Origin of the sequence: Mesorhizobium sp. M0615 (assembly GCF_040320805.1) — a bacterium.
Classification (GTDB): domain Bacteria; phylum Pseudomonadota; class Alphaproteobacteria; order Rhizobiales; family Rhizobiaceae; genus Mesorhizobium.
Genome location: NZ_JAMYQI010000003.1, coordinates 1 through 433,119, shown reverse-complemented (window position 1 = coordinate 433,119; position 433,119 = coordinate 1). Strand labels below are relative to the sequence as shown.

Genomic DNA, 433,119 nt, shown 5'->3' with positions numbered 1-433,119 from the left:
CGCGCATTGCGCGCCTTGCGCCCAAGGGTCCCCCCCCGTCTAGCTTCGCTCGACACCTCTCCCCCGATCGACGGGGGAGAGGAAAGGCGCGAGCCTTGCAGGGGCGCGAACTTATGCGGCCTGGCTCCCCACCTCTCCCTCCGGAGGGGGGAGAGGTGGCGCCGCGAAGCGGTGACGGAGTGGGGGAAGGCGCTGGTCAAACCCGCAGTCGCAAACAGGGCCAACCCGGCGAGCAAGAAAACAGCCACCCCATATTGCCGGTCCATTCTGTTACCTATCTATCCGGTTCGGATAGAATGCCCTGCCCGCGACAGCACTACCCGAACAGCTGATCCAGAATCCTGCCCTCCAGCCTGGCAAGCTCGACCGAACCACGCCGGCGCGGCCGCGCCACCGACACGTCGAGATCGAGCGCGATGCGGCCCTCGTCGATCACCACCACCCGGTCGGCGAGCGCAACCGCCTCGGCGACGTCATGCGTGACCAGCACGGCGGTGAATTTTTGCTCCAGCCAGATACGTTCCAGAAGCTGCTGCATTTCGATGCGGGTCAGCGCATCGAGCGCGCCGAGCGGCTCGTCGAGCGCCAGGATCCGAGGCTGTCCGATCAGTGCACGCGCCAGCGCCACGCGCTGCTTCTGGCCGCCCGACAGCACCGAGGGCCATTCGTCGGCGCGGTCGGCGAGGCCGACTTCACCCAGGATGGCGAGCGCGCGCCGCCTGGCTTCCGCACCGGTGGCAAGCCCGGTCAGCCCGACCTCGACGTTTTTCACCACGCTGGCCCAGGGCAACAGCCGCGGCTCCTGGAACATGAAGCGGCTCTCTTCGCCAGCGCCGGCCTTGGCTTCCGGCCCGAATGTCAGCGATCCTGCCGTCGGCCGGTCGAGCCCGGCCAGCAGCCGCAAAAGCGTGCTCTTGCCGCAGCCGCTCTTGCCGATGACGGCAACGAACTGCCCGACCGGCACGTCGAGATCGATGCAGTCGAGCACGACCTTGTCGCCAAAGCGCTTTTCCATGCCCTTGAAGGCAAAGGCGCGCTGCCTTTCGACGGCCTCCTCCGGCCGTGACGGTTCCGGCGCGGCGACGAAGGAACGGATGGCGGTCAGGCTGGCGGTTGGCATCGAACCCTCAGGCGTTCTGGAAGGCGGGATGCCAGCCGAGCGACAGCCGCTCGAGCAGGCGGGCGAAGCTGTCGGCAAGCTTGCCGAGCAGCGCATAGATCAGGATCGACAGCACGACCACATCGATCAGCAGGAATTCGCGTGCCTGCATGGCCATGTAGCCGAGGCCGGAACTGGCCGAGATGGTTTCGGCAACGATCAGCGTCAGCCACATGATGCCCAGCGCATAGCGCAGGCCGACGAAGATCGCCGGCAGCGCGCCGGGCAGGATCACCTGAAAAAACAACGCGCGGCGGTCCATGCCGTAGACCCGGCCCATCTCGACCAGCTGCGGGTCGACGCTCTGGATGCCGAGCAGCGTGTTGACGTAGATCGGGAAGAACACGCCGAGCGCCACCAGGAACAGTTTTGCTTCCTCGTCGATGCCGAACCACAGGATGACCAGCGGGATCAGCGCCAGATGCGGGATGTTGCGGATCATCTGCAGCGTCGTGTCGGTCAGGCCGCGGCTGAGCGCCGACAGCCCGTTGGCAAGGCCGAGTGCAAAGCCGATCGAGCCGCCGATGGCAAAGCCGGCCAGCGCACGCAGCGTGCTGACGCCGATGTTTTCGATCAGCTCGCCCGACAGCGTCAGCCGCCAGAAGGCCTCGGCCACCGCGCTCGGCGCCGGCAGCACATTGGCCGGCATCACGCCGGCGCGGCTGGCGGCTTCCCAGCCAATTATGACCAGCGCCGGCAGCAGCCAGCCGATGCCGTTCTGTTTGACGCGCCGGGCAAAACTCACGACGAGGCCTGCAGGCGGTTGGCGCCGTGGAAGCCGACGGCGAATTCATTGGCGATGTTCTCATGCGCCCGTGCCCGCCTGGTGCCCAGGCCGAGACGCGGGAACAGAAGCTCGGCGACGCGGTAGGCTTCCTCGAGATGCGGGTACCCAGAGCCGATGATGGTGTCGATGCCGATCGCCTGATACTCGCGGATGCGCTCGACGATCTGCTCCGGCGAGCCGACCAGCGCGGTGCCGGCGCCGCCGCGCACCAGGCCGACGCCGGCCCACAGATTGGGTGACACCACCAGCCGGTCGCGGCGGCCGCCATGCAGTTCGGCCATGCGCCGCTGTCCCACAGAGTCCATCTCCCTGGTGAAGCGGGCCTGGGCATTTTCGATCTGGGCATCGGTGACGTGGCTGATCAGCCGGTCGGCGGCGCGCCAGGCCTCTTCCTCGGTCTCGCGCACGATGAAATGCAGCCTGATGCCGAAACGCAGTTTGCGGCCGCGCCGTTCAGCCTTGTTGCGCGCCGCGCTGAGTTTTTCCGCCACCTGCGCCGGCGGCTCGCCCCAGGTCAGGTACATGTCGACGAGATCGGCGGCGAGCTCCTGGCCGGCATCGGACGAGCCGCCGAAATAGAGCGGCGGCCGCTCCTGTTGCGGCAGAAGATCAAGACGGCCATTGTCGACGCGGTAATATTTGCCGTTGAAGTTGACGCTCTCGCCCGACACCAGCGCGCGCCAGATGGTCAGAAACTCTTGCGCCTGCGCATAGCGCTCGTCATGCGGCAGGAACACGCCATCGCCGGCAAGCTCGGTCGGGTTGCCGCCGACCACGACATTGAGCAGCAGGCGGCCATTGCTCAGCCGGTCGAGCGCCGCCGTCTGGCGCGCCGCGAAGGTGGGCAACGTCACGCCGGGCCGTAGCGCCACCAGGAATTTGAGCTTTTCCGTCAGCGCTGCAAGGCCGGAGGCGGTGATCCACGAATCCTCGCAATTCTGCCCGGTCGGCAAAAGCACGCCGGGAAAGCCGAGCCGGTCGACGGCCTGTGCGATCTCCTTGAAGTAAGCGAACTCCGGCGGCCGCTGCTGCTGTTCGGAGCCGAGATAGGAGCCGTCGCCATGCGTCGGGATGAACCAGAAGAAATCGAGCGGGCCGGCTTGCGGGCTTGATGAAGCGGTCATGGCGAAATCCCTGAGGCTTGAAACGGCAAAGGCGCCGGGCGTTTTCCGCCCGGCGCCACACAAGAAAGTTCAATTGCCCGGTGCGGTCCACACGGCGTCGGAGATGCGCACCGCGTTCGGGATCAGCTTGAGCTTGTAGAAGCGATCGGCTGTCGCCTGCTGGCCGGCGATGATCTCGTCGGTGATCGGGAAGATGCCGAATTTGGTGCGGTTGGCCGCGATCGTCTGTGCATCGAGCGGCACGCCGGTCACCTCATGCAGCGCCGCGGCAACCTTGTCGCGGTTCGCGTCCGCCCATTTCGCCGCCACGCCGAGCGCCGCTATCGTCGTGGTGATCGTCTCCGGATGCGCCTTGGCGAAATCCTTGTTGGCGAGGAAATAGGTGTTCACCTTGAGCACCTCGCTGGAGCGCGCCAGCACGCGCGGCTGGTAGCGTGTCTCGGCGATGGCGTAGAACGGATCCCAGACCGCCCAGGCATCGATCTGGTCGCTGGCGAAAGCCGCCGAGGCATCAGCCGGGCTGAGATAGACCGGGGTGATCTGGTCGAAGGGGATGTTTGCTTTTTCGAGTGCCGCGACCAGCAGATTGTGCGCGCTGGTGCCTTTGCCGACGCCGATGCGCTTTCCCTTGAGGTCAGCGAGCGACTGGATCGGCGATGCCGGCTTGACGAAGATCGCTTCGCCGTCGCCATTGGCTGGCAGTGCCGCCGCATAGACGATGTTGGCGCCGGCCGACTGGCCGAAGATCGGCGGTGCGTCGCCGGTCCAGCCGACATCGATGGCGCCGACATTGAGCGCCTCGACCAGCGGCGGGCCGGCGGTGAATTCGACCCATTTCACCACGACACCCTTGTCGCTCAGCGCCTTCTCGATCACCTGCTGCTGCCGGGCGATGACCGGCAGGCCGGTCTTCTGATAGCCGATGTTGAGCTGCTTCAACTCCTGCGCCGAGGCACTGAGCGAGGCGGAAATGCCCGCCGCCAACAGGCCGATGCCGAAAACGCGTCTGGTCAGGCTGAACATGATCCGTCTTCCTTCGCTGCGAACCGGCGCCGGGAAGGGCTCCCTGCCGTGGATGAGAGACAAGGCTAGGTAGGTCTATAAATTTAGTAGAGAAACGATTTTGCGAGTTGGCTGCTTGACGTGGAAATATTTTCTTCAGAACCCAGCGCTCGTCATCCTAGGGCGAAGCAAGGAGCGAAGCGACGCGGCGCAGACCCTAGGATCCATGCCGTGACGTTTGCCGTAGAGTGGAACGGATCAGAATGTCGCTTGTGCGCGGACCGAGGCTCGATACCCTGAAAAAACCATGACCGGCTACGTCTACATGACTGCAAGCCAAAAACGCGGCACGATCTACATCGGCGTCACCAACGATCTCGCCCGCCGCATGCCTGAACACAAATCCGGCCAGGGCGCAGGCTTCACCAGCCGCTACGGTGTTCAACGGCTGGTCTGGTATGAGGAATTCTTCGACATCACCGATGCCATTCAACGCGAGAAGTCGCTGAAGCGATGGCCGAGACAGTGGAAGATCGAACTGATAGAGAAGGCCAATCCGGAGTGGTTTGAGCTGTTTCGCGGAACCGGGTGGTAGGCGCCCGGTTTGTTGCTCCCCTGGAGCGTAGCATCAGCGTCTCGGCATGGATCCTAGGGTCTGCGCCGCGTCGCTTCGCTCCTTGCTTCGCCCTAGGATGACGAAATCGCGAAGGCTGGCGCTAATCACCATCACCTCACTGCGACCAATACTGCCAGGCCCAGTAAAATCCCTCGTCGCGTGGCGGCAGGCGGTCGCGTTCGGCGTCGAGTTGCACCGGGGCCGGCGATTTCGGTTGCGGCTGCGACGACGAGTTCTCCCGCCAGGCGAGCAGCCAGTTGCCGAGATGGGCGAACAGCACCGCGGTGGACTGGGTCATGACATCACTCCTTCTGTTCCGGGGTCGGCGGTCGCCGTGCTGCGAAGGGAAGCAGCCGGTCAAACCGGCAGAACTTGTTGTCATTCCTTTCCCGCCCACGGAACCAGCTGACGCTCGATTCGGCGGATAATGAATTCCAGCACGAAGGCTATTGTCGCGATCACCACTATTCCCATCACCACGACATCGGTGACCAGGAACTGGGCGGCCGACTGGATCATGAAGCCGAGGCCGCGCGTTGCCGCCACCAGCTCGGCTGCAACCAGCGTCGACCAGCCGGCGCCGAGCGCGATGCGCAGGCCGGTGAGGATCGACGGCAGCGCGCTGGGCAGGATGACATGGCGCACCACTTGGCGCTGCGTCGCACCAAGCGAACGGGCCGCATCGATGCGCTCCTTTGAGACACCGCGCACGCCCGAGGCCGTCGACAGCGCCACCGGCGCCAGCATGGCGATTGCGATCACCAGGATCTTTGACGGCTCGCCGATGCCGAACCAGATGATGACCAGCGGCAGATAGGCGAGCGGCGGGATCGGGCGCAAAAATTCGAGCAGCGGATCGAAGATGCCGCGCCCAATGGTGCTGATGCCTATGGCGAGACCGACGGGCACGCCGACGATGATGGCCGCGACCAGCGCCGCGAACACGCGGCCGAGGCTGGCGACGATGTGCTGGAGCAAAGTCGCGTCGACGAAGCCGTCCTTGATCACCACGATGAACTTGGTCCACACGGCGGCGGGCGACGGCAGGAACACCGGCGACACCAGTTGCAGGCGCGCAGACAGCGCCCATGCCGCCAGCACGGCCAGGATGGTGACGGCGCTGATCGCCCGCGAGGAAACCCCGCGCCGCTTCCGCACCGGCCGCGACCACGGCACCGAAATGGCATCGGCCTCGCCGGTCCCGGTGGCCGGCCGCTCGCTGTAGGAGGTTACGCTCATGCCGCCTCTCCTTCGAAGATCGCATCGGTCAGCTCGCCGCGCGCCGCGGCAAAGGCTGGATCGGCCTTGATGGCGCGGATCGGCTCGCCTGCGGCATAGCGCCGGCTGAAGCCGGTTTCGAATGTCCGCACCACATGGCCAGGTCCCGGCGCGAGCACGACGATGCTTGTGGCCAGCACCAGCGCCTCCTCGATGCCATGCGTGACCATCAGCACGCCAACCCGGCTTGCGGTCCACAGGTCGAGCAGCGTCGTCTGCATGCGCTCGCGCGTCAGCGCATCGAGCGCGCCGAGCGGTTCGTCGAGCAGCAGGAATTCCGGTTCGGCGGCAAGCGCACGGGCGAGGCCGACGCGCTGGCGCATGCCGCCGGACAATTCCCAGATGCGTTTGTCGCCGACGCTGTCGAGCTTGACCAGCGCCAGCAACTGGTCGGCGCGGCGCGCCCGCTCGGCTTGCGGCACGCCGCGTAGCCTGAGCGCAAAGGCGACGTTTTCACGAGCCGTCAGCCAGGGAAACAGCGCATCGTTCTGGAACACGACCGCCCGGTCGGAGCCTGGGCCGGTGATCGGCCTGCCGCCGATCGTGGCGACTCCGCGCGCGGGCTCGACCAGGCCGGCGGCGACATTGAGCAGCGAGGTCTTGCCGCAGCCGGAGCGGCCGACCAGCACGACGAAATCACCCTTGGCGACATCGATGGAAACTCGGTCGACCGCCGGCGCTGCTTGGCCGTCATAGTGAACCGAGACCTTGTCGAGTACGAGATGCGGGTCGAGTACGAGATGCGGCATGAAAAGGGGCTCCGGAAGAAAATCAGCCTGCCCCGGCCCGGTTAAGCGGATCCGGGACAGGCAGCACGCGGCGTCAGGGAAGAAGAACCGCGCGTGGCACTAGAGCGCCGCGTGCCGCTGGGGCACGAAAAGGACGCTCTAAAACTCAGCTGTCAGTTCGAGGCCAGAGCCTCGGTCACGTATTTCGACGACACGTATTTCGAATAGTCGGGCAGCACGGCGTCGATCTTGCCCTGCTCCTTGAGGAAGGCCGAGGCTGCCTCGATCGCCTTGACCGTGCCGCCGCCGAGGAATTTGTCGGAAGCCTGCTCTTCCAATGTCGGGAAGACGTAACCCTTGAGGAGCTGCGGCACCTCTTCCAGTTTGGCGCCGGTGATCTTGGCGATCTTGGCCGCTTCCGGCGACGAAACCGACCATGCCTCGGGCTTGGCCAGGAACTGGGCATAGGATTCGCCGGTCACCTTGACGAAATCGCGCACGGCGTCCGGGTTCTTTTCGGCGAAGTCGGTGCGCACGATCCAGGCGTCAAAGGTCGGCGCGCCCCAGGCGGCAACCTGCGAGGAATCCAGCACCACCTTGCCTGTCGTCTTGATCTGGCCGAGCGCCGGATCCCAGACATAGGCCGCGTCTATGTCGCCGCGAGCGAACGCGGCGGCTATTTCCGGTGGCCTGAGATTAAGGATTTCGACCGACTTCGGGTCGACGTTTTCGTGCTTCAGCGCGGCAAGCAGGCTGTAATGCGTGGTCGACACGAACGGCACCGCCACCTTCTTGCCGGCGAGGTCGGCGATCTTCTCGATGCCGGATCCATTGCGGGCGACCAGCGCCTCGGACTGGCCGATCAGGCCGACGACAAAGATGGTCTGGATCGGCAGTTCGCGGCTGGCGGCCGCGGCCAGCGGACTCGAGCCGACATAGCCGATATCGACCGAACCGGATGCAACGGCGGCGATGACATCGGCGCCCGAATCGAATTTGCGCCAGTCGATCGTGGCCTTGGTCGCCTTTTCATAGGCGCCGTCGGCCTGCGCTACTTTGGAAGGTTCGACCACCGTCTGGTAGCCGATGGTGATGTTGAGGTCCTGCGCCTGGGCCGGGCCGAGGAAGGCCGCACCCGCCAAAGCTGCCGACGACAGGAGGACAATGCGTCGCGAAATGCTGGACATGAAAGGCTCCATGAAAAATGAGAAAAACCGGATGCCTGTTCATAGTCAGCTAATTCTATCATTCTTGTAGAGTTAAATCCTTCCAAGCAAGAAGCACTTGTTAGAAAAAAACCACCGGCTGATGCGGGCGCGGTGACCGGCCCGTGTCGAACCGTGCGCAAACGCAAACGGCGCCCGAAAGGTGCTGAAGAGTTGGTGGTCCTGCCAACCCTGGCTACGGAAGAGGCCTGATTTGGTGCTCGGCGCGCCGCTTGCGGCCTGCCGCAGGATCGATGTCGAGCCGTTGAGCCTCACCGACTTCCGCAGCGACGGCCACCGCTGGATGCTGCGCTCAAGCGGCGTGCCGGTGGCCGCCAAGGCCGCCCGGTCTCAGAGCGACAACGCGGCGTCCTGATATCGGGCGCAGGGCGGCGCCCGAGTTGTCGGGAGTCATGTTTCGCCGATCCGCGGGCTGCGACCCAAAATTCCTGGCAAAGCCCCAAATGGCGCAAATCCATGCTGTAAAAGACGGTTGATTTGAAAACACGTTCCGCGTGTTCGACGGCAAGTATAGTAATCTTATCGACATTGGGAGCAGGAGCCGCCGCTCATCGCCGCTATCGCTCGCGGCTGGCTGTGACCTTAACGGCACAAAGCCTTGCCAAAGTGGCCCCTGCGGCGTGAAAACGAAGCAAAATCAAGGTTTCTCGGCTTGTATATCATGTCAGTAGAATTTATGTGTCGAAGCAGCTTGCACGCGGCGGGGAGGCACGTCAGGCGTTTCGCAACCGATGGTTTTGGGCCATCGCCTGACAGAGAAACATTCGGTCTATGCTCACCAAAAAAGGCAAGTACGGCCTCAAGGCGCTGGTCCATCTGGCGCAACTGCCGACGGGACAGCTCGCCTTTGTCGGCGACATCGCCAGCGGCAACAACATTCCGAAGAAATTCCTCGACGCCATTCTGGGCGAATTGCGCAATGCCGGTTTCGTCCAGAGCCGCAAGGGCAAGGATGGCGGCTATCGCTTGGCGCGCCCGGCCGACGAGATCAAGGTCGGCCATGTCGTGCGCGTCCTCGACGGACCGCTGGCGCCCATCCCCTGCGCCAGCCGCACTCAGTATCAGCGCTGTGAAGACTGCAATGAGGCGACATGCCAAGTCCGACATCTGATGCTCGAGGTCCGGCAGGCGATCGCCGAGGTGCTCGACCAGCGCACGCTGGCCGAGATGCGCGACATCGTCCTCGACGACCTTCCGGTCGCGAGGGACATCGACGAGCTTGCGCCGGCGCAAAAGGTCCCCGCCTGATCCTGAGCGTGCTCGCATGAGCGTCGCGCGCGCCAATTCGATCATCCGCAGCTCGATCATCATCGTCGGTGGCGGCGCCAGCGGCGTCGTGTTGGCCGCGCATCTGCTGAAGTCGCCCAACCCGGACCTTCGCGTCACGCTGATCGAAAAGCGTCCGCATTTCGGCCAGGGCATCGCCTATTCGACGCTCTTATCGGCGCACGTGCTGAATGTCAGCGCCGCGGGGATGAGCGCCTATGCCGACGATCCCCTGAATTTCTGGCGCTGGTTGCAGGGGCGCGGCCTGATAAGCCAGGAACAGACGCCGCAGACACCCTTCTATGCACCGCGCAGCGTCTATGCCCGCTACCTCAAGGAAGTGCTCGACGAGCTCGAAGCGCGCGAAAAGGAAACCGGCCGTCTCAGGCTGATTCGCGAGGAAAGCCTGTCGATCTCGCCGACATCGTCCGGCGTCGAAGTTGTGCTGGCCAACGGCACCAGCGTCGTCGCGCATCTGGCGGTGCTTGCCACCGGCCATGACGAGCAGCCCGGCGCCGGCCAAGGGCACGCAATCCGCATGGGCACCGAGGCCGACACCGCGCTCGATCCTGAAGCCCGCGTGCTGGTGCTGGGCACCGGGCTCAGCATGGTCGATGCCTTTCTGTCGCTCGAGCAGCGCGGCCATCGCGGCGAGATCGTCGCCGTGTCGCGGCGCGGCCTGCTGCCGTCGCCCCACCGCAAGGGCAACCCGATCAAGCTCGACGTCGCCGACATTCCGCTCGGCACGCAGCTCTCCTATTTCGTCGGCTGGTTCCGCGACCTGATCCGCGAAAACCAGAAGGCCGGCATCGACTGGCGCGACGTCGTCGATGGGCTGCGACCCTTCAACCAGAAGATCTGGCAGAACTGGCCGTCCTCGGCCAAGCGCCGCTTCGTCGAGCACACCAAGGCCTGGTGGGACATCCATCGCCATCGGCTGGCGCCCGAGGTGCATGCCCGCGTCACCGAGGCGGTGCGCACCGGCCGCATCCGCCCGGTCGCCGGCCGTGTCGTCGGCATCGAGGCTGGCGATGGATTCACCGTCGGCATCCAGTCTCGCCACACAAAGGCGCTGGAAACGCTGCAGGTCGCCCGCATCTATGATTGCACCGGCATCGCCCGCGACATCTCGACGACGTCGAACAGCGTCGTGCGCTCGCTGGTCGACCGCGGCCTGGCGCGGCCCGACCCGCTGCGGCTTGGCCTCGATGTAACGGCCAAGTGCGAAATCATCGCCGGCGACGGCACCGCATCGGCCAAGATCCTCGCCGTCGGGCCGCTGACCCGCGGCACCTTCTTCGAGATCGACGCCATCCCCGACATCCGCGTGCAATGCGCTAGGCTGAGCAAGCAGCTGCTAGGGTAAAGCTGTTGACGTCGGCGGGATAGCACGCCCCTCAGAGGGGGGTGGGAAGGATCGCTACGGAGGGTGTTGGGCTTGAGTCCAAAGCCGGCCTAAAACTGGAATTCCATTCCCCCTCTCGCCGGTTGATTGGCACGATCTACCTTCTTTCCGACTGCAAACGGCCGGAAAAGAAGCTACGCTGCCGCTCTGCCCCCGAGGCGGTCGCTTGTTCAAGGGAGCACATCGATATGAGCGAGCACGGAATAGCTGCGCCAGGCAGTTCGGACGGCGCGTTATCCCGCCTGCGTCCGCCCTACGCCTCGGTGCTCGACCTCATCGGCCAGACGCCGGTGGTCGAACTGACCAAATTCGACACCGGCAAGTGCCGGCTGTTCATCAAGCTGGAAAGCCAGAATCCAGGCGGCTCGATCAAGGACCGCATTGCGCTGTCGATGATTGCCGCGGCCGAGAAGGAAGGCAAGCTCAAGCGCGGCGGCACCATCGTCGAGGCGACCGCCGGGAATACCGGCCTCGGCCTCGCCCAGGTCGGCATCCCCAAGGGCTACCGCATCATCCTCGTCGTGCCCGACAAGATGTCGCGCGAAAAGATTCAGCATCTGCGCGCGCTCGGCGCCGAAGTGCGCATGACGCGCTCCGATGTCGGCAAGGGCCATGCCGAATATTACCAGGACATGGCCGAGAAGATCGCATCGGAAACGCCCGGCGCCTTCTACGCCAACCAGTTCGCCAACCCGGCCAACCCCGAGGCGCATGAGACCACCACCGGACCGGAAATCCTTGCCCAGCTCGACGGCGACCTCGACGCCGTGGTCGTCGGCGTCGGCTCCGGCGGCACGCTGACCGGGCTTGGCCGCTACTTCGCCAGAACATCGCCGAAGACCGAAATGGTGCTGGCCGATCCCGTCGGATCGGTGCTGGCGCCGCTGATCAAGACCGGCAAGATGGAAGAGGCCGGCAGCTGGACCGTCGAAGGCATCGGCGAGGATTTTGTGCCGCCCAATGCCGATCTGTCGCTGGTCAGGAAAGCCTATTCCATCCCAGACAAGCAGAGCATGCTGGCCGTGCGGGACCTGCTTTCGAAGGAAGGCATTCTCGCCGGCTCGTCTTCCGGCACGCTGCTGTCGGCCGCGCTTCGCTATTGCCGCGAGCAGACGACAGCAAAACGCGTCGTCACCTTCGTCTGCGACAGCGGCAACAAATATCTGTCCAAGGTGTTCGACGATTTCTGGCTGGCCGAGCAGGGGCTGGCCGAACAGGAACAGCATGGCGATCTGCGCGACCTCGTCATGCGCTCGCACCGCACCGGCGACACCGTTTATGTCGGCCCCGACGAAAGCCTGCTCAACGCCTATGGCCGCATGCGCCGCTCCGATGTCTCGCAGCTGCCGGTGCTGGACAATGGCAAGCTGGTCGGCATTATCGATGAGGGCGATATATTGGCCAAGGTCGACGGCCCCTATGAAGGCCGCTGGGACCGCTTCAACGCTCCGGTGCGCACCGCCATGACCTCCAATCTGCACACGCTGCAGGCCAGCCAGACGCTGGATGCGCTGCTGCCGGTGTTCGACCGCAACGAGGTCGCCATCATCTTCGATGGCGACGAGTTCGTCGGCCTGATAACCCGTATCGACCTGATCAACCATTTGAGGCGCGCACGATGACTGCTGAAACACCCCCATCGGGCAAGAACCGCCTGGCTTTTTCCACGCGCACCATCCATGGCGGCCAGAGCCATGACCCGCTTACCGGCGCGGTGATGGTGCCGATCTACGCGACCTCGACCTATGGCCAGCAGTCGCCCGGCGTGCACAAGGGGTTCGAGTACGCCCGCAGCCAAAACCCGACCCGCTTCGCCTTCGAGCGCGCGGTGGCCGATCTCGAAAGCGGCTCGGCCGCCTTTGCATTCGCGTCCGGCCTGGCGGCGATCTCGACCGTGCTCGAGCTGCTCGACAGCGGCGCCCATATCGTTGCAACCGACGACATCTATGGCGGCTCGTTCCGGCTGATGGAGCGGGTGCGCAAGCGCTCGGCCAATCTGCAGGTGAGTTTTGTGGACTTCACCGATCTGGCGGCGGTGGAAGCAGCGATTCGCCCGGAGACAAAACTGCTCTGGGTCGAAACTCCGACCAATCCGCTGCTGCGCATCGTCGACCTCGAAGGCGTTGCGGCACTCGCCAGGCGCAAGGGCGTATTGACGGTCGCCGACAACACGTTCTGCAGCCCCTACATCCAGCGGCCGCTGGAACTCGGCATCGACATCGTCGTGCACTCGACGACGAAATATCTCAACGGCCATTCCGACATGGTCGGCGGCGTCGCCATCGTCGGCGACAACAAGGACCTCGCCGCCCAGCTGAAATTCCTGCAGAACGCCATCGGAGCCATCTCCGGTCCCTTCGACAGTTTTCTCGCGCTGCGCGGCATCAAGACACTGGCGCTCAGGATGGAGCGGCATTCCACGAACGGCCTGAAGATTGCGCAGTGGCTGGAGGCGCGAAAAGATGTGCGCCGCGTCGTCTATCCCGGCCTGGCCAGCCATCCGCAGCACGCCATCGCCGTCCAACAGATGCATGCCTTCGGCGGCATGATCTCGGTCGACCTCGACCGCGACCTCGCCGGCACCAAACGCTTCCTGGAACGGACGCAACTGTTCACGCTGGCTGAAAGCCTCGGCGGCGTCGAAAGCCTGATCGAACACCCGGCGCTGATGACGCACGGCTCGATCCCGGCGGAAAAGCGCGCGGAAATCGGCATTTCGGATTCGCTGGTGCGGTTGTCGGCGGGGATAGAGGATGGCGATGATCTGATCGCCGACCTGGACCAGGCGCTGCGGGGGTAGGCGTACCGGATGCGTACCGATGACAATGAGGGGCGGCGCTGACCGTCGAGATTAAATCCCAATCCGCCGCGCGTTAACACATTCAGCAGCCTTTGCTTAACTCTTCGCCGCTATGTCCCGCCCCGGGGAGGCATGGCGAGAGTGAGTGTGATGGACAACAACCCGGAAAAGCGCAGCGAATGGCGCGCCATTTTTTATGTGCAGGCCCGCGTGGCCATCCTGTTTGTCCCGGTCGTCGCCAGCCTTCTGATCATTGCCGCTCTTGCCGGCAACGACCACAGTTCCGACGCCCTCGACCGCACGGTTACGGGCTCGGTGAAATAGCGGCACGGCCGTCGGCTTGCCTGCCCGGGAACGGCCGCCTCAGAAAAACTTCGGGATCGGGCCGTTCTGCGGCGTCACGTCGCCTTCCAGATCGATGAACGCCTCGTCGACAAAGCACCAGGCCCAGCCTTCCGGCGGGTCGTAGCCTTCGATGATCGGGTGCTTGGTGGCGTGGAAATGCTTGGTGGCGTGGCGGTTGGGCGAGTCGTCGCAGCAGCCGACATGGCCGCAGGTGCGGCAGAGCCTGAGATGCACCCACATCGAGCCGCTCTTCAGGCATTCCTCGCAGCCGAGCGCGCTCGGCGTCACCGTCTTGATGTCGCGCGTGTGTTTGCATTCATCCATTATGCTCTCCTGGCCAGTTCGGGCGCTGCTGCGTCGGGTCGCGCGAGATAGGCGTGCAAGGCAGCCACCACCTGGGCGCCTTCGCCGACGGCGGCGGCGACCCGCTTGACCGAGCCGGAGCGCACGTCGCCAATGGCGAACACGCCGCTGCGGCTGGTCTCCATCTGGCCCGCCCCTATGTCGGCGCCGGTGCGCACGAAGCCCCTGGCGTCGAGCGCGATATCGCACCCAGCCAGCCAATCGGTGTTGGGGTCGGCGCCGATGAACAGGAAGAGATGCTGGATCGGCCGCATCTCGACGCCGCCGGGGTTGCGCCAACGCAACTGGGTGAGATTGCCGCCTTCGCCTTCCAGCGCCTCGATCTCGGTCTCGCCAAGCACCTCGATGTTGGGTTGCGCCTCGATACGCTCGACCAGATAGCGCGACATGGTTTCCCTGAGGCCGCCGCGGCGCGCCAGCATCGTCACCTTGCGCACCTGGCTGGCGAGATAGACCGCCGCCTGCCCCGCCGAATTGCCGGCGCCGACCAGCGCCACTTCTTGCCCTGTGCATAGCCGCGCCTCGATCGGCGAGGCCCAGTAATGCACCGACGTGCCCTCGAACTCGGCCAGCTTGGCGATGTCGAGGCGGCGGTAGCGCGCGCCGCTGGCGATCACCACCGTGCGTGCGCGCAGGCTTTCACCGTCGCCGACGGTAAGCGTGTAGCCCTCGCCTGCTGCACCGAGCAGCTTGGCCTCGTCGGGGATGACTATTTCGACGCCGAATTTCTGCGCCTGGTTGTAGGCGCGCGCCATCAGCGCCATGCCGGAAATGCCGGTGGGGAAACCCAGATAGTTCTCGATGCGCGCGGAGGCGCCGGCCTGGCCGCCGAAGGCGCGGCAATCGAGCACGATGGTCGACAGCCCTTCGGATGCCGCATAGACCGCGGCCGCCAGCCCCGCCGGCCCGGCCCCGACAATGGCGACGTCATAGACCATGTCGGGATCGATCGGCCGCAGCAGGCCGATGCAGCGGGCAAGTTCGGTTTCGCCGGGATTGTGCATCAGCTTGCCGTTGGGGCAGAGCACGATCGGCAGATGGTGCGGGTCAACATGAAAATGCTCAATCAGCGTCTTGGCGCACGGGTCGCTGTCGGAATCGAGCGCGCGGTGCGGCTGGCCGCTGCGGCGCAGAAATCCCTGCAGCCGCAGCGTGTCGCCATTGCCGGCCGGGCCGATCACGACCGGCCCGCTCGAGCCGCTTTCCAGAAGCCCGACGCGGCGCAGGATCAGCGCCCGCATGATCCGCTCGCCAAGGCTTGCCTCCTGCACCAGCAGGTCGCGCAGCCGCTGCGAGGGGATGACGAAGGCCTCGACCGGCTCGGCCGCCTCCGCATTGACCAGCGACGGCCGGCTGGAAAGCTGCGCCAGCTCGCCGATGAAATTGCCGGGACCATGAGTGACGATGGTCTCGCGCCGGCCGGGCCTGGCATCCTGGGTGATATCGACCGTGCCCGACAGGATGACGATCAGCCCCGGCGCCACGGTGCCGGCGGTGACGATGTGCTCGCCGGCGGCATAGGAACTCGCCTCGCCGAACCGGCGCATGCGCTCGATATCGGCGTCGCCCAGGATGGGAAACATCTGGTCGCGGCGGGTGACGGTGATCGGCTGGGTGGGTGGGGCCATAGGTGCGAGCGTAGCGCCACGGCCGCCGGGTTTGAAGTGGTTTGTTGGGGGACTGGCCGGAAGGGGAGGTGGCTCCCGCGCCAGCTGGTTCGGAGCTTCGCATGGCCCCGCGCTGCAAGGCAAACAGCGCGCCGACCAGTGCGACCTTTATAAGGGCGAGCCCGAGCAGTACCGCCAGCAGTCCTCGCTCACCAGTATGCTGCAAGAGCAGCGCGCCGACGGTCGGCGCCGGGCTATCGCGTTACGCCAAGCGCCTGAGGTGCGGTGGTATCCTCGGGCTCCCCGAAGGCAGATCGTGGCGAAATCCCATTCGTCACATCTTTGTAGAGCGCTATCGGATGCGGGCGCCCCACCAGATATCCTTGGATTTCGGGACATCCTTCCTTCATCAGGAAGGCACGCTCGTCCTCTGTTTCGACACCCTCCGCGATGACAGGCAAGGTCAGCGCATTCCCCAGGCTGAGTATCGTGCGCACGATGGCCGCCGATTGGACATTCGAACCGACACCCGAAACAAAACTGCGATCTATCTTGATCTTGTCGAATGGAAACGCCTGCAACGAGGACAGCGAGGCATATCCCGTGCCAAAATCATCCATCGAGACCCTGACGCCCAACGCCTTCAACCTCCGCAAAACCGACAAGGCAGTTGCCCGGTCGCGGATGAGAACCCCTTCCGTGATTTCCAGTTCCAGCCGCCCTGGAGCAAGGCCGGTCTCGTAGAGGATAGAGTGAACGAGGCCTACCAGGTCCCCGAAACGGAATTGCACGGGAGAGAGGTTCACGGCGATCTGCAGCGGTGAGGGCCAGGAGGCCGCGTCTCTGCACGCCTGCCTGAGCGTCCATTCACCTATCTCAACGATCGTGCCATCCTGTTCGGCAAGCGAGACAAACGCGTTTGGGGAGATGAGCCCATGCTTTGGATGGTGCCATCGGGCGAGTGCCTCGAAGCCGAAGATTTCGCCGTCCATCCTGGCTTGCGGCTGATAATGAAGCACAAGTTCGCCATGGGCGACCGCAGAGCGCAAATCTCGCTGCAAGGCGTAGCGCTCTCTTAGCCGCTTATCCATCTCAGGATCGAAGAATTGCACCATTCGACGACCGTCCGCCTTGGCCCGGTAGAGCGCTGCGTCGGCATTTGCCATCAGCGCCGCTGCATTCTCTCCGTCTTTCGGATAGATCGCCGCCCCGATGCTCACCCCGATCGAAATGTGCTGGCCCCGGATTTCGAATTTGCCTGCCGCCGATTCGAACAGACGGTCCGCAACGTCCTTGGCACTCGCGGACCGGTCATCCATGGCCAGGACAACCGTGAATTCGTCGCCACCCATGCGCGCGATAAAGGCCTCAGGCGCCGCGGTTTGGAGACGCCGGGAAATGGTGCAAAGCAGATCGTCGCCGGCGGCGTGCCCGAAAACGTCGTTCGCCTCTTTAAAATGGTCAAGGTCGATGCTGAAGACGGCAAAGCTGGCGTGCGTTGCTTTTGCGCGCTCGAGCGTCGTGGCCAGGTGTGCTGCAAGCGCGGCTCGGTTCGCCAGGCCGGTAAGCGGATCGTGGTGCGCGAGATGCGCGATTTCCTCGTGCCGTGCCATCAGTTCGGTGCGCGCTACGTTCATGTTCTCGCGCGCGTCGTCCAGGCCGTGGGCGGCTTCCCTCACCTTGTCCTGGAGCAGGTTGAAGCTTTCGGCCATCTCTCCAAGTTCGTCACGAGAGTTTACCGTAACCGGCATGATATTCACGGAGGCATGCGCCGCAGCGAGGTCTCCCCGCCCCAGGGCGACCATGGCGAGAGAGAAATCCTTCAGCGTTCCGGATGTCAGACGCTTTGCCGCGTTGCTCACCTCGGTCGCCGAATGGGTGATCATTCCCGGCAAGATCAGGCCAACGCTGATGGTCAGCAGCGCGACAACGACAAAAATGTCCTCCAGCGCGGCTACCAATGAAGTGTCGCCTTGGGGAACGCTGCCGATCGCCAGGAAATAGCCGGCACCGTCAAGCACGAGCACAAAAAGCATGGCTCCGGTAAGCTTCAGGTGAAGCGTATGTGGCAGCAAGGGTAGACCGAGTGCGTATCGATCCTCCATAGCGCGCCAGGCGTAGAGCGCAGCACCCGAATATGCCAAAGCCAGACCGAACAGGACGGTAGGAAGGCCAAATTGCTGAAATCCCAGTATGGCGGTCAACAGCCATATTGCAGCCGCGCCTACGCCAAGGATGATCGTTCCCCTGGGAGCCCGGAAGGGTCGCTCGGCTTCGGGACTGTCACGGCGCAAGAGCCAGACTGCGATGTTTGGCATGCAGATGCTGATCAGGTACGTAAAATTGGCCGCGGCGATCATCCAGAGCGGATACCCGCACAGCATGAAGCCGATTGCCGCAGCAGCTGTGAGCAGCGTTGCCGCCCAGGGACAATCTGTTGAGGTGCGCCTGGCCAGGAAGCTCGGCAGCAGGCCGTCTTCGCTCAGCTGCGCAAGGGTCCGCGCGGCGCCTGCCAATGGCTGCAACGTTCCATGGAACATGTTCAGCATGATGAGCCAGATGGCGGCCGCCTTGCCGAAACTCCCCAACAAGGGCGCAAAGGTGGGCCCGAGAGCTATGGCGAGGTCGGTGCCTAGCGGCTCCGGCCCGAGCACACCCAGCCAGACAACCGGCAGGACCAGGAAATAGACGCCGGCCATTGCGGCGCTGGCCCACATCGCCAGAGGAATGTTGCGGTTGGGATCGATGGTTTCGCCAACATGGCAGGCTGCAGCCTCAAATGCCGGTGCGGCAAACCCGATCAGGTACAGTCCCGCCATCACCGACGTGATATCGCCGAACAGGCCGGTAAACGGGCTGGTCAGGGCAAAATCCGTCGCCTGCCGCCAGTCGACCGAGCCACTGATGACCGGGACGAGGGATGAGAGAAACGCAAGCGTCGCGGAGGCAGTGGCGATCGGGATCGCCAGTTGGACCACCCACTTGATTCCACACAGGTTGACCGCCGTAAAGAATGCGATGAGCCCGCAGGCGACCGCCTCCACGGGGAGGCCCGGCAGGTACCATTGCTGTATTGCAGACGCTGAAAGAACCGCTGTCAGTCCGCAGGTCGGCACCCAACCCCACCAATAGCAGGTGCCCGTCAGAGCCGAGAGAACGGGACTGTAAGGTCGGAAGGCTTCGGCGCACGCTGCAGAGATACCGCCGACGCGGTTTGGCCACATGAGAACCAATTCGGTCCACGCAGGCGCGGCGGCCCAGCTTAGAAGCAGACCAACAACGAGCAAAGGAACCGCAGCGCTTCCTTGACCGGGAATATTCCCCTGGCCGACAAAAAGGGCGGCAATCAGAAACAGACTTTGATTGCTGCCACCCATGGCGAGCGCTGTCGTGCCCATCCATCCCAAGGTTCTCGGGTGCGGTCGTGAAGGCGTGAGGCCCGGCATTCAGAGACATCCATTCGAGTGCGGAGCGCTGTCTGACTGGCGAATGTAACCTGCGGAGATATGTCTGTCGAACGTCGCGCTCCCGAAGTCAAAGTTGGACCTTAGGTGAGACGTATTAAGACTTCGTACCAAACCAGATCCGCCCGATGATCGCTGTCAACTTGCGGTAGCTGCGGTTCACTCATGCTGATGCCGGCCCGAATGGATCGATCTCCTCCGATCTGGGATATCATATCAATTTTATCTAATCGCCCACTATGAGGGATAGTCGCGAATACAGCCTAATATCGATTATTATCGACAAATCTCGTGATTGCGGGGCGCCATCATTCGAAACGGCGGCTGAAGTCGACTGTAGATCGCTAAGCACATTGACCGCTTTTGACTTCGTACCTCGCCATCGTGGGGGCAAGCACCGAGACTTCACGCCGTGCCTCAAGTTGGAGCTAACTTGTGCGAGCACGCCGCATAGCCCCGCGTTGCAGGGCAAACAGCGCGCCGACCACGCTGGGCTCGGCGGCCGGCCTTGGCGCGCTGGTGGGTCCTTCCCAGGCCGGCGCCCGTACGGTCGATATGGCGATCGCTCGCTACCATCATCCGATCTGCACCAAACTGGCCTCGGTGACATTTCTGACCATAGGCGTGGCGACGCTCTGGACCGGCCTGCCCGGTTCTGCCGGCCGCGGTGATTTTCTATGGCGCCCGCATCGGCTAGCATGGCCGAGTATCGTCACATGCGGCGACATGGTGTTCTGGACGATGCTTGAGCGCGACGCGACCTCGCCAGCGGGCACGCCTTCGACGCCGGCCCGTAGCAGGAATGTGTTCAGCACCAGAACACTTGGGATCAGCGTTGCGGGAGCCTGCACACGTGAGTACTCCGCCTCACAAGCCTTCCGGCTGGTCCTCGAGGACGAACGAAGCTGCAATCAGGTCATCGCCGCTGATGCGGCCACTGCCGCCAACCATGATGGATGCGACTTTCTGAAAGGTCTTCATGTCGGCCTCTGTTATGCGCGCATCGCGCATTCTCGCCCTGAGAGAACCCAGGCGGGTATCAAGGGCTGGCGATGTCTCTACGTCATCGATCATCTTCGATCATCCTGGAGCGCAATGTGAAATCCGCTGCCCGCCGCCATGGCCGGCGGCGGGCGGCAGCTATTCGATCAGTCGTAGACCTTCACAATTTTCCGGGTGCCGGGATCGACCAGGACGGTGCGGTTGTCGACCACGACGTAGCGGTATTTGACGTTGGGAACTTCGTGCAGCTCGACCGTATCAGGCAAGGCACTGCCGACGTTCAGCTCCACGCCCGGGATCTTCACCGAAGCCAGCGGCTGCTTTTTCACATATTCGCGGACGACCGTATCCTGCTCCGGTGTGATGACGACATCCTGAGCTGCGGCGCTGCCGACGCCAGCCAAAAGCAACAAGCCTGCAGCGGCACTTGCAAAGTGGATTTTCATGGTTTTCTCCTCGCGTAATCCGGCGACGGCACCACGCCTGTTCGCCGAGGGACCGAACTTGAGATCAGCCAGATTGTTCCGTGCCTTCAGTCCGCGGCGAACCAGACCAAAGTCGGACATCAGCTAAGACCCAAGTCCCGAGGCGGAACGTTCAAGCGGGGCAGGCGTTTCCCAAATGCAACTAAATAAAACAGGAGAGGAACACATGGCCGACGGCCCAACTGTTGTTAATTCTGGTGGTGGTGGCGGCACTGCGATTGCCGTTGTTCTTGCACTTATTGCAGTCGTAGTATTGCTTATTTTTACCGGCGTCATCAATATCCGCGGCGACGGCGGCAAGGATATCAACGTCAAGGTTGAAGCGCCAAAGGTGGAAGCTCCGGCTGTACCCGCAAAGCCTGCGGCACCTGCCCCAGCCCCTGCGAGTGGCGGCTGATCTGCTCGTATCCACGCTTCCGAACTGACCTATGAAAAGGAAATTCCCATGACCAGATATTTCGTCAGCGCCACTGGCGCCCTCCTCCTTATGGCGGGCATCGGCACCTCGTTTGCCGAGGACGTTATTGTTCTCAAGCCCGAACAACAGACGGTCATTCGCGAATATATCCATAAGCAGAAGCTGGCCTCAGTCAGTTTGCTCGGCGTCGAACTCAATGTCGGCACGGCACTTCCAGACACTGTCGAGCTCCACGCAATCGACGTTCCGGATGTCCGCTACAAGTATACGGTTGTCGGAGATCATGCGGTTCTCGTCGATCCCGACACGCGCAAGGTCGTGCAGATCATCGAATAACGCGCGAGCCCGCCGCTCCGGTCTGGAGCGGCGAGCTGTGGCTGCCCTGTGAAAGTCTACGGGCAGCCTTTTCTCAACGGGAGGATGTCTGATGTTTAGCGACAAGGAAACTTGGGTCCTGGAAGCTGCCTTACTCGCGGCAATTCCAATTTGCGTAGCCGTCACCGCACTAGTGGCATTTTTGACCGCGGCCTGGATATGAATCGCTTCCTGTTTGTGATGGGCGACTTTCTATCCCGGCCACCGGGCTTCTATGTCCTTCTTGTAGCCATGCTGCTCTGTACTGCATTGGTGCCATTCGGCCTGACCAATGTGGTCACCTACGCATTGTCGGTAGCGGCCATCGTGATCACGGGCGTTGTGCTGATCCAGGGTTACCGCGACACGGCCGCCATTCACGCCAAGCTTGATGAGATTATCGTTTCGCTGAATGAGACCAGAAACGATGTCGTCGGCCTGGAGCATGCCGAGCCGGAGGAGATTCGGGAGAAGCTCCAGACACTCGAAGAAGAAGCAATGAAAGCGGTTCGCCCGCCGCATTGACCCTCCGCTGGACTATCTGTCATCCATCAGCAAAAAAGCCCGGGAACCGGGCTTTTTTGCTTCGCGTCTAAATCATTTCGGACTTATCCGAAACGGGAATTTGGTGCCCAGAAGAGGACTCGAACCTCCACTCCTTGCGGAACACGGACCTGAACCGTGCGCGTCTACCAATTCCGCCATCTGGGCTGGTGCGGGCTCATGTAAGCGGGCAAACGATATGTGTCAACGCGCTTTTTCGAGGGCCGCAGCCTGCCGGCTTAGTTTCCCGGGGGTCAACGCCGCCCCTCACCTGCCTGCCGGCATCCTCTCCCCGCACAGTGACGGGGAGAGGGGCGCTCTCATCGGTGATTTTCGCCGGTCACCTGCGTCACAAGAAGAGCGCCGAGGCTGCGGCCAGCCCTTTCTCCCCGTCACTATACGGGGAGAACTGCCCGGCAATGAGGGGCAGCGCCGACTCGGCGAATGCGTTGGCCGAAAACCTCACCCCTCCAGCACGTCCTTCGACGCCACAGTGGAATCGGCGTTGAGCTTGTAGATCACCGGCACGCCGGTGCCGAGCTCGAGCTTGACGATCTCCTCGCCGCTCTTGCCGTCCAGCGCCATGATCAGTGCGCGCAGCGAATTGCCATGCGCGGCGACCAGCACGGTGCCACCCTTCAGCACATGCGACTGCATGTCGTGAAGATAATAGGGCCAGACGCGGGCGCCGGTGTCCTTCAGGCTTTCGCCGCCGGGCGGCGGCACGTCGTAGGAGCGGCGCCAGATGTGCACCTGCTCTTCGCCCCACTTCTGACGCGCGTCGTCCTTGTTGAGACCGGAGAGGTCGCCGTAGTCGCGCTCGTTCAGCGCCTGGTCGCGGATCGTCTTCAAATCGCTCTGGCCGACCGCGTCGAGAATGTGCTGGCAGGTCTTCTGCGCCCGGATCAGCGCCGAGGTGAAGGCAATGTCGAATTTCAATCCGCGTGCCTTGAGCTTCTGGCCGGCTTCCTTGGCCTCCTTGTGGCCCTGCTCGGTAAGGTCGACATCGCGCCAGCCGGTGAACAGGTTCTTCAGGTTCCATTCGCTCTGGCCGTGGCGCACGAGCACGAGAGTTCCCGACATGTTTGCTCCTTCAAAATTATGGATAGTTTAGCTCAAGCCGAGCACGTCCCGCATGGAATAAAGTCCGGGCTTTTTACCGCGCGCCCAGAGCGCGGCCTTGACCGCGCCGCGGGCAAAGATGGCGCGGTCCTCGGCATGGTGCGACAGCGTGATGCGCTCGCCGGTCCCGGCCAGGATGACGCTGTGGTCGCCGACCACCGAGCCACCGCGCAAGCTGGCAAAGCCGATCGTTCCTGGCTTGCGCACGCCGGTATGGCCGTCGCGTGACCGCACATCGTTGCCGGCAAGGGAAATGCCGCGTCCCGCCGCCGCCGCTTCGCCGAGCAGCAAGGCGGTGCCCGAGGGCGCGTCGACCTTGTGCTTGTGATGCATTTCGAGGATCTCGATGTCGAAATCCTCTGGACCGAGCGCGCGCGCGGCCTGCTCGACCAGCACCGCCAGAAGATTGACGCCGAGGCTCATATTGCCGGATTTGACGATCGTCGCGTGGCGCGCCGCGGCCTCGATCCTGGTGTCGTCTTCCGCCGAGCAGCCGGTGGTGCCGATGACATGGGCAATGCGTGCCTGCGCGGCATAGCCTGCGAATTCGACGGTGGCTGCCGGCATGGTGAAATCGAGCACGCCGTCGGCCTTGGCGAACACCGGCAGCGGATCGTCGCCGATCGTCACATTGATGATGCCGATGCCGGCAAGCTCGCCCGCATCCCTGCCGAGATAGGGCGATCCGGTTCGTTCGACCGCGCCGACGACGCGGGCGCCTGGGATCGAATGGATGGCGCGGATCAGCGTCTGGCCCATGCGGCCGGCCGCCCCCACCACCACCAGGCCCATTTCGCTGGATTCGCTCATGCTGTTCTCCCCACCGCCTTCTTGGCGCGGCTGCGCCGGACCGGAGTTTGGACGGGCTTCGAGTCGTCGACAAGCCCCAGTCCGTTCTTGCCTTGAATGCGGTGGAAGCGGGCGTAGACACTGTTTGGATCGGCCATCAGTGCGGCATGGGTGCCTTCCTCGACCAGGCGCCCCTCTTCAAGCACGATAATGTGGTCGGCGTTGACGACCGTCGACAGGCGATGCGCTATCACGATGGTGGTGCGCCCTTCCATCACATGGGTCAGGGCCTCCTGGACGCGCGCCTCGGCCTCGTTGTCGAGCGCCGAGGTCGCTTCGTCGAGCAAAAGGATCGGCGCGTTGCGCACGATCGCCCGGGCAATCGAGACGCGCTGGCGCTGGCCGCCGGAAAGTGTCGAGCCGCCCTCGCCGACGGGCGTGTCGTAGCCCTGCGGCTGCTGACGGATGAACTCGTCGGCCGCCGCCAGCACCGCCGCCCGCTCGATCTCGGCGTCGGTCGCCGAAAGTCGGCCAAAACGGATGTTGTCGCGTATGCTGCCTTCGAACAGATAGGGCGCCTGCGAGACATAGGCGATCGAGCCGCGCAGCGAGTGCTTGGTGACTTTGGAAATGTCCTGGCCATCGATCTCGATCGAACCCTTGTCGACATCGTAGAAGCGCTGCAGCAGCGCCACGAGCGTCGTCTTGCCGGCACCCGAGGCCCCGACCACCGCCGTAACCTTGCCGGCCGCGGCGGTGAAACTCAGGTTCCTGATCACCGGCATGTCGGCGCTGTAGCCGAACGTCACATTGTCGAAGCGAACCTCGCCGGTGGTGATCCTGGCTTCGACCGCGTCGGGCGCATCGCCCTGTTTAGGCTCCAGGTCGAGCAGCTCGTAAATCATCCGGGCGTTGACCAGGGCACGTTCCATACCGACCTGCGTACGAGCCAGGCGCCGTGCCGGATCGTAGGCCATGATCAGCGCGGTGATGAAGGAAAACACAGCGCCTGGTGGTTGTCCGAGCACCAGCGCCCGGTAGCCGGAATAGGCAAGGACAGAGGTAATGGCGAGACCGCCCAAAATCTCGGAAATCGGCGACAGCCGCTCCGCGACCCGGGCGATCTTGTTGTTACGTTGCTCGGCCTTATCGGCCATGATGCCGATCCGGCGCGCCAGCTCGGCTTCCAGGGTGAAGGCCTTGACGATGGCGATGCCTTGCGTGGCCTCCTGTACGGACCCGTTCAGCCGCGAGTTGATCAGCACCGATTCCCGGTTGATGCGCCGCAATCGGCGGGTGATGTAGACGACGGCCCAGATCAGCGGCGGCCCGATCAGCAGCGAGCTGAGCGACAACACCGGATCCTGGTAGATCATGACGCCAACGAGGGCGATCAGCGAGACCGCGTCGCGGCTGATGGAGGTCAGCGTCAGCGACAGCAGATCGCGAACGCCGCCGACATTCTCGTTGACCTGTGCCGCCAGCCGACCGGAACGCGTATCGTTGAAGAAGTCGACGCCGAGCTTCATCAGGTGGTCGAAGCTGCGCTTCTGGTAGCGGGCGACCAGATTGTTGCCGATCTTGGCCAACGCGACCGCCTGGCCGTAACCGGCGAAGCCGCGCAGCACGGAGGCGGCCATGATCCCGGCGCAGATCCAGACGATCATGTCGCCGCGTCGTTCGTAGAAGATCTCGTTGATCATCGGGGCCATGATCCACGCCGTGAAGGCGGTGGTGGCGGAAACAATCAGCAGGCAGCCGACGGCAACGACATAGGTCCAGCGATATTCACTACCGTTTTCGGCCAGGATGCGGCGCAGCACCGCAGTGACCTCAGCTGGCTGGACTTTCAGTTTGAGTGGACTTTGAGCGGTCAAATCGCGGGCGCTTCGTGGTTTGCTAGAGCATGATGCCGAGAAGTGTGAAGCGGTTTTCGGACGACATCATGCTCTATCTCTTTGATTTAGAGCCGGATGATTTCAGGTCGATTCGATCTGAAATCAACCGGCATCTAGGGATGCCAGGCTGGAATTCGGCCCCCTCTTAGCGCCCCGGCTACGGCTTGCCTATGGCGAAACTTCGTCGCGGCTCGAGGTCAGGGTCACGAAAGCGGCAGCCATTTCCAGGAACAGACCCATGTTCGGGACGAAATGGATTACGTGCGCCAGCGCCGCCCCGCGGTCTGGACGCCGAACAGCGACGGGTTGCGGGCATAGGCGGCAAGGCCCAGAAGCGCTGCCAGCGGGTGGGTGATGACATAGACCGGCATCGAGGCCATCAGCGCGCTGTGCGGCGCTTTGTCCTCGAAGGCGGCACGGAAACTGCCTTCCTTCAGTGCCGGAACGATCTTTTGCGCGATGCCGCCGGTCAAAAACACGCCGCCGCGGCTCATGAACACCAGCGCGAGGTCGCCGGCGGTGCGGCCGAGGCAGGTGACGAACAGCGCCAGCGCTTCCTCGGCAACCGGGTCGGTCTTGGCCAGCGCCGCCCCGGTGATTTCGGCCGGCGTGGTGAACGGCGCCGGCTTGCCGTCGGCCTTGGCGACCGCCCGGTAGACATTGACCAGACCGCGCCCGCACAGGATCTGCTCGCCCGAAATGCGGCCGTCCAGCTTTTCGATATGCGGGAACACCTCGAAATCGCGCGGCGTCCGCGGACCGATATCCATATGGCCGCCTTCGCCAGGCACTGGGATCCAGTGGTGGAGGGCATGAACCAACCCGGCGACGCCGAGGCCGGTGCCGGGGCCGAGCACGACGCGTCCGGCATTCTCCTCCGGCGTGCCGCCGCCGATCTTTTCCATATGCTCTTCGCCGAGCGCCACGACGGCCAGCGCCTGCGCCTCGAAATCGTTGAGCACGACGATGTCGCCCAGGCCCAGATTGGCAAACATCTGCTTCGGCTTCACCACCCAGGGACAGTTGGTAAGCGGGATCTCGTCGCCATCGACTGGTCCGGCGATCGCCAGCACTGCCGAATTCGGCCGGATGGACGACCGGTCGAGCACCGCCGCCTGGATCGCCTCGTCTATGGTGGCGAAATTGGCGGTTTGCACGATATGCGGCTCACCGGCTTCCGAATTTGCGTCGAGCACGATCGAAAAGCGCGCATTGGTGCCGCCGATGTCGCCGATCAGCACTGGAAACCGCAACGCGGTGTCGTCGTCGCCTGACATGCTCTTGCTCGTCCCCTTTGCGGCGCCGTTGCGACCGTTTCAATCGCCCGGTTTTTCAATCGCCCGGTTTTTCAATCGCCCGGTTTTTCAATCGCCCGGTTTTCAATCGCCCGGTTTTCAATCGCCCCGGGTTTCAATCGCCCCGGTTTTCAATCGATTGACTAGCGCATGGCCCCGGAAAGGGAAAGCGTCAGTTCGCCATCACTGTCCGACGTTTGCCGGCGGCCGTCGCCTTGGCAGGGGAATGCCGATCTCCGGCGTGGCGGTGAAGGCGTTGGCTGCGTTTGGCAAGCCGCCCGCATTGCCCGCAATAGGCGGAGGCGCGTCGGGTTCCGGCGCCCTGGCGGCCATCGGCACGCCGCCACCGCGATAGGTGACGGCTTCCGCCGAGTCGGCATCGGGCTGGTCGAGCACGAACTGGCATTGTTTCGGCAGGTTCGCCATCGTCATCAGGTCGCGCGCCTTGGGCGCGTCCGGGTTCTTGTTGGGCCGCCACGGCTCCTCGGTAAACCACCAGGCCAGCGGCTTGCCGCAGCCGTCGTCGTCGGGCGTCGCTTCCTGCCCCTTGCAGTTGGGCGAGCCCGGCTGGCAGCCGATGCGGATGTGGAAATGATAGTCATGGCCCCAGAACGGCCGGATTTTTCTCAGCCAGGTACGGTCGCCGGTGACGGTGTCGCACAGCTTCTTCTTGATCCCAGGATTGACCAGGATGCGCTCGACTTCCGGATAGCTCGCCGCGCGCTTCAACAGCTTGGTATGCATCGGCTTCCACAGCCTGTCCTTCACCAGATGCGTCTTGTCGTCGACCATCAGCGTGGCGCTGATGTTTTCGCGCTCCTGGGTCGTAAGCTTGCGGTCGGGCATCGGCGTCAGCCAGATGTCGGCGTCGAGGCCGATCTGGTGCGAGGCGTGCCCGGTCAGCATCGGGCCGCCGCGCGGCTGCGAAATGTCGCCGATCAGAAGCCCCGGCCAGCCGTCGGCGGCGGCATCGCGCGACAGCTTCTCGATCAGCGCAATCATCGTTGGATGACCCCAGCGCCGGTTGCGCGAGGGACGCATCACCTCCCAGTTCTGGCCGTCCATCGGAATGGCGACGCCGCCAGTGAAGCAGCCCTTTGAATAGAAGCCGAAGGATTGCGCCGCAGCCACCGCCGGCAGCTTCTTGGCGCCGAACAGGTCTTTTGCCCGTGGCTCGGCCGTGATTGCGCCCGCCACCAGCCCGGCCAGCGCCACGATCGCCAGCGCCGCCGTCAGGAACGGCCGTCTGCCGGTCAAGGATCGCATCGAAATCGTCATGAACCCAACTGCAAAAGTCCGCAACACAATCGAATCATATCACCCTCGGGCTCGCGTTTCGATTATCTACCTTCATCGGGCTGCGCGGCTCGCCGTCGCGCCAGCTGCCGTCGGCCCACATCCGATCGAACGCCTGGCGGTAGTCCGGATAGCGGAACCGGTAGCCCGCTGCCTTGATCGCGGCGTTGGCGACGCGCTTGTTCTCGCCATAGAAGGACCGCGCCATGGGCGAAAGTTGGGCGGTCTCGAAAGGAATCTCCGGCGGCGGCTCGACGCCCATCAGCGAAGCGGCATAGGTGACGACATCCTGCGGCGGCGCCGGTTCGTCATCGGTGACGTTGAAAATGCCTGATGTATTGCCACCGATGAGGTGCCAGAGCGCGCCGGCGATGTCGTCGCAATGGATGCGGTTGAACACCTGGCCGGGCTTGACCAGCCGCCGCGCCGTGCCGTTTTCCAGATTGACCAGCGCGTTGCGTCCTTGCCCGTAAATGCCGGAAAGCCGCAGGATCGCCACCGGCTTGCCGGTATCGAGGCCAAGCTGCAGCCAGTCTCGCTCGGCCGCCACTCGCATCGACGAGCGTTTCGACACCGGCCGGCACTCGGCCGTTTCATCGACCCAGGCGCCGTCATAATTGCCATAGACGCCGACGGTCGAAAGATAGCCGATCCAGCGAAGCGCCGGCATCGCCTCGATCGCCTTGCGCGCGGCGAGAAGCACAGGGTCGCCGGCCTCCTCCGGTGCCACGGAGACGACGAGATGGGTGGTGGTCTCCAGCGTTTCGCCGATTTCAGGTGTCAGGGCGCCGTGAAACAGCAGCGGCGCGATGCCGGCCTGACGCAATGCCTCGAATTTCTCGGCCGAGCGCGTGGTGCCGAAGATCGTAATCGCCTCCGCATTGGCCCGTGCAAAGGCTTTGCCCGAATAGCCGGCGCCGAAGATAAAAACCTGTTTTTCGCTCATGCGTGCGCCTCAATTGGCAATGCGGACAGCCATTCGTCCTGCACTGTCGTGTCGGTTTCGGTTTTCAAGTAGATCGCCGCCTGCCCGTTGAATTCGGCGGCCGTCACCAGCCGCGCCAGCGCCCAGATCGCCGCGCCGCGCACCAGCGGCGAGGCGTCGCCAAGGAGGGTGCGGACAGGGTCAGCCAGCAAAGTATCGCCGGAATTGCCGGCGGCAACCAGCACGTTTCGGACAAAACGATCGCGGCCGATGCGCTTGATCGGCGAGCCCGAGAAGAAAGACCGGAACGCCGTGTCGTCCAGCTGCAACAGCTCGCCGAGCGGCGGCTCGCGCAGTTCGTCGCGGGCAGCAAGCTTGGCTTCCGAAGCGGCGCGGGCAAACTTGTTCCACGGGCAGGCGGCGAGACAATCGTCGCAGCCATAGACGCGGTTGCCGATCTTTTCGCGGAATTCTTGCGGGATGGGCCCCTTGTTCTCGATGGTCAGGTAGGAGATGCAGCGCCGGGCATCGAGCCGGTAGGGCGCCGGAAAGGCGTCGGTCGGGCAGGCGTCGAGACAGGCGCGGCAGGAACCGCAATGGTCTACCTCGGTCGAATCTGGCGTGAGCTCCGCCGTGGTGAAGATGGTGCCGAGAAACAGCCAGGAGCCGTGCTCGCGGCTGACCAGATTGGTGTGCTTGCCTTGCCAGCCGAGCCCGGCGGCCTCAGCCAGCGGCTTTTCCATCACGGGCGCCGTATCGACGAAAACCTTCACGTCGCCGCCGGCCCGCGCGACGATCTTGCCGGCGATCTCCTTCAGCCGGCCCTTCATCACCTCGTGATAGTCGCGGTTTTGCGCATAGACCGAGATCGCGCCGAGATCGCGCCTTGCCTGCAGCGCACGCGGATCGTGGTCGGGGCCGTAATTCATTGCCAGCACGATGATCGAGCGCACCTCGGGCCACAGCGTCGAAGGCTCGCTGCGGCGTTGAAGCGTCTCCGCAATCCACGCCATCGAACCGTGAAAACCATCGGCGACGAATTCTGCCAATCTGGCAGGCGCCAGCGGGATCGCGTCAGGCGTGGTGACGGCAACCGCATCGAAGCCGGCGCGCCGCGCCTCGGCGTCGATCAGCGCGCGCAGGGTTTGGCTTCTAGAAGTCGAGGTCCGCATAATGCGAAACCGGCGACAGGCCGCGAACCCGGTCGGAGAGCAGCGGCCGGAACGACGGCCGCGATTTCACCCGCGTGTACCATTCGCGCGCCGCGGCATGCTCGCGCCAATCGATCTCGCCGAGATAATCCAGCACCGACAGCGTCGCCGCTGCCGCCAGGTCGGCATAGGTGACCTTGCTGCCGGCCAGCCAATGACGGGTGCCGGCCAGCCAGTTGGTGTACTTCATGTGCTGGCGAATGTTGGCGCGCGCCGCGCGGATCGCCGCCGAATCGGGGGAACCGCCGCCCGCCGTTTCCGGCATCACCGGCTTCAGCACGCGCTCGCGCACCAGATGCCGGGTCACTTCGCTCTCGGCCTTGTTGAGATACCAGTCGGTCAGGCGGCGGATTTCGGCGCGCTGCATCGGGTCTTCCGCAAACAGGCGCTTGTCGCGCTTCAGGACACCACGTGTTTCGTCGAGATATTCAGCGATCACCATGGCGCCGACGATCGGCACGTCGCCTTCGGCCAGCAGGATAGGCAAGGTGCCGGCGGGGTTCAGCGCCAAAAACTCCTTGCGCCGCGTCCACGGTTTTTCCTCGATCAGCGCCAGCTCCTCGCCATATTCGCCGAAGGCGAGGCGCACGAAGCGGCAGGTGGCGAACATCGGGTGATGGAAAAGCGTCAGCATGATTCCGCGATATTAAGGCGCACTGGCGAATCGCCGTCCGCACCGGTAAGTCTTGGCGGCCCGTCATGCGGCCGTCACGGTGCTGCGACCTATAGGGGGACTTCCGCGCCGTGACAAGCAAGCCCTTTTGCCAGCCGTTTCCTTCCGTCCCTTGAATGCCGAGGTTGCCATGGATAGCCACACCATCGTCGAAGCCCTGCTGCTCGGCCTGCTGGAGGGGCTGACCGAGTTCATCCCGGTCTCCTCGACCGGCCATATCCTGCTCGCCGGCCATTTCCTCGGCTTCCATTCCACCGGCAAGGCGTTCGAGATCCTGATCCAGCTCGGCGCCATCCTGGCGATCCTCAGCGTCTATTTCCGCCGTCTGTGGCAGATGCTGCTCGACCTGCCGCATGATCGGCTGACGCGGCATTTCGTCATCGGCATCCTGATTGCCTTCCTGCCGGCCGCCATCATCGGCGCGCTGGCGCATGATTTCATCAAGACGGTGCTGTTCGAATCGCCAAGGCTGATCTGCATCATGCTGATCATCGGCGGCGTCGTGCTGCTGGTCGTCGACCGCATGAAGCTGCAGCCGGTCTACCGCGACGTCGAGCGCTTCCCGACAAGGCTTTATTTGCAAATCGGCCTGTTCCAGTGCCTGTCGCTGATCCCCGGGACGTCGCGCTCCGGTTCGACCATCGTCGGCGCGCTGCTGCTGGGCGTCGACAAGCGCGCGGCGGCGGAATTCTCCTTCTTCCTCGCCATACCGACCATGGTCGGCGCCTTCGCCTTCGATCTGTTCAAGAACCGCAACGTGCTGAGCAGCGCCGATCTGCCGATCATCGCCATCGGCTTCGTCGCCGCCTTCGTTACCGCGCTGATCGTCGTGCGCTTCCTGCTCGATTACGTCTCGCGCAACGGCTACTCGCTCTTCGGCTGGTGGCGCCTGGTGGTGGGCACTGTGGGGTTGGTGGCGCTGATGATCTGGGGGTGAGCTTTACCCTCCCCCTTGTGGGGGTCCGAAGGACGGGCGAGACAGGCGGCTCGCCCCGGTCAGTCGATCCGCAAAGCGGATCGGGGTGGGGGTCGGCGCCACACCCCCGCCCCGTTTCGCCAACGACGCGTCGCTTGCTCACCGACCCTCCCCACAAGGGGGAGGGTAAAGGCCGCTAACTCCTCCCATAAAACGCGTTCTCGACATGCACAGGCCAGCGCCAGGGCAGCACCGCGATCATGTCGAAGCGCATCGACAATCTGCCATAATCCGGTTGGCGCGACAGCCAGATGTCGGCCGCGCCCTCGATGCGGCGCTCCGATTCGTGGCCAATCGCCTCCATCGCTTCCATCAGCGTGCGCCGCGCCTTGACCTCGACGAACAGCACCAGGTCGCCGCGCCTGGCGATCAGGTCGATCTCGCCGAAGCGGGTGCGATGCCGGCGGGCGAGGACGCGATAACCTTTCAGCATCAGCGCCGCCGCCGCCAGCCACTCGCCGCGATGGCCGCGCCGATAGGCTTTTTGGCGGCTGGCGGCCGGGCGCTCAGCCACCTTCGCCTTCTCCAACCGCATCCCTGAGTTCCAGCAGCCGGCGGTAGAGCGACTGCTTCTGCCCGCCTGTCATCTTCGCCGCTTCCGCCGCCGCCTTGGACGCCGGCATTTCGGCGGCCAGCGACAGCAGCAGCCTGTCGATGTCGGCGGGTTGGTCGGCCTTGATCTCGGCGGGCCCGACGCAGATGACGATCTCGCCCTTCGGCGTGTCAGCCGCCGCATAGTGGTCGGCCAGCGCCTGCAGCGTTCCCGTCCGCATCTCTTCAAAAGTCTTGGTCAGCTCGCGGCCGATGGCGGCCTTGCGCCCACCACCCAGCGCCTCGACCATCGCAAGCAGCGTATCGGCCAGCCGGCGTGGCGACTCGAAGAAGATCAGCGTTGCCGGCACCGTCTTGAAGGTCTCCAGCCTGGTCAGCCGCTGCCCAGATTTCACCGGCAAAAACCCCGCAAACAGGAAGGCGTCGGACGGCAGGCCCGACGCAGTCAGCGCCGCCAGCGGCGCCGATGGGCCGGGGATCGGCACCACGCGCAGGCCGTGCTCCAGCGCTTCGCCGACCAGCCGGTAGCCTGGGTCGGAGATCAGCGGCGTGCCGGCATCCGAAATCAGCGCCACGCTCTGCCCGGCCTCGAGTGCTGCGATCAGCTTCGGTCCCGCCTCGCCGGCATTGTGTTCGTGATAGGCGGTTGTGCGCCTGCGGATGCCGTAGCGGTCGAGCAGCACGCGTGAGACGCGGGTGTCCTCGCAGGCGACTATGTCGGCGGCAGCCAGCGTTTCCAAGGCGCGCAGCGTGATGTCGGAGAGGTTGCCGATCGGCGTCGCCACCAGATACAGCGCCGGCGCCAGCGGCCGGACTGCGACCTCGGTCTGCCCGATCACATAGCTGCGTTTCTCGCCGGTCACCGGGTCTCTCCATTTCGCCCTGTTTGGCATGGCGCGCGCCGGGTTGCAAAACTCCCGAACGTCGGGCCAAACCTGACGCCGATGTAACCCGGCGGCCATGTCTTTGCCACAGTGGGGAACGAAAGCGTGGCTGGCGGATTGAATACCTGAGTCTCTTGAGGAGGAGGACAGGATGGACAGCCTGGAATTGCAGGACGTTTTCGAGCCCTATTATGCCGAGCGCAAGCGCTTCACTGCGCGAAAGGGCAAGCGTGCGCTCGCCGAAAGCGACACCGGCCTGGCCAGTCGGACGGCCACCGCCTTGCCGACGAATGTCAGGCTTTCGGACAACAAACCGGACAGCACGACGGAGCACTGACCGTACGATGCCCAATCGTTTCGATATCTTCATCACCCGTCTTGAAACGAAGAGCGCCCGCGAAGGCGCGCCGCCGCATCCGATGAACGACCAGAACAGCGTCCGCCGGGACAAGAGCGACGCCAAGCCGGCCCGGACCGGAGAGGCGCATGCCGAGAAACACCGCGGCAAGCGCCGCTTCAAGCACGACGCTTGACCTTCGCGATTGGCGAGGACCACCCTCACTTCGTCATCACGGGCGAGCAAGGAGCGAAGCGACGCGGCGCAGACTCGAGGATGACGAACGCGTGGTTACGAAGCCCCCATAGTTCAATCGAGATATCGCGAAGCCCGTGCCTTCAGAAGGTCGATCAACTCCGGATCCATGGATCCGTAGTCATCCGGGATGTCGAGGCAGATGACGCGGGCCTTCTTCAGGCTCTCCTTGAATTCTTCTGCAGCTTGGTGCGGTGCGCTTTTTCCATCACGAAGACGATGTCGGCCCAGGCGACCAGTTCATGCGTCAGCGGCGTGTCTGCATCGTGATTGGTGCCGGCCGACTCGACCTCGATATCCCTACGTTTGGAGAACACCTGCTCGGCGGTCGGGCTGCGCAAGCGGTTCTGGCTGCAGACGAACAGGACGTTCTTCACCGACTACTCATCCCAGATCTTACGCAGATTTTTGCTGAGAGGGATGTACTGATCAAATGTGAGTCCATTCAGATCAAACTCGAGCAACTCATCCTTGGCGATTCCGCGAAGCTTATTTCCAATATATGTTATGAAACTGAGGACAACGCTGAATTCGCTCAAGTGGGTCAATTTTAGTTTCGATGTGACCGTTGCGTTCCTGATGAAAATCGCCTGAGCCTCAAAGAGGTCGTCTTGCTCTGGAGATCTCAAGATTTCGGTCAATCCAAACTCGAACACATCATCCGTGTTCAATGTCATCAAGGTCTCGTGGATCAGGAACGTCATCGCAGGAGTCACCTCGGATGCGGCGCTGGCACGCCAGCGGTTCAACAAGTCGACTTTCTAACATCCTTGCTCAAGCCGATAAATCGTCCAACAGCCCGGCCATTTGCCCTGTGGGCTCACCGCGCCAAATCCGCCACCACGGCATCGAGCACGATCATGCCGGCTGGCGTGGCGCGTAGCCTGGCATTGCCGATCGGCGCCACCAGCCCCTCATCCTGCAGCACGGTCAGCCGGGCGCTCGACAGGCCGCGCCCGGAAAACGCCTCGTAGCGGGAAAGGTCGATGCCTTCGGCCAACCTCAGCCCCATCAGCAGGAACTCGTCGGCCTCTTCGGAGCGCGTCAGGATCTCGCCGCCGGTGACGCCATGGCCCCTGGCCTCCACCAGATTGGCCCAGGTCTCCGGCATCCGCTCGGCGATCGTCACGGTGCGGTGGCCGTTCTCGATAAAGCGGCCATGCGCGCCCGGTCCGACGCCGACATATTCGCCATAGCGCCAATAGGTCAGATTGTGCCGGCTCTCGGCGCCCGGCCTGGCGTGGTTGGAAATCTCATAGGCCGGCAGGCCATGCGCTGCGGTGATCTCCTGCGTCAGCGCATAGAGATCGGCGGCCCGGTCATTATCGGGGATGATGAATTTGTTCGCCGCATGAAGGGCATGGAACGGCGTGCCTTCCTCGATGGTCAGCTGGTAGAGCGACAGATGGTCGGCGGCATGGCCGATCGCCTGTTCGAGCTCCGCCTGCCAGTCGTCCAGCGTCTGGCCGGGGCGGGCGTAGATCAGGTCGAAGGAAAGTCTTGGGAATATGTCCCGTGCCAGGCCAATTGCATGCAGCGCCTCGTCGACATTGTGCAGCCGGCCGAGGAAGCGCAGATCCTTGTCGTTCAGCGCCTGCACGCCGAGCGACACACGGTTGACGCCGGCGGCGCGGTAGCCGCGAAATCGCTCGGCCTCGACCGAGGACGGATTGGCTTCCAGCGTCACCTCGATGCCGTCGGGCACCGTCCAGTTCTTCGCCACGGCGTCCAGCACCGCCGCCACCGTCTGCGGCTGCATCAGCGACGGTGTGCCGCCGCCGAGAAAGATACTGGTCACTTCGCGCGGCCCGGTCCGCTCGCTCATGGTCTTCAGCTCGTTCTCGAAGGCGCGGGCAAAGCGCTCCTGGTCGACCGGCTGGTGACGGACATGGCTGTTGAAGTCGCAATACGGGCATTTGGCGGCGCAGAACGGCCAATGGATGTAGACCCCGAAGCCCGGGCTGCGGTCCAGCGACATTAAGCTGAGCCTAACCTGGCGCGGGCGAATTTCTGGAAGGCGCGGGCGCGGTGCGACAGCGCCGTCGGCTGACCGGGCTTCCAGCCGTGTTTTTCCTCAGCGCTCATCTCGCCGAACGTCTTGTCGAAACCGTCGGGCAAAAACACCGGGTCGTAGCCGAAGCCCAGTTCGCCGCGCGGCGGCCACACCAGCGTTCCCTCAGCTTCGCCGCGATAATATTCAGCCTCGCCATTGGGGAAGGCCAGGCAGATGACGGCGACGAACCGCCCCTTGCGCTGCGCTGGCTTGGCGGCGCCGACCTCCTGCAAGGCCACTTCGGTGCGCTGCATGGCCATCCCGAAGTCGCGGCTGCCATCGGGAGCTTCGGCCCAATTGGCGGTGTAGACGCCGGGGGCGCCGTCGAGCGCGTCGACGCACAGGCCCGAATCGTCCGACAGCGCCGGCAGGCCGGTCGCCTTAGCCGCGGCGAAGGCCTTGATGTAGGCGTTTTCCTCGAAGGTGGTGCCGGTCTCCTCCGGTTCCGGCAGGCCGTAGTCCTTGGCCGACTTCGCCTCGAAGCCGAACGGACCCATCAAATCGGCGAATTCGCGCAGCTTGCCTTCATTGTGGCTGGCAACGACGATCTTCTTTCCATCGAGAGAATGCATCAAAGGCCCCAGATCCTTGGCTCGGCGAATTCGATCGAATTGCCCGAGGGGTCGCGTATGTAGATCGAGCGCCCGCCCTGCGGCCATTCGAATTCGCTTTCGATGGCGATGTTTTTCGCCTCAAGTTGCGCCTTCCACTGTGCGAGTTCATCCTCACTTGCGGCAAAGCAGAGATGGCCCTCGCCGACCGTGCCATGCGGCGGCACTTTCAGCCGCGCATCGGGCGCCGGCGGGATTTTGGTGGCTTCGGCGTTGAAGATGAGCAGCACGCCCGGGCCGCAGCGGAAGAAGAGATGGCGGCCGTCGACCTTGCCGAGGAGAGGGAGGCCGAGGACGTTGGAGTAGAAGGCTTCGGCAGCGGCGAGATCCGTGACGTAAAGCGCTGACTCAAGAATAGCGGAGGGTTGCATCAGGCACCCCCCTCTGCCCTGCCGGGCATCCCCCCCGCAAGGGGGGAGATTGGCAGTTCCGCTGGCGGCGTCTCAACGTTGATGGTTGGCGAAAACGGTAGCGACCTCTGATCTCCCCCCTTGCGGGGGAGATGGCCGGCAGGCCAGAGGGGGGTGTGAAGGATCGCCGACGTCATCACGTTAAATTCAATCAAGCCACAGCCATCTGCTGCAAGCTCACCAGCCGCTGAATGCCCTTCTTGGCAAGGCCCATCAGCTCCGCGAACTGCCCTTCCGAGAAAGGCTCGCCCTCGGCGGTGCCCTGGATCTCGACGATGCCGCCCTTGCCGGTCATGACGAAATTGGCGTCGGTGCCGGCAGATGAATCCTCGATGTAGTCGAGGTCGATGACCGGCTGGCCGTCATGGATGCCGCAGGAAATTGCCGCGACATGGTCCTTCAGCACCTTGGCAACACTGGCCATCTGCCGCGCTTCCATCCAGCGCAGGCAATCGTAGAGCGCCACCCAGCCGCCGGTGATCGAGGCCGTGCGGGTGCCGCCATCGGCCTGGATGACGTCGCAGTCGACGGTGATCTGCTGTTCGCCCAGTGCCTGCAGGTCGACAACGGCGCGCAAGGAGCGGCCGATCAGCCGCTGGATTTCCAGCGTGCGGCCGCCTTGCTTGCCGGCCGAGGCTTCACGGCGCATGCGCTCGCCGGTCGAACGCGGCAGCATGCCGTATTCCGCCGTCACCCAGCCCTTGCCGGAATTGCGCATCCAGCCCGGCACCTTTTCCTCCAGGCTCGCCGTGCACAACACATGCGTGTCGCCGAATTTCACCAGGCACGAGCCCTCGGCGTGTTTGGAGACGCCGCGCTCGAAGGAGATGGCGCGCATTTCGTCGGCTTGGCGTTTGGAAGGGCGCATCGAGGCCTCTTTCTGTTCTTTTTACGGTTGCGTCGGCGGCTTGTAGACGCATGCAGCCCATGGCGCAAAGGAAAAGGCCCCATATAGACGCCGGGTTGCGCGGGAGCGATGGAAGTCTATATCCTTGGGCCGGAGGTTTTTGGCTCGAATGACCAAGGCAGTCACCGAACCCAGTCTGCTGGCGCCCGCGCTGCAATCGCTCGACATGCGTTCGCGCGACATTTTTAGGCGCATCGTCGAATCCTATTTGAAGGACGGTGAGCCTGTGGGATCGCGCAGCCTGTCGCGCATCCTGCCGTCGTCGCTGTCGCCGGCCACCATCCGCAACGTGATGAGCGACCTCGAGCATCTCGGCCTGATCTATGCCCCGCACATCTCGGCCGGGCGCCTGCCGACCCAGACCGGCCTGCGCTTCTTCGTCGATGCCTTCATGGAGCTTGGCGATCTCTCCGACGAGGAACGCCGGGTCATCGAGGCGCAGGTGCGCGCCTCCGGCTCGGGCGCGACGCTGGAACACATGCTGACCGAGGCCAGCCAGATGCTGTCGGGCATGTCGCGCGGCGCCGGCCTGGTGCTCGCCACCAAGAACGAGGTGGCGCTGAAGCACATCGAGTTCATCCAGCTCGAGCCGACCAAGGCGCTGGCGGTGATGGTGTCGCAGAATGGCGATGTCGAGAACCGCGTCGTCGACCTGCCGGCCGGCATCACCGTCTCGCAGCTGCACGAGGCCTCCAACTTCCTCAACGCCCATATCAGGGGCCGCACGCTCGCCGAGGCGCGCATCGAGATCGCCCGCATCAAGGACGAGACCAGGGCAGCGCTGGACACGTTGTCGCAGGACCTGGTCGAGAAAGGCCTGGCGGTGTGGGCCGGCGCCGACAGCGGCCTGCCGGCGCGCCTTATCGTGCGCGGCCGCGCCAATTTACTCGAAAACGTCACCGCCCAGGCCGATATCGAATTGCTGCGCCACCTGTTCGAGGATCTGGAGACGCAGGACGGGCTGATCCAGCTGCTCGACCTCGCCGAGGACGGCCCCGGCGTGCGGATCTTCATCGGCTCGGAAAACAAGCTGTTCTCGCTCTCCGGCTCGTCGCTGGTCGTGGCACCTTACCGCGACAAGGACGCCCGCGTCGTCGGCGCGCTCGGCGTCATCGGCCCGACCAGGCTGAATTATGCCCGCATCGTGCCGATGGTCGACTACACGGCCCAATTGATTACCCGGATGTTAAGATAATTCCGAAGCCGTGATCACCGTAAAGGAGGGCGCAGAATGGCGCTTGAATCGTTCAAGGCCCAGATCAGCATGCTGCTCGAAGAAATGGTCAACCAGCCGGAGGACGAGCACGAAATCCAGGAGCAGCTGCGCGAAAAACTGCGCGAAATGCGCGCCATGGGATTGCCGCTGCCGGAAGATCTTGTCGAATTGGAAAAGCGTCTCGACGACGATCTGGACGTCGAAGAGGAAAGTTGAGCGGTTCTCTCGTCGAATCTGCGCGCGCACGCTTCTCTTTTGCGGCGGCCGCACAATATCTCCCTTGTCGTGACGCGCCGACGGCGCGAGTTCGAGGAGAACAGCATGATCCGGATTGCCGGCTTCGCAGGCCTTGCCCTGCTTCTGGCCACCAGCGCCTTCGCCCAGCAGGCTGATCAACTGCTGCTGACCGGCAAGGACGCTTTCGGCGACTGGAAGGCCGACAAGCCAGGTGTGCGCCGGCTGATTAGGCCGGATGATCTGCAAAAGCCCAACATCACCGAATCCGCCTCCAACAGCGCCGGCCTTGGCGATCGGCCCGAGGGCGCGAAGCCCGTCCTGCCGCCTGGGTTTTCGGCCGAACTGGTTGCTTCCGGCATTTCCAATCCGCGGGTCGTGCGCGTGGCGCCGAACGGCGACCTGTTCGTCGCCGACAGTGACGCCAACCAGATCCGCGTCTATCGGCTGGCCAAGGGTAGCGCGAAGCCGGCCGAAGAGGGCATTTTTGCCGACAATCTCAACCAGCCCTATGGCATCGCCTTCTACCCGCCTGGCGACAAGCCGCAATGGGTCTACGTCGCCAACAATGACAGCGTGGTCCGCTACGCCTATCGCGACGGCGACCTTAAAGCCTCCGGCGAACCGGAGACGATTGTCTCCGACATCCCTACCGGCGGCCACTGGACCCGCGATATCGCCTTCTCGCCGGACGGGAAGACGCTGTATCTCTCGGTCGGCTCCGGATCTAACGTCGCGGAGGGCATGGGGAAGGCACCGAATAGCGGCCTTGACGCCTGGGCAAAATCACAGCCACTCGGCGCCACCTGGGGTTCCGAGGATGGCCGTGCCGACGTGCTGGCCTTCGGCCCCGACGGCAACAATGGCCGCATCCTCGCTACCGGCCTGCGCAATTGTTCGGGCATGACCGTGCAGCCGGCGACCGGCGCGGTGTGGTGTGTCGTCAACGAGCGCGACGGTCTCGGCGACGATGTGCCGTTCGAATATGCCACCTCCGTCAAGGACGGCGCCTTCTATGGCTGGCCCTGGTATTATATCGGCGCCAACGAGGACCCGCGTCACGAGGGCGCGCGCCCAGACCTCGCCGGCTCGGTCACCGTGCCCGACGTGCTGATGCAGGCGCATTCGGCGCCGCTCAACATCGCCTTCTATGACGGCGGCAATTTCCCGGCAGAGTACAAGGGTGACGCCTTCGTCGCCCTGCACGGCTCCTGGAACCGTGGTATGAGGACCGGCTACAAGGTGGTGCGGCTGAGATTCAGCGACGGCAAGCCGACCGGCGAGTACCAGGATTTCATCACCGGCTTCGTCCTCTCCGACGACGCCGTCTGGGGCCGGCCGGTCGGCGTCGCGGTGGCCAGGGACGGTGCGCTTATCGTCACCGAGGATGGCAACGGCACCATCTGGCGCATCACCCATGTCGACGGCCCGTCCTGAGCCGGCGAACAGCGCAATCCGGCCCTAATGCACGTCCCGATGGATCACCTTGGGATAGGTATGGATCACCTCGGCCGATGAGACACGGTCATCGAAACCGGTATCCCTGAGATTGAAGAGGCCGACCGAGCCGAAGGACTTCTTCGCCCCTTGCGCGAAGCGGCCGTCGCTGAAATCGTGTTCGTAAAGCGTCACCGTGACGTGGCCGGCATTGAGCTTCGGCACGTAAACACTGCTGATGGTGTCGTTGGCGACGCCAAGCTGGTTGACGTTGAAGCGATAGAGGTCCTGCACCATGCGCCGGGCCGCATTGCCATTGATCATCCAGTATTCGCGGCGCGAAGCGCGGTTCGGGTCGATGAGTTTGAGCGGCGCCTTGCGGCCAAGCCCGAGCCAGTGCTCGAACACCATCACATTGGCGCCCCACGGATAGGGATAGTTGGACTTGTCGATGATGCGTGGCGGGCCATCCTCGGCAATCTCGGCGGTATCGACATAGTCCAGCCATTGCAGCTGGAACGACGCTTCCACGTTGAGGTCGGTACTGCGCGGATCGGCAGGGATGATGCGCCAGTCGGAGACCGGCGGATATTTGGTGTCGAGGTCGATGTAGAATTCGCCTTTGGCGGTGTCGTCGGGGTCTATCTTTTGCGGTCCGTCACGCTCCATCGCCACCAGTCGCACCTTGAACCGGTTGTTGACTACCAGCGGATAGATCATCGGACGAATGGGGTGAGCGCCAGGGTCCCGGCTGTCGGTAAAATATCCAGTCTGCGGAACGACATCGCTATCGCCCTTGTCGAACAGGCTGAAAGCCTGACGCCCCTCGAACCACAGATACCATTCCAGCTCGTGGACGTGACCGCGTGCTTCGGAATAGTTGTTGGGCATCCACTTCATGAGCTGGATGTGAAGTCTTTTGGCTAACATGGGTGCTCCTGCCGTTCGGAGCCATGCGAGATAGCCGACCGCCTTCGAGGCGTAAGTGAACCATCTCTCGCTTTCAGGCGATGATGACCGGCTTTCATGTCCTGCTTGGCGCAATCGAATCCGTTTTGCCGTTGCAGGCTTTTCATGGCATCAGAGTCGTTTCACGAGGTGCGACCGTCATGACCCTCACCGGCTTCCTTGCCTATAGTGCTGCGCTGGGCATCGCCGCCGCCATTCCCGGCCCCGGCGTCACCGCGCTTGTGGCGCGGGCGCTCGGATCCGGCTTCCGCTCGTCGCTGGCGATGTCGTTCGGCCTGATGCTCGGCGACCTCATTTATCTCACCGCGGTGGTGCTCGGCCTTGCCTTTGTCGCGCAAAGCTTCGGCATGGTGTTTCTCGTCATCAAATGGCTGGGCGTCGCCTATCTCGCCTTCCTCGGCTGGCGTTTCTGGACGGCCGGGATCACGCCCGAGACTGTCGAGGCCAGGAAAGGCAAGGGCGGCCTGGTATCGAGCTTCCTTGCCGGCCTCACCGTCACGCTGGGCAACCCGAAGACGATGATCTTCTACCTCGCCATCACGCCGACCATCGTCGACCTGAAGACCATCACGCTCGCCGACTACGGCATCCTGGTCGCGCTCACCGTTATCGTGCTCTTCGTGGTGCTTGTGCCCTATCTGGCGCTGGCCGCCAAGGCGCGCTGGTTCCTGAAATCGCCGCGCTGAAGGCGCTGAACCGCACCGCCGCTGGCTTCATGGTGGGCGCGGCCGCAGCCATTGCCGCACGTCAGTAGATCGGTTCAGGCAATTCATTCCGCCGATCGGTCCATCCGGAAATGCGGCTTCGGAAGGCAAGCGTTTTCAGCAAGCGGCCCACTCGATATTTTCGGCCGGCAGCCTATCTTGCGCGGGCGAAAGCCTTATTCTGTCCGCCGACGCCAATTGCCTGATCTGATTTGGGAGCGAAACCAATGAACAAGCCTTCCGCGCGCGTGCCCGGCCGCGGCCGTGTCTACAACTCGATCACCGAGACGATCGGCGACACGCCGCTGGTGCGGCTCGACAAGTTCGCCAAGGAGAAGGGCGTCGTTGCCAACCTTCTTGCCAAGCTCGAATTCTTCAATCCGATCGCCTCGGTCAAGGACCGCATCGGCGTTTCGATGATCGAGGCGCTGGAAGCGTCGGGCCGGATCAAACCCGGCAAGACGACGCTGATCGAGCCGACCTCCGGGAATACCGGTATCGCGCTCGCCTTCGCCGCTGCCGCCAAGGGCTACAAGCTGATACTGACCATGCCCGAAACCATGTCGGTGGAGCGCCGCAAGATGCTGGCGCTGCTCGGCGCCGAACTGGTGCTGACGGAAGGGCCGAAAGGCATGAAGGGCGCCATCGCCAAGGCGGACGAGCTGGCCGCCACCTTGCCCGACGCCGTCATCCCGCAGCAGTTCGAAAACCCGGCCAACCCGGAGATCCACCGCCGCACCACCGCTGAGGAGATCTGGAACGACACCGATGGCGGGGTCGACATCTTCGTCGCCGGCATCGGTACCGGCGGCACGATCACCGGCGTCGGCCAGGTGCTGAAGCAACGCAAGCCCTCGGTGCATGTCGTCGCCGTCGAGCCGGAGGCCTCGCCGGTGCTGTCGGGCGGCCAGCCCGGCCCGCACAAGATCCAGGGCATCGGCGCCGGCTTTGCGCCCAAGATCCTCGACACCTCGATCTATGACGAGATCGTCAAGGTCTCCAACGAGGATTCGGTCGCCAACGCCCGCCTCGTCGCCCGCCTTGAAGGCGTGCCGGTCGGCATCTCGTCGGGCGCTGCCCTGCAGGCCGCCATCGCCGTCGGGTCGCGGCCGGAGAACAAGGGCAAGAACCTAGTGGTGATCATCCCGTCCTTCGCCGAGCGCTATCTGTCGACGATCCTGTTCGACGGGCTGGGGGCTTAACGTCTTAACTGGATAGGCGGCGATCCTTCGCACCCCCCTCTGCCCTGCCGGGCATCGGGGGGTGCTGTCCCTCCGACATCGGAAGTCTCATGGCTGGACCGCAGAAAACCCGGCCGTGGCGTCCGCCACCGGCTTGAGCGGGAGGCGGCTTCAGGGTCAAATCGCCCCGGCCTGCTTCGCGCGGGCAGGGGGAGAATCACATGTACAAGCTTTACACGCGCCCAGGCAGCGGCGGTTTTGTCGTCGAGGCCGCATTGGCGCTGGCAAACGCGCAATTCGACCAGATCGACGTGCCGAAGAAGGATCCGCCGGACCCGGCTTTCCTCGACATCAGCCCGTTGAACCAGGTTCCGGTGCTGACCTTGCCCAACGGTCAATCGATAACCGAATCGGCGGCGATCTGCATCCTGCTTGCCGAGCGCCATCCGGAGGCGGGTCTGGCGCCGGCCGCCGGATCGCCGGATCGCGCCGGTTTCCTGCGCTGGATGGCGTTCATGTCATCGGTGCTCTACCCCGCCATCCTGCGCCTCTACTATGCCCATCGCTACACCACCGATGCCGACGGCAAGAAAGCCGTCAAGCAGGCAGCCATTGCCGAGATGGACCGCGGCTTCGCCATTGTCGATGCAGCCCTCGAGGGGCGCGGCTGGCTGGTCGGCGACGCGATGTCGCTGGCCGACGTCTACCTCGTCATGCTGGTGGCCTGGCACCCCGATATGGACAAGGCGCGAGCCGACTGGCCGAACATCGAACGCTTATGGTCGGCGCTGCGCGCGCATCCGCTGATGAAACGGCTCAACACCACGCATGAGATGTGGCCGGCCTGAACGGACGCTTCAATTTCGCAGGATCGCCCGTTTCGCCTGCAGGAAGCGGCGCACGGCGGGGTCGCGTTCAAGGCCGATCGCCCGGTCATAGGCTTCGACCGCTTGCGCCGCATTGCCGAGCCTGGCCAGCAGGCCGGCGCGAGCGGCCCAATAGGGCTGATAGTCGTTGAGCCGCTTGTCGTCGCCCAGCACGTAGAGCGCCGCCAGTCCTGCCGCCGCCCCTTCGGCCTCGGCAATCGCCACGGCGCGGTTGATCGAAATCACCGGCGAGCCTGATATCGCCGACAGCGCATCGTAGAAGTTACGGATCGCCGCCCAATCGGTTTGGCCGGTCCGTCGCCGCGTCGCATGCACCGATTGTACCGCCGCTTCGAGCTGGTAGCGGCCGATGACGCCCATGGTGGCGGCGTGGCCCAGCAGCGCCTCGGCTTCGTCGATCAGCGCGTGATCCCAAAGACGGCAATCCTGTTCGGCGAGCGGCACATAATCTCCAGCCGCATCGCGCCGCGCCGGGCGGCGCGCCTCGGCAAACAGCATCAGCGCCAGCAGGCCGAGCGCTTCCGGTTCGTCCGGCATCAGCGATGCCACCAGCCGCCCGAGCCAGATGCCTTCGGTCGCCAGATTGCGCGCTCTCGTCTCGGTCCCTGCCGGGTCGGTCCAGCCTTCGGCGAAAGCCGCGTAGATCGCTTCCAGCACCGTTCCCAGCCGCTCGCCGAGTTCGGCGCGATCCGGCACGCGGAACGGAATGCCGATCTCGCGGATGCGGCTCTTGGCGCGCACCAGACGCTGGCCCATCGTCGCCGGCGAAACCAGGAAGGCCGAGGCGATCGTCGCCGCGTCGAAACCCAGAACCGTCTGCAGGATCAGCGGCGCCCGCACGCTGGCTTCGATCGCCGGATGCGCACAGGCAAACATCAGCCTGAGACGTTCGTCGGGAAGGTCTTCGTCTTCCATGCTCGCCTCCATCTCCTCGGCCATCAGCTTGAGATGGTCGCGGCTCGCCTCGCTGGTCAGCCGACGGCGCACCGCGTCGACGCGCCGCCGGCGCGCCACGGCCAGCAGCCATGCTTCCGGCTTGTCGGGCACGCCGGTCTGTGGCCAGCGCTCCAGCGCCGCGGCGAAGGCCTCGGCCAGCGCGTCCTCGGCGCCGGCCACGTCGCGGGTGCGCGCCGCTAGCCAGGCGACCAGCTTGCCGTAACTCTGCCGGGCGGCCGCTTCGGCCGCCGCCCGCGCGATCTCCGGGCGATTGTCCATCACGGTTTCATTTCTTGGGCATGTAGTCGGCCATTTCCCAGATCGGCCGCAACTCGACCGTGCCGGCGCTCGCCGCCGGACAGCGCGCCGCCCACTCGATGGCGGTATCGATATCGGCCGCCTCGATCATGTAGAAGCCGGCAAGCTGCTCCTTGGTGTCGGCATAGGGGCCGTCGATCACGTTGGTCTTGCCGTCTGTGATCCGCACCGAGGTGGTCGCCTGGGTCGGGCGCAACCGTTCGCCGGCGAGCCATGCGCCGGATTTCTTCAACGCTTCGGTATAGGCGGCATATGCTGCGCTCATCTGCTGAGCCTTCTCGATTGGCGTGTTCGCCTGCGCGGCTTCGTCGCTGTTGATCAAAAGCATGTATCGCATGGGTCTTCTCCCGTGGTTTCGAAGGCCGCGTCCTAGCGGGGCCAGACGTATGTCGCGCGGCGGCGGCCGATTTCGACAGGCTTCAGAAAAAACTTTCGCCTCCGCCAGGAGATTTCGCAAGGACCAGATGTTCCTTCGTCTGCTGGCGGATGACCGGCAGCGGACTGGCCGTGGCTCCGCACAGCACTATCCTCTGTCGTTGGCGGGCACGTCACACGAGGCGTGGGAGAAGAGAATGGAACTCGTGACCCACAAGAAATTCAAGAACGGCCGGTTGATGCCATGGGGCAAAGGCACGGTCGTCAGCGGTGCGAAAGGCACCGTCTATCTCTGCGGCAACACCGCGACATCGGCTGACTACGATCCGGCCGGCAAGAAGGGTGGCGGCTTCGCCGGCGATGCCGCGGCGCAGTGGCGGGAAGTTCTCGGCAACATCAAATCGGATCTGGAAGAACTTGGCAGCGGGCTCGACCATCTCATCAGGCTGACCTTTTTCGTCAAAGGGCCATTTCCCGACGGCGGCGTCCTCAGCTCGCCTAATTTTCGTCTCGACGTGCTGGACGCGCTTTTCGCCGAGCATTGTCCGAAGCATTGCAGCGACAACAATCCGCCGCCTTCGGAGGTAATCGGCGTCGCAGCGCTTGCCCAGGCAGACATCGTCATCGAGATCGTCGCCGTCGCGGCGCTGCCGGACTGAGGCGCGAACGAACAGGCCGGCCTTGCGCGACGTCGCCGTTGCGATCGAAGCGCGTCGGCACGAGCGGCGGCGCCGCGCCGGTGCGGGTTTTGCACCAGGCCTCGGCTTTGGCCAGTGAGCGCCCGGCGACGAGCAGGATCAGGCGTGGCTCGCTCTCCAGCAATTGCACGATGCGGCCGCCGAAAATGCCATAGCCGCCAACGACCAGAAGCCTCATGGCGCCGCTCTTTTTGCGTATGTCGTTTTCCCGGAACCGAGGTCACTTTTGGGTGACAGGCGATTAGCCGATCACGCGCGCACGTATCGCGGCGGACAGGATCTCGCAACTGTCCTTGCGGCCGAACATGGCGTAGCGGTTTTTGGCGATGCGTTCGTAGAGCCAGTCACGCAAGGGGCGCGGGATGAGCAGCAGGGCCTTCGCCGCCCGCCACGGCCAGCCGAGTTCGGCCATCACCGCGATGAAACTGTCCAGCCGCATGAAGGGAGCGCCGCCGACAAGGACCAGATTGGTCTCGTAGCTGTCGGTGCGCAGCCCGTATCTCTGGAACAGCGCCTCGCCGAAGGGCGACTGCGCCGTGGCGAAGCGGAAGCGGTTTTTGCGGTCGAGCCCGACCACCGTGCGTACGAAGCCCGAGCACAGCACGCAGACGCCGTCGAAAACGATCAATGGCTGGCTGGCATCGAAGGGTTCAGGAGAAGAAGTCACGGGACGTCCGGCAGCTTGTGTCTTCAGACACTAAGCCCGCCGGCAGCGGGATCAAAGCCGCGGCGTTGTCGCACGGCTTCTCGCGGCCAGCGCGGGGCGCTCGGCGCGATAGGTGGTTGCGCGGGGATCGGCCTCCGGTCTGCAGATCCGGCTGTCGTGACGCGTTTCGAATGTCATGATCAATGCGCGCCGAGCGAGCTGCCGCGACGGGCGCAGGCCGGACCCGGGCCGCGCATGTAGTAGCGCTCCGGCCGATAGGTCGGCGCGATGAACTCACGGATGGCGGCGGCATAGCCGGCGATGTGGCCCCAGAATTTCATTTTACTCAAGTCCCTGTCCCGATTTTCGGATGTCCCGTCCGATTGCGGGGATCATAGCGTCGAGGCGTGAATAGTCGGTGAACACGATGTTAATCTTTGGTCGAAAACCCCATGCTTCGTGGCCGGAATGCGGCTGTTTGGGGGTCTTTCGGTGTGGTTCGTCGCCATTTCCGGCATTGTGACTTTTGCATCACATATGTTTCGTATGGATGTCGCTTGAGCGCGGTTCTGTTTCAGATTTGGCGAGCCTCTCGAAATTTCCATGCTCGCTGCCGAAATGCCCCTGGCTGCGCGCCCGGAACCGGAACGGGCCTTGCCCGTTCTCGCTTGAACCGCATCGCGCAGGAGTTCGCCATGGCACCTCGCCCCGCCTGGAAGGGCTATCTGAAACTGTCGCTGGTCACCTGCGCTGTCGAACTGACCAACGTCGTCACCCACGCCGAAAAAGTTTCGTTCCGGGTGCTCAACCGCGAGACCGGCAACACGGTCAAGCGCATCTATGTCGATTCTGAAACCGGCAAGCCGCTGGGCGATGGCGACGAGATCAGGGGCTATGAGGTGAGCCCCGGTGAGTTCGTCCATATCGAGGACGAAGAGATCGAAGCGGTGCAGATCGAGTCCTCGCACACGATGGCGCTGGATGGCTTCGTCGACAAAGCCTCGATAGAGCAGATCTATCTCGACACGCCCTATTATGTCACGCCCGCCGACAAGGTGTCGGAGGAGGCCTTTGCCGTCATTCGCGATGCCATGGCGGACAAGAAGATGGCCGGGCTGGCGCGCGTCGTGCTCTATAGCCGCGAGCGGCCCGTGGTCATCGAGCCGCGCGGCAAAGGCATGGTGCTGACCACCTTGCGCTACGGCAACACGGTGCGGGAGCCGGAGAGCATCTTCGGCGACATCAAGGCGGTGAAGACCGACCAGGAGATGACCGATATGGCCGAACGCATCATCGACAAGAAGAAGGGGAAGTTCGATCCGTCGACATTCGAGGACAAGTATGAGGACGCGCTGCTCGAACTGATCCGCGCCAAGAAGGCCGGCAAGAAGGCTCCGAAAGCGCAGGCCGCGCCCAAGCCGTCCAATGTCGTCAATCTGTTCGACGCGCTGAAGAAGAGCCTGTCCGATGGCGGCCAGGCGGAAGGCCCGGCGAAGAAGGCCAAGCCGGCGGCAAAAAGCGGCAAGGCGAAAGCTTCTGCGCCCAAGCGCAAGTCGGCTTGAGGGTCGGCGCCGTGGCCAGCCTCGAACAATATCAGTCCAAGCGCGATTTCAAGAAGACGGCCGAGCCGGCGGGCAAGGTCGCGCGCGGCAAGCAGCCCGGCGGCATCTTCGTCGTCCAGAAGCACGACGCGACCAGGCTGCATTATGATTTCCGCCTTGAGCATGATGGCGTGTTGTGGAGCTGGGCGGTGACGCGAGGCCCGAGCCTCGACCCGCACGAAAAGCGGCTGGCCGTGCATGTCGAGGACCACCCGATCGACTATGCCGGCTTCGAGGGCACCATTCCCAAGGGCGAGTATGGCGGCGGCACCGTCATCGTCTGGGACGAAGGCACATGGACGCCAGAGATCGACCCCGCCAAGGCGATGAAGAAGGGCCATATCGACTTCGAACTCAACGGCCAGAAGCTGAATGGGCGGTGGCATCTGGTCAGGTTAAGACCCCGCCCGGGCGAAAAGCGCGACAACTGGCTGCTGATCAAATCCGACGATGCCGCCGCCCGCCCCGGCGAGGATATCCTGAAGGGCGCACCGAAATCGGTGAAGTCCGGCCTGACCATCGAAGAGGTCGCGGAAGGCAAGACCGCCGACGGCAAGAAGCCGAAGGTCTGGCACTCCAACAAGCCTGCGGCATCCAGCAAGGCGAAAGCCGGCAAGCGCCTCGACTTCGTCGAGCCGCAACTGGCGACGCTGGAGCGCGAGGCGCCGCCCGGCGAGGACTGGCTGCATGAGGTCAAATTCGACGGTTACCGCATGCAGGCGCAGATCGCCGGCACGGAGGTACGGCTGCTGACCCGCACCGGCCTCGACTGGACGGAGAAATTCGGCCCCGAGATCGTCGCGGAACTGGCCCAGCTGAAATGCAGCGACGCCATCATCGACGGCGAGATCGTCGTGCTCGCCGACAGCGGCGTTTCGTCTTTCTCGCTGCTGCAGCAGGATCTCTCCGCCAATCGAACCGACCGCTTCACCTACTATGTGTTCGACCTGATGCGGCTTGACGGCAAGGATTTGCGCCGCGAGCCGCTGGTCGAGCGCAAGCAGGCGCTGCAGGAGCTGCTCGGCGAGACGGCCGAAAATGCCGCTGTTCGCTTCAGCGACCATTTCGCCGAGCCCGGCAAGATCATGCTGCAGCACGCCTGCCGCATGGGCCTCGAAGGCATCGTCTCCAAGCGCGCCGGTGCGCCCTACCGCAGCGGCCGTGGCCCAAGCTGGGTGAAGTCGAAATGCACGGCCCGCCAGGAATTCGTCATCGGCGGGTATCTGCCCTCGGACAAGACCGGCCGCGGCCTGCGTTCGCTGCTGGTCGGCTACCACGAGGGCGGCAAGCTCCACTATGCCGGCCGCGTCGGCACGGGCTTCACAGCCAGGAGCGCCACCGATTTGAAGAAAAAACTCGATGCGCTGAAGGCAGACGCCTCGCCGTTTGCCGCCGCGGTGCCAAAGGGCAAGGGTTTGGTCTGGGTCAGGCCCGAACTTGTCGGCGAAGTGGAGTTCCGCAGCTGGACCTCGGACCGTATAATACGCCACGCGTCGTTCCAGGGACTGCGCGAGGACAAGCCGGCGGAGGAAGTCGTGCAGGAAAAGCCATCGAAGGCGGCAAACAAGGCAAAGCCGGCGGCAGGCGGCGCCGGCAAGGCCGCCGGGGCTAAGGCGCCCGCGACGATCACGACCAGCGTAAAACTATCCCATCCCGACAAGCTGCTGTGGCCCGAGGAAAAAATATCCAAGCAGGACTTGCTCGAACACTACGCGCTGGTCTGGCCGCGCATGGAGCAGTTCATCGTCAACCGGCCGCTCAGCCTGGTCAGGGCGCCGGATGGCATCGGCGGTCCGCGCTTCTTCCAGAAACATGCTTCGGCAGGCATGAGCGACAAGATTGCCCGCATGAAGGACCCGACCGATGGCGAGGAAATCCTGTTCATCCGCGATTTCGACGGCCTTGCCGCTCTGGTCCAGTACGGCGTGGTCGAGGTCCACATCTGGGGCTGCAAGATCGATGAGCTGGAAAAGCCGGATCAGATCATCTTCGATCTCGATCCCGACGAAGGCGTCGACGTCAAGGCGGTGCGCGAGGCCGCGCTCGACATCAGAGGCAAGCTCGACGATCTGTCGCTGCCGAATTTCGTCAAGCCGTCAGGCGGCAAGGGCTATCACGTGCTGGTGCCGCTGAAGCCGTCGGCGGAATGGGAGGCGGTCAAAACCTTCTCGCATGATTTCGCCAAGGCGCTGGAGCAGGCCGCGCCCGACCGCTACACGGCGACGCTGTCGAAAAAGGCGCGCACCGGAAAAATCTTCGTCGACTATCTGCGCAATGGCAGGGGCTCGACCACCGTCGCGCCCTACTCTTCCCGCGCCAAGAAGGGCGCGACGGTCTCGGTACCGGTGACGTGGGCGGAGGTTGAAAAAGGGTTGGCGCCGAATTCCTTCCCGATCGGCGACAAGACGACGCTGAAGGAATTGGAGAAGGCCGATCCGTGGGCGGATTTCTTCGAGCAGGCGAAGGTGCTGAAGCGGGGGTGAGCGTCGCGCGCCTCACCTGCTACGCAAGCGTTCCGTCACACCCCCCTCTGTCCTCAAGGGGGGAGATTGGCAGCTTCGAGGCGCAGCTCACCTTTACGATGTTCGAGATTGGCGAAAGCTGTTGAGCGCGTAATCTCCCCCCTTGAGGGGGAGATGGCCGGCAGGCCAGAGGGGGGGTGCTGTCCCGCCAGCGTCGCCCAATTAGCGCTGCCGAACCTCTACGCCAAAAACACCCGCTCGAACGCCTGCTTCCCCGGCGGTGAAAACACCACCGCGCGGCTGTCCTTCTCCCGCCTTGCCCATTTCTCCGCCAGGATCTTGTCCAGAATAGCCGCGCCCAGCGTTCCCGCAAGGTGCGAGCGGCGCACGCTCCAGTCGAGGCAGGCGCGGCAGACCGGCCGGCGCGGCTTGGCGCCGACGCCGATGCCGATGGCCGAAAAATGCGAGGCTGCTGCTGGCCCCAGCCTCATCTCATTGTCGTCGCGCAACAGGATGCCGCGCGCGACGAACCGGTCCAGCATCGCCACCGCATGTTCGCCGGCGAGGTGGTCGTAGCAGACACGGGCGACGCGCATGGCGCCGTCGCGCGGGCCGGGCCGCACCCGCTTGGGGCCGACCGCTTCGGCCACCCCGGTGATCGCCTCGATCATGCCTGCCACCTGCGGCCCCGCGAGGCCGTAATAGCGATGCCGGCCCTGGCTGGCCAAGGTCAGCAGCCCGCCCTCCATCAGTTTCGACAGATGCGAGGACGCCGTCGGCAGCGAGACGCCGGCCTCCAGCGCCAGTTCGCTGGCCGTCAAAGCCGTGCCGCCCATCAGCGCATTCAGCATGTTTGCCCGCGCCGGATCGCCGACCAGGCTGGCGATGCGGGCAATGTCGGGTCCTTCACGCATAGTTAGGTCTCCATCGAAGCATTCTCGTCAGATAAGCATTATTGTCGGGCGGGATCAAGGAGAACGCCGATGCCAACCGCTTCCGCCCCACTCGCCAGCCGCCGGCGGTTTCCATTCGTCACCTGGCTGCAACGGCGGCTGCTCGCCCGCTGGTACGACCGCCATGTGCAGCAGCTCGACCTCGCGGAGGTCGACGACCATCTGCTGCGCGATCTCGGCCTGACCGGTGAGGATGTGCGCCGCGAATGCGCAAAATCCTTCTCGCAGGCCTGACCGCCAGCACGTTTGCCTAGCAGACCCTGCGGCACAACGTTTCGAGGCCGCTCGAACTATCCACGCGAAACCCAAGGAGATCACGATGACCATCACTTGCTTCATCCGCTATGAGATCGACCCGTTCGGCAAGCCGGCCTTCGAGCAATATGCCAAGGCCTGGGGCCAGGCGATCCCGCGCTGCGGCGCCGATCTGATCGGCTACTACGCCCCGCATGAGGGCTCGGCCACCACCGCCTACGCCGCCTACAACATCGACAGCCTCGCTGCCTATGAGGCCTACCGCGCTCGTCTCGCCGCCGATCCGGCGGGCAAGGCCAATTACGAATTCGCCCGCCGCGAAAAGTTCATCTTGAAAGAGGACCGCATCTTCCTGAAGCTGGTGTCGGGGCCGCATGGACCGCGGCAGCTGTTCCAGACCGCGGTCAAGGAGGAGATATGATCGCTGTCATCTTCGAGGTGCAGCCGGCTGAGGGAAAGCGCGATGCCTATCTCGGCATCGCCGCGGAACTGCGGCCGCTGCTCAGCGGCATCGATGGCTTCATCTCGATCGAGCGCTTTCAGAGCCTGGGCGATCCCAACCGGGTCCTGTCACTGTCCTTCTGGCGCGACGAGGAAGCGGTGAAAGCCTGGCGCAATACGGAAGAGCATCGGCAGGCGCAGCATGCGGGTCGCGGCGGAATATTTGCCGGCTACCGGCTGCGCATTGCGCATGTGGTGCGGGATTACGGGCTGACGGAGAGGGACGAGGCGCCAGAGGATAGCAGGGCGGTGAATGGGTGACTAGGTATCGGCGTCGCGCCAGGCCCCCTCATCCGGCCGCTTCGCGGCCACCTTCTCCCCGCTGGGGAGAAGAGACTGGCGCAGGCTTCGAAAATCTCCTCTCCCCTCGGGGAGAGGTCAGCCGAGCGAAGCGGAGGCTGGGTGAGGGGGCGCTTGGCGCTCACGCATTCCCGATCAGCACCCCGGCCGCAAACACCAGCGCCCCGCCCAGCACCACCTGAAACGCCGCGCGCAGGAACGGGGTCTGCATGTAGCGGTTCTGCACGAAGGCGATCGCCCACAATTCGAAGAACACCACCACGGCCGCCACCGCCGTCGCCGTCCAGAAATGCGGGATGATGTAAGGCAGCGCGTGGCCCAGCCCACCCAGCGTCGTCATGATGCCGACGGTCAGTCCGCGCTTGATCGGCGAGCCACGCCCTGACAATTTGCCATCGTCGGAAGCGACCTCCGTAAAGCCCATCGAGATGCCGGCGCCGATCGAGGCGGCGAGGCCAACCAGCAGCGTCTGCCAGGTGTCGTGCGTGGCAAACGCTGCGGCAAAGATCGGCGCCAGCGTCGACACCGAGCCGTCCATCAGCCCGGCAAGCCCGGGCTGCACATAGGTCAGGATGAACTGGCGTTGCTCGGCGCTGGCTTCCTCGTCCTTCACCTCGCCCGGCACAAGTTTCTGCTCCAGCCGATGCGCCGAATTCTCATGGCTTTGCTCGGCCGCGGCCAGGTCGCCGAGCAGTTTCCGGGTCGAGGCATCGCCGGTGCGCTTGGCCGCCTCGACATAGAAGCGATAGGCCTGCCGCTCCATCTCTTCGGCTTGGCGCCGCACATGCTCGATGCCGAGCGGCCGCACCAGCCAGTCGGGCTTGCGCTCGTAATAGCCTTTCACGTGCTCGCGGCGCAGCAGCGGAATGCGCTCGCCGAAACGCTTGCGGTAGAGCTCGATCAGGGAATCGCGATGCCCGTCCTCCTCCTCCGCCATCGCCTCGAACACTTTCGCCGATTGCGGAAAACTGTCCGCTAGCCCGTCGGCATAGGCGCGGTAGATGCGCCCGTCATCTTCTTCGGATGAAATTGCCAGGGCCAGGATCTCCTGTTCCGACAGCGTTTCGAAAGGACGGCGGCCGAAACCGAAGACACGGGAAAGCATGAGAAATTCACCCCAGTTTAGAACAATTCTAAACTAGGCGCTACAGTCTCCGCGGTCAATCGCCAGTCAAGAAATGTTGAAGCGCCGGATCGCAACGCGGCCTTCATTATCGGCAAATGTTCACCTATATTGTCGCGACACGCAAAGCGAAAGGTATCCAAGAGATGACGGCAAAGCCGCATGACCACTTCGATCCGAAACCCGTCCTCGATCTGATCGCCAGCATCGAGGCCGATTTGCAGCGGCTGAAAGGCCTGGTCGAACAGCAGGTCGAAAAATTCGACCCCGCCAATCCGCACAACAAGGCGCCCGACGGCAAGCTGACCGAGGAGGGCGTCGAATGCTGCTACCGCCTGTTCGACGAAGGCAGGTCGCGCTACTCGGTCGCCCAGCAGATGAAGATCTCGTTTGCCGCCGCGACGCACCGGTTCAACTCCTGGCGCAAGGCGGGCGGGCCGAAGCGGCAGAGGGCGTTGCTGGGATAATTGGCGAAAGCCGAAGCGACATCTGATCTCCCCCCTTGAGGGGGAGATGCCTGGCAAGGCAGAGGGGGTCGGTCCGACCGGGCTCGACGTCCTGCGCGGCAGATGGAGGGCTAGCGCTTCACGCGAGGCGACCCCCTCTGTCGCCTTCGGCGACATCTCCCCCTCGAGGGGGGAGATTAGCAGCTTCGCCCGCCCTACGGCGTCAGTTCAATTTCCTCCGTCTCGCCGCCATTGCAGGTGTAGCAGCAATCCTCGCATTTTTCCTTGTTGTTGGGGCCGACGCCCCAATAGGTGCCCTCGTCGCCGTCGACCCAGGCGCCGTAGCAGATGGACTCGCCCTCGTCGCACGAGACCGGGATCTGCTTGGTTTCGCCATCGTCGAGATAGAAGTCCTTGTCGTTGCCCGGCCAGACATAGTCGCGGTCCTGGCTGTAGAGCTCGAGGCGCATGGCATTGGGATGGCTGTTCTTGACGGCGAAGGTGATGTCGGCGGCATGAGCGGCCGGCGCAAACAGCGCGGCAAGCGAGAGCGCAACGACGATGCGGCGCAGACAAGTGAAGGACATGGTGTTTACCCCGAGGCAAATCGGCCCCCCGGCCGAGGGAATTCAGCATCGCATGATGGCGGCGGAGATTGAAGGGCGGGGCGTGACTGATTTTGGGGGGATTGGGAGAGGTTGGTGGAGCTGCTGATCTCCCCCCTCGTGGGGGAGATGCCTGGCAAGGCAGAGGGGGGCGCTGTCCCGCCGACCTCTCATTCCTGCAGCCGCGTCATTTCAATTTTATGCTTGCTGATCCATACGCTGGCGATCCTTCGCGCCCCCCTCTGTCCTGCCGGACATCTCCCCCACGAGGGGGGAGATCAGCAGCTTCGGCGCCCCGCCCCTCACTCAACCAGATCGATCGTCTCGGTCGTCTTCTCCACGCAGATGAAGCAGCACGTATCGCACGGCTGGTCATTATCCGGCCCGACCCCGGCGGAGATCGCATCATTGCCGTTCACCCAGGCGCCGTAGCAGATGTTCTCGCCCGGATTGCACGAGATCGGCACCGATTTCTGCGAGCTCGGCTCGATCAGAAACACCTGACCACCGCCCGGCCACGACATCTTGCGGTCACGGCTGAACAGCTCCACCGCCACCGCCTGGCTGCGCAGGTTCTTGACGAAGAACGCCATGTCGGCGGCATGCGCCGGGGTGGCGATGAGGAGGACGGCAAGGGTGAGGCGGAGCATGGCGGCGGGTTTCCGAATCGGAGATGCGAGGGTCGCACGCCGCGAGGGCCGGGCCTAGAGCCACGGCTAGGCAAGTCCCCCTCACCCGGATTGCCAGCCGAATTGCGAAAGGCAATTCGGGGCAATCCGACCTCTCCCCGAGGGGAGAGGAGCTCGCTCGGCGCTGGTGCTCGCCTCTTCTCCCCAGCGGGGAGAAGGTGGCCGCGAAGCGGCCGGATGAGGGGGCGGCCTCGTGATACCCTACGCCCCCTACTGCCCCACTTCACATGCGGCGCCAGCCGTCGGATAGCGTCAATCACCTCGGCGACTTCAGCAACGTCCAGATCCAGCCGGCAAACGTCAGCACCAGGAACGGATAGCCGGCGGCGGGCAGCGGCGCCGAGGTGGGCAGCAAGGGCGCGCCCCACAGCACCATGGCCACGGTCACGACAAACAGGATGGCGGCGATAAGCCCGGTGAGTCGCATCCACAGAGCAAACGTGTTCGACGCGCCGATCAGGACGAGCGCCGCCGCCCACAGCGAGATGCCGCCGACATAGGAGGGAACGCTGGCCTCCAGCCCCGCCGCATTGCCTGATATGATCAAGCTCTCGCCGACGAGGAAGGTGAGGAACCCGGCAGCTATGCAGTCATTGCCCAGCCGCTGGTGTTTCATGGTCAGCAGCGCGGTTGCCACCACAAGCGCCACGCCATCGATCGCCCAGAATGTTTCGCGGAGCGGAGCGCTGGAGACGAAGGTGCCGGCCAGGCCGAAGGCACCGCCTATGGCGAGGTCGATGGCGGCGACGGTGTCGGAGGTGGTGCGCATGTGATGTCTCCTCAAGCTCTATGAGGATAATGTAAGACGAAGCGCCCACGAAATCTCGGTTGGTAGGAGTAGCGCATTGGCGTTGAAATATTTGATTGCATCGGGCAGATCCACGGCAAGTGTGGAATTGATCTCCGCAGGCCACCATCTCTGCCGTGCGCTAGTACCGAACCCCGCCGACGTCGAGCATCTGCTGATCGGAGCCCCCAGTAATCATCTGCAGAAGAAAATGAGTCGACTGCCGCGACCAAATCAGTAACTGTACCGGAGGGAAATTAGGGGGGGCGGACTTGCGATATACATTTGAAGAAATGGGTCTGTGGAAGAATGGCTTCCATGGTCATGATCATTCGATCGAAAAGGGTCGAATCGTCCAAGCATATCGCGCCTTCTGGGACCGTGCATGTGAGATGGCAAAACGTATTGCCTTAGACTTGCCAGGCTTAACTTTGCACGACGAGTCGCACTTCGTAGCGCTTTGGTCTAGAGCGGATCAAATTGCCGGCTCGGAGTATCAATTAAATCCACTTGAGCTATTTGTATTTGGTGGAGCAATTCTTCTACATGATGCAGCTCATACACTAAGCGTATACAAAGACGGTTTGACTGAATTGCGTGCCACTTCGTTCTGGCAAGATACAGCTGCGCAGATGAAATCATACGCTCTTGAGGAAGCAGAGCGCACCTCAAGGCCATACCGAGGTAGGAGACTTCTTCGACGTTTGAATGTAGGGCAAGATAAAGCCGAAAAGAAATATACGGAGCCACTTGAGGCGGACATACAATTCAACGTTCTTCGCCGAATGCATGCGTCAAAAGCCGAAGAACTCGCATTTTTCAGCGTCGTTACACCAGATCGCAAATCAACATACCATCTTCTAGAAGACGATACTTTTCGAAATCATCTTTGGCAATGTAATCGGCTTGATCGCAGCTAGCCACCATTGGGATATTGGTGAGATTGAACGAAGACTCGCAAAAAAGATGGGAGCCCTCGCTGGCTTCCCGTCTACTTGGACTATCCGACCCCGCGTTCTAGCTTGCTTACTGAGATGCGCGGACGCGACACAGGTCGACCAGTCAAGAGCCCCTGACTTTTCCTATGCATTACTCAGAGGCAATAAGATTTCGGAAAATCATTGGCGAGCGCAGAACAGACTTTCACAGCCGTATGTCGAGGGAGATAGCCTAGTTTTCACGTCAACGACCCCTTTTCGTCGGTCAGATGCGCGCGCTTGGTGGCTCGCATCGGAGGCGCTTATTGTCGCCAATCGGGAATTAGAGCAGTCTAATCGACTTCTATTGGACTTGGAGGAAGTGGCATTCGCTGTCCGCGCAATTGCTGATGCCGACGCGCCCGAAAAACTAAGGAAACATCTTCAGACGGAGGGCTGGGAGCCGGTCCCAGTTGGAGTCGCTATCTCCGACCCCAAGTCGGTCATTAAGCTGCTGGGCGGGAGGCTTCTATATGAGTCCGACGGATTAAGTGTCCCGCTTCGTGAACTGATTCAAAACGCATCGGATGCCGTCCGAGCGCGCCGGGCACTTACCGATGACCATACGAGCTATTCTGGAAAGATCCTGATTGAATTGGAGCCAGCGAACGAGAATGAGTCTTGGATATCGGTGCGTGACAACGGGATTGGAATGTCACCGCGTGTTCTAACAGGAGCATTGGTCGATTTTGGTAAGTCTCTATGGCGGTCATCGGATGTTGTTGAGGAGCTTCCGGGTTTCGCTCGTACGGGAATAGAGCAATCAGGGCGGTACGGCATCGGATTCTTTTCACTGATGATGGCTACTGATCGACTGACCGTAAGCAGCAGGCCCTATCACGCGGGTCTCTCCGAAATCAAAAGTCTAGACTTTCCGGACGGACTGCTAGGTCCATGTGTTCTTTACTCAGGATCTGATGTTGCTATTGGCGATGAATATTCTTCTATTGTTAGATTTCTCGTGAAGAATGAATCCATAGAAGAATTTCTATATGTTGAGACGAATATTGACTGGGACGACGCGGGTGAAATGGCTGACTTAGATAAATTACAGCTGAGTTGGCAGCACAGGATCTGGTCTATGACCCCGACCCTAGATTGCAGTGTTTTCTTTCGAACCGAAGGCCAATCCTACGAATGCCATACCGAGAAATGGTATGATGAAAGCGCTGATACCTGGCTTGAGAAGGCTGAGCTTGTTGAGGCACGTAGGATTTCTAGGCAAGGAGAAACATTCGATCTCGATCAATGCGCAAAAGCGATTCGCTTAATAAAAGAGGATGGGGTCGTTAAAGGAAGGGCGGCGATTAGCCCAATTAGCTCAGGTGGCATTGGCAGCTTTGCGCTGCACGGCTTTAATACAGGGGACCCATCGATCGCTCGGTACGGATCAACTCGCCAATTTATTGGCGTATTGCCCGTGAAAGCCGAAGGTCCACGTCGCCTAAGCGAGGTTATAGACCTTCAAGAAAGTACCTTGCTGGAATGGGCGTCAGACCAAGCAACCATATGGGCGACTGCTGACATTAGTGAATCAACTAAACATAAAATTGCTACGTGCGTTTCTGAGTATGGTGGCGATTCATCAGACTTGGCGAACATTCCAGTCAACGGTGAGTACACTAGCCTAACGGCGTTCTGTAAGATGCTAACTTCGTCAAAGAAAGTCATCTTCCCAAAGGAGCGAAAAGGTTCTGCCTTCGTAAATTTTGTGGGAAGTATTGATAACGACCGACACTCCTTATACAGGTTTAACGTTACGGATTATTTTGAGCCAACCGAAAACGAGCATGTCTGTACGCTAAGGTTTTCCTCGAGTGAGCCGTATTTCTCGCTATCCGCCGATACAAATGGATCCTTTCTGCAAATGGCGCGGAAATGTCTCAATAGTCATGGATACGAGTTATTTGTGGAAAGTCGCGATGGATATTTGATCGGTCGATATAAGGAGAGTTTTCACTTTGTGATTGATAAGAGCCTATACGGCGATACGAGCAAGGAGATAGCAACAACAGTTGCGATTGTGTCCGCAATCCCGATGGACATCGCAAGCTCGACTGCTAGATAGCTTGTCGGGCATCGCTCCACTCAATCCCCCATCTTCAAGGCCTGGATAAACGCCTCCTGCGGGATATCCACCTTGCCGAACTGGCGCATCCGCTTCTTGCCCTCCTTCTGCTTGTCCAGCAGCTTGCGTTTGCGCGAGACGTCGCCGCCGTAGCACTTCGCGGTGACGTCCTTGCGCAGGGCCGAGATGGTTTCGCGGGCGATGACCTTGCCGCCGATCGCGGCCTGGATCGGGATCTTGAACAGGTGGTTCGGGATCAGCTCCTTCAGCTTCTCGCACATCTGGCGGCCGCGCTTTTCCGCCGCGGTGCGGTGGACCAGCATGGACAGCGCGTCGACCGGCTCCTCATTGACCAGGATCGACATCTTCACCAGATCGCCTTCCTTGTAGTCGGTCAGGTGATAGTCGAAGGAGGCGTAGCCCTTGGAGATCGACTTCAGCCGGTCGTAGAAGTCGAAGACGACTTCGTTGAGCGGCAGATCGTAGATCAGCATGGCGCGCTTGCCGACATAGGACAGGTCGGCCTGGATGCCGCGCCGGTCCTGGCAAAGCTTCAGGATGCCGCCGAGATAGTCGTCGGGCGTCAGGATGGTGGCGCGGATCCACGGCTCCTCGATGGCCGAGATTTTCACCACGTCGGGCATGTCGGCCGGGTTGTGCAGTTCCTTCATCGAGCCGTCGGTAAGCAGCAGCCGGTAGACGACTGATGGAGCCGTGGCGATCAGGTCGAGGTTGAACTCGCGCTCCAGCCGCTCCTGGATGATTTCCAGATGCAGCAACCCGAGGAAGCCGCAGCGATAGCCGAAGCCGAGCGCGGCACTGGTTTCCATTTCATAGGAGAAGGAGGCGTCGTTGAGGCGCAATTTGCCGACGGCGGCGCGCAGATCCTCGAAATCGGCGGCGTCGACCGGGAACAGGCCGCAGAACACCACCGGCTGCGCCGGCTTGAAGCCGGGCAAAGCATGCGCGGTCTGGCGCTTGTCCTCGGTGATGGTGTCGCCGACGCGGGTGTCGGCCACTTCCTTGATCGAGCCGGTGAAGAAGCCGAACTCGCCGGGGCCGAGCTCGTCGACATTGATGCGGGCCGGCGTGAACACGCCGGTGCGCTCGACCAGATGCTTTGCGCCGGTGCCCATCATGCGGATGGTCGCACCCTTTTTCAGCACGCCGTCGATGATGCGCACCAGCACGATGACGCCGAGATAGGCGTCGTACCAGCTGTCGACCAGCATGGCTTTCAGCGGTGCCGAGGCATCGCCCTCGCGCGGCGGCGGCAATTGGTGGACGATGGCCTCCAGCACATCCGGAATGCCCAGGCCGGTCTTGGCCGAGATCAGCACGGCGTTGGAGGCGTCGATGCCGATGACTTCCTCGACCTGCTCGCGGATGCGTTCGGGCTCGGCGGCCGGCAGGTCGACCTTGTTCAGCACCACGACGATCTCGTGATCGTTGTCGATCGCCTGGTAGACATTGGCGAGCGTCTGCGCCTCGACGCCCTGGGAAGCATCGACGACCAGCAGCGAGCCTTCGCAGGCGGCGAGCGAGCGCGACACTTCATAGGCGAAGTCGACATGGCCGGGCGTGTCGATCAGGTTGAGGATATAGTCCTCGCCATTGTTGGCGCGGTATTTCAGCCGCACCGTCTGCGCCTTGATGGTGATGCCGCGCTCGCGCTCGATGTCCATCGAGTCCAGCACCTGCTCCTTCATGTCGCGCAGCTCCAGCCCGCCGGTGGACTGGATCAGCCGGTCGGCAAGCGTGGATTTGCCATGGTCGATATGGGCGACGATGGAGAAATTGCGGATGTGGTCGAGAGGCGTGCTCATGATGGGGCGGCTTTAGCAGGGGCGGGTTGCAGGGGCAAGCGGGGTGGCGGTGCCCTTGCCTTCTCCCCTTGTGGGAGAAGGTGGATCGGCGCGCAGCGCCGAGACGGATGAGGGGTGTTCCAGCTTGACGCCGGCGTTCTTTCACCGCCATGGCTGCAAACTGACATCCCTTACATAAGCGATTATCGTGGTGCAGACGCTGTCCATGTCTTTCAGGACATCGTCGTTCCAAAAGCGCAACACACGAAAGCCTCTCGCCTCCAGTTCCGTTCTACGGGCCTGGTCTGACTCTGAGTCCGCATGCTGACTCCCATCGATCTCGATGATGAGGAGTGATTCAAGACAAGCGAAATCGGCGACGTATTTTCCAACAGGAACTTGGCGCCGAAATTTGATCCGATCGAGCCTGCGGTCACGTAGTTCGTGCCACAGTTTGTCTTCCGCCTCCGTCATTTCACGTCGGAGCGAACGGGCAAAGTTTCGTTTGGCAGGAGCGACGGGCTGATGTGGCATGACGTTAGATTAACCAACGTCTCACTCCGCTGGAACACCCCTCATCCGTCTCGGCGCTTCGCGCCGATCCACCTTCTCCCACAAGGGGAGAAGGCAACGACGCCTTCCGCCCCCAATCACGAAGCGGTGAACCATGTAACGAAGCCTCGGGCAGCGGCGAAGTGTGGCATGAACCCGCCGCAACGGAGACCCCCGATGACTGGACTTAACCCAAAACGCGCCGGCATGCTGGCTGCCGCAGGTGCGGCGCTGATGATGCTTGGCGGCACCGCCTTCGCCCAGCCGCTCACCGTGGTCGAATTGTTCACCAGCCAGGGCTGTTCGTCCTGCCCGCCGGCCAATGCCAATCTGATCAAGGTCAAGGACGAGCCGGGCGTTCTGGCGCTGTCGTTCAACGTTACCTACTGGGACTATCTCGGCTGGAAGGACATTTTCGGCCGCGAGGAGTTCACCCAGCGCCAGGTGCGCTATGAGCCGTCGCTCGGCCGCTCCGGCCCGTTCACGCCGCAGGTCGTGGTCAATGGCGGTGCCGATGCGGTGGGTGCAGCGCCCGGCGAGATCGAGCAGCTGATTTCCGCGAGCGGTCATACGAACGGGCCGACGCTGTCGCTCGACGGCGGCAAGATCAGCATCGGCGCCGGTTCCGCGCCGGCCGGCCGCGCCGATGTCTGGCTGGTCCGCTACAACAAGGGCGTCGTCGAAGTGCCGGTGGCGCGCGGCGAGAACACCGGCCGCACGCTGCCGCATGCCAATGTCGTGCACTCGCTGGAGAAACTCGGCAGCTGGAGCGGCGACGCCACCACACTGCCGCTGCCGGCGGCAAGCGGCGGGCTGAGCACCGCGGTGCTGGTGCAGTCGCCGGGTGGTGGGCCGATCCTGGCTGCAGCCGCCGACTGATTCTTTTTCTACGCAACGCCGCTAGCGCGGCATAACCGGGCTCGCATCCGCGCGCCCTCTTCAAGGAGGAAATACCATCATGACCAAGACCCTGACCGCGCTCGCCCTTGCGCTTTCGATGACCGGCTTCGCCGCCGGCGCCCGTGCCGACGAAGCGACCAACGCCATGAAGCCGGCGATGGCCACCGATGCGATGAAGCCCGAGACCGATGCCATGGCGCCGGCGACCGGTGCCATGAAGCCCGCCGACCCAATGGCGACGAATGCAATGAAACCCGCCACCGACGCCATGAAGCCGGTTGATGCGATGAAGCCCGCAACGGATGCGATGAAGCCGGCGGACGCCATGGCGCCCGCGCAATAAGGCTTGGTCCCATGGCCCGGCCGCACAATGGCCGGGCCGGCGCACGGCAATTTGAGAAACCAGGCGGGACGTTCTGTCGTATAGTCTTCGCCACCATCAAGGAGATCAGACATGACCGGCATTGCAAGGACGAGAACGCCGATCTTCAAGAGCGCGCTTGCCGCGCTCATCGTCGCCGCCGCGGCGGCTGCCTTCTGGCAGAGCCCGGCGCGTTCGGCCGAGGACGCGGTGGTGATCCCGCCGCCGGCAGTGGACGAGAAGGCCGCCAGCGGCAGCGAGAAGGCTATCTTCGCCGGCGGCTGCTTCTGGGGCGTGCAGGGCGTGTTCCAGCACGTCAAGGGCGTGACCAAGGCCGTCTCCGGCTACACCGGCGGCGCCAAGGATGACGCCGTCTACGAAACGGTGGGCAGCGGCCGCACCGGCCACGCCGAATCGGTCGAGATCACCTACGATCCGTCCAAGGTGACCTACGGCCAGCTGCTGCAGGTCTATTTCTCGGTCGCCCACAACCCGACGCAGTTGAACTTCCAGGGCCCCGACTCGGGCACCCAGTACCGCTCGACCATCTTTGCCGAGAACGATGCGCAGCAGAAGATCGCCCAGAGCTACATCGCCCAGCTCGACCAGGCGAAGGTGTTTGCCAAGCCCATCGTCACCACGCTGGAGACGGGCAAAACCTTCTATCCGGCCGAGGAATATCACCAGGACTTTTTGACGCTGAACCCGACCTACCCCTACATCGTCTACAACGACCTGCCCAAGGTGGCGAATTTGAAGTCGCTGTTCCCGGGGTTGTACAGCGAGAAACCGGTGCTGGTGCTGGCGGGGAAGAGCTGAGGGGCGATAGGACTTGGCCGGACGCAGAGAGCGGCGACGCCCTACCTGAGACGCCAGCGGGACAGCACCCCCCTCTGCCCTTCCGGGCATCTCCCCCTCATGCGGGGAGATTGGCAGCGTCGCTGACGGTGCTCATCTTGCAAGGTTGGCGAAGGCCGCAGTGAGGAGCTGATCTCCCCCCTTGAGGGGGAGATGGCCGGCAGGCCAGAGGGGGGTGCCTCGCGCAAACCGCGATTAGAGAGCCCTTCAATCATACGTCAGATCCGTCGCCTTGCCCCCAAACACCCGATACGCATAGAACGAATAGAAGATGATCACCGGCAGCACGACCACCGTGCCGGCGAGGATGATGGCCAGGCTTTCCGTCGCCGACGCCGCCTGCCAGATGGTCAGCCTCTCGGGCACCACGAAGGGGTAGAACGACCAGGCAAGCCCGGCAAAGCCGAGCGCGAAGATGGCGGCGAGCGTCAGGAACGGCCGCAGCGCGTGGCGATCGTCGGGCTTGGGCAGGTGGAAGGTCTGCCGCCACAGCCACAGGAACAGCAGCGCCGACAGGATCGGCAGCGGCGACAGATAGAGCATTTCGGGCCAGACGAACCATTTGGCGAAGATGCGCGGACTGGCAAATGGGGTCGCCAGCGACACCGCCGCCATGCCGAGCGCGGTCAGCACCAGGGCCGTGCGCAGCCAGGCCACCGCCTTCCTCTGCAATTCGCCCTCGGTCTTGTAGATGACCCAGGCCGCGCCCATCGCTGCATAGGCCGCCGACAGGCAGAGCGCCACCAGCGCCCCGAAAGCGATGCCGCCAAAGCCGACATCGAGGCCAAGCACATAGACGCCGAGCATATAGCCTTGCGCCAGCGAGGCGATGACGGAACCGAGGAAGAAAATGCGGTTCCAGCGGTGCTTCTTGCCGGCGGGCACCTTGGCGCGGAAATCGAAGGCGACGCCGCGCAGGATGAGGCCAACCAAAAGCACGAAGACCGGAATGTAGAGCGCGGTGAGGATGACGCCATGCGCCAGCGGAAAGGCGACCAGGAGCAGGCCGACGGCCAGCACCAGCCAGGTCTCGTTGGCATCCCAGAACGGGCCTATTGCCGCGATCATGGTGTCCTGCTCGGCATCTTCGGCGACCGAGAACAGGATGCCGATGCCGAGATCGAAACCGTCGAGAATGACGTAGATCAGGATGGCGAGGCCCATCAGGCCGGCGAAGATCAGGGGCAGCGCGGTTGGCCAGTCGAAGCTCATCGGTCTGTCATCCCTCTCATCAACGGTTCTGCCCTTCGCTATTGCTCCGGGCGTTCGTCATTCGAAAAGCCAAATCGTTGGCTTTTCGTCCGCTACGCGGACCATTCCTCACTCCGCTGCGGCCGGTTGCGACATCGCCGTCTTCATGACGCCCGGCAGCGGCGAGGTATCGCCGTCCTTGGCGGCCTTCAGCGCCAGGTGCACCAGCACGCCAAGATAGGCGATCAGCAGCAGCACATAGAGGAGGAGATAGATGGCGAGCGTCAGCGCGACATGGCTGCCGGCGACCGGGCCGATAGCGTCGGCGGTTTTCAGCACGCCGGTGACCAGCCAGGGCTGGCGGCCGATTTCGGTGGTGTACCAGCCGGCCAGCGTCGCCAGCCAGCCCGACAGCGCCATCGGCACCATCAGCATGGCCAGCGGCCTCGGCAGGCTGTGGCGGCGCTTGAGGAAGAAGGTCGCCGACCACGAGACGATGAGCATCAAAATGCCGGCGCCGACCATGATGCGGAAGCCCCAGAACACCGGGAACACCGGCGGGTGCAGGCCGGGATAGTCGTTGAGCCCCGGCACGATACCGCTGGTGGCGTGGCGCAGCACCAGGCTGGCGCCGTCGGGAATGGCGATCTCGAATTTGTTTTCCTTCGCCGCCTCGTCGGGCAGCGCAAACAGCACCAGCGGCACGTTGGGGCCGGTGTTCCAGTTCGCCTCCATGGCGGCGATCTTCTGCGGCTGGTGCTCCAGCGTATTCAGCCCGTGCTGGTCGCCGGCGAAGATCTGGATCGGGATCAGGATGGCGGCGGTGAAGACGCCGGTGCGCAGCGCCTTCCACATCGATTCCGACCGGTCGCCGGTGAGGTAGCGCAGCGCCGACAGGCCGGCGATCAGGAACGACACCGTCAGGCCGGAGGCAAGCAGCATATGCGTCAGACGGTAGGGCATGGACGGGTTGAAGACGATCGCCCACCAGTCGACGGGATGCGCCTTGCCGTCGATCATCTCGAAGCCGGCCGGCGTCTGCATCCAGGAGTTCAGCGCAATGATCCAGAAGGCTGACAGCGTGGTGCCGCCGGCGACCAATACCGTCGCCAGCGTGTGGACGCGGTTGGAGACGCGGCGGAACCCGAACAGCATGATGCCGAGGAAGGCCGCTTCGAGGAAGAAGGCGGTGAGGATCTCGTAGGCAAGCAGCGGCCCGGCGATGTTGCCGACCTTTTCCATATAGCCCGGCCAGTTGGTGCCGAACTGGAAGCTCATGGTGACGCCGGAGACCACGCCCATGGCGAAGGACAGCGCGAACACTTTCACCCAGGTGAAATAAGCGCGCATCCAGGCGGAATCATTGGTGGCGTTGTAGCGGAGCTTGAAGAACAGCAGCACCCAGCCAAGCGCAATCGTGATGGTCGGAAACAGGATGTGGAACGAGATATTCGCCCCGAACTGCATTCGCGACAGGATGAGCGGGTCCATGCGGGCTCCGGCTGCTGTTTGTTGGCGCAGAATAGGCGGCGGATGCGGTCCGGTCAAAGCGGCTTGGCGTCACGCGGGGCGCGTTGTCGCAGCAGATGGGATCAAACCGTCAGCGCCCCGACACCCCCATGACGAAACGGCAAAAGGGGAACGTTTGTCCACAATTGTCAGCAGCGGCATTGACTTCCGAGCCTGCGCACCGACATTCAGCGCAATAATAATCCCCGCCTCTTTCAAACAGTCGTTTTCGGCCTCATGTCTTCCACTAATTTGCCTTCCATCATTTCGATTTCCGGGGTCACCAAGACCTACGCCACCGGCTTCAAGGCGCTGAAGGAAATCAACCTCGACATCGAACGCGGCGAGATTTTCGCGCTGCTGGGGCCGAACGGCGCCGGCAAGACGACGCTCATCTCGATCGTCTGCGGCATCGTCAACCGTTCGTCGGGAACGGTGACCGTCGACGGCCACGACATCAACCGAGACTACCGCGCCGCGCGCAGCCTGATCGGGCTGGTGCCGCAGGAGCTGACCATCGACGCGTTCGAGAGCGTCTGGGCAACCGTAACCTACAGCCGCGGCCTGTTTGGCAAGGCGCCCAATCCGGGCTTCGTCGAAAAGGTGCTGCGCGACCTGTCGTTGTGGGACAAGAAGGACGCCAAGGCGATCACGCTGTCGGGCGGCATGAAGCGGCGGCTGATGATTGCAAAGGCGCTGTCACATGAGCCGCGCATCCTGTTCCTCGACGAACCCACGGCCGGCGTCGACGTCGAACTGCGCCAGGACATGTGGGCGATGGTGCGGCGGCTGCGCGACGATGGCGTCACCATCATCCTCACCACGCACTATATCGAAGAGGCCGAGGCGATGGCCGACCGTGTCGGTGTCATCAACCGCGGCGAGATCATCCTGGTGGAGGGCAAGGCCGAACTGATGCGCAAGCTCGGCCGCAAGCGCCTGATCGTCGAATTGCGCAACCCGCTCACCGCCATTCCCGATGCATTCTCGCACTACGCCTTGGAGCTGTCGGGCGATGGCACACAGCTGACCTACACCTATGACAACCAGAGCGAACGCCCCGGCGTCGCATCGCTGCTGCGCGAACTCGAGACGGCCGGCATCCAGTTTCGCGACATGGACACGCAAAACAGCTCGCTCGAGGAGATCTTCGTCAATCTGTTGAGGCAAGAGCCATGAATTGGCGAGCAGTATGGGCGATCTACCGGGTCGAGATGGCGCGTGCGTTCCGCACCGTGCTGCAGAGCATCGTCTCGCCGGTGATCTCGACATCGCTTTATTTCGTCGTCTTCGGCTCGGCCATCGGCTCGCGCATCACCGAGATTGACGGCATCAGCTACGGCGCCTTCATCGTGCCCGGCCTGATCATGCTGTCGCTGTTGACGCAGTCGATCTCCAACGCCTCCTTTGCCATCTATTTCCCGAAATTCGTCGGCTCCATCTACGAGCTCTTGTCGGCGCCGGTGTCGTATCTGGAGATCGTCATCGCCTATGTCGGCGGCGCCGCGACCAAGTCGATCATCCTCGGCTTGATCATCCTGGCGACGGCCTCGCTGTTCGTGCCGCTCACCATCCAGCATCCGTTCTGGATGCTGGCCTTCCTTGTCTTGACGGCGGTGACCTTCAGCCTGTTCGGCTTCATCATCGGCATCTGGGCGAAAAGCTTCGAGCAATTGCAGCTGGTGCCGCTGTTGATCATCACGCCGCTGACCTTCCTCGGCGGCAGCTTCTATTCGATCAACATGCTGCCCGAGACCTGGCGCACGGTGACGCTGTTCAACCCGGTCGTCTACCTGATCAGCGGTTTCCGCTGGAGCTTTTACGGCAAGTCCGATGTCTCGGTCGCCGTCAGCCTGGGCATGACGACGGTGTTCCTCGCCATCTGCATCGCCATCGTCGCCTGGATCTTCCGCACCGGCTACCGGCTGCGCAACTGACCCTGCCGCTCTAAAGCGCGTCGCGTTTGAACGGACTCAGGCGACGCGCATTAGGTCTTTGTTTTTATGCATGTCGTTTGCTCAAATCGGGACCACTTTTGAGCGACATGCAAATAGGCGATCGCCCGTGCGCCGGTCAAATCAACAGTTTTGCTGAGGGCAAATTGGCCACGTTGGCCGCCACGGTTCTTGCTAGATCGCCTTGATGAGGCGCAGCAACCCCAGCATCTCGATCAGCCTGCCTTGGCGGAAGGCGATGTAGGTCGGTTCCTCGATGCCGTGGAAGCGGCGCTTGAACGCCGCCTGGCCCTTGAGGTTGAACTTGCTGCGGTTGACCCAGGGCGACTCATAGGCCCGCGCGAAGGCGTTGCGCCAGAAGCTCGATTCGGCAAAGCCGTTGGCTCCGACCTCGAGCATCGGCGACAGGCCGAGCGTGACGACCGAAATGCCCTCATTGCGAAACCGGTCGACGGCGAATTTGGTCAGCCCGATTTCGGCATGCGGCGAGGCATCGATGTGCTTGCGCTTGAACGAGGTGGTGTAGCCGATCACCTTGCCATCCCGGAACATCGGATCGAAATCGAGCAGAGCGACGAGCTCGCCTTCCGGGCTGTAGAGCACGAAACGGCGCATATCGATGCCGAGATGATCGGCAAAGGGGCGGTTGAGGAACGCCATCTCCCACCGCTTGACGATGCGGTCGGCCCGCCAGTTCTGTGACAGGCGCTGGACCTCGTCGAGATAGACCGCTCCTTCGCCAAAGGAAAACCCCTTCTTCAACAGCCAGCGTTCGGAATACCGCACGGTTTCGTTGCGCTTGCCGGAAAAATCGTGAGCCGGCAGTTCCAGCCGCGTGTCGACGCCGAGACGGTTGACCTGGTAGCCGAGCCCGGCCAGAACGCGCGCCGTCGGTTCGCCGATCTGCACGAACCACGGGCTGTCGGCGGCTTCGACAAAGCGCCTGATATAGTCGGGCCGATCGGCCGGATGGGCCACCGGGTCACCGAGCGCGAAATGGTGCTTCATCTTGGTGCCGAAGGCGATGTAGCCGTCGGCGTCGCCGAAATAGGACAGTTTTTGCTGCACGGCGGTCGAATAGGCCAGCGAGAAGTCGCCGTGCTGGCGGACAAGCGCCAGCCGCTCGACATGCGAAAAATCCTGGCGCGGCACCTTGGCTGCGGCGCCCTCCAGCAGTCTGTCGAGAAAGATGCGCAAGGAGGGCATGGTCGAGCTTCCGCGTGCCGATGATAAACAGAGGCTTGCCCCCAAGGCCTCGAATCAGTCGCATTGACGCGACCTCATTATCGATCATATCGCCCCTGTGCCATATGGGACGTGCCATATAGGACGGGTCCCCATGGCGCACCTGAAAGGAAATCTCGACCGAATGGCGGCTACGACAAGCGAAACGATGCCTATCGTCCTGGGGCCGAAAGGACCCGACTATACGGTTATCGTCATCGGCGCCGGAGCGGCGGGGCTGGCGGCCGCCGACGCGCTTGGCCGGCGCGGCGTGCGGGTCGTCGTGCTTGAAAAGGAGCCGCGGATCGCCGAACCGTGGCGACGGCGGCACGAGAAGCTGACCCTAAACACGCATCGCGCGCTGTCGACCCTGCCCGGCCTTGCCTATCCGCCCCGCACCGCCGCCTTTCCGAACAAGGATGCCATCATCGGTTATCTCGAGGATTTTGCCCGCGCGCGCGGCATAAGGGTCGAATTCGGCACCGCCGTCGAGCGGATCGAACGCAGAGGCAATGGCTGGCTCGTCCATACGGGCCGGGAAACGCTGAGCGCCCGCAATGTCATCGTCGCCACCGGCCGCGACCGCTTGCCATGGACGCCGGACTGGCAAGGCAAGGCGACTTTCACCGGCAAACTTAGCCACGCCGCCGATTTCGGCACAGCACAGGACTATGTGGGCAAAAGCGTGCTGGTGGTCGGGGCCGGAAATTCCGGCTTCGACGTGCTCAACCACCTCGCCCGTGCCGACACCAAGGCCATCTGGTTGTCAGCCAGGCAGGGTCCGTCGCTGATGCCGAAACGGATCGGCAAGGTCGCCGTGGCGCGCTTCGGCGGTTTCATGGCGATGCTGCCGACGTGGATTGCCGATGCCGCGATTGCCGCGACGCAGCGGCTGGTGTTCGGCGACCTCGCCCGCTTCGGCCTGCCGCCGGCGCCGAAAGGCGGCGCCAGCCGGCTCGGCGTCGAGCAGATCGCGATCGCCGTTGACGACGGCGCGGTTGCCGCGCTGAAGGCCGGATGGATTTCGGTGGTGGCGCCGGTGGCGGCTTTCGAAGGCGCCGGCGTGCGGCTGAACGACGGCACGGTGCTCGAGCCGGATGTGGTGATCGCGGCAACCGGCTATCGCACCGGCCTGGAGGCCATGCTGGGCGATCTCGGCGTGCTCGACGCCAAGGGCGTGCCGAAGGCCAATGGCGGCACCCCGAGCGGCCAGCCCGGCCTGTGGTTCATCGGCATGCGGCCAAGCCTGACCAGCTATTTTCACAGCGCCGGCCTGCAGGCCGAAGCGATTGCCCGTCAGATCGCCAAGGGGTGTAGACGAGCGCTTCTGGACGGAGAACCACCGCGCACTTCGGGCTGCTGCTATGGCGCGGACTAGTGGTTCAACGCATCTGCAAGACGGATCGAATATCCTGGCGATTGGCTGAAACGCCGATCCCGTCGTCATCCACGGGCGAAGCAAGGAGCGTAGCGACGGCGCAGACCCGAGGATCCATGCCGTGACTTCTGAACTACGCTGCGTTGCAGGTTCTGCTCCGCTGCTTCCACGGCCAAGGCATGATCCCTGGGTCTCCGCGACGGAGCTTCGCTCCTGCTTCGCCCAAGGACGACGAAGTTGAGATGCTTGCGGCCAACCTCCAAAGCAGGCGCTTGAACTCGTTCATTGCATCGTTATATAACATGTTATGGTTATCCAGGAGACGGACCACCCATGGAAGACATCATTCGATCCCTTGGCTACCTCACCCTCGGCAGCAGGCTGAAGCGCATCGGCGAGCAGTTGCAGGCCGATACGCAGCGCATGCTCGATGGGCTGGAGGTGCCGGTGCAGTCCAGCCAGTATCCTCTGCTGGCCGCGCTCGACCGGCTTGGGCCGCTGCCTGTCGGCGAACTGGCGCAGTCACTGGGGATCACCCAGCCGGGGGTGACGCGCAGCGTGGCGCTGCTGGCCGAGTTGGGGCTGGTCGAGGCCGCGCCATCGAACGACGACCAGCGCCGCAGGATGATCTCGCTGACCGCGAACGGCCAGCGCCTGGTCGATAAGGCGAAGCGGGACGTTTGGCCGCGCATCGAGAACGCCGTTGCCGACTTGTGCAAAGGCCTTGCAGGGCCGCTTCTCGAACAACTCTCGGCAATGGAGGACGGCCTGGCGGCGGCCCCGCTCGACCGCCGTGTGAAACAGGATGTCGCGCCATGAGCCATGTCCTCGATCGTCCGGTCTGGAGCGCGCTCGACACGCGGCATCGGATCTTTGCGTATGGCGACAGGCTCGCCAGGCGCTATCCCTCCTCGATCGTCCCCTTCGCGGCTTCCGGGGCAGACGACGCTGAGAGTCTGCAGGCGCTCGCAAGCCTCATTCCTGCAGGTGAGAGCGTGTTCATGCTCCAGGCGGACCCCGTTGCCTTGCCGCCGGAACTGACCGCGACCGTGACCGCCTTCGGCGTTCAGATGGTTGCCGAGGCGCCATTGCCTTCCGTGTCGGACGAGCGTGTGCAGCAGCTGACGCAGGACGACGCGGCCGAGATGCTTGCTTTGGCGTCACTGACCAAGCCCGGCCCGTTCACGCTCAAGGCGCTGAGCCTCGGCGAGTTCTGGGGCGTGAAAATCGACGACCGGCTGGCGGCGATGGCCGGCGAGCGCATGAAGCAGCCCGGCTACAGCGAACTCAGCGGCGTCTGCTCGCATCCCGAATTTCGCGGCAGCGGCCTCGGCCGGCTGCTGTCGGTGTTCGTGGCCAACCGAATTTTTGCGCGCGGCGAAGTTCCCTACCTGCATGCCTATGCCAGCAATGCCAACGCGGTTGGATTGTACGAATCCATCGGCTTCAGGCTGCGGGCAGAGATGAATGTGGCCGTCGTGCAGCGCGCCGGCTAGAGCGTTTCACCGTTTCACGGAAACGGCGAACCGCTCCTAGGCCTTTATTTTTACGCAATTCCGGACGGAAAACCGCTTCACACTTTTCCTGGAATCGCTCCAGGCCGCCTTGCGGGCCTCAGGCTGATTTCGGCTCCAACCGGCGGAAACCCACGGTTTCCATAAGCATATCTTCCTCGACCATGCCGGCATTGTGCAGCGCAAGCAGGTTCAGCGCGATCTCCCGCGCCTCCGCCGAATCGGGATGCACGTCGCGCCTGCGGCAGGCTTCGTCGAATACGCGTTGCAGCCTGGCGATGTCGTCGGGTTTCAGCAGGCCACGGTCATAGACGGACTTTGGCATGGCACTCTCCTCCAGAAGAGGTGGGGCGCCATGTTTAAAAGTCCATTCTTTTCCAATGCTTGAGCGCAGCTGCCTGGGTTTGCACGAATCCGACCGAGCGTGGCAGTCAGACCGCGATCGCGCTGCCATTCATTCAGCACCTCGGCCGTGGCCTGTTCCGCCGCAGTCTGCTTGACGTGCCGCCACGCTTGCGAAACAAGAGCTGCCACAAAGGACAGCGAGGCACAAAAGTGAGTTTCTGGGGACTGGCGCAGCTCGTCATTTCGACGGTGATCTTCCTGCTGGCGGCCATCGCGGCCAAGCAATGGGGGCTGGCGCCAAGCCTTGGCAAGATCGTGCTGACACTGGCGCTCTATACGGCGGGCAATCTGATGATGCTGCGGCTGGTTCGTGAGTTCGGCATGTCGGTGTCGTTCAGTCTGTCGGCGGTGATCCAGCTGGTGGCGGTCAATGTGGTGGCGCTGGTGTTCTTCGGCGAACGCGTCAATGCCTTGCAGGCGACCGGCATCGTGCTGGCCATCGCGGCGGTGGTGCTGATCTCGCTCGGGCCTTACCTGCAGGGGCGACTGTAATCCGATGAAGACCCCGCGTGCGTTCACCAACTGGCTTGAATTTCCGGTGCTGCTGGCCGGGCTGGTGATAGCCGCCGGGCTGTGGGGCTTCGAGGAACTGATGGAGGTGGCGCGGGCCACCACGCCGCACGCTTTCGATACTGAGATCCTGCTCGCTTTCCGAAAAGTGGGTCAGCCGGATGTTCCCGTCGGCCCGGCATGGCTGGAAGGCGCGATGCGCGACATCACCAGCCTCGGCAGCTCCAGCGTGCTGGTGCTGATCGTAACGGCGGTGATCGTCTACCTCCTGCTGATCCGTAGGCCGAGGACGGCGCTGCTGATCTTTGTCGCGGTGGCCGGCGGGCAGCTGCTGTCGACCTTGCTCAAGGCCGGCATCGACCGGCCGCGCCCCGATCTTGTCTCGCACCTGGCCAACGAGACGTCGCTGTCGTTTCCCAGCGGCCACGCGATGCTGTCGGCGGTGACCTATCTCACGCTAGGCTCGCTCGCAGCGCGCTTCCTGCCGGGACGAACGACGAAAATCTATGTCCTCAGCCTGGCGGTGCTGGTAACGCTGCTGGTCGGCGTCAGCCGCGTCTATCTCGGCGTCCACTGGCCTTCCGACGTGCTGGCGGGATGGTGCGCCGGCTTCACCTGGGCGACGCTGTGCTGGCTGGCGGCGCGAATGCTGCAGCGGAACAAGGCGGTGGCCGATGGCAACGAGCCCGAAGACTGACGATCCGGAGCGACATTCAAATCAGCCGGTTGATCAGCCCGTGTCCGCAGCCTGCCAGCAGAAAAACCGCCGACAGCAAGGCTGCCGACGTCGTCAAGGTCCTGAAAATATTCAACTGATATTTCCCCGCCAGTAAGAGCCAAGGCGGTAGCGTAGCATGCTCATCCCGTATCCCGCCATCCGGCTTTGTGGAGAGATCATGTTTCATGCATGCTTTATGATGGTTGAAACATCACTATGATTGTATTACACGTCGTCTCCGCAGACTCAGACGGGGGTTCCGACCGATGATCACTGCCGCCCAGATGCGCGCCGCGAGGGCGCTGGCCGGCATCGATCAGAAGACGCTCGCCGAGCGTGCCGGCGTTTCGCTTCCGACAATCCAGCGCATGGAAGCGAGTGACGGCGTGGTCAGGGGTGTGGTCGATACGCTGATGAAGGTTATCCAGGCTCTCGACGAGGCCGGGGTGGAGCTCATCGGCGAGAACCAGACCAGCGAGCGCGGCGGCCGGGGCGTGCGCCTCAAGCCGGTCGCGCCGCCGAACCCGCAAGGCTGAGCCGGCATATAGTCGCGACGGCGACCGCCGACAGTCCTGCCGACGATCCCGCCGCCTTCACGCAAGCGGAAGGCAGTCCATGGATCAGATCCGGCGGGCAGTGCATCAACCGGCCCAGAAGTCGGCAAAGCCGACATTTTCAGAGCTGTTCACGCCCAAGCTGGTGACGGTCTGGCGCGAAGGTTACCGCCTGCCGCAGTTCAAGGCCGACTTCATGGCCGGGCTGACCGTCGCTATTGTCGCGTTGCCGCTGTCGATGGCGATTGCGATTGCTTCGGGCGTGACGCCGGAGCGCGGCCTGTTCACGGCCATTGTCGGCGGCTTCATCGTCTCGGCGCTCGGCGGCAGCCGCTTCCAGATCGGCGGCCCGGCCGGCGCCTTCATCGTGCTGGTGGCGGCGACGGTGCAGCGCGAAGGCGTCGACGGACTGCTGCTGGCGACGATGATGGCCGGCATTTTCCTGCTCGCCATCGGCTATCTCCGGCTCGGAACCTATATCAAATTCATCCCTTACCCGGTGACGGTCGGCTTCACCGCCGGCATCGCAGTCATCATCTTCTCCGGCCAGATCGTCGAACTGTTCGGGCTGAGGCTTGCCGGGCCGGAGCCCGGGCCGCTGCTGCCGAAGCTGATGGCGATCGGCCACGCGGCCGGCACGCTCAACATCTCAGCGACGCTGGTGGCGGCGTTGACCATCGCCACCATCGTGGGGGTGAAGCGCTGGCGGCCCGGCTGGCCGGGCATGCTGATCGCCGTCGGACTGGCCTCCCTTGTCGTGGCGCTGCTTTCGCTGCCGGCGGAAACGATCGGCACGCGCTATGGCGGCATTCCGCGCAGCCTGCCGTTGCCGGCACTGCCGGGACTCAACCTCGACAAGGCGATTGCGGTGCTGCCGGATGCGGTGGCTTTTGCGCTGCTCGGTGCCATCGAATCGCTGCTCTCGGCCGTGGTCGCCGATGGCATGACCGGGCGGCGTCACCGTTCCAATTGCGAACTGGTGGCGCAAGGCTTTGCCAACATCGCGTCTGCCCTGTTCGGCGGCATCTGCACCACCGGCACCATCGCCCGCACCGCCACCAATGTGCGGGCCGGCGCGCATGGGCCGGTTTCCGGCATGCTGCATTCGCTTTTTCTGCTGGTCTTCATGCTGGTGGCCGCACCAATGGCGAGCTACATCCCGCTTGCCGCCCTTGCCGGGGTGCTGGCGGTTGTCTGCTGGAACATGTTCGAGAAGCAGGCCTTCGCCACATTGCTGCGCGCTTCGCGCGGCGACGCCCTGGTGCTGATGGCAACCTTCCTGATCGTCGTCTTCCGCGACCTCACCGAAGGCATCGTCGTCGGCTTCGCACTAGGCTCGATCCTGTTCATTGATCGTATGGCCAAGTCGATCGCCGTGGAGGCGGATTTGCCGCTGGTGCAGGACGATGTCGCCGACAGCAGCGGCCGCGCCTACGATGCAAGCGAGGCAAGCGACGCCGACACCGTCGTCTATCGCATCTCCGGCGCCTTCTTCTTCGGCGCCGCCTCGACTGTCGGCACGGTGCTCGACCGCATCGCCGACCAGCGCAAGAACTTCATCCTCGATTGTTCGGCGGTGCCGTTCTTCGATTCCACCGCGGCCAATGTCATCGAGGGCGCGGCGTACAAGGCGAAACGTGCCGGCGTGCGTTTCATCATCGCCGGCGCCTCGCCGCAGACGCGGCGCATGCTGATCAACCACGGCGTCAAGCGGCCGCTGGTGACCTTTGCCGCTTCGATCAAGGATGCGCGGGCGCAACTCAAAGCCGCGCCCGCTGGCTGAGCCGGCAAGTGTGCGCCGTCAGTCCAGGCTCAGCACCGCGATCTCACCTTCGTTCATCAGCGGCACGAAAATCCGCGTGCCATCTGTGCCGATGTCGGCGCTGCCCGGCTTGAACTGCTCTACAGCCTCCGGCGCCTCGCCGACTTTGTACCGATAGAGCGTGCCGGTCATGAAGGCGGTGGCGTAGATCCTGTCGCCGATGGCGACGACGCCATCAAGGTCGGCAAAGTTTTGTGCGCCAGGCAGCGGCGTCACGGCTTTCGTCGCGAGATCGACCGACAGCAGGCCCCCGGGCGCGGCAGTGCTGAAGTCCGGCTTGATACCCTTGCCCCACGAGGCCACGATCAGCCGGTCGCCATCGGCAAAGATGCCGTTGGGCGCGGCGAGCTTCGCATCCTTCACGAACAGGTCCGGCTTGTTGCCGTCGATGCGGTAGATCGCATCGGCCAGCATGTCGGTGACATAGACCTTGCCCGATGAGTCCGATGTGACGTCGTTGAGGAAGACGGCACCGGGCACATCGATGGTCGAGACCAGCTTGCCGCTGGCGAGATCGACGATGCGCACCTTGGTGATATCGGCGACGTAGAGCTTGCCGCCAGAGATCGCCGAGCCCTTCGGTGCATCCATGCCGGCGGTCCAGTGCCGGCTAACGACCTTGCCGTCCAGCGACAGCACCGAGAGATAACCGTTGCCGTCGGCCTCCCCGGGATTGCCGACGATGTTGGAGACGATGATGCGATTGTTGGCGGCATCGAACAGCGCCGATTCGGGTTGCTCGAAGCCCGAGGCGCGCCAGAGTTCGGCGGCCTCGGCGGCAGGCACAAGCGCGATACCGAAGGCGGCGAGACAAATGGAGGGGATGAGGGTTTTCATGGCCAGGTCTCCTGTGGTGGATGGCGGAGAGCTAGGAGTTTCGATACTTTTCCGGAAAGGGCGATTCGAGCTAGTATCGGAAACCGATACGAAATGGCGCAAAAGAGGTGCATCCCATGAACGGCCTGATCTTCGAGGCGCTGAAGCGGACGCTGAAAGCCAAGGGCGTCACCTATCGTGAGCTAGCCGGGCGGATGGGCGTTTCCGAGCCGACGGTGAAGCGCATCTTCCACGAGCGCAACTGCAAGCTCGACCGTCTCGTCGGGATCTGCGCTGCCGCCGGCGTCGAGCTGGAAAACGTGCTGGGGTCGATGAACCGGGGGCCGGGACCGGTCAACCGCATCGCGCCAGAGGTCGAGCGCAAGCTTGCCGGCCGGCCGGCGTTGCTGTTCATCTTCGTCATGCTGTCGGAGAAATTCACGCCCGAGGGCGTCATGCGCTCGCAAGGCTTAAGCGAAGCGTCGATGTTCCTCTATCTGCGCGATCTCGAAGCGCTCGGCCTCATTGCGCTGGGCAGCGGGTTGTCGGCACGGCTGCTGGTCGACACACCGATCCAGTGGAATTTCGAAGGGCCGCTCAGGCCGCTATTCGAGATGACAAACAAGAATTTCATCGGCTGGGCGATCACCCATCTGGAGCGGGAAGCGACCTTCGTCTCTTTCTCCAGGCGGATGCGGCCGGAGACGGCGGAGATGGTGAAGCGCGAGGCGGAGGAACTGGCCGAGCGCGCCAAACTGCTCGCCCATCACGACCAGCACACGACGCCGGAAGACGGGCTGACCGGCTACAAATGGACATTTGCTTTTGGCGCAACCCCGTTTCCGGCGATCATGCCGATCGGCCCGCACCCCAGGGATGCCGGTGCGTCCGACCGGCCCACCGCTCCGGCAAAGGGACGCCGCCCGTTGCCGGCTTGACGCGCCAGCCGCGTTTCAAAAACGAAACCATGATAGAGTTCGCGCGCTGATTTGCCAGACTGTACGGGGCGGGTTTGCCGAATGCGTGACCGTCCCCGCAAAATCGAAGTGATCCTATGCCGACCGCGCCAACACTTGAACTTCGCCGCTATTCGCGCCTGAAAAATTTGCGGGAGCGCGCAGAACGCCAGGGTGCTGCATTGCAGTTCTGGGCGCGCACGGCATCGCTCGCCGTGATCTCCTGCTTCTTTTCCTTGATCGGCCGCTGGGATGCCTCGCTGCTCTTCGTGCTGGCGGGCCTAGCGCTGTTCCAGCTCGTCGGCCTGATCCAGTTTCGCTTTGCGCGCCGTCGCAACGCGCCATGGTGGATCGGTTACCTCGTCGGTACGCTGGACATCATTCTGTTGACCGTTCTGCTGGTAACGCCCAACCCGTTTTCCCGCGAGGTCGCGCCGGCTGCGATGCAACTGCGCGAGGGCAGCTTCAAATTCCTGCTGATTTTCGTATGCCTTGGCGCGCTGACCCTTTCGACGCGATTGGCGCTCTATCTCGGCGCGCTCGCGGCCTTGACGTGGACGATCGGGGTGGGATGGGTGGTTTTTCATGCGGGAACCGTCATTCCGGCAACGAACCTCTATTCGCTGCCGATGACAGAGCGACTGAATCTCTATCTCAACCCCAATTTCGTCGATACGTTCGCGCAGGCGACCAATGTGTTGGTTGTCCTGATTATCGGCGCGATCATGGCTCTGGTCGTCTCCCGTTCCCGGCATCTGTCGGAAGACTATGTCAAGGCGGAGCGCGCCCGCGCCAATCTCGCCCGGCATTTTTCGCCCAATGTCGTCGACCAGCTCGCCTCGGATGACGAGCCCTTCGGTCCGGTCCGCCGGCAGGATATCGCGGTGCTGTTCGCCGACATCGTCGGCTTCACACACTATTCCGAGGATCATCCGGCCGAAGCAGTGTTCGAACTACTGCGTCAGTTCCACCGTCGCATGGAGCAGGTCGTTTTCGACCACCATGGCACCGTCGACAACTATATCGGCGATTGCATCATGGCGACCTTCGGGGTTCCGCAAGCCAGCCATGACGACGCAACCCGGGCCATCCGGTGCGCTGAAGCGATGATCGCCGCTATCGAAGACTGGAATGTCCAGCGTGTGTCCAGGGGATATCCGCCGCTGGACGTTCGGATCGGTGCACAATATGGCGCCGTCGTCCTCGGCGCCGTCGGCAGCGAGCGCAACCTGTCCTTCGCGGTGGTGGGCGACACCGTCAACGTCGCCAGCCGTTTGCAGGCGCTCTGCCGGGAACTTCAGGCGAATATTTGCTTTGGGTCACGACTGATTGAGGCCGCGAAGGCGGAATCGCCAACGACACGGTTGAATGCGCGCGATCATGGACCGGTTAGCATCCGCGGCCGGGACGAACCGGTCCATGTCTGGGTCGAACACAGGGCCGAAAACCAGGGCGCTATTGCGGTTTCGGCGTGATGCAGGCCGCCATGTGAGACGCCTGAACCTCATGACTCAGGCCGAAGCCATCACGTGTCTGAGGCGATTGCGCCAGCCTTCGCGGCTGCGGCGTCGGTGCCTGCCTTGTCCTCCCAGGTCACCGCCCGGTAGTCGAACCCAAATTCCAGCGTCGGTTTCACGATGCGGAAGAAGGGCGACAGGTCGAAGTCGCGCGGCGTGTAGAGCGAGTGGTGGCGGATGTGCAGGATTTCGCGGCGCGAATAGTTCGACTGCGCCGAGGCGCGGCCGGGCGCGCGGGTGATCTCGGGCAGGATCGGGTAGCGGATCTCACCATAGGCTTCGGCGATCAGCGTCGAGCAAATGGCGCGCGTCGGATCGCCGGAACCGAAAGCCAGCATGCGGCGGCGCCAGCGCACCGGCACCGGTGGCGTCGGCAGGAAAAAGCGCAGCATGTCGAAGATGTTCTTGAGATCGTATTTCAGGCCGAGCTTGCCGATCATGAAGGCGACAACATGGTCGCGGTCTTCCGGCGCCAGCCCGCTCGCCCGGCAGATGCGGGTGTTGTAGGTGCGGTAGCGCGACAGCGGCACGGCGACACAGCCTTCGCCGAGCGTGACTTCGATCAGCCGACGCCGTTCCGATCCGTCCTCCGGTTCGGACAACGCATCGCCGATATAGAAGGCCGCATGCGACCAGGTCGACTGTGTCAGGTATTTGATGGCCGCGGAGATCTTCTGGTTGCCTTCGATGAGCAGGATGTCGCCGGGTTCGAGCGTGCGCCGCAACGTCTCGGCGTCGGACGGCGTGTAGGGCTCATAGCCCGAGGATTCGTCCTGCAGCCGGCCGGCAAGCCAGCGGCCAAGTCGGTCGAGAAGCGTGTCGCGCGGCGCGGTCATGGTAAAGTGTGACTAGCACGAGGTGACGTCCTCGGCCATGATCAACCGACCGGGACCTCTTTCGACAATACCGGGCCGGCGAGGTCGTCGCGCGCATTGCGCGCGAGTTTCTTTGTCGAGCGCTTGGGGCTGTCGCCGAACAGCTCGGCCGCTCCGGCGAGGCAGCTCTTCTTCAGGCTTTTTTCCGAGCGCTTCAAAAGCTTGCCAAGAAGCCTTGTGTCCTGCGCATCGCCGAGCGGCTCACCGTCGGCCTCGAGCAACACGCGCATGACGAAGACGTCGTGCAGTTCGCCGAGCCTTTCGCCCAGTTCGTCGACCGCCTTGCGCCGCACCTTGATCGGCGTCGGCCACAGCCGGCCGAGCAGCGACAAATGCATCGAGTGGGTCTTGGCAGCCTTGCGCAGATCGTGGAAATCCTCTGCTTCGCCGCGCGATCCCGCCCGGTCCAGCGCCTTCCTGGCACGGCGCAAGGTCTTGCGAGCGCCTTCCGCAAGCACATCGGCTGCATGCTCAGGCAGATCGGGGAGCAGCAGCCGCTCGATCCTGATGAGGCCTTCCTCGCAGGCGGCGGTGGCCGCGCCTATGGCGGCGTCGAGGCCGGCGCCGGCATGCATTTCATGCTGGCGGGCAATCAGCCGGTCGCGCACGCTGTCGAGGCCGCCGCCGGCAACCTGCTCGGGAAAGGCGGCTGCCAGCCGGTCGACGGTCTCGACCAGCGCGGTCGCCTCGCGCGGCCCGGCAAGCAGCGCCGCCACCTGACGGTAGCATTGGTTCTCAGTCCGACAGAATGTTTCATTTCCGGAACGGACCAGCCGCAGCAAGGCGCGCGCGCTCTTCAGCCGCTTGCGGCATTTGTGCAATGCCTGCTCCGGCTGGTCGCGCGCGACGGCCAGATGGGCAAGCGCCTTGCCGATCTCCTCGCCAAGGATACGCCTGACCTCGCCGGTCAGCGGCAGGCGCGGATCGATGCGAAAGCTCATGCGGCGATCTCCGGAATCCCCCTAGAGCATGATGCCGAAAAGTGTGAAGCGGTTTTCGGACGACATCATGCTCCAACTCTTTTGATTTAGAGCCGGATTCCGATTTTAGGTCGACCCGACCTAAAATCATCCGGCTCTAGGGCGAGCGACGCGTTGTAAAATCTCTGCTCGCCGGTCACTTCGCGGCCGAGCCAATCAGGCAGCATTTCGTCAGGTACATCCTCCGGCGTCTCCAGTTCGGCCACCACAAGGCCGGCTAGAATCCCGCCGAAAACATCGACTTCGTAGAGATAGCCGCGATGCCTAACATGGTGGCGTGTCTTCTCGATGACATGTCCGATGGCGAAGGCCAGCATCTCCTCTGCGTCCGCCAGTGGAATTTCATATTCGTATTCGTCACGCTCGCGGATCTTGCTGCCGAATTTAAGCGTCAGCTTCGCCGAACTGCCGTCGCTGATGCGCACGCGCACGGTGCGGCCGGGTGTTGCGGCAAGATAGAACTGGCGAATGCGTATATTCGCCTCGGCCATTTCCAGCCATTCGGCGCTGGAGACCAGGAACTTGCGTTCGACTTCCTTGCCCATGGCCGCCCACTAAAGCGTCTGCGGCCCGACATGGCAAGCGGCCGTAGATAATCAACTTGACTTTAATCAATCGATTGATTAAACACGCCGACATGATCAAATCCGCGCCCGACAAAATGCCCCGCCAGGAGACATCGCCCGCCGAGCAGACGCGCGCCGCACTGGTGCTGGCCGCGCTCAAACTGTTTGGGCGGCAGGGCTTCGACGGCACCTCGACGCGCGAGATCGCGGCGGAGGCGAAGGCCAACATCGGCTCCATCGCCTATCATTTCGGCGGCAAGGAAGGGCTGCGCGGGGCCGCCGCCGACCACATCGTTGAGACCATCCAGGCGGTTGCCGGCCAGGCGCTCGGCGGCATGCAGCTGCAAGGTCAAGCCAGTTCAGAGACGGCGCGGGCGCAGCTCTCGACCGCATTGGAGCGGATGGTAGGATTTGTCGTCGCCAGGCCGGAGGCGGGCGAGATCGTACAATTCGTACTTAGAGAGTTGTCGCATCCGACGGCCGCCCTCGACCGCATCTATGACGGGGTGTTCGAACCGACGCATCGCCGCCTCTGCCAGATCTGGGAACAGGCGACGGGCGAGCCGGCCGAAAGCGAGGCCACCAAGCTCGTGGTCTTCACGCTGATCGGCCAGGTCATCTATTTCCGCATCGGCCGCGAAGCAGTGATGCGTCGTATGGGCTGGCGCGAGATCGGTAACACCGAAGCCGCCAAGGTGGTGGCGGCGGTCACAAGCAATCTTGGCGCCATACTGGCGGCCCGAAATCCGGTCGCCCGCAAGGAGGGCAAGCGATGAGTTTTCTCTGTTCCCTGCCGCTCGCAGCCCAGCTGTTCGGCGCCTGCGCGCCGGCAGCGCCGCTTGCCGTCGGCTATGTCGAGGGCGACTATGTCTTGCTGGCGCCGATCGAAGTGGCGCAGGTCGAGACCGTCGCGGTCAAGCGCGGCGACCGTGTTGTATCAGGCACGCCGGTAGTGACTCTCGAAAGCGCCGACGCAAAAATCGCCGTCGCCCAGGGAGAGGCCGCGCTCGCCCAGGCGCAGGCGCAGCTGGCCGACCTGCAGATCGGCAAGCGGCCGGAGGAGATCGCGGTGCTGAAGGCCGAGGTCGACATGGCCAAGGCCCAGGCCACGGATGCCAAGCGCAAATACGACCGCGCCGCCGACCTGTTCAAGCGCGGTGCCGGCACGCAGGCCGACTACGACACCGCCGCCGCGACGCTGGAGACCGCCAATGCGCAGGTCGGCCAGGCGCAGGCCAACCTCGCCGTCGGCGGTCTGCCTGCGCGTCCCGAAACGATCAAGGCGGCAGACAATCAGGTCAAACAGGCGCAGTCGGCGTTGGAACAGGCTGAGTGGCGGCTATCGAAGCGCGTGCTGGCGGCACCCTCGCCCGGCCGCATCAATGACGTCATCCGCAATCCCGGCGACACCGCTGGTCCGACCGCGCCTGTCATTTCGATGTTGCCGGACGGTGCGGTGAAGCTCAGCGTCTATGTCCCGGAAAGTGCGTTCTCGTCGATCAAGGTCGGCACGCTGCTTGTCGTGCATTGCGACGGCTGCGGGCCGGAGGTGAAGGCGCGCGTCAGCTATGTCTCGCCCGACCCGGAATTCACCCCGCCGGTGATCTACTCGCTCGAGAACCGGCAGAAGCTGGTCTACCTCGTCGAGGCGCGGCCTGAGGGCAAGGCGCAAGCGCTGCAGCCGGGACAGATCGTCGATGTCGAGCTGGCGGCCTCAAAATGAACGCCATCGACGTTCATGGCCTGGTCAAGCGTTTCGGCGACAAGACTGTCGTCGACCATGTGACGATGACGGTGGCCGAGGGCGAGATCGTCGGCTTTCTCGGGCCCAACGGGTCCGGCAAGACGACGACCATCCGCATCATGTGCGGCCTGCTGACGCCCGACGAGGGCGAAGGTACGGTGCTGGGTTTCAACATCCGCACCGAGTCGCTCCGCATCAAGCGCGAAGTCGGCTACATGACGCAGAAATTCTCGTTCTACGAGGATTTGACGATCGGCGAGAATCTCGAATTCGTGGCGCGGCTCTACCGGCTGAAACCGGTCGAGGAGCATGTGTCGAAAACGCTGGAAGAGCTTGGCCTGACGAGCCGCCGCAACCAGCTCGCCGGCACGTTGTCGGGCGGCTGGAAGCAGCGGCTGGCACTGGCCGCCTGCATCATGCACAAGCCGAAGCTGCTGCTGCTCGACGAGCCGACCGCCGGCGTCGATCCGAAGGCGCGGCGCGAATTCTGGGACGAGATCCACCGGCTGGCGAGCGGCGGTCTGACCGTGCTGGTGTCCACCCACTACATGGACGAAGCCGAGCGCTGCCACCGCATCAGCTACATCTCCTACGGCAAGATGCTGGCCACCGGCACGGTGGACGAGGTGGTGACGAATGCCGGTCTGACCACCTTCGTGCTGCAGGGACCGCGCCTCGACCAGGTCGCCGATGCACTCAGGGACCGGCCCGGCGTCGACCAGGTGGCGCCGTTCGGCGCGACGCTGCATGTCGTCGGCTCCGACAAGGCAAAGCTCGAAAAGGCGCTCGCCGATGTCGAGAAGGAGCACAAGGGCGTCAGCGTAAAACCCGGCGAGACCAGCCTCGAGGACGTCTTCATCCAGTTCATGTCCGGCTCGAAGGACAATATGGCATGAACAGCGTCTTCTCCTTCGCCAGGCTCGGTGCGCTGCTGATCAAGGAATTCATCCAGATGCGGCGCGACCGCATCACCTTCGCCATGATGCTGGGCGTGCCGCTTTTGCAGCTGGTGCTGTTCGGCTACGCTATCAACAACGATCCCAAAAGCCTGCCTGCCGCACTGGTGGCGACCAGCAACGACCCCTACACCCGCGCCATTGTCGCAGCCCTGCAGACGACCGGCTACTACCGCTTCGACCATGTCGCGCAAAGTGCCGAGGATGCCGAATTCCTGATGGCGCGCGGCGATGTCGCCTTCGTCGTCACCATCCCGGCCGATTTCGGCCGCCGGGTGGAGCGCGGCGACAATCCGCAGATACTCATCGAGGCCGACGCCACCGACCCGGCCGCCGCCAGCGGCGCCATCTCGACGCTAAGCAAAGTGGCCAGCCAGGCGCTGCTTCGGGCGCAAGGCATGCAGGAGGCGGCGAGTGAGGCCGCCAGGGGCCAGCTCGATGTGGTGGTGCACCAGCGCTACAATCCGGAAGGCATCTCGCAATACAACATCGTGCCCGGCCTGCTCGGCGTCATCCTGCAGATGACCCTGGTGATGATGACCTCGATCGCGCTGACCCGCGAGACCGAGCGCGGCACGATGGAAAACCTGCTCGCCATGCCGTCCAGCCCGTTTGAGATCATGCTGGGCAAGGTGCTGCCCTATCTTGTGGTCGGTGGCGTCCAGGTGGTGGTGGTGCTGGCGGCGTCGAAGCTCTTGTTCGCCATCCCCTTCACCGGTTCCATGTCGCTGCTGCTTACAGCCGTATTGGTGTTCGTGCTGGCGCTGGTGCTGCTTGGCTACACCATCTCGACCATCGCCCGCACGCAGATGCAGGCGCTGCAGCTGACCTTCTTCTTCTTCCTGCCGTCGATCCTGCTGTCCGGCTTCATGTTCCCCTATCGCGGCATGCCGGGCTGGGCGCAGACCTTCGGCGAGATTTTTCCGCTGACGCATTTTCTGCGCATCACCCGCGCGGTGATGCTGAAGGGCGCCGAACTGCCGGCGGTTGCGGGCGAGATCGCCTGGCTGGTCGGGTTCGTGGCCTTGTTTGCCGGCGTCGCATTGGTGCGGTTCAGGCGCACGCTCGACTGAGCGTTCAGGAATTGAGCGATCGCGGACCGCTGACGAACGGACTGCCTCTGACATAGAACCGCAGCGGGCGGTCCGCATCCTTCGTGATGCCGATGCGGATGCCTTGGCCGATGTCGCTGGCCTGATGCTCGTCGGCTGCCAGCCATAGCGGGCCTTGGCGGCACAGATCGAGGCCGTCCAGCGAACGGTCGATCCGCAATGCCTGGGCGAGCCGCCCCGGCCCGCGCGCCAGGTCGCGCAGGCGCTCCACGCCCCGGTTCAGCCGCATGATGGCGATGCCTTCGAGCGGCTCCAGCGCCCGGATCAGCACGCCGGTGCCGGTGCCCGGCCCCTCGCTCGAGACATTGAGCATCCAGGAGACCCCATAGGCGAGATAGACATAGGCGTGCCCGGGCCCGAGAAACATCGAACGGTTGCGCGGCGTCATCCCGCGATAGCCGTGACCGGCGGCGTCGCCGGTGACATAGGCCTCGGTCTCGACGATACGGCCGCCGACGATGCCTTCCGGCAATTCCCGCACCACGAGCTTGCCGATGAGATAGCGGGCGAGATCGGCCGTATCATCAGGCAGTTCGGCACGATCGAGCGGATGGTGGCTGGTCATGCTACCGCCGCCGTGTTTCAAGGTATCCGTTCGACCCATTGCGCGCGCGACTGCCCCGGCTCGAACGGATCGCCGAAATACTGGGTCTCGCGAACCACCTTGCCATCGACGAACTCCATGATGCTCACCGTATAGGACGGAATCCCGTCATAGGTCAGGACATACTCGGTGATCCAGAGGTCGCCTGACCCGGTGATCCGCCGCACGGCAAAGCGCTTCCGGTTGGGCTGGGCGGCGCGCGACGGCTGGATGTTGTGCCGTCCGCTGATGCGCTCGCCTGACTGCGGATAGTCAAGCACCGCGTCCTCGCGATAGATCTGATGCTCCGTCTCGAGATCATTGGCATCGGAGGCAGCCCAATGGCGATCGAGAGCCGCCCTTATCTCAGCGTCTGCCATATCGGTTCTCAGGCCGCGGCCATGATCTCGGCATAGGTGGTGAAATCGACATTGCCGCCTGACAGCACGACGGCGACGCATTTGCCCGACAGTTCGATCTCGCCTGACGAGAGCGCCGCCAGCGCCACGCAGCCGCCGGGTTCGACCACCAGCTTGAGATGGGCCATGGCGTCGCGCACCGCCTGTGCGGCCGCCTTGTCGGAGACGGCGATGGCGCCGGCCAGGTTCTTGCGGTTGATCTCGAATGTGATCGCGCCGGGCTCGGCGGTGAGGATGGCATCGCAGATCGAGCTGTGGCCGGGCTCGTTGGAAACCCTTTTTCCTTCGATCAGCGAGCGGCGGGTGTCGTCGAAATGCTCGGGTTCAACGGCCCAGACTGCTGTGGCCGGCGAGGCATCCTTGACGGCGATCGAAATGCCGCTCGTCAGGCCGCCGCCTCCACAGGGAATGACGACCGCATCGAGGCTGACGCCGAGCGCTTTTGCCTGGCGCATCAGTTCGAGACCGATCGTGCCCTGGCCGGCGATGATGGCCGGATCGTCGAAAGGAGGCACCAGCACCATGCCCTTGTCCATGTAGGGTCGCACCACCGTCATGCGGTCGTCGCGAAAGCGGTCGAACGGCACCACTTCGGCGCCCATCTTGCGGACATTGGCGATCTTCATCGCCGGCGCGTCGGCCGGCATGGCAATGACCGCCTTGACGCCGAACATGGCAGCCGCCGCGGCGACGCCCTGAGCATGGTTGCCGGAGGAGAAGGCGACGACGCCGCGGCTGCGCTCTTCTTCGCTCAGCGAAGACAGTTTGTTGTAGGCGCCGCGGAACTTGAACGAGCCGGTGCGCTGCAGCGTCTCCGGCTTGAACAGGATGCGGCCGCCGAAGCGTTTGTTGAGTTCCAGCGATTCGATCAAGGTCGTTTCGGCGATCAGGCCGGAGAGCCGCGCGGCGGCGGCATGGATGTCGGCGATGCCGGGAAGCGTGGTCATGGCGAAGTCCTGAAAGGGATGAGATCGGCGCATGGTGCACGCAAAGGCAGGCCACGCACCAACGAAAAAATGTGACCGTTACAAAGTTTGGCGGGCATGAGCGGCGACGAGGGTCAAACTGGCCCACCTCTCCCGCCTTTATCAGCCGGGCCGTATCGGCTAAGGGCGGGGGAGCAGAATCCCGGACCGCCAGACATGACCGCCAAGCCAAAACCCCTGTTTCTCGGTATCGACACCGGTGGCACCTATACCGATGCCGTGCTGTGGTCGGAACAAGGCGGGCCAAAAGGCAAGGTGCTGGCCAAGGCCAAGGCGCTGACCACGCGGCACGATCTTGCCGTCGGCATTTCCGGCGCGGTCGATGCGGTGCTGGGAAAATCGGCCACCGATCCGGCCGCGATCAAACTCGTGTCGATGTCGACGACGCTCGCCACCAATGCGCTGGTCGAGGGCCAGGGTGGGCGTGTGGCGCTCATCATGATCGGCTTTACCGGGGCCGACCTTGCGCGCGACGGGCTGAAGACGGCGCTCGGCACCGATCCGGTGGTGTTTTGTCCGGGCGGCCATGACGTGCACGGCAATGCGGCCAAGCTCGATCTGTCGGGGCTGGGAGCAGCACTCCCTGAACTCGGCGCCTCGGTGTCGGGCTTTGCCGTGTGCGCCTATTTCGCCACCCGCAACCCGGCGCATGAACTCGCCGCGCGCGACCTCATCCGCGAAAAGACCGGCCTGCCGGTGACCGCCAGCCATGAATTGTCGGCCAAGCTCGGCGGTCCGCGTCGCGCGCTCACCACCTTGCTCAACGCCAGGCTGATCTCGATGATCGACCGGCTGGTGGCGGCAACCGAAGGATTTTTGGAAGCCCGCAACATCGCAGCGCCCCTGATGGTGGTGCGCGGCGATGGCGCGCTGGTTTCGGCGGCGTTTGCCCGCCAGCGGCCGATCGAGACCATCCTCTCCGGCCCGGCCGCCAGCCTGGTCGGCGCCCGCCACATGACGGGCCTGGACAACGCCATGGTGTCCGACATTGGCGGCACCACCACCGATGTCGCCGTGCTCGACGGCGGCCGTCCTCGGCTCGATCCCGAAGGCGCCACCGTCGGCGGCTTCCGCACCATGGTCGAGGCGGTCGCCATGCGCACCTTCGGCCTCGGCGGCGATTCCGAAGTGGCGCTGGAAGATGGCGCGCTCAACCCGAAGATCCTGCTCGGGCCGCGTCGCTTGGTGCCGCTGGCGCTGGCCGGGATGATGCATGGTGCTTCAGTGACATCCGAACTCGAACGCCAACTGCGCGCGCCCAATCCCGGCCGCATGGATGGCCGTTTCGCGTTGCGCACCGGCGTGCCGGACAGGCTCGCCGCCGGCCTGACCGCGCCCGAGGCGAAACTGTATGAACTGATTGGTGCCGTGCCGCTCGCCATCGACAGGCTGCTCACCTCGAACGCCCAGAACGCCACGCTGAACCGGCTGGTCTCGCGCGGTCTTGTGCATATCTCGGGCTTCACCCCCTCGGACGCCGCCCATGTGCTCGGCAAGCAGGCCAACTGGGACCCGCTTGCGGCCCGGCTCGCCGCCGAACTGTTTGCCCGCAAGCGTGATGGGCGAGGCCAGTACATCGCGCCGTCTCCGGAGGCGATTTCCGAACGCGTGCTGCTGACGCTCACGCGCTTGTCGGCCGAATACATTCTGGAGACAGCCTTTGCCGAGGATGGGCTGGATGGCGCCGCCACCGTCGCGCATGCGCTGGTGCAGCGCGCCGTCGATTCCCATCCCGGCATCGCAAGGCTCAGCGTCGCGCTCGATCGTCCGGTCATTGGCCTCGGCGCCTCGGCGCCGCTGCACTATGCCGGCTTGGCCGAGCTGGTCGGTAATGAGTGCGTGGTGCCGGAGGATACCGATGTCGCCAACGCGCTCGGCGCCGTCGTCGGCCAGGTCCGCGTCTCCGCCGAAGCCCGCGTCAGCCAGCCTAAGGAAGGTTTGTTTCGTTTGGCGTCGGGGCAAACGGTGCGCGACTTCACGGACGAGGCCGAGGCGATCGCGGCAGCGGAGGCTGATGTGCGGGCGATTGTGGCCGAGCGGGCGAAGGATGCCGGCACGGATAATGCCGAGATCGACGTTTCGACCGAGTTCAAGGTGTCTACGGTTGAGGCCCAACGGATGTTTATCGAAGCGCATGTGGTGGCGGTTGCATCGGGTCGGCCGAGGATCGCGGTTTAGGTAATCTCCCCCCTTGGGGTCCCCTTGGGGGGAGATCAGCAGCTTCAAAATCCCCGGCTTCACCCTAAGCTGAATTGACCCTTCACCCCTGACATGCCAAACGCCGCAAAGCCTTTCATCTGGAGAAGCCCTGATGACCGATCGCGTCGAGATCGCCGGATTACGGATTGCCCGCGAACTGCATGACTTTGTCGGCGAAGCGCTGCCGGGTACCGGCATTGCCGCCGACGCCTTCTGGAACGGCTTTTCGGCCATCGTCCATGATCTCGCGCCGAAGAACCGGGCGTTGTTGGCCAAACGCGACGCCATGCAGGAACAGATCGACGCCTGGCACCGCGCCAATGGCGCGCCCATCGATATGGAGGCCTACAAAAGCTTCTTGCGTGAGATCGGCTATCTCGTGCCCGAAGGGCCGGTCTTTTCCGTGTCGACCGACAATGTCGACCCCGAGATCGCCACCGTTGCCGGGCCGCAGCTGGTGGTGCCGGTGATGAATGCGCGTTATGCGATCAACGCCGCCAATGCCCGCTGGGGTTCGCTCTACGATGCGCTCTACGGCACCGACGCCATTGCCGAGACCGGTGGCGCCGAGAAGGGTAAAAGCTTCAACCCCGTGCGCGGCGCCAAGGTGGTTGCCTGGGCGAAGAGTTTTCTGGACGAGTCCGTGCCGCTCACCTCGGGCAAATGGGCCGGCGTGAACGGGCTGACGGTTTCGGGTGGCACCTTGCGGCTCGGCGCCGGCGCCGGCGGCACCACGCTGGCCAACCCGAAACAATTTGCCGGCTATCGCGGCGACGGCGCCAACCCGGAAGCCATCCTGCTGGTCCAGAACGGCCTGCACATCGAGATCCTCATCGACCGCACCAACCAGATCGGCCGCACCGACCCGGCCGGCATTGCCGACGTGATCCTGGAATCGGCGCTGACCACCATCCAGGACTGCGAGGATTCGGTCGCGGCGGTGGATGCCGAGGACAAGGTCATCGTCTACCGCAACTGGCTCGGCCTGATGAAGGGCGATCTGGCGGAGGAAATCAGCAAGGGCGGCAAAACCTTCACGCGCAAACTCAATCCGGACCGCGCCTGGACCGCGCCCAGTGGTGGCGCGCTGAGCTTGCCTGGCCGCTCGCTGATGCTGGTGCGAAACGTCGGTCACCTCATGACCAATCCGGCCATCCTCGACCGCGATGGCAACGAGGTGCCGGAAGGCATCTTGGATGCGGCGATGACGGCGCTGATCGCGCTGCACGATGTCGGCGCCAACGGGCGTCGGATGAATTCCCGCGCGGGCTCGATGTATGTGGTGAAGCCGAAGATGCATGGGCCGGAGGAAGTCGCCTTCGCAGTCGAGATTTTCGACCGCGTCGAAGCGCTGCTCGGTATGGCGGCAAACACCATCAAGATGGGCATCATGGACGAGGAGCGGCGCACCACCGTCAACCTCAAGGAGGCGATCCGCGCCGCCAAGGAACGCGTCGTGTTCATCAACACCGGCTTCCTCGACCGCACCGGCGACGAGATCCACACCTCGATGGAAGCCGGCCCGATGATCCGCAAGGGAGACATGAAGCAGGCCGCCTGGATTTCCGCCTACGAGGCGTGGAATGTCGACGCCGGGCTCGAATGCGGGCTCGCCGGTCATGCCCAGATCGGCAAGGGGATGTGGGCGATGCCCAATCTGATGGCGGCGATGCTGGAACAGAAGATCGCGCATCCTAAGGCCGGCGCCAACACCGCCTGGGTGCCGTCGCCGACGGCGGCGACGTTGCACGCCACGCACTATCACAAGGTCGATGTCCATGCCGTCCAGGCGGCGCTCAAGAGCCGGCCGAAGGCGAAGCTCGATGATATATTGTCGGTGCCGGTGGCGGTGCGGCCGAACTGGACCCCCGACGAGATCCAGCGCGAGCTCGACAACAATGCGCAAGGCATTCTGGGCTATGTCGTGCGCTGGATCGATCAGGGCGTCGGCTGCTCGAAAGTGCCGGACATCAACGATGTCGGCCTGATGGAGGACCGTGCCACGCTGCGCATCTCCTCGCAGCACATCGCCAACTGGCTGCACCACAAGGTGTGCTCGCAGATCCAGGTGATGGATTCGCTGCGGCGCATGGCGGCGATCGTCGACCTGCAGAACGCCGGCGACCCGCTCTACCGCCCGATGGCCACCGATTTCGACAATTCCATCGCCTTCCACGCCGCCTGCGACCTGGTGTTTAGAGGCCGCGAACAGCCGAATGGCTATACGGAACCGGTGCTGCACGCACGGCGGCTGGAGCTGAAGGCGAAAGAGCGGGCGAATTAGCGCCTGCATTTCCCTCCCCCTTGAGGGGAGGGTGGCCCGAAGGGCCGGGTGGGGTCCTGCGTGAAGTGCGGCGACTCCCTTCGGACGACACTACAAGCAATGTCATTGCAGAGGCCCTTTCTCGGCTCGGCTCCAAAAAGATCGACCATTCTTCGGCGACCCCCACCCTGCCGCTTCGGGGCCACCTTCCCCTCAAGGAGGAGCGTTACGCCGCCTGCGCCACCCGCTCCGACATCATGCGGTAGGAAATCGCCTCGGCCAGGTGAATGCGGCCGACGGTTTCTCTCGCTTCGAGATCGGCCAGCGTGCGCGCCACTTTCAGCACCCGATGATAGGCGCGCGCGGAAAAGCCGAGCTTTTCGCTGGCGTCCTTCAACAGAGACAGGCCGGCGGCATCCGGCATCGCGATGTCCTCGATAACAGAAGGCGAGCAATGCGCGTTGGTGGTCGCGCTGGTCACGCCGAGCCGCTCGAACCGTTCGCGCTGGATGGTGCGGGCGCGCGCGACGCGCTGCGCAACGGCGGCACTTTTCTCCGCCCGATCCGGCCGCGCCCGATCCGGCCGGATCAGATCGGCGGCCGAAACCGCAGGCACCTCGATCCTGAGATCGATGCGGTCGAGCAGCGGGCCGGAAATGCGCGCCTGGTAGTCGGTGCGGCAGCGCTCACCGCGCAGGCAGCGATAGCCGGGCTCGCCGGCCATGCCGCAACGGCACGGGTTCATCGCCGCCACCAGCTGGATGCGCGCTGGATAGGTGACGCGGTGGTTGGCGCGCGCGATCATGCAGTCGCCGGTCTCCAGCGGTTGGCGCAGCGCATCCAAGGTCTGCGGCGTGAATTCGGGAAACTCGTCGAGGAACAGGACGCCGTTATGGGCAAGCGATACTTCGCCCGGCCGCGCCCTGATGCCGCCGCCGACCATTGCCGCCATCGAGGCCGAATGGTGCGGGGCGCGGAACGGCCGCCGGTCGGTGAGCTTGCCTTCGCCGAGCTCGCCGGCCACCGAGGCGATCATCGAGACTTCAAGAAGTTCCTTCGGTGCCAGTGGCGGCAGAATTGAAGGCAGCCTCTGCGCCAGCATCGATTTTCCCGAGCCGGGAGGCCCGACCATCAACAGATTGTGGCCGCCGGCCGCCGCCACTTCCAGCGCCCGCTTGGCGCTTTCCTGGCCCTTGATGTCGCAGAGGTCGGGCAGGTCGCGCGCCGAGACATGGATGCCGGGCTCGGGCCGCGACAGCACCTGCGTGCCGCGAAAATGATTGGCGATGGCAATCAGGCTGCGCGGCGCCAATATGTCGAAATCCTTGCCCGCCCAGGCCGCTTCTGGCCCGCAGCCGAACGGGCAGATCAGGCCCTTTCCCTCGGCATTGGCGCCGATCGCGGCTGGCAGCGCACCGGCCACCGCGGCAATGGTACCGTCGAGCGACAATTCACCCAGCACGACATAAGACGCCAGCATGTCGCCGGGAATAGCGCCGAGCGCGGCCATCAGGCCGAGCGCGATCGGCAGATCGTAATGGCTGCCTTCCTTGGGCAGATCGGCAGGCGCCAGGTTGACCGTCACCTTCTTCGACGGCATCGACAGGCCCGACGCATGCAGTGCCGCCTGCACGCGCTCGCGGCTTTCGGCCACCGCCTTGTCGGCCAGCCCAACGATCTGCATGCCGACCTTGCCCGGCGCGATCATCACCTGGACATCGACCGGTACGGCCTCGATGCCCTGGAAAGCAACCGTGCGAACCCGCGCCACCATCTTGCTTTGCCCCCGGATATCAGCTCGCCTCGGCCTTGTGGTTCAGACCGCGAGCGACGTCAGGACAAGACAACCATAGATTTCAGGCCAAGGCAAGAACATTACAGGAACATGCATTCGTGGTGGTTGCAGCGCGCTGTGCCGGTTGCAAAAACGGAAGATGGTTGAGCAAAATGGAACGGCTGCTCCGCCTCCTCGACCGCGTTAACAAAGGCGACTAGGCCCTTCGGCAATCTGAGGGTGTTGCTTCTAAGCGGTGATGAAGGCATCGACCGAACCTGAAAGCGATCGATCGATCGCGACCTGCGGTGGAAGCCACTCCATGACAGGATATCTGAAAGGCCAAGGCAGGGCGATCCGGCGCGAAGAGCCGCTCTCCAGAAAAATCTCGTTTACAAGGTCTATGAACCGCCCGCGGTCTCGTTCGATTCGTTTCAAAGTTTGCGAACGAATGTAATCCCGGGGAATTCGTCGCTCCTTCAGCGCTAAGACAGCCTCCGCGATGGATCGAGGATCGGGTGGAACTGTGAGCGAATAGTCGTCATCCAGATAAAGGTCTCGGCCGCCATGGTTCGGCGTCGTGACCACTGGAAGGCCCGCGAGAAGATATTCCGTGCTGGCGAACATTGGTCCTTCCAGGTGAGAGAGACAGATTCCCACGGCTGCACGATTTAGATGCGTGTTCACCTGAGCCGGTGCCAATCGGACCGGCTTGCCGGTGCCGTCAAACTCGTTGATAAAGACGTGATGCGGCGCGAGCTCCCTATGCCGATTTATTCGCGCTCTTTCCGACTCCGTCGTGGAGGATCCGCTTGAATCTCGATAGAAGACAAATGCGCAACGCTGGATGCCAAGCGACAAGTCATGGCGCTTCCACGGAGCCAGCTGCGCATTGTAGATTGCATCAAATTCTACAGGGACGTCATCGAGAGGCCTGAATATGTGTTCGGAGGTTGTTGACGTCTTGTTGTGCAGGACGGCGGCCTCGCCGGACTGGTTCAACAGATCAGCCTCTGCCTGAGTGTTGGATAGGAAGATTAGCGAGTGACGGGGGTTCTTGAGTCTATGCAGAACGGCATAGGTCCGGATGGTTTTGACGCTAGCACTGTTTTCGACGGACCAGGTTGGCGAGATGAGAAACCAGGCGCGGTGGCTGCGTGGACGGAAAGGCATATGACTTGCTAATCCGAGCGGCGTACCGGACATTCCCGAATAGGATATGAACGGATCGTCCGACAGCAAACTGGCCTGAAGAGCAGGTTGCGACTTCGCGGAAGGGTGCCCTTTTCTGAGGTTGTGGCCATGACGCAGCATGGCTCTGACAATCTCGAATTTGGTAGGAGGGCGATACCCGTGCTGTAGGGTCAACATGCGGCAATTGCGATCTTGAGTGCGGAGAAAAACTCGCTTCGATAGAGAGAAATTTGGCAAAGAAACACCGCCATTTGATCGACGGAATATCTCAGGCGATCAAATCTGGTGTACGGAGAAGCGCCTCTTGAAAGAAAACATCGTCCCAAGCGGAGCTGGTTCTCACATCGCGCTACCAACCGTATCCGTTTGCGTAGGCTGTTTCAATCAAGAGGCATTCATCGACACTGCGATCCGATCCGTAGCGGCGCAGACATACACTGCGTTCGAATGCGTGGTGGTCGATGATTTTTCGACCGACGGTTCCCGCCGAAGGATTGAAGAGTGTCTGTCCCAGCTTGGCGACAGTCGTTTCCGCTTTCTGCCCCGACTGCAAAATGGCGGGCAGTTGACAGCAATGATGACCGGGCTTGACGCGACAGCCGGGCCCCTGATCTCCTTTCTTGACGGTGACGATGCTTGGCATCCTGACTTCATAGAATGCCATGTGAGAGCGCATCTCAGCCAAACCCGTATCGCGGCAATGTCGAGCTCCGATGAGGTGGTGATAGATACGGCCGGCAACCTGCTTGCGGGCGGTCATCCCGTATTCCACCTGAACGACCCGCGATCGATGCCGAAAATGAGCGGCTACCTGCATGTCGACACCGAAGCTGACCCGACATTATTATTTATTGATCGGGGTACCGTGGGTTGGTTTTGGTCAACCACATCGGGGATGATGTTTCGTCGAGCTCCGCTTGAAATCATGCGTCCATCCGATCCGGACGAAATAAGGATATGTGCCGATGGTTATATGGCTCGTGCCGCCCATATGATCGGCGGAACCGTGAGGATTGGGCGGGCTCTTGGCAGTTATCGGCTTCACGGCGGCAATGGCTGGGCGGACGGGCGCATCCTGGGTACCGGAGTTGGCCTCGGCAGGATGTCGCCTGATACTGAAATAGCGATACGGCGGGCACTGGCCAATCGTTGGTGCGAAGTGGCGCCGGGACTGGCGCATTTAATCTCCCGCCACTCAATGCGCAGGACCTTGGTCGACCTGATCGGACTGTCTGCGGCTTTTGCATTGCTGGAAAAGAACTCCGATGCGGGTTTTCTGCTGAAAGACTGGGCAACACCACAGCGAAAATTGCAGACCAGACTTATCGGTCTCCTTCCTCCGAAACTGAGGCCTCGGCGCTTCCGGGACATAGTTTGATTTGATGAGCCGCTTGCTCGGCAGTCTTACCCGATAAAGAGCATCTTTCGATGCTTCTCTGGACCCACCAAAGTCCTCCGTAGCAACGCACACTACGCGGCCAAATTCCGCCGCTTCGCCTCTACCGCGTCCCAGAACAGGCTGGCGATATCCGCGCCACCAAAGCGTTGCACTTCGCGCACGCCGGTTGGCGAGGTCACGTTGATCTCGGTCATGTAGTCGCCGATCACGTCGATGCCGACCAGGATGAAGCCGCGCTCTTTCAGCGACGGGCCGATGCGGGCGCAGATTTCGCGTTCGCGCTCCGTCAGCTCGGTCTTTTCGGCGCGGCCGCCGACATGCATGTTGGAGCGGGAATCGTGGTCGGCCGGCACGCGGTTGATGGCGCCGACCGCCTCGCCGTCGATCAGGATGATGCGCTTGTCGCCCTTGCGCACATCCTTCAGATAGCGCTGGACGATATACGGCTCGCGTGACAGCTGGGCGAACATTTCGAGCAGTGAGGCGAGGTTGCGATCGTCTCCCTTGAGATGGAAGATGCCGGCGCCGCCATTGCCATAGAGCGGCTTGACGATGATGTCGCCGAATTCCTTGCGGAAGGCCGCGACCTCCTGGGGATCCTTGGTGATCAGCGTTTCGGGCATCAGATCGGGGAATTCGGTGACGAAGATCTTTTCCGGGCTGTTGCGCACCCAGGCCGGGTCGTTGACGACCAGTGTCTTCGGGTGAATGCGCTCCAGAATGTGCGTGGTGGTGATGTAATTCATGTCGAAGGGCGGATCCTGGCGCAGCAGGATCACATCCATCTCCGACAGGTCGGTGCGCACCTTGTCGCCCAGCGTATAATGATTGCCCTTCTCGTCGCGGAGCTTCATCTCTTCGATGCGGGCAAACACCTTGCCGCCCAGCATCGACAGCCGGTCGGGCGTGTAGTGGAACAATTGGTGGCCGCGCCGCTGCGCCTCCAGCGACAGCGCAAAAGACGTGTCGCCGGCGATCGAGACGGTGGAGACATGGTCCATCTGGACGGCGATCTTCAGGGTCATCTTCCGGTCTCCAGCAGGCTCTGTCGCCGATATACGGAACTTGGCGGCTTCTGCCAATCGCGCTTGCTTGGCCCAGACCTTTACCGGTCGAAGACCAGCCGGGAGTAACCGAGGAAGGACAGCGCCATGGCGACCAGCGAGGCGACGGCAAGTGCCGCCAGCGGCGGCATTGCCGGCAGCGCGAACAGGATGGCGCAGTAGACGAGATAGTTGACAATGCTGGTGGCGATGCCGACGCCGCCATAGCGCGCGCCCTCCTGCGCCACGCCGCGGCTCGACGGCGAAAAGGTCAGGTGCCGGTTGATCTGCCAGGTGACGCACAGCGCAAAGCCGATCGACAGGACACGGGCGACGAAGGGACCGAGCGGCGTCACCGCCAAGAGCAGCCAGAGCACCGCGGCATCGGCGACGAAACCAACGCCGCCGGCCAGGACGAAGCGGGCGAGCCGGCTCACGGCCTCAGGCGGCCCGGGGCGTCTTGCCCGGTTCGGCCTTCGCTGTTTCGCTCGTGCGTTCGCGCCGTTCGACCCGGCCCGACGGAACCGAGAGATAGAAAATGCGTTTCTGCTCGGCGCGTCCGCGCGATACCGAATCGAGGATCAGTCCGGTCACCATCGCAAGCATCGAGAGCAGCAGCAGGCCGACCGACAGCACCCAGGTCGGCATGCGCGGCACGAGGCCGGTCTGGGCGAATTCGATCAGCACCGGCGTCATCAGGGCAAGGCTCGACGCCAGGAAGAAAATCGCGAAGGCGCCGAAGAAGCGCAGCGGCTGCGTTTCCTTCATCAGCATGGCGAACATCCACAGGATCCTGGCGCCGTCGCGATAGGTCGACAGCTTCGACGACGATCCCTCAGGCCGGCGGCCATAATCGAGCGCGATCTCGCTCACCGGCAGTTTGAGCTGCGAGGCATGCACCGACATTTCGGTCTCGATCTCGAAGCCGCCGGAAACCGCGGGAAAGCTCTTGACGAAACGCCTCGAGAAGACGCGGTAGCCGGAGAAGATGTCGGTGAAGTCGGCGCCGAACAGCCGCTTGTAGAGGCTGTTGAAGATGCGGTTGCCGAAGGCATGGCCGGAACGGCCGGCATCGTCGGTGACGCCGCGCCTGGTGCCAACCACCATGTCGCAGCGCTCGGTCTGCAGGATGTTGATCAGCAGCGAGGCATCTTCCGGCGCATAGGTGCCGTCGCCATCGGCCATCAGATAGATGTCCGCATCGATGTCGGCGAACATGCGCCGCACGACATTGCCCTTGCCCTGGCGCGGCTCGCGGACGACGATGGCGCCCGCTGCGCGCGCCTTGAGCGCGGTCAAATCCCTGGAATTGTTGTCATAGACATAGATCTCGGCCGATGGCAGCGTCTCGCGAAAGCGCCGCACCACCTCGGCGATGGTCAGTTCCTCATTGTAGCAAGGCAGGAGCACGGCAATGGCCGGCTCATGGCGGACTTCGTGCGGCATTTCCGTCTCCCGACACCCGGCGGAGCCTCCGGCCGCGCTCATATGCGGCCTCGCTCAGGCGACTTTACTATTTATTGAAGCTGTTAAGGCTAGGTTTAAGGCCGCAGTCTTTCCGACGAAGGTCATGATGATGAACGCAGCCAAGGCGGGTGCTTCCTCCTGGAAGTCCGATATGACGCTGGCGTTGCTTGCCATGCTGGTGGTGCTGGCCGTCAATGCCGCCACGGGCTTTCGCGAATTGAGCAATGCCGGCGGCGACAATGACAGCCTGCTGCGGCTGGTCGAGGTTCGCGACATGCTGGCCGGCCAGGGCTGGTTCGACCTGCATCAGTACAGGATGGGGCCGGAAGGCGGTTTCGTCATGCACTGGTCGCGGCTGGTCGACGCACCGCTCGCCGCCATCATCCTCGCCGCCTCGGCGCTGACCGGCAGCATGGCCATGGCCGAAGTGGTCGCACAGGTGCTGTGGCCGTCGCTGCTGTTTTGCCTGGCGGTGTTTTTTACAGCCCGTGCGGCACGCAGCTTCGCCGGCGTCGGCGCCGTGCTGCCCGCTATCGTCATCGGCGCGGCGGCGCTGCATTTCATCGGCATTTTCTTGCCGGGTGCGCTCGATCATCACAATGTCCAGCTGACGCTGACCATGGCCAGCCTCAGCCTGCTGCTCGAGGCGCCGGCGCGTCGCTGGGCGGCGCTGATTTCCGGGCTGTGTGCGGCCCTGACGCTGGCCGTCGGCATGGAAACCGCGCCCTATGTCGCCACCATCGGCGCCTGCATCGCTTTGCTGTTCGTCGTCGATCCCGGCGGCGAACGCCGGATCGCCAGGGATTTCGGTCTCGGCTTTGCCGGGGTTTCAGCCCTCGTCTTCGTCACCACCATCCCGCCATCGGCCATGGGCCAGCCGCAGTGCGATGCCTTCTCGGCTGTGCAGTTCGTGGTGGCGGCAATCGCCGGACTGGGGCTTGCCGCCGTGACGTCGCTCACGGTGTCCAATGGCACGGCCAGCCGCCGCCTGATCTCGCTTAGCCTGCTCGCGCTTGGGCTGGGCGCCGTCATCGTGGCGCTGTTTCCGCAATGCCTTGCGGCTCCCTACGCAAACCTCGATCCGCGCCTCAAGGAATTGTGGCTCGATCACATCGACGAGGCGCAGTCGCTGTTCAGTATTGCCGTCAATGAGCCGGCGTCGCTGGCGGCGCGCTATGTCACGCCGCTGGTGGCGATCGCGCTGATGGCGCTTCGCCTGCGCGGACCATGGCGCCGCCAGGACAGCCTCGTCGGCGCCCTGCTGGTCGGCGCCTTCATCGTCAGCGCCTGGCAGGTCCGCGGCTCGACATTCTCGATCGCCTTTGCCGTCATCCCGCTGTCGGCCTGGATCGCAAGCTGGCGCGAACGGGCGAGGATCAGCCCTGCGCGCAGCGTATCGCTGCGCATGGCGGCGGTCTGGCTGGTGTCGGCGAATGCCGTCTGGGCCGGCGCTGCCGCCGCGACGTCGAGCGTATTCGAGGCCAGCAAGGTCTCGGTCGAGGCACAGGACACCGACAGCGATCCGTCCTGCGAGCGCAAGGCCTCCTTCGCGGCGTTGGCCCGGCTGCCGGACACCACGGTGCTTGCCATTTCCAATCTCGGCTCGCCCATCCTTGCCTATTCCGGGCACCGCGTCTTTGCCGGCCCCTATCATCGCAACATCGCCGGCGACCTGCTTGCGCTCGATGCCTTCCTCGGATCGGCGGACCAGGCGAGGATGATCGCGGCGGCTCACCACGTCGGCCTGATGGCGCTCTGCCGCGGCAGCGCCGAAAGCAAGATGCTTGCCGCCAAGGCGCCGCAAGGCTTCCTGGCCAGGCTGATGCAGGGAAGCGTCCCCGATTGGCTCGAACCGGTGGCCGAAACGCGCGGAACCCCGGTCGAACTCTACCGCGTCCGCTAAAGCATCATTCGCCAGCGAAAAATCGATTTCGCGATACGCTTCCTAAACGCTTTGCTGCCAGTCTCAGCCTAAATTTCGGGCGTCACAAACAGGGATACCGATGCAAACGACGTTTGGCACCGGGCAGGCAAGCAGGGAAAACTCGGATCTGGCGTTCACCGATGCGCTGACCGGGCTTGGCAACCATCGCCGCTTCTTCGACAAGGTCGATCGCCTGATCAGCGACCGTGCAGACGATCCCGCGCCGTTCACGGTCGGCATTCTCGACCTCGACGGCTTCAAGCCGATCAACGATCTGTTCGGCCACAAGGCCGGCGACGACATATTGATCCAGGTGGCAATGCGGCTGCGCGCTTCGATGGACAGCCACTCCACCGTTTGCCGCATCGGCGCCGACGAATTCGCCTTCCTGTATCCGATGGTGTTCTCGGAGGAAGCGGCGGCCGAGAAGTCGCGCATGATGATCGAAATCCTGTCGGCGCCCTACGATGTCGGCGAACGCACCGCCAGGCTTTCGGCCTCGGTCGGCTGCTCGCTCTTTTATTCCGGCGACGAAACCACGGAAATCCTCGTCAACAAGGCCGAAACGGCGCTCTACCACGCCAAGCGTTCGGGCCGTGGCCGGGTCGTCGTCTACACCCGCGAAATGGAAGAGGCGGCCAAGCGCGTCACCCGCATCGAACAGGCGCTGCGCCGTGCCGTCTCGGCCGGTGAGGTCGAACCGCATTTCCAGCCCATCGTCGATTTGACCACCCGCCGCACCATCGGCTTCGAGACGCTGGCGCGCTGGACCGATCGCGACCTCGGCGTGGTGCCGCCGACCGTGTTCATCCCGATCGCCGAAGAGCGCGGCATCATCGGCCCGCTGTCGCAGCTGGTGCTGCGCAAGGCGACCGAAGCGGCGCGCAGCTGGCCGAAGGACCTGTTCCTGTCCTTCAACCTGTCGCCCTCGCAACTCGTCGACCAGAACACCGGCCTGCACATATTGTCGATCCTCGACCGCACCGGCTTCGATCCGCGACGGCTGGAGATCGAGATCACCGAAACCGGCCTGATGAACGATCCGGCCTCGGCCGAGAAGATCGTCGAGGACCTGCGTCGCGTCGGCATCCGAGTCTCGCTCGACGATTTCGGCACCGGCCAGTCCTCGCTCGGCCGCTTGCGCGAATTCCATTTCGACAAGCTCAAGATCGACCGCGCCTTCGTCTCCTCGATCCTCGACGACCGCCCGTCGGAACACATCATCCGCGCCATTCTGGCCATGTGCGAAGGGCTCGGCATGGATGTCGTCGCCGAAGGCATCGAGGAGGAGGCGCAGGCCGACCGCCTCGTCCAGTTCGGCTGCGCCGGCGGCCAGGGCTATCTCTTCGGCAAACCGGTCGACGCCGACGCCACGCTCGGCTACCTCCGCGATTCCTATCGCGGCGCCCTCTACGCCAAGGCAGTCTGACCGGCGGTCTTGCCTGCGTCGAGCAAGTCAGCGGTGCGAGCCAAGATCGACTGTGGCCGCCATCTTGCGTCCTTTTGTCTGACATAAGCCAAACAAATCGCCGTTTTCGCCCTTGCTCCCCGGACTTGGCTGGATAGGATGCGCGCCGACCGGATCGGGAGAGAAAAATATGATGCCATCGGCCGATTTTGCCGACCTCAGGGGAGCCTCGGTGCTGATCACCGGCGGCGGTTCCGGAATTGGTGCGGCACTGACCGAGGGCTTCGTTCGCCAGGGCGCCCATGTCGCCTTCATCGACATCGCCGATGGCCCAAGCACGCTGCTTGCCGACCGCGTCGAAAAAGAACTTGGCCGGCGACCGCTCTACCTCAAGACCGATTTGCGTGACGTCGAGGCGTTGCGCGCTTCGGCCGCCAAAGCGGCTGAGGCGCATGGCGACGTCACCGTGCTGGTCAACAATGCCGCCTGGGACGAACGCCACGACGTCGCCGACGTTACCGTCGAGTTCTGGGACAATAATCTCGCCGTCAATCTGCGCCCGCATTTCTTCACCGCACAGGCGGTCGCGCCGGGCATGAAGCGGGCCGGCGGCGGTTCGATCATCAACTTCACCTCAACCTCCTATCTCATCAACCACCCCGATATGCCGGCCTACACCGCCGCCAAGGCCGGCATACTCGGCCTCACCAAAGGTCTCGCGGGCAAGCTTGGGGTCGACGGCATCCGCGTCAATGCGATTGCGCCGGGCTGGGTGATCACCGAGCGGCAGCGGGAACTCTGGGTCACCGAGCAGGGGCTCGCCGCCCATGTCGCCAAGCAATGCATCAAGCAGGTCATGCAGCCCGACGACATCGTCGGCACGGTGCTGTTCCTGGCCTCCGACGCCTCGCGTATGCTGACGGCGCAGATGTTGATCGTGGACGGGGGTTTCCTGTGAGCCCGGTGAATCAAAATCCGGCAACAGGCACGCCGGCAGTCGCCGCCGTCGACTGGGGCACGACCCGCATGCGGGTCTGGCTGGTCGACGAGGCGGGCGGGGTGCTTGCCGAGCGTCGCGGCGATGATGGGTTGATCACCGCGCAGCAAAAAGGCTTTTCGACCATCCTCGAGGGCCATCTGGCGGCGCTCAGCGCACCTGACACACTGCCAGTCATCATCTGCGGCATGGCCGGCTCGCGCCAGGGTTGGCTGGAAGCGCCTTACGTCATCGTGCCGGCGCCGCTCAGTGCCATCCTCGCGGGGGCCGCCCGCATTCCCGGCCAGAGCCGCGACATCCGCATCGTGCCTGGCCTGGCGCAGCGCCTGGAAGATGCGCCGGACGTAATGCGCGGCGAGGAAACCCAGCTTGCCGGCGCCGGTTTGCCGGCAAAAGGTCGCCATCTCGTCTGCATGCCCGGCACCCATTCGAAATGGGTTCTGGTCGAAGACGGCGCGGTCGACGGCTTCTGCACCTGGCCGACCGGCGAGCTGTTTTCGGTGCTGGCCACTCACTCTATCCTGCGCCATTCGCTGGGCGAGAGCCCGAAGCCGGTCACTCCGGACAATCCGTTCTTCCAGGAATGGTGCCGCAAGGCTTTGGCGGAGGGCGGCGATGTCACCTCGCGGCTGTTCTCGATCCGCGCCGCCGGCCTGCTGCAGAACCTCAAGGCCGACGATGCCGCCGCTTGCCTGTCCGGCCTGCTGATCGGCGGCGAGATCGCCTCGGCGGGCCGCCGCTATGGCGAAAGCACCACCGCAATCGTGCTGGTTGCGTCCGGCTCGCTAGCAGCCCTCTACCGCCAGGCGCTAGACCTTGCAGGGCTTGCCGTCAGGACGGTCGACGCCGACGAGGCGGTGCGTGCCGGCCTTATCGAGGCAGCGCGGGAAAATGGCATGATCGCCAAATGACTCACCAGAGTGGAGTGACAGCGTGACCCAGACCGCCCCCTTCCCGAAGCTCAAGCGTGGTCTTGTCGCCATTCTGCGCGGCCTCAAACCCAGCGAGGCGGTTGCCATCGGCCAGGCGCTGTTTGACGCCGGCATCGAAGCCATCGAGGTGCCGCTCAATTCGCCGGAGCCGTTTTCATCGATCGCCAGCATTGTCACCGCTTTGCCCAAGACAACGCTGGTCGGCGCCGGCACGGTGCTGACTTCAGCCGATGTCGACACCTTGGCCAAGGCCGGCGGGCGGCTGCTGGTCAGCCCCAACATCGATGCCGACGTCATGGCCCGCGCCATGCACCATGGCATGGTGACGATGCCAGGCGTGTTCACCCCCACCGAAGCTTTTCAGGCGATTAGGCTTGGGGCTTCGGCGCTCAAATTCTTCCCGGCAAGCGTGCTCGGGCCCAGCGGCATTTCGGCGATGCGGGCCGTGCTGCCGGCCGATACCGTGGTCGGCGCCGTCGGCGGCGTTTCCGAGAAAGACTTTGCCGGCTACAAAGCCGCTGGGGTGACCGCTTTCGGTCTTGGCTCCAGCCTGTTCAAACCCGGCATGAGCGTCGACGAGGTGGCCTCGCGCGCCCGGGCGGCGGTGACGGCCTGGGATGCGGCCTTCGGCGGAGCGGCATGATGGAAAACGTTTCGGTTTTCTCGGACCATGTCTGCGAGCTCGGCGAGGGGCCGAGCTACGATCCCGCCACCGATACGCTGTTCTGGTTCGACATTGTCAACGGCCTGCTGCTGGAGCAGGGTGTCACGTCCGGCGCGCGGAAAGTCCATGAACTCGGCCAGATGGCCAGCGCCATCGCCATTGTCGATGACAATCGCCAGCTCATCGCCACCGAGACTGGCCTGCATGTCCGCGACGTCTCGACCGGCAAGCTGACGCTGCATACGCCCATCGAGGCCGACAATGCGCTGACCCGCTCCAACGATTCGCGCGTCCATCCGTGCGGCGCCTTCTGGGTCGGCACGATGGGCAAGGGTGAGGAGAAGGGCGCCGGCGCCATCTACTGGTTCTTCAAGGGCGAATTGCGCACGCTTTACACCGGCATCACAGTATCGAATTCGATCTGTTTTTCCGAAGACGGCTCGATTGCCTATTACACCGACACCTCGACCGGCCTGTTGATGCGCGTCGCCTGCGATCCGGCAACGGGTCTGCCGATCGGCGAGTCCAAAGTGTTCGTCGACCATCGCTCGTCCAGGGGCTTTGTCGACGGCTCGGTCGTTGATCGCGACGGCGTGCTGTGGAACGCCGTCTGGGGCGGCAAGGCGGTCAAGGCCTATTCGCCAGATGGCACATTGTTGCGCGAAATTGCCGTGCCGGCGGGGCAGTCCTCGTGCCCGGCCTTTGTCGGGGCCAAGGCCGGTCGGCTGGCGGTGACCTCGGCCTGGAAAGGCAAGGACGACAAGCAGCGCAAGCTCGACCCACAGGCCGGCATGACCTTCCTGCTCGACATCCCCGTCAACGGCCGCTTCGAGCCGCGCGTGGTCATCGCCTGAGCGCTGTCGCGCAGGCGTCCGGCTCGGTCGGTTTCGCGCAAGTCTGAAGCAGGGGCCATGCCATGGTGGGACAACACCACCGAAGGTCCTGATCCATGCCGCGCCCGACCCTGATCCTCGTCCATGAGCCGGAAAAGGCCTGTCTCGACCGGCTGGTCGCCGACGGCTTTCCCGCCGAGCGCGCCCTGGAAATCTCGTCCTATCTGGCGCAATCGACCGATCTCGCGCCCGAATTCGATGAAATCACCGCCGCTTGCGGGCGGCGCGGCCTCGCCTTCATGCCGGTTGCACTCGACGATGCGTCAAGCGCGCTGGCGAAGGCCGATCCCGCAACCACGCTTGTCTGGACGCTGACCGACGGCATTGCCTATTTCCGCGGTGCTGCAGCGCCCGCACTTGCCAGGCTGAATGGGCTTAGAACCATCGGAGCCGACGATGCGCTGTTCGCGCTTTGCCAGGACAAGTTCCGCTCCGGCGCCGTGCTTTGCGCGCTCGGCCTGCCGGCGCCGCAGGCAGGCCTGGCCCGCGACGGCCGCTGGCTGGCCGCCCCGCCAGCTTCGGAAGCCGGCTGGTTCGTCAAGCCGAACCGGCTCGGCTCTAAGGTAGGCATCTGGCCGGATTCACGCTGCAACGACCTGGCCCATGCGCTGGAGCTTAGCCGGCGGGTCTATGCCGCTTATCGCGACGATGTCGTCGTCCAGCCCTATGTCGGCGGTCGCAATGTCCGCGCCAGCTTCCTTGGGCTGCAAACGGATGCCGGGGCGGAAGCGCTCGGCATTGCGTTCGTCGACTCCGGCGGCGATTTCCAGACCATGGCGGACTCGATGGCGCTTTACGGCGACACCGGCGAGGCCGCCAAGGCGGCTGGACTATACAGCGAGCCGGTGCTGGAGGCGGTTGCCGACACCCAGCCGGCAGCCGCGGCAACCATCCGCCGCATCGCCGAGCGGCTGGTCAGCGGACTTGGCCTGCGCGACGTGTTTTCCATCGATTTCAGGGTCGAGGCCACCGATCATGTCCACCTCATCGAGTTCGAGGTCTGTCCCGGCCTGCCCTGCTTCGATTTCCGCGCCTATTGCCTGATGCAATGGGGCATGACGCTGGCCGATGCGGTTGCCGAGACGGCGGCGAACCGACTGAACCGACAGGCGATCTGAACGGTCGAGGGACCAGCGCGACCTACCGCGCCTTGACGGCTTTTGCTCCACCTTTAGTGTCGCGGGACAGTCCTCAGGCAAGGCCGCGCGATGAGCACACCAGCAAGCTCCCTCCACCATCACATCAGGCGCATGGCCGGGCGCGATCCGCATGAGGCGCATCGCGTCGCCACGCCGCTCGAGCTGCTGTTCGATCTGACCTTCGTCACCGTCTTCAGCCTTGCCTCGTCGCAACTGGCGCATGCCTTGGCCGAGGGCCACTACGCGGCGGCGCTGATCGGCTTCGGCTTTGCCAGCTTCGCGATCTGCTGGGCGTGGATCAATTTCTCCTGGTTTTCCTCCGCCTATGACACCGACGATTGGATCTTCCGCCTCGTCACCATGGTGCAGATGATCGGCGTGCTGGTGCTGGCCATCGGCCTGCCGCGCATGTTCGCCTCGATCGAGCATGGCGAACACCTCAACAATTCGGTGATGGTGCTGGGCTACGTCATCATGCGCGTCGCCATGATCTTCCAATGGCTGCGCGCGGCGCGGCAGGACCCTGGGCGGCGGCGTGCCTGTCTCACCTATGCCATCGCCATCGCGATCGCCCAGATCGGCTGGGTGGTGCAGATCCTGGTCGATTTCTCGCTGGCGACGAGCCTGGCTTTCGGCGCGGTCCTGCTTCTCATCGAGCTTGCCGGACCGGTCATCGCCGAACGCCGGGATGGCGGCACGCCCTGGCACGCGCATCACGTCGCCGAGCGCTACAGCCTCTTCGCCATCATCGCGCTGGGCGAAGGGGTGGTCGGCACGCTGGCGACGCTGTCGGCCGTGGTCGAGGAGCAGGGCTGGAACCTCGATGCCGCCTTGATCGGCATTGCCGGAATGGGTCTCACCTTCGGCATGTGGTGGGTCTATTACATGCTGCCCTCGGGGACGGTGCTGCACCAGCACCGCAATCGCTCTTTTGTCTGGGGCTATGGCCAGATGCTGATCGTGGCGGCCATCGTCGCCACCGGCGCCGGGCTGCATGTCGCGGCCTATTTCATCGAGCACAAGGCCCATATCGGCCCGGTAGCGACCCTGCTCTCGGTCGCCATTCCGCTAGGCGTGTTCCTGGGGGCGATCTACGCGCTGTATTATTATCTCGTCCAGCGCTTCGATCCCCTCCATGTCTGGCTGCTGGCGGGAACGGCTGCGGTCGTCGCACTTGCCATCATCGCCGCCCTTGCCGGCGTCGACATGGCGGTCTGCCTCATCTTACTCACGCTAGCGCCGGCCGTCACCGTTGTCGGCTATGAGCTGTCGGGGCACCGCCATCAACTGGAGGTGCTGGCGCAGGAGGAAGCGCCGCACTGAGCAGAGCAGCTTCGCGCGTCAGATACCCTCGACCAGCACGATCTCGCCATCGGCTACTTTCTGACGGATGGCGACGGCGCGCTGGTACTCCGGCGAGTGGTAGCAATCGTGCGCCGCGCTGAGCGATTCGAACTCGATAATGACATTGCGGGCGCGGCCAGGCCCCTCGGCCTTTTCATGCTCACCGCCACGGGCAAGGAACTTCACGTCGAAACGGTCGAAAGCGAGCTTGGCGGCAGCGACATAGTCCTTGTAGCCTTCGGCGTCGCGCACATCGACGCGGGCTATCCAGTATCCCTTGGGCATTTTCTTCTCCTCGTTACGCGGCGCGCATCTCTTCCAGTATGGCTTCCGCCGCCGCGCGCCTGTCGCTTGCCGCCACGATTGGCCGGCCCACAACAAGATGGCTGGAGCCGTTGCGGATCGCCTGGCCGGGCGTCACCACGCGTTTCTGGTCGCCATGGTCGCTGCCCTTGGGCCGTATCCCCGGCGTCACCACCGCCAGGTCGGGTCCGACGATGCGGCGCACCGCTTCCGCCTCCTCGGCCGAGCAGACGACGCCGCCCATGCCTGCATGCAGCGCCTGTTCGGCGCGCCTCAGCACCAGCGTGTGCGGGTCATATTCATAGCCGGCGTCGATCACGTCCTGCTCGTCCATCGAGGTCAGCACGCTGACCGCCAGCAGGCACAGGTCGCTGCCCCTGGCGACCTCCACCGCGGCCCGCATAGCCTTGGGATAGGCGTGGATGGTCAGCATGGTCATGCCCATGCGCACGATGTTCTCGACACCCTTGGCCACCGTGTGGTCGATGTCGAGCAGCTTCATGTCGAGGAAGATTCTGGTGCCGCCGCTGGCCAACTCCCTGGCGAAGTCGAGCCCGCCGGCGAAGGCCAGCTGATAGCCGATCTTGTAGAAGGAGACGACGCCGTCGAGTTCGCGCACCGCCTGTTCGGCCTCTTTCACCGTCGGCACGTCGAGGCCGACGATCAGCCTGTCTCTCATGGTATGGGCCTGCATGGCTGTGGAAATCATGCCCCGGTCCGGGTCGCTAGCATGCGCGAGGTTTCGATCAGCGTGCGGCATAGGTGCTCCATCGATTTGGTCAGTCTATCATCCCTGAAATTGCCGTCGCCGTCGAAGGCACTGCCGCCATCGGATACCGAGCATTCCGGCGTCACCATCTCCAGCTGGCAGCGCACCAGCACGGCGCGCAGATGGTTGATGCAGCGGATCCCGGCGAAATGTCCGTTCGAAGACGAGCACAGGCCGGCGACCTTGCCGACAAATGGCCTCACCGGCCGGCCGCCATCCAGGCGCACCCGGCTTACCCAGTCGATCGTGTTCTTGAGCAGTGGCGGGATCGAGCCATTATATTCCGGCGTCGCGATCAGCAGCCCGTCATGGGCGGCGATCAGCCGGCCGAGCTTCACGGCGTTGTCGGGAACGCCTTTTTCCTTTTCGAGGTCCTCGTCGATGATCGGCAGCGGATAGTCGGCCAGCGAAATGCGCGTCACCTCGGCGCCTTGCATGGCCAGCTCCTTCTGCGCCACATCGGCGGTCCTGCCGCTGAAGGCGCCGCTGCGCACCGAGCCGGCGAAGACGAGGATTTTCGCGATCACAGCCATTGGCCACTCTTGTTCCCGGACAGGTACAGCCAGAGGCCGCGCAAATCAACGCACTGGCTCAAAAAACGGAAACGATCGGGGGGCAAGCGCGCGAAGGTGTGCCGAGCAGCTGGGCTATTGCTAGTGGGTGACCGCAATTCTTGCACTCAGCGCGATGAGTGCAACTCCGAGCAAGGCATCTATCGGCCTGCGGACGCTGCCATATGCCGCCCGAACCCTTCTAGTGGAGAACATCAGCGCGACAAGCCCAAACCACGCCATCGCGACCAGCCCGATTATGGCCAGCGATACTGCCTGGACCCAGATCGGAGCCTGCATCGGCAATACCGATATGAACAGGCTCGCGAAGAAGGCGGCCGTCTTCGGATTTGTAATTCCGACAACGAAGCCGCTTCGCCAAGGAGCCGTAGTCTCTGCGCCACTGACGGCCAGCGGTGGCTGCGCCTGCCAAGCCGACAAAAGGATCTTGCTGCCCAGGTAACCGAGATACACGGCGCCGGCGATCCGGACGGCAAGGTGAGCCCATGCAACCTGCGTCAGTACGAGGCCCAGGCCAAACATCGCGAGAGCCGCCCACACCATGATCGCTGCGGCAATGCCAAGCGCCACATGGAACCCCGCGCGACGGCTGATCAGCGCATGGGAAGTCACGGCTACAAAATCGGGTCCCGGGCTCATCGCGCCGAGCAGGAACACTGAAGCAAGTGTCAGGAATTGCGGAAGGTAGCTCATGCGAAGCTCCAATTTCAGGCTCGTCGTACCGCACGCCTGCATGCCAGAGAGGCCAGGAAGCCGCTCGCCGCGATTTCGAGGGTCGTTTCCCTCATCTTCACAAACCTACAGCGCTCTCTAATATGAGCGAAATGAAAGATATTTCGGCAGCCATGAACAAAGCTAATATCAACATCACAATGGTGCGCGTCCTGACATCGCTCAGCGAGACGCGCAGCTTCACGAAAACCGCCGAGCGGCTCTGTCTTTCTCAATCGGCCATAAGCCATGCAATGAAGGCGCTGGAGGAGATCGTTGGCGCGCCCCTCGTCATACGTGATCGGCGCGGTGTCGCTTTCACCGCAACCGGCGAGGCGGCTTTGGATGCGGCGCGCGCCGCTTTGCATGCTTTAGGCCGTCTTGCCGGCCTACGGGAACACTCCATCAAAGGCAGAGTACGGCTCGCGCTGGTCAGCAGCGCCTCGGTAAAGATTGCTCCATATGCGTTGAACATTACTTCCGTCCGGCACCCGGAGCTTGCTGTCGAACTGCTCTTGGGCACGGATACCGAGGTGGCGGAGTGGGTCGATCGCGGTGCCGCCGATATTGGACTGTCCTACATCGCCGGCAATTGCCAAGCCGAGGAACTTGTCGACGACGAACTCTTTGTGGCGTCACCGCAAAAGAACTCAGTCCAAGGCGGGTCATTTCCGATCCGCGCTCTCGACGGCCAGCCATTCATCATGTCGAGCGGCGGCTGCGGACCAATGCTTGCCGAATTGTTCCAGGATTTTGGCGTTGCGCCAGTTGTCATCCTGTCGGCGAGCGATATGGCGGCGCTGCTTGCTCTGGTTGGGGCCGGGCGCGGTTTGTCGGTTGCGCCAGGCCTGGCGTTTCCGGCCGATTGGCAGCGAACCGTCGCGAGGCGTCCTCTTGAGCCGCGTGCGCGTCGGCCTCTGCTGCTTCTGTTCTCCAGCAGCGCCGAAGCAACGGCCGTGCGGGCCATGTGCGCGGCGATCAGAGAGGTCGCCACGAGTTTGCGAGGCGGATAACAGTCAAGGATGTGGATCGACCCTCAATCGAGCTTCCTTCGGGAGACGTCGATCCTCTACAAGGCGCCAGAGACTTCTTCGGCTCTCGATACCAAGCTAATGCGCTTCGCGCCGGTAGATCCACAGCTGCGTCGGCGGGATGTTGCGGAAGATGAAGTCGAAATGCTTGACCGTGTAATTGCCGCGGCCGGGCGGGATCGGCGACAACGGCCCATAGGTCAGCTGTACGATCGGCCGTCCAACCGGGATGCGGTCTAGCAGGCTTTCAATATAGGCGATCCGCTGTGCGACCGGGAAATTGAGCAGCGGCACGCCGGAGACGACGGAATCGAAAACCATACCGCTCTTCTCGCCAAGCGTGGCGTTGAGATTGAAGGCATCGCCCTCGATGACGTTGACGCCGGGATAGAGCTGGCGCAGATGGCGCACGAAATCGGTGGAATATTCGACCGCGTAGAGGTTTTCGGGCTTAACGCCCTGGGCGAGGATTGCACGCGTGATGACGCCTGTGCCGGGGCCGACTTCAAGCACCGGCAGGCCGGACTTCGGATTGACGATGGAAGCCATCTTGCGGGCGGTGACGGAGCTTGTCGGCACGATCGAACCGACCGACTTCGGCTTGTCGATCCAGCCTTTGAAGAATTTGAGTTCGTCGTCGAACTTTTCCGCCAGCGCCTTCCGCAATCCCGGACCACGTGCCATGCAAGTTCTCCTCAACACTCCCCGAACGCTACTTAGCAGCTAACAGGTCCAAGGCAAGGCGCGATCTGGCATAAGATGTTGATGACGTTCGGGAAGCGTGGCGGCCTTAGTTTGGGTTCAGTGCTCGCCGAAGGATTCAAAAAAGTCCTTCATGCGGGCGAAAAAGCCGCTCGACTGGGGCGAATTGTCCTTCGACGACAGCTGCTCGAACTCTTCCAGCAGCTCGCGCTGGCGGCGCGACAGGTTTTGCGGCGTTTCGACCGCGGTCTGGATATAGAGGTCGCCGACATTGGGCTGACGCAGCACCGGCATGCCCTTGCCCTTGAGGCGGAACTGGCGGCCGTTCTGCGTGCCTTCGGTCACTTTCACCTTGGTCTGACTGCCGTCCAGCGTAGTCACCTCGAACGAGCCGCCAAGGGCGGCCGTCGTCATCGATATCGGCACCTTGCAGTAGAGATCGGCGCCGTCGCGCTGGAAGAATTCATGCGGCTTCACCGCCAGGAAAATATAGAGGTCGCCCGATGGGCCGCCGCGCAGGCCCGCCTCGCCCTCATTGGCAAGCCGGATGCGGGTGCCGTCCTCGATGCCGGCCGGGATATTGACCGACAGCGAGCGTTCCTCGGTGACGCGGCCCTGGCCGGCGCATTTCGGGCACGGGTCCTTGATCGTCTGGCCGCGGCCTTGGCATTGCGGGCAGGTACGCTCGATCGAGAAGAAGCCTTGCGTCGCTCGTACCTTGCCGTGGCCATGGCACATCGAGCAGGTCACCGGCTGGGTGCCGGGCTTGGCGCCGGTCCCGGAGCATTCCGTGCATGAGATCGAGGCCGGCACGCGGATTTGCGCGGTCTTGCCGGCAAACGCTTCTTCCAGCGTGATTTCCATATTGTAGCGCAAATCGGCGCCGCGTTCGCGGCCGCCCGACGAGCGGCGCTGGCGCCCGCCCATCATGTCGCCGAAAATATCTTCGAAAATGTCGGCGAAGCCGCCGGCGCCAAAACCTTGCGCGCCGCCATTCATGCCGCCCTGCTCGAAGGCGGCGTGACCGAAACGGTCATAGGCCGCGCGCTTCTGCGGGTCCTTCAGCGTTTCGTAGGCTTCGTTGATTTCCTTGAACTTGTGCTCGCAGGAGTGATCGCCGGGATTGCGGTCGGGATGGAACTGCATGGCAAGCTTGCGGAAAGCACTCTTGAGCTCCTTCTCGTCGGCGCCTTTTTGCACGCCCAGCGTCTCGTAGAAATCAGCTTTCATCTTTTCCCGCAGTCCGGATGCTCAACGTCTTGATGCATGTTGCGTCGTTTGCCGGCACGTTGTCTCGATTTAGGAGCGGTGCTGCCCGGATGCTAGGGCCGGCGCGCTTGTGCCTGTGTTTTTCAGTGACTTTTTCGGCAAGGCCCGCACTTTTTCAGCGAGGGTTGCAAAAAAGCCCGGCTTTGCGCCGGGCTTTCCGCTTTATTTGCCGTCAACCGGTCAGGCCGACTTCTTCTTCTCGTCGTTTTCGTCGATTTCCTCGAAATCGGCGTCGACCACATCGCTATCCTTGGCCGCGTCCGCCTTGGCGTCGGCTTCCGCCGCTTCCTTCTGCGAAGCTTCGTACATGGCCTGGCCGAGCTTCATGGATGCTTCGGCAAGCGTCTGCGACTTGGCCTCGATGTCGGCGGCATCGTCGCCTTCGGCAGCAGCCTTCAGCGCCGTGATAGCCTCCGATATCGCCGTGCGCTCGGTTTCCGAAACCTTGTCGCCATATTCCTTCAGCGACTTCTCGGAGGAGTGCACCAGCGCCTCGGCCTGGTTGCGGGCCTCGACCAAAGCACGCCGCTGCTTGTCGGTCTCGGCATTGGCTTCGGCGTCCTTGACCATCTTCTCGATGTCGGCGTCCGAAAGGCCACCAGAGGCCTGGATGCGGATCTGGTGCTCCTTGCCGGTGCCCTTGTCCTTGGCCGAAACGTTGACGATGCCGTTGGCGTCGATGTCGAAAGTGACCTCGATCTGCGGCACGCCGCGCGGCGCCGGCGGAATGCCGACCAGGTCGAACTGGCCGAGCGCCTTGTTGTCGGCGGCCATTTCACGCTCGCCCTGGAAGACGCGGATGGTCACGGCCGACTGACTGTCTTCAGCGGTCGAGAACACCTGGCTCTTCTTGGTCGGGATCGTCGTGTTGCGTTCGATCAGGCGGGTGAACACGCCACCCAGCGTCTCGATGCCGAGCGACAGCGGCGTCACGTCGAGCAGCAGCACGTCCTTCACGTCGCCCTGCAGCACGCCGGCCTGGATGGCGGCGCCCAAAGCGACGACTTCATCCGGGTTGACGCCCTTGTGCGGCTCCTTGCCGAAGAACTGCTTCACGATCTCCTGGATCTTGGGCATGCGGGTCATGCCGCCGACCAGGACCACTTCGTCGATCTCGCCAGCCTTCAGCCCGGCATCCTTGAGCGCCGCCTTGCAGGGCTCGATGGTGCGCTGGACGAGATCGTCGACCAGCTGCTCGAACTTGGCGCGGGTCAGCTTCAGCGTCAGGTGCTTGGGGCCGGTCGCGTCGGCGGTGATGAAGGGCAGGTTGATTTCGGTCTGCGTCGTCGACGACAGCTCGATCTTGGCCTTTTCAGCCGCCTCCTTGAGGCGCTGCAGCGCAAGCTTGTCGTTCTTCAGGTCGATGCCCTGTTCCTTCTTGAACTCGGCCGCCAGGTATTCGACGAGACGCATGTCGAAATCCTCGCCGCCGAGGAAGGTGTCGCCATTGGTCGACTTCACTTCGAACACGCCGTCGCCGATTTCGAGCACCGAAATGTCGAACGTGCCGCCGCCAAGGTCATAGACGGCAATGGTCTTGCCATCCTTCTTGTCGAGGCCGTAGGCAAGTGCTGCAGCCGTCGGCTCGTTGATGATGCGCAGCACCTCAAGGCCGGCGATCTTGCCGGCGTCCTTGGTGGCCTGGCGCTGGGCGTCATTGAAATAGGCCGGAACGGTGATGACCGCCTTCTCGACCTTCTCGCCGAGATAGGCCTCCGCCGTTTCCTTCATCTTCTGCAGGATCATGGCCGAGATTTGGCTGGGCGACTGCTTCTTGCCGCCGGCCTCGACCCAGGCATCGCCATTGTCGCCCTTGACGATCTTGTAGGGGACAAGCTTCTTGTCCTTCTCCGTCACCGGGTCGTCATAGCGGCGGCCGATCAGGCGCTTGACCGCGAAGATGGTGTTTTCAGGATTGGTGACCGCCTGGCGCTTGGCCGGCTGGCCGACGAGACGTTCGCCGTCGCCCGAGATGGCGACGATGGAAGGCGTCGTGCGCGCGCCTTCCGCATTTTCAATGACCTTGGGCTCCTTGCCATCCATGATGGCGATGCAGGAGTTGGTGGTGCCGAGATCGATACCGATTACTTTTGCCATTTTTCTAGTCTCTCCGCTAAGCAGGCTCTCAGGACCCGTAAGGCGTTCCGACGAAAGCCCCTGTTCACAAGAAATTCCGCTCCGGCAACCGGCATTCCGGCACTGGGCGGCTTGGCGCGTATATAAGAACAGGCGGCATCGGGCGCAAGCATTCTGCGCATGGCATCCACCGCGCCGCGCTTGGCGCCTTTGAACAGCCGCCCGGCGGCCCGGATGTGCTCAAACCGCGCTCAAACCCCCAGGATCTGCGCGATCCCCCGGCGAAGCGCCCAGTCAGGGCTTCGAAACCACAAGAAAACGTCACCTATGCGTGAGAGAGGCGGCTCCTGGCTGAGGAAGGCGCCTGCCCACAGCAGACACAGGCAAAAGCGTCACGCGGCCTGCGACAGCGATTTATGCGCCTCGGCCAGGATTTCGAACGAGCGCACGCGTGCCGCATGGTCGAAGATCTGCGCGGTCACCATCAGCTCGTCTGCGCCGGTGCGGCGCACGAACGCGTCTATGCCTTGCCGGACCGTTTCGGGAGAGCCGACGACGGCGCAGGACAGCGCCTGCGAAATCATGGTTTTTGCCATCGGCTCGAGCGTCTGGTCATAGCCCTCGACCGGCGGCGGCAGGCGGCCGGCCCGCCCGGTGCGCAGATTGACGAAGGCCTGCTGCAACGAGGTGAACAGCAGTTTGGCCTCTCCATCGGTCGGTGCGGCGAAAACGTTGAGGCCGAGCATGACATAGGGCTTGTCCAGCTGTTCCGAAGGCTGGAAGCGCGAACGGTAGATCTCCAGCGCATGGTCGAGTTCGGCCGGCGCGAAATGCGAGGCAAACGCATAGGGCAGGCCGAGCATGGCGGCGAGCTGCGCGCCATAGAGGCTGGAACCGAGGATCCAGACCGGCACCTTCTGGCCTTCGCCGGGCACGGCGTGGATACGCTGGCCTTCCGCGGCCGGCTGGAAATAGCCCATCAGCTCGACGACATCCTGGGGGAAATTGTCTGACGCCTCGAGATTGCGGCGCAGCGCGCGCGCTGTTCCCATATCGGTGCCGGGCGCGCGGCCGAGGCCGAGGTCGATGCGGCCGGGGTGCAGTGCCGCCAGCGTGCCGAACTGCTCGGCAATCACCAGCGGCGCATGGTTGGGCAGCATGATGCCACCGGCGCCGACGCGGATCGTCTTGGTGCCGCCGGCGACATGGGCGATGACCACGGCGGTCGCCGCGCTGGCGATGCCCGGCATGTTGTGGTGCTCGGCCAGCCAATAGCGCCTGTAGCCGAGCCGCTCGGCATGGCGGGCCAGGTCGAGCGAATTTGCCAGCGATTGCGAGGCGTCGCTGCCTTCGACGATCGGCGACAGGTCGAGAACGGAAAGTGCGGTCATGGGCCTCAAGCCTTTACGATGTTCAACTGCCTGACCCTGGTTTCGAAGGCGCGGTCGGGAATGACGATGTCGAGCTGGTGCCAAGCAACGGGTCCATATTCTCGAACGGGATCGCCTGCGGACGCTGGCGATGCAGCGCGCTCAGCTTGTAGAGCGACGCATCGATCGGACCGCGATAGCCAATGCGGTCGAAATAGGAATCGAGGTCGAAGGAGGCATCGTTCATCGCAGGGTCCGGCTTGACCGGCTCGATATAGGCACTCCGCCTGAAGACAACAAATGCGCGATGACGGACAGGCGCGGCAAGCTTATGCTGCGGCCTTTCCGTTCTCTTCGGCCGCTTCCTCCTCCACCACGGCGGTCTGCTGTGCGGCGAGAAAATTGCCGACATGGCTGAGGCCATCGAAATGATCGCAGAACACCTTGACGACGACCAGCAGCGGCACCGCCATCAGCGCGCCGACAAAGCCCCAAAGCCAGGACCAGAAGGCGATGGCGATGAAGATCGCCACGGCGTTGATCTCGAGGCGTCGGCCGACAACCATCGGTGTAACGAACTGGCCTTCGGCGATGTCGCACAAAAGCACGAAGCCCGGCGCCAAGAGGGCGTAGGTAATCGAGTCGAAGCTGATCATCGCAATGACGCTGACCAGCACGATGGTAATCAGCGCGCCGACATAGGGCAGGAAGTTGAGCAGCGCCGCCATCGTTCCCCAGACCAGCGGGTTGGGCATGCCGAGCGCCCACAGGCCAAGGCCGATAACCGCGCCGAGACCGGCATTGATGACGGTGACGGTGAGCAGATAATGCGAGATTTCGCGCTCGACGTCATAGACGACGCGCAAGGCCCGCTTCTTCTCGCTGAGGCTGGCGAAGGACTGGATGATCTTCTCATAGAACATCGTGCCCGACGCCAGCAGGAACAGCGACAGCACAAAGATGATGGTCAGGCTTGTCCCCGCCGACAGGACGTTGCTGGCGGCGGCCGACAGGACGCCGGACTGTGCCATCGCCACCTTCTGGATGCCCGGCTCCTGCGAGGTCTCCGTCATCTGTTCGATCTGATGCGAGATCTGCATGATCCTCTCGAGCGGACGCCGCAATTGCGCCAGCCGCTCGGTGAGTTGTTGGCCGATCGACGAGGTGTTGTTGAGAAGGTCGATGACCGGGCCGCTGAGCAGATACCCGGCAACGCCGAAGAGGCAGATCGACAGCACGACCAACATTGTCGCCGAAATCACTTCCGGAATGCCGCGCTTGCGCAGGAAGCGCACGATCGGTGTCAGCGTCAGCGTCAGCAGGAAGGCGAGAATGACCGGCATGAAGAAAGCACGCGCAAAATACAGCGCGTAGATGGCCATGAACAGGAAGATCCCGATGAGCAGCGAACGCATCAGATGCGTGTCGGCACGCGCCACAACTCTCGCCTCTTCGGTCTCGGCAAGGCCAGCACCCAAAGCGGCGGGTTCGGCTTTCATGATTTTCCCTCAGCGGCGCACCGCAATTGGTGCATTCCCCTGACGGAAACGCCTCTGCAAGCCCAAGGTTCCGTTAGCCGGCAAGGCCCTCAATCCGGGCCGCCCGTCGCTCAGGCGGCTGGCGCTGCGACGGCGACGCCGGGCTTGGCGGTCTCCTTGCGCACGATCGGCGCCACCTTGGTGCCGTAGAGTTCGATCGCCTTCATGATCTTGGCGTGCGGCATGGCGCCGATCGCCATCTGCAGCAGAAAGCGGTCATTGTTGAAGATCTTGTGCTGGGCGACGATCTTTTCCGCCACCTGCTCCGGATTACCGACAAACAGCGCGCCGTTCGGACCACGCGACTGATCGAAATGCGCCCGCGAGGTCGGGCCCCAGCCGCGCTCGCGGCCGATGCGGTTCATCACTTCGGCCTGCGGGCCGTAGAAATCGTCGGCCGCCTGTTCAGTGGTCCCGGCGATGAAGCCGTGCACATTGATGCTGGTGGCAAGGCCCGAGGGGTCGGTACCGGCCCGCCTGGCGGCATCGCGATAAATGTCGAACAGCGGTGCAAACCGCGCCGGCTCACCGCCGATGATGGCCAGCGCCAGCGGCAGGCCGAGCACGCCCGCGCGCGCCGCAGATTGCGGCGTTCCACCTATTGCGATCCAGATCGGCAATTTGTCCTGCAGCGGCCGCGGATAGACGCCGCGGTCGTTGATCGGCGCGCGCAGATTGCCGGACCAGGTAACTTTGACGCTGTCGCGTATGGCCAGCAGCAAATCGAGCTTTTCGGCGAACAGCTCGTCATAGTCCTCGAGATTGTAGCCGAACAGCGGGAAGGATTCGATGAACGAGCCGCGCCCGGCCATGATCTCGGCCCGGCCGCCCGACAAAAGGTCGAGCGTTGCGAACTGCTGGAAGACGCGAACCGGATCGTCGGAGGACAGCACGGTGACCGCGCTGGTCAGCTTGATGCGCTTGGTGCGTTCGGCGGCAGCGGCCAGCGCCACCACCGGCGCGGACGCGGCATAGTCGGGGCGGTGATGTTCGCCCAGACCAAAGACGTCGAGGCCAACCTGGTCAGCCAGCTCGACCTCCTCGATCAGATTGCGCAGCCGCTGATGCGGGCCGATCGCGCCGGGGCCGGGCTCCGGGCTGACGTCGGCGAAAGTGTAGAGACCGAGTTCCATGGCATGTCATCCAAATGTTCTGATTTGCCGCTAGAGGTAGCGGCGAGCCGCCCCGGCCGCCAGAGGGGCGGATAGTGAACAGTGCATGTCGGTTTTTCGGCCGGCTTTGTTTCAGGGAAAACGCGTCTCCCGGCTGCAACAGCCTAAACTTTCATGGCTGGCATACCGTTTTGGCGCTTGAACTCTCGGTTTTCGCGCGTATGTAAGCGTCGCGAATTGACTTCAGGGAAGTGGACTTGGCTATCTACAGGGAAAAAGACATTTTCGAGCGGCGCAATGCCGCGAACGAGGCAAAGAAGGCGCTTCTGGAGCGCTTCAAGTCGAAGCCGGCGGCTGATGATCCTGCGGTTCTGGCCAAACAGGCCGAACGCAAGGCGATTCTTGAGGCTCGCGAAATACGCGAGGCCGAAAAGGCCAGGCTGAAGCAGGAAAAGCTGGCACGCGAGGCGGTCGAGAAGGCCGAGCGCGAGGCAGCAGCCGAAGCGGCGCGTATTGCGGCCGAAGAGGCAGCGCAGGCTGAAGCGAAGATCAAGGAAGCCGAAGAAAACGAGCGCATCGCCCGTTTGCTGGCCGACGAAGCCGAACGCAAGGCCAAGCGCGACGCACGCTATGCGGCGCGCAAGCAGCGTACCGGCAGGACGCCTCCGGGCTTCTCCGCCCGCTAACGCTTCGATCGAAACGATCGGACATTCAGGGTCGCCTTCCAGCGGCCCTGAATGTGTTTGTGCGTCGATTTCCTTGGTTGCTTTGCTCAGGCGGCGAGCTTCAGCCCCATAATGCCGCAGACGATGAGCGCAATGCAGGCGAGCCGGATGGCCGTCGCAGGCTCGCCCAGCAGCCAGATGCCAAGAAGCGCCGTGCCGACCGTGCCGATGCCGGTCCACACCGCATAGGCCGTCCCGACAGGCAGCGTCTTGAGCGCCAGGCCGAGCAACCCGAGGCTGATGATCATCGAGGCGACAGTGAGCACCGTCGGCAGCGGCTTCGAGAAGCCGTCGGTGTATTTGAGGCCGATCGCCCAGCCGATTTCGAACAGGCCGGCGAAAAACAGAAAAATCCACGACATCGGGATGCACTCCATTCCATGAGCATGGCGGGCCGTCCCGGCCGATTTATGGGAAGGCGCGAGGTCGTCCTCGCCGCTTCGACACAAGCGGCTGCGCCGGTGCGATCAACAAAAACACCGGCCGCATCGTTCATGCCGCCGGTGTCAAAATCTGCGCCGAAACGGTTTGTCCGGATTTCAACCGTCCAAGATCTTCCGAGGCGGGCTTACTTTTCCTTGAGCCTCATCGCCTTGACGGGCGGCGCCTTGAGTGCCGGAGCCGCTGCGGGCTTCTTGGCGTCTTTTTTCGGCTTCCGAGCTTCCTTGCCCGCCTTCATCGCACCTTTAGCCATGATTCGTTCCTCCAGTTGCTGGGAGGCCAAGTGAAACAAGAGAAACGCCGGACTGCAAGAGGGCTGCGTCTGTCGCCGGCGCCGTCGGGCCGCTTTCAACCGGTTTCTAATTTGCTCGTAAACCATTCCGGTCCGTGCCATGGTTGCCTTCGCACTGCAGCATCGGCCATGCCTTCGCCCGGCGATGATCAGGCAGTGCGGTCAGGACGACAATGCGAATCCGCATCGGCAGCGAGATGAGTTTCGATTTTCCGCAGGAAACGCCGCTGATCGCGATGCTCAACGTCCACTACTCCAGGGCCTCCGATCTCGAGCGCCCGGATTTCCTGACCTCCAACCCGCCGGTGCCGATCCAGAGCTACCGCGACAGTTTCGGCAATTGGTGCAACCGTTTCGTCGCCCCGCCCGGACGCTTCACCTTCGGCACCGATTCGGTAATCCGCGACCCCGGTACCTTCGAGATGGGCGACCTGATGGCCTGGCAGCATGAGGTGCGCGACCTGCCGTCGGACACATTGCTGTTCCTGTTGCCCAGCCGCTTTTGCGAGAGCGATCTGCTGGCCAGCGAAGCCTGGCGGCTGTTCGGGCACACTCCGCTCGGTATTGCCCGCGTCCAGGCGGTCTGTGATTTCGTCCACAACCACATCGTCTTCAGCTACGGCAATGCCCGACCGACGCGCACCGCGGCCGAAGCCTATCGCGAGCAAAGCGGCGTCTGCCGTGACTTTGCCCACCTCGCCGTCACCTTTTGCCGTGCGCTAAACATCCCGACCCGCTACTGCACCGGCTACATCAGCGACATCGGCCTGCCCAAACCTTGGGCGAGCATGGATTTCGCAGCCTGGATGGAGGTCTATCTCGGTGGCCGCTGGCATGTCTTTGACCCGCGCAACAATTCGCCACGCATCGGCCGCATCCTGATCGCGTCGGGTCGCGACGCCGCCGACGTGCCGCTGACCCACATCTTCGGACCGGGCACGCTGGCTGGTTTCAAGGTGTGGACGGACGAGATCATCGAATAGGGGCGTCTTTCCGCAAGCTGGCCTTCAACCTGAACGACCAGGCGATTCGTGCGTTGTGATGCCTGTGGAGCTCGGCGGCAGGCCGTTACATTGGGCGCCTTGGAGGGACAGCATGGCAGCGCATGGCGGGTCGAAGACGGTCATCTACGCGGCGCTCGCCGGTAATTTAGCTATTGCTGTGACCAAATTCGTCGCCGCCTTCTTCACCGGCAGCTCGGCGATGCTGTCGGAAGGCGTGCACTCGCTGGTGGATACCGGCAATGGCGGGCTGCTGCTCTACGGCATGCACCGCGCCGCCCGTCCGCCGGACCGCACGCATCCGCTCGGCCATGGCCGCGAGCTGTATTTCTGGAGCTTCATTGTCGCCCTGCTCGTCTTTGCGCTTGGCGCTGGCGTGTCCTTCTATGAAGGCGTCGTCCACATCATGGCGCCTGAGCCGGTCGCCAATCCCAAGATCAACTACATCGTGCTTGGCCTCTCGATGCTGTTCGAGGGCAGCTCCTGGTACGTGGCGCTGAAGGAGTTCCGCCAGCAGAAGGGCAAGCAAGGCTGGCTGCAGGCCGTGCAATCGAGCAAGGATCCGAGCGTCTACACGATCCTGTTCGAGGACAGCGCCGCCCTGCTCGGTCTGTTCGTCGCCTTCGCCGGCATATTGGCGGCCGAACTCCTCGACATGCCCGAACTCGACGGCGTCGCCTCGATCGGCATCGCGATGATCCTCGGCGCCACCGCCATCTTTCTGGCGCGCGAAAGCAAGGGATTGCTCATCGGTGAGCCGGCCTCGGCGGAAGTGCAGGCCAAGGTGCTGGCCATCGCCCAGCAGGATCCGGCGGTGCAGCGGGCCAACGGCGTTCTCACCGTCCATCTCGGCCCGCAACAGATCGTCGCTGGGCTGAGCATCGAATTCGAGGACCATCTGACGGCGCCTGAGATCGAAGCCTGTGTCGAGCGCATCGAGGCGCTCTTGAAAAAAGAAATGCCGGAGATCACCAGGCTGTTCGTCAAGCCGCAGACGACCGGAACGTGGGAGCACCGGCGCAAGCAGGTCGAGGCGGCGTCGGACTAGTTCTGGACCAGCAGTGCACCGTTGGCCCCATCGCCTGGTCCCGCTAAGATCACCCGACGGATTTCGGAGAATCAACCATGAAAATCGATGGTGGGTGCCATTGCGGCGCCATAACTTATGAAGCAGACGTCGACCCGGAAAAGACCTCTATCTGTCATTGCACCGACTGCCAGCAACTGACCGGTACCGCCTTTCGTGTCACTGTTCCCGCGCCTGAGGATCATTATAGGATCACAAAGGGCACACCGAAGGTTTATATCAAGACGGGATCGAGCGGCGCCAAGCGTGCCCAGGCGTTCTGCGGCGACTGCGGTTCGCATCTTTACGCAACGTCGGTTGGCGACGGGCCGAAGGTCTATGGGATCAGGGCGGGGACCGCGCGGCAACGCGAGGATCTCGTTCCGACCCAACAGAAATGGCACCGATCGGCCCTGCACTGGCTTCCGGAATTCGAGGGCGTAAGCATCGTAGAGGCGCAGTAGCACCTGCCCCCCGGTTAAACGCGGCCCAAACCAGCCAATAATGTGCTAGGCTCGCCATCAAACGGATGGCGGGGGATAGCAATGTCGGAAACGGACAAAGTGTTTGCCGGCTCGATTCCGGAAAACTACGACCGCTACATGGTGCCGTTGATCTTCGAGCCGTTCGCCGCGGATTTGGCACGACGGGCAGCGTCCTTGTCGCCCGGCGCCGTCCTGGAAGTCGCCGCCGGCACCGGCGTTGTCACCCGCGCATTGGCGCCAAAACTGTCTCCCGGCGCAAGCTATGTCGTGACCGACCTCAACCAGCCTATGCTCGACTACGCGGCCTCGCGACAAGCTCCCGACAGTCGTATACAATGGCGTCAGGCGGATGCTCTGGCGCTGCCGTTCGAAGATGCGGCTTTCGATCTCGTTTGCTGTCAGTTCGGCGCGATGTTCTTTCCCGACCGAGCCGCCGGCTATCGCGAAGCAAAGCGGGTTCTGAAGACCGGCGGCCATTTCCTGTTCAACGTGTGGGATCGCATCGAAGAGAATGTATTCGCCAATGATGTGACGAATGCTCTTGCGGAGATTTTTCCGAACGATCCGCCCCGCTTTCTCGCCCGCACGCCGCACGGCTACAATGACACTGCATTGATCCGCGGCGAGTTGGAAGCCGCAGGTTTCTCCCGCGTGGTGATCGAGACGAGGGCCGAACAAAGCCGTGCCCCCTCGCCGCGCCTTCCGGCGGTTGCCTATTGCCAGGGAACTCCGCTTCGCAATGAAATCGAGGCCCGAGGAAAATTGGAAGCCGCAACCGATCACGCCGCGTCCGTGATTGCAGCCAGACACGGCAGCCGCGAGGTTGCGGCCAAGATCCAGGCGCACGTGATCGTGGCTACGGTCTAATGCATGGCGCCCAGAAGTGTGCCGCGGTTCTGGGACAACGACATGCATCAAAACAAAGACTTTAATCGTCGCCTTCGACGACACGTAGCCTGAGCTGCCCCGTCTTGGAATCCGCCACCCGCACCCCGGCTTCGGCCTTGGCGGGTCCGCCACCGCGCACTTCGGCTTCGCTTTCGCCAAACTCCAGCGCTTCGATCTTTTGGCCGCGCTTGGTCACCTTCGAGGTCGACACCAGTATCTCGTCGATATCCTTGGCCGACTGGCCAAAATGCGTCTGCAGCCGGCGCACGCGTTCGTCGACACGCGCGACGTCCTCCATCAGCCGGATCACCTCGCCCTGGATCAGATGCGCCTGTTCGCGCATGCGGGCGTCCTTGAGGATGGCCTGGATGACCTGGATCGACAGCATCAAAAGCGACGGTGAGACGATGATGACACGCGCCCGGTGCGCCTTCTGGACCACGGCGTCGAAATTCTCGTGGATTTCGGCGAACACCGATTCCGACGGCACGAACATGAAGGCGGTGTCCTGCGTCTCGCCCTGGATCAGGTATTTTTCCGAGATATCGCGGACGTGAATTTCGATGTCGCGGCGGAAAGCCTGGGCCGCGATCTTCTGTTGTTCGGCGCCATCGGCGGCGCGGATGGCGTTCCAGGCTTCCAGCGGAAACTTGGCGTCGATGGCAAGCTGCGGCGCACCGTTCGGCATCCTGACCAGGCAGTCGGGACGGCTGCCGTTTGACAGCGTTGCCTGGAACTCGTAGGCGCCCATCGGAAGGCCGTCGGCGACGATCGCCTCCATGCGCGACTGGCCGAAGGCGCCGCGCGTCTGCTTGTTGGACAGGATCGCCTGCAATTGCACGACCTGGCCGGCCAGCGACTGAATGTTGCCTTGCGCGGTGTCGATGACCGCCAGCCGTTCCTGCAGTTTGGCGAGGCTCTCATGCGTCGATTTGGTCTGTTCGGTCATGGTTTGGCCGAGTCGGCCGGTCATGGCGTCGAGGCGCTGGCCGATCGACTGGTTGAGTTCGGCCTGCCTTGCGCCGAACACGTCGGCGATGGCGCCCATGCGGCCCTGCATCTCGGCCTGGCTTTGCAAAATGCCGGCCATCCGCGCCCCGGCGTCGCGGGCGTGGTCGGCGGCTTCCGCCGCGGCGATGGTGCGCGCCTTGGCCGATCGCCACAGCGCCACGACAAGCGCCAGGAACAGGCCGAGAAACACCAGCGCGCCGAGGGCCAGTGCATGGCCGAGCGTGATCGTCGTGGCGCCAAGCCGGGCAACGGGTTCGGAAAGGATGGTGCTCAGGTCGTTCATCCCGCCAGCATAGCCGATTCGCAGACCTGGCACAGATCAAAACGTGAACGAGACCGATTCGCACCGGTTGACGCTTCTCCTGCGACGTTTTAGGTGAGGCGCCATGTCGATCAAGCCGCTCATCATCCTTCCCGATCCCATCCTGCGCCAGGTTTCCAAACCAGTCGAACGCGTCGACGCGCCTTTGCGCAAACTGGCCGACGACATGCTGGCGACGATGTATGATGCGCCGGGCATCGGCTTGGCCGCAATCCAGATCGGCGAGCCGCTGCGCATGCTGGTCATCGACCTCGCCAAGGAAGACGAGCCGCCGGCGCCGCATGTCTTCATCAATCCCGAAATCCTCGAAAGCGCCGACGCCCGCTCGGTCTACGAGGAAGGCTGCCTGTCGATCCCGGACTATTACGCCGAGGTCGAGCGTCCCGCCTCGGTGCGCGTGAAATATCTCGACCGCGACGGCAAGCTGCAGGAGATCGAGGCCGAAGGCCTGATGGCGACTTGCCTGCAGCACGAGATCGACCATCTCAACGGTGTGCTGTTCATCGACCACATCTCGAAGCTGAAGCGCGACATGGTGGTCAAGAAGTTCAAGAAGCTCGCCAAGGACAAGGCGCCGGGCAAGCTGGTGGGATAGGCCCTGCTTCGGCGACTCGCACAAAATCCCGTCTCGACCCGCCCCTATTGAGAGACGCTTCCTTGCGTGATATCACTGATATCAGACTGGAGACTCAGATGGGCGATATGTTGATCAGAGATATTCCCGAGCCGTTGAAGCGTGAAATCGAGCATGCGGCACGCAAGGGCGGCCAAAGCCTCTCGATCAAGGCGATCGATTTATTGCGAAAAGGCATGGTTGCGGAAAAAGAAGGCAAGGCCGAGCCTGGACTCACGGCTTGGGATGCGATTCGCGCTGCCTTCGCCTCGGAAAATGCAATCAGCGACGAATTTGCGCAGATGATGGATGAGATAGAAGCGGAACGGAAACGCGACTTTGGCCGCACCATTGAGAATTTCGAGTGATAATCCTCGATACCAATGTCGTCTCGGAAGCGAGCCGGCCCGCGCCCGATCCAAACGTCGCTAAGTGGTTTCGCAGACAGGACCTGCTCGACCTCTATCTCTGCGGTCCTGTTGTCATGGAGCAGTCCTTTGGAGCCGAAAGGTTTCTGAACAAGACCGGCTCGGACCGCCACGTCCGTGCACTTGACCACCTGGTTTCGAAGCAGTTTTCGGGACGTGTCGTCGAATTTGCCGGTCCCATTCCCCGTCTGGCGGGCAAGCTCCGGGCAATGCGGGAAACTATCGGCCGGCCGATCAGCCTTTCCGATGCCATGATCGCTGCCATCTGCCTGTCGCACGACGCTATGCTGGCGACGCGCAATATTAAGGACTTCGAAGAGCTTGACCTCAAGATCGTAAACCCGTTTGAAGCAGACGCTTGAGCGGACTGCCGCGCGCAGAACAGGATACTGGACGAAAAATGCCGCTTCGCGTCATCTTCATGGGCACGCCGGAGTTTTCGGTGCCGGTGCTGCGCGCGATTGCCGAGGCCGGGCACGAGATAGCAGCCGTCTACACCCAGCCGCCGCGAGCCGCGGGCCGCCGCGGGCTGGAGCTGACACCGTCCCCGGTGCAGCGCGAGGCTGAGCGGCTGGGCATCGAAGTGCGCACGCCGCTGTCGCTGAAGGGCGAGGCCGAGCAAGCTGCTTTCCAGGCGTTGCGTGCCGATGTCGCGGTCGTCGTCGCGTATGGTTTGCTGTTGCCGAAGGCTATTCTGGAGGCTCCGCGCCTCGGCTGCCTCAACGGCCACGCCTCGCTTTTGCCGCGTTGGCGTGGTGCAGCTCCCATCCAGCGCGCCATTATGGCCGGCGACGTCGAGACCGGCATGATGGTGATGCGCATGGAAGAGGGCCTGGACACCGGTCCGGTGGCACTGGTTGAAAAATGCGCCATAGAGCCCGATATGACGGCCGGCGATCTGCACGACCGCTTGATGAATATTGCTGCCACGCTGATGGTGGAAGCGCTGTCCCGATTGGAGACAAATACCCTGGCATCGACTTTGCAGGCGGCTGACGGGGTGACCTACGCCAGGAAAATCGATAAGTCGGAGACACGTGTGGACTGGACGCGCCCGGCTGCGGAGGTCCACAATCACATTCGCGGCCTGTCGCCATTTCCCGGCGCCTGGTGCGAGGCCGACATCGGCGGCCGCACGGAACGGCTGAAACTGCTTCGCTCGACGCTTTTGGAAGGCACGCTTTCTGAAAGCATGGGCGAGTCGGGAGGAATTCTCGATGACCGGCTGACGGTCGCCTGCGGGTCGGGCGCGGTCAGGCTGGTCGAAGTTCAACGGGCGGGCGGAAAGCCCGCTGCCGCGCAGGAGTTTCTGCGCGGGGCCAAGATCGAAAAAGGAATGAAGTTCTCATGAGCATGATGTCGATACGCGGCGCGACGCCGCGGGACCGCGAGGCCATACGCCTGGTCGAGGAACACGCATTCGGCCAGCAGGCGGAGGCCGGGCTGGTCGACGCTCTGGTCACCGGCGGCGACGCCGTTGTCGAACTGGTGGCGGAAGAAGACGGCCAGGTGGTCGGCCACATCCTGTTTTCCAGGCTGTTCGTCCAGAACGGCGGCAAGCAGTTCGCAGCCGTGGCGCTGGCGCCGTTGGCGGTGGAACCTTCGTTCCACGGCTCGGGCATTGGCGGTGCGCTGATCCGCGAGGCGCATATCCGCCTCAGGGATGGCGCCGAGACGCTCGCCGTTGTGTTGGGCGATCCGGCCTATTACGGCCGCTTCGGCTACAGCCATGCGCGCGCCGAAAAGTTCGAGAGCGAATATCAGGGCGAAGCGCTGCAGGCGCTGGCCTGGGGTGACGCACCCGAAAAAGGCAAACTGGTCTACGCCCAGGCCTTTACCGCACTCGCCGCCTGAACGAAGGGTGTATGCCGCGTTTTCGTCTCGATATCGAATATGACGGCAGCCTTTTCGCCGGCTGGCAACACCAGGCGGATCAGCCTTCGGTGCAGCAGGCGATAGAGCAGGCGATCGAGAAATTCTGCGGTGAGGCGGTGCGGATACGCGCCGCCGGCCGCACCGACGCCGGGGTGCATGCGACCGCCCAGGTGGCGCATGTCGACCTCGCCAAGGCATGGCCAAACGACAAGGTGCGCGACGCCGTCAACGCGCACCTGCAGGCGGCAGGCGCGCGCATCGCCATCCTGCAGGCGACGGTTGTCCCCAATGAGTTCGACGCCCGTTTCTCGGCCACCGGACGGCACTATCTCTACCGCATCCTCAACCGGCGCGCGCCTGCAGCGATGGAAAAGGGCAAGGTCTGGTGGGTGCCGAAGCGGCTCGATGCGAACGCCATGCACGAAGCGGCGAAAGTCCTGCTCGGCCGACATGACTTTACCACCTTCCGCTCGACGCAATGCCAGGCCAACAGTCCGGTGCGGACGCTGGAGCGGCTCGATGTAAGCCGCCAGGGCGACCTGATCGAAGTCAGGGCCTCGGCGCGCTCATTCCTGCACAACCAAGTGCGCTCCATGGTCGGTTCGCTGAAACGCGTCGGCGACGGCGGCTGGACCGGCGCCGACCTCAAGGCAGCGCTCGCGGCGCAAGACCGCGCCGCCTGCGGCCAGGTGGCGCCGCCCGACGGGCTTTTTCTCGTCGGTGTAGACTATCCGGAAAAGTTCTAAGCCGGAGCGGCGGTCGGCACAGTGATGCCGAGCAGCGCCACCAGGCCGAACAAGACGGCCAGAGACACCACCAACATGCCTGCGAACACGGCGCTGCCGACAGCCGCGCCCTTGCCGATCGCGGCGTTGGTCATCCGCCAGGAGAGTACCAGCGACAGCACCACCAGAACCAGCCACACCAATTCGGCAACCGGGTTGCCAGACGGCAGGAAAAGCCTGATCAGCGCTGAAGGCAGCAGCATCCAGGCAGTGATCGCCGACGCCCAGTTGCTGGCGACGACATAGTGGACGAAGCGGTCGCCGATGCCGGCGCGCGATGCGACCAGGGCAAGCACAACCAGGGGCAGCAGCCACGAGCCGAGGTCGACGGTCGCCAGGCGAATCAACATGCCCAGCCGGCCGGCGAACGCATTGGGATCGCCGATCTCGTTGGCCGTGCCGACCCAGCCGACGATCATCGCCGGCGCGGCGACGACGATGGCGAAGAAGGAATTCCAGAAGCCGTCCGCCGAAAGGTCGAGCAGCCGCAAGCCGTCGGCCTTTCCGAGCATCAGCCGCCAGGCGCCGTTAAGCGATGAAGAGGTCTCGTCAACCGAAAGCATGATCAGCCCTGCTCGAACCAGTCATCGATGAAGCGCTGGTAGATTTGGGTCAGCGTCTCGAGGTCGGCCAGTGCGACGCGCTCGTCGACCATGTGCATGGTCTTGCCGACGAGGCCGAACTCGACCACCGGGCAATAGTCCTTGATGAAACGCGCATCCGAGGTTCCGCCCGAGGTGGACAGCGCCGGCTCCTTGCCGACTGTCGCCTTGATCGACCCGCGCAGCGTCTCGATCAGCTTGTCGTCGCGCGTCAGGAAGACATGGCTCGGCCGGTCGCGCCAGATCAGCTCGTAGTCGACCGGCGTCTTGCCGGTCCGGTATTTCTTGCGCTTCGCCGCCTGGTCGAGGCGGTTATGGATCTCGGCCTGCACCGTCTCGGCAGTCCATCTGTCGTTGAAGCGGATGTTGAAGGTGGCTGTCGCCTTGGCCGGAATAACATTGGTCGCCGGGTTGCCGACATCGATCGAGGTCACTTCCAGATTGGTCGGCTGAAAATCCTTCGTGCCCTTGTCGAAGACGGGCGACAGCAAGGCGTCGACCAGGCTGATCAGGCCGCGCACCGGATTGTCGGCGAGCAATGGATAGGCGACATGGCCCTGGCGGCCGTTGACCGTGACACTGCCCGACATCGAGCCACGCCGGCCGATCTTGATCATGTCGCCGAGCGTGTCCGGATTGGTCGGCTCGCCAACGATCGCGGCGTCCCATCTCTCGCCCCTGGCCGCCGCCCAGTCGAGCAGTTTTGTCGTCCCGTTGATCGCCGGCCCCTCCTCGTCGCCGGTAATCAGCAGCGAGACCGAGCCTTTCGGACCACCCTTTTTCTCGACATGGCGCGCCACGGCGGCGATGAAACAGGCGATGCCGCCCTTCATGTCGACGGCGCCGCGGCCATACATCTCGCCCTTGGCGATCTCGGCGGCGAAGGGCGGATGCGTCCACGACGCCTCGTCGCCCGCCGGCACCACGTCGGTATGGCCGGCAAACATCAGATGCGGCCCATTGCCGGAGCGACGCGCGTAGAGGTTCTCGATGTCGGGGGTGCCGTCTTCGGAAAACACCGGGCGTTCGACGGAAAAGCCGAGCGGCTTCAGCATGCCTTCCAGGGCAGCCAGCGCGCCGCCCTCGGCGGGCGTTACGGAGGCGCAGCGTATGAGGGTCGCGAGGTTGGCGGCGGGATCGGTCGGCAGTTTCATGGGCAAAGCGATAGTCGAAAGCGAAAGGCCTGTCACGGCCAGAGATGATGACCGGTCCTGCCGCCGACATTATGGTTTTCATGTCGTGTAGTGCAGGCCAACACGAGATAATCGCATGGCCAACGCCGAAAAGACCATCGTCATTGCCGGCGCCGGCAGCATCGGCTGCTATGTCGGCGGCTGCCTGGCGCTGGCCGGACGCAAGGTGGTGTTTTTGGCGCGGCCAGGCATCGCGACGGTCTTGCTGGACGGCGGCCTGCGCATCACCGATCTCGATGGTCGCGACCGATCCATCCGGCCGGAGTCCGTCACCACTGATCCCGCCGCTGCCCTCGCCAGCGCCGACGTGGTGCTGGTGACGGTCAAGAACGGCGCTACCGAGGAGATGGCGTCGCTTGTTGCCGGACATGCGCGCAGCGATGTCGTGGTGGTCAGCCTGCAGAACGGCGTCGGCAATGCCGACCGGTTACGCGCCGGGCTCGGTGGCCGGACTGTGCTCGCCGGCATGGTGTCGTTCAATGTCGTCCAGTCGGCCATAGGCAATTTGCCGCTTCACCTGCATCGCGCCAGCGACGGCAAGGTGATGATCGAAGACGGTATGGCCGGGCTTGCCGGCCTTCTCGATGTCGAAGGGCTTGGCGTGGAAACGCGTGCCGATATGAAGGCCGTGCAGTGGGGCAAGCTGCTGATCAACCTCAACAACGCGCTTGTCGCCTTGTCCGGCCTGCCGCTGGCGAGCGAACTTGCCGACCGCCGCTGGCGGCGGATCCTGGCCGGTCAGATCGACGAGGCCCTGGCGGCGATGAAGGCGTTACATATCGCGCCGGCACGAATCGGCGGCTTGCATCCCGTCCTGCTGCCGAAACTGCTCCGGCTGCCGGACTGGCTGTTCCGGCTGGTCGCCCGCCGCATGCTCGCCATCGACCCGCAGGCGCGTTCGTCGATGTGGGACGACCTCCAGCGTGGTCGGCCGACCGAGATCGGTGACCTGCAGGGGGCCGTCCTGAGCCTCGCCGAAAAGGCCGGCACGCCGGCGCCTCTGCTGAAGCGGGTCACCGCGCTGGTGCGGCAGGCCGAGCGGGAAAAGCGCGGCTCACCCGGGCTGACGCCGGAAGCCGTCACTGGATAGTCTACTTGCCGCGAGCCTCGGGCCTTGGCCCGCATAGCCCGAAAACAGGCGCGTGGGCCCGCCGCGTCACAGCTTTGGTGCGCGCCTCGGAGCCGGCGCTTTGCTCGCCGGGCCTGGCGCCGGCAGGGGCTGCGCCGCCGGGTGGTTCTCGATCAGCGTGATCTTCTGCCAGATCTTGCGCGACAGGTTGGACGCCAGGTTCTCGACGTCGTTGACGCCGTCGATGACCACATCGTCATTGACCGACTGCGCAAACAGCGCCGCGATCTTGCCGGTGATCGACAGCATCTCCGAGCAATAGTCGAGGTAGCGCGCCAGGTCGGCGGCATTGGTGATGCGCGCCGGCGAATGCGCGGTCGGCCTGAAATTGGCGGACAATGCTGCCGGATCCTTGGTCAGCTGGTGCATGTCGATGACATGGATCAGCGATCTCAACCCATGCAGCTGGCGAAACACCCGCTTGCGCTTGATGCGCTCCTCGGTGCGGATTAGCGCCAGCAGGCCAAGCACGGCAAGGATCATCATGTTGATCGTGGCTTCGATGCCTTGCACCGACTGCACCGCATCGTCGGCCTGCGAGATATGGATGAGCGGCAGGATGGTGCCGACGAACAGGAAGATCAGCGCGCCGGCGGCAACAGCGGCGACGATGGCGCCGCGGAGCCACCAGATCGGCGCTTCGAGCGCCTGCGCCGCCCTGGCCAGGTCGCGCGACAGCGACACCAGTTCGGCGGCGACGCCGCGCAGGCCGGCATCGGGAAAACGCTCGGCGACGCGCTCTTCCAGCCGCTCGGCGGTGTCGATGATCAGTTTCGGATCAAGCGTGCGGTAGCGCATGGCGAGATATCCGGTCGGCGCTCATGGTTCAGCCGGCGCGTTGCTGCGTTTGCCGTAGCGGTTCGGACCGGGGTCACCGCGGAAACACGCTAGAACGATGAGAAGAATGGGGCCGATGATAAGAGAGATCAACGCGTAATAAGTCGGCTTGCCGAAATCATGAAACCGCTTTGCGGTTACCGCAAAGCTCGACCATGTCGAGATCAGCAAAACGACCCAGAACACAAGTGCCCAGTTCTGGCTGGTTGCGGTGCCGGGTTCCAGTCTCGACAACTGGTAGAGCGGGAAAAACTGTGCAAGCACCAGCAGCAGCCCGGCGAGCACGTAGGCACTTGGGCTGACGCGCCCTGAGAGGCTGAAGAAAAGCCAGGGAAGTGGTGGTGTGTTGGGCAATCTGGAGCGCTCTGGTTGCTCGGACAGGATCAATCACGCAGCAGTTCGTTGATCGAGGTTTTCGACCGGGTCTTGGCATCGACGCGCTTGACGATGACGGCGCAGTAGAGGCCAGGGCCCGGCTCGTTGTTCGGAAAGGCCTTGCCCGGCATCGAGCCGGCGACGACGACCGAATTCGGCGGCACCTCGCCATAAAACACTTCGCCGGTGGCGCGGTCGACGATCTTGGTCGACTGGCCGATGAACACACCCATTCCGAGCACCGAGCCTTCGCGCACGATGCAGCCCTCGACCACTTCGGAGCGCGCGCCGATGAAGCAATTGTCCTCGATGATGGTTGGGCCGGCCTGCATCGGCTCCAGCACCCCGCCGATGCCTACGCCGCCCGAGAGGTGCACATTCTTGCCGATCTGGGCGCAGGAGCCGACCGAGGCCCAGGTGTCGACCATGGTGCCGCTATCGACATAGGCGCCGACATTGACGAAGGACGGCATCAGCACCGCGCCCGGCGCGACATAAGCCGAGCGGCGCACGATCGAAGACGGCACGGCGCGGAAGCCTGCCTTCTCGAAATCGACCGCGCTCCAGCCGTCGAACTTCGACGCCACCTTGTCCCACCAGACCGCCTGGCCGGGGCCGCCCTTGATGATCTCCATCGGATAGAGCCGGAACGAGAGCAGCACCGCCTTCTTCAGCCATTGGTTGACATGCCATTTGCCATCGGGCTGGCGCTCGGCAACGCGCACGGTGCCACGGTCGAGCAGGTCGAGTGAGGACTGGATGGCGTCGCGCGTTTCGCCCCGGGTCGCGGTCGAAATCGTGTCGCGCTCCTCGAAGGCCTTCTCGATCGTCTTTTCGAGGCTGGCCAGATCAGGCTTCGACATGAATCGCTCCGTTACCACGCTGTTAAGGCCGTCGGCCTTAACCTTGTTTTGAAAGTCGCGCGGACCCTATGTTAAGGCGTATTGGGGGTCAATCGCGCGTGCGCCATGGGACGGCGCAAGTGAACTGTTGGGACGGGTAGAAAGCATATGACTCCTATGGAAAAGGCGGGATGGACGCCGCTGCCGCATTCGGACGAGGATCTGGAGCGCTCGAAAAGCGTTCCCGACACGCCGCAGACGCGCGCCGAAACCTACCGGCTGGCCTGGAACGATCCCGACTTCATGACGCGCCGGGAATTGCGCGCTGTGCGCTTGCAGCTTGAGCTCTTGAAGCCCGAAATGATCCTGGCCGAGCGCGGCATCCGCTCGACGGTCATCCTGTTCGGCGGCGCGCGTATTCCCGAGCCCGGCGGCGAGGCCTGGGCCGCCAAGAACGAGACGCAGAAGAAAAACCTCGAGGAAAACAGCAAATACTACGAGGAGGCGCGCAAATTCGCCCGCCTCTGCTCACAGCAATCGGCCACGTCCTACTACCGCGAATTCGTCGTCGTCACCGGTGGCGGCCCAGGCGTGATGGAGGCGGGAAATCGCGGCGCCGACGATGTCGGCGCGCCGTCGATCGGCCTCAACATCGTCCTGCCACACGAGCAGGCGCCGAACGCCTATGTGACCCCGGAGCTGTGCTTCAACTTCCACTATTTCGCCATCCGCAAGATGCATTTCGTCATGCGCGCCAAGGCCGTCGCGGTGTTTCCGGGCGGCTTCGGTACCATGGACGAATTCTTCGAGACGCTGACGCTGATCCAGACCGGCCGCATGGAGCGCGTGCCGGTGATCCTGTTCGGCAAGGCGTTCTGGCAGCGCGCGATCGACCTCGATTTCCTGGCCGAACAAGGCACCATCACGCCCGGCGACCAGGATATCATCGACTTTGTCGACACCGCCGACGAGGCCTGGGGGATCATCAGCCGCTTCTACAAGTTGGGGGAGTAGGGGAACCGGGAATTGAAGAACTGAAGAATTGAGGAAAAGGAGGTCCGGATCGGTCTCCTTTCACCAGTTCTTCAATTCTTCAGCTCCTCAATTCCTCTACCCCCTCCACTATCCCCGTCAGAAACGTCGCGAGATCGTCGGTGACGAAATCGACGTCGTCCTCATTGGCCGGATCGCGTTCCCAGATCTCGGCAAAGGTCGGCTCGAAATTGCGCGGCACCACCAGCACCGTGGTCATGCCCAGTGATTTCGGCACCTCGAGGTTGCGGGCGAGATCCTCGAACATCACCGCATTGTGTCCGGTGACGGCGTGCAGTTCGGCAAACTTCTCATAGGTCTGCCGCGACGGCTTCGGCGTCAGCCCGGCGGCGACGATATCGAAAATGTCGTCGAAATGGTCGAGTATGCCGAGCTGGCGCGCGGTGCGCTCGGCGTGCCTGCGGTCGCCATTGGTGAAGATGAACTTGCGGCCGGGCAGCTGGCGGATAGCGGTGCCCAGCACCGGATCCGGCACCAGCCACGAATAGTCGATATCATGCACCTTTTCGAGAAAGTCGTCGGGGTCGATGCCGTGACGCGTCATCAGCCCGTTCAGCGTCGTGCCATATTCCTGATAGAGTTCCTTCTGCAGCTTGCGCGCTTCCTCGCGCGGCAGCGTGAGCAGTTCTCCGACATAGGCCGTCATCTTGACGTCGATCTGCGAAAACAGATTCGAATGGTGCGGATAAAGCGTGTTGTCGAGGTCGAACACCCAGTCGGTGACATGGGCGAAGCGGGCGGGATCGGGCAGCGTGGTCATGGCGTCCTTATGGCATGAAATATCTGCCGTTCGAACCCCTTTCTGATGTAGAGCTTATCCACAACCTATGTGCATCTAGAGTTGTAAAAATGGGCTCACCATTCAAATTTTAGCCATCACGGAAAGGTGGCCTTCAGGGCTTGCTGGCACAGAGACGGTTCAGTGGGAGCCAGCGATGAGTCGCATAGTCTTAAAGTCCGCCGCGGTCGCATTCGGCTCGGTAGCCATCTCGCTTTTGCTGACGCTGATCATCGTTCCCGCCATGGGTTTTCCGGTCGACCGCACTGTCTGGCTGACATCGACGGTGTGCCCGCTGGCGCTCGCCTGGATCGCCTGCGCCAGCACCTTCTGGCAGAGCGACCGACTGAAAAACGCGCATCGCGATCTCGCCCGCGCGCATGCCCAGCTCGCCGCCGCGCATCGGCGCCTGTCGGCGAAGGCGAGCCGCGACGACATGACCGGCATGCTCAACCGCGAGAGCTTCTTTGCCGCGTTGGACGGCTCGCGGCGCAAATCCGATCGCGGCGCGCTGCTGATCATCGACGCCGACCATTTCAAGGCGATCAACGACAGTTTCGGCCATCTGACCGGCGATGACGCACTGGTGTTGATCGCCAGCGCCATCGAGCGCGGCGTCCGCAGCGGCGACGTGCTCGGCCGCATTGGCGGTGAGGAGTTCGGCGCCTTCCTGGTCGGCGCTACGGAAGCCGAAGCCCGGCGCGTGGCCGAGCGCATCCGCCGTGAAGTCGAGCTGGTCCGCTTTCGTCCGGTCGACGAGCGCACGGTGCCGCTGACCGTCTCGATCGGCGGCATCACCTGTGCGCAAGATGCCGATGTCTCGGACCTGATGCGCGCCGCCGACCGCCGGCTCTACGAGGCCAAGCACCGCGGCCGCAATTTGTCGATCCTCGACCGGGACATTTCCGAAGCTGCCTAGGTGTTGGTGGTGGGGCTGTTAACGGTTCGCCAACATTGTTTCCACGCAACTGCGCCGTTTACCGGGTTGTAACTCGTTTACAGGCAAGGCTTGGCACGGGAATGGCATGTCTGGCCGGTACCTGTGCCGTTCAGGGAACGCCATGCGTGGATCGAAGCCCCCATCCAGAGACGTGTCATGAGTTTCTTCATCAGGAAAATATCGCGCCGCACCATCGTGCAGGCGCTGATTGCGATGCCGGCGCTACAGCTTTTTCGCAAGCAGCCTGACAGCGACCGCCCCCCGGCCGATCCCGACGTGATCGTCGTGGTCAATGGCTGGATCCTGAAGCGGAGCGACCTGGCATGATCTTCGACAGCTATGAGGCGTTTCGAGCCTCGGATTTCAAGCCCAAGGTCTGCATTCTCGGCTCCGGGCCGGCCGGCACCACCATTGCCAGAAAGCTCGGCGCCGCCGGCATTCCGGTCGTGGTGCTGGAGGCCGGCGCACGCGAATTCAGCGACGAGTCGCAGGATTTCTACCGCGGCTCCACGGTCGGCGATCAATATTTCGATCTCGACACCACCCGGCTGCGCTTCATGGGCGGGTCGTCGAACCACTGGGCCGGCTGGTGCCGCGTGCTCGACAAGCAGGACTTTGAGCCCAAGGCATGGGCGCCGGACACCGGCTGGCCAATCGCCCGGACCGACATCGAGCCCTATCTGTCCGAGCTGCACGACATACTCGAGCTTCCCGACTTCAAGCCCGATGTGCCGATTTCAGACGACATACGCTGGGTGCAGCTGATCAAGAGCCCGGCCGTGCGCTTTGGCGAGAAATTCTCCGACGAGCTCGACAAGAGCAAGAACATAGCGCTCGTGCTCAACACCTATGCCACCGAACTTGCCGGGGACGGCAAACGAGTGACCGGCGCCAGGCTGTGGTCGAACGGCAAGGATGCCGGCGCCTTCAGCGCCGATTATTTCATCGTCTGCGCCGGCGGGCTGGAGAATTCGCGGCTGCTTCTATGGTCGAACCAGCGCTCGAATGGCGGCGTGGTACCGAACGCCACGGCACTTGGCCGCTACTGGATGGAGCACCCGACCTTCGAGGGCGGCAATGCCATCCTGGCCGATTACAGCGAGTTCGAGGTCGATGCCGTCAACGAGGCGTTCTTCTCGCCGACGCTCGCCGCCATGGAGCGGCTGCAGATCATGAATTTCGGCATACGCCTGATCGAGACGCCCTATGCCGGCGTCAAGAGCCTGATTGCCGACCTTGCCTGCACCGCGCCCGAGGCCGCCGAATGGGTCGCCTACCAGCTCAGCCAGAACCTGCGCTGCGCCGCCCAGCTCTACGTCGCCTGGGAACAGGCGCCGCTGGCCTCGAACCATATCGAATTGTCGAAGACCGATGTCGACCGTGCCGGCGTGCCGCGCATCGAGCTGCACTGGAAGAAGTCGCCGTTGGAGCGCCGCACCATCCTCGAGGGGCTCAAGTTGTTCGGAACGACGCTGATCGAGAAGGACCTCGGCCGCGTCCGCATCATGGACTGGCTGACCAATGGCGAGGACTACCCGACGGATGAGGAACTGGCCGGCCACCACCACATGGGCGGCACGCGCATGGGCACCGATGTCGTCAAGAGCGTGGTCGACGCCAACTGCAAGGTGCACGGCATGGATAATCTCTATGTCGGTGGTTCCTCGGTATTCTGCACCTCTGGCGAATGCAATCCAACGACGACGATCACAGCGCTTGCCTGCCGGCTAGGCGACCATCTGACCAAAGTAATCACGGTGTGACGAAGTCATCCACGGTGTGACGAAGTCATTACCGTCTGATTGTCAAAAAAGCGAACGGCGCGACAGGATTGCTGCCGGCGCTACCCATGCCTTGGTGTCGAAACCCTCGGAAATCAGCGCCAACGAGATCTCCCTCCCCCTTGTGGGGAGGATTAAGGGTGGGGATAGGTGCCGCGCAAACCCTTCAGGATTTGCTAAACCGTCGCTGGATCCAGGGTCGGCTGCCCCTTGCGACGGGCAACAATCGCCTTGAAATCGGCGGTCCGGAACGCATCGCGCAGCACGTCGAAGGACGGCAGCACGAAATAAGCGCGCTGGAACTTGTCGATCTCGTAACCGGTGCGCATTACCGTTTCGAGGTCGAAGGGCACGCGGTGCGCGTCCGGGCTCGCGACGGCGAACTGCAATTCGGTGAACGACGACATCAGCCCGGCGCCGAAAGCTTTCAGCTTCTGGCCCTCCTCCTGTATCAGCCCGTATTCGGCGGTGTACCAGTAGAGCCGGGTGATCATCTCGTCACCGCCCAGCGCAATCACGTTCTCGGCCTTTTCGCCATACATCTGCATGAAGTCGGCAAACACCGGCTGTGTCAGGATGGGCACATGGCCGAAGAAGTCGTGGAACATGTCGGGTTCGACGATGTAGTCGAGCTCGTCCTTGGTGCGCAGCCAGTTGGTCACCGGAAAGCGCCGGTTGGCGAGATGGTCGAAGAAGGGCGCGGCCGGGATGAGCCCAGGCACGGCGACGATTTCCCAGCCGGTCAGCTTGCGCAGCTTGTCTGAGACCGCGCCGAAATCCGGGATCTTGTCGAGCAGGCCGAGTGCGGCGATCCCATCGAGATAGGAATGGTGCGCCAGCTTCTGCGTCAGCTTGGTCTGCCGGTCGCACAACGTGCGCCACACCGCCTGTTCGTCGGCGCTGTAGTTGTAGCCCTGCGCCACGGTGAAGTCGGAACGGCACACTGAATAGTCGCCACGCAGGCCTTGCGCCGCGCAATCGCGGGCATATTCGGCAACACTCATCGTCGTCATGGTTCTTCTCCCCTGATCGTGACACTTGAATCTGTCCGCAGAGTCTAGCGGCGGCCGGCGAGGCAATTCAGCTTTGATGATGGCTTGGGTCCATGATTTGAGGTAAAAATCACCAAGCAGAAGCTGAAAGAGAGTGAAAATGCCTCAGTTCGACGATTTCGAGATCAAGATGCTGGATGTTCTTCAGCGCGATGGACGCAAGCCCGTGTCCGAACTGGCGCAGGAGATCGGCCTGTCGACGACGCCTTGCGCCCGCCGCTTCGAGGCGCTGCAGGAGGCCGGCATCATCAAGGGCTTTGCCGCCGTGCTCAACCGCCGCGCCGTCGGCCTGATGGTCGAGGTGTTCATCCAGGTGCGCCTCACCAGCCACAGCGACGGTTCGCCCGAAACCTTCATCGCCGCCGTGCAACGCATGGACGAAGTGTCGTCATGCTGGACGATGACCGGCGACCACGATTTCCTGCTGCACGTCATGGTGCCGTCGGTCGACGAACTCAACGCCTTCGTCATGCACCGCCTGATGCGCCTTGCCGGCGTGCGCGACGTTCACACCCAGCTGGTGCTGCAGAACATCAAGGGCCCGGGCCACGTGCCGCTCGCCCACCTCAGGCGGTAGGACACGCATCGCCATTTCTGCGGAAAAGCTGCACGCAAACTGCTGAACGGAGCCCAAATGCGAAACTGAAACGCCGGCTACGCCATGCGGACCGTCGCTCAAAGGTCCGTCATGAACATCGTGCTGATCAATCCGCCGCACACCGCCATCGGCAGCCGCGTGCCCGATGACCATCTGCCACCGCTCGGCCTGCTGGCACTGGGCGGCCCGCTTATCGACGCCGGCCATAAGTCCGGCGGGTCGATGCCGAATTCGGGCCGATGCCGTTGGAAACGCTGGTGCGCGATGCGCTCAGCGGCCAGCCCGATTGCATCCTGATCGGCCACTCCGGCTCGACCTCGGCGCATCCCACCGCGCTCGCGATCGCCCGCATGGTCAAGGCGCTCGAGCCGGCGACGCTGGTGATCTATGGCGGCGTGTTCCCGACCTATCACTGGCGCGACGATGCGCTGGTACACGCAAATGGGCCGCCGCGTGGTTCCACGAGGTCTGGGGTTTTCTGGCCCGCGACCGCCGCCTCAAGGATGGTCCGACGCTGGCTGAGTTCTGGGGCGCTCCGCAGGATCCCGATGAGGAATCCATGGTCGTCATGCGCCCGTCGCGCAAGCCGGCCGAAGCGGCTGTCGCGATCTCTGCCGGCGCCTGACAGGCTCGCTGCCATTCATAGATACGTACCGTATGCGTATTGACATACGCAGCGTATGTACCCACCTCATGCATACGGGACGTATGTGAGTGCCCCGGACAATGGAGTGAAAATGACCAAACGTGACGCGATCTTTCCTGCCGGCCGGCAGGCTCTCTACGAGATCAATCGCTATTCTGCTGCAATCCGATCGGGCGATCTTTTGTTCGTCTCGGGCCAGGTCGGCAGCCGCGAGGACGGGTCGCCCGAACCTGCATTCGAAAAGCAGGTCCAGCTTGCCTTCGATAATCTCGCGGCAGTACTGAAAGCAGCGGGCTCCACGTTCGACGATATAGTCGACGTGACCACCTTCCACACCGATCCGGCAGCGCAATGGCCCGTGATCGATGCCGTTCGGCTGAAGGTGTTCGGTGAACCGCCCTACACCAATTGGACGGCGGTCGGCGTCAACTGGTTAGCCGGCTTCGACTTCGAGATAAAGGCCATCGCGCGCCTGCCCCAGCCTGCCTAACGGCTGGCCAGCCGATCGACTGGCCGCCAAGCAAGTTGCACCTCAGGGCACGATCAGCGTGCCGGCGCCGTGTTCGGTGAACAGTTCCAGAAGCACCGCATGCGGCGTCTTGCCGTTGAGGATGACGACGCCTTCGACGCCGCGCTCGATCGCCTCGATGCAGGTCTCGACCTTGGGGATCATGCCGCCCGATACCGTGCCGTCCTTGATCAGCGCCCTGGCCTCGGCCACCGTCAGCTCGTCGATCAGCTTCTTGTTCTTGTCGAGCACGCCGGGCACGTCGGTCAGGAACAAAAGGCGCGTCGCCTGGCAGGCGCCTGCAATGGCGCCGGCGAAAGTGTCGGCATTGATGTTGTACGTGTGGCCGTCGCGGCCCGGCGCCACCGGCGCCAGCACCGGGATCATTTCCGAGCGTGCCAGCAGATCGAGCAGGGTGCGGTCTACCTCGACCGGCTCGCCGACGAAACCGAGATCGAGCACACGCTCGATGTTGGAGTCCGGGTCGATCATGGTCTTGCGCGCCTTTTCGGCGAACACCATGTTGCCGTCCTTGCCGCACAGGCCGATCGCCCATTCGCCCTCGGCGTTGATCAGCGCGACGATCTCCTTGTTGATCGAACCGGCCAGCACCATCTCGACGATCTCGACCGTCTTCTGGTCGGTAACGCGCAGCCCGCCTTCGAACTTGGATTCGATGCCCATCTTGGCCAGCATGGCGCCGATCTGCGGCCCGCCGCCATGGACGACGATCGGGTTGACGCCGGACTGCTTCAGCAGCGCGATGTCACGGGCGAAAGCCTTGCCGAGCTCGATATCGCCCATGGCATGACCGCCATATTTCACCACCACCGTCTTGTGCTCGTAGCGCTGCATATAGGGCAGGGCCCGCGAGAGCAGGGCGGCCTGCATTTCGGCGGTGGCGGTGATCTCCGTCATCGGCATGGTTCCCTGGATGTGGGTAAGGACGGCGGCGTCTTAGCGGGAATTGGCCCAGGCCGCAAACAGCTTTGCTATCACGATGATGAAATCTGCCGGATCAGGCCGGCACCTTGAGCGGCGCCCGCCGCGTCAGCCAGCCGGAAACCTTCTCCATCTGCGCGGCAAGCGACAAAAGCGTCCTGCTCGTCGCCGGGGCGGCCGACGGCCTGGATGCCGAGCGGCAGGCCAGCATCGGTGACATGGACCGGCAGCGCGATCGACGGCTGGCCGCTGACATTCTGGATCGCCGGCCAGTGGTGAACCACAGGCTCTTGTCCATCAATTGCCCAAACAGGGATCTGATCTCCAAGAGACGGGTCAAATGCAATTTGTCGAGCAGGTTTTCGATGAGCTCGTCGGCCCCCTTCGGGTCCATGGCGCCTCAGGCAAGCGGCGGATGCGCAATGATCGGGTTGCCTCGGCGCGCGCGATCGCAGCATCGACAAGGTCTGGCGGCGAGATCTCGCCTCTGTGCACAGCCTGCCAAGTCGGTTGCATCGTTCTCCCACAGCATCTGTTCGGCCGACATTGCTGTTCCCCTTTCTGCGGGAGGCTAACGACAGCCGATTTCCTTGGCACCGACCGGCGATTACTGGCGATCGGGCGCGGACATCGTTTGCGTGGACAACAAGATTTCTGCCTTTGCAAATAAATTGTGATCGCTTAGCTTGTCCGTATGACGCCGCAGGATATCTCCACCCTGATTGTCCGGACCTCGATGAAGGATCGGACTGCGTTCGATCTGCTTTACCGGCAAACCAGTGCGAAACTTTTCGGCGTGTGCCTTCGTGTATTGAAGGATCGCGGAGATGCGGAAGAAGCGCTGCAAGAGGTCTTCGTCAAAGTGTGGACGAAGGCGGACCGTTTCGCTGTTTCCGATCTAAGCCCAATCTCCTGGCTGGTGGCCATAGCACGCAATCATGCGATTGATCGCATCCGGTCGCGACGCAAGCCCGCTGCCGATATCGATGCCGCGCTCGACGTGGCTGACCCCGGTCCGGGGCCAGAGGCTATGGTTGTTGCGGGCGGTGAATCCGAGCGCATCTATCAGTGCCTTGAAGAGTTGGAACAAGACCGGGCGCAAGCCGTTCGGGGTGCTTATTTGAACGGCGAAAGTTACGCCGAGCTCGCGGAACGTCACAAGGTTCCGCTCAACACGATGCGGACATGGCTGCGCCGCAGCCTGTTGAAACTTAGAGAATGTCTGGAAAGATGACCCTGGCAGAAGAAAATGGACCGGAACGTGGACGCGACGACCTGCTCGCAGCCGAATACGTTCTCGGCGTGCTGCCGGCGGATGAGCGCCAGATAGCCTCCGGACGCATCGACGCGGAGACCGGCTTTGCCAGTCTCGTCGATTCCTGGGAAGTGAACCTCTCGCCGATCGCTGCCGCTTATGCTGAGGTAGAGCCGCCGGCCACGATCAAGCCGGCTATCGATCGCCGGCTGTTCTCCTCCACCGCGGCGTCGGGGACGGCCCCGAGCGGCAGCCTGTGGTCCAGCCTTAGCTTCTGGCGCGGCCTCACCGCAGCGGCTCTCGCGGCCCTGGTGCTCTATGTCGCCGTGCCTTACGTCAGGTCGCCAGTCGTCGTGCCGCAGGAGCGCCTCGTCGCCTCGCTGGCCGCCGAAGGCAGCGATGTCAAATACCTCGTCGTCTACGACGCATCCCGCCGCGATGTCGGCCTGTCGCTGGTTTCGGGCGAACGCGCCCCCGGCAAGGACTTCGAACTGTGGATGATCGAAGGCAAGAATGCGCCGGTCTCGATGGGTGTCATTCCCGCCGGCCAGGTCACGCACATTCCGGTTACCCCGGCAGTGCAGCAGAAGCTGGCGCAAGGCGCCGTGCTTGCCGTCAGCGTCGAGCCGACGGGCGGTTCGACGACCGGACAGCCGACCGGACCGGTCGTTGCCGCGGGCGACCTGAAGGGCATCTGATAGATCGTAAGATCATGACGTGACAATGAAGGCAGCGGAAGTACATCTTCCGCTGTTTTCGTTTTGGATACGCTGCTGGAGATTACGGATTCGATCTCCGGAGATAATTCGGCGACAAAATAAAGGATAAATTTTTCCCGGCGCGCGGAAACTCAGGCAGTTCTATTCCGTATCTCCTCATGTTCCCGAAAGAGGAAACAATAACCCCGAGGAGTTCGAACACTATGCGTAGAATCGCCACCCTTTTGCTCGCCGGTACCATTGCCGTCTCCGCCCTCGCCACAATCGCCTATGCCGAGAATCCGATGGTTGGCGGCGCCGCCATGTACGCCAACAAGAACATCGTTGAGAACGCCGTCAATTCGAAGGATCACACGACACTGGTCGCCGCCGTCAAGGCTGCCGGCCTGGTCGAGACACTGCAGGGCGCCGGCCCGTTCACCGTGTTCGCGCCGACCAATGAGGCCTTCGCCGCGCTTCCGGCTGGCACGGTCGAGTCGCTGCTCAAGCCCGAGAACAAGGACAAGCTCACCAAGATCCTGACCTGCCATGTCATCGGCGCCAAGGCGATGGGCGCCGATGTCGCCTCGATGGCCAAGGCCGATGGCGGCACCCACAAGGTCAAGACGGTCGGCGGCTGCGAGCTGTCGCTCAAGGCTGATGGCGGCAAGGTCACCGTGACCGACGAGAACGGCAATGTCGCCAATGTGACGATCGCCGACGTCGAGCAGTCGAACGGCGTCATCCACGTCATCGACAAGGTCCTGCTGCCGAAGATGTAACAAAGCCCCTGCCGCCGACGAACAGGCGGTAAGCTCCTGCAGATTGCGCGGCCCCGCCCCCGTGGGCCGAGCAAACGACCGAGCGCTCCATCCCGTCCGCAACAAGCGCGGAGCCGGTGTGGAGCGTTCGTTTGCAGGACAACCGTCACCGGCTTTTGATTTTCCAGTGGCGGCCAAATTTGGCAAAACAACCCGCAGGAGGATTTCTGTCATGAACCGTCGAGATTTGCTTTTGAGCGGCGCCGCCCTCGCTGCCGTGGCCGGCGCGGCGGCAACGTTGCGCATGGGCGGGCCCGCTAAGGCTGCCGAAACCTTCGAGGTCACCAAGACCGACACCGAATGGCACGCCATCCTGTCCGACGAAGCCTTCAACGTGCTGCGCAAGGAAGGCACCGAGTATCCCGGCACCAGCCCGCTGCTGAACGAGCATCGCAAGGGCATTTTCGCCTGCGCCGGTTGCGACCTGCCGGTCTACCCCTCAGACACCAAGTTCGAGTCCGGCACCGGCTGGCCGAGCTTCTGGCAGGAGATTGCCAACGCCGTCGGCAAGACCGAGGACCGTTCGCTGGGCATGACCCGCACCGAGGTCCATTGCCGCCGCTGCGGCGGTCATCTCGGCCATGTCTTCGATGACGGTCCCGCACCCACCGGCCTGCGCCATTGCATCAACGGCGTTGCGCTCAGCTTCAAGCCGGCCACTGCCTGACCGTTCGGCGTCTTTAGCGGGGTGGGGATTTGGAGCCGGCGTGACGACCGCCTCTTATCTCTTGAACTGGGGCGAAAACAGTCAACTTCAAGAATTGGCAGACGGCTTTTTATGCGTAGATTCCGCAGCCCCAACGAGAGGGCCAGAACCTATGCAACCAACCAAAGCACGGGCTCGCGACGGCGAGCCCAAATCGAGCGCCAAATCGACCGACGGTGTTGATGCGGACCGGCCGCGAATATCCCATTCCGTGGTGATCACCGGCGGCGGCCCGACCGGGTTGATGCTGGGCGGCGAGCTTTCCCTGGCCGGCATCGATGTCGCCATCGTCGAGCGGCGCGAGAACCAGGACCTCGCCGGCGCGCGCTCGGGCGGCCTGCATTCGCGCACCATCGAGATCTTCGACCAGCGCGGCATTGCCGATCGGTTCCTGTCGCAAGGCCAGACCGCACAGGTCGCAGGCTTCGCCGGCGTTTCGCTTGATATCAGCGACTTCCCCACCCGCCACAATTACGGGCTGGCGCTGTGGCAAAAGCACACAGAGCGCATCCTTGCCTGCTGGGTCGATGAACTTGGCGTCACGGTCTACCGTGGCCGCGAGGTGACAGGCTTCGTGCAGGATGGCGGCGGCGTCGATGTCGCGCTGAGCGATGGCGGGTCGCTTCGTGCCGATTATCTCGTCGGCTGCGACGGCGGCAGAAGCCTCGTGCGCAAGGCGGGGGGCATAGAGTTCCCCGGTTCCGAGCCGACAACCAGCAATTTGATCGCCGAGATCGAGGTAACAGAAGAGCCGCAATGGGGTATCCACCGCGATGCCATCGGAATTCACGGCCTCAGCAGACTGGAAGACGATACGGTACGGGTGCTGGTGACCGAGCGCGAGGTCGGGGCTGGCGGCGAGCCAACTTTGCGCGATCTCAGCGAGGCGCTCATTGCCGTCTACGGCACCGATTATGGCGTCCACAATCCGACATCGCTGGCCCGCTTCACCGACATGACCCGGCAGGCAGCCGCATACCGCAAGGGGCGGGTGCTGCTGGCCGGCGACGCCGCGCATGTGCATCCACCGGACGGTGGACAGGGGCTGCAGACCGGCGTGCAGGACGCGGTCAATCTGGGCTGGAAACTTGCCCAGGTGGTCAGGAAAACTGCGCCCGAAAGCCTGCTCGACAGCTACCAGGCAGAGCGCCACCCGATTGCCGCGCGTGTGATGAAAAACACCATGGCGTCGGTCGTGCTCCGTCGCGAAGACGAGCGCACCAAAGCGCTGCGCGATACAGTGTCGGAACTTCTCGGCATGGAAGAACCGCGCAAGCGTTTTGCCGGCATGTTATCCGGCCTGGACATCCACTACGATCTTGGCGAGGGGCATCCGCTGCTGGGGCGTCGCATGCCGGATCTCGACCTCGTCACCGCTGCCGGTCCGCTGCCGGTTTTCGCCCTGCTGCACGACGCTCGGCCGCTGCTGCTTAATCTTGGTGAGCCCGGCGCTTTTGGTATCGGCCCGTGGGTGGAGCGGATTCAGCTGGTCGACGCCAGCTACGATGGCGCATGGGAGCTTCCGGTGCTGGGGGCAGTCGAAGCCCCACGCGCAGTGCTGGTCCGGCCTGACGGTTATGTGGCCTGGGTCGGCGGCCCTGAAGCAGCCGGGCTAACCGACTCGCTGACCAAATGGTTTGGGCCGCCTGCCGCAGCATAGCGCGCCGGGTGTTCGACCAAGGAGCTTGATAACGATCGATGCTTAAGCGTGACCCCGGAAATCGGGGGTGATTTCCGGGGTCACACACGAGGGCGCCAGGCGGGGGGTCCGGCGCGCTCAATGGCCTCCGCCACCGCTGCCCGCGGGCGGCGCCGGCTTGGCGATGACCAGGGTGAAGACCGCCATGGTCGCGAACAGCACGGTCAGCATGGTGAACACATCCATGAACGACAGCAGCGACGCCTGCTGCTGGACCATGCCCGACAGTTTGGAGATCGCCGCCTTGGTGGCGTCGAGGCCGGGAGTCTGCTGGAAGTCGAGCGTCATGTTCTGCAGCTTGGTCTGCGCCGCCGCACTGCCCCATTCCACATGCTCGGCCAGCCTGGCGTAGTGGAAGGCGCTGCGATCGATCAGCACGGTGTTGATGACGGCAAGGCCGACCGCACCGCCGAGGTTGCGGGTCAGGTTGAACAGGCCCGACGCGTTCTTCAGCCGGTCCGGCGGCAAGGTGCCGAGCGCAATGTTGTTGATCGGCACCATGCACAGCATCATCGAGCTGCCGCGCAGGATCTGCGGGATCAGCAATTCCCAGAAATCCCAGTCGGCGGTCAGATGCGTCATCCACCATGTGCCGGCAGCGAAGCCGAACAGCCCGATCATCATCATGATGCGCAAATCCATCTTGCTCGACAGGATGCCGGAAATCGGCGCAGTGACGAACATCGCCAGGCCACTGACGAACAGGGCTTCGCCGATCATCAAGGAATCGTAGCCGCGGATGCGTCCGAGGAACACCGGGTAGAGATAGGTCAGACCGTACAGGCCGATGCCTATGACGAAGGAGAACAGCGAACCGAAGGCGAAATTGACGTTGGTGAAGGCCCTGAGATCGACGATAGGCTCCTCGGCGGTGAAGGCACGCCAGAAGAACAGCGCCGCACCGACAACCATGATGATGGCGCAGATGAACACGGCCTGTTCCTGCAGCCAGTCATGGTTCGGACCTTCCTCGAGCACATATTCCATGCAGCCGAGAAACGCCGCCATGCCGGCAAGGCCCCACCAGTCGAACTTGCTGAACAGGCCTAGATTGGGCTTGTCGAAATCGATCAGGGTCCAGGTCGTGACCGTCACCAGAATGCCTGGAATGACATTGATGAGGAACAGCCAGTGCCACGACATGGCATGGCTGATATAGCCGCCGACGGTCGGGCCGATGGTCGGCGCCAGCGTCGCCACCAGGCCGATCATCGGCGACACCATGGCGCGGCGCGACGGCGGGAAGATGGTGAAGGCGGCGGCGAAAACGCTCGGGATCATGCCGCCGCCGATAAAGCCCTGGATGGCGCGGTAGACGATCATCTGGTCGATGTTGGTGGCGGTCGCGGCCAGCGCGCTGGCCGCCGTGAAGCCGGCCGCGGCGCCTGCAAACAGCACGCGCGTCGACAGCATCCGGCTGAGGAAGCCCGACAGCGGGATCATCACCACTTCGGCGATCAGATAGGCGGTCTGCACCCATGGGATTTCATCGGAACTGGCGCTGAGGCCGGCCTGGATCTCGGCCAGCGAGGCTGAGACGATCTGGATGTCGAGGATCGCCATGAACATGCCGAACACCATCGCCAGGAAGGCGATGAGGCGGCGCGTCGAGATGGTCGTCGGTACCGCCGGCATGGCAGGCACCGGCGCCGCTCCTGCTGTTATGGTTGCGGTTGCCATGGCATTGCTCCCGGCGTTCGCTCAGTTCGCCGCGGCCGGAGCCGTGCGGCTGTCGACGGCGACAACGACGCTCAGGCCGGCGCGCAGCCTGCCTGCCTTCAGCACATCGGCCGGAACGTCGATGCGAACCGGGATGCGCTGCACCACCTTGGTGAAGTTGCCGGTGGCATTTTCCGGCGGCAGCAGCGAGAACACCGCACCCGAAGCCGGCGCCAGCGACGACACCGTGCCTTCGAAATCATGGCCGTCCGTGGCGTCGACCGAGACCCGCACCTTCTCGCCGGGCACCAGCTTGGCCAGCTGCGTCTCCTTGAAGTTGGCAACGATGTAGAGCTTGTCCAGCGGCACCACGACGGCGAGCTTCTGGCCGGGGCTGACGAGGTCGCCCTGCTCGACCGAGCGGTTGCCGACGACGCCGTCATAAGGCGCCTTGAGCACGGTGAAGGACAGATCGCGCGCGGCCTTGTCGCGGTTCAGCCGCAGCGAAGCCAGCGTGCTGGCCGATTCGGCGCGCTGCGCTTCGAACACGCCGATATTGGCCTGTGCGGCTGCAATCTGCGCGTCGGCGCCGACAAGGGCTGCATTGGCCTGGTCGAGAGCGGTCTGGGCGTCGTCCAGTTGCGCCTGCGTGCCGACATGCGTCTTGACCAGTTGCGCGGCGCGCTGCTGGGCACGAGCGGCATTGTCGGCTGCCGCCTGGTCGGCGACCTTCTGCGCCTGCGCCTGTTGCAGCGAAGCGTGCGCCGCCTTGGTCTGCGCGTCGATACGGTCGAGCGTCTTGGCCAGCGTGGCGATCTGCGCCTCCGCCTGGGCAACGGCTATTCTGTAGTCGCCGTCGTCGATCGTCAGCAGCGGATCGCCGGCCTTGACCTGCTGGTTCTCCGAGACCTTGACTTGATCGACATAGCCGGAAATCTTCGGCGAGACGAACGACATGTCGGCCTGGACATAGGCATCGTCGGTCGAGATCAGGAACCGGCCGTCGGTCCAGTAATCATAGCCATACCAGGCGCCGGCGCTGAGCAGAGCGAGGCCGACGATCGGCAGCATGAACGAGCGAGCCGACCGCTTCTTCTTGGCCGGCACCTCGGCCAAAACTTCGGCGGCAGGCTTGATGGGCGCTTCCGGCGCTTCGATAACCGGCGAGACCTTGGCGTTGGGAAAGGGGCGGACTTCGGCGGTGGTTGGCGTGTTCGAGGACATGATATCTCGCTACCGTAGCTACATAAGGAAAATGTGTTATACTGAACCGTTCGGTTCGATGCGAACGTTGACATAGCGCTAAAGCAGGCCCATATCAAGAGCAATCGAACCGCTCGGTTCGAATTATTTCGCGAGGTGTGACTTTAATGGCCGACACGTTACCCGACGTCGAAAATGATCGGTGCGATGTGCTGGATAGTGCGCGTCGCGGCCGCCCGGCGGCGGGCCAGGATCCGGTCAAGCGCAGCCAGATCATTGAGGGCGCGCGGCGCGTGTTCATCGACAAGGGCTTCGAAGCGGCGTCGATGAACGACATTACCCGCGAGGCCGGCGTCTCCAAGGGCACGATCTATGTCTACTTCGCCAACAAGGAAGAGCTGTTCGAGGCGCTGATCGAGGAAGAGCGCGGCACCATCTTCAAGAACATGTACGACATGCTCGACCGCGCCGACGATCTGCGCCAGACGCTGGTGAAATTCGGCAAGGTGCTGTCGATGAAGATCACCTCGGCCAAGGTCATCCAGGCGCAACGCACCGTGATCGGCGCCTCCGACAGGATACCGGACATGGGCGCGCGGTTTTACGAACGTGGCCCAAAACGCGGCCACGACAAGGTGGTCAAGTTCCTCAATGCAGCCATCGAACGCGGCCTGCTCAAGATCGATGATGTCGATCTTGCCGCCTATCAATTCACCGAACTGTGCCTCGCCGGCCTGTTTCGCCAGTGCATCTTCGCCTACCGCACCACGGCGCCGAGCCAGGATGAAATCGACCACATCGTGCGGTCGGGCGTCAGCCTGTTCCTGAAGTCCTACGGCACCGAAAAGCTTGCCGAGGAAGAAAGCCATCAGATGATCGCGCTCGAGGCGAAGTCCAAGGCAAAGGCCTAGTTAGCCAAAGGTCTTTTTTCGCAACTCCGGACGGAAAACGCTTCACACTTTTCCCGGAGTTGCTTTTAACCGCCATTGGCCGCCAGCACGATCGCCGCGCGCAGTTCGTCCAGACCCTCGCCCTTTTCCGACGACGTGGCGAGCACGAACGGAAACGCCGCCGGCCGCTTCTTGATCTTCAGTAATGTCTCTTCGATCAGCTGCGGCACGCCGGCGGCCTTGATCTTGTCGGTCTTGGTCAGCACGATCTGGTAGGACACCGCCGCCTTGTCGAGCAGCGACAGCACTTCGTCGTCCTTGGCTTTGATGCCATGGCGGGAATCGATCAGCACATAGACCCGCTTCAGCGTCACGCGGCCCTTGAGATAGTCGAAGACCAGCTTGGTCCAGTCGTCGACTTTTTCCTTCGGCGCGCTGGCATAGCCGTAGCCCGGCATGTCGACCAGCGCCATTGGCGGCAAGTCGGTGCCTTCGCCGGAAAACCCGCCCGGCACGAAATAGTTGAGCTCCTGCGTGCGCCCCGGCGTGTTGGAGGTGCGCGCCAGCCCGTTATGGCCGACGAGCGCATTGATCAGCGACGACTTGCCGACATTGGAGCGGCCGGCAAAGGCGATCTCAGGCGGCCCCTCCGGCGGCAGGAACTTCATCGCCGGCACGCCGCGGATGAAGATCCACCCCTTGGTGAACAGGTCGGTGCCGATGACGGTGTTGCCCAGCGCGTTCAAATTGCTGCCTCCAGCCTCGAAATATCGGCGCCCCGGATGGCGTTGAGGTTGCGGCCGATCTTGTCCACCGGCCAATTCCACCACGCCACAGCCAGCAACCGCCGCACCGTCCTGTCGTCGAAACGCATCTTCACCACCTTTGCCGCATTGCCGGCGACGATCGCATAGGCCGGCACGTCATGCGTCACCACTGATTTCGCCGCCACGATGGCGCCATTGCCGACCGACACGCCGGGCATGATCACCGCATCCATGCCGATCCATACATCATTGCCGACCACCGTGTCGCCGCGCACTTCCTGCGACCACGTCTTCGGGTCGAAGCCTTGCTCCCAGCCATGGCCGAAAATGTTGAACGGATAGGTGGAAAAGCCGGACATGGCATGGTTGGCGCCGTTCATGATGAAGCGCGCGCCCTCGGCGATGGCGCAGAACTTGCCGATGATCAGCTTGTCGCCGATGAAGGGATAATGATGCAGCACGCATCGCTCGGCGAATTTGTCCGGTCCGTCCGGATCGTCATAATAGGTGAAGTCGCCGATCTCGATATTCGGCGCGGTGACCAGGGGCTTCAGGAAGCCGACGCGGGTGTGCATCGGGATCGGGTGCTTGATGTCTGGGTTGGGTCCGTGCATGGCGAGATCCGTCGAGAGTGGCGCAAATTAAAGCCGCCATTCTAGATGGCGTGATCCGCCCTATAGCACCAATCGCCCGATGAGCGAGCCCTGCTGGGCTTCGATGTTCAGTTCGTGCCGCGGCAGATCACGATCAGGTCGACCGCAGCGCAGTCGCCTAAGGCGCCCTGAAACGAAAAACGGGGCCCTGCGAAGGACAAGCAGGACCCCGTGGTGGCGAAGACGGCTTCAAAAGAATGGCACCTCGCCGTGAGGTGGGGAAGGCAGACCGAGAAAGCCCGTCGCAGCCCGCCGTCATTCGCCGTTGCCTAAAACCGTTACTTCGGCAACAGCACCTTGTTGACGACGTGGATGACGCCGTTCGACTGGTTGACGTCGGCGACCGTTACCTTGGCGGCGCCGCCGGATTCGTCGACGATATAAAGCGCGCCTTTTTTTACCTCGGCGATCAGCGTGTCGCCGCTGACGGTCTTCATTTCATACTTGCCACCCATCGCCTTGGCCTTGGTCATCATATCCTTGGCGGAGATCTTGCCGGCCACGACATGGGCGGTCAGGATCTTGGCCAGCTTGTCCTTATTTTCGGGCTTCACCAGCGTGGCGACGGTGCCGGCCGGCAGTTTCTTGAAGGCGGAATCGGTCGGCGCAAACACCGTGAAGGGTCCCGCGCTTTCCAGCGTGTCGACCAGGCCGGCGGCCTTGACGGCAGCAACCAGCGTCTTGTGGATCGGCGAGTTGAGGGCGTTCTCGACGATGTTCTTCGAGGTCAGCATCGCAGCGCCGCCAACGGCGGGATTGGCGAGCGTATAGGCCGTCGTAGCTGCGAGGCCCGATAGAGCCAGGCCGGCGGAAAAGCAGAATGCCTTGAGGATGGACTTTGCCATTGGAGAACCCTTCTGGTGCGACAATTGTTGATTCGATTGTCGGGAAGAGTTACGCGGCGATTGCGGGAAAGTTTCGGTGCAGAGTAAAAAACGATAATGATAACAAATACTTAAAGGCGAATGCCCATTCCACGCGCCGCATCCCCGCGATGGACATGACGGGGTCACGGATCAAAAACAGCGGTCTTCGGATTAGAGCTGATCGGTGTTGATCGGCCTTGGCGGTACAAGCAGCAGCCACGCCGGTTGCACGCCGCAAGTTTCGCGCCTCACGGGAACGTGATGCGCGCCTCGTCCACAAAAACCCCGGACGAGCCGGGGCTTTGATTGCCGGAATAGCGCCTTCTATTCAGCCGGCGAGGGTTTCTTTCGGAACAATGCCGTCAGATTGTCCCATAATTCGATCTTGGCGCCCTGGCGCTTCATGATCACGCCTTGCTGCAGGATCGACAGCGTGTTGTTCCAGGCCCAGTAGATGACGAGGCCGGCCGGGAAGCTGCCCATCATGAAGGTGAAGATCACCGGCATCCAGGTAAAGATCTGCGCCTGCGTCGGATCCGGCGGCGTCGGGTTCATGCGCATCTGCAGGAACATGGTGATGCCCATGACCACCGCCCAGGCGCCCATATGCGGCAGGAAGGCCGGTGGCGCGAAGGGCAGCAGGCCGAACAGGTTGAAGACCGAGGTCGGATCGGGCGCCGCCAGATCCTGGACCCAGCCGAAGAACGGCGCGTGCCGCATCTCGATGGTGATGTAGAGCACCTTGTAGAGCGAGAAGAACACCGGGATCTGCAGCGCCACCGGCCAGCAGCCGGCGAGCGGATTGATCTTCTCGGTCTTGTACAGCTCCATCATCGCCTGTTGCTGCTTCATCTTGTCGTCCGCGTATTTCTCGCGGATCTCGAGCATCTTGGGCTGCACCTTCTTCATGTTCGCCATCGACGCATAGGATTTGTTGGCGAGCGGGAAGAAGAGGGTTTTGACGACCACCGTGGTGGCAAGGATGGCCAGGCCGAAATTGCCGAAGAATTTGTACAGCGTGTCGATCAGGTAGAACATCGGCTTGGTGATCCAGATGAACCATCCCCAATCGATCAGCCGGTCGAACAGCCTGATCTGGCGGTCCTGGGCGTAGGCGTTGATCTTGTTGACTTCCTTTGCGCCGGCGAAGATCTCGGTCTCGACCGTCGCCGACTGGCCGGCGGCAATGGTGATCGGGTCGGTGAGGAAGTCCGACTGGTAGCGCGGGCGGCCATTGTCGTAATAGGCATAGTGCGGCTGGAACGGCTGCTTCTCGGTCGGCACCAGGGTGACCGCCCAGTATTTGTCGGTGATGCCAAGCCAGCCATCGGTCGATTTGCTCGGCGTATAGAGCTTGTTCTTCTCGATGTCGGCGTATTTGTGCTCCTGCAGGCCTTCCGTGCCGGTGACGCCGATCAGGCCTTCATGCAGCACATAGGAACTGGCAATGGCTGGCTTGTCGAAACGAATGACGCGGCCGTAATTGGACAGCGTGACGGGGGCCGAGCCTGAATTCTGCACCGCATCGGAAACGGTGAACATGTAGTCGCCGTCGACGGAGATCGTGCGCTTGAAGGTCAGGCCCTTGTCGTTGGTGAAGGTCAGCGTCACCGGCGTCGCCGGCGTCAGCGTCGCAGTGCCGTCGACGCTCCAGACCGTTTCCGGGCCCGGCACCGTGCCGGTCGTGTCGCTGCCGACAAAGCCGATCTCGGCATAATAGCCGGTGGGCAGCGCCTGCGGATTGAGCAGCTGGATCTGCGGCGATGTCTTGTCGACCGTCTCGGTGTAGTGCTTGAGCTTTAGGTCGTCGAGGCGGGCGCCGGTGAGGTTGATCGAGCCCGACAGGCTCGGCGTGTCGATGTTGACGCGGGCCGTCTTGGCCACTTCCTGCGCGCGGCCTTCCGGCGTCGTGACATAGGTGCCGGGCGCGTTTGGAATGGCGCCGGGCGCTGCGGGCGCCGGCGTGCCGCCGGGGTTGGCGGCCTCGGCCGCCTTCTTCTGCTCCGCCGCCCGCTGCTCTTCGATGCGGGCCGCCTCGCGCTGCTGTTCGCTGCGCGGCAGCACATAGAAATATTGCCACAGCCCGAGGATCAGCACCGACAAGACGATGGTGATGTAGAAGTTCCGGTTGTTTTCCATCGAAAGCCCTTGGCCTATCGTGTTCCGCTGAGACGGCGGGAGAGTTCGGCCTTCAACTGGCCGAACGGAATGGTAAGCACGTCTTCACGCCCGACGATGACATAGTCATTGCCGGGCGCCATGTCACTTGCGGCATGGGTGCGCACGGCTTCTTTCAGCCGCCGCCTGACGCGGTTGCGCACAACCGCATTGCCGACCTTCTTGGTGACGGTGAAGCCGACGCGCGGCGGCAGGCCGTCTTTGCGGTCGAGAACTTCAACGAGAAAAAGCCGCCCGCGCCGCTTTTCACCGCGGCGGACGGCCAGGAATTCCGCACGTTTCAGAAGCCGCTTGGGGTTTGGTCCCACTGGCTTGCCGGTTGCGGGCAACGATCTCGTCTTCCGTTCAGGCGCTGAGCCGCTTGCGGCCGCGGTTGCGGCGAGCTGCGACGACGCCGCGACCACCCTTGGTGGCCATGCGAGCACGGAAACCGTGCCGGCGTTTGCGGACGAGTTTGGACGGTTGGTAGGTACGCTTCATTTGTTTTAATACCGCGGGGTGCGGCCCTTCTTGATTCTGTCACTGTGTAACAGGAGCTTTGCCGGGCCGGCATTGGCGCGATCGAAACCGCGCCGGGACGAATGGCCCGAGCGTGAGCGGCTTATAGAAAGAAGGGTTTTGGGAGTCAATCCAGCGCGAACGCCAGTTCGTCGCAGCGCGAACTGCCAGTTCGTCATGGCGCGACACCCCGTTCGTCGCAGCGCGAAAACCCAGTTCGAGGCGATCTTTATTGCTGGTACCATCGTCCAACGAAGGATGAAATTGGCAAAAAAGCCGCAATCGCCTAATCTCAACCGATCAAGCGTTTGTGAAGACAGGCCTTAATGAGCGAAGTTGCATCAGCGGATGAAGGGAGCGGCCCGGCGACAGCCGATGCCAGCCCGGCGACCGTTCGCCCGGTTGCGAGCCGTTCGGTGCCCAATCGTTCAGTGCCCTTGGCGCGCGGCCTGTCGACCAAGCTGCTCTTGCTCACCATTGTCTTCGTGCTCCTGGCCGAAGTCCTCATTTTCCTGCCCTGGATCGCCAGCTACCGCCTGGCCTGGCTGAAGGAGCGGCTAAGCACCGCTGCCGCGGTGTCGATCGTGCTGGTGCAGGGCGAGCCCAATTCGCTCTCCCGCGCCGCCCAGAACGACGTGCTGATGGCAATCGGCGCCAAGGCGATCGCGGTGCGCGACGGCGGCGTATCGCGCCTGCTGGTGGTGGCCGAGATGCCGCCGCAGGTCGACGAGCATATCGACATCGCCAATGTCGGCATGATCAAGGGCATGACCGGGGCGCTGGATACGCTGTTCTTCGGCGGCAAGCGCATGCTGCGGGTGTTCGGCCCGGTCGGCGACAGCGACAAGGAATTCGAGCTGATCATGCCCGACTATTCCCTGCGCAACGCCATGCTGCGCTATTCGCGCAACGTCGCCTTCGTCTCGCTGCTGATCTCGCTGTTCACCGCAATGCTGGTCTATGCCGCGATCGACCTGATCATGATCGGCCCGATCCGCACCATGACGCGCTCGATGCTGTCCTTCTCCGAGGCGCCCGACGATCCAGGGCGCATCATCCACCCGGCCGCCCGTGCCGACGAGATCGGCGTTGCCGAGCGCGAACTGTCGCAGATGCAGGAACGGCTGCAAAAGATGCTGTCGGAGCAGAAGCATCTTGCCGATCTTGGCCTCGCCGTCTCCAAGATCAACCATGACATGCGCAACATCCTGGCCTCGGCGCAGCTGATGTCGGACCGCCTGCGCCTGGTCAAGGACCCGACGGTGCAGGCCTTCGCGCCAAAGCTGTTGCGCGCGCTCGACCGCGCCGTCTCCTATTCCGAAGGTGTGCTCCACTATGGTCGCACGCAGGAGCCGGCGCCCTCACGCCGCCGCTTGCGGCTGCGCCAGCTGGTCGACGACGTCCACGGCCTGCTCGACATCGAGGACGGCATCGAATTCGTCAATGCCGTCGAGCTCGCCTTCGAGGTCGATGCCGATTCCGACCAGCTGTTTCGCGTGCTCACCAATCTGTGCCGAAACGCGGTGCAGGCGATGGCGGCCGACGCCGAGAGCGCGCTGGTGCGCCGGCTCGCCGTATCGGCCGAGCGCATAGGCAGCGTAAGCCGCATCATTGTCACCGACACCGGTCCCGGCCTGCCGGCGAAGGCGCGAGAAAACCTGTTCGCGGCGTTTCGAGGCTCGGCCCGCAGCGGCGGCACCGGCCTTGGCCTGGCCATCGCGCACGAGCTGATCCGCGCCCATGGCGGCACGGTGGAACTGGTCGAATCGATCGGCGGCCGCACCACCTTCGCCGTCACCATCCCCGACCAGCCGGTCCGCCTCGACCAGGCCCGCAACGGCCTGCGCCGCCCTGCCTGAGCTGTATTGATATTCAGCCGAAGCCGGACTGAGCTGAATCTCAGCACCCCTTTGATCGGCACCGTCGAAAGCAGCTGCGACAAAACTTTTGCCGGATTGGCTTGCTTTTCGGAAATTCAGTCGCTAGGGAACACGTCTTGTCGCGGCCGGTCGTCAGGATCGGTTAGCGGGGCTATGTAAAGCATGGCCTGTTGCGCGCCCGTAGCTCAGCTGGATAGAGCACCAGACTACGAATCTGGGGGTCAGGAGTTCGAATCTCTTCGGGCGCGCCATTTCCGCCGAATCTGCGATTTCCTGCGATCCGCTAGCCGGTCTTGGGCTCGCATATGAAGAGCAGGTCGCGGAACACGTTGCCGAGCACCGCCTCATCCGAGTGCTGGAGAACTGGACGCCGCCTATTCCGGGCTTCTTCATTTATTACCCCAGTCGTCAGCCTGACTGCGCTATAAACGCGCTGCGATGTTCTTGAAACGGGAGAGTACGCGGCGACCGTTATCTGGGCGCAGCGACGCTGAATGCTCATTCACGCCGCCGCGCAGCACGCTCACTTTTCTTCCGCCTTTCCCGGATCAGGGCCCAATAGGCCTCGCTCCAGCCAGATACCGCTCATTGTCAAACGGCTCGGCGTGGGTGCTGCCGGGCTCCACATGTGGCGGTGGGTCTCGGTCAGATTGCCGAGATAGACATGCAGCGCGCCTGAGCGGGCGATGCCGGTGTTGGCCACCGCGTGCACGGTATCAGGGGTCATGTGCACCACCGCGGGCGCCGCGATGTCGTGGCGTTCCGGCGCATCGATCTCGCTGCCGTCGACGGGATAGATGAAGTTGGTCTCGCTGCCCTTGTAGATGCCGATCAGCGCATCCATCAGATGGTTGTGCGGCGGGTACCGCAGGCCGGGCGACAGCGTGATGTGGTAGATGGTCAAGTCAGGGCTGGCATGCAGCAGCACCTCATCGTCGTCTTCCTCATGCGCGAGCACGCCTGATGCATGGAAGCGGTCGGTGTGTTCGCGCAGCACCGCCTTGACCCGTTCGATGGCATGAGCACCTTTGGCTGCGTTGACGATACCGGCGGTTACGGCGTAGAGAGGCGAGTTGGCGGCAAGAGACATTTGTCGTCATCTCCATTGGGAAGCTCAACCAATACAGCTGAGATGCTCAGGCTAGCGAATGCCGACAGACCCGTCAACCGGATGGTCGAAACGGGCAAGCAGACTACGCGGGCAGACTACGCGGGCAGACCACGCGGGCAGACCACACGGGCAGGCAGATATGGCTCTTCCGAAATCAGTGTCACCGTCCGCCGTCAAGGCGCCGTCGACCGCCGACATATTGCGCAGCGAGGAAGCTTATGAGCAGCTGAAGAGCGACATCGTCGCCTGCGTCCTGCAACCCGGCGAAAGCCTGACCGAAAAGCAGATCGGCGACCGCTACCAGATCAGGAAGGCGACGATCCGCTCGGCTTTGGCCCGCCTGACGCAGGAAGGGCTGATCAAGAGCGAGCCGCGCCGCGGTTATGTCATCGCACCGCTTAGCCTGCGCGACGTCAACGAGATCTTCGACCTCCGCAGCCTGATCGAACCGGAAGTGTTCCGGGTGGCCGCGGCAAACCTCACCGAACGCGGGCTCGACGACATCAGGCTGGCGGCGCAGAAGGTGCTGAAGCCGGAGACGCTGCGCAGCCATGTCGCCTTTCTGGCGGCCGACCGCGCCTTTCGCCTGGCCCTGGCTGAACTCTCCGGCAATCTGCGGCTGGTTCGCCTGCTCGACCAAACGCTCGACCAGTCGGAGCGTGTCCTCCATCTCGGCTTCAAATCGCGCGACTTCACGCAAGCGATCATCGGCCAGCAGAAGGAGTTGGTGCTTGCCTGCGAGCTGGCCGAAGTCTCGGCCATCGCAAAGCTTGCCCGCTCGCAGTGCCTGTCGCTCAAGAAGCAGGTGCTCGAGGCCTTGCTCGCCGGCTCCAAGCTGCAGGACGCCAATTTGCAAAGCTTCGCCTGAGGCGCGAAGTCCGCGCTCTCTGGCCGATGCTTACCCGTCGATGAAGCGGATGTCCGCATCGGCAAGGCAATAGGGCGCGTAGCGGAAATCGCGGATATGGCTGACCTTTCCATCCTGCCAGTCGACCAGCATGAAGCCGCGCACGGCGTCATCTCCCGCCTGCGGGTTGCGGATCAGGATGGCCGGCCTGCGGTCGACGAAGCCGAGCGACAGCGCCCAGTCCTGGACACGGTCGTAATTGCCGAAATAGTTGGAAACCTGCGCCTTGCCGCGCATGCGGGTGCGGTTGACGACTTCAAGCTGGATGTCCTCGGCGATCAACGCGCGCACGGCGTCGAAGTCGCGCGCGTTGAACAGGTCGACATAGCGGCGCAGGCGCCGCTCGTCACCGGCGTCGAGCTTTGGGGCAGGCGCCTGCTCGTCCTGTGACGCCAGCAGGCGCAGCTGCGACCGCCCGCGATGCAGCGCTGCCTTGGTCGCGGCCAGCGTCGCGCCGGACACTTCGCAGGTTTCGTGGAGGCTGAGGCCAAGCACGTCGACAAGGATCACGGCGCTGCGCTGCACTGTTGCCAGCTGCATGAAGCTTCGCAGGCTGGCGGCGGTGGCGAGCCTCGCATCGGCGCTTGCGGAGGGGTCTTCGATCGTCGTCATGTCGGTCTCGCTCATGCGCGCCTGCTCCCGCTGGCGCCGGCGCAGATGATCCTGCGCGGCATTGTGGGCTATGCGGAACAGCCATTGCTCCGGACGCTCGACCGCGGCGTCGCCGTCGATGCCTGCAGTGCCTTGATCAGTGTCTCCTGGACGATGTCCTCGCCATCGATCACCGAGCCGGCCATGCGGGCGCAGTAGCGGTGCAGCTTCGGTCGCAAGGAGCCGAGCATCGCCTCCAGGGCAACGCGGTCGAGTTTTGCTGTGTTCATCCTGTCCGTTCCCAAAATGCCGGGCTTTGCATTCAAGCCGGCACGACCTCGCCGGCCAGCATACGATAATTGCCGACGATCTTTGCCGGCGATCTGGCAAGCGGCGTCGAGCGGCGTCCGGCATGATCGGCGCTGAAGGCCTTGAAGGCTGCGAGCCCGGTCAGGCCGTCGCCATCCTGGCTGACAAGATGGATGAACTCGCCATTCTCCAGTTCCAGGACGAGGTAGCGCACGGATTGCGGCTTCGTGTCGTCGAGTGCCTCGAACACCTGTGCAACCAGCATACGGTTCTCGGCGATGCTTTCGTCCTTCACGCCGTAGCGGATGAGACTGTAGCCCATTGTCGTCTCCTGTTTTTCAACTCTGCACGGAGAAGACGTTTCGCGGCCTCGAAAAGATTCGTCGCCCGGCGAATCTTTTCGATCGTCCGGATCGTCTTTCCCGTGGACGGCTGCGCGGCAGCCATCGAGGAGCAGGAGAGACCCATCATGCACATCCAGTTTGCCGAATTGCCGGTGTTCGACCAGGACCGCGCCAAGGCCTTCTACACCGGCCATCTTGCTTGCCAGGTGTCGGCGGACCAGCTGATGGGCGACACCGGCTGGCGCTGGATCGAGCTGACATTTCCGGGCGCCGTCACCAATTTGCATTTCGTCAAACGCGCCGATGACACGCCGGGCACTGAGCCCGTGCTGGTGCTCGTTGATGGCGATGTCGAGGCAACGGTCGCGGGCCTGAAGGCGCGCGGCGTCGAAATCATCACCGAGCCGCAGGAAGCGCCTTGGCAGCCGGGCCGCACGGTCGCCGAATTCCGCGACAGCGAGGGCAACCGCATGGTTGTCGCCAGCAAATGAGCGACACGCACCAGACCGAATTCCCAGAACCAACAGGAGAAATGGACATGACCCCTCAATCGTCGACGCTGAAAGTACCGGGCGCGAGCCTCTATTATGAGATGCGCGGTTCCGGCCCCGTGCTGTTGATCATCCCCGGCGGACCGCAGGATGCCGGCGTCTTCGCCGATGTCGCGGGCCACCTCGCCGACCGCTACACGGTGGTCGCCTATGATCCGCGCGGCAATTCGCGCAGCACCTTCGACGGAGAGCCGCAAGAGCAGGACCTCAATGTCCATGGCGACGATGCCGCGCGATTGATCGAGGCGCTTGGCGCCGGACCGGCCTATGTGTTCGGCACCAGCGGCGGCGCCCAGATCGGGCTCAACCTCGCCGCCCGCCATCCCGGCCGGGTTCGTGCGCTGGTGGCGCATGAGCCGCCCAGCATGATGCTGCTCGACGACCCGTCGCCGTCACTGGCCGGCATGCGCGACCTGCACGACACCTATCGCAGCCAGGGCGTCGAGGCGGCGATGCAGAAATTTTTCAGCGAGAACGGCCTGTCGGAAGGGCCGGACCAGGGTGAAACCGGACCGCACGAGCCGCAAGACGGACCGCCTTCGTTCGAACCGTCGCCCGAAGAGGCCGAGACCTTTGCCAGGGTCAGCGGCAATTTCGAATACTGGCTGGCGCATGGCGTCATGCCGCTGTCGCTCTACCATCCTGATCGAGGCGTTGCGCGGCCGCCCGGTCGTGGTCGGCATAGGCGAAGAGTCCGTCGGCCAGCCGATCGACGGCATGGGCAAGGCGCTGGCCGACAGGCTCGGCAGCAAGCGCGCCGCCTTCCCCGGCGACCATATGGGCTTTGCGCCCTATCCCGACCGCTTCGCCGAGACCTTGCACCTGACGCTCAGAGGCGCGTGAGATCGTCAGTTCAATAGGAAAGGAGCGTCCGCATGCACAATGCGGACGCCCTTCTCCCATGAAATTACCCGCTAAGATTGCTGTATCAGACGGCCTCCCAGCCTTCCTTGCCGCCGGCGCGGAAGATGGCGTCGATGACCTTCTGGTTGAGCACGGACTCCTCCAGCGTGAAGACACGCTCCTTGCCGCCCTGTGCCGCCCTGGCAAACGTCTCGACCTCGCGCCGGTATTGCTGGGTGCCGGGAAAGCGGAACACCTGCGCCTCCGTATGGTTCTGGTTGTGCAGTTCGATGCGGTGATGGTCGTAGAGCCCGGCATTGAACGGCGAGAACACCTCGATGAAACCCTTCTCGCCGTGAAACACCATCACCTGCCGCGCCGCCATCTGCGTCGAGAGGTAGAAGGACAGTTCGAAGTCGCCGAAATCGGCGCGGATCGAGGAGTAGATGTCGGTGCCGAATTTTTTGTCGCGCTCGATCGTCGCCTGCACGCGGAGCGGCTCCTTGCCGGTTGAAAACCGCGTCGACACCGTCGGATAGACGCCGATGTCAGGCAGCGCGCCGCCGCCGAGATCGAGCTGGTTGCGCATGTTGGTGGGATCGACATTGTAATAGGAGAAGGCGCCCTGCACATGGCGTAGCCGGCCGATGGCGCCATCGGCGATGAGATCGCGCACCTTGATCCATTGCGGGTGGTAGATGACCATGAAGGCCTCGCAGACCAGCACCTTCTTCTGGTCGCGCAGCTTGATCAGCGGCGCGATGTCCTTGGCGTCGAGCGCCAGCGGCTTCTCCACCAGCACATGCTTGCCCGCTTCGATGGCCTTGGCCGTCCATTCGACATGCTGCGAGGTCGGCAGCGGGATGTAGACGCCGTCGACGTCTTTCGAAGCGAGCAGCTCCTCATACGAACCAAAGGCATGTCTGGCGCCGAACCGCTCGCCCAGGGCCTCGGCCTTCGACAGGTCGCGGCTGGCGATCGCGGACAAAACGCCATTCTCGGCCTCGACGATTGCCGGCAACAATTGCTCGCGGCCGATCTTGGCCGTCGACAAAACACCCCATCGGAACATCAGGCTTCTCCTATCGATTTACAGGCGAGGAGGTTTGCCCGAAATTGCGGGAAAAGCCAATGCGGATCGCTGGTCCTGCTAGCCTCGCTTGCCCGTCAGCGTCATGTCGAAATCGACAATATTCGAATAGATCGGCGTGCCGACATCCATGCCGTAGCGGGAGCGCAGCACCTTGCCGGTGACGTGGAATTTAATGACGCCACCCTTCAGCCCGCCGAGCTCGGCAGTGAACTTTTCCGCAAACGTCTTGCCGCGCGCCGTCAGCCGGCCGCTGACCAGCGCCGTGGTGTCGCTGGTTCGGGTTACGCTGGTCGAGCGGAACTGGATTTCGGGGCTGTTGGCCACGTCGAACACCGCATCGGAGCGCAGGAAGGCGTCGATGCGGCCCTGGCCGGTGCCGACGCTTTCGGGATAGATGGTGAAGTTGACCGCGGAACGGCCGACATCGCTGTTGTCGATGCGGATGGAGCCCTTGAAGCGGCCAAAGGCGCCGTCGAGGCCGCCGCCACCGACCTTGCCGATGGAGAAGCGAATGCTGGAGCTGGCCGGGTTGACCGTGTAGCTGCCGGCGGCGTCGCCGAGGTCCACAGCGGCGGAGACAGGCATGGCAAGGCAAGCGGCAACAGCCGCCAATCCGAAGATGCGCGCATACATGGGTTTTGTCCTTCTGGGGCAGGCGAAGTGTTGCGCCCTCACTCCAATGAACGAATGCGCGGCGCGCCCTATTCCATGTCCTGATCTGACGAAGGCGTGATCATGCGCGTGAGCACGCTGTCGTGGAGCCAGAAATGATGCCGCAGTGCCGCCAGTGCATGCAGCGCGACCAAGGCAATGCCGGCATAGGCGAGATACCAGTGTGCTACCGCCCAGAAGTTTTCCGCCGCATCGGACACGCCGAGCGGCAGGTTCGGCATCACGAACAGGTTGAACGGCATGCTGGGTATCTCCAGCATCGACACCGAAACCAGCGCCCAGCCGGACAGCGGCACCGCGAGCTGGAAGCCATAAAGCGCCAGATGCGCCAGCGGCGCCGTCCGACGCTCCAGGCCTCCGACCGAGGCCGGCAAGGCCGGGGCCGTATTGCCGAGCCGCCAGGCAATGCGCAGGATGAGGAGGCCGAGCAGCAGGAAGCCGAAGGATTTGTGCAGCTGGATCAGCTCGAAGGCGGTGCGCTGGCTGGTCAACCGCACCATGATGAAGCCGAGCATGAACTGGCCGATGAACAGGATGCCGATCAGCCAGTGGAGGACGATCGCCGCCCAGCCGTAGCGGGTTGAGTTGTTGGTGATGGACTGCATGGGAGAAGAACGAATGCCGGATGGGCTTTCTTCCGGCGCGTCCTTACCCTCCCCCTTGTGGGGAGGGTCGATCCGCGTAGCGGATCGGGGTGGGGGTCCTCGTAGGGCGCAGCCCCCGTCGCTTCGCGCCGACCCTCCCCACAAGAAGGAGGGTGGCTAAGCACCGACCTTGAAGAAATCAACAAACGCCCGCAGCGCCGGGCGCATCTGGCGGCGGCTGGGGTAGTAGACGAAGAAACCGTCGAAGGGCGGACACCAGTCTTCCAGCACGCGGATCAAGCGACCGTCGGCGAGCGGCGCGCGCACATAATCGTCGAAGACGAAGGCGAGCCCAGCGCCGTCGACCGCCGCCTGGGCGATCAGATGGTCTTCGTCGAGGATCAGCGGCCCTTGCGCCGCGATCTCGATCTCTTCGCCATCCTTCTCGAATTCCCAGCGGTAAAGAATGCCGCTGGAAAAACGGAAGCGGATGCAGCGGTGGTCGGCAAGATCGCGCGGATGGCGGGGTCTTGGCATGGTCGCGAAATAGGATGGCGCGCCGACCACGGCGCCGCGAAGGTCCGGTCCGATGCGCACCGCGATCATGTCGCGCTGCAGGCTCTCACCGAGCCGCACGCCGGCATCGAAGCCGCCTTCGACCACGTCGGTGAAGCGATCCTCGATGACGATTTCCAGGACGACGTCAGGACAGGCCGCGGCAAAGCCGCCGAGCCTGGGCGTCAATGCCAGGTGGGCCGCGGTGCGCGGCACGGTCAGCCGCAGGTTCCCGGCCGGCCGGTCGCGCGCCTCGATCGCCGTTTCCAGCGCCAGATCGATCTCGGACAGCGCCGGCCGCAGCCGTTCGAGCAGCTGCGCGCCCTCCTCCGTTGGCGCTACGCTGCGGGTGCTGCGCGCCAAAAGCCGCACGCCGAGCCGCGCCTCCAGGCTGGACACGGCATGGCTCACTGCCGAGGGCGCGATGGCCAGTTCGCGCGCCGCGCCACGAAAACTGCCGCATTGGGCGACTGTTGCCAGTACAGCCAGTTGAGAAAGATGCGCTCGGTTCATTGCTCTATTTTATAGAACAGCCCGTGCGAATGACAGCCAATTATCGAACGTAAAGCTAGGCGCTATCTCTCTTTTCATCGCAACAAGGAGATGCGCCATGAAAACCCGCAAACTTGGTACTGAACTCGAAGTCTTCCCCGTCGGCCTCGGCTGCATGGGCATGAGCTTCGCCTATGGCGGTCAGGCCGAGGCGGACGCAATCGCCACGCTGCGCCGCGCTGTCGAGATCGGCGTGACGTTTTTCGACACCGCCGAAGTCTATGGTCCCTTTGAGAACGAGATCCTTCTCGGCAAGGCGTTGAAGCCGGTGCGCGACAAGGTGACGATCGCCACCAAATTCGGCTTCAAGATTTCCGAGGAAGGCTCAGGCCTCGAACGCATGGTCGGCGTTGATAGCCGCCCGGAGCACGTCAAGGCAGTGGCGGAAGCCTCGCTGAAACGGCTCGATACCGATGTCATCGACCTCTACTACCAGCACCGCGTCGATCCCGGCGTGCCGATAGAGGACACGGTCGGCGCCATGGCCGAGCTGGTGCGCGAGGGCAAGGTGCGGGCGCTGGGCCTGTCGGAAGTCAGTGCCGCCACCATCCGCCGGGCGCACGCCGTGCATCCGATCGCTGCCGTGCAGAGTGAATATTCGCTGTGGAGCCGCGACCCCGAAGACGAAGTGTTCGATGTCTGCCGCGAACTCGGCATCGGCTTCGTCCCCTACAGCCCGCTCGGTCGCGGCCTGCTCACCGGCACCATCGCCAAGCCCGAGGCCCTCAGCGACGACGACTGGCGCCGGACCTTGCCGCGTTTCCAGGCCGACGCCATGGCCGCTAATGCCAAGGTCGTTGCGACGCTGGAAAAGCTGGCGATGGAAAAAGGCGTCACCTCGGCCCAGCTGGCGCTGGCCTGGGTGCTGCACCAGGGCGACTTCATCGTGCCGATCCCCGGCGCAAGAAAGATCCGCCATCTCGAGCAGAACACAGCGGCGGCCGGGATCGAGCTGAGCGCGGCTGACGTCGCGGCGATTGGAGATGCGCTGTCGCCGGACAAGGTGGTTGGCAAGCGCTATACGGAGGAGCTGTTGGCGCTGGTGAATGGGTGAGCAGGCGGGGGAGCTTGGCGCCCTGAGAAGCCAGCGCGCGGCACCCCCTCTGTCCTGCCGGACATCTCCCCCGCAAGGGGGGAGATCGGCTGTCGTCGCTGTTTTCGCCAATCACCAACGTTGCAGAAAGTGCGCTAACGATGAAGCTGCCAATCTCCCTCCTTGCGGGGGAGATGGCCGGCAGGCCAGAGGGGGGTGCCTCGCGCCGCCATTTCGTATTACCAAGGCACCACCGTAATCTCAGGCCAGCACTCTCTCGCCCTCGCCCCCTTGGCCTCATGCGTGCGCCTGTTATCCATCAGCCGGTTGGGCGTGATGCGAAACGCGAAGAGGTCATCCAGCCCGAACGGCGCCACGACCTCCAGCTGCCCGTCTGCGTCGTATCGCACCCCGACCGCATGCGTCTTCGAAGCAAAATAGCTCACCGACTCGCTGGAGCTCGTATAGCGCGGGCAGGGCTGGCCGAATTTCTGCGGATACCACAGATGCACCCGTGCCTGGTTGCGCACCTCGGCCGGCAGAGCCAGCCCCTCGAAATGCTGCGCGGCTCGACGGATGACCGCGTCCTCGGCCTCGTAGGACAGGTCGCTGTCATCGAAGTAGAAGAGATCGACATCCTTGATGCCGTAGCCCGGCGGCTTGCCGGTCAGGTGGTTCCAGACGCTGTTGTAGAGCGCACCGGACACCACCAGCCAGTCCGGCAACGCCAGCGTCCGTGCCCGCTCCAGCGCGTCGCTGACGAGCGCATCCGCCAACACGATGGCGAGAAACGCTTCGCGCTGGGCTTCGAACGGCAGACCGGAATAGCGCAGATGGTCCATCGCCCTTTGGAGAGCGATTCGCCACCTGTCGGCAATCCTCAGAAGCAATTCCAGGAAAAGTGTGTAGCGGTTTTCCCGGGAAAGCGCGCCGCGCTTTCCCTAAGAATTGCGTGAAGTCGAAATATGTAGGGCGGGCGTTAGCCGCTCTACGTTCTCAGCAAGCCGCCCGTTTGCTTGCCGACATTGTCGACGATGCGCTTGGCCAGCGCCTCGAAATCCTCGTCGGTGAGCGTCTTTTCAACCGGCTGGATAGACACTTCGATGGCGATCGACTTCTTGGCGGCCCCGAGAGATGGCCCCTCGAAGACGTCGAACACCGAAACGCCGGTGACCAGCTTCTTGTCGGCGGCGAGCGCCGCGCGCACCAGCGTACCGGCCTCGACCGCCTTGTCGACGACGAAAGCAAAGTCGCGCTTCACCGCATGGAAGGCGGACAGCTCGAGCTTCGGCTTGGTTTTCGTCGGCTTGGCCTTCGGTTCCGGCACGGCGTCGACATAGACCTCGAAACCGCAGATCGGTCCGGAAACGTCCAACCCCTCCAGGGTCTTCGGGTGGAATTCGCCGAACGTGCCGAGCACCGTCTTCGGGCCGAGCTTGATCGTGCCGGAGCGGCCGGGATGGTACCAGGCCGGACCGCCTTGCTCGATCTGCAGCCTGTCGACCGGGGCGCCGCAGGCTTCCAGCGCTGCAATCGCGTCGGCCTTGGCGTCGAACACGCCGACCGGACCGGAATTGCCGGCCCAACTGCGGCCGGAGCCGTCGAGCTTGGCGGTGCCGCGGCGCACACCGGCGGCAACGCGCCGCTGCTGGTCGGGGCCGTCGCCCTCATAGGTACCGGAGACCTCGAACAGCGCGACATCGCCGATGCCCTTGTCGGCATTGCGCTGCGCGGCGACGATCAGGCCGGGCAACAACGAGGGCCGCATATCGGACATGTCGGCTGCAATCGGATTAGCGAGCTTCAGCGCCGTCTGGCCGCCGCCGAACAGTTCGGCGTGTTTGGCCGGGATGAACGACCAGGTGAGAACCTCCAGCATGCCCCGCACGGCGAGCGAGCGCTTAGCAATGCGGGTGCGCACCTGCAGCGTCGTCAGGATCTTGGAATTGACCGCGTCATGAGCGCCGAGCGGCTGCGGCGCGATGTTGTCGACGCCGTGAATGCGCATGACTTCCTCGACCAGGTCGGCTTTGCCATCGACATCGGGCCGCCAGGACGGCACCGCCACATCGACGATGTCGTCCGAGCCCTGCGGCTCGAAGCCGAGGCGCGAAAGGATGTCGAGGCTTTCCGCCTTCGGCACTTCGGTGCCGGTCAGCCGCTTTACTTCCGAGATCGGGAAGGAAACGATCTTAGGCTTGTAGCCGGCATAGCCAACGACCTCGGTTTCCGTCGGCTCGCCGCCGCAGAACTCCAGCACAAGCTTTGTCGCCAGCTCGACGCCGGGCACCATGAATTCTGGGTCGACGCCACGCTCGAAACGGTAACGGGCATCGGTGATGATGCCGAGCGTACGGCCAGTGCGGGCCGTGGTGATCGGATCCCAAAGAGCGGATTCGATCAGCACGTCCGTGGTGCTCTCGTCGCAGCCGGAATGCTCGCCGCCCATGACACCGGCGATCGATTCGACGCCATTATCATCGGCGATCACGCACATCTGCGGCGTCAGCGTGTATTCGCGCCCGTCGAGCGCCAGCACCTTCTCGCCGTCGCGTGCGCGGCGCACGACGAGATTGCCGGCGACCTTCTTGGCATCGAACACATGCAGCGGCCGGCCACGGTCGAAGGTGACGTAGTTGGTGATGTCGACCAGCGCGCTGATCGGGCGCAAGCCGATGGCGATCAGCCTTTGCTGCAGCCATTTCGGCGACGGCCCGTTCTTCACGCCTTTCACCAGGCGCAGCGCGAAACCGGGGCAGAGCTCCGGCGCCTCGATGGTCACCTTGACCGGCGTTTCACCTTTGCCAGGGACCGCTTCGACCGGCGCGGTCTTGAGCCGGCCAAGCCCGCTTGCCGCCAGGTCCCGGGCGACGCCGTAAATGCTGGTCGCATCCGGCCGGTTCGGCGTCAGGTTGATCTCGATCACCGGATCGTCGAGATGCGCGTAAGCCGCGAAGCTGGTGCCGACAGGCGCATCGGCCGGCAGGTCGATAATGCCATTGTGCTCATCCGACAGCTCCAGCTCGCGCTCGGAACACATCATGCCATGGCTCTCGACGCCGCGGATCTTGCCGACGGTCAGCGTCACGTCGATGCCGGGCACATACGTGCCAGGCGCGGCGAAGGCGCCGATCAGGCCGGCGCGGGCATTCGGTGCACCGCACACCACCTGGACAGGGGCCGTGCCATTGCCGGTGTCGACGGTCAGCACCCGCAGGCGGTCGGCGTCGGGATGCTGCACCGCCGTCAGCACCTTGGCGATGACGAACGGCTTCAGGCTGGCCTTGTCGTCGACATGCTCGACTTCGAGGCCGATCGAGGTCAGCCTCTCGACGATCTTGTCGAGCGTGGCGTCGGTGTCGAGATGATCCTTGAGCCAGGAAAGGGTGAGTTTCATCACTGTGTTCCGTTTTGTCTGTACCCGCCCGGACCTTGTCCATCGGGTCTGGGCACGCTTGTCTTCAAATGGCGCGGCAAGTCGTCGGGCATATGCACGAAGGGCAGCTGCTCGCGCACATAGGCATGGTGCGTCGGCCGGAAATAGGCCGGCATGTCCATGGCGCCCAGCATGAAATAGATGTGGTCTTCCAGCCGCTCGTCGACATAGGCGATAGGCGAGCCGCAAATGCCGCAGAACGAGCGCGTCACCGGCCCGTTCTCGTACATCTTCAGCGCCTTGCCGGTGAAAGCCACCTGCTCGGTCAGGAAGCCGACAAAGGTCGACACCGGCGCGCCGCTGGCGCGCCGGCAATCGCCGCAATGGCAATAGCTGATATGGTGCGGTTCGACTGATGCCTCGAACCGTACCGCGCCGCAGCGGCAGCCACCCGTGTGCGGCGCCGTCATGCGGAAAGACCTCCGAACAGCGTCGGCATGTCGAGCGGCCTGAAACCGTAATGCGACAGCCAGCGCACATCGGCGTCGAAGAAGGCGCGCAGGTCCGGCATGCCGTATTTCAGCATGGCGATGCGGTCGATGCCCATGCCCCAGGCAAAGCCCTGATATTCGTCGGGATCGAGCCCGCCGGCGCGCAGCACATTGGGGTGGACCATGCCGCAGCCGAGGATCTCCATCCAGTCGGAGCCTTCGCCGAATCGCACCTCACCGGGCCGCGAGCGGTCGCACTGGATGTCGACCTCGAGGCTGGGCTCGGTGAACGGGAAGAAGGACGGCCGGAAGCGCATCTTGACCTGCGGCACCTCGAAGAAAGCCTTGCAGAATTCTTCCAGCACCCACTTCATGTTGGCGACATTGGCCGATTTGTCGATCACCAGCCCCTCGACCTGATGGAACATCGGCGAGTGGGTAGCGTCGGAATCCTGCCGGTAGGTCTTGCCGGGAATGACGATGCGGATCGGCGGCTTCTGCTTCTCCATGGTGCGGATCTGTACCGGCGAGGTGTGCGTGCGCAACAGCTTGCGCTCGCCCTTTTCGTCCGGCTGGAAAAAGAAGGTATCGTGCATCTCGCGCGCCGGATGCCCTTCGGGGAAATTCAGCGCGGTGAAATTGTAATAGTCGCTCTCGACATCGGGACCTTCTGCGATGGCAAAGCCGAGATCGCCGAAGATCGCCGCGATCTCGTCGATGACCTGGCTGATCGGATGGATGCGGCCGCGCTCGGCCGGCGATTGCCGCACCGGCAGCGTCACGTCGACCGTCTCGGCGGCAAGGCGCGCCGTGACCGCCACATCCTTCAGCTCGGCCTTGCGTGTCGTCAGCGCTTCGGTGACGCGGTTCTTCAGGCCGTTGATCGCGGGGCCCTTGACCTGGCGCTCCTCGGCGCTCATCGCGCCCAGTGTCTTCAGCAATTCCGAGATCGACCCCTTTTTGCCGAGAGCCGCGACGCGCACGGCTTCGATAGCAGCCTCATCGGCGGCCGACGCGACGTCGGCCATCAGGGAGTTTTCGAGAGTATCCAAGCAGGTAGCTATGTCGTTCACGGTCAAACTCGCTGTGTTGGGAGTCAACTTTGAGGTGAAAGTCACTTTCAAGTTGAAAGTTCAGCCATAAGAAAAACCCGCGCCAGCCGTGCCAGCGCGGGTTCCCCAATCAGAATTGCGAATGCTGGGAAGCGCTGGGCTCGGAGCCCGATCCCGAAAAGTTGCAGACTTTTCGGAAAGATCGCGCTCCTCGCTAAATTTCCCTGAGCATGATGTTGTCCAAAAAGTCAGCAACTTTTTGGCATCATGCTCTAGGCGACAGCGCTTTCAAAAGCATTCGGGGTGGTGTTCTTCAGATATTCGAGCGCGACCTTGGCCTTGGCCACGAGTGCGGCGAACGCCTGCGGTTCATGGATGGCCATGTCGGACAGGATCTTGCGATCGATCTCGATACCGGACTTGTTGAGGCCGTCGATGAAGCGGCCATAGGTCAGGCCATGCTCGTGCGTCGCGGCGTTGATGCGCTGGATCCACAGCGCGCGGAACGAGCGCTTGCGGTTCTTGCGGTCGCGATACGCATACTGCATCGACTTTTCGACCGCCTGCTTGGCGATGCGAATGGTGTTCTTGCGGCGGCCGTAGAAGCCTTTCGCGGCTTTCAGGACCTTCTTGTGCTTGGCGTGCGAGGTGACGCCTCTTTTTACGCGTGCCATGTCATGATCTCCTTAAACGCTGTTCCTGAAACCGAATGCTCAGAGGCCGTTCGGCAGAAAATTCTTGATGACCTTCTTGCCATCCGGTTCAGCCAGAACCATCGTGCCGCGGGCATTTCGAATGAACTTGTTGGAACGCTTGATCATGCCGTGACGCTTGCCGGCCGCAGCCGACAGGACTTTACCCGTACCTGTGATCTTGAACCGCTTCTTGGCGGCCGATTTGGTCTTCATCTTGGGCATTTTGCTACTCCGTATTGGTGGCGCACAATCGCGCTTCTTGTTCGCTTCGGGCGGACCAAAAGCCCGAAAAGCAAATGAAACCGCCACGGCATGCCCTGCCGGGCGGTTTTCTTGGAACGGCGGTCCTATACGTCAAAGCGGGCTGGCGCGCAACACCCGAGCGGCTGCGACGCTCTGTCTTAATTCACGGTGCAAGGCTGGGCTCCGATAGGTGGGTCGAGATTCAGGTCAGGCCGAGCCGAAAAGGGCTGATGCCGAGAACCGGAGCGGAGCGTACTTAAGTATGTGAGCACCGGAAGCGCAGGGATCGGCCGTTTGCAGGCCGGCCTCACCTGAATATCAGCCTACCTAGGGCAGCCTGAACAGCACCGGGAGTATGCCCGATTGCTGGGCGCCATCGATGGTCTCGAACACCGGCAACGCCACCAGAAACACCAGCCCGTCGAGCAAGGTGGTCAGCAAGAGGCGCGGCTTGAAGCTGCCGGTGTCGCCTTCCTGGTAGAGCGACAGCTGGGGGAAGAAACGCGGCACCCGCGCCAGATAGGCTGTGTAGGGCGCGCCGAGAACCTCCTTGAGATACCGTTCCTCGCGCAGGATGACGATGTGGAAGGCGCCGGCGCACAACAGCGCAAACAGGACGATGCCGGAGAACGAGCCGATCTGCGCCCCGACGCCGGCGGCGGCAACGGTCGAGAACACGTAGAGAGGATTGCGGGTGATCGAATAGGGTCCGCCGGTGACCACTTCGGAGGATTTGCGCCCCCCGATATAGAGTGTCGACCACAAGCGGCCGACGACGCCAAGGAAGATCAGCAGCACGCCGACCATCTCGATCGTTTCATGCACCGGGGTATCGGGCGGGAAGGTCGACTGGCCGAACAGCAGTGCCGCAAACAGCACCACCACCAGCACCGCAAGCACCATCCGGCGCATGTGCTGGTAGCCGCCCAGCTCCTTGATGGGCGCAGGGTTGATTTCATTGGCCATGTCGGGAATCCGATCGTCGAGAAGCTTTGCCGGCGATCGCGGCGTCTGGACAGGAGAATCGGCGTCCCGCCGATCGCCGGGACGCCATGAGACAGGATTCAGGCGGATTTAGAGCGCAACGCCCGAACTGATCTAGCGCGGGGCCAGCACCATCATCATCTGGCGGCCTTCCAGCTTCGGCTCGGCTTCGACCTTGGCGATGGTAGCCGTCTCCTCGCGCACCTTGTTCAGGAGCTGCATGCCGAGTTCCATATGCGCCATCTCGCGGCCGCGGAAGCGCAGCGTCAGCTTGACCTTGTCGCCTTCCTCGAAGAAGCGCCGCACGGCCTTCATCTTGGTTTCGTAGTCATGGCTGTCGATGTTCGGGCGCATCTTGATCTCCTTGATCTCGATGACCTTCTGGTTCTTGCGCGCCTCGGCCGCCTTCTTCTGGTTGGCGTATTTCAATTTGCCGAGATCGAGAATTTTGACGACAGGCGGCACCGCATTGGGCGAGATCTCGACCAGATCGAGCCCTGCCTCTTCGGCGAGCAGCAATGCGTCGTTGATGGAAATATCGCCGCGGTTCTGGCCATCGGCGTCGATCAGCTGGACCCGGGGCACCCGGATATCACGGTTGGAGCGCGGGCCATCTTTGGTGGGCGCCGCTGCTTTGAAAGGTCTGCGAATGGTCGTGGTCTCCTTGGCCGTTTCGTTCAGGGTTTCAATCTAGAATGTTCAGGACGCGCCAATGTGGTGAGCGCGCGGGCGGAGTCAATAGCACAGCGCTGACAGAAAATCACCCTGATCGCAGGCCTGCACCAAACAAAGGATGTCGCGAGCACTTTCCGCCTCGCCTGTGCCTGTGTCAAAAGACCGGCGAGTAAAATCAGGCTCCCGCAATCAGGCCCCCAGAACCAGGATTGATCCACAGCCATGACCGCGACCACCCCAACCCTGCTGGATGTCGACGGCATCGATATCGCGGTTCGCCATTCCTCGGGCGCAACGCCCGGCGTCGTCTGGCTCGGCGGCTACAAATCCGACATGCTGGGCACGAAGGCGCAGACGCTGTCGGATTGGGCGGCCAGGGAAGGCCGCGCATATCTGCGCCACGACTATTCCGGCCATGGCGAATCCGGCGGCGCCTTTGCCGACGGTACTATCTCGAAATGGCTTGGCGAGAGCCTCGCCGCCTTCCGGCATTTCACCGAGGGCAAGCAAATCCTGGTCGGCTCGTCGATGGGCGCCTGGATCGCGCTGCGCATGGTGCAGGAGCTGCGCAAGGCGGGCGACAGCAATGTGGTTGGCCTGGTGCTGCTCGCGCCGGCGCCGGATTTCACCGCCGAGCTGGTCGAGCCGGCTCTGACGGAGGCACAGAGGCGCGAACTTCGGGAGAAAGGCTTTTTCGAAGAACCTTCGGACTATTCCGCCGAGCCTTACATCTACACAAGCGCGCTGATCGAGGACGGCAGGGCGAACCGGGTCATGACCGGGCCGATCGATACCCATTGCCCCGTCCACATCCTGCAGGGCCTGGCCGATGCCGATGTGCCGGCAAGCCATGCGCTGAAGCTGGTCTCGCTGCTGCCGGCCGACGACGTCACCTTGTCGCTCATTCCCGACGGCGACCACCGCCTGTCGCGGCCGCAGGATCTCGACATGCTGCTGAGGGCGGTGGGCGACATGGTTCAGCGGGCGGGGTAGGCAAGAATGCGCATTTCCATCCCGATATCCGCCTTTGTCGCGGCAATCGTCGGCTTCGGCGGCACGCTGGCCGTCGTCATTGCCGCCGCCAAGGCGGTTGGCGCCACCCAGGCCGAGACCGCGAGCTGGGTGACGGCAGTGTGCGTGGCGATGGCGATCGAATGCCTGTGGCTGTCCTGGCGCACGAAAATGCCCATCATCACCGCCTGGTCGACACCAGGCCTGGCGCTGATGGCGGCATCGAGCGGCTTTACCATGGCCGATGCGGTCGGCGCCTTCATCGTCACCGGCTTGATGTTGATCGCCACCGGCCTGTTCAAGCCGCTGACCCAGCTTATATCAAGGATACCGACGTCGGTCGCGTCCGGCATGCTGGCCGGCATCGTCGTCACCTTCGCGCTCAATGCCGTCAAGACCATTCCGGTCGACCCCTGGCTGATCCTGCCGCTGATCGCGGCCTTCTTCGTCATTCGCCTGTTCAACCCGGCGCTGTCGGTGCTGGCGGTGCTGATCGGCGGCGGCATCGCCGCCTTCCTGACAGGCCGCGTCGGCGGACTGCCGGCGCCGGAACTGTCGACGCTGACGCTGATTGCTCCGCATTTCAGCGCCGCAGCTGTCATCGGCCTGGCGCTGCCGCTCTACCTCGTCACCATGGCGTCGCAGAACCTGTCGGGTCTCGCCGTCTTGCGCGCCGCCGGCTATCACCCCGAACCCGGCCCGCTGATCGGCGTCACCGGCCTGTTCTCGCTGCTGTCGGCGCCGTTTGGCGGCTCGACCACCAATCTGGCGGCTATCTCTGCGGCGATCTGCACCGGGCCGGACGTCCATCCCGACCCGGCCGAGCGCTGGAAGACCGGACCCTTCTATGCACTTGCCTATCTGATCTTCGCGGTTTTCGGCGCCTCGCTGGTGGCGATCTTCGCCGTCCTGCCGCAGAGCCTGATCGTTCTGGTAGCCGGCCTGGCGCTGATGGGATCGCTCGCCAACGCGCTGTCGATCGCCCTCAAGGACGAGGACCAGCGCATGGCGGCTACTGTCACCTTCGTTGTCACCGCGTCGGGGCTGACTTTGTTCGGCGTTGGCGCCGCCTTCTGGGGCTTGGTCGCCGGCCTGGTCGTGCTTTTCCTCGAAGCGGTCAAAAAGCGATAATCATTTCAGGACCTTGTCCGGTTTTGGCGGACGTTGTCTTGAATCGCCGTTTTTCTCATCCCATTTCGAATCCACGCAGCCGCTCTTGGCTGTCTCCAACCGAAGGAATGGGAGAAAATGAACACATCCGCATTGATCCGCCCGGCCTGGACGCCGGCGACCATCGCGTTGATGGTGATCGGCTTCATGGTTTTCTGGCCGCTTGGCTTCGCCATGCTCGCCTACATCATCTGGGGCGACCGGCTTGACGGCTTCAAGCGCGACGTCAACCGCGCCACGGACGGCATCTTCGCCGGCTGCCGCCGCGGTTCCGACAAGGCCGCGCGCTGGGGCCACGGTTCGGCCCGCACCGGCAATGTCGCTTTCGACGACTGGCGCGAGAAGGAACTCGAACGCCTCGCCGAAGAGCGTCGCAAGCTCGACGAGATGCTGAGCGAGTTCGATGAGTACGCCCGCGAATTGCGCCGCGCCAAGGACCAGGACGAGTTCGACCGCTTCATGGCCAACCGCAACAAGTCGACGGCGCCTGCGAAAACAGGCTCGGCCGAAACGGCCAAGCCCGCGACCCCCAAGCGCAAGGGCCCGAACCTGCTTGACGACTGAGGCTGCGCGCATGACCCCGAAAATCGGAACCGATTTTCGGAAAGGTTCATGCGCCAAATTAGAGTGCTACAGCGTCCTGTGCGCGTCAGAGACGCGCGGCGCTGTAAGACAGGCCTTGGCATGATGGACGGCGTCGCGCGAGCGGCGCCGTTTCTTTTTTGTTCTGGTCGTTTTCCTCGAATCGCGTATCGTTCAGCCATGTCCTTCGGCTTTTTCCGCAACCTGACCAAACCAAAACCCTCGCCTGTCGAAGAGCGAGAGCACGTCGTTGCCGGCCGCACACTGCCGCTCAGGATCGTCGAGAGCGCCCGCGCACGGCGGCTGACGCTGCGCATCGATTCGGGCGGCCAGGGGCTGCGCATCACCGTGCCGCCGGGCCTGCGCCGCGGCGAGGTGGAGAAATTCCTGCACCGCCACCAGGACTGGCTGGAGCAGCGTCTGGCCAAGGTGCCGACACGGCCGCAAGTGCGCCCCGGCATCAAGATCCCGATACGCGGCGTCGCGCATCGCATCGTCCACGAACCGTCGAAACGCGGCACCGTCACCGTGTCGCGCGACGAGCGCGGTCCGCTGCTGATCGTCCATGGCGAGCGGATACATTTGCCGCGCCGCATCGCCGATTTCCTCAAGCGTGAGGCCAAGAAGGACATCGAGAAGCTGGTGGTCAAGCATACCGAGGCCATCGGCAAGCGCGCCAAGGCGATCCGCTTCAAGGACACGTCGAGCCGCTGGGGTTCCTGCACTTCCGATGGCAATCTGTCCTTCTCCTGGCGCATCATGATGGCGCCGACGCCGGTGATAAACTACCTGGTCGCGCATGAGGTGGCGCATCTCAAGGAGATGAACCACGGCCCGAAATTCTGGAAATTGTGCGAGCAGCTCTGTCCCGATACCGACCGCTGCAAGGACTGGCTGAAGCGCAATGGCGGCGCGCTGCAGGCGATCGTGTTCGATTAGCCTGCGCTGGCGCCGCGCTCAATCATCATTGGCCGCATTAAGCTCTTCAGGCCGCAGCCCTTCGTCGCCATGGCGCGGCCATGGCAGGAAATTCTGCTCGAACGCATCGCTGCCGAAATAATCCAGGACCCGGTGCGCTTCCGCCCCGTCGAAGGCGGCCTTTTGCATCAGATGGGCGATGACGTCGCGCGCTTGCGCGATCTTCTGCCGGAGTTCGGCTATGCTCTGGTCGGCCATTCGTCTGCTCCGCCTTGCTTCTCCCATCAATAGGTAGCGCCTTTGGCGTTGCCGGCAAACAGGATGCTTTTTCTCGACTCTTGGCCGGTTTCGTGCCAATCCCCGCGCCATGGCGCTCGATATCAAGATCTGTGGATTGAAGACCGATGAGGCAATGGCCGCGGCATTGGCCGGCGGCGCCAGCCATGTCGGCTTCATCTTCTTTGCTAAAAGCCCGCGCTATGTCGAGCCTGCGGCAGCCGGCCGCCTGCGCGAGGCGGCAATCGGCAAGGCCAGGGCGGTCGCCGTGACCGTCGATGCCGATGACGCATTCCTGGATGAGATCGTCGCCAAAATGCGCCCCGACATCCTGCAGTTGCACGGCACGGAGACGCCCGAGCGGGTGGCAGAGGTGAAAGCTCGCTACGGCCTGCCTGTCATGAAGGTGTTCTCCGTCAGTGAGGTAGCCGATCTCGAGCGGCTAAAGCCGTTCATCGGCGTTGCCGATCGCTTCATGTTCGATGCCAAGCCACCAAAGGGCTCGCAACTTCCGGGCGGCAATGGCGTCGCCTTTGACTGGCGCATCCTGGCCGGCCTTGACGCCGGGCTCGATTACATGCTTTCCGGTGGGCTCAACGCCGCCAATATCGGCGACGCCCTGAGATCAGCCAATCCGCCCGCGATAGACATTTCGTCGGGGGTGGAAAGCGGTCCAGGCGTCAAGGATCCGGCGCTGATCGAGCAGTTTTTCCGGGCAGTCAGGGCCGTGCGCGACGACCGCGCCGCCTGAACACTTTTTTCGAACCAGGAGATCGGCGATGGACCAGCCGGCGACACCCAATTCCTTCCGCACCGGACCCGACGAACAGGGCATGTTCGGCATCTTCGGCGGCCGCTTCGTGGCCGAGACGCTGATGCCGCTGATCCTCGATCTGGAGCGGCACTGGAACGAGGTCAAGAACGATCCGGACTTCAAGACTGAGTTGACCAACCTCTCGACCCACTATGCCGGGCGGCCGTCAAAGCTGTATTTCGCCGAAGGCCTGACCAGACATCTTCGTGAGGTTTCCTCGGCGAAGGGCCTCGGGGGCGGCGCCAAGGTCTATTTCAAGCGCGAGGACCTGAACCACACCGGTTCGCACAAGATCAACAATTGCCTCGGTCAGATTCTGCTCGCCAAGCGCATGGGCAAGAAGCGCATCATCGCCGAGACGGGCGCCGGCCAGCACGGCGTGGCGGCGGCCACAGTCGCGGCGCGCTTCGGCTTTCCCTGCGTGGTCTATATGGGCGCCACCGACGTCGCCCGCCAAAGCCCCAACGTCTTCCGCATGAAGCTGCTCGGCGCCGAAGTGCGGCCGGTCACCGCCGGCCACGGCACGCTGAAGGACGCCATGAACGAGGCGTTGCGCGACTGGGTCACCAATGTCGAGGACACTTATTACCTGATCGGCACTGCCGCCGGCCCGCATCCCTATCCGGAGCTGGTGCGCGACTTCCAGTCGGTGATCGGCATCGAGGCGCGCGCCCAGATCCTCGAACAGGAAGGCCGGCTACCCGACACCATCATCGCCGCTGTCGGCGGCGGCTCGAACGCCATCGGCCTGTTCCATCCGTTCCTGGATGACAAAGAAGTCCGCATCATCGGCATCGAAGCCGGCGGCCGCGGCCTTGACGGCATCGAGCATTGCGCCTCGATGAATGCCGGCGCGCCCGGCGTGCTGCACGGCAACCGCACCTATCTCCTGCAGAACGCCGACGGCCAGATCCTCGACGGCCATTCGATCTCAGCCGGCCTCGACTATCCCGGCGTCGGCCCCGAACATTCCTGGCTGCGCGATTCCGGCCGCGTCGAATATGTGCCGATCCTCGACGACGAGGCGCTGGAAGCCTTCAAGCTGACGACGCGCGTCGAAGGCATCATCCCGGCGCTGGAATCCGCCCACGCCATCGCGCATGCGGTGAAGATCGTGCCTGATATGGACAAGGACCAGATCGTCATCGTCAACCTGTCGGGACGCGGCGACAAGGATGTGCACACAGTGGCCTCGATGCTGGGCATGGAGATCTGATCATGGTGACCCGCATCGACCGCCGCATGGCAAAACTGAAAGCCGAGGGCCGCCCGGCGCTCGTCACCTATTTCATGAGCGGCGACCCCGACTATGACACCGCTTTGTCGATCATGAAGGCGCTGCCCAAGGCCGGCGCCGACATCATTGAAATGGGCATGCCGTTTTCCGATCCGATGGCCGATGGACCGGCGATCCAGGCCGCTGGCCTGCGGGCGCTGAAAGGTGGCCAGACCCTGGTCAAGACGCTGAAGACGGCGGCTGATTTCCGCGCCACCGACAATGAAACGCCGATCGTGCTGATGGGCTACTACAACCCGATCTACATCTACGGTGTCGATCGCTTCCTCAAGGACGCCATCGCCAGCGGCATTGACGGGCTGATCGTCGTCGACCTGCCACCGGAGATGGACGAAGAACTCTGCATTCCGGCGCTGAAGGCCGGCATCAACTTCATCCGCTTGGCAACGCCGACCACCGACGACAAGCGCCTGCCCAAGGTGCTGCAGAATACGTCGGGCTTCGTCTATTACGTGTCGATGACCGGCATCACCGGCTCGGCTTTGGCCGACACCGGCAAGGTTGCCGCCGCGGTCAAGCGCATCAAGGGCCACACCAATCTGCCGGTCTGCGTCGGCTTCGGCGTCAAGACCGCCGAGCAGGCGCGCATTATCGGCGCCAATGCCGATGGCGTCGTCGTCGGCACCGCGATCGTCAACGCGGTCGCCAATGTGTTGGGACCGAAGGGCGAGAAGACCGCCGACCCGGCCGAGGCCGTCGCCACCCTGGTCAGCGGACTGTCTCAGGGCGTGCGTTCGGCCCGCCTTGCTGCTGCCGAATAGTTTCCCTACTTAGGCCTTGTGCAAGTCGTTATCCCAAAACCGGTTCCCACTTTTGGGCGACATGCACGAGCCAACTCTTCGTCAGGACAGGAGCCGAAGCGATGAACTGGATCACCAATTACGTTCGCCCGAGGATCAATTCGATGCTCGGTCGGCGCACCGACATGCCCGAGAATCTCTGGATCAAGGATCCCGAGACCGGCGAGATGGTGTTTCACAAGGACCTGGAATCCAACCAGTTCGTCATCCCGTCATCGGGCCATCACATGAAGATTTCGGCCAAGGAACGGCTGAAATTCTTCCTCGACGACGGCAAATACGAGCAGCTTGAGAACCCCAAGGTCATGCAGGACCCGCTCAAGTTCCGCGACGAGAAGCGCTACACGGACCGGCTGAAGGACGCCAAGGCCAAGACCGGCCTGGAAGACGCCATCATCAACGCGCTGGGCACGGTCAAAGGCCTGCCGGTTGTGGTGACGGTGCAGGATTTCGCCTTCATGGGCGGCTCGCTCGGCATGGCCGCGGGTGACGCCATTGTGCACGGTTTCGAGGTCGCCTTGCAGCGCAAGCGGCCGCTGATCCTGTTTGCCGCCTCCGGTGGCGCGCGCATGCAGGAAGGCATTCTGTCCCTGATGCAGTTACCGCGCACCACGATCGGCGTCGACCGGCTGAAGGAAGCCGGCCTGCCATACATCGTCGTCTTGACCAACCCGACCACCGGCGGCGTTACCGCCTCCTACGCCATGCTGGGAGACGTCCACATTGCCGAGCCCGGCGCGCTGATCGGCTTTGCCGGCCCGCGCGTCATCGAGCAGACCATCCGGGAGAAACTGCCGGACGGTTTCCAGCGCTCCGAATATCTGATGGAGCACGGCATGGTCGATATGGTGGTGTCGCGGCTGGAACTGCGCGAGACGATATCACGGCTGTTGAAAATCCTGCTCAAACTGCCGCAGGAGCAAAAGCCGCTGGAGCCGGAAATCCTGCCGCCGTCGGTCATCCCGACGGAAGCCCGCCCGCAGGCCTGACGCGACATTTCTGGCCGCAAACCGCGATTGCGTGCACCTGCGCGCATGCGTAGGATTCGCTCATGACAACGCTTGCCGCAGATCGTGAAATCGAAGCCCTGATGGCGCTGCATCCGAAAGGCTTCGACCTTTCGCTCGACCGCATCACAAGGCTGCTCGAACGCCTCGGCAATCCGCAGGAGCGGCTGCCGCCGGTCATCCATATCGCCGGCACCAACGGCAAGGGGTCGTGCGCGGCCTTTTCGCGCGCGCTGCTCGAAGCCGGCGGCCACCTTGTCCATGTCCACACTTCGCCGCATCTGGTGAACTGGGCCGAGCGCTACCGACTGGCGGCCGAGGGCGGCGGCCGGCTGGTCGACGACGAGACCTTCGCCGAGGCCATCGCCCGCGTCGCCCGGGCCAATCAAGGCCAGAAGATCACCGTCTTCGAAATCCTCACCGCCGTCACCTTCATCCTGTTTTCCGAACATCCGGCTGCCGCCGCCATCATCGAGGTCGGCCTTGGCGGCCGCTTCGACGCCACCAATGTCGTCGCCCGGCCGGTGGTGTCGGTAATCATGCCGGTGTCGATGGATCACGAAGCCTATCTCGGCGATCGGGTCGAACTGATCGCCGCGGAAAAGGCCGGCATCATGAAGCGCGGCTGCCCGGTGGTCATCGGCGCGCAGGAGAGCGAGACGGCGCTGCAAGTGCTGATCGAAACCGCCGAGCGGCTGGATTGCCCGACCTTCGTCTACGGACAGGACTTTCTCGCCTTCGAGGAGAACGGCCGCATGGTCTATCAGGATGAGGACGGGCTGATGGACCTGCCGCCGCCGCGCCTGCCCGGGCGCCACCAGTTCGCCAATGCGGCGGCAGCGATTGCCGCGGTCAAGGCCGCCGGTTTCGAAATCAGTCATCGCGCCACGGAGAAGGCGATGGCGAGCGTCGCATGGCCGGGCCGCATGCAGAAACTGGTACAGGGCCGGCTGATGGAGCTGGCGCCCAAGGGCGCCGACATCTGGCTCGACGGCGGCCACAATCCGGGCGCCGGCATGGTCATTGCCGAGGCGCTGGCCGAGCAGGAGGAAAAGAACCCGCGGCCGCTGTTTCTGATCTCCGGCATGATCAACACCAAGGACCAGAGCGGCTACTTCCACGCCTTCAAGGGCCTGGCACGGCATGTCTACACCGTGCCGGTGAGCATGAGCGATGCCGGCGTGCCGAATGACGAGCTGGCGGTGCGGGCGACCGAAGCCGGCCTCACGGCCGAACCGGTCAGTTCCGTCGCCAGTGCGCTGATGCTGCTGCGCGACACCTGGGACGGGCCGGCGCCACGCATCCTGATCGGCGGGTCGTTATATCTCGCCGGCGCGGTGCTGGCCGAAAACGGCACGCCGCCGACCTGAAGCCATTTCACTGCGAGGAGCCCATCATGATCAAGGTCAAGCAGCTCGCCCATGTCTGCATCTTCGCGCATGATCTGGAGGCGACGCGAAACTTCTACCGCGACGTGCTTGGCCTCGACACGCAGTTCAATTTCCTGCGCGACGGCAAGGTCTTCGGCTTCTACCTCAATTGCGGCGGCCGCAGCCATATCGAGGTGTTCCAGAAGGACGGCACTGCATATAGCGAGCAGAACCAGATCAACCATTTCTGCCTGGAAGTCGAAGATCTCGACGCGGCGATCGCCCATATCAAATCGAAGGGCATCGACGTCACCGCCAAGAAGCACGCCTGCGACGACACTTTTCAGGCCTGGATCCGCGATCCCAACGGCGTGAAGATAGAGCTGTTCGAATACACCGACAAAAGCGCGCAATTTGCCGGCGGCGACCGCATCGCCGACTGGTGAGCTGTATTGGTGTCGACGAGGATCAAAGCTCCGGCCCTGTATGGACCTTGCGGCTTTTCCGGATGATTTCTTCCAGATCGATATCCGCGCCACTGCTTGCCGTCAGGCGGGAGTAGAAGGTGGACGCCGGTTCTCGCCCCACCTCCCGAATCTCATAGGATTCAAGCGCGCGTTCGACGATATCCGCTATCGAGCGGTTTTCGCGATGAGCAAGACGATGCGCAAGATCTCGTGCTTTTGCGCTGCGGACGGAAAGCCGGGGTTCGGCCATTTCAAAATACCTTCGAGAAAATATATCCCCCCATTTAGGACGAGCCATCAAGATAGCAGAGGAGGGCAAGCCATCACCTTAGCTCAATCTCGATGAAGGCATACTCGCCGTCATTGGCGCTGATGACATCGTGTTCGACGCCCTCCTTTCGGAAATAGGGCGCACCCTTCTTCATCTCGGCAAAACTCTCGCCGTCCTTGGTCACCAGCTTCACCTTGCCGTCCATCAGCGGCACCACGACATAGTCGTGGCCGTGGCGATGCCAGCCGGTGTTGTCGCCGGGCTGGAATCGATACTCGGTGACAATAACGCGCTCGTTGTCGATGAAGACGGTGGCCTTGGCGGATCCGGTCATTCTGTCTCTCCTGTCCAGCCTCAAGCAAAAGACATGGAGCCTCCAGGCGCGAGTGCCAGAGAGGTCAGGCGATAACGCCAAAGAAAAGCCCGGCGCGAGGGCCGGGCTTAACTTCTGAAATTCCTACAGGGTCAGGCGAGGCTGCCATTGATCCAATGCGACAGCGCGGTCTTCGGCGCGGCGCCGACCTTCATGTCGGCGACTTCGCCGCCCTTGAAGATCATCAGCGTCGGGATCGAGCGCACGCCGAATTGGGCGGCAAGCTCGGGGTTCTCGTCGATGTTCAGCTTGGCGATCTTGATCTTGTCGCCGAGTTCGTTGGCGATCTCTTCCAGCGACGGACCGATCATCTTGCAGGGGCCGCACCATTCGGCCCAGAAATCCACGACGACGGGCTGCGAGGCGTTGAGCACATCGGCCTGGAAATTGCTCTTGTCGACCTTGACGGTGGCCATACGAAAATCCTTTCGAAATTTATCTCGCACCAAATGTGGTGGTTCAGCAGCCCTTCTTCAAGCAGAACTTGTGTCACGCTCCCGTGAGTCGGGCAAGGGCGTCATCCATCGCCTGCGCCGGCAGTCCGATAAGCCTCGGTGCCTCGGTGAACAGCAGTGCTGCCGTCACCGCGCGGCCGGGGTAAAGCGGCTGGAGCAGCGCGCGGTAGAGCGCCAGCTGTAGTATATAGGCCGGCGGCACCTGGGCCAGGCCTGCGGGCGCCGGCCGGTTGGTCTTGTAGTCGACGATCGATACGCGCCCGGGCGTCACCGCCAGCCGGTCGATCTTGCCGGAGATCGAACGCAGCCTGCCCTTGACCTCGAGACTGCCCATGACAGCGACTTCCGCGCGGGACGTCGGCGAAAACAGCCCGGCAAAACGCGAATCTCTGAGGATCGCCATCACCGAAGCCAGCGCCTTGTTGCGCTCGGCCTCCGGCCAGTCGGCGCCGGCTCGAATGAGATACTGCGCCGCCGCGCCTTGCTGTTCGTCTTCGGCAAAACCGGGCAGCATCTGCACCAGCTTGTGCAGCGCCAGCCCGCGCATCACGGCAAAACCGGGCTCCGCTTCGCTGTCCAGCACCGGCGAACGCGTATCGACGACCGCCTCCTTGCCCTCGTCGATCAGCGCCGACGCGCCGGAAGGCGACAGCGGGCGCGGCAGCTCCTCATAAGGCGGCAAAGGCCGGAACAAGCCCACCGGCAGCGGCGGCACCTGTTGCGGCAGCCGCGACTCGTCGGCTGCCGCTTGCGCCACCGGCGGAAGCTTGGTCATGACGAAACGGTGCACCGGCTCGCTGCTGGCGGGGTGGCGGCGCTCGGTGCTTTCGGGTGCACCTGTCAGCGCGCGGCTGACGATCGAATGCCAGGTGCCGGTGCTGGGCTGACGCTTGCCGTGATAGCCGCAGACGATCAGCCGGTCCTCGGCGCGCGTCATGCCGACATAGAGCAGCCGCCGGTATTCGTCGTCGGCAAGCTCCCGCGCCCTGGCCGAGGCCGCCTTGGAGAAGCCGTTCGCGACATCGGCGGCCGAGCGCCAGAGATAGCCCTTGCCGTCGAAATTGCGGCCCGAAGCGTCGAACGGCATGAGCCGCGGCAGATGCTGGTCGCTGAACGGCGCCGAACCGCCATCGACCAGGAAGACAACAGGCGCTTCCAGGCCCTTGGCGGCATGCACGGTCATGACGCGGACCTCGTCGCGCGTCTGGTCCATCTCGCGCTTGATCTCCGGGCCGGTGTTTTCCAGCGTCGCCAGGAAAGCCTCCAGCCCCGGCAAGCCGGTGCGTTCTTCGGCCAGACAGAAACTCAGGAACTCGTCGAGAATATCGCCGGCTTCCGGTCCAAGCCGGGCGATCATCTTCTTGCGCAGGCCGTCGCGCGCCAGCACCCCGGCGTAGAATTCGAACACCGGCCGGAACGCCGCCTCGTTGGCCCAGCCGTCGAGCCGGGCAACGACATCGGTCAGCGCGGTATTGTCGCCAGCATGCTGGCGTAATGAGGCGATCAGCGATGTTCCGGCTGGCCGTCCGGCGCCAAGCGTAAAAAGCGTCTCCTCCGACACGTCGAAAACCGGGCTGCGCAGCACGGCGGCGAGCGACAGGTCATCCTGCGGCTGGATGAGGAAATGGCCGAGTGCGATCAGGTCCTTGACCGCGATGTGGCCGGGCAGGCTCAGCCGGTCGGCGCCGGCGACGGGAATATCGCGGTCCTTCAGCGCGCGCGACAGCGCATGGACGAAGCGGTCGCGCTTGCGCACCAGCACAAGAATGTCGCCGGCCCTCAGCCTGCGTCCCTTGCCCTCGATGATCTCGCGGTCCTTGAGCCAGGTCTGGATGGTCGCAGCCACGTGCTCGGCCACCCGCACAGCCGGCGCGCTGGCATGATTGACCGGCAACGTCCAGTCGTCGGGCTCCTCGACGGCGTCAGCGCCGAGCGACGGCCAGACCTCGACATAGCCAGGCGCGTCGTTGCGGATCGCCTTGTGGTCGAGCGGATCGGGGTCATGGCTGATGCCGCGCCGCACGCCCGGATCGGCAAAGACGCGGTCGACGGCGGCAAGCACGTCGTCGGTCGACCGGAACGACCAGGTCAGTTTCAGGTCGGCAAACGAAGCATTGGCGGCGTTCACGCGTCCGGAAAACAAGAGCCGGCTGTCGGCGAAGGAATCCGGCGCGGCACCCTGAAAGGAATAGATCGACTGCTTTTCGTCGCCGACGGCGAACACCGTGCGATTGGTCGTGCCGCGCTGGCCGTGGCCGGCAAAGAACTCCTCCGCCAGCCGCTTCACCACCTCCCATTGGTCGGGGCTGGTGTCCTGCGCCTCGTCCAGCAGGATGTGGTCGATACCCTGGTCGAGCTTGTACTGCACCCAGGGTCCGGCATCCGGCCGCGCCAGAAGGTTGACGGTGCGGGTGATGAGGTCGTTGAAGTCGAGAAAGCCGCGGCTGCGCTTCAGGCGCTCGTACCGCACGATCAGCCAGTCGGCTATGGTCAACGCCGCGACCGTGCCTTCCAGCATCCGGAACAGCGCCAGCCGGTCGGAGACGTCTGTTATCGCCTTGACGGCCGCCAGATAGCGCTCGGGAAGGTCGGGCAGCCGGCCGAGCAGCGCCTTCTTGAACAACTTTGAGGGATCATAGGGGTCGCCATCGGCCTTGAGAAAGGCTTTGCCGAGCATCTGCAGCCGGCGGGTCGGGTCCGTCTCGGCAAAGGCCAAGCGGGCATAGGGCAAGAGATTGTTGAGCACGGTGCGGGCGTCGGCGGCCTCGGCGGCACTGGCGAACACTGCAAAGAAGTCCGGCAGGAAACCCGGCAGCGGCCATACCGATGCCGCTATGTCTTCGGCGCTCTGCCCGGGGCGAAAATGGAATTCGTCGAACAGGGCCTGAAAGCCGGCGCCATCGCGCCGGACCGCATCGATGAAGCCGCGTAAGCCGTCGCGCTTGCGCACGATTTCGGCGAGCAGCGCATCGAGCCCGTGTTCGCCGCCGCGCTCCAGCACGGTGGCAAAGGCCTCGGCCAGTCCGGCGTCTTCGGCTGACGTGCCCGAAATCATGTCGCGGCGGGCGCCGGCAAACAGCGAGGCCTCCATCTGCGGATCGAGCATTTCGAAATGCGCCGGGATGTTGGCCTCCAGCGGGAACTGGTGCAGCACCGATTCGCAGAAGGCGTGGATGGTCTGGATCTTCAGCCCGCCCGGCGTTTCCAGCGCTTCGGCAAACAGCCGGCGCGCCCGCCGCATCGTGTCGCGGTCGGGCCGGCGGCCGTCCACCGCCTCAATCTTTGTGGCAAGCTCGGCATCGCCGAGCGCTGTCCATTCCGACAGGGTCGAGAACACGCGGTTCGACATGTTGGCGGCGGCCGCCCGCGTATAGGTCAGGCACAGGATCTTCGACGGATCGGTGCCGTTGAGCAGCAGCCGGATGACGCGCTGGGCCAGCACATGCGTCTTGCCCGAGCCGGCATTGGCCGACACCCAGGCCGAGTTCTTCGGGTCGGAAGCGCGCGCCTGGCTGGCGGCGGTTTCGCTGGGGACGGGATAGGCTTTTTTCATGCCTCCCCGCCCTCGTCATCGCTGTCGCCGCCGGCCGACCATTCGAGCACGCGCGCCAGATGGTCGTAATCGCCATCGCTCTCGCCCTCGCGAAAAGGCAGCGCCCGCGACAGGTAGCCGGTCGTCGGATCTGCATAATGGACCAGCAGCTTTTCCAGCCGCGCCCAGGCCTCCTCGGCGAGGTCTTCGGCGGTCCGGGGCTGGCGGTTGTAGTCGAGGATGGATTCCTCGAACACTTCGCCATTCGGCTTCAGCCGCACAAATGCAAGCTGCGAGGCCTCGCGCGCGCCAAGCCCCTTGAAGGCGCCGCGCCGGAGCAGCGCCCCTTCGAGCGCCAGCTGTGGCGCCAGCAGCGTGTGGGCCTGCGCCTTGGACGGGGACGAGCCGGTCTTGTAGTCGAGAATGTCGGCCATGCCACCGGCCAAAAGGTCGACGCGGTCGGCATAGCCGGACAGCGTCACGCCGGTGCGGCCGACAGCGGTCTTTTCGGCGCGCTCCTCGGCATGCCGCCGGGCGACGGCGGGAGCGCGGCCGCGCTCCCATTCGATGATGTTGGCGGCAAGCTTTTCGAAGCGCGGCCACCACACAGCCTCGACATCGGCGGGCAGGGCGATCTCGGCAAAGCAGGTCCGGCCGGCAGCGATGAGGCGTTCCAGAGCTTCGGGCGCGCGGGGATCCGCCACCTCTGTCGAGAACAGATGCAGGATGTCATGAAACAGCGTGCCGCGCTCGGCCGCGCCGGGGTCGCGGATCACCGGCTCGAGCGGCAGAAGGCTCAGAATACGCTTGGCATAGACCGCATAGGGGTCGCGGCGCAGCGTCTCGATCTCGGTCACCGAGAAGTGGGTGGGCCGCATGCTCAGCGGCGGTTTCGGCTGCGGTCGCGGCGCGAAATGCTGCCGCTCGCCGGCATCGAGCGCGCGCGCCCAGGCAAGCAATTCGTCGCCGCGTCCGCGCAGTGCGGCTGCAGGATCCTTGCCGATGAAGGTGAGGATGCGCTGCAACCAGCGCGACGGCACCGCCGGTGCGTCGCTGGCGCGGGCGGAGCGCGTCAGCACCACCTTTTTCGCCCCCATGGCCATCTGGAAGTCGTGGGCGGCAAGGCCGATGCGCCGTTCGGGCGGCTCGAGGTCGATGCCGGTCTTCATCAGCCGCGACATGAAGCGGTCGCTTTCCGGCTTGCGTGGCCACACGCCTTCGTTCAGCCCGCCAATGACCAGCGTGTCGACGTTCTGCAGCCGTGCCTCCAGCGCGCCCCATATGGCAATGTTGCGGTCTGTGCCTTGCCCCGGCTTGACCGTTTCCGGTGCTATCAGCGCGTCCATCACATCAGGCCATTCGTCGGCCGGGAAGTCGAACGAGGCAGAGGCGGCGACCACACCGCGCAGCAGCTCGGCAAGTTTCTCGCCGGCGTCGCCGGCATAAAATTCAGCCAGGCTGCCCTCCGCCGTGCGGCCGAGATTTTCCAGCGCGGCGACGCTCGCTCTGGTCAACGCGACGAGATCGGCGTTCTCTTCACCGCGAAAGGCGGTCAGCGGCGCCAGTGCCGTCACAAGTCGGCTCAGCATATCGCGGGCATTGTCGATGCCGCGCCCGCTCAGGCGCGAAAACCAGAAGGGCTGGCGCTTGTCCCCGCTCAGCCCGGCGAGACGCTCCTCGAACAGTGCTGGCAAAGAGGCGATGTCGGGGCGTCCGGTGCCGCCGCGCAGCGCCACGAGTTCGATGAGCTCGGCGGCATGGCGCACGCCGGTGCGCTCAAGTCCGAGCCCGAGCAGCGGATGCTTGAGCAGCGACAAAAGGCCGACGGGATCGCCGGGCCGGAATACCGCTTGAAGTGTGAGCCGCAGCAGGCTGGCGGCAGGCGTGTTGGCGAGCGGCGTGCCGCCGGAATCGTCAGCGATCACACCGAAGCGCAACAGCTCGGCCGAGACGCGCCGCGCCAGCCCGCGGTCGCCGGTAACGAGCGCTGCCCTGTGCCCCGGCTGTTCCACGGCGGTTTTCAGCGCGATGGCGATCGCCGCCGCCTCGTCGCGTTCGCTGGCGGCTTCGACCAGCGTCACATCGGCGAAGGCCTCGGCGATATCCAGGGCGTTGAAGCGTATGCGGGTCTCGGCCCATAGTTCCGTGGTCTCGGCCGGACGCAGCGCCTCGCCGACAAGGGCCGCGCGGAGCACCAGTGCGGGCTCGGCGGCGACCACTTCCTCGACATCGCCACGCAGCACGCCAATCTTGCCGATCAGCTTGGCCATGCCGTATTGCGGGTGCCCAAGCAGTGCCGGCCGCGCACCGGGCGCCGCAATCGGGGCAAAAGACGGTTCGTCCAGCATCCCATCGAGCCCGGGCAGCACCACGGCGCCGTTGGGCAGGCCGGCGACCGTGGCAAGCAGTTCGGCCGTGGCGGGAATAGAGCCCGTCGAGCCGGCGGCGATCACCGGGCCTTTGGGCGGGTTGCGTTCCAGCCGCTTCGCCTCGCGCCGGATCAGCGCATTGCGGTGCGCGGCCGGGTTGGAGCGGTCGCGCTCCTCCAGCAATTTCGGCCAGGCCTCGGTGACGATACGGAGGAAATCGAGCGTCACAAGCCACCATCCGGCAAGATTGCCGGTGACCAGATCGGCAAGCCTGGTCCAGTCCGTGCCTTCGGTTTCGATCTCGTCCATCAGCCGGGCGAGGTCACGCGCTAGCCAGATCGCATCGGCGGCGGAGGCCGGCACGACGATCTCTTCGTTGAACATATCAAGGACATGCGCCGGCAAGGTGCGCTTCCAGGCCCGCACCAGCGGCGCCAGCAGCAGCAGGCGTTCGATGGCTGCGATCGGCGGCGCCATTTCAAGCTCGGTCGGCGTGCCGGCGTCGAAGGCGGCTTCGTCCTCGTCGAACTCTCCGAGCGGGCGGATGACCGGCAGGATCGCCGAACGGCGGCTCCCTCCCGGTCCCGAAAGCGCGTCGACAAAAGCGCCGCGCAGCGCACGGGCCGCGCGCCGTGTCGGCACATAGATGGTGACATCAGCCAGCGCCAGCGGATCGCCGTCGAACCGGAAGCCGGGCACCAGCCGTCCGGCCAGCAAGGCCTCGGCCAGAGTCGGCAGGAATGGCGCTCCGGGCGGGATCGAAAGAACGCGGCGCGCGCCGCTCATACCACCTTCGCGAGAGCGTCGGCGACCGCCGCTTCCGCCTGCGGAATGGCGTCGGGAGTGCCGACGGTGATCCAGCTTCCGCGCATCTGCATGCCGAACAGACGGCCAGAGGCGATTGCCTTGTCGAAATAGGTGTTGAGCGAATGCGCCCCGGCCGGCGCATCCCTGAAGATGGCGGGATTGACGATTGCCGCTCCGGCATAGATCAACCCGGCCGGATCGCCTTTCGAGCGCCGCAGGCCGCCATCCGGCGCCATCAGGAAATCCGTGCCGACACCGTGTCCGGTGGCCGAGTCGAGATCGGTAAGCATCAGCAGAATATCCATTTTCGCGCCGTCCCATGCAAGGGCAAGGCGCTCGAGGCTGGGCTGGCCGCTGTCGATCCAGAACGTATCGGCGTTGATGATGTAGAAGGGTTCGGCACCCAGCAGCGGCAATGCCTTGACGATGCCACCCGCCGAATTCAGCAGCGCGTCGCGCTCGTCGGAAATGACGATCTTTGGCGCCCGCCTGTGGGCGATATGGGCGACGATCTGGTCCGGCAGATAGTGCACGTTGACGATGGCTTTCTCGACGCCGGCCGCTTCGAGACTGTCCAGCCCCCAGTCGAGCAAGGTCCTGCCGGCGATCCGCACCAGCGGCTTCGGCATGGTGTCGGTGATCGGCCGCATGCGCTTGCCAAGACCAGCCGCCAGCACCATCGCTGTGGTCAAGGTCACGGGAGCCGTTCCTCCAGCAGGCCATGTGCCATGTAAAACTCCTTCAACTGAGCCAGCGCCGGGTGCGCCAGCGCCCGCCTGAGATAATCGCGGATGCGCGGCAGGTGTCGGAGATAATAGGGCTTGCCGTCGCGCTTTTCGAGCCGCACGAAAATGCCGAGGATCTTCGAATTGCGCTGCGCCGCCATGATCGCATAGGCCGCGCGGAAGGCGTCCTCATCGAAGCCGCCGGCGGCGTGGCGCGCAGCGACATAGGCGTCCACGGTCCGCTGCTCGATATCGGGCGAAACGGTGACGCGGGCATCCATGGCCAGCGACGCAACGTCATAGGCCGCCGGACCCATCAGCGCGTCCTGGACATCGACGATGCCCAGCCGGTCGTGGCCTTTGCGGTCACCGCGCCAGATGATGTTGGGCGAATGGAAGTCGCGCAGCATCAGCGTGTATTCCTGTGTGTCCAGCCGATCGAGAACCGCGTTCCATTCCCTGTGATAGCCGGCGCGTAAAGCCTCGCTTGCCGGGCTGCCGGTCACCATCGGCACATACCAATCGACCAAGAGATCGGCTTCGATCAGCATGGCGGCGCGATCGAAGGGCGGCACCTCGTGGAAGACGCCCGGCACGGCCTCCATGCGCTGCGGCCAGGTCTTCCCATGCATCATCGCCAGCAATTCGGCCGCTGCCGCGTAGCGCTCGGCCACCGGCTCATCATTGCCGTCGAGAAAACCTTCCGAGCCCAGATGCTCCAGCAGCAGAAAGCCCCGTTCGAGATCCTCGGCATGGATTTTTGGGACACTGACACCTTGCGCCAGCAGCGCCTTGTCGATGGCGACGAAAGCGGTGACCGACTGCGCCGTGTGGGCGATCACGGCATAGGGCTTGCCGTCGCGCACCGGCGGCCCCAGCACCAGCCTTGGCGAATTCATCAGCACGCGCGGCGCAAGGCCGGCGAGCGAAACAATCTCGTAAGAGCGCGCCGAGGCGTCGCCGACGAAATGGCGCCGCGCGGCGTCGCCCCAGCCGGCCGTTTCAAGGAAATCACGCATCGCCAGCGATCGCGCCACGCGTTCGAAGGCAACGCCTTGGCCCGATAGTTTCGCCAGGCGGCCTTCGCCCTGATGGACGAGTTCGATCCAGATCGACGTTCTCGGAAGAGCGGCCTCCGCCCGTTCCGGCCACTCGACAAGGGCAGCGCCCTGCAGCAGCGCCTCGTCGAAACCCAACTCGTCCATCTCGCCGGCCGAGGACAGGCGATAGAGATCGAAATGGTGCACGGGGATGCGCGTGTCGTAGCTTTGCACCAAGGTGAAGGTAGGGCTCGGCACATCGAGGCCGGCATCATCGGCCAGCGCCCTGATCAGGGCCCGCGCCAGCGTCGACTTGCCGGCGCCGAGATCGCCCTTGAGCGCCAGCACGTCGCCCGGCCGCAGCGCCATGGCCAGGTCTTCGCCGAGCCTTGCGGTCGCAGCCTCGTCGGCGAGAAAACGCTCCTGCACAACAACAGTCATCGAGCGCGCTACTCGGCCGCGGCGCGGATGCCCGACGGTGCATCGGGGAAGGTGCAGATGACGGTGGTGCCCTTGTCCTTGCCGGTCTCGATGCGCACGCTGCCGCCGTGCAGCTCGACAAAGCTCTTGACGATCGACAGGCCTAACCCCGCACCGCGCCGGCGCCCGCCATTGGTGCGCGGCTCGAAGCGGCGGAACACCGAATCGAGCAGGTCCGGTGGCATGCCGGGGCCGTTGTCATGGACGGAGAATTCCACACCTTGCTCCAAATGCCGGCAGGCAAGTGTGATAGTGCTCGCCTCCGGCGCGTAATTGGCGGCGTTGCTGAGCAGATTGTAGAGGATCTGGCGAACCCGGGTCTCGTCGCCGTGAAAACTCTTCGGCGCCGCAGCGGCGTCGATCCGGAGCTTGATCGAATGCTCTTGCAGCCGGTCGGCGACCAGTTCGGCCGCGGCCTCGATGGTGCGCTCGACGCTTACTTCCGAAATGTCGAGCTGCATGATGCCGGCGTCGACGGTGGCGAGGTCGAGTATGTCGTTGACGATGGTGAGCAGCACCGAGGATGACGAGCCGACATGCTCGACATATTCGCGCTGCTTTGGGCTGAGCGGCCCGGTCGCCGGCAGCGACAAAAGCTCGGTGAAGCCGATGATGTTGGTCAGTGGCGAGCGCAGCTCGTAGGAGACATGCTGCACGAACTCGTTCTTCAGCTGGTCGGATTTCTGCAGCGCTTCGTTCTTGTCCTTCAGCGCGCGCTCGACATTGACGCTGTCGGTGACGTCCACAAAGGTCATCATCACCTGGCCGTTGGGCAGCGGGATGACGGCGTAGCTGAGCACGGTGCCGTTCTTCAGTTCGGTCTGGCCATGGCGGTCGCGGCGCTCGTCGTCGAAACCGGTGATGGCGGCGACGAACCCGCCCCACGGGCTGTCGACGGCGCGCTGGTCGCTGAGATCGCGGATCGCCGAGACATGGACGTTGGGCTTGATCACATCCTGGCTAAGTCCCCACAGCGCGACAAAGGCCGGGTTCGACAGGCGCAGCCGCCCATCGGGACCGAACACCGCGACGCCTTCGGCCAGATTGTCGAGCGTTTCGCCCTGGACCCGCACCGCCGTCTGGTAGCGGCTTTCCAGGTCCATCTTCTCGGTCAGGTTCTCAAACACCCAGGTCACGCCGCCCTTCGGCTGGGGGTTGGCGACCACGCGGATGGTCTTGCCGTCGGGCAAATGCCACCAATGCTCTTGCGATTCCACCGCGCGGTAGGCGCCAAGCAGGCCTTCTTTCCAACGCCGCCATTCCGGCTGCTCGGCGATCTTGCCTTCGCTGCGCAGCCGGTCGAGCAGCAGCGCATTGTCGGGCGCGCTGTGCAGGAAGCCCGGGTCCAGCCCCCACAGTTTCTGGAACGCCTGGTTGAAGAAGCGCAACTTCTCGTTGGCATCGAAGATCGCCACCGCCGTGTTGAGCTGGTCGAGCGTGTCGGCATGGCTGCGCACCGTGCGCTCATATTCGCCGCGAATGGTTTCGGTGGCGCTGGTGTCGCAGGCAAGGCCGGCCGAGCCGTCCGCACCGGCGAAGTCGGTGACGGCGAACACGCGGCGGTCGCCCTCGATCACTGTCGACAGCGTTTGTTCGAAGATTGGGCGCGATTTGTGCTGCGCGGCGATCTGTTCGCGCGCTTGGGCGCCGAGGAATTCCTTGGCTTCGCGCACGGCGGTCTCGGCGTTCGGTGCCTCGACCGCTCCGGCATAGGCACGGTTGACCCATTTCAGCCGCCCGTCGGTGGCGCGCAGCCAGGCCGGCATCGGCAAGGCGTCGAGCAGGCCGATCATGGTCTCGTAGTCGGCGGCCAGACGCTGGTTCTCGATCTTCAGCCTGGCTTGGCTCCTCTGAGTTTCCGACAGCGAGACGAAGCGCACCAGCACATGCGCGGCGCTCTTGCGGCCATGCACTTCAAGCGGCGCCCCGGCCTGCGATTCGATCACGAGATCAAAGGGTTTCGCTTTCTCGCGCAGACCAGCGACGGCATTTTCGAGCGCCGCCGCCGAGCGCGGCATCAGCCAGCGGCCGAAGGCGAGGAAGGCTGCACGGTCGTCCGGCGCACCGCTTTCCAGCGGCAGCGTGCCGATCAGCTCCGGCTTCTTGTTCTCCGACGCCCAGACGATGACGCGCTGGTCACGCAGATTGAGCAGCGCGTCGGAGCGCTGCAGCGCCGCATTGATGTCGGCAATGCGGGCTCTGAGTTCGACATTCTGCGCCGAGGTGCGGGCTCTTTCGCGGATCAGGAAGATGGCCGAGACCAGTGCCGCGCCCATGACGCCGACGAACATGGCGAGCTGGATGACTTCGACCGCGCTGACCGACAGTCCGGCCTTCTGCGCAATGGCCGGCTCGGCATGGGCGGCAAACGAGGTGAGCGGGCCGGCAAGAGCTGAGGTGGCAAGAAAGCCGGCGGTGCGGGCGCCGACGCGCCTCTTCAGGCCACCGCCTGTCGTGACGGAGCCAGTGCTATCGGAATCGTCATGGCCGCCGGAAACGGCCGATCCCGCGCGAGGCGGGTTTTCCCCCGGCATGTCTTGGTCCTCTTCGCCGCCTGAATGCAAGACCGCCCAGATCAGGATCACGTTTGGTAGAAACGCCCTTCTGACCTAACTCTCTCTTGAAGAGCATGATCTTTTCCGAAAACCGCTTCCCACTTTTCGCTGACGCGGTCCTTCGGTTCGAATCATGCTCTCGATGCGTACGCCGGCCCTCGTCCCCGGCCCACGAATCAGCACAATAGCGCGTGCTGGAATCGGCGTGAAGAATCATCCGCGCAAAAAAGAAGCCGGGCGAAAAGTCAATCGCCCGGCTTCAATATCTAGTGATAAACGCCGCTTCTGTTAATAGCGGTAGTGTTCCGGCTTGAACGGACCCTGCGGGGTCACGCCGATATAGGCGGCCTGTTCGCCGGACAGTTCGGTTAGGCGGGCTCCGAGCTTGTCGAGATGCAGACGCGCCACCTTCTCGTCGAGGTGCTTGGGCAGCACATAGACCTGGTTCTGGTACTGGCCGGGCTTGGTGTAGAGTTCGATCTGCGCCAGCACCTGATTGGTGAACGAGGCCGACATCACGAAGCTCGGATGACCGGTCGCGTTGCCGAGGTTGAGCAGGCGCCCCTCCGACAGCAGGATCATCCGCTTGCCGTCCGGGAAGGTTATCATGTCGACCTGCGGCTTGACGTTGGTCCATTGCAGGTTGCGCAGCGACGCGACCTGGATCTCATTGTCGAAGTGGCCGATATTGCCGACGATCACCATGTCCTTCATCGAGCGCATGTGGTCGAGGGTGACGACATCCTTGTTGCCGGTGGTGGTGATGACGATGTCGGCGGTTGGTGCGGCATCTTCCAGCGTGACGACTTCAAAGCCGTCCATCGCCGCCTGCAGCGCGCAGATCGGATCGACTTCCGTGACCTTGACGCGGGCGCCGGCGCCCTTGAGCGAAGCCGACGAGCCCTTGCCGACGTCGCCATAGCCGCAGACGACCGCAACCTTGCCGGCCATCATGGTGTCGGTGCCGCGGCGGATGCCGTCGACCAGCGATTCCTTGCAGCCATATTTGTTGTCGAACTTCGACTTGGTGACCGAGTCGTTGACGTTGATCGCCGGGAAGGGCAGCAGGCCCTTCTTCTGCAGCTGGTAGAGCCGGTTGACGCCCGTCGTCGTCTCTTCGGTGACGCCGCGAATGGCTTCCTTCTGCTTGGTGAAGAAGCCGGGTGAGGCCTTCAGGCGCTTCTTGACCTGGGCGTAGAAGTATTCCTCTTCCTCGCTCTGCGGGTTGGACAGCACGTCCTCGCCGGCCTCGGCGCGGGCGCCGATCAGTATGTACATGGTGGCGTCGCCGCCATCGTCGAGGATCATGTTGGAGAGGCCGCCATCGGCCCACTGGAAGATCCTGTCGGTGTAGTCCCAATACTCCTCGAGCGACTCGCCCTTGACGGCGAACACCGGGATGCCGGCCTCGGCGATGGCTGCGGCCGCATGGTCCTGGGTCGAGAAGATGTTGCACGAGGCCCAGCGGATATCGGCGCCAAGCGCCTTCAGCGTCTCGATCAGCACCGCAGTCTGGATGGTCATGTGCAGCGAGCCGGTGATGCGCGCACCTTTCAACGGCTTCTTGTCGCCGAATTCCTCGCGGCAGGCCATCAGGCCCGGCATTTCGGTTTCGGCGATATCGAGTTCCTTGCGGCCCCAGCCGGCAAGCGAGATGTCGGCGACCACATAGTCCTTGCTACCTGTCATGGCAGTGCTCCGGTGTGATTTGTCTTCAGAATGCGCCTGCGCCACACGGCGCGTCGAAGGGCGCGGAATGCCGGCCTGACTAGCAGATCGCCGCCAAGACGACAATGGGATATAAAGAAATCTTTATGCGCGTATGTGTTTTACGGGGATGCATGCCGCCCAAAAGTATCCCGCGGTTTTGGGACAACGGCGTTCAAGCAAAAACTTCAGCACTCTTCGCCGAAGCGCGAGGCGACCAGCTGCTCCAGCGCGTCCATCGCCGCTGCGGCTTCAGCGCCGCTGGCGGTGACGCGGATCGAATAACCGGGGCTCGCCGCCAGCATCATCAGCCCCATGATCGAGGTGCCGCCGACCTTGAGACCATCCTTCTCGACATGGACGGTGGCGTCGAAGCCGCTGGCGACCTGGACGAACTTCGCCGAGGCGCGCGCATGCAGGCCGCGCTGGTTGACGATCGGGAACTCGCGCACGATCTCACCGGGCGACAGCGCGTTCATTTGCTGCTCAGCAGCTGACTTGCGACGTTGATGTATTTGCGCCCCGCGGCCTGCGCCTCGTCGAGCGCGGTCGCCATGTTGTCGCCCTTGCGGATCGACGACAGCTTGATCAGCATCGGCAGGTTCATGCCGGCGATGACCTCGGTGCGACCGGATTCCATCACCGAAATGGCGAGATTGGAAGGCGTGCCGCCGAACATATCGGTCAGAACGATGACGCCGGTCCCGGTGTCGACGCGGCCGACGGCGTCGACGATATCGCGCCGACGCTGCTCCATATCGTCATCGGCGCCGATTGCCACGGTTTCGAAATTGTCTTGTGGCCCCACGACATGTTCCACGGCATGGCGGAACTCGGCGGCCAGTTGACCGTGCGTTACAAGCACGAGTCCGATCATTCTATGGTGGCTCCCGTCATCGCCGCTTCACAGGCGCTTTTTATGCTCGCCGGCCATCCCAGGCGGCGGGAGCGCTATCTTGTCGACGCGCGGCGCGTTGACAAGCCCAAAATTGCGTCGGCCATGGCCAATTTGACGCATTGCAGCAAAAAACCGGCGGCGGATCATACGAAAGGCGCAATCTCCAGCCGCGCCATTACCGCCGGCAAAGCCGCAGTGACGTTGCGCTGAACGAGGTCGATGCGCGGCACCACACAGCCGGCAATGGTCGCGCTCGACTCTTCCTGGAAACGCTCCACAGCGTTTGCGGCAACCAGCTGGATCGTAAGGTCGATGACCCCCACAGGTTGGAACAAAAGCGGCTTCGGACCAAGTCCGGGCACCTCTGTGAGGCCGGCGATGCTGGCGGGCGCATGGCAGACCAGCCGCCCGAAACGCGCCGCGACAAACAGCTGGTCGTCGCCGATCAGCCGCGCAAACAGCCCGAGCCGGCTGAAATGGTCGATGAGCGCCAGCGCCAGCGTTGTCTTGCCCGAGCCGGACGGCCCGGTGATCAGGACGCCCCGCTCGCCAATCTGGATTGCGGTGGCATGGATGTTCTCGGGTTTCGCGGTGGGATCGGGCATGCGCAGCCGCGATCAGCCTTCGGCCGGCAGCGTAACGACGAAGCGCGCGCCCTTGATGTCGCCGGGCTTGGTGCCGGGGATGTTCTCGGCGGTCAGCGTGCCGCCATGGGCTTCGACGATCTGCCTGGATATCGACAGGCCAAGCCCTGAATTCTGGCCGAACGCCTCGCCGGCCGGGCGGTCGGTGTAGAAGCGCTCGAAGATGCGGTCGATGGCGTCGGCGCGGATTCCGGGGCCGTTGTCGTCGACGGTGACGATGTTGACCTTGCCCGAGCGTGCCAGGGAAATGGCGATGTGACCGTGGTCCTCCGGCACGAAGGAGCGGGCATTCTCGATCAGATTGGTGATGACCTGGCCGATCCTGAGATCATGGCCGGTGACGAAATAGCCTTTGACGCCTTGCGGCAGCTTGGCGGCCTTGAATTCGATCTCGACAGCCTTTTTGTTGCGCGTCGCTTCGCGCGACACGGCGACGAGATCGGTGATGAATTTCTTCAAATCGACCGTGGCGGCATCCTCACGCGCCAGTTCGGCGTCTAGGCGCGAGGCATCGGAAATGTCGGTGATCAGCCGGTCGAGACGCCGGACATCGTGCTGGATGATCTCCATCAGCCTGCCGCGTGAATTGTCGTTCTTGGCAAGCGGCAAGGTCTCCACCGCGCTGCGCAGCGAGGTCAGCGGGTTCTTCAACTCGTGCGAGACATCGGCGGCGAAGCTTTCGATCGCCTCGATGCGGGCATAGAGCGCATTGGTCATGTCGCGCACCGCGACCGACAAATTGCCGATCTCGTCCTGGCGGTCGGAAAAGTCGGGGATCTCCTCGCGGCTCTTGACGCCGCGCCGCACCCGCACTGCCGCCGCCGATAGGCGGCGCAGCGGATTGGCGATGGTGGATGCGAGCAGCATCGACAGGATGGCGGTGACCAGGGCGGCGATGCCGAACACGCGCAAAATAGCCTTGCGTTCGGCGGCGACGATCTTGTCGATGTCGCCGCCTTCCGTCGACAGCATCAGCACGCCGAGGACGGCACGGAAGCGCTGGATCGGCACCGCCACCGAAACGATCTGCTCGCCCTGTTCGCTCACCCGCACGATCGTCGATGGACTGCCGGTCAGCGCCTTGACCACTTCCGGGAAGGCCGCACCGTTGCCGCCGGGCTGCTCATGGTAGACGGGCAGGTCCTTGTTGCGGAAGAAGTCGAAGACGAATTTCTGCACGCGCTCCAGCATATCCGGCTGCTCGTCCTCGACCGGCGGCAGGTCGTAGCGCAGGATTTGGCCGCGCGAATAGAGATGGCGCGAATCGAGCAGCAGATTGGCGTCGCGGTCATAGATGCGGGCCCGGGTGCGCGTCGGCGAAATCAGCCGCCGCAGCACCGGCGCCACGCGCTCGGGATTGATCGGGAAATCCAGATTGTCGAGCTGGTCGGAGCCCGGCCCCAGGCTTTCGCCGGCCTGCAGTTCAAGCAGTTTTTCTGGATCGATGCTGATCGAATCGGTCTCGACCGTCGCCGACGCGGCAATGGCGCCGGCGATGATCTCGCCCTGCGTCATCAGGCTTTCGACGCGGGCGTCGATCAGCCCGTCGCGGAAGGTGTTGAGATAGAGGATGCCGGTGACCAGCACGGCGAGGCCGGCCAGGTTGAGGAACAGGATGCGCCGGGTCAGGCTGGAAAAGATGTGGTGGCCGAGGAAGCGGCGCATCGGCACCGTCAACCTCGACAGGAATGCGGGCAGAATCCGCGACCGCCTGACAGCGCTCGTTCGTCTGCTCCGCTGTACATCCACTGCCATCGAATAGCAGCTCCCGCCTAGTCTTTGGTTTTATGCATGTCGTCGTCCCAAAAACCGCGACCACTTTTGGGCGACATGCATCAACTCAAGCTTCGCGGAACCGGTATCCGACTCCGTAAAGGGTTTCGATCATTTCGAAGTCGTCATCGACGGCCTTGAACTTCTTGCGCAGCCGCTTGATGTGGCTATCGATGGTGCGGTCGTCGACATAGACCTGCTCATCATAGGCGGAATCCATCAGCGCATCACGGCTTTTTACCACGCCGGGGCGCTGCGCCAACGAGTGCAGGATGAGAAATTCGGTGACCGTCAGCGTCACCGGCTCGCCCTTCCAGGTGCAGGTATGGCGTTCCTGGTCCATGACGAGCTGGCCGCGTTCGAGCGAACGGGCCTGCTGGCTGGGCGCCTTTGCCGCAGCTTCGCGGGCGCTGGCGCGGCGCAGCACGGCGCGCACCCGCTCGACCAGCAGGCGCTGCGAGAACGGTTTGCGGATGAAATCGTCGGCGCCCATCTTGAGGCCGAAAAGCTCATCGATCTCATCGTCCTTCGAGGTCAGGAAGATCACCGGCAGGTCGGACTTCTGCCGCATCCGGCGCAACAGCTCCATGCCGTCCATGCGCGGCATCTTGATGTCGAGGATGGCGAGATTCGGCGGCCGCGCCGCCAGGCCTTCCAGCGCCGACGCACCATCCGTGTAGGTCTCGACGCGATACCCCTCGGACTCGAGGGCGATCGACACCGATGTCAGAATGTTGCGGTCGTCATCGACAAGCGCGATTGTTGCCATTTCAAGCGGCTCCCTCATGAGCTGTCCCTTCTGTCTTAGAGAAGGGGCTTTTGCAGGACAAATTAGGTACAAAATGTGGCACAGGCTCCACCCGCTGTCGCGGACGGCTTGCCGGCGGCCCCATCGGAACCTCTACACGGGTTGGACGAACACTGTGTGCCAATCCTTTGGGCAACCACCGTGATTCTTTGCACATATAAACGATTTAAACAACTTTCAAAATTTTTAAATCGATTAATGATTTGATATCATTCGAGTTTTCTGGTTCTCACCGTCTCAGCCCCTAACGCGGGCTCGCCGGAAACGCGCCGGCAAAGTGCGGCGAATCCAGAAGAAGGGACCCTTGATGTCGGAAGTCGGCAAACGCAATTCTGCTTGCGCGATCGATCGTATCGGCCTGAAAACCACCGGCACGGTGCATTATAATTTTGGTGCGGCCGCCCTTTATGAGGCAGCGATCCGTCGTGGCGAGGCCCGGTTGACCGCCGGCGGCGCGCTGCTTGCCGAGACCGGCCAGCACACTGGCCGCTCGCCCAAGGACAAGTTTGTCGTCCGCGATGGCGCCACCGAGCCCCATGTCTGGTGGGACAACAACAAGGCGATTTCGGCGGGCCAGTTCGAAATGCTGCTCGCCGATTTCCTTGTCCACGCCGCGAATAGCGATCTCTATGTGCAGGACCTCGTCGGCGGCGCCGATGCCGAGCTGAAGCTGCCGACGCGGGTCATCACCGAATTCGCCTGGCACTCGCTGTTCATCCGCAATCTTTTGATCCGCCCGCAGGCCGCCGAGCTCGAGGATTTCGTGCCGGAGATGACGATCATCGACCTGCCGTCCTTCCGCGCCGATCCGGCCCGCCACGGCAGCCGCACCGAAACGGTGATTGCGGTCGATCTCACCCGCAAGATCGTGCTGATCGGCGGCACTTCCTATGCCGGCGAGATGAAGAAATCGGTGTTCACCATGCTCAACTATCTGCTGCCGGAAAAGGGCGTCATGCCGATGCACTGCTCGGCCAATGAGGGCCCGGGCGGCGACGCAGCGATCTTCTTCGGGCTTTCCGGGACGGGCAAGACGACGCTGTCGGCCGATCCGTCACGTACGCTCATCGGCGACGACGAGCACGGCTGGGGACCGCACGGCATCTTCAACTTCGAAGGCGGCTGCTACGCCAAGACGATCCGGCTGTCGGCCGAGGCCGAGCCGGAGATTTTCGCCACCACGCAGCGTTTCGGCACGGTGCTGGAAAATGTCGTGCTCAACGCCGACCGCGTGCCGGACTTCAACGACGGCCGGCTCACCGAAAACACGCGCTGCGCCTATCCGCTGGATTTCATCCCCAATGCCTCGAAGAGCGGACGGGCCAGCCACCCGAAAAACATCATCATGCTGACCGCCGATGCCTTCGGCATCATGCCGCCGATCGCACGGCTGACCCCGGCGCAGGCGATGTACCACTTCCTCTCCGGCTACACCGCCAAGGTGGCCGGCACCGAGAAGGGCGTTACCGAGCCGGAAGCGACGTTCTCGACCTGCTTCGGCGCCCCGTTCATGCCGCGCCACCCCAAGGAATACGGCAATCTGCTGCGCGAGCTGATCGCCCGCCACGGCGCCGATTGCTGGCTGGTCAACACCGGCTGGACCGGCGGCGCCTACGGCACCGGCAAGCGCATGCCGATCAAGGCGACGCGCGCCTTGCTGGCCGCAGCGCTTGACGGTTCGCTGAAGGCGTCCGGTTTCCGCACCGACGCCAATTTCGGCTTCGAGGTGCCGGTTGCTGTGCCTGGCGTCGACAGCGCCATTCTCGACCCGCGTTCGACCTGGGCCGACAAGGCAGCCTATGACCGGCAGGCAGCGCGATTGGTCGGCATGTTCGCCGTCAACTTCGAGAAATTCGAGAGCCATGTCGATGCCGTCGTGCTCGGCGCAGCACCCCGCCTGCAGGAAGCTGCGGAATAGTCGAGGCGTCTTCACCGAAGCATCCTTGAAAGGCGCGATCTCGATCGGGCCTTTTCTTTTTTGGTCCGCCGCGCCATGACTGCGGCATGCCTATCGACGACATCATCATATCGGACGAAGCCGTAATCCATCCGGGCGACCTGCACGAGGATTTCATCCGCTCGTCGGGTCCCGGCGGCCAGAACGTCAACAAGGTGGCGACCGCCGTCCAATTGCGCTTCGACGCCGCCAATGCGGCTGGCCTGTCCGAACGCGTGCGCGCGCGCACGATCAAGCTCGCCGGCCAGCGCGCCACTAAGGACGGCGTCATCGTCATCGAGGCCGGCCGCTTCCGCACCCAGGAGCAGAACCGGGCCGATGCCCGGGCAAGGCTGACGGCGCTGGTCGCCAAGGCCGCGGAACCGCCGCCGCCGCCGCGCAAGAAGACCAGGCCGTCGAAAGGCTCGGTGGAGCGGCGGCTGCAAAGCAAGGCAGGGCGCGGCACGATCAAAAAGCTGCGCGGCCGGGTAGAGAACGACTAAGGACCGCGCCGACTGCGTGCATAAAGCGGCCTCCCCTTCGGAACCGCAGACGCAAGGTTTCACCATTGCCACAGCAAGGGAGACCGACAACGGTGGCTTTCGGGTCGCCGTTTCTGATTGGCGGTGGCATGGTTTCAGTATCAACCGGAGGCGAAGTCATGCTCGTTCTGCCCAAAGGCGTCCGCCATATGCCCGGCTATCTGTCCCGCGCGGCGCAGGAAGCGCTGGTGGAAGAGGTGAGGACAATTGTACAGCGGGCGCCGCTGTACGTGCCGGCGATGCCGCGGACCGGCAAGGAGATGAGCGTGCGCATGACCAATTGCGGCACGCTCGGCTGGGTCACTGACAAGGAGCTGGGCTATCGCTACCAGCCAACGCACCCACTCACCGGAGAGCCATGGCCGCCGATCCCGGACGTGCTGCTGCAATTGTGGCGGGAGGTCGCCGCCTATCCGAATCCGCCGGAGGCCTGCCTGGTCAATTTCTATACGCAGGACGCCAAAATGGGTCTGCACCAGGATCGCGACGAAGCCGATTTCTCGGCCCCAGTGGTCTCGGTGTCACTTGGCGACGATTGCCTGTTCCGGGTCGGCCAAGTGACGGGCAGGGGGGCCACACGCGACGGCGGTACCAAATCGTTCCGCCTGAAAAGCGGCGACGTCGTCGTGCTCGGCGGCGAAGGCCGGCTCTGCTTCCACGGCGTCGACCGCATCTATCCGTCGACCTCGGCGCTGCTGAAAAATGGCGGCCGGATCAATCTGACGCTGCGGCGGGTGACCTTGCCTTGAAGAGGTGAGAGTGCATTCTTGCACTTACTGAACCACTGACCTTGCGAATGAAAAATCCCTAACGGAATTTAAGGTTTCGGCCGCTAGTCTGCGCCAAAACGTCATCATTCCCGGTGTGGATACCATGCTCGAAATCGAATCCGAAGTGATTTGGCGCTACATTCGAAATGCCGCATGGCGCACGGTTTCGATCGCCCGCTCGGATGCATCGCTCTACCTGTTCATTGGCATCTACACTGCAACGGGGCTGGGGTTTCTGGCTTGGGTCGGCGCGCTCCATCGCACCGCATACCAGACCTACGTGCCGATATGGCTTATGGTTTTCGGTTTCGTGCTGCCGGCGGTATCGCTTCTCCTGGAAACCGGCTGGCTTTTGCATCGATTTGAGCGTCGGCGGAAATTTGCTGCGGGCAAGATGTTCTCAGCCGAGCGGATGGCGGTTCTCTTTTCCGGCATATGTCTGTTGATGGGCATCATGATTTTCCAAAGCACCTTCACCTCGGTCAAGAACGGCATGTCCGTCCTGTGGAAAGGGTTCCCCTATGATCGCGCCTTGGCAGATATCGATGCCTATCTGCATTTCGGCACTGATCCGTGGCGATGGCTCTACGTTATCGGCAAGCATGACTGGGTACGGGAATCCGTCGGATGGAACTACGACATGCTGTGGTTCATCATTTGCTACAGCATGCTGTTTTTCATTGTCACGTCACCACGCACCACGCATCTGAAGAGACGCTATGTGCTGTCCTTCATGGTGGTGTGGGTGGTCGTCGGAAACATCCTGGCCGGGCTGTTCATGTCGGCCGGACCGGCGTTCTACGGCTATGTCACCGGCGATGTGCCACGCTTCGGTGAACAGCTTTCGTTTCTTGCGCAAAGCCGGTCGGCGAGTTCCGCCGCCGTGTACCAGCAGTATCTGTGGACGCTCCAGACCGAGGGTGTGACTGGACTCGCGTCGGGAATATCGGCATTTCCAAGCGTTCATGTCGCCTTGATCACCCTGAATGCGGTGTATACCTGGGAGTACGACCAGCGGTTGGGCGCCATCGCATTTCTGTATGTCGCCTTCATAGTCGCGAGTTCGGTCTATCTTGGTTGGCACTATGCGATCGATGGTTATGCGGCGGTCGCGCTCACGATCGCCCTATGTGCGGCCGTCCGCAAGCTGGTACCCGACGGCGAAATCCTGATGCCAGGCCCGGCCCGGCAATCGGCGGCTGGCGGCAGCCGCCCGGAGGCGGTCGTCACAGTTTCCTGAGCGCCACTTCCTCGACCAGATGATTGGCGCCCTTGCGCAGGATGAGGTCGGCCCGCGCCCGTGTCGGCACGATGTTCTCGCGCAGGTTTTTCAGGTTGATGTTGGCCCACAAGCCTTCCGCAATGGCGCGCGCGGCGTCTTCCGAAAGCTGCGAATAGCGGTGGAAGAAGGAGTCCGGATTGCGGAAGGCCGTCTCGCGCAGGCGCATGAAGCGGGCGATGTACCATTGGTGGATCAGCTTCTCGTCGGCATCTATATAAATGGCGAAATCGAAGAAATCCGACAGGAACGGCACGATCTTGCCGTCCTTTGGCAATTTGCCGGGTTGCAGAACGTTGATGCCTTCGAAGATCAGAATGTCTGGCCGGTCGATGGTGACGAACTCGCCGGGAATGACGTCATAGGTCAAATGCGAATAGACGGGCGCGCGGACATTGCGCTGGGCCGACTTGATGCCCGACAGGAAACGCAGCAGCGCACCGACATCGTAGCTGTCGGGAAAGCCCTTGCGCTCCATCAGATTGTCGCGTCGCAACACCTTGTTGGGCAGCAGGAACCCGTCGGTAGTGATGAGATCGACCTTGGGGCTCGACGGCCAGCGCGCCAGAAGCTCCTTCAGCACGCGCGCCGTGGTCGATTTGCCGACCGCAACCGAACCGGCAATGCCGATGATGAACGGTGTCTTGACCACATCCAGCGCGTTGAAGAAGGCCTGGCGCTGGCGAAACAGCAACTGGCTGGCCTCGACATGCGCCGAAAGCAGCCGCGAGAGCGACAGATAGATGCGCTTGACTTCTTCCAGGTCGACCGGATCGTTCAGTGAGCGCAGACGGTTGATCTCGTCTTCGCCCAGCGTCATCGGCGTGTCGGCGCGGAAGTTCGACCATTGCTCGGCCGAGAAGAAACGATAGGGGGAATATTTCTCGGTCGGAGCGAGCTGGTCCATCGAGTTTCCTGCCCTCTAGAGCATGAGGCCGAAAAGTGTGAAGCGGTTTTCGGGCGACATCATGCTCCCTCTATCAATTTAGAGACGGATTCAGATTTAAGGCCTCGGCCCGAAATCATCCGGCTCTCGCGGTCAGCCTTTCGGCCGGGATGCCTTTTCAGTGACGCCCGAACGGCCGGTACGGCCCTCAAGCTCCTTCAGCACCTCGCCCAGCGAAACGCCGGCCATGCCAAGCACGACGAGCCAATGATATATGAGATCGGCACTTTCGGAAACGAGGGCATTTTTGTCGCCCTTGACGGCGGCAATGACGGTCTCGACTGCCTCTTCACCAAGCTTCTGCGCCGCCTTGTCGATGCCTTTGGCGAACAGTTTTGCCGTCCACGAGTCCGGGTCGCCGGAACGGGCGCGTTCGCCAATGATCGTTTCCAGATCGGACAGCGAAAATTCAGCCATGGCGCAGCCTACAGCCTTTGTGGAGTGGATTGAACCGGGTAGTCCAGCCGCATCGGTAGCCCGGCCTCGGCCATATGCGCCTTGGCTTCCGCAATCGTGTAAGTGCCGAAATGGAAGATCGAGGCCGCGAGCACGGCGCCGGCGTGGCCGTCGCGAATGCCCTCGACCAGATGGTCGAGCGTGCCGACGCCGCCCGACGCGATGACCGGCGCGCGCACCGCATCCGCTATCGCGCGGGTCAGCGCAATGTCGTAACCGGCCTTGGTGCCGTCGCGGTCCATCGAGGTCAGCAGGATCTCGCCAGCGCCGCGATCGACCATTTTTCGCGCGAACTCGACCGCATCGATGCCGGTCTTTTCGCGGCCACCGTGGGTGAAGATCTCCCAGCGGCCGGGCTCTTTCGGCGCCGACACCCTCTTGGCGTCGATGGCGACGACAATACACTGGTTGCCGAACTTGTCGGCGGCTTCGGCGACGAAATCGGGATTCTTCACCGCCGCAGTGTTGATCGACACCTTGTCGGCGCCGGCCAGCAACAGTTTGCGGATATCGGCGACCTGGCGCACGCCGCCGCCGACGGTCAGCGGCATGAAGCATTGTTCGGCGGTGCGGGCGACGACGTCGAAGATGGTTTCACGGTTGTCGGACGACGCGGTGATATCGAGAAAGCAAAGCTCGTCAGCGCCGGCCGCGTCATAGGCTTTGGCCGCCTCGACCGGATCACCGGCATCGATGAGGTCGACGAAATTGACGCCCTTGACGACGCGGCCGTTCTTGACGTCAAGGCAAGGGATGACTCGGGCCTTCAGCATCAGCCCTTCTCCATCGTCGCCAGCAACTCGCTGAGCAGTTCGCCGACCAGCGGCGGAACCTCGGCCTGCGCATCGAACGCCGGATCGTAGGCGGAAATGGTGATGCCGGAAATCGGCAGCAGGCCGGCCATGCCGCAGACAGCCTGGCGCAGCTGTTTCGGCTCCGGGCCGCCGGGCGTGGTGTAGCGGTTGGCCTGCAGCGCCCCGGGGTCGTGCACGTCGAGATCGAGATGCAGGTGCACCCGCTTCGCATCCGGCGCCTTCAGCCTGCCGCTCGCCGTCGCCCAGTCCGGGCATTCGGTGCGGATGACCGGCAACGTCTTCAACAGCTCCGTTTCGGCCGGATCGAGATCGCGCGCGTTGACCAGCACGCAACGCGCCGGATCGATCGGCCGGAAGCCGGGGATGGCCGAGGCCATCGGCTTCCAGCACAGGCCGAGAACCGTGGCCAGCGCCATGCCGTCGAGAAAGCCGAAGATGGACGTCTCCGGGGTGTTGAGATCGCCATGCTGGTCGGCCCAGATGATCGCATCGGCATCCTCGCCGGCAACCGCACCGGCCGATGTCAGACAATTGCCGGCCAGCACGATGGGAAGCCGGCCGCGGTCTATGGCGATGCGGACCTCGCCGGAGACGGCACCGCACACGGCAAAGCCGGTGGCGATCTCGCGCTGCTGTTCGTCGCCAACCCTGCCGATATCGGTGACGACGACGTCGTGCCCGGAGAGCGTCAGCGCGTCGACAAGCCCGCCGGCGATGAGTGCATCCGGGCCTCGGCCCATGCCGCCGTGATAGTGGCCGCTGTCATAGGAGGCCAGAATGATGGAGATTTTCACGGCCGGGTCTCCATCGCCTTGCCCTGCAGCACCGCAAGCGCCTCGGCCGGGTCGATACGCCCGTCATAGAGCGCGCGGCCGGAGATGGCGCCTTCCAGTTTCTTCGCGTCGGGCATGGTCATGCGCACGATGTCGGCGAACGAAGCCAGCCCGCCCGAGGCGATGACCGGGATCGAGACGGCGTCGGCGAGATCGATCGTGGCATCCCAGTTGATGCCGGTCAGAACGCCGTCGCGGTCGATATCGGTGTAGATGATGGCGGCAACGCCGGCGCCTTCGAATTTCCGCGCCAGTTCGATGACGCCGAGGCTGGAGGCCTCGGCCCAGCCTTCGACCGCCACCTTGCCGCCCTTGGCGTCGATGCCCACGGCGATCTTTCCAGGAAATTCCTTGCAGGCTTCCCGGACCAGGTCGGGATCGCGCACCGCCACCGTGCCGAGGATGACGCGGGCCAGCCCGCGGTCGAGCCAGTCCTCGATCTGCGCCAGCGTGCGGATGCCGCCGCCGAGCTGCACCGGGTTTTTCGTCGCCTTGAGGATGGCGCCGACCGCCGCGCTGTTGACGCTCTGGCCCTTGAAGGCGCCGTTGAGGTCGACGACATGCAGCCATTCAAACCCTTGCTCTTCGAAGGCCTTGGCCTGGGCCGCAGGGTCGTCATTGTAGATGGTCGCGGTCGCCATATCGCCGTGCTTCAGCCGCACGCACTTGCCGTCCTTGAGGTCGATGGCCGGAAACAGGATCACCGTTCAGACCCCTTCCACAATGGCGAAATGCGAGGTCGAATAAGCGCGCCGGAATTTCAGCGCTGCCTGGTATTCGGGGGAATGGAAGCACGCCAGCGCGACCTCGTAGCTTTCGAACTCGACGATCACATGGCGATTGCCGGATGGCCCTTCCGGGCTTGACGACTGACCGCCTCGCGTCAGGAATTTCGCGCCGTATTTGTCGAACGCCGCTTTGTTGGCGGCGATGTATTTCGGATAGTTTTCCGGATCGGTCACATCGACCATCGCCATCCAGTAGCCCTTCTTGCTCATCTCAAGGCCTCCAGCGCAGGAAGTTGGTGATCAGTGCCAGGCCGAGCGCCTGGCTCTTTTCCGGATGGAATTGCGTGCCGGCAAGGTTGCCGTGCGCGACCGCCGCCGTTACCGGGCCGCCATAATCGGCGACGGCCAGCACTTCGTCCGGCCTTGTCGCGTCGAGATGGTAGGAATGAACGAAATAGGCGTGCAGACCCTTAGGCCCGGTCGCAATACCCGAAAACAGCGGGTGCTTGCGCTCCAGATCGATGGTGTTCCAGCCGATTTGCGGGATCTTCAGTGCCGGATCGGCGGGCGTGATCTCCTTGACGTCGCCGGCAATCCAGCCGAAGCCCTTGGTCACGGTCTTTTCCAGGCCGCGCTCCGACATCAGCTGCATGCCGACGCAGATGCCGAGGAACGGCCGCGCCTTGGCGATCGCTACCTCTTCCACCGCTTCCCACATGCCGGCGACGCCGCGCAGGCCCGCCGCGCAATCGGCATAGGCGCCGACGCCGGGCAAAACGATGCGGTCGGCGCTGCGCACACGCTCGGCATCGGCGGTCAGCTCGATGGCAGCCGCAATGCCGGCTTCATGCGCGGCGCGCTCGAAGGCCTTGGTGGCCGAGCGCAGATTGCCCGACCCGTAATCGATGATCGCGACCCGCATCTCAGGCTTTTCCCGGCGTATGGCTCAGGCCCAGCGTCAGCCCGGTCTGCGCCGGCCGGGCCAGGCTGGCGTCCGGCACGATGCGCGGCAGCGGCGCCGGCTCATCGGCAAGCGCCTCGGCGTCCAGTGACTGGCGGATGTCGGCATCGTCAGGATTGTCGGCTTCGACGACGCCCCATTCATGCCAGCCGCCGCGGCGCAGCGCTGCGAGCCGCAACCCTTGGCCTTCCAGCCCGATATAGAGCGACACCAGTAAAGACAGTGCGGAGCCGGCCCAGTCCAGTCCCAGCCATTGGCCGAGCACCGAGATGAGCCCCATGGCGACGAAGGCGAGCGCGGCCTCGATCCAAAGCCGGTGCCAAGCGAGCCACAGCGGCGCCACCAGGAAAGCCAGCCAGGAAAAACCGTCGCGGACAAAAATGGTTGCGTCGGCCGCCTCGGTGCGGCCTGGCGGTTCCATCACGACATAGATGGCCATCAGCCTACCCTTTCAGAGATCCCTTGGTGGAGGGAACCGCTTCCGGCTGGCGCGGGTCGCGCTCCAGTGCGAAACGTAGCGCGCGCGCCACCGCCTTGAAGCAGGTCTCGGCAATATGGTGGTTGTTGGCGCCATAATGGTTGGTGACATGCAGCGTGATGCCGGCATTCTGCGCCAGCGCCTGGAAGAATTCTCGCACCAGTTCGGTGTCGAACGTGCCGATCTTGGGCGACGAGAAGGCGACATTCCAGACCAGAAACGGACGGCCCGACACGTCGATCGCGGCCCGCGTCAGCGTCTCGTCCATGGCAAGGTCGACAGAGGCGTAGCGCATGATGCCGCGCCGCTCGCCCAGCGCCTTGGCCAGCGCCTGGCCGATCGCAATGCCGGTGTCCTCGACCGTGTGGTGGTCGTCAATGTGCAGGTCGCCCTTGGCCTTCACCGTGATGTCGATCAGCGAGTGGCGCGACAGCTGGTCCAGCATGTGGTCGAAGAAGCCGACGCCGCTCGACATGTCGGATTTTCCGGTGCCGTCGACATGGACCGAGACGCTGATCTCGGTTTCCTTGGTCTTGCGGCTGACTTCGGCGGAACGGGACGCCATGACCTTGTCCTTGGCTGAGGGGTTCGAAACTCAAGACGGGGTTCCAAGCTGTCATTTGCTTGAAAACGAAAGCCTTCTAGCAGCATGATCCGGCGATTGCCAGTTGCGATGCGGACAGCCACCGGCCATGGCGTACGCCGTTTGCAATCACCCGCCCCATGCATACATATGGCCGATCGAAATCACTCGTACCGCGCGCCAATCGCCTTATCGGGATCGCGCGAATCGGAGCTAAAAATGTCCAATGAACTGAGTATGCACGCCACAACCATCGTGACGGTGCGCAAGGGCAACAAGGTGGTGATCGCCGGCGACGGCCAGGTCAGCCTTGGCCAGACCATCATGAAAGGCAACGCCAAAAAGGTGCGCCGCATCGGCAAGGGCGGCAATGTCATTGCCGGTTTCGCCGGCGCCACAGCGGACGCTTTCACCCTTCTGGAGCGGCTCGAAGCCAAGCTCGAACAATATCCCGACCAGTTGACACGCGCCTGCGTCGAGCTCGCCAAGGACTGGCGCACCGACCGTTATCTGCGCCGGCTGGAAGCGATGATGCTGGTGGCCGACAAGTCGGTTTCGCTGGCGCTCACCGGCACCGGCGACGTACTGGAGCCCGAATTCGGCGTCATGGCCATCGGTTCCGGCGGCAACTATGCGCTGGCCGCTGCCCGCGCGCTGATGGACAGCGACAAGGATGCCGAGGAGATCGCCCGCAAGGCGATGCAGATCGCCTCCGACATTTGCGTCTACACCAACAACAACTTTGTTGTCGAAACGCTCGATGCCGGCTAACCCGCCGGTGCTCTATGATTTTCGACCGGTTGCCGAAAAAGACCTGCCCATGATCGCCGGCTGGCTGGCCGAGCCGCATGTCGCCGAATGGTGGGACGATCCGGAGACGGAAATCGCCGAAATCCGGGAGCACATCGACTCTATTTCTGTAGAGCCGCTGATCGTCGAGCTCGACGGCAGGCCGATCGCCTATCTGCAGAGCTACGATCCGCATCTGGAAGACGGCCATCCCTATGCCGACCAGCCGTTCGGCACGCTCGGCATCGACCTGTCGATCGGCGTGCCGGACCTGGTCGGCAAAGGTCATGGCTCGGCTATCGTCAGGCAATTCGTTGAGCAACTGTTCGAGGAAGGCGCGCCGCGCGTCATCATCGATCCGCATCCCGACAATGGCCGCGCCATCCGCGCCTATGAAAAGGCGGGCTTCAGGGCTATCGATCGCAGACACTCTAGATATGGGGACGTCGTGCTGATGTCTGTCGATGCCAAAGAGAGCGACGCGGAAGAAGGGGAATGAGTTGATGGCGACACCGGGCACTGCCAAAAATTACTCGGCCTATGAAGACAGCTGGCGCATGGGGCTTCTGCTCGTGCTCGCTCTGCTCATCTTCCAGGCCGGCGCGCTTTACGGCATGGGCCGCACGCCGATCTGCACCTGCGGTTACGTCAAACTCTGGCACGGTGTGGTGAACAGTTCGGAGAATTCCCAGCATATTTCCGACTGGTACACGTTCTCGCACATCATCCACGGCTTCCTGTTCTACGCCTTGGCCTGGTTCCTCTTCCCGCGCTCGCCAATCGGTCTGCGCCTGGCTTTCGCCGTTGTCATCGAGGGCGGCTGGGAACTCCTGGAAAACAGCCCGTTCATCATCGAGCGCTACCGCGCCGGCACCATTTCGCTGGATTACTATGGCGATAGCATCATCAATTCGGTGTCCGACACGCTGGCCATGGTGCTGGGGTTTGTGATGGCCAGAAAGCTACCTATATGGGCGGTCGTCGGCCTCGCCCTCATCTTCGAACTGGGTGTCGGCTACCTCATCCGGGACAATCTGACGCTCAACGTGATCATGCTGCTGCATCCGTTCGAGTCCATCAAGCAGTGGCAAAGTGGAATTCAGTGATATGACCACCTTCTCTCCCCGTGAAATCGTTTCGGAACTCGACCGCTTCATCATCGGCCAGAAGGACGCCAAGCGCGCCGTGGCCATTGCCTTGCGCAACCGCTGGCGCCGCCAGCAGCTGGAAGGCCAGATGCGCGAAGAGGTGATGCCGAAGAACATCCTGATGATCGGCCCGACCGGCGTCGGCAAGACCGAGATCTCGCGCCGCCTGGCGCGGCTCGCCGGTGCGCCTTTCGTCAAGGTCGAGGCCACCAAGTTCACCGAAGTCGGCTATGTCGGCCGCGATGTCGAGCAGATCATCCGCGACCTGGTCGAGATCGCCATCGGCCTGGTGCGCGAGAAGATGCGCGAGGACGTGAAGGCGCGCGCGCACCTCAATGCCGAGGAGCGCGTGCTGGAAGCCCTGGTCGGCAAGACGGCGAGCCCGGCGACCCGCGATTCCTTCCGCAAGAAGCTGCGCGACGGCGAGCTCGATGACAAGGAGATCGAGATCGAGGTTGCCGACACCGGCACCGGCGGCATGCCCGGCTTCGAGATCCCCGGCATGCCGGGCGCTAATATCGGCGTGCTCAACATCAACGACATGCTGTCGAAGGCGATGGGTGGCAAGAAGACCAAGGCGCGCAAGACGACGGTCAAGGAGTCCTACGCGCTGTTGGTCAACGACGAGTCCGACAAGCTGCTCGACCAGGACGAGGTGGTGCGCCGGGCGCTCGACGCGACCGAAAATGACGGCATCGTCTTCCTCGACGAGATCGACAAGATCGCCTCGCGCGAAGGCGGCATGGGCGCCGGCGTCTCGCGCGAAGGCGTGCAGCGCGACCTGCTGCCGCTGATCGAAGGCACGACGGTGGCGACCAAATACGGACCGTTGAAGACCGACCACATACTGTTCATCGCCTCGGGCGCCTTCCATGTCTCCAAGCCGTCCGACCTGTTGCCGGAATTGCAGGGCCGCCTGCCGATCCGTGTCGAGTTGCGGGCGCTGGAGAAGGACGATTTCATTCGCATCCTCACCGAGACCGAGGCCAGCCTCATCAAGCAGTATATCGCGCTGATGAAGACCGAAGGCGTCGACCTCACCTTCACCGACGATGCCATCGATTCGCTGGCCGGCATCGCTGTCGACCTCAACGCTAGCGTCGAAAACATCGGAGCGAGACGCCTGCAGACGGTGATGGAGCGCGTGCTGGACGAGATCTCCTACGACGCGCCCGACCGCAACGGCACCAGCGTCGCCATCGATGCCGCCTATGTGGAAAAGCATGTCGGCGACCTCTCGCGAAACACAGATTTGTCGCGATTCATCCTTTAAACGAGGGCGCCGGTTCATCCGGCGCCGGTATTAGAGCGCCGCGCGTCCTTTGGACGCGCAAAGGTCGCTCTAACAGTATTGAATCGACGCATCGGACTTTCCAAAAATCGGTTTCGATCTTTGGGCCGATGCTTAGGCAACAGTTTCCGGCAAACATCATCGTGTGTGGCCGGATGGTATCATGCGGCCACCTTTCGTCTTGCTGGCTGCAAGGGCGCTCTCGACTCGACCGGGAGCTTTACCTAATTTGCGCGGCAATTCTCTAGGCGGCGGCGCATGAAAAAACTGATCCTGCTCATTCTTGGCTTGACGCTGGCGGCGACGCTGTTCGCGGCTGACGCGGCGACATTGGTGCCGGCGGGCAACCGCAATGTCGTGCAGCCTGACATACCGGGCGCCTCCAGCCGCCGCACCCAGGCCACCAACACCACCTTCCAGGCCAAATACCGCAAGGTCTACGCTCTGTTGCAGAACGACGCCGAATTGCGCGCCAAAATCAGGAAGGCGGCTGCCGCTTACGGCATCAACCCCTTGCACATCGTCGGCGCCATCGTCGGCGAGCACACCTACAATGTCGATGCCTACGACCGGCTGCAGACCTACTACGTCAAGGCGATCTCCTACCTCTCCAGCAAGCTGTCCTTCGCCTATGACGGCGAGGACATCACCGATTTCGTGCAGCGGCCGGAATTCAAGAAGTGCACAATGTCGGACAGCTACGACCTGTGGGAATGCCGCGAGCAGGTGTGGAACCGCTCCTTCCGCGGCAAGACCGTCGGCGGCACCAGCTTTCCCAACGACCGCTTCGGCGCCACCTTCTTCCAGCCCTATTATGCCGGCCAGACCTTTGGCCTCGGCCAGCTCAACCCGCTGACCGCGCTGCAGATGAGCGATCTCGTGCACAAGGTGTCGGGGCTGCCCGAGCTCGATGTCGCCGATCCCAATGGGGTCTACAAGACCATCATGGATCCGGATCTGACATTGCCCTACGTGGCAGCGACGATCAGGAAGTCGATTGACGCCTACAAAAACATTGCCGGCTTCGACATCTCAGGCAATCCGGGGCTGACCGCCACGCTCTACAATGTCGGCAATCCCGAGCAACGCGCCTATGCGCTGAAGGCTGAGAACGACAAGCGCCGCGCCGCGGGTGAGACGGTGAAGCTGCCGGAAGAGAATTATTACGGCTGGCTGGTAAACGACAAGCTGGACGAGCTGAAGGCGCTGTTTTAAGGCTGGGGCCTTTACCTCCCCTTGTGGGGAGGTCGGACCAAAGGTCCGGGTGGGGGTCGGTGCCGCACCCCACCCCGCTGCTTCGCAGCGACCCTCCCCACAAGGGGAGCATAAAACTTACGCCGCCAGCAACGACTTCAGCTTCACATCCGGCGACCCCAACGCCTCCGGCGCCGGCCTAGCCCGCATGGCGATCAGCATCTCGGCCAGCCTGATGTCGCGCGCCACGGCATTGCCCGTACCGAGGCCGCTCGCCGCCACCAGCCTGCCATCCTCGGCCAGATGAAACAGAATAAAAGCACCACCGTCGCCGAGATCGCGGCGGACCGTGCTTTTGCCCTCGTCGGGAAGGCCGGCGATCTGCAGCGACAAACCATACTGATCCGACCAGAACCATGGCACCGCGGCATGCGCTTCGCGGGCGCCCAGCATGTTCTTCGCGGCCAGCGCACCCTGTTCCTGCGCATTGCGCCAGGCTTCCAGCCGCACCCGCCGGCCAGCATAGACAGCGAGCGGAAACGAGCAGCAATCGCCGGCGGCGAAGATGTCGGGATCGATTGTTTGGAGTTCGCCATTGACGGCGATGCCGTTATCGACGGTCAGGCCCGCTTCCGCGGCAAGCCCGGTCACCGGCACGGCGCCGATGCCGATGACGGCGAGATCGGCTGTTATCTCCTGCCCGTCGGCGAGCGTGATCCGCACCTCGGCGCCATCATCGGCGACGGTAGCAATGCCCTGGCCAGTGAGCATGGTCACGCCTTCGGCTTCATGCGCCCGATGGATGATTTCGGCGATCTCGGCTGGAACCCCGCGCATGAGGATGCGCGGCTGCGCCTCAATGACCGTGACGCTGGCCCCGAGCTTGCGCGCCGAAGCGGCGAGCTCCAGGCCGATAAAGCCACCACCAATGATGGCGATGCGGTTTGCCGGGCTGAGGTGGGCGCGAATGGCCAGCGCGTCGGCAAAGGTGCGGAGGTAGACGCAGCGCGACCCCAGTCCCGGCATCGGCAGCTTGCGCGGTGTCGAGCCGGTCGCCAGCAGCAGCTTGTCGTAGGGCAGGGCCGAACCGTCCGACAGCCGCACCATATGCGCCGGGCGGTCGATCGCCACCGCTTGAACGGAATGGATATGCCGGATCGATTTCTCGGCCAGAATTTCGTCGCTGGCGATCGTCTTGATCTCGGCCGCGTCGCTCGTCATTGCGTCCTTGGACAGGGGCGGCCGCTCATAGGGCAGATGGGGTTCGTCACCCACCAGCGTCACCGGCCCGTGATAGCCCAGCTCGCGCAGTGTCAGCGCTGCCCGCCCGCCGCACTCGCCGGCGCCAATGATGACCATTCCCGCCTGCATGGTCCTACCCGATCTGGATCAGCACTTTGCCGGCCTCGACCTTTACCGGATACGTGGCGAGATTGACGCAAACCGGCGCGCCGCGTGCCGCCCCCGTCTTGTAATTGAAGCGGCCATTGTGCTTGGGGCACTCGATGATGTCATCCATCACCAGCCCGTCGGCCAGATGCACCTTTTCGTGCGTGCACAGGCCATCGGTGGCGAAGTAGTCGTCATCGGGGCTGCGATAGATGGCGAAGGTGCGGCCGCCATGGTCGAAGCGCATCACATCTTCTTCGTCGATGTCGCCGGCAGCACAGGCTTCGATCCAGTCGCTCATGTGTTCCTCCCAAAAGCAATTCCAGGAAAAGTGCGTTGCGGTTTTCCGTTCGGAGTTGCGTCAAAACAAAAGCTTAATCGCGCGATCATTCCGCCGCGGCGGCGACGGCGTCGTTGTGGAGTTCCTCGCGATAGGGCCGCGCCGTTGGCGGCAGTTCGCGCTTGAGGAAATAGTCCTCGTTGCGCAGCTGGCGCAAAAAGGCCGGGATCATCTCGCGATAGCCGGCCAGGATCGACGGCGTCGGCGCCGGCAGATCGTGCTTGATCAGCGCATGCAGTTTAGGCAGCGCATGATAGGGCACCATCGGGAACATGTGGTGTTCGACGTGATAGTTCATGTTCCAGTAGATGAAGCGGCTGACCGGGTTCATGTAGACGGTGCGGCTGTTCAGCCGGTGGTCGATGACATTTTCCGCGAGCCCGCCATGCTGCAGCAGGCCGACCATGACATGATGCCAGGCGCCGTAGAGCCGGGGCAGCCCGACCAGCATCAGCGGCAGCCATGAACCGAAATAAAGCGCCAGCGCGATCGTCACGGCATAGATCGCCGTCCAGATGCGGGCGATGCGAATGGCTTTAGGCTGCTCCTGTTCGGGGATAAAAGTCTTTTCCGCCGCGCTGATATTGCCGGCGGCATTGCGCAGCATGTCCGACATCGCATGCCAGGCATCCAGCACGCCGATAAAGCCAAGCGCGACCCGGAACAGATCCGGCGGCCGCATGACGGAGATTTCCGGGTCGCGGCCGACGATGATGGTGTCGGTGTGGTGGCGGGTGTGGCTCCAGCGCCAGGTCACCGGATTGCGCATGATCATGAAGCAGGCGATCTGGTAGACGGCGTCGTTCATCCATTGGGTGCGGAAGGCGGTGCCATGGCCGCATTCGTGCCAGCGCGAATCGGTCGACGAGCCGTAGAGCACGCCATAGACGAAGAAGAACGGCACGCACCACCAGCTGCCCCAGAACCAGGCGCCTCCGGCGGCACTCAGGATCAGCGCCGCCAGCCAGATCGCGGTGTCGCGGATCGCCGGCCCGTCGGAGCGCTGCATCAGCTCCTTCATCTGCTTGCGCGGAATATCGGTGTGATACCACTCGGCCGCCGACAGGCCGGTCTCGACGGCGAGCTTGGAATCGCGGCCGATCAGGCTGTAGTCGCGCCGGGACGGTGGTGTGGATAGTGTCGCTTCCATAGGGGCTGCCTCCGTCGGCCACAGCATCCGTCAGGACGGATATGTCCATTACAGGCGCCTGTGTCCGAGCGCAAAATAGCGCCATGCGGTGATAGTCTCAATATCACAAAGATAGTTTCTATCATTTTCCATCAGAACGATGTAAGCAGTTGCAGGCACTCATGCGGGACAGTCATGGCAAAACGGCCAACCATCACCGATCTGGCGCGCATCTCCGGCGTTAGCGTCGCCACTGTCGACAGGGTGCTGAACAACCGGCTGCCGGTGCGCGAGGAAACCGCGCGCCGCGTCTATGAGGCGGCGACCGGCATCGGCTACCACGCCGCCGGGCTGATCAAGCGGCGCATGCGCCAGGAATTGCCGGAATACCGCCTCGGCTTTCTGCTGCTGCGGGGCAATGATGTTTTTTACGGCGATTTCGCGAGGGAGCTAGAAATGGCGGTCTCGCAATCGCAGCGCTTCCGCGGCGTCGCCACCATCGATTTCGCCAGCTCGCTAGCCGCCGACGAGATCGCCGCCCAGATGCGCAAGCTGGCAGCGAAATCCAGAGCAATCGCCGTTGTCGGTCCGGACCATCCGACGCTGACGGCGGTCGTGGAGTCGCTGAAAGCGAGGGGGCAACCTGTCTTCTCGCTGCTGTCCGACTTTGCCGCTGGCATCCGTGAGGGATATGTCGGCCTCGACAATCGCAAGGTCGGTCGCACCGCGGCCTGGATGATCGCCAGGGCGGCAAAGAACCCCGGCAAGGTCGCCCTTTTCGTCGGCAGTCATCGCTTCCACGGCCATGAACTGCGCGAGATCGGATTTCGCTCCTTCTTCCGCGAACATGCGCCGGACTTCACGGTGATGGAAACGCTGGTCAATCTGGAAGCCAACCAGGTCACCCACGATGCGATGATCGATCTCCTGGTGCGGTATCCGGATCTTGCCGGCTGCTATGTCGCCGGCGGCGGCATGGAAGGCGCGGTGTCGGCGCTGCGCGCAGCGAAGCCCGCAAACATGCCGGTGGTCGTCTGCAACGAGATCAACGCCGAATCGCGCGCGGCACTCGCCGACAACATCCTGACAATGGTGATCTCGACGCCGCTCGCCGCCTTGTGCCGCGAGCTTGTCGACCTGATGGCGCATTCCATCGAGGCCGGCGCCGCCAACGCGCCGGGCCAGACCTTTCTGCCCTTCGACATCTATCTGCCGGAAAATATCTAACGCGTTGCCGCGCCGACCCGTTCGGCGCGGGCTCTCCGGCGATGATAGAATCTATCAGATTCTGCCTTCAGACTCGGCCTGGGCCGCTGTCGGCCTCGATTCGACGTGAAATTGCGGCGCGGCGACCGAAAATCCGCTTTCCGACTTAGGAATCGCTCTTGACGTCTCGCGAAAAAATGGAATAAATATTTCATCAGATTGGTATTTTGGTTCTTTCGTTCCGGAACATCTGTTTCAAACTGGGAGCCTGGCGTTCCATCCCTTGGACAAAACGCCATACGGAACAGGAAGGCATCAGGGAGAGATTCCTCGGGCTATCGGGGATTCCGGGTAGATCGGTGCAGCCGGACACCAATGTGGAGGAGAAACACAATGAAGAAACTGATTTTGGGCGTCGCCTTTGCGGCGCTGATGAGTTCGTCCGCTTTTGCCGCCAAGGTCGGCGTGTCGATGGCCAAGTTCGACGACAACTTCCTCACCGTGCTGCGCAACGGCATGATCGAGCAGGCCAAGGGCATGAGCGGCGTGGAACTGCAGGTCGAGGACGCGCAGAACGACGTCGCCAAGCAGCTCGACCAGATCAAGAACTTCGCCGCCTCGGGCGTCGACGCCATCATCGTCAACCCGGTCGATACCTCGGCCACGCAGGCGATGTCGGACGCCGCCGCAGCCGCCAAGATCCCGTTGGTCTATGTCAACCGCCAGCCGGTCAATGTCGACACGCTGCCGGACAACCAGGCCTTCGTCGCGTCGAACGAGGCCGATTCCGGCACGCTCGAGACCAAGGAAGTCTGCCGCCTGTTCACCGAGGCCGGCAAGAAGGAAGCCAATGTCTATGTCATCATGGGCGAGCTTTCCAACCAGGCCGCCGTGCAGCGCACCAAGGACATCGAAGAGGTGATCGCCACGCCGGAGTGCAGCTTCATCAAGATCATCGACAAGCAGACTTCGAACTGGAACCGCGACGAAGCGCAGAACCTGATGACCAACTGGCTGTCAACCGGCAAGCCGTTCGACGGCGTCATCGCCAACAATGACGAAAGCGCCATCGGCGCCATCCAGGCGATGAAGGCCGCCAACATCGACATGAAGACGGTCGTCGTCGGCGGTGTCGACGCCACGCAGGACGCGCTTGCCGCCATGCAGGCCGGCGACCTCGATGCCACCGTGTTCCAGGATGCGGCCGGCCAGGGCGCCGGCGCGCTCGACGCGGCACTGAAGCTCGCCAAGGGCGAGAAGGTCGAGCACAAGGTCTACGTGCCCTTCCAGCTGGTTACGCCGGCCAACATCGACAAGTTCCTGAAGAAGAACTGAGCCGGCAACTCACGCGTAAGCAATTCCAGGAAAAAGTGTGAAGCGGTTTTCCGTCCGGAATTGCGACAAACAAACAAGAGAGCGGCGCAACCGCGCCGCTCCCGTTTCCCCCACCGCCCTGAGGGGCGGAAGGGCAAATGCGGCCTCACGGAGGACAAGGCATGTCACAGACATCTCATGGCGTCGGCGGGGTCAGCTATGACGCGAAGAGGCGGACATGGCCGGCCGAATTCAACGTCTTCCTGGCGCTGGTCATTCTGGTCGTCATCTTCGAACTGATCGGCCGCATCTTTCTTGGCGACAGCTTCCTGTTCAACACGCGCGACAACGTCGCCGGGATCTTCAATGAGGCCCGCCTGCAGATCATCATCCTGCAGGTGTCGATCGTCGGCATCATCGCCATCGGCGTCACTCAGGTGATCATTTGCGGCGGCATCGACTTGTCCTCGGGCTCGATCGTCGGCGCCACCGCCATGATCGCCATGAGTTTTGCCCAGGTGGCGACGGTCAACGGTAACCCCAACCCCAAGGCGATGTTCCTGGCGCAAGGCTGGACCGACCTGCCGGTCATCGTGCCGGTACTGGTCGCCATCGGCTGCGGTCTGCTCGCCGGTCTCGTCAACGGCTCCTTGATTGCATACACGCGCATTCCGCCGTTCATCGCCACGCTCGGCATGATGGTGACCGCGCGCGGCATTGCCAAATGGTGGTCCAAGGGTCAGCCGATCTCGTTTCCGACCGAAAGTTTCGCTGGTATCGGCAAGGGCCTGATGCCGGTCATCATCTTCCTGTCGCTGGCGGTGCTGTTCCAGCTGATCATGACCTACACACGCTACGGCAAGCACTGCTACGCCATCGGCTCCAACGAGGATGCCGCGCGCATGTCGGGCATCAAGATCGCCAACCACAAGATCCTCGTCTATGTCATTGCCGGCATCCTCGCCGCGCTGGCCGCCGTCGTGCTCTCCTCCAAGAACCTGACAGCACAGTCCGGCATGGGCCTCATGTACGAGCTCGACGCCATCGCCATGGCGGTCATCGGCGGCGTCTCTTTGTCGGGCGGCCGCGGCTCGATCGTCGGCACCGTGATCGGCTCGCTGATCTTCGGCGTCATAATTTCCGGCTTCACCTTCCTGCGCCTCGACGCCTACTATCAGGAGATGGTCAAGGGCGTGATCATCGTCGGCGCGGTCGTTCTCGACCAATGGCGCCAGCGCATGCGGGCATTGAGGGCTTGACCATGCCAGATATCTCCACGACAGACATCGTCCTGAAGACCGAAAACCTGACCAAACGCTATGGCGGCGTCCATGCGCTGGAAGGCGCGAATTTCGAGCTGCGCAAGGGCGAGCATGTCGCCATCATGGGCGACAATGGCGCCGGCAAATCCACCTTCGTGCGCCAGATCACCGCCGTCGAGCAACGCACCAGCGGCCAGATCTGGTTCGACGGCAGGGAAGTGAATTTTGCCGGGCCGATCGAAGCGCGCACGGCGGGCATCGAGACCGTGTTCCAGAATCTGGCGCTGGCCGACGATCTCGACGTGCCGTCGAACCTGTTCCTCGGCCGCGAAAAGGTGCTGTTCAATCTCGGGCCGTTCTCGATCCTCGACCGCAAATACATGCGCAAGGCGACCGAGGCGGCGCTGATCCGCACGGCAGTGAAAATCCCCAACCTCTCCAACACCATCCGCCACATGTCGGGCGGCCAGCGCCAGTGCGTTGCCATCGCCAGGACGGCGACCTTCGCCTCCAAGCTGATCATCATGGACGAGCCGACGGCAGCCCTTGGCGTGCAGGAGACCGCGCAGGTCGAAAACATCATCCGCACGCTGAAGGACAATGGCGAACCGCTGATCCTGATCAGCCACAACATGCGCCAGGTGTTCGACCTGTGCGACCGTATCGTCGTCTTCCGGCGCGGCCGCATCGTCGCCAACCTGCGCAAGGAAAACACCGACGGCAACGACATCGTCTCCTACATCACCGGCGCCAAGACCGGGGAGGCGGAACTCGCGGCCTGAACAGGATGGTCATCCTGTTTTCTGGCGTGCTCGAAAAATTATCTTGCCACCTTTCTCAAAAGGAAGGTGGAGACACAACTCTCTCGAACCCATCCCCCTAGAGGAAATACCCCATGACTGTTCGTTTCGCCCTCCTCGGTGCCGGCCGCATCGGCAAGGTCCATGCCCGCGCCGTCGGCTCCAACCCGCAGGCCAGACTGGTGGCCGTTGCCGACGCTTTTGAAAAGGCGGCGACCGAGTTGGCAACCGCCTATGGCGCCGAAGTGCGCACCATCGACGCGATCGAGAAGGCCAAGGACGTCGACGCCGTGGTCATCTGCACGCCGACCGACACCCATGCCGATCTGATCGAGCGTTTCGCCAAGGCCGGCAAGGCGATCTTCTGCGAGAAGCCGATCGACCTCGACGTCAAGCGTGTCGAGAAATGCCTTGCCGTGGTCGACAAGGCCAAGGCGACGCTGATGGTCGGTTTCAACCGCCGCTTCGATCCGCATTTCGCCGCCGTGCGCAAGGCGATCGACGACGGCGCGATCGGCAAGGTCGAGATGGTCACCATCACTTCGCGCGATCCAGGTGCGCCGCCGGTCGACTACATCAAGCGCTCGGGCGGCATCTTTCGCGACATGACCATCCACGATTTCGACATGGCGCGCTTCCTGCTCGGCGAAGAGGTGGTCGCGGTCAGCGCCCATGCCTCGGTTCTGGTCGACGAGAAGATCGGTGAGGCCGGCGATTTCGATTCGGTCAGCGTCATCCTCGAAACCGCGTCCGGCAAGCAGGCCGTCATCTCCAATTCGCGCCGCGCCACCTATGGCTACGACCAACGCATAGAGGTGCATGGTTCCAAGGGCATGGTCGCCGCCGAAAACCAGCGGCCGGTGTCGATAGAGGTCGCCAACGAGAAGGGCTATACCCGCCCGCCGCTGCACGATTTCTTCATGACCCGCTATCTCGACGCCTACGCCATCGAGATTGCCGCCTTCATCACTGCTGCAACCTCGGGCAAGAAGGCATCGCCGAGCGGCGCCGACGGCCTCGTGGCGCTGAAGCTGGCCGATGCCGCGCTGAAGTCGGCGACATCGGGCAAGACCGTCCGTCTCGACAAGTAAGAACCGGAACCAAGGCACAGGAGCAGAGCGATGAGCACATCCGCCGATCGCAATTCGAACACGCGCGCCATCGTCACCGGCGGCGCGCAAGGCATCGGCTTTGCCGTCGCCGAAGCGCTGGCCGACGAGGGCTGCAAGGCGCTGGCGCTCATCGGCCGTTCGCAGGAGAAGGGCGACAAGGCTGTCGCCCACTTCAAGAAGGCAGGCGTCGATGCGATCTTCATCAGCGCCGACGTCTCGAAAGTGGCGGACTGCAAGCGCGCGGTGGCAACCGCGATCTCGCATTTCGGCACCGTCAACGCGCTGGTCAACGCCGCCGCCACCTCCGCGCGCGGGTCGCTGGTCGAAACCTCCGAGGAGACCTTCGACCAGATTTTCCAGACCAACGTGCGCGGCCCGTTCTTCCTGATGCAGGGCGTGGTGGCCCATCTCCTGGACCAGAAGGCGCCGGGCTCGATCGTCAACGTGCTGTCTATGTCGGCGCATTGCGGCCAGTCCTTCCTGGCGCCCTATTCCTCGAGCAAGGGTGCGCTGGCGACGCTGACCAAGAACGTCGCCAACGCCTATCGTTTCAACCGCATCCGCTGCAACGCCGTGCTGCCGGGCTGGATGGACACCGAGGGCGAGGACATCGTGCAGAAGAAATGGCACGGTGCCTCCGACGACTGGCTGGCAAAGGCAGAGGCCGGCCAGCCCATGGGCCAACTGGTGAAGCCCGACCAACTGGCGCGGCTGATCAGCTACATGGCCAGCCCGCAATCCGGTGTCATGACCGGCTCGCTGGTCGACTATGACCAGAACGTCGCGGGGACCTCGCCGGAGTAGCTTCAAACCCTGTTGCAGCAACATCGCCATTCCCAGATAGTCATGATAGTCATGATAGTCACGAGGGATGCGATGCTAACGTCATCCAAAGGCACCAACTGGACGGTTGCCGGGGCAAAAGCCCGGCTCTCCGAGGTCATCGAGCGCGCGCAGTCCTCGCCGCAGACGATCACCAAGAACGGCAAACCAAGCGTGGTTGTCGTCTCGGCCGAGGAATGGCAGCGCAAGATCGCACGCAAGGGTACGCTTGCCGAGTTCCTGCTGGACTCGTCGCTGCGCGGCGCCGATCTCGAGCTTGAACGTCAGCGCGACGAACCGCGTGACCTGCCGCTGTGAGACTGCTGCTCGACACGAACGTCCTGTCCGAGGTGACGAGGCCAGCGCCTGTCGCACGTGTCCTGGGCTGGCTGGACGAGCTTGATGAGGACCGCTCCTTCATCAGCGTAGTGTCGATCGCCGAGATCCGGCGCGGCGTCTCTCTGATGGATGAGGGCCGCAAACGCGAGGCGCTGGCCGAATGGCTCGCCCGGGACCTGCCCCAGCGCTTCGAACAGCGGGTTTTGCCGGTGAACGATGCGGTTGCCTTGGCCTGGGGCGACCTGATGGGTTTTGGCAAGCGCCGCGGTCGTGGTCTATCGTCGATGGACGGCCTGATCGCAGCCACTGCGATTGCGCACGAGCTCACCTTGGCAACGCGCAATACGAAACATTTCGAAGGCTTAGGGCTTGAACTCCTCGATCCATGGACGGCATGAGCCGCTCCGCGTTATACGTGTTGGCGATTGGCGAACCGTCGGCACTTCGTCATCCACGGGCGGAGCAAGGAGCGTGGCGACGCAGCGCAGACCCGAGGATCCATGCCGCGACTTCAGAGCGCTGCTACGGTCCAGAATTCTGCTCCGCCGCACTCCACGGCCCAGGTCACGGAATGGATCCCAGGGTCTCCGCGACGGAGCTTCGCTCCTGCTCCGCCCAGGGATGACGAAATCGCGAGGATTCGGCCCATCCCGAATTGTCTCCGCATACCCCACGTGACAAGCGCCTCCGCATCGACTATATGAGCCTCATGATCAACCTGACCGCCACCTATTGGTACTTTACGAGCTCGCTGGCGGCGGGAGGATTGCGCTCGATCTGAAGATTGCAGCAACAAGTCCGAACAGCCGCCAGACCTGGCGGCTTTTTTTGTATCAGCCGGCAGGTCTCCTAAAAACAGGAGCAGAAAGCCGTGTTGACCACCACAGACGATCTTCGGGTCAAGGAAATCCGAGAATTGAGTACGCCGGACGAGGTGATGCGGGAGATCCCGCGCACGCTGACGGCAACGCGCACCGTGAGCGCATCACGCAACGCCACCCATGCCATCTTGAACGGCACCGACGACCGGCTGCTTGTCATCGTTGGCCCGTGTTCGATCCACGACCCGGTCGCGGCCGTTGACTATGCCAGCCGGCTAGTGGCGCTGCGCGAGACCCTGTCCGACCGGTTGGAGATCGTCATGCGGGTCTATTTCGAAAAGCCGCGCACGACTGTCGGCTGGAAGGGCCTTATCAACGACCCCGATCTCGACGGCAGCTTCAACATCGACAAGGGACTGCGGATGGCGCGCAACGTGCTGTCGGCGGTCAACAATCTCGGCCTGCCCTCGGCCACCGAATTTCTCGACATGACGACGCCGCAATACATTGCCGACCTCGTCGCCTGGGGCGCCATCGGCGCGCGCACCACCGAGAGCCAGATCCACCGCGAACTGGCTTCCGGCCTGTCCTGCCCGGTCGGCTTCAAGAACGGCACCGACGGCAATCTCAGGATCGCCGCCGAGGCGGTGAAATCCGCCGCCCAGCCGCATCATTTCATGGCGGTGACCAAGGGCGGACGCAGCGGCATTGCGACTACAACCGGCAATGAGGACTGCCACGTCATCCTGCGCGGCGGCGTTCAGCCGAATTACGATGCGGCGAGCGTCGAGGCGGCCTCGGTCGAACTTGCCCGCATCGGCGTCGCCCCCCGTCTGATGATCGATGTCAGCCACGCGAACTCGAGCAAGAAGCCGGAGAACCAGCCGAAGGTGGCGGCCGATGTCGCCGGCCATGTGGCAGCAGGGGACGAGCGTATCATCGGCGTCATGATCGAGAGCAATCTCGTCGCCGGCCGGCAGGACGTGGTATCAGGCAAGCCGCTCGTCTATGGCCAGAGCATCACAGATGGCTGCATCGACTGGGCGACCACAGAGACGGTGCTGCACGGCCTCGCCGGCGCCGTAGAATGGCGCCGCTCAGCCCGCCGCGCCATGATGGAGAACCGGCCGGGCGCCGCCTGATACGAGGCGATGCGCGGGAAGGACGCTGCGGCTCCCCTTGCACCCCGGCAACCGGTCTGCTAAATACTGAACCGTATGGTTCAGTATACCGACTTGGATTCCTCGTTCGCCGCGCTCTCGGACGCCACCCGGCGTGGCGTTCTGGAGCAGCTCGGACGCGCAGACGCTTCGATCACCGAGCTTGCCGGAAAGTTCCACATGACCCTCACGGGCATGAAGAAGCACGTCGGCGTCCTGGAGCAGGCGGGGCTCGTCACCACGCAGAAGGTTGGCCGCGTGCGGACCTGCAAGCTCGGCCTGCGCGGACTGGAGGAAGAGGCGGCCTGGATCGAGCGGCACCGCCTGCTCTGGGACGCACGCTTCAACGAGTTGGACAAGGTTGTCGAGGAATTGAAACGGAAGGAGAAAGCCGATGCGCCAAAGAACCGAGAGTGAGCCCACGAACAGCCGCACCACGGTCGAACGGAAGTCCGAACGGGAGCTGGTCGTCACGCGAACGGTCAACGGTCCGGCGCGCATCGTGTTCGAGGCGTGGACCAAGCCCGAGCTGTTCAAGCAGTGGTGGGTGCCGAAGTCGATGGGCATGTTCCTGCGTTCATGCGAGATGGATGCTCGTACCGGAGGCACGTACCGCCTGGTGTTCGGCCACGACGCCTCGGACCTTCACGAATTCTTCGGCAGGTATATCGAAGTGACACCCCACTCACGCCTCGTCTGGACCAATGAGGAAGGTGGTGACGGTGGACCCGTCACCACGCTGACCTTCGAGGAAAAGGGTGGCAAGACGCTGCTGGTCATGCACGAACTCTATCCCTCGAAGGAGGCTCTCGACGCGGCCGGTACCGGGGCGGCGGATGCGATGGGCGAGACGTTCGAGCAATTGGACGAGCTTCTCGTCGTCTTGGGCGAGGGCGTGAGGCGGTCATGACGTCATCGGTCTCGCGGACGGGGTAGCTGCCGCCCTCGACGACGAAAAGACCGGGACAGTGATCCGCAAGCGCCGCACCGAGGCGAAGAAACGCGGCGTCATCGCTTGATCGGGATCACGCTGCCCTCAACCCTTCCCATGCCGTAAACACCGAGACAGCAAACAGCAGCAGTCCGGCCGCCCGGCCCGCAAAAGCGGTCGCCCGCGGATTGGCCACCAGCAGATTGCGGCTGCGGCCGGCGGTGATGGCGAGCCCGCCATAGATGGCGGCCTGCGTCAGCATCGTCAGCAAGCCCATGACCGTCGCCTGCATCCAGATCGGGCCGTAATCCGGCTTCAGGAACTGCGGATAGACGGCAAATATGAAGAGATAGGCCTTCGGGTTGATCAGGCAGGTCACCAGTCCCTGGCGAAAGGCCTTCCAGGCCGTACGGCTGCCGGCGGGCCCGTCGTGGCCGACGGTGATGGAACTGCGCATCAGCGAGATGCCGATGAAGGCCATGTAGGCGGCGCCGGCTATCAGCAGCGGCTTGTACAGGATCGGTACGAAATGCATCAGCAGGCCGACGCCGATGGCGCCGTTCAGCGTGTGCACGATGCCGCCGACCATGATGCCACCGGTGGCGGCGAGGCCCCGGTCGCGGCCGCCGGTGAGCGCATTGGCAAGCACGAACAGCATGTCCATCCCGGGTACGATGATGATGCCGGACAGCAGGATAAAGAACAGCCAGAGATTTTCCGCGTAGCTCATGTCAGTTGCCTGTCGCTTCCTGCTGGGGTGCCGTGGAGGAATTTGTTGATTTTCAACCCGATAGGCAGTCCAATAAATCATCCCAACTGACGGGGATGTGTCAGTAGCGTTTCATCAGGGAGAGGAAATGCGCAAGGCGTCGCGCCTGTTCGAGATCATCCAGATCCTGCGGCTGGCGCGGCAGCCGGTGACGGCGGCGATGATCGCCGGGCAGCTGGAAGTCACGGTGCGTTCGATCTATCGCGACATCGCCGCACTGCAGGCGATGCGCGTGCCGATCGAAGGCGGGCGTGGCATCGGCTATATATTGCGGCCCGGCTTCGACCTGCCACCGCTGATGTTCTCAATCGAGGAGATGGAGGCGATCGTCCTGTCGCTCGCCCTGCTGGAGCGCACGGGAGACAGCGAACTCAAGCAGGCGGCCAAGCGCGTCAGCGCCAAGATCGCCGGCGCCGTGCCGCCGCCACTACGCCAGGCGTTCGACGCCAACGCACTGCATGTCTGGGGGTTCGCTGCACCGGCAATCGGCACCATCGATCTGGCGCTTGTGCGCCGCGCCATCCGCGACGAGGAAAAGCTCGACCTGTCCTATCGCGACGAAATCGGCCGCGCCTCCGAGCGGCTGATCCGTCCAATCGCGCTGATCTACTATTCAGAAACCGCCAACATCGTCGCCTGGTGTGAACTGCGCCAGGCCATCCGCAATTTCCGCAGCGACCGCATCGAGGCTTGCCAGCCGACCGGCCTGCGCTTCAAGGGCGAAGGCGATCGCCTGCGGCAGGTCTGGGTCAATGGCTGGGAGGCGAACGCTGTCGCTGGCGGCTGAAGCGAGCGGATCTTACCGCACATCCACCCAGCGCTTCTCCTCGAACGACCTCGCCATCGCGTGCACGGTGCGCTCGATCTCCAGCCCTTCGGCAAATTCGATGACCCGTGCCGGCCTGCCGGCAAGGCGGGTCAGCAGTTCGTGGCACTCGATGATCTTGAGGTCGTTGAAACCGAGGCCATGGCCGGGCGCCGGGAGGAAGGCGTCGTAGGGCTTGTGATGTGGCGCCACCAATATGGTGCGGTAGCCCTGTTCGGTCGGGCGATCGGCGGTGACATAGAGCTGGATTTCGTTCATCCGCTCCTGGTCGAACAGGATCGATCCTTTGGAGCCGAAAATCTGTATGGCGATGCGGCCCTTGCGGCCCCAGGCCGAGCGGTTGACCAGCAGCGTGCCGGCAATGCCGTTTTCCAGATGCATCAAAACGCTGGCGATGTCGTAGGTCTCCACCGCACGGCGGCCGCCGCCGGCCAGCTTGCGGTCGGCATAGGGCTTGGCCATGTCGCAGATGACTTTTGTGACGCGGCCGAACAGTGTCGAGACCAGCGACAGCGGATGCACGGCGAAATCGTCGAGCGCGCCATAGCCGGATGCGGCCTCATGCTTCCAGAAGAACAGCGCTTCGGGGTCGGCCATGAAGTCCTCGTCCATCTCGATGCGCAGATGGTTGACCTCGCCGATGATCTTTTCCTCGAGCAGCGCGCCGATGTGGCGGATGGCCGGGCTCTGTATGTAGTTGTAGCCAAGCGCTGCGACCTTGCCGGACTTCTTCGCCGCGGCCGCCATCGCCGCTGCTTCGGCAAAGCTCGGCGCCATCGGCTTCTCGCACCACAGATGCTTGCCGGCTTCGAGAATAGCGATGGCCATCTCCGGATGGAACTGATTGGGCGTGGTCAGCGAGACGATATCGACCTCGGGGTCGTTGACGACGGCACGCCAGTCGCCCGACGCCTTGGCGAAGCCGAACTCACCGGCCTTGCGCTTGGCCAGCTCCTCGTTGACCTCGCCGAGATGGACCAGCTTCGGCTTGGCGACATCGGGAAAGACGGCGCCGACGGCGCTCCACGCAATGGCGTGGCATTTGCCCATGAAACCCGTGCCGATAAGACCAACGCCGACCATTTCTTTCTCCCAATACCTGAAGCGATCGATGGATGAATTAGTCCATTTCTTCTCCGAATGGAATGTCTGCCTCATTTTTTATGGCCTTCTTGCGCAGGCTCGCTATGATGGGGCAGAGAGGACGTCACTTGAGTTAAAGAGAGCATGATGTCGTCCGAAACCGCTGCACACTTTTCGGCATCATGCTCCAATGCGTGTCGCCCAGAAGTGTGCCGCGGTTCTGGGACAACGGCATGCATCAAAACAAAGACTTAAAGCGCATCGCACATCCGTTTCACCGCGACGCGCTTTAGGTGAGCTTGGACGGGGCGACGATGGACGAACGGGTACCTCGCGACTTCGAGACGCTGCGCGCCACGATCCTCGATCGCCGTGAAACCTTGCCCAAGCGCATCGCCCAGATCGCCGCCTATGCGCTCGACAATCCCGATGACATCGCCTTCGGCACCGCCGCCAGCATCGCCGCTTCGGCGGGCGTGCAGCCGTCCACCTTGATCCGCTTTGCCCAGCAACTAGGCTTCGACGGCTTCACCAGCCTGCAGCAGGTGTTTCGCGAGCGGCTGCGCGAGCGCAATTCCTCTTATGACGAACGCCTGCAGGCGCTGCGCGCCAAGGCCGATGCGGGTGCTGGACACCGAGCCATCTTCGACGGCTTCGTCGCCGCCGCCAGCACTTCGCTCAACGATATTTCGCGCTCGCTGGACGAGGCGCATCTGGAAGACGCGATCTCGCTGCTGGCCAAGGCCGAGACCATCTATGTCCTGGCCAAGCGCCGCTCCTACCCGGTGGCGAGCTACATCGCCTATGCCTTGGGCAAGCTGAAGATCCGCAACCAGCTGATCGAATCCGCCGCCGGCCTCAATGCCGAGATGGTCGCCTTCGCCACCCCGGCGGACGCCGTCATTGCCATCAGTTTCTCGCCCTATGCGCCGGCCACCATCGAGGAGGCCCGCACCATTTCCGAACAGGGCGTGCCGATCATCGCCATCACCGACAGTTCGTTTTCGCCACTAGCGCAGTTCGCCAAGGTCTGGTTCGAGGTCGCCGAGGCCGATTTTGCCGGCTTCCGCTCGCTGTCGGCCACCATGGCGCTGGCCATGGCGCTCACCGTCGGCGTCGGCGAGAAGCGGCGCAGCACCGGAAAGAAGCGCAAGGTCTAGGCAATCCCAGAAAAAGGCGTGAAGCGGTTTTCCGTCCGGAAAATGCGGACCTGGGATCTGTGGAAAGGGATCATCCCGTATGCCATGCTAGAACCGAAGTTCATCGAGAATGGTTCATGCATGAATTGGGAACAGATCGCATCGGATTTCGCTTGGGACGGCTCATGGCGAGATATCTACGTTCTGAACACGTCTGAGGCAGATTGGCAGGCCGTCTGGGACATCCTCCTCGAATGGACCCCGCCTGCCAATTTCAGTGTCTCCGGCAAGATCGAATCGATGCCATTGGGGGTCGAAGCCGCCCTGGAAAGCGAAACAGACAGCCTACTTTCTTTTTACGTCGGGCCAATCCAGCTTGCATGTCACTTCTTCACCGTTGTCGAAATCGAGTTCGACTTCGATCCTAGGCAAGTCAGCGGAGAAACTGAGATTGAGCACCTTGACCGCTTTGTGCGATTGCTAGGTGACGCTACTGGGAAGCAGGTAACTCTGACGCAGGAAAATGATCAGGAGGCTATCATCGCCCGCTACTCTCCCGACCTTGGGAGTGTGGTCTGGCGTGCTTTTTCATAACCGAATCGTTTTGTCGGCTGGCGGCTTTCCCCCTCAAACTCGTCTCGATCCACATCTGGTTGCGCGGTAACGGGTCTCCATCCTAAGTCTCCAGCAGCCATCGCTCTTCGGCACTTTTAAAGGAAGGAATGCTCATTCCATATTGACTATGGATTGGAATTATTATTTCATATTCCCGGCGCCACGCTGCCGCTCGCGCGTGTCCCCCAACTACGTTGCTCAAGACAACAAGACCGACGGGAGGTTCCAATGAGCGAAGCCGTGGACGCCAAACAGGCGACGCTCGATGTCATCACCATCGGTCGCGCTTCCGTCGACCTTTACGGCCAGCAGATCGGCTCGCGGCTGGAGGACATCACCTCCTTCGCCAAATCGGTCGGCGGCTGCCCGGCCAACATCTCGGTTGGCACGGCGAGACTAGGCCTGCGCTCGGCGCTGCTCACCCGCGTCGGCGACGAGCAGATGGGCCGCTTCATCCGCGAGCAGCTGCGGCGCGAAGGCGTCAATGTCGACGGGCTGAAGACCGACAAGGAACGGCTGACGGCTCTGGTGCTGCTTTCGGTCGAGAGCGAAGGGGTCTCGCCGATGATCTTTTATCGCAGCGACTGCGCCGACATGGCGCTTGCCGAAGAAGACATCGATGAAGCCTTCATCGCCTCGGCCCGCTCGATCGTCGTCACCGGCACGCATTTTTCCCGGCCCAACAGCGACGCCGCCCAGCGCAAGGCTATCCGCATCATCAAGGCCAGGGGCGGCAAGGTGGTGTTCGACATCGACTACCGCCCCAACCTCTGGGGCCTCGCCGGCCATGCCGAAGGTTTTGAGCGCTATGTCAAATCCGACCGCGTCTCGGCCCAGCTGAAGACGGTGCTGCCCGATTGCGATCTCATCGTCGGCACCGAGGAAGAGATCATGATCGCGTCGGGTGCCGACGATTGCCTGAGTGCGTTGAAGACGATCCGCGCGCTGTCCAAGGCAACCATCGTACTGAAGCGCGGCGCCATGGGCTGCATCGTCTATGACGGGCCGGTCAGCGACGATCTGGAAGACGGTATCGTCGGCAAGGGCTTTCCGATCGAGATCTACAATGTGCTCGGCGCGGGTGATGCCTTCATGTCCGGTTTTCTGCGCGGCTGGCTCGGTGGCGAAAACCTGGCAACGGCGGCGACCTGGGCCAATGCCTGCGGCGCCTTCGCCGTGTCGCGGCTGCTCTGCGCGCCGGAATATCCGACCTTCGAGGAATTGCAGTTCTTCCTCAAGAACGGCAGCAAGCACTTAGCGTTGCGCAAGGACGAGGCGATCAACCACATCCATTGGGCGACGACCCGCCGCCGCGATATCCCCTCGATGATGGCGCTCGCCTGCGACCACCGTGTGCAGCTTGAGGACGTCGCGGCAAAGACCGGCGCCGATCCGGCGCGCATCCGCGATTTCAAGGTGCTGGCGGTCAAGGCTGCGGCGAAAGTCGCCGCCGGCCGCGACGGCTATGGCATGCTGATCGACGAGAAGCATGGCCGCGAAGCAATGTTCGAATTCGCCCGCCACCCCTTTGCCTGGCTCGGCCGTCCCGTCGAACTGCCGGGCTCGCGGCCGCTGCGCTTCGAGTTCTCGCAGGACATCGGCTCGCAACTGGTGGAATGGCCGGTCGACCACTGCATCAAATGCCTGTGCTTCTATCACCCCGACGATCCGGCAGCGCTCAAGGATGAGCAGCAGCAGAAGCTGCGCTCGCTGTTCGAAGCCGCGCGGAAGGTCGGCCGGGAGCTTCTGGTCGAGATCATCGCCGGCAAGCACGGCAAGCTCGACGAAACGACCATCCCGCGCGCCCTGGAAGAACTCTATGCGCTTGGCATCAAGCCGGACTGGTGGAAGCTCGAACCGCAGGCGTCGGCCGGCGCCTGGGCGAAGATCGAAGCGGTGATCCTGAAGCACGATCCCTGGTGTCGTGGCGTCGTGCTGCTGGGTCTCGAAGCGCCGCAGGACGAACTGGAAGCGGCCTTTGCCGCCACCGCCAAGGCGCCGATCGTCAAGGGCTTTGCCGTCGGCCGCACCATCTTCGTCCACGCCGCCGAACAATGGCTGGCGGGCAAGATGACGGATGACGAGGCTATCGCCGACATGGCCGCGCGCTTCGAACAGTTGACCGAAGCGTGGCTTGCCGCGCGTGGCCGTAAAGCAGCATAAAGGCGCGGCAAGAGGACTGCGGAGGAAAACACCATGAGCAAGACAATCCGCCTGACGATGGCGCAGGCGCTGACCCGCTTTCTGAGCAAGCAGATGACCGAGATCGACGGCAGACGAGTGCCCATCTTCGGCGGTGTGTGGGCGATCTTCGGTCACGGCAATGTCGCCGGCATCGGCGAGGCGCTGTACCAGCTGCGCGACGAATTGCCGACCTTCCGCGCCCACAATGAGCAGGCGATGGCGCATGCGGCGATCGCCTATGGCAAGGCCAATTTCCGCCGCCGCTTCATGGCCGCGACCTCTTCGATCGGCCCCGGTGCGCTCAACATGGTGACGGCGGCGGCGCTCGCCCATGTAAACAGGTTGCCCGTCCTGTTTTTGCCGGGCGATGTCTTCGCCAACCGCATTCCCGACCCGGTGCTGCAGCAGGCCGAGGACTTTTCCGACGGCACCGCGACGGTCAATGACTGCTTCCGTCCGGTGTCGCGCTATTTCGACCGCATCACCCGTCCCGAGCAGATCATCCCGGCATTGGCGCGGACCATGCAGGTGCTGACCGATCCGGCGGAATGCGGCCCGGTGACGCTGTCGCTCTGCCAGGACGTGCAGGCCGAGGCCTATGACTATCCCAAGAGCTTTTTCGCCGAGCGCGTCTGGCACCAGCGCCGGCCGCGTCCGGACCGGCATGAATTGGCGGCGGCGGTCACCGCGCTGAAGGGTGCGAAAAAACCGCTGATCATCGCCGGCGGCGGCGTGCTGTATTCGCAGGCTTCGGATGAACTGGCGAAATTCGCCGAGAGCGCCGGCATTCCGGTCTGCGAGACGCAAGGCGGCAAATCCTCGCAGCCCGACACACATCCGCTCAACATGGCGGCAGTCGGCGTCACCGGCACGTCCGCGGCCAACCGGCTGGCGGAAGAGGCCGATGTCGTGCTGGCGATCGGCACCCGCCTGCAGGATTTCACCACCGGCTCATGGGCGCTGTTCAAGAATTCCGGCAAGACCATCATCGGACTCAACGTGCAGCCTTTCGATGCCGGCAAGCATCGTGCGCTGCCGCTGGTCGCCGATGCGGCCGAAGGGCTCGCCGAACTCGGTGCTGCGCTGGGGAACTGGAAAGCACCGGCGACATGGACCGACAATGCGACCCAAGGCAAGAAGGCCTGGCAGGCCGAAGCCTCCAAGGTGACGGCGTCGACCAACGCCGCCTTCCCGTCGGACGCGCAGGTGATCGGCGCCGTGCAGCGCGCGCTGGGGTCCGGCGTGACCTTGCTGAACGCGTCGGGCGGCCTGCCGGGCGAGTTGCACAAGCTCTGGCAGGCAGGCGCGCCCGGCTCGTACCATGGCGAATATGGCTTCTCGACCATGGGCTACGAGATTGCCGGCGGGCTCGGCGCCAAGATGGCCAAGCCCGACCAGGAGATAGTCGTCATGGTCGGGGACGGCTCTTACCTCATGATGAATTCCGAAATCGCCACGTCGGTGATGCTTGGCCTGAAGCTGACCATCGTGGTGCTCGACAACAGGGGTTATGGCTGCATCAACCGGCTGCAGATGGCCACCGGCGGCGCCAATTTCAACAACCTCCTGAAGGACGCGCGCCACGAGATCCTGCCCGACATCGACTTCGCCGCGCATGCGGCGAGCATGGGCGCTATTGCCGAGAAGGTGCCGTCGATCACTGGCCTGGAGACCGCGCTGCAAAAGTCGAAAACCAACGACCGCACCACCGTACTGGTCATCGACACCGACCCGCTGATTTCCACCGACGCGGGCGGCCATTGGTGGGATGTCGCGGTGCCGGAAGTGTCAGCACGGCCGCAGGTCAACGCAGCGCGCAAAGCCTATGACGAAAAGCGGCAGATGCAGACTATTGGCGATTGATGCAAGTCAGCGCTGCCCCCTACCTCCCCCTTGTGGGAGGTCGGACCGCAGGTCCGGGTGGGGGTCTGGCGCCGCACCCCACCTCGCTGCTTCGCAGCGACCCTCCCCACAAGGGGGAGGGTGAACAAGAAACCGGAGCTAAAACTTGAAAGCCAAACTGGGCATGTCCCCCATTGCGTGGTGGAACGATGATCTTGCCGAACTCAGCGACGACGTCTCGCTGGAAGAGTGCCTGCGCCAGTCGCGCTCGGCCGGCTTCACCGGCATGGAAATGGGCCGCCGCTTTCCCAATGACCCCGAAATCATGCTGCCTATCCTGAAAAAGGCCGACGTGACGCTGTGCGGCGGCTGGTTCTCCGGCACGCTGGTCGATGAGGACATGGGCAAGAACAAGGATCGCATCCAGCCGATGATCGACCTGTTCAAGGCGGTGAATGCGCCTTGCATCGTCTATGGCGAGGTCGGCCGCTCGATCCAGGGTGATCGCTCCAGGCCTCTCGCCACGAAGCCGAAATTGTCCAACGACGAGATGAGGGCCTATGCCAGGCGCCTCACCGAATTCGGCGAATGGTGCGCCGAGCAAGGCATGCCGCTGTCCTATCACCATCACATGGCGGCGGTGGTCGAGACCGAGCCGGAGCTCGATGCCTTCATGCGCCATTCCGGCGAAGGCATTCCGTTGCTGCTCGATGCAGGGCATCTCGCCTTTGCCGGTGGCGACGTGCTGCGCGCCATCGACAACCACCACAAGCGCATCAGCCATGTCCATGTGAAGGATGTGCGCATGGGCGTGATCGACGGGCTCGACCGCACAAAGCAGTCCTTTCTCGACGCCGTGGCGCTCGGTGCCTTCACGGTGCCTGGCGACGGTTCGCTCGATTTCGGCGCCATCGTGCAGCGCTTCGCCGACCATGGCTATGAAGGCTGGTTCGTCGTCGAGGCCGAGCAGGACCCGAAAAAGAACCCGCCGCTGAAGATGGCCCACGTGGGTTACAAGGAGCTGATGCGGGTGATGACGGCGGCCGGCTACACGGTCGAGACGCAAGGCTTTCCCAATGCCTGAGGCGATCCGATGAAGGATTACGAGCACCCGTTCTTCCGGCCGCTGTGGCGGCGCGTTGCCGTCGTCGCCGTCTGTGTGATCTGGGCGGGGATAGAATTCGCCTCCGGCACGCCGTTCTGGGGTGTCATCGCGCTCGGCTTTGCTGCCTACGCGGTGTGGCAGTTCTTCTATCTTTACAAGCCGGTGGAGGAGAGCAAGGCTGCGCCTGATCGACCGAAGACCGGCGAAGCGAAGGCGGACGCCGAACCGAAGGAATGAAGCGGCCGTGGCTCGGAAGGGCTTGCGGGTCGGACACTCGACACCTGGCGTATCGCCTACGTCGGTGATTGGCCGGAACGTCCCTTGCTTCGTCATCCTAGGGTCTTCGCGACGGAGCTTCGCTCCTGCTTCGCCCTAGGATGACGAAGTTGAGAGGCCGACCTCGAAGACTTGCGATAGGAGACAAAACATGTCGAAACTGCTCGTCAAAGCCGACAAGGGCCATGGCCGCGTCGCGCATGTCACGCCCAACAGCGCCGGCTGGACCTATGTCGGCTTCGACCTGCACCGTTTGAAGCCCGGCGAAAACGCCTCGGGTAAGACGGGCGGTCGCGAAGTCTGCCTGGTGTTCGTCACCGGCAAGGGCACGGCAAAGGCCGGCGGCCAGGAACTCGGCCTGCTCGGCGAGCGCATGTCGCCCTTCGAGGGCAAGCCGTGGTCGGTCTATATTCCGGAGGGTTCGGACTGGTCGGTCACCGCCGACACCGATCTCGAACTCGCGGTCTGCTCGGCGCCGGGCCTGGGCGGCGGCTTGCCCGTTCGCGTCATCGCACCCGACGACCTCGGCCAGGAGACTCGGGGCAAAGGCACCAACACGCGCTACGTCACCAACATATTGCCCGAGGGCAAGCCCGCCGACTCGCTGCTGGTGGTCGAGGTCATCACGCCCGGTGGCCACACATCGAGCTACCCGCCGCACAAGCACGATCAGGACAATCTGCCGGCCGAATCCTATCTTGAGGAAACCTATTACCACCGCCTCAACCCGCCGCAGGGCTTTGCCTTCCAGCGGGTCTACACCGACGCCGACAAGTCGGGCGCCCGCGAACTGGACGAGGCGATGGCGATCGAGGACGGCGATGTCGTGCTGGTGCCCAAGGGCTATCATCCGTGCGCGGCCTGTCACGGCTACGACCTCTATTACCTTAACGTCATGGCCGGGCCGAAGCGGACGTGGAAGTTCCACAACGCGCCCGAGCACGAATGGCTCATGAAGGCCTGATCGGCCTTCGCTTGCGCCGGAAGAAAAATCGTCGGCTAACGATCCATGGGGTCGATTTGCCTTCGAAAACTCGCATAAGCTTCGTCAATCCGTCATGGATATCACCTATGGCAGCGGGCTGACGAGGATTTTTTTCGATGCGCTACGCCATCTATTTCACCCCGAGGCAGGACGAGCCGCTGGCGCGGCTCGCCGCCAACTGGCTGGGCCGCGACCCCTTTGGCGCCGCCACCAGGCCGGTCGAGGCGGTGGGCGAGCTGTCGGCGGCCGAAGTCGCCTTTCACACCGCATCGGCGCGGCGCTACGGTTTTCATGCGACGCTGAAAGCGCCCTTCCGGTTGGCCGCCAACGAAACCGAAAGCTCGTTGCGCGCGGCGCTGGACGCCTTTGCCGAAGCAACGCCGACGGTCACCATCCCGCGCCTGGTCGTCAGCCAGATCGATGGTTTCTTCGCTTTGCTGCCGGAAGGCCCGCTGCCGCCGCTCAACCGTTTCGCCGATGATGTCGTGCTTAGCTTCGACCGTTTTCGCGCGCCGCTCACCGAGGCCGAGATCGAGCGGCGCAGCCCGGATTCGCTGAAACCCGCCGAGTTCCGCAATCTCTGTCAGTGGGGCTACCCCTACGTGTTCGAGACCTTTCGCTTCCACATGACACTGTCCGGCCGGGCCGGGCCGCAGGAAAGCCAACGTCTGCGCGCGGCAATTGACAGCCTGTTCGCCGATGTGCTGCAGCAGCCGGTGCTGGTGGATGCGCTGACGCTGTTCGTCGAAACCGAACCGGGCGCTCCGTTCATGGTGCTTTCGCATCATGCGCTCGGCCGCCGCGCTGCCCGAAAAACCGCCTGACCGCAATTCGTCCGAGTAAGCAAGGACTGCCTGAATGACCGCCGAAACTGTTCTCCACAACGCCCGCATCGTGCTTGCCGACGAGATCGTCGAAGGGTCGCTCGTGCTGCGCGACGGTTTTATCTCCGGCGTCGACGCCGGCACCGGCCACACCGGCGGGGGCATGGGCGGCGAGGACATGGGCGGCGACTACATCATTCCCGGCCTTGTCGAGCTGCACACTGACCATCTCGAAGGCCACTATGCGCCGCGCCCGAAAGTGCGCTGGAACCCGATCGCCGCCGTCCTTGCCCATGACGCGCAGGTGGCCACCGCCGGCATCACCACCGTGCTCGACGCTTTGCGTGTCGGCATGGACGAGGACGCGGATATTACCTCCGACGACATCCGCAAGCTCGCCGGCGCGATCGAGGACAGCGTCGCGAAAGACCGGTTGCGGGCCGACCATTTCTTGCACCTGCGCTGCGAGGTCTCGGCGCCGGATTGCTTGCGGGCTTTCGCTAATTTCGATGGCGACGAGCGGGTCAAACTGGCCTCGCTGATGGACCATGCGCCGGGACAGCGCCAGTTCGTCAATCTCGAGACCTACGCCTATTACTACCAGCGCAAGCTGAAGCTGACCGATCGCGACTTCCAATTGTTCTGCGAAAAGCGGATGTCGGAATCAGCGAAGAATTCGGGACCGAACCGGGTGGCGATATCAGCCGCCTGCAACGAGCGGGGCATTGTGCTGGCGAGCCATGACGACGCCACATCGGGCCATGTCGACGAAGCGATCGAGCAGGGCGTGCGCGTCGCGGAATTCCCGACCACGCTGGAAGCCGCCAAGGCCTCGAAGGATGCCGGGCTCGGCGTGCTGATGGGCGCGCCCAACGTCATGCGCGGCTCCTCGCATTCGGGCAACGTCTCGGCCCGCACGCTGGCCGGCGACGGCCTGCTCGACATATTGTCGTCCGACTACATTCCCTTCAGCCTGATCCAGTCGGCCTTCTTCCTCGGCGACGTCGTCGAGGGCATTTCCCTGCCGCAGGCGGTTGCGATGGTGTCGAAGAATCCGGCCGAGGCGATCGGCCTAAACGACCGCGGCGTCATCGAACAGGGCCGCCGCGCCGACCTCGTGCGGGTGCGCCTCGACGATCATGTGCCGGTCGTGCGCACCGTCTGGCGCCAAGGGCGGCGGGTCGCCTGATGGTCTCGGCGTCGATCGAGCGCGAACTCAGCAGCGAGGCCTTTCCGGTCCGCAACGGCGTCTTCGTCGCCGTCGTCGGCCCGAGTGGCGCCGGCAAGGATACGGTAATCGGTTATGCCCGCACCTTGTTTGCCGACGAGACGAGGCTGGAGTTCGTCCGCCGGGTCATCACCAGGCCGAGCGATGCGGCAAGCGAGGATCACGACACGCTGGCCGACGCGGCCTTTGTCGAAGCCGAGGCCGACGGCGCCTTCGCCATTTCCTGGGAGGCGCACGGCCTGCGCTACGGCATTCCGGCCGATGTCGACTGGTCCATCGCCAACGGCTATGTCGCGGTCGCCAATGTCTCGCGCGCAGTCATCCCGGTGCTGCGGGAGCGCTATGCCAATCTGGCTGTCGTCGAGATCACCGCCTCGCCGGAAATCCTCGCCGAGCGTCTCGCCCAGCGCGGCCGCGAATCGCGCGGCGAAGTGCTGGCTCGGCTCGCCCGCAGCGCCAATATCGCTTTGTCCGGCTCCGGCGTCACCTCGATCGACAATGGCGGCCGGCGCGAAGCCGCCGGAGAACGCTTCGCCGAGGTGCTGCGCAAGGCGATGGCCTTCTCGGATATATCCGGCGTGATGTAGCGCTACTCCGCCGCGACAGTCTTCCGGCTGGCATCGAGCATCAGCCGCCTTGCGCGGAACACGCCCCATTGCTGGTCGACCAGCACGCCGATCAGGATCACGCCGCCCATCACCGCGAAGTTGAGCGAGGACGGGATGCCGAGCAGATTGACCAGGTTCTGCAACTCCTGCAGCAGCACGGTGCCCAGGATGACGCCGACCAGCGAGCCTTCGCCGCCGCGCAGCGAGAAGCCGCCGAGAACGGCGGCGGCAATGGCGTAGAGCTCGTAGAACTGGCCGTGGCTGGCCGGCGAGATCGAGCGCGTGTACATGGCGAAATAGATCGCCGACAGCGCCGTCAGCACGCCGCAGATGACATAGGCGGCCATGACGACACGGCCGGTGCGAATTCCCGAATATTTCGCCGCCTCTTCGTTCTTGCCGATGGCATAGAGGTAGCGTCCGAACACCGAGCGGTGCAGCACCACCCACATGACGATCGAAATGACGATCAGTGCGATGAAGCTGTTGGGCACCCCATAGCTGCGGCCCGCGGTGAGGAATTCGAGCTCGGGAAAATTCTGGCCGAAGGCGAAGCCGGCGGTGCCGTCGGCGGTATAGAAACGGGCGACCCCGCGATAGATCAAAAGGCCGCACAGCGTGACCACGAAGGGCTGCAATTTCAGCCTTGTGATCAGCCAGCCATGCGCCAGTCCGATGATGCCGCCCAGCACCAGGATCAGCGGCAGCGCCAGCGGCCATGGCATGTCGCGCACGGCGATGAAATCGATGAATAGCGTGCCGAGCAGCGCCACCAGCGATCCCACCGACAATTCGATGCCGCCGGTAATGATGACGAAGGCCTGGCCGATGGCGAGGATCCCGAACAGGCCGATCAGGTTCGAGGTGTTGGCGAGGTTGATCGGCAAAAGAAAGCGCGGGTTGATGGCGGTCACCACGGCGCCGACCACCAGGATCAGGATCAGCAGGCCGAGATCTTTTTTGCTCATCGTCTTCTCCCCAATGCGCCGGACCGGCAATCGCCTGAAGCCCGCTAGTTTGCCGGCTTGCCGACCGCCAGCAACAGCACGTTTTCCTGGCTGAATTGTTCTTTGTCGAGAATGCCCGAGATCTGGCCCTCATGCATGACGGCGATGCGGTCGGACACGCCGATCACCTCTTCCATGTCGCTGGAGATCATCAGCACGGCCACGCCGGCATCGGCCAAGGCTCGCATCAGCCCGTAAATCTCGGCCTTGGCGCCGATATCGATGCCGCGCGTAGGCTCATCGAGGATCATCACCTTCGGGTTCATCGCCAGCCATTTGCCCAGCACCACCTTCTGCTGGTTGCCGCCCGACAGCGTGCCGGTTCGCGTCTGCACCGACGGCGCCTTGATGCCGAGATTGCTCTTCTGCTTCTCGGCGGTGGCGGTCTCGGCGCTTGCCGACACCAGTCGACGCTTCGCATGCGCCGGCAGGTTGGGCAGCGAGATGTTCTGCGCGATCGACAGGTCAAGCAAAATGCCGGTCAGCTTGCGGTCTTCCGGAACCAGAAAAATGCCATGCGCGACCGCATCGGCCGCCGAACCCAGCACAAGCGGCTTGCCGTCGAGTTCGAGCCCACCGCCAAGCGTGCTGTCTATGCCGAAGAACACCCGCGCCAGTTCGGTGCGGCCGGAGCCGACAAGGCCGGCGAGGCCGAGGATTTCACCGCGCCTGATGTCGAGGTCGACCGGCCGGGCAGGGTAGGCGGGGGTGCGGATGGCTTTGGCCGAGAGCGCAGTGGCGCCCGGCGCCCGAGCCGCCTCGGAGGCCTTCTCGCGCTCCTTCAGCATGCGGCCGATCATCAGCTTGACCATCTGGTCGTGGTTGATGGCGCTCTTCGGCAAGGTGCCAGCCAGCATGCCGTCGCGCAGCACCACGACGCGGTCGGCGACGCGCTCGACCTCATGCAGCCGGTGCGAAATGAAGATGACGCTGATGCCATCGGCCTTCAGCGCCTTGATGACGTCGAGCAGCTTGTCGGTTTCGGCGAGCGGCAGGCTCGACGTCGGCTCGTCGAGGATCACCAGCCGCGCCTTGATCGACAGTGCCTTGGCGATCTCGACCATCTGCTGCTGCGCCAGCGACAGCGAGGCAACCGGCGTATCGGCGGAGAAATTGGCGCCGACGCGCTTCAGCAGTGGCGCCACCATTTCGCGCAGCTTGGCGCGGTCGACCAATCTCAGCGGCCCGCCGCGCAACGGCTCGCGGCCGAAGAAGATATTGGCGGCAACATCGAGGTTTTCGAAGAGATTGAGTTCCTGGTGGACGAAGGCGATGCCCGACCCCAGGCTGCCTTCGACGGTGAGCCCGTCATGCGCAACGCCGTCGACGGTGATGGCGCCGCTGTCCGGCCTGGTGACGCCGCCGAGGATCTTCATCAAGGTCGATTTGCCGGCGCCGTTTTCGCCGACCAGGCCGATCACCTCGCCCGGCCTGACCTCCATGGAAAAGCCGTCCAGCGCCACCACGCCCGGATAGGTCTTGCGCACGTTCTCGAGGCCGAGGAACGGGGTGGTTGCGACGATAGATGGGTCGGAATAATTCATCACGCCATATTTGATCAGGCTTGCCAGCAGCCGGTGGGCTACAGACTGACGGGCCTTGGCCGACCCGTCAACACGATCGCCGGCTCAAGGCGAACCCTGAGCCGGCGCAACTGCTCGTGGTCTCAGTTTCCGGACATCGCCTTCAGATTGGCGGCATAGGTGTCGACATCGTCCTTACCGATGATCTTGGTCGGGATGATGATCAGGCCGCCTTCCGGAATGCCTGATTTGTCGCCCTTGAGATAGGCGGCCATCAGCTTCATGCCCTGATAGGCCCACTCGAAGGGCTGCTGCACGACGGTCGCCGCCACGGTGCCTTCCTTGACGCCGCCCAGCGTGATCGGATCGTCATCGAAGCCGACGACGGTGATCGAGCCGAGCTTGCCGGCGTCGCGCAGCGCTTCATAGATGCGCGGCGTGTTGTAGGAATAGAAGCCGACCATGCAGGTGATGTCGGGGCTGGCGACCAGCGCGTCCTCGACATTCTTCTTGGCGCGCGCCTGGTCGATGTCGTCGCCGCGCACGTCCACCAGTTCGATCTTGCTGCCGGCGAGGCCGTCCTTCATGCCCTGGATGCGTTCCTTGGCATTGTCGGCGCCGAGCAGGCCGACGAAGCCGAGGCACTTGCCGCCGTCCGGCATCGCCTTCTTGGCGATCTCGGCCGCCTGCTTGCCGGCGTCGACATTGGACGAGCCGATATAGGCGACGCGCTTGGTCTGCGGGGCATCGGAGTCGGTGGTGAACAGCGCCGTTTCCGACGCGATCTTGTTCAGGCCGTCGGTCGAGGTCTTGGGGTCGACGGCCGAGACCATGATGCCCTTGACGCCGGCGGTCACCAGATCGTCCATCAGCCGCTGCTGGATGGCGACCGAGGACTGCTCGGGATATTTGAGTTCGAGATTGTAGTCGGGCAATTCGGCCTGCGCCTTCTTGACGCCGGCTTCGGCGGCCTTCCAGAAATCGGAAGCGCCGTTGACGACGAAGGCAAGCGTCGGCTTGTCGTCGGCGCGCGCAATGGCTGTCGCGGTCAGGCCAAGCAGCAGGGCTGCGGTGGCCACGGATGCATGTCGTATCAAGGATTTCATGTTCAACCTCCCGTTTTGGCTCAGTCGTCGGACTGAACCGATCTTGCATTCACTGACTTGCCGCTCGCGATTTGGACGCCCTCCTCCTCAGAGGTTCCCGGCGCTGAAGAATGGCGTCGTCGGTCGCGATCACGGACTTTAGAGACTCATCCCGTGCTCGTAAATAGTCTGATTTGTCTGACATATCACATGTCCGAGACCAAGCTTGCGGAGGCAAACCCCGCTCGCCATCGGGCCATTCACGTGCACTTCTCGCCGCACGGGTCCCACCTGACCGGACACGGCGGATTGACGTTACAGCGTCGTTTTGTATTAGTAAACACTATTAGCAGAGGTCTCGCGCGGACACTCGGCGGGGGCCCTAGGTCTAGTTTGCCCGAACAGGTGCAGCACGGCTTCGCGCAAGCAGATGCCTTGCAGTCCTTGAATTTCACGCAGCCCGCAGCGGCATGGCGGGGAACTTCAAAACTGCTAATAAAGATAATCGCCTTCGACTATTTCCATTGGTCGACGGCGCGACACCATCTTGTCGGTGTGGCAGGCTTGCGACTAGACAGGCTGGGGATTGGGACGCAATGCCATGAGCGAGACGAGGGATCCGGACGACACGGCGAAGCGGCGCAAGGCGCCGGCGAGAGCTGCCAAGGGCGGCCGCGTCACCATGACCGACATTGCCAGGGCAGCCGGTTGCTCGCAGGCGACCGTCTCTTTCGTGCTCAACGATTCGCCCGGCATCCGGCTGTCGCAGCAGACGCGCGAGCGGGTGATCGACGCCGCGCGCTCGCTCGGCTACGCAGCACCCGCCTTCTCGGCGCTGCGCAAACCTGTTCCCGCCTTCGATGGACTTGACGGTGTCATCGGTTTCGCTGTCGACCAGCTGGCGACAAGCCCGGAAGCCGTTGTCGCCATCGAGGGCGCGCGCCAGGCGTCGTGGAACGCCGGCAATGTGTTGCTCGTGGCGCAGACCATGGGCGACGCCGTCATGGAGCCGCGCGCCGTTGCGGCGCTCACCAGGCGCGGCATCTCGGCGCTGATCTACATGACCATCTTCACCCGCGAGATCACGGCGCCGGACTTCCTCTACGGCCTCGACATCCCGGTCATCCTGCTCAACTGCTACACGGCCGATTATGCCTTCCCGGCCGTGGTGCCGTCCGAGATCGCCGGCGGCCAGAACTCGACCCGGCATCTGATCGGCCACGGCCACCGCCGCATCGCCACCATCACCGGCGAGCCGTGGATGCAGGCCGCGCAGGACCGGCTGAAAGGCTACCGCAGGGCGCTCGCCACCGCCGACATCCCGTTCGATCCCGAACTGGTGGTCGAGGGCGACTGGTCGGCGAGCGCCGGCTATGCCGCGACCGTGGAGCTTTTGGAGCTGAAAGAGCGCCCGACCGCCATCTTCTGCCAGAACGACCGCACGGCCATCGGCTGCTACGAAGCGCTGAAGGAGGCGGGCCTGCACATCCCGCAGGACATCTCCGTCGTCGGCTATGACGACGAGGAGATCGCCCGCCATCTGTTCCCGCCGCTGACAACATCGATCCTGCCGCACATGGCGATGGGCCAATGGGCGATCGAACACCTCGAAGTGCCGCCGCCTCCCGGCCGCGGCCGCTATCCAATCACCAAGCTGGAATGCCCGCTGGTGCAGCGGGATTCGGTGGCAGCTGTGGCTGGATAAAGCTGAACCAGCCCATCCCGATGCAAATCGGGATGGGTCTGTTTGGTGTTTGCGCCTCAGGGCAGGGTCAATCCGGGAACGTGCCGCGGTTAGAACCGCAAGACGACGAAGGAGCGCCTGCGATAGCAGCGCCGGCGCAACCGGCCATGCCGCCAGAACGTGCGGCAGTGCCGTCTCCAGACATGCCGCCTGTGGTGGCGACGATGGTGCCATCGCCGATGCGAGATCTGCTCGACATCGCCAGCGCCTTCGTCGCCATCAAACGAATTGGCATCCTGCTTGTCGAGTTCATCGAGAATGCCGTTACCGACATTGGGAACCCCGGCCACGGCCTCGAGAGGCCGAACCGCGGTAGCAAGCGCCGCGGCCCCCGCAACGCCGAACAATGCTGTCAAGAATGATCGCCGATCCATCAAAACCTCCATCAGCAAGACAAGGCTAACATGACGAGCCTAACACAAAGCAGCTAGAGCGGGTGATACAAAAGGCCAGAGGCGAATCTTCGAGCCGGCCCAAACGGGTGACCGGACGGACGGCAGAGGTCGGAGCAAGGCCGCTACCGGGCGGCGCGCTTCCTTCGGCTCGGCGACCAAGCCATGCGGAATGCCGCCGATGAAAGCGCACAGCCTGAGCGGTTCCGCCTTTCCGCGAAACTCTGAACCGCTTGGCAAAGCTACCCCCTAAGAATGCCCGCCACCTTGCGGCAGTGGCTGGCTGAGAGACTGACGCCCCACGGCAGATGCGATGTTGCGGTACTCAGCGCCGCGCCAATATCCGGCAGAGCTCCTTCAGGTCCCGGTCGTAGGTGCCCTTGCCGCTGAGCACGCTGGCGCAGCGTTTTTTCATCTTGGCGATCTGGCCGGCCGACATGGCGCTGATGGCAACCACCGCCGGTCGCGCCGGCACCGCCGGCGTGTTGGGATCCCTGGGGCTGGTGGTCGTTGTCTGTGTGCCAATGCCGACGCCGACCCCGACCGTCACTCCACTGCCCACCCCGACCCCGGCGCCGACCCCGACACCGCTGCCGACGGTTGCGCCGACCCCGACCCCGACGCCCGTGCCGACCGATACGCCGGCGCCGGCGGTAACGCCGCTGCCAACCGAGGCGCCGACACTGGCGGTGGTGCCGCTGGTGCCTCCGACCGTCGCTCCGGCATTGACGCCCTTGCTCCCGCCGACCGAGACACCGACGCCAAGCCCGCCGCCACTGCCGCCGACCGAAACACCCACCCCACCGCTGCCGCCGATGCCCACACTGAGCCCGCCCGCGCCAGCCGGAAAGCACAAAGCTACGGAAACCGCGCCGCCGGCCAAGACCTTTGTTAAACTTTTAAAGAAATCCATAACGCCGCTCCCCGTGCTGGTTGCCTGGACCCAGGTTGAACAGCATCCGTTACCAATATGATTACGCGAGTGTAGCGTTTTTAGTTTCTGCAAGAATAGGTAGTATTGGAAATCGTTGTTATGGCTTCTTGCGGCGACCGGAATATATTATGTTGGAATTGGCGGAAAAAATCGAGGATTTGCGGTTAGACTCGGAACCTTAGACAGGCAGGACGAGTGCTCGCATGCGGGAATTTACCGGGCGCATGCCTCAGGCCGTCTTGCGACGCCGCTTCCCTAGGCTGCGGTGGAGAATGGACCCTCGAGAATGGGGCTCGTACTGCAGAAAAGGGGACGATCCAAGAAACCCGCGACGATCTCCACCGATGTCGGGCGCGTTGTGCGCCACATCGTTCCCCTGCTCGCAGTCGACGGCGTCAGCGCTACCCTTGCGGGCATACCTTCGCCCCGTTTGGCGTTTCTGCCCTTTGGATCGGATGCCGATCGTCCGCTGGCGTTTCGATCTCTTCAACTTACGCCGAGTTTCGCAAATCCACTTTAATCCCGGCTAACGTTCGAAGGGTTCGCCAAGCGAGGCGACACCGTTCAGCCTGAGCAAGCGGCGGTCCGCCGAGATGACACCGAGCACGACGATCGTAACGAGATAGGGAAGGCTGGAAAGCAGTTGCGATGGCAAGTCCAGACCGGTCGCCTGGGCGGCGAGGCTCATCAGCGAAACCGCACCGAAGAGGCAGGCACCCAGGAAGATGCGGCCAGCGAGCCACGTACCAAAGACAACGAGTGCGATCGCGATCCAGCCACGTCCGGCAATCATACCGTCCGCCCAAAGGGGCGTGTACACCGCCGCCGCATAGGCGCCGGCAAAACCCGCCATCATGCCACCAAAAGCTATGGCCGCGATACGGATAGCGATGACCGGATAGCCGATGGCATGGGCTGCCTTGGGATTCTCGCCGATTGCCCTCACGACAAGGCCGACTCTCGTATAGGCAAACATCGCCCAGATCGCAAACGTCACGGCAAGGGAAAGCCATACGACGATGTCCTGGACAAACAGCCTGCCGACTACCGGGATTTCCGAGAGGCCGGGAAAGGCAAGTTTCGGGAGCCCCTTCACCGTCAAGCTCTCGTAGCTTTTGCCGAACAGCGCCGAAAGGCCTTGGCCGAGAATGCCGATCGCAAGGCCTGTCGCGACCTGGTTTGCCCGGAATCCGAGTGCCAGCACTGCAAAGACGAGGGACAGGACGGCGCTACCGAGGCCGGCGGCAACGAACCCCAGCAGGTGTCCACCGCCGTGGTAGACGACGATGAACGCGAGCACCGCGCCGAGGGCCATCAGGCCCTCTACGCCGAGGTTAAGAACACCGGCGCGCTCGACCACCAACTCGCCGAGTGCGGCAAGGAGAAAGGGGGTTGCCGCTGCGAGCATGCCCGAAATAATGAACTCGACGGCGTTCATGGCTGGCTCAGGTGATGGGGGCGGCGCCACTCGATGCGGTAGCGCACGAAGGCCACAGCGCCGAGATAGGCGAGCAGCAAGCTGCCTTGGAAGACGCGGACGGCGGCGATCGGCAGGTTTGCCGACACCATCGCATTGTCGCCGCCGATATAGAGGACAGCCATGAAGAGCGCGGAAAAGATGATGCCGACTGGATGCAAGCCGCCGAGATAGGCGACAATGATGGCCGCATAACCGTAGCCGGTCGAGATCGAGCGCTGCAGCTGGCCGAGCGGACCCGCGACTTCCGCCGCGCCTGCCAGTCCCGCCGCCATGCCACCGATCAGAAGCGATAGCCAAATCGCACGCCCTTCGCTGAAGCCGGCGTAACCGGCCGCGCGCGGGGCAAGGCCGCCGACCTTGAGCTTATACCCCATGAAGCTTCGCTGCATGAAAACCCAGGCCACCAGCGAGAGCGCAAGTGTGATGAGCAGCGAGACGTTGACGCGGGTACCGGTGATCAGGGTCGGCACCATCGCGTCGTTCTGAAACATGACGGATTGTGGGAAATTGAAGCCGGCCGGGTCCTTCCATGGGCCGAGCAGCAAGTAGTTGAGGACTTGCGCCGCAACGAGGCTCAGCATCAGGGAGACCAGGATCTCGTTCGCATTGAGCCTGACGCGCCAGAAGGCGGTGATAGATGCCCAAAGTGCACCGCCGAGGGCACCGAGAAGCAGCATCAGCGGCCAGATCCACTGCCCGGTCGCCTGCGGAAACCAGACGGGGATCGCCGAGGCGAAAATAGCGCCCAGGATAAACTGGCCCTCCGCGCCGATGTTGAACACTTTTGCGCGGAAACCGATCGCCAGCCCCTGAGCAATGAGGAGAAGGGGCCCCGCCTTCAGCAGCACCTCCGCAAACGATGCCCAGGAGAGGAACGGCTCGAGAAGCATCGCGTACAGGACGGCCGCCGGATCTCGGCCTATCAGCACATAAAGGCCCAGATTGAGGATGATCGCCATGCCAAGCGCGACAGCCGGGGCCAGCATGGCCGCGACGAGCGAGGCATGCTCCCGGCGGACGAGCGCGGGGAGGAACGTCGCGGCCCAAACGCTCATGCAGGAACCTTCTCTGGCGAGGCATGTGCTCCGATCATGTATCTGCCGATGTCTTCGGGGCGCGTGTCCCGCGTGACCAGAGGCGGACTCAGCATTCCATGATGGAGCACCTGGATGAAATCGCAGAGTTCGAAAAGTTCCTCGAGTTCCTCGGAAATCACGAGGATCGCCACGCCCAGGTTGCGCAACGCGATGAGCCGCCTTCTGATGGCGGATGCAGCGCCAATGTCTACACCCCAGGTCGGCTGCGCCACGAAAAGCAGTTTTGGTGACAGCATCATCTCGCGACCGACGATGAATTTCTGCAAGTTGCCGCCGGACAGCGAGCCCGCTTCGGCATCCGGGCCGGAGGCGCGGACGTCGTACCGACGGATGCATTCGCTGGTGAAAGCCGTCGCTCCGGCGCTGTTGATGAGGCCGCGCCTCACGAGATCGAAAGGATGGGCGGTAAGAACGGTGTTGAGCACGAGCGACATTTCAGGGACCGCGCCGCGTCCCAGCCGGTCTTCGGGCACGAAGGCGAAGCCAAATCTCCTGCGCGCGGCCGCATCGAGTGTGCCTACGTCGCGGCCCATCATGTAGATCCGGTCGCGTTGTTCCTTCAGCAGCATCGCTTCGCCCGAGATGAGCGCGGCAAGCTCGCCTTGGCCATTGCCCGATATTCCGGCTATGCCAAGGATCTCGCCTGATCGTACCGTGAGGCTGATGCCGGAGAGCGGCGTGGCAAAGGGGTCGTCCGGCGTGTAGTCCATGTCGATTATTTCCAGCCGCTTCTCCCCCTCGGGCATGGCCAACGCGGGCATCACCTCGGGCATGTCGCGGCCGATCATCATCCGGGCGAGGTCGTGCGCATCATAGTCGCGCGGGTCGACGGTGCCGATAACGCGCCCTCCACGCAAGACCGTCGCCTGGTCACAGATCGTGCGAATTTCCTCCAGTTTGTGGGAGATGAACAGGATGGACACGCCGCGGTCGCGAAGGCGCCTGAGCGTGTCGAACAGCTTCTTCACCGCCTGCGGCGGCAAGACCGAGGTCGGCTCGTCGAGAATGAGCAGCTTCGGGTCCGTCATCAGGCAGCGGATGATCTCCACCCGCTGCCGTTCGCCGACCGAGAGCGCGTGCACATCGGCGAGAGGATCCACTTCAAGGCCGAAATCCTGGCCGAGGCTGCGGATGCGCCCCGCCAGCTCCGCCTTGCCGCCGGGGACGACGAGCTGGATGTTCTCGACGACAGTCAGCGTCTCGAACAGCGAGAAATGCTGAAAGACCATGCCGATGCCCCTGCGCCGTGCCTCAGCCGGCGAGGCAAGGCGCAGATGCTCTCCGTTCCAGACGACGGTGCCTTCGTCCGGCTGTTCAACGCCATAGATGAGCTTCATCAGCGTCGATTTGCCCGCCCCATTCTCCCCGAGGATCGCATGGATCGATTGGGGCGCCACGTCCAGATCGATGGCTTGGTTGGCCCGGATCTGGCCGTAGCTCTTCGAGATGCCGCGGAGCGACAGAAGGGGCGGGGTCATGACTTACTTCGGCAGTGGTGTGGTGACACCCTTGACGTGCCAGTCCATCGCGACGATCTCGGGATCCGCTATCGTCGCACCGGCGGCGGCGGCTTCGCTGCCGTCGGCCTTGGTGATTGGACCTGTGAAGGGCGAGAAGCTGCCGTCGGCGATCTTCGCCGCCACTTCCTTGATCTTCGTCATCGTGTCGGCTGGGATATCTGAGTTCCAGTCCACGACCTCCACCACCTTTTCGGCGACGCCGAGGAAGGTGTTGGCGCCCTTGAAAGTTCCGGCGAGATGGGCATCCACGGAAGCCTTGAAGAAGGGCGACCAGTCTGTCGCGATGCAGCCGAGATATTTCTTCGGTGCATATTTCTTCATCGACGAATTGAGGTTGAACGCGTAGACGCCAGCCTCCTCGCAGGCCGAGATCACGGAGGGTGTGTCCTGCGCGTTCGAGAAGATCACGTCGCAGTTCTGTGCCATCAGCGCCTTGGCGGCTTCCTGTTCCTTGGCCGGGTCGAACCAGGAGTTCACCCAGACGACCGATACCTCGATATCGGGATTTACGGTCTGTGCGCCGAGCGTAAATGCGTTGATCGAGGTGATCAGCTCCGGAATGGCGAAGGCCGAGACGGAGCCGACCTTGCCGGTCTTGGAAAGAGCTGCGGCGGCTATGCCGAGCAGGTAAGTGCCCTGGAAATACTTCGCCGCGAAGGGCGAGAAATTCGGCGCAGTCTGGAAGCCGGAGGCATGCAGCACGGTGACCGCAGGATCGCGGCGGGCGATCTGTAGTGCACCATTCTGGTAGCCGAATGAGCCGGCGATCAGGAACTTGTTACCGTCGGCGACGGTCTTGTTCATGATCCGGTCGGCGTCCGGTCCTTCGGCGATGTTCTCGATGACGGTGATCTTCACCTTGTCGCCGTACGCGGCCTTGACCGGCTCGAGGCCGGCGGCGAGCGCATGGCCCCAGCCGACATCGCCGACCGGCGACGGGAGCACGAGCGTGATACCGAGCGGCTCGTCGGCCGCAAAGGCGGGACGGCTGCCAAGCGCGCCGGCAAGCCCTGTCGCGGCAAGGCCCTTCATCAGAGTTCTGCGGGTCAGATAGTTCAGCATGTCAGTTCCCCTGTCTTAAGTTGTTAGAATTCCACCGCGGCAAAAGCGGTTTCCGCGTCCGCAGCAAGCCGGGCCTCGTTCAGCCCGGTAAACGCACCCTTCTCCCAGACGATGCGGCCGTTGATCATGGTCATGTCGGTGGGCATGCCGATGCCGACCTTGGCGATCAGGCTCAATGGATCGTGGCGCGTGCCGACATAATCCATGCGGCGCGTGTCGATCGCGAAGAGGTCGGCGGCCATGCCGGGCGACAGTCGGCCGATGTCATTGCGGCCCAGAAGCGCGGCCCCGCCCGTTGTCGCATAGCCGAGGAAATCGACCGGCGCAGGCACGGGATGAGCGCGCGTCGAGGCCGCCAGGCATTGCAGCATGTAGGCGGAATGGATGCAGTGCATGAGGTTGGAATTGTCGTTCGAGGCAGCACCGTCGCAGCCGAGACCGACGCGCAGGCCAAAGGCGGACATGGCGGGAATATCAGTCACCTCCGCGCCCACCAGATAGACCGGCTCAGGGCAATGCGAGACACCGGTGCCGCTCGCCGCCATCAGCCGCAGTTCGTCATGCGTCAGCTCCCAGCAATGGGCATAGAAAGTGTCTCGGCCGGCAAATCCGAGGTCCTCGAGATAGTCCACCGTACGCATGCCATGGCGGGCCTCGATGATCGGGCTTTCGCCCTCGCCGACATGGGTGTGCATCCGCACCCCGCGATCACGCGCCAGCGAAACCGATTCCACGAAGGTCTCGCGGTAGCAGTTGACCGGCTGGCAGGGAGCGACCGCGACCTGACGCATGCTGAAGGGACTGGTGTCGTGATAAGTGTCGATGAGGCGTGCGCAGTCGGCGATGAATTCGTCCGTGGTCTCCAGCATCTCGTCTGGAATGGTCGAGCCTTCCGATTTTGGCAGCGTGTTGCCGCCGCGGCCCGCGTGGAAACGCATGCCGAGAAGGTCGGCCGCTTCGAACTGCCGGTCGATGAGCCGTTTTCCGGCATGGCGTGGAAAATTGTACTGGTGGTCGAAGGCCGTCGTGCAACCGTGCTTTATCAACTCTGCCATCGCCGTGATAGAGGCGTGGTAGAAACAATCCTCGTTGAGCCGGGAGAAGATCGGATAGATCCGGTCGAGCCATTCGATGACCGAGAGCTTCGTCCAGTCGAGTTCGGCACGGTTGCGCACAAAGCACTGAAAGAAGTGATGGTGCGTGTTGACGAGGCCGGGATAGACGAACCAGCCGTCGGCATCCTGCACGATAGTACCGGCCGGCAACTCGCTTCTGTGCAGGCCTTCGCCGATTGCCTCGATTTGCGGGCCATTCGTCAGCACATCGACATTGCGCCGGACGCTCGGACCCCTGCCCTCGTCGGTGATGACCGCTGCGCAATTCTTCAGGAGATAGCCGGTCACCTCACGCCTCGTCCAGCATGGGTCGCGGTTCGGGCTTCAACTCGTGCAGCCGGTGGATACCGGGCATCTCGATGAAATTGTCGAGGCTGCGGAGCGCTCGCGACCAGAGCCGGATCGTGGGATACGGATCGAGGGAAACGCCGCCGTCGGGCGCGAGCGCGACGTAGGGAAAGCAAGCAATGTCGGCAATCGTCGGCCGGTCGGATGCGAGAAACCGATCGCCACGCATTTTTTGTTCGAAGAGGCCGGCTTCCAGCTCACGTAGTGCCGCTATGCCATTGGCCTGAAGCGCACCGATGTCACCGGGACGCAGCAGCATCTCATGCAGGCGCGCGCCGCCGAGGTTGGCGGTCAGCCTGTGCGAGAAGGAAAGCCATTGCTGGATGCGCGCCGTCTCCTCGGGGGCGCCGCTGCCGAGCCAGGCCGGTGCTGCCTTCGCGGCGAGATAGCCAAGCATGGCGGAAGACTCGGTCAGGATCAGGTCGCCGTCTTCAAGGATCGGGATGGAGCCTCCCGGATTAAGTGCCATAAGCTCGGGGCCGCGATGCTCGGCGCCGGGATGGAAGTCGACCGGGCGGATTTCGAGCTTCACACCTGACAGCGTCGCCATCAGGCGCACCTTGTAGCAACTTGGGGAGAGGATGTAGTCGTAAAGCTTCATTGTGCCACCAATTGCGCGCCGTAGGTATAATCGTGGCGCTTCAGCCAGCGGCGATAGGCGATCGAGGTCAAGTCGGCGCGCGTCGGGATTTCCATGCCGGGATCGAGCGGCAGAAGACGCGGGATCTGGTTTTCGAGGATCGAGCGGTCCTGCAGGAAAATCGTCTGCTGGAAATGGATGAGGTCGGTCTGTGGCGTCTCGTCATCGAAAAGCGCCATCCACGGCCAGACGTCGCAGAGATCCTCGGCAAGCGGCTGGACGAATAGCGTAATGACATCCCATTCGCCCGGGCGCGGCGGGCAGGTCTTGTAGAGGACTGAGCAGGTCGGGGCCGGCACGCGGTACATGTATTCCGTCGTGATACCTCCACTCGCGGATTTCGCCGCCTGCGGCTGGTAGAACTTCACCTGGGTCGCCCAGACCTCGTCCTCCTCCTCGCGGATCTCGACCTTGTAGTTTTCGACCTCGGTATGTGGCTCCGAGCCGAGGATGTCGGTATGGACGAAGGGGAAGTGCGCGATGTCGAGGAAGTTCTCGACGGCACGGAGCGGCGAGCAGCGCACCCGCACCACGCCGACATCGACGAAGCGGCGCCCGGGCTGGTCTGCTTCGGGAATCGGGAAGACCGGTTTCTTCGGTTCGCCGAGCGACGACCAGATATGGCCATAGCGCACCGAAACCGGCAGCACGCGCCCGTTTTCGCCTGTCACTTTCGCCGCGCCATTGGCGTCGAGCGCAATCTTGATCGGCTCGCCCATCAGGGTGGTCTCGCGTCCTTCGCGGTCGAGCCGGCTGAAAAGCCCGACCGGATACCATTCGTCGCGCATCGCATCGTTGATCATGGCACAGCCCCTTTCGCCTCGATCCCTTCGGCCACGCGCCGAAGGCTCTCGGCGGCTCGCGAGGCGGCGATGCGCTCGGACGCATCGCAATCGGCTGGAACAAGGACGTGGATCAGCGTCTCGCCGGCTTCCTGCGGGATAGGCAGCAGGCGGATTGCCGGCGCGCCGGGTGCCTGCCAGACGCATCCTTCAACGGTGGCCTTCGTACCGGCAGCGACAAAGAGCGCCGAACTTCCGGCGCGGGCCGTCAATGAACGGAGCGGGACGTAACCCTCAAAAAGGGGTGGCTTGCCGTCAGGCTCTCCATCCGCGACCCAGATGATCCCGCCTGCCTCTTCGACCAACCGGGTCGCAACTCGAATCGTCTCCGGCGGCGTGAGGCTGGGATGGGCAGGAATGCGCAGGCACTGACCGGCCTGCGAATAGGTCCAGCCGTGATAGATGCAGGAGAGCGCCTCGCCGCGCACGAAGCCATGGGAGAGGCGCATGCCGCGATGCGGACAGCGATCCGCCGATGCCGCCAAGCGCCCCGATTGGCTTCGCCAGAGGGCAATGGGACCGGCGGGCGTCCGCGCCGGCATTACCTGTCCTGTTGGCAGATCCTGGGTAAGGGCGACCGGCACCCAGGTGTCCGTCTTGTCGGACAGCATGACCTTACTTTCCGTACTGATACTACTGTTTCCCGACCAGAGAGATGCCGGCGCAAGGAGTTGGCGAACCGCTCGATGCGGCTGACGTATGCATAATAATTTCGCAATTGCAATATTGGTTAAATTAAGTGCAAACCGAGGTAACCACACGCAAAGCTATATGTTTTTTTGCTCGACAGGCGCGCGGTCGATCGTCTCGACCCAGACCTCAATGGGCCCAAGCGAACATCCCATCTCCATCATGTCGATCAGCTCCGCCGCACCGGCAATATCGAGTTCGATGCGATCGGTGCTTGCATGAGCGATGTGGTGCGCGAGACCGAGCTTGGCCGCATGGCGCATGATCCAGGGCACGAAGGACGCGGGTTCGAGGTGGCCGCGAATGGTCATCCGCTCATGCAAGCGGTGTTGACTTTGCTTCATCACGAACGGAACGCGCGCCTTGGTGTCACGGTCAGCAGCATAGCGTCTGACTGAACGGGCGGAAGTGGTAATCGACGCGCCAATAACACCGAATATCGACTGATCGCCCGTGCCTAGACCCGGGCACTCATGCATGTCGCCCAGAAGTGAGCCGCGGTCCTGGGACAACGACATGCATTAAAACAAAGACTTCAAGCGCGTCGCATGAATCCGTTCAGCGTGACGGGCTTTAGGGTTATCTGAGCTATTGTAATACATCGGTAAGTGGCGCACCCGACAGGATTCGAACCTGTGACCTCTGCCTTCGGAGGGCAGCGCTCTATCCAGCTGAGCTACGGGTGCCTTCAAGGAACCTGAAAACGAACCAGCCGATAGGCCGGCCAGCCACGGCTTCTTAGCGGAAGCCGCGCCGGGCTTCAACGGGCAATTGGCGTGGCGATATTTTTCGAAGCCACGTCGCGCGGCTTGGCAACTTCGCGTCCGCCCTGCAGCCTCAGCCCGGGACTCACCCCGCCACCTCCACCTTCGCCACCCGCCTGCGCACCCTGCGCGGCGCCCGCTTCGCCTTCTTCGCGCCGGTCAGTTCGTGCATCGCATCCAGCTGCATCTGCTGCATTTCGGCCAGCCGCGTCCATTGGCGCGAGATCAGATAGTCGAGCTTTTCGTGCAAATGGCGCACTTCCAGCTCGGCTTTCAGGTTGACCCGGTAGTCGTTGAACGAGCGCAGGCGATCCTTGGCCTCCGTCCGTCTCTGGCTCATCATGATGATCGGCGCCTGGATGGCGGCGATGCAGGAGAGCAGCAGGTTGAGCAGGATGAAGGGGTAGGGGTCGAAGGCGCTGCTCACGCCCGCGATCAAATTGATGCCGATCCACACCGCAAGCACGCTGCCGAACGAGATCAGGAACCACCAGCTGCCGCCGAAAGCCGCCATGTTGTCGGAGACGCGGTCGGCGAACGAGCGGTGCTCCTCGAACTCCTCTTCCGAGTTTTCCGAAATCGTGTCCTGCCTGGCGATCGATTCGACCACCTGGCGGTCGAGCTCGGAGAATTCGCCATGCTCCTGCTGCAGTAGCTCCTCCATGTAGCGCATGCGGTAGCGGCCGAGCTCCTCGCGGCTGATGCGGGCGCCGCGCGGCAGGTCGGGATGATCGGAGCGGATGCGGTCGGCCAGGCTCGGCCTGAGGTCGTCGATGCGCACCAGGTCACGCTTGCGGAATTTGCGGCCCGATATCGCCGATGGTTTCCGCTTCGGCTTCAGGCGGCCATGAGGTTCGGAGTCCGGCACATCGGGCGCTTCCAGCGCCTCGTCGGCAACCAGTTCGGCGTCGTGGGCGGGCGGCGCCTCGAAATACTCGCCGCCGCTGTCGTTTTCATTGTCGGCCTGTTCGGATGGTTTTGGGCTCATGATGCCGGCTCCTGCTGTCGCGCCCACGATACGCCAAGGCGAGGCGGCATAGCCACCGCCGCGGTGACGATTGCGGGCTTGTGCAAGCGCTTGTGATGAATGCCTGCTGCAATTGCCTGTGGCGGCGCAGCCCCCCGGGGCCTCGCTCGCCTGCTGGTCGGCAACCAGACCGCCGAAGTGCTGTTGCCGACGGAGGTCGCGCCTGCTGCAGAGTTAAGATGAGGCAGCGATCCTTCACGACCCCCCTCTGTCCTGCCGGACATCTCCCCCTCAAGGGGGGAGATCAGATGTTGCCATGGCTTCGCCAAACACGAAAAAGAGGCGAGACGCCGAAGCTGCTAATCTCCCCACTTGAGGGGGAGATGGCCGGCAGGCCAGAGGGGGTGCTGTCCCGCCGGCGTTTCAGAGTTCCTCCACCCAACGACGGGTTCTATTGCGGCGGTAAACCAGGCAACTGCGACCCCTGCGCCGGCAAACCAGGCGGCGGCAGGCCGGGAAGCGGCGACGCTGCCGGCTGGTCTCCCGCAAACATCAGCCGCGTCTTCGTATCGGCCAGCATCGGCGAAAGACTGCGCTGGATCAGCGCTTCGACATGGTCGTTGCGCTGGCGTGCGCTGTCGGCGCCCATCACCACGACGATCAGATGCCGGCCGTCGGCATTGTAGGACGTGACGATATTGTAGCCGGATGCCCTGATATAGCCGGTCTTGATGCCGTCGACGCCGCGCACCCGGCCGAGCATGTCGTTGTGGCCGCGCACCAGCCGGCCGCGGAACATGAAGTCGCTTTCGGAGAAATAGTGGAACTGCTGCGGGAAGCGGGCGCGCAGCGCCATGCCGAGCGTCGCCATGTCGCGCGCCGATGTGTGCTGGCCATCGTCGGGCAGGCCCGATGCGTTGCGGAAGACGGTGCTGCTCATGCCGATCTGGCGCGCCTTCGAGGTCATCATGGCGGCGAACTGGTTCTCCGAGCCGCCGAGATATTCGCCCACCGCCACCGCCACGTCATTGGCCGACTTGACCACGATCGCCCGGATCGCCGAATCGACATCGATGCTCTCGCCGCGCTTGAAGCGCAATTTGGTCGGCGGCTGCCGGGCGGCATTCTCCGAGACCGGGATCTGCGTTTCCTTCGAGACGCGGCCGGACTCCAGCGCCTCGAACAGCAGGTAGAGCGTCATCATCTTGGTCAGCGACGCCGGATAGCGTTGCGCCCTCGAACTGACTTCGAACAGCGTCTTGCCACTGCCGGCATCGACGACGATGGCCGCATATTTCTCCTGCGGCGCCGGCACCGCGAGCACGCTGTCGGGCGGTGCGGTGGTGCTGCAGCCGGCCACGAAGACAAGCAGCAGCAGGGCTGCGAGAAATTTTTGGACGAGGGAGGGTAGATGGAAGTTTGGCAAGGCAAGTCCGGCGTTGCTGAGAGGGCCGGAACCTAGCCTAACCCATTGTGTTCGTCCATTTGGTTAACGGCGGAGCTGCCAATCTCCCCCCTTGCGGGGGAGATTAGCTGTGACTTCGGTCTTCGCTACTCACCAACTCCGTAATCCCCCGCCCCGAAATCGCCTGCTTCCTGTCCTGTTTTGCCTGCGGGGTCGCGCTGCTGCTATAGAGGCGGCAATTGCTTGGGGGACTTGACAATGACCGGTGACATCGGCGCGGCTGCGCCATCTCTTATGAGGGCTTCGCTCAGCCGCACCGGCAAATGGGCCGGCAGCGTCGCTTTCATCGGCGGCGCTGCTTCCGACATCCTCAATCCGCTGGCGCCGTTCGCCGCCTATATCGCGCTGGTCGCTTCGGTTGCCGCCGCCGTCATCGCCATTGCCATCGTTCTGCGGCTGGTGCTGGCCGCCAAGGCGCTGCCGGCGCTGATCTTTGCCACCAGCGCTGCCGCCGTCGCCGGCGGCGTCTATGGCCTGCAGCAGCAGACCAATTCGGAGAACGGTGTGATCGCCGGCCTGGTGCCGGCCATCGCCCAGTTGCAGCAGCAGATGGGCATCGTCTCGGCCAGGGTGGCCAGGATCGAGCAAACGGTAACCGAGACGAAGCTGGCGGTCGACCAGGTCAAGCAATCAACCGACGCGGTGGCGAAGAAGACCGAGGAAATTGCGTCGACCCAGCAGCAGCAGGCTGAGCAGGGCGCGCAGACGCAAAAGTCGGTAGAGGCCGTCAAGCAGACGACCGAAACGCTTGCTGCCGGCCAGCAGAAACAGGCCGAGCAGGCCGACAAGCTTCAGGCGACCACCGAGCAGATCGCCGCCTCGATCGACACCATCGCCAAGGGCTTTGCCGCATTGGCCGCGCAGGGCGGGGCGATCGCCGAGCCGAAGCGGCCGGATGAATTCTACCACAATGCCCGCGTCTACGAGCTGTCCGGCGACATGCTGAATGCGCGGCGCTCCTATCTCGCTTTCGCCGGTTTCGACGTCGACGCCGTCGATCCCTACACACGCTTCGCCACCCTGCTGCGCGTGCAGGACGGCAAGGCCGGCGCCCGCGAAGTGTTCGGCGCCCTGGCCGACAAGGCCAAGGCGCTGTCGATCAAGCTGGTCCATATCCTGCAGTTCGACGATGCCCAACGTCTCGACAAGCTCAACGCCTTCATCGCGGCCAATCCGGATTTCGCACCGGCCTATTACCTGCTCGCGCAGGAGTTTTCCGAGGATCGCCTCGGCGTCCAGTCGCTGTCCGACAAGCGCAGCGAGGCCGAGGCGCTGACCAGGTTCGTCTCCTATGAAAAGGAAGGCAGGCTGCTCAAATATTTCATCGACCAGACGCAGCTCGCCGACTGGCTCGATCGCAGCCGCAGCCGGTTGACCGCGCTTGGCGACGTGCTCGACCCAGCGCGCTTTGCCCCGACGCTGACGCCGATGCGCTCCAATGCCGGCTGGACGATCTCCATCTCGCTGCCCGAGGCCGCGACCGGCATTTCCTGGCGCATGGGTGTGTCAGGTCCGTTCACCGACACCGGGCTGATGGCGATGAACGACCAGCGCACCGGCAAGCCGATGCCCAATCCGAGCTTCGAATTGCCCGACAGCACCACGGCCACCACCATCGGGGTCAAGTATCTCGATCTCAGGGGCCGCGAGACCGGGCCGTTCGACATAAGTTTCGATCCGGACGCGGCGCTGCAACAGGGCAACAAACAGATCCTCGACCAGTTCTGGACGTCGTGGATCGCCTTCGACGCCAGCGGCAATCACGGCCTGGTCTATTTCTCCCAGATGCTGTCATTCCGCTGCGGCATCAAGGAGGTGCGCTACAGCCTGAACGGCACGGCGCTCGACAGGGAGATCAAGCTGCCGCCTTGCGACAAGAAGGACCCGTACGCCATTCCTTATGACTACCAGCCTTACTTCAAGGTCGCCGACAACGTGACGTCGATGGCGGTGCAGGTCACCTACACCGACGGCACCAAGTCGCCGGTGCGCGAGTATAAGCGGCAGTAGGCGCCCACCCTCCCCCATGTGGGGAGGGTCGATCCGCGTAGCGGATCGGGGTGGGGGTCCTCGTAGGGCGCTACCCCCACCCCGTCGATCGATCTCCGCTTCGCTCCGATCGCTCGCCGACCCTCCCCACAAGGGGGAGGAAAAATCGCCCTGATGCAAAATGCCGGTCGCTGTGCTTGCGCATCCCTCGCGGAGCGGGTTTGTTCGCTGCCATCAGAATCAGCAGGTGCGCGGATGGATACGGTCACGATCAAGGCAAAGGGCATTTCGGTCACGCTCGATCTCACTGTCGGCCATATCGCCGACATAACGGTCGACAGCGATGGCCGCCAGCTGAAGCCGCTGCACCGCGCGCCCTGGATCGATGCTGGCGAGACGCTGCCGCCGGACCTGCCTGAAGGCACGGTGCGGCTGTCGGGCGATTTCCTATGCGCACCGTTTTCGGCCAGCGACATCGAGGCCGCACCGCTGCATGGCTGGCCGGCCAACAGCCCCTGGGATGTCACCGTCAGCGAAGCGACATCCGACGGCTGGCGGGCCGTCTTCCGGTTGCGCCGCACGGTGATGGGCGCGACGGTCGACAAGATCTTCACGCTCCGCAACAGTCATCCCTTTCTCTATCAGGAGCATGTCTTTTCCGGCGGTTCCGGAGCGGTCTCCGCCGCCCACCATCCGATGGCGGCGATGCGCGATGGCGGCCGGCTGGCCTTTTCGCCGAAGCGCTTTGCCGGGACACTGGACGCACCGCTGGAGCCCGATCCGGCCCGCGGCCGCTTCAAGCTTTCCTATCCCGCCCGCTCGACCGATCTGACGCGCTTTCCAGCCACTGGCGGCGGCACGCTCGATCTCACCGACTACCGCATGGAGGATGAGCGCGAGGATTTCATCACCCTGGTCGAAGCCGATCATGACGGTCCGGGCTGGACGGCGCTGGCGCGCCGGGCCGAACAGGATCTGGTGCTGGTGCTGAAGAACCCGGCGGAGCTTCCGGTCACCATGCTGTGGTTCAGCAATGGCGGCCGCGACTACGCGCCGTGGAGCAGCCGCCATCGCGGCGTGCTCGGCATCGAGGACGGCCGCGCCGCCATCGGCCATGCCGCATCGATCGACGACAATTGGCTGAAGCGCGAAGGGGTCGCGACCGCTTTTACCCTCGGCGGCGAAGTCTCCTTCCGCCATGTCATCGGCACGCTGCCGCTGGCGAGCGGCGAGCCGCCGCGCGCTATCGGGACAGCCTCAGGTCACATGCATCTCACCGGAGCCGATGGTTCGACCCGCGATGTCAGGTTCGACAGCGATTTCCTGCGGATCGGCCAGCCCTGCTGATTTTCGAACGCTGGCCCTGCCCCTCACCTGCCTGCCGGCATCCTCGACACACGGCACATGGAGCTTGTCCGCCGCATCGCCGCGCCAACCAATCTGCTTGGCGCTGCGGCGGACGCATTGGGAGGAGAAGTGTTACCCATCTATCGGCTGGACACCGGCAGGGCGACGAGGGGCAGCGCTGACGTGGCGGATGTCGTGAGATTGCCCAAATCGCGGTTTGAAATTTCCTCAAACTGCCGACAAGATGCAAAGCATAACTGGAAGCGCCCAATGTCCGAAATCGCCCATCTCGCCGCCACCATCTTCAAGCGCGCTGGCAAGGCGAAACGCTTCATCGTCGCCATTGCCGGCCCGCCCGGCGCCGGCAAGTCGACGCTCTCGGCCGGCCTGCATGATCTGTTGCCGGAGGGCGCGGCTGAAGTCGTGCCGATGGACGGCTTCCACTATGATGACATCGTGCTCGACCAGCGCGGCCTGCGGTCAAGAAAGGGCGCGCCGGAGACTTTCGACTTCGCCGGCTTCGAGACGCTGTTGAAGCGCATCCGTTCGGGCGAGCCAGACATCGCCATTCCGGTGTTCGACCGCAGCATGGAATTGTCGCGCGCCGCCGCCTCCATCGTTGCCGCCGAGACCAAGTTCATCCTGGTCGAAGGCAATTACCTCCTGCTGGACGAGGAGCCGTGGTCGCGGCTGGCGCCGCTGTTCGACTTCACCATCTTTGTCGATGTGCCGCGTGCCGAACTCGAGCGCCGCCTTCTGGTGCGCTGGCACGAGCATGGCCGCTCCGACGAAGACGCCCGCGCTTGGATCGCTTCCAACGACATGCCCAACATCGATCGCGTGCTCGGCCGTCGCAGGTCCGCCGACCTGGTTGTTGGCGATCCCGCATAGTTCGCTGGACTTCGGAACGGGAACCTTAAGACTTTCAGGTCGTTATCTCTCATCGGCAATCGTGCCGCCGTGAGGGAACCGTCAGATGGCAACCAAGGCAAAAACACCCGCCAAGAGCAAGACCGCTCAACCCAAAGCCAGGCAGGCAAAGGCCACGCAGGCGAAGGCAGGCGCCGGCCCGGCGATCGCCGAGCGGTCCAAGGACGCAAAGCCGGCTTTCGGCAAAGCGGCGCCAAAGAAGGTAGAACCGGTGGCGACGGCAAAGGTGACGGCGAAAACCGCCAAACCCAAGAAGCCGGCAAGCAGCGGCTCGGTGGCCGGCGGCGCGATGCGCACCGTCAAGGCGACCGCCAATGTCGCCGCTGGTGCGGTGGCGGCGACAGCCAGGGGCGCTGCGTCGCTCGCTGCGTCCGTCATCGGCAAGGGCGGCTCGAAAAGCAAGGCCAAGGCGAAATAGACCCGGCTGCTTCGGCTGGCCGAGGTCAATTCCTGGCGGGGATGGTCAGGCCGCGCTGCACCGCGGGCCGCGCCAGCCCGCGCTCCAGCCATGCCGCGACGGTGGGGAAGTCGTCGAAGCCGACGAGTTCGCGCGCCTCGTAGAAGCCGATCAGATTGCGCACCCAGCCCAGCATCGAAATGTCGGCGATGGTATAGTCGTCGTCCATGATCCAGGTTCGACCCTTCAGCCGCGTCTCCAGCACCCCGATCAGCCGCCGCGATTCATTGCGGTAGCGATCCAGCGGCCGCTTGTCGGCGATCTCGCGTCCGGCGAATTTGTTGAAAAACCCGACCTGTCCGAAAATCGGCCCGATCGCCGCCATCTGGAAGAACACCCATTGGATGGTCTCGTAGCGCCGCGCCGGATCGGCAGGGATCAGCTTGCCGGTCTTGTCGGTGAGGTAGAGCAGGATGGCGCCGGATTCGAACAGGCCGAATGGCCTGCCGCCCGGCCCGTCGGGGTCGATGATCGCGGGTATCTTGCCGTTCGGGTTCAGCGACAGGAATTCCGGCGTCCAGCTCTGGTCCTTGCCGATATCCACCAGATGCGCCTCGTAGGGGAGGCCGAGTTCTTCCAGCGCGATCGAGACTTTCACCCCATTCGGCGTCGTCGCGGAATAGAGCTGCAGGCGGTCGGGGTGGCTGGCCGGCCAGCGCTTGGTGATCGGAAAGGCGGACAGGTCGGTCATCGAAAGCTCCGGTCGGGAATTTGGCGCGGTATCGCGCCGTCTGGCGAGTTGCGAAGGATTATCCTCGGCTTCTTTGCCGATCAACCGGTCGAAGGTGCACACACCGTCTTCGCAGTCATTCAGGGCCAGTCGCTCAGGCCAGTCGCTTGCCGTCAGACCGCCTTGAACGCCACCACGGCATTGGTGCCGCCGAAGGCAAAACCGTTGCTGATCGCCGCGCGCACCTTGCGCTCGCGCGCCACATTCGGCGTGATGTCGAGATCGCAGTCGGGGTCGGCCTGCCGGAAATTGGCCGTCGGCGGCACGATGCCTTCGCGGATCGCCATCACGCAGGCGATCATTTCCAGGCCGCCCGAGGCGCCGAGGCAATGGGCATGCATCGACTTGGTCGACGACACCGACAGCTTATAGGCATGGTCGCCGAAGACGCGCTTGATTGCCGCCGTCTCGATCTGGTCGTTGGCCTTGGTGCCGGTGCCGTGGGCGTTGAGATAGTCGACGTCCTCGGGATTGAGCCCGGCGTCCGCCAGGCAGGCGCGCATCGCCGCCGTCGGTCCCTCGACAGTCGGCGCGACGATATCGGAAGCGTCGGCGGAAAGGCCGGCTCCGGCAAATTCGGCCAGAATGGTCGCGCCGCGCGCCATGGCGTGTTCATACGTTTCCAGCACCGCCATTCCAGCACCTTCGCCGAGCGACAGGCCTTGGCGATCGGCCGAGAACGGCCGGCAGGTATCGGGCGCCAGCACCCGCAGGGCCTCCCAGCCCTTCAGGATGCCCCAAAGCAGCGGCGCGTCGGTGCCGCCGGCGACCATGACATCGGCGCGGCCGAGCCGGATCTGGTCGACCGCCGAGGCAAAGGCGTGATTGGACGAGGAGCAGGCCGAAGTGACGCCGAACACCGGCCCGCGCAGGCCGAGATTCATGCTGACATGGCCGGATGCCGCACTCGGCATCACTTTCGGCACGGTGAAGATGCCGGCCCGGTTCTTGCCGTCGACCAGGATGGCGCGATAGTTCTCCTCGATCGCCTCCCAGCCGCAGACGCCGACGCCGACAACCGCGCCCATCCGGTAGGTGGTTGCTTCAGTCGATGTCAGGCCGGCATGCTGCATGGCTTCGCGCGCGGCAATCGTCGCCAAAAGGCTGAAGCGGTCCATCGACACGGTCTGCTTGTGGCTGATGCCATGGTCGGGCAGCGTCTTGATTTCGCAGCCGACCTTGACCTTCAAATCATGCAAACCGGGATTGCTGATTTGACCGATGGCCGATCGGCCGGCCCGCATTTCGTTCCAGATTGCAGGCGCATTGGCGCCGAGCCCGCATATGCCGCCGATGCCGGTAATGACGACGCGCTTTTGCATTCAGCTCAGGCTTTTTTCGCAATCAGCGCGCGAACAGCCTCAACCATATCGCCGACATTCTTGAGATTGCTCCAGGCATCGACCGTGTTCATCTCGATCTCGATGCCGTACTGCTCCTCGAGATCGAAGATGATCTCGGTCAGTTCCAGGGAATGGATGCCAAGCGCGGTCAATTCCGTATTGGTGGTGATCTCTTCGCCACCGGGCTCCGCATGTGCCCTGATCTTGGCGATGATTTCCGTTGCCAGCTCGTCAGCCATTCGATTCCTTCCCCAATTTTATAACGTCGCGGTGCCGATTGGTTGGCGCCCCTGTTGCCTGGACTGAAATCGCCGTCGCCTTCAAAAACCCGCCAGGCGCAGCATGACCGTTCCAAAGAGGCTCCCTCTATAGAAACGGAAACGCTGTCAAGCAACAAGCTATATCAACAAGCACCATATCGACAAAGCGCCGGGAGTGCTTAACGTTAGCGCCGTGGATACGTTGCAGCATGTCTTGATCCCAGCTCTTCCGGCCCAGCGCGCGGCCGGGGCGGCCCGGCTTGCGTGCGGCGTCAGGGATGGACGCACCCGGCTTTTGCGCCTCTATCAGGACGGCTCCGCCAAAATCCGCATGCCGGCCGTTGCGGCCGATCCGCTCGAAGCCGTGCTCATCAACACCGCCGGCGGTCTGACCGGCGGCGATCGGCTCGGCTGGGAAATCGATGTCGGGCCAGGTGCCTCCGCCTCGATAACCACCCAGGCCTGCGAAAAGATCTATCGTGCCGCTAGCGACCGCGCCGAAGTTCGGGTGAAGCTCAGCGTCGGCGCGGGCGGGCGTATCGCCTGGCTGCCCCAGGAAACCATCGTCTTCGACCGCTCGGCCTTTGCCCGCACGCTCGAGGTCGAGCTTGCCGCAGGCGCCGAGGCATTGCTGCTTGAAGCCACCATATTCGGCCGCCTCGCCATGGGCGAAGAGGCCGCGCACGGCCATTTCCACGACCGTTGGCGTGTCCGCCAGGATGGTGCGCTCGTTCATGCCGAGGATTTCCGCATCGGGCCGGCTATCGCGGCGGCACTTGGCCGCCCGGCGGTCGCCGGCGGCGCCATTGCCGCTGCGACGCTGCTGATGGTCTCGCCGCAGGCCGAAGGCTTGCTCGATCCGGCCCGCGACATCGTCGGCGCCGACGGCGATGCCAGCGCCTGGAGCGTCAAAAAATCTGGCAAGCTTCTTGCGAGGCTGTTTGCCGAGGACGGCTATCAGCTGCGCAAGCGGCTGGTTCCGCTCGTCGAACTGCTCAACGGGCGGGCGGGTCTGCCCAAATTATGGTCACTCTGAGCCAAATCCAGGCCAAATCCAGGAAAGCGCATGAACCTGACGCCGCGTGAAAAGGACAAGCTGCTCATCGCCATGGCGGCGATCGTGGCGCGCAAGCGGCTGGAACGCGGCGTCAAGCTCAATCACCCCGAAGCGATCGCGCTGATCACCGATTTCGTCGTCGAGGGCGCCCGCGACGGCCGCCCGGTCGCCGAACTGATGGAGGCCGGCGCCCATGTCATCACCCGCGCGCAGGTGATGGAAGGCATCGCCGAGATGATCCACGACGTGCAGGTCGAGGCGACCTTTCCCGACGGCACCAAGCTGGTGACCGTTCACGAACCGATCAGGTGAGGAGAAAACGATGCTGGAGCTGCGACCGAATTGCGAATGCTGCGACAAGGACCTGCCGCCGGAAGCGGCGGACGCGCTGATCTGCACCTTTGAATGCACCTTCTGCGCTGACTGCGCTGAACATGTGCTGGGCGGCGTCTGCCCGAACTGCGGCGGCAATTTTTCCGCACGCCCGATCCGCCCAGTGGAGAAACTGGTGAAATATCCGGCCTCGACCCAACGCGTGCTCAAGGCCGAGGGCTGCGGCCCGCGCAAGGCTGCGTGATTGTTTTCGTGACTTCGAAGGGAAGACCGATGATCTCTGCTTCAACCAAACGCACCACGCTTGCAGCGATCCTGCTGCTGGCGGCGGCGATGCCCGCCTATGCCCATGTCGGCATCGGCACGACCTCGTCCTTCGCGGCGGGCTTCGCGCATCCGCTGTCCGGCCTCGACCATATGACCGTCATGGTAGCCGTCGGCCTGTGGGCGGCGCTCAAGGGCGGCAAGGCGATCTGGGCCTGGCCGCTGGCCTTTGTCGGCGTCATGCTGGTCGGCGGCGCGCTCGGCATGCTCCACGTGCCGGTGCCTTTCGTCGAACCGGGCATCCTTGCCTCCGTCGTCGCGCTTGGCTTGCTGGTGGCGTTGGCGGTCGATCTGCCGGTCTCGGCCGGAGTCGCCATCATCGGCCTGTTCGCGCTGTTCCATGGCCATGCCCACGGCACCGAAGTGCCGGAAAATGCCGGTGGACTTGACTATATGGCCGGCTTTGCCGTTGCCACCGCACTTCTCCATGCCATGGGCATCGCTGCCGGCCTTGGCCTCGGCATGCGCTTTCGCGGGCTTGCCCGCGCCGCTGGCGCCGCTTGTGCTGCAGTCGCCGTCGGCCTGGTCTTCGGCGTTTTGTGAGGCTAACGATGATTCCCGGCGAAATCATCACCGCAAGCGGCGACATCGAGCTCAACAAGGGGCTGCCGACGGTGACGCTGAAGGTGGCCAACAGCGGCGACCGGCCGATCCAGGTCGGCAGCCACTACCATTTCTTCGAGACCAATGAGGGGTTGAAATTCGATCGCGACAAAGCGCGCGGCAGGCGTCTGGACATTGCCGCCGGCACCGCGATGCGCTTCGAACCGGGACAAGAGCGGGACGTCACGCTGGTGCCGTTCGGAGGAAAACGCGAGGTCTACGGTTTTCAGCAGAAGATCATGGGCAGGCTGTGAGATCGACGGGGTCGAGCGCCCTGAGGTCAGTTCGACGGCCTGGCCGCCGCGTAGATGACAATTCTTGCCGACCCGTCGAATTCCACCGCAAGGACGTCTTCCGTAAGCACGCGCCGCGAATCGATGGCGTTGAACAGCAAGGCGTTGGCGTCGATCTCCTTGCGCAGTTCCGCAATGTCGTCCTGATGCTGTTCGACCTTGCTCTCGACGGCCGGCGGCGGGCCGCCTTCGCTGCGCGCCGCGTCGGTGAGGAAGACGATATCTACCGTATCGAGCTTGGACGTCTTGCGCACGGCGCCGATGTTCTCACGCGTCCGCTCGATCGCGGTGATGATCTTGTTGGTCTGTGGTTCCGTCCGCGCCTCCTCCTGCCGGACATCGGAGCCGACGATCCTGTTGACGGTGTCGGCCCGGTTGACGGCGTCAGCGCTTTCAAGACCTTGCGCGGCTTGCGGGCCGAAAGCTGCGAGAAATGTGCAGGCAGCAAGGCTCTGGAGCCATCTGGTGTCGGCAAAGACAGGCATTGCTCGCTCCTGGTGGACTTTTCTGTGCAACGCCGTTCGGCGCCAAAGGAACGAAACGCCTCCTGTCGGTCGAAGGTTCCCTGTGGGCTGGCGGGCCGGGTGCCGGCCCGCCAAGCGCTTCTTTCAGCTTGCCTTCTTGGTGACAAGGGTCAGCGCGCCATCGGTGGTCATGCTGGCGGCGACCACCTGTGCCGAGGTGAGCCCCTTGGCTTCGAGCGCCGACTTGATCTGCGGCGTCGCGTCGATCGAAGAGCGCAGTTTCTGCAGCCCGGCATCGCCACGCTGGGCGATCACCTGATTGACCTGCGTCTGGGTGGCCTTGGGCAATTCGCTGATATCGACGATGTTGACCTTCTGGATCGCCGGCGCCGCCGGCTGAGCGCTGGGCGCCGCCGGCTTCGGTTGCGGCGTGGGCTGCTGCTGGGCGCCGGCTACGGTTGCGGAGGCCAGCGTGGCGGCGGCTGCAAGAACGATGATTTTGCGCATGTATTTTCCTTTCATCGATTTGGCCAAGGGTTTGGCAAACGGGCGGTTTGGGGTGGCACGGCCACCTCAACGGCCAAATGGGATCAGAAGGTGTCGCCGAGCGGGTCATTGCATGACCATTGGATGGCGACGATGTGGAGTTCGGCTGCGGCCGGACTCTCGTTTGGGGAGCATTGACTGATGGCTAGAATTACCCGCGCCGCCTACGCGCAGATGTATGGCCCGACGGTCGGCGACAGAGTGCGCCTGGCCGATACCGAGCTGTTTATCGAGGTCGAAAAGGACCTCACCGTCCATGGCGAGGAGGTGAAATTCGGCGGCGGCAAGGTCATCCGCGACGGCATGGGCCAGAGCCAGGTGTCGCGCGCCGGCGGCGCGGTCGACACGGTCATCACCAACGCGCTGGTGGTCGATGCCACGGCCGGCATCTTCAAGGCCGATATAGGTCTCAGGGACGGCCGCATCGCGGCGATCGGCAAGGCCGGCAATCCCGACACGCAGGACGGCGTCACCATCATCATCGGCCCCGGTACAGAGATCATCGCCGGCGAGGGCAAGATCCTCACCGCCGGCGGCTTCGACGCGCACATCCACTTCATCTGTCCGCAGCAGATCGACGAAGCGCTGATGTCGGGCATCACCACCATGCTCGGCGGCGGCACCGGCCCGGCGCATGGCACGCTGGCCACCACCTGCACGCCCGGACCCTGGCACATGGCGCGCATGATCCAGTCCTTCGACGCTTTCCCGATGAACATCGGCCTGTCCGGAAAGGGCAACGCCTCGCTGCCGGCAGCGCTGGAGGAAATGGTGCTGGGCGGGGCCTGCTCGCTGAAGCTGCACGAGGACTGGGGGACGACGCCGGCGGCCATCGATTGCTGCCTGTCGGTTGCCGACGATTACGACGTGCAGGTGATGATCCACACCGACACGCTGAACGAATCCGGCTTTGTGGAGAACACCGTCGCCGCCATCAAGGGCCGCACCATCCACGCCTTCCACACCGAAGGCGCCGGCGGCGGCCATGCGCCCGATATCATCAAGGTCTGCGGCCTGCCCAACGTCATTCCGTCTTCGACCAACCCGACGCGGCCCTACACCGTCAACACGCTGGCCGAGCATCTCGACATGCTGATGGTCTGCCACCATCTGTCGCCGTCGATCCCTGAAGACATCGCCTTTGCCGAAAGCCGTATCCGCAAGGAGACCATCGCGGCGGAAGACATTCTGCACGATATCGGCGCCTTCTCGATCATCTCGTCGGACTCGCAGGCCATGGGCCGTGTCGGCGAGGTGGCGATCCGCACCTGGCAGACCGCCGACAAGATGAAGCGCCAGCGCGGGTCATTGCCGCAGGAGACCGGCAACAACGACAATTTCCGCGTCCGCCGCTACATCGCCAAATACACCATCAACCCGGCCATCGCGCATGGGCTGTCCAGGGACATCGGGTCGATCGCGGTCGGCAAGCGCGCCGATCTGGTGCTGTGGAACCCAGCCTTCTTCGGCGTCAAACCGGACATGGTGCTGATCGGCGGCATGATAGCCGCAGCCCCGATGGGCGACCCCAACGCCTCTATCCCGACCCCCCAGCCCATGCACTACCGCCCGATGTTCGGCGCCTATGGCAAGGCCAGGACCAACTCGTCGGTGACCTTCGTTTCGAAGGCGGCGCTGGAGTCCGGCCTGCATGGCAGGCTCGGCGTCGACAAGCAGTTCGTCGCGGTCGAAAATACCCGTGGCGGCATCGGCAAGCACTCGATGATCCTCAACGACGCCACGCCGCATATCGAGGTCGATCCCGAAACCTATGAGGTTCGCGCCGATGGCGAACTCTTGACTTGCGAGCCGGCAACCGTGCTGCCGATGGCGCAGCGGTATTTCCTGTTTTGAGGCGAGTGGCGATTTGATCGACCCGGCAAATTCCATTGCGAGCCGGTCGGTGCCGCCGCAATATGCGGCTCAAAGAAACCGCGTAGCAGGTCATGGCCACCGAAATAGCCTCCGCCCACGACATCTTCCCGCATATCCGCATCGTCATGGGCATGGTGATCGGACTTGGCGTCGCTCGCCTGCTGTCGGGGGTGGCGCGCATCGTCCAGCATCCCGGCCAGTACAGGCTCTATCCCGTGCACCTCGGCTGGGTCGCCTCCATGCTGTTGCTGCTGGTGCATTTCTGGTGGTGGGAGTTCGGCCTCTACACCATAGAGGTCTGGACTTTCGGCAAGTACCTGTTCCTGATCTTCTACGCCATCACGCTGTTCCTGCTGTGCGCGCTGCTGTTTCCGGATTCGATGCTCGACTACACCAGCTACGAGGATTTCTTCTATTCGCGCCGCGGCTGGTTCTTCGGCCTGCTGGCGACCACCTATCTGCTCGATGTCGTCGACACGCTGCTGAAAGGTCCCGAGCATTTCGCCCGCTACGGCAATGAATATCTGTTCCGAACGCCGGTTTTCGTGGTGTTGTGCATAGCCGCCATACTGGTGCGCGACCGCCGTTTTCACATTGCCTTCGTCGTCGGCACGCTGATCTATCAGATATCGTTCATCCTGCGGCTCTTCGACACCATCGTCTGAACAGTGGCTATGGTTTAGGGTCGCAGGAAAGAGGGTTCGACCATGTACAAGGTTATCGGATCGCGTGGCTCCCGCGTCAGCCGCGTTCTGTGGATGCTTGAGGAACTCGGGCAGCCCTATGAATTCGTCGAGGTCAAATTGCGCTCGCCGGAAGCCTATGCGCTCAACCCGTCGGGCAAGGTGCCGATCCTGATCGATGGCGAACTGACGGTGACGGATTCGGCGGCGATCTGCGTCTATCTCGCCGACAAGCACGCCGACAAGGGTTTGGGCGCCAATCACGGCCTCGCTGGCCGCGCCGAGATGGATTCCTGGATGCATTTTGCCCAGTCCGAGTTCGAAGCGCCGCTGTGGAACAAGCTGCGCCACCGCTTCCTGTTGCCGAAGGACGTGCGGGTCGATGTCGGCCCCGCCGCCGCCTACGATTTCGCCTCGGAGGCCAAGGCGCTCGACGGCCGGCTGGGGGATCGGGAGTTTGCGCTGGGCGACCGGTTTTCCGCCGTCGACGTGCTGTTGGGCGACATGGGCGGCTGGGCCCGCGCCGGAAAATTTCCGATCGAATCCGAGCGCGTCAACGCGTATTTCGACCGCGTCCTGGCGCGGCCTGCCCGTGCGAGAGCCCAGGCTAACGGTGGAGCCATGCGATGAAACTCAACCTGAACACCGACTTCACCAAGTTCCCGCGCGCCGTCTCGGTGGTGCCTGCCGGCACTGCCGGAACCACGGCCCCATCCGGCCGTGCCGTCCTGCCCCATGACGAGCGTCATTTGCGCCGCCGCGCCATCGAGCTTGCCGACGGCAGCAAGGTGCTGGTCGACCTGCCGAAACCCGTGACCTTGAACGATGGCGACCGGCTGGTGTTGGAGGATGGCGCACATATCGAGATCACTGCCGCACCCGAAGAGGTCTACGACATCCGCGCCCGCCACGCCGTGCATCTGACCGAACTCGCCTGGCATATCGGCAACCGGCATCTGGCGGCTGCGATCGAGCCCAGCCGCATCCTGATTTTGCGCGACCATGTCATCAAGGCTATGCTGGAAGGGCTGGGCGCCACGGTGCGCGAAGTCTCCGAACCGTTCAAGCCGGTGCGCGGCGCCTATTCCGCCCAAGGTGCGCATGGTCACGAGCACGGCCATGCGCATGCGCACGCCGAAGCGCATTCCCATGATGGACGTTCCCACGCACACAGCGAGTCGCATTCGCACAGCCATTCCCATGACGGGCATCATCACGATCATGACTGACCAGCCATCCGGCATCGCTTTGCTGCGGCTCATGGCGTGGCTGTCGCCGGCCTTTCCCGTTGGCGGCTTTGCCTACAGCCATGGACTCGAGCCTGCCGTGCAAGACGGGCTGGTTGCCGATACCGCCAGCCTCGCCTTCTGGCTGGAGACGCTGGTCGAGATGGGCTCGGGCTGGAACGACGCCGTGCTCTTCGCGGAAAGCTGGCGCCGCGCCCGCGACGGCGGCGACCTCCATGAAGGCGACCTCCATGAAATTGCCGATCTCGCCGAAGCGCTGGCCGGCTCGCGTGAGCGCCACACCGAAACCATGCTGCAAGGCGCCGCCTTCCTGAAAGCGGCAGCGGCGTGGGCGAATCCGGTATTGGGCCGCCTGCCGGCCGAATGCGCCTACTGTGTCGCCGTCGGCGCCGTTGCCGGCGGCAACGGCATCGCGCTTCAGGACGCGATGTCGGCCTTCCTGCAGGCCTTCTTCTCCAACCTCGTTCAGGCGGCGATCCGACTCGGAATCGTCGGCCAGACGGACGCCATGGCCTTGCTCGCCGGCTTCGAGCCGTTGGCGCTGTCGACGGCCGCGCGCGCCGCCGGCTCGACATTGGACGATCTCGGCGGCTGCGCCTTCATCTCCGACATCATGGCGATGAAGCACGAGACGCAGTATTCCAGGCTGTTCCGCTCATGATCGTCCTCGCCTTCGCCCTCTCGGCCGTCCTGCTGCTGATCACCGCGCTGCATGTCTATTGGGGCCTTGGCGGCATCTGGCCGGGCAGGGACGGCGTCTCCTGCGCCCACGCCGTCGTCGGCTTTCGCGGCGTCGACGAGATGCCGACGCCGTTTGCCTGTTTCGCCGTTGCCGCGTGCCTGTGCCTGGCGACACTGTGGCCGCTGGCGCTGACAGGGGTCTTCGCCACCCCCTTTCCAAGGGAAGGCCTTTCCGCCACAGCGCTGCTCATAGGGCTGGTCTTCCTCGGCCGCGGCATTGCCGGCTTCACGCCGTGGTGGCGCCGTGTGGCGCCGGAACAGCCTTTTGCGCGGCTCGATATCAGCTTCTATTCGCCGCTCTGCCTGTTGATCGGGCTCAGCTTCGCCATCCTCGCCATCACGGAGTTTTCGGCATGACGGAGTTTTCGGTATGACTCAGGCAAACGGTCCCCTGCGTATCGGCATCGGCGGTCCCGTCGGCTCCGGCAAGACGACGCTCACCGAAAAGCTCTGCAAGGCGCTGCGCGACGATTTCTCCATCGCCGTCGTCACCAACGACATCTACACCAAGGAAGACGCCATGATGCTGGCCCGCCTGCAGGCGCTGCCTGAGGACCGCATCGTCGGCGTGGAGACCGGCGGCTGCCCGCACACCGCCATCCGTGAGGACGCCTCGATCAATTTGCAGGCGATCGCCGGGCTGAACAGGAAATTCCCCGATCTCGACATCGTCTTCATCGAATCCGGCGGCGACAATCTTGCCGCCACCTTCTCGCCGGACCTTGCCGACCTGACCCTCTATGTCATCTCGGTTTGCCAGGGCGAGGAAATCCCCAGGAAGGGCGGGCCGGCGATCACCCGTTCCGATTTCCTGGTCATCAACAAGAGCGATCTGGCGCCCTATGTGAACGTCAACCTCGATGTCATGGAGAGCGACGCCGCCCGAATGCGGGGCAAGCGCCCGTTCGGCTTCACCGACCTGTCGCGCGGCAAGGGACTGCAGGAAGTCATCGAATTCATCGTCGAACATGGCGGGCTGCAGTCGGCTCGCTCGGCGGCCTGACCCAGTACTTACCGGTTGCTGGTCGGCATTGGGCGCGGCATTCTCGGGGAAATGGAGGATTTTTTGATGAGCATCGCCCGTTTGCAGAAAGAGCCGCTGACCAACCTGCCCTATTATGAGGAGCGCGTCGACCTTGCCGCCGCCTTCCGCTGGACGGCGCGGCTCAACATGCATGAAGCCGTGGCCAACCACTTCTCGCTGTCGGTCAACGAGGCCGGCAGCAAATTCCTGATGAACCCCAACCAGGTGCATTTCTCGCGCATCAAGGCGAGCGACCTTTTGCTGATCGACGCCAACGATCCCGAGACATTGTCCGGCCCGAATGCGCCCGACCCGACCGCCTGGGGTCTGCACGGCGCCATTCACCGCAACGTGCCGCATGCGCGCTGCGCCATGCATGTGCATTCCATTCATGCCACTGTGCTTGCGTCGCTGGCCGACTCGACTCTGCCGCCGATCGACCAGAACTCGGCCATGTTCTTCAACCGCCACGTCGTCGATGCCCACTATGGCGGGCTGGCCTTCGAGGAGGAAGGCGAGCGCTGCTCGCAACTGCTCACCGACCCTAAGGTCAAGGTGATGGTGATGGGCAATCACGGCGTCATGGTCATCGGCGACACCGTTGCCGACGCCTTCAACCGCATGTTCTATTTCGAGCGCGCCGCAGAGACCTACATCAAGGCGCTGTGGACCGGCCGGCCTCTGCGCACGCTCTCCGACGCCATTGCCGAAAAGGCCGCCAGCGAGATGGACGACTATCCCGGCCAGGCGGAGCGTCATCTCGCCGAGCTGAAGGCGATCCTCGACGAGGAGGAGCCGGTGTACCGGAGCTAAGCGACCATCCGTGCTTCTCCCGTTTACGCTACGCACTCACCTTCTGTGATTTGTTATGACTGATCGGCGTAAGGCTTGGTTGCCAGGTGGTTCCCCCAATCCGTCGCTGCTTCGCAGCGCCACCTTTCCCTCCGGAGGGAAAGGAAGGGAGCTTTCTGGACGAGCGTTTGACGGCAAAAAGCTTGGCTCGGCGAAGCCGAGACGGAGTGGGGGTCGACCAGCGCAACATTAGACAATGCATGGCCAAGCTGAAGGGAGGATGAGGGGCAGCGCCGACGTTCATAGGCTCACTCAGAGTCCCAACTGAGCCCGCAACTCTTCCGCACTGTTGATCACGACAGCGCCCTTCGGTCCTGCCATCGGCGCTTCCGGCCAGAAGATCGTCCGCATCCCCGCGGCCAGGCCTGATGTGGCGCCGGTAACGCTGTCGTCGACGGCCACCGCGTCTGAAGGATCGACGCCGGCCAGCCATGCGGCGCGCAGGAACGGTTCGGGATGCGGCTTGCCTTCGCGCACGTCGTTTCGGCTGATCGTGCGCATGCCGGGATAGATCAGGCCGACGGCGCTCAGATTTGCATCGACGATCACCCGGTCGGAATTGGACACCACCGCCTGTTGCACGCCGAGCGCGCGCAACTCGTTGAACACTTCGATCGCGCCGGGGCGCGGCTTCAGCGTCTCGGCCATCGGCATGTAGTGATCGTATTTGCGCACGATCCAGTCGTCGAAGGGCAGGTCGAGGCCGAACTCGCTGCGCAGCATCTCGTAGACCGGTGCGGCGGCGACGCCCAGCACCCGCTCATGCAGGTCGGCCGGCGGCGTGATACCGACGCTGCGCAGCGCCGCCACCAAGGCCGCCTCATGCAGCGGCTCGCTGTCGACCAGCGTGCCGTCCATATCCCAGAAAACCGCTTTCGGCGTCATGCGAGGCTCCTTTGCCGATCCCCTTAAAGCGTTTGTATCAGGAGATAAACCGCCGAGCCCGTCCGCTGGCGATTTTCGCTGGGTTGGTTGCCGCGCGGCGGCCGGATCGAAGCAGCAAGCAATTGCCCTGCCGATAGACAATTGCGCGCCGACACATTCCCTGCAAGACTATGACGCTTCGCCCAAGGGCGCGCCAAGGGGCAGGGCTGGAGGCACATTTTGAATTCGCGACAAGATGGCGGCAGCAGCAGGCTGGACGAGGCAGCGCGCGCCGGCTGGCTTTATTATGTTGCCGGCAACACCCAGGACCAGATCGCCGCCACGCTCGGCATTTCCCGGCAGACGGCGCAGCGGCTGGTGTCGCTGGCGGTGTCGGAGGGGCTGATCAAGGTGCGGGTCGACCACCCGATCGCCAATTGCCTCGACCTTGCCGCAAGGCTGAAGTCGCGCTTCGCGCTCGACCTGGTCGAAGTGGTGCCGAGCGATCCGACCTCATCCTCGACCACGATCGGCATTGCCGAGGCGGCCGCGGCCGAGATCGAGCGGCGGCTGCGGTCACCGACGCCCATCGTCTTGGCCATCGGCACCGGCCGCACGCTGAAGGCGGCGATCGAGCAATTGCCGCCGATGGAATGCTCGCAGCACAAGGTTGTGTCCTTGACCGGCAACATCTCGCCCGACGGTTCGGCCGCCTTCTACAACGTCATCTTCACCATGGCCGACCGGGTCAAGGCGCGCTCGTTCCCGATGCCGCTGCCGGTCATCGCCTCGTCGCCGGAAGAGCGCGAGATGCTGCTTGCCCAGCCGATGATCCAACCGACGCTGGCGCTGGCCGCGGAAGCCGACGTGACCTTTGTCGGCATCGGCGATCTCGGCCCGAAGGCGCCGCTCTACGAGGACGGTTTTATCTCGGAAAGCGAGCTGAAGGCGTTGCAAAAGGCTGGCGGCGTCGCCGAGATCGTCGGCTGGGTGTTCGATCGGGAAGGCCGCATGATCGAGGGCATCACCAACGACCGGGTATCGTCGGCAGCCTTGCCGTCACGCGAAAAGTCGCTGGTCATTGCGCTCGCCATGGGCGAGCGCAAATTGCCGGGCATCCTGGCCGCTGTGAACCGCCGGCTGGTCAATGGCCTCATCACCGACGAGCGGACCGCCACGGCCTTGCTCGACAGTTCCTGATAGATTAAGCGGCCCATCGATAAAATCCAACACGTTTATTTGCAGCGCCCGGACGGGTCGTTGCCGTCGAGAAAACCCATGTCGCGCTGCAGATGCGGCGACAACTCCCGGACGTCGACGTAGCCGCGCCGGCGGTGCACAAGCAGGGAAAATTCATGCACCAGCAGGGAAAACCAGCTCTGCGCCGGGGTGGAATGGAGTTTTTGCTGTGCCGTGGTCATGATCTTCAGCCTCCGCTATGCTTGAACTTGATTGATCGTTGACACCAGATATCGGCCTGATTGGCTCTTGCCGCCAATCAAACGTCGATCACGACCCATAAGGAGGGCTTATGCCCGATCTCAAGGCACCACAGCTCGCCCAGTTGCCGCCGCTGCAGGCCATCAGGGTGTTCGAAGCCGTCGCGCGGCATCTCTCCTTCACCAAGGCCGCGCAGGAACTCGGCATGACGCAGGCCGCCGCCAGCTACCAGATCAAGCTTCTGGAAGAGCGCATCGGTTCGCCGCTGTTCCTGCGCCAGCCGCGCCAGATTGTGCTGACGGAACCCGGCCAGCGCCTGGCGCCCGCCGTCAGCGAGGCGTTCAGCCTGCTCTCAAGCGCCTATTCCGCCGCGCGTGGGGGCGCCGATGGTGTGCTGTGCGTCTCGACGCTGCTGACCTTTGCCTCGAACTGGCTGGCGCAGCACCTCGGCTCCTTCCAGGTCGCGCATCCGTCGCTGGCGGTGCGCGTCGATACCTCGAACAGGGTGATCGATTTTGCCCGCGAGGACATGGACATCGCTATCCGCTCCGGCAGCGGCAAGTGGCCTGGAGTGGAGACCCATCTTTTGTTCAAGGCCGATTTCACCCCGGTGCTGAGCCCGGCACTCGCTGCCACCATAGGTGGCGTCCACGAACCCGCCGACCTGTTCAAGCTGCCCATTCTCGATCCCGGCGACATCTGGTGGCGGGAATGGTTCGCCCTTGCCGGCGTCCCGGCGGACGAACTTGCCAGGCGCACCGGCACCAGCATGGGCGCGCAGGCCTATGAGGCGAACGCGGCCATCGCCGGCCATGGTGTGGCGATCCTGACCACCGCATTGTTCAAGACCGAGCTCGCCGCCGGCCGCCTGATCCAGCCCTTCGACCTGGTCGGCGACGACGGCCACGCCTATTGGCTGGTCTACCCGACGGCGCGTCGCAACGTGCCGAAGATAAAAGCCTTCCGGGACTGGATCCTGGCCGAGATCGCCTGCGCCTGAGGGCGAGCGATTCGCGGATTGATTTCCGAGATGCAAAGCGAGCCATGGATCCGCGACGAATGCTCGCTTTCGCGGACAAACAGCTGCGATCGGGCCACCCGGTTAACCAAGCTTGACAAAAACGCTGTCGATATCACTCGCCCGGCATAGGCTTGTGCTTGTGACGACCCAATTGAGCAGGATCAATCGTCTGCAGATTGAAACAGGGTCGATCAGCCGGCTGATGAAAGTCTATCGCGTCGAAGAAATTGAAAACAACACCGTGCGCACGACGCAGGTGATCGAAGCATTTACGCCGTTTCAAGCTGCCGTGAAGGCAATCGGCCGGGAAGTTAGGCTGCGCAAGGACGAGCCCAGCTGGATCCAGGTGACGGAAGTGCTGACCAGAGCCAAGCAAACACGCGACGGCAGGGTTTTCGAATATTCCGTGGGAAGCTACCCGTCCCACGGCTGATGGACTCGGCCCTATCGCTCCCCTGGCGCGACGATTGGGTTGCGATGGGTCGGCATCAACGCGCTCTCACATCCCCTGCAAACAGCTTCCCAAATCCGTTCAATATCCTCTACGCGCGCAACGCCGCGCTCCGCCTTGCGTGCTGCGCTGCAGCATCGAATCTGGCTTGACATAATTTATGCCAAGTGAGTAATTGCCCATTACCAAGGCAAATGCTCATCTTGGTTCATGGGAGGAATTTGATGAAACTGCGCACGCTCACCCTGGGCTTGTTGTCGGCCAGCGCTTTCGCTTTTGCCGCACACGCCGAATCCATCACCATCGCCACGGTCAACAATGGCGACATGGTCCGCATGCAAAAGCTGACGGACGACTTCACCAAGGCGAACCCCGACATCCAGCTGAACTGGGTCACGCTCGAAGAGAACGTGCTGCGCGAGCGCGTCACCACCGATATCGCAACCAAGGGCGGCCAGTATGACGTGATGACGATCGGCACCTACGAGGTTCCGATCTGGGCCAAGCAGAGCTGGCTGTTGCCGCTCGACAAGCTCGGCGACGACTATGACGCCAAGGACATCATCCCGGCCATCGCCGGCGGCCTCTCGGTCGACGGCAAGCTCTATGCCGCGCCCTTCTACGGCGAAAGCTCCTTCGTCATGTACCGCAAGGACCTGATCGAGAAGGCCGGGCTGACCATGCCCGATGCCCCGACGTGGGACTTCATCAAGCAGGCGGCCGACAAGATGACCGACCGCGCCAATGGCGTGAACGGCGTATGCCTGCGCGGCAAGGCCGGCTGGGGCGAGAACACGGCGTTCCTGACGGCCATGTCCAACTCGTTTGGCGCCCGCTGGTTCGACGAGAACTGGAAGCCGCAGTTCGACCAACCGGAATGGAAGAACACACTGCAGTTCTATGTCGACCTGATGAAGGCCGACGGTCCGGAAGGCGCTTCGTCCAACGGCTTCAACGAGAATCTGGCTCTGTTCCAGCAAGGCAAGTGCGGCATGTGGATCGACGCCACCGTGGCGGCGTCCTTCGTCTCGGATCCGAAGGCCTCGAAGGTGGCCGACAAGGTCGGTTATGCTTTGGCGCCGGACAATGGCCTCGGCAAGCGCGCCAACTGGCTCTGGGCATGGTCGCTGGCGATCCCCGCAGGCACGCAGAAGGCGGAATCCGCCCAGAAGTTCGTCTCATGGGCGACCAGCAAGCACTATGCCGAACTGGTCGCTTCCAAGGAAGGCTGGGCCAACGTTCCTCCGGGAACGCGTTCCTCGCTCTACGCCAATCCCGAGTACCAGAAGGCGGCCCCGTTCGCCAAGATGACGCTGGACTCGATCAATGCCGCCGATCCGGCGCATCCGACGGTCAAGCCGGTGCCCTATGTCGGTGTGCAGTTCGTCGCCATTCCTGAGTTCCAGGGCCTCGGCACAACCGTTGGCCAGCTGTTCTCGGCGGCGCTCGCCGGCCAGACCAGCGTAGACGACGCGCTCAAGCAGGCGCAGGACGCCGCCACGGCGACCATGACCGAAGGCGGTTATATCAAGTAAGGCTCCTCCCGGTGCCGAACGCCGGTCGCCTCCTGACCGGCGATGGCCGCCCGAGTCCCAGTTCGGGCGGCCGCTTTTTCCCCGCTGTGAAAATTCAGTCCGACTAGTGAAGGGTGACCGTCATGGCTACTCAGCAGACCCGTTCGCTTGCCCGCTTCATGATGGCGCCGTCCGTCGTGTTGCTGTTCGTCTGGATGATCGTGCCGCTGGTCATCACCTTCTGGTTCTCCTTCCAGCAATACAATCCGCTGAACCCGATCCGCGACGGCTTCGTCTGGTTCTCGAACTACTCGCTGTTCTATTCCAACCCGGCATTCCTGCAATCGATCCTGAACACGCTCGTCCTGGTCGGCAGCGTGCTGCTGATCACCGTGATCGGCGGCATCATGCTGGCGCTGTTGATCGATCAGCCGATGTGGGGACAGGGGATCGTCCGCATCCTCGTCATCTCTCCGTTCTTCGTCATGCCGCCGGTGGCTGCACTTGTCTGGAAGAACATGATCATGCACCCGCAATACGGCGTCTTTGCCGACATTGCGCGCTTCTTCGGGGCTCAACCGATCGACTGGTTCGGGCAGCATCCGATGCTGGCCATCATCATCATCGTCGCCTGGCAATGGCTTCCCTTCGCCACGCTGATCCTGCTGACCGCATTGCAGTCGCTCGACGGCGAGCAGAAGGAAGCCGCCGAGATGGACGGCGCCGGCTTCGTCAGCCGCTTCATCTATCTGACGCTGCCGCACATGTCGCGCGCCATCACCGTCGTCATCCTGATCCAGACCATCTTCCTGCTGTCGGTCTATGCCGAAATCCTGGTCACCACCAATGGCGGACCCGGCTATGCCTCCACCAACCTGCCCTTCCTCGTCTACCAGAAGGCATTGCTGGAGTTCAAAATCGGCCAGGCATCGGCCGGCGGTGTCATCGCCGTCATTCTCGCCAACATCGTCGCCTTCTTCGCCATGCGCGCGGTGGGCAAGAACCTGGACAAGTAAGGGAGGATACGATGGCACGTGCAGTCACCACCCAACACAAGGTCATTGCGACAGGCGCCGCCTGGATCGTCGCGCTGCTGATCTTCTTCCCGATCCTCTACACGATCATCACCTCGTTCAAGTCGGAGCAGGAGGCCATCCAGGGCTTCGCGCTGATCCCGTCGGGGACGTTCGAGAGCTATACCGAGGTCCAGGCGCAGAGCGGCTACTTCAAGTTCTTCTTCAACTCGGTGCTGCTCTCGGTCGGCTCGACCATCCTGGCCCTGATAGTCGCGGTTCCGGCCGCCTGGTCGATGGCCTTCTCGCCGGGCAAGTGGACCAAGGACATCCTGATGTGGATGCTCTCGACCAAGATGATGCCGGCGGTTGCCGTGCTGTTCCCGATCTACCTCATCTTCCGCGATGCCGGACTGCTCGACAGCCGCATCGGCCTGATGATCATGCTGATGCTGATCAACCTGCCGATCGTGATCTGGATGCTCTACACCTACTTCCGCGAAATCCCCGGCGAGATCCTGGAAGCGGCACGCATGGACGGCGCCACCCTGTGGGGCGAGATCGTTTATGTGCTGACCCCCATGGCCGTGCCGGGCATCGCCTCGACCATGCTGCTCAACATCATCCTGGCGTGGAACGAAGCGTTCTGGACCATCCGCCTGACCACCACCGAGGCGGCGCCGCTGACGGCCTTCATCAGTTCGTTCTCAAGCCCGCAAGGCCTGTTCTGGGCCAAGCTTTCGGCGGCCTCGACGCTGGCCATCGCCCCCATCCTGATCATGGGCTGGTTCAGCCAGAAGCAGTTGGTGCGCGGCCTGACATTCGGCGCGGTAAAATAACGAACCTTGCCTGAAGCAATCCACCAGACCCTTCGGGGGGAGGAAACCATGGGAAACATCACTCTCAAGAACGTCTCCAAGCATTTCGGATCGACGGTCATCATTCCAGGTCTCGACCTGGTCATCGAGAATGGCGAGTTCGTCGTCTTCGTCGGGCCGTCGGGTTGCGGCAAGTCCACGCTGCTGCGCCTCATCGCCGGCCTCGAGGACACCAGCGGCGGCACCATAAACATCGATGGCCGTGACGTCACCGGTGAGGCGCCGGCCAAGCGCAAGCTGGCCATGGTATTCCAGTCCTATGCGCTCTATCCGCATATGACGGTGGCCAAGAACATCGGCTTCCCGCTGAAGATGGCGGGCGAGGATGTGGCGACGATCGACAAGAAGGTGAAGGACGCAGCCCGGGTCCTCAACCTCACCAACTATCTCGAACGCCGGCCCGGCCAGCTCTCCGGCGGCCAGCGGCAACGCGTCGCCATCGGCCGCGCCATCGTGCGCCAGCCCTCGGCATTCCTGTTCGACGAGCCGCTGTCCAACCTCGATGCTGCACTGCGCGGCACCATGCGGCTCGAAATCAGCGAGCTGCACCATCAGCTCAAGACGACGATGGTCTACGTCACCCACGACCAGATCGAAGCCATGACCATGGCCGACAAGATCGTCGTGCTCAACGCCGGCAACATCGAACAGGTCGGCTCGCCGATGGAACTCTACAAGTCGCCGAAGAACCTGTTCGTGGCGGGCTTCATCGGTTCGCCGAAAATGAACCTGATCGAAGGTGCGCCGGCGGCCAAATACAACGCCAAGACCATCGGCATTCGTCCTGAGCATATGGGGATATCGACCACAGCGGGTGACTGGAAAGCCCTTGTCGGCGTCGCCGAGCATCTGGGCTCCGACACCTTCCTGCATGTCCAGGCCGACGGCGCCGGTCCGCTGACGGTACGCGCCGATGGCGAACTCGCCGTGCGTCACGGCGACACCATCTATTTGACGCCCGACAAGGTCCGGATGCATCGCTTCGGCCCCGATGGAAAGGCGCTGACGCAGTGAGACTGAACGGCAAATCGGCGCTGATCACCGGCTCGGCGCGCGGCATCGGCAGGGCTTTTGCCGAAGCCTACACGCGCGAGGGTGCCACGGTGGCCATTGCCGATATCAATCTGGCGGCTGCCGAAAAGACGGCCGCCGAGATCGGCGCCAACGCCTATCCGGTCAGGCTCGACGTCAGCGACCTCGCTTCGATCCAGGCGGCGGTCAAGGCGGTCGAAACAAAGACGGGCGGCCTCGACATCCTGATCAACAACGCTGCCTTGTTCGACCTGGCGCCGATCGTCGAGATCACCGAAGCGAGCTACGACAAATTGTTCTCCGTCAACGTCGCCGGCACCTTGTTCATGCTGCAGGCAGCGGCGCGTTCGATGATCGCAAGGGGCAAGGGCGGCAAGATCATCAACATCGCCAGCCAGGCAGGACGCCGCGGCGAGCCGCTGGTCGCCGTCTATTGCGCCACCAAGGCCGCGGTGATTTCGCTGACCCAGTCCGCCGGGCTCGATCTGATCAAGCACCGCATCAACGTCAATGGCATCGCGCCCGGCGTCGTCGACAGCGATATGTGGGATGAGGTCGATGCGCTGTTTGCCAAATATGAGAACCGGCCGAAGGGCGAGAAGAAGCGGCTGGTCGGCGAGGGCGTGCCCTATGGCCGCATGGGCAAGCCGGAGGACCTGACCGGCATGGCGGTCTTCCTGGCCAGCGACGACGCCGAATACATCGTCGCCCAGACCTACAATGTCGATGGCGGCCAATGGATGAGTTGATGGGCCGGGATCACGAAGGCCGCAGCCCGGCCAAAAGGGTAAAAAAATGACCGTGAAACTCTCCTCCTCGATCCTCTCGGAACTCCCCGCCAAGGTCGCCGGTCCCAGATATGATCGCTCCAGGCTCAAACCCGGTATCGTCCATTTCGGCGTCGGCAATTTCCATCGCTCGCATCAGGCGGTCTACCTCGACGATCTCTTCAACGCAGGGATCGGTCATGACTGGGCTCTGGTCGGCGCCGGGGTCTTCGAGGGCGAAAAGCTCGGCCGTTCCAAGCTGCAGGAGCAGGACTGGCTGACGACAGTGGTCGAGCAGGATTCCGATCATATGAGCGCCCGCGTCACCGGCGTCATGATCGACTTCCTGACGCCCGGCGATGCGGATGCGATCATCGACCAGCTCGCCGATCCGGCGATCAAGATCGTCTCGCTGACCATCACCGAAGGCGGGTATTTCATCGATCCGGCCTCGGGCAAGTTCAACCCGACCCATCCTGATATCGTCGCCGACGCACAGGCCGGCACGACGCCGAAGACGGTGTTCGGCCTCATCCTGGCCGGGCTGATGCGCCGCCGCGCCGACGGCATCGTGCCGTTCACCGTCATGTCCTGCGACAACATCCCTCACAACGGCCATGTCACCTCGGATGGCGTCATCGGCCTCGCCCGCCTGATCGATGAGGATCTGGCGAACTGGGTCAGCGACAATGTCGCCTTTCCCAACGGCATGGTCGACCGCATCACCCCGGCCACCTCGGATCGCGAGCGCGGCATTCTCGCCACCGAGTTCGGCCTCGAGGACAACTGGCCGGTGTTCTGCGAGCCGTTCAAGCAATGGGTGCTGGAGGATCATTTCACCGACGGCCGCCCGCCGCTGGAAAAGGTCGGTGTGCAATTCGTGAGGGATGTCGCGCCCTATGAGCTGATGAAGATCCGCATCCTCAATGGCGGTCATGCCACGATCGCTTATCCCGCAGGGTTGATGGACATCCATTTCGTCCATGAGGCGATGCAGGAGCAGCTGGTGCGCGGCTTCCTCGCCAAGCTCGAGCATGACGAGATCATCCCGACCGTGCCGCCGGTGCCGGACACCGTGCTGGAGGATTATTATCAGCTCATCGAGCACCGCTTTTCCAACCCCAAGATCGGCGACACCATCCGCCGGCTTTGCCTCGACGGTTCCAACCGGCAGCCGAAATTCATCATCCCGACCATTGCCGACCGGCTGAAGGCCGGCAAAGGCGTCGCGGGTCTGGCGCTCGAGTCGGCGCTGTGGTGCCGCTACTGTTTCGGCACCACAGACAGCGGCGCGGTCATCGAGGCCAACGACCCGAGCTGGGACCGGCTGCAGGCAAGCGCGAAGGCGGCGAAGGACAAGCCCGGTGCCTGGCTTGCGATGGAGGATATATATGGCCACGTCGGCCGCTCGGCGCCGTTCGCCGAGGCCTTTGCCCATGCGCTCAACGTCTTGTGGGCGAATGGCACGCGCGCGACGCTGACGCGCTACATCTCCGGCAAGCTCTGACGCCAGCCGCAATGACGCCCGAACTGGTCATCTTCGACTGTGACGGCGTGCTGGTCGACAGCGAGGCGCTGTCGGTTTCGGCTCTGCTCGGCATGATCTCTGCCGCCGGGGGCTCGGTCAGCGAAGATACCGCCTACGAGCATTTCCTAGGCAAGAGCATGAAGAGCGTGCGCGAGATACTTCTTCGCGATTTCACCATCGACATCACCGACGTGCATCTTACCGACATGCGCGTCGAACTGATGCGCAAATTCCGCGAGGAGCTGAAGCCGATTCCCGGCATCAGCGACATCCTGCCGAGGCTGGGCGTGCCCTGCTGCGTCGCTTCCTCCGGCACGCTCGACCGCATTCGCTATGCGCTCGACGTTACCGGCCTGCTCGGCCTGCTCGAGCCCCATCTGTTCAGCGCTGCCATGGTCGCGCGCGGCAAGCCGGCGCCGGATCTTTTTCTCCATGCCGCCGCCGCCATGGGCGCGCATCCCGGTAATTGCATCGTAATCGAGGACAGCCCTGCCGGCATCGCGGCGGCGCGTGCGGCCGGCATGCGCGTCTTTGCTTTCACCGGCGGTTCGCACGCCGGCAACCCGGCCTTGAAAGCGCGGCTTGCGTCGAGTGAACCGGACTTTATATTCGCGGACATGCTGCAATTGCCCGATCTGATTGCAGGCTAGAGCATGATGCCGAAAAGTGTGAAGCGGTTTTCGGACGACATCATGCTCTACTTCTTTGATTTAGAGACGGATTCAGATTTCAGGTCGAACAGACCTGAAATCATCCGGCTCTAGGAAGCGAGAGTAAAAGCATCTTGACGAAAAGCTTCGTTTGCGCGGTCGATGTCGGCACCGGGAGCGCCCGTGCGGGCATTCTCGACATGTCAGGCACCTTGCTCGGCCGCGCCGAGCATCCGATCGTCATGAACCAGCCGAAGGCCGATCACGCCGAGCACAATTCGCAGGATATCTGGTCGGCTGTGTGCATTGCCGTCCGTGCCGCGCGCGAAAAGGCCGGTGTGTTAGCCGACGATATTGTCGGCATGTCGTTCGACGCCACCTGCTCGCTGGTGGTGCTGGACAGGAATGCCGGCCAGCTCAGCGTCTCGGTGACGGGCGAACGGCGCTGGGACACCATCGTCTGGCTCGACCATCGCGCCATCGCCGAGGCGGATGAATGCACCGATAGCGGCCACGCCGTACTCGACTATATCGGTGGCGTCATGTCGCCGGAAATGGCGACGCCGAAGCTGATGTGGCTGAAGCGCAATCTGCCGGGAACTTGGCATGAAGCCGGCTACCTGTTCGACCTCACCGATTTCCTGACCTGGAAGGCGACCGGGTCGCTGGCGCGCTCGCAATGCACGCTGACCGCCAAGTGGACCTATCTGGCGCATGAGGACACCGGCTGGCGCCGTGACTTCTTCGACAGGGTCGGGCTTGGCGATCTGTTCGAACACGGCAACCTGCCGGAGAAGGCAAGTGCTGTCGGCGCAGACATCGGCACGCTCACCACTGAGGCGGCGGCGGAGTTGGGCTTGAGCGAAAACTGTCGGGTCGGCGCCGGCGTCATCGATGCCTATGCCGGCGCGCTTGGCGTGCTCGGCGGCTTTGCTGGCGACGAGCAGAATATCGGCCGCCATCTGGCATTGATCGCCGGCACCTCGTCCTGCGTCATGGCGATGTCGCCCGACCCGCAGCCTTTCGCCGGCGTCTGGGGTCCATACTATGGCGCCGCACTGCCAAAGCTCTGGCTGTCGGAAGGCGGCCAGTCGGCTACCGGGGCTTTGCTCGACCACATCATCCGCTGGCATGGCGCCGGCGGCGAGCCGGATGCGGCCATGCATGCCAAGATCGCCAGGCGCGTCGCTGAACTGCGCAGCACCGAAGGCGACAAGCTGGCGGCGAGGTTGCATGTGCTGCCGGATTTCCACGGCAACCGCTCGCCGCTTGCGGACCCGCATGCCGTCGGCGTGGTCAGCGGACTGACGCTGGATTCCTCTTTCGACAGCCTGTGCAAGCTCTATTGGCGCACGGCCGTCGGCATCGCGCTCGGCGTGCGCCATGTGCTGGAGGCGCTGAACGAGAACGGCTATCTCATCGACACGCTGCATGTCACCGGCGGCCACACCAAGAACCCGTTGCTGATGGAGCTTTATGCCGACGCCACCGGCTGCGCGGTGATCGAGCCGCTGGCCGACGAAGCCGTTCTGCTCGGCACCGGCATGGTCGCCGCCACCGCGGCCGGCCTGTTCCCGGACCTGAATGCCGCTTGCGTCGCCATGCAGCAAGGCGGCAGGGCGCGCACCTCGAACCCGGCCGCGTCAGGCCGCTTCGACCGCGACTACAAGATTTTCCTCGAAATGCACCGCCAGCGGCAGGAGCTCGACGCCATCAGCTAGAGCAATTCCAGGAAAAGTGTGAAACGGTTTTCCGTCCGGAATTGCGTACCAAATCTAGGCCTCCTCTCGCCGGGGCAAGGATGCGCCGGTCGCCGCGTCGAACAGATGCACGCTCTCCTCCTCGAATGTGTAGCGCACAGGCGCGCGCAACGCCGGGCATTCGCGGGCCGATACCAACGCACCGACCTCCTTGCCGCCGCAGGCGAACGTCACCAGCGCGTCATTGCCGTGGAACTCGATGAGGTCGGCGGTGCCTTGCAGAAGATTGATGCTCTGAGCGCCGGCGGTCTTCAGGTCCGGCGGTCGGATTCCAAGCACGGCGCGCCGGACGCCGCGTAGATCGAAGCCCGAGCCTTCTATGGAGAAGCTCGAGCCGCCGCCTGTCAGCGTCCAGCGTTCGTCCTTCCGCCCGACGGCCACGTCGATGAAATTCATGTTCGGCGTACCGATGAAGCCGGCGACGAACAGATTGCCCGGCTGGCGATAGATCTCGGCCGGCGAGCCGATCTGTTCGATGACGCCATCCCTGAGCAGCACGATCCGGTCGGCCAGCGTCATCGCTTCGAGCTGGTCGTGGGTGACATAGACGGTGGTGGTCTTCAGCGACTGATGCAGCCGGGCGATCTCGACCCGCATGTGGTTGCGCAGCTTGGCATCGAGATTGGACAGCGGCTCGTCGAACAGGAACACTTTCGGCGTCTTGATCATGGCGCGCGCAATCGCCACGCGCTGCTGCTGGCCGCCGGAAAGTTCGGTCGGCTTGCGGGCGAGGTAAGGTTCGAGGCCGAGCGTCGTTGCCACCGCCTCGACCCGCTTCCGGATCTCGGCCGGGGGCACTTTCTGTCGCTTGAGCCCAAAGGCGATGTTGTCGAAGATCGTCATATGCGGGTAGAGCGCATAGTTCTGGAAAACCATGGCAACGCCGCGCTCGCCGGGCTCGAGATCGTTGACCACTTTGCCGCCGATCGACACTTCCCCGCCGCTGATATCCTCCAGTCCGGCCAGCATCCTGAGCAAGGTCGACTTGCCGCAGCCGGACGGGCCGAGGAATACGACGAATTCGTGCTCCTCGATCGAGAGATTGAGGTCGCGGATGACGGTGGTGGCGCCGTAAGCCTTGTCGACATGGGAGCAAACGATCGCGGACATGGTCAGCCCTTCTCGCCGGTAAGAAGGATTTGCAGCTTGACGTCTTGCGGCTTGCCTTGCGCCGCCCGCTCGAAGGCCTCGATGCTGTCCGAGAAATCATAAGTGCCGGTGATCAGCGGCTTGAGGTCGACCTTCCCCGAGGCGATCAGCTGCAGCGCGCGGTCGAAGATGTTGGCGTAACGGAACACCGTCTCGATGCGCACTTCCTTGGAGATGGCCGCCGGAACGTTGAGGCTGACCGGTTCGACCGGCAGTCCGACCAGCACGACCGCGCCGCCCGGCCGCACGACATCGAACAGGTCGGCGAATGCCTTCGGGCTGCCGCTCGCCTCGAACACGATATCCGCGCCCCAATTGTCGGTCGCGGCGGAGACTGCGTCGACCAGCGATTGCTCGCCGATATTGACCGGCACGATGCCGGGATATTGCGCGGCAATCTTGAGCTTGGGTGCGGAAAAATCGGAGATCAGCACCTTCGAGCAGCCGCCGGCCAGCGCCGCCAGCGCGATCATGATGCCGATCGGGCCGCAGCCGACGACGACGGCGACGTCGCCAGGCACGATGCGGGCGCGGCTCGCCGCCTGCATGCCGATGGCAAAGGGTTCGACCATCGCGCCTTCGGCGAAGGTGACATTGTCCGGCAGTCTGTAGGTGAAGGCGGCCGGGTGCACGGCATAGGGCGCCAGCACGCCATGCGCAGGCGGCGTCGCCCAGAAGGAGACGTCAGGGTCGACATTGTAGATGCCGAGCCTGGTCGCGCGCGACGACAGGTTCGGCACGCCCGGCTCCATGCAGACGCGGTCGCCGACCTTCAGCGTGCCGACATTGGCGCCGATCTCGACGATCGTTCCCGCGGCTTCGTGGCCGAGCACCATCGGGGCCCGCACGACATAGCTGCCGATCGCGCCATGGGTGTAATAGTGCACGTCGCTGCCGCAGACGCCGACCGTGTGGATGGCGATCTTGACATCGCCCGGTCCGACGTCGAGCGGCAGCGCGATCTCGCGCAGCGACAGTTCGCCTTTTTTCTCAAGCACCAGTGCCCGCATCGGTAAGTCCTCGCATCAAGTCTTTTTTTGCCGGAAAACGGAATTCAGGAAGCCGCTGAGCACGCCGAGGAACAGCAGCGGCGGTAGCGACAACAGCACGACCGAGGCGTTGAGGATTCCCCACGGCACGTTCATGCCTTGCTGTGAAAGTTCGGAAGCGACGATCGGCAATGTCTTGGCGTTGGAACTGGACAGCATCAGCGCGATCAGGAATTCGTTCCACACCAGCACGAAGCTGAAGGCGACGGCGCCGATCAGCGAGCGCGCCGCTACCGGCAGCGCAATCCGCCAGAACACCGAGTAAGCGCCGTAGCCGTCGACGAAGGCGGCTTCCTCGATTTCCTTCGGCACGGCCTGGAAGGCGGGAATGGCGAGCCACATGATCACCGAGATGGTGAGCAGCGAATAGGTGACGATCAGCGCCGGCAGCGTGTCGTAGAGGCCGATCTGCAGCCAGATCACCATCAGCGGAATGGCGACTGCCACCGGCGGCAGGAAGCGCAGCGACAACACGAAGAACTGGATGTCGCCAGCGAAGCGATTGGGATAGCGCGCCACCGCATAGGCTGCCGGAAGGCCGAGCATGACGCCGATCAGCACGGCGACGCCGCAGGAAATGACCGAGTTATAGAGACCGGTCATTACGCTGTCGCGGCCGATGATGTAGCTGATATTGTCGAAGGTCGGGGTAAACACCAGGCGCGGCACGCGGGTGATGATGTCGACATTGTTCTTCAGCGAATTGACCGCCGTCCAGGCGAGCGGAAACACCGCCATGAAGCCGGCGAAGGCCAGGATGATCTTGCCGATGAGGCGGCCCGGTCTCATGCGATACGGCCTCATGCGATTCGACTTCATGCCTGCACCCGCTTCCACAGCATGGTGAAGGTGATGACAGTCGCGATCATCATCAGCACCGCCATGGCCGAGGCATAGGACACCTTGCCGGATTCGATGAAGCCTTGCGAGAAGGCGTACATGTCGAGCGTCTCGGTCGCCACGCCCGGCCCGCCGCGCGTCATCACATAAATCAGGTCGAAGGAGCGCAGCGATTCGATCATCTTGACGAACATCAGGCTGATCAGCGGCGCCTTCAGCATAGGCAAAGTCACATAGGCATGGATCTGCCAGCGTTTGGCGTGGTCGAGCCGCGCCGCTTCGATCGGCTGCGGCGGCAAGGTCTCCAGAAGCTTCAGCACGATGACGGCAAAGAACAGTCCCCACTGCCACACATCGACCGAGGCGACGGCAAACAGGGCCGTCGCTGGCTTCGAAAGCGGGTCGAAGATCAGCCCGCCGGTGATCAGCCGGTAGGGGTAGGTGGCGATGCCGTAGAGCGGATGATAGGCAAACTTCCACACGAAGGCCGCCGAGACACGCGGCAACAGCACCGGGATGATGAACAGCAGGCAGTAGATGTTGCGCAGCCGCGGCGACGCTACTTCGAACATCAGCACGCCGAGCCCGATCGCCACCATCATCGTCGCCACCACGGTGACGATTTCCCACTTCACCGAAACCCAGACCGCGTTGAGGAAACGCCGGTCGGCGAACAGGTCGATGAAGTTCGACAGCCAGACCCAGGAATAGTCCGACGAGCTCAGCTCGCGGTTCTGCAGCGCAATGACGATGGCGTACAGCGTCGGCACCATCGACAGCACCAGAAGAATGGCGAGCGTCGGAACCAGAAACGTCACGGGCAGGGAAGAGCGTCGGCGCATTGCCTATCCTCGGGCTGTGCCTTTTTGGAGAGACCCGCGGCGCACAGGTCCCGGCATCCGGTCGAATGCCGTGGACCGCGCGCCGCGGGCGGGAGGATTACTTCTTCTTCACCAGCTCGTTGGCGTAGGCCTCGAGTTCGTCGAGGCCGCCCTTGACGTCGGTGCGCGTGCCGGTGACCAGCTCTTCCAGGATGATGCCCCAGCGGTCGCCGAGATCCGGCCAGCGCGGATCCTGCCAGAAGTTCACCGCCGTCACCTTGCCGGTATCGGCAAGCGCCTGGCCGAGATCGGCGCCATAGATGTCGGCGAACTCCTTGCTGGACAGCACGCTGGTGCGGTTGAGCTCGCCGAATTGGTGCGCGTCGAGCCGGCGCTTCTCGTTCTCCTTCGACGTCGCCCAGGCGATGAACAGGCCGGCGCATTGCTTCGCGGCGTCATCGGCATTGGCCTTGGCGGCGATGGCGAGGCCGTGGCCGTAGCCGCCGCCGGTCAGTGGCGAGGGCGGCGGCAGGAAGCCGATCTTGCCGACCACTTGCGAGGTCTTCGGGTCGACCGCCATGCCCGACAGCGGCGTCGATTCGACCAAGATGGCAACCTGGCCCGACAGGAAGGCGCCGGTCGATTCATCCCAGCTGCCGGTCTGCGTGCCGGGCGTTGAATCCTTGAACAGTTTAAGATAGGTCTCGGTCGCTTTGACCGCCTCCTCGGAGTTGAAAGCCGGCTTGTCACCGTCGAACCATTTTCCGCCATAGGCCTTGAAGAACGGCATCCAGCGCCAGACATTGGCGCCCGAGCCACGCGCGCCGCGCAGCGCGATGCCGTACATGCCCTTGTCGGGATCGGTCAGCTTCGGCACGTCGGCGATCAACTCGTCCAGCGTCTTCGGCGGCTGGATGCCGGCGGCTTCCAGAATGTCCTTGCGGTAGACCATCAGGTCGCCGCCGCCGGTCAGCGGCGCGAACCACACCTTGCCGTCATAGGTGGCGACCTTCTGCCGGCCCGGGTCGAAATCGGCGTAGTCGTAGTCAGCCGGGTAATAGTCGGTGAGCGGCACGATCCATTTCGACGAGGCGAACAGCGCCACATTGGCTTCGTCGACATAGTAGACGTTGTAGTTGCCCACCGTGGACGCATCGGCGCGCGATTTTGCCCGGCGGTCGTTCTCGTTGAGATAGTCGATCTGGAAGCTGGCGCCGGCCAGTTTCTGGAACTCCTCCTTGGACGCCTCCAGCAGCGTCAGCCCGTCACGCGGTTGCGCCAGCACCTTGACCGGCGCCGAGCAGACCGGCGCCGCCAGCGCCATGGTCGAGAGGGTCGTGGTAAGCATGAAAGCTGCGCTTATGCTCGCAGCGAGCCGAATTGGTTTCATTGATTTTCTCCTCCAGGAACAGTCGCAGGAAGCGGAAGTCTTCGGTTGCGCGATCCTCGCCATCGCCCGAGCGACAAGCCACCCATCGCCAAAATGAGGAGTTGCTAAAGGCCGCGCTAGAAGCCCCGTTGCAGCAGACCTGTACTTTTATGCATTGTGCGCTGCAAAATCCGGCCCGCCTGCACGGCCTCTGTCACATGAGTACCGATGGAGTGAGGAAGGCCGGTTTTCAGGCGCGCATCGTCATCCGCTGCTTCGACAGCTTGCGGTAGGATGACGGCGTCATCCGGTGCTTGCGCAGGAAGGCGCGGTTGAAGTTGGAGATGTTCATGTAGCCGACCTGGAAGCAGATGTCGGTGATCGGAATATCGGTGTCCGCCAGCAGCTTGCAGGCTTGCCAGAGCCGGAGCTTGGCGATGTGGTCGCTGAAACTGTTGCCGGTGTTTTTCTGGAAGAAGCGCGAAAACGTGCTTTCGCTCATCCCCGCCAGCTCCGCCGCCTCCGGCAGCTTCAGGTCCTCGGCGAAGTGCTGGAAGAGATAGGTCAGCGTGCGCTGGATGATGTCCAGCGAGGTTGCGTCGAGCGCGGGTGAGAAATCCGGCGAGGACAAAAGCTCGTATTCGTCTGTCCTGGCAAGCAAATCGACCAGTTCGAGGAAGAGGCAAAACCGGGCGAGCCCGTGCACCGTGCCCATCCGTTCCATCAGCGCGGCGCCTTCGAGCGCGGCGCGGCCATGGAAGACCATGCCGCGCAGCGATCGCTCCAGGAACGGTTCCAGTTCGCGCAGCTCCGGCAGGAGTCCCGCCGAGCCGCGCAGCCGCTGCGGATCGAATTGCAGCACGATGTCGCGTCCTTCGATCAGCTCGCCGGGTTGCACCGATGTCACCCAGTCATGCGGCAGCCCGCCGCCGACGATGCTCAGGTAGCCCGGCCCGAATTCGCCGATGTGATCGCCGACCAGCGCGACCCCGGAAGACTTCCTCAGGAGATGGATCTCGTATTCCGGATGAAAATTCCAGACATTGCGCTCCCAGGGATAGTCGTCGAGCCGCCACAGGAAACTGTCGCTCGCCTCGGTGACGATGTGCTCGAAAGCCGGCACCGTGCGAGGGATCGCGGCCGTGTTCTTTCTGCGCCTGAACGTCATGGTCGGTTCTCCGGGCGAGTTCGCAAGCAATCCGGCATCGGACAATCCGTAGCAGCCTGTCGCCGGCAAGTGAACGATGTCTGCCTCAGCGATTTCAACGCCGGCTCTCGATGATCTCGATGAAGCGGGCGAACAGCCCGGCCTGGGATTTGATGCCGAGTTTGCGATGGATGTTGCGGCGATGGACCTTCACCGTTCCCGGCACGATGCGCATGGCTCTTGCGATCGACTCGGTGGAATGCCCCTGCAGCACCAGATCGACGACATGCTTTTCGCGCGGGGTCAGCGACAGGCTTTCCCAAATGTGGGCGCGGTCGAACTCGTTGACGGCGGCGATCGTCTCGCCCTGCTCCGCTTCGTCCTGCTCCTCGGCCGCAAGTGCGGGCCAGCGCAACCGGGCGAAGTTGATGACCGCCGGCGCCATGTCGCGCAGCAGCCTGGCATCGGCGGTGCCGAAGGGACCCGAGGCGTGCAATCGCATCAGCGACAGCACCAGCGCATCCTTGCCGGGCAGCGGCACGAAGAAGCCGACCTCCTCGGCCAGCCTTGTCTGGCTATAGTAGGTGCGAAAATACTCGCTGGCATAGAAGCGGTCGGGCGCCAGTTCGCGCATGCGCCAGAACCCCTCCTTGCGCTCCACCGCCGCGTGATGAAATGGGTCGAGCAGATAAGGTCCTTCCTGATAGAGCGTGACGAAGACATGGCTCTCGTCAGGCGAGAAGGTTTCGAACAGCAGCGGCGGCCGCGAGGCGCCGCGGTAACCGAAGATCACGCAGTGGTCGAAGCCGACATGCTGGCTCAACCAGCCGACCATTGCCTTGCCGAACAGGTCGCCGCTCGTCTCCCGTGTCGCCGCGACAAGGGCTGCGAGCCGGCTGTATTCGTCGCTGCGGGACGCACTCAATCTATACCCCCTTAAACGAGAAAATAGATCAGATATACCACCAGCGAGGTATATACTAGACGCCATTGGCTCTGGTAGCGTCCTGGAATAGCCCTGTTGCTGGAGCCAGCACTTTGACCGCAGTGCCCGACATCGAGTTTCGCGGCGTCACCAAGCGCTATGGCGCTGTGACCGCCGTCAGCGGCATCGATCTGGCTGTGCCGCCCTCCGCCTTTGTCGCCCTTCTCGGACCGTCCGGCTGCGGCAAGACCACATGCCTGCGCATGATCGGCGGCTTCGAGCAGCCGAGCGAAGGCCAGGTGTTCATCCGTGGCCGGGACATGGCCGGAACGCCGCCCTATCGCCGGCCGGTCAACATGGTGTTCCAGCAATACGCGCTGTTTCCGCACCTCGATGTGGAAGCCAATGTGTCCTACGGGCTGCGCCAGGCACGGCCACGCCTGTCGTCGCAGGAAATCGGCCGGCGCGCCGGCGAGGCGCTCGAAATGGTGCGGCTCGCCGGCTATGGCCGCCGCAAGATCCACGAACTCTCCGGCGGCCAGCAGCAGCGCGTCGCGCTGGCGCGCGCACTGGTCAACAAGCCGGCGGTGCTGTTGCTCGACGAGCCGCTGGCGGCGCTCGACAAGAAACTGCGCACCGATATGCAGATCGAGTTGCAGAACCTGCAGCGCGAGATCGGCATCACCTTCGTGCTGGTCACCCACGACCAGGAGGAAGCGCTGTCGATGAGCGACTTCGTCTGCGTCATGAATGGCGGCCGCATCGTACAACTCGGCCAGCCGAGCGAGATCTATGACGAGCCGGCCGACCTGTTCGTCGCCGACTTCGTCGGAAAGACCAATCTGTTGAGCGGCAAGGTTGCCGGGCATACAGGCGATCTTGTCAATGTGGCGCTGGCGGACGGAACCGTCATTGCCGCGCGCAAACGAACCGCCTTGCAGCAGGGCGAGACCGTTTCTGTCAGCCTGCGTCCTGAATCGCTAAGCCTCGGCGCCACCAAAGGCAGCCCTTTCAAGGGCATCGTGCGCAACCGGATCTTCTTGGGCTCGACGGCGGAATACGCCGTCGAGGTGCAGGGCATCGGAACGCTGCTGGCCAAGGCCGACCATGTGATCGGCCATGGCAATCTCTTCAAGCCGGGTGAACCCGTCGCCATCGGCTTTGCCTCCGGGACGCCGCTGGCGTTTCCGGAGACCAAGAACAACGGGACCAACCAGAGGGTAGCAAAAAATGTCGAAATCATATCGTGACGGACTGCCGATTAGCTCTGAGAACTTCGTCGACCAGCTGATGCGCCTGAAGCGCGGCTCGATCGGCCGCCGCGATTTCCTCGGCCTCACCGGCCTGGGCATCGCAACCGCGGTGATGGCGCGCGAGCTCGGCATCATGCCGACGCCGGCCTTCGCCGCCGAAAACCTCGGCGACCGCATGTCGATCGCCACCTGGCCGAACTATCACGACCCGCAGACCTTCGAGAATTTCAAGAAGGACACCGGCGTCGCCGTCGAGGTCAACGTCTTCGGCTCCAATGAGGAGATGCTTGCCAAGCTGCAGGCCGGCGCCTCGGGCTGGAGCCTGTTCGTGCCAACCAACTACACGATCTCGACCTACAAGAAACTCGGCATCATCGATCCGCTCGACATGGCCAAGCTGCCGAATTTCGACGGCTCCCAAGAGGACCCGCGCTTCACCTCGGAAGGCACGATCGACGGCACGACCTACGCGGTGCCGAAGAACTGGGGCACCACGGGCTTTGCCGTCAACACCAAGAAGCTGGCCAAGCCGATGACCAGCTGGAAGGAATTCTGGGACGTCGCCATGGCTGAGGGTGATGGCCGCACCATGGTGCATGACTACCAGCTGACCACCATCGGCAACGCGCTGAAATATTACGGCTATTCCTTCAACTCGCTGAAGCAGGACGAACTCGCCAAGGCCGAGGAACTGCTGCTCAAGGTCAAGCCGCATCTGTTCGCGGTCTCTTCGGACTACCAGCCGGCCATGCGGGCGGGCGACGCCTGGATGACCATGTGCTGGACGAATGATGGCGCACAGCTGCATCGCGATATTCCAGAGATCGCCTATGTCTTGGGCAAGGAGGGCGGCGAAATCTGGACCGATTTCTACGCCATCCCGAAGGACGCGCCGAACAAGCCGGCCGGCTATGCCTTGCTCAATTATCTGATGACCCCGGAGGTTGCTGTGAAGGAGCATCTCGCCAATGGCGCGCCCTCGACCGACGCACGCGTCAACAAGCTGCTGCCCAAGGAAGTGCTCGACAATCCGATCCTCTATCCTGCGGCGGACCTGTTGACGCCGCTCGAGTTCGGCGCGGCGGCAACACTGACCGATCCCGGCCGGGCCGAGCTGATGGCGCGCTTCAAGTCGGCTTGAGGCTGGCCTGACGCAAACGGAAAACCGGCGGGCCTAGGTCCGCCGGCATCGGGGCGGTTTCCATGCACGGCAACAGATTTCGGCATAACATCCTGACAGCGCTGCTGCTCGCTCCGGCTACAGCGTGGCTGGTGGTGTTTCTGGTGTTGCCGTTCGTCGCCATTGCCGTGTTCAGCGTCGGCGAGCGGGCGCCGGAGGGCGGCTATCAGGCCGCCTTCACGCTGGCGCAATACGCCAATCTCCCGGCAAGGGCGACCGCCTTCTGGAACACGATGATGCTGGCGCCTGTGGGCGCGCTTGCCTGCCTGCTCGTCGCCTACCCGGTTGCCTACTATCTCGCCCTGAAGGCGCCGGAGCGCTGGCGGCTGATCCTGCTTGCGCTCGTCGTCATTCCGTTCTGGACCAGCCTTTTGATGCGCACCTATGCCTGGATGTACATTCTGGGCGGACGCGGCGTTCCCGCACTGCTGGCCTTTGTCGGCATCGAGGATGTCAGGCTGATCAACACGCCGGGCGCCGTGCTGCTCGGCATCGTCTATGGCTATTTGCCGCTCATGATCCTGCCGATCTATGTCAGTCTCGAGCGGCTCGACCGAAGGCTGCTGGAAGCCTCCGCCGATCTCGGCGCGACCCCGCTCTCAACCTTTCTGGGGGTGACGCTGAAGCTGTCGCTGCCGGGCGTCATGACCGGCTTCTCGCTGGTCATGATCCTGCTGCTTGGCGAATATCTCATCCCGACGCTGCTTGGCGGCGGCAAGGTGTTCTTCATCGGCAACGCGCTGGTCGACCTGTTCCTGCAGTCGCGCAACTGGCCGTTCGGCTCGGCCATCGCCGTCACGCTGGTGGCGGTTTCGGTGGTGGTGCTGATAGCCGCCAACCGCATCTCAACACGGGTGTCGGGCGCCCGCCGGGTGGATCTGATCTGATGCGCGCCTTCGTCACCGCCGTCTTCGCCTTCCTCTATCTGCCGATCGCGCTGGTCGTGCTGTTCTCCTTCAACGCCGGCCGCCATGCCAGCGAGTTCACCGGCTTTTCGGTGCAATGGTACGGCACGGCGCTGTCGAACCCGTTCCTCGTCGAGGCGCTGAAGAACAGCCTGTTCATCGCCACCACCAGCGCGCTTCTGGCGGCGGTGTGCGGCACGGCAGCGGCGCTCGGCCTGGCGCGGGTTGGGCTCAGAACCCGTGCCGTCTTCGACGCGCTGATGGGTGCCGCGATTGTCGTTCCCGGCGTCGTCATCGGCATCTCGACGCTCGTCGCGCTGGTCCAGTTGTTTGGCGTGCTCAATCCGTTCCTCGCCTCGATCTGGCCAAACGACCAGCCGCCGCGCCTGTCGCTCGGCTATGGATCGATCATCGCCGCCCATGGCCTGTTTTCGATGGCGCTGGTAACGATGATCGTCGGCACGCGTCTCGCCAGGCTCGACCGCAACCTGGTCGAGGCCTCGAGCGATCTCTACGCCACGCCGCTGACCACGTTCCGCTCGATCGTGCTGCCGCAGATCATGCCGGCGGTGATCGCCGGTTTCCTGCTCGCCTTCACCTTCTCCTTCGACGATTTCATCGTCGCCTTCTTCGTCGCCGGCGCGCAGACGACGCTGCCGATCTATGTCTTCGCCTCGATCCGGCGCGGCGTGACGCCGGAAATCAACGCCATCGCCACCATCGTGCTCGTCGCCTCGGTTCTTCTGGTGGTGCTTGCCCAATGGCAGCTGCGCCAGCGCCAGCCGTCAAACTGAACAAGCCATCCAGCTGAAAGACAAATTCATGATCCTTAGAGACCGCATCGCCGTGGTGACGGGCGCCGGTTCCGGCATCGGCCGCGCCGGCGCCATGATCATGGCCAGGGAAGGCGCTGTGGTGGTCATCGCCGACCGGGATAAGACCAGCGGCGAGACGACAGCGGCGGACATCCGGGCAGTGGGCGGGCAGGCCGAGGCCGTTGTCACCGACGTCTCTGACGACGCCGCGGTCGGGCAGCTCATCACCGGCACTCTCGGCAAGTATGGCCGCATCGACATTCTGCACAATCACGCCGGCATCCAGGTCGGCGGCACGCTGACCGAGGTCGAGGTCGATGGCATGGATGCGTCATGGCGCATCAATGTACGGGCGCAGTTTCTGGCCGCGCGGCTGGTCATGCCGGCAATGGTCGCGCAAGGCGGCGGCGTCATCCTCAACACGGCTTCGAATTCGGGCGTCTTCTACGACCGCGAGATGATCGCCTATGCCACGTCCAAACATGCCGTGGTGGCGATGACCAGGCAGATGTCGCTCGACTATGCCCGGCACAATGTGCGCGTCAACGCGCTCTGCCCCGGCTGGGTCGACACCCCCTTCAACGAGCCGTTCATCGCCCAAATGGGCGGCCGCGAGGCGATCGAGACCTATGTCCGCACCAAGATCCCGATGGGGCGCTGGGCGAGCGCCGAAGAGATCGCCGAAGCGATCCTGTTCCTCGTCTCCGACCGCTCATCCTTCATGACCGGCCAGGCGCTGGTGATCGACGGCGGCGAAAGCATCGGCTGATCCAAGGGCCGTCGGCAGGAATGGTTCCCGCCTCTGGCTCAATCGCCGGCTGCCCGTCCTCCCTTGCCTTCATGCCGCATTTCGTCCAATAGAACGACGCAAACGCTGCGAAACCGAAGGTTTTGCCGTTTGGAAGTGCGGCTTCCGGCCTCGTTGCCGACGCGCCGCAATCGGAAAGAGCAGGACAATGTCTGCGATCGAAGCCGGCGCTCGTGCGCCGGAAAATCTTTGGCGTCAGGAAATCAGGGCGACGCTGGCGCTGGCCTGGCCGATGGTGCTGACCAATCTCGGCCAGACCGCGATGACCGCCACCGACGTCATGATGATGGGGCGTTTGGGCGCGGACACGCTGGCCAGCGGCGCGCTCGGCGCCAACCTCTATTTCATGCCGCTGATCTTCGGCCTCGGCCTGATGCTGGCGACTTCGCCGATGATCGCCACCGAGCTTGGCCGCCGCCGCTATTCGGTGCGCGATTTGCGTCGCACCGTGCGCCAGGGACTGTGGCTGGCGATCCTGATCTCGATCCCGATCTGGATCGTGCTGTGGCATGGCGAGGCCATTCTGCTGGCCATGGGCCAGGAGCCGGCATTGGCGCGTCAGGCCGGCATCTATCTGCGCTGGCTCGAATGGGCGGTGCTGCCTTTCTACGGCTATATCGTGCTGCGTTCCTTCATCTCGGCGCTGGAGCGGCCGGGCTGGGCGCTGATCATCGTCTTCGTCGCCGTTGCCTGCAACGCCTTCTTCAACTGGGTGTTCATGTTCGGCAATCTCGGCGTCACCTCGATGGGCATTGCCGGCTCGGGGCTGGCGACCACCCTGTCGAGCACGCTGATGTTCTGCGGCCTGGCAGCCGTGGTGATGCTGGAGAAGAAGTTTCGCCGCTATCGCCTGTTCGGCCGCTTCTGGCGCTCCGACTGGCCGCGCTTCAAGGGTCTGCTGCGGCTCGGCATGCCGATCGCCGGCATCCTCGCCTTCGAGGTGACGATCTTCAATGCAGCAGCCCTGCTGATGGGCCTGATTGATGCGGATTCGCTGGCCGCGCACGCCATCGCCATCCAGATCGCCTCGATCTCCTTCATGGTGCCGCTCGGTCTCAACCAGGCCGTCACCGTGCGCGTCGGCCTGGCCCACGGCGCCGGCAATCCGGCCGGCGTTTCGCGCGCCGGCTGGACCGCCTTCGTCATCGGCGTCTCGTCCATGGCGCTGATGGCGCTGGTGATGGTGCTGTGGCCGCATCTGTTGATCAGCGCCTTCATCGACATGACCGATCCGGCGAACGCCAGGGTGATCGCGCTGGCCGTGTCGTTCCTGGCCTTTGCCGCGCTGTTTCAGATCTTCGACGGTGCGCAAGCCGTTGCCGCCGGCATGCTGCGCGGCCTGCACGACACCAAGGTGCCGATGATCTATGCCGCGATCGGCTATTGGGGCATCGGCCTGCCGCTCGGTGTGCTGCTCGCCTTCCATTTCGGCTTGCACGGCGTCGGCATCTGGATCGGCCTGGCGTCAGGTCTGGCCGTGGTGGCGGTGCTGCTCCTGGCCCGCTGGCTCAGGCGGGATCGCATCGCGCCGCCACTCGTCTTCAGCCATTGACGGCACACCAAGCGGTCCGCCCGCTGCCCGAAGCAGTCACTGCAGAGCAGATGTCTGGGGTCGCCTTTTGGGCCGCGAGCGGCCGAACGCTTCGGGCGTGGGATCTTCAAAAGCGGACTCTCAGTTCGACGCGAGCATCGTTGCGAGTGAACGATCCCAGACTCTCGCTGCTTTTCAGAACCGGGTAGAACGCTCTGCCGGTTGGGGCGACTTCAAGCCGTGGCAAGAGCATTCCGGATTGGCCGGAAGTCGCGCCGCGGTCTCCAGCGCAACCCGCGAGGCTGTCATAGAGAGGCTTGGCAGCACGTGCTCCTGCAGCAATTTCTCGCGCTCGCGGTCCATATAGTCGTTGAAGCCGGCCGTGACGAACGCCAGGGGCACGAAACAGGCGCCGATCTCGCGCGATAAGGTGGCCTCAGGGGCGATCGAGTGGTTGAGCACGTCCGCTCCCATGCTTCGATACGCCAGAGCTTCGGCGGGAGTTGTCAGTCGCGGCCCGTAGCAGTGGGCAGCCACCAGCTGCTGCTCGATGCCATGGACGCGGCATCCGGCTGGCCAATGGCGCCGGGCGGTCTCGGCCAACAATGCCGCACATCTTGGACATACGATCTGCTTGCCCGAGCAGTCGAAGCTCTGGCGGCCAGGCAGAAGTGAAAACGGGGTCTGCGACAGTTCGATGATATCGGCGTTTACGACTATGTCGCCGGGCTGGATCGCCTTGTTGACGGCGCCAACAGTCGAGCAGGCCAGCACTTGCCTTACACCCGCTTTCATCAAGACCCAGAACGCGCGGCGATGACAGGAATGGTCGATATGGTCTCGGGGATTGCCGTGCGAATACATGCACAGGGCACGTTTCGTTTTGCCCTCGACGGTAATAGATGCATCGAATTCGAGCAGTTTCCAATTGTCGCTGGGACCGAAAGGGGTTTCGAAACTCATGTCTCGTTGCAAGGTGCGGACGCCATCGACTTCGACATCTTCCGGAAAGGCGAGACCCCAATTCGCCGAGCCGGTGATGATCGCCAACCCCACCTGGGGTATGTCCGTTGAATGATCCGCCAGATCGTCGGCTGCATGATGATTGTTGGGCATGTTTCCAATCTCGGTCAGGATTTTTGGCGAAGGGTCACGACGAGGACAACGACCACGACGATGACGGTCCACAAGGTCGAAATCGCCGCAATGGTCGGGTCGATCTGATCGCGCAGCGACAGGAACATGAGCTTCGGCAGCGTGCTGTTTTGACCACTCGCGACGAAGATCGAAATGACGGATTCATCGAGCGAGGTCAGGAAGGCCATCAGCGTGGCCGACAACAGACTTATCCGAAGTTGGGGGACAATTATTCCGCCAATGGCTCTTGCCCAGTTTGCGCCCAGGCTGCGCGCCGCCTGAACCTGGTTCCAGTCAAAGCGGGCCAAGGCGGGCAACAACACAATGCAGGCGACCGGAATGGCCAGCACCACATGTCCGACCAGGACACCGAACAGCGTTCCGACCAGACGTTGGGCCGCCAGAACAAAGAAGAGACCAATCGCGAGCAGGATTCCCGGCACGATAGAAGGGGTTAGCAGAATACCCTGAATGGCAATGGCGGCCTTTCCGCCGAGCCGATTTATCGAAATGCAGGCCAGCAGCCCCAGGGGCACTGCGATCATCGCCGTCAATGTGCCAAGGATCAGGCTCGTCCTGAGTGCGGCCATCCATGCCGCCGAACCGAAGAAAGCCTCGTACCAGCGCAACGAGTATGCGCGCGGCGGGAACTCCAAAAGATTGGACGCCGAAAAAGAGAGCGGCACGACGACGAGCGTCGGCAGCATCAGGAACGCCATAACGAGCGCGCAAAAGCTCCACAGGAGGATGCGGGCCAGCCTGCTATCTGGATAGGCTTCAAGCATGGGCTGTGCCGATGCTGCGTCCGGCAATCAGCCGCCGCGCAGCCAGGAACATCACCCCCACCAACGCCATTAGTACGAGGAGCAGGATGCCCAGGACGCTCGCCGAGCCCCAATCCTGGAAGGTCGATAGCGTGCGCTCGATCCGGGTGGAAAGAGGGTTTACCTTGCCGCCGCCAAGCACCGCGGGCGTGATGAAGAACCCTATGGTGTAAATGAAGACGATGATCGAACCCGAGAAGATGCCGCCGGCCGAAAGCGGCAGAATGACCGTGCGGATCGTTTGTCCGAGCGTGGCGCCCATGCTCGCCGACGCGCGAACGAGGTTTGCATCGATATCGCGCATCGCCGCATAAACGGGCAGCAGGAAGAGCGGCAGCATGTAGTGAACCATGCCGATGAGCGTTCCCGTTAAGTTGTAGACCAGCGGCAAGGGCTCAGCTGTCAGGCCTGAACCGGTCAAAGCCGCGTTGATCAGGCCATCGCGTCGCAACAGAACGAGCCAGCCATAGGTGCGCACCAGAATGGAGGTCCACAACGGCAGCATGACGAAGGCCATCAGCAAATTGGCCACCCTTGGTCTGGTGCTGGCCAGGGCGAGCGCCAAGGGGGTACCGAGTAGAATGCAGATCGCCAGCGTGCCCACGGACAGCTCAAGGGTGGTGACGAGTGCCGACCATGTCAGTCCGCTCGAAAGCACTTTCTCGTAGTTGCCGACGGTGTATTCACCCGCTGTGGTGAGGAAGGATTGGCGGATAATCCAGACGATGGGCAGGATCGCCGCCAGCCCAACGATCAAAAGCGCGGGCACTGAAAGCGACAGGAAGAACCGCCGCTCGCGTCGTGCGTCTGCCGCGAGCGCAGGATCGGCGATGACGGTCACGCTCCTGCTCCCGGTATCGCGTGAACTTTCGCTGCCGGTGCATATGCGGTCACTCGCTGACCGGTCGCAAGCTCGCCGCAGCCGCTGGCCATCGCCGCCGGAACGCAGACAAGAATCTCTTGCCCGCCGTCAAGCGCCAGCGTCAAAAGCCAGTTCTCGCCGCGAAACGCCTTGGCGCGCAGCGTTCCCTCGAGCGCCACCCCGTCTCGCCCGACGAGCTTCGCATCAAGATGGAAACTTTCGGCGCGGATCATCAGAGCTTCGCTTGATGCATCGGCGCCGTCTATTCTGCGCACCGCGCCCGGGGCCACAATGTTGGCCTCACCCATGAACTCAGCGACAAAGCGGGTCGATGGACGATCATAAATCCGCTGTGGCGTGTCGATCTGCTGAATACGGCCGGAATTCATCACCGCGACCCGGTCTGACATGATCAGTGCTTCGCGCTGGTCATGCGTCACATAAATCGTGGTGATCCCCAGATCATCGTGCAGACGCCGGATCTCGTACTGCATGGTTTCGCGCAAATTCTTGTCGAGCGCCGACAACGGCTCGTCCATCAGCATCACGCGCGGCTCGAAGACGATCGCCCGCGCTAACGCAACCCGCTGGCGCTGGCCGCCGGACAATGCGGCAATGTTGCGCTCCGCCAAACCTTCGAGCTTCACGCGGTCCAAAGTGTCGAGCGCCCGCTGGCGGGCGTCGGCTTTCGGTACCTTGCGCAGCACCAGCGGATACTCAACATTTGCCAGAACGTTCATGTGGGGAAACAGGGCGTAGTTCTGGAAGACTATGCCGATGTTGCGCCTGTTCGGGGCCAGGCGGGTAATGTCGCGATCGCCCAACAGAAGTCTACCGGAATCCGGCCGGACAAAGCCGGCCAGAGCCATGAGCAGCGTGGTCTTGCCCGATCCCGATGGCCCCAGCAGCGTGAGGAATTCGCCAGCCCGAATGTCGAGCGAGACATCGTCCAGCGCGACGTAAGATCCATAGGTCTTGCGCACGCTGTCGATGGTGATCGGGAGCGACTTCATCATGTGCTCAAGCCTTAGAGCTGAGACTCAGCGGGCCATCATCTCATCGAAGGCTTTTTGGGCAGCCTCGCCATTCCTGACCCACCATTCTGAATTCGAAAACACCGAAGTGCCGGCATTTTCAGGCGCGGTCGCCAGCGTCTTGAGACGGTCCTCGGGGATAAGGCCACCCTCATAGCCAGCAGGATTGACTGGGCCATAGGCTATGAAGTCGGTCAGCTTCGCCACGCGCGCGGGCTGTGTCATCGCTGCGATGAGCTTCATAGCTGCTTCCTTGTTCGGCGCCCCTTTCGGCACCGCAAGACAGTCGGTGCCAATGACGGAACCCTTGAACGTGTAGTCGGCCGCGCCGCCATCTGCTTTTACGGTTTGGGCCCGCCCGTTCCAGGTAACGACCAAATCCGCCTCACCATCTTTCAGCAACTGCGCCGACTGCGCTCCCGAGGTCCACCAAACGGCGACATTCGGCTTGAGTGCTTCGAGCCGCTTGATAGCGCGATCCAGACCCTCTGGCGTGCTGAGAACGGGATAGACGTCCGCCGGTGCTACGCCATCGGAGAGCAGCGCGATCTCGATCGAGTCCTGGGCATTGGCACGCAGCGCACGACGGCCGGGGAATTTGGCAACGTCCCAGAACTCCGCCCATGTCTTCGGCGGGTTTTCGCCATAGGTCTTGGTGTTCCACGACAAGACGGTGCCATAGGAGTCGAATGGATAGCAGTAGTCGGACTTTGCGCCGTCCGGCACGGCCTTTGGGTCGATGATCGTGTAGTCGAGCGGCTCCAGCAGCGACTGTGCGGCGGCCTGCGCGCCCTCCGGTGAGCCCAGGTGAATGACGTCGGTTGTGACCGCGCCCGAGGTAACCTGCATCTTCAGGGCGGCCAAGCCGTCGCTGAGGGTCTCCTCGCCGACATCATAGCCAAGCTCTTTTGCAGCGGGGCCCCACATGGCTTCCTTCATGGCGTTGCCATAATCGCCGCCCGCGGTCGTGATGGTGACTGATTGGGCATAGACCGGCACGGCGGCCGAGAATGCGAATGCCGCCAAGGAAATGCGTAACCAAGACATAGGTTCTCCTCCCTAGAACTTGTTGAGACGCGCTAAAAATGGCCAATTCTTGCCAATCGTAACGTTACGATTGCATCCAATTGCAGGAGAGTCAAGCTGCTTTAGCGAGAGCTTGGATTGACCGTGAGGTGGAATTCGGTCACGTAGTGGAAGTCAGCAAATCAGCCGGCGCTTTCGCAAATGAGGTCGGGCGACATGACCAACCTGAAACAGATCGCGGCGGAACTTTCCCTTTCGGTGACCACGGTATCCCGCGCGCTGAAGGATGGGCGGGAGGTTCATCCCGCCACCATCGCTCGCGTCAAGGAAGTGGCGCAGCGGGTCGGCTATGTGCCAAATCATCATGGCTTCGCGCTCAAAACTGGCCGCACGCTGACGATGACAGCAATCTACCCGATGGAAACACAAGATCATCTGTCCGATCTGTTGAAGCTTCCGTTAATCGAAGGCATGACGCTGGCGGCACGGCAAGCGGGTTATAGTCTATCCATCTACTCCACCACGCCCGATGATGACCCCATCGAGAGTGTGCAGCGACAGCTTCAGGCGGGCAGCACAGACGGACTGATTATCACGCGCATGGTCTCGGGTGATCCACGCGTTAAGCTATTGCTGGATAGAGGCATGCCATTCGTCGCGTTTGGAAGAACTGACCTGGATACAGCATATCCTTATGTCGACATCGACAATGAACAGATTGCCTACGAGGCGACCCGGCGGCTCGTGGACAAGGGCTGCCGACGCATTGCGCTGCAACTTCTCGTTCCGGGCGACCAGGCGAGTGCCATGCGTCTTTCCGGGTATGGAAGGGCAATGGCCGAGGCTGGTATTCCGATCGACCAGTCGCTGATCGGTCATGGAATGTTCACCATGGAATCGAGCGCAGCCTGGTTCGATCGCATGCTGGCCTGGTCAGATCCGCCGACGGGCTTGGCTTGCGCCAACGAACTGGGCCTTTTGGGGGCACTACACGCTCTTGGCAGAAGAGGTCTCGCGCCAGGGAGTGACATCCACATTGTCACTCGGGACAGCACGCGGCTGTCACGTTTCTTGCCTGCGAAGATCGGCGTTCATTTCGTGGACATAGCGGGTGTCGGACGCAAACTTGTCGAAGTCCTGGAGAGCCGGATCGTCAATCCCCTCGGGCCGGTGGAGACGGTCTTGTTCAAAGGTGAGTTCGACCCTGGCGAATAGTCGGGCGAAGAAGTCAGTTGTCCGCTTTCGAGGAGCACTTAGGTTCACCCCTGAGTCCGAGATGAGGCGCGAAGCTGCCGCCTGCGCGAGTGCATAGGGTGCACTCAGCACCTTCATGGCATTGGTGGTCTGAGCAGCGATCGAGGGGTGCTGTACTGGTGCTGTTACTTAGAATGATTGCGCTCAGCTCCCGTCGGACGACATCGCGCCGAGCAATCTGCGAATATCGCCGAACCTGGCGATCGAGCCGAACACCAGTGCCGCCACCGCGACGAAGAACACCGACACCGAAGCCATGGTCGGCGTGTAGCCATAGCGCAGCGCGTTGAAGATCTTGATCGGCAGCGTCTCGGTGGTGAAGCCGATCGTCATGTAGGCGACGATGTATTCGTTGAGCGACAAGACGAAGGCGAAGGCGTAGCCCGAGACGAGGTAGGGCAGGATCAGCGGCAGCACCACGGTCTTCAGCACCGTGCGGTCGTCGGCGCCCATGGTGGCGGCGGCCTCTACCAGCGAGCGGTCGATCGAGGCAAAGCCCAGCGACAGCGTCACCAGCGGCAGCGTCACGAAGAAGATGGCGTGGCTGATGATGGCGGTGAAGAACTGGCCGAACAGCCCGACCGTCGCCCAGAAGCTGAGAAAGCCGAGCGCGGTGATGACCGGCGGCAGGATGAAGGGGGCAAGCCCCAGCACCTGGAAAATGTTTGCCCAGGGCGCGATGCGCCGCCACAGGAACCAGGCCAGCGGCAGCGCAACAGCAACCGCAATTGCCGCCGAGCAAACGGCCAGCGTCACCGAATGGATCAGCGCCAGCCGCCATTCCGGGTCGGTGAAGATCTGGGCGTACCAGGCGAGCGAGAAGCCGACCGGCGGGAAGCTGAGTTCCTGCCGCGAGTTGACCGAAACCCCGGCCACCACGATCAGCGGCGCCGCCAGGAACAAAGCGACGATGGTGAAATAGACACGGCGCAGCAAGGTCGCGGTCATAGTGCATTCTCGCGGCGTCCGACGAGCAGCGTCAGTCCGACCAGCGCCAGCGAGATCAGCACCAGGAACACCGCCATTGCGGCTGCGAACGGCATGTTGGACTGGTAGATCGCCTGGTCGGTGATCAGCACGGACAGCGTCCAGTGTTGCGGCCGTCCGAGAATCTGCGGCAGCAGGTAGGAGCCGAGCGCAAACACGAAGACCATGATCAGCGTCGCCACGATGGTGTTGCGCAGCGCCGGCGCGACGACGTTGAAGAAGGCGCGGATAGGCGAGGCGCCGAGCGTGCGCGCGGCCTCTAACAGAGTCGGATCGAGGCGGACCAAAGCGGGGTAAAGCACCAGGATCGTATAGGGCAGCGCCTGGTAAACCATGCCGGTCAGCACCGCGCCGAAGGTCGGCAGCAGCGCCACCGGCTTGTCCATCAGCCCGATCGCCACGAACAGATTGGTGATGCCCGCCGTGCGCGAAAACAGCGTCGACCAGGCAAAGCCGATAATGACTTCCGACAGCGACAGCACCGACAACAGGCCGACCAGCCATAGCGTCTGCACGCGGCGCGGCCGGCGGGTCAGGAGGTAGGTGAAGGGGAAGGCGATGGCCACGCAGCAGACGGCGACCAGCACCGCCAGCATCAGTGAAAAGCCGAGCACGCCGCCGAAGAATACCGACAGGAAGCGGGCGTAATTGTCGAACACGAAATCCGGCGTGTAAAAACCAGACGGGTTGCGCTTGAAGAAGCTGACCGCGATCATCGTCGAGAACGGCACGACGAAGAAGACGACCAGCATCAGCGCCGGAAAGAACAGCGGCGTGTAGTCGGCTATCGACTTCGGGGCTTCGCGTCTCATGCGCCGAGCACCACGCAGCTTGCCGGCGGCAATGTTACGCCGACCTTGGCGCCGACCGGCACGTCATGCCGCTCGCGCGGCGTCGTCACCGCAATGATGCTGGTGCCGCCGACGTCGACGAAGGTCTCGATGGTGCCGCCGAGATCGCGCACGAAACTCACCTCGCCGGTGATGGCCGAGCCGCCGGGGCTGCCGAGATGCACATCCTCCGGGCGAACCGAAACAGACGCTTTGGTCTGACCCGCCGGCATGGCAAGGCCCGGAATGGCAGTGCCCAGAATGGTGGTGCGCCCGGTGCTGTCGATCTCGGCCGGCAGCAGATTGGTGATGCCGATGAAGTCGGCGACGAAGGCGTCGGCCGGCTTGCGGTAGATCTCGATGGGCGGCGCCGCCTGCAGGATCCTACCGTGGCCCATGACGACGACCAGGTCGGCCATGGTCATGGCTTCGCGCTGGTCGTGGGTGACGACGATGGTGGTGATGCCCAACCGCTGCTGCAGCTGCCGCAGTTCCACCTGCATGGCCTCGCGCAGTTTGGCGTCGAGCGCCGACAGCGGCTCGTCGAGCAGGAACAGCTTTGGTGACAGCGCCAGTGCCCGGGCGATCGCCACGCGCTGGCGCTGGCCGCCCGACAGTTTGGCCACCGGGCGGTCGGCAAAGCCGGTCAGATGGATCAGGCCCAGCAACTCGTCGACGCGTTTCTTCTGCTCCTCCTTCGAGGCGCCGCGAATGCGCAGCGCATAGGCGATGTTGTCGCCGACAGAGAGATGCGGAAACAGCGCCAGCGACTGGAACACCATGCCGAGATTGCGCTTGTGCGTCGGCAGCGGGGTGATGTCCTCGCCGTCGAGCACGATGGCGCCGCTGGTCGGCTCCTCCAGCCCGGCGATCATGCGCAGCAGCGTGGTCTTGCCGCAGCCCGACGGGCCGAGCAGGCACACGAACGTGCCGTGCGGCACGTTGAGCTGCACATTGTCGACGGCGGCGAAGTTGCCGAATTTTTTGGTGACGGCGTTGATGTCTAGTCCGGACATGCTCATCCCTCTCAGGCTGTGCGCTGGAGCAATTCCAGGAAAAGTGTGTAACGGTTTTCCGTCCGGAATTGCTTACAAACAAGAAAGTTGGAGTAGGTCGCCGTTTCCATGAAACGGTGAACTGCTCTAACGGGCCGCCGGAAGAGGTCCGGCGGCCGATCAGTTTTTAAGCGGATCGAACGGCTCAGCCGACGATGAGCTCGGTCCACTTCTGGTTGATCCAGTCGGCCTTCGACGTATAGAGGTCGTAGCGCGGAATGATCGGATCGATATCCGACGACACCGCGGCGAACTCTTCCGGCTTGAGATCAAGCACCTCCTTCTTCAGCGTCGGCGTGGTGCCGACCTTGCGCGACATCAGGCCCTGCATTGACGGCTGGCTCATATAGTCGATGAATGCATGTGCCTCGTCGACCTTGGTCGAGGCGCGCGACAGCACCCAATTGCCGGAGTCCTGGATGCCGCCTTCCTTCGGGAAGGTCGAGCGGAGATGGAAGCCGTCGGCGACCGCGAGGCCGGTGACGTCGTGATAATACTGGCCCATCGGGATCTCGCCCGACTTCAGCGCCTGCTCGAACTGCGCCTCGTCGCGATACCACAGCCGGACATTCGGCTTGAGCTCGGCGAGCTTTTCGAACGCCTTGTTCAGTCCGTCCTCGGTGTCGAGCGCATTGGTGCCGCCCATGAAGGTCTTGGCCGTCACTTCGAGCAGGAACGAGTTCGAGGCAAGCGCCAGCAGGCCGAGCTTGTCCTCATTGGCCTTGTCCCACAGCGTCTCCCATGAGGTCGGCGCATCCTTGTAGACATCGGTGTTGGAGACCAGCGTGATCCACCAGGCGACGGCGCCGATGCCGGCGACCCGGCCATCCGGATATTTGTTGACGAAGCGCGGCAAGAGGTCGTTGTAGTGCTTGAACTTCGACGTATCGAGCGGCGTCCACAATTCGGTCGACTGGCCCTTCAGCGTCGAGGTCTGCGACATCATCGAAAGGTCGGCCGGCGCCTGGCCGGCCTTGGACGCTTGTTCGAGCTGCACCAGCCAGGCTTCGCCGGTCGGCTCGGCGACCGATTCCACTGCAATGCCGGTGGCCTTGGTGAAATCGGGGAAGACGTGCTCGTCGAAGGATTTCTTGAAATAGCCGCCATAGACGCCGACCTTCAGCGACTTGTCCTGCGCGCGCAGGATCGACGGCATGGCGAGCACGCCGGCTGTAGCGAGGCCCGCACCAAGCACGCCGCGCCGTGTCAGGGATTTTCCAATCAGTCTGTTCATCTGGTTTCTCCTCAGTTGATGCCGTTCTATTCCGGCAGGTTCCCTTCACGCACTGTCGCCGCCTGGCGTCAGTGGGCCGCCGCTCGTTGTTCGAGCGTACGGGCGTATTGCGTCAGTGGAAAGCACATGACGAAGAAGATCAGCGCCACCAGCCCGTAGACCTTGAACGGTTCGAAGGTGGCGTTGTTGATGGCGTTGGAGGTTCTGACCAGCTCCTCGAAGCCGATGATCGAGGTCAGCGCCGTCGACTTGATCAACTGCACCAGGAAGCCGACGATCGGCGCCCTTGTGATCGAGAACGCCTGCGGCAGGATGATCAGCCTGAGCTCCTGCAGGCGGTGCAGGCCAAGGCTGGCGCCGGCATCCCACTGTCCCAGCGGCAGCGCATCGACGCCGCTGCGCCAGATCTCGGCCAGATAGGCGCTGGCGAAGAAGGTCAGGCCGAGCACCGCTGCCGTCCATGGCTCGATGCGCAGGCCGAGCATCGGCAGGCCGAAGAACATCAGGAACAGCTGCATCAACAGCGGCGTTCCCTGGAACAGGGCGATGTAGCCGGAAGCGACCCGCTGGCTCCATTTATTCTCTGCGATCCTGAAGAACAGCACGATCAGCCCGACCAGCGCCCCGCCGACGAAGGCGGCCAGTGACAACAGCACCGTCCAGCGGGCGGCGAGCAGCAGATTGCGAACGATGTCCCAGAGGGTGAATTCGATCATGTGACACCTGCCCCCAACACGCGGCGCCCGCCTGTGACCAGCAGCCGGCGCAAGGCCATGGACAGGACGAGGTAGACCAGGGTCACGACGAAATAGGTTTCGAAGGACCGGAAGGTGCGGGCTTGCAGCATGTCGGCCTCATAGGTCAGCTCGCGCACGGCGATCTGCGACACCACGGCCGATTCCAGCATCATGATGACGATCTGGCTGGTCAGCGCCGGATAGATCACCTTGAGCGCCTGCGGCAGCACGATCTTGACAAACACCTGGCGTGGCCGAAGCCCGAGTGCCAAGGCGGCTTCCGTCTGTCCGCCGGGCACGGCATCGAGACCGGCGCCGACGATTTCAATGGTGTAGGCCGCCATGTTGAGCGTCATTGCCAACATGGCTGCCAGGATCGGATCGAGCCTTATGCCGAGGCTGGGCAGTCCGAAGAAGATGAAGAACAGCTGCACCAGGAACGGCGTGTTGCGCATCACCTCGACATACACCGCGATGGCGCGCTTCACGAATACCGGGCCGTTGCGCCGGCCGGCAGCGCCCAGGATGCTGAGCAGCGTGCCCACGAGCGTGGTCACGACGATCAACAGGATCGTCGTGGCCGCGCCGCGCGCGATGTCGCCCACAGCACCTGGGAGCCAGGCAAAAGCCACGAGAACTCAATCCTTGAGGTTGTCGGGATTGAGCGGCGTCTTCAGCCAGACCTTCGAGCTCTCGTCGAGCTTGCCGTTGGCCAGCATCTTGGCAACCGCATCATTGACCGCCGTCTTCAGCCGGTCCTCTTTCTTGTTGAGGCCGATATGCGAAGGCGAGGTCAGAAGCTGGAACTTCTGCTCCGGCTTCAGCGCGTCCTGCTTGGCCAGCACCTGCGCGCCGACATCATTGCCGACCACCATCAGCTGCGTCTGGCCGGAGATGAAGGCCTGGATGACGGAGTTGTAGTTGTCGAAGCGCTTGATGTCGGCCGATGCCGGCGCCGCTTCGGTCAACGACGTATCCTCGAGCGTGCCGCGATTGACGGCGATCGACTTGTCGGCGAGATCTTCCTTGCCTTTGATCGAAAGCGCTGCCGGACCGATGACGGCGATGTAGTAGGGCGCATAGGCGGCGGCGAAATCGATCACCTCCTCGCGCTCCTTGGAATAGCCGACGCTCATCAGGATATCGACGCGCTTGTCGGTGAGATACGGGATGCGGTTCTGGCCGGTGACGCTGACCAGATTGAGCTTCACCTTGAGTGAATCGGCGATCGCCTGCGCGACGTCGACGTCGTAACCCTTGATGCTCATATCGGCGCTGGCCGAGGAGAAGGGCGGAAAGTCGGAGAAGATGCCGACATTGATGGCGCCGGCCTTGGTGATGTCGTCGACGGCATCGGCATGGGCCTGGGAGGCGAAGCCGAGGCCGGCGAGCATCAGCGCGGCGGCGATGGTTGATTTCATTTGGATTGTCATTGGTATTCCCCTTCTGGAAGCTTGTTTGTTTTAGAAACGGCCGCCGGCTCCAGCGCGGCGGCCGCCTTTGCGTGTGAAATCCGTCAGGCCCCCTTGCCGGTGATCGCCGGGCTGAACACCATCAGGCTCAGGATCTCGAACAGGACCTGGGCGCCGACATGGGCGGTGTTGGTGGTCGCGTCATATTGCGGCGCCACCTCGACGACATCGCCGCCGACAATGTTGAGACCTTTCAAGCCGCGCAGCAGTTCGAGCACCTCGCGCGTCGTCAGGCCGCCTATTTCCGGCGTGCCGGTACCCGGCGCGAAGGCCGGATCGACACTGTCGACGTCGAAGGAAATGTAGGTCGGGCCGTCGCCGACTATTCTGCGCGCCTTCTCGATGATGGCCGGAATGCCGAGACCCGTCACCTCTTCGGCATGCACGACCGTCATGCCGGATTCATAGGTGAACTCCCACAGATACTCCGCCGAGCCGCGGATGCCGATCTGGATGGTGCGGGTCGGGTCGAGCACGCCGTCCAGCACCGCGTTGCGGAACGGTCCGCCATGATGGAACTTGGTCATGTCGAACAGCCCGCTTGTGTCGCAATGAGCGTCGATGTGGATCATGCCGACCGGCGCCTTTTTGCCGACCGCCTTCAGGATCGGATGGCTGATCGAGTGGTCGCCTCCGACCGAGAGCGGCAGCACGCCGGCATCGACGATCTGGTTGGTGCGGCGCTCGATATCCTCGTGGCTGATCTCCAGCCGGTAACGGCTGCGGAACGGCGTATCGCCGATGTCGGCGACGCGAAGCTCATGCGTCGGCGCGCATTCCAGCACATGATTGTAAGGGCCGATGCGCTCGATGGCGCGCAGCGCCCTGGGTCCAAAGCGCGAGCCGGGCCGGTTGGTGACGCCGAGATCCATCGGCACGCCGATGATCGCCACCTGCAAATCGCCGAAATCCGGATTGTCGGCAGCGATTTCACGGTAGGGCGCGGCGAGGAAGGTGGGGATGCCGGCATAGGGCGCCAGCCTTGTGCCGCTCTTGGAGAAGATCTTGTCGGCGACCTTGCGGAACTTCGGGTCGAACATCTCGCCGCCATGGCTCTCGCCATACTTGCGGCGCAAGGCTTCCAGCTTGCCTCTATCATAACCCATGTCGGTCTCCTCCTGCGGGCTGATGCATGCGGCCGTGGCGACATCTGCGAACTGACCATCATCCGGCCGGGTCGCTGTCCCGCTGGCTGCCTGTAGATTTCACGTCATTGATGCTGTTGACCTGCCAAAGTGTCCGGCAGCCGCATTGAAAAATCAATTGATATTGTTACGGTGCTGATTGTGAGAAAATCTCACAGAGTATCCGGTTGCTCATGGCCAAGCGTCTGCCCCCCTTGAATCCCTTGCGCGCCTTCGAGGCGACGGCGCGGCATGCCTCGCTGACCAAGGCGGCGAGTGAGCTCAACGTCACCCACGGCGCAATCAGCCACCAGATCAAGGCGCTCGAGCAATCACTCGGCGTAAAACTGTTCGAACGCACCGGACAGCGGGTAAAGCTCACCCCGCACGGCGCCGAATTGCTGCCGGCGGTCTCGACCGCCTTCGACGGCATCGCCGCCGCCACCCAGCGCATGACCAGGCCAGCCAGCGCTGGTACGCTGTCGGTCTCCTGCGTGCCGGCGCTGCTGCTTCTGTGGATGACGCCGCGGCTCGGCAGCTTCATGGCGCAATATCCTGATATCAGGTTGACGCTGATCCCGTCCAACGACCCCAAGGACATCCGCGCCCCACAGGTCGATGTCTGCGTGCTCTATGGCGACGGCAGCTGGACCGATTGCTGGATGCGCAAATGGTCGGGCCTCGAACTGTTCCCGGTGGTCAGTCCGACGCTGATCAACAACCGGCCGCTCCGCATCTGCCGGGATCTTGCTGGCCATGTCATCCTGCATGGCGATGATGGCCGCGAATGGCACACCTGGCTGGCCGCCGCCGATGGGCTCGACCTCGAACGTGGCCGCCGTCACCATCTCGGCGACGCCCGCACGGCGATCGAAGCCGCGGTGCATGGCCACGGCGTCGCGCTCGGCGATTCCGTCACCGCCAGCATGCTGCTCGCCAGGGGCCTGCTGGTGGCGCCGTTCAGCCTGTCGGTGCCGGCGGTCGACGATTTCTATGTGGTCTGCCGCAACGAGATGCGTTCAGCGCCGATCGTACAGCTGTTCGTCGACTGGCTGTTCGCCGAAAAGGAACAGGCCGACAGCCGCGCCGACGCGCCGGTGGCCGGCCGCATCGGCAGCCGCCGGAAGCGTCCGGCGCTGCGGGTGGTGGGCGCCAAGAGTTGAGGCTGGACCGGAGCGACTGCTTTTTGTCGGGCCAGCCCGGAAAGCGGGAGGCGCTTTCAAAAATTCAATGCTAATAAGCTCTTGCCGGGCAATTCCAGGAAAACTGTGCGGCGGTTTCCCGTCCGGAATTGCGTAAGAAAGACGTGAGCAGCGAAGGCGACGGCAGGACATGGCAAGAACCGATATAGCGCGGCGCGTCTATAACCACACCTGGAAGCTGGACCCGATCGTCCGCAGCCTGCTCGACACCGATTTCTACAAGCTTCTGATGCTGCAGATGATCTGGGGCATGTACCCCAAGGTCGACGCCACCTTTTCGCTGATCAACCGCACTACCTCGGTGCGGCTTGCCGACGACATCGACGAAGGCGAATTGCGCGACCAGCTCGACCATGCCCGCACGCTGCGCTTCTCCAAGAAGGAGATGATCTGGCTTGGCGGTAACAATTTCTATGGCCGCAAGCAGATCTTCGAGCCGGAATTCCTCGCCTGGCTGGAAGGTTTTCGGCTGCCCGACTACGAGCTCTCCAAGCGCGACGGACAGTACGAGCTCTCCTTCAGTGGCCCCTGGATGTACACTACGCTGTGGGAAATCCCGGCGCTGGCGATCATCAATGAGCTTCGTTCCCGCGCCGCCATGCGCGCCTTCGGTCCCTTCGCGCTTGACGTGCTCTATGCACGCGCCAAGGGGAAGATGTGGGCCAAGACCGAACGCTTGAAGGCGCTGCCCGGCATCCGCATCTCCGATTTCGGCACCCGCCGCCGCCATTCCTTCCTGTGGCAGCGCTGGTGCGTCGAGGCGCTCAAGGAAGGCATTGGCGAAGCCTTCACCGGCACCTCCAACGTGCTGCTGGCCATGGACAACGACCTCGAAGCGCTCGGCACCAACGCGCATGAGCTGCCGATGGTTTTTGCCGCCCTTGCCAAGTCGGAAAAGGAATTGAAGGAATCACCCTACAAGGTGCTGCAGGACTGGCAGCGTTATTATGGCGGCAACCTGCTGATCGTGCTGCCCGACGCTTTCGGCACCGCATCCTTCCTGCGCGACGCGCCGGACTGGGTCGCCGACTGGACCGGCTTCCGCCCCGACAGTGCGCCGCCGATCGAAGGCGGCGAAAAAATCATCGACTGGTGGCGCGAGAAGGGCAAGGACCCCAGGCAGAAGCTGCTGATCTTCTCCGACGGTCTCGAGGTCGAAACCATCGAGGAGACCTACAAGCACTTCAAGGGCAAGGTGCGCATGTCCTTCGGCTGGGGCACCAACCTCACCAACGATTTCGAAGGCTGCGCGCCGACCGAAACCAACAGCCTCGATGCGATATCGCTTGTCTGCAAGGTGACGGAGGCCAATGGCAGGCCGGCGGTGAAGCTGTCGGACAATCCGGCGAAAGCGACGGGCGACAAGAAGGAGATCGAGCGCTATCTTCGGATTTTTGGGGCGAAGGACCGCGTGGAGCAGCTGGTCAAGGTTTGAGGGTCGGTGGGTGCCTTGCTGGACGAAATGGAAATCGCGATAGCGTGAGTTCCCGCCCACCCCCCTCTGTCCTGCCGGACATCTCCCCCGCAAGGGGGGAGATTACCCCGTCATCTCCGCCTTCGCTAATCTCCGACGTTGCAAAGGAAGCGCCGGCAGGGCAACTGCCAATCTCCCCCCTTGAGGGGGAGATGTCCGGCAGGACAGAGGGGGGCGTCGTAGAGCGCGGCTGTCACCGGCCAACCCTTATCACCACCACCCTCACACTCCTCCCCACCCCTGCCTTCGCCCACGCCTCCGACCGCGGCCACGTCCTCCTCCTCCCGACCGGCTACTACATCGCCGGCGGCGCGCTTACCGTCGCGGTAAGCTTCCTCGTCCTCGCCCTGATGCCACCCGCAACCCTCGACCGCTTCTGGCGCCGCCGCCTGCCGCTCTTCCCATTCGCCGACACCCCTCGCACAATCATCAGCCTCATCTCCTTTGCCGGTTTCGCAACACTCATCGCCGCCGGCCTGTTCGGCAGCCGCGATCCGCTCTCCAATCCGCTGTCGCTAACCATCTGGACGCTGCTCTGGGTCGGCCTTGCCATCGCGCAAGGCCTGTTCGGCGATCTCTGGTCGTGGCTGAATCCATGGTATGGCCCGCGGCGGATCGAAAGCCGCCTGTTCAAGTTTCGTGGCCGTGAGGGACAGGAATCGCGTTTGCCTTCATGGCTCGGCTGCTGGCCGGCCGTTATCCTGTTCTTCGCCTTCGCCTGGTTCGAGCTGATCGACCCGGCGCCCGACGACCCGGCGCGGCTTGCCTATGTCGCCGGCCTCTACTGGTTGCTTACCTTCATCGCCATGCTCGCCTTCGGCTACCGCGATTGGAGCCGGCGCGGCGAATTCCTGACGATCTTTTTCGCCATGGTGGCTCGTTTCGCCATCGTCGAGCGCGATGAACACGGCCGCCTCGCTCTCTGCTGGCCCGGCGCAAAACTGCTCGGCGCAGCGCCCCTGCCGGCAAGCGGTATCGCCTTCCTGCTGCTCAGCCTGTCATCGGTGTCCTTCGACGGCCTGTCGAAAACCTTCTTCTGGCTCGGCCTGTTCGGCATCAACCCGCTGGAATATCCCGGCCGCACCGCGCTCATCGGCATAAGCAGCTTTGGCCTCGTGCTGACCTTCGTCTTGCTCGCGGCGGCATTCCTGCTGGCCGTCATACTCGGCCAGCGCCTTGCCGGCAGCCGACATTCCCACGGCGAGGCCGCCGGGCTGCTGGTCTGGTCGATCGTACCGATCGCGCTCGCCTATCATGTCACGCACTATCTGACGGCGCTGCTGGTCGACGGCCAGTATGCGATCGCCGCTTTGTCCGACCCGTTCGCGCTGGGATGGAACCTGTTCGGCGCCGCCGACATGCAGATCGAGGCCGGCATCGTCGCCGGGGCCCACTCCGCCTGGTGGCTGTGGAACCTGCAGGCCGGCATCATCATCGCCGGGCACATGCTGGCGGTGCTCGTTGCCCATGGACTGGCCTGGCGACTGCACCAGGTGCCATCGCGCGCCGCCCTCAGCCAGTTGCCGCTCACCATGCTGATGATTGCCTACACGATCTTCGGCCTGTGGTTGCTTGCCACGCCGACGGCCGGATGAGACAAGCTGATCCACATGCCTTTGCGGAAAGCCCGCTTGCAAGCTCTGTGCTTTGGTGATTTAGTTTGTACACATGCAATTTCTGCCCCTCCTGCAAGGGAGTGGCCTTGCCTCGTTACAGACAGTCAAAACTCAAAAACAGGGGAACTGCCGTGACTGACAAGAATGGGTTTTTCGATCTCTCCAAATCATCCACCCTTAGCCGCCGCACCGCGCTGAAAGGTCTCGCCGCCGGCGCCGGGCTGACGCTCGCGCCCGGCTTCGTCCGCTACAGCCAGGCGCAGAGTTCAGCGCCAATCAAGATCGGCTTCCAGTCGCACCGCACCGGCATCGGCGCCGCCTATGGCCGCTGGTATGAAAAGACCAGTGCCGCCGCGGTCAAGGCGATCAACGACGCCGGCGGCATCAATGGCCGACCTGTCGAACTGGTGATCGAGGATGACGGCACCGATCCCGGCCGTGGCGCCGAGGTGGTCGGCAAGTTCGCCACCCAGCACAAGACCGACATCGTCTTCGGCACGCTGTTCTCGCATGTGGTGATCGGCTCGGCGCCGGCCGCCGGCGAAAACAAGATCCCGTATTTCGTCGTCAGCGAAGGCCACCACGTCGCTTCGACCAAGCTCAACCGCTACGTCTTCCAGCCTGGCATCACCGATGTGAAGAGCCAGATCCAGTCGATGGCGCCGTGGATCGCGGCCAATGCCGGCAAGAAGGTGACGCAGATCTTCCCCGACTTCGCCTTCGGCTACGACCATCGCGACTACCTGCCGCCGGCGCTGAAGGCGCAAGGCGCCGAGGTCATCGCCCAGATCGCCATCCCGCCGACAGAGTCGTCTTTCACGAAATACTTCCCGCAGATCCCGGCCGAGACCGAAGTCATCTACCATGTCATGGTCGGCCCGGCCGTGCTCACCTTCGTCAAGGAACTCGGCGAGTTCTACGGCTCCAACCGGCCGCAGCTGTTCGGCTTCATCGATTCGCTCGAAGCCACCGACATCAACAGCCCCGGCCTCGAATTTTTGGACGGCAGCCATTTCTGGGAAGGTTCGCCGCGCTATGCGCAGGCCAATGACTCGGCCGCGCAGAAAGCCTACCGCGCCGCTGTCGGCATCGACGACAATGGCGCGGCCGTCGGCGACCCCAAGGACGTCTCCACCGCCGCCCACATGTTCGGCTGCTGGGAGACGCTCTATGTCGTCAAGAAGGCGATGGAAGACGCCGGCTACAAGGGCCCGGAAGACCGCGCCAAGCTGGTCGAGGCGACCGAGGCGCTGACCGAATTCGCCGAAGGGCCGGAGCATCCGCAGGGGCCGAAGACCTTCAACGGCAAGATCCACCAGTGTTTTGGCATCCAGAACATCTCCAAGGTCGAAGGTGGCAAGCTGAATGTCGTCCACAAGACCAAGATCGAGGACGGGCTTTACGAGGCCGAAGGGGATTATACGACGCAGGCGCTGTGAGGCGCCTTACCCTCCCCCTTGTGGGGAGGGTCGGCACGCAAGCTTCGCACTTTTGCGAAGCTTGCGAGACGGGGTGGGGGTCGCGACGGCCCGGGCCCCACCCCCCCCCGCCCGCTGCGCGGGGCGGGGCGCCCCCCCCCCCCCCCCCCCTACTCCCCCCGCGCCCCGGCCGGGGGGGGGGCGCCCGCGACGGCCCGTGCCCAACCCCCACCCGACCGCTGCGCGGTCACCCTCCCCACAAGGGGAGGGTAAGGGCGCCCTGAATGCATTTCGGACCCCACCTCCTCCTCGCCGCCCTCGAAGGCCTTGTCACCTCAGCCGTGCTGGCGCTGACGGCGCTGGGCCTGTCGCTGGTGTTCGGCGTCATGCGCGTCGTCAACGTCGCCCATGGCGAGTTCTTCATGCTGGGCGCGGTGCTGGCCTGGGCGATCTCGACGGCGATACCCGGCCATCCCACGCTCGGCTTCCTGGCGGCGCTGGTGATTGCGCCGCTGATCGTCGGCGCCATTGCGCTGGTAGCCGAGCGGCTTGTGCTGCGCCGGCTCAATTACAATCCGGAAGCCACCATCGTCGCCACGATCGGCATGCTCTACATCATCCAGCAGCTGGCGTTGAGCTTCTATGGCCCGGAAGCGCGCCCGGTGGAGCCGCCCTTCAGCTACCGCATCCTTTTGCCCTGGTTCGGCTATTCCGGCTACAAGCTGTCGATCATTGCCGCTTCGGCCCTTCTGCTCATCGCCACCTGGCTGGTGCTGACGCGCACCAAGATCGGCCTCATCATGCGCGCCACCCAATATGACAGCGAGACGGCGCAGGCCTTCGGCATTCCGGTCGCCCGCGTCTATGCCGGCGTCTTCGCGCTCGGCGCCATGCTGGCGGCCATCGCCGCCGTGCTGATCGTGCCGATCAGTCAGGCGCACTACCTGATGGGGCAGGACCCGCTGCTGTTGTCCTTCATCGTCGTCATCATCGGCGGCCTCGGCTCGCTGCGCGGCACGGTCGTCGCCGCCGTGCTGATCGGGCTGTCCGACGGCATCATCTCGGTGTTCTTCTCGCCGACTTTGGCCAAGATCATTGCCACGCTGCTGGTGGCCATGGTGCTGGTGTTCAGGCCGCAAGGCCTGTTCGGGCAGGCGCCGCGATGAGCGAAGCTTCGCCGGCAAAAGCCTATGCTCTGCATATCGGCGCCATCGCGCTGCTGTTCGCCCTGAGCTTCGTCCTGCCGGATTATCATCACGGCCTGCTCGCCCGCATCATGGTGCTGGCGGTGTTCGCCATGGGCTACAACATGCTGTTCGGCTATGTCGGCCTGCTCAGCCTCGGCCACGCCATGTTCTTCGCCGCCGGGCTCTATGGCGCTGGTCTCGCCGTCATCCATCTCGGCTGGAGCGTGCCTTTGGCTTTCCTCGCCGGCATCGCCTGCGGCGCGCTGCTGGCACTTGTGATCGGCCTGCTGGCGCTGCGCACCACCGGCGTCGCCTTCATGATCGTCACCATGATGTTCGCGCAGGTGTTTTACCTCGTCATCCTCTATTTCGCCGCCTGGACCGGCGGCGACCAGGGTCTGGTCGTGCCGCAGCCCGCGCGGGTTCTGGCCTTCGGCGCGACATCGCTCGACCTAACCAACCCGACCGTGCGCTACATGAGCGCGCTGGCGCTGTTCTCGGTCGTGCTGCTGATCACCCTCGCCATCGTCCGCTCCCGCTATGGCCGCGTGCTGGTCGCGGTGCGCGAGAACGAGGAGCGCACGAAAATGCTGGGCTACGACACCTTCTCCAACAAGCTGATCGCCGTCGTCGTCTCCGGCACCATCTGCGCCGCCTCGGGTGCGGCCTATGCGCTGCTGTTCGGCTATGTCGGCTCGAGCTTTGCCTCGGTGCAGTATTCCATCCTGCCGCTGCTCTGGGTGCTGCTCGGCGGCGCCGCCACGACGCTGGGCGCGCTGCTCGGCACGGTGTTCATGTACTATGTCATCGACACCGCCAGCGGCTACACCTCCGCCTATCTCCTGATCGTCGGTATTGCGCTCATCCTGCTGGTGCTGTTTTTCCCCAAAGGCATTCTGGGCACCATCCGCCAGCGCTGGCTCGGGTGGCTCCCATGATGCCGTTGCTGACCACCAAAGGCCTGGCGCGCAGTTTCGGCGGCCTGCGCGCCGTCGACGGTGTCGATTTTCAGCTGATGCCGGGCGAGATCCGCGCCGTCATCGGCCCCAATGGCGCCGGCAAAACCACCTTCGTCAGCCTGGTCAGCGGCCGCATTCAGCCATCGTCCGGCATGATCGTCTTCGACGGCGCCGACATCACCAGCCAGCCGGCCTATCTCAGGGTGCGCCGGGGCATCGCCTACACCTTCCAGATCACCAGCGTCTTCGCCAACCTCTCTGCCTACGATAATGTCGCGTTGCCGGTGCAGCGCACGCTGACCGATGGCCGCTCGAAAGGTGCGGTGCGCACCGGCGTCATGGCCGCGCTGGAACGCACCGGACTTGCCGGCCGCGCCCATATGCCGGCCGGCCAGCTTTCCTACGGCCACCAGCGCCTGCTGGAAGTCGCGATGGGCCTGGCGCTTAAGCCGCGGCTTTTGATCCTCGACGAGCCGACGCAGGGGCTGGCCGACAGCGAGATCGACAATTTCATCGGACTGGTGCGCGAGATTGCCAAGAGCGCCACCGTGCTCCTGATCGAGCACAACATGCCGGTCGTCATGCAGCTGGCCGACCGCATCACCGTCTTCAACGCCGGCAGGATCCTGGCCGAAGGCACGCCCGAACAGGTTCGCGCCAACACACAGGTGCAGGAAGCCTATCTGGGGACGGCGCCATGAGCGAAGCCCCCAAGACTGAGGCCCGCAAGACTGAGGCCCCCAAGACTGAAGCCCACAAGACTGAAGCCAACAAGACTGAAGCGCTGACCATCTCCAGGCTCGATTGCTTCTATGGCGAGGTTCAGGTGCTCTACGAGCTTGATCTCGTGCTCAGCAAGGGCGAGGTGCTGTGCCTGTTCGGTCGCAACGGCGCCGGCAAGACGACGGCGCTGAAAGCAATCATGGGGCTGGTTCCGTCGAGCGCCGGCTCGATCCGGCTCGCCGGCAAGGAGTTGACCGGCCTGCCGGCGCATGAGGTGCCCAAGGCCGGCGTCGCCTATGTACCGCAAGGCAGGCGGCTGTTCGCCGAGATGACGGTGGCGGAAAACATCGAGATCGGTCTGATGGCGCGCGGCAAGGGCAGAGCGACGCGCGAGAGCGTGCTCGATCTCTTCCCGCTGCTGCGCCAGCGGCTGCGCCAGCGCTCCGGCACTTTGTCCGGCGGCGAGCAGCAGATGCTGGCCATGGCCCGTGCGCTTTGCCTTGAGCCGCAGGTGCTGTTGCTAGACGAGCCGACGGAGGGGCTGATGCCGTCGATGATCGCCAAGATCCGCGAGACGGTGGTGAAGCTGCGTGAGCTAGGTGTCTCCACCATTCTGGTCGAACAGCGCGTCGACGCCGTGCTGTCCGTCGCCGACCGCGTCTGCTTCATCGAGAACGGCCGCAACCGCGAGACCGTCGATGTCGAGCAATTGCGCGCCGACCCATCGGCAGTCAGGCGCTATGTCGGCGTCGGCTGATCAGCCGAAAAACAGGAACCCGGCGATCAAAAAGATCGGGATCAGCACCAGGCCCGCCCACGCCATGTAGCCGAAGAAGCCCGGCATCTTCACACCGCGGTGTCGGGCGATGGCGTAGACCATGAAGTTGGGTGCATTGCCGATATAGGTGTTGGCGCCCATGAACACCGCGCCGGCCGAGATCGCGGCCAGCGTCGAGGCCGCCTCCGTCATCAGGTGCCGCGCGTCGCCGCCTGCGAGTTCGAAAAACACCAGATAGGTCGGCGCATTGTCGAGGAAGGACGACAGCCCGCCGGTCAGCCAGAAATATGCGAGATCATTGGGCTGGCCGGTGGGTGACGTCACCAGCGCGACCAGCGGCGCCAGCGCGCCGTCATGGCCGGCGCGAAGGATGGCAATGACCGGCACGATGCAGATGAAGATGCCGGCAAACAGTTTTGCCACCTCCGCGATCGGGCCCCAGGTGAAGCCGTTCGCCTCGCGATGGCTCTTGAGGGAAACGACAAGCGACAGTCCGGCGAGCCCCAGGATAATGGCGTCGCGCGCCAGGTTCTGCAATTCGAGGCTGACGCCCAGCACTGAAAAGCTCACGCCCGGCTTCCACGCTGCCGACAGCAGGATGGCGGCGATGACGCCAGCCAGCAGCGGCAGATTGGCCAGGCCGCGCAGACGCACCTTCGTATCCGGCGTCGGATCCTTGATCTTCGGCGCGCCGCCTTCACGGCGATGCAGCATGATGTCGATGGCCAGGAAGACAAGCAGCACCAGGCCGCCGGTAAACAGCGTCTCGCGCCAGAGGTTCGCCGACGTCCAGAAGAAGTCGACGCCGCGCAGGAAGCCGACGAACAATGGCGGGTCGCCCAAGGGCGTCAACGAGCCGCCGATGTTGGACACCAGGAAGATGAAGAAGATGACGACATGGGCGTTGAACGGCCGGTTGTCGTTGGCGCGCAGCATCGGCCGGATCAGGATCATCGAGGCGCCGGTGGTGCCGATCACCGAGGCCAGCATCGCCCCGACGAGCAGCAGCCCGGCATTGACCAGCGGCGTGCCATGGATGTTGCCGGCGACAAGGATGCCGCCCGAAATGGTGTAGAGCGCGAACAGCAGGATAATGAACGACATGTATTCGGTGAGCAGCGTGTGCAGCACCGCCTCGCTCGCCAAGGACATGCCGAAAGCGATCGCCAACGGCACCACTGCCAGTGCTGCCCAGCCGGCTGCGATCTTGCCGTAGTGATGCTCCCAGACATGATGGAACAGCAGCGGTCCGGTGGCGATCGAGAGCAGCAGGCCGGCGAAAGGCAGCGCCCACCACAGCGACATGGCAGCTTCGGGCAGGCCGCGGGCCTCGGCCGCGAAGGCCATTTGCGGAGACACAGCGGAAGCGAGTACACCTGCCGCCAAAGCCTTCCCCAACTGTGTGCAGCCCCCTCGATGCCTCACGATCCAGTCACTCCGAGATCGGGTCTTCGAGCCTCACCCCGGCATCGAGCATCCTCTTCAGCATCGCCTCGACCGAACCGTTGAGATCGATGCCGCGGCAGGCGTCGAGGCGAACCGTCGTCTTGAAGCCTTGCTTGACCGCGTCGAGGGCCGAGAAGGCGACGCAGAAGTCGGTCGCCAGGCCAACCAGGGTCACGGTGCCGATGCCGCGCTCCTTGAGGTAGCCGGCGAGCCCGGTCGGCGTCTTGTGGTCGTTCTCGAAGAAGGCGGAGTAGCTGTCGATATCAGGGCGAAATCCCTTGCGGATCACCAACTCGGCCTTGGTCCAGGCGAGCCCCGAGTGAAAATCCGAGCCGAGGCTGCCCTGGATGCAATGGTCCGGCCACAGCGTCTGCGGCCCATAGGGCATCTCGATCGCGCTAAAGGGCTGCGCCCCCGGATGGCTGGAGGCAAAGCTCGAATGTCCGGCCGGGTGCCAGTCCTGCGTCAGCACGACATGCTCGGCATGCCGAATCAGATCGTTGACCAGCGGCACGATTTCGTCGCCGCCGGCAACCGCCAGTGCGCCGCCGGGGCAGAAGTCGTTTTGCAGGTCGATGACAACAAGCGCTTCGTCGGCCATGGCGCCTCTCCTCTTCTACGTCTCGAACGGGGGATCGAGTGAAACACGCCGCTGATGCGACCGGATGCTGAAACTTGACCGGATGGCCGCCTGCGTCAACCTCTGCAAGCGTAAGAAATGCTTGGCGGCCGGGTTCCCTTAAACTCCGGCTTTGACAATTTCCGCCAGCTTGATATCATTTGCATACGAATGAATTTGGCCTGATCAGACATTGGCGGGGTTCGGGAAGACCCCACCTTTTGAAGGTCCCAATGGGAAGGCCAATTTTTTTGGAAGGCAAAGCGTGATCCGTTACGCGAAACCCACCACGCTCGACGAGGCGCTCGCTCTGCTGGGCGAGGGCGCCTGGCGCGTGCTTGCCGGCGGCACCGATTTCTATCCGGCGCAGGGCGCCAAACCGTTCCGCGACAATGTTCTCGATATTAACGGCCTGCACTCGCTGCGCGGCATTGCCGAGACCGAAACCCATTGGGTTTTGGGCGCCCGCACCACCTGGGCCGACCTTGTCCGCCATCCAGTGCCGGCGGCTTTCGATGCGCTGAAGCAGGCCGCGCGCGAAGTGGGCTCCCTGCAGATCCAGAATGTCGCCTCGATCGCCGGCAATCTCTGCAATGCTTCGCCTGCTGCCGATGGCGTTCCGGGACTGCTGGTGCTGGACGCCGAGGTCGAGCTGCGCTCTGCAGCCGCGACGCGTCATCTGCCGCTGCAGGAGTTCATTCTCGGCAACCGCCGCACCGCGCTGCTACCGGGCGAGCTGGTTACCGCCATCCGGGTGCTGAAGCCCAGGGCCACTGGCACGTCGGCCTTCGTCAAGCTCGGTGCGCGGCGCTACCTCGTCATCTCTATCGCCATGGTGGCGGCGCGCCTCGTTGCCGAGAATGGCATGGTCATGGAAGCCGCTGTCGCGGTCGGGTCCTGCTCGGCCGTCGCCAAGCGGCTCGCCGCTGTCGAAGCCGTGCTGGTGGGCAAGCCTGTCGGCCCGGCACTCGCCGATGCTCTCCTGTCCGCGCCGATGGCCGAGCTCTCGCCGATTGCCGACGTGCGCGGCAGCGCCGAATACCGGCTCGACGCAGCGCGCGAGCTTGTCGCCCGCGCCGTGCTGGGAGCTTGCGGGTTGACGAACGACAACAGCATGGTGGCGGCATGAGCCACTCCGAGATGTTTGAAGCTCTGCCCGCCCTCGTGCCGGGCGTCGGCCTCGATCGCGCCGAGATCGCCTTCGCCGTCAATGGCGCCGCCGTCTCGGTCAATGTGCCGCCGCTGCGCCGTCTGTCGCAGGTTTTGCGCGACGAATTGCAGCTGACGGGCACCAAAATCGGCTGCGATGCCGGCGATTGCGGCGCCTGCACGGTGCTGGTCGACGGCGACGCCGTCTGCGCCTGCCTGATGTCGGCGGCCTCCGCAGCCGGGACGTCCATAACGACCGTCGAAGGCCTCGCCAATGGCCTTCTGTCGGCGCTGCAGGCGTCTTTCCTGGCGCATGGCGCTGCGCAATGCGGCATCTGCACGCCGGCGCTGCTGGTCGCTGCGACGGCGCTGCTGGATGGCACGCCGAATCCGACCGAGACCGAGGTGCAGGATGCGCTGGGTGGCATCCTGTGCCGTTGCACCGGCTACAGAAAGATCATCGCGGCAGTGATGGATGCGGGACGGTTCGAGACGTCGACCGACGGCGCTGCCCCTCATCCGCCTGCCGGCACCTTCACCCCGTATAGTGACGGGGAGAAGGGAAGTGCTCCAGCGCCGACGCTCCCCTCTCCCCGTTCTTCACGGGGAGAGGGTAAGGGTGAGGGGCAGCGCCAACGTCATTCGTTGGAATTCAACTTTGAACGTAGAATGCCAACCACAGGGAATGCTGTAGGCGCCTCCCCGGTCCGGCTCGACGGCGTGCCAAAAGTCACCGGCGCTGAAAAATTCGGCGCCGATGCCTTTCCCGCCGATGCGCTGGCCGTGCTGGTGGTCCGCTCGCCGCATTATCATGCCGGCTTCGCCTTCGGCGACCTGGAGGGCTGGGTGAAGTCGCATCCCGGCATCGTCGGCGTCTTCACCGCCGCCGACATTCCGGGAAAAAACTGTTTCGGCGTCATCGGTCCGTTTGCCGACCAGCCGGCGCTGGCCGAAGGCTTTGCGCGGCTGCGCGGCGAGGCAGTGGCGCTGGTCGCCGGCGAGCGCGAGGCCATGCTCGATCTCGACCTCCAGGATTTCCCGGTCCGCTGGACCGAGCTGCCGCATTTTCTGCAGCCCGGCGACGCGCAGGCAGAAGGGGGGGCGCTCATCCACGCGAACCGCCCGGCCAATTTGTTGACCAAGGGCTTTGTCGAGCGCGGCGACCCCGAGGCGTCGCTTGGCGAGGCTGCCTTCACAGTGTCCGGTGCCATCGACACCTCCTATGTCGAGCACGCCTACATCGAGCCGGAAGCCGGCCATGCCTACATGGACGGCGACACGCTGGTCGTCGTCGCCTGCACCCAGGCTCCCTACATGGACCGCGACGAAACGGCGAAGGTGCTCGGTCTTGCCGTCGACAAGGTGCGCATCGTGCCGACCGCGACCGGCGGCGGCTTCGGCTCGAAACTGGACGTTTCACTGCAGCCGCTCATCGGCCTTGTGGCGCTGAAGACCGGCCGGCCGGCAGCACTGGCCTACACCCGCAACGAATCCATGATGTCGACCACCAAGCGACATCCCGCCGAGATGAAGGCGACCATCGGCGTAGATGCCGAGGGCCATGTCACCGGCATGGTCTTCACAGGCGATTTCAACACCGGCGCCTATGCCAGCTGGGGCCCGACCGTCGCCAACCGCGTGCCGGTGCATGCCTCCGGTCCCTATGCGACGCCGAACTACCGCGCCGAAGGCCGCGCCATCCACACCCACGGGCCGATTTCCGGCGCCTTCCGTGGCTTCGGCGTGCCGCAGGCGACGATCATGCAGGAGACGCTCTATGATGAGCTCGCCGGCAAGCTTGGCATGGACCGGCTCGATTTTCGGCTGAAGAACTGCCTTCGGAACGGATCCGAAACGGTTACCGGACAGCGACTGGAGTCGGGCGTCGGCATATTCGAGTGCCTCGACTCCTTGCGGCCGCATTGGGCTCGCGCGAAGGCCGACGCAGATACATTCAACAATGCCAATACGAGCAAAAAGCGCGGCGTCGGCATCGCGTCCTGCTGGTATGGCTGCGGCAACACCTCGCTGCCCAATCCGTCGACCATAAGGGTCGGTATCTCGCCAGACGGCGACGTCATCCTGCACCAGGGCGCCGTCGATATCGGCCAGGGCTCCAACACCGTCATCGCCCAGATCTGCGCCGACGCACTCGGCCTGCCGCTGGAAAAATTCAAGCTGAGAAGCGCCGACACCGCGATCAGCCCCGATGCCGGCAAAACATCGGCCTCGCGCCAGACTTTTGTCACCGGCAAGGCGGCCGAAAAAGCCGGCCGCGCCTTGCGCGAAAAGATCCTGCGTTTTGCCAATGTCTCGGAGAACGCGGCCCTGCAATTGGACGGCCCGGCGATCGTCATTCGTGAGGGCGAAGCCACTCGGCGTATCGATCTCGCCGCGCTCGATGTCGATGCGGACAGTTTCGTGTTTCGCGCCGAGGAGACCTACGATCCGCCGACGCTGCCGCTCGATGCCAAGGGCCAGGGCAAGCCTTACGCCGTCTATGGCTATGGCGCGCAGATCGCCGAACTCGAGGTCGACCTCAAGCTCGGCACGGTGAAGCTCTTGAAAATCACCGCCGCGCACGATGTCGGCAAGGCTATCAACCCGCTGCTGGTCGAAGGCCAGATCGAAGGCGGCATCGCGCAAGGCATCGGCATGGCGCTGATGGAGGAATACATCCCCGGCCGCACCGAGAATTTGCACGACTATCTCATCCCGACCATCGGCGATGTGCCTGAGATCGAGCACATATTGATCGAGGTTCCCGATCCGGAGGGACCGTTCGGCGCCAAGGGCCTGGGCGAGCATGTGCTGATCCCGACCGCACCCGCCATCCTCAACGCCATACGCCACGCCACCGGCGTTCTCATCACCAAGGTTCCGGCGACGCCGACGCGCATCCGCGCCGCCATCCGCGAAAAAGATGGCATCCGCGACAAGGAGGCACGCCGATGAGCGAGCTTGCCGAACGCTTCGAAACCCACGATCCCGGCGAAAAGCTGGTGGCGGAAAAGATCCGCTGCGATGCCTGTCCGGTCATGTGCTACATCGCCGATGGCCGCACCGGCGCCTGCGAACGCTACGGCAATGTCGGTGGCCGCATCGTGCGTATGGACCCGCTGACCATCCTCGACCATGCGGCAGAGAGCGGCGCCGCGGTCGTGCCTTTCACTGCCGAGGGCGAGCAATGGGACGGCGAACTGGTCAACACCGGCCGCCGCTTCGTCACTGCAATCGGCGCCGGCACCACCTATCCCGACTACAAGCCGGCTCCCTTCATCGTCAGCCAGGAGGTCGAGGGGGTCGATCTGGTGACCGTGGTCACCGAGGGCATTTTTTCGTACTGCGGCGTCAAGGTGAAGATCGATACCGACCGCCATCTCGGTCCCGAAACGGCAATCGTGCGCGCGCAAGGCGAGCCGATCGGCCACGTCACGACAGGCGAATACGGCTCGCAGATGCTGTCGCTGGGCGGCGTGCATCATCTGACCGGCGGCTCCAAGGCCGAAGGCCGGGCAACCTGTGACGCGATGCTCAGTCTGTGCAATCGCAAGCCGGTCGAACTGACCATCGATGGCGGCGCCACCATCATCGTCGAAGCCGGCAAGCCGCCTGTCATCGACGGCAAGCAGGAACACCGCATGCGTGTCGGCTGCGGCTCGGCCACCATCGGCATGTTCGCCACGCAATGGCGCGGCCTTGTCGACGAGGTGGTGGTGGTCGACGACCATATCACCGGCGTCGTCTCCGAGCATCAGGCCGGCAAGGTGCTGGGCTGGCAGGATACCGGCATCAAGATCATCGGCCGCCGTTCGACGCCGGGCCGCTATTTCAAGGTTTCCGAGCCCGGCCTCGGCTGGGGCGGCACCTCGATTTCCGACCCGCTGTCGATCCTCGGCGAATGGAACGCCAAGAAGGGCGCCCGCCCCGGCCTGTCGCTGCTGATGGTGTCGACCACCGGCGAGCAGTTCGCCTATTACGAGCTCGACGACGAGTTGAAGCCGGTGGAAAAACCGTTCCCCGAGCGGCTGCAGAAATCGGTCGGCCTGATCGAGGACAATTGCGAGCCGGCGCTCTGCACCGTGCTGTTCATCGGCGGCGCCGGCGGTTCGCTGCGCGCCGGCGTCACCGAAAACCCGGTCAATCTCACCCGCTCGGTGCAGGGCTTGAATACCTATGTTACCGTTGGCGGCGCGCCGGTCTATGTCTGGCCGGGCGGCGGCATCACGCTGATGGTCGACGTCATGCGCGTGCCGGAAGGCGCCTTCGGCTATGTGCCGACGCCGGCGCTGGTGGCGCCGATCGAATTCACGCTACGCCGCGACGACTATGTCCGGCTGGGCGGCTACGAGGCCGAGATACGCAGCGTCGAGGATATCGTTGCCAAAGGCGGCGAATATCTCAACCCGCGCCGCGGCTCAGGCGCCGAGGCCCACAATCCATGGCCGCCGCTGGCGCAGTTGCGCCGCGTCGGCTCGAACGGGGCCTCTTGATGCAAGGCCCGCAAGTCCACTGGCTGCAGGACGGCAAGCGGCTGCATCTCAACCACGGGCCGATCGACCTGATCGTCCAGGCCTTTGGCGAGGCGGATGAGTGTCGTGCCGCCTACGCCCAGTCGATCGAGCGCTTCCAGACGATCCTGGTCGAGTTGGTCAAGGAGCTTCCGGAACTGCGCCTCCCGGCATTTTTCCTGGCGCCACGCACCTTTGCCGGTCCGACGGCCCGCCGCATGGAAGCAGCCGTCATGCCCTTGGCGGAAAGCTTTATCACGCCGATGGCCGCCGTCGCCGGATCGGTAGCCGACGAAATGCTCTCGGCATTGCTTGCAGGCCGCAGACTCGACCGCGCCTATGTCAACAATGGCGGCGACAGCGCACTCCACATCGGCAAGGGCCAGTCGATGAACCTGGCGATCGCCGGCACCGGCAACGGCATGGCCGACCGTCTCACCATTCGCTCGGCGGACGGCGTGCGCGGCGTCGCCACGAGCGGCTGGCGCGGCCGTTCGTTCTCGCTTGGCATTGCCGACGCCGTCACCGTGCTCGCGCGCACCGGCGCCGAGGCCGATGCGGCCGCGACACTCATTGCCAACGCCGTCGACCTGCCCGGCAATCCCGCCATCAAGCGCATTCCCGCGCAGGACTTGGCGCCCGACAGCGATCTCGGTGCACGGCTGGTGACACAAGCCGTCGGCGTGCTCGCGCGTGGCGATGTGGAGCGGGCGCTGGACAATGGCCTTGCCGTCGCCGAAGATTTTCGCCGGCGCGGCCTGATTGCCGCATCGGCGCTGTTTCTAGGCGGGGAAGCCCGCATCAGTGGTTCCATGGCGCTTGCCGCGCCCAACAAAAGTCCAGGGAAGGAAGTTGCGCATGCCTGAGTTTCCGATCCGCAAGATCGCGGTTCTTACCGAAGAGATCTTTCACGATGGCGGGCCGGCCCCGGCCGCGCCGCGCCGCCGTGCTGCCGCCGTGGCGCTGGTCAAGAACCCCTTCGCCGGTCGTTACGTGGAAGAGCTGCAGAGCGCCATGGACGATCTGAAGCCGCTTGGCCTGCTGCTCACCGACAAGCTCATTGCCGCATTGGGCGGCGACATCAAGCAGATCGACGCCTACGGCAAGGGCACCATCGTCGGTTCGTCAGGGGAGCTGGAGCACGGCGCGCTGTGGCATGTGCCGGGCGGTTACGCCATGCGCGAGCGGCTGGGCGACGCCAAGGCGATCGTGCCGTCGGCAACCAAGGTCGGCGCCTTCGGCTCGCGGCTCGACGTGCCGCTCGGCCACACCAACGCCGCCTATGTGCGTAGCCATTTCGACGCCATGGAGGTCGGTCTCAGCGACGGGCCGCGCGCCGACGAAATCCTGTTCTGCCTCGCCATGAGCTGCGGCCCCCGCGTGCACGACCGCATGGGCGGCCTGGCGGTCGGCGACATCAAGGCCTGGGACGGCTTGCGATGAGCGGCGGGGACAATCTTCTCAAGCTCGTCGAGGCCGAAGAGCCCGACGAACATGACTACCGCCTGCAGGAGCAGGTCGGCTTCATCCTGCGCAAGGCGCATCAGCGCCATGTCTCGATCTTTGCCGCCCAGATCAGCGACCTGACGCCGCCGCAATTCGCTGCACTTGCCAAGCTGCACGATGTCGGCGAGACCTCGCAGAACCAGTTGGGCACGCTGATCGCCATGGATGCGGCGACGGTCAAGGGCGTCATCGACCGGCTGAAGGCGCGTGGCCTGGTCGATCTGACCAAACACGAGGTCGACAAGAGGCGGCTGCTGGTCAACCTCACGCCAGAGGGACGCGAGGCGATCGAACGGCTGATCCCGTTGGCCCGCGCCATCACCCAGGAAACGCTGGCGCCGCTGACCGCCAAGGAAGCGGCCACCTTTATGCGGCTGCTGGCAAAGTTGGCCTGAGCAATCAGGCGCGCAGCCTCGCGCCTTCGGGATCGAAGAACGGCATCGGCGCCACCACCGCCCGTGTCGGCTTGCCGTCGATGTCGATGCTGAGCTCGGTTCCGATGGCGGTGAACGGCAGCCGCAAATGCGCCGTCGCCAGAACTTTGCCTAAGGAATAGCCGTGATCGCTGTAGGTGACGACGCCGGCATCCTCGCCGTCGGCGAAAACCCTGGCATCCGTCGCGGCCGGCTTGTCACCGTCGAGAATCAGCCCGGTCCAGCGTTCGTCGAGCCCCTTGCCGCGAATTGTGAGCAATGCCTCGCGGCCGATGAACTCGCCCTTGTCGAACTTGATCCAGCGATCGAGCCCGACATGGAAGGGCGTACGGCTCTCGTCCATGTCGATGCCATGCGCCGGATAGGCCTTTTCCAGCCCGAGCGTGAACATGGCCAGCACGCCGTATGGCTTCAGGCCGAAATCGCTACCGGTCCGCATCAGCGCGTCCCAGACGGAAGTCGCCTCGTCCGCCGGCACGAACAGTTCGAAGCCGAGCTCGCCGGTCACCCCGGTGCGTGAGATCAGGACTTTGGTCTCGCCGACGCGCCCTGAAGTGAACGCCCAGCGTTTCAACTCAGCGAGATCGGCATCCGAAACCAGTGCTTTCAGCAGCTCGCGTGAGCGCGGCCCCTGTATGGTCGGGAAGGCGACGGCCGCGGTGATGTCGGTGACATAGGCCTTTCGCGCTTCAGCATGATGCTGCAGCCAGGGCAGCATCTTCAGCCGGTTGACCGAACCGGTCACCAGCATGAAATGCTCCGATCCCAGCCGGAACACGGTGAGGTCGTCCATGATGCCGCCATCGTCGCGGCAGACGGTGGAATAGCGCACCTGGCCGGGGCTCATCGCGGCCGCATCGTTGACGATGATGTGGTTGACCAGCGCCTCGGCTTCCGCCCCCTTGATGTCCATCTTGCCCATGGTGCTGAGATCCTGCACGCCGACATTCTTGCGCGTGTTCAGGTGCTCGTCGGCAATGCCGGAGTAAGTTTTGGCCGAGACGAAATCGCCGCCGACCCGGCCCATCGTGGCGCCGAGGCCAACGATGCTGGTGTAGAAAGGGGAGCGCCGCTCAACCAAGAAACTTCTCCGTCATCTCATGAAAACGGCAGCGCCTGATGGCGCTGCCGAGGTAGGAGCGGTGAAGGGGTTAACTTCCGTAGACGTCGAACAAGAAGTATTTGTCGTTGATTTCCTTGTACTTGCCGTTGGCACGCAGGGCGTCGATGGCGGCATTGAACTTGTCGGCCAGTTCCTTGTTGCCCTTTTGCAGGGCGATGCCGACGCCGGGTCCATGAATGGCCGGATCGGCGGCCAGCGTGCCGAGCAATTTGCAGCAGGCGCCATCGGGCTTCTTCAGCCATTCGGTCAGGATGATCGAGCCGTCCATCATCGCGTCCAGCCGGCCATTGGCCATGTCGGTGCGGGCGTCGTCGCCGGTCGGATAGGCCTTGACGGTCGAGCCGGAGTATTTCTTCTCGGCGAAATTCTGGTGGATGGTGGCGCTCTGCACACCCAGCACCTTGCCCTTCAGATCGTCAGGCGACGTGCCTGCAATGGTCGAATCCTTCGGCACGGCGATGGCCGGTGGCGTCTGGTAATATTTGTGGGTGAACTCGACCTTCTCGGCCCGTTCCGGCGTGATGGTGATGTTGATGATGGCGTCGAACTTGCCGGCCTGCAGCGCCGGAATGGAACCATCGAAATCCTGTACGGAGAATTCGCACTCGGCCTTCATCTCGGCACACAGCGCCTTGCCGAGGTCGATGTCGAAGCCGCCCAGCGTGCCGTCCGAATTGGCATAGTTGAAGGGCGGATAGGCGCCCTCGGTCCCGATCCTGAGTTTCTCGGCGGAGGCAGCACCGGTCCCAAGCAGCAGGGCGGCGGAAGCGGCAAGCACGAAACGACAGAAAAGACGCATGTTCCTGATCTCCGTTGACTAAGCAATTCCAGGGAAGGTGTTGGCGGTTTCCCGTCCGGAATTGCGCGAAAACAAGGATAGAAGTCTATGGTCTTTTGCAGGCCCCACGGAGACGGAAACGACATGCTCTGCGGCGATCACGGCGTGGCAAGCCGTCCTTCCCCAGGAATCTTACTGTGATCTAAATTACAGACCGATCATGGACATGGGCGCATGCTCAGCTGGAAGTAGACGGTCGTGGGAGGGACCTGGGGATGGACCAGCAGGAATTCGTGCAGGAAGCCGCGCAGCGGCGCATAGACGACGACATCGCCAAGCGCATCAGGGTTCACCAGGCCAACATCGAGCGGCTCGAAACCGCAAGGGAAAGTGCCGGCAATCTCGAGGCGGCCGTCGCCAACCGGCCGCTGGTGATGCTGGCGCAGGGCGATTCCTGGTTCGACTATCCGCTGACCGGGAACGGATTTCCGTTCGTCGACACCGATGTGATCGCGCAGCTGCGCCGCATCGGCTCGATGCCGCCGACCATCCTCAACCTTGCCCATCATGGCGATGCGGCGACCGACGAGATGTCGCTGCCCAAGCAGCAGCGCATGATCGCCGCCCTGCGCAACAAGGCCAACTGGCTGGACGGCAAGCCCGATGCCATCCTGTTCTCTGCCGGTGGCAACGACATTGCCGGCGACCAGTTCTGCATCTTCCTCGACTTCAATGACGGCCACGCCCCCGGGCTGAACAAGAACCGCTTCACCAAGGCGCTCGGCATGGTCGAGGCCTGCTATCTCGATTTGTTCGCGCTGCGCGACCGCGTCGCGCCAGGCGTGCCGATCTTTGGCCATTGCTATGATTTTCCGATCCCGAACGGAGCGCATCCGTCCTGTGTCGGCCCGTGGCTGAAACCGTCGCTCGATTTCTGCAACTGGACGGTCGCCAAGGGCACGGTCATCGTTCACGACGCGCTGGCGGCGTTCCGCGATGTGGTGAAGCGCCTGGCCGACGATCCCAACAACAATTTCCATCTGGTCGACACGCAGGGAACGTTGAAGGTGGCCGACTGGGCCAACGAACTGCATCCCGATCCCGCCGGCTTCAAGAAGATCGCGCAGAAATTCGCCGATGCGCTGAAGGCCAAGCTGCAGACCTGACGCGGCTCGGGCCTGTCGGCTGTCAGGTTCCGAACAGCTCTTTGGCTTGTTCATCGGTGTAGTAACCAAGCCTGATGTCTTCGGCGACCAGTTTCGGGTCGCGCTCACGCGGATCGCCATAGCCGCCACCGCCCGGCGTGCCGACGCGCACGCGGTCGCCGGCCCTGAGCGCGATGTCCTGCTCCTTGGACAGATGCGGCGGTACGTGGGCTTCGCCGCCGCGGAACACGGTCACTGTGTTCACCGCGCCGTCCTTGCCGCCGAGCGCGCCTTGCGGGCCGAAACGGCCATGGTCCATGACGAAGGACGCGCGCGCCTCGCCTCGCAATATCTCGACCTCATAGGCGAGGCCAAAACCGCCGCGCTGCTTGCCGGCGCCGCCCGAGCCTTCGCGCAAGGCATAGTGGCGGTAGAGAACCGGAAAGGCCTGCTCCATGATCTCGACCGGCGGCGATTTCGAAATCCCGATGGTCGAGCAGCCATTGGTCAGGCCGTCATGGCCTGAATTGCCGCCATAGCCGCCGCCGGAGATCTGATACATGACATAGTCGCGGCCACGTGCCGGATCGTTGCCGCCCAGCGCGAAATTGCCGCTGGAGCCGGCGGGTGCAGCCGTCACCTTTTCCGGCAGCGCCTGCACCATCGCCGCGAACACCGCCTCGGCGATGCGCTGCGAGACTTCAGCCGCGCAGCCCGAGACCGGCCGCGGGTATTTGGCGTCGAGGAACGTGCCTTCCGGCCGCTTGACGATCAGGGGCTCGAAAGCGCCGGCGCTGATCGGCACATCAGGGAAAATATGGCGCATGGCGAGATAGACCGACGACAATGTCGTCGCCAGCACGCTGTTCATCGGCCCCGCGCATGGTTTTGACGAGCCGGTAAAATCGAAGGTCAGCGTGTCGCCCTGCTTCTCGACGGCGAGCGCGATGGTCAGCGGTTCGTTGACCACGCCGTCCGAGTCGACAAAGGCCTTCGAACTGTATGTGCCGTCGGGAATGGCGGAGATGTTGGCGCGCATCTGCTCGGCGGCGCGGCGACGCAGTTCGGCGATCGCCCCGACGACAGTTTCGTCGCCGTAACGATCGAGGATTGCATTGAGCCGGTCCTGACCGATCAGCAGTGCTGCGGCCTGCGCTCTTATATCGCCGATGCGCTGATCGGCGACGCGGATGTTGGAGCAGATGATGGCGTAGATTTCCGTGTCCAGCACGCCCTTCTTGAACAGCTTGACCGGCGGCAGCCGCAGGCCTTCCTGCTCGACGGCGGTCGCGGAAGCGGAGAAGCCGCCCGGCACCGAGCCACCGATATCGGGCCAGTGGCCGGTATTCGATAGCCAGCAAAATATCTTGCCGTCGCGGTAGACCGGCATGGCGAAGCGCACATCCATCAGATGAGTGCCGCCGAGATAGGGATCGTTGACGATATAGATGTCGCCCGGCTCAGGTGGCAGGCAGCGGCCGTCGGCGATCATCTCGATCACCGTCCTGGTCGAATACTGCATGACGCCGACGAACACCGGCAGGCCCTGGCTGCCTTGTGCGATCAACGAACCATCGACGGCCGAGTAGATGCCGTCGGAGCGGTCATTGGCCTCGGCGATGACAGGCGAGAAGGCAGCGCGGGAGAAAGTGAGATCCATCTCGTCGCAGACCTGCTGCAAGGCTGCCTGCAGGACCGAAAGCGTGATGGCGTCGAGCTTTTGCATCTCAGGCCTCGCCAATGTGGATGATGATGTTGCCGTCGGCGTCAGAACGTGCACGGTCGCCGGGTTCGAGCACGGTGGTGGCGTCCATCTGTTCGAGGATCGCCGGCCCTTGGATAACGGCATCGAGCGGCAATTTTTCGCGTGCGTATATGGGCGTATCGTGGCAGCGTCCGGCATACCAGACCGGCCTGATTTCGCGCCGCGCCTCGTCAAGTGTCCCAGCGCGCCCGGCCGGGTCGATCAGCCGTGACAGGTCGATCGCCGGCCGCACGCCCGTCACCGACGTGTTGAGGTTGACCAGATTGGCGCGGATCTCCGGCAGTTCGACCTTGAAGCGGGCGAAATAGGCTTTTTCGAACAGCGCCTGCAACTCCTGCCTTGTCACCGACGACGACGGCAGCGCCACGTTGATGATGTGGGTCTGGCCGACGAACTGCATGTCGGCGGAATGGGTGACGCGGATCGTTTCCGGCTTCACCGCTTCCTTGCCGATCAGTTCCTCGCCTTCCCCGCGGTGACGTTCCAGCACCTCGCGAAGCCTGGCTTCATCGAGCACGGCGACCGGCTGGTTGATCGTGTTGACGAAGTCGTGACGCAGATCGGCCACGACGCAGCCGAGCGCATTGGTGATGCCCGGACGCGCCGGCACCAGCACGCGGGGCAGGCCGAGTTCGCGCGCCAGGGCGGAGGCATGCAGCGGCCCGGCGCCACCGAAGGCGAACAGCGCGAAATCGCGCGGATCATGGCCGCGCGACACCGAGACCATGCGGATGGCGCCGGCCATCTTCATGTTGCCGAGGCGCAGCACCGCGCCCGCCGCTTCGACGCCGGAGAGGCCGGCGGCCTTGCCTATTCTGTCTTCGAAGATCCCGGTGACCCGCTCGACGGTGACCGGATTTTCGACCGCCAGCAGCTTCTTCGGCGCCAGCCGCCCGAGCACCAGATTGGCGTCGGTGATGGTCGGCTCCAGGCCGCCGCGGCCGTAGCAGATCGGGCCGGGATTGGCGCCGGCACTTTCCGGGCCGATCTGGATCAGGCCGGCGGCATCGACCCGGGCGATGGAGCCGCCGCCGGCACCGACCGTATGCACCGCCACCATCGGCACGTGGATCGGCATCGCATATTCGATCTCGATCTCGTTGGAGACCGCCGGCTCGGCGTTGCGGATCAGCGCCACATCGGTCGAGGTGCCGCCCATGTCGTAGGTGACGAGGTTTTCAAAGCCGGCGCGCTTGCCCGTATAGGCGGCGGCGATGACGCCGGAGGCCGGGCCGGACATCACGGTCTTGGCCGACTCGCGCGTGACGAAACGGGCCGAGATCATGCCGCCATTGCCGTTCATGATCAGGAAGTCGCGGGCATAGCCCTTGGCGGCCAATTCCTTGCGCAGCCGCTCGACATAACGCTCGAGGATCGGCTGCACCGAGGCGTTGACCGCGGCGGTAACGCCGCGCTCGAATTCGCGGGCTTCCGACAGCAGCGCATGGCCAGTCGTGATGTAGCCGTTCGGCCAAAGCTCGGCGGCGATTTCGGCCGCGCGCCGCTCATGTCCAGGGTTGGCGTAGGAATGCAGGAAATGGATGACGAGGGACTCGCAGCCGGCCCCGATCAGCGTCTTCACGGCGTCGCGCATCTCGGCCTCGTCGAGCGGCGTGCGCACCGCGCCCGACGCCTCGACGCGCTCCGACACTTCGAGCCGGAGATCGCGCGGGATGATCGGAACGAAGCTTCCGGTCATGCCATAGGGCTGCGGCCGTGTGCGGCGGCCAAGCTCGATCACGTCGCGAAAACCGCGCGTGGTGATCATGCCAGTTTTCGCCAGCCTGCGTTCCAGCACCGCATTGGTGGTGGTGGTCGTGCCATGCACGATGAGGTCGATGCCGTCTATGGCAAAGCCTGTGGCGCCCAGCGCTGAAACCACGCCGAACGCCTGGTTGTCGACCGTCGTCGGCGTCTTGGCGATATGCACCTTTCCGCCGTCATTTCCGTCGATCAAAATGAGGTCGGTGAAGGTTCCGCCAACATCGATGCCGGCAACGACGTGACCCAGGGAATCCGGTTGTTGCACCGAAAAATTCTCTTTCATTGTCGAAATCCGAAATGGCGGAACTACGAATATGCCGCAGTTTGGAAAGCTGTTTTAGCGTGGTATCTTGACACAAATATCGTTTGTATACTAATAAATTTGGGACACAAGAGCTCACTGCTTTGGAGTGTGTGAACGGCTCGCCGGGACCTGAATGGTCTGTGCGCGCAGGAAACGGTTTGGCGCCCGCACAGGCGTGGGCAAGACAGAGTTGGATTTGATGAACACCACATCCGCACTCAACACAGCCGGCGCCCGTCCGCTGCAGTTTCCGATTCCGGCCAATGTCTATGCCGAAACCGTCGTCTCGGTGAAGCATTACACCGACCGCCTGTTCTCGTTCCGCATCACCCGTCCGCAGTCGCTGCGCTTCCGCTCCGGCGAGTTCGTCATGATCGGGCTGCCCAATGCCGAAAAGCCGGTGTACCGCGCCTATTCGGTCGCCAGCCCGGCCTGGGACGAAGAGCTGGAATTCTTCTCGATCAAGGTGCCGGACGGCCCGCTGACTTCCGAGCTGCAGAAGATCCAGGTTGGCGACACCGTCATCATGCGCCAGAAGTCGACCGGCACGCTGGTCGTCGACGCGCTGACCCCGGCAAAGCGCCTGTTCATGATCTCGACCGGCACCGGCATTGCGCCCTTCGCCAGCCTTCTGCGCGACCCCGATACCTACGAAAAATTCGATCAGGTCATCCTGACCCACACCTGCCGCGACAATGCCGAACTGACCTATGGCCAGGAGCTGGTGGCGGCGCTCGAGAACGATCCGCTGATCGGCGAACTTACCGGCGGCCGGGTCACGCTCTACAACTCAACGACCCGCGAAGAATCGGCGCGCATGGGCCGCATCACGGCGCTGATCGGCTCCGGCAAATTCTACGCCGACCTCGGCATCGAGAAGCTCAATCCGGAGACGGACCGCATCATGATCTGCGGCTCGATGCATATGCTGAAGGACGTCAAGGAAATGGCCGAAAGCCTCGGCTTCCATGAGGGCTCGCTCAGCCATCCCTCGACCTTCGTCGTCGAGCGCGCTTTCGTCGGCTGACATCAGCCGGCGCTTCGGCGCCTGCTTCTCGATTGGAATTTTGACCATGCGGTCAGATTCAGCTGCTTTCGCCGCCTTTTTCCGCTATGACCGCTTGAAGGACTCGTGAAGCGATGCTTCACGGGCTATCTTCGGTGTGCGTCGCCTAAAAACCGTGATGCGGTCCGGGAGCAACGACACGCACCACGACGTAAAATCGTCGAGCGAAAGGGCAGGAGATGAGCAGCACAATCCGCGAAGCCGATCTCGGCGCGTCCAAGGTCACGCCGCTGCCGGCACGTGCGGCCGCCAACACGCCCGTGCCGCAATCGCATGGCATCGCCCGCAACACCGGCATGCGGCTCGATCTCGGCTTCATGGAATCGGTGCGCTCGGTCAACCGCTCGGCGCTGGAACGCAGGGTCGCCAGCCTCACAAAGCGGCGCTCGATCAAGGCTGACAACCAGGCCGCATGGCTGCTGCGCGCGGTCTCCTGCATGGATTTGACGACGCTGAATTCCAACGACACCGAAGAGCGCGTGCGCCGCCTGTGCGCCAAGGCGATCAACCCGTTCCGCCGCGACATCGTCGAGGGGCTTGGCATCGAGGGCGAAAAAATCCGCCCGGCGGCGGTCTGCGTCTATCATCCATTCGTCGCGACGACTGTTGATGCCGTGCGCGGCACCGGCATCCATGTCGCCGCCGTCTCCACCGCTTTCCCGCACGGCCTTGCGCCGCTGTCGACCCGCCTGCAGGAGATCGAGGCATCGGTGCGCGACGGCGCCGACGAGATCGACGTCGTCATCCCGCGCGGCCTGGTCTTCGGCGCCAAGTGGCAGGAGCTCTACAACGAGATCGTCTCGATGCGCGAAGCCTGCGGCGATGCGCATCTCAAGGTCATTCTCGGCACCGGCGACCTCGCCACGCTGCGCAATGTCATGCTGGCCTCGATGGTGGCGATGATGGCCGGCGCCGATTTCATCAAGACCTCGACCGGCAAGGAAAGCGTCAACGCCACGCTGCCCGTCGGCCTTGCCATGGTGCGCGCCATCCGAGCCTATTTCGAGGAGACCGGCTTTCTCATCGGCTTCAAGCCGGCCGGCGGCATCTCTACAGCCAAGGCTTCGCTCGACTGGCTGGTGCTGATGAAGGAGGAGCTCGGCCGGCCATGGCTGGAGCCAGACCTGTTCCGCTTCGGCGCCTCGAGCCTCCTCACCGACATCGAGCGCCAGCTCGAGCACCATCTGACCGGGCATTATTCGGCCAATCACCGCCACGCAATGGCGTGAGGCGGATGAAGGCCTTGAACGTCGTGTTCCTTCGCCCCTCCCTCTGTCCTGCCGGACATCTCCCCCACTTGGGGGGAGATTGGCTAACGTCGGCGATTTCGCCAATTGTCGACGTTTCAGAGCCGACAGGCGCGAAGGCTAATCTCCCTCCTTGTGGGGGAGATGTCCGGCAGGACAGAGGGGGGCGCCACAGAGCGCCTGCCAAGACGATTATCTGGAGCGCGTCATGAACATTCTCGAACGCTATCACGCCATGGAATACGGCCCGGCGCCGGAAGCCCGCACCGAGGCCGATGCCTGGCTTGCCGGACGCGATTTCGGCAAGGCGCTGTTCATCGACGGCGGCTGGAAGGCAGCAGGCGGCGGCAAGACCTTCGAGACCAGCGAACCCTCATCCGGCAAGCTGCTGGCCAAGATCTCCGATGCCGGCGCCGCCGATATCGACGCAGCCGTTGCCGCAGCCACCAAGGCGTTGCCGAAATGGTCGGCGTCCTCCGGCTACCAGCGCGCCAAGGTGCTTTACGCCATCGGCCGCGCGATGCAGCGTCATCAGCGCCTGTTCGCAGTGCTTGAGTCAATCGACAATGGCAAGCCGATCCGCGAAAGCCGCGACATCGACGTGCCGCTGGCCATCCGCCATTTCATCCATCACGCCGGCTGGGCGCAGGCTCTAGACAAGGATTTCCCCGGCCACAAGGGCGTCGGTGTCGTCGGCCAGATCATTCCGTGGAATTTCCCGCTGCTGATGTTGGCCTGGAAGATCGCGCCGGCGCTCGCCGCCGGCTGCACGGTGGTGCTGAAGCCGGCCGAGTTCACGCCGCTCACCGCCATCCTGTTCGCCGAAATCTGCGAGCGCGCCGGCGTGCCGAAGGGAGTCGTCAACATCGTCCAGGGTGGACCTGAAGCGGGCGTCGCCATCGTCAACCATCCCGGCGTCCAGAAGATCGCCTTCACCGGCTCCTCGGAAGTCGGCAAGATCATCAGGAAAGCCACGGCCGGATCGGGCAAGAAACTGTCTCTGGAACTCGGCGGCAAGTCGGCCTTCATCGTCTTCGAGGACGCCGATCTCGACAGCGCCGTCGAAGGACTGGTCGACGGCATCTGGTTCAACCAGGGCCAGGTCTGCTGCGCCGGGTCACGGCTTCTGGTGCAGGAAGGCATTGCCGATGCCTTGATCGCCAAGGTCAAGGTCAGGATGAGCCGGCTTCGCGTCGGCAGCCCGCTCGACAAGAACACCGATATCGGCCCGCTGGTCGACGCCATCCAGCTGGACCGCGTCAAGGGCCTGGTCGCAGAAGGCGCCAGACAGGGCGCCGTCTGCTGGCAGCCCGACGCGGTGCTGCCGTCTTCCGGCTACTACCATCTGCCGACGCTCGCCACGGGTGTTTCGCCGGCAAATATATTGGCGCAGGAAGAGGTGTTCGGCCCGGTTCTGGCCACCATGACCTTCCGCAACACCGAGGAAGCGATCGAACTCGCCAACAACACGCGCTATGGGCTGGCCGCCTCGGTGTGGAGCGAAAACATCAACCTCGCGCTGCATGTCGCGCCGCAGCTGAAGGCCGGCGTCGTCTGGGTCAACGGCACCAACATGTTCGACGCCGCCTGCGGCTTCGGCGGCTATCGCGAAAGCGGCTTTGGCCGCGAGGGCGGGCGCGAGGGCATGTTCGAGTATCTCTCGGCAAAGCTGCCGCTCGGCCCGGTGATCAAGCCGACGGCGTCTTCGGCGCAGCCCGTCGAGCAATCGGATGGCGGCGCCATCGATCGTACCGCAAAGCTGTTCATCGGCGGCAAGCAGGTGCGGCCCGACGGCAATTATTCGCTGGCGATAGCCACTGCCAAGGGCAAGCTCGCCGGCGAAGTCGGTCTCGGCAGCCGCAAGGACATCCGCGACGCCGTTGCCGCCGCCCGCGCCTGCAAGGCGTGGCCGGAGGCGACCGCCTACAATCGTTCCCAGGTGCTCTATTATCTTGCCGAAAACCTGTCCGGCCGCACCGGCGAGTTCGCCGCCCGCCTCACCGAACTGACCGGCGCCAACGCCAAGGCCGCGCGGGAGGAAGTAGAACAGTCCATCGAGCGGCTCTTCCTCTATGCCGGCCTTGCCGACAAGTTCGAGGGCAGGGTGCATCAGCCACCGGCCCGCGCCGTCACGCTGGCGCTGCACGAGCCGGTCGGCGTCGTCGGCATCGTCGCCCCGGACAGCGCGCCGCTGCTCGGCTTCATCTCCCTGACCGCACCTGCGCTTGCCATGGGCAATACCGTGGTGGCCGTGCCGTCGGAAAAATACCCGCTGCTTGCCACCGATCTCTACCAGGTGATCGAATATTCCGACGTTCCGGCCGGCGCCATCAACATCGTCACCGGCCGCACGGCGGAGCTTGCCGGCGTGCTGGCCAAGCATGACGACGTCGACGGGTTGTGGTTGTTCGCCGATGCCGACACCTGCGCCAAAGCGGAGGCCGATTCCGTCGGCAATCTCAAGCGCGTCTGGACCGGCAACGGCCGCAGCCTCGACTGGGCCTCCGACGAGGCCGCCGGCGATGCCCTGCTGCGCCGCGCCGTCGAAGTGAAGAACGTCTGGGTGCCATACGGCGACTAATGCCCCTGAGCGCGCTGTGCTTGAGTAAACAATGGCAGCGTGACTCGTTGTCCGGTTGTCATACATGTTGTTGCATCAGAGCAAGCGATGTGTATTACATCGGCCGTCGCGAAGGTGATCGCGTTCGGGCTTGACGCTTGGACATGTGTTCTTTAACCAGAAAAAACATTTGTTATTTAAGGACTGATGGATTGTGCAGGCCGCATAGTCGCGCCTGTCTGGCACGGGACGCCCCAGTCAGCCGGCAGTAAATCGGGCCGAGCAGTGGCCAAAGAGGGCGAGGAGAAACGCATGGCGGATCTAGCAGGCAAGGTCGTTGTCGTCACCGCGGCGGCACAAGGCATCGGCAGAGCGAGCGCATTGGCCTTCGCCAAGGCAGGTGCCATCGTGCACGCCACCGACATCAACGAGGCGCTGCTGGCCGAACTCGCCAAGACCTCCGGCATCAAGACCCGCAAGCTCGACGTTCTCAACGACGATGCGGTGGCATCCGGCTTCGCCGAAATCGGCTGCGTCGACGTGCTGTTCAACTGCGCCGGCTTCGTCCATTCCGGGTCTATCCTCGAGATGAAGGACGCCGATCTCGATTTCGCCTTCAACCTCAATGTCCGCGCCATGATCCGCACCATTCGGGCCGTACTGCCCGGCATGCTGGAGCGCGGCGATGGCTCGATCATCAACATGTCGTCCGTCGCCGGCGCCGGCAAGGGTGTGCCCAACCGGTTCGCCTACGGCGTCACCAAGGCGGCCGTGATCGGCCTGACCAAGGCGGTCGCCGCCGACTATGTCGCCAAGGGCATTCGCTGCAACGCCATCTGCCCCGGCACAGTCGAAAGCCCGTCGCTGCAGGACCGCATGCATGCGCAGGGCGACTATGACGCCGCCCGGGCGGCCTTCATCGCCCGCCAGCCGATGGGCCGTCTCGGCACCCCCGAGGAAATCGCCGACCTTGCGGTTTACCTCGCCGGCGCCACGTACACCTCAGGCCAGGCCTATAATATCGACGGCGGCTGGTCGATCTGAGCAATAGCCTCGATCCGCAGGTCCAGGCTCGAACAGTTCTAAAGTCCGGCTTGCCCTAGGTCGGGTCCGATAGCCAGAGTCCACCCAGTCATCGCTTGGCGGAACGAGTTTTGAAAACGGCCTTGGGCCGCAATTTGGAGAGCAAGATGAAACTGCTGCGCTATGGCGAGATAGGGAGCGAACGCCCCGGCCTGCTCGATGCGGATGGCACGATCCGCGATCTTTCGGGTCATGTCGCCGACATTGCCGGCAAGGCGCTCGATCCGGCGTCGCTCGATGCGCTATCGAAGCTCGACCCGAAGTCGCTGCCGGCCGTACCCGGAAGCCCGAGGCTTGGCGCCTGCGTTGCCGGCACAGGAAAATTCATCTGCATCGGCCTGAATTATTCCGATCATGCCGCCGAAACCGGCGCCACCGTGCCGCCGGAGCCGATCATCTTCATGAAGGCGAGTTCGGCCATTGTCGGCCCCGACGATGATGTGCTGATCCCGCGCGGCTCGGAAAAGACCGACTGGGAGGTTGAACTCGCCGTGGTCATCGGCAGAAAAGCCAAATATGTCAGCGAGGCCGATGCGCTGGATTATGTCGCCGGCTATGCCGTTGCCCATGACGTGTCCGAGCGAGCCTTCCAGGCCGAGCGCCAGGGCCAGTGGACCAAGGGCAAGAGCTGCGACACGTTCGGTCCGACCGGGCCGTGGCTTGTCACCAAGGACGAGGTTGCCGATCCGCAGAACCTCAAAATGTGGCTGACGGTCAACGGCAAGACGATGCAGAACGGCTCGACCAGGACCATGGTCTACGGCGTCGCCTATCTCGTTTCCTATCTCAGCCAGTTCATGTCGCTGCATCCTGGCGACATCATCTCCACCGGCACCCCGCCCGGCGTCGGTCTCGGCATGAAGCCGCCGGTGTTCCTGAAGCCCGGCGATGTGGTGGAACTGGGCATCGAGGGGCTCGGCCAGCAGAAGCAGACCTTCAAGGCGGATGCCTAGCCGCCTCTGCCCTTAGAGCGTTTCACCGTTTGCCGGCGAAACGGTCTATCTCTTTGTTTGCCGGGCGGCTGGCGCCTCTTGTCAGCGCCAGCCCAGAGCCGGCGCGACGTGCTTCAGGATCGCCTCGATGACGTGGGCGTTGTACTCGACGCCAAGCTGGTTGGGGACGGTCAGAAGCAGCGTGTCGGCCTCGGCGATCGCTTCGTCCTCTTTCAGCTGATCGATCAGCACATCGGGCTCGGCGGCATAGGAGCGGCCGAAGACGGCAAGCTTCTCAGGCTCGATATAGCCGAAATGATCTTCGCTGCTGCCGCCGCCGAAATAGGCGCGGTCGCGGTCGTTCACCAGCGCAAAGATGCTGCGGCTGACCGACACGCGCGGCTCGCGTGTGTGGTCGGCCGCCTTCCACGCCGCGCGATAGGCGCGGATCTGTTCGGCCTGCTGGATGTGGAGCGGCTGGCCGCCCTCATCGAACTTCAGCGTCGAACTTTGCAGGTTCATGCCGAGCTTGCCCGCCCATTCGGCGGTCGCGTTGGTAGCGGCGCCCCACCAGATCCGGTCGCGCAGGCCGGCCGAGAACGGCTCGAGCCGCAGCATTCCCGGAGGATTGGGGAACATCGGCCGCGGATTGGGTTGCGCGAAACCTTCGCCGCGCAGCACGTCCAGAAACACCTCGGCATGGTTGCGCGCCATGTCGGCATCGCTTTTGCCGTCCTGCGGCACGTAGCCGAAGTAGCGCCAGCCGTCGATCACCTGCTCCGGCGAACCGCGGCTGATGCCAAGCTGCAGCCGGCCACCGGCGATCAGGTCGGCAGCACCCGCATCCTCGGCCATATACAGCGGATTCTCATAGCGCATGTCGATGACGGCGGTGCCGATCTCGATGCGGCTGGTGCGGGCGCCGACCGCGGCCAGAAGCGGAAACGGCGAAGCGAGCTGGCGGGCAAAATGATGGACGCGGAAATAGGCGCCGTCCGCGCCCAGCTCCTCGGCGGCGACGGCCAGGTCGATCGACTGCAGCAGCGCGTCGGACGCCGAGCGCGTCTGCGATTGCGACGAGGGCGACCAATGGCCGAAGGAAAGAAAGCCGATCTTCTTCATGCGCGCATCCTGTTCTTTGATTCCAGTTGCCTACTTCGTCGCCCACGCGATCGGGTTCAATCGACACTCACACAACGCAGTGTCAATGCCGCCGGCCCTTGACGGTTTCGCAACGATACCCATCGGTGCGCAAAGGACCAAGGCCATGGTCCCCGGCGATGCCTTGCGCGACCGCGTCAGCATCTGCCGCGGCGCTTTTGGGGCCAAATGAACCAACCAAAGGCGATGTACCGCAAACTCCATTCGCTTCAGAGCCCGGTTTTGAAATCTTCTCGCTCATTTAATTCTACAAAATCGGTAGGCTTAATGCGGATAGTGCGTCTGCGAGAAGGAGCCTCGGATGTCAAAAAAGCTGGTGGTGGGGTTGTCCGGCAACCTGACCCGTCCGTCCAAGACGAAGGCATTCGTCAGCCACATCGCCGGTGAGGTGGCGAGCCGGGCCGGCTCGGCTTTGAGCGTTTTCGACATCGAGGATCTCGGCCCGTCCTTTGCGCCTGCAAGACAGCTTGGCGATCTCGATCCGGCGGCGCGCGGTATTATCGAGCAGCTGCTCGGCGCCGACGTGCTGGTGGTCGGCTCCCCGACCTTCAAGGGCAGCTACACCGGGCTGTTCAAGCACTTCTTCGACCTGCTCGACCCGTCGTCGCTGCGCGGCAAGCCGATCATCCTGGCGGCAACAGGCGGCGGCGAGCGTCATTCGCTAGTCGTCGAACACCAGTTGCGGCCGTTGTTCGGCTTCTTCGAGGCGCAGACCCTGCCGACCGCGATCTACGCCTCGGACAAGGACTTTGCAGATGGCGTGCTGGTGTCAGAGGCAGTCAAGGCGCGAGCCCGGCAGGCGGTCGCCGAGGCATGCCGGGTGGCCGGCGTGCCCTACAGCGTCGTCCTTGCCGCCTGAAAACCAACGATCCGCGACGCAACATTCCATCCCGCATAGACCAGAAGGACGCCTGCAAATGACTCGAGCCAGCAAGTCCGATAGCAGGCCGCGGCAGATCAAGCTCGGCGCTTTCCTGCCCGGCGGCGGGCAGCATATCGCCGCCTGGCGTCATCCCGATGCGCCGGCCGACGGGGCCACCAATTTCGAGTTCCACAAGCAACTGGCGCTGACCGCCGAGCGCGGCCTGTTCGACGCCTATTTCCTGGCCGACAACCTGACCGTCGGCCTCGGCGCCCGCGAGGGCGGCAATGCCAAGATCGCCGGTTTCGAGCCGGTGACGCTGTTTGCGGCGCTGGCGCCGCTGACGACGCATCTCGGCTTCATCGCAACGGCGTCCACCACTTATGAGGAGCCTTACACGCTGGCGCGCAAATTCGCTTCGCTCGACCTGTTGTCGAACGGCCGCGCCGGCTGGAACGTGGTGACCTCGGCCGGCGACGAAACGGCACGCAATTTCAACCGCGACGTCCAGCCCAGCCATGCCGAGCGCTATGCCAGGGCGCATGAGCATGTCGAGACGGTCAAGGCGCTGTGGGACAGCTGGGAGGATGACGCCTTCATCCGCGACAAGCAGTCGGGCCGTTTCTACGACAAGGACAGATTGCACGACATCGACCACAAGGGCGAGCATTTCAGCGTCAAGGGTCCGCTCAACGTGCCGCGCCCGGTGCAGGGGCATCCGGTTGTCGTACAAGCCGGGCAGTCGGAAGACGGACGCGGGCTTGCCGCGCACTCGGCCGAGGTCATCTTCACCGCCCATCAGAAGCTCGAGACGGCGCAGGAATTCTATCGAGACATCAAGGCGCGCGTGGCTGAAGTCGGCCGCGATCCCGACCAGGTGCTGATCATGCCGGGCGTCGCGCCCTTCGTCGGCCGCACCGAGGACGAGGCCCGCGCCAAATACCAACAGCTCAACGACCTTATCCTGCCCGAGGACGGTGTTGCGCTCCTCAACGGTCTTGCCGGCCAGACGCTCGACATCAGGGGCTATCCGCTCGACGGCCCGTTGCCGCCGAGCAAGGAAACCGAAGGCATGAAGAGCCGCCAGGCGCTGATCCGGCAGATTGCCGACGAGCACAATTTCAGCATCCGCCAGCTTTACCAATGGGTAGCGACGGCGCGCGGCCACTACACCATCGTCGGCAGCGTCACGCAGGTCGCCGATCAGCTGGAGGAATGGTTCACCAGCGAGGCGGCCGACGGCTTCAACATCCTGCCGCCCTGGCTGCCCGGCGCGCTCGACGATTTCGTCGACCTGGTCATTCCCGAGCTGCAGCGGCGCGGCCTGTTCCGCACGGCTTACGAAGGCCGCACGCTGCGCGAGAATCTCGGCCTCAGGCGCCCGGAAAATCCATGGACCGTCGCCCGCTCGACCGTCCTTGCCGCCGAATGACCTTGGCATCGAAGGGGTGAAGCAATGACGTTGCAGCACATCGATCGGCAAATCACGGTTCGCCGCGGTGGTGGCGAAACCGGGCTCGGCACCGACTTTCTGCGCCTCGGCGGCCGGGCTGCTGTTCGCTTCCTGAAGCGCTACGGCGTGCTTGCCGGCTTCCTGGCGCTTTGGCAGGTGGCGAGCAGCGTCGGATGGGTCAACGCGGCGGTGCTGCCGCCGATCGACATGATCGTCGAAGCGCTCTGGAAGGGGCTTGCCGGCGGCAGCCTGCTCGGCGACATCGCCATCAGCCTGCAGCGCGCCGGCATCGCCTTTGCCGCAGCCGTCGCCGTCGCCATTCCGCTCGGCCTGTTCATGGGCCAGGTGCGCCCGGTCGAAACCGCGCTCGATCCGATCCTGCAGGTGTTCCGGCAGACCTCTGCACTGGCGCTCTACCCGGTGTTCATCCTGCTCTTGGGACTTGGCGAGACCTCGAAGATCTTCGTCATCTTCTGGGCGACGCTGTTTCCGCTGCTGCTCAATACCACCAGCGGCGTCAAGGAAGTCGATCCCAAGCTGCTTGAAATGGCGCGCGTCTATGGTGCGAGCCGGCTCACCGTGTTTCGCCGCGTCGTACTGCCGGGCGCCGTGCCGTCGATCTTCGTCGGCTTGCGGCTGAGCGCCACCACGGCGCTGCTGCTGCTGATCGCGTCCGAGATGATCGGTGCCAACAAGGGCATCGGTTTCCAGGTGATGAACGCGCAGTACAATTTCCAGATCCCGCTGATGTTTGCGGCAATCGTCATCCTCGCCGGGCTTGGCCTGATCGCCAACCAGGCATTGGTCACCCTGCAGCGGCGGCTCTGTCGCTGGAGCAATCCTGTCAACTGAGCAGTCCGCCCCTCACCGTTTACCTCACAAGGACCCGATCATGAAAATCACCCGCCGTTCGCTGCTTGCCGGCGGGCCGCTTGCCGCCGGCCTCATCGCCGCCGGCCTGCCGCGCCTGGCCTTTGCGCAAGCCGCAGCCGTCAAGTTCCGCTACCTCGCCAGCCGTGGCAGCATCTCCCCGCATGAGCTGGCCGACGAGCTCGGCTACTTCAAAGGGCTCGGCGTCGAGCTGGAGAATGTCGGCTATTCCTCGGGTGGACCGGAATCGCTGTTTGCGCTGTCTTCCGGCAGCGTCGACATCGGCTCGGCCGCCACCGCAGCGGTGATCAACTCGATCTCGGGCGGCAACGACTTCGTCGCGGCGTATCCGAGCAACGGCATCAACAAGGATGTGAAGAGCGTCTTCTACGTGCTGGAAGACAGCCCGATCAAATCGATCGCCGACATTGCCGGCAAGACCATCTCGGTCAACACGCTCGGCGCTCATCTCGACTATACGGTGCGTGAGGCCCTGCACAGCGTCGGCCTGCCGCCGACCGCCGCCAACCTCATTGTCGTGCCCGGCCCGCAGCTTGAGCAGACGCTGCGCTCGCGCCAGGTCGACATTGCCGGCCTCGGCTACTGGCAGGCGACCTTTGCCGGCGCGCTGGTCGCCAATGGCGGCGTGCGCGGCGTGTTCGACGACACGCAGGTGCTCGGCGAACTCGCCGGCGGCTTCGTCGTACTCAGGCGCGACTTCATTGCCGCCAACCCGGATGCGGCGCGCAACTTCGTCGAACAGTCGGCGCGCGCCTCGGACTGGTCGCGCCAGAACCCGGACGAAGCCCGCAAGGTGCTGGCCACTATCCTCGACAAGCGCGGTGAAAACGGCGATCTCGCCCGCTACTGGACCGGCTTTGGTCTGCGCGAAGGTGCGCAGGCGACCGACCGCGACGTCGACTTCTGGGTCGCCGTGCTGGAGCGCGACGGCCGTCTGGCCAAGGGCAAGCTGAAAGCCGCCGACATTCTGTACCGGCCCGGCGAAACCAAGATCAACTGAGCTCTGAAATAGCTGAGAGATGAGATGACCGGTTCCAACCGCGGCGGGGAGGTCTCGATCCGCGACCTGTCCAAATCCTTCAGCCTCGGCGGGCGCCAGCTTGCCGTGCTGCGGACGCTCAACCTCGACATTCGTTCGGGGGAATGCCTGGTCATTGTCGGCGCCAGCGGCTCCGGCAAGACCACGCTGCTGCGTATTCTGGCCGGGCTGGAGGCGGCCGACAGCGGCGGTGTCGCGATCGACGGCCAGCCGGTGCATGGCGTCGGCGCCGAGCGTGCCGTGATCTTCCAGGAGCCGCGGCTGCTGCCGTGGCTGAGCGTGCTCGGCAATGTCGCCTTCGGCCTCGAAGTGCGCGGTGTTCCCAAGAGGCAGGCCGAGGAACGCGCCCGCTTCTACGTCGCCCTGGTCGGCCTTGCCGAATTCGCCGATGCTTTTCCGAGCCAGCTTTCCGGCGGCATGGCGCAGCGCGTCGGCATCGCCCGGGCGCTCACCGTGCAGCCCGAAATCCTTCTGCTCGACGAGCCGCTGGGGGCGCTGGACGCCATGACCAAGATCGGCATGCAGGAGGAACTGGCGCGCATCTGGAGCGAGGAGAACGTCACCATGGTGATGGTCACCCACGATCTGGAGGAGGCGATCTATCTGGCTGACCGGGTGCTGATCCTGCCCAAGGAGAAAGGCGGCGCGGCGCGGTTGATCGACATCGACCTGCCACGCCCGCGCGAGCGCAGCGAGAGCCGCTTCGTGCGCTACCGTGAAGAATTGCTGCGCGAATTCGGATTGCACTGATCAAGGGAAGGTTGCCAGCCGTGGCTCCCCCGGAAGATTAGCTCTCGCGATTATTGCTTGGTGAACGTGCCCGTATAGGTTCGGTCGGCAAGCCCATAGGTGACGGCCAGCGTTCCGTCCGCCTGAATGACCGCGCTGACGTCCGCGCCATTGGGAAGGCGCCGCAGTTTCAACGTGTTGCCGAAAATCTTGCCTTCGCCATCGGCCACGCCCGGTTTGTTGTCGGCGACATCGCCCCAGGCATAGGTGGCGGTGACATTGCCGCCGCGCGTAATCGTCAGCACGGCGAGCTTGCCGTCATACATCCCGTCCAGCTGTCCGCCCCATATGCCGGAAAACGCGACATATTTGGCCGGGACGCCTTCGCCGGGCGGCATGACCCGCACGGATGGATCGAGGACCGCCGCACCATCAGGAGCAGAGATCGCGGCAGGCGCCATGGGCTGAGGTGCGGGCGCTGCCGGCGGCGATGATGGTTCAGGCGCCGACTGGCAGGCGACAAGCACGAATGCCGCGAAACCGAGCGTCGGAAAAAGACTGTTTGGTGGAGCCAATCGGGATCGAACCGACGACCTCTTGAATGCCATTCAAGCGCTCTCCCAACTGAGCTATGGCCCCACTCCGGCAGTCAGCCGTCGCCGTTGCCGGCGAGAGGTCCGGCGCGGGTTTCAGGACCGCGCCGATTAGTGCAGGCGGCTTCTAACCCCGCCTTCCCTGAAGATCAAGCCTTCGAGGGCCGCTTTTTCGTCATAGCTCGTGAACGCCGCTAAATGCATGCGTTCGAAGCGTTCTTAGACTTCGTCGTCGTCGTCGCCGACGCCGATCATGTCGGCGACGTCGTCGTCTTCTTCCTCTTCGTCGGCAAGGAAAGTATCGTCCTCATCGTCGCCTAGATCGACATCGTCCTCGTCGTCGCCCAGATCGGGAAGCTCGTCGCCGGCCTTGACGTCTTCGTCGGCCTCTTCAAGCGAGACGACTTCAACGCCTTCTTCTTCCTCGGCGTCCACTTCCTTCTCGGCCACTTCCTCTTCCTCTTCGAGGGCGGCGATCTTGCCGTCCTCGAAATAGGAACGCGGATACGTCTTGCCCGTATAGGGCGAGACGATAGGGTCCTTGTTCAGGTCGTAGAATTTTCGGCCCGTTTCAGGGTCGACACGCTTTGTGCCAAGTTCGTTTTTTGCCACGTCAAGCCTCGTCAGTAAAAGAGTGGTCCCCTTAACCACAGTTTACCGCGCTGTCAAAGCGAAAAGCCGGCGTCACAAAACCAAGCACTGAAAGGCCTCGCGCCAAGCGACGACCATGGGGATGACCATTCGTGCCCGCCGTGATACGAGACCGCCGCAACAAATGAAAAGCGCCGGTGCGCCGGCATTCCGTCCAGGGAAATTCCATGTCTCACGCCGCCGCTGCCAAGCCGGCCACCGCCCGCAAATCATCCGCCCTTTCCGGCACCGCTCGCGTGCCGGGCGACAAGTCGATTTCGCACCGTTCCATGATGTTCGGCGGCCTTGCCTCCGGCGAAACCCGCGTCACCGGCCTGCTCGAAGGCGAGGATGTGATGCGCACGGCGGCCGCCATGAAGGCGATGGGCGCGCATATCGAGAAGCGCGGCGCCGAGTGGGTGGTCCGCGGCACCGGAAATGGCGCGCTGCTGCAGCCGGAAGGCCCGCTCGATTTCGGCAATGCCGGCACCGGCTCCCGCCTCACAATGGGCCTCGTCGGCACTTACGACATGGAAACGACCTTCATCGGCGACGCATCGCTGTCGGGACGGCCGATGGGCCGCGTGCTCGAACCCTTGCGCCAAATGGGCGTGCAGGTGCTGAAGGCGACGCCGGGCGACCGCATGCCGATCACGCTGCATGGGCCGAAACACGCCGCACCCATTACCTACCGCGTGCCGATGGCCTCGGCGCAGGTGAAGTCGGCCGTGCTGCTGGCAGGCCTAAACACGCCCGGCATCACCAACGTGATCGAGCCGGTGATGACGCGCGATCATACCGAAAAGATGCTTAGGGGATTTGGCGCCAATCTCTCGGTCGAGACCGACGAGCGCGGCGTGCGCCACATCTTCATCGAGGGCCAGGGCAAATTGACGGGGCAGACCATCGCCGTGCCCGGCGACCCCTCCTCGGCCGGCTTCCCGCTGGTCGCGGCGCTGATCGTGCCGGGTTCGGACATCGTCATCGAGAACGTGCTGATGAACCCGACCCGCACCGGGCTGCTTTTAACGCTGCAGGAAATGGGCGGCCAGATCGACATCTTGAACCCGCGCAATGCCGGCGGCGAGGATGTCGCCGATCTGCGCGTGCGCTACTCCGAGCTCAAGGGCGTCACCGTGCCGCCCGAGCGGGCGCCGTCTATGATCGACGAATACCCGGTGCTGGCTGTTGCTGCGAGCTTCGCCGAGGGCGAGACGCTTATGCAGGGGCTGGAAGAGTTGCGGGTGAAGGAATCCGACCGACTGGCAGCGGTTGCCAATGGGCTGAAGCTCAACGGCGTCGACTGCACCGAAGGCGAAGCTTCGCTCGCGGTGCGCGGAAAGCCCGGCGGCAAGGGGCTGGGCGGCCATCCCAATGGCCAGGACACGACGGTGCAGACGCATCTCGACCATCGTATCGCCATGAGCTTCCTGGTAATGGGGCTGGCAACGGAAAAGCCGGTGACCATCGACGACGCCGCAATGATCGCGACGAGCTTCCCGGAGTTCATGGGGCTGATGACGGGGCTGGGCGCGGAGATCGGGTAGGTTGATGGGCTTGAGCCGAACTGGAACGCTTGCGGGACAGCACCCCCCTCTGTCCTGCCGGACATCTCCCCCGCAAGGGGGGAGATCAGCTATCTTCTTGGCTTTCGCCAATCACCAACGTTGCAAAATTGAGCGGAGCGCCAAAGCCGCCAATCTCCCCCCTTGCGGGGGAGATGTCCGGCAGGACAGAGGGGGGTGGGAAGGATCGCGGCGCTTGTCGTGTTCATCGCGTCTCTCGTCGGCCCTACAATGACCCCAACCTTCACCATCGCCATCGACGGCCCCGCCGGCGCAGGCAAAGGCACGCTGGCCCGGCGGCTCGCCGACCACTACCGCCTCAATCTGCTCGACACCGGCCTGACCTACCGCGCCGTCGCCTATGCGCTGCTTCAGTATGCGCTGCCGCTCGACAATGTCTCGGCGGCCGAAACCGCCGCACGCCAGGTCGATCTGGCAAAGCTCGACCGTGCCGTGCTGTCGGCGCATGCGGTTGGCGAGGCTGCGTCGAAAGTCGCCGTTTATCCGACGGTGCGGCGCATCCTCGTCGAGAAGCAGCGCGATTTCGCCAGGACGCCGCCGGGCGCGGTGCTCGACGGGCGCGATATCGGCACAGTCGTGTGCCCCGATGCCGACATAAAACTCTATGTGACGGCGAGCGCGCAGGTGCGCGCGCAGCGCCGGCTGGCCGAAATCGAAAGCATCGGCGGCACCGCCGATTTCACCGAGATTCTCGCCGATATCGTGCGCCGCGACGAGCGCGACATGGGCCGCGCCGACTCGCCGCTGAAGCCGGCGGCGGACGCGCACTTGCTTGATACCTCCGAAATGGCTATAGAGGCCGCGTTTCTAGCGGCCAAAGCGATCATCGACGACGCCCTGGCCAAGAGAGACAAAGCCTGATCCAGGGTTTTCCCGCTCCACCGATTGCCGGAAGCGAAGAAAATACCCATATCGGGCACGAACCAGCCTGCCAGCATTCTTCATGCGCCGGAATTGCCGCTTAGGCGGCCCAGGGCTTTTGTAGCCCGGAACGCCGGCAGGCCAACGCAACGCTAACCCACGGCGCCCGTCCCGCTTAAGATGCGGGGCACTCCAGGAGAAAATATGTCAGCTGCAAATCCCACTCGCGACGATTTCGCGAGCCTGCTCGAAGAATCATTTACCACCGGTCACTCCGGCGAAGGTCAGGTCGTCAAGGGCACGATCCTGGCGATCGAAAAAGACATGGCCATCATCGATGTCGGCCTCAAGGTCGAAGGCCGCGTGCCGCTGAAGGAATTCGGCGTCAAGGGCAAGGACTCGACGCTCAAGGTCGGCGACACGGTCGAGGTCATGGTCGAGCGCATCGAAAACGCGCTGGGCGAAGCCGTCCTGTCGCGCGACAAAGCCCGCCGCGAAGAGAGCTGGGTCAAGCTCGAGGAGAAGTTCACCAAGGGTGAGCGCGTCGAAGGCGTCATCTTCAACCAGGTCAAGGGCGGCTTCACCGTCGACCTCGACGGCGCCGTGGCGTTCCTGCCGCGCAGCCAGGTCGATATCCGCCCGATCCGCGACGTCTCCCCGCTGATGCACAACCCGCAGCCCTTCGAGATCCTCAAGATGGATCGCCGCCGCGGCAACATCGTTGTGTCGCGCCGCACCGTGCTCGAGGAAAGCCGCGCCGAACAGCGTTCGGAAATCGTGCAGAACCTCGAAGAAGGCCAGGTTGTCGAAGGCGTCGTCAAGAACATCACCGATTACGGTGCGTTCGTCGACCTCGGCGGCATCGACGGCCTGCTGCATGTCACCGACATGGCATGGCGCCGCGTCAACCATCCGACCGAAATCCTCAACATCGGTCAGACGGTCAAGGTGCAGATCATCCGCATCAACCAGGAAACCCACCGTATCTCGCTCGGCATGAAGCAGCTCGAGAGCGATCCGTGGTCCGAGATCGGCACCAAGTTCCCGATCGGCAAGAAGATCAAGGGTACCGTCACCAACATCACCGACTACGGCGCGTTCGTCGAGCTGGAGCCGGGCATCGAAGGCCTCATCCACGTTTCGGAAATGTCGTGGACCAAGAAGAACGTGCATCCCGGCAAGATCCTGTCGACGACGCAGGAAGTCGACGTTGTCGTGCTCGAGGTCGATCCGGCTAAGCGCCGCATCTCGCTCGGCCTCAAGCAGACGCTGGAAAACCCGTGGCAGGCTTTCGCCGCGAGCCATCCGGTCGGCAGCCAGGTCGAGGGCGAGGTCAAGAACAAGACCGAGTTCGGCCTGTTCATCGGCCTTGAAGGCGACGTGGACGGCATGGTGCACCTCTCGGACCTCGACTGGACCCGTCCGGGCGAGCAGGTCATCGAAGAGTACAATCGCGGCGACATGGTCAAGGCGCAGGTGCTCGACGTCGACATCGACAAGGAGCGCATCTCGCTCGGCATCAAGCAACTGGCCAAGGATACGGTCGGCGAAGCCGCGACTTCAGGCGAACTGCGCAAGAACGCGGTGGTCACCTGCGAAGTCACCGGCATCAAGGATGGCGGTCTGGAAGTGCGGCTGGTCGACAGCGGCATCGAGACCTTCATCAAGCGCAACGACCTCAGCCGTGACCGTGACGAGCAGCGCCCCGAGCGCTTCTCGGTCGGCCAGAAGCTGGACGCCCGCGTCATCGCCTTCGACAAGAAGACCCGCAAGCTGCAGGTCTCGATCAAGGCGCTGGAAATCGCGGAAGAGAAGGAAGCCGTCGCACAGTACGGCTCTACCGACTCCGGCGCTTCGCTGGGCGACATCCTTGGCGCCGCGCTGAAGAAGCAGGGCAGCTAAGCCGCTTCGCGCGCAGCGCGTAAGCCGCTTCGCGCAAGCGTAAACCTCGGCTGCGCCTCACGCGCGGCTTGAACAAGAAGACCCGCGGGCCGCAAGGCTCGCGGGTTTTTTCATGCTCGGCGACGCGGTTGGCACAAGACAAAGACGGCGGAACCCCTTCAATTCCGCATGCGCGGCTGTAGGCTCGGCTGTCGTTGCAGACGTAAACACGGAAGTCCGGCCCTTCGGGCAACGGAGAAGCATGCGCGATGAAGGTCGTCGAACTCTATCGCTATCCGGTCAAGAGCCTGCGCGGCCATGCCGTGCCGAGCGCCGACATCGAGACAATGGGCATGGAAGGCGACCGCCGCTGGATGGTCGTCGACAAGGATGGGCAGTTCCTCACCATTCGCCAGATACCTGATATGACGACGATCGACGTCGAGCATCGCGGAACGGGCATCCTGTTGAAACATGACAGGCATGGCTCGCACTTCGTCGAGGCACCGGCTCCCGGCACCGCGCTCCGGCAAGTCAAGATCTGGAAGGATATGGTTGCCGCGCGGCCGGGCGATCCGGCCGCCGGCGCCTATCTCTCGGCTATTCTTGGCCGGCCTGTCGATCTCGTCTATTTCGACGATCCGCAAAACCGGCCGGTCGATGCGAAATTCGGCCAGCCCGGCGATTTCGTCGGCTTTGCCGACGGTTTTCCGCTGCTGATCGCCACGACAGGCTCGCTGAACCATCTGAACAGCCATCTTGCCAGGCCAATCGAGATGGCGCGGTTCCGGCCAAACATCGTCGTCGACGCAGACGGCGCATGGCTCGAAGACAGCTGGAAGACGATCGGCATCGGCGCTGTCGAGTTGCGCATCGCAAAGCCCTGCTCGCGCTGCGTCATCACCACCCGAGATCCGTTGAGCGGCGAGCAGCCGGACCCGCGCGAGCCGTTGCAGACGCTTGGCAAACTCCACCGCTCCGCCAAGGGCGGCATCATTTTCGGCCAGAATGCCATTCCCAACAACGCCGGCACGATCGCCATCGGCGACGCAGTCGAGGTCGTGGAAGTGGGGTCTCGAACCTGACGTAGTCGCAGGCCTTCTAGTCTAATGCCGTGGAGGCGTCGGCGGTCGCCATGATTGAATGGCCAACCTCCGCTGTAGATCAGGCGAGGTCGGCAAAGGCCGCCATCGGAAGCCAAACCAAATGAGCCGCTCTGCGCGGCGGAACTTCAGGCGCGGCCGTAGAGCGGCACCAGCGTGCCGCTCATTGCCAGATTGGCGGGTGATGCCAGATAGGCGATTGCCTCGGCGGCGGCTTCGAGGCTGACCCATTTGCCGAAATCGGCGTCCGGCATATCGGCGCGGTTGGCCGGCGTATCGAGCGTCGAAGGCGCAACCGCATTGACCAGGATACCCTTGCCTTTCAGCTCTTCGGCCATCGCCACGGTCATCGCTGCCACCGCCGCTTTGCTGGCGCTATAGGCGACCATGCCGGCACCCCGGCGCGGGTCGAGCCCGGCGCGTGCCGTGACATTGACGATGCGGCCTGCAGTGGCCGAGCCAAGCATGGAGCGCACTGCCGCGCGGCAGCACAGAAAGGCGGTGCGGGCGTTGGTGTCCATCATTTCGGCAAAGGATGCGGATTCGATTTTCTCGACGGGGGCCATGGCAAAGCCGCCGGCCAGATGGATGGAGGCCCACAATTCGGGAACGCTGTCATAGAAGGCATCGACCTTGGCAGGATCGGCGAGATCGACATTATGCGCCAGCCGGACGCGATCATGGGCCGCGAAGGGGAAATGCGAGGGGGCCGACGCGTGGGCATTGGGCACATGGCAGATCGCGCCGTCCGCCAGCAATTTGCCGACGACCGCGGCACCCAGCGCCCCGGTGCCACCGGTCACCACGATATGCTTGCCCTGAACTGTTTCCGTCATCCTGGACGCTCCTGTCGTTTCTTATATTATGTCGCTTGTCGTGCCGCGCCGACGCAGAGCGTCGCGCCTTTTGCACGATCACTCAACCGACATCTCGACATGGCAGTTGTTGCGTCTTTGCATCGCTCGAAGCCGCCGACCGCCCCTTCCGACCCCCGCGCATGGACGTACGGCGCGCGGCCAGGCGTCAGTCGATGGTGATTTCGATGACGTGCGGCAGTCTGGTTGCGCGTGCGCGTTTGAGCGCATCGGCGAGACCGGCAGTACCGGCAAGCCGCTCGGCTGATATGCCGTAGGCCTCGGCCAGCTTGCAGAAATCCGGCGGCGCCGGGGACACGCCGACCGGCTCGACGCCGACATCGAGCATCGACGTTTCGATCTCGCGATAGCCTCTGTTGTTCCAGACGACGAAGATGACCGGTGCGGGTGCATCGAGCGCCGCGCCTAGCTCCGGCAAGGTGAACTGGAAGCCGCCGTCGCCGGTCAGGCAAACCACCGGCACGCCGGGCATGGCGAGCGCTGCGCCGATCGCCGCCGGCGGCCCGTAGCCGAGCGCGCCGAAACCGGTGGCGGCGTTGAACCAGCCGCCTGGCCGGTCATGGTCGTAATAGAGATTGGCGGCGTAGATCGGCTGCGTGGAATCGCCGACGATGATGGCGCCCGGCAGTGCGTCGCGGATGGTTTCCACCGCACGCACCTGCGCGGCATAGGCCGGGCTGAGCTCGGCAAAGGCCGCCTTTCTCGACGCGGCTGCGCGGCTCTCGCCGTCCTTCGCTGCGGCATGATCAGGGTGGAGCGCGCCTAGCAGTGCACCAAGCGCCTCCGCGCAATCGGCCTGGATGCCGACGCTCACCGGGCGGCGGGCGAGCTGGTCGGCGCCGATATCGATGCGGATCAGATTGGCGGGCAGCACGAAGCCGCCATCGCTGTAACCGTCATAGTCGGTCGGGCCGAATTCGGTGCCGGCGGCGATGACCAGATCGGCGTCTGCCATCAGCGCACGCACCGCCTTCAGGCTGGGGCTGGCCGGCACGCAAAGCGGATGTGCATGCAGCAGACCGCGCGCATTGGCGGTCTGGGCGACAGGCGCGCCGAGCCGCTCGGCCAAAAGCTGCAATGGCTGTTCGGCGCGCTTGGCGCCGCCACCGGCAAGGATCAGCGGCCGGCGCGCGGCTGCGATCAGCCTGGCTGCCTCGGCAATGGCCGCGCCATCCGGCGCCCGCGGCGCTGCATTGGTGAGCGAAGCAGCGATGCCGTCGGCCGGTTTGACCATGACGTCGGTCGGGATCTCGATATGGACGGGGCCCGGCCGCGACGACGAAAACAGCGCGAAGGCCCGCGCCAAAGCGCCAGGCAATTCGCTGGCCTCGGTGACACGCTGCGAAAACAGCGCCACCTTCTCCATCATGCCGCGCTGGTCCGGCAGTTCGTGCAGGAAGCCCAGCCCCTTTCCCAGCGTCGGCATCGCGTTGACGCCCGAAATCACCAGCATCGGCACCGAATCGGCGCGCGCCTGGCCCATTGCGGTGATGGTGTTGGTCAGCCCCGGTCCGGTGATGACAAAGGCAACGCCCGGCCGGCCGCTGGCACGGGCATAGCCGTCGGCCATGAAGCCGGCGCCCTGTTCGTGACGCGGCGTGACATGGCGTATCTTTGAACGCGCCAGCCCGCGGTAAACCTCGACAGTGTGGACGCCAGGAATGCCGAAAACGGTGTCGACGCCATGCGCTTCGAGCAGCGTGATCAGCGCTTCGCCGATGGTGGTCATGGCTTCTCTCCCTTTTGCGGCGCGAGGCCGAGCTCGGCCTCTATGGCTTTGACGCCGATCGCCGCCAATTCGCCAGGCGAGAACATCTCTGCGGCCAGACAGCCTTCGATCCAGAGCCCGTCGATGATCGCGTTGATGGCAATGGCATGGCGGCGCAGCTCATTTGCGTTTGGCCTGCGCTGCTCGGCGCCGAGCACTTCGGCAACGACTGCTTCCACCTCGTTGCGAAAGCCAAGATAGCCTTCGCGGTGGGCGCGAGCCAGGCTCGGATCCGCGCCGGCGCGGCCGATGAAGGTTGCCCACAGCGAAAACACGCGTGCATCGATGATCGGGGCGTTGAGGTTGGCGGTAACGAAGGCCGCAAGGCGCTGGCGCGGCGCGGCGTTTTCCATGAGCAATGCTGCCTTCGCCTGCTCGGTCATACGGCCCATCAGCGCCGCGTACGCTTCCTGCAGCAAGTCTTCCTTGCCGGGGAAATAGTGCCGGATCAGCCCCGCGGTGACGCCGGCGCGCAGTGCGATGGTGCGCAGGCTGGCGCCCTCCAGCCCATGTTCGGCCACGCTGTCCAGGGTCGCGTCGATCAAATCCTGCCGCCGCCGCTCCTCGCCCTCGCGGCGGAACTTGCGGCGCTCATTCATTGCCGCAGGATGGGCCGCGTCAGGCATGTCGGCCCACCTTCGCAGGCGATGCAGAGGGCATCCGCCTCGAAGATTTGAACCGTGCAGCCGGCGGCTTCCATCGCGGCCTTGGTCTTGGGAAAGCCGGCGACGGCAATGACCTTATGCGGGCTGGTCGGCAGCACGTTCAGGCTGAGGCCGTTGGACGCGGCAAACTCTTCGGCGTCGCCTTCCACCAGCCGGATGCCGCGCGCCTTCAGCAACTGATAGAACGGCGCCGGCAAAAGCGGTGAATAGACCAGGGCCAGGTCGTCGGCCAGCGGGCTGATCACCGACATCAGATGCAGGCACGCCTCCTCGCCCTGCCACAGCGGCAGATCGAAGCCGTAGACGGAAATGCCGAGCGGCGTCAGCAGGTTGGAAACCTGCTGTATGCCTTCCTGGTTGGAGCGCACCCCGCGCCCGATTACCAGCGTGTTTTTATCCAGCCATACGCAATCGCCGCCTTCGACCTGGCCGGGAGCCTCGACGCGGCCGAGGATAGGAATACCCAAGCGTGTGTAGGTTTCCTCATGCAGCGATGGCTCCCTGGCGCGCAGTGGCTTGCCCATGGACAGGATCAGCGCGCCGCGATCGGTCATCAGTGACGGATCGTGGGTGAATACGGAATCCGACAGCCCGTCGGCATTGTCATCGATCCATTCGATTTCGGCGCCGGACGCCGTCACCAGCTCAGCGAGAGCCGCGTGCTGCGCCGCCGCTTTCGCCGGGTCGAAACCCGGGCCATAGTGCCAGGTAGCCCGGTCGGCACCGCGCATGGCATTGGCCGCCGACCGCATCAGCACGCGCCGCAACGGCGCCGCCATGGACTGTGATCCGAAAGCGCTCATCAGTGCCCTTTTCAATGCCGTGTTCAGGGTGAAAAAAATGGAAGAAATTTCATCGGAGGCTATTTATACACTTGCACAATAAGGCCGCAAGTGCCGTAATGAGCGGGATTGACGGGCTCGCGCTGTTGGGTCCATGCTGAAGTCTGGAGTGGGCATTACAGCGTATGTTGATTAGCCGGATAGACGTTCGACGATCTGCCGTGGACCCTGTGGCAGAGGTTCCCCGGTGAGCGCGGCGGGAACCGCCGCAGTCCAATCCGGCAAGGCGCAGGACGGCGCCGCCGAAGCCATCCATGTCGAGAACCTGCACAAGAAATTCGGCCATCTGCATGTGCTGAAAGGCGTTTCGCTGTCGGCGCGCGACGGCGAGGTGATCGCCATTATCGGCGGCTCGGGTTCCGGCAAGTCGACGCTGCTGCGCTGCATCAACTGCCTGGAAAACCCGACCAGCGGCATCATCCGCGTCAATGGCGAGGAGATCAAACTCAAGGCCGACAGCCACGGCCACACCGTGCCCGCCGACCGCCGGCAGATCGAACGCATCCGCGCCAAGCTCGGCATGGTGTTCCAGAACTTCAACCTGTGGAGCCACATGACGCTGATCGAGAACGTCATCGAGGTTCCGGTGCATGTTCTGGGCGTCAGGCGCGACGTGGCGATCAGGGAAGCCGAAAAGCTTTTGGCGCGCGTCGGCCTGGCCGAAAAGCGCGACGTCTATCCGGCCTATCTCTCGGGCGGCCAGCAGCAGCGCGCGGCGATCGCCCGCGCCCTGGCCATCAACCCGCGCGTCATGCTGTTCGACGAGCCGACCTCGGCGCTCGACCCGGAGCTGGTCGGCGAGGTGCTGAAGGTGATCGGCGACCTGGCGCGCGAGGGCCGCACCATGGTGCTGGTCACGCATGAAATGAAATTCGCCCGAGAGGTCGCGACCCATGTCGTCTACCTCTGCAACGGGCTGGTCGAGGAAGAGGGGCCGCCGGAGCAGATATTCGGCGCACCGAAATCCGAAAGGCTGAAGCAGTTCATCCGCAACATCGGCTAGGACAAGCCGGGACGGAAGAAAACCGGGAACCAACAACAAACTGGGAGTCGTGACATGAAGACTGTTCTGAAAACATTCGCCGCAGCGCTGCTGCTCGGCGTTGCCGCCATGGGCGTGGCCAAGGCCGATCCGGTCAAGATCGGTGTCGCCGCCGAGCCCTATCCGCCCTTCACCTCGCCGGACGCTTCCGGCAAATGGGTTGGCTGGGAAATCGAGTTCATCGACGCCGTCTGCGCCGAGGAGAAGCTCGACTGCGTCATCACGCCTGTCGCCTGGGACGGCATCATCCCGGCGCTGACGACCAAGAAGATCGACGTCATCGCCAGTTCGATGTCGATCACCGCCGAACGCGAGAAGACCATCGACTTCTCGGATAAGTACTACAACACGCCGACCGCCATCATCGGGCCGAAGGACCAGAAATTCGGCGCCACGCCGGACGATCTCAAGGGCAAAGTGCTCGGCGTGCAGGTGTCGACCACCCATTCGGCCTATGCCAAGAAGCATTTCGGGCCCACGGCCGCCGAGATCAAGGAATACCAGACGCAGGACGAAGCCAACAACGATCTGGCCGCAGGCCGCCTCGACGCCGTCCAGGCGGATTCGATCGCGCTCGACGCATTTCTGAAGTCGGACCAGGGCAAGGCCTGCTGCGATCTGAAGGGCATGGTGGCTCCGGACGATGAAGTGCTCGGACCGGGCGTGGGCGCCGGCGTGCGCAAGGAAGACACCGACCTTAAGGCCAAGATCAACGCCGGCATCAAGGCGATCCGCTCGAACGGCAAATATGACGAGATATCGAAGAAATACTTCGATTTCGACATTTACGGTGGTGGCGGCGCGCAGTCGAACTGACGATCCTCGCATGAGCTGAGGGGCATGGCGCCAACGCCATGCCCCTCCTGCCCGACCTTTCCCAGACATGCTGCCACCGACGCTGCCGTCGGCGGTGGTTGAAGCCAGCAATCCGGGGGCGACGCTGATCGACGCACTTCTTTCGGCCTCGGCGGCCAGCATCATAGAACTTCTCTCGCCCAATCCGCCGGGCTGGGGCGGCACGCTGTTGCTTGGGCTGCTCCATTCGATCGAGATCGCGCTCGGCGCCACGGTCCTTGGTCTCCTGATCGGCACCGGTGGCGCCTTTGGCAAGCTTTACGGCGGGCCGGTCGTACGCGACCTGCTGGCGGTTTACACCACCATCGTGCGCGCCGTGCCCGAACTGGTGCTGATCCTGCTGCTCTATTATGCCGGAACAGACCTGATCAACCAGGCGCTGACCGCAATGGGCTACCAGCGCGTCGACATCAGCGGCCTTGCCGCGGGCATCGCCGTGCTCGGCTTTGTCCAGGGTGCCTATTCGACCGAAGTGATCCGCGGCGCCATCCTGGCCATACCGCAGGGCCAGATCGAAGCCGCCCGTGCCTATGGCATGTCACCCGGGCTCATGCTGCGGCGCATCACCTTGCCGGCGATGCTGCCCTTCGCCATACCCGGGCTCGCCAATCTGTGGCTGATCGCCACCAAGGATACGGCCCTTCTGGCGGTCGTCGGCTTTTACGAGCTGGCGCTGGCGACGCGGCAGGCGGCGGGCGTCACCAAAGCCTATTTCACCTTCTTTTTCGCCGCGGGCGTGCTCTATCTCATCTTGTCGCTGGTCTCCAACCTCCTCATCGGCCGTCTCGAGGCCTGGTCGCGGCGCGGTATGCCGTCGCTCAAGGATGCGCGCTGATGGCCGGAGAAGCGACCATCATCAACGCTGCCGCGCGCACGTCGCTGTGGCTGCAGCCGCATCGCATCGTGCTGATCCTGGTCGCAATCGCGCTGGTTTTCGGTGCCGCCTTTTTCATGCGCTGGGACTGGCTTCCGCAATATTATGAAATGGGACTGATCGGCATCTGGCGCTCGCTGTGGATCCTGGCCGTCACCTGCTTTCTCGGCTTCCTGCTCGCCGTGCCGCTCGGGCTGGCGCAGGCCGCCGGCTCTTTCTGGTTTTCCGCGCCCGCCAGGACATTCTGCACCGTCATCAGGGGCACGCCGCTGCTGATCCAGCTATGGCTGCTCTATTACGGGCTAGGCTCGCTGTTTCCGCAATTTCCCTGGATCCGCGAATCCTGGATGTGGCCGTATCTGAGGCAAGCCTGGCCTTATGGAGTGCTGGCACTGACCTTGTCCTTCGCCGGCTATGAGGGCGAAGTGATGCGCGGCGCCTTTGCCGGCGTGCCGAAGGGGCAGTTAGAGGCGGCCCGCGCTTTCGGCATGAGCCGCTGGAAGATTTTCCGCCGCATCTGGCTGCCGCAGGCCATCTACCGGGCGCTGCCGACGCTGACCGGCGAAACCGTGCTGCAGCTGAAGTCGACGCCGCTGGTGGCGACGATCAGCGTCATCGACATCTTCGCAGTCTCGTCCAAGGTCCGGCAGGACACCTACCTCACCTACGAACCCTTGCTGCTTTTGGCGCTGATCTACATGATCATCACCGGCCTCCTGGTGTTTGCATTCAGCAAGATCGAGGCGCGCATACCGAACAAGGTGGGCTAGGGAATAGTGAGTAGGCAGTAGTGAGTAGTCAGCATATGACCGGGAAACCGCTTGCTTTCGCTACTCCCTACTGACTACTCCCTACTCACTCACCACCAATCGGGTCCGCAACATGCAACTCTCTCTCGATCAGGCAACAGGGCTGTGCCGGATGGCGGCGCTCGGCGCCGGCGCCAATGAGGAGGCGGCGAGGTCGCTCACCGCCTCGATCATTGCCGCCGAGGCGGAAGGGCTTTCGACCGTCGGGCTGACCCATTTCATCGATTACCTCGAAGCGCTGGAAGCCGGCCGCATCGACGGCAATGCCGATCCCGTGATCACCAGGCCGGCGCTCGCCGTCTATCAATCCGATGCGCGTGGCGGCCTCGCCCATACCGGCTTCGACCGCACCATCGATGACCTTGCCAAGGCGGCAAAGCTGTTCGGCGTCGCCATCTTCTCGCAGAAGAACGCTTATACCTGCGGCGCACTAGGCTATTTCACCGGGCGTCTGGCGCAACTGGGATTGGTCTCCTTCGCCGCCACCAACGGGCCGGCGGTGCTGGCAGGCTCGGGCTCGGTCAAGCCGGTCTATTGCACCAACCCGATGTCGTTTGCGGCACCCGCCGCCGATGGCGCGCCGCTGGTCATCGACCAGTCGTCGAGCGCCACGGCGTTCGTCAACATCCGCAAGGCGGCCGAGGACGGCAAGAAGATCCCCGAAGGCTGGGCGCTGGACGCCAGCGGCAACCCGACCACCGATCCGGCCGCGGCCATGAAGGGCGCCATGCTGGCCTTCGGCGGCCAGCGCGGCGCCAACATCGCGCTGATGGTCGAAGTGCTGGCGGCTGGCCTGTCGGGCGCCAACTGGTCGCTCGACGCGCCCTGGTTCTCCGGCGGACCGGACAGCCCGGGAACCGGCCTGTTCGTGCTCGCCGTCGAGCCCAAGCTGCTCGACCCGGATTTCGAGCAACGCATGAAGGACCAGCTCGACCGGCTGCGCCGGCGCTTTGGCGTGCACGTTCCGGGCCGGGCGCGGGCCGAAGCGGCCGAAAAGGCGCAGGCGCGCGGCATCAATGCCCCCAAAGCCGTGGTGCAGCGCATTTCCGAGTTCGCCGAGCGCTATTCGGGCTGAAGCGGTCCTGCGACAACGAATTTTTACGCGACCTGACTGAACCTTTCTACCGATCGCAACGACCAATAGCTGCCGGGTCGGGTTTGCCCGGTCGGTGTCTTCTGTCGGATGCGTTTAGGGCCCGGGCGGGCGTATGCCGTCTCAGGTTATCCGCCCCGTTGCGCTCTGTCTCGACCGTTGCGTCACCCGGAAAACCCCGCTTCGGCGGGGTTTTCTGCGTTCGTGCTCTGTGTGCTAAAACATGTGGCGGAAGTTAACTTTTGTTAACTTGACTTGCCGGAACCATCGGGCGTTTGCAAGGGATCGTCACAAAAACAGGAGCTACGATTTCCGCAACCACCGACGCTTCCCGCGGCAAACTTATCGTTCCGGTGTTTGGCCGCCTGTATTCGTCGCTGCATGATGGCGCCGAAACCCTTCTGCGCGTCGTCGCCGGCGGGTTTCACCATTCACGGCTCGCAGAAGATCGCCAACCCTTTCGGCGCCGCCGAGATGGTCGAAGGCCTCGGCTTCTATGCCGGCGCGTTCTGGTCGTTGCTTTGTCCTGCACCGAATTCTTCGGCGGCATTCTGATCGCCATCGGCCTGTTGACTCGGCCCGCCGCCTTTGCCGGCATGATCGTGCTGCTGGTCACCGTCTGGTTCCACTGGATCACTGCCGGCCAGGGCTTTTCCGGCGCTGAAAAGTCGCTTCTATGGGCGGCGATCCTGCTGTTCTTCGTTATCCGCGGCGGCAACCGCCAGTCGGTCGACGCGCGCATCGGCAAGGCGTTCTGAAGGGTCTATAAGAGGGTGGCAGCGACGACGCGTCACCCTTTGCCTTTGGCCCAAAACGGACTATGAAACGGCTTCAGCCAAGCTTTCGAGCGCCGGAGCCAGCCATGACCGAAATCCTGCAGATCCCCAAGCTCGTGGTCGTCTTCGGCGGCTCCGGCTTCGTCGGCCGCCACATCGTGCGGGCGCTGGCCAAGCGCGGCTACCGCATCAGGGTGGCGGTGCGCCGGCCCGATCTGGCGGGACATCTGCAGCCGCTCGGCAATGTCGGCCAGATCCAGCCGGTGCAGGCCAATGTGCGCGTGCGCTGGTCGGTCGACCGCGCCGTGCAGGGCGCCGACCATGTCATCAATCTGGTCGCCATCCCGCATGAAAGCGGCCGGCAGAAATTCAACACCGTGCACGAATTCGGCGCCCGCGCCGTCGCCGAAGCCGCACGCTCGGTCGGCGCAGGGCTCACCCACATCTCGGCGCTGGGCGCCGACCTCAACGCCGAATCCGACTATGCCCGCACCAAGGCGCTCGGCGAAAAGGCCGTCCTGGAGACGATCCCGGACGCCGTCATCTTCCGTCCGTCGATCAATTTCGGACCCGAGGACAGTTTCTTCAACCGCTTCGCCGACATGGCGCGCTATTCGCCGGTGCTGCCGCTGATCGGCGGCGGCCAGACCAAGTTCCAGCCGGTCTATGTCGGCGATGTCGCCGAAGCGGTGGCGCGTTCGGTCGAGGGCAAGATCAAGGGCGGCCAGATCTATGAACTCGGCGGGCCGCAAGTGCTCACCTTCAAGCAGTGCATGGAAGAGCTGCTGACCGTCATCGAGCGCAAGCGGCTCCTGGTACCGGTGCCGTGGTGGATGGCCAATCTGCAGGCCTCGATCCTCGGCCTGCTGCCCAACCCGTTGCTGACCAAGGACCAGGTGCTGCTGCTGCGCCAGCCCAACATCGTGTCGGAGGAGGCCAACAAGGCCAACCGGAACCTTGCCGGCCTCGATATCCAGCCGCAGTCTATCGGCACCATCCTGCCCAGCTATCTCTGGCGCTTCCGCGCCGCAGGCCAGTTCCAGCGCAAGCCCGCCGGCATCGCGTAACAAGGCGTTGCGCCGTTAAACGCGCCGCGTGACCTGCATCGGCAGGCCGCCCTGCGGCTGTGTCGTCAGTTTCTGCACCGGCCACGGCTTGGTCTCGGCGGTCACATCGAAGCGGAAGCGCGACAGCATGATGGCCAGCGCAATGATCGCCTCCTGCATGGCGAAGCTGGCGCCGATGCAGATGCGCGGACCGGCGCCGAACGGCAGATACTGGAAGCGGTCGATCTTCTCGCGGTTTCCCGGATGGAAGCGTTCGGGCATGAAGGCGTCGGGCATGTCCCACAGTTTTCTGTGGCGGTGGACGACCCAAGGCATCACCAGTACGGCCGCGCGCTTGGGGAGCACCAGATCGTTCCAGGTCTCCGTCTCGATCGGCTCGCGGTTGATCGACGGCGCCGGCGGATAAAGCCGCAGCGCCTCCTCGAAGGCGGCGCGGGTGAACGGCATTGCCTCGAGCCATTTCGTTGGGTCGGGTTCGCGCGCCAGCACGGCCTCGATCTCGCGCTCGACCTTTTCGCGCTCCCACGGCGCTTCGGCGAGGCAGTAGATCGTCCAGCCCAGTGCCCGCGCGGTGGTCTCGTGGCCGGCGCCGATGAAGGTGATGATGTTGTCCTCGACTTCCGCCCGCGTCAGCCCGTCGGGGCCTTCGGCGCGCAGCAGAAGCGTCAGGAAATCCTGCGGCGCGGTGTCGGGGTCGCGCTTCAGCCGCTCCTCGCGCATCTTGACCGTATCGGTGACGATCTTGCGGAAATAGGCCATGGTCTTGCGGCCGCGGATGCGGGTCAGCCGCGGCAGCCATTCGGGCGCGCGCAACAGGTCGAGCGGATCGACGCGGCCCATGGTCTCGAACAGGCGGTCGATCTCCTGCGCGAAACTGCCGGGCTCGCCCGCAATCTCGCCCGAAAACAGCGTCTCGGCCAGGATATCGTAGGTGAGCAGCGTCATGTCATGGGCGACATCGGTCATGCCGCCTTCGTCATAGCGGGCGACGAACTGCATCGTGCGGCGCAGCATCGGCTCGGCGAAGCCGAAGATATGCCGCGGCGTGAACACCGGCGCCATCGCCTTGCGCGAGCGCTTCCACACCTCGCCTTCGGCGGTCAACAGCCCGTCGCGCAAGATCGGTCGCAGGATCATCTGGCGCACCGTCGCCATCTTGTAGTTCTTGGCGTTGTCGATCAGCACGTGGCGGATAAGGCCGGGATCGTTGGCGACGATCAGATGCCCGCCGACGCCATTCGCCGAAATCCAGGGCTCGTTGTAGGTGTGCTCGCCCCACAGTTCGAGCGGATTGCGGTAGACGATCCGCATCATCTCCAGCGTCGAAGGCGGCGTCGTGCGCGGCCTGGGCGCCGGCGGCACGAAGGGGACGGGCTGCGTGTCCATGAGGTGCTCCGCTGATAGCTCAGATGTAGTGGCTGGCAATCCGGGCGTCCATGTGACCGAACGGCAAACTGAAACGCTGCAGCGCCCGGTGTGCCCGACAGACGGTGTGTTCATCGGATCGTGACCGCCGGTGAAACGGTTGCGGCTTGTCCGGTTGGACACTCTGCCATAGGTGACAGTTACCAACAGCTACTGCCAATCGCCCAGGAGAGTCCGCTTGAAGCACAAGCTGAACATCATAATCGGCAGCACGCGGCCGGGCCGCGCCGGGCCGGTCTTCGCCCACTGGCTGGAGGATTTTGCCCGCGAGCACGGCAAATTCGAACCGGTGCTGACCGACATTGCCACGTTCCATCTGCCGGTTCTGGACGAGCCGCATCACCCCAGGCTCGGCAATTACCAGAACGACCACACCAAAGCCTGGTCGAAGGTCATTGATGCCGCCGACGCCTTCGTGTTCGTGGCGCCGGAGTACAATTATTTCGTGGCGCCTGCGATCGTCAACGCCATCGACTACCTTGCGCGCGAATGGAAATACAAGCCAGCCGCCATCTTCAGCTATGGCGGCATTTCCGGAGGCCTGCGCGCCGCGCAGGCGCTGAAGCCGCTGCTGACCGCGGTGGGCGTCATGCCCATCTCGGAAGGCGTCGCGCTGCCGATGTATCAGAAACTGCTGGAGAGCGACGGCTCCTTCCAGGCTAGTGAGCAGGTAGAGGGTGGGACCAAGACCATGCTGGACGAGCTCTCGCGCTGGAGCGGGGCGCTGAAGCCGATGCGGGCTACGTAACGCAGCCGGCCGCGGCTTGCTCATGCCATAAAGAGGTGGAATGGTCGGCAGGTGACTGAGCCGGGGGCGGTTCGATTTGCGCCTGTTGTTTGCCTTGCTGTTGATGCTTGCGACCACCGCCACAGCGGTGGCGGAGCGGCGCGTGGCGTTGGTCATTGCCGAGGACGACTACCGGCTGGTGCGGCCGCTGGCCAATCCTGTCAATGACGGCGAGGTGATGGAAGTGGCGCTGAAGAAGCTCGGCTTCGAGGTCGTGGTCGAGACCAATCGTGATCTCAGGCGCATGCGCCGGGCTCTCGACGATTTTCGCGAGGACGCCATGGGCGCCGACGTGGCGCTGGTGTATTTCTCCGGCCATGGCGTCGAAATCTCCGGCGACAACCGTCTTCTGCCGGTCGATGCCGATGCCTCCTCGCTCGACCAGCTGGAGAAGACCAGCCTGCCGTTGGAGGAAGTGCGCGATGCGGTTGCCGCCACGGCGAAGGTCGGGCTGATCGTGCTCGACGCCTGCCGCAGCGATCCGTTCACAGGCGGCAACGGCGACGGGCGTGGCGCCACATCGCTGATCAAGGACCTGGTGGACAAGATCAAGCCGGGCCTCGGACGCGTCGGCAAGGCGGAAAACATCCTGTTCGCCTTTTCGGCGGCGCCCGGCGAGACGGCTGCCGACGGTACCGGTGCGAATTCGCCCTTTACAGCGGCGCTGATCAAATACCTCGGCACCGACGGGCTCGAAATCCGCTCGGTGCTGACGCTGGTGCAGCAGGAGGTCTACGACCTTTCGCGCGGAAAACAGCTGCCCTACGTCGAGAGCGGGCTGCCGAAGCTGTTCTTCGCCTCGGCGGCCAAGGAACAACTGCCGGAGCGCGAGCGGCTGTTGCTTGCCATGGCCGATGTGACGCCGGAAATGCGCGGCGCGGTCGAACGGGTCGCCAGCGATGCCGACATGCCGCTGGCGCCGCTCTATGGCGCGCTGATCAGTTCCGACACCAGCCATCTCTCCGGCGAAAGCCTGGACGCCAAGCTGCGCGAGGCGGCCGACGCCTTCGTCAAGGTGCGCGGCGAGATGAAGACGCTGGCCGCCGACGACCCGCAGGTGACCGAACTGCGCCGCCAGGCCGAGGAACAGTTGGCGCTCGGCGCTTTCGATGGTGCACGCGTGATCCTCGCCAAGGCCGCCGACGTCGACAATGTCTCGCGCCAGGCGTTGAAGGCCAATTTCGTCAGCCGCACCCTGTCCGAAGCCGCGACGCGATTTCTCTCGGGCGGCGCGGCGCGTGCCACCCTGGACTATGCAACCGCCATCAAGGACTATGAAACGGTGCTGGCGCTCTATGGCGAAGCCGGGCAGACCTCGCTCAGCCTGGAACAGGCCGACCGCCAAAGCCGCACGCTGGAAGAGCTCGGCATCCTCTACACAACGGTCGGCAACACCGACGCCGCCGGCCGCGCCTTTGCGGCGCTGGTCGCCAATCTTGAGCAGCGAGCGCGCCAGGAAACCGATCCGAGCGTCAAGCGCGACCTCGCCATCGGCCATATCAAGTTCGCCAACATCAAGATGGCGCAAGGCGATCTGCCGGCCTCCCTGCAAAACTATGAGGCGGCCAGGGACATGTTGCAGGGCCTGACCACAGACGTGCCGGACAAGAAGGACTGGCTCGGCGATCTCGCCATGGCCAATGACAAGATCGGCAATGTGCTGGCCACGCAAGGCGACCTGGGTGCGGCAGCCCAGGCCTACCAGCAAAGCCTGTCCATCAAGCAGCAATTGGCCGATGCCGAGCCGAACAGCGTCTATCTGCTGCGCGACCTGACCATTACCTACGACGAAATCGGCGGTCTTGCCCGTACCGCCGGCCAGCTGGATGGCGCCCAGACTGCATTCGAAGAGAGCCTGAGAATTCGGCTGGCGCTGGCGCAGAACAACCCCGACGACCCCAGGCATCAGCGCGCCGTCTCCGTCAGCTACACCAGGATCGGCGACGTCCTGCGCGAGCGTGGCGACGCTGCGGGCGCGCTCGACGCCTACAACAAGAGCCAAATAATCGCCGAAGCGCTGGTGCGCCGCGACTCAAACGACACCGATTTGAAGCGCGACCTGTCGGTCGGTTACGCCAAGATCGGCAATGCTTACGGCGACCAGAAGGACTGGCCATTCGCGTTGGAGGCCTACCAGCAGGCGCTGGCCACGGCGCGAGACCTTGCCGCCAGCGACCCAGGCAACACCGATTGGCAGCGCGACCTGTCGGTCTGTCTGGAAAAAATTGCCGGCGTGTTTGATGCCCAGGGCGATATCGCCGGTGCTTTGCAGAACTACCAGGACAGTCTCGTCATTGCCGACCGGTTGGCAAATCTCGACCCGGGCAATTCCGACTGGCAGCGCGACCTGTCGATCACGTTCGAGGAAATAGGCCTGCTGGAGACCAAGCAGCGCCACTATGAGGGCTCGAAGAAGGCCTTCGAAGCCAGCCTGGCCATCCGCCAGCGGTTGGCCCTGTCCGATCCGGACAATGCGATCTGGCAATTCGATCTGGTACAGGCCTATATCAACTATGCCTATGTGGCGAAGAATCCGAAGGCTGTGTTGTCGCAGGCGCTAGACCTGACGCTGGAGCTTGACCGCACAGGCAAACTGGCGCCGAGGGACAAACCCACGATCAAATATCTGCGCCGTCTTCTGGCCAAATTGAAAGCCGCGAAAAAATAGCCGGCTGCCAGCTCGGGATTCAGCCCTGAAATGCCCGCAAACCTTGGAAAAACCGCCTTTTGCGCCTATATCTAGGACATCAAAGCGGCGTGATTCGAAGCCATTTTTTCGCGCTGAGCATGCGGCATCAATCAGACAGGTTTTCATGAGCGATCAAAGCGACAACGCCAACGGCGCTGAGGCCGAATACGGCGCCGATTCCATCAAGGTTTTGAAGGGGTTGGACGCTGTCCGCAAGCGGCCGGGCATGTATATCGGCGACACCGACGACGGCTCGGGCCTGCATCACATGGTCTATGAGGTGGTCGACAACGCCATCGACGAGGCGCTGGCCGGCCATGCCGATCTGGTCACGGTGACGCTCAATCCCGACGGTTCGGTCACCGTTATCGACAATGGCCGCGGGATTCCGACCGATATTCACACTGGCGAAGGCATTTCGGCGGCCGAAGTGATCATGACGCAGCTGCATGCCGGCGGCAAATTCGACCAGAATTCCTACAAGGTGTCTGGCGGCCTGCACGGCGTCGGCGTCTCGGTGGTCAACGCGTTGTCGGCCTGGCTGAAGCTGAAAATCCGCCGCAACGGCCAGATTTTCGAGATGAGCTTCACGCATGGCAATGCCGATGCGCCGCTCAAGGCGACCGGCAGCTATGAGCAGAACAAGCAGCCCGGCACCTATGAGGGCCGCAGCGGTTCCGAGATCACCTTCTTTCCGTCGTCCGAAACCTTCACCATGGTCGAGTTCGACTTCGGCACGCTGGAGCACCGGCTGCGCGAGCTCGCCTTCCTGAATTCCGGCGTGCGCATCATTTTGACCGATGCCCGCCATGCCGATCTCGTGCGCCACGAGTTGCACTATGATGGCGGCCTGGAAGAGTTCGTCAAATATCTCGACCGGGTCAAGAAACCGCTGATCGACAAGCCGATCGCCATCAAGGCCGAGCGCGACGGCATCACCGTCGAAGTGGCGATGTGGTGGAACGACAGCTACCACGAGAACGTGCTGGCCTTCACCAACAACATCCCGCAGCGCGATGGCGGCACCCATCTGGCCGGCTTCCGTGGCGCGCTGACGCGCCAGATCACCGGCTATGGCGAATCGTCGGGCCTGACCAAGAAGGAAAAGGTGGCGCTGATCGGCGACGACTGCCGCGAAGGCCTGACGGCGGTGCTGTCGGTCAAGGTTCCCGATCCGAAATTCTCCTCGCAGACCAAGGACAAGCTGGTCTCGTCAGAGGTGCGGCCCGTGGTCGAAGGCCTGGTCAACGAGGCGCTTGGCACCTGGCTGGAAGAACACCCCAGCGAGGGCAAGGTGGTTATCGACAAGGTGATCCAGGCGGCTGCGGCGCGCGAAGCCGCGCGCAAGGCCCGCGACATCACCCGCAAAAGCTCGCTCGGCGTCACCTCTCTGCCCGGCAAGCTTGCCGACTGCCAGGAACGCGACCCGGCGAAATCCGAAATCTTCATCGTCGAGGGTGACTCGGCCGGCGGCTCCGCCAAGGGCGGCCGTTCGCGCCAGAACCAGGCGATCCTGCCGCTGCGCGGCAAGATCCTCAATGTCGAGCGCGCCCGCTTCGACCGCATGCTCGGCTCCGAGATGATCGGCACGCTGATCACCGCGCTCGGCACCTCGATCGGCAAGGACGAGTTCAACGCCGACAAATTGCGCTACCACAAGATCATCCTGATGACCGACGCCGACGTCGACGGCGCCCATATCAGGACCTTGCTGCTCACCTTCTTCTTCCGCCAGATGCCGGAGCTGATCGAGCGCGGCCATCTCTACATCGCCCAGCCGCCGCTCTACAAAGTGACGCGCGGAAAAAGCTCGCAATACATCAAGGACGAGAGCGCCTTCGAGGAATTCCTGATCGGCTCCGGGCTGGAAGAGGCGTCGCTGACGCTTGCCTCCGGCGAGGCGCGGGCCGGACAGGATCTGCGCGGCTCGATCGACGATGCACTGGCAGTACGCCAGCTCATCAACGGGCTGCATACGCGCTACAACAGGGGTGTGGTCGAACAGGCGGCGATCGCCGGCGCGCTCAATGCCGACGTGTTGAACGATCTCGGCCGCGCCAACGCCATGGCCGAGCGCGTCGCCCAGCGCCTCGACATCATTGCCGAAGACACCGAGCGCGGCTGGACCGGCCGGCTGTCGACCTCCAATGAGGGCGTCGGCGGCTACGTGTTCGAACGCACGGTGCGCAGCGTCAAGGAATTCGCGCAGCTCGATGCCGGGCTGATAAATTCTGCCGACGCACGCCAGCTCGACCGCTATGCCCCGCGCCTCATGGAAGTCTATGGGGAGCCGCCGGTGCTGCGCCGCAAGGATGTCTCCGAAGTCATTTCGGGGCCGCTGGCGCTGCTCAACGCGGTGTTTGCGACCGGCCGCAAGGGCCTGACCATGCAGCGCTACAAGGGCCTCGGCGAGATGAATGCCGAACAGCTCTGGGAAACCACGCTCGACCCGAATGTGCGCTCGCTGCTGCAGGTCAAGGTGAATGACGCCACCGATGCTGACAGCTTGTTCTCGCGGCTGATGGGCGACGAGGTCGAGCCGCGGCGCGAATTCATCCAGGACAACGCGCTGTCGGTGGCCAATCTGGACATTTGATGGCTGGGGGCCTTGCCGCCGGAGCCCCACTCCGGGGTCAGGCCTTTGGCTCCAGCTTTCGCCCGAGGTCCACCGCGTCGCGCAGTACTTGCAGATGCGAGCGCGGCGCGGAGCGGAGCCCGACGGCAGGGCGATTTCGACGCCGTTTGCCGTCGATGACCAATAAAGCGTGTGCGTGAAGATACGGCCGAGTGAGCTGCGAAGCTCGATCTGGATGTTCTCCACACCGGGGCCGAAATTTTCCGTCATCGGACCGGAAATCGGATCGCCTGTCGCCCAGCCATTGCCGCGGTCGTAGACGTTCGTCCAGCGCGTTGCCGCAAACACCGCGCCATGATGCACCGCGCGCTGCGCCTTGCCTGCTTGGCTGTGTCCTTCCTGGTAAAGCACGGTGCCGCCGGCGCGCCCGTCATCGGCAATCGGCGGGCAGGCCGAGAACAGGCGCTCGGCAAGGCCACGCCTGAATTCCGCGAGATTGTAGGTCACCAGGAATTCGCTGTGGGAGAGCGGACTGCCAAGCGTGACGAAATCGCTGATCTTCCAGGGCAGCGGGTGGTCGGCGTCCTTGGTCCGAAGCTGCTGGTAGAGCGCCCATTGGCCGCGCCGGAACCCGGCGAGGTCTTCAAGGTTCTTTGGCCACGCTGACCCATCAGAGCCGAGCGTTGCCTTGTCGACGGCCTCGACCGCCGCCAGTTTGGCCTTGTCGCGGACCGCTTCCAGCCTTCGCGGCCGGAACTCGGCCCACAAGATCTGCAGCAGATCATGGGCGATGATCGATCCCAGGCTGTGCGAGACCAGCACGATGCGATCGTAAGCGTCGTCCTTCATCAGCGTCTTGAGCAGCGTCAGGCCGCGGTCGCGGATCAGCGCGCGCTTCTCGATCGTTCCGGCCTCGGCGCGCACATAAGCGGCGACGTCGCCGAAATAGGGCAGGGCGAACTGATCCACCGCCCAGATGACGAAAGAAGCGAGGGCGGTGATCATCAGGCCGGTCGTCAAGGTAACGGCCTGCTGCCAGACCGATGTTGCCAGCACGAGCGCTGCGCCCAGAATGACGATAGCGATCAGAAGTGTTGCGACGTAAAGCTTGCGCGCGTCGGGCGGAATGTCGGCGGGCTTGCGCCACAACAGGTTCGTCACCCAGGCGGCCAGCCGGCCGCGCGTCGTGCCTTGCGTGATGTCGGCCCAATAAAGCTCGTAGAAATCGGTACGGCGGCCATCGACGTCGTAGGGCGTGGTGATGCGGCGCAGCTCGTGTGACTTGGCCCGGCTGTCGGGCGTGATCCAGCTCTGGTTGATCGTGGCGCCTGAAACGGCCGGATCAGGGATGCGGGCGTAAGGCGGAGCACGGGTGGGGTCGCTGCTCCAGACCGCCTGGACGAAGCCGCGCAGCGTACCCATCGGCCGCTGCTCGCCCATGCCATGCACGATCACCACCGCCTGGCTGGGCCTGTGCGGGGCTTTCTTGGAAGCCGACGATCCGACAGCGTCAGGCACCAACGTCTCCGTTGACGGCAGTCCATCGATAGGACCGGACTTCCATCATGCTACCCCTGAACCCCGCTGATGACCAACAGCACGTTGCAGCCATGCCGGATTGACAGGTGCCAATCCACAGTTTCGCAGTCGTGCCTCGGGCCGCGCGGAAAATAGTTCCGTTCCCGGTAAGCAAATCATTTCATTGCTCCTCGGAACGGAAATCGCTCAGGAACATTGTGACGACATCGATCAATTTCTCGCAGGGAGGCTCTTTATGGGACGCGGTATTTTGCTCTGGTTGCTCGGTATCCCGATCCCGATCATCATTCTCATCATGCTGTTCGTACGGTAGGAGGCGTCGATGCAGTCCACCGTATCGGCTGTCGACGTATCTGCTTCAACAGAATCCTCCGCCACGGCCGTCAGCTGGGGGCCGATCATCGCCGGCGCCTTCGCGGCCTCGACGCTGACCTTCATCCTCATGCTGCTCGGCTCAGGACTGGGGCTGACCATGGTCTCGCCATGGTCCGGCGCCAGTGCCTCGCTGACCACCTTCGCGGTGTCCGGCGCGATCTGGCTCATCATCGTGCAATGGCTGTCCTCCGGGGTCGGTGGCTATCTTGCCGGACGCCTGCGCACCAAATGGGTCGGCATCCACACCGACGAGGTCTATTTCCGCGACACCGCGCACGGCCTCCTCGCCTGGGCGCTGGCGACATTGCTGGTCGTCGGCATTCTCGGGTCGGCGCTGTCGGCAGTGCTTGGTTCAGGCGTGCAGGCGGCTTCTACTGTTGCCTCAGGCGCCGCCATGGGTGCTTCGGCCGGCGCGTCCGCCAATGCCGGCAGCGCACCGGCCGACAATGCAACGTCCTATCTCGTGGATACGCTGTTCCGTCCGGCTGATGCCGCCAGGCTCGCGGCGGCCAATCCGGACAGCGATGCGGCTGCGGCCGGGCAGGCTTCGCGCATCCTCATCGCCAGTGCGGCGGCAGGCGAAATTTCGGCTGACGACAAGACCTATCTGTCGCAGCTCGTCGCCGCCCGCACCGGGCTTTCCGAGGCTGACGCCAAGGCGCGTGTCGACGCCCTGGTGGCCAGGGTCGAGGACGCCAAGGTCAAGGCCAAGCAGGCCGCCGACGCCGCCCGGAAAGGCAGCGCCACCTTCGCACTGCTTGGCGCCCTGTCGCTGGTTATCGGCGCCTTCATCGCCAGCGCTGCGGCAGCACTGGGCGGCAGGCAGCGCGACGACGAGGAAGCGGTTTTCCTGACCAGCCGCTGAACCGGTCTTCAACATCAAAAAGCCCGGTCGAACCGGGCTTTTTTGTTTCCGATGATGGACCGACAACCTTCCAGTGGAAGGTTGCGGCGGGGTCAGTGATCCATGGCCTTGACGATTTCCTCGGTCATCTTCTTGGCGTCGCCGAGCAGCATCATGGTGCCGTCCTTGTAGAACAGCGTGTTGTCGATGCCGGCGTAGCCCGAGCCGAGCGAGCGCTTGACGAACAGGCAGGTGCGGGCCTTGTCGACGTCGAGGATCGGCATACCGTAGATCGGCGACGACTTGTCGTCGCGGGCGGACGGATTGGTGACGTCATTGGCGCCGATGACATAGGCGACATCGGCCTGCGCGAACTCGGAGTTGATGTCTTCCAGTTCGAACACTTCGTCATAGGGAACATTGGCTTCGGCGAGCAGCACGTTCATGTGGCCGGGCATGCGGCCGGCCACGGGGTGGATGGCGTATTTGACATCCACGCCATTGGCCTTGAGCTTGTCGGCCATTTCGCGCAGCGCGTGCTGGGCCTGGGCGACCGCCATGCCGTAGCCCGGCACGATGATGACCTTCTGTGCGTTCATCATCAGATAGGCAGCGTCGTCGGCCGAGCCCTGCTTGACCGTGCGTTCGATGCCGTCATCGGCAACCGCCACGGTCTCGCCGCCGAAGCCGCCGAGGATGACCGAGATGAACGACCGGTTCATGCCCTTGCACATGATGTAGGACAGGATGGCGCCGGACGAGCCGACCAGCGCGCCGGTGATGATCAACGCCAGATTGCCAAGCGTGAAGCCGAGTGCCGCGGCGGCCCAGCCGGAATAGGAATTCAGCATCGAGACGACGACCGGCATGTCGGCGCCGCCGATCGGGATGATCAAGAGGACGCCGAGCGCCAGCGACGCCGCGACGATCAGCCAGAACACCAGCTTGGCCTCGGTGGTGACCAGAAGCACGATCAGCACGATCAGCGCGATGCCGAGGACCGCGTTGATGATGTGACGGCCGCCGATCATGATCGGCTTGCCCGACATGCGGCCATCGAGCTTGAGGAAGGCGATGACGGAGCCGGTGAAAGTGATGGCGCCGATGGCAACGCCAAGGCTCATCTCGATCAGCGCCTGGGCGTGGATGTCGCCATTCGTGCCGATGCCGAAACTTTCCGGCGCGTAGATGGCGGCTGCCGCGACCATGACGGCGGCAAGGCCGACCAGCGAGTGGAAGGCGGCGACCAGCTGCGGCATCGACGTCATGGCGATGCGGCGCGCTGTAACGGCGCCGACGCCGCCGCCGATGGCTAGACCAAGCACGATCAGGCCGAAGCGCCCGGCGGACGGAGTCGCCAGCGCCAGCGTGGTGGCGATGGCAATGCCCATGCCGATCATGCCGTAGAGATTGCCTTGGCGGCTGGTGGTCGGATGAGATAGGCCGCGAAGCGCCATGATGAACAGGACGCCAGAGACCAGGTAGAGGAAGGACGCGAAGTTGGCGTTCATGGCGCTCTACCGGTCCTTCTTCTTGTACATGGCCAGCATGCGCTGGGTGACCAGGAAGCCGCCAAAGATGTTGACCGAGACCAGCATCAGCGCGACGAAGCCGAAGCCGGTGGCAATGCCGGAGGCCGAGATGCCGACGGCCAGCAGCGCGCCGACGACGATGACCGAGGAGATGGCGTTGGTGACCGCCATCAGCGGCGTGTGCAGCGCCGGCGTCACCGACCAGACGACGTAGTATCCGACGAATATCGCAAGTACGAAGATGGCGAAGCGGAAGACGAAGGGATCGATGGCGCCGCCGGACAGTGCGTGCGCGGCATCGCCCGCCGCATCGGCGCCACCGGGCGCGTTGGCCAGGTTCTGCACAGCCAGCCGGACGGCGGCACTTGCCTGGTCGAGCTGATCGAGGGCTTTCTGCAAGGTCTGATCCATCACGCGATCCCCTTCGGCTTGGCGGCGGACTTGCCGGCAGTGGCTTTGTCGGACGCCTTTTTCGGTGCAGCCTTCTTCGGCGTGGCATCAGCCACCATGGTCTCCGCCGGAATGGCCGCCGGTTCGACATGGGGCTGTTCCGCCGCCTTGGCGAAGGCCGGATGCACCACGCGGCCAGCGTCGGTCAGCATCGTCGCCTTGACCAGATCGTCTTCGCGGTTGATGGCGAGCGTCTTGCTGGTCTTGTCGACCAGCGTCTCGAGGAAGGCGAACAGGTTCCTGGCGTAGAGCAGCGAGGCCGATGCGGCGACGCGGCCGGGCACGTTGAGGTGGCCGACGATTTTCACGCCATTGGCCGTGGTCACCACCTGGCCTGCAACTGCGCCTTCGACATTGCCGCCGCGCTCGACGGCGAGGTCGACGATCACCGAGCCCGGCTTCATCGAGGCGACCATCGCCGCCGACACCAGCTTCGGCGCCGGACGGCCGGGGATCAGCGCCGTGGTGATGACGATGTCCTGCTTGGCGATGTGCTCAGCGGTGAGCGCTGCCTGCTTGGCCTGATACTCCTTCGACATTTCCTTGGCGTAGCCGCCGGCGGTCTCGGCCGCCTTGAACTCCTCGTCCTCGACGGCGAGGAACTTTGCGCCGAGCGACGCCACCTGTTCCTTGGCGGCGGGACGAACGTCGGTGGCGGTGACGACGGCGCCGAGACGGCGCGCCGTGGCGATCGCCTGCAGGCCGGCAACGCCGACGCCCATGATGAAGATCTTCGCTGCCGGCACGGTGCCGGCCGCCGTCATCATCATCGGCAGCGCGCGGTCATACTCCGATGCGCCGTCGATCACGGCCTGGTAGCCGGCGAGATTGGCCTGCGACGACAGCACGTCCATCGACTGGGCGCGGGTGATGCGCGGCATGAATTCCATCGAGAAGGCGGTGACCCCAGCCTCGGCAAGCGCCGCGACCGCGGCATCATTGCCGTAGGGATCCATGATGGCGATGACCGCCGCACCCGATTTGTAGCCCTTCAGCTCGGCGTTGGTCGGCCGGCGCACCTTCAGCACCACATCCGCCCGGCTCGCATCCGAAGCCTTGCCGATCGCGGCGCCCGCCTTGGCGAACTCCTCATCGGGAATGCGCGACCTGGTGCCGGCGCCCGTCTCGACGGTGACGTCGAAGCCCAGCGCCGCCAGCCGCTTCACGGTATCGGGCGAGGCCGCGACACGAGGCTCGCTGGCATCGAGCTCGCGAGGGATGAAAACCGTCTGTCCCACCGCATGATCCTTTCGGCTGGAACCTGTTTGCGCAAGAGTGCGGCTTTGCGAAAGAGTGCGGCCGGATGTCCGGCTACGCCCTTGGCAAGGGTCTGAAGAGACTATCGGAGAATGAAGGCGCCGAGGGCGAGGATCAGCACGAACAGGATGGTCGCGGAGAAGAAGCCGCCTGCGAAGAAGCCGAAAGCCATGGCCAGGAGCAGGGCGCCGCAGAACAGCGATCCGTATTTGGCCAGCGCCAGAAAGCCATGATAGGTGCGGTCATGTTCGGCATAGTCCATCTTCGCGCCCAGTTCGACAGGACCGGTCGGCGTGTGATCAGCCATAGGAATACCCCTTCGAAGACATCTTTGAGGCACATAGCGAAAAGCCAGGCCAAGAGCAATGGCGCTATTGCCGCACGACCAGCGACAACAGCCTCAAAGAATGTTGAAAGCCGGCGGTATGGGCTCTTGTCGCCGGCCTGGCGTCGAACGTTAAGGGTTTGCGCTTCAACCGGCCAGATGCGGAAACAGCCCGAGCAGCCCAATGACGATCAGATAGAGCGCGACGATGTAGTTGAGCAGCCGCGGCATCACCAGGATCAGCACGCCGGCAATCAGCGAGATCAGCGGGGTAAGCGCGAGCTCGGGAATATGCATGTCGGTTCCTTTCTATGGCCGCGTCGGCGTCATCCAGAACGCGGAAGCGGCGGGAAAGCTCCAGAGCTCGCGTGCCAAATTGCGCAGGCTTCAGTGGTGTCAGGCGGCTTCGCGGAAAAACTTGGCGGTGGGCAGGATGGTTAGCGGTGCGAGTTCGCCGCTCTTGGGGCGTTGGAAGAGCATGCGCTGCTCGAACGCCGTGGAGTTGAAGAACGGGAAGCGATCCAGCGTCGCCTGCATGTTTTCGGAGCACTTCGACTGGAACAGATGCACGGGAACGGTGAGACCGGGATAGATGCGGGGGGGCACCGCCTGCTCGGAACGGAAGATGCGATGATAGAAGCCGGCATGCTCTTCCTTGACCGCCGTCAGGCAATATGTCGGTTTGAAGTGGCTGCAAGCTACGACCGCAAGCCTGAGCGTCACGTAGGGCAGCACGCGCAGGCTGGTCGACCACTCGATATCGGCAGCGAAACGGCTTGGATCGACGAACGTCTCGCCAACTGCCAGCCGCCGCGCCAGCGTGTCGCCGAACACGGCCGTGCTGGGGGAAACAGGGTATTTCGCGCAGGCGTAGTGGATTCTGATGGTGCTGACCAGAACACCATCGAAGAACACGCCAAATCGGTAGGAATTGCGCAGATCGTCGAAGTCGTCCTTTACCATACGCGAGGCATCGGGCTTCACCATGCCAGCATGAAGGTAGGATTTGTAGCGAAGTCGATAGATGGCTTCCAAATCCTCGGCACCGTCGCAAAGGCGATACTCGACGTGCTCCAGGACGTCCATGATATGACGAGAAAACACCGAAGGAGACTGAGCGGTGGCCCTAGAAGCCACCAGAGGCATACCTGCTAGCTGAGTTTCCATTGTTACCCTCGTGCCGTCGCAACTAAACCATACCGGACGACCGAATGAACAAGAAGATGAAACTCTAATCGTCTGTGTTTACCGAATATTAACGTTAACAATAGGTTAACGTTTTGGCAATTCACAGCTTTTTTGACGGCTTCCAAGCGCGATTTAAAGGTTGGGCTTCATGTGGTCGCGAGTTTGGCGACGGGCCGCAATTCCGCGGCGAAGGGCCAGGTCACACTGGACATCGTTTCGATGCCGGACGCGCTGAGAGCTGCGCCGAAGAGGAAGCCCTGGACGAGGTCGGGTTTCACCGAATGCACCAGGATCTTCAGCTGTTCGAACGTTTCCACACCTTCGATGGTGACGGTCAGCCCGAGCACGCGGGTCAGGTCCACGATGCCCTTCAACAAGTCGAGCGAACGCTTGTTCTGGGTCACGTCCATCAGGAACGAACGGTCGATCTTGATCTTGTCGAGCGGCAGCTTGTGGAGGTAGCTCAGGCTTGAATAGCCGGTGCCGAAATCGTCGAGCGCGATGCGCACGCCAAGCTGCTTCAGTTCCTCGATATACTGGCGCGTCAGCGATTTGTCGTCGAGCAGCGCGGTTTCGGTGACTTCGATCTCGAGGCGGCCGGCGGCGAGCCCCGAAGTGGCAAGCGCGTCGCGAACCTTCTGGACGACGTCGCGGCTGCGGAAATCCTTGGCCGAAAGGTTGACCGAGACGCTGGTCTGTGCGGGCCATTTGGCGCATTCGGCGCAGGCAGCCGCCAGCACGAAGGTGCTGATCTCGGAAATGATGCCCATTTCTTCGGCCAGCGGAATGAAGACGCTGGGCGAAACCGGCCCGAGGTCGGGATGATCCCAGCGGCACAGCGCCTCGCAGCTGGCGATGCGCATGGTGTTCATCGCCACGATGGGCTGATAGACCACCCGCAGCGCCTTGCCTTCGACCGCCGTGCGCAGGTCGGCCTTCATCATCTGGCGGTTGCGGAACGCCGCATCCATCGCCGCCTCGAACAGTCGCCAGTTGTTCTTGCCGAGTTCCTTGGCCTTGTAGAGCGCCAGATCCGCCTTGACGATCATGGCGTCGACATCGGTGTCCTCGACCCTGGACAGCACGGTGCCCGCGCTTGCCTGGATGCGCAGGCTGTGACCAGCGACATCGACTTCGCCCTGCAGATCGGCAAAGATCTGGTCGAGCAGGCCGGTCAGATGGCTTTCATCCTCGACGCGGTCGAAGAAGATCATGAACTCGTCGCCGCCGAAGCGGCTGACATTGACGCCTTGCCCGGCGACGGCCGCCAGTCGCTCGGCAACGGCATAGATCAGCCCATCGCCGACCGGATGGCCAAGTGTGTCGTTGACGCTCTTGAAATCGTCGAGATCGAGCACCGCCAGGGCGCACAGCCGGTCGCGGCTGCCCGACGCCATGGCCTCGCCGACGAGCTCATGGAAATAGGCGCGGTTCGGCAGGCCGGTGAGGCTGTCATAGCGCGCCATGAAGCGGATCTTTTCTTCGGACTCGACGCGGGCGGTGACGTCCTCGAAGGTGATGACGCCGAGGTCCTGATTGCCCTCGCGGGCCGAGAACTCGTAGTGCTGGCCATTGGAGAAGGAGACCAGCACCTTGCGGTCACGGCCTTCGCGCAACGCGCGCGTCAGCTGCGCTTCGACATAGCGGCAGTCTTTCGGCGCCAGCATGCCGCCCGCAACGCCGCGCAGGAGCAGCGAATGGATCGACCGCCCGAGCAGCTGGTCGGGCGAGCGCAGCGACATCAGATGCGCTGCTTCGGCATTGCCGACCACGACCTTGCCGTCGGGTCCGAGCATGACCAGGCCATGCGACATGGTGTTGAGTGCGCGGTTGAAGCGCTGCGCGATTTGCCTCGCCTGCTTATGCCCGACCACGGCCGAGAACAGCACGTTGCGCACATGGTCGGCACTGCCCTTGATGATGAACATGAACGGGATGATGAGCAGCCCAAGCACGACACTGGGGATGTCAAACCTGAGGATAAGGGCTGCTGCGATCGGCCCGACGAAGGTTACCGCGAAGATCGTGACCATGCGGGGCGAGCCGTAGTTTCGGCCTACGACCGTGACCAGAGAGCCAAGCGTTATGGCGAGCGCTGCGATCTCGGCATACGCATCCGAGTAGACATAGATCGAAATGAAGCAGAACAGGCCCAGCATCAGCCCCTGGATGCTGCCGTTCAGGATATATTCGCGCTCCCATCGTGTCGCATCCAAGGCATCGTGGATGGAACCACCCAGGCGATGGAACCGCCGCAAGCTGAAATACCGCCAAACGCCGATGCCAAGCAGTGCTCCGGCAAGAACCAGGAAGACAGGCTGGCCGTTGCGCCAATAGACCATAAGGCTGGCGGTTGCGTGGCAAAGCGCGCCAATGACCAGCATATGCGCGTTGTCGAACAACGAGCGCACAAACTGGATATAAACATCCACAGGGATGTTATCGGTCTTTGTTCTGCCCATTACTGGCGCCCAACTGAACCACAGCCTTGGCATAGTCCCATTAAAAAACCTTTAGCTCGCGCTGAAGGGCCTGTTTTTCCGGCCCTTTTGGCTACTCAGCGGCTTGTAATGCGCTTGGCTGCACCGGCAACTTGAATCGTTCAAGAAGGCGATTTCGTTCATCCGCCGCCTTTTCGGCGCTGGCCTGCCTCACATGGCCGTAGCCGCGAATGAGCGCCGGCACCGAGGCAAGGGCGATGGCGGCCTCGATCCTGCCTGGCGCAAGGGCCTTGGCGACAAGCTCCAGATCGGCCTCATAGCGGGCCAGAAGCTGCCGCTCGATGCGCCGCTCAGTGCTGTAGCCGAACACGTCGAAGGCCGTGCCGCGCAGGCCTTTCAGCGCCGCCAGCAGGCGAAATCCCTTCATCATCCACGGGCCGAAGCTCGATTTCCTCGGCTTGCCGTCATTGCCGCGCCTGCCCATGATCGGTGGCGCCAGATGAAATTCGAGTTTGTCGTAGCTCTGGAACTGTTTTGAGAGCTCCATAGCGAAGGAGCCGTCGGTGTAGAGCCGCGCCACCTCATATTCGTCCTTGATCGCCATCAGCTTGAACAGGTTTCTGGCGGCGGCCTCGGTCACCGCGGTCGAGCCAGGCACGGCCTTGGCCTCGGCAGCACGCAAAACCGCCAGCTTCTCGGCATAGCGCCTGCCATAGGCGGCATTCTGATAGGCAGAGAGGAAAGCGACGCGGCGGGCGATGATATCGTCCAGCGTCTCGGCGATCTCAGTGGCCTTGCCCGGCTGCGCGATGAGGCCGCGCACAAAGTCCGGCTGATGCGCGGCGCGCCGGCCCCAGCGGAACGCGGCGATGTTCATCGCCACCGCCTCGCCGTTCAATTCGATTGCTGTTTCAACGGCTTGCGCCGACAGCGGCAGCCCGCCATGCTGGAAAGCGAAGCCGAGCATGAACATGTTGGCGCCGAGCGAATTGCCGAACAATTGGGTGGCGGTGCGCGTGGCGTCGAAGAAATGCGTCTTGTCTTCGCCTGCAGCAGCACGGATCGCCTTCTTCAGGCGCTCGATCGGCAGCGAGAAATCGGCCGAACGGGCGAATTCGCCGGGCATGATCTCGGCGGTGTTGGCGAGGAAGATGGTATGGCCTTCGCGCACCGCGCCAAGCACCTTCTTGGCGCCGGACACGACAAGGTCGCAGCCGAGTACCAGGTCGGCCTTGCCGGCCGAAACGCGGATCGCGTGGATGTCGTCCGGCGTGCGGGCGATGCGGACATGGGTGAACACCGAACCGCCCTTCTGGGCGAGGCCGGCCATGTCAATCATGCCGCAGCCCTTGTCCTCGAGATGGGCGGCCATACCGAGCACAGCACCTATGGTGACGACGCCGGTGCCGCCGACGCCGTCGATGATCGCCGCCCAACCCTCGCTACCGAGCGGGAATTCGGCTGGCACCGGCACGCCGTCAAGCGGGTCGGAGCGCCCGGCAATGCCTTCGGCCTTCCTGATCTTGGCGCCGTGCACGGTGACGAAGGACGGGCAGAAGCCGTTGACGCAGGAGAAGTCCTTGTTGCAGCTCGACTGGTCTATTCTGCGCTTGCGGCCGAACTCGGTTTCGACCGGCTGGATCGAGACGCAGTTCGATTGCACCCCGCAATCGCCGCAGCCCTCGCAGACCAGTTCGTTGATGAAGACCCGCTTGTCGGGATCCGGGAAGGTGCCGCGCTTGCGGCGGCGGCGCTTTTCGGCGGCGCAGGTCTGGTCATAGAGCAGCACCGAGACGCCCTTGACGTCGCGCAACTCGCGCTGGACGAGGTCGAGGTCGTCGCGGTGGTGGATGGTGGCGCCGGAGGGGAATTCGGCCTTTCCTGCATATTTGTCCGGCTCGTCGGTGACGATGGCGATGCGCTCGACGCCTTCGGCGCGCACCTGCCTGGCGATCATGTCGACAGTCAGGCCGCCTTCATGCGGCTGGCCGCCGGTCATGGCGACGGCGTCGTTGTAGAGGATCTTGTAGGTGATGTTGGCATCGGTCGACAGCGCGAAGCGGATCGCCAGCGTGCCGGAGTGATTGTAGGTCCCGTCGCCGAGATTCTGGAAAATGTGGCCGCGCTTGGAGAATGGCGCCTGGCCGACCCATTGTGCGCCCTCGCCCCCCATGGCGGTGAAGCCGACCGTGTTGCGGTCCATCCACAGCGCCATGAAATGGCAGCCGATACCGGCGGCGGCGATCGAGCCGTCGGGCACCTTGGTCGAGGAATTGTGCGGGCAGCCGGAGCAGAAGAACGGCGTGCGCGAACCGATATCGCTGGTGTCGGCAAGCATCGCCTGGAACTGGCGCAGCTTCGCCACCTTGGCAGTGATCTCTTCCGAAGGGCCGATTGTGCGCAGGATGCGCTCGCCCAGCGCAATGGCGATCTCGTTGGGGTCGAGCGCGCCCTTGGCCGGGAACAGCCAGTCGCCGCGCTCGTCCTTCTTGCCGACGATCGCCGGCTGGGTGGCGGTGCCGTAGAGGTTTTCGCGCAGCTGCACCTCGATCAGCGAGCGCTTCTCCTCGACGACGACGATGGTGTCGAGGCCGCGGGCGAATTCGGCGATATGCTGCAGGTCGAGCGGCCATGGGCAGCCGACCTTGAACAGGCGGATGCCGATGCGGCCGGCGGCGGCCTCGTCGATGCCGATGTCTTCCAGCGCCTGGCGGACATCGAGATAGCTCTTGCCGAGCGTGATGATACCGAGCTTCGGCGCCCGGCCGCCCGAATAGACGATGCGGTTCAGGCGGTTGGCATGGATGAAGGCGGACGCAGCGGCGCGCTTGTATTCATGCAGCCGCTCCTCCTGGCCGAGCATGTCGATCTCGTTGCGGATGTTGAGGCCGCCGGGCGGCATATCGAACTCCGGCACGACGATGTTCAGGCGCTCGAGCGCGGCATCGACGGAGGCCGTGGATTCGATGTTGTCCTTGACGCATTTGATAGCCGCCCAGGTGCCGGCGAAGCGCGACATGGCAAAGCCGTAGAGGCCGTAGTCGATGATCTCCTGAACGCCGGCCGGGTTGAGGATCGGCACCATGGTGTCGACGAACAGGAATTCGGTGGCGTGCGCATTGGTCGATGATTCGGCCATATGGTCGTCGCCCATCAGCGCAAGCACGCCGCCATACTTCGACGTTCCCGCGAGGTTGGCGTGGCGGAAAACGTCGCCGGAGCGGTCGACGCCCGGTCCCTTGCCGTACCAGACCGAAAACACCCCGTCATGCTTGCCTTCGCCCATTAATTCCGTCTGCTGAGAGCCCCAGCAGGCGGTGGCGGCAAGCTCCTCGTTGAGGCCGGGCTGGAAGACGATGTCGGCCTGCGCCAGCTGCTTTTTCGCCCGCCACAGCTGCATATCGAGGCCGCCAAGCGGCGAGCCGCGATAACCGGACACGAAGCCGGCCGTGTTGAGGCCGGCCCGGCGGTCGCGCTCGCGTTGCATCAAAAGCATGCGGATGACCGCCTGTGCGCCGGACAGGAAGATGCGCTCCTTACCAAGATCGAACTTGTCGTCGAGCGCGACGTCGTGCAGCGTCATCAGGCATTTCCTCTGCGGAGACAGCACCGGGGGCGCGCAGCCAACGTAGGAGTGAGATGGCGCAGTCTTTCTCCGCTTGCAAGGCAGGTCAAACGAAATCGAAAGTGCCAGGCAAAGCGCAACGAACGATCCGCTGCCGTCGCGGATCCGGCACGAAATCGGTCCGCGGCGGTTGTCCGGCGACCGAAAATTTCCACGCAGTCGCGCCGGGCAAAAACGCATCAGCCTTTCGAGCAATCCGGCTTCGGCTCACCCGGCAGCTTGCCGTCGGGATGGCCGGCAAGATCGGGATTGGCCGTATAGAGCTGGTCGACCACCAGCGGCCGGTCGGGAAGGATCGACTGGTCCTCGCTCGACATCAGCGTGGTGTCGATCTTCTGCAGGAACGTGCCGTCAGGACCCCTGATGCTGATGGAGATCGCATAGGGTTTGTCCTTGACGATGCAGGTGAGCGCCGGGCTCTCCAGGCTGACCTTGTCGAGCTTCGGCCAGACCTTCTGCTCGACTACCAGGGGAGGGCCGCCGGCCGGATTCTGGAAACTGGCGACCGCAACCTGGCCTTCGCCCATCGGCTGCAGGGGCCGCAGCGTCACGACATAGGTCGCCCGGGCGAGACGGTAGTTGAAGACGACGACCTTGCCGGAAACCTCGAACAGCTTGCCGTCGCCGCCGGTGTCGCGGCAGGCGCCAAGCGCAACGGCTGCAATGAGCGCAGCACCGACAAGGATCGAACGAAAAACAACCCTAGGCATTGTTGACCTCATGGGGCGCCGTGCGGCGGCGGCGATAGTGACGGCTTGCTTTCTGGCGGTTGCCGCACACAGCCATATCGCACCAAAGGCGGCTGGAATTGCGGCTCCTGTCGACGAACAGCCAGCTGCAATTGGGACAGATCCTGAGCCTGGCGACCGTGTCGTCGCGCAGCAGCGACAAGGCCGAAACCGCCAGCGCCGCCTCGAACGCGATCGGCGTCGATGGGTCGCCGAACGGTCTGCCCGGTGCGCCGATTTCGGCCAGGCTCCGGTCGAGGCCGTTGGCGCAGGCCTTGAGAAAAGCGGCGAGGTCGCCGGCGGCAAGCGCACCTTTCGACACCGCGCCGCGAAACAGGCAGTCGGTCGTCTCGCGGATCGCCAGCACCACCGGGGCGATCCTGTCCGGCGAGGTCGCCTCCAGCGGTCTGCCGCCAAGCTCGGCACCGCGAAAGCCGCTTGCGGCATCGGCGAAGCGCGCGATCTCGGCCGGATCGTCAAAACGGTCGAAGGTCTTTTCCGGATCGTTGCGCAACACCACGGTGTTGGCCGTATCGAGCGCAAGAATGCCGCCGGTGAAGCGATGTGGGGTCCAAGATACTGTCATATCGGAAATCTAACCCATAAAACGCATTTGACAAGTTAGATTCTACGATGCAAACCTTGGCGCGGGCTCCGGCGCCCGGAAAGCTGTCTATGCTCTATTTCTTCCAGCAGGTGCTGAACGGGCTGCATTCCGGCGCGCTCTATGCGCTGCTTGCCTTCGGCTACGCGCTGACCAACGGCATCCTGCACCGGACCAATCTCGCCTATGGCGCGCTGTTCGCCTTTTGCGGCCAGACGATGATCCTGACCGTGGCCTTCGGCTATCAGGTATTGTGGCTGACCTTGCTGGCGGCAGTGGTGCTCGGCGTCGTCACGGCTTTCCTTTATGCCGCGCTGATCGGCCACGTGCTGTCGCGCAGCGTCTTCGAACCGCTGGCCGACCGCACGCCCAATGCCATTGTGGTGACGACGCTCGGCATCCTGCTGGTGCTGTCGGAAGCAAGCCGTATCGCCGCCGACACGCATGATTGGTGGCTGCCGCCGATGCTGGCGCAACCCATTGTCTTCGCTCAGGATGCCGGCTTCCAGGCGACGCTGACGCTGATCCAGCTCATCGATTGCGCGGTGGTTCTGGCGGCAATCATGCTCGCTGCATGGGCGTTTGCCCGCTCAGGCTTCGGTCGCCGTTGGCGCGCCGTCTCCGACGATCCCAAAGCGGCTGCCATGTGCGGCGTGGACGTGCGCGCAGTGTTCCGGCATGCGGTGCTGTTCGGCGGTTTCTGCGCCGCGCTGGCCGGAATCATGGCCGCCCTTTACTACGGCAATGTCAGCTTCGGCTCAGGCCTCGTCTACGGGCTGAAAATCCTGTTCGTGACGGCGGTGGGCGGCTATCTCTCGCCGCCTCGGGCCGCGCTCGGTGCGGCCGCCTTCGGCATGGCCGAATCGCTATGGGCCGGCTATTTCCCGATCGAATGGCGCGATGGCTGGATGTATCTGTTCCTGGTCGCGGCACTTGTGCTGATCGGTCCTGGCCGCGACCAGCAGAAGATCGCCTGATCGCCGCATCCGCTGTCAGACTTTGGTTGCATGACGCAGCAGCCGGTCGGCACTTATCCCCTGCCTCCCGTCACGACGGCGTTGATCGCGCCCATGCCATGTTGACCCGCCGAACCACGCACGGCATACCGTTGGGCCACAGCGGCGCGACGGAAAATAGGGGAGCCGGCGCGCCTTCGACCTCAGGGAGGAAATGCATGGCAGGGCTGCTCGCTCTATCCAGAACGATCGACCGTATGAACGAGTTCATCGGCCGGTGGATATCGTGGCTGATCCTGCTGGCAATCCTGGTCAGCGCCGCCAATGCCATCATCCGCAAGGTCTTCGACGTCTCGTCGAATGCCTGGCTGGAACTGCAGTGGTACCTGTTCGGCGCCGCCTTCATGCTGGCCGCCGCCTACACGCTGAAACAGAACGACCATATCCGCATCGACATCGTCTACGGCATGTGGTCGCGCCGCGTGCAGCACTGGATCGACCTGCTCGGCCATGTCTTCTTCCTGATGCCGTTTGTGACGCTGATGGTGATCTATTTTGTACCCTACGTGTCGCTGTCGTTCCGCAGCGGCGAAATGTCGAACAATTCCGGCGGCCTGATCATCTGGCCGGCCAAGGCGATCCTGCTCGTCGGCTTCTTTCTGCTGGCGCTGCAGGGCATCTCCGAGATCATCAAGAAGATCGCCATCATGCGCGGCGACATGGACGATCCCAATCCGTTCATCTCGGTGCACGAACAGGCCGAGCTCGAGGCGAAAGCCCTTGCCGAAGAAGCCAAGGCGCTCGCCCAGGAGGCGCGCCCATGATCGAGTTCATCGCCCAGAACATGGCGCCGATCATGTTCGCCTCGCTGATCATCTTCCTGCTGATCGGCTACCCCGTCGCTTTCTCGCTCGCCGCCAACGGCCTGATGTTCTTCTTCATCGGCGTCGTGCTGTCGCCCTATTCGGGCGGCTCGATCAACCTGGCGTGGCCGCTGCTGCATGCGCTGCCCGACAATTTCTACGGCAGCCGGGTGATGTCGAACGACACGCTCTTGGCAATCCCGTTCTTCACCTTCATGGGCATCGTGCTGGAACGATCGGGCATGGCCGAGGACCTGCTCGACACGATCGGCCAGCTGTTCGGCCCGGTTCGCGGCGGCCTTGCCTATGCAGTGATCTTCGTCGGTGCGCTGCTTGCCGCGACCACGGGCGTGGTCGCGGCTTCGGTCATCGCCATGGGCCTGATCTCGCTGCCGATCATGCTGCGCTACGGCTATGACCGACGACTGGCGTCGGGCGTCATCGCGGCATCCGGCACACTCGCCCAGATCATCCCGCCGTCGCTGGTGCTGATCGTTCTGGCCGACCAGCTCGGCCGTTCGGTCGGCGACATGTATGCCGGCGCGCTGATCCCCGGCCTGGTGCTGACCGGCCTTTACACGCTCTACATCCTGATCATGTCGATCGTCCGGCCGAACTCGATGCCGGCGTTGCCGCTGGCGGCCCGCACGCTTGGCCACGGCGTGCTGTCGCTGCTCGCGGCACTGCTGGTGGCAGTCGCGGCTTCCTATGCGGCCTATCGCTACCTTGCGCCGGCGCATGGCGACAATGCCGATATCCTTGGCGCCAGCATCGGGGTGATCCTGATCTATATCGTGGCGATCGCCGACAAGGGCCTGAACATCAACATGATGTCCAGGTTGGCGCAGCAGGTGATCATCGTTTTGATCCCGCCTCTGGCGCTGATCTTCCTGGTGCTGGGCACCATCTTCCTCGGCATCGCCACCCCGACAGAGGGCGGCGCCATGGGCGCGGTTGGCGCCCTGGCGATGGCGGCAATGAAGGGGCGGTTGTCGCTGGATGTCATCAAACAGGCGCTCGCGTCGACCACCAGGCTTTCCTCCTTCGTGCTGTTCATCCTGATCGGCGCGCGGGTGTTCTCGCTGACCTTCTACGGCGTCAACGGCCACGTCTGGGTCGAGCATTTGTTGACGTCGCTGCCGGGCGGCGAAGTCGGCTTCCTGATCGGCGTCAACATCCTGGTCTTCGTGCTCGCCTTCTTCCTCGACTTCTTCGAGCTCGCCTTCATCATCGTACCGCTCTTGGCGCCGGCTGCCGACAAGCTCGGCATCGACCTGATCTGGTTCGGCGTGCTGCTCGGCGTCAACATGCAGACAAGCTTCATGCACCCGCCTTTCGGCTTTGCGCTGTTCTACCTGCGCTCTGTCGCCGCGCGCGTGCCCTATCTCGATCGCCTCACCGGCAAGCAGATCGCGCCGGTGACCACCGGCCAGATCTATTGGGGCGCCGTGCCCTTCGTCTGCATCCAGGTGATCATGATCGGGCTGACCATCGCCTTCCCGCAAATGGTCATGCGCTACAAGGGTGCGGCCGTCGATCCGGGAACGATCGAGATCAACTTGCCTGATATGCCAAGCCTTGCGCCTCTCGGCACACCACCACCAGCCAACGGTGGCCCATCACCCGCGGCGCCACCGTCGAACGATCTCTCGCAGCCGCCGAATTTCGGCGAGACGCCGCCCGCCAAGCCGGCGGCGCCGGCGACCGACCTGTCGCAGCCGCCGAACTTCAACTGATGTGTGAACACTGAGAACCTGAGTGAGGATGTCATGAGAGCCGTGCGCCTGGAAGCCGTGGGCAGCATTGCGCTACGGGAGGTCGACAAGCCTGTTGCGGGACCGCAGGACGTTCTGGTGCGCGTCGAAGCCTGCGGCGTTTGCGGCACCGACCGTCACCTCCTCCACGGCGAATTCCCTTCGAGCCCGCCGGTGACGCTTGGTCACGAATTCTGCGGCATCGTCGAGGCTGTCGGCGATGCGGTTTCCGGCATCGCCATCGGTGACCGTGTTACCGGCGATCCCAACATCTTCTGCGGACGCTGCAGTCATTGTCGGGCCGGCCGGGTCAATTTGTGCAGCAATCTCAGGGCCATCGGCATCCATCGCGACGGCGGCTTCGCCGACTACGTCGTGATGCCGCAGAGCCAGGCCTTTCTTCTGCCTGCGAACCTCAAGCCAACGCATGGCGCCTTCTGCGAGCCGCTGGCCTGCTGCCTGCACGCTGTCGACCTCGCCGGAATCAGACCCGGCGCTGCCGTGGTGGTGCTTGGTGGCGGCGTCATCGGCCTGCTTACCGTGCAATTGGCGAGGCTCGCAGGAGCGGCGACCATCATCCTGTCGACGCGGCAGGCCTCCCGCCGTGCGCTCGCCGAAGAGCTCGGTGCAACGGCGACGGTCGACCCAAACGCGGTCGACCCGATCGAGGCGATCGCCGGCCCAACCGGCCTTGTGCCCGGCGGGGCCGACGTGGTGCTCGAATGCGCCGGTGTCCCCGATACCGTCGAACAATCGGTGAGGCTGGCGAAGTCCGGCGGCACGGTGGTGATCGTCGGCGTGATGCCGCAAGGCGTGAAAGTGCCCTTCGAACCGTTCGACATCCTGTTTCGCGAGCTGAAGGTTCTCGGCTCGTTCATCAATCCCTTCACCCACAGGCGGGCAGCGGACCTTGTCGCGTCCGGCGCAATCGAGATCGACAAGCTCATCTCAAGGCAGGTCGGCCTGGAGGAAGCCGCCTCGGTGATCGCCAACCCGGCCGCCCCCGGCGAGGTCAAGGTGTTGGTGGTGCCGGGCAGGGAATGAAGGGCAGCCTCAATCCTGCGACGTTGGCGATTGGCGAAACGACGATGACCGCGTCCCTCTCCCCGTCACTATACGGGGAGAGGATGCCGGCAGGCAGGTGAGGTGCAGCGTCAACGCTTGGAAAGATAAGCTATAATTTCGGGCTCAAGGCGCCTACCAGGCCCAAGGCGATCGCCGAAGTTTGCGCCGCCCCTCATCCCCCTGCCGGGACCTTCTCCCCGTATAGTGACGGGGAGAAGGGGCTAATGTTCCTACAGCTTGCCGTTGCGCTGCTGGACCATCATGAAGGTATCGTAATTGTACTCGGCCACCTGGGCCCACAGATAGTGCTCCTTGCGGAAGCCCTTGATCGAGTCCCAGATCTTCTTGAACGGCGCGTTGGTGGCTTCCATTTCGGTGTAGACCTCATTGGCCTTCTCGAAACAGGCGGCCATGATGTCCTGGCTGAACGGGCGCAATTTCGCGCCGCCGGCCACCAGCCGCTTCACCGCTGCAGGATTGAGATAGTCGTATTTCTGCAGCATGTTGGCGTCTGCCGCGTGCGCGGCCGTGTGCACCAGCGACTTGTAGGCCGGCGAAAGCTCTTCGTACTTCGCCTTGTTGAACAGGAGATGGACGGTCGGACCGCCTTCCCACCAGCCGGGATAGTAGTAGTAGGGCGCGACCTTGTAGAAGCCGAGCTTCTCGTCATCATAGGGGCCGACCCATTCGGCGGCGTCGATGGTGCCCTTTTCCAGCGCCGGATAGATGTCGCCACCGGCGATCTGCTGCGGCACGACACCGAGCTTCGAGACCACTTTGCCGGCAAAGCCGCCTATGCGCATCTTGAGGCCGGAGAGGTCGGCGACGGTGTTGATCTCCTTGCGGAACCAGCCGCCCATCTGCACGCCGGTGTTGCCGCCCGGCAGGCCGAACAGGCCTTGCGTGGCAAGAAACTCGTTGAACAGGTCGATTCCGCCGCCATGATAGTGCCAGGCATTCATGCCGCGCGCGTTGAGCGAGAACGGCACTGCCGCACCCAGCGCCCATGTCGGGTCCTTGCCCCAGTAATAGTATGACACCGTGTGGCAGGCCTCGACGGTGCCGGCCGTGGTGGCGTCGGCCGCCTGCAGGCCGGGCACGAGTTCGCCGGAGGCGAAGACCTGGACCTGGAAATTGCCGTCCGTCGCCTCAGACAGCATCTTGGAGAAGACTTCCGCGCCGCCATAGATCGTATCGAGTGACTTGGGGAAGGATGACGCCAACCGCCACGTCACTTTCGGATTGGACTGGGCGATTGCCGGTGCGGCTAGCGTCGCGGCAGCCGCCGCAGCGCCCACGCCGGTGACCCCGGCCTTGCGGATGAATGAACGACGATCCATGCAGAACCTCCCTTTTGGACCAACAAACCGACATCAGGGACATCTCCTCGCGCCCGGTATCGATTTGCCGAAACAATACACGGGCAAGGGGTCGAGTCCAGCATGGCAGCGGGATTTGACGGCGGCGCTGGCGACAAATCCGCGGGCCGGCCAGCCAGCCTGCAACTATAGTCTAACGTTCGCCGCGTGGCCCATGCGAGATGGCGAAACTTGCCATGGAAAAGCGCCTTCGGATCGCCTATTTTGCAGGCACAATAGATTATTCGCTTCGCTCCAAATGGAATCCGGACCCAAAATGCACCAGCCGCTCGTCGCCATATCGACCGACGTCCGTCAGTTCGACAACTACACCTGGCATGCCGTCCCGCAGCAATATATCGAGGCAGCACTTTCCGGCGCCGGCGTGTTCCCGCTTTTGGTGCCGTCCTTCGGCGACCGGCTCGATTTCGACGAGCTGTTGTCTTCAGTCGACGGTGTCATGGTCACCGGCTCCAAGTCCAACGTGCATCCATCACTCTATGGCGGCGACGCCAGCGAAGCCAACGGCCCCTATGACCCGGCGCGCGATTCCACCACGCTGCCGCTGATCCGCAAGGCGATCGAGCGCGGCGTGCCGCTGCTTGCCATCTGCCGCGGCATCCAGGAGTTGAACGTGGCGCTGGGCGGCACGCTTGGCACCGAGATCCAGGAGCGCGAAGGTTCGCTGGACCATCGCGCGCCCGTGAGCGACAACCAGGACGAACGTTTCGCCATTCACCAGACCATTTCGATCAAGCCGGGCGGCTGCCTGGCCGGTGTATTCGGCGCCAGCGACATCAAGGTCAACTCGCTGCACCGCCAAGGCATCGACCGGCTCGGCTCGAAGCTGCAGGTCGAGGCGGTTGCCGGCGACGGCACGGTGGAGGCGGTTTCGGTGAAGGACGCCCGCGCCTTCGCCGTCGGCGTGCAATGGCACCCCGAATACTGGGTCAAGTCGGACGGCAACTCGGCCAAGATCTTCCGCGCCTTCGGCGATGCGGTGCGGCTGCATGCGGCGGCGAAGGCCGGTGCACGGGCGGCGGCGGAATAAATCCCGACGATCAATTGCCGGCGGATTGATCCCGTTCGCCGGTTGTCGCCAGCGACAGCAGCGGCGTGGCCGGAGCGTAGGATTCGTAGCCGTCGCCATCCGCAACCGAGAAGGTGACGATCGGGTCGGTGCCGTCGGCGCTGAACGCGATCGTGCCGTCCTCGCCCTCTCGCCAGAATTTTGCCCGCTCGATGCCGGGCAGCAGCCCGCGGCAATTCGGCGCCACGGTCAACAGCGACAGGCCATCGTCAATCGCGGCGCCGCGGCTAACCGCGCAGTCGCCTTCGTCGCCATTGGCGACCAGCCTGAAGGTGGTTGCCGGCCTTGCTTCATTGGCCGAACTTTCACTGCTGCCGCCGTGAAACAGCTGAAAGCCGGCGAAAAGTGCCGCTGCCGCAATCGATGCCGGAAGTTTCGTCATCTTGCACTCCGCGCCCCCCGGCGCAGATGCAGAATGATTCCAAAGCGTTAAGTCAACGTTAACGAGTGTGGCAGAGAGCCGCTCAGCTTCGTGGCTTGACTTGCGCCGTCTCAGGCACCGGGGTCAGTGGCCGGCGCTCGCTGAACCAGGATACCAGATTGTCGACGCACAGATCCGCCATGGCGCGGCGCGTATGGTGCGAGGCCGAGCCGACATGGGGCAAAAGCGAGGTTGGCGCCTCCAGCAAAGCCTTGGGCACATTCGGTTCATCGGCGAAAACATCGAGCCCGGCCGCGGCGATGGTGCCGTTGGCAAGCGCTGCGGCGAGGTCTGCCTCGTCGACCGTGCTGCCACGGCCGATGTTGACGAAAACGCCGTTGGCGCCAAGCGCCGCCAGGATTTCGGCATTGACCGCCTTCTCCGTGGAAGCGCCGCCCGGCACTACGGAAATCAGCGTATCGACCGCTTCGGCAAGGCCCTTCAGCGTCGGGTGGTATTCATAAGCCAGACCTTCGACCTTGCGCCTGTTGTGGTAGGCCACCGGCAGCCCGAACGCTTCCAGCCGGCGCGCAATGGCAAGGCCGATGCGGCCCATGCCGTAAATGCCGACATGCCGACCGCGCAAGGTCAGCCGGCTCAGGGGATAGTTGCCCTTCTTCACCCAACTGCCGTCGCGCAGCCATTTCTCGGCCTTGTAAAGTTCACGCACGGTGTTGAGCAAAAGGCCGATCGTAGTGTCGGCGACCTCCTCGGTCAAAACATCGGGGGTGTTGGTGACCATGATGTTTTTCTTGGCCGCATGGCCGGCATCGACCGAATCATAGCCGACGCCGAAGGAGGCGATGAGTTCGAGGTTGGGCAATGCATCCATCAATGCCGCATTGACGCCGGCGAAGGACGCAATGGCGCGCACGTCATGGCGCATCTCGTCGGTGACCAGGGCGGGATCGGCGCGCTCTATCTTGACCCGCTTGAAGGTGCGGTCGATGCGCTCGACCGCATGGTCGTTGAAATGTCCTGGCACCAGAACGGCGACGGTCTGCAACGCATCAGTCTTGGTCATGCACGCTCCACCGGCTTGCCGGTCGACTGGCGCACATGCAGTTCCGGCTTGATCAGTTCCTGTGACGGCCGTACCGCCTGTCCGTTCAGCTTGTCGAGCAGCGCGCTGGCGGCACGGCGGCCGACCTCTCGCTGGCCATTCCAGACTGTGGTGAGCGCCGGTGTCGCGATTGCCGCCTCCTCGAGATCGTCATAGCCGGTCACCGAGATGTCGGCGCCCGGCACCAGGCCGGCGCGGGCAATGCCGTTCATCAGGCCGATGGCGACCAGATCATTCCAGCAGCAAGCGGCGGTTGGCTTGTCTTTAAGCGCCAGAAACTGTCCAGCCGCCTCGAATCCGCCCTGCTTGGTGCGCGGCCCGGCGATGCGCCAGGACGGCCTGACCTCAAGCCCGGCGGCCTCCATGGCGTTGAGATAGCCCTGGTAGCGGTCGCGCCCGGTCGAGGTCTGGTCGGTGCCGCCGATCATGGCGATGCGCTTGTGCCCGAGCGAGATCAGATGATTGGTGGCAAGTGCCGTGCCATAGGCATCGTCGCCGCGAAACACCGGCACGTCGGCGCCTTCCACGCTGCGTGCGATCAGCACCGCCGGCAGGCCGTTTTCCTCGGCCATGACGATGTCAGAGGCCGGCGTGCCGATGGCCGGGGACATGATGACGCCGTCGGCGCCGAGTTGCAGCAGCGTATCGATGAAGGTGCGTTGCTTTTCCAGCTGGTCGTAGTGATTGGACAGGATGAAGGTCTGCCGGCTGCGGTCGAGTTCGCTCTCGATCGAGCGCAGGATCTCGGCGAAGAACGGGTTCATGATGTCATGCACGACGACGCCGACAATGCCCGAGCGCGAGGTGCGCAGTGAGGCGGCGCGGCGATTGTAGATATAACCGATGGCCCGCGCGTGCTCCTTGATGCGGTCACGCGTGGCGCCTGCGACCAGCGGGCTGTCGCGCAAGGCGAGGGAGACGGTGGCCGTGGAGACGCCAAGCGCATCCGCGATCGTCGAAAGCTTGATCTTTTGTGCCAGCCCTTGGCTCCCCGAGTTCTTTAAATTTTTTAAATGCGGCGTTATGCCATCGGATTCGGAGCAAATCAAAGTTTTTTCGCCAGAGCCTCCGCCTCGACATCGACGGTCGTGCGATTGCGCAGCCGCAAACGGTGCTCGCGATGGATGATGTAAAGGCCGCTGGCGACGATGATGGCTGCACCCACCAGCGTCCAGCGGTCGGGGAACTGGTGGAAGATGATCCAGCCGGACAGGATCATCCAGACCATCTGCGAATAGGGGTACGGCGCCAGCGCCGTGGTGGTCGCCAGGCGGTAGGCCTGCACCAGCAGCCAGTGGCCGCCGGCGCCGAACACGCCCAGCATCACCAGTATGAACCAGTGCCAGCCATCCTGCGGCAGCCCATGCGAGAACGGCAGCATCGGCAGAAGCAGCACGGCCGGCGCCAGCGCCGAAAACAGGATCAGGCTTTCCGAGGTTTCGCTGGCTGACATCCGCCGCGTCATGATGACGTAAAAACTGTTCGACAGCATCGAGCCGAGCGCGAAAAGATGGCCGATGCCGAACACGCCGATGCCCGGCCTTGTAATGACGAGCACGCCGACAAAGCCCGACAGGATTGCCAGCCAGCGCCGCCAGCCGGCCCATTCACCAAGCAGCGGTCCGGCAAGGGCGGTGATCACCATCGGCCCGAAGAAGTAGATCGAGGTGGTCTCGGCCAGTTGAAGCGTTTTGAGCGCCATGACGTTGCACATCGTCGAGCCGAACAGCAGACCGCCGCGCAGGATGTGGGCCGGCAAATTGTTGGCGCGGAAGCGCGACGGCTCGCGCCAGCCGCGCAGGAAGACGCCGACAAGCAGGACATGGACGGTGAAGCGGGCCCAGGCGACGATCAGCGCCGAGACGCCGGCCAGCACCAGATATTTGCTCGATGTGTCGAGAAAGGTGAAAAAGACATAGGTGGACAGCATGAACAGCATCGCCGCGGGCGGCGTTGCGCTTTCGTCTGATCTTGCGGGAACGTTCAAATGTCAGGCCGGGCAGGGAGGATCAACGCTTAACCTTTGCGGCAATCTCCAGCGCCCGGCAAGCCAAAAGCGACTGGCACAACAGGCGTCTGAGACAGGTTCAGCGCAGGCCGATCCGATGCCAGCTAAGGCGCTTTGCGTTCCACTGCGACGTTCTGACATCCCGGTGCTTTGCCGTCGGATGCCACTTGCGCCTGGAGATGAAGCCACAACGCCTCGGCGACGGGTCCATGCGGTCGGTCGCGCCCCGGCGCACCGCCGCCAAGATCTCCGTCCGGCCGGGCAGATGTGCACCAGCGATCGAGATCAGCCTCCTATCCCGCAGTTCGTCCTCGATCAGCCATGCCGGCAGATGGCCCCAGGCCAGTCCGTGAAGGATCAGTTCCTTCTTCATCAGATGATCCGGCGCCGAGCACTGATGCGCACCGTCGATGAGGAAATAGCTCTCCGGCGATGGCCGCCGCGCCGTGTCGCGGATCACGCACTGGGTGAAGGGCCGCATCTGCTCCGGCGCAATCTCGCGGCCAGGCGCGAACGGAAGGAACCCAGGCGCCACCACCGGCACGAGGGGCACCGCGCAGAGATCGATCCGCTCGAGATGCGGATCGGAAGGATCCGCGCGATGGAAGATGAGGTCAGCCTCGCCTTCCATCAACCGTTCGAGCGGACCGCCGACCGCCTCGTACTCCAGGTGCAGGCGTGTCCCGGTGCGTTCGGCAAAGAAGCCGCTGAGCATAGGCAGGATTTGCGGTCGCGGGCAGAGATCACCCACGACCACACGCAGGACCGTCTCCTCGCCACTCGCCAACTGGCCCGCATAGGTTCGCAGATGGTCGAGCTCGCGCAATGTCAGCTGCGCTCGCGCGTGAAACTCGCGGCCCGCCTCCGTCAGCCCCACCCGATATCCGCTGCGGTCGAGAAGTGTGAGCCCGAGCAACTGCTCGAGGCGTGCGACAGCGGCGAAGACGGATGGATGCGATCGGTTCAAGGCAAGGGCGGCCGCCTGGAAGCTGCCCTCGCTTGCCACGGCGTCAAAGCACCGTAGGTCGTGGAGTTTCAGACCATTCATTATCGCCAAAACCTACTGAGATTATCCAATCATAGTAATTTTCCTGGATAATTACGAGGCCTAGGGTGGCTCATTCAAAGGGCGGCGGGAGCATCGAACTCCTTTCGCCAGGGTGAGATGAGGACCAGATGACTGACACGCTTTATTTTACGACGGGCGACGGCTGCCGGATCGCCTATCAGCTGGCGGGGGCCGGCCCTGTGCTTGTGCTCTCGAATTCCATTGCGACGAACCTGCATATGTGGGACCGGCAGCTTGCGGAATTTGCCGGATCTTTCCGGGTGCTGCGCTATGATCTGCGCGGCCACGGCAGTTCCGATGCTCCGGCCGGAGCCTATTCGCTCGATCGGCTGGGCCGCGACGTCCTTGAGTTGCTGGATGCGCTTCAGATCGCCCGCGTGCATTTCTGCGGGCTGTCGCTGGGCGGCTTCATAGGGCAGTGGCTGGGTATCCATGCCCCGGACCGCATCGAGCGTCTCATCCTTTCCAACACCTCGCCGCATCTCGGGCCGGCTTCTTACTTTGATGAGCAGATCAGGACTGTCCTTGCAGCGAGCAACATGTCGGCCACCGCGGACATGTTCATGCACAACTGGTTTCCCGCCTCGATGCTTGCCGGCCCAAACGAAACCGTCGACGCGTTCCGCGCGATGGTCCTGGCGACGCCGGCCCAAGGTCTCGCGGGATGCTTCGCCGCCGTACGCGATTGCGATCTGCGCCGGACTGTATCCCTCATTACCGCGCCCACCCTGGTGATCGGTGGAGAAGACGACAAGGTAACGCTGGCAAGCCACAGCGAGGCGATCGCAGCCAGCATCCCCGGCGCCACGCTTACACTGCTTCCGGGCGTCCATATGCTGAACGTCGAGCGGCCGACTGAATTCATGAGCGCCGTTACACGCTTCCTGCTGAATTAGGCGTGCATGCGGGCGCCCTTGGTGATCTTGTCGACGAGTTTCTTGTCGGCACGCAGCGCGATGCCGACGATCTTGGCATCCTCAGGCCCGAACTCGGCGAAGACCGCGCGGTTGGCCGCATCGAAGCCGGTGGCAAACATCTCCTCGACATAGGCTGACCCCGTCACGCCCCGCTCCAGCGCCTTCCGGTGGATGGAGTTGAGCGTCGGCCCATCGGCCGAAAGCACGATGACCGGCTGGATCGACAGAGGATTATAAAGGTTGCCGGCGCGGTCGCGGTAGGGTTCGCCGATAATGGCGGGGAATTGCGCGACGATGCCGCTGGTCAGGAAGGCGGCGACGTTGAGCTTTTGCCAGACGGCGAGATCGTCCCGCAGCACGATTGCAAATTTCGTATCGAACACCAAAATGAGGACTCCGGAGCACGCCCATGAAGGGCAGGGATAGGTGATGACGCACGATCTAGAAGGTGAGGCGACGCAGGGTCTTGAACGTTCGTGCGCGGATGAAGACCGGATCGTCTCGGCGCCTGTTACCGCTGGCATCGAGCGCATCGAGGCGCATTTCCATGGCAACGCCTTCGACCTGCACCGTCATGATACGCTTGCCGTCGGCGTGACGCTTTCCGGTGTGCAGCGCTTCCACTACAGGGGCACTGTCAACCACAGCCTGCCCGGCCAGGTTATCGTGCTGCATCCCGACGAAGTGCACGATGGCGGCGCCGGGACCGAGGATGGTCTGCGCTACCGGATCCTCTATCTGGAACCCTCACTGCTGCTCGACTGCCTCGACGGCGCGCCGCTGCCTTTCGTCAGGGATGCTGTGGTCAGCGATCCTGCCTTGCGTGGCACGCTGCTTTCGGCCCTGTCGCCGCTCGATGAGGAACTGGACGAGCTGTTCGTCGCCGATTTCGTTGCGGAGCTGGCGCAGCATCTGGGGCGTCATGCGGGACAGAAAGCAAAGCCGATGGGGAAGTCGGCCTCGCGTGCGGCAGCGCTGGCGCGCGGCTATCTCGAGGAGAATGCCGAGCGGTCCGTTCGTTCCGATGAGCTGGAAGCCGTCACCGGGCTCGACCGCTATGCGCTGTCACGCCATTTTCGCGCGACCTATTCCACCAGCCCGCATCGGTTCCTGCTGATGCGCCGGCTGCAAAAGGCAAGACGGATGATCGAGGTGGGCGAGCCGCTGGCCGAGATTGCCGTTGGCGCCGGCTTCAGCGACCAGAGCCATTTCAACAGGCATTTCAAGAAAGCATTCGGCCTGACGCCCGGCCGCTGGTCGACCCTGGTGCGCGGGCCTTCGGTAGCCGCCTAGGCCAGGAAGATCAATCGTCGATGTCGCCATCGTCGTCGACAAGCACCAGCTCCTCGTTCGACAAATTGGCCTCGATGCGGGCGAGCAGCTTGAACAGCGTCTTCTGTTCTTTCTTGTCGAGGCCCTTCAACGCCTGCTTCTCGGTCTTCTTCACCGACTTCTCGATGGCGTGGATGATCTCGCGGCCGGTGTCGGTGAGAAAGATATGCGCCTGGCGTGCATCCGCGGAAGAGGCGCGCTTTTCTAAAAAGCCCTGGGCCTGCAGCCGGTTGATGGTCTTGGTGATGGTCGGCGGGCGCACGCCGAGGCGGCCGGCGAGATTGCCGGGCGTCTGGCCGTCCTCGCGGTCGAGCGTCAGCATGATCTGGTCCTGGCCGGCATAGAAGCCGTGCGCCAGAAGCCGCGCCGCCAGCGCGGTCCTTGCCAGCCTTGCCGCCGAATGCAGCCGGCTCATCGTTGCAGTCTTGTCCGCCTTGGCCATGGTGATCCCTCTTCGGCCGTACCGGTGCGTGCAGCATAGACGCAGCCGGCCGGTTGGCAATCGACGATCAAAAAGATTCCGGCTTGCGAAACAGCTTTGCCGGCAAGCATTTGTGGTGCTCGAAATGGTGATGCCAGATGTTTATTTCAGTTAGATGACAAACGAGTTTCCGCCAAGGCGATTGCAACGGTTTGACGCGGCGCGGCTTAGCACAGGTCAACGAAGAGGCGTTTCCAGCGACACGTTGATGGTCGGCATCCCTCGCACTCGGCCTCTCGGGTCTACCCATCCGCTTCGTCAATCCTGGTCAAACACCCAGGCGGTTTGCCTCGTGCAAAAGGCCGGCACACATCCTATATCAGGCCAACAATCCCTTCTTGCGGCCCGCAATTCCGTGGCCCAGCCATTTCGAGGCAAGATATGAGCGAAGCACAGACGCAAATCCCCGTGACCGTTCTCACCGGCTATCTCGGCGCCGGCAAGACGACGCTGCTCAACCGCATCCTGTCGGAAAACCATGGCAAGCGTTATGCCGTCATCGTCAATGAATTCGGCGAGATCGGCATCGACAATGATTTGATCGTGGAATCCGACGAGGAAATCTACGAAATGAACAATGGCTGCGTCTGCTGCACGGTGCGCGGCGACCTGATCCGCGTCGTCGAAGGCCTGATGCGCCGTCCCGGCCGCTTCGACGCCATCGTCGTCGAGACCACCGGCCTCGCCGATCCTGTGCCGGTGGCGCAGACCTTCTTCATGGACGACGACGTGCGCTCCAAGACCAAACTCGACGCTGTCGTGGCCCTGGTCGACGCCAAGCACCTGCCGCTCAGGTTGAAGGATTCCAAGGAAGCCGAGGACCAGATCGCCTTCGCCGATGTCGTCGTGCTCAACAAGACCGACCTGGTGACGCCCGAAGAGCTGGCCAAGGTCGAAGCCACCATCCGCGCCATCAACCCGGCGGCCAGGATCCACCGCACCACGCGCGCCGACGTGGCGCTGTCGGAAGTGCTCGACCGCGGCGCCTTCGACCTGTCGCGCGCATTGGAAAACGATCCGCATTTTCTCGAGGCGCACGATCATGATCACGACCACCATGATCACGACCACGATCACCACGACCATGATCACGACCATCATCATCACGATCACGCGCATCCCTCCGACATCCATGACGTGACCGTGCAGTCGGTGTCGCTGCGCGGCGGCGAGATGGACCCGAAGAAATTCTTCCCGTGGATCGAGAAGATCACCCAGATGGAAGGTCCCAACATCCTGCGGCTGAAAGGCATCATCGCGCTCAAGGGCGACGACGAGCGCTATGTCATCCAGGGCGTGCACATGATCATCGAAGGCGACCACCAGCGCGCCTGGAAAGACGGCGAAAAGCATGAGAGCCGGCTGGTGTTCATCGGCCGCGAGCTTGACGCCGAACGGCTGAAGAAGAGCTTTGACGCCTGCCAGGCGGCTTGATTTCCGGACTCTATGGCGCTAGCGCTGCCCGCTCTTCCTTCTCCCCTTGTGGGAGTAGGTGGCCTCGCGAAGCGAGGTCGGATGAGGGGTGCTCCAGCTCGGCACCGACGGCGATCCGTCCAACACCCCTCATCCGTCTCGGCGCTGCGCGCCGATCCACCTTCTCCCACAAAGGGGAAGGTTGACGCCAGGCCTGGCCGCCTCAATGGCTTCCCGGGAGTGGTGACAGCTTCATTGGAATGGTCCTGATGCCCACAGTTGCTCCCCTCGACCTGGAAGGTCACTGCCTTGCCGCCGTCTTCCTCGACAACGTGCCGCATTTTGCGCTGGCCGATGGGACAGTTCATAGGCTCGACAACGGCCACAAGGCAATTCAGGCCAATGACGGCCTGCTCTCCACGTTCCATGACGCCGCCAACGACCGCCTGATCACCGGCGGCGAGGACGGCAAGATTTTTGCTGTCACCGCAGGTGGCACCGTCGGCGAATTGGCGAGCGCCGGCAAGAAGTGGATCACCAGCGTCGCCGCCGGGCCGCAAGGCGCTATCGCCTATGCCACAGGCAAGACTGCGTTCGTGCGCTTTGCCGACGGCAAGACCAAAGAGTTTGCCCATCCGCGTTCGGTCGAGGGGCTGGCCTTCTCCCCCAAGGGCATACGCTTCGGCGTCGCCCGCTACAATGGCGCGACGCTGCATTTCCCGGCCGCCGAGGGCAAGCCGGTGGAGCTGGAATGGGCCGGTGCCCATACCGGCGTCACCTTCTCGCCGGATGGCGCCTTCCTCGTCACCACCATGCAGGAAAACGCGCTGCATGGCTGGAAGCTCGCCGACGGCAAGCACATGCGCATGACCGGCTATCCCGGCAAGGTCAAAAGCCTGTCGTGGAGCGTGAAGGGCAAATGGCTGGCGAGTTCCGGCGCGCCGGCGGCGATCGTCTGGCCGTTTTCGGGCAAGGACGGCCCGATGGGCAAGGCGCCGCTGGAGCTCGGCACGCGCGGCAACGCCATGGTGACATCGGTTGCCTGCCATCCGAGCCAGGATGTCGTCGCCGTCGGCTATGATGACGGCATGGTCATGGCGGTGCGCTTTACCGATGCCAAAGAGGTGCTGTTGCGCCGCCCGGGCAAGGGCGCCATCACCGCGATGATGTGGGATAAGGAAGAGCGCCGGGTCGCCTTCGGCAGTGCCGCCGGCGACTGCGGCGTCATCGATATCTCGGCGTGACCTATTCGGCTCCGCACGACACCTTGCCGGTCAATTCTTTCGGCTTGCCGTCCTGTTCCGTGTCGGCGGCGTTGTCGTAGACGGCAAGCGTGTACCGGCCGTCATAGACGCCCTCGTCACTGGTCTTGGTCAGGATCGTCAGTTCGACAGAGTTGAATTTATCCCCGAGCTGATGCTCGTGGTAGACGTTCAGCCGCAACTCCTTGTCGTCCAGCCAGTACTGGGTGAGGTCGGAATCCTCGAAGACGGTCTTGCGCAGACTGTCGCCTTCCGGCCGGCCAAGTATCTCGAGATCGCCGCGAAAATTGAAGGTCGGGCCGCCCATACCTCTGGTGACCCCGGCGCCGACCTCGAATTGCACCGCTTTGTCATCGACGGAACACCAGACGCCGCCCGATGCGGAAGCCGCAGCGGCCGACAAGAGTAGCGCAATAGCGCAGATGATCGTCCGCATTTTTCTCCCCAAACCACAGACCCGATCGCATTGGCGCCCGACTGCGCCGGAAGGTCAAGTCTGCCGAACTTGCTGCTGACCCAATGCAGCGCACCAACACGGCCAATTGCGGTTGCCGTCGCCAATTGGGTAGTGTGCCGGCCGAGAGGGATTTCATGCACAGCACGAACAGTTCAAAGGCGTCCATTGGCGGTATCAGCCGTGACCGCATCGCTGCATTGCGGACAAGCGAGGCGAACACCTTCCGGAAGGCGCGGCCGAAATCGCAGGCCAAGGTCGGTAACGGCCTGCCAGGCTTCTTCGGCGGTGTGCCGATGCACTGGATGAACGACTGGCCGACGCCATTCCCGATCCTGGTCGAAAGCGCCAAGGGCGCCGCCATCACGGATATCGACGGCAACAGGCTGGACGATTTCTGCCTCGGTGACACCGGCTCGATGTTCGGCCATTCGCCGCCGCCGGTGGCGCGCGCCATCCGCCGCCAAGCCGGGCGCGGCCTGACCTATATGCTGCCTTCGGAAGATGCGCTGGCCATCGGGCCGCTGCTCACTCAGCGTTTCGGTCTGCCGTTCTGGCAGATCGCCACCACCGCCACGGACGCCAACCGCTTCGCGCTGCGCGTCGCCCGCGCCGTCACCGGCCGCGAAAAGATACTGGTCTTCAACGGCTGCTATCACGGCTCGGTCGACGAGACGATGGTCCGGATGGTCGACGGCAAGCCCGTGAATCGGCCGGGGCTGGCGGGTGAGTTTCGCGACCTGACCAGGACGGCGAAGGTCATTGAATTCAACGATGTTGCTGCACTGGAAGCGGCGCTCGCCGACCACGATGTCGCCTGCGTCATCGCCGAGCCGGTGCTGACAAATTCCTGCATGGTGCTGCCCGATCCGGGTTTTCACGACGCCTTGCGCAAACTGACGCGCGCGGCCGGAACGCTGCTGCTGATAGACGAGACGCACACGATTTCGACTGGACCCGGCGGCTACACCAGGAAATTCGGGCTGCAGCCCGACCTGTTCGTGCTGGGCAAGCCGATCGCCGGCGGCGTGCCGGCAAGCGTGTGGGGCATGAGCGACGAGGTCGCCTCGCGCTATGCCGACTACAATCGAACCAAGGAGCCGGGCTATTCCGGCATGGGCACGACGCTGTCGGCGAACCCGCTGCAGTTCGCAGCCATGCGCGCAACGCTCGAAGAGGTGATGACGCAGGAGAATTATGCCCGGATGGATCGCCTCGCCCTGCGGCTCGATGCCGGGCTGACCGGCGTCATCGATCGCTACAATCTGCCCTGGCATGTCGCCCGCGTCGGCGCCCGCGTCGAGTTCATCTGCGCCCCTGGCCCGCTCAGGAACGGCGCCGAAGCCGAGACTGCCCATGCGCCGGAGCTTGAGGCGGCTATCCATGTCGCGCTGGTCAACCAGGGCGTGCTGATCGCGCCCTTTCACAACATGATGCTGATCTCACCGGCCACCACCGGCGCCCAGGTCAACCGGCTGATCACCGCCTTCGCCACGGTTGCGGCAAGGCTGACGGCATGAGACAAGCTGCCAAGCCAAACTCGAGTACACTAATCATGACTTCACCTTCGGGCTCGACGCCCGCCGAGGCGCAAGCCTTTCTCGACGCCCATCCCGAAATCGAAGCCTTCGATATCGTCTTGACCGACGCCAACGGGGTCGGCCGCGGCAAGATCGTGCGCCGGCATGAGCTGAAAAGCATCTTCGAGGGCGGCCGCCACATGCCGATCTCGATCCTCGGCCTCGACATCACCGGCGAGGATGTGCACGAAACCGGGCTGATCTGGACGACCGGCGATGGCGATCTCAGGGCATGGCCAATCCCCGGCACGCTGGTGCCGCTTTACGGCACGAACCCGCCGCGCGGCCAGTTGCTGATGGCGATGTACCATCTCGAGGGACAGCCTATGTCGTCGGACCCGCGCTTGGCGCTGGCCAGGCAGGTCGACATCTTGGCGGCCAAGGGCCTCTATCCCGCCGGCGCCTTCGAACTCGAATTTTTCCTGCTTGCCAATGAGCGTGACGCCGACGGCAAGGTAAAGCCGGCGGACGCCGTGCTCGACGGCCGCCGCTCGGCCAAGACGGAAGTCTATTCCGTCGACCATCTGCACGGCATGGAGCCGCTGTTTTCCGACATCTATGCCGCGGCTAAGGCGCAAGGCATTCCGGCCGAAACGGTGATTTCCGAATACGCGCCCGGCCAGTACGAGCTGACGCTGAACTATCGCAAGGATGTCATGCGGGCGGCCGACGACCTCGTCATGTTGAAGCGGCTGGTGCGGGCGCAGGCGCGCCGCCATGGTGTCACCGCCTGCTTCATGGCCAAGCCGATCGAAAAATATGCCGGCTCCGGCATGCATTTCCATGTTTCGTTGCAGGACAAGAACGGCCGCAACGTTTTTGCCGAGGCTGGCGGCGAAAGCTGGTCGCTGCCGCTGCTGCAGGGGCTCGGCGGGCTGATCCAGACCATGGCCGAATCGATGCTGGTGTTTGCGCCGCACGCCAATTCCTGGCGGCGCTTCGTCTCGCAGTCCTATGCGCCGGTGGCGCCGACCTGGGGCGTCAACAACCGTTCGGTGGCGCTGCGCATCCCGGCGGGCGACGCCAAGAACCGGCGCATCGAGCACCGGCCGTCGGGTGTCGACGCCAATCCCTACCTGATCGCGGCAACGGTGCTGGCTGGCATCATCAAGGGTCTGGATGAAGGCCTCGACCCCGGCCCCGAAACCACTGGGAATGGCTATGAAGCCGCCATCACGCGCACGACCATGCCGGTCGACTGGCGCGCTGCGATCGAGGCGGCGCGGGCATCGAGCTTCCTGAAAGAGGCGCTTGGCGAGGATCTGCATCGCACCTTCGTGGCGATCAAGCAGTCGGAGTATCTGCGCGTCGCCCGCACCGTCAGCGAGCTAGATTATCACCTCTACCTCCACGAGGTCTGAGAGACCGCCTGAACTCGGGCAGTCGTCCTGCTAGCCCGACGATCAGGCGGCGATTACTTTTTCGCCGCCTGCATCAAATGAGGTGGCGCTGCAGCCTTCAAGAACATATCATGAACGGATGAGCGCACCCACCGTCCGTGAAAAGCTGGCAATCCTGTCTGACGCCGCCAAATACGATGCTTCTTGCGCCTCGTCTGGGTCGGCGAAGAAGGATTCGCGCCAATCCGGCGGTATCGGCTCCACCGAAGGCATGGGCATCTGCCATTCCTACGCGCCGGACGGCCGCTGCATTTCGCTTTTGAAAATCCTGCTGACTAATTTCTGTATCTATGACTGCAGCTACTGCATCAACCGCTCGTCCTCCAATGTGCGGCGCGCCCGCTTCAGCATCGACGAGGTGGTGAAGCTGACCATGGATTTCTACCGGCGCAATTACATCGAGGGCCTCTTCCTGTCCTCAGGAGTCATCCGCTCCCCGGACGAGACCATGGCCGAGATGGTGGAGGTGGCGCGGCGGCTGCGGCTGGACGAAAAATTCTCCGGCTATATTCATCTGAAGACCATTCCGGAAAGCTCGGCCGAACTGGTCGAGCAGGCCGGACTTTATGCCGACCGGCTGTCGATTAATGTCGAGCTGCCGACCGACGAAGGCGTGAAGAAACTGGCGCCGGAGAAGAAGCCGGAAACGATCCGCCTTTCCATGGCGAACCTGCGCCGGAAGATGGAGGAAAAGGCCGAGCCGACGTTGCGGACCAAGAAGCGCGAACGCTTTGCGCCCGGAGGTCAGTCGACGCAGATGATCGTCGGCGCCGACAAGACATCCGACGACGGTATCTTGCACTCCAGTGCGCGGCTCTATGGCAGCTACCATCTGCGGCGCGTCTATTACTCCGCCTTCAGCCCGATCCCGGATTCGTCATCGTCGCTGCCCCTGCTGATACCGCCGCTGATGCGCGAGCACCGGCTCTATCAGGCCGACTGGCTGATGCGCTTCTACGGCTTTTCGCAGCCGGAAATCCTCGCCGGCAGCAGCGACGGCATGCTCGATCTCGCCATTGACCCCAAGCTCGCCTGGGCTTTGCGCAATCGGGCGAGGTTTCCCGTCGACATCAACCGCGCCGATCGGGAAGCGCTGCTGCGGGTTCCGGGTCTGGGCACCAAGGTGGTGGCGAAGATCCTTGAAACCCGCCGCCACCGACGCATGCGGCTGGAAGATGTCGGACAGATCTGCCATTCGATCGCCAAGCTGAGGCCCTTCATCATCGCCGAAGGCTGGTCGCCGGGCGGACTCACCGACAAGACAGGCCTGCGCGACACGATCGTAAAGTCCTGCGAACAACTGTCGCTGTTTTGACCATGCAGCCGGCCCAGCTCGACCTTGCCCGATACACTGTCCGGCTAGCGAGCCAGACCGATTTCGCCGGTTGGCGCGATGCGGCACGGCGTCTGGCGCTGAATGAGGTCCGGCCTGAGGATATTAGTTGGGGTGTCGGGTCCGACGCCAATGATCCTCGAGATGCCTTGCCGGCGGTGCCAGAGGGCGCGCAGCTTACCGTCCCGCGCGAGTTCATCGCCCATGCCGAAACCGCCTTCTGCCACTCCGACCCCGGCCGGTTTGCCTTTCTCTACTGGATGCTTTGGCGCCTGCGCACCGAGCCGAAACTGCTGGCGATCGCATCCGATCCCGGCACCAGGCGGCTCGAAGCCATGGAAAAGGCGGTGCGGCGCGACAGCCATAAGATGCATGCCTTCGTACGCTTCCGGAAGATCGGCGACGGCGAGAACGAGCGCTACGTCGCCTGGTTCGAGCCGGAGCATTTCATTGTCGAGCGCAACGCGGATTTCTTCGTCCGGCGGTTCACCGGCATGCGCTGGACCATCCTGACGCCCTATGCCTCCGCCGACTGGAACGGCGAAAGGCTGGCGATCGGGCCGGGTGCGGCCAAGGGCGATGCACCCGATCAGGACGACACCGAGGCGTTGTGGCTGACCTATTTCGAAAACATCTTCAACCCGGCGCGGCTCAAGGTGAAGGCGATGCAGAAGGAGATGCCGAAGAAATATTGGCGGAACCTTCCCGAGGCTTCGCTCATTCCAGATCTGATCGCAGGAGCGGACGAGGCCGCCAGGGATATGATTGCCAGACTGCCGACAACGCCGGCGCCGCACCACGCCAAGCTGCAGGCAAGACATTGGCCGAAGCCCGAGCCGGCCGAGGCGCCGGATGAAGACGATGCCAAGACGATTTCCGATTTGCGCGAGGCTGCAAAGGGTTGTCGTCGCTGCCCGCTCTGGCGCGACGCGACACAGACCGTGTTCGGCGAGGGGCCGGATGACGCCAAAGTGGTCTTCGTCGGCGAACAACCTGGCGATCAGGAAGATCTCGCCGGCAAACCTTTTGTCGGGCCAGCGGGCAAAGTGTTCGATGCAATTCTCGATGACGCAGGCGTCGACCGGCAAAAAGTCTACGTCACCAACGCCGTCAAGCACTTCAAGTTCGAGCCGCGCGGCAAGCGCCGCATCCACTCGAAGCCAAATACCGGCGAAGTCCAGGCCTGCCGCTGGTGGATCGGCCGGGAGCTTGAGCTGATCAAGCCGGACCTCGCCGTGGCGCTTGGGGCAACGGCGGCGTTGTCGCTGCTGGGCAAGGCCATTGCCGTGACGAAAATGCGCGGCCAGGTGATCGAGCGCGAGGACGGTTTGCGCGTGTTCATCACCATCCATCCGTCCTTTATCCTGCGCATTCACGAGCCGACGGACAAGGAGGCTGAGCGCGAGCGGTTCCTAAAGGATATGAAAGAGGTGAAGCGGCTGATGGGGTCGTGAGATGAGCGAAAGCCTCAGCGACATCGTCATCCGCGGGCGGAACAAGGAGCTTCGCTCCTGCTTCGCCCAGGGATGACGAAGCTGAGTGGCTTCAGCCAATCACCTACGGTCGTGAATCCAACGTTGGAAACTTCGGCCGCCACGGCCGAATTAACTGATCAGGATTGCCCTCAGATCATTCACATTCGTACCCGTCGGCCCCGGCACGAACAGATCGCCGATCGCGTTGAACGCCGTCCAGGCATTGTTGCCGGCCAGCATCGCCTTGGCGTCGACGCCGGCGGCACGCATGCGCGAGACGGTCGAGCCATCGGCAAAGGCGCCGGCATTGTCTTCCGAGCCATCGATGCCGTCGGTATCGGCGGCCAGTGCATGAATACCTTCCGCGCCGCTGATGCCGATGGCAAAGGCGAGCAGGAATTCGGAGTTGCGGCCGCCCTTGCCCCTTTTTTCGTCAACAGGGGCCCGCAAGGTCACGGTCGTCTCGCCGCCGGACAGGATCAGCACCGGCTTTTTGAACGGCCGGTTGCGCGTCGCCACTTCGCGCGCAATGGCTGCATGCACGCCACCGACCTCGCGCGCCTCGCCCTCGATGGAATCGGAGAGGATGACGGCTTCGATGCCCTGCCGTTTTGCCTCAGCGGCTGCCGCTTCCAGCGACACGCCAGCCGAGGCGATCAGGTGCACTTCATTGCGTGAAAAGCGCTGGTCATCCAGATCTGGCGCATCGGCCTCTGGCGAGTTGATGTGCGCCATGACGGCGTCGGGCAGTTTCATGCCGTAGGCCGCTATCGAGGCCAGCGCATCGGCCCGGTTGCCGGAGTCGGGCACGGTCGGGCCGGAGGCCACCAGCGCCGGGTTGTCGCCGGGAATGTCAGAGACAACCAGTGATACCAGTTTGGCCGGCCAGGCGGCAGCTGCCAGCCGGCCGCCCTTGATGGTCGAGAGATGCTTGCGGATTGTGTTCATCGCCGCGATCGGCGCGCCGGAGGCAAGCAGCGCCTCGTTGACGGCGATTTCGTCGGCGAGCGTCAGGCCGGCGGCAGGCGACGGCAGCAGCGCCGATCCTCCGCCCGATATCAGCGCCACTACCAGGTCGTCCGCAGTCAGCCCTTGCACCTTTTCGAGCAGGCGCCGCGACGCCTCAAGACCGGCAGCGTCCGGCACCGGATGTGCCGCCTCGATGATTTCGATGCGCTCGCATTTGGCGCCATAGCCGTAGCGGGTGACGACCAGCCCTTCGATTGGGCCATCCCACACCTTCTCGAACGCGGCGGCCATCTGCGCCGAGCCCTTGCCGGCGCCGATGACGATGGTGCGGCCCTTCGGCTTGGCCGGAAGGTGATCCCTGATCGTTCGTTCCGGATCGGCAGCGGCAACAGCGGCATTGAAGATCGAGATGAGAAAGGATTTTGGGTCGAGCACGGTCATAATTGGCCGCCATCCGCGGTTTGCGAGCTTCCGAAAAGCCGGCGCCGCCCCTCACCCTTACCCTCTCCCCGTATAGAGACGGGGAGAGGGGTTCGCCGGCGTTGGGGTGCTTCTCTTCTCCCCGTCACTATACGGGGAGAAGGTGCCGGCGGGCGGATGAGGGGCAGCGCTAGCGTCACGATTTATCTTCCGGCGGCAGCGCCAATTGTGTCCGATCGAGGCCGAGATGATCGCACAGTGCATCGACGACGACGCCATGATCCTGGCGTTCCGGCAGGCCGGAGACGGCGATGACGCCGATGACGCCGACGCCCTTTACAGTCAGCGGAAACCCGCCGCCGGCTAGTACGTAATCAGCAATATCCAGCCCCTCGCCGACCTTGAAGGTGCGGTCCGGTCGCTGCTGTTCCAGCACCAGACGATAAGTGCTTTTGAGGTAGCGCTTGACCACATTGATCTTGCGTCGTGCCCAGTCGGGGTTGGAGGCGTTCGAACCCGGCAGCGCGGCATAGAACAGCGGCCGATCCCACAGCCTGATATCGACAATGATGGGCAGCTTTTCGGCCAGCGCCCGCTCGCGGATCGCCGCGCCGACCTTGAAGGCGACGGCCTCGTCGAAGGCCGGGAAGACCAGCGTCTCTTCCTGTTTCTGGATCAGAGCGATGTCGTCCGCGGCGGCCATTTTTGTTCTCCGAAATCGTCACAAATCGTGTGTACGACAAGCTCCGCCCGGTCAAGGTCTCGTCGCGGTGGTGGTCTTGCCCCGCCAGGGTCGCCCCCCACTCCTTCGAGCTTCTCTCGACACCTCTCCCCCGATCGACGGGGTAGAGGAAGGGCGCCAAGCTGTCCGAACCGGCGCCCGTCCTCCGAAGCAAAGGCTCCCTTCCTCACCCTCGGAGGGGGATAGGTGGCGCCGCGAAGCGGCGACGGAGTGGGGGAACCACTTGGCAACCAGGCGCAATCATCATCTTGTCCCGCGCGGATGATGGGTCCTAACCGGCGATTATATCACTCTTGGCAGGCCGCCCCGCGACATAGACCTCGCGCACCGCGCGGTCGTCGCCCAGCGTCTGCAGCAGGAACAGCTCCTCCGCCAGCGTCTCCACAGTCTCCATCCTCAGCCGCATCGCCGGTGTGGCGCGGGCGTCGAGCACGGTGATATCCGCGTCGGTGCCTTCATCCAGCGTGCCGACCTTCTCCGCCACAGACAGCGCCTCGGCATTGCCACGCGTTATCTGCCAGAAGGACTGGAACGGGTTCAGCTTTTCGCCAGTCAGCGCGATCACCTTGTAGCCCTCGTCCATGGTGCGCAGCATCGAATAGTTGGTGCCGCCGCCGACATCGCTGGCCGCGGCGATGCGCAGCGGCTTGTCGCGGCGCCGAAAGCGCTGGTAATCGAACAGGCCGGAGCCGAGGAACAGGTTCGAGGTCGGGCAGAACACCGCCACCGAGCCGCTGTCCGACAGCGCATCGGCCTCGCGTTCCGAGAGATGGATGCAGTGGCCGAACAGGCTCTTTGGCCCCAGCAGGCCATACTGCTCGTAGACATCGGTGTAGTCGCGCGCCTGCGGATAGAGTTTTTGCGTGAAGGCGATTTCGGCGTGGTTTTCCGACAGATGCGTCTGCATGTGCAGGTCGGGGTTTTCGCGGCAGAGCATGCCGGCCATCTCCAACTGTTCGGGCGAAGAGGTGATGGCGAAGCGCGGCGTGATCGCATAAAGCTGGCGGCCCTTGCCGTGCCATTCCGCAATCAGCGCCTTGGTGTCGTCATAGCCCGATTGCGGTGTGTCGAGCACGCCTGCCGGCGCGTTGCGGTCCATCATCACCTTGCCGGCAATGTTGAGCATGCCGCGCGCGTGCGATTCGGCAAAGAACGCCTCGGCCGAGGCCTTGTGCACCGAGCAGTACGCGGCGACCGTCGTCGTGCCGTGGCGCACCATTTCATCCAAAAACAGCCGCGCGATGCGGCGGCCGTGCTGGGCATTTGCGAATTTGGTCTCTTCGGGAAAGGTGTAGGTGTTCAGCCAGTCGAGCAGTTCGGCGCCGTAGGAGGCGATGACCTGCATCTGCGGAAAATGCGCATGCGCGTCGATGAAGCCTGGCAGCAACAGATGCGGCCGATGATCGATCTTTTTCGCACCGTCGCCAGCCTGCCTTTCCACATCAGCGTAGGCGCCGGCGGCAACGATTCGGCCATCGCGGATCAGCAGGCCGCCATCCTCCTCATAGCGCCAGGCGGCATGGTCGGTGATGGCTTCGGGCCAGCGCAAAAAGCTCAGCGTGCGGCCGCGCAGAAGTGTCGAAGTCATGCTTATTTCCCTGCGCCTTCGAACCAGGCGACCAGCAGCGCCCGTTCCTTGTCGCTGATCTGGGTGACGTTGGCGGGCGGCATGGCGTGGCTGCGCCCGGCCTGCAAATAGATTTCACGCGCATGCTCGGCAATGCCGGCGTCGGTGTCGAGCATCACGCCCTTCGGCGCATGGTAGATGCCTTCATAGACCGGCTCGGCCGTATGGCACATCGAGCAGCGGCCAAGCACGGTGTCGCGCACCGCCGGGAAATGCGACGAGGCGATATAGACTTCGGCCGCGGCGGATGCCTTGGGCTCGCCGGTCAGTATTTTCGGCGCTGTCGACAGCCACATGATGATGACGAATAGCACCGCAGCCGCCATCCAGGTCCAGTGGGGGTTGCCGGCACGCTTATGCACGGTGTTGAAATAGTGCCGGATCAAGACGCCGATGATGAACACCAGCGAGGGGATGACCCAGTTGAACTCCGTCGCAAACGCCAGCGGATAGTGGTTCGACAGCATCAGGAACAGCACGGGCAGCGTCAGGTAATTGTTGTGCAGCGAGCGCTGCTTGGCGATCTTGCCGTATTTCGGGTCGGGCTTTCGGCCGGCAATCAGGTCGGCGACGACGATCTTCTGGTTTGGAATGATCACCATGAAGACATTGGCCGACATGATCGTGGCGGTGATGGCGCCGAGATGCAGGAAAGCGGCGCGGCCGGTGAACAGATGCGTCAGACCCCAGGCGATGAACACCAGCACGCCATAGAGCACCAGCATCAGTCCGGTGTCACTTTTGCCGAGCGGCGAGCGGCAGAGCAGATCGTAGACTACCCAGCCGACGCCGATGGTGGCCATCGACAAAAGGATGCCGACCGGCACCGACATCGGCAGCACATTGGGGTCGATCAGGAACAAATCGGCGCCGGCATAGTAGACCACGCACAGCATGGCGAAGCCGGACAGCCAGGTGGCGTAGGATTCCCACTTGAACCAGGTCAGGTGTTCCGGCATTTCGGCCGGCGCCACCAGATATTTCTGGACGTGGTAGAAGCCGCCGCCATGCACCTGCCATTCCTCGCCGAATGCGCCGACCGGCATGCCGGGGCGCTGGCGCAGGCCAAGGTCGAGCGCGACGAAATAGAAGGACGAGCCGATCCAGGCGATGCCGGTGACGACGTGCAGCCAGCGCACGGCGAAACTCAGCCAGTCCCAGAAAATCGCGAAATCCATCATGTGAAATCGTCCCTGCCGATCGGCTGACTTTACGGTGTGGGGCGCAAACGAAAAGAGGCGAGGTGTACGATGACTTTCAAAAAAAAATGGAAAATACTAGGCTGACCACGTACGCCGCCACATAAAGAGCCACGAATGGCCTATCTCGACAACATCGCCGTCTTCGTCCGCGTCGTCGAGCTTGGTAATCTCTCGGCGGCGGGCCGCGACATGCGCATTTCGCCGGCGGTCGCCTCCAACCGCATCAAGGAGCTGGAAAAACACCTCGGCGTGCGGCTGTTCAACCGCACCACACGGCAATTGATGCCGACGGAGCATGGCACGGTGTTCTACTCCGGCGCCAAGCAGGTGCTGGAGGCGATCACCGAGGCGGAAGCCGCGGTCTCGGCTCTTTCCGGCCAGCCGCGCGGCACCATCAAGGTGACCGCCCCGCTCGGCCTTGGACGGCGGCTGGTTGCGTCGGGCATTCCGGATTTCCACGACAAATACCCCGATATCGAGGTGCGGCTGAGGCTCTCCGACCACAATATCGACATCATGAAGGAAGGCATCGACGTCGCCTTCAAGCTCGGCATCATTGAGGATTCCAGCCTGCGGATGCGCGGCATCATGGAATGTGAACGCGTGCTGGTGGCGGCACCGAAATATCTCGAAGCGCGCGGCGAGCCGGTGGAGCCACAGGAGCTGATCGGCAAGAAGCACGACTGCCTGATGCTGCGCTATTCCGGGGCGCGCGAATATGTCTGGACGCTGCAGACGCCGTCCGGCCCGCAGAAATTCGAGGTGCACGGCCCCTACGACACCGACGATGGCGATGTGCTGACCGGCTGGGCGCTGTCGGGCCGCGGCATCATCAACAAGCCGCGCTTCGAGGTCGAACCCTTCATCCGCGACCGGCGGCTGCAGGTCATCCTGGCCAGCACGCCGCCAACGCCGGTGCAGTTCGCCGCCGTCTATCCGCACAAGAAGCTGCAGGATCCAAAGGTGCGGCTGTTGCTCGACTTCATGGCCGAGCGTTGCCAGCGGCTGATCAAGGATTTGCTGGCCGGCAAGTGAGGGGCTGTTGGCCCAGTCGCCAGGATTGTCTTACAAGCAGGTGACCTTAGGTTCGCATACGCTGCCCTATGATCGATGGTCCCATGCCGACTGACCAGCAAGCCACAATGCATCTTGCCGTTTCGCTCAACATTACTTCCGGGCAGCCGCTCGGGTTCAGCGACCTGGCCGGCTTTGCCAAGCAAGCGGAAGCGGCGGGGCTGGACATGATTGTCCTCGATGATTCCGCGCCGAACAGCGCCGGGTCGAGTTCTTTCGAAGCGACGACCTTGCTGGCGGCGCTGGCGACGGTGACAAGTCGGATCGGCCTTGTCGCTGCAGCCTCGACGGTGGCTCACCAGCCGTACAATCTGGCGCGCCGTTTTGCTTCGCTCGACATCATCAGCCATGGCCGCGCCGGCTGGCACGCGACCATGGCGCAGGCGCCACGGGAAGCCGCCAATTTCAGCCGGCCGGATGGATTTTCCGACGATGTGTTCCGCCGCCGCACGCAGGAATACATCGGCATCGTTCAGCGCCTGTGGCAGGGCTGGGATGCCGACGCGCTGCTGTTCGACAAGGCCGGCGGCCGCTTCCACGATCCCGAAAAAATGCACCTGCTCGACCACAAAGGCGAATTCTTCTCCGTGCGCGGGCCGCTGAACGTCGCGCGCTCGCCGCAGGATACGCCGGTGCTGGTGCTGTCCGGCCTGTCCGAGGCCGACCTGGATATCGCCGCCCGCACCGCCGATGTCGTCCTGCTGGACAGACCCACAAAGGACCCCAAGGCGCGCCATGACGATCTCAAGCGCCGCGTTGTGGCCTGCGGACGCGATCCGGGTGCGGTCAAGCTGCTGCTGAACGTTGGCGCAGATGTCGCTGCCAACGCGCTCGAAACATGGTTCAGCTCGCAAAGCTGCGACGGGTTCAACATCGCAATACCGCCTGCCGCGATTGACGGTTTCATCGGCCGCGTGCTGCCGGAATTGCAGCGCCGCGGCCTCGTCCGCCCGGATTATCCCGGCACCACCTTGCGCTCGCATCTCGGACTTGCCGGAGGAGCGCAATGACCCGCCAGATGAAGCTTGGCGCCTTCCTGTGGGCGACGGGCCACCACATCGCCGCCTGGCGTCACCCCAAGGCGCATGTCACGGCAGGCATCGACATCGATCACTACATCCAGCTGGCGCGCACGGCGGAAGCGGCGAAGTTCGACATGGTGTTCTGCGAGGACGCCGCCGGCCTGCGCGAAGCCAATGTCGGCATCGCCAGCCAGACCTCACGCTCGATCGGCTTCGAGCCGATCAGCCTGCTGTCCGCGCTCGCCGTGCAGACCAGCCGCATCGGCCTCGTTTCGACGGCCTCGACCAGCTACAACGAGCCCTACGGCCTGGCGCGCACCTTTCTGTCGCTCGATCATCTGAGTGGTGGCCGGGCTGGCTGGAACCTGGTGACGTCGGCCAGCCCCATCGAAGCCGCCAATTTCGGCGCGACGGGCCTGAAACCCCATGCCGACCGCTACGAGCGGGCGCGCGAATTCGCCGAGGTGGTATCAGGACTTTGGCAAGGCAGCGGCTTTCACGGTCACAACGGCCAGAGCTTTTCGGTGCGCGACTCGCTCGACCTGCCGCGCTCGCCGCAGGGCGCGCCGGTGATGGTGCAGGCCGGCGCCTCGGATGTCGGCCGCGACCTTGCCGCCCGCACCGCCGACGTCGTGTTCACGGCGGCGCAGACCCTCGAGGAAGCCAAGGCCTTTTACGACGACCTCAAGGGCCGTATGGCGGGCTATGGGCGGGAACCCGACGACATCAAGATCATGCCCGGCGTCTCCCCGGTGGTGGCAGACACCGAGGCCGAAGCGCGGGAGAAACAGGAGGAATTGCAGGCGCTGATCCCCGACGATGTCGGCGTGGCGCTACTGTCCAGCTATCTCAGCATCTCCGATCTCGGGAGCTATCCGATCGACGGACCGATGCCCGAACTGCCGGAGACCGAGGGCATGAAAAGCCGCCAGGCGCTGGTCATCCAACAATCGCGCCGCGACGGCCTGTCGATCCGCCAGCTTGCGCGCCATTTCGCCGGCGCACGTGGCCATTGGCGTATCGTCGGCACGCCGGCGCGGATCGCTGACGAATTGCAGGCGCGGTTCGAGGGCGGCGGCGCGGACGGCTTCAACGTCATGCCGTCATACTTCCCCGGCGAGCTCGATGCCTTTGCCACGCTGGTGGTGCCGGAACTGCAGCGGCGCGGACTGTTCCGTCGGGAATACGAAGGCAGCACCTTGCGAGATCATCTTGGCCTGAAGCGGTCGGATAAAAAAGATTAGCCGGCTACCTCTTGGCCTTGCCGCGCCTGCTGGCTTACCGCCGGTGCTGCGCCGTGCGCGACCAGCGCCGTCATGATCTCGGCCGCGGCCAGCGCAGCTATGACCGGTGGGCGCTTGTCCTTGACCGCATCGCCGCCGATCGGCGAGACGAGGCGGGCGAACTCAGCCTCCGTGCCCTCAGCCGATTTCAGGAACCAGTTCCTGAACGTCGCTCTCTTGGTTTTCGAGCCGATCATGCCGACATAGGCCGCGTCGTCGCGCTTCAGCGCCTCGGCGACGATGAGGAAATCCAGCGCATGGTCGTGGGTGAGGATGGCGAAGGCGGTGCCGGCGGGGGCGTTTCGCACCTCGGCCTCGGGCATCGGCGTCAGCAGCGTCTCGACGGTTTCCGGCATGCCTTCCAGCGCTTCGGCCCGCGTCTCGATGACGACACCACGCACGGGAAGAAGTGCAACAGTCGAGGCCAGCGCCTGGCCGACATGGCCGCCGCCGAAGATATAGACATGCGGCAGGTGGGCTTCCTCGGCTTCTGCGGCCGCGATCAGCTCGGCAGCAAGCGCGGCATCGACGATACGGATCAAGACTTCGACGCGCCCGCCGCAGCACTGGCCGATCTCGGGGCCTAGCGGCACGTCAAGCGTGGCGCGGACTTCATCGACCGCGATGCGGGCTTCTTTACCCTCCCCCTTGTGGGGAGGGTCGGTGAGCGGACCCCCCGGGGCGGCGGCCCGCTGTGACATATAAACAAAATACCCAGCCGACGAACAGAATGGGGTAAAAATAGGTGGTGGCCGGT

General features: G+C 63.5%; 436 protein-coding genes, 4 tRNA genes and 6 pseudogenes. 228 read left to right on the top strand and 218 right to left on the bottom strand.

The window, feature by feature from the left end; translation table 11 throughout:
- Nucleotides 1-316: 316 nt before the first annotated feature.
- From NKI46_RS07350 to NKI46_RS07335, 4 genes are all read right to left on the bottom strand, one after another.
- Nucleotides 317-1,120: an ATP-binding cassette domain-containing protein gene (locus NKI46_RS07350; RefSeq protein ID WP_023672094.1), complete on the bottom strand. Its 804-nt coding sequence runs from the start codon at nucleotides 1,118-1,120 to the stop codon at nucleotides 317-319.
- Nucleotides 1,121-1,127: 7 nt separating this feature from the next.
- Nucleotides 1,128-1,904 carry an ABC transporter permease subunit gene (locus NKI46_RS07345; RefSeq protein ID WP_023672093.1) on the bottom strand — a complete coding sequence of 259 codons (777 nt, stop codon included), beginning with the start codon at nucleotides 1,902-1,904 and terminating at the stop codon, nucleotides 1,128-1,130.
- A complete protein-coding gene (gene ssuD / locus NKI46_RS07340) occupies nucleotides 1,901-3,070 on the bottom strand; it encodes an FMNH2-dependent alkanesulfonate monooxygenase (RefSeq protein WP_023726730.1) in 1,170 nt (389 codons plus the stop codon). Before ssuD ends, NKI46_RS07345 begins: the two co-directional genes overlap by 4 nt.
- Before the next feature lie 69 nt (nucleotides 3,071-3,139).
- On the bottom strand, nucleotides 3,140-4,093 hold the full coding sequence (locus NKI46_RS07335; RefSeq protein ID WP_023710329.1) for a sulfonate ABC transporter substrate-binding protein: 954 nt from the start codon (nucleotides 4,091-4,093) through the stop codon (nucleotides 3,140-3,142).
- Between the two features lie 286 nt (nucleotides 4,094-4,379).
- On the opposite strand from NKI46_RS07335, the gene NKI46_RS07330 reads away from it, so the two are divergent.
- Entirely contained in the window at nucleotides 4,380-4,667 is a 288-nt protein-coding gene (locus NKI46_RS07330) for a GIY-YIG nuclease family protein (protein ID WP_023710330.1), read from the top strand.
- A 136-nt stretch (nucleotides 4,668-4,803) separates the two neighbouring features.
- Here the strand turns inward: NKI46_RS07330 and NKI46_RS07325 are convergent, their stop codons facing one another.
- From NKI46_RS07325 to tauA, 4 genes are all read right to left on the bottom strand, one after another.
- Nucleotides 4,804-4,986, bottom strand: a complete 183-nt coding sequence (locus NKI46_RS07325; protein WP_023672089.1) for a hypothetical protein — start codon at nucleotides 4,984-4,986, stop codon at nucleotides 4,804-4,806.
- Nucleotides 4,987-5,066: 80 nt separating this feature from the next.
- Nucleotides 5,067-5,927 (bottom strand): ABC transporter permease subunit, encoded by an 861-nt coding sequence (locus NKI46_RS07320; RefSeq protein WP_023702434.1) that lies wholly within the window; start codon nucleotides 5,925-5,927, stop codon nucleotides 5,067-5,069.
- Nucleotides 5,924-6,715 (bottom strand): taurine ABC transporter ATP-binding protein, encoded by a 792-nt coding sequence (locus tag NKI46_RS07315; RefSeq protein WP_023710331.1) that lies wholly within the window; start codon nucleotides 6,713-6,715, stop codon nucleotides 5,924-5,926. Before NKI46_RS07315 ends, NKI46_RS07320 begins: the two co-directional genes overlap by 4 nt.
- 152 nt (nucleotides 6,716-6,867) lie before the next feature.
- Nucleotides 6,868-7,881, bottom strand: coding sequence for a taurine ABC transporter substrate-binding protein (gene tauA, locus NKI46_RS07310; RefSeq protein WP_023710332.1), 1,014 nt, complete (start codon nucleotides 7,879-7,881; stop codon nucleotides 6,868-6,870).
- 232 nt (nucleotides 7,882-8,113) lie between these two features.
- Here tauA and NKI46_RS07305 point away from each other — a divergent pair, with 232 nt between their 5' ends.
- The 6 genes from NKI46_RS07305 (at nucleotide 8,114) to NKI46_RS07280 (ending at nucleotide 13,715) form a co-directional block, all read left to right on the top strand.
- Nucleotides 8,114-8,275, top strand: coding sequence for a hypothetical protein (locus tag NKI46_RS07305; protein WP_023740227.1), 162 nt, complete (start codon nucleotides 8,114-8,116; stop codon nucleotides 8,273-8,275).
- Nucleotides 8,276-8,691: 416 nt separating this feature from the next.
- Nucleotides 8,692-9,168 carry an RrF2 family transcriptional regulator gene (locus NKI46_RS07300; protein WP_023692934.1) on the top strand — a complete coding sequence of 159 codons (477 nt, stop codon included), beginning with the start codon at nucleotides 8,692-8,694 and terminating at the stop codon, nucleotides 9,166-9,168.
- Between the two features lie 16 nt (nucleotides 9,169-9,184).
- Nucleotides 9,185-10,552 carry an FAD/NAD(P)-binding protein gene (locus NKI46_RS07295; protein WP_023672083.1) on the top strand — a complete coding sequence of 456 codons (1,368 nt, stop codon included), beginning with the start codon at nucleotides 9,185-9,187 and terminating at the stop codon, nucleotides 10,550-10,552.
- A 227-nt stretch (nucleotides 10,553-10,779) separates the two neighbouring features.
- Nucleotides 10,780-12,213, top strand: coding sequence for a pyridoxal-phosphate dependent enzyme (locus tag NKI46_RS07290; RefSeq protein WP_352460966.1), 1,434 nt, complete (start codon nucleotides 10,780-10,782; stop codon nucleotides 12,211-12,213).
- Nucleotides 12,210-13,391 carry a trans-sulfuration enzyme family protein gene (locus NKI46_RS07285; protein ID WP_023698084.1) on the top strand — a complete coding sequence of 394 codons (1,182 nt, stop codon included), beginning with the start codon at nucleotides 12,210-12,212 and terminating at the stop codon, nucleotides 13,389-13,391. Before NKI46_RS07290 ends, NKI46_RS07285 begins: the two co-directional genes overlap by 4 nt.
- Nucleotides 13,392-13,523: 132 nt before the next feature.
- Entirely contained in the window at nucleotides 13,524-13,715 is a 192-nt protein-coding gene (locus tag NKI46_RS07280; RefSeq protein ID WP_196814852.1) for a hypothetical protein, read from the top strand.
- 39 nt (nucleotides 13,716-13,754) lie between these two features.
- Here the strand turns inward: NKI46_RS07280 and NKI46_RS07275 are convergent, their stop codons facing one another.
- The 3 genes from NKI46_RS07275 to NKI46_RS07265 all read right to left on the bottom strand — a co-directional run bounded on the left by NKI46_RS07275 (nucleotide 13,755) and on the right by NKI46_RS07265 (nucleotide 19,152).
- Nucleotides 13,755-14,060, bottom strand: a complete 306-nt coding sequence (locus tag NKI46_RS07275) for a UBP-type zinc finger domain-containing protein (RefSeq protein WP_023672079.1) — start codon at nucleotides 14,058-14,060, stop codon at nucleotides 13,755-13,757.
- The gene (locus NKI46_RS07270) at nucleotides 14,060-15,727 is read right to left on the bottom strand and encodes an FAD-dependent oxidoreductase (protein WP_023740229.1); all 1,668 of its coding nucleotides are present in this window, start codon (nucleotides 15,725-15,727) and stop codon (nucleotides 14,060-14,062) included. The genes NKI46_RS07275 and NKI46_RS07270 overlap by 1 nt, the downstream gene beginning before the upstream one ends.
- Nucleotides 15,728-15,960: 233 nt before the next feature.
- On the bottom strand, nucleotides 15,961-19,152 hold the full coding sequence (locus NKI46_RS07265) for an amino acid permease (RefSeq protein ID WP_352745496.1): 3,192 nt from the start codon (nucleotides 19,150-19,152) through the stop codon (nucleotides 15,961-15,963).
- Nucleotides 19,153-19,605: 453 nt separating this feature from the next.
- On the opposite strand from NKI46_RS07265, the gene NKI46_RS07260 reads away from it, so the two are divergent.
- Nucleotides 19,606-20,271, top strand: coding sequence for a hypothetical protein (locus tag NKI46_RS07260; protein ID WP_352745494.1), 666 nt, complete (start codon nucleotides 19,606-19,608; stop codon nucleotides 20,269-20,271).
- Nucleotides 20,272-20,318: 47 nt separating this feature from the next.
- On the opposite strand, the gene NKI46_RS07255 is transcribed toward NKI46_RS07260, so the two are convergent.
- The gene (locus tag NKI46_RS07255) at nucleotides 20,319-20,618 is read right to left on the bottom strand and encodes a DUF1236 domain-containing protein (protein WP_023687568.1); all 300 of its coding nucleotides are present in this window, start codon (nucleotides 20,616-20,618) and stop codon (nucleotides 20,319-20,321) included.
- Between the two features lie 175 nt (nucleotides 20,619-20,793).
- Here NKI46_RS07255 and NKI46_RS07250 point away from each other — a divergent pair, with 175 nt between their 5' ends.
- The 3 genes from NKI46_RS07250 to NKI46_RS07240 all read left to right on the top strand — a co-directional run bounded on the left by NKI46_RS07250 (nucleotide 20,794) and on the right by NKI46_RS07240 (nucleotide 21,954).
- Nucleotides 20,794-21,054 (top strand): hypothetical protein, encoded by a 261-nt coding sequence (locus tag NKI46_RS07250; protein ID WP_245263031.1) that lies wholly within the window; start codon nucleotides 20,794-20,796, stop codon nucleotides 21,052-21,054.
- A 48-nt stretch (nucleotides 21,055-21,102) separates the two neighbouring features.
- On the top strand, nucleotides 21,103-21,411 hold the full coding sequence (locus tag NKI46_RS07245; RefSeq protein WP_352745491.1) for a DUF1236 domain-containing protein: 309 nt from the start codon (nucleotides 21,103-21,105) through the stop codon (nucleotides 21,409-21,411).
- Between the two features lie 198 nt (nucleotides 21,412-21,609).
- Complete coding sequence (locus NKI46_RS07240) at nucleotides 21,610-21,954, top strand: low affinity iron permease family protein (RefSeq protein ID WP_023672069.1); 345 nt, start codon at nucleotides 21,610-21,612, stop codon at nucleotides 21,952-21,954.
- 101 nt (nucleotides 21,955-22,055) lie between these two features.
- Here the strand turns inward: NKI46_RS07240 and NKI46_RS07235 are convergent.
- From NKI46_RS07235 to NKI46_RS07195, 9 genes are all read right to left on the bottom strand, one after another.
- A tRNA-Leu gene (locus tag NKI46_RS07235) sits at nucleotides 22,056-22,140 on the bottom strand.
- Between the two features lie 294 nt (nucleotides 22,141-22,434).
- A complete protein-coding gene (locus tag NKI46_RS07230; protein WP_023672068.1) occupies nucleotides 22,435-23,055 on the bottom strand; it encodes a 2,3-bisphosphoglycerate-dependent phosphoglycerate mutase in 621 nt (206 codons plus the stop codon).
- Between the two features lie 27 nt (nucleotides 23,056-23,082).
- The gene (gene dapB, locus NKI46_RS07225; protein WP_023819308.1) at nucleotides 23,083-23,904 is read right to left on the bottom strand and encodes a 4-hydroxy-tetrahydrodipicolinate reductase; all 822 of its coding nucleotides are present in this window, start codon (nucleotides 23,902-23,904) and stop codon (nucleotides 23,083-23,085) included.
- Entirely contained in the window at nucleotides 23,901-25,760 is a 1,860-nt protein-coding gene (locus NKI46_RS07220) for an ABC transporter ATP-binding protein (RefSeq protein WP_352745488.1), read from the bottom strand. Before NKI46_RS07220 ends, dapB begins: the two co-directional genes overlap by 4 nt.
- A gap of 278 nt (nucleotides 25,761-26,038) precedes the next feature.
- The gene (locus tag NKI46_RS07215) at nucleotides 26,039-27,058 is read right to left on the bottom strand and encodes a glucokinase (RefSeq protein WP_352519098.1); all 1,020 of its coding nucleotides are present in this window, start codon (nucleotides 27,056-27,058) and stop codon (nucleotides 26,039-26,041) included.
- 201 nt (nucleotides 27,059-27,259) lie between these two features.
- Nucleotides 27,260-28,342 carry a penicillin-insensitive murein endopeptidase gene (mepA, locus tag NKI46_RS07210; RefSeq protein ID WP_502896807.1) on the bottom strand — a complete coding sequence of 361 codons (1,083 nt, stop codon included), beginning with the start codon at nucleotides 28,340-28,342 and terminating at the stop codon, nucleotides 27,260-27,262.
- Between the two features lie 46 nt (nucleotides 28,343-28,388).
- Entirely contained in the window at nucleotides 28,389-29,318 is a 930-nt protein-coding gene (locus tag NKI46_RS07205; protein ID WP_352745485.1) for an SDR family oxidoreductase, read from the bottom strand.
- Complete coding sequence (gene queG / locus NKI46_RS07200; protein WP_352745482.1) at nucleotides 29,315-30,469, bottom strand: tRNA epoxyqueuosine(34) reductase QueG; 1,155 nt, start codon at nucleotides 30,467-30,469, stop codon at nucleotides 29,315-29,317. Before queG ends, NKI46_RS07205 begins: the two co-directional genes overlap by 4 nt.
- Nucleotides 30,450-31,142 (bottom strand): glutathione S-transferase family protein, encoded by a 693-nt coding sequence (locus NKI46_RS07195; protein ID WP_023672063.1) that lies wholly within the window; start codon nucleotides 31,140-31,142, stop codon nucleotides 30,450-30,452. The genes queG and NKI46_RS07195 overlap by 20 nt, the downstream gene beginning before the upstream one ends.
- 169 nt (nucleotides 31,143-31,311) lie before the next feature.
- Here NKI46_RS07195 and NKI46_RS07190 point away from each other — a divergent pair, with 169 nt between their 5' ends.
- On the top strand, nucleotides 31,312-32,118 hold the full coding sequence (locus NKI46_RS07190) for an undecaprenyl-diphosphate phosphatase (protein ID WP_023745885.1): 807 nt from the start codon (nucleotides 31,312-31,314) through the stop codon (nucleotides 32,116-32,118).
- Nucleotides 32,119-32,293: 175 nt separating this feature from the next.
- On the opposite strand, the gene NKI46_RS07185 is transcribed toward NKI46_RS07190, so the two are convergent.
- Together NKI46_RS07185 and rsmI are read right to left on the bottom strand one after the other, a co-directional pair.
- Complete coding sequence (locus NKI46_RS07185; protein ID WP_352745479.1) at nucleotides 32,294-32,671, bottom strand: YraN family protein; 378 nt, start codon at nucleotides 32,669-32,671, stop codon at nucleotides 32,294-32,296.
- Complete coding sequence (rsmI, locus tag NKI46_RS07180) at nucleotides 32,664-33,572, bottom strand: 16S rRNA (cytidine(1402)-2'-O)-methyltransferase (RefSeq protein WP_023745883.1); 909 nt, start codon at nucleotides 33,570-33,572, stop codon at nucleotides 32,664-32,666. The genes NKI46_RS07185 and rsmI overlap by 8 nt, the downstream gene beginning before the upstream one ends.
- A gap of 172 nt (nucleotides 33,573-33,744) precedes the next feature.
- Between rsmI and NKI46_RS07175 the strand changes: the two genes are divergently transcribed.
- Nucleotides 33,745-33,930: a hypothetical protein gene (locus tag NKI46_RS07175; RefSeq protein WP_023672059.1), complete on the top strand. Its 186-nt coding sequence runs from the start codon at nucleotides 33,745-33,747 to the stop codon at nucleotides 33,928-33,930.
- A 7-nt stretch (nucleotides 33,931-33,937) separates the two neighbouring features.
- Nucleotides 33,938-34,126, top strand: coding sequence for a hypothetical protein (locus NKI46_RS07170; RefSeq protein ID WP_023672058.1), 189 nt, complete (start codon nucleotides 33,938-33,940; stop codon nucleotides 34,124-34,126).
- Nucleotides 34,127-34,239: 113 nt separating this feature from the next.
- Here NKI46_RS07170 and NKI46_RS07165 read toward each other — a convergent pair.
- From NKI46_RS07165 to rph, 6 genes and pseudogenes are all read right to left on the bottom strand, one after another.
- Nucleotides 34,240-34,562, bottom strand: a pseudogene (locus tag NKI46_RS07165) (low molecular weight protein tyrosine phosphatase family protein).
- A 3-nt stretch (nucleotides 34,563-34,565) separates the two neighbouring features.
- Complete coding sequence (locus NKI46_RS07160) at nucleotides 34,566-34,937, bottom strand: hypothetical protein (protein WP_023672057.1); 372 nt, start codon at nucleotides 34,935-34,937, stop codon at nucleotides 34,566-34,568.
- A 68-nt stretch (nucleotides 34,938-35,005) separates the two neighbouring features.
- Nucleotides 35,006-36,163: a radical SAM family heme chaperone HemW gene (gene hemW, locus NKI46_RS07155; RefSeq protein WP_023681230.1), complete on the bottom strand. Its 1,158-nt coding sequence runs from the start codon at nucleotides 36,161-36,163 to the stop codon at nucleotides 35,006-35,008.
- Nucleotides 36,163-36,810, bottom strand: a complete 648-nt coding sequence (gene rdgB / locus NKI46_RS07150; protein ID WP_023692946.1) for an RdgB/HAM1 family non-canonical purine NTP pyrophosphatase — start codon at nucleotides 36,808-36,810, stop codon at nucleotides 36,163-36,165. The genes hemW and rdgB overlap by 1 nt, the downstream gene beginning before the upstream one ends.
- Complete coding sequence (locus tag NKI46_RS07145; RefSeq protein ID WP_023692947.1) at nucleotides 36,810-37,220, bottom strand: VOC family protein; 411 nt, start codon at nucleotides 37,218-37,220, stop codon at nucleotides 36,810-36,812. The genes rdgB and NKI46_RS07145 overlap by 1 nt, the downstream gene beginning before the upstream one ends.
- A 190-nt stretch (nucleotides 37,221-37,410) precedes the next feature.
- A complete protein-coding gene (gene rph / locus NKI46_RS07140) occupies nucleotides 37,411-38,127 on the bottom strand; it encodes a ribonuclease PH (RefSeq protein ID WP_023672052.1) in 717 nt (238 codons plus the stop codon).
- A 148-nt stretch (nucleotides 38,128-38,275) separates the two neighbouring features.
- Between rph and hrcA the strand changes: the two genes are divergently transcribed.
- The 3 genes from hrcA to NKI46_RS07125 all read left to right on the top strand — a co-directional run bounded on the left by hrcA (nucleotide 38,276) and on the right by NKI46_RS07125 (nucleotide 41,053).
- Nucleotides 38,276-39,361, top strand: coding sequence for a heat-inducible transcriptional repressor HrcA (hrcA, locus tag NKI46_RS07135; protein ID WP_023681233.1), 1,086 nt, complete (start codon nucleotides 38,276-38,278; stop codon nucleotides 39,359-39,361).
- A gap of 36 nt (nucleotides 39,362-39,397) precedes the next feature.
- Nucleotides 39,398-39,598, top strand: a complete 201-nt coding sequence (locus NKI46_RS07130) for a hypothetical protein (protein ID WP_023692948.1) — start codon at nucleotides 39,398-39,400, stop codon at nucleotides 39,596-39,598.
- A 105-nt stretch (nucleotides 39,599-39,703) separates the two neighbouring features.
- A complete protein-coding gene (locus tag NKI46_RS07125) occupies nucleotides 39,704-41,053 on the top strand; it encodes a PQQ-dependent sugar dehydrogenase (protein ID WP_352745470.1) in 1,350 nt (449 codons plus the stop codon).
- A 24-nt stretch (nucleotides 41,054-41,077) separates the two neighbouring features.
- Here the strand turns inward: NKI46_RS07125 and NKI46_RS07120 are convergent, their stop codons facing one another.
- Nucleotides 41,078-41,983, bottom strand: a complete 906-nt coding sequence (locus NKI46_RS07120) for a hypothetical protein (protein WP_155927230.1) — start codon at nucleotides 41,981-41,983, stop codon at nucleotides 41,078-41,080.
- A 179-nt stretch (nucleotides 41,984-42,162) separates the two neighbouring features.
- On the opposite strand from NKI46_RS07120, the pseudogene NKI46_RS07115 reads away from it, so the two are divergent.
- From NKI46_RS07115 to NKI46_RS07105, 3 genes and pseudogenes are all read left to right on the top strand, one after another.
- Nucleotides 42,163-42,776 (top strand): annotated as a pseudogene (locus NKI46_RS07115) (LysE family translocator).
- 177 nt (nucleotides 42,777-42,953) lie between these two features.
- Complete coding sequence (gene cysK, locus NKI46_RS07110; protein ID WP_023672045.1) at nucleotides 42,954-43,928, top strand: cysteine synthase A; 975 nt, start codon at nucleotides 42,954-42,956, stop codon at nucleotides 43,926-43,928.
- A gap of 200 nt (nucleotides 43,929-44,128) precedes the next feature.
- Nucleotides 44,129-44,755, top strand: coding sequence for a glutathione S-transferase family protein (locus tag NKI46_RS07105; RefSeq protein WP_023755939.1), 627 nt, complete (start codon nucleotides 44,129-44,131; stop codon nucleotides 44,753-44,755).
- Nucleotides 44,756-44,764: 9 nt separating this feature from the next.
- On the opposite strand, the gene NKI46_RS07100 is transcribed toward NKI46_RS07105, so the two are convergent.
- Entirely contained in the window at nucleotides 44,765-46,009 is a 1,245-nt protein-coding gene (locus NKI46_RS07100; protein WP_286489111.1) for an RNA polymerase sigma factor, read from the bottom strand.
- Between the two features lie 7 nt (nucleotides 46,010-46,016).
- Nucleotides 46,017-46,385, bottom strand: coding sequence for a YciI family protein (locus tag NKI46_RS07095; protein WP_023744856.1), 369 nt, complete (start codon nucleotides 46,383-46,385; stop codon nucleotides 46,017-46,019).
- 235 nt (nucleotides 46,386-46,620) lie between these two features.
- Here NKI46_RS07095 and NKI46_RS07090 point away from each other — a divergent pair, with 235 nt between their 5' ends.
- Nucleotides 46,621-47,082, top strand: a complete 462-nt coding sequence (locus tag NKI46_RS07090; RefSeq protein ID WP_023755312.1) for a RidA family protein — start codon at nucleotides 46,621-46,623, stop codon at nucleotides 47,080-47,082.
- Here NKI46_RS07090 and NKI46_RS07085 read toward each other — a convergent pair.
- The 3 genes from NKI46_RS07085 to NKI46_RS07075 form a co-directional block, all read right to left on the bottom strand.
- On the bottom strand, nucleotides 47,045-47,299 hold the full coding sequence (locus tag NKI46_RS07085; RefSeq protein WP_023744857.1) for a hypothetical protein: 255 nt from the start codon (nucleotides 47,297-47,299) through the stop codon (nucleotides 47,045-47,047). The two genes, NKI46_RS07090 and NKI46_RS07085, sit on opposite strands and share 38 nt — an antisense overlap.
- Nucleotides 47,300-47,362: 63 nt before the next feature.
- Entirely contained in the window at nucleotides 47,363-47,788 is a 426-nt protein-coding gene (locus NKI46_RS07080; RefSeq protein ID WP_031199395.1) for a thiol-disulfide oxidoreductase DCC family protein, read from the bottom strand.
- A gap of 179 nt (nucleotides 47,789-47,967) precedes the next feature.
- Entirely contained in the window at nucleotides 47,968-48,117 is a 150-nt protein-coding gene (locus tag NKI46_RS07075) for a hypothetical protein (RefSeq protein ID WP_196813601.1), read from the bottom strand.
- Nucleotides 48,118-48,462: 345 nt separating this feature from the next.
- Here NKI46_RS07075 and ku point away from each other — a divergent pair, with 345 nt between their 5' ends.
- Entirely contained in the window at nucleotides 48,463-49,329 is an 867-nt protein-coding gene (gene ku, locus NKI46_RS07070) for a non-homologous end joining protein Ku (RefSeq protein WP_352595245.1), read from the top strand.
- 11 nt (nucleotides 49,330-49,340) lie between these two features.
- Nucleotides 49,341-51,851, top strand: a complete 2,511-nt coding sequence (gene ligD, locus NKI46_RS07065) for a DNA ligase D (RefSeq protein ID WP_352595243.1) — start codon at nucleotides 49,341-49,343, stop codon at nucleotides 51,849-51,851.
- Nucleotides 51,852-52,069: 218 nt separating this feature from the next.
- Here the strand turns inward: ligD and NKI46_RS07060 are convergent, their stop codons facing one another.
- Complete coding sequence (locus NKI46_RS07060) at nucleotides 52,070-52,744, bottom strand: ArsR/SmtB family transcription factor (protein WP_352595241.1); 675 nt, start codon at nucleotides 52,742-52,744, stop codon at nucleotides 52,070-52,072.
- Between the two features lie 69 nt (nucleotides 52,745-52,813).
- Between NKI46_RS07060 and NKI46_RS07055 the strand changes: the two genes are divergently transcribed.
- The 3 genes from NKI46_RS07055 to NKI46_RS07045 all read left to right on the top strand — a co-directional run bounded on the left by NKI46_RS07055 (nucleotide 52,814) and on the right by NKI46_RS07045 (nucleotide 53,800).
- Nucleotides 52,814-53,017, top strand: coding sequence for a DUF1127 domain-containing protein (locus NKI46_RS07055; RefSeq protein ID WP_023701917.1), 204 nt, complete (start codon nucleotides 52,814-52,816; stop codon nucleotides 53,015-53,017).
- Nucleotides 53,018-53,102: 85 nt separating this feature from the next.
- Entirely contained in the window at nucleotides 53,103-53,459 is a 357-nt protein-coding gene (locus NKI46_RS07050) for an NIPSNAP family protein (RefSeq protein ID WP_023673248.1), read from the top strand.
- On the top strand, nucleotides 53,456-53,800 hold the full coding sequence (locus NKI46_RS07045) for an antibiotic biosynthesis monooxygenase family protein (RefSeq protein WP_023701918.1): 345 nt from the start codon (nucleotides 53,456-53,458) through the stop codon (nucleotides 53,798-53,800). The genes NKI46_RS07050 and NKI46_RS07045 overlap by 4 nt, the downstream gene beginning before the upstream one ends.
- 160 nt (nucleotides 53,801-53,960) lie before the next feature.
- Here NKI46_RS07045 and mbfA read toward each other — a convergent pair whose 3' ends face one another.
- Complete coding sequence (gene mbfA / locus NKI46_RS07040) at nucleotides 53,961-54,944, bottom strand: iron exporter MbfA (protein WP_023681248.1); 984 nt, start codon at nucleotides 54,942-54,944, stop codon at nucleotides 53,961-53,963.
- Nucleotides 54,945-55,108: 164 nt separating this feature from the next.
- On the opposite strand from mbfA, the gene NKI46_RS07035 reads away from it, so the two are divergent.
- On the top strand, nucleotides 55,109-55,429 hold the full coding sequence (locus NKI46_RS07035) for a hypothetical protein (RefSeq protein ID WP_023728762.1): 321 nt from the start codon (nucleotides 55,109-55,111) through the stop codon (nucleotides 55,427-55,429).
- A gap of 194 nt (nucleotides 55,430-55,623) precedes the next feature.
- Here the strand turns inward: NKI46_RS07035 and NKI46_RS07030 are convergent, their stop codons facing one another.
- From NKI46_RS07030 to NKI46_RS07020, 3 genes are all read right to left on the bottom strand, one after another.
- On the bottom strand, nucleotides 55,624-55,995 hold the full coding sequence (locus NKI46_RS07030; protein ID WP_352461046.1) for a hypothetical protein: 372 nt from the start codon (nucleotides 55,993-55,995) through the stop codon (nucleotides 55,624-55,626).
- A 320-nt stretch (nucleotides 55,996-56,315) separates the two neighbouring features.
- Nucleotides 56,316-56,663: a hypothetical protein gene (locus NKI46_RS07025; RefSeq protein ID WP_352461045.1), complete on the bottom strand. Its 348-nt coding sequence runs from the start codon at nucleotides 56,661-56,663 to the stop codon at nucleotides 56,316-56,318.
- A 295-nt stretch (nucleotides 56,664-56,958) separates the two neighbouring features.
- Nucleotides 56,959-57,471 (bottom strand): hypothetical protein, encoded by a 513-nt coding sequence (locus NKI46_RS07020; RefSeq protein ID WP_352745458.1) that lies wholly within the window; start codon nucleotides 57,469-57,471, stop codon nucleotides 56,959-56,961.
- Between the two features lie 290 nt (nucleotides 57,472-57,761).
- On the opposite strand from NKI46_RS07020, the gene NKI46_RS07015 reads away from it, so the two are divergent.
- From NKI46_RS07015 to NKI46_RS07010, 3 genes and pseudogenes are all read left to right on the top strand, one after another.
- Complete coding sequence (locus tag NKI46_RS07015) at nucleotides 57,762-58,409, top strand: HD domain-containing protein (protein WP_352745455.1); 648 nt, start codon at nucleotides 57,762-57,764, stop codon at nucleotides 58,407-58,409.
- A pseudogene (locus NKI46_RS30940) lies at nucleotides 58,396-58,695 on the top strand (HD domain-containing protein); the annotation flags it as partial. The gene NKI46_RS07015 and the pseudogene NKI46_RS30940, both read left to right, overlap by 14 nt.
- A gap of 93 nt (nucleotides 58,696-58,788) precedes the next feature.
- A complete protein-coding gene (locus NKI46_RS07010; RefSeq protein ID WP_352745452.1) occupies nucleotides 58,789-60,534 on the top strand; it encodes an ATP-binding protein in 1,746 nt (581 codons plus the stop codon).
- 20 nt (nucleotides 60,535-60,554) lie between these two features.
- Here the strand turns inward: NKI46_RS07010 and lepA are convergent, their stop codons facing one another.
- A complete protein-coding gene (lepA, locus tag NKI46_RS07005; protein WP_352745449.1) occupies nucleotides 60,555-62,360 on the bottom strand; it encodes a translation elongation factor 4 in 1,806 nt (601 codons plus the stop codon).
- Nucleotides 62,361-62,501: 141 nt separating this feature from the next.
- Nucleotides 62,502-62,873 (bottom strand): endonuclease domain-containing protein, encoded by a 372-nt coding sequence (locus tag NKI46_RS07000; protein ID WP_023681256.1) that lies wholly within the window; start codon nucleotides 62,871-62,873, stop codon nucleotides 62,502-62,504.
- A 195-nt stretch (nucleotides 62,874-63,068) separates the two neighbouring features.
- Here NKI46_RS07000 and NKI46_RS06995 point away from each other — a divergent pair, with 195 nt between their 5' ends.
- The 3 genes from NKI46_RS06995 to msrA all read left to right on the top strand — a co-directional run bounded on the left by NKI46_RS06995 (nucleotide 63,069) and on the right by msrA (nucleotide 64,971).
- Complete coding sequence (locus NKI46_RS06995; protein ID WP_023748236.1) at nucleotides 63,069-63,770, top strand: DUF1223 domain-containing protein; 702 nt, start codon at nucleotides 63,069-63,071, stop codon at nucleotides 63,768-63,770.
- Between the two features lie 79 nt (nucleotides 63,771-63,849).
- On the top strand, nucleotides 63,850-64,134 hold the full coding sequence (locus tag NKI46_RS06990; RefSeq protein WP_023748237.1) for a hypothetical protein: 285 nt from the start codon (nucleotides 63,850-63,852) through the stop codon (nucleotides 64,132-64,134).
- Nucleotides 64,135-64,245: 111 nt separating this feature from the next.
- The gene (msrA, locus tag NKI46_RS06985; RefSeq protein ID WP_023681259.1) at nucleotides 64,246-64,971 is read left to right on the top strand and encodes a peptide-methionine (S)-S-oxide reductase MsrA; all 726 of its coding nucleotides are present in this window, start codon (nucleotides 64,246-64,248) and stop codon (nucleotides 64,969-64,971) included.
- Nucleotides 64,972-65,217: 246 nt separating this feature from the next.
- Here the strand turns inward: msrA and NKI46_RS06980 are convergent, their stop codons facing one another.
- The gene (locus NKI46_RS06980) at nucleotides 65,218-66,222 is read right to left on the bottom strand and encodes a cytochrome d ubiquinol oxidase subunit II (protein WP_023739830.1); all 1,005 of its coding nucleotides are present in this window, start codon (nucleotides 66,220-66,222) and stop codon (nucleotides 65,218-65,220) included.
- 108 nt (nucleotides 66,223-66,330) lie between these two features.
- Nucleotides 66,331-67,692 (bottom strand): cytochrome ubiquinol oxidase subunit I, encoded by a 1,362-nt coding sequence (locus NKI46_RS06975; protein WP_023748238.1) that lies wholly within the window; start codon nucleotides 67,690-67,692, stop codon nucleotides 66,331-66,333.
- Nucleotides 67,693-67,962: 270 nt separating this feature from the next.
- On the opposite strand from NKI46_RS06975, the gene NKI46_RS06970 reads away from it, so the two are divergent.
- Together NKI46_RS06970 and NKI46_RS06965 are read left to right on the top strand one after the other, a co-directional pair.
- The gene (locus NKI46_RS06970) at nucleotides 67,963-68,889 is read left to right on the top strand and encodes an ABC transporter ATP-binding protein (RefSeq protein WP_023692970.1); all 927 of its coding nucleotides are present in this window, start codon (nucleotides 67,963-67,965) and stop codon (nucleotides 68,887-68,889) included.
- Nucleotides 68,886-69,647 (top strand): ABC transporter permease, encoded by a 762-nt coding sequence (locus NKI46_RS06965; RefSeq protein WP_023703863.1) that lies wholly within the window; start codon nucleotides 68,886-68,888, stop codon nucleotides 69,645-69,647. Before NKI46_RS06970 ends, NKI46_RS06965 begins: the two co-directional genes overlap by 4 nt.
- Nucleotides 69,648-69,839: 192 nt before the next feature.
- Here NKI46_RS06965 and NKI46_RS06960 read toward each other — a convergent pair whose 3' ends face one another.
- Nucleotides 69,840-70,871, bottom strand: coding sequence for a phosphatidylglycerol lysyltransferase domain-containing protein (locus NKI46_RS06960; RefSeq protein WP_023703862.1), 1,032 nt, complete (start codon nucleotides 70,869-70,871; stop codon nucleotides 69,840-69,842).
- A gap of 133 nt (nucleotides 70,872-71,004) precedes the next feature.
- On the opposite strand from NKI46_RS06960, the gene NKI46_RS06955 reads away from it, so the two are divergent.
- The 3 genes from NKI46_RS06955 to NKI46_RS06945 all read left to right on the top strand — a co-directional run bounded on the left by NKI46_RS06955 (nucleotide 71,005) and on the right by NKI46_RS06945 (nucleotide 73,763).
- On the top strand, nucleotides 71,005-72,267 hold the full coding sequence (locus NKI46_RS06955; protein WP_352652509.1) for a flavin-containing monooxygenase: 1,263 nt from the start codon (nucleotides 71,005-71,007) through the stop codon (nucleotides 72,265-72,267).
- Between the two features lie 333 nt (nucleotides 72,268-72,600).
- Entirely contained in the window at nucleotides 72,601-73,086 is a 486-nt protein-coding gene (locus NKI46_RS06950) for a MarR family winged helix-turn-helix transcriptional regulator (protein ID WP_023687520.1), read from the top strand.
- A complete protein-coding gene (locus NKI46_RS06945) occupies nucleotides 73,083-73,763 on the top strand; it encodes a GNAT family N-acetyltransferase (protein ID WP_023732788.1) in 681 nt (226 codons plus the stop codon). The genes NKI46_RS06950 and NKI46_RS06945 overlap by 4 nt, the downstream gene beginning before the upstream one ends.
- A 118-nt stretch (nucleotides 73,764-73,881) precedes the next feature.
- On the opposite strand, the gene NKI46_RS06940 is transcribed toward NKI46_RS06945, so the two are convergent.
- Nucleotides 73,882-74,106 (bottom strand): hypothetical protein, encoded by a 225-nt coding sequence (locus NKI46_RS06940; RefSeq protein ID WP_023673272.1) that lies wholly within the window; start codon nucleotides 74,104-74,106, stop codon nucleotides 73,882-73,884.
- A 230-nt stretch (nucleotides 74,107-74,336) separates the two neighbouring features.
- Between NKI46_RS06940 and NKI46_RS06935 the strand changes: the two genes are divergently transcribed.
- On the top strand, nucleotides 74,337-74,678 hold the full coding sequence (locus tag NKI46_RS06935) for a hypothetical protein (protein WP_023681268.1): 342 nt from the start codon (nucleotides 74,337-74,339) through the stop codon (nucleotides 74,676-74,678).
- Nucleotides 74,679-74,682: 4 nt separating this feature from the next.
- Nucleotides 74,683-75,393: a phosphatase PAP2 family protein gene (locus NKI46_RS06930; protein WP_023687516.1), complete on the top strand. Its 711-nt coding sequence runs from the start codon at nucleotides 74,683-74,685 to the stop codon at nucleotides 75,391-75,393.
- 16 nt (nucleotides 75,394-75,409) lie between these two features.
- On the opposite strand, the gene NKI46_RS06925 is transcribed toward NKI46_RS06930, so the two are convergent.
- The gene (locus NKI46_RS06925) at nucleotides 75,410-75,601 is read right to left on the bottom strand and encodes a hypothetical protein (protein WP_023755330.1); all 192 of its coding nucleotides are present in this window, start codon (nucleotides 75,599-75,601) and stop codon (nucleotides 75,410-75,412) included.
- A gap of 79 nt (nucleotides 75,602-75,680) precedes the next feature.
- Here NKI46_RS06925 and NKI46_RS06920 point away from each other — a divergent pair, with 79 nt between their 5' ends.
- Nucleotides 75,681-75,950 (top strand): helix-turn-helix domain-containing protein, encoded by a 270-nt coding sequence (locus NKI46_RS06920; protein ID WP_023673276.1) that lies wholly within the window; start codon nucleotides 75,681-75,683, stop codon nucleotides 75,948-75,950.
- A gap of 79 nt (nucleotides 75,951-76,029) precedes the next feature.
- A complete protein-coding gene (locus NKI46_RS06915; RefSeq protein ID WP_352745442.1) occupies nucleotides 76,030-77,751 on the top strand; it encodes a SulP family inorganic anion transporter in 1,722 nt (573 codons plus the stop codon).
- 18 nt (nucleotides 77,752-77,769) lie between these two features.
- Here NKI46_RS06915 and NKI46_RS06910 read toward each other — a convergent pair whose 3' ends face one another.
- Nucleotides 77,770-78,627, bottom strand: coding sequence for an NHL repeat-containing protein (locus NKI46_RS06910; protein WP_023739824.1), 858 nt, complete (start codon nucleotides 78,625-78,627; stop codon nucleotides 77,770-77,772).
- A gap of 116 nt (nucleotides 78,628-78,743) precedes the next feature.
- On the opposite strand from NKI46_RS06910, the gene NKI46_RS06905 reads away from it, so the two are divergent.
- Together NKI46_RS06905 and NKI46_RS06900 are read left to right on the top strand one after the other, a co-directional pair.
- Complete coding sequence (locus tag NKI46_RS06905; protein WP_023739823.1) at nucleotides 78,744-79,544, top strand: helix-turn-helix domain-containing protein; 801 nt, start codon at nucleotides 78,744-78,746, stop codon at nucleotides 79,542-79,544.
- Nucleotides 79,545-79,660: 116 nt separating this feature from the next.
- Nucleotides 79,661-81,037 (top strand): adenylate/guanylate cyclase domain-containing protein, encoded by a 1,377-nt coding sequence (locus NKI46_RS06900; protein ID WP_352745437.1) that lies wholly within the window; start codon nucleotides 79,661-79,663, stop codon nucleotides 81,035-81,037.
- A 50-nt stretch (nucleotides 81,038-81,087) separates the two neighbouring features.
- On the opposite strand, the gene NKI46_RS06895 is transcribed toward NKI46_RS06900, so the two are convergent.
- The 3 genes from NKI46_RS06895 to NKI46_RS06885 all read right to left on the bottom strand — a co-directional run bounded on the left by NKI46_RS06895 (nucleotide 81,088) and on the right by NKI46_RS06885 (nucleotide 83,479).
- Nucleotides 81,088-81,915, bottom strand: a complete 828-nt coding sequence (locus NKI46_RS06895) for a C40 family peptidase (protein WP_023687509.1) — start codon at nucleotides 81,913-81,915, stop codon at nucleotides 81,088-81,090.
- A 41-nt stretch (nucleotides 81,916-81,956) separates the two neighbouring features.
- Nucleotides 81,957-82,895: a CHAD domain-containing protein gene (locus NKI46_RS06890; RefSeq protein WP_352562441.1), complete on the bottom strand. Its 939-nt coding sequence runs from the start codon at nucleotides 82,893-82,895 to the stop codon at nucleotides 81,957-81,959.
- Between the two features lie 86 nt (nucleotides 82,896-82,981).
- A complete protein-coding gene (locus NKI46_RS06885; protein ID WP_023728787.1) occupies nucleotides 82,982-83,479 on the bottom strand; it encodes a CYTH domain-containing protein in 498 nt (165 codons plus the stop codon).
- A 92-nt stretch (nucleotides 83,480-83,571) separates the two neighbouring features.
- On the opposite strand from NKI46_RS06885, the gene NKI46_RS06880 reads away from it, so the two are divergent.
- Genes NKI46_RS06880 through NKI46_RS06865 form a run of 4 tightly spaced genes read left to right on the top strand, consistent with a single transcriptional unit; the run spans nucleotide 83,572 to nucleotide 87,273 of the window.
- The gene (locus NKI46_RS06880; protein ID WP_023748243.1) at nucleotides 83,572-84,276 is read left to right on the top strand and encodes a CerR family C-terminal domain-containing protein; all 705 of its coding nucleotides are present in this window, start codon (nucleotides 83,572-83,574) and stop codon (nucleotides 84,274-84,276) included.
- Nucleotides 84,273-85,223: an HlyD family secretion protein gene (locus NKI46_RS06875; protein WP_352745433.1), complete on the top strand. Its 951-nt coding sequence runs from the start codon at nucleotides 84,273-84,275 to the stop codon at nucleotides 85,221-85,223. The genes NKI46_RS06880 and NKI46_RS06875 overlap by 4 nt, the downstream gene beginning before the upstream one ends.
- Nucleotides 85,220-86,140 carry an ABC transporter ATP-binding protein gene (locus tag NKI46_RS06870; protein WP_023673289.1) on the top strand — a complete coding sequence of 307 codons (921 nt, stop codon included), beginning with the start codon at nucleotides 85,220-85,222 and terminating at the stop codon, nucleotides 86,138-86,140. Before NKI46_RS06875 ends, NKI46_RS06870 begins: the two co-directional genes overlap by 4 nt.
- Entirely contained in the window at nucleotides 86,137-87,273 is a 1,137-nt protein-coding gene (locus tag NKI46_RS06865) for an ABC transporter permease (protein WP_023696062.1), read from the top strand. The genes NKI46_RS06870 and NKI46_RS06865 overlap by 4 nt, the downstream gene beginning before the upstream one ends.
- Nucleotides 87,274-87,277: 4 nt before the next feature.
- On the opposite strand, the gene NKI46_RS06860 is transcribed toward NKI46_RS06865, so the two are convergent.
- From NKI46_RS06860 to NKI46_RS06850, 3 genes are read right to left on the bottom strand one after another with little or no spacing between them, the layout of a single operon-like run.
- Entirely contained in the window at nucleotides 87,278-87,877 is a 600-nt protein-coding gene (locus NKI46_RS06860; RefSeq protein ID WP_352745430.1) for a DNA-3-methyladenine glycosylase, read from the bottom strand.
- Between the two features lie 17 nt (nucleotides 87,878-87,894).
- The gene (locus NKI46_RS06855) at nucleotides 87,895-88,275 is read right to left on the bottom strand and encodes a nuclear transport factor 2 family protein (RefSeq protein ID WP_352745427.1); all 381 of its coding nucleotides are present in this window, start codon (nucleotides 88,273-88,275) and stop codon (nucleotides 87,895-87,897) included.
- An 8-nt stretch (nucleotides 88,276-88,283) separates the two neighbouring features.
- A complete protein-coding gene (locus tag NKI46_RS06850) occupies nucleotides 88,284-89,261 on the bottom strand; it encodes a threonine ammonia-lyase (RefSeq protein WP_023673293.1) in 978 nt (325 codons plus the stop codon).
- A 195-nt stretch (nucleotides 89,262-89,456) separates the two neighbouring features.
- Between NKI46_RS06850 and NKI46_RS06845 the strand changes: the two genes are divergently transcribed.
- The gene (locus NKI46_RS06845; protein WP_352745424.1) at nucleotides 89,457-91,478 is read left to right on the top strand and encodes a hydantoinase/oxoprolinase N-terminal domain-containing protein; all 2,022 of its coding nucleotides are present in this window, start codon (nucleotides 89,457-89,459) and stop codon (nucleotides 91,476-91,478) included.
- A 133-nt stretch (nucleotides 91,479-91,611) separates the two neighbouring features.
- Nucleotides 91,612-93,783 (top strand): malate synthase G, encoded by a 2,172-nt coding sequence (locus tag NKI46_RS06840; RefSeq protein WP_352745421.1) that lies wholly within the window; start codon nucleotides 91,612-91,614, stop codon nucleotides 93,781-93,783.
- A 205-nt stretch (nucleotides 93,784-93,988) separates the two neighbouring features.
- On the opposite strand, the gene NKI46_RS06835 is transcribed toward NKI46_RS06840, so the two are convergent.
- Together NKI46_RS06835 and NKI46_RS06830 are read right to left on the bottom strand one after the other, a co-directional pair.
- The gene (locus NKI46_RS06835) at nucleotides 93,989-95,536 is read right to left on the bottom strand and encodes a YifB family Mg chelatase-like AAA ATPase (protein ID WP_352745418.1); all 1,548 of its coding nucleotides are present in this window, start codon (nucleotides 95,534-95,536) and stop codon (nucleotides 93,989-93,991) included.
- A gap of 249 nt (nucleotides 95,537-95,785) precedes the next feature.
- On the bottom strand, nucleotides 95,786-96,850 hold the full coding sequence (locus NKI46_RS06830) for a glycosyltransferase (protein WP_156933398.1): 1,065 nt from the start codon (nucleotides 96,848-96,850) through the stop codon (nucleotides 95,786-95,788).
- 184 nt (nucleotides 96,851-97,034) lie between these two features.
- Here NKI46_RS06830 and NKI46_RS06825 point away from each other — a divergent pair, with 184 nt between their 5' ends.
- Nucleotides 97,035-98,108, top strand: coding sequence for a glycosyltransferase family 2 protein (locus tag NKI46_RS06825; RefSeq protein ID WP_023714454.1), 1,074 nt, complete (start codon nucleotides 97,035-97,037; stop codon nucleotides 98,106-98,108).
- A gap of 92 nt (nucleotides 98,109-98,200) precedes the next feature.
- Here NKI46_RS06825 and gshB read toward each other — a convergent pair whose 3' ends face one another.
- From gshB to NKI46_RS06810, 3 genes are all read right to left on the bottom strand, one after another.
- Nucleotides 98,201-99,154: a glutathione synthase gene (gene gshB / locus NKI46_RS06820; protein ID WP_023681307.1), complete on the bottom strand. Its 954-nt coding sequence runs from the start codon at nucleotides 99,152-99,154 to the stop codon at nucleotides 98,201-98,203.
- 80 nt (nucleotides 99,155-99,234) lie between these two features.
- Nucleotides 99,235-99,609 carry a GtrA family protein gene (locus tag NKI46_RS06815; RefSeq protein WP_023681308.1) on the bottom strand — a complete coding sequence of 125 codons (375 nt, stop codon included), beginning with the start codon at nucleotides 99,607-99,609 and terminating at the stop codon, nucleotides 99,235-99,237.
- 4 nt (nucleotides 99,610-99,613) lie between these two features.
- Nucleotides 99,614-100,618 (bottom strand): glycosyltransferase, encoded by a 1,005-nt coding sequence (locus tag NKI46_RS06810; protein ID WP_023681309.1) that lies wholly within the window; start codon nucleotides 100,616-100,618, stop codon nucleotides 99,614-99,616.
- Nucleotides 100,619-100,742: 124 nt separating this feature from the next.
- Here NKI46_RS06810 and NKI46_RS06805 point away from each other — a divergent pair, with 124 nt between their 5' ends.
- The 8 genes from NKI46_RS06805 to NKI46_RS06770 all read left to right on the top strand — a co-directional run bounded on the left by NKI46_RS06805 (nucleotide 100,743) and on the right by NKI46_RS06770 (nucleotide 109,919).
- Entirely contained in the window at nucleotides 100,743-102,542 is a 1,800-nt protein-coding gene (locus NKI46_RS06805) for a hypothetical protein (protein ID WP_023681310.1), read from the top strand.
- Between the two features lie 100 nt (nucleotides 102,543-102,642).
- On the top strand, nucleotides 102,643-103,992 hold the full coding sequence (locus tag NKI46_RS06800) for a putative bifunctional diguanylate cyclase/phosphodiesterase (RefSeq protein ID WP_023681311.1): 1,350 nt from the start codon (nucleotides 102,643-102,645) through the stop codon (nucleotides 103,990-103,992).
- 169 nt (nucleotides 103,993-104,161) lie between these two features.
- A complete protein-coding gene (locus tag NKI46_RS06795) occupies nucleotides 104,162-104,929 on the top strand; it encodes an SDR family NAD(P)-dependent oxidoreductase (protein WP_023673186.1) in 768 nt (255 codons plus the stop codon).
- A gap of 5 nt (nucleotides 104,930-104,934) precedes the next feature.
- Nucleotides 104,935-105,879 carry a 2-dehydro-3-deoxygalactonokinase gene (locus NKI46_RS06790; RefSeq protein WP_023681312.1) on the top strand — a complete coding sequence of 315 codons (945 nt, stop codon included), beginning with the start codon at nucleotides 104,935-104,937 and terminating at the stop codon, nucleotides 105,877-105,879.
- Nucleotides 105,880-105,901: 22 nt separating this feature from the next.
- Nucleotides 105,902-106,543 carry a 2-dehydro-3-deoxy-6-phosphogalactonate aldolase gene (locus NKI46_RS06785; RefSeq protein WP_023681313.1) on the top strand — a complete coding sequence of 214 codons (642 nt, stop codon included), beginning with the start codon at nucleotides 105,902-105,904 and terminating at the stop codon, nucleotides 106,541-106,543.
- A complete protein-coding gene (locus tag NKI46_RS06780) occupies nucleotides 106,543-107,418 on the top strand; it encodes an SMP-30/gluconolactonase/LRE family protein (RefSeq protein WP_460222831.1) in 876 nt (291 codons plus the stop codon). The genes NKI46_RS06785 and NKI46_RS06780 overlap by 1 nt, the downstream gene beginning before the upstream one ends.
- A gap of 95 nt (nucleotides 107,419-107,513) precedes the next feature.
- Nucleotides 107,514-108,575, top strand: a complete 1,062-nt coding sequence (locus tag NKI46_RS06775; protein WP_352745412.1) for a D-alanine--D-alanine ligase family protein — start codon at nucleotides 107,514-107,516, stop codon at nucleotides 108,573-108,575.
- 90 nt (nucleotides 108,576-108,665) lie between these two features.
- Complete coding sequence (locus NKI46_RS06770; protein ID WP_352745409.1) at nucleotides 108,666-109,919, top strand: low temperature requirement protein A; 1,254 nt, start codon at nucleotides 108,666-108,668, stop codon at nucleotides 109,917-109,919.
- An 18-nt stretch (nucleotides 109,920-109,937) separates the two neighbouring features.
- Here the strand turns inward: NKI46_RS06770 and NKI46_RS06765 are convergent, their stop codons facing one another.
- The 4 genes from NKI46_RS06765 to NKI46_RS06750 form a co-directional block, all read right to left on the bottom strand.
- Nucleotides 109,938-110,225 carry a DUF1330 domain-containing protein gene (locus NKI46_RS06765; RefSeq protein ID WP_023681317.1) on the bottom strand — a complete coding sequence of 96 codons (288 nt, stop codon included), beginning with the start codon at nucleotides 110,223-110,225 and terminating at the stop codon, nucleotides 109,938-109,940.
- 13 nt (nucleotides 110,226-110,238) lie between these two features.
- On the bottom strand, nucleotides 110,239-110,952 hold the full coding sequence (pyrF, locus tag NKI46_RS06760) for an orotidine-5'-phosphate decarboxylase (RefSeq protein ID WP_023739799.1): 714 nt from the start codon (nucleotides 110,950-110,952) through the stop codon (nucleotides 110,239-110,241).
- Nucleotides 110,949-111,545 (bottom strand): NADPH-dependent FMN reductase, encoded by a 597-nt coding sequence (locus NKI46_RS06755; protein ID WP_023739798.1) that lies wholly within the window; start codon nucleotides 111,543-111,545, stop codon nucleotides 110,949-110,951. Before NKI46_RS06755 ends, pyrF begins: the two co-directional genes overlap by 4 nt.
- 120 nt (nucleotides 111,546-111,665) lie before the next feature.
- Nucleotides 111,666-112,277 (bottom strand): LysE family translocator, encoded by a 612-nt coding sequence (locus NKI46_RS06750; protein ID WP_023739797.1) that lies wholly within the window; start codon nucleotides 112,275-112,277, stop codon nucleotides 111,666-111,668.
- 122 nt (nucleotides 112,278-112,399) lie between these two features.
- Here NKI46_RS06750 and NKI46_RS06745 point away from each other — a divergent pair, with 122 nt between their 5' ends.
- Nucleotides 112,400-113,308: a LysR family transcriptional regulator gene (locus NKI46_RS06745; protein WP_023739796.1), complete on the top strand. Its 909-nt coding sequence runs from the start codon at nucleotides 112,400-112,402 to the stop codon at nucleotides 113,306-113,308.
- A 96-nt stretch (nucleotides 113,309-113,404) separates the two neighbouring features.
- Here NKI46_RS06745 and pmtA read toward each other — a convergent pair whose 3' ends face one another.
- The 7 genes from pmtA to NKI46_RS06710 form a co-directional block, all read right to left on the bottom strand.
- Nucleotides 113,405-114,010, bottom strand: a complete 606-nt coding sequence (gene pmtA / locus NKI46_RS06740) for a phospholipid N-methyltransferase PmtA (protein ID WP_023681321.1) — start codon at nucleotides 114,008-114,010, stop codon at nucleotides 113,405-113,407.
- Nucleotides 114,011-114,127: 117 nt separating this feature from the next.
- Entirely contained in the window at nucleotides 114,128-115,258 is a 1,131-nt protein-coding gene (dnaJ, locus tag NKI46_RS06735; protein ID WP_023681322.1) for a molecular chaperone DnaJ, read from the bottom strand.
- 219 nt (nucleotides 115,259-115,477) lie between these two features.
- Complete coding sequence (gene dnaK, locus NKI46_RS06730) at nucleotides 115,478-117,394, bottom strand: molecular chaperone DnaK (protein ID WP_023673200.1); 1,917 nt, start codon at nucleotides 117,392-117,394, stop codon at nucleotides 115,478-115,480.
- Between the two features lie 371 nt (nucleotides 117,395-117,765).
- On the bottom strand, nucleotides 117,766-118,764 hold the full coding sequence (locus NKI46_RS06725; RefSeq protein WP_023673201.1) for an LLM class flavin-dependent oxidoreductase: 999 nt from the start codon (nucleotides 118,762-118,764) through the stop codon (nucleotides 117,766-117,768).
- Between the two features lie 22 nt (nucleotides 118,765-118,786).
- Nucleotides 118,787-118,990, bottom strand: coding sequence for an arylamine N-acetyltransferase (locus tag NKI46_RS06720; protein WP_023739795.1), 204 nt, complete (start codon nucleotides 118,988-118,990; stop codon nucleotides 118,787-118,789).
- 82 nt (nucleotides 118,991-119,072) lie between these two features.
- Nucleotides 119,073-120,242: an AI-2E family transporter gene (locus NKI46_RS06715; RefSeq protein ID WP_023739794.1), complete on the bottom strand. Its 1,170-nt coding sequence runs from the start codon at nucleotides 120,240-120,242 to the stop codon at nucleotides 119,073-119,075.
- A gap of 110 nt (nucleotides 120,243-120,352) precedes the next feature.
- Nucleotides 120,353-121,414, bottom strand: coding sequence for an LLM class flavin-dependent oxidoreductase (locus tag NKI46_RS06710; protein WP_023739793.1), 1,062 nt, complete (start codon nucleotides 121,412-121,414; stop codon nucleotides 120,353-120,355).
- 236 nt (nucleotides 121,415-121,650) lie between these two features.
- On the opposite strand from NKI46_RS06710, the gene NKI46_RS06705 reads away from it, so the two are divergent.
- A complete protein-coding gene (locus NKI46_RS06705) occupies nucleotides 121,651-122,079 on the top strand; it encodes a DUF6481 family protein (RefSeq protein WP_023673205.1) in 429 nt (142 codons plus the stop codon).
- Nucleotides 122,080-122,165: 86 nt separating this feature from the next.
- On the opposite strand, the gene sugE is transcribed toward NKI46_RS06705, so the two are convergent.
- Together sugE and NKI46_RS06695 are read right to left on the bottom strand one after the other, a co-directional pair.
- Nucleotides 122,166-122,480 carry a quaternary ammonium compound efflux SMR transporter SugE gene (sugE, locus tag NKI46_RS06700; RefSeq protein ID WP_023681326.1) on the bottom strand — a complete coding sequence of 105 codons (315 nt, stop codon included), beginning with the start codon at nucleotides 122,478-122,480 and terminating at the stop codon, nucleotides 122,166-122,168.
- A gap of 206 nt (nucleotides 122,481-122,686) precedes the next feature.
- Nucleotides 122,687-122,812, bottom strand: coding sequence for a hypothetical protein (locus tag NKI46_RS06695; RefSeq protein WP_006200611.1), 126 nt, complete (start codon nucleotides 122,810-122,812; stop codon nucleotides 122,687-122,689).
- A gap of 212 nt (nucleotides 122,813-123,024) precedes the next feature.
- Here NKI46_RS06695 and NKI46_RS06690 point away from each other — a divergent pair, with 212 nt between their 5' ends.
- The 4 genes from NKI46_RS06690 (at nucleotide 123,025) to NKI46_RS06675 (ending at nucleotide 126,270) form a co-directional block, all read left to right on the top strand.
- A complete protein-coding gene (locus NKI46_RS06690; protein WP_023687480.1) occupies nucleotides 123,025-123,834 on the top strand; it encodes a transglutaminase-like domain-containing protein in 810 nt (269 codons plus the stop codon).
- Nucleotides 123,835-123,946: 112 nt separating this feature from the next.
- Entirely contained in the window at nucleotides 123,947-124,900 is a 954-nt protein-coding gene (locus NKI46_RS06685) for a cation diffusion facilitator family transporter (RefSeq protein ID WP_023687479.1), read from the top strand.
- Between the two features lie 77 nt (nucleotides 124,901-124,977).
- Complete coding sequence (locus NKI46_RS06680; protein WP_023673210.1) at nucleotides 124,978-125,382, top strand: GFA family protein; 405 nt, start codon at nucleotides 124,978-124,980, stop codon at nucleotides 125,380-125,382.
- Between the two features lie 81 nt (nucleotides 125,383-125,463).
- The gene (locus tag NKI46_RS06675) at nucleotides 125,464-126,270 is read left to right on the top strand and encodes a class I SAM-dependent methyltransferase (RefSeq protein WP_352460029.1); all 807 of its coding nucleotides are present in this window, start codon (nucleotides 125,464-125,466) and stop codon (nucleotides 126,268-126,270) included.
- A gap of 61 nt (nucleotides 126,271-126,331) precedes the next feature.
- Here NKI46_RS06675 and NKI46_RS06670 read toward each other — a convergent pair whose 3' ends face one another.
- Complete coding sequence (locus NKI46_RS06670) at nucleotides 126,332-127,585, bottom strand: DNA recombination protein RmuC (protein WP_352745404.1); 1,254 nt, start codon at nucleotides 127,583-127,585, stop codon at nucleotides 126,332-126,334.
- 103 nt (nucleotides 127,586-127,688) lie between these two features.
- Here NKI46_RS06670 and def point away from each other — a divergent pair, with 103 nt between their 5' ends.
- From def to truA, 6 genes are all read left to right on the top strand, one after another.
- Nucleotides 127,689-128,219, top strand: a complete 531-nt coding sequence (gene def, locus NKI46_RS06665; protein ID WP_023673213.1) for a peptide deformylase — start codon at nucleotides 127,689-127,691, stop codon at nucleotides 128,217-128,219.
- A gap of 98 nt (nucleotides 128,220-128,317) precedes the next feature.
- On the top strand, nucleotides 128,318-128,605 hold the full coding sequence (locus tag NKI46_RS06660; protein ID WP_023696043.1) for a hypothetical protein: 288 nt from the start codon (nucleotides 128,318-128,320) through the stop codon (nucleotides 128,603-128,605).
- Nucleotides 128,602-129,027, top strand: a complete 426-nt coding sequence (locus NKI46_RS06655; RefSeq protein ID WP_023732763.1) for a type II toxin-antitoxin system VapC family toxin — start codon at nucleotides 128,602-128,604, stop codon at nucleotides 129,025-129,027. Before NKI46_RS06660 ends, NKI46_RS06655 begins: the two co-directional genes overlap by 4 nt.
- A gap of 38 nt (nucleotides 129,028-129,065) precedes the next feature.
- The gene (gene fmt, locus NKI46_RS06650; protein WP_352745401.1) at nucleotides 129,066-130,016 is read left to right on the top strand and encodes a methionyl-tRNA formyltransferase; all 951 of its coding nucleotides are present in this window, start codon (nucleotides 129,066-129,068) and stop codon (nucleotides 130,014-130,016) included.
- Nucleotides 130,013-130,519: a GNAT family N-acetyltransferase gene (locus NKI46_RS06645; RefSeq protein ID WP_023692998.1), complete on the top strand. Its 507-nt coding sequence runs from the start codon at nucleotides 130,013-130,015 to the stop codon at nucleotides 130,517-130,519. Before fmt ends, NKI46_RS06645 begins: the two co-directional genes overlap by 4 nt.
- 11 nt (nucleotides 130,520-130,530) lie before the next feature.
- A complete protein-coding gene (gene truA, locus NKI46_RS06640) occupies nucleotides 130,531-131,286 on the top strand; it encodes a tRNA pseudouridine(38-40) synthase TruA (protein WP_023673216.1) in 756 nt (251 codons plus the stop codon).
- On the opposite strand, the gene NKI46_RS06635 is transcribed toward truA, so the two are convergent.
- Nucleotides 131,283-131,888 carry a hypothetical protein gene (locus NKI46_RS06635; RefSeq protein WP_023673217.1) on the bottom strand — a complete coding sequence of 202 codons (606 nt, stop codon included), beginning with the start codon at nucleotides 131,886-131,888 and terminating at the stop codon, nucleotides 131,283-131,285. The two genes, truA and NKI46_RS06635, sit on opposite strands and share 4 nt — an antisense overlap.
- Before the next feature lie 2 nt (nucleotides 131,889-131,890).
- On the bottom strand, nucleotides 131,891-133,081 hold the full coding sequence (gene dapE / locus NKI46_RS06630; protein ID WP_352745397.1) for a succinyl-diaminopimelate desuccinylase: 1,191 nt from the start codon (nucleotides 133,079-133,081) through the stop codon (nucleotides 131,891-131,893).
- A 115-nt stretch (nucleotides 133,082-133,196) separates the two neighbouring features.
- Here dapE and NKI46_RS06625 point away from each other — a divergent pair, with 115 nt between their 5' ends.
- The gene (locus NKI46_RS06625; RefSeq protein ID WP_352745394.1) at nucleotides 133,197-134,210 is read left to right on the top strand and encodes a 2-dehydropantoate 2-reductase; all 1,014 of its coding nucleotides are present in this window, start codon (nucleotides 133,197-133,199) and stop codon (nucleotides 134,208-134,210) included.
- A 66-nt stretch (nucleotides 134,211-134,276) separates the two neighbouring features.
- Here the strand turns inward: NKI46_RS06625 and NKI46_RS06620 are convergent, their stop codons facing one another.
- Genes NKI46_RS06620 through dapD form a run of 3 tightly spaced genes read right to left on the bottom strand, consistent with a single transcriptional unit; the run spans nucleotide 134,277 to nucleotide 136,324 of the window.
- Complete coding sequence (locus NKI46_RS06620) at nucleotides 134,277-135,047, bottom strand: hypothetical protein (protein ID WP_352510673.1); 771 nt, start codon at nucleotides 135,045-135,047, stop codon at nucleotides 134,277-134,279.
- Between the two features lie 21 nt (nucleotides 135,048-135,068).
- Nucleotides 135,069-135,473 carry a DUF805 domain-containing protein gene (locus tag NKI46_RS06615; RefSeq protein WP_081725464.1) on the bottom strand — a complete coding sequence of 135 codons (405 nt, stop codon included), beginning with the start codon at nucleotides 135,471-135,473 and terminating at the stop codon, nucleotides 135,069-135,071.
- Nucleotides 135,470-136,324 carry a 2,3,4,5-tetrahydropyridine-2,6-dicarboxylate N-succinyltransferase gene (gene dapD / locus NKI46_RS06610; protein WP_023696035.1) on the bottom strand — a complete coding sequence of 285 codons (855 nt, stop codon included), beginning with the start codon at nucleotides 136,322-136,324 and terminating at the stop codon, nucleotides 135,470-135,472. The genes NKI46_RS06615 and dapD overlap by 4 nt, the downstream gene beginning before the upstream one ends.
- A 147-nt stretch (nucleotides 136,325-136,471) precedes the next feature.
- Here dapD and NKI46_RS06605 point away from each other — a divergent pair, with 147 nt between their 5' ends.
- The gene (locus NKI46_RS06605) at nucleotides 136,472-137,317 is read left to right on the top strand and encodes an LOG family protein (RefSeq protein WP_023681343.1); all 846 of its coding nucleotides are present in this window, start codon (nucleotides 136,472-136,474) and stop codon (nucleotides 137,315-137,317) included.
- 79 nt (nucleotides 137,318-137,396) lie between these two features.
- Here NKI46_RS06605 and NKI46_RS06600 read toward each other — a convergent pair whose 3' ends face one another.
- Complete coding sequence (locus NKI46_RS06600) at nucleotides 137,397-138,116, bottom strand: pyrimidine 5'-nucleotidase (RefSeq protein WP_023681344.1); 720 nt, start codon at nucleotides 138,114-138,116, stop codon at nucleotides 137,397-137,399.
- Nucleotides 138,117-138,291: 175 nt separating this feature from the next.
- Between NKI46_RS06600 and NKI46_RS06595 the strand changes: the two genes are divergently transcribed.
- From NKI46_RS06595 to NKI46_RS06585, 3 genes are all read left to right on the top strand, one after another.
- Nucleotides 138,292-139,053 (top strand): GGDEF domain-containing protein, encoded by a 762-nt coding sequence (locus NKI46_RS06595; RefSeq protein ID WP_023681345.1) that lies wholly within the window; start codon nucleotides 138,292-138,294, stop codon nucleotides 139,051-139,053.
- A 177-nt stretch (nucleotides 139,054-139,230) separates the two neighbouring features.
- Nucleotides 139,231-139,401, top strand: coding sequence for a hypothetical protein (locus NKI46_RS06590; protein ID WP_023805802.1), 171 nt, complete (start codon nucleotides 139,231-139,233; stop codon nucleotides 139,399-139,401).
- Nucleotides 139,398-140,837 (top strand): GMC oxidoreductase, encoded by a 1,440-nt coding sequence (locus NKI46_RS06585; protein WP_352745390.1) that lies wholly within the window; start codon nucleotides 139,398-139,400, stop codon nucleotides 140,835-140,837. Before NKI46_RS06590 ends, NKI46_RS06585 begins: the two co-directional genes overlap by 4 nt.
- A gap of 194 nt (nucleotides 140,838-141,031) precedes the next feature.
- On the opposite strand, the gene phhA is transcribed toward NKI46_RS06585, so the two are convergent.
- Complete coding sequence (phhA, locus tag NKI46_RS06580) at nucleotides 141,032-141,868, bottom strand: phenylalanine 4-monooxygenase (protein ID WP_352459996.1); 837 nt, start codon at nucleotides 141,866-141,868, stop codon at nucleotides 141,032-141,034.
- A 139-nt stretch (nucleotides 141,869-142,007) separates the two neighbouring features.
- On the opposite strand from phhA, the gene NKI46_RS06575 reads away from it, so the two are divergent.
- The 3 genes and pseudogenes from NKI46_RS06575 (at nucleotide 142,008) to NKI46_RS06565 (ending at nucleotide 143,641) form a co-directional block, all read left to right on the top strand.
- Nucleotides 142,008-142,484 carry an Lrp/AsnC family transcriptional regulator gene (locus NKI46_RS06575; RefSeq protein ID WP_023687465.1) on the top strand — a complete coding sequence of 159 codons (477 nt, stop codon included), beginning with the start codon at nucleotides 142,008-142,010 and terminating at the stop codon, nucleotides 142,482-142,484.
- A gap of 111 nt (nucleotides 142,485-142,595) precedes the next feature.
- Nucleotides 142,596-142,927 (top strand): annotated as a pseudogene (locus tag NKI46_RS06570) (cobalamin-dependent protein); the annotation flags it as partial.
- A 315-nt stretch (nucleotides 142,928-143,242) separates the two neighbouring features.
- A complete protein-coding gene (locus tag NKI46_RS06565) occupies nucleotides 143,243-143,641 on the top strand; it encodes a RidA family protein (protein ID WP_352745387.1) in 399 nt (132 codons plus the stop codon).
- Nucleotides 143,642-143,683: 42 nt separating this feature from the next.
- On the opposite strand, the gene argB is transcribed toward NKI46_RS06565, so the two are convergent.
- Both argB and NKI46_RS06555 read right to left on the bottom strand, forming a co-directional pair.
- Entirely contained in the window at nucleotides 143,684-144,577 is an 894-nt protein-coding gene (gene argB / locus NKI46_RS06560) for an acetylglutamate kinase (protein WP_031209616.1), read from the bottom strand.
- Nucleotides 144,578-144,654: 77 nt separating this feature from the next.
- Nucleotides 144,655-144,885, bottom strand: coding sequence for an amidase family protein (locus NKI46_RS06555; RefSeq protein WP_352459994.1), 231 nt, complete (start codon nucleotides 144,883-144,885; stop codon nucleotides 144,655-144,657).
- Between the two features lie 410 nt (nucleotides 144,886-145,295).
- Between NKI46_RS06555 and NKI46_RS06550 the strand changes: the two genes are divergently transcribed.
- The 5 genes from NKI46_RS06550 to NKI46_RS06530 all read left to right on the top strand — a co-directional run bounded on the left by NKI46_RS06550 (nucleotide 145,296) and on the right by NKI46_RS06530 (nucleotide 149,741).
- Nucleotides 145,296-145,835: a sigma-70 family RNA polymerase sigma factor gene (locus tag NKI46_RS06550; RefSeq protein ID WP_023673234.1), complete on the top strand. Its 540-nt coding sequence runs from the start codon at nucleotides 145,296-145,298 to the stop codon at nucleotides 145,833-145,835.
- A complete protein-coding gene (locus NKI46_RS06545; RefSeq protein WP_352745383.1) occupies nucleotides 145,832-146,554 on the top strand; it encodes an anti-sigma factor in 723 nt (240 codons plus the stop codon). The genes NKI46_RS06550 and NKI46_RS06545 overlap by 4 nt, the downstream gene beginning before the upstream one ends.
- A gap of 224 nt (nucleotides 146,555-146,778) precedes the next feature.
- Entirely contained in the window at nucleotides 146,779-147,336 is a 558-nt protein-coding gene (locus NKI46_RS06540) for a fasciclin domain-containing protein (protein ID WP_023693011.1), read from the top strand.
- 211 nt (nucleotides 147,337-147,547) lie between these two features.
- Nucleotides 147,548-148,042: a peptide-methionine (R)-S-oxide reductase MsrB gene (msrB, locus tag NKI46_RS06535; protein ID WP_023703789.1), complete on the top strand. Its 495-nt coding sequence runs from the start codon at nucleotides 147,548-147,550 to the stop codon at nucleotides 148,040-148,042.
- 151 nt (nucleotides 148,043-148,193) lie between these two features.
- Nucleotides 148,194-149,741, top strand: a complete 1,548-nt coding sequence (locus NKI46_RS06530) for an FAD-dependent monooxygenase (RefSeq protein WP_023750785.1) — start codon at nucleotides 148,194-148,196, stop codon at nucleotides 149,739-149,741.
- A gap of 117 nt (nucleotides 149,742-149,858) precedes the next feature.
- On the opposite strand, the gene NKI46_RS06525 is transcribed toward NKI46_RS06530, so the two are convergent.
- Complete coding sequence (locus NKI46_RS06525) at nucleotides 149,859-151,460, bottom strand: DHA2 family efflux MFS transporter permease subunit (protein WP_023696025.1); 1,602 nt, start codon at nucleotides 151,458-151,460, stop codon at nucleotides 149,859-149,861.
- Between the two features lie 21 nt (nucleotides 151,461-151,481).
- Nucleotides 151,482-152,663, bottom strand: coding sequence for an HlyD family secretion protein (locus NKI46_RS06520; RefSeq protein ID WP_023703787.1), 1,182 nt, complete (start codon nucleotides 152,661-152,663; stop codon nucleotides 151,482-151,484).
- Between the two features lie 146 nt (nucleotides 152,664-152,809).
- Between NKI46_RS06520 and NKI46_RS06515 the strand changes: the two genes are divergently transcribed.
- Entirely contained in the window at nucleotides 152,810-153,553 is a 744-nt protein-coding gene (locus NKI46_RS06515; protein ID WP_023673241.1) for a TetR/AcrR family transcriptional regulator, read from the top strand.
- 65 nt (nucleotides 153,554-153,618) lie between these two features.
- Here NKI46_RS06515 and yihA read toward each other — a convergent pair whose 3' ends face one another.
- The 6 genes from yihA to rpmH form a co-directional block, all read right to left on the bottom strand.
- The gene (gene yihA / locus NKI46_RS06510) at nucleotides 153,619-154,278 is read right to left on the bottom strand and encodes a ribosome biogenesis GTP-binding protein YihA/YsxC (RefSeq protein WP_023673242.1); all 660 of its coding nucleotides are present in this window, start codon (nucleotides 154,276-154,278) and stop codon (nucleotides 153,619-153,621) included.
- Entirely contained in the window at nucleotides 154,275-154,913 is a 639-nt protein-coding gene (locus NKI46_RS06505) for a CatB-related O-acetyltransferase (protein WP_352745378.1), read from the bottom strand. Before NKI46_RS06505 ends, yihA begins: the two co-directional genes overlap by 4 nt.
- Nucleotides 154,914-155,230: 317 nt before the next feature.
- The gene (locus NKI46_RS06500) at nucleotides 155,231-155,797 is read right to left on the bottom strand and encodes a fasciclin domain-containing protein (protein WP_352519059.1); all 567 of its coding nucleotides are present in this window, start codon (nucleotides 155,795-155,797) and stop codon (nucleotides 155,231-155,233) included.
- A gap of 345 nt (nucleotides 155,798-156,142) precedes the next feature.
- Nucleotides 156,143-157,957, bottom strand: a complete 1,815-nt coding sequence (gene yidC / locus NKI46_RS06495) for a membrane protein insertase YidC (RefSeq protein WP_023736959.1) — start codon at nucleotides 157,955-157,957, stop codon at nucleotides 156,143-156,145.
- A 14-nt stretch (nucleotides 157,958-157,971) separates the two neighbouring features.
- Nucleotides 157,972-158,325 (bottom strand): ribonuclease P protein component, encoded by a 354-nt coding sequence (gene rnpA, locus NKI46_RS06490; RefSeq protein ID WP_023736958.1) that lies wholly within the window; start codon nucleotides 158,323-158,325, stop codon nucleotides 157,972-157,974.
- A 16-nt stretch (nucleotides 158,326-158,341) separates the two neighbouring features.
- Nucleotides 158,342-158,476, bottom strand: coding sequence for a 50S ribosomal protein L34 (rpmH, locus tag NKI46_RS06485; protein ID WP_008833937.1), 135 nt, complete (start codon nucleotides 158,474-158,476; stop codon nucleotides 158,342-158,344).
- A gap of 344 nt (nucleotides 158,477-158,820) precedes the next feature.
- On the opposite strand from rpmH, the gene NKI46_RS06480 reads away from it, so the two are divergent.
- The 3 genes and pseudogenes from NKI46_RS06480 to NKI46_RS06470 all read left to right on the top strand — a co-directional run.
- Complete coding sequence (locus NKI46_RS06480) at nucleotides 158,821-160,353, top strand: ATP-binding protein (RefSeq protein WP_023672265.1); 1,533 nt, start codon at nucleotides 158,821-158,823, stop codon at nucleotides 160,351-160,353.
- Nucleotides 160,354-160,548: 195 nt separating this feature from the next.
- Nucleotides 160,549-160,625 (top strand) — tRNA-Arg (locus NKI46_RS06475).
- Nucleotides 160,626-160,657: 32 nt separating this feature from the next.
- A pseudogene (locus NKI46_RS06470) lies at nucleotides 160,658-160,822 on the top strand (LysR family transcriptional regulator); the annotation flags it as partial.
- A 75-nt stretch (nucleotides 160,823-160,897) separates the two neighbouring features.
- Here the strand turns inward: NKI46_RS06470 and NKI46_RS06465 are convergent.
- Nucleotides 160,898-161,464: an autotransporter gene (locus NKI46_RS06465; RefSeq protein WP_352745375.1), complete on the bottom strand. Its 567-nt coding sequence runs from the start codon at nucleotides 161,462-161,464 to the stop codon at nucleotides 160,898-160,900.
- Between the two features lie 160 nt (nucleotides 161,465-161,624).
- Here NKI46_RS06465 and NKI46_RS06460 point away from each other — a divergent pair, with 160 nt between their 5' ends.
- Nucleotides 161,625-162,353, top strand: a complete 729-nt coding sequence (locus NKI46_RS06460; RefSeq protein WP_023672267.1) for a GntR family transcriptional regulator — start codon at nucleotides 161,625-161,627, stop codon at nucleotides 162,351-162,353.
- 30 nt (nucleotides 162,354-162,383) lie between these two features.
- Here the strand turns inward: NKI46_RS06460 and NKI46_RS06455 are convergent, their stop codons facing one another.
- Genes NKI46_RS06455 through NKI46_RS06450 form a run of 3 tightly spaced genes read right to left on the bottom strand, consistent with a single transcriptional unit; the run spans nucleotide 162,384 to nucleotide 163,614 of the window.
- On the bottom strand, nucleotides 162,384-163,019 hold the full coding sequence (locus NKI46_RS06455) for a nuclear transport factor 2 family protein (protein WP_502896806.1): 636 nt from the start codon (nucleotides 163,017-163,019) through the stop codon (nucleotides 162,384-162,386).
- Between the two features lie 53 nt (nucleotides 163,020-163,072).
- The gene (locus NKI46_RS30935; RefSeq protein ID WP_502896804.1) at nucleotides 163,073-163,273 is read right to left on the bottom strand and encodes a sigma factor; all 201 of its coding nucleotides are present in this window, start codon (nucleotides 163,271-163,273) and stop codon (nucleotides 163,073-163,075) included.
- Nucleotides 163,274-163,305: 32 nt separating this feature from the next.
- A complete protein-coding gene (locus NKI46_RS06450) occupies nucleotides 163,306-163,614 on the bottom strand; it encodes a hypothetical protein (protein ID WP_352745373.1) in 309 nt (102 codons plus the stop codon).
- 147 nt (nucleotides 163,615-163,761) lie between these two features.
- Between NKI46_RS06450 and NKI46_RS06445 the strand changes: the two genes are divergently transcribed.
- Nucleotides 163,762-164,127, top strand: a complete 366-nt coding sequence (locus tag NKI46_RS06445) for a VOC family protein (RefSeq protein WP_352745371.1) — start codon at nucleotides 163,762-163,764, stop codon at nucleotides 164,125-164,127.
- A 47-nt stretch (nucleotides 164,128-164,174) separates the two neighbouring features.
- On the top strand, nucleotides 164,175-165,047 hold the full coding sequence (locus tag NKI46_RS06440) for an alpha/beta fold hydrolase (RefSeq protein WP_352745368.1): 873 nt from the start codon (nucleotides 164,175-164,177) through the stop codon (nucleotides 165,045-165,047).
- Nucleotides 165,048-165,115: 68 nt separating this feature from the next.
- Here the strand turns inward: NKI46_RS06440 and NKI46_RS06435 are convergent, their stop codons facing one another.
- The 4 genes from NKI46_RS06435 to NKI46_RS06420 form a co-directional block, all read right to left on the bottom strand.
- A complete protein-coding gene (locus tag NKI46_RS06435) occupies nucleotides 165,116-166,102 on the bottom strand; it encodes a Gfo/Idh/MocA family protein (RefSeq protein ID WP_023693056.1) in 987 nt (328 codons plus the stop codon).
- A gap of 78 nt (nucleotides 166,103-166,180) precedes the next feature.
- Nucleotides 166,181-166,756: a YceI family protein gene (locus tag NKI46_RS06430; protein WP_023672273.1), complete on the bottom strand. Its 576-nt coding sequence runs from the start codon at nucleotides 166,754-166,756 to the stop codon at nucleotides 166,181-166,183.
- Nucleotides 166,757-166,824: 68 nt separating this feature from the next.
- A complete protein-coding gene (locus NKI46_RS06425) occupies nucleotides 166,825-167,400 on the bottom strand; it encodes a cytochrome b (protein WP_023752339.1) in 576 nt (191 codons plus the stop codon).
- 156 nt (nucleotides 167,401-167,556) lie between these two features.
- On the bottom strand, nucleotides 167,557-168,447 hold the full coding sequence (locus NKI46_RS06420) for a LysR family transcriptional regulator (RefSeq protein ID WP_352745365.1): 891 nt from the start codon (nucleotides 168,445-168,447) through the stop codon (nucleotides 167,557-167,559).
- A gap of 97 nt (nucleotides 168,448-168,544) precedes the next feature.
- Between NKI46_RS06420 and NKI46_RS06415 the strand changes: the two genes are divergently transcribed.
- A complete protein-coding gene (locus tag NKI46_RS06415) occupies nucleotides 168,545-169,540 on the top strand; it encodes an aldo/keto reductase (RefSeq protein ID WP_352745363.1) in 996 nt (331 codons plus the stop codon).
- Nucleotides 169,541-169,758: 218 nt separating this feature from the next.
- Here NKI46_RS06415 and NKI46_RS06410 read toward each other — a convergent pair whose 3' ends face one another.
- From NKI46_RS06410 to infC, 8 genes are all read right to left on the bottom strand, one after another.
- On the bottom strand, nucleotides 169,759-170,361 hold the full coding sequence (locus tag NKI46_RS06410) for a nucleotidyltransferase family protein (protein ID WP_352745360.1): 603 nt from the start codon (nucleotides 170,359-170,361) through the stop codon (nucleotides 169,759-169,761).
- Between the two features lie 146 nt (nucleotides 170,362-170,507).
- Nucleotides 170,508-172,916 carry a phenylalanine--tRNA ligase subunit beta gene (gene pheT, locus NKI46_RS06405; protein WP_352745358.1) on the bottom strand — a complete coding sequence of 803 codons (2,409 nt, stop codon included), beginning with the start codon at nucleotides 172,914-172,916 and terminating at the stop codon, nucleotides 170,508-170,510.
- The gene (locus NKI46_RS06400) at nucleotides 172,916-173,365 is read right to left on the bottom strand and encodes a GFA family protein (protein ID WP_352745355.1); all 450 of its coding nucleotides are present in this window, start codon (nucleotides 173,363-173,365) and stop codon (nucleotides 172,916-172,918) included. Before NKI46_RS06400 ends, pheT begins: the two co-directional genes overlap by 1 nt.
- Entirely contained in the window at nucleotides 173,362-174,414 is a 1,053-nt protein-coding gene (gene pheS, locus NKI46_RS06395; protein ID WP_032891898.1) for a phenylalanine--tRNA ligase subunit alpha, read from the bottom strand. Before pheS ends, NKI46_RS06400 begins: the two co-directional genes overlap by 4 nt.
- A 296-nt stretch (nucleotides 174,415-174,710) precedes the next feature.
- Complete coding sequence (gene rplT / locus NKI46_RS06390) at nucleotides 174,711-175,112, bottom strand: 50S ribosomal protein L20 (protein ID WP_023672281.1); 402 nt, start codon at nucleotides 175,110-175,112, stop codon at nucleotides 174,711-174,713.
- 39 nt (nucleotides 175,113-175,151) lie between these two features.
- The gene (gene rpmI / locus NKI46_RS06385) at nucleotides 175,152-175,355 is read right to left on the bottom strand and encodes a 50S ribosomal protein L35 (protein ID WP_006201248.1); all 204 of its coding nucleotides are present in this window, start codon (nucleotides 175,353-175,355) and stop codon (nucleotides 175,152-175,154) included.
- Nucleotides 175,356-175,703: 348 nt separating this feature from the next.
- Complete coding sequence (locus tag NKI46_RS06380) at nucleotides 175,704-176,342, bottom strand: methyltransferase family protein (protein ID WP_023681388.1); 639 nt, start codon at nucleotides 176,340-176,342, stop codon at nucleotides 175,704-175,706.
- 132 nt (nucleotides 176,343-176,474) lie between these two features.
- Nucleotides 176,475-177,011 carry a translation initiation factor IF-3 gene (gene infC / locus NKI46_RS06375; RefSeq protein ID WP_023744911.1) on the bottom strand — a complete coding sequence of 179 codons (537 nt, stop codon included), beginning with the start codon at nucleotides 177,009-177,011 and terminating at the stop codon, nucleotides 176,475-176,477.
- A 246-nt stretch (nucleotides 177,012-177,257) separates the two neighbouring features.
- Here infC and NKI46_RS06370 point away from each other — a divergent pair, with 246 nt between their 5' ends.
- The 4 genes from NKI46_RS06370 (at nucleotide 177,258) to NKI46_RS06355 (ending at nucleotide 180,737) form a co-directional block, all read left to right on the top strand.
- Nucleotides 177,258-178,028, top strand: a complete 771-nt coding sequence (locus NKI46_RS06370) for an alpha/beta hydrolase (RefSeq protein ID WP_023805789.1) — start codon at nucleotides 177,258-177,260, stop codon at nucleotides 178,026-178,028.
- Between the two features lie 6 nt (nucleotides 178,029-178,034).
- On the top strand, nucleotides 178,035-179,177 hold the full coding sequence (locus tag NKI46_RS06365; RefSeq protein WP_352745352.1) for a benzoate/H(+) symporter BenE family transporter: 1,143 nt from the start codon (nucleotides 178,035-178,037) through the stop codon (nucleotides 179,175-179,177).
- Between the two features lie 117 nt (nucleotides 179,178-179,294).
- Entirely contained in the window at nucleotides 179,295-179,780 is a 486-nt protein-coding gene (locus NKI46_RS06360; RefSeq protein WP_023672286.1) for a DUF2852 domain-containing protein, read from the top strand.
- A 198-nt stretch (nucleotides 179,781-179,978) separates the two neighbouring features.
- Complete coding sequence (locus tag NKI46_RS06355; RefSeq protein WP_023702070.1) at nucleotides 179,979-180,737, top strand: M48 family metallopeptidase; 759 nt, start codon at nucleotides 179,979-179,981, stop codon at nucleotides 180,735-180,737.
- Nucleotides 180,738-180,755: 18 nt separating this feature from the next.
- Here NKI46_RS06355 and NKI46_RS06350 read toward each other — a convergent pair whose 3' ends face one another.
- Entirely contained in the window at nucleotides 180,756-180,974 is a 219-nt protein-coding gene (locus tag NKI46_RS06350; protein ID WP_023672288.1) for a hypothetical protein, read from the bottom strand.
- A gap of 109 nt (nucleotides 180,975-181,083) precedes the next feature.
- Here NKI46_RS06350 and NKI46_RS06345 point away from each other — a divergent pair, with 109 nt between their 5' ends.
- The 6 genes from NKI46_RS06345 to NKI46_RS06320 all read left to right on the top strand — a co-directional run bounded on the left by NKI46_RS06345 (nucleotide 181,084) and on the right by NKI46_RS06320 (nucleotide 186,726).
- Nucleotides 181,084-181,743, top strand: a complete 660-nt coding sequence (locus NKI46_RS06345; RefSeq protein WP_352741938.1) for a phosphoribosylanthranilate isomerase — start codon at nucleotides 181,084-181,086, stop codon at nucleotides 181,741-181,743.
- 28 nt (nucleotides 181,744-181,771) lie between these two features.
- Nucleotides 181,772-183,022 carry a tryptophan synthase subunit beta gene (trpB, locus tag NKI46_RS06340; protein WP_352745349.1) on the top strand — a complete coding sequence of 417 codons (1,251 nt, stop codon included), beginning with the start codon at nucleotides 181,772-181,774 and terminating at the stop codon, nucleotides 183,020-183,022.
- A 2-nt stretch (nucleotides 183,023-183,024) separates the two neighbouring features.
- Nucleotides 183,025-183,864, top strand: coding sequence for a tryptophan synthase subunit alpha (gene trpA, locus NKI46_RS06335; protein ID WP_023693067.1), 840 nt, complete (start codon nucleotides 183,025-183,027; stop codon nucleotides 183,862-183,864).
- A 101-nt stretch (nucleotides 183,865-183,965) separates the two neighbouring features.
- Nucleotides 183,966-184,892 carry an acetyl-CoA carboxylase, carboxyltransferase subunit beta gene (gene accD, locus NKI46_RS06330; RefSeq protein WP_023672292.1) on the top strand — a complete coding sequence of 309 codons (927 nt, stop codon included), beginning with the start codon at nucleotides 183,966-183,968 and terminating at the stop codon, nucleotides 184,890-184,892.
- A gap of 62 nt (nucleotides 184,893-184,954) precedes the next feature.
- Nucleotides 184,955-186,280: a bifunctional folylpolyglutamate synthase/dihydrofolate synthase gene (locus tag NKI46_RS06325; protein WP_023714496.1), complete on the top strand. Its 1,326-nt coding sequence runs from the start codon at nucleotides 184,955-184,957 to the stop codon at nucleotides 186,278-186,280.
- 26 nt (nucleotides 186,281-186,306) lie between these two features.
- Nucleotides 186,307-186,726, top strand: coding sequence for a VOC family protein (locus NKI46_RS06320; protein WP_023714497.1), 420 nt, complete (start codon nucleotides 186,307-186,309; stop codon nucleotides 186,724-186,726).
- Between the two features lie 22 nt (nucleotides 186,727-186,748).
- On the opposite strand, the gene NKI46_RS06315 is transcribed toward NKI46_RS06320, so the two are convergent.
- From NKI46_RS06315 to NKI46_RS06250, 14 genes are all read right to left on the bottom strand, one after another.
- Complete coding sequence (locus NKI46_RS06315) at nucleotides 186,749-186,997, bottom strand: hypothetical protein (protein ID WP_023714498.1); 249 nt, start codon at nucleotides 186,995-186,997, stop codon at nucleotides 186,749-186,751.
- 73 nt (nucleotides 186,998-187,070) lie between these two features.
- Nucleotides 187,071-187,352 carry a cupin domain-containing protein gene (locus tag NKI46_RS06310; RefSeq protein ID WP_023696001.1) on the bottom strand — a complete coding sequence of 94 codons (282 nt, stop codon included), beginning with the start codon at nucleotides 187,350-187,352 and terminating at the stop codon, nucleotides 187,071-187,073.
- A gap of 131 nt (nucleotides 187,353-187,483) precedes the next feature.
- Nucleotides 187,484-187,807: a thioredoxin gene (trxA, locus tag NKI46_RS06305; protein WP_023672297.1), complete on the bottom strand. Its 324-nt coding sequence runs from the start codon at nucleotides 187,805-187,807 to the stop codon at nucleotides 187,484-187,486.
- A 73-nt stretch (nucleotides 187,808-187,880) separates the two neighbouring features.
- Nucleotides 187,881-191,399: a double-strand break repair helicase AddA gene (addA, locus tag NKI46_RS06300; RefSeq protein WP_352745345.1), complete on the bottom strand. Its 3,519-nt coding sequence runs from the start codon at nucleotides 191,397-191,399 to the stop codon at nucleotides 187,881-187,883.
- Complete coding sequence (gene addB, locus NKI46_RS06295) at nucleotides 191,396-194,533, bottom strand: double-strand break repair protein AddB (RefSeq protein ID WP_352745342.1); 3,138 nt, start codon at nucleotides 194,531-194,533, stop codon at nucleotides 191,396-191,398. The genes addA and addB overlap by 4 nt, the downstream gene beginning before the upstream one ends.
- A complete protein-coding gene (locus NKI46_RS06290; protein ID WP_031199014.1) occupies nucleotides 194,530-195,234 on the bottom strand; it encodes a nucleotidyltransferase family protein in 705 nt (234 codons plus the stop codon). Before NKI46_RS06290 ends, addB begins: the two co-directional genes overlap by 4 nt.
- Nucleotides 195,235-195,248: 14 nt before the next feature.
- The gene (gene tsaE / locus NKI46_RS06285) at nucleotides 195,249-196,760 is read right to left on the bottom strand and encodes a tRNA (adenosine(37)-N6)-threonylcarbamoyltransferase complex ATPase subunit type 1 TsaE (protein WP_352745339.1); all 1,512 of its coding nucleotides are present in this window, start codon (nucleotides 196,758-196,760) and stop codon (nucleotides 195,249-195,251) included.
- Between the two features lie 8 nt (nucleotides 196,761-196,768).
- Nucleotides 196,769-199,333, bottom strand: a complete 2,565-nt coding sequence (locus NKI46_RS06280; RefSeq protein WP_023739754.1) for a sensor histidine kinase — start codon at nucleotides 199,331-199,333, stop codon at nucleotides 196,769-196,771.
- A 309-nt stretch (nucleotides 199,334-199,642) separates the two neighbouring features.
- Nucleotides 199,643-201,043, bottom strand: coding sequence for an adenosylhomocysteinase (ahcY, locus tag NKI46_RS06275; RefSeq protein WP_023681401.1), 1,401 nt, complete (start codon nucleotides 201,041-201,043; stop codon nucleotides 199,643-199,645).
- A 206-nt stretch (nucleotides 201,044-201,249) separates the two neighbouring features.
- A complete protein-coding gene (locus NKI46_RS06270) occupies nucleotides 201,250-201,540 on the bottom strand; it encodes an HPr family phosphocarrier protein (RefSeq protein WP_023672303.1) in 291 nt (96 codons plus the stop codon).
- A complete protein-coding gene (locus NKI46_RS06265) occupies nucleotides 201,537-201,938 on the bottom strand; it encodes a PTS sugar transporter subunit IIA (protein ID WP_023672304.1) in 402 nt (133 codons plus the stop codon). Before NKI46_RS06265 ends, NKI46_RS06270 begins: the two co-directional genes overlap by 4 nt.
- 164 nt (nucleotides 201,939-202,102) lie before the next feature.
- On the bottom strand, nucleotides 202,103-202,564 hold the full coding sequence (locus NKI46_RS06260; protein ID WP_023739752.1) for an HPr kinase/phosphorylase: 462 nt from the start codon (nucleotides 202,562-202,564) through the stop codon (nucleotides 202,103-202,105).
- A 12-nt stretch (nucleotides 202,565-202,576) separates the two neighbouring features.
- A complete protein-coding gene (locus NKI46_RS06255; RefSeq protein ID WP_023672307.1) occupies nucleotides 202,577-204,358 on the bottom strand; it encodes a sensor histidine kinase in 1,782 nt (593 codons plus the stop codon).
- An 85-nt stretch (nucleotides 204,359-204,443) separates the two neighbouring features.
- Nucleotides 204,444-205,145 (bottom strand): response regulator transcription factor, encoded by a 702-nt coding sequence (locus NKI46_RS06250; RefSeq protein ID WP_010912942.1) that lies wholly within the window; start codon nucleotides 205,143-205,145, stop codon nucleotides 204,444-204,446.
- Nucleotides 205,146-205,491: 346 nt separating this feature from the next.
- Here NKI46_RS06250 and NKI46_RS06245 point away from each other — a divergent pair, with 346 nt between their 5' ends.
- The 4 genes from NKI46_RS06245 to NKI46_RS06230 all read left to right on the top strand — a co-directional run bounded on the left by NKI46_RS06245 (nucleotide 205,492) and on the right by NKI46_RS06230 (nucleotide 209,672).
- Nucleotides 205,492-207,102, top strand: a complete 1,611-nt coding sequence (locus NKI46_RS06245; RefSeq protein WP_023695997.1) for a phosphoenolpyruvate carboxykinase — start codon at nucleotides 205,492-205,494, stop codon at nucleotides 207,100-207,102.
- Nucleotides 207,103-207,188: 86 nt separating this feature from the next.
- On the top strand, nucleotides 207,189-207,623 hold the full coding sequence (gene arfB / locus NKI46_RS06240; protein ID WP_023672309.1) for an alternative ribosome rescue aminoacyl-tRNA hydrolase ArfB: 435 nt from the start codon (nucleotides 207,189-207,191) through the stop codon (nucleotides 207,621-207,623).
- 158 nt (nucleotides 207,624-207,781) lie between these two features.
- Nucleotides 207,782-208,411, top strand: a complete 630-nt coding sequence (locus NKI46_RS06235) for an alpha-ketoglutarate-dependent dioxygenase AlkB (RefSeq protein WP_023739751.1) — start codon at nucleotides 207,782-207,784, stop codon at nucleotides 208,409-208,411.
- Nucleotides 208,412-208,535: 124 nt separating this feature from the next.
- A complete protein-coding gene (locus NKI46_RS06230) occupies nucleotides 208,536-209,672 on the top strand; it encodes a phosphatase PAP2 family protein (RefSeq protein WP_023739750.1) in 1,137 nt (378 codons plus the stop codon).
- Here the strand turns inward: NKI46_RS06230 and coaA are convergent.
- The 9 genes from coaA to hisB all read right to left on the bottom strand — a co-directional run bounded on the left by coaA (nucleotide 209,659) and on the right by hisB (nucleotide 215,493).
- On the bottom strand, nucleotides 209,659-210,618 hold the full coding sequence (gene coaA, locus NKI46_RS06225; RefSeq protein ID WP_023672313.1) for a type I pantothenate kinase: 960 nt from the start codon (nucleotides 210,616-210,618) through the stop codon (nucleotides 209,659-209,661). The genes NKI46_RS06230 and coaA overlap by 14 nt on opposite strands.
- A gap of 132 nt (nucleotides 210,619-210,750) precedes the next feature.
- On the bottom strand, nucleotides 210,751-211,074 hold the full coding sequence (locus NKI46_RS06220) for a phosphoribosyl-ATP diphosphatase (RefSeq protein ID WP_023672314.1): 324 nt from the start codon (nucleotides 211,072-211,074) through the stop codon (nucleotides 210,751-210,753).
- Between the two features lie 8 nt (nucleotides 211,075-211,082).
- Nucleotides 211,083-211,889, bottom strand: a complete 807-nt coding sequence (gene hisF / locus NKI46_RS06215) for an imidazole glycerol phosphate synthase subunit HisF (protein ID WP_023739749.1) — start codon at nucleotides 211,887-211,889, stop codon at nucleotides 211,083-211,085.
- Nucleotides 211,886-212,722 carry an arginase family protein gene (locus tag NKI46_RS06210; protein ID WP_023702081.1) on the bottom strand — a complete coding sequence of 279 codons (837 nt, stop codon included), beginning with the start codon at nucleotides 212,720-212,722 and terminating at the stop codon, nucleotides 211,886-211,888. Before NKI46_RS06210 ends, hisF begins: the two co-directional genes overlap by 4 nt.
- On the bottom strand, nucleotides 212,719-213,465 hold the full coding sequence (gene hisA, locus NKI46_RS06205) for a 1-(5-phosphoribosyl)-5-[(5-phosphoribosylamino)methylideneamino]imidazole-4-carboxamide isomerase (RefSeq protein WP_352745334.1): 747 nt from the start codon (nucleotides 213,463-213,465) through the stop codon (nucleotides 212,719-212,721). Before hisA ends, NKI46_RS06210 begins: the two co-directional genes overlap by 4 nt.
- Nucleotides 213,466-213,468: 3 nt before the next feature.
- The gene (locus NKI46_RS06200) at nucleotides 213,469-213,759 is read right to left on the bottom strand and encodes a DUF1330 domain-containing protein (protein ID WP_023672318.1); all 291 of its coding nucleotides are present in this window, start codon (nucleotides 213,757-213,759) and stop codon (nucleotides 213,469-213,471) included.
- Nucleotide 213,760: 1 nt separating this feature from the next.
- Nucleotides 213,761-214,411, bottom strand: a complete 651-nt coding sequence (gene hisH, locus NKI46_RS06195) for an imidazole glycerol phosphate synthase subunit HisH (RefSeq protein ID WP_023739748.1) — start codon at nucleotides 214,409-214,411, stop codon at nucleotides 213,761-213,763.
- A gap of 1 nt (nucleotide 214,412) precedes the next feature.
- Nucleotides 214,413-214,889, bottom strand: coding sequence for a DUF2628 domain-containing protein (locus tag NKI46_RS06190; protein WP_023739747.1), 477 nt, complete (start codon nucleotides 214,887-214,889; stop codon nucleotides 214,413-214,415).
- A gap of 4 nt (nucleotides 214,890-214,893) precedes the next feature.
- Nucleotides 214,894-215,493 carry an imidazoleglycerol-phosphate dehydratase HisB gene (gene hisB / locus NKI46_RS06185; protein WP_023672321.1) on the bottom strand — a complete coding sequence of 200 codons (600 nt, stop codon included), beginning with the start codon at nucleotides 215,491-215,493 and terminating at the stop codon, nucleotides 214,894-214,896.
- Between the two features lie 237 nt (nucleotides 215,494-215,730).
- On the opposite strand from hisB, the gene hslV reads away from it, so the two are divergent.
- The 5 genes from hslV to NKI46_RS06160 all read left to right on the top strand — a co-directional run bounded on the left by hslV (nucleotide 215,731) and on the right by NKI46_RS06160 (nucleotide 219,954).
- Entirely contained in the window at nucleotides 215,731-216,282 is a 552-nt protein-coding gene (hslV, locus tag NKI46_RS06180; protein WP_023672322.1) for an ATP-dependent protease subunit HslV, read from the top strand.
- Nucleotides 216,272-216,799, top strand: coding sequence for a GNAT family N-acetyltransferase (locus NKI46_RS06175; RefSeq protein ID WP_352459979.1), 528 nt, complete (start codon nucleotides 216,272-216,274; stop codon nucleotides 216,797-216,799). The genes hslV and NKI46_RS06175 overlap by 11 nt, the downstream gene beginning before the upstream one ends.
- Nucleotides 216,800-216,803: 4 nt before the next feature.
- Entirely contained in the window at nucleotides 216,804-217,406 is a 603-nt protein-coding gene (locus tag NKI46_RS06170; RefSeq protein WP_352459978.1) for a DUF2585 domain-containing protein, read from the top strand.
- A 1-nt stretch (nucleotide 217,407) separates the two neighbouring features.
- The gene (gene hslU, locus NKI46_RS06165) at nucleotides 217,408-218,721 is read left to right on the top strand and encodes an ATP-dependent protease ATPase subunit HslU (RefSeq protein WP_023672325.1); all 1,314 of its coding nucleotides are present in this window, start codon (nucleotides 217,408-217,410) and stop codon (nucleotides 218,719-218,721) included.
- A 276-nt stretch (nucleotides 218,722-218,997) separates the two neighbouring features.
- The gene (locus tag NKI46_RS06160) at nucleotides 218,998-219,954 is read left to right on the top strand and encodes a DUF1402 family protein (protein WP_352459976.1); all 957 of its coding nucleotides are present in this window, start codon (nucleotides 218,998-219,000) and stop codon (nucleotides 219,952-219,954) included.
- A 117-nt stretch (nucleotides 219,955-220,071) separates the two neighbouring features.
- Here the strand turns inward: NKI46_RS06160 and NKI46_RS06155 are convergent, their stop codons facing one another.
- The 3 genes from NKI46_RS06155 to NKI46_RS06145 all read right to left on the bottom strand — a co-directional run bounded on the left by NKI46_RS06155 (nucleotide 220,072) and on the right by NKI46_RS06145 (nucleotide 222,812).
- On the bottom strand, nucleotides 220,072-221,292 hold the full coding sequence (locus NKI46_RS06155) for an NAD(P)/FAD-dependent oxidoreductase (RefSeq protein WP_352459975.1): 1,221 nt from the start codon (nucleotides 221,290-221,292) through the stop codon (nucleotides 220,072-220,074).
- Between the two features lie 16 nt (nucleotides 221,293-221,308).
- Nucleotides 221,309-221,623, bottom strand: a complete 315-nt coding sequence (locus NKI46_RS06150; RefSeq protein ID WP_023672328.1) for a MocE family 2Fe-2S type ferredoxin — start codon at nucleotides 221,621-221,623, stop codon at nucleotides 221,309-221,311.
- An 85-nt stretch (nucleotides 221,624-221,708) separates the two neighbouring features.
- Complete coding sequence (locus tag NKI46_RS06145) at nucleotides 221,709-222,812, bottom strand: fatty acid desaturase family protein (protein WP_352745329.1); 1,104 nt, start codon at nucleotides 222,810-222,812, stop codon at nucleotides 221,709-221,711.
- Between the two features lie 174 nt (nucleotides 222,813-222,986).
- Between NKI46_RS06145 and NKI46_RS06140 the strand changes: the two genes are divergently transcribed.
- From NKI46_RS06140 to NKI46_RS06090, 11 genes are all read left to right on the top strand, one after another.
- A complete protein-coding gene (locus NKI46_RS06140; protein ID WP_023684066.1) occupies nucleotides 222,987-224,018 on the top strand; it encodes a LacI family DNA-binding transcriptional regulator in 1,032 nt (343 codons plus the stop codon).
- Between the two features lie 372 nt (nucleotides 224,019-224,390).
- Nucleotides 224,391-225,332, top strand: a complete 942-nt coding sequence (locus NKI46_RS06135) for a sugar ABC transporter substrate-binding protein (RefSeq protein ID WP_023684065.1) — start codon at nucleotides 224,391-224,393, stop codon at nucleotides 225,330-225,332.
- 161 nt (nucleotides 225,333-225,493) lie between these two features.
- Entirely contained in the window at nucleotides 225,494-226,570 is a 1,077-nt protein-coding gene (locus tag NKI46_RS06130) for an ABC transporter permease (RefSeq protein WP_023823983.1), read from the top strand.
- Nucleotides 226,571-226,572: 2 nt separating this feature from the next.
- Entirely contained in the window at nucleotides 226,573-227,355 is a 783-nt protein-coding gene (locus NKI46_RS06125) for an ATP-binding cassette domain-containing protein (protein WP_027049093.1), read from the top strand.
- A gap of 113 nt (nucleotides 227,356-227,468) precedes the next feature.
- A complete protein-coding gene (gene iolG / locus NKI46_RS06120; RefSeq protein ID WP_023703752.1) occupies nucleotides 227,469-228,464 on the top strand; it encodes an inositol 2-dehydrogenase in 996 nt (331 codons plus the stop codon).
- A 30-nt stretch (nucleotides 228,465-228,494) separates the two neighbouring features.
- Nucleotides 228,495-229,289 carry an SDR family oxidoreductase gene (locus NKI46_RS06115; protein WP_352745326.1) on the top strand — a complete coding sequence of 265 codons (795 nt, stop codon included), beginning with the start codon at nucleotides 228,495-228,497 and terminating at the stop codon, nucleotides 229,287-229,289.
- 72 nt (nucleotides 229,290-229,361) lie between these two features.
- Nucleotides 229,362-229,625, top strand: a complete 264-nt coding sequence (locus NKI46_RS06110) for a type II toxin-antitoxin system Phd/YefM family antitoxin (protein WP_352745323.1) — start codon at nucleotides 229,362-229,364, stop codon at nucleotides 229,623-229,625.
- Nucleotides 229,622-230,044 carry a type II toxin-antitoxin system VapC family toxin gene (locus tag NKI46_RS06105; protein WP_352745320.1) on the top strand — a complete coding sequence of 141 codons (423 nt, stop codon included), beginning with the start codon at nucleotides 229,622-229,624 and terminating at the stop codon, nucleotides 230,042-230,044. Before NKI46_RS06110 ends, NKI46_RS06105 begins: the two co-directional genes overlap by 4 nt.
- 473 nt (nucleotides 230,045-230,517) lie before the next feature.
- On the top strand, nucleotides 230,518-231,609 hold the full coding sequence (locus NKI46_RS06100) for a 3-deoxy-7-phosphoheptulonate synthase (protein WP_352595125.1): 1,092 nt from the start codon (nucleotides 230,518-230,520) through the stop codon (nucleotides 231,607-231,609).
- Nucleotides 231,610-231,684: 75 nt separating this feature from the next.
- Nucleotides 231,685-232,044 carry an ArsR/SmtB family transcription factor gene (locus tag NKI46_RS06095; RefSeq protein ID WP_023672338.1) on the top strand — a complete coding sequence of 120 codons (360 nt, stop codon included), beginning with the start codon at nucleotides 231,685-231,687 and terminating at the stop codon, nucleotides 232,042-232,044.
- The gene (locus NKI46_RS06090; RefSeq protein ID WP_023672339.1) at nucleotides 232,022-232,537 is read left to right on the top strand and encodes an SRPBCC domain-containing protein; all 516 of its coding nucleotides are present in this window, start codon (nucleotides 232,022-232,024) and stop codon (nucleotides 232,535-232,537) included. Before NKI46_RS06095 ends, NKI46_RS06090 begins: the two co-directional genes overlap by 23 nt.
- Before the next feature lie 115 nt (nucleotides 232,538-232,652).
- Here the strand turns inward: NKI46_RS06090 and NKI46_RS06085 are convergent, their stop codons facing one another.
- Nucleotides 232,653-233,288, bottom strand: a complete 636-nt coding sequence (locus NKI46_RS06085; RefSeq protein ID WP_023672340.1) for a LysE family translocator — start codon at nucleotides 233,286-233,288, stop codon at nucleotides 232,653-232,655.
- A 127-nt stretch (nucleotides 233,289-233,415) separates the two neighbouring features.
- Between NKI46_RS06085 and NKI46_RS06080 the strand changes: the two genes are divergently transcribed.
- Nucleotides 233,416-234,114, top strand: a complete 699-nt coding sequence (locus NKI46_RS06080; protein WP_023821754.1) for a helix-turn-helix transcriptional regulator — start codon at nucleotides 233,416-233,418, stop codon at nucleotides 234,112-234,114.
- Nucleotides 234,115-234,126: 12 nt separating this feature from the next.
- Here NKI46_RS06080 and NKI46_RS06075 read toward each other — a convergent pair whose 3' ends face one another.
- Nucleotides 234,127-235,236 carry a Gfo/Idh/MocA family protein gene (locus NKI46_RS06075; protein ID WP_027049095.1) on the bottom strand — a complete coding sequence of 370 codons (1,110 nt, stop codon included), beginning with the start codon at nucleotides 235,234-235,236 and terminating at the stop codon, nucleotides 234,127-234,129.
- Between the two features lie 314 nt (nucleotides 235,237-235,550).
- Here NKI46_RS06075 and NKI46_RS06070 point away from each other — a divergent pair, with 314 nt between their 5' ends.
- From NKI46_RS06070 to phnN, 10 genes are all read left to right on the top strand, one after another.
- Nucleotides 235,551-236,396, top strand: coding sequence for a MurR/RpiR family transcriptional regulator (locus NKI46_RS06070; protein WP_023744933.1), 846 nt, complete (start codon nucleotides 235,551-235,553; stop codon nucleotides 236,394-236,396).
- Nucleotides 236,397-236,414: 18 nt separating this feature from the next.
- Nucleotides 236,415-236,969 carry a hypothetical protein gene (locus tag NKI46_RS06065; RefSeq protein WP_352653229.1) on the top strand — a complete coding sequence of 185 codons (555 nt, stop codon included), beginning with the start codon at nucleotides 236,415-236,417 and terminating at the stop codon, nucleotides 236,967-236,969.
- 249 nt (nucleotides 236,970-237,218) lie between these two features.
- Nucleotides 237,219-239,153 carry a bifunctional 5-dehydro-2-deoxygluconokinase/5-dehydro-2-deoxyphosphogluconate aldolase gene (locus tag NKI46_RS06060; protein ID WP_352671954.1) on the top strand — a complete coding sequence of 645 codons (1,935 nt, stop codon included), beginning with the start codon at nucleotides 237,219-237,221 and terminating at the stop codon, nucleotides 239,151-239,153.
- Between the two features lie 33 nt (nucleotides 239,154-239,186).
- Entirely contained in the window at nucleotides 239,187-241,037 is a 1,851-nt protein-coding gene (gene iolD, locus NKI46_RS06055) for a 3D-(3,5/4)-trihydroxycyclohexane-1,2-dione acylhydrolase (decyclizing) (protein ID WP_352671956.1), read from the top strand.
- 145 nt (nucleotides 241,038-241,182) lie between these two features.
- Complete coding sequence (gene iolE, locus NKI46_RS06050) at nucleotides 241,183-242,100, top strand: myo-inosose-2 dehydratase (RefSeq protein ID WP_023814495.1); 918 nt, start codon at nucleotides 241,183-241,185, stop codon at nucleotides 242,098-242,100.
- Between the two features lie 9 nt (nucleotides 242,101-242,109).
- Complete coding sequence (locus tag NKI46_RS06045; protein WP_352745315.1) at nucleotides 242,110-242,358, top strand: DUF3329 domain-containing protein; 249 nt, start codon at nucleotides 242,110-242,112, stop codon at nucleotides 242,356-242,358.
- A gap of 190 nt (nucleotides 242,359-242,548) precedes the next feature.
- Complete coding sequence (iolB, locus tag NKI46_RS06040) at nucleotides 242,549-243,361, top strand: 5-deoxy-glucuronate isomerase (protein ID WP_352745312.1); 813 nt, start codon at nucleotides 242,549-242,551, stop codon at nucleotides 243,359-243,361.
- Nucleotides 243,362-243,498: 137 nt separating this feature from the next.
- Nucleotides 243,499-244,206, top strand: a complete 708-nt coding sequence (locus NKI46_RS06035) for a DUF1045 domain-containing protein (protein ID WP_352745309.1) — start codon at nucleotides 243,499-243,501, stop codon at nucleotides 244,204-244,206.
- Nucleotides 244,207-244,240: 34 nt separating this feature from the next.
- On the top strand, nucleotides 244,241-245,395 hold the full coding sequence (locus NKI46_RS06030; protein ID WP_352745307.1) for an alpha-D-ribose 1-methylphosphonate 5-triphosphate diphosphatase: 1,155 nt from the start codon (nucleotides 244,241-244,243) through the stop codon (nucleotides 245,393-245,395).
- On the top strand, nucleotides 245,392-246,021 hold the full coding sequence (gene phnN / locus NKI46_RS06025; protein WP_352745511.1) for a phosphonate metabolism protein/1,5-bisphosphokinase (PRPP-forming) PhnN: 630 nt from the start codon (nucleotides 245,392-245,394) through the stop codon (nucleotides 246,019-246,021). Before NKI46_RS06030 ends, phnN begins: the two co-directional genes overlap by 4 nt.
- Nucleotides 246,022-246,023: 2 nt before the next feature.
- Here the strand turns inward: phnN and NKI46_RS06020 are convergent, their stop codons facing one another.
- From NKI46_RS06020 to NKI46_RS06010, 3 genes are all read right to left on the bottom strand, one after another.
- Nucleotides 246,024-247,010 carry an ABC transporter permease gene (locus NKI46_RS06020; RefSeq protein ID WP_023672350.1) on the bottom strand — a complete coding sequence of 329 codons (987 nt, stop codon included), beginning with the start codon at nucleotides 247,008-247,010 and terminating at the stop codon, nucleotides 246,024-246,026.
- A gap of 44 nt (nucleotides 247,011-247,054) precedes the next feature.
- Nucleotides 247,055-248,593: a sugar ABC transporter ATP-binding protein gene (locus NKI46_RS06015; protein WP_023672351.1), complete on the bottom strand. Its 1,539-nt coding sequence runs from the start codon at nucleotides 248,591-248,593 to the stop codon at nucleotides 247,055-247,057.
- Between the two features lie 122 nt (nucleotides 248,594-248,715).
- Nucleotides 248,716-249,678 carry a sugar-binding protein gene (locus NKI46_RS06010; protein ID WP_023672352.1) on the bottom strand — a complete coding sequence of 321 codons (963 nt, stop codon included), beginning with the start codon at nucleotides 249,676-249,678 and terminating at the stop codon, nucleotides 248,716-248,718.
- A 580-nt stretch (nucleotides 249,679-250,258) separates the two neighbouring features.
- Between NKI46_RS06010 and NKI46_RS06005 the strand changes: the two genes are divergently transcribed.
- Both NKI46_RS06005 and NKI46_RS06000 read left to right on the top strand, forming a co-directional pair.
- Nucleotides 250,259-251,362, top strand: a complete 1,104-nt coding sequence (locus NKI46_RS06005; RefSeq protein WP_352745303.1) for a LacI family DNA-binding transcriptional regulator — start codon at nucleotides 250,259-250,261, stop codon at nucleotides 251,360-251,362.
- Nucleotides 251,363-251,508: 146 nt separating this feature from the next.
- Nucleotides 251,509-251,763 (top strand): hypothetical protein, encoded by a 255-nt coding sequence (locus NKI46_RS06000; protein ID WP_352745300.1) that lies wholly within the window; start codon nucleotides 251,509-251,511, stop codon nucleotides 251,761-251,763.
- Nucleotides 251,764-252,118: 355 nt separating this feature from the next.
- Here NKI46_RS06000 and NKI46_RS05995 read toward each other — a convergent pair whose 3' ends face one another.
- The 13 genes from NKI46_RS05995 to NKI46_RS05935 form a co-directional block, all read right to left on the bottom strand.
- Nucleotides 252,119-252,706, bottom strand: coding sequence for a hypothetical protein (locus NKI46_RS05995; protein WP_352745297.1), 588 nt, complete (start codon nucleotides 252,704-252,706; stop codon nucleotides 252,119-252,121).
- Between the two features lie 547 nt (nucleotides 252,707-253,253).
- The gene (locus tag NKI46_RS05990) at nucleotides 253,254-254,165 is read right to left on the bottom strand and encodes an ABC transporter permease (RefSeq protein WP_023700481.1); all 912 of its coding nucleotides are present in this window, start codon (nucleotides 254,163-254,165) and stop codon (nucleotides 253,254-253,256) included.
- Nucleotides 254,162-255,262 (bottom strand): ABC transporter permease, encoded by a 1,101-nt coding sequence (locus NKI46_RS05985; protein WP_023695008.1) that lies wholly within the window; start codon nucleotides 255,260-255,262, stop codon nucleotides 254,162-254,164. Before NKI46_RS05985 ends, NKI46_RS05990 begins: the two co-directional genes overlap by 4 nt.
- Nucleotides 255,259-256,782, bottom strand: coding sequence for an ABC transporter ATP-binding protein (locus tag NKI46_RS05980; RefSeq protein ID WP_023739727.1), 1,524 nt, complete (start codon nucleotides 256,780-256,782; stop codon nucleotides 255,259-255,261). The genes NKI46_RS05985 and NKI46_RS05980 overlap by 4 nt, the downstream gene beginning before the upstream one ends.
- Nucleotides 256,783-256,785: 3 nt before the next feature.
- Nucleotides 256,786-257,883 carry a BMP family ABC transporter substrate-binding protein gene (locus NKI46_RS05975; protein ID WP_196814159.1) on the bottom strand — a complete coding sequence of 366 codons (1,098 nt, stop codon included), beginning with the start codon at nucleotides 257,881-257,883 and terminating at the stop codon, nucleotides 256,786-256,788.
- Nucleotides 257,884-257,909: 26 nt separating this feature from the next.
- Complete coding sequence (locus NKI46_RS05970) at nucleotides 257,910-259,289, bottom strand: amidohydrolase (RefSeq protein WP_352745294.1); 1,380 nt, start codon at nucleotides 259,287-259,289, stop codon at nucleotides 257,910-257,912.
- 1 nt (nucleotide 259,290) lies between these two features.
- Nucleotides 259,291-259,950: a glutathione S-transferase family protein gene (locus tag NKI46_RS05965; protein ID WP_023699368.1), complete on the bottom strand. Its 660-nt coding sequence runs from the start codon at nucleotides 259,948-259,950 to the stop codon at nucleotides 259,291-259,293.
- A complete protein-coding gene (locus NKI46_RS05960; protein ID WP_352745292.1) occupies nucleotides 259,947-260,792 on the bottom strand; it encodes an aromatic ring-hydroxylating dioxygenase subunit alpha in 846 nt (281 codons plus the stop codon). Before NKI46_RS05960 ends, NKI46_RS05965 begins: the two co-directional genes overlap by 4 nt.
- A complete protein-coding gene (locus NKI46_RS05955; RefSeq protein ID WP_023739724.1) occupies nucleotides 260,789-261,442 on the bottom strand; it encodes a Rieske 2Fe-2S domain-containing protein in 654 nt (217 codons plus the stop codon). Before NKI46_RS05955 ends, NKI46_RS05960 begins: the two co-directional genes overlap by 4 nt.
- Nucleotides 261,443-261,598: 156 nt before the next feature.
- Entirely contained in the window at nucleotides 261,599-262,039 is a 441-nt protein-coding gene (locus NKI46_RS30930; RefSeq protein WP_444849051.1) for an acylphosphatase, read from the bottom strand.
- A 91-nt stretch (nucleotides 262,040-262,130) separates the two neighbouring features.
- A tRNA-Arg gene (locus NKI46_RS05945) sits at nucleotides 262,131-262,207 on the bottom strand.
- 163 nt (nucleotides 262,208-262,370) lie between these two features.
- Nucleotides 262,371-263,273: a DUF1003 domain-containing protein gene (locus tag NKI46_RS05940; RefSeq protein WP_023703727.1), complete on the bottom strand. Its 903-nt coding sequence runs from the start codon at nucleotides 263,271-263,273 to the stop codon at nucleotides 262,371-262,373.
- Nucleotides 263,274-263,703: 430 nt separating this feature from the next.
- Entirely contained in the window at nucleotides 263,704-264,678 is a 975-nt protein-coding gene (locus tag NKI46_RS05935; RefSeq protein ID WP_023739723.1) for a D-alanyl-D-alanine carboxypeptidase family protein, read from the bottom strand.
- Nucleotides 264,679-264,915: 237 nt separating this feature from the next.
- On the opposite strand from NKI46_RS05935, the gene NKI46_RS05930 reads away from it, so the two are divergent.
- From NKI46_RS05930 to NKI46_RS05915, 4 genes are all read left to right on the top strand, one after another.
- Nucleotides 264,916-266,727: a methyl-accepting chemotaxis protein gene (locus tag NKI46_RS05930; RefSeq protein WP_352745289.1), complete on the top strand. Its 1,812-nt coding sequence runs from the start codon at nucleotides 264,916-264,918 to the stop codon at nucleotides 266,725-266,727.
- 234 nt (nucleotides 266,728-266,961) lie between these two features.
- Entirely contained in the window at nucleotides 266,962-268,053 is a 1,092-nt protein-coding gene (locus NKI46_RS05925) for a hypothetical protein (protein WP_023739721.1), read from the top strand.
- Nucleotides 268,054-268,323: 270 nt separating this feature from the next.
- Nucleotides 268,324-268,944: a nucleoside triphosphate hydrolase gene (locus tag NKI46_RS05920; RefSeq protein ID WP_023671222.1), complete on the top strand. Its 621-nt coding sequence runs from the start codon at nucleotides 268,324-268,326 to the stop codon at nucleotides 268,942-268,944.
- Between the two features lie 85 nt (nucleotides 268,945-269,029).
- Entirely contained in the window at nucleotides 269,030-269,401 is a 372-nt protein-coding gene (locus tag NKI46_RS05915) for a hypothetical protein (protein ID WP_023683605.1), read from the top strand.
- Nucleotides 269,402-269,426: 25 nt separating this feature from the next.
- Here NKI46_RS05915 and NKI46_RS05910 read toward each other — a convergent pair whose 3' ends face one another.
- The 3 genes from NKI46_RS05910 to NKI46_RS05900 form a co-directional block, all read right to left on the bottom strand.
- A complete protein-coding gene (locus NKI46_RS05910) occupies nucleotides 269,427-270,131 on the bottom strand; it encodes a glutathione S-transferase family protein (RefSeq protein ID WP_023671224.1) in 705 nt (234 codons plus the stop codon).
- Nucleotides 270,132-270,283: 152 nt separating this feature from the next.
- Nucleotides 270,284-271,492: a beta-ketoacyl-[acyl-carrier-protein] synthase family protein gene (locus tag NKI46_RS05905; protein WP_023671225.1), complete on the bottom strand. Its 1,209-nt coding sequence runs from the start codon at nucleotides 271,490-271,492 to the stop codon at nucleotides 270,284-270,286.
- A 5-nt stretch (nucleotides 271,493-271,497) separates the two neighbouring features.
- Complete coding sequence (locus NKI46_RS05900) at nucleotides 271,498-271,752, bottom strand: acyl carrier protein (protein ID WP_023671226.1); 255 nt, start codon at nucleotides 271,750-271,752, stop codon at nucleotides 271,498-271,500.
- Between the two features lie 235 nt (nucleotides 271,753-271,987).
- Here NKI46_RS05900 and NKI46_RS05895 point away from each other — a divergent pair, with 235 nt between their 5' ends.
- From NKI46_RS05895 to NKI46_RS05875, 5 genes are read left to right on the top strand one after another with little or no spacing between them, the layout of a single operon-like run.
- Nucleotides 271,988-272,809 carry an urease accessory protein UreD gene (locus tag NKI46_RS05895; RefSeq protein ID WP_084014374.1) on the top strand — a complete coding sequence of 274 codons (822 nt, stop codon included), beginning with the start codon at nucleotides 271,988-271,990 and terminating at the stop codon, nucleotides 272,807-272,809.
- A gap of 30 nt (nucleotides 272,810-272,839) precedes the next feature.
- On the top strand, nucleotides 272,840-273,142 hold the full coding sequence (locus NKI46_RS05890) for an urease subunit gamma (protein ID WP_023671228.1): 303 nt from the start codon (nucleotides 272,840-272,842) through the stop codon (nucleotides 273,140-273,142).
- A gap of 10 nt (nucleotides 273,143-273,152) precedes the next feature.
- Nucleotides 273,153-273,407, top strand: a complete 255-nt coding sequence (locus NKI46_RS05885) for a DUF1272 domain-containing protein (RefSeq protein WP_023671229.1) — start codon at nucleotides 273,153-273,155, stop codon at nucleotides 273,405-273,407.
- A gap of 29 nt (nucleotides 273,408-273,436) precedes the next feature.
- Complete coding sequence (locus NKI46_RS05880; RefSeq protein WP_023689154.1) at nucleotides 273,437-274,030, top strand: HupE/UreJ family protein; 594 nt, start codon at nucleotides 273,437-273,439, stop codon at nucleotides 274,028-274,030.
- Nucleotides 274,031-274,038: 8 nt separating this feature from the next.
- Nucleotides 274,039-274,344, top strand: coding sequence for an urease subunit beta (locus tag NKI46_RS05875; RefSeq protein WP_023729012.1), 306 nt, complete (start codon nucleotides 274,039-274,041; stop codon nucleotides 274,342-274,344).
- A gap of 26 nt (nucleotides 274,345-274,370) precedes the next feature.
- Here NKI46_RS05875 and NKI46_RS05870 read toward each other — a convergent pair whose 3' ends face one another.
- Both NKI46_RS05870 and NKI46_RS05865 read right to left on the bottom strand, forming a co-directional pair.
- Entirely contained in the window at nucleotides 274,371-274,868 is a 498-nt protein-coding gene (locus NKI46_RS05870) for a hypothetical protein (RefSeq protein ID WP_023689155.1), read from the bottom strand.
- A gap of 123 nt (nucleotides 274,869-274,991) precedes the next feature.
- Nucleotides 274,992-275,354 carry a hypothetical protein gene (locus NKI46_RS05865; protein ID WP_023671233.1) on the bottom strand — a complete coding sequence of 121 codons (363 nt, stop codon included), beginning with the start codon at nucleotides 275,352-275,354 and terminating at the stop codon, nucleotides 274,992-274,994.
- A 180-nt stretch (nucleotides 275,355-275,534) separates the two neighbouring features.
- Here NKI46_RS05865 and ureC point away from each other — a divergent pair, with 180 nt between their 5' ends.
- The 8 genes from ureC (at nucleotide 275,535) to NKI46_RS05825 (ending at nucleotide 281,776) form a co-directional block, all read left to right on the top strand.
- Nucleotides 275,535-277,247 carry an urease subunit alpha gene (gene ureC / locus NKI46_RS05860; protein ID WP_031195771.1) on the top strand — a complete coding sequence of 571 codons (1,713 nt, stop codon included), beginning with the start codon at nucleotides 275,535-275,537 and terminating at the stop codon, nucleotides 277,245-277,247.
- Between the two features lie 92 nt (nucleotides 277,248-277,339).
- Nucleotides 277,340-277,933, top strand: a complete 594-nt coding sequence (locus tag NKI46_RS05855; RefSeq protein WP_023732688.1) for a hypothetical protein — start codon at nucleotides 277,340-277,342, stop codon at nucleotides 277,931-277,933.
- Nucleotides 277,934-277,975: 42 nt separating this feature from the next.
- Nucleotides 277,976-278,581 carry a glutathione S-transferase family protein gene (locus NKI46_RS05850; protein WP_023739719.1) on the top strand — a complete coding sequence of 202 codons (606 nt, stop codon included), beginning with the start codon at nucleotides 277,976-277,978 and terminating at the stop codon, nucleotides 278,579-278,581.
- Nucleotides 278,578-279,180 carry an urease accessory protein UreE gene (gene ureE / locus NKI46_RS05845; protein WP_352595085.1) on the top strand — a complete coding sequence of 201 codons (603 nt, stop codon included), beginning with the start codon at nucleotides 278,578-278,580 and terminating at the stop codon, nucleotides 279,178-279,180. The genes NKI46_RS05850 and ureE overlap by 4 nt, the downstream gene beginning before the upstream one ends.
- Nucleotides 279,173-279,859: an urease accessory protein UreF gene (locus tag NKI46_RS05840; RefSeq protein ID WP_352595275.1), complete on the top strand. Its 687-nt coding sequence runs from the start codon at nucleotides 279,173-279,175 to the stop codon at nucleotides 279,857-279,859. Before ureE ends, NKI46_RS05840 begins: the two co-directional genes overlap by 8 nt.
- Nucleotides 279,856-280,296 (top strand): DUF3995 domain-containing protein, encoded by a 441-nt coding sequence (locus tag NKI46_RS05835; protein WP_023725997.1) that lies wholly within the window; start codon nucleotides 279,856-279,858, stop codon nucleotides 280,294-280,296. Before NKI46_RS05840 ends, NKI46_RS05835 begins: the two co-directional genes overlap by 4 nt.
- 13 nt (nucleotides 280,297-280,309) lie before the next feature.
- Complete coding sequence (gene ureG, locus NKI46_RS05830) at nucleotides 280,310-280,942, top strand: urease accessory protein UreG (protein ID WP_352595082.1); 633 nt, start codon at nucleotides 280,310-280,312, stop codon at nucleotides 280,940-280,942.
- 66 nt (nucleotides 280,943-281,008) lie between these two features.
- Nucleotides 281,009-281,776 (top strand): class II aldolase and adducin N-terminal domain-containing protein, encoded by a 768-nt coding sequence (locus NKI46_RS05825; RefSeq protein WP_352519360.1) that lies wholly within the window; start codon nucleotides 281,009-281,011, stop codon nucleotides 281,774-281,776.
- A gap of 291 nt (nucleotides 281,777-282,067) precedes the next feature.
- Here NKI46_RS05825 and NKI46_RS05820 read toward each other — a convergent pair whose 3' ends face one another.
- A complete protein-coding gene (locus NKI46_RS05820) occupies nucleotides 282,068-282,700 on the bottom strand; it encodes an HAD family hydrolase (protein ID WP_023671242.1) in 633 nt (210 codons plus the stop codon).
- A 219-nt stretch (nucleotides 282,701-282,919) separates the two neighbouring features.
- Between NKI46_RS05820 and NKI46_RS05815 the strand changes: the two genes are divergently transcribed.
- Nucleotides 282,920-283,879 (top strand): sugar-binding transcriptional regulator, encoded by a 960-nt coding sequence (locus NKI46_RS05815; RefSeq protein WP_023752504.1) that lies wholly within the window; start codon nucleotides 282,920-282,922, stop codon nucleotides 283,877-283,879.
- A 35-nt stretch (nucleotides 283,880-283,914) separates the two neighbouring features.
- On the opposite strand, the gene NKI46_RS05810 is transcribed toward NKI46_RS05815, so the two are convergent.
- Nucleotides 283,915-284,100 carry a hypothetical protein gene (locus NKI46_RS05810; protein ID WP_023700462.1) on the bottom strand — a complete coding sequence of 62 codons (186 nt, stop codon included), beginning with the start codon at nucleotides 284,098-284,100 and terminating at the stop codon, nucleotides 283,915-283,917.
- 110 nt (nucleotides 284,101-284,210) lie between these two features.
- On the opposite strand from NKI46_RS05810, the gene NKI46_RS05805 reads away from it, so the two are divergent.
- The 10 genes from NKI46_RS05805 to NKI46_RS05760 all read left to right on the top strand — a co-directional run bounded on the left by NKI46_RS05805 (nucleotide 284,211) and on the right by NKI46_RS05760 (nucleotide 294,694).
- A complete protein-coding gene (locus NKI46_RS05805; RefSeq protein ID WP_023671245.1) occupies nucleotides 284,211-285,119 on the top strand; it encodes a LysR substrate-binding domain-containing protein in 909 nt (302 codons plus the stop codon).
- Between the two features lie 112 nt (nucleotides 285,120-285,231).
- A complete protein-coding gene (locus NKI46_RS05800) occupies nucleotides 285,232-285,573 on the top strand; it encodes a hypothetical protein (RefSeq protein WP_155923262.1) in 342 nt (113 codons plus the stop codon).
- A 242-nt stretch (nucleotides 285,574-285,815) separates the two neighbouring features.
- Entirely contained in the window at nucleotides 285,816-287,126 is a 1,311-nt protein-coding gene (locus tag NKI46_RS05795; protein WP_023746514.1) for an ABC transporter substrate-binding protein, read from the top strand.
- Nucleotides 287,127-287,248: 122 nt separating this feature from the next.
- Nucleotides 287,249-288,121, top strand: coding sequence for a carbohydrate ABC transporter permease (locus NKI46_RS05790; RefSeq protein ID WP_023711367.1), 873 nt, complete (start codon nucleotides 287,249-287,251; stop codon nucleotides 288,119-288,121).
- A gap of 11 nt (nucleotides 288,122-288,132) precedes the next feature.
- Nucleotides 288,133-288,957 (top strand): carbohydrate ABC transporter permease, encoded by an 825-nt coding sequence (locus tag NKI46_RS05785; protein WP_023671250.1) that lies wholly within the window; start codon nucleotides 288,133-288,135, stop codon nucleotides 288,955-288,957.
- A 48-nt stretch (nucleotides 288,958-289,005) separates the two neighbouring features.
- Complete coding sequence (locus tag NKI46_RS05780) at nucleotides 289,006-290,010, top strand: ABC transporter ATP-binding protein (protein WP_023826627.1); 1,005 nt, start codon at nucleotides 289,006-289,008, stop codon at nucleotides 290,008-290,010.
- A complete protein-coding gene (locus NKI46_RS05775; RefSeq protein WP_352745283.1) occupies nucleotides 290,007-290,777 on the top strand; it encodes an L-iditol 2-dehydrogenase in 771 nt (256 codons plus the stop codon). Before NKI46_RS05780 ends, NKI46_RS05775 begins: the two co-directional genes overlap by 4 nt.
- 46 nt (nucleotides 290,778-290,823) lie before the next feature.
- Complete coding sequence (locus NKI46_RS05770) at nucleotides 290,824-292,302, top strand: mannitol dehydrogenase family protein (protein WP_352745280.1); 1,479 nt, start codon at nucleotides 290,824-290,826, stop codon at nucleotides 292,300-292,302.
- Between the two features lie 11 nt (nucleotides 292,303-292,313).
- The gene (locus NKI46_RS05765) at nucleotides 292,314-292,973 is read left to right on the top strand and encodes an HAD family hydrolase (protein ID WP_023729776.1); all 660 of its coding nucleotides are present in this window, start codon (nucleotides 292,314-292,316) and stop codon (nucleotides 292,971-292,973) included.
- 134 nt (nucleotides 292,974-293,107) lie between these two features.
- On the top strand, nucleotides 293,108-294,694 hold the full coding sequence (locus tag NKI46_RS05760; RefSeq protein ID WP_352745277.1) for an FGGY-family carbohydrate kinase: 1,587 nt from the start codon (nucleotides 293,108-293,110) through the stop codon (nucleotides 294,692-294,694).
- A gap of 54 nt (nucleotides 294,695-294,748) precedes the next feature.
- On the opposite strand, the gene NKI46_RS05755 is transcribed toward NKI46_RS05760, so the two are convergent.
- The 7 genes from NKI46_RS05755 to NKI46_RS05725 all read right to left on the bottom strand — a co-directional run bounded on the left by NKI46_RS05755 (nucleotide 294,749) and on the right by NKI46_RS05725 (nucleotide 302,033).
- Nucleotides 294,749-295,843, bottom strand: coding sequence for an ABC transporter ATP-binding protein (locus NKI46_RS05755; RefSeq protein ID WP_352745274.1), 1,095 nt, complete (start codon nucleotides 295,841-295,843; stop codon nucleotides 294,749-294,751).
- A gap of 2 nt (nucleotides 295,844-295,845) precedes the next feature.
- Nucleotides 295,846-296,892 carry an NAD(P)-dependent alcohol dehydrogenase gene (locus NKI46_RS05750; RefSeq protein ID WP_352745271.1) on the bottom strand — a complete coding sequence of 349 codons (1,047 nt, stop codon included), beginning with the start codon at nucleotides 296,890-296,892 and terminating at the stop codon, nucleotides 295,846-295,848.
- Nucleotides 296,893-296,907: 15 nt separating this feature from the next.
- On the bottom strand, nucleotides 296,908-297,720 hold the full coding sequence (locus NKI46_RS05745) for a carbohydrate ABC transporter permease (protein WP_023671259.1): 813 nt from the start codon (nucleotides 297,718-297,720) through the stop codon (nucleotides 296,908-296,910).
- A 26-nt stretch (nucleotides 297,721-297,746) separates the two neighbouring features.
- Nucleotides 297,747-298,613, bottom strand: a complete 867-nt coding sequence (locus NKI46_RS05740) for a carbohydrate ABC transporter permease (RefSeq protein WP_023707770.1) — start codon at nucleotides 298,611-298,613, stop codon at nucleotides 297,747-297,749.
- A 97-nt stretch (nucleotides 298,614-298,710) separates the two neighbouring features.
- Nucleotides 298,711-299,982, bottom strand: coding sequence for an ABC transporter substrate-binding protein (locus tag NKI46_RS05735; protein WP_352745268.1), 1,272 nt, complete (start codon nucleotides 299,980-299,982; stop codon nucleotides 298,711-298,713).
- Between the two features lie 229 nt (nucleotides 299,983-300,211).
- Nucleotides 300,212-301,129, bottom strand: a complete 918-nt coding sequence (locus tag NKI46_RS05730) for an AraC family transcriptional regulator (RefSeq protein ID WP_352745266.1) — start codon at nucleotides 301,127-301,129, stop codon at nucleotides 300,212-300,214.
- A gap of 94 nt (nucleotides 301,130-301,223) precedes the next feature.
- On the bottom strand, nucleotides 301,224-302,033 hold the full coding sequence (locus tag NKI46_RS05725; protein WP_352626438.1) for a helix-turn-helix transcriptional regulator: 810 nt from the start codon (nucleotides 302,031-302,033) through the stop codon (nucleotides 301,224-301,226).
- A 113-nt stretch (nucleotides 302,034-302,146) separates the two neighbouring features.
- Here NKI46_RS05725 and NKI46_RS05720 point away from each other — a divergent pair, with 113 nt between their 5' ends.
- The 6 genes from NKI46_RS05720 (at nucleotide 302,147) to NKI46_RS05695 (ending at nucleotide 308,546) form a co-directional block, all read left to right on the top strand.
- On the top strand, nucleotides 302,147-303,283 hold the full coding sequence (locus NKI46_RS05720) for an ABC transporter ATP-binding protein (protein WP_023714536.1): 1,137 nt from the start codon (nucleotides 302,147-302,149) through the stop codon (nucleotides 303,281-303,283).
- The gene (locus tag NKI46_RS05715) at nucleotides 303,264-304,427 is read left to right on the top strand and encodes an ABC transporter substrate-binding protein (RefSeq protein WP_352745262.1); all 1,164 of its coding nucleotides are present in this window, start codon (nucleotides 303,264-303,266) and stop codon (nucleotides 304,425-304,427) included. Before NKI46_RS05720 ends, NKI46_RS05715 begins: the two co-directional genes overlap by 20 nt.
- Nucleotides 304,428-304,489: 62 nt before the next feature.
- Nucleotides 304,490-305,353, top strand: coding sequence for an ABC transporter permease (locus NKI46_RS05710; RefSeq protein ID WP_352745259.1), 864 nt, complete (start codon nucleotides 304,490-304,492; stop codon nucleotides 305,351-305,353).
- Nucleotides 305,353-306,165, top strand: a complete 813-nt coding sequence (locus NKI46_RS05705) for an ABC transporter permease (protein ID WP_352745256.1) — start codon at nucleotides 305,353-305,355, stop codon at nucleotides 306,163-306,165. Before NKI46_RS05710 ends, NKI46_RS05705 begins: the two co-directional genes overlap by 1 nt.
- A 28-nt stretch (nucleotides 306,166-306,193) precedes the next feature.
- Nucleotides 306,194-306,955: an SDR family NAD(P)-dependent oxidoreductase gene (locus NKI46_RS05700; RefSeq protein WP_352671038.1), complete on the top strand. Its 762-nt coding sequence runs from the start codon at nucleotides 306,194-306,196 to the stop codon at nucleotides 306,953-306,955.
- A gap of 187 nt (nucleotides 306,956-307,142) precedes the next feature.
- Nucleotides 307,143-308,546, top strand: coding sequence for an MATE family efflux transporter (locus NKI46_RS05695; RefSeq protein ID WP_352745254.1), 1,404 nt, complete (start codon nucleotides 307,143-307,145; stop codon nucleotides 308,544-308,546).
- A 174-nt stretch (nucleotides 308,547-308,720) separates the two neighbouring features.
- Here the strand turns inward: NKI46_RS05695 and NKI46_RS05690 are convergent, their stop codons facing one another.
- Genes NKI46_RS05690 through NKI46_RS05670 form a run of 5 tightly spaced genes read right to left on the bottom strand, consistent with a single transcriptional unit; the run spans nucleotide 308,721 to nucleotide 313,429 of the window.
- Nucleotides 308,721-309,641: a phosphorylase family protein gene (locus NKI46_RS05690; protein WP_352745252.1), complete on the bottom strand. Its 921-nt coding sequence runs from the start codon at nucleotides 309,639-309,641 to the stop codon at nucleotides 308,721-308,723.
- Between the two features lie 14 nt (nucleotides 309,642-309,655).
- Nucleotides 309,656-310,447, bottom strand: coding sequence for an ABC transporter permease (locus NKI46_RS05685; RefSeq protein WP_023739704.1), 792 nt, complete (start codon nucleotides 310,445-310,447; stop codon nucleotides 309,656-309,658).
- Nucleotides 310,440-311,327 (bottom strand): ABC transporter permease, encoded by an 888-nt coding sequence (locus NKI46_RS05680; protein ID WP_023703702.1) that lies wholly within the window; start codon nucleotides 311,325-311,327, stop codon nucleotides 310,440-310,442. Before NKI46_RS05680 ends, NKI46_RS05685 begins: the two co-directional genes overlap by 8 nt.
- Nucleotides 311,324-312,361: an ABC transporter ATP-binding protein gene (locus tag NKI46_RS05675; RefSeq protein WP_023700444.1), complete on the bottom strand. Its 1,038-nt coding sequence runs from the start codon at nucleotides 312,359-312,361 to the stop codon at nucleotides 311,324-311,326. The genes NKI46_RS05680 and NKI46_RS05675 overlap by 4 nt, the downstream gene beginning before the upstream one ends.
- A 27-nt stretch (nucleotides 312,362-312,388) precedes the next feature.
- Nucleotides 312,389-313,429 carry an ABC transporter substrate-binding protein gene (locus NKI46_RS05670; protein ID WP_023815996.1) on the bottom strand — a complete coding sequence of 347 codons (1,041 nt, stop codon included), beginning with the start codon at nucleotides 313,427-313,429 and terminating at the stop codon, nucleotides 312,389-312,391.
- Between the two features lie 195 nt (nucleotides 313,430-313,624).
- On the opposite strand from NKI46_RS05670, the gene NKI46_RS05665 reads away from it, so the two are divergent.
- Nucleotides 313,625-314,623 carry a LacI family DNA-binding transcriptional regulator gene (locus tag NKI46_RS05665; protein ID WP_352745248.1) on the top strand — a complete coding sequence of 333 codons (999 nt, stop codon included), beginning with the start codon at nucleotides 313,625-313,627 and terminating at the stop codon, nucleotides 314,621-314,623.
- 183 nt (nucleotides 314,624-314,806) lie between these two features.
- Here the strand turns inward: NKI46_RS05665 and NKI46_RS05660 are convergent, their stop codons facing one another.
- The 8 genes from NKI46_RS05660 to speB all read right to left on the bottom strand — a co-directional run bounded on the left by NKI46_RS05660 (nucleotide 314,807) and on the right by speB (nucleotide 322,083).
- Nucleotides 314,807-315,610, bottom strand: coding sequence for an ABC transporter permease (locus NKI46_RS05660; RefSeq protein ID WP_023671272.1), 804 nt, complete (start codon nucleotides 315,608-315,610; stop codon nucleotides 314,807-314,809).
- Entirely contained in the window at nucleotides 315,607-316,461 is an 855-nt protein-coding gene (locus NKI46_RS05655; RefSeq protein WP_023711357.1) for an ABC transporter permease, read from the bottom strand. Before NKI46_RS05655 ends, NKI46_RS05660 begins: the two co-directional genes overlap by 4 nt.
- Nucleotides 316,458-317,495, bottom strand: a complete 1,038-nt coding sequence (locus NKI46_RS05650) for an ABC transporter ATP-binding protein (protein WP_023671274.1) — start codon at nucleotides 317,493-317,495, stop codon at nucleotides 316,458-316,460. The genes NKI46_RS05655 and NKI46_RS05650 overlap by 4 nt, the downstream gene beginning before the upstream one ends.
- Nucleotides 317,496-317,679: 184 nt before the next feature.
- On the bottom strand, nucleotides 317,680-318,768 hold the full coding sequence (locus NKI46_RS05645) for an ABC transporter substrate-binding protein (RefSeq protein WP_502896799.1): 1,089 nt from the start codon (nucleotides 318,766-318,768) through the stop codon (nucleotides 317,680-317,682).
- Nucleotides 318,769-318,836: 68 nt separating this feature from the next.
- Nucleotides 318,837-319,484, bottom strand: coding sequence for an amino acid ABC transporter permease (locus NKI46_RS05640; protein WP_023711356.1), 648 nt, complete (start codon nucleotides 319,482-319,484; stop codon nucleotides 318,837-318,839).
- Nucleotides 319,481-320,137: an amino acid ABC transporter permease gene (locus NKI46_RS05635; protein ID WP_023683571.1), complete on the bottom strand. Its 657-nt coding sequence runs from the start codon at nucleotides 320,135-320,137 to the stop codon at nucleotides 319,481-319,483. The genes NKI46_RS05640 and NKI46_RS05635 overlap by 4 nt, the downstream gene beginning before the upstream one ends.
- 6 nt (nucleotides 320,138-320,143) lie before the next feature.
- Complete coding sequence (locus tag NKI46_RS05630; protein ID WP_352745245.1) at nucleotides 320,144-320,938, bottom strand: transporter substrate-binding domain-containing protein; 795 nt, start codon at nucleotides 320,936-320,938, stop codon at nucleotides 320,144-320,146.
- 83 nt (nucleotides 320,939-321,021) lie between these two features.
- Complete coding sequence (gene speB, locus NKI46_RS05625) at nucleotides 321,022-322,083, bottom strand: agmatinase (protein ID WP_023700439.1); 1,062 nt, start codon at nucleotides 322,081-322,083, stop codon at nucleotides 321,022-321,024.
- Between the two features lie 212 nt (nucleotides 322,084-322,295).
- On the opposite strand from speB, the gene gcvA reads away from it, so the two are divergent.
- From gcvA to NKI46_RS05585, 8 genes are all read left to right on the top strand, one after another.
- The gene (gene gcvA, locus NKI46_RS05620) at nucleotides 322,296-323,264 is read left to right on the top strand and encodes a transcriptional regulator GcvA (protein WP_023671280.1); all 969 of its coding nucleotides are present in this window, start codon (nucleotides 322,296-322,298) and stop codon (nucleotides 323,262-323,264) included.
- A gap of 169 nt (nucleotides 323,265-323,433) precedes the next feature.
- A complete protein-coding gene (pncB, locus tag NKI46_RS05615; protein WP_352497003.1) occupies nucleotides 323,434-324,738 on the top strand; it encodes a nicotinate phosphoribosyltransferase in 1,305 nt (434 codons plus the stop codon).
- A gap of 191 nt (nucleotides 324,739-324,929) precedes the next feature.
- Nucleotides 324,930-326,372 (top strand): hypothetical protein, encoded by a 1,443-nt coding sequence (locus tag NKI46_RS05610; RefSeq protein WP_352745243.1) that lies wholly within the window; start codon nucleotides 324,930-324,932, stop codon nucleotides 326,370-326,372.
- A gap of 152 nt (nucleotides 326,373-326,524) precedes the next feature.
- The gene (locus tag NKI46_RS05605) at nucleotides 326,525-327,832 is read left to right on the top strand and encodes an ABC transporter substrate-binding protein (RefSeq protein WP_352745241.1); all 1,308 of its coding nucleotides are present in this window, start codon (nucleotides 326,525-326,527) and stop codon (nucleotides 327,830-327,832) included.
- Nucleotides 327,833-328,095: 263 nt separating this feature from the next.
- Nucleotides 328,096-328,977 (top strand): branched-chain amino acid ABC transporter permease, encoded by an 882-nt coding sequence (locus NKI46_RS05600; protein ID WP_023683565.1) that lies wholly within the window; start codon nucleotides 328,096-328,098, stop codon nucleotides 328,975-328,977.
- Nucleotides 328,974-329,936, top strand: coding sequence for a branched-chain amino acid ABC transporter permease (locus tag NKI46_RS05595; protein WP_352510614.1), 963 nt, complete (start codon nucleotides 328,974-328,976; stop codon nucleotides 329,934-329,936). Before NKI46_RS05600 ends, NKI46_RS05595 begins: the two co-directional genes overlap by 4 nt.
- Nucleotides 329,933-330,658 carry an ABC transporter ATP-binding protein gene (locus tag NKI46_RS05590; protein ID WP_023693111.1) on the top strand — a complete coding sequence of 242 codons (726 nt, stop codon included), beginning with the start codon at nucleotides 329,933-329,935 and terminating at the stop codon, nucleotides 330,656-330,658. Before NKI46_RS05595 ends, NKI46_RS05590 begins: the two co-directional genes overlap by 4 nt.
- Entirely contained in the window at nucleotides 330,655-331,437 is a 783-nt protein-coding gene (locus NKI46_RS05585; RefSeq protein WP_352745239.1) for an ABC transporter ATP-binding protein, read from the top strand. The genes NKI46_RS05590 and NKI46_RS05585 overlap by 4 nt, the downstream gene beginning before the upstream one ends.
- On the opposite strand, the gene NKI46_RS05580 is transcribed toward NKI46_RS05585, so the two are convergent.
- Entirely contained in the window at nucleotides 331,438-332,805 is a 1,368-nt protein-coding gene (locus NKI46_RS05580; RefSeq protein ID WP_352745238.1) for a sodium:proton antiporter, read from the bottom strand. It lies immediately after the preceding gene.
- A gap of 85 nt (nucleotides 332,806-332,890) precedes the next feature.
- The gene (gene pncA / locus NKI46_RS05575; RefSeq protein ID WP_352655540.1) at nucleotides 332,891-333,505 is read right to left on the bottom strand and encodes a bifunctional nicotinamidase/pyrazinamidase; all 615 of its coding nucleotides are present in this window, start codon (nucleotides 333,503-333,505) and stop codon (nucleotides 332,891-332,893) included.
- Between the two features lie 283 nt (nucleotides 333,506-333,788).
- On the opposite strand from pncA, the gene NKI46_RS05570 reads away from it, so the two are divergent.
- From NKI46_RS05570 to NKI46_RS05545, 6 genes are read left to right on the top strand one after another with little or no spacing between them, the layout of a single operon-like run.
- The gene (locus tag NKI46_RS05570) at nucleotides 333,789-334,652 is read left to right on the top strand and encodes an FAD binding domain-containing protein (protein WP_352745235.1); all 864 of its coding nucleotides are present in this window, start codon (nucleotides 333,789-333,791) and stop codon (nucleotides 334,650-334,652) included.
- An 11-nt stretch (nucleotides 334,653-334,663) separates the two neighbouring features.
- A complete protein-coding gene (locus NKI46_RS05565) occupies nucleotides 334,664-337,627 on the top strand; it encodes a molybdopterin-dependent oxidoreductase (RefSeq protein WP_352745232.1) in 2,964 nt (987 codons plus the stop codon).
- Complete coding sequence (locus NKI46_RS05560; protein ID WP_352745229.1) at nucleotides 337,624-339,165, top strand: 6-hydroxynicotinate reductase; 1,542 nt, start codon at nucleotides 337,624-337,626, stop codon at nucleotides 339,163-339,165. Before NKI46_RS05565 ends, NKI46_RS05560 begins: the two co-directional genes overlap by 4 nt.
- Nucleotides 339,165-340,049: a UPF0280 family protein gene (locus NKI46_RS05555; RefSeq protein WP_023739685.1), complete on the top strand. Its 885-nt coding sequence runs from the start codon at nucleotides 339,165-339,167 to the stop codon at nucleotides 340,047-340,049. Before NKI46_RS05560 ends, NKI46_RS05555 begins: the two co-directional genes overlap by 1 nt.
- Nucleotides 340,042-340,626, top strand: a complete 585-nt coding sequence (locus NKI46_RS05550) for an amino acid synthesis family protein (protein WP_023695904.1) — start codon at nucleotides 340,042-340,044, stop codon at nucleotides 340,624-340,626. Before NKI46_RS05555 ends, NKI46_RS05550 begins: the two co-directional genes overlap by 8 nt.
- Complete coding sequence (locus NKI46_RS05545) at nucleotides 340,623-341,084, top strand: MarR family winged helix-turn-helix transcriptional regulator (RefSeq protein ID WP_023671294.1); 462 nt, start codon at nucleotides 340,623-340,625, stop codon at nucleotides 341,082-341,084. Before NKI46_RS05550 ends, NKI46_RS05545 begins: the two co-directional genes overlap by 4 nt.
- A 4-nt stretch (nucleotides 341,085-341,088) precedes the next feature.
- Here the strand turns inward: NKI46_RS05545 and NKI46_RS05540 are convergent, their stop codons facing one another.
- Both NKI46_RS05540 and NKI46_RS05535 read right to left on the bottom strand, forming a co-directional pair.
- Nucleotides 341,089-342,204, bottom strand: a complete 1,116-nt coding sequence (locus NKI46_RS05540) for an aminomethyl transferase family protein (protein ID WP_023739684.1) — start codon at nucleotides 342,202-342,204, stop codon at nucleotides 341,089-341,091.
- Nucleotides 342,205-342,274: 70 nt separating this feature from the next.
- A complete protein-coding gene (locus NKI46_RS05535) occupies nucleotides 342,275-343,045 on the bottom strand; it encodes an ABC transporter substrate-binding protein (protein WP_352745225.1) in 771 nt (256 codons plus the stop codon).
- 254 nt (nucleotides 343,046-343,299) lie between these two features.
- On the opposite strand from NKI46_RS05535, the gene NKI46_RS05530 reads away from it, so the two are divergent.
- Nucleotides 343,300-344,190, top strand: coding sequence for an SGNH/GDSL hydrolase family protein (locus NKI46_RS05530; protein ID WP_023689203.1), 891 nt, complete (start codon nucleotides 343,300-343,302; stop codon nucleotides 344,188-344,190).
- Between the two features lie 22 nt (nucleotides 344,191-344,212).
- On the opposite strand, the gene NKI46_RS05525 is transcribed toward NKI46_RS05530, so the two are convergent.
- Nucleotides 344,213-345,895 carry a hydantoinase B/oxoprolinase family protein gene (locus NKI46_RS05525; RefSeq protein ID WP_023739683.1) on the bottom strand — a complete coding sequence of 561 codons (1,683 nt, stop codon included), beginning with the start codon at nucleotides 345,893-345,895 and terminating at the stop codon, nucleotides 344,213-344,215.
- Between the two features lies 1 nt (nucleotide 345,896).
- Entirely contained in the window at nucleotides 345,897-347,981 is a 2,085-nt protein-coding gene (locus NKI46_RS05520; RefSeq protein WP_023749332.1) for a hydantoinase/oxoprolinase family protein, read from the bottom strand.
- A 220-nt stretch (nucleotides 347,982-348,201) separates the two neighbouring features.
- Here NKI46_RS05520 and NKI46_RS05515 point away from each other — a divergent pair, with 220 nt between their 5' ends.
- From NKI46_RS05515 to NKI46_RS05495, 5 genes are all read left to right on the top strand, one after another.
- Entirely contained in the window at nucleotides 348,202-349,029 is an 828-nt protein-coding gene (locus NKI46_RS05515; RefSeq protein WP_023683551.1) for a ferredoxin--NADP reductase, read from the top strand.
- A 218-nt stretch (nucleotides 349,030-349,247) separates the two neighbouring features.
- The gene (deoC, locus tag NKI46_RS05510) at nucleotides 349,248-350,297 is read left to right on the top strand and encodes a deoxyribose-phosphate aldolase (RefSeq protein ID WP_023739681.1); all 1,050 of its coding nucleotides are present in this window, start codon (nucleotides 349,248-349,250) and stop codon (nucleotides 350,295-350,297) included.
- A gap of 226 nt (nucleotides 350,298-350,523) precedes the next feature.
- On the top strand, nucleotides 350,524-352,896 hold the full coding sequence (locus NKI46_RS05505) for an aldehyde dehydrogenase family protein (RefSeq protein ID WP_352745221.1): 2,373 nt from the start codon (nucleotides 350,524-350,526) through the stop codon (nucleotides 352,894-352,896).
- A gap of 291 nt (nucleotides 352,897-353,187) precedes the next feature.
- Nucleotides 353,188-353,919 (top strand): SDR family oxidoreductase, encoded by a 732-nt coding sequence (locus tag NKI46_RS05500; protein ID WP_023739679.1) that lies wholly within the window; start codon nucleotides 353,188-353,190, stop codon nucleotides 353,917-353,919.
- A gap of 146 nt (nucleotides 353,920-354,065) precedes the next feature.
- Nucleotides 354,066-354,911: a fumarylacetoacetate hydrolase family protein gene (locus NKI46_RS05495; protein WP_023752475.1), complete on the top strand. Its 846-nt coding sequence runs from the start codon at nucleotides 354,066-354,068 to the stop codon at nucleotides 354,909-354,911.
- An 81-nt stretch (nucleotides 354,912-354,992) separates the two neighbouring features.
- Here the strand turns inward: NKI46_RS05495 and NKI46_RS05490 are convergent, their stop codons facing one another.
- Nucleotides 354,993-356,012 carry an LLM class flavin-dependent oxidoreductase gene (locus NKI46_RS05490; RefSeq protein WP_023745836.1) on the bottom strand — a complete coding sequence of 340 codons (1,020 nt, stop codon included), beginning with the start codon at nucleotides 356,010-356,012 and terminating at the stop codon, nucleotides 354,993-354,995.
- An 82-nt stretch (nucleotides 356,013-356,094) separates the two neighbouring features.
- A complete protein-coding gene (locus NKI46_RS05485) occupies nucleotides 356,095-356,292 on the bottom strand; it encodes a hypothetical protein (RefSeq protein ID WP_155923261.1) in 198 nt (65 codons plus the stop codon).
- Nucleotides 356,293-356,352: 60 nt separating this feature from the next.
- Between NKI46_RS05485 and msuE the strand changes: the two genes are divergently transcribed.
- Genes msuE through NKI46_RS05460 form a run of 5 tightly spaced genes read left to right on the top strand, consistent with a single transcriptional unit; the run spans nucleotide 356,353 to nucleotide 361,046 of the window.
- Nucleotides 356,353-356,910, top strand: a complete 558-nt coding sequence (msuE, locus tag NKI46_RS05480) for an FMN reductase (RefSeq protein ID WP_023683545.1) — start codon at nucleotides 356,353-356,355, stop codon at nucleotides 356,908-356,910.
- Nucleotides 356,911-356,968: 58 nt separating this feature from the next.
- Nucleotides 356,969-358,345, top strand: a complete 1,377-nt coding sequence (locus NKI46_RS05475) for an LLM class flavin-dependent oxidoreductase (protein WP_023683544.1) — start codon at nucleotides 356,969-356,971, stop codon at nucleotides 358,343-358,345.
- A gap of 24 nt (nucleotides 358,346-358,369) precedes the next feature.
- A complete protein-coding gene (locus NKI46_RS05470) occupies nucleotides 358,370-359,218 on the top strand; it encodes an ABC transporter permease (RefSeq protein ID WP_023695916.1) in 849 nt (282 codons plus the stop codon).
- Nucleotides 359,219-359,258: 40 nt separating this feature from the next.
- Nucleotides 359,259-360,257, top strand: coding sequence for an ABC transporter substrate-binding protein (locus tag NKI46_RS05465; protein WP_352745218.1), 999 nt, complete (start codon nucleotides 359,259-359,261; stop codon nucleotides 360,255-360,257).
- Between the two features lie 24 nt (nucleotides 360,258-360,281).
- Nucleotides 360,282-361,046, top strand: coding sequence for an ABC transporter ATP-binding protein (locus tag NKI46_RS05460; protein WP_023683542.1), 765 nt, complete (start codon nucleotides 360,282-360,284; stop codon nucleotides 361,044-361,046).
- 50 nt (nucleotides 361,047-361,096) lie between these two features.
- Here the strand turns inward: NKI46_RS05460 and NKI46_RS05455 are convergent, their stop codons facing one another.
- From NKI46_RS05455 to NKI46_RS05445, 3 genes are all read right to left on the bottom strand, one after another.
- Nucleotides 361,097-361,486, bottom strand: a complete 390-nt coding sequence (locus NKI46_RS05455; protein WP_023683541.1) for a hypothetical protein — start codon at nucleotides 361,484-361,486, stop codon at nucleotides 361,097-361,099.
- Nucleotides 361,487-361,588: 102 nt separating this feature from the next.
- A tRNA-Ala gene (locus NKI46_RS05450) sits at nucleotides 361,589-361,664 on the bottom strand.
- Between the two features lie 173 nt (nucleotides 361,665-361,837).
- Nucleotides 361,838-362,230, bottom strand: coding sequence for a TIGR02300 family protein (locus NKI46_RS05445; RefSeq protein ID WP_023683538.1), 393 nt, complete (start codon nucleotides 362,228-362,230; stop codon nucleotides 361,838-361,840).
- Between the two features lie 206 nt (nucleotides 362,231-362,436).
- Here NKI46_RS05445 and aroA point away from each other — a divergent pair, with 206 nt between their 5' ends.
- The 4 genes from aroA to NKI46_RS05425 all read left to right on the top strand — a co-directional run bounded on the left by aroA (nucleotide 362,437) and on the right by NKI46_RS05425 (nucleotide 367,661).
- Nucleotides 362,437-363,795: a 3-phosphoshikimate 1-carboxyvinyltransferase gene (aroA, locus tag NKI46_RS05440; protein WP_352745214.1), complete on the top strand. Its 1,359-nt coding sequence runs from the start codon at nucleotides 362,437-362,439 to the stop codon at nucleotides 363,793-363,795.
- A gap of 249 nt (nucleotides 363,796-364,044) precedes the next feature.
- The gene (gene cmk / locus NKI46_RS05435) at nucleotides 364,045-364,695 is read left to right on the top strand and encodes a (d)CMP kinase (RefSeq protein ID WP_352745503.1); all 651 of its coding nucleotides are present in this window, start codon (nucleotides 364,045-364,047) and stop codon (nucleotides 364,693-364,695) included.
- A 204-nt stretch (nucleotides 364,696-364,899) separates the two neighbouring features.
- Nucleotides 364,900-366,597, top strand: a complete 1,698-nt coding sequence (gene rpsA, locus NKI46_RS05430; RefSeq protein WP_023671316.1) for a 30S ribosomal protein S1 — start codon at nucleotides 364,900-364,902, stop codon at nucleotides 366,595-366,597.
- Nucleotides 366,598-366,845: 248 nt separating this feature from the next.
- A complete protein-coding gene (locus NKI46_RS05425) occupies nucleotides 366,846-367,661 on the top strand; it encodes an MOSC domain-containing protein (protein WP_023826652.1) in 816 nt (271 codons plus the stop codon).
- Between the two features lie 146 nt (nucleotides 367,662-367,807).
- On the opposite strand, the gene NKI46_RS05420 is transcribed toward NKI46_RS05425, so the two are convergent.
- The 4 genes from NKI46_RS05420 to NKI46_RS05405 all read right to left on the bottom strand — a co-directional run bounded on the left by NKI46_RS05420 (nucleotide 367,808) and on the right by NKI46_RS05405 (nucleotide 371,790).
- Nucleotides 367,808-368,515, bottom strand: a complete 708-nt coding sequence (locus NKI46_RS05420; RefSeq protein ID WP_352745211.1) for an SDR family NAD(P)-dependent oxidoreductase — start codon at nucleotides 368,513-368,515, stop codon at nucleotides 367,808-367,810.
- 187 nt (nucleotides 368,516-368,702) lie between these two features.
- Entirely contained in the window at nucleotides 368,703-370,283 is a 1,581-nt protein-coding gene (locus NKI46_RS05415; protein ID WP_352745208.1) for a 5-guanidino-2-oxopentanoate decarboxylase, read from the bottom strand.
- Complete coding sequence (locus tag NKI46_RS05410) at nucleotides 370,280-370,948, bottom strand: TetR family transcriptional regulator C-terminal domain-containing protein (protein ID WP_352745205.1); 669 nt, start codon at nucleotides 370,946-370,948, stop codon at nucleotides 370,280-370,282. The genes NKI46_RS05415 and NKI46_RS05410 overlap by 4 nt, the downstream gene beginning before the upstream one ends.
- Complete coding sequence (locus NKI46_RS05405; protein WP_023671321.1) at nucleotides 370,918-371,790, bottom strand: dimethylarginine dimethylaminohydrolase family protein; 873 nt, start codon at nucleotides 371,788-371,790, stop codon at nucleotides 370,918-370,920. Before NKI46_RS05405 ends, NKI46_RS05410 begins: the two co-directional genes overlap by 31 nt.
- Before the next feature lie 226 nt (nucleotides 371,791-372,016).
- Between NKI46_RS05405 and NKI46_RS05400 the strand changes: the two genes are divergently transcribed.
- From NKI46_RS05400 to NKI46_RS05370, 7 genes and pseudogenes are all read left to right on the top strand, one after another.
- The gene (locus NKI46_RS05400; protein WP_023671322.1) at nucleotides 372,017-372,832 is read left to right on the top strand and encodes an ABC transporter ATP-binding protein; all 816 of its coding nucleotides are present in this window, start codon (nucleotides 372,017-372,019) and stop codon (nucleotides 372,830-372,832) included.
- A gap of 54 nt (nucleotides 372,833-372,886) precedes the next feature.
- Nucleotides 372,887-373,687, top strand: coding sequence for a transporter substrate-binding domain-containing protein (locus NKI46_RS05395; RefSeq protein WP_023671323.1), 801 nt, complete (start codon nucleotides 372,887-372,889; stop codon nucleotides 373,685-373,687).
- A 208-nt stretch (nucleotides 373,688-373,895) separates the two neighbouring features.
- Nucleotides 373,896-374,561: an ABC transporter permease gene (locus tag NKI46_RS05390; protein ID WP_032891566.1), complete on the top strand. Its 666-nt coding sequence runs from the start codon at nucleotides 373,896-373,898 to the stop codon at nucleotides 374,559-374,561.
- Nucleotides 374,561-375,370 carry an ABC transporter permease gene (locus tag NKI46_RS05385; RefSeq protein ID WP_023703668.1) on the top strand — a complete coding sequence of 270 codons (810 nt, stop codon included), beginning with the start codon at nucleotides 374,561-374,563 and terminating at the stop codon, nucleotides 375,368-375,370. Before NKI46_RS05390 ends, NKI46_RS05385 begins: the two co-directional genes overlap by 1 nt.
- Nucleotides 375,371-375,482: 112 nt before the next feature.
- Nucleotides 375,483-376,484, top strand: a complete 1,002-nt coding sequence (locus NKI46_RS05380; RefSeq protein WP_023689222.1) for an Ldh family oxidoreductase — start codon at nucleotides 375,483-375,485, stop codon at nucleotides 376,482-376,484.
- Between the two features lie 326 nt (nucleotides 376,485-376,810).
- Nucleotides 376,811-377,260: pseudogene (locus NKI46_RS05375) on the top strand (DoxX family protein).
- 104 nt (nucleotides 377,261-377,364) lie between these two features.
- Nucleotides 377,365-378,345, top strand: coding sequence for a complex I NDUFA9 subunit family protein (locus tag NKI46_RS05370; protein ID WP_023693143.1), 981 nt, complete (start codon nucleotides 377,365-377,367; stop codon nucleotides 378,343-378,345).
- Between the two features lie 15 nt (nucleotides 378,346-378,360).
- On the opposite strand, the gene NKI46_RS05365 is transcribed toward NKI46_RS05370, so the two are convergent.
- Entirely contained in the window at nucleotides 378,361-379,731 is a 1,371-nt protein-coding gene (locus NKI46_RS05365) for a cytochrome P450 (protein ID WP_023671330.1), read from the bottom strand.
- A gap of 217 nt (nucleotides 379,732-379,948) precedes the next feature.
- Between NKI46_RS05365 and NKI46_RS05360 the strand changes: the two genes are divergently transcribed.
- The 6 genes from NKI46_RS05360 to NKI46_RS05335 all read left to right on the top strand — a co-directional run bounded on the left by NKI46_RS05360 (nucleotide 379,949) and on the right by NKI46_RS05335 (nucleotide 388,600).
- Nucleotides 379,949-380,518: an NADPH-dependent FMN reductase gene (locus NKI46_RS05360; RefSeq protein ID WP_023683526.1), complete on the top strand. Its 570-nt coding sequence runs from the start codon at nucleotides 379,949-379,951 to the stop codon at nucleotides 380,516-380,518.
- Between the two features lie 76 nt (nucleotides 380,519-380,594).
- Nucleotides 380,595-383,225: a caspase family protein gene (locus tag NKI46_RS05355; protein WP_023683525.1), complete on the top strand. Its 2,631-nt coding sequence runs from the start codon at nucleotides 380,595-380,597 to the stop codon at nucleotides 383,223-383,225.
- Nucleotides 383,226-383,370: 145 nt separating this feature from the next.
- Complete coding sequence (gene gyrB / locus NKI46_RS05350; protein WP_023834796.1) at nucleotides 383,371-385,842, top strand: DNA topoisomerase (ATP-hydrolyzing) subunit B; 2,472 nt, start codon at nucleotides 383,371-383,373, stop codon at nucleotides 385,840-385,842.
- A gap of 333 nt (nucleotides 385,843-386,175) precedes the next feature.
- A complete protein-coding gene (locus NKI46_RS05345; RefSeq protein ID WP_352745199.1) occupies nucleotides 386,176-386,487 on the top strand; it encodes a hypothetical protein in 312 nt (103 codons plus the stop codon).
- A gap of 117 nt (nucleotides 386,488-386,604) precedes the next feature.
- Nucleotides 386,605-387,102 carry a hypothetical protein gene (locus tag NKI46_RS05340; protein ID WP_352745196.1) on the top strand — a complete coding sequence of 166 codons (498 nt, stop codon included), beginning with the start codon at nucleotides 386,605-386,607 and terminating at the stop codon, nucleotides 387,100-387,102.
- A 580-nt stretch (nucleotides 387,103-387,682) separates the two neighbouring features.
- A complete protein-coding gene (locus NKI46_RS05335) occupies nucleotides 387,683-388,600 on the top strand; it encodes a membrane protein (protein ID WP_023689227.1) in 918 nt (305 codons plus the stop codon).
- Between the two features lie 92 nt (nucleotides 388,601-388,692).
- On the opposite strand, the gene NKI46_RS05330 is transcribed toward NKI46_RS05335, so the two are convergent.
- The 10 genes from NKI46_RS05330 to NKI46_RS05285 all read right to left on the bottom strand — a co-directional run bounded on the left by NKI46_RS05330 (nucleotide 388,693) and on the right by NKI46_RS05285 (nucleotide 400,711).
- Nucleotides 388,693-390,090, bottom strand: a complete 1,398-nt coding sequence (locus NKI46_RS05330) for an NAD(P)(+) transhydrogenase (Re/Si-specific) subunit beta (RefSeq protein WP_352520584.1) — start codon at nucleotides 390,088-390,090, stop codon at nucleotides 388,693-388,695.
- 6 nt (nucleotides 390,091-390,096) lie between these two features.
- Nucleotides 390,097-390,522 (bottom strand): proton-translocating transhydrogenase family protein, encoded by a 426-nt coding sequence (locus tag NKI46_RS05325; protein WP_032885960.1) that lies wholly within the window; start codon nucleotides 390,520-390,522, stop codon nucleotides 390,097-390,099.
- On the bottom strand, nucleotides 390,522-391,799 hold the full coding sequence (locus NKI46_RS05320) for a Re/Si-specific NAD(P)(+) transhydrogenase subunit alpha (protein WP_023739660.1): 1,278 nt from the start codon (nucleotides 391,797-391,799) through the stop codon (nucleotides 390,522-390,524). Before NKI46_RS05320 ends, NKI46_RS05325 begins: the two co-directional genes overlap by 1 nt.
- A gap of 101 nt (nucleotides 391,800-391,900) precedes the next feature.
- Entirely contained in the window at nucleotides 391,901-392,125 is a 225-nt protein-coding gene (locus NKI46_RS05315; RefSeq protein WP_023671340.1) for an aa3-type cytochrome c oxidase subunit IV, read from the bottom strand.
- Between the two features lie 165 nt (nucleotides 392,126-392,290).
- Nucleotides 392,291-392,440, bottom strand: coding sequence for a DUF3096 domain-containing protein (locus NKI46_RS05310; protein ID WP_023671341.1), 150 nt, complete (start codon nucleotides 392,438-392,440; stop codon nucleotides 392,291-392,293).
- 99 nt (nucleotides 392,441-392,539) lie between these two features.
- The gene (locus tag NKI46_RS05305) at nucleotides 392,540-393,310 is read right to left on the bottom strand and encodes an N-acyl amino acid synthase FeeM domain-containing protein (protein WP_023683521.1); all 771 of its coding nucleotides are present in this window, start codon (nucleotides 393,308-393,310) and stop codon (nucleotides 392,540-392,542) included.
- A gap of 167 nt (nucleotides 393,311-393,477) precedes the next feature.
- Nucleotides 393,478-395,793 carry a putative bifunctional diguanylate cyclase/phosphodiesterase gene (locus NKI46_RS05300; RefSeq protein WP_023739659.1) on the bottom strand — a complete coding sequence of 772 codons (2,316 nt, stop codon included), beginning with the start codon at nucleotides 395,791-395,793 and terminating at the stop codon, nucleotides 393,478-393,480.
- A gap of 91 nt (nucleotides 395,794-395,884) precedes the next feature.
- Entirely contained in the window at nucleotides 395,885-399,355 is a 3,471-nt protein-coding gene (locus NKI46_RS05295) for an indolepyruvate ferredoxin oxidoreductase family protein (protein WP_352630252.1), read from the bottom strand.
- A gap of 221 nt (nucleotides 399,356-399,576) precedes the next feature.
- Complete coding sequence (locus NKI46_RS05290) at nucleotides 399,577-400,107, bottom strand: hypothetical protein (RefSeq protein WP_023729725.1); 531 nt, start codon at nucleotides 400,105-400,107, stop codon at nucleotides 399,577-399,579.
- Entirely contained in the window at nucleotides 400,100-400,711 is a 612-nt protein-coding gene (locus NKI46_RS05285; RefSeq protein WP_023683519.1) for a CGNR zinc finger domain-containing protein, read from the bottom strand. The genes NKI46_RS05290 and NKI46_RS05285 overlap by 8 nt, the downstream gene beginning before the upstream one ends.
- A gap of 89 nt (nucleotides 400,712-400,800) precedes the next feature.
- Here NKI46_RS05285 and NKI46_RS05280 point away from each other — a divergent pair, with 89 nt between their 5' ends.
- From NKI46_RS05280 to NKI46_RS05265, 4 genes are all read left to right on the top strand, one after another.
- Complete coding sequence (locus NKI46_RS05280) at nucleotides 400,801-401,706, top strand: branched-chain amino acid ABC transporter permease (RefSeq protein WP_352745191.1); 906 nt, start codon at nucleotides 400,801-400,803, stop codon at nucleotides 401,704-401,706.
- A 197-nt stretch (nucleotides 401,707-401,903) separates the two neighbouring features.
- Complete coding sequence (locus NKI46_RS05275) at nucleotides 401,904-402,509, top strand: TRAP transporter small permease subunit (RefSeq protein WP_023683517.1); 606 nt, start codon at nucleotides 401,904-401,906, stop codon at nucleotides 402,507-402,509.
- The gene (locus NKI46_RS05270; protein WP_023819682.1) at nucleotides 402,506-404,284 is read left to right on the top strand and encodes a TRAP transporter large permease; all 1,779 of its coding nucleotides are present in this window, start codon (nucleotides 402,506-402,508) and stop codon (nucleotides 404,282-404,284) included. Before NKI46_RS05275 ends, NKI46_RS05270 begins: the two co-directional genes overlap by 4 nt.
- Before the next feature lie 33 nt (nucleotides 404,285-404,317).
- Nucleotides 404,318-405,346 (top strand): zinc-dependent alcohol dehydrogenase family protein, encoded by a 1,029-nt coding sequence (locus NKI46_RS05265; protein ID WP_352745187.1) that lies wholly within the window; start codon nucleotides 404,318-404,320, stop codon nucleotides 405,344-405,346.
- 251 nt (nucleotides 405,347-405,597) lie between these two features.
- On the opposite strand, the gene NKI46_RS05260 is transcribed toward NKI46_RS05265, so the two are convergent.
- Nucleotides 405,598-406,707: a TRAP transporter substrate-binding protein gene (locus NKI46_RS05260; protein WP_023725935.1), complete on the bottom strand. Its 1,110-nt coding sequence runs from the start codon at nucleotides 406,705-406,707 to the stop codon at nucleotides 405,598-405,600.
- Between the two features lie 295 nt (nucleotides 406,708-407,002).
- On the opposite strand from NKI46_RS05260, the gene NKI46_RS05255 reads away from it, so the two are divergent.
- Complete coding sequence (locus NKI46_RS05255) at nucleotides 407,003-407,776, top strand: gamma-glutamyl-gamma-aminobutyrate hydrolase family protein (protein ID WP_023739654.1); 774 nt, start codon at nucleotides 407,003-407,005, stop codon at nucleotides 407,774-407,776.
- 10 nt (nucleotides 407,777-407,786) lie between these two features.
- Here NKI46_RS05255 and NKI46_RS05250 read toward each other — a convergent pair whose 3' ends face one another.
- From NKI46_RS05250 to NKI46_RS05230, 5 genes are all read right to left on the bottom strand, one after another.
- Nucleotides 407,787-408,197 carry a hypothetical protein gene (locus tag NKI46_RS05250; protein ID WP_023671353.1) on the bottom strand — a complete coding sequence of 137 codons (411 nt, stop codon included), beginning with the start codon at nucleotides 408,195-408,197 and terminating at the stop codon, nucleotides 407,787-407,789.
- An 82-nt stretch (nucleotides 408,198-408,279) separates the two neighbouring features.
- The gene (locus NKI46_RS05245; protein WP_023826664.1) at nucleotides 408,280-409,260 is read right to left on the bottom strand and encodes a 2-hydroxyacid dehydrogenase; all 981 of its coding nucleotides are present in this window, start codon (nucleotides 409,258-409,260) and stop codon (nucleotides 408,280-408,282) included.
- Nucleotides 409,257-410,279, bottom strand: coding sequence for a LacI family DNA-binding transcriptional regulator (locus NKI46_RS05240; protein WP_023671355.1), 1,023 nt, complete (start codon nucleotides 410,277-410,279; stop codon nucleotides 409,257-409,259). The genes NKI46_RS05245 and NKI46_RS05240 overlap by 4 nt, the downstream gene beginning before the upstream one ends.
- Before the next feature lie 65 nt (nucleotides 410,280-410,344).
- Nucleotides 410,345-411,229 (bottom strand): DMT family transporter, encoded by an 885-nt coding sequence (locus NKI46_RS05235; protein ID WP_352447225.1) that lies wholly within the window; start codon nucleotides 411,227-411,229, stop codon nucleotides 410,345-410,347.
- Between the two features lie 157 nt (nucleotides 411,230-411,386).
- A complete protein-coding gene (locus tag NKI46_RS05230; protein ID WP_352745181.1) occupies nucleotides 411,387-412,313 on the bottom strand; it encodes a LysR family transcriptional regulator in 927 nt (308 codons plus the stop codon).
- A gap of 170 nt (nucleotides 412,314-412,483) precedes the next feature.
- On the opposite strand from NKI46_RS05230, the gene NKI46_RS05225 reads away from it, so the two are divergent.
- A complete protein-coding gene (locus tag NKI46_RS05225) occupies nucleotides 412,484-413,272 on the top strand; it encodes an alpha/beta fold hydrolase (protein ID WP_352745178.1) in 789 nt (262 codons plus the stop codon).
- Here the strand turns inward: NKI46_RS05225 and NKI46_RS05220 are convergent.
- The gene (locus tag NKI46_RS05220; protein ID WP_023683511.1) at nucleotides 413,269-413,676 is read right to left on the bottom strand and encodes a DUF2000 family protein; all 408 of its coding nucleotides are present in this window, start codon (nucleotides 413,674-413,676) and stop codon (nucleotides 413,269-413,271) included. The genes NKI46_RS05225 and NKI46_RS05220 overlap by 4 nt on opposite strands.
- A 46-nt stretch (nucleotides 413,677-413,722) precedes the next feature.
- Here NKI46_RS05220 and NKI46_RS05215 point away from each other — a divergent pair, with 46 nt between their 5' ends.
- Nucleotides 413,723-414,586, top strand: coding sequence for an AraC family transcriptional regulator (locus tag NKI46_RS05215; RefSeq protein ID WP_023683510.1), 864 nt, complete (start codon nucleotides 413,723-413,725; stop codon nucleotides 414,584-414,586).
- A gap of 10 nt (nucleotides 414,587-414,596) precedes the next feature.
- Here NKI46_RS05215 and NKI46_RS05210 read toward each other — a convergent pair whose 3' ends face one another.
- The gene (locus tag NKI46_RS05210) at nucleotides 414,597-415,067 is read right to left on the bottom strand and encodes a MarR family winged helix-turn-helix transcriptional regulator (protein WP_023671361.1); all 471 of its coding nucleotides are present in this window, start codon (nucleotides 415,065-415,067) and stop codon (nucleotides 414,597-414,599) included.
- Nucleotides 415,068-415,487: 420 nt separating this feature from the next.
- Here NKI46_RS05210 and NKI46_RS05205 point away from each other — a divergent pair, with 420 nt between their 5' ends.
- Both NKI46_RS05205 and NKI46_RS05200 read left to right on the top strand, forming a co-directional pair.
- Nucleotides 415,488-416,540: a CobW family GTP-binding protein gene (locus NKI46_RS05205; RefSeq protein ID WP_352745175.1), complete on the top strand. Its 1,053-nt coding sequence runs from the start codon at nucleotides 415,488-415,490 to the stop codon at nucleotides 416,538-416,540.
- A gap of 248 nt (nucleotides 416,541-416,788) precedes the next feature.
- The gene (locus NKI46_RS05200) at nucleotides 416,789-417,763 is read left to right on the top strand and encodes a WD40 repeat domain-containing protein (RefSeq protein WP_023689246.1); all 975 of its coding nucleotides are present in this window, start codon (nucleotides 416,789-416,791) and stop codon (nucleotides 417,761-417,763) included.
- Nucleotide 417,764: 1 nt separating this feature from the next.
- Here NKI46_RS05200 and NKI46_RS05195 read toward each other — a convergent pair whose 3' ends face one another.
- Nucleotides 417,765-418,217, bottom strand: coding sequence for a hypothetical protein (locus NKI46_RS05195; RefSeq protein WP_023683507.1), 453 nt, complete (start codon nucleotides 418,215-418,217; stop codon nucleotides 417,765-417,767).
- A gap of 155 nt (nucleotides 418,218-418,372) precedes the next feature.
- On the opposite strand from NKI46_RS05195, the gene NKI46_RS05190 reads away from it, so the two are divergent.
- The 4 genes from NKI46_RS05190 (at nucleotide 418,373) to NKI46_RS05175 (ending at nucleotide 424,002) form a co-directional block, all read left to right on the top strand.
- Entirely contained in the window at nucleotides 418,373-419,755 is a 1,383-nt protein-coding gene (locus NKI46_RS05190) for an aspartate aminotransferase family protein (protein ID WP_352745172.1), read from the top strand.
- A 35-nt stretch (nucleotides 419,756-419,790) separates the two neighbouring features.
- Nucleotides 419,791-421,176, top strand: a complete 1,386-nt coding sequence (locus tag NKI46_RS05185; protein WP_023695949.1) for a glutamine synthetase family protein — start codon at nucleotides 419,791-419,793, stop codon at nucleotides 421,174-421,176.
- Between the two features lie 118 nt (nucleotides 421,177-421,294).
- Nucleotides 421,295-422,530, top strand: a complete 1,236-nt coding sequence (locus NKI46_RS05180) for a putative DNA modification/repair radical SAM protein (RefSeq protein WP_352460341.1) — start codon at nucleotides 421,295-421,297, stop codon at nucleotides 422,528-422,530.
- Between the two features lie 2 nt (nucleotides 422,531-422,532).
- The gene (locus tag NKI46_RS05175; protein WP_352745170.1) at nucleotides 422,533-424,002 is read left to right on the top strand and encodes a UdgX family uracil-DNA binding protein; all 1,470 of its coding nucleotides are present in this window, start codon (nucleotides 422,533-422,535) and stop codon (nucleotides 424,000-424,002) included.
- A 150-nt stretch (nucleotides 424,003-424,152) separates the two neighbouring features.
- Here the strand turns inward: NKI46_RS05175 and NKI46_RS05170 are convergent, their stop codons facing one another.
- The 4 genes from NKI46_RS05170 to NKI46_RS05155 all read right to left on the bottom strand — a co-directional run bounded on the left by NKI46_RS05170 (nucleotide 424,153) and on the right by NKI46_RS05155 (nucleotide 428,962).
- Entirely contained in the window at nucleotides 424,153-425,433 is a 1,281-nt protein-coding gene (locus NKI46_RS05170) for a glycerate kinase type-2 family protein (protein ID WP_352745167.1), read from the bottom strand.
- A 175-nt stretch (nucleotides 425,434-425,608) separates the two neighbouring features.
- Complete coding sequence (locus NKI46_RS05165) at nucleotides 425,609-426,115, bottom strand: heme-degrading domain-containing protein (RefSeq protein ID WP_352745164.1); 507 nt, start codon at nucleotides 426,113-426,115, stop codon at nucleotides 425,609-425,611.
- 310 nt (nucleotides 426,116-426,425) lie between these two features.
- On the bottom strand, nucleotides 426,426-427,742 hold the full coding sequence (gene guaD / locus NKI46_RS05160) for a guanine deaminase (protein WP_352745161.1): 1,317 nt from the start codon (nucleotides 427,740-427,742) through the stop codon (nucleotides 426,426-426,428).
- A 2-nt stretch (nucleotides 427,743-427,744) separates the two neighbouring features.
- On the bottom strand, nucleotides 427,745-428,962 hold the full coding sequence (locus NKI46_RS05155; RefSeq protein ID WP_352745158.1) for a urate hydroxylase PuuD: 1,218 nt from the start codon (nucleotides 428,960-428,962) through the stop codon (nucleotides 427,745-427,747).
- A gap of 135 nt (nucleotides 428,963-429,097) precedes the next feature.
- On the opposite strand from NKI46_RS05155, the gene NKI46_RS05150 reads away from it, so the two are divergent.
- From NKI46_RS05150 to NKI46_RS05140, 3 genes are all read left to right on the top strand, one after another.
- Nucleotides 429,098-430,018 (top strand): LysR family transcriptional regulator, encoded by a 921-nt coding sequence (locus NKI46_RS05150; protein WP_023671373.1) that lies wholly within the window; start codon nucleotides 429,098-429,100, stop codon nucleotides 430,016-430,018.
- A 107-nt stretch (nucleotides 430,019-430,125) separates the two neighbouring features.
- Nucleotides 430,126-431,067 (top strand): LLM class flavin-dependent oxidoreductase, encoded by a 942-nt coding sequence (locus tag NKI46_RS05145; protein WP_352745155.1) that lies wholly within the window; start codon nucleotides 430,126-430,128, stop codon nucleotides 431,065-431,067.
- Entirely contained in the window at nucleotides 431,064-432,323 is a 1,260-nt protein-coding gene (locus tag NKI46_RS05140; RefSeq protein WP_352745153.1) for an LLM class flavin-dependent oxidoreductase, read from the top strand. The genes NKI46_RS05145 and NKI46_RS05140 overlap by 4 nt, the downstream gene beginning before the upstream one ends.
- Here NKI46_RS05140 and xdhC read toward each other — a convergent pair.
- The coding region (xdhC, locus tag NKI46_RS05135; RefSeq protein WP_502896794.1) for a xanthine dehydrogenase accessory protein XdhC at nucleotides 432,320-433,119 on the bottom strand (800 nt) is incomplete at its 5' end. The two genes, NKI46_RS05140 and xdhC, sit on opposite strands and share 4 nt — an antisense overlap.

Excerpts from the sequence above, each read along its gene's own strand:
- NKI46_RS07280 (WP_196814852.1), top strand. The coding sequence starts at position 13,524 with ATGGCGAGAGTGAGTGTGATGGACAACAACCCGGAAAAGCGCAGCGAA.
- NKI46_RS06010 (WP_023672352.1), bottom strand. The coding sequence starts at position 249,678 with ATGAAATCCTTGATACGACATGCATCCGTGGCCACCGCAGCCCTGCTG.
- NKI46_RS06290 (WP_031199014.1), bottom strand. The coding sequence starts at position 195,234 with ATGGTGCTGGCGGCTGGTCTTGGCAAGCGCATGCGGCCGATCACCGAC.
- pheS (WP_032891898.1), bottom strand. The coding sequence starts at position 174,414 with ATGGCCGACGTCGCGTCGGCCGCCGATGAGGCTGCTATCGAAGCCGTG.
- guaD (WP_352745161.1), bottom strand. The coding sequence starts at position 427,742 with ATGACTTCGACACTTCTGCGCGGCCGCACGCTGAGCTTTTTGCGCTGG.
- NKI46_RS06670 (WP_352745404.1), bottom strand. The coding sequence starts at position 127,585 with ATGAACGACCTGAGCACCATCCTTTCCGAACCCGTTGCCCGGCTTGGC.
- NKI46_RS05595 (WP_352510614.1), top strand. The coding sequence starts at position 328,974 with ATGAGCGAAGCTTCGCCGGCAAAAGCCTATGCTCTGCATATCGGCGCC.
- NKI46_RS06795 (WP_023673186.1), top strand. The coding sequence starts at position 104,162 with ATGATGCCATCGGCCGATTTTGCCGACCTCAGGGGAGCCTCGGTGCTG.
- NKI46_RS07295 (WP_023672083.1), top strand. The coding sequence starts at position 9,185 with ATGAGCGTCGCGCGCGCCAATTCGATCATCCGCAGCTCGATCATCATC.
- hemW (WP_023681230.1), bottom strand. The coding sequence starts at position 36,163 with ATGTCGCTGGACCGCAGCCCGGGCTTCGGGGTCTACATCCATTGGCCG.
- NKI46_RS05145 (WP_352745155.1), top strand. The coding sequence starts at position 430,126 with ATGCATCTTGCCGTTTCGCTCAACATTACTTCCGGGCAGCCGCTCGGG.
- rpmI (WP_006201248.1), bottom strand. The coding sequence starts at position 175,355 with ATGCCCAAGATGAAGACCAAATCGGCCGCCAAGAAGCGGTTCAAGATC.
- NKI46_RS05890 (WP_023671228.1), top strand. The coding sequence starts at position 272,840 with ATGAACCTGACGCCGCGTGAAAAGGACAAGCTGCTCATCGCCATGGCG.
- NKI46_RS06565 (WP_352745387.1), top strand. The coding sequence starts at position 143,243 with ATGACCAAACGTGACGCGATCTTTCCTGCCGGCCGGCAGGCTCTCTAC.
- dapD (WP_023696035.1), bottom strand. The coding sequence starts at position 136,324 with ATGTCGAAGCCTGATCTGGCCAGCCTCGAAAAGACGATCGAGAAGGCC.
- NKI46_RS07045 (WP_023701918.1), top strand. The coding sequence starts at position 53,456 with ATGATCGCTGTCATCTTCGAGGTGCAGCCGGCTGAGGGAAAGCGCGAT.
- NKI46_RS05665 (WP_352745248.1), top strand. The coding sequence starts at position 313,625 with ATGACCAACCTGAAACAGATCGCGGCGGAACTTTCCCTTTCGGTGACC.
- NKI46_RS05280 (WP_352745191.1), top strand. The coding sequence starts at position 400,801 with ATGCTCTATTTCTTCCAGCAGGTGCTGAACGGGCTGCATTCCGGCGCG.
- NKI46_RS05660 (WP_023671272.1), bottom strand. The coding sequence starts at position 315,610 with ATGACCGCGACCTTGCTGCGCCGTGTCTATTTCACCATCGTCGCTTTG.
- NKI46_RS07085 (WP_023744857.1), bottom strand. The coding sequence starts at position 47,299 with ATGAGGCTTCTGGTCGTTGGCGGCTATGGCATTTTCGGCGGCCGCATC.
- NKI46_RS06070 (WP_023744933.1), top strand. The coding sequence starts at position 235,551 with ATGGACGAACGGGTACCTCGCGACTTCGAGACGCTGCGCGCCACGATC.
- NKI46_RS07050 (WP_023673248.1), top strand. The coding sequence starts at position 53,103 with ATGACCATCACTTGCTTCATCCGCTATGAGATCGACCCGTTCGGCAAG.
- NKI46_RS07025 (WP_352461045.1), bottom strand. The coding sequence starts at position 56,663 with ATGCTCCGCCTCACCCTTGCCGTCCTCCTCATCGCCACCCCGGCGCAT.
- NKI46_RS05865 (WP_023671233.1), bottom strand. The coding sequence starts at position 275,354 with ATGCGCAAAATCATCGTTCTTGCAGCCGCCGCCACGCTGGCCTCCGCA.
- NKI46_RS06035 (WP_352745309.1), top strand. The coding sequence starts at position 243,499 with ATGCGCTACGCCATCTATTTCACCCCGAGGCAGGACGAGCCGCTGGCG.
- NKI46_RS06125 (WP_027049093.1), top strand. The coding sequence starts at position 226,573 with ATGCCAGATATCTCCACGACAGACATCGTCCTGAAGACCGAAAACCTG.
- NKI46_RS06990 (WP_023748237.1), top strand. The coding sequence starts at position 63,850 with ATGACCAAGACCCTGACCGCGCTCGCCCTTGCGCTTTCGATGACCGGC.
- NKI46_RS05980 (WP_023739727.1), bottom strand. The coding sequence starts at position 256,782 with ATGACCCCGCCCCTTCTGTCGCTCCGCGGCATCTCGAAGAGCTACGGC.
- NKI46_RS07175 (WP_023672059.1), top strand. The coding sequence starts at position 33,745 with ATGGACAGCCTGGAATTGCAGGACGTTTTCGAGCCCTATTATGCCGAG.
- NKI46_RS06505 (WP_352745378.1), bottom strand. The coding sequence starts at position 154,913 with ATGCACGGACCCAACCCAGACATCAAGCACCCGATCCCGATGCACACC.
- NKI46_RS05340 (WP_352745196.1), top strand. The coding sequence starts at position 386,605 with ATGGGCGATGATCGATCCCAGGCTGTGCGAGACCAGCACGATGCGATC.
- NKI46_RS06575 (WP_023687465.1), top strand. The coding sequence starts at position 142,008 with ATGCCTCAGTTCGACGATTTCGAGATCAAGATGCTGGATGTTCTTCAG.
- NKI46_RS07245 (WP_352745491.1), top strand. The coding sequence starts at position 21,103 with ATGACCAGATATTTCGTCAGCGCCACTGGCGCCCTCCTCCTTATGGCG.
- arfB (WP_023672309.1), top strand. The coding sequence starts at position 207,189 with ATGCCTATCGACGACATCATCATATCGGACGAAGCCGTAATCCATCCG.
- NKI46_RS05685 (WP_023739704.1), bottom strand. The coding sequence starts at position 310,447 with ATGCTTGAAGCCTATCCAGATAGCAGGCTGGCCCGCATCCTCCTGTGG.
- NKI46_RS06415 (WP_352745363.1), top strand. The coding sequence starts at position 168,545 with ATGAAAACCCGCAAACTTGGTACTGAACTCGAAGTCTTCCCCGTCGGC.
- rpmH (WP_008833937.1), bottom strand. The coding sequence starts at position 158,476 with ATGAAGCGTACCTACCAACCGTCCAAACTCGTCCGCAAACGCCGGCAC.
- NKI46_RS06920 (WP_023673276.1), top strand. The coding sequence starts at position 75,681 with ATGATCACTGCCGCCCAGATGCGCGCCGCGAGGGCGCTGGCCGGCATC.
- mbfA (WP_023681248.1), bottom strand. The coding sequence starts at position 54,944 with ATGCTTTCCCGTGTCTTCGGTTTCGGCCGCCGTCCTTTCGAAACGCTG.
- NKI46_RS05915 (WP_023683605.1), top strand. The coding sequence starts at position 269,030 with ATGGCAACCAAGGCAAAAACACCCGCCAAGAGCAAGACCGCTCAACCC.
- NKI46_RS05780 (WP_023826627.1), top strand. The coding sequence starts at position 289,006 with ATGGGAAACATCACTCTCAAGAACGTCTCCAAGCATTTCGGATCGACG.
- NKI46_RS07120 (WP_155927230.1), bottom strand. The coding sequence starts at position 41,983 with ATGTTAGCCAAAAGACTTCACATCCAGCTCATGAAGTGGATGCCCAAC.
- dnaK (WP_023673200.1), bottom strand. The coding sequence starts at position 117,394 with ATGGCAAAAGTAATCGGTATCGATCTCGGCACCACCAACTCCTGCATC.
- phhA (WP_352459996.1), bottom strand. The coding sequence starts at position 141,868 with ATGACGACGATGAGTGTTGCCGAATATGCCCGCGATTGCGCGGCGCAA.
- NKI46_RS06840 (WP_352745421.1), top strand. The coding sequence starts at position 91,612 with ATGACCGATCGCGTCGAGATCGCCGGATTACGGATTGCCCGCGAACTG.
- NKI46_RS07020 (WP_352745458.1), bottom strand. The coding sequence starts at position 57,471 with ATGCGCACCACCTCCGACACCGTCGCCGCCATCGACCTCGCCATAGGC.
- NKI46_RS05255 (WP_023739654.1), top strand. The coding sequence starts at position 407,003 with ATGCACCAGCCGCTCGTCGCCATATCGACCGACGTCCGTCAGTTCGAC.
- NKI46_RS07095 (WP_023744856.1), bottom strand. The coding sequence starts at position 46,385 with ATGCGATACATGCTTTTGATCAACAGCGACGAAGCCGCGCAGGCGAAC.
- NKI46_RS07335 (WP_023710329.1), bottom strand. The coding sequence starts at position 4,093 with ATGTTCAGCCTGACCAGACGCGTTTTCGGCATCGGCCTGTTGGCGGCG.
- NKI46_RS06005 (WP_352745303.1), top strand. The coding sequence starts at position 250,259 with ATGAGCGAGACGAGGGATCCGGACGACACGGCGAAGCGGCGCAAGGCG.
- NKI46_RS06860 (WP_352745430.1), bottom strand. The coding sequence starts at position 87,877 with ATGACCAGCCACCATCCGCTCGATCGTGCCGAACTGCCTGATGATACG.
- NKI46_RS05820 (WP_023671242.1), bottom strand. The coding sequence starts at position 282,700 with ATGACGCCGAAAGCGGTTTTCTGGGATATGGACGGCACGCTGGTCGAC.
- ahcY (WP_023681401.1), bottom strand. The coding sequence starts at position 201,043 with ATGACAGGTAGCAAGGACTATGTGGTCGCCGACATCTCGCTTGCCGGC.
- NKI46_RS06450 (WP_352745373.1), bottom strand. The coding sequence starts at position 163,614 with ATGGGCTACAGTCTCATCCGCTACGGCGTGAAGGACGAAAGCATCGCC.
- NKI46_RS07330 (WP_023710330.1), top strand. The coding sequence starts at position 4,380 with ATGACCGGCTACGTCTACATGACTGCAAGCCAAAAACGCGGCACGATC.
- NKI46_RS07145 (WP_023692947.1), bottom strand. The coding sequence starts at position 37,220 with ATGCAACCCTCCGCTATTCTTGAGTCAGCGCTTTACGTCACGGATCTC.
- NKI46_RS06310 (WP_023696001.1), bottom strand. The coding sequence starts at position 187,352 with ATGACCGGATCCGCCAAGGCCACCGTCTTCATCGACAACGAGCGCGTT.
- NKI46_RS07190 (WP_023745885.1), top strand. The coding sequence starts at position 31,312 with ATGGATAGCCACACCATCGTCGAAGCCCTGCTGCTCGGCCTGCTGGAG.
- NKI46_RS07230 (WP_023672068.1), bottom strand. The coding sequence starts at position 23,055 with ATGTCGGGAACTCTCGTGCTCGTGCGCCACGGCCAGAGCGAATGGAAC.
- NKI46_RS07055 (WP_023701917.1), top strand. The coding sequence starts at position 52,814 with ATGCCAACCGCTTCCGCCCCACTCGCCAGCCGCCGGCGGTTTCCATTC.
- NKI46_RS05415 (WP_352745208.1), bottom strand. The coding sequence starts at position 370,283 with ATGACCACCATCGGCGAAGCGCTGATCACGCTGCTCGAAGCGCATGGC.
- iolG (WP_023703752.1), top strand. The coding sequence starts at position 227,469 with ATGACTGTTCGTTTCGCCCTCCTCGGTGCCGGCCGCATCGGCAAGGTC.
- NKI46_RS06850 (WP_023673293.1), bottom strand. The coding sequence starts at position 89,261 with ATGACCACGCTTCCCGGCATCGCCGACATCCATGCCGCCGCCGCGCGG.
- NKI46_RS06230 (WP_023739750.1), top strand. The coding sequence starts at position 208,536 with ATGCTCGAAATCGAATCCGAAGTGATTTGGCGCTACATTCGAAATGCC.
- NKI46_RS05640 (WP_023711356.1), bottom strand. The coding sequence starts at position 319,484 with ATGATCGAATTCACCCTCTGGGACATCGTTCGCAATCTGCTGCTCGCC.
- NKI46_RS07290 (WP_352460966.1), top strand. The coding sequence starts at position 10,780 with ATGAGCGAGCACGGAATAGCTGCGCCAGGCAGTTCGGACGGCGCGTTA.
- NKI46_RS05600 (WP_023683565.1), top strand. The coding sequence starts at position 328,096 with ATGCATTTCGGACCCCACCTCCTCCTCGCCGCCCTCGAAGGCCTTGTC.
- NKI46_RS07315 (WP_023710331.1), bottom strand. The coding sequence starts at position 6,715 with ATGCCGCATCTCGTACTCGACCCGCATCTCGTACTCGACAAGGTCTCG.
- NKI46_RS06135 (WP_023684065.1), top strand. The coding sequence starts at position 224,391 with ATGAAGAAACTGATTTTGGGCGTCGCCTTTGCGGCGCTGATGAGTTCG.
- NKI46_RS05750 (WP_352745271.1), bottom strand. The coding sequence starts at position 296,892 with ATGCGGGCACTGGTGCTTGAGAAAAAAGGCGAACTGTCGCTGCGCGAG.
- NKI46_RS06270 (WP_023672303.1), bottom strand. The coding sequence starts at position 201,540 with ATGAACGCGCTGTCGCCCGGTGAGATCGTGCGCGAGTTCCCGATCGTC.
- NKI46_RS06590 (WP_023805802.1), top strand. The coding sequence starts at position 139,231 with ATGAGTTTCTTCATCAGGAAAATATCGCGCCGCACCATCGTGCAGGCG.
- NKI46_RS05250 (WP_023671353.1), bottom strand. The coding sequence starts at position 408,197 with ATGACGAAACTTCCGGCATCGATTGCGGCAGCGGCACTTTTCGCCGGC.
- NKI46_RS05420 (WP_352745211.1), bottom strand. The coding sequence starts at position 368,515 with ATGACGGAAACAGTTCAGGGCAAGCATATCGTGGTGACCGGTGGCACC.
- NKI46_RS05905 (WP_023671225.1), bottom strand. The coding sequence starts at position 271,492 with ATGCAAAAGCGCGTCGTCATTACCGGCATCGGCGGCATATGCGGGCTC.
- NKI46_RS05295 (WP_352630252.1), bottom strand. The coding sequence starts at position 399,355 with ATGACGCTGCACGACGTCGCGCTCGACGACAAGTTCGATCTTGGTAAG.
- NKI46_RS05565 (WP_352745232.1), top strand. The coding sequence starts at position 334,664 with ATGTTTGAAGCTCTGCCCGCCCTCGTGCCGGGCGTCGGCCTCGATCGC.
- NKI46_RS05155 (WP_352745158.1), bottom strand. The coding sequence starts at position 428,962 with ATGATGGATTTCGCGATTTTCTGGGACTGGCTGAGTTTCGCCGTGCGC.
- NKI46_RS05875 (WP_023729012.1), top strand. The coding sequence starts at position 274,039 with ATGATTCCCGGCGAAATCATCACCGCAAGCGGCGACATCGAGCTCAAC.
- NKI46_RS06675 (WP_352460029.1), top strand. The coding sequence starts at position 125,464 with ATGTCGGAAACGGACAAAGTGTTTGCCGGCTCGATTCCGGAAAACTAC.
- pncA (WP_352655540.1), bottom strand. The coding sequence starts at position 333,505 with ATGGCCGACGAAGCGCTTGTTGTCATCGACCTGCAAAACGACTTCTGC.
- trxA (WP_023672297.1), bottom strand. The coding sequence starts at position 187,807 with ATGGCCACCGTCAAGGTCGACAAGAGCAATTTCCAGGCCGATGTGCTC.
- NKI46_RS05410 (WP_352745205.1), bottom strand. The coding sequence starts at position 370,948 with ATGCCTGACGCGGCCCATCCTGCGGCAATGAATGAGCGCCGCAAGTTC.
- NKI46_RS05585 (WP_352745239.1), top strand. The coding sequence starts at position 330,655 with ATGAGCGAAGCCCCCAAGACTGAGGCCCGCAAGACTGAGGCCCCCAAG.
- addB (WP_352745342.1), bottom strand. The coding sequence starts at position 194,533 with ATGAGCGGCGCGCGCCGCGTTCTTTCGATCCCGCCCGGAGCGCCATTC.
- NKI46_RS06955 (WP_352652509.1), top strand. The coding sequence starts at position 71,005 with ATGGCGCACCTGAAAGGAAATCTCGACCGAATGGCGGCTACGACAAGC.
- NKI46_RS06530 (WP_023750785.1), top strand. The coding sequence starts at position 148,194 with ATGCAACCAACCAAAGCACGGGCTCGCGACGGCGAGCCCAAATCGAGC.
- lepA (WP_352745449.1), bottom strand. The coding sequence starts at position 62,360 with ATGAGCACGCCTCTCGACCACATCCGCAATTTCTCCATCGTCGCCCAT.
- rpsA (WP_023671316.1), top strand. The coding sequence starts at position 364,900 with ATGTCAGCTGCAAATCCCACTCGCGACGATTTCGCGAGCCTGCTCGAA.
- NKI46_RS05670 (WP_023815996.1), bottom strand. The coding sequence starts at position 313,429 with ATGTCTTGGTTACGCATTTCCTTGGCGGCATTCGCATTCTCGGCCGCC.
- NKI46_RS06090 (WP_023672339.1), top strand. The coding sequence starts at position 232,022 with ATGCGCCAAAGAACCGAGAGTGAGCCCACGAACAGCCGCACCACGGTC.
- NKI46_RS05960 (WP_352745292.1), bottom strand. The coding sequence starts at position 260,792 with ATGATCAACGATGCGATGCGCGACGAATGGTATCCGGTCGGGCTTTTC.
- NKI46_RS05710 (WP_352745259.1), top strand. The coding sequence starts at position 304,490 with ATGCACGGCAACAGATTTCGGCATAACATCCTGACAGCGCTGCTGCTC.
- fmt (WP_352745401.1), top strand. The coding sequence starts at position 129,066 with ATGCCGCTTCGCGTCATCTTCATGGGCACGCCGGAGTTTTCGGTGCCG.
- NKI46_RS06325 (WP_023714496.1), top strand. The coding sequence starts at position 184,955 with ATGACAACGCTTGCCGCAGATCGTGAAATCGAAGCCCTGATGGCGCTG.
- NKI46_RS06980 (WP_023739830.1), bottom strand. The coding sequence starts at position 66,222 with ATGAGCTTCGACTGGCCAACCGCGCTGCCCCTGATCTTCGCCGGCCTG.
- ureE (WP_352595085.1), top strand. The coding sequence starts at position 278,578 with ATGAAACTCAACCTGAACACCGACTTCACCAAGTTCCCGCGCGCCGTC.
- NKI46_RS07090 (WP_023755312.1), top strand. The coding sequence starts at position 46,621 with ATGGAACTCGTGACCCACAAGAAATTCAAGAACGGCCGGTTGATGCCA.
- NKI46_RS06150 (WP_023672328.1), bottom strand. The coding sequence starts at position 221,623 with ATGAGCGACTGGATCGAAGCCTGTGCTGCCGGCGACATCGACGAAGAA.
- NKI46_RS05590 (WP_023693111.1), top strand. The coding sequence starts at position 329,933 with ATGATGCCGTTGCTGACCACCAAAGGCCTGGCGCGCAGTTTCGGCGGC.
- NKI46_RS06250 (WP_010912942.1), bottom strand. The coding sequence starts at position 205,145 with ATGGCAACAATCGCGCTTGTCGATGACGACCGCAACATTCTGACATCG.
- NKI46_RS06265 (WP_023672304.1), bottom strand. The coding sequence starts at position 201,938 with ATGATCGGACTCGTGCTTGTAACGCACGGTCAACTGGCCGCCGAGTTC.
- NKI46_RS05835 (WP_023725997.1), top strand. The coding sequence starts at position 279,856 with ATGATCGTCCTCGCCTTCGCCCTCTCGGCCGTCCTGCTGCTGATCACC.
- NKI46_RS05380 (WP_023689222.1), top strand. The coding sequence starts at position 375,483 with ATGCAACTCTCTCTCGATCAGGCAACAGGGCTGTGCCGGATGGCGGCG.
- NKI46_RS05335 (WP_023689227.1), top strand. The coding sequence starts at position 387,683 with ATGCAGTCCACCGTATCGGCTGTCGACGTATCTGCTTCAACAGAATCC.
- NKI46_RS05550 (WP_023695904.1), top strand. The coding sequence starts at position 340,042 with ATGCCTGAGTTTCCGATCCGCAAGATCGCGGTTCTTACCGAAGAGATC.
- NKI46_RS06160 (WP_352459976.1), top strand. The coding sequence starts at position 218,998 with ATGAAAAAACTGATCCTGCTCATTCTTGGCTTGACGCTGGCGGCGACG.
- NKI46_RS05270 (WP_023819682.1), top strand. The coding sequence starts at position 402,506 with ATGATCGAGTTCATCGCCCAGAACATGGCGCCGATCATGTTCGCCTCG.
- NKI46_RS05740 (WP_023707770.1), bottom strand. The coding sequence starts at position 298,613 with ATGCGCCGACGCTCTTCCCTGCCCGTGACGTTTCTGGTTCCGACGCTC.
- NKI46_RS06355 (WP_023702070.1), top strand. The coding sequence starts at position 179,979 with ATGTCCTTCGGCTTTTTCCGCAACCTGACCAAACCAAAACCCTCGCCT.
- NKI46_RS06595 (WP_023681345.1), top strand. The coding sequence starts at position 138,292 with ATGAGTCGCATAGTCTTAAAGTCCGCCGCGGTCGCATTCGGCTCGGTA.
- NKI46_RS06855 (WP_352745427.1), bottom strand. The coding sequence starts at position 88,275 with ATGGCAGACGCTGAGATAAGGGCGGCTCTCGATCGCCATTGGGCTGCC.
- NKI46_RS30935 (WP_502896804.1), bottom strand. The coding sequence starts at position 163,273 with ATGAACACAGCAAAACTCGACCGCGTTGCCCTGGAGGCGATGCTCGGC.
- NKI46_RS06745 (WP_023739796.1), top strand. The coding sequence starts at position 112,400 with ATGAGCGAAATGAAAGATATTTCGGCAGCCATGAACAAAGCTAATATC.
- NKI46_RS05425 (WP_023826652.1), top strand. The coding sequence starts at position 366,846 with ATGAAGGTCGTCGAACTCTATCGCTATCCGGTCAAGAGCCTGCGCGGC.
- NKI46_RS06045 (WP_352745315.1), top strand. The coding sequence starts at position 242,110 with ATGAAGGATTACGAGCACCCGTTCTTCCGGCCGCTGTGGCGGCGCGTT.
- NKI46_RS06715 (WP_023739794.1), bottom strand. The coding sequence starts at position 120,242 with ATGAAAGCCGAACCCGCCGCTTTGGGTGCTGGCCTTGCCGAGACCGAA.
- NKI46_RS06515 (WP_023673241.1), top strand. The coding sequence starts at position 152,810 with ATGGCCGACACGTTACCCGACGTCGAAAATGATCGGTGCGATGTGCTG.
- iolD (WP_352671956.1), top strand. The coding sequence starts at position 239,187 with ATGAGCAAGACAATCCGCCTGACGATGGCGCAGGCGCTGACCCGCTTT.
- NKI46_RS06095 (WP_023672338.1), top strand. The coding sequence starts at position 231,685 with ATGGTTCAGTATACCGACTTGGATTCCTCGTTCGCCGCGCTCTCGGAC.
- NKI46_RS05345 (WP_352745199.1), top strand. The coding sequence starts at position 386,176 with ATGATGCACCGCGCGCTGCGCCTTGCCTGCTTGGCTGTGTCCTTCCTG.
- NKI46_RS06500 (WP_352519059.1), bottom strand. The coding sequence starts at position 155,797 with ATGGCAAAGTCCATCCTCAAGGCATTCTGCTTTTCCGCCGGCCTGGCT.
- NKI46_RS05675 (WP_023700444.1), bottom strand. The coding sequence starts at position 312,361 with ATGAAGTCGCTCCCGATCACCATCGACAGCGTGCGCAAGACCTATGGA.
- NKI46_RS05475 (WP_023683544.1), top strand. The coding sequence starts at position 356,969 with ATGACTCGAGCCAGCAAGTCCGATAGCAGGCCGCGGCAGATCAAGCTC.
- NKI46_RS06550 (WP_023673234.1), top strand. The coding sequence starts at position 145,296 with ATGACGCCGCAGGATATCTCCACCCTGATTGTCCGGACCTCGATGAAG.
- NKI46_RS05785 (WP_023671250.1), top strand. The coding sequence starts at position 288,133 with ATGGCACGTGCAGTCACCACCCAACACAAGGTCATTGCGACAGGCGCC.
- NKI46_RS06170 (WP_352459978.1), top strand. The coding sequence starts at position 216,804 with ATGGCGACACCGGGCACTGCCAAAAATTACTCGGCCTATGAAGACAGC.
- NKI46_RS05490 (WP_023745836.1), bottom strand. The coding sequence starts at position 356,012 with ATGAAGAAGATCGGCTTTCTTTCCTTCGGCCATTGGTCGCCCTCGTCG.
- yidC (WP_023736959.1), bottom strand. The coding sequence starts at position 157,957 with ATGGAAAACAACCGGAACTTCTACATCACCATCGTCTTGTCGGTGCTG.
- NKI46_RS06520 (WP_023703787.1), bottom strand. The coding sequence starts at position 152,663 with ATGTCCTCGAACACGCCAACCACCGCCGAAGTCCGCCCCTTTCCCAAC.
- NKI46_RS07030 (WP_352461046.1), bottom strand. The coding sequence starts at position 55,995 with ATGTCCTTCACTTGTCTGCGCCGCATCGTCGTTGCGCTCTCGCTTGCC.
- NKI46_RS05330 (WP_352520584.1), bottom strand. The coding sequence starts at position 390,090 with ATGAACGCCAACTTCGCGTCCTTCCTCTACCTGGTCTCTGGCGTCCTG.
- NKI46_RS06130 (WP_023823983.1), top strand. The coding sequence starts at position 225,494 with ATGTCACAGACATCTCATGGCGTCGGCGGGGTCAGCTATGACGCGAAG.
- NKI46_RS06805 (WP_023681310.1), top strand. The coding sequence starts at position 100,743 with ATGATGATGAACGCAGCCAAGGCGGGTGCTTCCTCCTGGAAGTCCGAT.
- NKI46_RS06115 (WP_352745326.1), top strand. The coding sequence starts at position 228,495 with ATGAGCACATCCGCCGATCGCAATTCGAACACGCGCGCCATCGTCACC.
- NKI46_RS06940 (WP_023673272.1), bottom strand. The coding sequence starts at position 74,106 with ATGCCAAAGTCCGTCTATGACCGTGGCCTGCTGAAACCCGACGACATC.
- NKI46_RS06905 (WP_023739823.1), top strand. The coding sequence starts at position 78,744 with ATGAACGGCCTGATCTTCGAGGCGCTGAAGCGGACGCTGAAAGCCAAG.
- tauA (WP_023710332.1), bottom strand. The coding sequence starts at position 7,881 with ATGTCCAGCATTTCGCGACGCATTGTCCTCCTGTCGTCGGCAGCTTTG.
- NKI46_RS05985 (WP_023695008.1), bottom strand. The coding sequence starts at position 255,262 with ATGAGCGTTTGGGCCGCGACGTTCCTCCCCGCGCTCGTCCGCCGGGAG.
- NKI46_RS05870 (WP_023689155.1), bottom strand. The coding sequence starts at position 274,868 with ATGCCTGTCTTTGCCGACACCAGATGGCTCCAGAGCCTTGCTGCCTGC.
- NKI46_RS06245 (WP_023695997.1), top strand. The coding sequence starts at position 205,492 with ATGTCGGAAGTCGGCAAACGCAATTCTGCTTGCGCGATCGATCGTATC.
- NKI46_RS05495 (WP_023752475.1), top strand. The coding sequence starts at position 354,066 with ATGAAACTGCTGCGCTATGGCGAGATAGGGAGCGAACGCCCCGGCCTG.
- NKI46_RS06400 (WP_352745355.1), bottom strand. The coding sequence starts at position 173,365 with ATGACGGCGCCGCACACGGGTGGCTGCCGCTGCGGCGCGGTACGGTTC.
- NKI46_RS06710 (WP_023739793.1), bottom strand. The coding sequence starts at position 121,414 with ATGGAACTCGGTCTCTACACTTTCGCCGACGTCAGCCCGGAGCCCGGC.
- NKI46_RS06315 (WP_023714498.1), bottom strand. The coding sequence starts at position 186,997 with ATGGCCGAACCCCGGCTTTCCGTCCGCAGCGCAAAAGCACGAGATCTT.
- NKI46_RS05560 (WP_352745229.1), top strand. The coding sequence starts at position 337,624 with ATGAGCGAGCTTGCCGAACGCTTCGAAACCCACGATCCCGGCGAAAAG.
- NKI46_RS07350 (WP_023672094.1), bottom strand. The coding sequence starts at position 1,120 with ATGCCAACCGCCAGCCTGACCGCCATCCGTTCCTTCGTCGCCGCGCCG.
- NKI46_RS05705 (WP_352745256.1), top strand. The coding sequence starts at position 305,353 with ATGCGCGCCTTCGTCACCGCCGTCTTCGCCTTCCTCTATCTGCCGATC.
- addA (WP_352745345.1), bottom strand. The coding sequence starts at position 191,399 with ATGAAAAAAGCCTATCCCGTCCCCAGCGAAACCGCCGCCAGCCAGGCG.
- NKI46_RS06015 (WP_023672351.1), bottom strand. The coding sequence starts at position 248,593 with ATGAATTATTCCGACCCATCTATCGTCGCAACCACCCCGTTCCTCGGC.
- NKI46_RS05195 (WP_023683507.1), bottom strand. The coding sequence starts at position 418,217 with ATGCGGACGATCATCTGCGCTATTGCGCTACTCTTGTCGGCCGCTGCG.
- NKI46_RS06950 (WP_023687520.1), top strand. The coding sequence starts at position 72,601 with ATGGAAGACATCATTCGATCCCTTGGCTACCTCACCCTCGGCAGCAGG.
- hslU (WP_023672325.1), top strand. The coding sequence starts at position 217,408 with ATGACCACCTTCTCTCCCCGTGAAATCGTTTCGGAACTCGACCGCTTC.
- hisB (WP_023672321.1), bottom strand. The coding sequence starts at position 215,493 with ATGGCGTCCCGTTCCGCCGAAGTCAGCCGCAAGACCAAGGAAACCGAG.
- NKI46_RS07265 (WP_352745496.1), bottom strand. The coding sequence starts at position 19,152 with ATGCCGGGCCTCACGCCTTCACGACCGCACCCGAGAACCTTGGGATGG.
- NKI46_RS06190 (WP_023739747.1), bottom strand. The coding sequence starts at position 214,889 with ATGGCCATCTATGTCGTGATGGAACCGCCAGGCCGCACCGAGGCGGCC.
- NKI46_RS05465 (WP_352745218.1), top strand. The coding sequence starts at position 359,259 with ATGAAAATCACCCGCCGTTCGCTGCTTGCCGGCGGGCCGCTTGCCGCC.
- NKI46_RS07100 (WP_286489111.1), bottom strand. The coding sequence starts at position 46,009 with ATGGACAATCGCCCGGAGATCGCGCGGGCGGCGGCCGAAGCGGCCGCC.
- NKI46_RS06775 (WP_352745412.1), top strand. The coding sequence starts at position 107,514 with ATGCCGCGCCCGACCCTGATCCTCGTCCATGAGCCGGAAAAGGCCTGT.
- NKI46_RS06380 (WP_023681388.1), bottom strand. The coding sequence starts at position 176,342 with ATGGCCAATGAAATCAACCCTGCGCCCATCAAGGAGCTGGGCGGCTAC.
- msuE (WP_023683545.1), top strand. The coding sequence starts at position 356,353 with ATGTCAAAAAAGCTGGTGGTGGGGTTGTCCGGCAACCTGACCCGTCCG.
- NKI46_RS06370 (WP_023805789.1), top strand. The coding sequence starts at position 177,258 with ATGACCGCGACCACCCCAACCCTGCTGGATGTCGACGGCATCGATATC.
- NKI46_RS05505 (WP_352745221.1), top strand. The coding sequence starts at position 350,524 with ATGAACATTCTCGAACGCTATCACGCCATGGAATACGGCCCGGCGCCG.
- NKI46_RS06925 (WP_023755330.1), bottom strand. The coding sequence starts at position 75,601 with ATGAAACATGATCTCTCCACAAAGCCGGATGGCGGGATACGGGATGAG.
- NKI46_RS06260 (WP_023739752.1), bottom strand. The coding sequence starts at position 202,564 with ATGCCCGATCCCACCGCGAAACCCGAGAACATCCATGCCACCGCAATC.
- NKI46_RS06410 (WP_352745360.1), bottom strand. The coding sequence starts at position 170,361 with ATGGACCATCTGCGCTATTCCGGTCTGCCGTTCGAAGCCCAGCGCGAA.
- NKI46_RS06540 (WP_023693011.1), top strand. The coding sequence starts at position 146,779 with ATGCGTAGAATCGCCACCCTTTTGCTCGCCGGTACCATTGCCGTCTCC.
- NKI46_RS05140 (WP_352745153.1), top strand. The coding sequence starts at position 431,064 with ATGACCCGCCAGATGAAGCTTGGCGCCTTCCTGTGGGCGACGGGCCAC.
- pheT (WP_352745358.1), bottom strand. The coding sequence starts at position 172,916 with ATGAAACTCACCCTTTCCTGGCTCAAGGATCATCTCGACACCGACGCC.
- NKI46_RS05545 (WP_023671294.1), top strand. The coding sequence starts at position 340,623 with ATGAGCGGCGGGGACAATCTTCTCAAGCTCGTCGAGGCCGAAGAGCCC.
- NKI46_RS06600 (WP_023681344.1), bottom strand. The coding sequence starts at position 138,116 with ATGACCACGCTGCCCGATCCCGCCCGCTTCGCCCATGTCACCGACTGG.
- NKI46_RS05275 (WP_023683517.1), top strand. The coding sequence starts at position 401,904 with ATGGCAGGGCTGCTCGCTCTATCCAGAACGATCGACCGTATGAACGAG.
- NKI46_RS06350 (WP_023672288.1), bottom strand. The coding sequence starts at position 180,974 with ATGGCCGACCAGAGCATAGCCGAACTCCGGCAGAAGATCGCGCAAGCG.
- NKI46_RS05790 (WP_023711367.1), top strand. The coding sequence starts at position 287,249 with ATGGCTACTCAGCAGACCCGTTCGCTTGCCCGCTTCATGATGGCGCCG.
- NKI46_RS06360 (WP_023672286.1), top strand. The coding sequence starts at position 179,295 with ATGAACACATCCGCATTGATCCGCCCGGCCTGGACGCCGGCGACCATC.
- NKI46_RS05325 (WP_032885960.1), bottom strand. The coding sequence starts at position 390,522 with ATGGATCAGACCTTGCAGAAAGCCCTCGATCAGCTCGACCAGGCAAGT.
- NKI46_RS05645 (WP_502896799.1), bottom strand. The coding sequence starts at position 318,768 with ATGAACAGACTGATTGGAAAATCCCTGACACGGCGCGGCGTGCTTGGT.
- NKI46_RS05180 (WP_352460341.1), top strand. The coding sequence starts at position 421,295 with ATGAGCGCACCCACCGTCCGTGAAAAGCTGGCAATCCTGTCTGACGCC.
- aroA (WP_352745214.1), top strand. The coding sequence starts at position 362,437 with ATGTCTCACGCCGCCGCTGCCAAGCCGGCCACCGCCCGCAAATCATCC.
- NKI46_RS06880 (WP_023748243.1), top strand. The coding sequence starts at position 83,572 with ATGATCAAATCCGCGCCCGACAAAATGCCCCGCCAGGAGACATCGCCC.
- NKI46_RS06625 (WP_352745394.1), top strand. The coding sequence starts at position 133,197 with ATGGCCAACGCCGAAAAGACCATCGTCATTGCCGGCGCCGGCAGCATC.
- NKI46_RS06945 (WP_023732788.1), top strand. The coding sequence starts at position 73,083 with ATGAGCCATGTCCTCGATCGTCCGGTCTGGAGCGCGCTCGACACGCGG.
- NKI46_RS06440 (WP_352745368.1), top strand. The coding sequence starts at position 164,175 with ATGACCCCTCAATCGTCGACGCTGAAAGTACCGGGCGCGAGCCTCTAT.
- NKI46_RS07130 (WP_023692948.1), top strand. The coding sequence starts at position 39,398 with ATGGCGCTTGAATCGTTCAAGGCCCAGATCAGCATGCTGCTCGAAGAA.
- NKI46_RS05300 (WP_023739659.1), bottom strand. The coding sequence starts at position 395,793 with ATGGGCAGAACAAAGACCGATAACATCCCTGTGGATGTTTATATCCAG.
- NKI46_RS05885 (WP_023671229.1), top strand. The coding sequence starts at position 273,153 with ATGCTGGAGCTGCGACCGAATTGCGAATGCTGCGACAAGGACCTGCCG.
- NKI46_RS06465 (WP_352745375.1), bottom strand. The coding sequence starts at position 161,464 with ATGTCTCTTGCCGCCAACTCGCCTCTCTACGCCGTAACCGCCGGTATC.
- NKI46_RS06685 (WP_023687479.1), top strand. The coding sequence starts at position 123,947 with ATGGCAGCGCATGGCGGGTCGAAGACGGTCATCTACGCGGCGCTCGCC.
- pmtA (WP_023681321.1), bottom strand. The coding sequence starts at position 114,010 with ATGGCACGTGGTCCGGGATTGCGGAAGGCGCTGGCGGAAAAGTTCGAC.
- gshB (WP_023681307.1), bottom strand. The coding sequence starts at position 99,154 with ATGACCCTGAAGATCGCCGTCCAGATGGACCATGTCTCCACCGTCTCG.
- NKI46_RS06900 (WP_352745437.1), top strand. The coding sequence starts at position 79,661 with ATGCCGACCGCGCCAACACTTGAACTTCGCCGCTATTCGCGCCTGAAA.
- NKI46_RS06140 (WP_023684066.1), top strand. The coding sequence starts at position 222,987 with ATGGCAAAACGGCCAACCATCACCGATCTGGCGCGCATCTCCGGCGTT.
- NKI46_RS05955 (WP_023739724.1), bottom strand. The coding sequence starts at position 261,442 with ATGCTGTCCGACAAGACGGACACCTGGGTGCCGGTCGCCCTTACCCAG.
- NKI46_RS06430 (WP_023672273.1), bottom strand. The coding sequence starts at position 166,756 with ATGTATGCGCGCATCTTCGGATTGGCGGCTGTTGCCGCTTGCCTTGCC.
- NKI46_RS07215 (WP_352519098.1), bottom strand. The coding sequence starts at position 27,058 with ATGTCAGGCGACGACGACACCGCGTTGCGGTTTCCAGTGCTGATCGGC.
- NKI46_RS06145 (WP_352745329.1), bottom strand. The coding sequence starts at position 222,812 with ATGGAAGCGACACTATCCACACCACCGTCCCGGCGCGACTACAGCCTG.
- NKI46_RS05655 (WP_023711357.1), bottom strand. The coding sequence starts at position 316,461 with ATGAGACGCGAAGCCCCGAAGTCGATAGCCGACTACACGCCGCTGTTC.
- NKI46_RS07300 (WP_023692934.1), top strand. The coding sequence starts at position 8,692 with ATGCTCACCAAAAAAGGCAAGTACGGCCTCAAGGCGCTGGTCCATCTG.
- NKI46_RS06435 (WP_023693056.1), bottom strand. The coding sequence starts at position 166,102 with ATGTTCCGATGGGGTGTTTTGTCGACGGCCAAGATCGGCCGCGAGCAA.
- NKI46_RS06865 (WP_023696062.1), top strand. The coding sequence starts at position 86,137 with ATGAACAGCGTCTTCTCCTTCGCCAGGCTCGGTGCGCTGCTGATCAAG.
- NKI46_RS05730 (WP_352745266.1), bottom strand. The coding sequence starts at position 301,129 with ATGACGTTCAGGCGCAGAAAGAACACGGCCGCGATCCCTCGCACGGTG.
- NKI46_RS05525 (WP_023739683.1), bottom strand. The coding sequence starts at position 345,895 with ATGCAAAAGCTCGACGCCATCACGCTTTCGGTCCTGCAGGCAGCCTTG.
- NKI46_RS06965 (WP_023703863.1), top strand. The coding sequence starts at position 68,886 with ATGAATTGGCGAGCAGTATGGGCGATCTACCGGGTCGAGATGGCGCGT.
- NKI46_RS06645 (WP_023692998.1), top strand. The coding sequence starts at position 130,013 with ATGAGCATGATGTCGATACGCGGCGCGACGCCGCGGGACCGCGAGGCC.
- rplT (WP_023672281.1), bottom strand. The coding sequence starts at position 175,112 with ATGGCACGCGTAAAAAGAGGCGTCACCTCGCACGCCAAGCACAAGAAG.
- NKI46_RS06875 (WP_352745433.1), top strand. The coding sequence starts at position 84,273 with ATGAGTTTTCTCTGTTCCCTGCCGCTCGCAGCCCAGCTGTTCGGCGCC.
- NKI46_RS05940 (WP_023703727.1), bottom strand. The coding sequence starts at position 263,273 with ATGAGCCCAAAACCATCCGAACAGGCCGACAATGAAAACGACAGCGGC.
- NKI46_RS06075 (WP_027049095.1), bottom strand. The coding sequence starts at position 235,236 with ATGGTCGGCGTTGGTCTTATCGGCACGGGTTTCATGGGCAAATGCCAC.
- NKI46_RS05755 (WP_352745274.1), bottom strand. The coding sequence starts at position 295,843 with ATGTCCGCGATCGTTTGCTCCCATGTCGACAAGGCTTACGGCGCCACC.
- truA (WP_023673216.1), top strand. The coding sequence starts at position 130,531 with ATGCCGCGTTTTCGTCTCGATATCGAATATGACGGCAGCCTTTTCGCC.
- NKI46_RS05930 (WP_352745289.1), top strand. The coding sequence starts at position 264,916 with ATGACCGGTGACATCGGCGCGGCTGCGCCATCTCTTATGAGGGCTTCG.
- NKI46_RS06930 (WP_023687516.1), top strand. The coding sequence starts at position 74,683 with ATGAAGACCCCGCGTGCGTTCACCAACTGGCTTGAATTTCCGGTGCTG.
- NKI46_RS05175 (WP_352745170.1), top strand. The coding sequence starts at position 422,533 with ATGCAGCCGGCCCAGCTCGACCTTGCCCGATACACTGTCCGGCTAGCG.
- NKI46_RS05215 (WP_023683510.1), top strand. The coding sequence starts at position 413,723 with ATGACGCACGATCTAGAAGGTGAGGCGACGCAGGGTCTTGAACGTTCG.
- NKI46_RS05315 (WP_023671340.1), bottom strand. The coding sequence starts at position 392,125 with ATGGCTGATCACACGCCGACCGGTCCTGTCGAACTGGGCGCGAAGATG.
- NKI46_RS05150 (WP_023671373.1), top strand. The coding sequence starts at position 429,098 with ATGGCCTATCTCGACAACATCGCCGTCTTCGTCCGCGTCGTCGAGCTT.
- ureC (WP_031195771.1), top strand. The coding sequence starts at position 275,535 with ATGGCTAGAATTACCCGCGCCGCCTACGCGCAGATGTATGGCCCGACG.
- NKI46_RS05535 (WP_352745225.1), bottom strand. The coding sequence starts at position 343,045 with ATGCGTCTTTTCTGTCGTTTCGTGCTTGCCGCTTCCGCCGCCCTGCTG.
- hrcA (WP_023681233.1), top strand. The coding sequence starts at position 38,276 with ATGACCAAGGCAGTCACCGAACCCAGTCTGCTGGCGCCCGCGCTGCAA.
- NKI46_RS07125 (WP_352745470.1), top strand. The coding sequence starts at position 39,704 with ATGATCCGGATTGCCGGCTTCGCAGGCCTTGCCCTGCTTCTGGCCACC.
- NKI46_RS06750 (WP_023739797.1), bottom strand. The coding sequence starts at position 112,277 with ATGAGCTACCTTCCGCAATTCCTGACACTTGCTTCAGTGTTCCTGCTC.
- NKI46_RS06420 (WP_352745365.1), bottom strand. The coding sequence starts at position 168,447 with ATGAACCGAGCGCATCTTTCTCAACTGGCTGTACTGGCAACAGTCGCC.
- NKI46_RS07285 (WP_023698084.1), top strand. The coding sequence starts at position 12,210 with ATGACTGCTGAAACACCCCCATCGGGCAAGAACCGCCTGGCTTTTTCC.
- hslV (WP_023672322.1), top strand. The coding sequence starts at position 215,731 with ATGTCCAATGAACTGAGTATGCACGCCACAACCATCGTGACGGTGCGC.
- NKI46_RS05225 (WP_352745178.1), top strand. The coding sequence starts at position 412,484 with ATGACTGACACGCTTTATTTTACGACGGGCGACGGCTGCCGGATCGCC.
- NKI46_RS06975 (WP_023748238.1), bottom strand. The coding sequence starts at position 67,692 with ATGGACCCGCTCATCCTGTCGCGAATGCAGTTCGGGGCGAATATCTCG.
- NKI46_RS06585 (WP_352745390.1), top strand. The coding sequence starts at position 139,398 with ATGATCTTCGACAGCTATGAGGCGTTTCGAGCCTCGGATTTCAAGCCC.
- NKI46_RS06910 (WP_023739824.1), bottom strand. The coding sequence starts at position 78,627 with ATGAAAACCCTCATCCCCTCCATTTGTCTCGCCGCCTTCGGTATCGCG.
- NKI46_RS05810 (WP_023700462.1), bottom strand. The coding sequence starts at position 284,100 with ATGACCACGGCACAGCAAAAACTCCATTCCACCCCGGCGCAGAGCTGG.
- NKI46_RS06020 (WP_023672350.1), bottom strand. The coding sequence starts at position 247,010 with ATGAGCAAAAAAGATCTCGGCCTGCTGATCCTGATCCTGGTGGTCGGC.
- NKI46_RS05805 (WP_023671245.1), top strand. The coding sequence starts at position 284,211 with ATGCCCGATCTCAAGGCACCACAGCTCGCCCAGTTGCCGCCGCTGCAG.
- ssuD (WP_023726730.1), bottom strand. The coding sequence starts at position 3,070 with ATGACCGCTTCATCAAGCCCGCAAGCCGGCCCGCTCGATTTCTTCTGG.
- NKI46_RS05385 (WP_023703668.1), top strand. The coding sequence starts at position 374,561 with ATGGCCGGAGAAGCGACCATCATCAACGCTGCCGCGCGCACGTCGCTG.
- NKI46_RS07250 (WP_245263031.1), top strand. The coding sequence starts at position 20,794 with ATGCAACTAAATAAAACAGGAGAGGAACACATGGCCGACGGCCCAACT.
- NKI46_RS05965 (WP_023699368.1), bottom strand. The coding sequence starts at position 259,950 with ATGAAGCTTTACGACTACATCCTCTCCCCAAGTTGCTACAAGGTGCGC.
- accD (WP_023672292.1), top strand. The coding sequence starts at position 183,966 with ATGAACTGGATCACCAATTACGTTCGCCCGAGGATCAATTCGATGCTC.
- NKI46_RS05290 (WP_023729725.1), bottom strand. The coding sequence starts at position 400,107 with ATGCCTAGGGTTGTTTTTCGTTCGATCCTTGTCGGTGCTGCGCTCATT.
- NKI46_RS06660 (WP_023696043.1), top strand. The coding sequence starts at position 128,318 with ATGGGCGATATGTTGATCAGAGATATTCCCGAGCCGTTGAAGCGTGAA.
- NKI46_RS06845 (WP_352745424.1), top strand. The coding sequence starts at position 89,457 with ATGACCGCCAAGCCAAAACCCCTGTTTCTCGGTATCGACACCGGTGGC.
- coaA (WP_023672313.1), bottom strand. The coding sequence starts at position 210,618 with ATGGACCAGCTCGCTCCGACCGAGAAATATTCCCCCTATCGTTTCTTC.
- NKI46_RS06885 (WP_023728787.1), bottom strand. The coding sequence starts at position 83,479 with ATGGGCAAGGAAGTCGAACGCAAGTTCCTGGTCTCCAGCGCCGAATGG.
- NKI46_RS06770 (WP_352745409.1), top strand. The coding sequence starts at position 108,666 with ATGAGCACACCAGCAAGCTCCCTCCACCATCACATCAGGCGCATGGCC.
- NKI46_RS05745 (WP_023671259.1), bottom strand. The coding sequence starts at position 297,720 with ATGAGACCGGGCCGCCTCATCGGCAAGATCATCCTGGCCTTCGCCGGC.
- NKI46_RS05580 (WP_352745238.1), bottom strand. The coding sequence starts at position 332,805 with ATGGCCTTCGCGGCCGAGGCCCGCGGCCTGCCCGAAGCTGCCATGTCG.
- NKI46_RS06200 (WP_023672318.1), bottom strand. The coding sequence starts at position 213,759 with ATGAGCAAGAAGGGCTACTGGATGGCGATGGTCGATGTGACCGATCCG.
- NKI46_RS05650 (WP_023671274.1), bottom strand. The coding sequence starts at position 317,495 with ATGTCCGGACTAGACATCAACGCCGTCACCAAAAAATTCGGCAACTTC.
- NKI46_RS05485 (WP_155923261.1), bottom strand. The coding sequence starts at position 356,292 with ATGAGCGAGAAGATTTCAAAACCGGGCTCTGAAGCGAATGGAGTTTGC.
- NKI46_RS07195 (WP_023672063.1), bottom strand. The coding sequence starts at position 31,142 with ATGCTGACGCTTTTCCATCACCCGATGTTCGCCACCTGCCGCTTCGTG.
- NKI46_RS05185 (WP_023695949.1), top strand. The coding sequence starts at position 419,791 with ATGACTTCACCTTCGGGCTCGACGCCCGCCGAGGCGCAAGCCTTTCTC.
- NKI46_RS05850 (WP_023739719.1), top strand. The coding sequence starts at position 277,976 with ATGTACAAGGTTATCGGATCGCGTGGCTCCCGCGTCAGCCGCGTTCTG.
- NKI46_RS05235 (WP_352447225.1), bottom strand. The coding sequence starts at position 411,229 with ATGCTGTCCACCTATGTCTTTTTCACCTTTCTCGACACATCGAGCAAA.
- NKI46_RS06060 (WP_352671954.1), top strand. The coding sequence starts at position 237,219 with ATGAGCGAAGCCGTGGACGCCAAACAGGCGACGCTCGATGTCATCACC.
- NKI46_RS05500 (WP_023739679.1), top strand. The coding sequence starts at position 353,188 with ATGGCGGATCTAGCAGGCAAGGTCGTTGTCGTCACCGCGGCGGCACAA.
- NKI46_RS06755 (WP_023739798.1), bottom strand. The coding sequence starts at position 111,545 with ATGGCTGTGATCGCGAAAATCCTCGTCTTCGCCGGCTCGGTGCGCAGC.
- NKI46_RS06870 (WP_023673289.1), top strand. The coding sequence starts at position 85,220 with ATGAACGCCATCGACGTTCATGGCCTGGTCAAGCGTTTCGGCGACAAG.
- NKI46_RS06810 (WP_023681309.1), bottom strand. The coding sequence starts at position 100,618 with ATGCCGCACGAAGTCCGCCATGAGCCGGCCATTGCCGTGCTCCTGCCT.
- NKI46_RS05795 (WP_023746514.1), top strand. The coding sequence starts at position 285,816 with ATGAAACTGCGCACGCTCACCCTGGGCTTGTTGTCGGCCAGCGCTTTC.
- hisH (WP_023739748.1), bottom strand. The coding sequence starts at position 214,411 with ATGCGGGTCGCGATCATCGATTACGGGTCGGGCAATCTGCGCTCGGCC.
- NKI46_RS06765 (WP_023681317.1), bottom strand. The coding sequence starts at position 110,225 with ATGCCCAAGGGATACTGGATAGCCCGCGTCGATGTGCGCGACGCCGAA.
- NKI46_RS06445 (WP_352745371.1), top strand. The coding sequence starts at position 163,762 with ATGCACATCCAGTTTGCCGAATTGCCGGTGTTCGACCAGGACCGCGCC.
- NKI46_RS05370 (WP_023693143.1), top strand. The coding sequence starts at position 377,365 with ATGACCGAAATCCTGCAGATCCCCAAGCTCGTGGTCGTCTTCGGCGGC.
- dnaJ (WP_023681322.1), bottom strand. The coding sequence starts at position 115,258 with ATGAAAGCTGATTTCTACGAGACGCTGGGCGTGCAAAAAGGCGCCGAC.
- NKI46_RS07035 (WP_023728762.1), top strand. The coding sequence starts at position 55,109 with ATGACGGCAAAGCCGCATGACCACTTCGATCCGAAACCCGTCCTCGAT.
- NKI46_RS05285 (WP_023683519.1), bottom strand. The coding sequence starts at position 400,711 with ATGACAGTATCTTGGACCCCACATCGCTTCACCGGCGGCATTCTTGCG.
- NKI46_RS05190 (WP_352745172.1), top strand. The coding sequence starts at position 418,373 with ATGCACAGCACGAACAGTTCAAAGGCGTCCATTGGCGGTATCAGCCGT.
- NKI46_RS07170 (WP_023672058.1), top strand. The coding sequence starts at position 33,938 with ATGCCCAATCGTTTCGATATCTTCATCACCCGTCTTGAAACGAAGAGC.
- msrA (WP_023681259.1), top strand. The coding sequence starts at position 64,246 with ATGACCGGCATTGCAAGGACGAGAACGCCGATCTTCAAGAGCGCGCTT.
- NKI46_RS06480 (WP_023672265.1), top strand. The coding sequence starts at position 158,821 with ATGAGCGAAGTTGCATCAGCGGATGAAGGGAGCGGCCCGGCGACAGCC.
- NKI46_RS06110 (WP_352745323.1), top strand. The coding sequence starts at position 229,362 with ATGCTAACGTCATCCAAAGGCACCAACTGGACGGTTGCCGGGGCAAAA.
- NKI46_RS05245 (WP_023826664.1), bottom strand. The coding sequence starts at position 409,260 with ATGACCAAGACTGATGCGTTGCAGACCGTCGCCGTTCTGGTGCCAGGA.
- NKI46_RS05305 (WP_023683521.1), bottom strand. The coding sequence starts at position 393,310 with ATGGAAACTCAGCTAGCAGGTATGCCTCTGGTGGCTTCTAGGGCCACC.
- NKI46_RS07275 (WP_023672079.1), bottom strand. The coding sequence starts at position 14,060 with ATGGATGAATGCAAACACACGCGCGACATCAAGACGGTGACGCCGAGC.
- cysK (WP_023672045.1), top strand. The coding sequence starts at position 42,954 with ATGAACAAGCCTTCCGCGCGCGTGCCCGGCCGCGGCCGTGTCTACAAC.
- NKI46_RS06695 (WP_006200611.1), bottom strand. The coding sequence starts at position 122,812 with ATGGCTAAAGGTGCGATGAAGGCGGGCAAGGAAGCTCGGAAGCCGAAA.
- speB (WP_023700439.1), bottom strand. The coding sequence starts at position 322,083 with ATGGGTTATGATAGAGGCAAGCTGGAAGCCTTGCGCCGCAAGTATGGC.
- NKI46_RS06085 (WP_023672340.1), bottom strand. The coding sequence starts at position 233,288 with ATGAGCTACGCGGAAAATCTCTGGCTGTTCTTTATCCTGCTGTCCGGC.
- pncB (WP_352497003.1), top strand. The coding sequence starts at position 323,434 with ATGGCAAGAACCGATATAGCGCGGCGCGTCTATAACCACACCTGGAAG.
- NKI46_RS05630 (WP_352745245.1), bottom strand. The coding sequence starts at position 320,938 with ATGACAATCCAAATGAAATCAACCATCGCCGCCGCGCTGATGCTCGCC.
- NKI46_RS05170 (WP_352745167.1), bottom strand. The coding sequence starts at position 425,433 with ATGACCGTGCTCGACCCAAAATCCTTTCTCATCTCGATCTTCAATGCC.
- NKI46_RS05700 (WP_352671038.1), top strand. The coding sequence starts at position 306,194 with ATGATCCTTAGAGACCGCATCGCCGTGGTGACGGGCGCCGGTTCCGGC.
- NKI46_RS07325 (WP_023672089.1), bottom strand. The coding sequence starts at position 4,986 with ATGACCCAGTCCACCGCGGTGCTGTTCGCCCATCTCGGCAACTGGCTG.
- cmk (WP_352745503.1), top strand. The coding sequence starts at position 364,045 with ATGACCCCAACCTTCACCATCGCCATCGACGGCCCCGCCGGCGCAGGC.
- NKI46_RS05690 (WP_352745252.1), bottom strand. The coding sequence starts at position 309,641 with ATGCCCAACAATCATCATGCAGCCGACGATCTGGCGGATCATTCAACG.
- gcvA (WP_023671280.1), top strand. The coding sequence starts at position 322,296 with ATGGCCAAGCGTCTGCCCCCCTTGAATCCCTTGCGCGCCTTCGAGGCG.
- deoC (WP_023739681.1), top strand. The coding sequence starts at position 349,248 with ATGAGCAGCACAATCCGCGAAGCCGATCTCGGCGCGTCCAAGGTCACG.
- NKI46_RS05405 (WP_023671321.1), bottom strand. The coding sequence starts at position 371,790 with ATGAGCGCTTTCGGATCACAGTCCATGGCGGCGCCGTTGCGGCGCGTG.
- NKI46_RS05610 (WP_352745243.1), top strand. The coding sequence starts at position 324,930 with ATGTCCGGCAGGACAGAGGGGGGCGTCGTAGAGCGCGGCTGTCACCGG.
- NKI46_RS05900 (WP_023671226.1), bottom strand. The coding sequence starts at position 271,752 with ATGGCTGACGAGCTGGCAACGGAAATCATCGCCAAGATCAGGGCACAT.
- NKI46_RS06620 (WP_352510673.1), bottom strand. The coding sequence starts at position 135,047 with ATGCGCTACCGCACGCTTGATCCGAAACTGATCATCGACACCGCCGAG.
- NKI46_RS06280 (WP_023739754.1), bottom strand. The coding sequence starts at position 199,333 with ATGCCGGGGGAAAACCCGCCTCGCGCGGGATCGGCCGTTTCCGGCGGC.
- NKI46_RS05265 (WP_352745187.1), top strand. The coding sequence starts at position 404,318 with ATGAGAGCCGTGCGCCTGGAAGCCGTGGGCAGCATTGCGCTACGGGAG.
- NKI46_RS06425 (WP_023752339.1), bottom strand. The coding sequence starts at position 167,400 with ATGCAGTCCATCACCAACAACTCAACCCGCTACGGCTGGGCGGCGATC.
- NKI46_RS06000 (WP_352745300.1), top strand. The coding sequence starts at position 251,509 with ATGCCGCCAGAACGTGCGGCAGTGCCGTCTCCAGACATGCCGCCTGTG.
- NKI46_RS06460 (WP_023672267.1), top strand. The coding sequence starts at position 161,625 with ATGGCTCTTCCGAAATCAGTGTCACCGTCCGCCGTCAAGGCGCCGTCG.
- NKI46_RS06895 (WP_023687509.1), bottom strand. The coding sequence starts at position 81,915 with ATGACCGCGCCGCGCGACACGCTTCTCGACCGACTTGGCCGCTGGCTT.
- NKI46_RS06255 (WP_023672307.1), bottom strand. The coding sequence starts at position 204,358 with ATGGCAGTGGATGTACAGCGGAGCAGACGAACGAGCGCTGTCAGGCGG.
- NKI46_RS05855 (WP_023732688.1), top strand. The coding sequence starts at position 277,340 with ATGGCCACCGAAATAGCCTCCGCCCACGACATCTTCCCGCATATCCGC.
- def (WP_023673213.1), top strand. The coding sequence starts at position 127,689 with ATGTCGATCAAGCCGCTCATCATCCTTCCCGATCCCATCCTGCGCCAG.
- NKI46_RS06175 (WP_352459979.1), top strand. The coding sequence starts at position 216,272 with ATGCCGGCTAACCCGCCGGTGCTCTATGATTTTCGACCGGTTGCCGAA.
- NKI46_RS06365 (WP_352745352.1), top strand. The coding sequence starts at position 178,035 with ATGCGCATTTCCATCCCGATATCCGCCTTTGTCGCGGCAATCGTCGGC.
- NKI46_RS06960 (WP_023703862.1), bottom strand. The coding sequence starts at position 70,871 with ATGCCCTCCTTGCGCATCTTTCTCGACAGACTGCTGGAGGGCGCCGCA.
- msrB (WP_023703789.1), top strand. The coding sequence starts at position 147,548 with ATGAACCGTCGAGATTTGCTTTTGAGCGGCGCCGCCCTCGCTGCCGTG.
- mepA (WP_502896807.1), bottom strand. The coding sequence starts at position 28,342 with ATGCGATCCTTGACCGGCAGACGGCCGTTCCTGACGGCGGCGCTGGCG.
- NKI46_RS06720 (WP_023739795.1), bottom strand. The coding sequence starts at position 118,990 with ATGAACGATGCCTCCTTCGACCTCGATTCCTATTTCGACCGCATTGGC.
- NKI46_RS05260 (WP_023725935.1), bottom strand. The coding sequence starts at position 406,707 with ATGGATCGTCGTTCATTCATCCGCAAGGCCGGGGTCACCGGCGTGGGC.
- NKI46_RS05770 (WP_352745280.1), top strand. The coding sequence starts at position 290,824 with ATGACCGTGAAACTCTCCTCCTCGATCCTCTCGGAACTCCCCGCCAAG.
- NKI46_RS06995 (WP_023748236.1), top strand. The coding sequence starts at position 63,069 with ATGACTGGACTTAACCCAAAACGCGCCGGCATGCTGGCTGCCGCAGGT.
- NKI46_RS06345 (WP_352741938.1), top strand. The coding sequence starts at position 181,084 with ATGGCGCTCGATATCAAGATCTGTGGATTGAAGACCGATGAGGCAATG.
- NKI46_RS07205 (WP_352745485.1), bottom strand. The coding sequence starts at position 29,318 with ATGAGCGAAAAACAGGTTTTTATCTTCGGCGCCGGCTATTCGGGCAAA.
- NKI46_RS06890 (WP_352562441.1), bottom strand. The coding sequence starts at position 82,895 with ATGAGCTTTCGCATCGATCCGCGCCTGCCGCTGACCGGCGAGGTCAGG.
- pyrF (WP_023739799.1), bottom strand. The coding sequence starts at position 110,952 with ATGATTTCCACAGCCATGCAGGCCCATACCATGAGAGACAGGCTGATC.
- NKI46_RS07255 (WP_023687568.1), bottom strand. The coding sequence starts at position 20,618 with ATGAAAATCCACTTTGCAAGTGCCGCTGCAGGCTTGTTGCTTTTGGCT.
- NKI46_RS05365 (WP_023671330.1), bottom strand. The coding sequence starts at position 379,731 with ATGGACACGCAGCCCGTCCCCTTCGTGCCGCCGGCGCCCAGGCCGCGC.
- NKI46_RS07105 (WP_023755939.1), top strand. The coding sequence starts at position 44,129 with ATGTACAAGCTTTACACGCGCCCAGGCAGCGGCGGTTTTGTCGTCGAG.
- NKI46_RS07270 (WP_023740229.1), bottom strand. The coding sequence starts at position 15,727 with ATGGCCCCACCCACCCAGCCGATCACCGTCACCCGCCGCGACCAGATG.
- NKI46_RS05210 (WP_023671361.1), bottom strand. The coding sequence starts at position 415,067 with ATGGCCAAGGCGGACAAGACTGCAACGATGAGCCGGCTGCATTCGGCG.
- NKI46_RS05205 (WP_352745175.1), top strand. The coding sequence starts at position 415,488 with ATGAGCGAAGCACAGACGCAAATCCCCGTGACCGTTCTCACCGGCTAT.
- NKI46_RS05520 (WP_023749332.1), bottom strand. The coding sequence starts at position 347,981 with ATGAAAGAGAATTTTTCGGTGCAACAACCGGATTCCCTGGGTCACGTC.
- NKI46_RS05990 (WP_023700481.1), bottom strand. The coding sequence starts at position 254,165 with ATGAACGCCGTCGAGTTCATTATTTCGGGCATGCTCGCAGCGGCAACC.
- trpA (WP_023693067.1), top strand. The coding sequence starts at position 183,025 with ATGGTGACCCGCATCGACCGCCGCATGGCAAAACTGAAAGCCGAGGGC.
- NKI46_RS05530 (WP_023689203.1), top strand. The coding sequence starts at position 343,300 with ATGGACCAGCAGGAATTCGTGCAGGAAGCCGCGCAGCGGCGCATAGAC.
- NKI46_RS06800 (WP_023681311.1), top strand. The coding sequence starts at position 102,643 with ATGCAAACGACGTTTGGCACCGGGCAGGCAAGCAGGGAAAACTCGGAT.
- NKI46_RS05555 (WP_023739685.1), top strand. The coding sequence starts at position 339,165 with ATGCAAGGCCCGCAAGTCCACTGGCTGCAGGACGGCAAGCGGCTGCAT.
- NKI46_RS05920 (WP_023671222.1), top strand. The coding sequence starts at position 268,324 with ATGTCCGAAATCGCCCATCTCGCCGCCACCATCTTCAAGCGCGCTGGC.
- trpB (WP_352745349.1), top strand. The coding sequence starts at position 181,772 with ATGGACCAGCCGGCGACACCCAATTCCTTCCGCACCGGACCCGACGAA.
- NKI46_RS06680 (WP_023673210.1), top strand. The coding sequence starts at position 124,978 with ATGAAAATCGATGGTGGGTGCCATTGCGGCGCCATAACTTATGAAGCA.
- argB (WP_031209616.1), bottom strand. The coding sequence starts at position 144,577 with ATGACGGAGATCACCGCCACCGCCGAAATGCAGGCCGCCCTGCTCTCG.
- tsaE (WP_352745339.1), bottom strand. The coding sequence starts at position 196,760 with ATGACTGTTGTTGTGCAGGAGCGTTTTCTCGCCGACGAGGCTGCGACC.
- NKI46_RS05880 (WP_023689154.1), top strand. The coding sequence starts at position 273,437 with ATGATCTCTGCTTCAACCAAACGCACCACGCTTGCAGCGATCCTGCTG.
- dapB (WP_023819308.1), bottom strand. The coding sequence starts at position 23,904 with ATGAGCGAATCCAGCGAAATGGGCCTGGTGGTGGTGGGGGCGGCCGGC.
- NKI46_RS06780 (WP_460222831.1), top strand. The coding sequence starts at position 106,543 with ATGGAAAACGTTTCGGTTTTCTCGGACCATGTCTGCGAGCTCGGCGAG.
- NKI46_RS05460 (WP_023683542.1), top strand. The coding sequence starts at position 360,282 with ATGACCGGTTCCAACCGCGGCGGGGAGGTCTCGATCCGCGACCTGTCC.
- NKI46_RS07060 (WP_352595241.1), bottom strand. The coding sequence starts at position 52,744 with ATGCGTGAAGGACCCGACATTGCCCGCATCGCCAGCCTGGTCGGCGAT.
- dapE (WP_352745397.1), bottom strand. The coding sequence starts at position 133,081 with ATGAAACTGCCGACCGATCCCGCCGCCAACCTCGCGACCCTCATACGC.
- NKI46_RS05165 (WP_352745164.1), bottom strand. The coding sequence starts at position 426,115 with ATGGCCGCCGCGGACGACATCGCTCTGATCCAGAAACAGGAAGAGACG.
- NKI46_RS05310 (WP_023671341.1), bottom strand. The coding sequence starts at position 392,440 with ATGCATATTCCCGAGCTCGCGCTTACCCCGCTGATCTCGCTGATTGCC.
- NKI46_RS06725 (WP_023673201.1), bottom strand. The coding sequence starts at position 118,764 with ATGACCGCACTTTCCGTTCTCGACCTGTCGCCGATCGTCGAAGGCAGC.
- NKI46_RS30930 (WP_444849051.1), bottom strand. The coding sequence starts at position 262,039 with ATGTCGTTGTCCCAGGACCGCGGCTCACTTCTGGGCGACATGCATGAG.
- gyrB (WP_023834796.1), top strand. The coding sequence starts at position 383,371 with ATGAGCGATCAAAGCGACAACGCCAACGGCGCTGAGGCCGAATACGGC.
- NKI46_RS05200 (WP_023689246.1), top strand. The coding sequence starts at position 416,789 with ATGCCCACAGTTGCTCCCCTCGACCTGGAAGGTCACTGCCTTGCCGCC.
- NKI46_RS07000 (WP_023681256.1), bottom strand. The coding sequence starts at position 62,873 with ATGCCACATCAGCCCGTCGCTCCTGCCAAACGAAACTTTGCCCGTTCG.
- NKI46_RS05910 (WP_023671224.1), bottom strand. The coding sequence starts at position 270,131 with ATGACCGACCTGTCCGCCTTTCCGATCACCAAGCGCTGGCCGGCCAGC.
- NKI46_RS06635 (WP_023673217.1), bottom strand. The coding sequence starts at position 131,888 with ATGCTTTCGGTTGACGAGACCTCTTCATCGCTTAACGGCGCCTGGCGG.
- rph (WP_023672052.1), bottom strand. The coding sequence starts at position 38,127 with ATGCGCCCTTCCAAACGCCAAGCCGACGAAATGCGCGCCATCTCCTTC.
- sugE (WP_023681326.1), bottom strand. The coding sequence starts at position 122,480 with ATGTCGTGGATTTTTCTGTTTTTCGCCGGCCTGTTCGAAATCGGCTGG.
- NKI46_RS06155 (WP_352459975.1), bottom strand. The coding sequence starts at position 221,292 with ATGGTCATCATTGGCGCCGGCGAGTGCGGCGGGCGGGCAGCGCTGACA.
- NKI46_RS06220 (WP_023672314.1), bottom strand. The coding sequence starts at position 211,074 with ATGGCTGAATTTTCGCTGTCCGATCTGGAAACGATCATTGGCGAACGC.
- NKI46_RS06605 (WP_023681343.1), top strand. The coding sequence starts at position 136,472 with ATGACTCCTATGGAAAAGGCGGGATGGACGCCGCTGCCGCATTCGGAC.
- NKI46_RS06320 (WP_023714497.1), top strand. The coding sequence starts at position 186,307 with ATGATCAAGGTCAAGCAGCTCGCCCATGTCTGCATCTTCGCGCATGAT.
- NKI46_RS05715 (WP_352745262.1), top strand. The coding sequence starts at position 303,264 with ATGTCGAAATCATATCGTGACGGACTGCCGATTAGCTCTGAGAACTTC.
- NKI46_RS06830 (WP_156933398.1), bottom strand. The coding sequence starts at position 96,850 with ATGCTGCGTCATGGCCACAACCTCAGAAAAGGGCACCCTTCCGCGAAG.
- NKI46_RS05840 (WP_352595275.1), top strand. The coding sequence starts at position 279,173 with ATGACTGACCAGCCATCCGGCATCGCTTTGCTGCGGCTCATGGCGTGG.
- NKI46_RS05925 (WP_023739721.1), top strand. The coding sequence starts at position 266,962 with ATGGATACGGTCACGATCAAGGCAAAGGGCATTTCGGTCACGCTCGAT.
- NKI46_RS05995 (WP_352745297.1), bottom strand. The coding sequence starts at position 252,706 with ATGGATTTCTTTAAAAGTTTAACAAAGGTCTTGGCCGGCGGCGCGGTT.
- ureG (WP_352595082.1), top strand. The coding sequence starts at position 280,310 with ATGACTCAGGCAAACGGTCCCCTGCGTATCGGCATCGGCGGTCCCGTC.
- NKI46_RS06835 (WP_352745418.1), bottom strand. The coding sequence starts at position 95,536 with ATGGTGGCGCGGGTTCGCACGGTTGCTTTCCAGGGCATCGAGGCCGTA.
- NKI46_RS05455 (WP_023683541.1), bottom strand. The coding sequence starts at position 361,486 with ATGGCGCCTGCCGCGATCTCTGCTCCTGATGGTGCGGCGGTCCTCGAT.
- NKI46_RS06080 (WP_023821754.1), top strand. The coding sequence starts at position 233,416 with ATGCGCAAGGCGTCGCGCCTGTTCGAGATCATCCAGATCCTGCGGCTG.
- NKI46_RS05825 (WP_352519360.1), top strand. The coding sequence starts at position 281,009 with ATGAGCATCGCCCGTTTGCAGAAAGAGCCGCTGACCAACCTGCCCTAT.
- rdgB (WP_023692946.1), bottom strand. The coding sequence starts at position 36,810 with ATGCATTCTCTCGATGGAAAGAAGATCGTCGTTGCCAGCCACAATGAA.
- NKI46_RS05765 (WP_023729776.1), top strand. The coding sequence starts at position 292,314 with ATGACGCCCGAACTGGTCATCTTCGACTGTGACGGCGTGCTGGTCGAC.
- NKI46_RS06915 (WP_352745442.1), top strand. The coding sequence starts at position 76,030 with ATGGATCAGATCCGGCGGGCAGTGCATCAACCGGCCCAGAAGTCGGCA.
- NKI46_RS07240 (WP_023672069.1), top strand. The coding sequence starts at position 21,610 with ATGAATCGCTTCCTGTTTGTGATGGGCGACTTTCTATCCCGGCCACCG.
- NKI46_RS05695 (WP_352745254.1), top strand. The coding sequence starts at position 307,143 with ATGTCTGCGATCGAAGCCGGCGCTCGTGCGCCGGAAAATCTTTGGCGT.
- NKI46_RS06455 (WP_502896806.1), bottom strand. The coding sequence starts at position 163,019 with ATGAGCGAGACCGACATGACGACGATCGAAGACCCCTCCGCAAGCGCC.
- queG (WP_352745482.1), bottom strand. The coding sequence starts at position 30,469 with ATGCGGACCTCGACTTCTAGAAGCCAAACCCTGCGCGCGCTGATCGAC.
- NKI46_RS06545 (WP_352745383.1), top strand. The coding sequence starts at position 145,832 with ATGACCCTGGCAGAAGAAAATGGACCGGAACGTGGACGCGACGACCTG.
- NKI46_RS05735 (WP_352745268.1), bottom strand. The coding sequence starts at position 299,982 with ATGAAACCAATTCGGCTCGCTGCGAGCATAAGCGCAGCTTTCATGCTT.
- NKI46_RS06525 (WP_023696025.1), bottom strand. The coding sequence starts at position 151,460 with ATGGCAACCGCAACCATAACAGCAGGAGCGGCGCCGGTGCCTGCCATG.
- NKI46_RS06030 (WP_352745307.1), top strand. The coding sequence starts at position 244,241 with ATGACCGCCGAAACTGTTCTCCACAACGCCCGCATCGTGCTTGCCGAC.
- iolB (WP_352745312.1), top strand. The coding sequence starts at position 242,549 with ATGTCGAAACTGCTCGTCAAAGCCGACAAGGGCCATGGCCGCGTCGCG.
- NKI46_RS06235 (WP_023739751.1), top strand. The coding sequence starts at position 207,782 with ATGCTCGTTCTGCCCAAAGGCGTCCGCCATATGCCCGGCTATCTGTCC.
- NKI46_RS05395 (WP_023671323.1), top strand. The coding sequence starts at position 372,887 with ATGAAGACTGTTCTGAAAACATTCGCCGCAGCGCTGCTGCTCGGCGTT.
- NKI46_RS05470 (WP_023695916.1), top strand. The coding sequence starts at position 358,370 with ATGACGTTGCAGCACATCGATCGGCAAATCACGGTTCGCCGCGGTGGT.
- NKI46_RS07320 (WP_023702434.1), bottom strand. The coding sequence starts at position 5,927 with ATGAGCGTAACCTCCTACAGCGAGCGGCCGGCCACCGGGACCGGCGAG.
- NKI46_RS06690 (WP_023687480.1), top strand. The coding sequence starts at position 123,025 with ATGCGAATCCGCATCGGCAGCGAGATGAGTTTCGATTTTCCGCAGGAA.
- NKI46_RS05515 (WP_023683551.1), top strand. The coding sequence starts at position 348,202 with ATGAACACCACATCCGCACTCAACACAGCCGGCGCCCGTCCGCTGCAG.
- ku (WP_352595245.1), top strand. The coding sequence starts at position 48,463 with ATGGCACCTCGCCCCGCCTGGAAGGGCTATCTGAAACTGTCGCTGGTC.